Raw genomic sequence first — 461373 nt, 5'->3', positions numbered from 1 at the left:
GGCTGCCGCTCAAGGCTTGAAAGCAGCGAGAGGCGGACCGCTGGTCCGCCTCTCGATTGTTTATTTACCCTGCTTCAACCGTCGCGCCCGCAACAGGTCGATGGCCAGATGAATAAAGCCGAAGCTGCTGATACCCAACAGCATAAGAAGCCCTACCTGAACGCTGCTCATGGTGATTCCCCTATTGATGATCAGAGACAGGGAATACAAATAGTCCGAACCCAATGGCAAGGAAAGCGCCTATACGCAGGCTTTACGGCCCCGCGGGTGATCGATATGAACACCTTATTCCTTTATCATTTGCAGCCTTTCCCCAGCTGATTTCGAGCCGCCATGAACCCCGTCATCCGCCACGTCACCCCCGCTGACCTGGACCGCTGCTACGCCATCGAAACCCTGGCCTACGAAGGCGACGAAGCCGCCACCCGGGAAAAGATCGCCACCCGCATCGCCACCTGGCCCGAAGGCTTTATCGTGGCCGAAGTCGACGGCGTCGTAGCCGGTTTCATCAACTCCGGTGCGGCGTTCGAGGTGGAAATGTCAGACGAAGCCTTCAAGGAACTGATCGGCCACGACCCGGCCGGCCCGCACGTGGTCATCATGTCGGTGGTGGTACACCCCGATTATCAGGGGCAGGGCCTGGCGAAACGCCTGATGGGCGAGTTCATCGAACGGATGCGCGGCATGGGCAAAACCAATATCCACCTGATGTGCAAGGAACGGCACATCCCGCTGTACGCCGGATTCGGCTTCGCCTACATCCAGCCGTCGGCGTCGGATCATGGCGGGATGGCGTGGCATGAGATGGTGCTGACCCTATAACCACGATCTGTCAGCCACCGAATATCCCCTGTGAGAGCGGGCTTGCTCGCGAATGCGCCCGTTCAGTCAACGTAAGCAATCCGGCAGGTTCAGGGAATGAACGAGCTGAAGCAGGCGCCAGCGCAAAGGATCGCTGGAGATGATGGCCTGAACCCTTGAAGTGTTGTCCATAGCTGCCTCCGTGCGTTTCCCTCAACCAATCAAAACACCCTCCCCATCCGCCGTTCGTAACCGATCCGGCCCTTGTACGCCTCGCCGCTGTCGATAAAGCCGAACTGGCTGTACAGCGCGATGGCCGCGTCGTTGTCCGCATCCACCGACAACTCCAGCCCCTTGATCTCAGGCCATGCCTGGCGTGCCACTTCGGGCAGGGCTTGCAGGCAGGCTTTGCCAAAGCCTTTGCCCTGGGCGCGTTGATCGACTTGCAGGGCGTGCAGGGTGGCGCTGTGTTCGTTGGCCCAGTCCGGCAAGACCGGCGGGCGCTTGAGCAGCAGGAACGCCACTGGAATATCCTCGACCAGCAGGGCGAAGCCTTTGACCCCGGGGCCGGGTTTGGACAACAGGGTGTGCAGCGCACCGTGGATGTCGCCGGAGAATTTTATTTGCTCGGCGTGAATTTCAATGGCCTCGACCTGCTGGCGCTGGAGCGCGTTCAGGCTTTCGTAAGGCACGAGTCGGGCTGTCACTGGAGTGTCCTTTTTCCAACACGGATGAGCTTCGGATTCTAGCGAGTTTGCTTCGGCGAGTTTTTTTATTTTCGGCTGTCGATTCAGGCCTTCGCCACACGACTAAGGGTGTCTGCAAAAAACAGTCCGCAACCCTGATCGTCGGGATTTTCGCCGAAACTCCCGACAGCAGCCATAGTTGACCAGCCGATAATGGAGAGCCGCGATGAAATACCTGTGCCTGGTTTACAGCAGCGAGCGCGAACTGCATACGTTGCCCGACAGCCCCAAGGATGCCGAGTGCATGGCCTATGCCGAATCGATCCAGGGCAGCGGCCGGATGCTCGCCGCAGAAGCGCTGGAGTCGGTGCAAACCGCCACTACCGTGCGCATGCGCAACGGCAAGTTGTCGATTACCGACGGCCCGTTCGCCGAGACCAAGGAGCAACTGGCCGGCTTCTACCTGATCGATGCCCGTGACCTCAATGAAGCCATTCAGGTGGCCGGCAATATCCCGGCGGCCCGAGTGGGCTGTGTCGAAGTTCGCCCGGTTCGCCAGTTGAATCCTTGATCGACGATCCCTGAATAAAAAAATACAAACAGGAGTTCACCCATGACCGCACAACAGAAAGCCGCTCCTTACGAGTTGTCCATCAGCCGCCTGATCAACGCACCGCGCCGCAAGATATTCCGCGCCTGGACCGAGCCGGCGCTGCTCGCCCAGTGGTGGGGACCGCACGGCATGACCACCCCCGAGTGCGAAATGGACCTGTGGGTTGGCGGCCAGTTTCGCACCCTGATGCGCGCCCCGGACGGCAGTGAATACCCGACCATGGGCGTGTTTCTGGAGATCGTCGCCCCGGAGCGACTGGTGTTCACCGACGCTTTTATTCCCGGCTGGATCCCGTCGGGCAAACCGTTCATGTCGGCTGAAGTGACGTTGCAGGAGCAGGGTGGCAAAACCCTCTACACCGCCCGTGCCATGCACTGGAACGAAGAGGATCGCCAGGCGCACGAAGCCATGGGCTTCCACGACGGGTGGGGGCAGAGCCTCGACCGTCTGGTGACGCTGGTGACCGAAGGCATGCCCGACTGATGTCGGGGGAGTCGGTCTCGGCACGGGTCGAGCAGGTTTACCGCGACGATTCGCGGCGGATTCTGGCGACCCTGATCCGCTTGCTCGGCGATTTCGACCTTGCCGAAGAGGCTTTGCACGAGGCGTTCTTCGTCGCGGTCGAACGCTGGCAACGCGATGGCGTGCCGGATAACCCGCGCACCTGGCTGGTGTCCACCGGGCGCTTCAAGGCCATCGATGGGTTGCGCCGGCGGGCGCGGTTCAACGCCTCTCAGCCCATGTTGATCGCTCAGATGCAGGCGCTGGAGCAGGCCGACTGGAGTGACGAAGACGTGGAAGATGATCGCCTGCGCCTGATCTTCACTTGCTGTCACCCGGCCCTGGCCGCCGATGCGCAAGTACCGCTGACGCTGCGCGAAGTCTGCGACCTGACCACCGAAGAAATCGCCCGAGCGTTTCTCTCGACACCCGCCACCATCGCCCAACGCATCGTGCGCGCCAAAGCCAAGATCCGCGACGCAAAAATTCCTTATCAGGTGCCGTCGCTGGCCGAATTGCCGGAGCGTCTGGACAGTGTGTTACGGGTGATTTATCTGGTGTTCAACGAAGGCTATTCGGCGTCCATTGGCGCGCAGTTGACCCGTGATGACCTGACCCGTGAGGCGATTCGTCTTGGTCGATTATTGATGGAGTTGCTGCCCGAGCCGGAAGTCATGGGGCTGCTGGCGTTGATGCTGTTGCACGAGTCGCGGCGCCCGGCCAGGACCTCGCAAACCGGTGAGTTGATCGTGCTGGATGAGCAGGACCGCACGTTGTGGGATGCCGGGTTGATCGCCGAAGGCTGCGCCCTGGTGCAGCATGCATTGACCACTCGGCGCTTTGGGCCTTACTGCCTGCAAGCGGCGATTGCGGCGGTGCACGCCGAAGCGGTTACGGCGCAGGAAACGGACTGGCTGCAGATCGTCGGGCTGTATGACGTGCTGTTGCGGGCGGTGCCGTCGCCAGTGATCGAGCTGAACCGTGCGGCGGCGTTGGCCCAGCGTGATGGTCCGTTGGCGGGGCTGACGTTGGTCGAAGGCATTCTGGCGCGGGGGCAGTTGCTGGACTACCACCTGGCACATTCGGCGCGGGCGGAGTTCTGTCGGCAGTTGGGACGGGTGGAGGAGGCGCGGACGGCGTATGAGCGGGCGCTTGAGTTGACGCAGCAGGTGCCGGAGCGGCGGTTTATCGAGGGGCGGTTGAGGTTGCTGGATTGATCCGGGATATATGCTGTGGCTGTTGGCCCCTTCGCGGGCAAGCCCGCTCCCACACTGGATCTGAGGTGCCCACCGTATCTGCGTTCACAGCTGATCAAATGTGGGAGCGGGCTTGCCCGCGAATGGCCGCACCGCTATTCCAGCATCTTGCCCAACAGCCAACTCCCCGCCGGCCCCGGGGGATGCAGCCGCGACCACAGCGCATCGACAAACACCGGTTTTGGCCAGCCACGCACATCCAGTTCCACCAATGACCCGGCGCCGAACCGCTCCACCAGCCAGCGTGGCAGCGGCGCCCAGCCGAATCCGCCCTGGGCCATTTCCAGCAGCATCAGGTAACTCGGCGCCGACCAGACCCGGCCCTTGGCGCGGCTTTCATACGGATTGACGATCGTTGCCAGACGCAACTCGCGGTGCTGTTGCAGCACGTTCTGATCGACATGAGTGAGCGCGGCCAGTGGGTGCGCCGGGGATACGAACAGCGCGATTTCCGTGCGTTCCTCCACGGTGTTGCTGACCAGGTCCGGGGGGTAGCGATCCTGCATTTCGGCAAACGCGACGTGGGCGCGGCCACTTTGCACCAACGCCACCAGGTCATCGCACTCGGCGATCAGGCATTCCAGCTCAAGGTCCGGGTAACGCTGTTCGAATGCACTCAAGGCGGCCTCGAAACGCACCGACTGATAGGTGTCGGAAATCGCCACCGTCAGCTTCGGCTCGATGCCTTGGGACAACTGGCTGGCGCTCATTTCCATACGGCTGGTAGCCGCCAGTATTTCCTCGGCCCGTTGCAGCATCACATGCCCGGCCGGGGTCAGGCTCGGCTTGCGGCTGCTGCGGTCGAAAAGCGTCAGGTTCAAATCGATTTCCAGACTCGCCACTGCCGCACTGACGGTCGACTGACTGCGGCCAAGTTTGCGCGCAGCGGCGGAAAACGAACCCTGGGTCGCGGCTTGGACAAACGCCAACAGCACTTCATGGGAGGCCATGAACTATCGCCTTGATCGATGGTTATTGGTTATGGAGTATCGGTGTGCTGATGGATCATGGCAACCACAGTCACTCACGGAGTTCGGCCATGAACGCCAACAAATCCATCACTGAACGTATTATCCAGGCCATCGGTTTCGAGTGCCTGGCCATTCTGATCTGCACGCCGCTGTTGGCCTGGATCATGGACAAGCCGCTGCTGGAAATGGGCCTCGTTACGGTGCTGATTGCCGGTTTGGCGCTGGCCTGGAACGTGGTGTTCAACGGCATGTTTGACCGCGTGCTCAAGCGTTACGCAATCGCGCACAACGCCTGGAGCCGGGTGGTGCACGCGCTGTTGTTCGAAGGCGGACTGGTTGCGATGGGTGTGCCGCTGATTGCCTGGTGGCTGGGCGTCAGCCTGTGGCAGGCGTTCCTGCTGGACATCGGCGTGCTGCTGTTCTTCCTGCCCTACACCTATGTCTATCACTGGGGGTATGACGTGCTGCGGGCGCGGTTGATGATGAGCCGTGCACTCTAGTCGGATAAACACAAAACCTGTGGGAGCGAGCCTGCTCGCGAAGAGGACGTCAGCTTCAACATCATTGCTGACAGACACACCGCTTTCGCGAGCAGGCTCGCTCTCACAAGGGAGTGGGTTTCATCTGATGAAACGTGGCCGTTTAAAGAAACATCCCGCCCGAAGCTTCGACACGCTGCCCGTTGATCCACTGCCCACCCGGCGACAGCAGCAGCGCAATCGCCGCGCCGATATCGTCTGGTTTGCCAGTACGACCCAGCGCCGTATTACTCGCCACCATCTGATTTACCACGGCGTTATCACGCAACGTGCCACCACCGAAATCAGTCTCGATAGCCCCCGGCGCCAGGGTGTTGACGGCAATCCCGCGCGCGCCGAGTTCCTTGGCCTGGTAACGCGTCAGCACTTCCATTGCCCCTTTCATCGCCGCATAAGCGCCGTACCCCGGCAGGCTGAAACGGGTCAGGCCGGTGGAAATATTGATGATGCGACCGCCGTCATTCAGCAACGGTAACAAGGTCTGGGTCAGGAAAAACGGCCCCTTCAAATGGATGTTCATCAGCAGGTCAAACTGCTCGACCGTGGTTTCGGCGAAGCTCGCATAGCTGCCCACCCCGGCGTTATTGATCAGAAAGTCGAAGTGCGGCTGATCGAAGTGTTTGTGCAGCAGTTGGGCGATTTCGTCGCCGAAGGCGCTGAAACGCTCGCTCTGGCTGACATCCAGTTGCAGCATGGCCGCACGAGCGCCCAGGCTTTCGATCTGTGCAACCAGCGCCTGAGCCTCATCGGCGCGGCTGTTGTAAGTGCCGATGATATCGACGCCTTGAGCTGCCAGATGCAGGGCGGCGCTTTTGCCAAGGCCACGGCTGGCGCCGGTGATCAATGCGATTTTACGGGTCATGGGATTTCCTCACGGTAATGGGCGGTTGATGTGAGGAAGTTTATTTATCCGGTACAGGGTGATAAACAGGAGGAAGTCGGAATCACTGGTCGCTCATATCGAACAATAGGTAAGGCTGATGAATAAGCTGGAACTGCTGCGCACCTTTGTCCGTGTCAGCGAAATGTCGAGTTTCACACTCGCCGGTGAAAGCCTGGGCTTGCCCCGCTCTACGGTGTCCGAGCACGTTCAGGCCCTGGAAGCGCTGCTCGGCACGCGCCTGCTGCATCGCACCACGCGCAAGGTGCAGTCGACTCAGGATGGCCTGGTGTTGTACGAACGCAGCAAGGATCTGCTGTCGCACATGGACGAGATCGAGGGCTTGTTTCGCCAGGACGAAGCGTCACTGGCCGGGCGCATTCGTATCGACATGCCGAACATCCTGGCCCGTCGGATCGTCTTGCCGCGCCTGCCGGAGTTCATGGCCAAACACCCGAATCTGGAGCTGGAGATCAGCAGCACCGACCGTCGTGTCGATCTACTCGCCGAAGGCTTTGACTGTGTGGTGCGGGTCGGCGCGCAGCCGGATCAATCGGTGGTTGCCCGGCATCTGTGCGACTTTGCCATGGTCAACTGTGCCAGCCCCGCCTATCTGCAACGCTACGGCGTGCCCGAAACGCTCGAGGACCTGGCGCAGCATCGGCTGGTGCATTACGTCGGCGTGCTGGGCTCGCGTCCGGAAGGCTTTGTGTATGAAATGGATGGGCAGGTGCATCGGTTGCCGATGGCCGGCAGTGTCACGGTCAATAGCACTGATGGGTACGAGTCGGCGTGTCTGGGGGGCTTCGGTCTGATTCAGGTGCCGCTGACGGGCATGCAGCCGTACCTGCAAAGTGGCGAACTGGTGGCGGTGTTGCCGCAGTTCAATGCGCCGTCCATGCAGGTGTCGCTGCTGTATGCGCGGCAACGACATCTGCCGCTACGGGTGAGGGCGTTCATGGCGTGGTTGGGGCAGGTGATCCACCCCACACCCTGAGAACACCCTATAACCCATGTGGGAGCGGGCTTGCTCCCACAGGTTTTGTAGCCGGGCTGGCCGGCTATGCGTTAAACGTGGAAGTAGCCTACGCACGAATCAAACGGCAGGCGCTTGAGTTCGATCTTGTTCAGGTCCAGCACTTCGCGCAGGGCTTTGGTTTCGCCCGGGAAGTTACGGTAAGCCACTTCGTCCAGCACCACGACAGCGCCTTTTGGCATGTACGGCAGGAACGTCTCCAGCGCGACTTTGGTCGATTCGTACAGGTCGGTGTCGAGGATCAGCATGGCGACGACCAGGTCCGGGCGAGTCTTGACCCACTCCGGCACGGTCTTGACGATGTCGCCCTTGACCAGCTCGCAACGCGGGATACGGTTGACCGGGCGCAGCAGGTCGTTGGCGTCGATCATGTCCTGGATCAGCGACTGGTCGGTGTCGGAGAACATGGTCTCGTTGACGTCGGCCGGGTCTTCTTTCTTGTCGATGCTCTGGAAGCCTTCGAACGTGTCGAAGCCAATGATCGAGCGGTTGATCGCATAGGGTTCCAGGATCATCGACAAGTGCATGTAGAGCATCAGCGAGTTGCCCTTGTACACGCCGCACTCGATGATCGCGCCCGGTATTTCGGCGACTTTCTTGAACAGCTCCATGCGCGACAGGGCAGCGGTCACGCCAATGCGGTTGGCAAAGACGAACGGCGCATCGGCCACATACTCGGCATCGACCCGTTTCAGGACGTTGGCGCGGGTTTCGTTGTACTGGGCCTCGGCGGGCGTGATGCGACGCTTGGTCATTGCTGGATTCCCTGGAAATTCGAAAAGTTGTGGGCGTGGAAATAATCTTTGAAGCCGGCGCCGACGTCAGGGCAGGCGCTGTCGACGTTGATGGCGCCGCGCTTGTGCTTGAGGTCGTCGAGGTGCATCAGGCGAAAGTCCACGCTGAAGCGGGTCTGTTGCGTATGGTTGGGAACGGTGCCGTGCAGGTGCGAGCCGGAAAATATCAGCATTTCGCCCGTATTGGCAGCCACGCGCAGTTCCGAAGAGGCGTTGATCTCTTGCAGTGGAACCGGGTGAACCCGTACTTCTTCCTTGAGATTTTCCTTGGCGCGATGACGCTGGTTGTTGATCCAGTCGGACAGGCTCCAGTCCTTCGAGGTGTTTTTCACCGGAACGTCGAAATAGCCGCCATTGATCATCATGGTCTGGTCGGGGCTGATGGTGTGCACCGGCATCCAGGTGTTGATCTGGCAATCGACGCTGCCGTACCAGGTGTCGCGATGGGGCTTGTAGGCATAGCTGACGCCCGCGTGCAGGTACTCGTAGTTGGGCACTACGCGGATTCGCGGCACGTCGAAAATATATTCGCGCGGGTCGACACCGATTTCATCGATGAAGCTCTGGATCAAGTCCTTGGCCCGCTGGCTGTTGGTGAACTGGCCCTTGAGGCGGGTCACCAGTACCACGAATTCTTCCACTGGCATCAGGGTGTGCAGTGCCTGATGGCGGGTCTCGCCGTTGAAGGCTTCGGTGATGCTTTCCTGAGCGAACGCGCAGAGTTCCCTGGCAGCGCTCAACTGGGTGTTCAGGAAGATGTCGCCTGCGTAGATAGCTTCTTTGAAGTCAGCTTTGTGCTGAAGCTGATTGATGTACAGATTCACGTTCTCGCTCCTGAATGCATCGAGTCTTTTAATCATCGGCACCACGGTAACAAACTGAAGTGCAATCCATCGCCTGCTGGATCAATAAAGCTGCGGTTGCGAATGATTGCAGCGAAATGCTCTGGCCGACGATAAAAAATCCCGGCACAGGAATGGGCCGGGATGCGTCATTGTTTATCTCCTGCGCGGCGGTCTGCGCCCAGTCAGAACAGCTTGGTGAACAACCAGTACAGACTCCCCGACAACAAGACCGCTGCTGGCAACGTCAGCACCCAGGCCATCATCAGGTTGCGGATGGTCTTCATCTGCAAGCCGCCGCCGTTGGCCACCATGGCCCCGGCGACGCCCGAGGACAACACGTGGGTGGTGGACACCGGCAGGCCAAACATGTCGGCAGCGCCGATGGTCAGCATCGCCACAGTCTCTGCCGAGGCGCCCTGGGCGTAGGTGAGGTGGGTCTTGCCGATTTTCTCGCCGACCGTCACCACGATGCGTTTCCAGCCGACCATGGTGCCCAGGCCCAGCGCGATGGCCACGGCGATTTTCACCCACAGCGGAATGAACCGGGTGGAGTTGTCGATCTGTTGCTTGAACAGTTGCAGATTGGCGCGGGTGTCGGCGTCGAAGTGGCCGACCTGGTTCTTGTCCATCAAACGAATGGTTTCGCTGGTCAGGTACATGTCGTTACGCACGTTGCCCACGGCCTCGACCGGGACTTTCGACAGCGAGCCATAACCCTTCACTTCGTTACCGATATTGCCGGTCAGCGCGGCGAGGGCCGGGACCAGTTGTGGCGTCGCTTGCTTGCTGCGCACGTAATCGGACAGCACCGCACGCGGATCGGCCGGTGCCGGCAGCGGCGCACTTTTCACCAAGGCTTGCTGGGTGACTTCGGCCACAGCGGCGAACTGCAAGGCTTGGTCCGCCGGCATGGTGCGGTTCAGTGCATACGCCATCGGCAGTGTGCCGACCAGAATCAGCATGATCAGGCCCATGCCTTTCTGACCGTCGTTGGAACCGTGGGCGAAGGACACGCCGGTGCAGGTCAGGATCAGCAGACCGCGAATCCACCACGGTGGCGGAGCGTCACCCACCGGCGCCTTGTACAGCGCACGATTCTTGACGAAGGCACGCAAGGCCAGCAGCAACAGCGCGGCAAAGCCGAAGCCCACCAGCGGTGAGAGCAACAGCGCGTAACCGATCTTGGTGGCTTGGGCCCAGTCCACACCGCTGGTGCCGTCGCGACCGTGCATCAGCGCATTGGCCACGCCGACGCCGATGATCGAACCGATCAGCGTGTGCGATGACGAGGCCGGCAGGCCCAGCCACCAGGTGCCGAGGTTCCACAGGATGGCGGCGATCAACAGGGCGAAGATCATGGCGAAACCGGCGGACGAACCGACTTGCAGAATCAGCTCCACCGGCAGCAGGGCAATGATGCCGAACGCCACTGCGCCACTGGACAACAACACCCCGAGGAAATTGAAGAACCCGGACCAGGCCACCGCCAGATTCGGCGCCATGGAGTTGGTGTAGATCACTGTCGCCACGGCGTTGGCGGTGTCGTGGAAACCGTTGACGAATTCAAAGCCCAAGGCGATCAGCAGCGCCACACCGAGCAACAGAAACGGCGTCCAGGTGGTCACGACCGTGCCCAGTTCGTGCATGTCGTGCATCAGGCTGTAGGCGGTAAACAGCAATCCGCTGCCGAGTACGGCAAAGAAAATCACCAGCGTCAGCAGGCCGGGCTTTTTATCAAGGTGTGGTCTGGCGCTACGGGCGCGGGCCTGGGCGGCGGTCAAGGAAGGCGTGGCCATGACGGACGATCCTGAGGAGGGGAGGAGTGTTCGCCATGATCGTTGCTAAATGTTACAGAGAGGCTGCGTTGGGTCAGTGTTTGGGTGGTTTGGCCGATCCGTTGATCAGAATCCAGCACGGTCACTGTGGGAGCGTGGCGTATCAATGAATCAGCTGTCCTTCACGTTTTGTTTGTACTCGGTTTTGACAGTTTTGTGACGGTTGCATGGCGCCGGAAAACTGCCTCTCGCCGGTGGTCGGAAATGACTCAAGAAGCGCTCTGGCACGCCGATGACGCTTACGTTAACTTGCATCGCCCTGGCCATGAGCCAAGGGCGCAGACAGGGATGTCCGGACAACGTTCACGCCCAATCAGGCGTGCCTCATCCCCGTCATGAGTATCACTCGATGCTGCAAAAATCCCTGAGAGCCCAGATCCTCGCGTTGCTCGGTGGCAGCCTGTTGGCGATGTTGCTGATCGCTTTGGCCTGCTTTCACTTTCTCTCCAGCGGCGTGCAGAGCTACGCCAATCTGATCGACGGCCCGCTGCACACATCGCAGTTGATCGACGAAGCGAACCTGCAATTCAAGGTTCAGGTTCAGGAGTGGAAAAACGTCCTGCTGCGCGGCAAGCAGCCGGCGGACCTGGACAAATACTGGAAGCAATTCGAAGACCGCCAGCGTGACGTGCAGGGCATTCTCGGTGAGCTGGCAGGGCAGAAGGGCATTGATGCGCAACTCAAGAGCCGCATCGAACGCTTGCGTGACGAACACCGTCAGTTGGGCACCGCGTACCAGAAGGGCCGCGATGCATATGTCGCCGCCGGTGCCGACCCGACAGCGGGCGACAGCGCCGTCAAAGGTGTGGACCGCGCGACCAGTGACCAGATGAGTGATCTGGTCGGCGAACTGCGCAAACACGGTGACGAGCAATCGAAAATCATCAGTGCCGATGCTGATCGCACCGTGTTGCTGGGGATTATCGTGATGCTCGTGTCTGGCGTGCTGATCGGCCTGTTGAGCCTGTGGCTGATCAACCGCAACCTGGTGGAGCCGATTCGCACACTGATCGAATACGTCGCGCAACTCAGTCGCGGCAAGGTTGCCGACCGTGTGGCCAGCAACCGTGAAGACGAATTGGGCAAGCTGGCGATGGCGGCCAATACCCTGCGCGATTTCCTTGCCGAAACGTTCAATCGACTGCAACGCAGTGCGTCGGACCTGGACAGCGCCAGCGGCGAGTTGAATTCCATCGCGACCTTGATGGCCAGCGGCACCAACGAGCAGTTCAACCGCACCGATCAGGTAGCGACGGCCATGAACGAAATGTCTGCCACCGCGCAGGAAGTCGCCCGGCATGCCGCCGATGCTGCGCGTGCCGCCGATGACGCCGATCAGTCCGCCCAGCAGGGCGAGAAAGTCATGCAGGGGACCATCCACACCATTACCCAGATGCGTGGCGAAATCGCCAACACCGCCACCGTTATCCGTCGTCTGGAAGCCGACAGCGGGCGGATCGGCAAGGTGCTGGAAGTGATTCGCGGCATCGCCGAACAGACCAACCTGCTGGCGCTCAACGCCGCCATCGAAGCGGCGCGTGCCGGTGAAGCCGGACGCGGTTTTGCGGTGGTCGCCGATGAAGTGCGTAGCCTGGCCCAGCGCACGGCGGCGTCGATCATCGAGATCAACCAGATCATCCAGACCGTACAAACCGGTGCAGTGGACGCGGCTCAGGCCATCGAAAGCGGTCAGTCGCGTAGCGAAGAGAGTGTCGCCCAAGTGACTCAGGCCGGTGCCATGCTGGAGCGTATCACCCATGCCGTGGAAGCCATTCGCGACATGAACCGCCAGATCGCCACCGCCGCCGAAGAGCAAACTTCAGTGGCCGAAGACATCTCGCGCAACCTCACTGAGATCACCAGTATTGCCAGCACCAACCTGGATAACGTGCAGCGCACCGAAGCCGCCAGCCACAACCTGCACGGGTTGTCGGGGCAGTTGAATGAAGTGACTTCACGCCTGAGTGCGTAAGGCCAGGGGCTGTGTACCGGTTTGCTTACCTGATCGGTACACAGTCGATCTCAAGTCAGGCCTTTGGATGTCGATGATGGAATTAACCTTAACCCAAAAAGGATAAACCCCATGGTCAGCATTACCTCTGTGACGATCAATTCGACCCTGTCGACCCCTTCATCGAACAAGGTTGCCATCAACGGCAGCACTGACGACAGCAGCACCACGGCAACCGCTTCGGCCAGCGCCACCGGCGACACCACCAAGGCGTCCGGTGGTGCGGCACCGGCCGGTGGCGACAGCTCCAGCAGTTCCAGCAGCTCCGACTCGGACACCGTGAAAGAGCTGCGCAAGCAGATGGCTGCCTTGCAAAAGCAGTTGCAGGAACAAGAGCAGCAGCTGGAAGCCGCTCAGTCCAAACAGGAAAGCGCTGATGCCAAGGCGGCAGACGTGTCGGCGGCGCAGTCGCAGATCTCGGCGACCTCGGGTTCGCTGCAAACGGTCACGGCGGCCCTGATGCAGGCGCTGCAGCAAGAAGGCAGCAGCACCGCCGGTTCGTCAGTCAGCACGACGGCTTAAACCGTCGGCGGCAAGCTGAAGGTAAACAGCGTGCCGTGCTGCGCGGTGGACGCCACATGCAGGCGTCCACCGTGGGACTGGGCAATCTGGCTGGCAATGTAGAGGCCCAGACCGAGGCCGGCCTGGGGCGTGTCCCGGGTCGGCCGCGAGTACGGCTGAAACAGATGCGGCAAAACCTCGTCGGGGATTTGCCCCTGGTTCTTCACCGCCAGCATCAGGGCGCCCTGGTCCACCCGCGCGGTGATCTCGACATCGCCTTTGATGTCGCCATGGGTCACGGCATTGGCCAGCAAGTTGGACAACAATTGTGCGACGCGCTCGCGATCACAATGGATACCCGTCAAGTCGCCAATCGAGACGCGAATGTGCCTGTGCGGGTGCACCCCTTGTATCTCTGAAATCACATGCTGCAAGGCATCGGCGAGGTCCGAGCAAGGCTTGATACTGACCGGTATGCCATTGCCCAGACGCCCACGGGCAAAGTCCAGGACGTCATCCACTAGCTGCGCAGCGCGGCGGTTGCTGGTGAGGATGTGCTGCACCAGTTTGTCGCTGGCCGGGTTGGGGAATTTACGCTGCAGCATTTCTGCGGCGGCGCTGATGGCGAACAACGGGTTGCGCAGGTCATGGCCCAGCACCGCGATGAATTGCTCGCGCAGCTCGGCGGTCTGACGTTCTTTGTACAGGGCCTGTTCGGTCAGTTGCAGGGTTTCCTCGGCTTCGATCTGCAATGACAGCAGCCGGGCGAAGGACTCCATGGTGGTCTGGATTGCGCTGCTCTTGAGTTCGGCGGGTTTTGGATCGAGGGCGCAAATGGTGCCGAAAAACCGCCCGTCGGTGCGAAACACCGGGACCGAGATATAGCTTTCGAATTGATAGAGGCGTGGGGTGTGGTGGTCGCGATAGAGCGGGTCTTCGCTGGCCTTGTCGATCACCACCGAGACATGGGCGGCACGTATTTCGTGGCACAGGGTGGTGGCCACGTCCAGTTCGCCGCCGACCTTGAGGCCGAAATCCAGCTGATCCAGCACGGCGCAGGCGGTCCACGAGTCTTCTGTAACACGAGCCACGGCGGCAAAGCGCATGCCGGTCATTTCGCGGATCACCTGGAGAATCGCCGGTACGGCACTGATCTGCCCGATCGTGGCGATGTCTGCTGCCGCTGTCTGTCCCATTTTCCTGTCTCTTGCCTGAACGCCGTGAACGGATTCTAGCGACATGGGGTGCGGTTGGCGCGTTTTCATTCCAATTGAACACAAGACCAATGTGGGAGCAGGCTCGCTCCCACATTGATTCGGGTAAGCCGTGATCAGGTGTCTTGTTTGTTGCTCAGCACCTGACCGGTCTTGGCATCCAGGTCCACGTCCCACTTCAGGCCTTTGGCATCGCGGATTTCCACCTGATAAACGTAGGCGCTGCCTTTTTGCTCAAGCTCGGTGTCGGTGATGTTCGCCGCCGTGGCGCCTGGATGCTGGGCGAGGGCGGCCTGGTTGAGTTTCTGCAAGTCCATGACGCTGCCGTCCTTGATCAGGCCCGCAATCAGGTCCGGACGCACATCGGCCTGGGCGAGGCCCGCTGTCAGGGTCAGGGCAGCAGTGGCGAACAGGGCGGTCAATGTTTTCATGAGGTTCTTTCCTTGGGTGAGTTGTTTAAGTGGGGCCAGATTAGCGAGCCGAACTTAACTGACCCTTAAAAACGCCTAAGGGTTCGATTGCGTCGTTTGTTCAATTCCGTCAGCTCGCGTCGTTTCAAGCTGTGCCTTCGATCAACGGAGGTACGGATGAAACGAATCGTTGCAGTGTTGTATGCGCCACTGTTCTGGGGCGGATGCCTGGGTGCGGGCTTGTGGTTGGTGGGTGACATGGGGGTGTCGCCGGTCTGCTTGCTGCCGGTGTTTCTCGTCGCCCTGACGGTCTCGTTTCTGGCCGAATGGGCGCTGCCGTATGAGCCCCGCTGGAATCACCCGGTAGGTGATCGTGCCCGTGACATTGTTCACGGGCTGGTCAACGAAGCGTTGAACGCCCTTGGTTTGCTGGCGTTGCCGGGGCTGGTGGCGCTGTTGTCGTTTGACGGGATCTGGCCGGATGGCTGGCCGCTGTGGTTGCAACTGGCGCTGGCGATTGTCATTGCCGATGCCGGTATCAGCCTGATGCATTACACCAGCCACCGAGTGCCGTGGTTGTGGCGCCTGCACGCGGTGCATCACAGCGTTGAACGGCTGTACGGGTTCAACGGCCTGATGAAACACCCTTTGCACCAATTGTTCGAAGCGTCTGCCGGGCTGTTGCCATTACTGGTCCTCGGCATTCCGCTGCCAGTAGCCGCACTGTTGGCGTTTGCCATCGCCATTCAACTGTTGTTGCAGCATTCCAATGTCGACATGCGCCTGGGGCCGTTGCGCCGGGTGTTCGCCTGGGCGCCGGTGCATCGGTTTCACCACATGAAGTACGGGCGGGCTGGCGATGTGAATTTCGGCTTGTTCTTCAATCTGTGGGACGTTGTGCTGGGCAGCGCTTTTCATTGCGATGACTATCAAATCCGCCACGGCGACCTGGGCATCGGCAGTCGCCCGGACTTTCCGAAGGATTACCTGGCGCAATTGCGCGACCCTTTTCGGCCGGCGGTACTGAGCAAGGAGCCCATGGTGCCTGAGGGGTTACGCCGCTGAGTCAGTCCAGCAGTTGCAGATCAATGTGGCGCAAACCCTGGCGCGCGGTGACACCGAAGAGTTTTTTCAGGCTGCGGGAAAAATGCGCCGAGTCGGCAAAACCGGCTTCGTGAGCAGACTCAGTCACCGAACGCCCCGCCAGAATCAGCGCCATCGCCCGACGCAGTCGTCGCCACAGCACCAGTCGCCGTACCGGCAGGCCCAGTTGACTGGCGAATAGCCGTTGCAGTTGACTCGACGACAGGTGCGCCTCGTCGGCCAATGCGCGGGTCTGGACTTTGTCGGTCAGCAAGCTGTCGAGAGTAGACAAGGCGCGCTCAAGTCGGGGATCGCCCAAGGCGCGACGAGGGCAGTCGTGCAGGGCGTTGATGAGGTTGTGCGGTGTTGCAACGGTGTCAAACAGCGCGTCACGCAATGCCTGCACGTCGAATGCCTGCGGCTCGACGTAGACCGTGAATACGGCGTCCGTTGCCTCGACAATGGCGTGGCTGACGTGGGACGGAATGAACAGGCGGCGGGCGGTCTGGATCACACCATCAAGGCTGACGGTGAGCGGCCGACCGGGGGCGAGAATCAGTTGATGGGCGTAATGGGCATGGGGCGCGGTGCGCCCCGGAACACCGTGGATCAGGCCGTAATCACGGCCTAACCACAGGCGTCCTGTCCATTCGATGTCGGCGGTCACTCAATAACCGTTGTTCTTCAGCAATTGCGCAACGCTGGCGGCGGCCGGGCGCTTGTAGAACTTCAGCAGTTCGCTGGCGCGGTTGGTGAAGATGCCGTCGACACCGGCGTCCATCACTTTCTGATAATCCACGGCGTCGTCGATGGTGTAGACGTGTACCAGCATGCCCTGATCATGGGTGTACTGGTTCATCCACGGCTGCACCAGGTCGGAGTAGCTCTGATCGCCACCCTTGGTCAGTGCCGCCGATGGACCGGTGCCGATCGCGCCTTGGGCCTTGGCGTACTCGACCCATTGCTGGAATTCGGCTTTGGATTTCGGCTCCTGTTTGGCGTAGAACGTGGCTTTGTCCTTGTCGCCGGATTCGGCGAACGTCACTTTGGACTTCGGTTCGATGCTGCCTTCGCCGACCCACAGCAGCAGGATCTTCGGCACTTGCGGCATTTCTTTTTGCAGCAGTTCGAGGCTGCTTTTCTCAAAGGTTTGCAGCACGACCTTGCCTTTGCCCTGGCCAACCGCCAGCTCGCTCTTCGCCAGTTTTGAACCGGCCGGGCTCAGCCAGCCACGATCCTGGAGTTTTTCCCGCAGGTCGTGTTCGATGCCGGGGAATTGCTTCGGCTCCTTGGTTTCGATGTACAGGCCGGGCTTGTGCAGCGGATTGCTTTCGGCAATGTCGATGATTTCATCGAGGGTGAGGATTTTCAGGCCGACGTAAGCCGGGCGCGCGCGATCCGGGTAAGCGGCGTTGAACCAGCTGCCGGCGTCGAGGGTTTTCAGTTCGGCCATGGTGAAGGCGTTGGCCGGGCTGTCCTTGCGCTCAGGGAATTTGCTGCCGACGTCGGTGGTGCGTTGCAGGTTGTTGTCGTGCAGGGCAAACAGCACGCCGTCCTTGCTGCGTTGCAGGTCCATTTCCAGGTAGTCGGCACCCAGGTCACGGGCCAGTTTGTAGGACGCAGCAGTGGATTCCGGGGCATCGAAAGACGCGCCACGGTGAGCGATCACGGCCGGGTGCGGAATGCCAAGGGTGGTGGCCAGCGCGGTGGCGCTGGAGGGGGCGGCGGCCTGCGCCTGGCCTAGGCCGAGCATCAGGCTCAGCAGCAGGGCGCTTTTGGTGAAAGTGGCAGGCATGGTCGAGGTCCTTTCGCAGGTAGATTTCAAAGACGTACCTTTTAACAACTGAATGCCGCCAACGCCATCGCCAGACCGACATAAACCTGTTTAAAACGGATTTTTCAGCGCAACTGTGCACTTCTTTGCAGTACTCTTGGCCACGGCAGTTTCCCCACCAGAGGGAAAACCCGTTTGCTTGTCCTGCGTGTAAACCATTGTTCACCGGCCTTTCGGGCCTTTTGTGAGGTTTATCATGCGCATCACTTCCCAGCTCATCTGTGAGGCTGCCGATCTGCTTAAAGGCTTCGTCGGGCTCAATCGCAAAACCGGCCAGTACATCGTGCGTTTCAGCGAAGACTCATTCGGCATGGACGTGGCGGACGACGGCATCATTCCCACCAGTGAGTTCGTCTGGGTTGCCGGGCCTGCGCAGGCCATGACCCTCAAGCGTGAGTTGATTCAGCTGTTGCTGGACCAGAATATCGATGACCGGATCAACATTACCGAGCCGTTACGGGTGTATATGAATCGGCGGGAAGTGCCGGAGATTTCGGCGGTGCGCAGTCTGGTGGGGGGCTGAGATCTGCGGTGACTGTGCTGGCCTCTTCGCGAGCAGGCTCGCTTCCACATGAGATCTTCAGGGTTCACATATTTTGCGGTCGCTGAAGTTCCCCCTGTGGGAGCGAGCCTGCTCGCGAAGACTGACTGAAGAGCAGCACTGCCCTCACTGTTGAAACCGATACTCCCGCTCAACCCTGCACACCCGTGTATGACACGCCGAATACCAGGTCGAACGCCCACGCTCACGAATCGCAGCATGTTCCGGGTGCTGCTTCCAGGCCAGAATCGCCGCCTCACTGCTCCAGTACGACACGGTAATCCCCAGCCCGTCCTCGCCCCGAGCCGACTCGACCCCGAGAAAGCCCGGCTGCCCGCGGGCCAGCTCCACCATACGTTCAGCCGCGGCGGCGTAACCCTGATCGCCATCGGTGCGCAGGGAAGTGAAGATCACCGCATAACAGCTGCCCGAAGGCGTCTCGGCGATCATGGCTGCTGTCTCGCGCAAGCCTCGACAAATGCCCGGACCAGCGGCGGCAACGTGCCCTTGAGCGCTGCACGTTCCGGCTGAAACAGCGTGGCGACAAAGAAGGGATGACCGCTGAGTTCCACCGCCCGCAAATCCCCCGCCGAATCGTGGCCCACTGCGCGCAATTGCTGGCTCAGCAACTCATGCTCGAACTCGGGATTCACGCCGTAACGGCAGCGATATCCCTCATGAATCTCGGTATTTTCGTACGCCCGTGCGATCAACGAATCTGCCACCAGATGAATGCTGTCCACCGCTTCCACCAGCGAGCAGGTCAGTGGCGTGAGCAGCGCCCGCTTGGCATTGGGGGATGTTTCGCCATGTTCGGCGTCGGTCCAGCCCATTACATTGCGGGCATATTCCAGCACCGCATGCTGAAAACCGCCGCAGGTGCCGAGGAACGGGTGTTGCTGTTCGCGGGCAAAACCAATTGCCCGTAATGCGCCGTCAACGTTGCGATAAGGGCTGGCGGGCACGCACCAGAAACCGGCGAAGTGCTCCAGCGCTGTCTGGGCATTGATCTGCTCGGTGGCGAGCCATTCGAACTGCACGTTGGCGCCGCGGTGTTCGGCGGCCATGCCGAGGGCGACGGGGATGGCTTGGTGGGCGGTGACTTGCGGGTCGTAGTCGCCGATCAGGGCGATGCGGATGGCGTTGTTGTCCATGTCAGTTCTCTGCGCTTGTTGATTCCTGGCGGCCACTATAGATTGGCGTTCACGCACTCAATATTGGCGTTATCCCAATTGATCAATGCACCGACGCACTATCGGCTGGACTACCCGGACCTGGCACTGATCCTCGCCTTGGTACGCGGCGGTTCTCTGGCCCGGGCTGCGCAGTTGTTGAAGGTAGACGTGTCCACGGTGTTTCGCGCGGTCAGGCGCCTGGAGGCTGCGCTGGGCCAGCAATTGTTTGAAAAGAGCCGCGCCGGTTACCTGCCGACATCCCTGGCGCAGACCCTCGCCGAACAGGCGGAGCGGGCCGAGCAGGCGCTGGACGCGGCGCGCATCGGCGTGGAGCAGGGCGGTGAAATCATCAGCGGCACGGTGCGCCTGACGTGTACCGATTCGGTCCTGCAAGGCTTGTTGCTGCCGGCGCTGGCGCAGTTCATGCCGGCTTATCCGGCGCTGACCCTCGAACTCAGTACCTCCAACGACTTCGCCAACCTCAGCCGCCGGGATGCCGACATCGCCTTGCGCCTGACCCGCACACCGCCCGAGCATCTGGTGGGCCGATGCCTGGCGCAGGTTTCTTATCGGGTTTGTGGCAGCACGGCTTATCTGGAAACGATCACTGAGCAAGAACTGACGGCGCTGACCTGGATTGCCCCGGACGACTTCCTGCCCGATCACCCGACCATCGCCTGGCGCCGTCAGCATTGGCCCGGCGTGGTGCCGGGTTATCGCTGCAACAGCATGCTGTCGGTCACCGAGCTGGTGCGCGCCGGACTCGGCGTGGCGGCGTTGCCGGACTTTTTGATCGGCGACGGCTTGCAGCCGCTGAGCGATCCACTGCCCGGATGTGACACCGCCCTCTGGCTGCTGACCCGCCCGGACTGCCGTGCCTTGCGCTCGGTGGTGACGTTGTTCGACGAGTTGGGGCGGGCGCTGAAACTGCCATGAAACGACTCAGGCCTGAGGCGGTTCCTTGCGCACGAAATGCTCATGCATTTCAGACGTCAGGTTCTCGATGCGCTCGGTCAGCGCCTTGGTCATTTCGGTAAGTTTGGTGTTCTGCTCCAGCAGCGCCAACAGTTGTTCGGTGTTCTTCTCTGCCTGGGCCTGACGTACGGTGTTGGCCGTGGCCAGCGCTTCACGGTGCTGCGCGTCGGCGTCGGACTGCGCCTTGTCCCGCGCGGCCTGACGGGTCTGCGCCAGCAAAATCAGCGGTGCGGCATAGGCTGCCTGCAAGCTGAACGCCAGGTTGAGCAGGATGAACGGGTAGACGTCGAAGGTGGTGATGCCGGCCAGGTTGAGCCCGATCCATATCGCCACGATCAGGGTTTGCGCGCCGAGGAAGGTCGGTGTGCCGAAGAACCGCGCAAAGGACTCGGCACGCAGGGCGAATGCGTCGTTGCCGAAGGTTGACGATAGATGGGCGTGGGGACGATGGAAGCGCAGGTGATCGGCGGGGTCTTTTGTTTCGTTTTTGTCTGAACTCATGGGGCTCTCTGCAAGGCTTTTGGACGTGGAGTCACTATAGCCCTGCGTGAGCGTCGGGTAGCTGAATCGATGTTGAACGGGAGAACGCCTTCGCGAGCAACCCCGCTCCCACATTTGGAATGCATTCCCCTGTGGGAGCGAGCTTGCTCGCGATGGGGCCGCCACGGTTTCCTCGCTTGAAAAGCCTCAGTCCGGCGCCCGCTCATTGGCAAACATGCTCACCGCCTGCACCGCATTGCTCGCGCCGTCACGAATTTGCAGGATCACCGTGCCAGCCTGATTCGCCAGTTCAACCCCTTCGGCCGCCCGATCTCGGGTGCCGTCCATGCTCTTGATCGCTTGCCGGGTTTCGGTCTGGATCAGACCGATCATGGTCGATATCTCGGCGGTGGAGCCGCTGGTGCGCGCCGCCAGTTGTCGCACTTCATCGGCCACCACCGCAAAGCCTCGCCCTTGTTCCCCGGCACGCGCCGCTTCAATGGCGGCGTTGAGCGCGAGCAAATTGGTCTGGTCGGCAATCGCGCGGATGGTGTTGACGATGGCGGTGATTTGTTCGGAGCGTTCGCCGAGCAGGGCGATCAAGGTCGACGACTCGGCAATGCTGTTGGCAATTTCGCGCATTTCACTGGCTGCCTGCTGAATCACCTGAGTCCCTTGCTCAGCGACTTTCCGGGTTTGCACCGAGATGTGATACGCCTCGGTCGCGCTGCGGGCATCCTGGGCGTGTTGTTCGACACGGGCGGTGACGTCGGAGGCAAACTTCACCACTTTGCACAGCCGACCACCGGCGTCGTACACCGGGTTGTAGTTGGCTTCCAGCCACACCGTCCGGCCATGCTTGTCCACCCGCTCGAACTGGCCGCTGAACAGTTCGCCCTGATTCAGGCGTCGCCAGAAATCCTGGTAAGCGCTGCTGTTGATCAGTTCAGGGGTGCAGAACAACCGGTGATTCTTGCCCTTGAGTTCGGCCAGGGTGTAACCCATTCGGCTCAGGAAGTTCTGATTGGCGGTGATGATACTGCCGTCCAGATTGAACTCGATGACCGCCATTGCGCGGTCGATGGCCTGCAACTTGGCCTCGGATTCGCTTTCATGCTGGACGCGAGCGGTCACGTCCATGGCGTACTTGACCACTTTCACCACGCGCCCGGACGCGTCCTTGATCGGGTTGTAGCTGGCCTCCAGCCAGATCGGCTGCCCGGCGCCGTTGACCCGTTCAAAGGTGCCTGACTCGAATTGACCGTTTTTCAGCCGTGACCACAGTTGGCTGTACTGGCTGCTGCGGCTGAATTGCGGGGTACAGAATTGACGGTGCGGCTTGCCAATCACTTGATCGCGGCTGAAACCCATGGTCTTGAGGAAGTTGTCGTTGGCCCGTAGTACCACACCGTCCAGGTCAAACTCGATGACCGCCATCGAGCGATCAATCGCTTCAAGCAGGCCGGTCTGGCCGGCGATGGTTTGCTGGAGGTCGTCGATGGTGGATTTATGGCGATTGAATAGCATGGCGGCGGTACTCGAGAGGTGAGGGGAACAACAAGGAGTCAGTCCCTATTCCGTCGAGTGCAGGCCGAAGACCAAGCTTGTCTTCGGCGTTGTCCGCTCAATGTCCACCTTCCATGAAGACAGGAAATACTTATACAAAAACGGATAAAATTGTACAAGAATTCGATTTTTTGACCACTTGTACAAGTTTTTTGCGCAGCTACCCCGTTTCAGCTGCCCAAAGCCGAGAGGCAGGGGGCAATACTGATTTTATTGCGACCGGTGTTTTTGGCGATGTACAGCGCCTTGTCCGCATCATCCAGCCAGGCTAGTGCATCGGCAAATGATGTTTGATACGCGGCCAGGCCAATGCTCAGGCTGACTCGTAGTTGCGGCACTTGTTGATGGCGATAGTCATGGAGCACTTCGCGTAAGCGCTCCATGACATCCCGGGCCTGATGCAATGGCATGTTGGGCAGAATCACACAGAATTCGTCACCGCCATAACGCCCGGCCATGTCGCTGTCACGCAGGTTGTTTTTGATTTCAATGCTTAACTGACGCAATACCGAGTCGCCGATAATATGCCCGTAGGTGTCGTTGATGCCCTTGAAGTAGTCGATGTCGATCAGGGCAATAGTCGCCGGCTGCTGGTGCTGGCGGCACTGCTGGAAAGCGATACGCAGCAGGTCTTTCCAGGCGCCGTGGTTGAGCAGGCCGGTGAGGCTGTCGGTACGGCTCAGGGCACTCAGGGTGCGTTTATGCTGGGCGAGTTTGATTGCCAATTGATAGCAGACCATCCCTAGCGCCAATGGATAGAGGGTCAGCATCGGCAAACAGGCCCACACCTGCATAGGCGTCGTCACCAGATTGAAGCCCGGGCCGAAGATCATCCACGACACCAGCACCCCCGCGACCTGGGCAATCGTTCCCAGGCGCAACATCTTCAGGCCGCCCGCTGCGACGTTGTTCATGGACATCATCGCCAGCACGGTGACCGCTGTGAGCGGGTTGAATTGCACCGTGGCCGCCCAGAACCCGCCGCACAACGAATCGTAAAACAGGTTGCGGCGTTCGGCCTGGTAGGGAAATGCGGAGCGGGTCGAGAGTTGAAAAGCCAGGTGTGGCCAGATAAAGCCGTTGAACAGCAGGAAGGCCCAAATCCAGGCCGGCATATTCAAGGTATAGAGAGCCGCTCCTACACTGAGGCTGCCGATGCCCAGCCCGATGGTACGGGGCAGGTAAATGCGTCGGGCAAACGACAAGCCCTTGCCGCGTTGGTTTTCCATGATGGTCCGCGCCAGATTCATTCTGAAACACTTTGCCGCGTGCTTTTCAGGCTACCGCTCATCGGTAAATTGTCAGACATTGTCATTTATTCCATAAGGAATAATCAGTGTCCTTCCAAGCCATTTACCGTGAACGCAAATGCGGCGGTGCCTTGAATTAGAGCTTATAGCAGGCGAGGAACATGTCCATGGCGGACTCGACGACGGTATTTTGCATGTCGACTGACAGTCCTGCCTGGCCCATGGAAATCTGCGGCCAGAATGCGAACGCCTTCAGCAGCCCCTGAACCTGTTGTGCGGCGAAATCGGGGGTGACCGCCTTCAGTCGGCCATCGGCCTGGGCAGCACGAATCCACACGGTCAGGACGGTTTCGCGTTCGCCCATGCGCGCCACCATGTTCTGCGCCCGCTCTGGGGAGTGAATGGTTGCAGCGATGGCGACCCGTGCCAGGTCGAGGAAATTGTTGTCGGCCAGCATCTGCATCTTGATCATCAGCATAGGACGCAATTGGTCGCGTAGCGGCAGGTCGGGACGGTAAGCGCTTTCCTGCTCGGCAGAAACCCGTGCCCACAACTGACTGAGAATTTCGGCAAACAACTCTTCCTTGCTCGGGAAATGGTTGTACACCGTGCGCTTCGACACCCCGGCTGTGGCGGCAATCTTGTCCATGCTGGTGATATCAAAACCGTTGGCGCGAAACTCGGCGATGGCTGCCTGGATGATGGCTTCGCGTTTTCGGTCGGTGAGGCGCTGTGGAGCTGTCATAAATACGCTTCGGCAGGAAAGGGTGAGAATTACACTCGGCAGTTTACTTGTGATCGGCTTTGATGCAACCTAGAAACTACACTGTGCAGTGTAATGTTTTGTTAATCCTGCGCAGCGACAAATAGAACGTCCGGCTGATGCGTGCGTGCCTTGGCCATTTATCGCCCCAAAGCGGAAACCGCGAATTCTGCGGGTTTTCTGGAGTCACTCATTCATGGCCACTCTCACTCCCCCATCGGGCACTTCCCTCGCGAGCGATGCTGCAACGCCTGAAGCGTCTCGTCAGGTAGAAGGGCATTTCCGAAACCATGCGCCTGTCACGCGCGCAGATTTTCGCAAAACCCTGCGCATCATGTGGAACATGATCTTCCACAAACCGCGCAACACCCGCCCGAGCTCAGCGGTTCCGGTGCAGGCGCTGACTCGCGCCGCGCTCATCGCCGCGCCCAATCACAGCGTCTGGCGTCTCGGCCATTCCACCTTGCTGCTCAAGCTGCGAGACAAATTCTGGATCACCGACCCGGTCTTCGCCGAGCGTGCATCGCCTGTGCAATGGGCTGGCCCCAAGCGGTTTCACCAGCCGCCGATCAGCCTCGAAGAATTGCCGCCGATTGAAGCGGTGATCCTTTCCCACGATCACTACGACCACCTTGATTACCAGGCCGTGCTCAAACTGGCAGACAAGGCCAGGTATTTCCTGACGCCGCTGGGCGTGGGCGACACCCTGATCAAGTGGGGCATCGACGCCAGCAAGGTTCGTCAACTGGACTGGTGGCAAAGCACTGACGTTGATGGCATGCAGTTTGTCGCCACGCCTTCGCAACACTTTTCCGGTCGTGGCCTTTTCGACGGCAACAGCACGCTGTGGGCTTCGTGGGTGATGATCGACGGCGACACGCGCGTCTTCTTCAGCGGCGACAGCGGTTACTTCGATGGCTTCAAACGCATCGGTGAACAGTACGGCCCGTTCGACCTGACCTTGATGGAAACCGGCGCCTACAACGTCGAGTGGCCGCATGTGCACATGCAACCGGAAGAAACCCTGCAAGCCCACATCGACCTCAAGGGCCGCTGGTTGCTGCCGATTCACAACGGCACCTTTGATCTGTCGATGCACGCCTGGCACGAACCCTTCGACCGCATCCTGGCGTTGGCCTGGGAACGAAGTGTTTCGATCGCCACGCCGCAAATGGGCGAGGCTTTCAATATCGTCCAGCCCCTGCGGGGTGGCGCCTGGTGGCTGGGCGTGGAAAACGAGAGTGATCCGGTGACGGCGCAAAACGCCTGATGTTGCGTTACCGGGCCTTTCCAAATGGGGATCGGCCCGGAGCTTCGTAACGAACTACTGGCGTTCTGTCTGTTGCAGGTCCAGATATTTCCAGATCTTCGTCACGGTCAGTTCACTGGATTTTCCGCTGAGTACCTCAGTCAGCTCGTCCGCAGACAGCCCGAGTTTCTTTGCCGCTTCAGCTTCGGTCAGCTCACCGGCTTTCAGGCGCATGCCGATTTTCATGAGATAGTCAGCGTGGACCCGCCTGTCTCCTACGTCGGTATCGCCGCTGCTGCTTGCTTCCATTACATTCATCTGCCAATCACCTTACTCAACCATCGCATAATCCGTGCGCCCCACCGGGTTCGGTGTAGACCCTTTCACATTCATTCCCCAGCCCGGCGCAAACCCCGGGAAGAACACCAGACCCTCCGATTCAAACCGATAGGCCAAGCTCAAGCGCGCCGTATCCGGTATGTCTTGCATGGCCTCGAAGCGCTGAATGGCCTCCACACCCACCCCGGATTCTTCGGACAACTCTTCCACGCGCCAGCCCAACATCGCTCGGGCCTGGGCGCAGTGGGCAGGGGTGAACTGGAAAAGGGCGATACGTTCCAGGGTAATGTTCATCGCAAAAGAGGCCATGGTGTGCTCCGGGCTCGAGAGTGTCAGGTAAATACGTACTGTGTTTTTGTACAGTTGTTTTGGGTCCGGATCAAACATTTTGGCGATTGCGCCCGGTCAACCAGACAGACGGTGGTTCGAGGGGCCTCACCAGTAAAATGGCTGCAGCGGGTGGCGAATTTTCAGACGCGCTCCGGCGATAAGTGATGACGGACATTTCCAGTCGCGTCGGTAGGCTAGATCGCGAGGGAGTTTCTTCACTCGTCATCCATCATCACAGGATCTTTTTCACATGGACGTAACGTTAAAAAGCTGCAGGACGCGGCTGGCCCAGATTGTTCTGTTTTCCATGGCCAGCGCAGCCTATGCGCAGACCCCCGCCCCCGAATCGCGGCTGGAGTATTTGAGCGTCGATCAGATCAACCAGAGAATGGCTCGCAATGAGTTGAGTGCCGTGGCGCTGGTGCGGCATCTGCAGCAGCGTATCGAGGCGCTGGACAAGCAGGGGCCGGCGATCAACGCGGTCATCGAGCTCAATCCGGACGCAGTGGCCATCGCGCAATCGCTGGACCAGGAGCGCCGAGCAGGCCATGTCCGCGGTCCGCTGCATGGCGTTCCGGTGCTGTTGAAGGACAACATCGACACGGCCGACCAGATGCAGACCAGCGCCGGTTCGTTGGCCATGGTCGGGCAACCCGCCGCGCAGGATGCCTTCATCGTGCAACGACTACGGGCCGCCGGGGCGGTCATTCTGGGAAAAACCAACCTCAGTGAATGGGCGAATTTTCGCGATGCCGGCATTCCCGACGGTTGGAGTGGCCGAGGCGGACAAACCCGAAATCCTCATGTATTGAGCGCCACCCCATGCGGCTCCAGTTCGGGTTCGGCCGCCGCTGTCGCTGCCGGTTTTGCACCCTTGACCGTCGGCACGGAAACCACCGGTTCGATTATCTGCCCGGCCTCCCTCAACGGCATTGTCGGCCTCAAACCTACGGTTGGCCTGCTGAGCCGCACAGGCATCATTCCGGTCAATCTGCACGTGGATACGCCCGGCCCAATGACACGCACCGTGCGCGAAGCCGCGCTGCTGTTGAATTCAATGACCGGCAATGACGCCGCCGAACCGATCAAAAAACCTCGAGCCATCAGCGCTGTCGACTACACACAATTGCTGCGCCCGGACGCGCTGGTGGGACGGCGCATTGGTTTTCCGCTCAAGTTCGATACAGGCGGCGAGGCGGCGCAGAGCGACCCTCAGTTTTCCCGTGCGCTGGAAGTCATGCAGGCCGCCGGCGCCACCTTGATCCCGGTGCAACTCAATGATCCCGTATCGGAACGCATGGATGAGGCCTTCGCCATGGGTTTCAAACGGCATCTGCCCGAGTATCTGGCAGCGCGAGCCGGCCTCCCGGTCCAGAGCCTTGAGGACCTGTTGCAATACAACAAGCAGACTCCCGGTGCCGGCGCGTATGGCCAAGCCATATTGAGTGCCGCCAATGACATTGAGTTTGATGTCGGTGTTTACAACGGGTTATGGCGAAAAATCCAGCGTGAAAATGCGGCAGCGATCGACAGTTTGCTGGTAGCGCATCAACTGGATGCGTTGGTAATGGATGTCGGCTCGCCCGGCTTGAACGCCATAGCGCTGGCGGGTTACCCCAGCATCATGGTGCCTTCGGGAATGGACGAAGAGGGTGTACCGACCTCGGTGCTCTTCTTCGGAACTCGTTGGAGTGATGCCAGGTTGCTGGCACTGGCTCATGGTTATGAGCAGGCCTCTGAGGCACGGCAGATTCCAGCTTTCAGGCCCTAGAGGGGCGGGTGACGTCGTCGCTCGGCCACCGGGCAGGCATGGGTGCTGCGACTGTTCAGCTATTTGTCGCGGCCAACCAGACTGACGGCGCCTGACCCAATATTCGGCGAAACATGGTCGAGAAAGCTGCCGGACTTTCATAGCCGCAATCCAGGGCAATCCGGGTGACGGGCGTGCCAGTGGCAAGACGTGCCAGCGCCAATACCACACAGGCCTGTTGACGCCACTGGCTGAAACTCAGACCTGTCTGCTGGCGGAACAACCGGTTGAAAGTGCGCAGGCTGATGTGTAACTGATCGGCCCATTGCCGGGGTGATTGATGTGCGTTCGGTTGTTGGACAAACGCCTGGCACAACCCCAGCAGCCGGGGTTCAACCGGCAGCGGAATGTGCAGCGGCAGGTGAGTACTCCGGGCCAGCTCATGCAGCAGCAAGTCCATCAGTACTGCGTCGCGCCCGGCCTCGTCGTAATTCAGCGGGGCCTCCACGGCCTCCATCAGCAAGTGGCGCATCAACGGCGAAACATCGATTACCTGACACTGCCTTCCAAGATCAACCGCCTCGGGCTCGATATACAAACTGCGGGTGCTGACCCCTAGCATCAACACTTCATGGGCGACCCCAGCCGGGATCCAGACCGCCCGCTGTGGCGGTACCACCCAGCTCCCATCATGGGTGCTGACTTGCATCACTCCGGTGGCGCCGTACAGCAGTTGTGCCCGACGGTGCGTATGGCGGGCTAACAAGTGACCGTGGGCATAATCCGTACCGATAGCCACCACCACGCGGGGCGTATCGTCCAGCTCATCAATCGAAACATTGCGCATCGCGACGACATCCAACGTTGGCGTAAACACAAACATTATTGGCTGATTTGCTGAAGCAGGTCATGGCGCATCGTTTTATCGTCGGCCACTCTCAAACAACGGACGATGCGCGATGCTTTATCTCTTGCTCACTCTCTTTGGCTGCATGACCGGCGTCACCGCCGTGCTGTTCGGCTTCGGCGGAGGATTCGTCGTGGTGCCGCTGCTTTATCGCATGCTATTGGCCAGCCACGGCGCAGAAGATCCCATTGGCCAGTCGGCCATGCACATTGCGGTTGCCACTTCGACCTGCGTGATGATCGTCAACGCCCTGCTTGCTACCGGCAAACATCACCGGGCCGGTCATTTGATCCGTCATTACCTGTGGCCATTGGGCGGGTTTATCGGGGTGGGCGCGATCATCGGAGCAGCCGGCGCCATGTGGGCCAGTGGGGCGGTGATTCGTTATGCGTTCATCCTGTACCTGGGCGTGACGATCGTGGACTGTCTGTTCAGACGCGGCTTTCTTACGCTGTCCGGCAACCGAATCCCAAGGCGATTGGGCAGGTTTGAAGTGACTGGCGGCGGGTTAGGCATTGGCGCCATCGCCACTTTTCTAGGCGTGGGCGGCAGCGTCATGACCGTGCCGCTGCTGCGGCGCTGTGGGCTGAACATGTCCCAGGCCACATCGATGGCCAATCCGCTGAGTTTGCCAGTCGCTATGGCTGGAACACTGACTTACATGGCGCTGGCCGGGTTCACCGGGTTTGATCTGGGACCGTGGTTTATCGGGTATGTGGACGTGCTGGCGTTTGTGGTGCTGACGATGGGGGCGTTGGTGGGGATCAGGCTGGCGACCCCATGGATCGGGCGGATACCGGATCGGGTGCATGCGTGGGTTTATGTTGGGTTGTTGGTGGTGGTGATGATCAGCATGTGCCTGAGTTGAGTGAAAACGGTGCTGCTTCTTGTCGATTATCCGGCGGCGCTTCGCCATAATTCGCGGCTATTTTTCGCGAGCAGGTGCTCGTTTATCCAAGGATGATTTGATGCTCAAAGGATTGTGTTGTCTGACTGGTTTGATCGTGTTGGCTTGTTCCACCTTTTCTACCGCACTGCGCGCTGAAAACGGTACCCATGTTTACACCGGAACCTTGGGCAAAATGCCAATCGTGCTGGAAGTGAATACCACCAACGGTGATGGGCGCTACTTCTATCAAAAGTATCGTCAGGACCTGGTACTCAGCGGCACGAAGGAGGGAGATACACTTTTATTGGATGAGGGCGATCAGGACGAGCCTCGGTCAAAAATTCGCTTGAAGGCCAAGCCTGATGGATGGTCTGGTGATTGGACCAGTCCGAAGGGCAAGACCCTGAAGATTGAACTGCAGCAAGCCAGAATGGCGCCTGTTGCCAGCGGCACGTTGCCCTATCTCATCCGACTTCATGACAAGTCGCCGTATGAATACCTTCGCCTGCAAGGCCTGAAGCTGAAACAAGGCCAAACCGAAACCTTTATGGGCTACACACTGCAATGGTGGAGCGAGCCGCAATCAAACATAGCGCTGTTTGAAGTGGTTTCAGGTTATTCCCCACAAGCGCTTCAACGCATCAATCAGCAATTGATGGCGCATTTGTGGCAAGGCGTTGTGCAGTATTTCGGGTGCACCATCAATGGTGCTGCGGGCTCTTACACCCAGGAAAGCCAGCCAATGTGGATGACGTCTAATGTGATGAGTGTCGTTACCTCATCCGAGTACTACTGTGGGGGCGCATACCCCGACCAGAACAACGAGGCGCTCAATCTTGATACCAAGACGGGCAAGGCCCTGACGCTTGAAGATGTCCTGTGGGTAGGGCAGGGCAAGCCTTTGCATTTTGAAGAAAACTACGATGACGATGAATATTCATCCACGTTATTCGACCCCTATTCCGAATACCGTTCTAAAGAGCTGGCCCCTTGGCTGGTGGCGCAATTGCTCAAACTCTATCCCGATCAAATGACGAAGACGCCAGAAGGGGAGGACGATTGCAATTATAGCGACGAGGACCCTTGGCGTTTCTCTGGCTGGGAATTCGCTGAAAACGGTATCAGGTTGGCGCCTTCCTACCCTCACGCGGCGGCTGTGTGCGCAAACATTGGCTGGAGCGTTTTGCCTTATAGCCTCATAAAACAACACCCAGGCGGCGTAGCCCTGCAATTGCCCTGATAGTGGGTTAATCCAGTAACCCCGGCGCTTCCCGAACAATGAAGTGATCCAGGTTCTCGATGTTGGCACTGAACACCCCGAACGTCTGCTCGGGGTTTTTCTTGCTCGGAACCTGCTTCAACTCCGGCGTCACGCCATAGAAAAAGCAGAACAACTCTTTATCGCTGTCGATGGCGTGCTTGATCTCTTCCAGAAACGCTTTGCGCTTGCGGTAGTTGTCGATCAGCTTCTTGCTCAGGTATACGTTGACCGAATAAGGCTTCTTCTTCGCGTCGTCCGCTTGCTTGAACCAGACTTTCTGTTCGAAATCGATGCGAAAACTCTGGGTGTAATCCCGTATCTCCTTGATCTTGCCCCAGTAGATCAGCCCCTTGTTGTCCTGCAAATACTCGATCTTCTTGAAGAACGAACTGTACGGCGCCGTATGCTCGCCAATCTTCAACGGCATACGCTTGAGCAACTCCTTGTCCGCAAAGTTCGACACAAAACACTCCACCGGATGGGCGAAGACGCTGGTCTTGTCCGGCGCCGATTCGCGACTCGGGTGCTCGACGTCACTGGCCGCTGACGCTGGTTTCACGTCGTCCCGTATCATATCCGCCGCCACCGCAGGGCTTGCCGGCTTGCGCACATACTCACGCCGAGTCAGCAACAACTCCGACGGAAAGTGCTCCTCCCGACCGTCATCCACCTCCGCTCCGTCCGCCTCTACACCCGACGTCGGCGCTTTGAGACTGACATAAGGACACTCCGCCACATGCCGAGTCCCAGGCGTGTTCTTGAAATGCGGCGTACGCACGTAATTCACATTCTTGGCGTTGAACGTCGTCAACACATTCGCCGCATCAAAGGCCAAACGACAGGCATCGTTGGGGCACTGGAAATGCTCCTTGGCCGAATCGAACGCCACCGACTCATCGAAATTCAAATCCCGCACGTCATAGATCGACAACTTGTCGTCGAGGCTGAGGCAGTAGGCGAGATCAAATTTCATGGCGGGCTCGGGTCCTTGAGTGGGGGAGGGTATTAATAGCGGGAGGTGAGGCGTGTTGCATCCACAATTTGCAACACACCACGAAACCTGGGGCAACACACGAACGCTGTGGGAGCGAGCTTGCTTGCGATTGACGGCAACAACGTGATCTCTGATCCTGACGCCGACACTGCAGCATCGCATCCTTTGCCACAGGGTCGAGAGGTCCGGCTACTCGGGAATTAGCCGGGCGACTTTTCTGTAAAGCGAAGCAGTGTATTCCTCACTGTCACTCGAATGATGGCAACGACGATGACAGTTCGGGCAAAGCGCCACAGCGTTGGTAATTTGATCTGAGCCTTTTTCAGCAAGCGGCTTAACGTGGTGAACTTCCAGATAAGGTAAGCCAAGCTTTTGAAACGGAGCGGGCTCGCCACACCCATCGCAATGACCTTCGGCTTCATTTCGAACCCAGGCCCTAACCTCGGGATCACGAACATATGCCGTGCGAGTGCTTGCCGTTCGCTTCGGTTTCTTAATACCCTTCGGTGGCTCTTTTATCTTTTGTTTTTGAAGTGCAGCAGTGCGGCGCTCCAGCGTTTCTTCATCTGCAGTTGGAGCTTTAGGGTCGCCAGGCTGAACGCCTCTTTCACTTAGCACCGTCCGGATTGACTGCTCAACGTTCGAGCCAACGTTTCTGGCAGGCTTGTATCCCGTGATGAATTCCCGATCCATCCTCATCAGAACTGTAGAAATGTTCTGCATCCGGAATTCGATAGAGCTTCTAGTACGGGTCGATAAGGCTGAGTCACGCAGTACGCGATTCTCATGTGCCTTGTTGAATTTTTGGCCCGTTAGCTCTAGCTCAAGCATCTTCAAATAGGCGTCAACCGCTGCCTTAATTTCAAGAACGCTCCAGTCGTTGTCTTTTTTCTTGTCGCTCATACAATCGCCGAGGGTTAAAAACCCTTGGACGATACTGAGTGGCCATCACCACTGTCTACGAAAATTCCTACAAGAAAGAGAGATGCATCCTTCGACAGATCCTACAGCCGACATCGCAGCACTCACCCACCGGATGCTTCGAAGACTGAAACTTCTTCAAAGTCTTCCGCCACGATGACTTACGGCCGGAGCTGTAAATGCAGTAAGAGCAGAAACATTTTTTGGACTCATAAAAAAGCCCCGAACCAGTCGGGGCTTTTTTTTCGATTTGTCGACTCAACTAGCTATCGCCAAATCGCGGCCAACGCTAGAAATCAATCCCAGCTCAACGCCCCACCCGTCTGATACTCAATAACCCGCGTCTCAAAGAAATTCTTCTCTTTCTTCAAGTCCATGATCTCGCTCATCCAAGGGAACGGGTTAGTCGTCCCTGGATACTCTTCCTTCAGACCAATCTGGCTCAGGCGACGGTTAGCGATGAACTTCAGGTAGTCCTCCATCATCGCCGCGTTCATGCCCAGTACGCCGCGAGGCATGGTGTCGCGGGCGTATTCGATTTCCAGTTGAGTGCCCTGCAGGATCATCTGCGAAGCCTCTTCCTTCATTTCAGCATCCCACAGGTGTGGGTTTTCGATTTTGATCTGGTTGATCACGTCGATGCCGAAGTTCAGGTGCATGGATTCGTCGCGCAGGATGTACTGGAACTGCTCGGCGACGCCGGTCATTTTGTTGCGACGGCCCATGGAGAGGATCTGGGTGAAGCCGCAGTAGAAGAAGATGCCTTCCAGGACGCAGTAGTAGGCGATCAGGTTGCGCAGCAGTTCTTTGTCGGTTTCGACGGTGCCGGTCTCGAACTTCGGATCGGAGATCGAACGGGTGTATTTCAGGCCCCAGGTGGCTTTTTTCGCGACCGACGGGATCTCGTGGTACATGTTGAAGATCTCGCCTTCATCCATGGCCAGCGATTCGATGCAGTACTGGTAGGCGTGGGTGTGGATCGCCTCTTCGAAGGCCTGGCGCAGGATGTACTGGCGGCACTCCGGGTTGGTGATCAGGCGGTACACGGCCAGGACCAGGTTGTTGGCAACCAGGGAGTCGGCGGTGGAGAAGAAGCCGAGGTTGCGCATCACGATGCGGCGCTCGTCGTCGGTCAGGCCTTCCGGATCTTTCCAGAGGGCGATGTCGGCGGTCATGTTGACTTCTTGCGGCATCCAGTGGTTTGCGCAGCCGTCCAGGTATTTCTGCCAGGCCCAGTCGTACTTGAATGGCACGAGTTGGTTGAGGTCGGCGCGGCAGTTGATCATGCGCTTTTCGTCAACGGCGACACGGGCGGAGGCGCCTTCGAGTTCAGCCAGACCTTCGGCGACGTCGAGGTTGTCCAGGGCGGCCTTGGCGCGGGCGATGGCGGCGGAGTCGGACGCGGTGACGGCGCGAGCTTCCTGGGCCGCAACACCGCCGGCGGTGTCGAGGCGGTCCATGTTGGCTTCAGTCGCGTGGCCGGCGTTGGCGCCTTTAACCACGGTTTCGCCGCTGTCTTCTTTGTCGAATTCGTCCCAGCTCAGCATGACGTGTCGTCTCCTGCGTGAGGGCCAGTGTGCCCGTGTGATGGTTGTTCACACGACCGCACTGGCCGCGTTGGATCTAAAGGAATCGTTTTTTGCAGCAGCTATACGCAGGCATCAAACAAGAATTTTGTACGGAGGTTGCCGTGCCGCTGAAGGGCGCAGAAACGTGAACAGCTTCGGCCTGTGGCTGGCGGCTGTTTGCAATCCCTGTAAGGGAATATTGCGACCCCGTTTAAGGCGGCATTATAGGGAGTTTTTAGCGGCTGTGTTGCGGCGAAATGGCTCATGCAGGCCTTCGCGCACCGTGCATTCCCATCGGAGCAAGGCACCACGGGGCTTTGGCCGATGCAGATTTTTTTTGGCTTTTTTTGACGTCGTACGAGCGGGGTTGATGGGGGTGTTTGGGGGTATTTGGCTGGAGGCCTTGATGGGCGTGGCTTGCAGCGGTTTTGTAGGCACAATTGTGTGCAGATCGAGATGGAAATTGTCAGGGCTATTTTTTGTTTAAAAAATAACCAAAAAACGCTGATTTCACTACATGTTGTGTTTTTAGAGGTCTTTCAGCGTCTTCAGGCACAACGCCGGTCTGTCACTCGAAGCGCAAAAAACTGTGGGAGCGGGCTTGCTCGCGAAGGGGTCGTCAAATCCAACATTGATGTTGGCTGAGACTCCGCTTCCGCGAGCAAGCCCGCTCCCACATGGATTTTCGCCAGCCTGAAAAAGTGAATCACCCATTGGAACAGCCGTTACCCATCACGCTGTACCGCAGAATATGACGCTGACCTTTGGAGTCGTTGTATTCCATCTTCATCGGAACAACTTCGCAGACATCCGGAACTTCGCTCATGGAGATGATTTCGGCGATGTCCAGGTGGGTGGAGTAAGTGTATTCCTCAACGGCCGGTTGTTGCTGTGCGACATCAGTCGGGACCTCGTCGGCCATGGCGGTTGCGCACAGACTGCTGAGGGCCAGAACTAATAAAGCTTTCATTTCAGATTTACCTTTTTAAGGTCGAGTGGGGTCACGCAATCTTTTTGGGATTGCGTGTGTAACTTAGGGTTGGTTACTTGGATTAACTGCCTTCGTGGGGGCTGCAACTGGGTTAATCACTTTGCCTTGTTGGCGAGGCTGATTTTAGGCGTGGGGTGCTGATTCATATACCCGTGGTTTTGATAAACACCTTTGGCATATTTGGTAACAATCGCCCGAAAAGAAGTTTTGGCCGCAAGTGAAGGCAATTTCACAATCCACCAACGCCCCTTGAATCAAGGAGTCTGAGGGCGTTGCCGGGGTATAGGCACGTTTTGTAGGGGCTTGTTACTACCATCGTCGAATGGTTCTATAGCCCCGGCCCGGCTACAACGGGGTCATACAAAAACAACTATTTCACCGAGGTAAGAAAGATGAGTGCGGCTTCCCTGTATCCCGTTCGTCCCGAGGTAGCAGCCACCACGCTGACTGACGAGGCGACCTACAAGGCCATGTACCAGCAGTCGGTCGTCAACCCGGACGGCTTCTGGCGCGAACAAGCCAAGCGCCTCGACTGGATCAAGCCTTTCACCACGGTGAAGCAGACCTCGTTCGACGATCACCATGTCGACATCAAGTGGTTCGCCGACGGCACCCTGAACGTTTCCTACAACTGCCTCGACCGTCATCTGGCCGAGCGCGGCGATCAAATCGCGATTATCTGGGAAGGGGATGACCCGTCCGAAAGCCGCAACATCACCTACCGTGAACTGCACGAAGAAGTCTGCAAGTTCGCCAACGCCCTGCGCGGCCAGGATGTGCATCGCGGCGACGTGGTGACTATCTATATGCCGATGATCCCCGAAGCCGTGGTCGCCATGCTGGCCTGTACCCGGATCGGCGCGATTCACTCGGTGGTGTTCGGCGGTTTCTCGCCGGAAGCGCTGGCCGGTCGCATCATCGACTGCAAATCGAAGGTGGTGATCACCGCTGATGAAGGCATTCGTGCCGGCAAGAAAATCCCGCTCAAGACCAACGTCGACGATGCGCTGACCAACCCGGAAACCAGCAGTATCCAGAAAGTCATCGTGTGCAAGCGCACCGGCGGCAACATCAAGTGGAACCAGCACCGCGACATCTGGTACGAAGACCTGATGAAAGTGGCGGGCAGCGTCTGCGCGCCGAAAGAGATGGGCGCCGAGGAAGCACTGTTCATCCTTTATACCTCCGGCTCCACCGGCAAGCCGAAGGGCGTGCAGCACACCACGGGCGGTTACCTGTTATATGCAGCCATGACCCACGAGCGGGTGTTCGACTACCGTCCGGGCGAAATCTACTGGTGCACCGCCGATGTCGGCTGGATCACCGGCCACACTTATATCGTCTACGGCCCGCTGGCCAATGGCGCGACCACCTTACTGTTCGAAGGCGTGCCGAACTATCCGGACATCACCCGGGTAGCGAAGATCGTCGACAAGCACCAGGTCAATATCCTCTACACCGCACCGACTGCAATTCGCGCAATGATGGCCTCGGGCACCGCTGCTGTTGAAGGGGCTGATGGCAGCAGTCTGCGTCTGCTGGGTTCAGTCGGTGAGCCGATTAACCCGGAAGCGTGGGATTGGTACTACAAGAACGTAGGGCAATCGCGCTGCCCGATCGTCGACACCTGGTGGCAGACCGAAACCGGTGCGACCCTGATGAGTCCGCTGCCGGGTGCTCACGCGCTCAAGCCGGGTTCGGCGGCACGTCCGTTCTTCGGCGTGGTGCCGGCGCTGGTGGACAACCTGGGCAACATCATCGAAGGCGTGGCCGAGGGCAACCTGGTGATTCTCGATTCGTGGCCGGGCCAGGCACGCACGCTGTATCGCGACCATGACCGCTTTGTCGACACCTACTTCAAGACGTTCCGTGGCATGTACTTCACCGGTGACGGCGCCCGTCGTGACGCCGATGGTTATTACTGGATCACCGGTCGTGTGGACGACGTGCTGAACGTCTCCGGTCACCGCATGGGCACTGCCGAGATCGAAAGCGCCATGGTCGCCCACCCGAAAGTCGCGGAAGCGGCGGTGGTGGGGGTGCCGCACGACATCAAGGGGCAGGGCATTTATGTCTACGTCACCTTGATCGCGGGGGAGGAACCGACCGAGCAGTTGCGTCTGGAATTGAAGAACTGGGTGCGTAAAGAGATTGGCCCGATTGCTTCTCCGGATGTGATTCAGTGGGCACCTGGGCTGCCGAAGACGCGTTCGGGCAAGATCATGCGCCGGATTTTGCGCAAGATCGCTACCGCTGAATACGATGGGTTGGGTGATATCTCCACCTTGGCGGACCCGGGTGTGGTGCAGCATTTGATTGAGACGCACAAGACCATGAATGTCGCGTAAGCGTTGGTTTTGAGGGGGTGAAGGCCCTGCCAGGTGGTGAGTCTGGTGGGGCTTTTTATTGCCTGATGTTTTTGTGCTGGCCTTTTCGCGAGCAGGCTCGCTCTCACGATAGATCTGCGTCTGGCACAAATCCCAAGCACACAGAAGGCCACCTGTGGGAGCGGGCTTGCCCGCGAAAGCGATCGGTCAGGCACTGCATAACAACGACCAATAAATATCGATATCCCTTGTCAGCCATTTCCTACTGTTACCCGCCGTCCTCCAAGTAACTAAATGTGTAACCGTCCGGCCCATTCCGGGGCATAGAGAAACGCAAAGCCCCGTTTCAGGGCCTTCCAGCACCCTGTAAAAAATTAGACATCACGCTACGCTTGCCGGATTAGAAGGGTTTGCCAATAATAGGCCCGCAATTTGCAACATTGATTGGTTCACAATCTTTTGCTCTTGCATGAATTTGCAAGGCTGTCAACGGCCCCAAGTGGCTTTCTCGGTGCATCTGTAATTTGTTGTCGCATTGAAGAAATATCGGCTTCGGGCCTGTCGTTAGAATGCCGATCACTCGCTCGTCGTCGCCGGGGTTGAAATTCAACGCGGCTTCACCAGGACGCAGCACTGCTTTTTCCGTTTCACCCATTCGCATATTGGGCTGTCGCTCACTCTGCCGTTTTGCCCTTTACCGATGGAGTCCCAAGATGAAGAAACTTGTGCTGCTTGGCGCCCTGGCACTGTCCGTGCTGTCCCTGCCATCCTTCGCTGATGAAAAGCCACTGAAGATCGGTATCGAAGCGGCTTACCCTCCGTTCGCTTCCAAAGCACCGGACGGCAGCATCGTCGGTTTCGACTACGACATCGGCAACGCCCTGTGCGAGCAGATGCAGGTCAAGTGCGTGTGGGTCGAGCAAGAGTTCGACGGTCTGATCCCGGCGCTTAAAGTGCGCAAGATCGACGCCATTCTGTCTTCGATGTCGATCACCGAAGACCGCAAGAAGTCCGTGGACTTCACCAACAAGTACTACAACACCCCGGCGCGTCTGGTCATGAAGGCTGGCACTCAAGTCAGCGACGGCCTGACCGAGCTCAAGGGCAAGAACATCGGCGTGCAACGTGGTTCGATCCACGAGCGTTTCGCCCGCGAAGTCCTGGCCCCGCTGGGTGCCGAGATCAAGCCTTACGGTTCGCAGAACGAAATCTACCTCGACGTGGCCGCTGGCCGCCTCGATGGCACCGTGGCTGACGCTACCTTGCTGGACGATGGGTTCCTGAAAACCGACGCCGGCAAAGGCTTCGCGTTCGTCGGTCCGGCCTTCACCGACGTCAAGTACTTCGGTGACGGTGTGGGTATCGCGGTTCGCAAGGGCGACGCGCTCAAAGACAAGATCAACACCGCGATCGCTGCCATTCGCGAGAACGGCAAGTACAAACAAATCCAGGACAAATACTTCGCCTTCGATATCTACGGCAAGTAACACGTCCGCGCGACAAGTCAGAAATGGCGCAAGCAACAGGATCTCTGCGGTTTGCGCCATTTTTTCATCCCAACTTTCGAGGACCTGAATCATGTTGAAAGGCTACGGGGCTGTCATCCTCGATGGCGCATGGTTGACGCTTCAGCTCGCCTTGTCGTCCATGGCCCTGGCCATCGTTCTGGGTCTGATCGGCGTTTCGCTGCGTCTTTCGCCGGTGCGCTGGCTGGCCTGGTTGGGCGACCTGTATTCCACGGTGATCCGCGGGATTCCCGACCTGGTGCTGATCCTGCTGATTTTCTACGGCGGCCAGGACTTGCTCAACCGCGTCGCACCGCTGCTCGGCTTCAACGACTACATCGACCTGAACCCGCTGGCGGCCGGTATCGGCACCCTGGGTTTCATCTTCGGTGCATACCTGTCGGAAACGTTCCGTGGCGCCTTCATGGCGATCCCCAAGGGGCAGGCGGAAGCCGGCATGGCCTATGGCATGAGCAGTTTCCAGGTGTTCTTCCGGGTGCTGGTGCCGCAGATGATTCGCCTGGCGATTCCGGGTTTTACCAACAACTGGCTGGTACTGACCAAGGCCACCGCGCTGATTTCGGTCGTCGGCCTGCAAGACATGATGTTCAAGGCCAAGCAGGCGGCTGATGCCACCCGCGAGCCTTTCACCTTCTTCCTCGCAGTGGCGGCGATGTACCTGGTCATCACCAGCGTTTCGTTGCTGATCCTGCGTCAACTTGAGAAGCGCTACTCGGTAGGCGTAAGGGCGGCTGATCTATGATCTTCGACTACAACGTCATTTGGGAGGCCTTGCCGCTGTACTTCGCTGGCTTGCTGACGACCCTCAAACTGCTGGGAATATCGCTGTTCTTCGGTCTGCTGTGTGCCCTGCCGCTGGGCTTGATGCGCGTCTCGAAAAACGCGGTCGTGAACATGACCGCCTGGCTCTACACCTATGTGATCCGCGGCACGCCGATGCTGGTGCAGTTGTTCCTGATCTACTACGGTCTGGCGCAATTCGAAGCGGTACGTGAAAGCTTCTTGTGGCCGTTTCTGTCCAGCGCCACCTTCTGTGCGTGCCTGGCGTTTGCGATCAACACCAGCGCCTATACCGCTGAAATCATCGCCGGCAGCCTGCGGGCCACGCCGAACGGCGAGATCGAAGCGGCCAAGGCCATGGGCATGTCGCGTTACAAGATGTACAAGCGCATCCTGCTGCCGTCGGCCCTGCGCCGGGCGCTGCCGCAGTACAGCAACGAAGTGATCATGATGTTGCAGACCACCAGTCTGGCCTCCATCGTGACCCTGATCGACATCACGGGTGCCGCGCGCACGGTGAACGCTCAGTACTACTTGCCGTTCGAAGCGTACATCACTGCAGGCGTCTTCTACCTGTGCCTGACGTTCATTCTGGTGCGCCTGTTCAAGCTGGCCGAGCGCCGCTGGCTGGGCTATCTGGCCCCGCGGAAGCACTGATATGGAACGCATCGATCATGTATTGCCGTGGAGCCACCTGGGCAGCGAACGCCATATCTCGGTATTCCGCTTCGGCAACGGCGAGCGCAAGGCCTACATCCAGGCCAGTCTGCACGCCGATGAACTGCCGGGCATGCGCACGGCTTGGGAGCTGAAAAAGCGCCTGACCGAACTCGAAGTCCAGGGCTTGCTCAACGGTGTGATTGAGCTGGTGCCGGTGGCCAACCCGTTGGGTCTGGGTCAACTGCTTCAAGGCAACCACCAAGGGCGTTTCGAGGCGGGCAGCGGCAAGAATTTCAACCGCGATTTCGTCGAGTTGAGCGCGCCCGTCGCCGCCGAGCTGCAAGGGCGCCTGGGTGATGATGCCCACGCCAATATCCGAATGATCCGTGAGGCCATGAGCGATGCGCTGGGCGCATTGCCGCCCGCCGCCAGTCAGTTGCAGGGCATGCAGCGCATCTTGCTCAGCCACGCCTGCACCGCCGACGTGGTGCTGGATTTGCATTGCGACGCCGAGGCGGCGCTGCACATGTACGCCTTGCCGCAACACTGGCCACAGTGGCGTTCGCTGGCCGCGCATTTGAATGTGCGGGTCGGTTTGCTGGCGGAAGACTCGGGCGGCAGTTCGTTTGACGAAGCCTGTTCGCTGCCGTGGTTGCGTCTTTCGCGGTTGTTCCCCGACGCGCAGATTCCGCTGGCGTGTCTGGCGACCACTATTGAGTTGGGTGGTCAGGCCGACACCGGTCGTCCTGAAGCCCAGGCCTATGCCGACGGCATTCTGGCGTTCCTCGCCGAGCAGGGTTTGATTCGCGGTGAATGGCCGCAGCCTGCGCAAGAGGCGTGCGAAGGCATGCCGTTCGAAGGCACTGAATTACTGTTTGCGCCGCATCCGGGTGTGGTGAGTTTCCTGCGCAAACCCGGTGAGTGGGTAGAGGCGGGCGACGAGATTTTTGAAGTGATCGATCCCTTGTCCGATCGCGTCAGCACCGTGTGTGCTGGTACGTCCGGGGTGCTGTTTGCCGTTGAACGGCTACGTTATGCCCAACCCGGTTTCTGGCTGGCCAAGGTGGCGGGGCGCGAAGCGCTGCGTCACGGGCGCTTGCTCAACGACTGACTGACTGTTTTTGTGAGAACCGACCGCATGTACAAACTTGAAGTCCAAGACCTGCATAAACGCTATGGCAGTCACGAAGTGCTCAAGGGCGTGTCCCTGAAAGCGGCGGCGGGTGATGTGATCAGCATCATCGGCTCCAGTGGCTCCGGCAAAAGTACTTTCCTGCGTTGCATCAACCTGCTTGAGCAGCCGCACGCGGGCAGGATTCTGCTCAACAACGAAGAGCTGAAACTGGTTGCCAACAAGGAAGGCGCGCTGAAGGCTGCCGACCCGAAACAGCTGCAACGCATGCGTTCGCGTCTGTCGATGGTGTTCCAGCATTTCAATCTGTGGTCGCACATGACCGCGATGGAAAACATCATGGAAGCGCCGGTCCACGTGCTTGGCATGTCCAAGGCCGAAGCCCGGGAGAAGGCTGAGCATTACCTGGCCAAAGTCGGCGTGTCTCATCGCAAGGACGCCTACCCTGGCCATATGTCCGGCGGCGAGCAGCAGCGCGTGGCAATTGCCCGTGCGCTGGCGATGGAGCCTGAAGTGATGCTGTTCGACGAACCGACTTCGGCGCTCGACCCGGAGCTGGTCGGCGACGTATTGAAAGTCATGCAGGCCCTGGCCCAGGAAGGCCGAACCATGGTGGTGGTGACTCACGAAATGGGCTTTGCCCGCGAAGTGTCGAACCAACTGGTGTTCCTGCATAAAGGTGTCGTCGAAGAAAGCGGCAACCCGCGTGAAGTGCTGGTCAATCCACAGTCCGAACGCTTGCAGCAATTCCTCTCAGGCAGCCTCAAGTAATCGCTCCCGTTACGCACCAAATTAGGTCATGCTGCGCACCGTGCGCCAGATGGTCTAATTTGGTTGCAGCCGCTTTCGGCCTTTAACACTGTTTTAGTTTCGGATCGCCCGCCATGACTGCCCATCGAATTGGTTTCCTGATTTGGCCCAGCACTAAAGCTCTGACGCTTGCGCTGGCTGAGGAGGCCTTGCGTGTCGCTCAGCGCGTGCATCCGGACGTGGTCTACGAACTGTCGTTCCTGCAGGCCGAACCGCCGACCGAAGGCGCCTGGCAATTGCCGGGTGAGCCGTGGGCCGGCAAGCTGGAAAACTTCCAGAAACTGTTTCTGCTCGCCGATGAGCCACCGACCGCACTTGCGCCGGCACTCAGCAGCGCGCTGAAGCAATTGGTTCGCGCCGGTTGTGTGATTGGTGGTCTGTCGGCCGGTGTTTATCCGTTGGCGCAACTGGGTTTGCTCGACGGTTATCGCGCGGCTGTGCACTGGCGCTGGCAGGACGATTTCGCCGAGCGTTTCCCGAAAGTCATTGCCACCAGTCATCTGTTCGACTGGGATCGTGATCGCCTGACCGCTTGCGGTGGCATGTCGGTACTCGACTTGCTGCTGGCGGTGCTGGCCCGTGACCATGGCGCCGAACTGGCGGGTGCGGTGTCGGAAGAACTGGTGGTGGAGCGCATTCGCGAGGGCGGCGAGCGCCAGCGCATTCCTCTGCAAAACCGTCTCGGTTCCAGCCATCCGAAGCTCACGCAAGCCGTGTTGCTGATGGAAGCCAACATCGAAGAACCGCTGACCACTGACGAAATCGCCCAGCATGTGTGCGTGTCCCGTCGCCAGCTGGAGCGGATCTTCAAGCAATACCTCAATCGTGTGCCGAGCCAGTATTACCTGGAGTTGCGCCTGAACAAGGCCCGGCAGATGTTGATGCAAACCAGCAAGTCGATCATCCAGATCGGCCTGTCGTGTGGCTTCTCTTCGGGGCCGCATTTCTCCAGCGCCTACCGCAACTTCTTCGGCGCCACGCCGCGGGAAGATCGCAACCAGCGGCGCAGCAGCAGCCCGTTCGAATTGTCCTCGGTGCCTTCAGAGCGCGGCTGAAATCACGGTTTGCATGGCTTCATGACTCGACCTCTGAATCATCCGAGTCTGTCACCTCCCTTTCTGCGGTTTCGCTGATGGAGTCGATGTTGAAGTCGCTGCCGGTTTTCTTGAAGTAAGCCAGCAGCAATTTCAGGCTTTGCCCGGACAACGGATTGCCGCGCAGGTTGATGCTTTCGGCGGTCTCCCTCGGTAACTCGAGAATGTCAGCGAGCACTTCGACGATGGCGTTATTGCTCAGGTTGGCGATGTCGAGGAATTGCAGATTCAGCAAACCATTGGGCAGTTCGGTAATGCCGGTGCTGTCGAGTATCAGCGTTGCCATGTCGGGCATTTGACTGATGTCGGGCGTAATGCCCAGCGGGTTGTGGCTCAGGTCCAGAAAATCCAGCCGCTCCATGCCAGCCAGCTCACTGGCGGTCCCTGCGGTCAGGGTGATACGGCACTCGGGCAGTACCAATGCTCTCAACTCACCCATGTCGAATACCGACGACGGGATGTTGCCCAAATTATAATCACGGATGGTCAGGCCCTTGAGTTTTGGGAAGCACCTCAGAAATCCGTCCGATGCGCTGGTCATGCCGTTGTAACTGTATAAATACAGGTGCGAGACATGGTTGAAGTTGGCGCTTAGTGTGGGCAAATCTCCGGCGACGACCAGTGACAGGTTGAGCTCAAAACTGGGCTCCAGTGTTTCATTGAAGTCATCCAGTTCGGTCTCCCGGCGCCAGCCTTTTTCGACAGTGCGTTTGAATTCGTCACGAGTGCTCTGATCCACCGCCAACTGCGCTGGGGTGATTGGCTGGCCGCTGACCGGGTGGACAGCAGGCGTATTTCCAGTCCAGGCCGCGAGTTGGCTGGTCAGGGTGGCGTACTCGGCCTCCAGGCGTGTCAATTCGGCGCGGCCGTCTTCCAGGGTGCCGGGCAGCTTGTAGATGAAGTCGCTGGCCGTTTCAAGATCAAGGGTGGGGTACAGCGCACTCGCTCGCTCCCGGTCCACTTGTTCCGCGTAGACGCCCAGGTCCGTGCCGGTTTGCTGATAAAAGGCTTTGATTCGTTCTCGGGTGCCGGTGGACAGCGGGTTCTCACCCAGCTCGAAAGCAAATGCCTTGTGTGTGGGTAGTTCGAATAATTCCGTGGGCAGTTCTGTTATCAGGTTCTCGGTGAAAACGGCTGTTTCCAGCAGGGGGCGGCTGAGCAATCCGGGAGGCAGGCTGGTCGTGCCGGTTTCGCTCAGGTCGATGTAGATCAGGTCGTTCATTGCCTGGACGTCGATGACTCGCCCGAGAGGATTTCTGTGCAGGTCGATGCTGCGCAAGCGGCTGAGTGAGGACAGGGTGGCTTGGGATTGCGCCGTCAGAACGATGCCGCATTCGGGCAGGATCAGCTGTGTCAGATTCGCCAGTGCGGGCTCGAGGTCTGGCAGTCTGCCCAAGGAGAGTCTGCGCAGTTCAAGACGCTTCAGGCCAGTAAAACCACGCAGGAATTCATGGATGCCTCGTGTTGCGTCACTACCCTCCAGAGAAAGGTGCACCACATGGCTGAAGTCCGCCTGAATACGGGGCAGCTCACCAATGATCGGGCGCGTGAACCGCAGCATATAAGCACGATTACCGACATCCTCCGGTCCGTCATTGAGCGCGGTCTGTCGACGCCAGCAGCGCTGCAGCTCGAACATCAACTGTCGACGGTTGTCCCGGGCGGTTCGGTACTCGGCGACGCTGAGCAACAGGCCAGTCGTCGGGTGGTGGGTGGGGGGCGCCGCGGCCCACAGCTCCAGCTGGTTGGACAGGGCGGTATACTCGCTATGCAGGTTGCTGAGGACGATGCGCGCGCCCAGTGGATTGTGCTGCAGTTGCAGAACAAACGTGTCGATCTCTGCTTCGGTGAAGGAGGGGTAGGTGAGCCGCACCCAGTCGCTTAATGAAGTCGATCCGGGATGGGACATCATATAGCCGTCACCACCGCCTGGCAGGCGCATGACCTTGGGGTCGTAATGCGGTTTGAGCACTGGGTGCTCTGCCAGGACTTGCTGCAATTGAGCGTGGCTCAAGGCGTGTTCAACCAGGCGCTGCCTGAGTTGTGAGCCCTGCCCGATATTCAGCTTGAGGTTGGTGCGCTCGCTGTCGGGCAGGGCTTGCAGCAGGCACGTGTAGAAATCGTTCGCGCCAGACAGTGGCTGGCCGATCTCATCGTAAGCCTGATAGTCGCCGTTCTCCAGTAGCACCATGACCTTGCGTTCAGGCGCATCCAGTCGACCCAGATTGTCGATGTTTTCCCCGTTGAAGGCATAGCGGTTGACGTCGATACGCACGTCCCCCGACCAGCCAGGCAGACGTGCCATTGAATGCAGAGCCAGCCGTTCGCCGTCAGGGGTGGCCGGCGATTTCAATTCCAGGCTTTCCCTGGCACGTACGGCCCGTACCTGCTGTTGTGCCCAGTTCGCCAGTTGCTTGAGCCGGGGGGCTACCGTGCCCTGTTCCAGCAGTTGCAGCTCGATGCCGGTTGCGCTGTTGAGCAATTCTTTGGCCGTACTGTCGGGCAGTCCGGGCGTGTCCTCGATGAGCCGCTCGGTCAGCGGGTCAGGCTCGCGCTCCAGCGCTCGGTAGCGGCTGTCGAACAGCGTGCTTTGCTCGGTCAGCGCCACCCGGGCAATCTCGTTTCGCAGGATACGGGCATAGCTATCCGGTGACTGGGGCGGGGTGCCGAACGGCTCTTTGAGCAGGGCTTTGGTTTCTGCGCGGGTCAATCCCCCAAGCGCCGACTTCAAAACATCGCCATCGTCGATCCGTACCTCAACAAACGTGGCGTTCAACACTTGCTCAGGTGCGTATTGCCACAACACTTCGTTGTGGCTGCCCCGCAAGCGCAGGCCTTTGGTTTCAGGCCACGGAAGGTGGGTGGTCAGTAATTGCAGCTGGGTTTGCGGGTCCGCCGTCAGATAGGTCTCGGTGTGGTGGCTACCAATGCGTTCAATAAAGGTCTGGATGTCCTTGTCGATTTTAAACCTGGCGAGGGTGTCGGCCAGCAAGGGCGGTGGTGACTCATGGTCGACGTGCATGCGCCGCAGGCTGTTTTCGTCGTGACCGCTTATCCTCAGCACTTGTTCGAGCTCGGCGTCGGACAGCGAGTCGGCGGCGTGACCGATTCGGCGCAGCAGGGTTGTACGGCCCCATTTCAGCGGGTGTTCGAGTTCGGTGTGCCAGGCGCCACTGCCGTTGTGTTGCAGGCGCGGTTTGTAGGCGCCGGGCCGGGTTGGATGGTCTATTTGAAAACGACCTGTTGCGGTGTCGAGGGTAACGGCGTAACGGGCGTCTGCCAGTGGCAGGATTTTTTTACCTTCAAGGGCGTGCAGGCCCAACTTGTCGGGGCGGCTGCCGGCCAGGGCGATGTTTTGTTCATAGGGCTTGAGGTTGCGGTCCCAGTAACGGGTTCTGCCGTCGGTACTTTTCACCGGCAGAAAACGGTCAATGAACGCCACCCATTCTTTGGGCAGGACGTTACGAAACTCACCGGCCACAATGCTGCCGCCTGCGGCGAATGCTCCCAACTGAACCAGTGCTTCGACGACGCCCAGCGTATGTTCTATGGCCTGCCGGGTGATGCCTTGCGACCAGTCGATGATCGCTTCGAAGACCTCGTCCAGCAGCTGATAGACCATGTAGGCCATCATCATTTCGCCCAGGACCGGGATAAACGGCAGCACCACAAACGCGGCCACCTGCAGGAGCGTCTGGACGATGTTGCTGAATGAGTCCCACAGCGCCCAACGCGCCTTGCGGTTGGCGCTGGCGGTGGATACGGCGATGGTGCGCGCATCGTTGAGAATCTTGTCGAGCTTGCTCTGGTGAAGGTGTTCCCACAGGTCGCCGGCGATGGGGATGGCGACCAGTTGCAGATTTGCACGCGATACGGCGGACTCGCGCCATGAGGGGCGCGGGTCGCCCGGTTCGTGCGGGTGCCAGGTGATCTGCGTCAGGCGACTGTTCAGGTTGCCAAAGAAATGACCGCGATCTTCGTGATCGACGAAGCGGCTGAAAAAATGCTGGTAATCGCTGGAGCGCAACTTTGTACTGAGGTCGGCCATGAAGTCGCCGGTGGACGCGTATTCCTTGATCGGCTGCTGCGGATCGTCGGGAATATAAGCCACCACGCGTTCGGTGCCGCGATGGTGTTCCAGGTCTGGCGCAAACAGCACGATGCCGGTCAGCTTCGCGGACATGATGCTCAAGTCATGGCAGAGCAAGGTTTTGCCGTTGAGCAACCTGCCCCGGATGCCGTCAACGATGCCCAGAATCGAGTGGCAGGCGTCTGCCGTGAGCGCAGTTTTTTGCAGCAAGGCCAGTTCCAGTGCCAGGCGCAGGGCACCTTGATGGCTTTGCTTGATATCCGGGCGCAGCACGGCATCGACCACGGGGTTACGGATGCCAAGATTATCTTCAAGCCAGGTCTGGTATTGCTTGCCGATGTCCAGTTCGCGGCACAGTCGGGTGAAAGCTGCGATCGAAAGCTTGTCCTTGATGTGGCTCAGTAGGTCGAATTGACCGCTGGCAGAGGGTGGGGTGATGTACGCGGAACCGGCCTCGTAAGCGTCGCCTGTGGTTTCGGCGGCTTCGAAGTTGTGCAGCGCCGCGTCCAGCAGCGACACGGTCCAGGTTCTGGCAGCTCCGGATTTGACCGGGAACCAGGGAATTGTCGCCGGAATGTACAGGCGCAAAAATGTGTTTTTGACGTCGAGGTCCAGCCCGTGACGCTGCCTGATCGCTTCGCGCAGCAGTGGCTCGGCAAAGGTGTGGGCATCCGTCAGGATTGCCAGGCGTTCGTCCACGCGGGTTTGTGCCGTCCAATAGGCGGCGTTAAGGCGCTTCAATACGGCGTGCTGCTGGCTGGACGCATTACGGAATTCGTCGCGCAACAGCGGTGCGGCGTTGCGTAACGCCTTGCGTCTGTTGGCGGGGGCCTTGACCAGCCAATGCGGCAGTGCAGTCAGCAGATGTTCGTAATGAGTGTCAGCAGGAAGAGGCCAGAGGGCCTCGGGTGTCAGGGTTAGCGACTCGTTGGAGAGATTCACGGATTCGTCCTTGAAGATGCCGGGACTCAAGCAAACCCGTTTCGGCAATGAGAGGTGCGGTACATAGTTACCGCACACCCGCCAACGGCTTGAAATCTAATGTTGTACGCGCTGCCGCTAACCGTGCGCATCGGTTTAAACTGCGCCTTTGCGACGGTATATGTCGCATTGCCGTAAACCCGGCTGAAACCGGGGTTTGCGCTATAAGAAGTTGTCGCTTGGCGGCAAGGCCGGGCTGAAAACTGTCCTTACAATCCCCCTCATCGCTCGCCAGTTTCAGGTGGGCGTTCCTCTTCAGGAGACTCCGATGTCCGTTGAGCACGCTGCGGTACAACGCGCCGATTTCGACCAGGTAATGGTTCCCAACTACGCGCCTGCCGCTTTCATTCCGGTGCGTGGCGCCGGTTCCCGCGTTTGGGACCAGGCCGGTCGCGAGCTGATCGACTTCGCTGGCGGGATTGCCGTCAACGTATTGGGCCATGCGCACCCGGCGCTGGTCGGTGCGTTGACCGAGCAGGCGAACAAGCTGTGGCACGTGTCCAACGTGTTCACCAATGAGCCGGCCCTGCGCCTGGCCCATAAGCTGATCGATGCCACCTTTGCCGAGCGTGTGTTCTTCTGCAACTCCGGCGCCGAAGCCAACGAGGCCGCTTTCAAGCTGGCCCGTCGCGTCGCTTTCGATCGTTTCGGTACTGAAAAGTACGAAATCATCGCCGCGCTGAACAGCTTCCACGGTCGCACCCTGTTCACCGTGAACGTCGGTGGCCAATCGAAGTACTCGGACGGTTTCGGTCCTAAAATCACCGGCATCACTCACGTGCCTTTCAACGATCTGGCAGCGCTGAAAGCGGCCATTTCCGACAAGACCTGCGCCGTGGTGCTGGAGCCGATCCAGGGCGAGGGCGGCGTATTGCCGGCCGAGCTGGCTTACCTGCAAGGCGCCCGCGAGCTGTGCACCGAACACAACGCGCTGTTGGTGTTTGACGAAGTGCAGACCGGCATGGGCCGCACCGGCAATCTGTTCGCCTATCAGCATTTCGGCGTAACCCCGGACATCCTGACCAGCGCCAAGAGCCTGGGCGGCGGTTTCCCGATTGCCGCCATGCTGACCACTGAAGCACTGGCCAAGCACCTGGTCGTCGGTACCCACGGCACCACCTACGGCGGTAACCCGCTGGCGTGCGCGGTGGCTGAAGCGGTGATCGATGTGATCAACACCCCTGAAGTGCTGGCCGGCGTCAACGCCAAGCACGACAAATTCAAGACCCGCCTGGAGCAGATCGGCGAGAAGTACGGCCTGTTCACTCAGGTGCGTGGTCTGGGCCTGTTGATCGGTTGCGTACTGAGCGATGCCTGGAAAGGCAAGGCCAAAGACATCTTCAACGCCGCCGAGCGTGAAGGCCTGATGATCCTGCAAGCCGGCCCGGACGTGATTCGTTTCGCCCCGAGCCTGGTGGTTGAAGACGCGGACATCGATGCAGGTCTGGATCGTTTCGAGCGTGCGGCTGCAAAACTGACGCAAGCCTGATAGACCCTTCGACGCCCGAGTGTTCGGGCGCCGAACCCGATTTTTATGCCGGGCCGGATTTAATGTGGGAGTGGACTTGTTGTGGCGAGGGGGCTTGCCCCCGTTCGGTTGCGAAGCAATCGTAAATCGGTCACCTCTTTCTGACTGAAAGATCGTGGTAACTGGTTTTAGGGGGGCTTCGCACCCCAACGGGGGCAAGCCCCCTCGCCACACAGGCTCGCTCCCACCGTTGAGTATGAGTGCTTTCAATAGCTGCCCGTTTTTTTTTCCTCTAAGAATATTTCAAGAAAGGAGTGACACCATGCTGGTGATGCGCCCCGCGCAAATGGCTGATCTGGGCGAGGTACAGCGCCTGGCTGCGGACAGCCCGATTGGTGTCACTTCCTTGCCGGATGACGTTGAACGCCTGAGCGACAAGATTGCCGCAAGCGAAGCCTCGTTTGCCGCCGAAGTCAGCTTCAACGGTGAAGAAAGCTATTTCTTCGTCCTTGAAGATACCGCCACCGGCAAGCTCGCCGGCTGCTCGGCCATCGTCGCTTCGGCTGGTTATTCCGAGCCGTTCTACAGTTTTCGTAACGAAACGTTCGTACACGCTTCCCGCGAGCTGAAGATCCACAACAAGATCCACGTGCTCTCGCAGTGCCACGACCTGACTGGCAACAGCTTGCTGACCAGTTTCTACGTGTTGCCGGAGCTGGTGGGTTCGGCGTGGTCGGAACTCAACTCCCGTGGTCGCCTGTTGTTCGTGGCCAGCCACCCGGAGCGCTTTGCCGATTCGGTCGTGACCGAGATTGTCGGTTACAGCGATGAAAATGGTGACTCGCCGTTCTGGGACGCCATCGGCCGCAACTTCTTCGACCTCAACTACGCCGCTGCCGAGCGTCTGTGTGGCCTGAAAAGCCGTACGTTCCTCGCCGAGTTGATGCCGCATTATCCGATCTACGTACCGCTGCTGCCGGACTCCGCTCAAGAAGCGATGGGCCAGGTGCACCCGCGTGCGCAGATTACCTTCGACATCCTGATGCGCGAAGGCTTCGAGACGGATCACTACATCGACATCTTCGACGGCGGCCCGACTCTGCATGCCCGCGTCTCGGGGATTCGTTCGATTGCCCAGAGCCGAGTAGTGCCGGTGAAGATCGGCGAGCCGGTCAAGGGCGTCGGGCGCCAGTACCTGGTGGCCAATGCGCAGTTGCAGGATTACCGCGCGGTGTTGCTGGAGCTTGATTACGCGCCGGGCAAACCCGTGACTCTGGATCTGGAAGCCGCCGAGGCGCTAGGCGTCGGTGAAGGTGCCAGCGTGCGTCTGGTGGCGGTTTAACGCCTGTTGCGATGTCTGCAAAGAATTGCTGGAAAGCAGCGAGTTTCGCGGGTGGCGCAAGCGACCCGTTTGAGGAGATAGCATGATCGTTCGTCCCGTACGCAGCAGCGATTTACCCGCTCTGATCGACCTGGCCCGCAGCACCGGCACTGGCCTGACCACCTTGCCGGCCAATGAAGAGCGTCTGGCCCATCGGGTCGGCTGGGCCGAGAAGACTTTTCGTGGCGAAGCCGGGCGGGGCGATGCGGACTACCTGTTCGTGCTCGAAGACGACAATGGCCGGGTGGTCGGTATTTCCGCTATCGCCGGTGCCGTCGGCATGCGTGAGCCCTGGTACAACTTTCGCGTGGGCCTGACCGTCAGCGCTTCGCAAGAGCTGAACATCTATCGCGAAATTCCGACGCTGTTCCTGGCCAACGACCTGACCGGCAACTCCGAGCTGTGCTCGCTGTTCCTGCACGCCGATTACCGCAATGGCCTCAACGGCCGCATGCTGGCCAAGGCGCGGATGCTGTTCATCGCCGAGTTTCCGCAGCTGTTCGGCAACAAGATCATTGCCGAAATGCGCGGCGTCTCCGACGAAGCCGGGCGCTCGCCGTTCTGGGAAAGTCTGGGCCGGCACTTCTTCAAGATGGAATTCAGTCAGGCGGATTACCTGACCGGTGTCGGCAACAAAGCGTTCATCGCTGAACTGATGCCGAAATTCCCGTTGTACACCTGCTTTCTTTCCGAAGATGCGCGCAGCGTGATCGGCCAGGTGCATCCGGACACTGAGCCGGCGCTGGCCATGCTCAAGAGCGAAGGCTTCAGCTATCAGGGCTACGTCGATATTTTCGACGCCGGTCCTGCGGTGGAGTGCGAAACCGGCAAGATCCGCGCGGTGCGTGACAGCGAGGCGCTGGTGCTGGCCATCGGCACGCCGGGTGACGACGCCACGCCATTCCTGATTCACAACCGCAAGCGCGAAGACTGCCGCATCACTGCTGCGCCAGCACGCTTCGCCGCCGGTACGCTGGTGGTCGATCCGCTGACCGCCAAACGTCTTCAACTCAACGCCGGCGATCAAGTGCGCGCCGTTCCGTTGTCCGCTGCCCGGGAGTCGAAATAATGAATTCGCTATACATTGCAGGTGAGTGGCTGGCCGGTCAGGGCGAAGCGTTTCAATCGCTGAACCCGGTGACCCAACAGGTGCTGTGGACCGGCGAAGGTGCTACCACCGCCCAGGTTGAATCGGCCGTGCAAGCCGCGCGTCAGGCATTTCCCGGTTGGGCCCGGCGCACGCTGGAAGAGCGTATCGGCGTACTCGAAGCCTTTGCCGCTGCGTTGAAAAGTCACGCTGACGAACTGGCGCGGTGCATCGGTGAAGAAACCGGCAAGCCGCTGTGGGAAGCGTCGACTGAAGTCACCAGCATGGTTAACAAGATCGCGATTTCGGTGCAGAGCTACCGTGAGCGTACCGGCGAGAAGAGCGGCCCGCTGGGCGACGCCACCGCCGTGTTGCGCCACAAACCCCACGGTGTGGTCGCGGTATTCGGTCCTTACAATTTCCCTGGCCACTTGCCGAACGGTCATATCGTGCCGGCGCTGCTGGCCGGCAACAGCGTGCTGTTCAAGCCAAGCGAGCTGACGCCGAAAGTCGCCGAGCTGACGGTCAAGTGCTGGATCGAAGCCGGCCTGCCTGCTGGTGTGCTGAACCTGCTGCAAGGCGCTCGCGAAACCGGTATCGCCCTGGCGGCGAATCCGGGCATCGACGGCCTGTTCTTCACCGGCTCAAGCCGCACCGGCAATCACCTGCATCAGCAGTTTGCCGGTCGCCCGGACAAGATCCTCGCGCTGGAAATGGGCGGTAACAACCCGCTGGTGGTCGATGAGGTCGCTGATCTCGATGCAGCCGTTTACACCATCATTCAGTCGGCGTTCATTTCTGCCGGTCAGCGTTGCACCTGTGCGCGCCGGTTGCTGGTGCCGCAGGGCGCCTGGGGTGACAAGCTGCTGGAGCGTCTGGTGGCGGTCAGCTCGACGATTGAAGTCGGGGCATTCGATCAGACGCCTGCGCCATTCATGGGCTCGGTGATTTCCCTGGGCGCTGCCAAAGCGTTGATGGAAGCGCAAGAACACCTGCTGGCCAATGGCGCGGTGACCCTGCTGGAAATGACCCAGCCACAGGCTCAGGCTGCATTGCTGACCCCAGGCATTCTGGATGTCACGGCGGTGGCTGACCGCCCTGACGAAGAGCTGTTTGGCCCGCTGCTGCAAGTGATTCGCTACACCGATTTTGCGGCAGCGATCACCGAGGCGAATGCCACGGCCTATGGTCTGGCGGCCGGTTTGCTGTCGGATTCCGAAGCGCGTTATCAGCAGTTCTGGCTGGAAAGCCGTGCCGGTATCGTCAACTGGAACAAGCAACTGACCGGTGCTGCGAGCAGCGCACCGTTCGGCGGTGTCGGCGCTTCGGGCAACCATCGCGCCAGCGCCTACTATGCAGCCGACTATTGCGCGTACCCGGTGGCCTCGCTGGAAACGCCGAGCCTGACCTTGCCGGCCGCACTGACCCCTGGCGTGCGCATGTCGTAAGACCGCCTTCGCGAGCAGGCTCGCTCCCATAAAGATTTGGTGTGCACCGATCCAATGTGGGAGCGAGTCTGCTCGCGAAAGCCGCAACCCGGTCTGACTGAATTGTTACCTGATGCCTATAACAACAGATTCTCGTGGAGCCTCGCTGATGAAATCCTATGAAGTCAATTTTGACGGTCTAGTGGGGCCGACCCATAACTACGGCGGCTTGTCCTACGGCAACGTCGCATCCCAGAGCAACAGCCAGCAGTCTTCGAACCCGAAGGAAGCCGCGCTGCAAGGCCTGGCAAAAATGAAAGCGCTGATGGAAATGGGCTTTCAACAAGGCGTGCTGGCGCCGCAAGAGCGCCCGGACGTGGCCGCCTTGCGCCGTCTGGGTTTCGGCGGCACCGATGCGCAGGTGATCGAGCGGGCTGCCAAAGAGGCGATGCCGTTGCTGGTCGCCAGTTGCTCGGCATCGAGCATGTGGGTGGCCAACGCCGCCACAGTCAGCCCGAGCGCCGATACCGCTGACGGTCGCGTGCATTTCACTGCCGCCAACCTGAACTGCAAATACCATCGCAGCATTGAACATCCGACCACCAGTCGCGTGCTGGGGGCGATGTTCGCTGATCAGAAACACTTTGCTCACCACGCTGCCTTGCCGGCAGTGGCGCAGTTCGGCGATGAAGGCGCGGCCAACCACACCCGCTTCTGCCGTGACTATGGCGAAGCCGGTGTCGAGTTCTTCGTGTTCGGTCGCAGTGCGTTCGATACCCGCTACCCGGCGCCGCAGAAATACCCGGCGCGCCAGACCCTCGAAGCGTCCCAGGCGGTTGCCCGCCTGCACGGCCTGAGCGATGACGGTGTGGTGTACGCCCAGCAGAACCCGGCGGTAATCGACCAGGGCGTGTTCCACAATGACGTCATTGCTGTCGGGAACGGTGAAGTGTTGTTCTATCACGAGGACGCGTTCCTCGACACCGAGCAGATGCTGGCCGAACTGTCTGCAAAGCTCGCAAAAGCGGGTGGGAAATTTCAGTCAGTCTGCGTGCCTCGCACTGCGGTAACCGTGGAAGACGCCGTTCGTTCCTACCTGTTCAATAGCCAGTTGCTGTCGCGTCCTGACGGCTCGATGCTATTGATCGTGCCGGAAGAGTGCCGTGGCAATGAGCGTGTCTGGCAATACCTGCAAGGCTTGACCAGCTCTGGCGGGCTTATCCGCGAGGTGAAGGTTTTCGACCTCAAGCAGAGCATGCAGAACGGCGGTGGCCCGGCTTGCCTTCGTTTGCGCGTTGCGCTGAATGAAACCGAGCTGGCGGCCGTCAACCCAGGGGTTATCATGACCGCGCCGCTGTACGGCTCGCTGACCGAGTGGGTCGAGAAGCACTATCGCGACCGCATGACCGAAAACGATCTTGCGGACCCGCAATTGCTGCTTGAATGCCGGACGGCACTGGATGAACTCACGCAAATCCTTAAACTGGGCGCGGTTTATCCATTCCAGATCAATTGAAAGAAGCGGCAGGCCAATCAAAACCGCCTGCCGTTCTATCTCCCAAACGAGTAAAAAAACATGAGCGATACCCTGCAGCTGATCCTTGAAGACACCGACGGCACGCAACTGGAAACATCCTGCACCCGCGTCGCAGTCATTTGGCAAGGCAAAGAGCTGTGGATCCAGCAGGACGGCCGTGGCCAGCTGTTGATCGGCGTGGACGTTGAAGAAGGCGACGCCGAATACGCCAACCTGCTGCTGCGCCCATTGGCGACTAATCTGGTAAGTCTGCAACTGGAAATGGAACCGGCCGACGTCGGCGATGACGAGGACCACGTTCACGGTCCGGATTGCAATCACGACCATTAAGGAAATCGCTCTATGCTCGCCCTCGGCAAACTGCTTGAACTGACCCTCGCCGGCCGCGAACCGGCGGAGAAGACTCAACTGACTGTCGAAGGCGTGCGGATGCGCTGGTTGAGCGAAGGTGCACTGGAAGTCCGGCCACCTGAAGCGCGCGACAATGGCCTGGACCTGCTGCTGTCAGCCGGGATCCACGGCAACGAAACCGCGCCGATCGAGTTGCTGGATCGGTTGCTGCATGACATCGCACGGGGCGACCTGAAACCCCGCGCACGTATCCTGTTCCTGTTCGGCAATCCCGAGGCGATCCGTCGCGGGGAGCGTTTTATCGAGCAGGACGTCAATCGGCTGTTCAATGGCCGTCACGAACAAAGCAGTGGCTGCGAAGCCCTGCGCGCCTGTGAGCTGGAGCGGCTGGCGGCGAGTTTCTTCAGCCTGCCAGACCGCGAGCGTCTGCACTATGACCTGCACACGGCGATTCGTGGTTCGAAGATCGAACAGTTTGCTTTGTATCCCTGGAAAGAAGGGCGCGCGCATTCGCGTCTGCAACTGGCTCGTCTGCGCGCTGCCGGGATGGAAGCGGTGTTGCTGCAGAACAAACCGTCCATCGTGTTCAGCTCCTACACCTACGACAAACTCGGTGCCGAGGCTTTCACCCTGGAGCTGGGCAAGGCCCGGCCATTCGGGCAGAACGAAGGGGTGAACGTTTCCCTGTTGGAAACCCGCCTGAAGCAGATCATCGAAGGCGACGAGCCTTCAATGAATGGCGACGGGCTGGAGGGGTTGCAGCTGTTCAGCGTGGCGCGGGAAATCATCAAGCACAGCGACAGTTTCCGTCTGAATCTACCCGCGGACATCGAGAACTTTTCGGAGTTGGAAGTGGGGTACGTGCTGGCCGAAGACATCGCCCAGACCCGCTGGATCATCGAAGAGAAGGGCGCCCGGATCATCTTCCCGAACCCCAAGGTGAAGAACGGCCTGCGCGCCGGCATCCTGATTGTGCCGACGACTGACGAAGATCTCGCTTAAGCGCAACACAAAACAAAGGTGGGAGCGAGCCTGCGCGCTCCCACCGTTGATGTGGGTGAAGCCAAAGGCCTCACCCAGGGCGGTTTAGACCGCTACCGCGCGATGTTCACTACGACGCAACGCCCGCATCTTGTGCAGCGTATCCGCGCACGTCTTCGCCGCTTCCTGGCCCTTGTGCACAAAGTGTTCAAAGAAGAACTTCTGATGTTCTTCGCCGGCATGGAAGTGATGCGGGGTCAAAACCACGGAGAACACCGGCACTTCGGTTTCCAGCTGAACCTGCATCAGGCCGCTGATGACCGACTGGGCGACGAATTCGTGACGGTAGATCCCGCCGTCCACCACCAGGCCTGCGGCAACGATGCCGGCATAACGGCCGGATTTGGCGAGCATCTTGGCGTGCAGCGGGATTTCAAAGGCGCCGCCGACTTCGAAGAAGTCGATGTCCGCTTCCTGATAACCCTGAGCAAGCATTTCGGTCACGAAGCCTTTACGGCTCTGATCAACGATTTCCTTGTGCCAGCAGGCCTGGACGAACGCAACGCGCTCGCCGTGATGGTTTTTGCTTTTGCTGTCAATTGCGGTGGGTTGCATGTTCTGACTCCTGTTTGTGTGAAAAACAGGGCATATGAATCGAATGGGATTTAAGGGTACGCACGCTCGCACGAATGCCCGCGGACGGCCCTTTGGCGCCAATCCCGTTCTCTCTTCATCCGGACTATGACCGTCGGCCCCGGGATCACACCGGGTCTGCTGACCTTGCCGTCATTCATCGCCCAAGCAATGTCTGCCGCCAAGCGCTCGCGGGCTATGCGCGTTGCGCGCAATTACCGCCGGTGGGGAGTTGCACCCCGCCCTGAGAACGTTTTGCCGCCCATTTGTTTGGCGGCGAAGCGTTTTTAACACATATTTCCAACATGCGCATTGCTGCTTTCTGATGATAGACATCGGGTTTTTTGAAGATTGAATCCGTCTTTTCCTGGCGCCGGGGTTGATTATTCATCGAGATGACCGCAGTAATTCCTGCTTGAAGGGGATTTTCCCCTGCTGACCGAGGCCTGATTCATGAGTGTTATCGATCTTCGTAGCGACACCGTCACCCAACCAACCCCGGCAATGCTCGATGCCATGGCCACGGCGGCCACTGGTGATGATGTGTATGGCGAAGATCCAACGGTCAATCGGCTTGAGGCGGAACTGGCCAAGCGCCTGGGTTTCGCGGCGGCGTTGTTCGTACCGACCGGCACGATGAGCAATCTGTTGGGCTTGATGGCCCACTGTGAGCGCGGTGATGAATACATCGTCGGCCAGCAGGCACATACCTATAAGTACGAGGGGGGAGGCGCAGCGGTGCTCGGTTCGATTCAACCGCAACCATTGGAAGTGCAGGCCGATGGTTCGCTGGACCTGGCCCACGTCGCTGCGGCGATCAAGCCCGACGATTTTCACTTTGCCCGCACCCGGTTGCTGGCGCTGGAAAACACCATGCAGGGCAAGGTCCTGCCGCTTGCGTACCTGGCCGAGGCGCGCCGGTTTACCCGCGAACACGGCCTGGCCTTGCACCTGGACGGCGCCCGGCTCTACAACGCGGCGGTTAAACTGGGTGTTGATGCGCGGGAAATTACCCGGCATTTCGATTCTGTTTCGGTTTGTTTGTCCAAGGGCCTCGGCGCACCGATCGGTTCAGTGCTGTGCGGCTCGGCGGAGTTGATCGGCAAGGCGCGACGTCTGCGCAAAATGGTCGGGGGCGGTATGCGTCAGGCCGGGATTCTCGCGGCGGCCGGTCTTTATGCGCTGGACAACCACGTTCAGCGCCTGGCCGACGATCACGCCAACGCCCAAGCGCTGGCCGATGGTTTGCGCGCAGCCGGTTACGACGTCGAGCCGGTACAGACCAACATGGTTTATGTACAAATGGGTGACAAGGCGGGGGCGCTCAAGGCATTTGCCGCTGAGCGTGGCATCAGCTTGACTGCCGCTTCGCGCTTGCGCATGGTCACGCACATGGACGTCAGCCGTGCGCAAATCGACCAAGTGGTCGCGACATTCGTCGAGTTTTCGCGCAACTGACAGCGTTAGCCGTCCAATTGACCGTTTCTATCGTATAAACACGCTGTACCCCGCGCGCAGGGCCGATATAATGCGGCCCTTTGCCGTCGCTTCGTCTGTTGACGTTTCGCACAGGCCTTTGGCCGCAGCCTCCGTGGAAGAACCTAATGAAAAGCGCAGAAATCCGTGAAGCCTTCCTTCGCTTCTTCGAAGAGCAAGGCCACACCCGTGTAGCCTCCAGCTCTTTGATTCCGGGCAACGACCCAACCCTGCTGTTCACTAACGCGGGGATGAACCAGTTCAAGGACTGTTTCCTGGGCCAGGAAAAACGTGCGTACACCCGTGCGACCAGCAGCCAGAAGTGCGTGCGTGCCGGTGGCAAGAACAGTGACCTGGAAAACGTCGGCTATACCGCTCGTCACCACACATTCTTCGAGATGCTGGGTAACTTCAGCTTCGGCGACTATTTCAAGCATGACGCCATCACCTTTGCCTGGACCTTCCTCACCGGCGTGTTGAAACTGCCCAAGGAAAAGCTCTGGGTGACCGTCTACGCCAGCGATGACGAAGCCTACGACATCTGGACCAAAGAAATCGGTGTGCCGGTCGAGCGCATGATCCGCATCGGCGACAACAAGGGTGCGCCTTACGCCTCCGACAACTTCTGGACCATGGGCGATACCGGTCCATGCGGCCCTTGCACCGAGATTTTCTACGATCACGGCGCCGACATCTGGGGTGGCCCACCAGGTTCGCCGGAAGAGGACGGCGACCGTTACATCGAAATCTGGAACAACGTGTTCATGCAGTTCAACCGCACCGCCGATGGCGTGTTGCATCCGTTGCCAGCGCCGTCGGTTGACACCGGCATGGGCCTGGAGCGGATCAGTGCGGTCATGCAGCACGTTCACTCCAACTATGAAATCGACCTGTTCAAGAACCTGTTGAGCGCCTCGGCCCAGGCAATCGGTTGCAGCAATGACGACCAGTCTTCGCTCAAGGTTGTTTCGGACCACATCCGTTCGTGCGGCTTCCTGATTGCCGATGGCGTGCTGCCGTCCAACGAAGGCCGTGGCTATGTGCTGCGCCGGATCATTCGTCGCGCGTGCCGTCACGGTAACAAGCTGGGCGCCACTGGCAGCTTCTTCTACAAGATCGTTGCGGCGCTGGTCGCCGAGATGGGTGAAGCGTTCCCCGAGCTCAAGCAACAGCAGGCCAATATCGAGCGTGTACTGAAAGCTGAAGAAGAGCAGTTTTCCAAGACCCTGGAGCACGGCCTGAAAATTCTCGAGCAGGACCTGCTGGAACTCAAGGGCACCGTGGTGCCGGGCGACGTGGTGTTCAAGCTGTATGACACCTATGGCTTCCCGATGGACCTGACCGCTGACATCGCCCGCGAGCGCAGCCTGACGGTCGACGAAGTCGGTTTCGAACGCGAGATGGAAGCCCAGCGCGTCCGTGCCCGTTCGGCCAGTTCGTTCGGTCTGGACTACAACACGCTGGTCAAGGTTGACGTGGCCACCGAGTTCACCGGTTACAAAGCCACCAGCGGTTCGGCCAAAATTGTTGCCATCTATAAAGATGGCCGCTCGGTCGACGTATTAAGTGAGGGCGAAGAGGGCGTGGTCGTTCTGAACCAGACGCCGTTCTACGCTGAATCCGGCGGACAGATCGGCGACTGCGGTTTCCTGCAGGCAGGCGCTTCGCGTTTCGACGTGCGTGACACCACCAAGACCGGCGGTGCATTCCTGCATCACGGTGTGTTGGCCTCGGGCAGCCTGATGGTCGGCGCGCCAGTAGAAACCCACGTTGATGCCGATGTACGTCACGCCACCTCGTTGAACCACTCGGCGACGCACTTGCTGCACGCCGCGTTGCGTCAGGTGCTGGGCGAACACGTTCAGCAGAAAGGCTCGTTGGTCGACAGTCAGCGCCTGCGCTTTGACTTCAGCCATTTCGAAGCCATCAAGCCTGAACAGCTGAAGGCGCTGGAAGACATCGTCAACGCCGAGATTCGCAAGAACTCTGCCGTCGAGACCGAAGAAACCGACATCGAAACCGCCAAGAAAAAAGGCGCCATGGCGCTGTTTGGCGAGAAGTACGGCGACAACGTGCGAGTGCTGAGCATGGGCGGTGATTTCTCCGTCGAGCTGTGCGGTGGCATCCACGCCAACCGTACCGGCGACATCGGCCTGCTGAAAATCATCAGTGAAGGCGGTGTGGCTTCCGGCGTGCGTCGTATCGAAGCGGTGACCGGCGCGCAAGCACTGGCTTATCTGAATGCTGCTGAAGAACAACTCAAGGAAGCGGCCAACCTGGTCAAGGGTAGCCGCGACAACCTGATCGACAAGTTGTCGGCTGTGCTGGAGCGCAATCGTCAGCTGGAGAAGCAACTCGAGCAGTTGCAAGCCAAGGCCGCCAGTGCGGCGGGCGACGATCTGTCGGCTGCTGCGCTTGATGTCAAAGGCGTGAAAGTGCTGGCCGTGCGTCTGGATGGTCAGGACGGCAAGGCGCTGCTGGCGCTGGTTGATCAGCTGAAGAACAAACTCGGCCGCGCAGTGATCCTGCTCGGCAGTGTCCATGAGGATAAGGTCGTTCTGGTTGCAGGCGTAACCAAAGACCTGACTGGCCAACTCAAAGCCGGTGATTTGATGAAGCAAGCCGCTGCGGCAGTGGGCGGGAAGGGCGGTGGTCGTCCAGACATGGCGCAAGGCGGTGGTGTTGACGCCGGCGCGCTGGACGCGGCACTGGCCCTGACTGTTCCGTTTGTAGAGCAGGGTTTATAAGGCAGTGCGTCGGGGCCGTCGTCTAGTGGCAGCCCCGACGGCTGTTTGAGTGATTATTGGGCGCCCTTCATGGGCAGAGGCGGCTTTGAAATGGCTTTGATCGTACAGAAATTTGGAGGCACCTCGGTCGGCACTGTCGAGCGAATCGAACAGGTAGCCGACAAGGTTAAGAAATTCCGCGATGCTGGCGATGACCTGGTGGTTGTGCTGTCTGCAATGAGCGGCGAGACCAACCGTCTGATCGATCTGGCCAAGCAAATCAGTGGCGACGGCCAACCGGTTCCCCGTGAGCTGGATGTGATCGTCTCCACCGGTGAGCAGGTGACGATTGCCCTGTTGGCCATGGCGCTGATCAAGCGCGGCGTACCGGCGGTGTCTTACACCGGCAACCAGGTAAGGATCCTGACGGACAGCGCGCACAATAAAGCGCGTATCTTGCAGATTGACGATCAGAAAATTCGCGGTGACTTGAAGGCCGGTCGCGTGGTGGTTGTCGCCGGTTTCCAGGGCGTCGACGAGCACGGCAACATCACCACCCTCGGTCGTGGCGGTTCCGATACCACCGGCGTGGCGCTGGCAGCGGCCCTGAAGGCTGACGAATGCCAGATCTATACCGATGTGGACGGTGTCTACACCACCGACCCGCGCGTCGTGTCCGTGGCTCAGCGCCTGGACAAGATTACCTTCGAAGAGATGCTGGAAATGGCCAGCCTCGGTTCCAAGGTGCTGCAGATCCGCGCGGTCGAGTTCGCCGGCAAGTACAACGTCCCGCTGCGCGTACTGCACAGCTTCAAGGAGGGTCCAGGCACCCTCATTACTATTGATGAAGAGGAAACCATGGAACAGCCGATCATTTCCGGCATCGCTTTCAACCGCGATGAAGCCAAGCTGACCATCCGTGGCGTGCCAGACACCCCGGGCGTGGCGTTCAAGATTCTCGGGCCTATCAGTGCGGCGAACATCGAAGTCGACATGATCGTGCAGAACGTTGCGCACGATAACACCACCGACTTCACGTTCACCGTGCACCGTAACGACTTCCAGGCGGCGCAAACCGTGCTGGAAAACACCGCTCGCGAGATCGGTGCTCGTGAGGTGGTGGGTGATATCAAGATTGCCAAGGTCTCGATCGTCGGTGTCGGCATGCGCTCCCACGCCGGTGTGGCCAGTCGTATGTTCGAGTCCCTGGCCAAGGAAAGCATCAACATCCAGATGATCTCGACTTCGGAGATCAAAGTCTCCGTGGTGATCGAAGAGAAGTACCTGGAACTGGCTGTGCGCGCGCTGCACACGGCTTTCGAGCTGGACGCGCCGGCCCGCCAGGGCGAGTAAAGCGTTTCCTGAAGGGCGCGGTCTGACCGCGCCCTTCGTCTTTTTTGAATGGCGCGACCCAGGACTCTGTTCTTTTGCTCGCGCTGGTCAATACTCAGGCATGTAGGGCTGCGATCGTTTCGGTTGTAGGTCGAATGCCTTTTTTTTGCAGACTGTTGTCCCTGAATGAAATGCGTGAGGAGAAAGGTATGCTGATTCTGACTCGTCGGTGCGCAGAAAGCCTGATTATTGGTGATGGCGAAATCACCGTGACCGTGCTCGGCGTCAAAGGAAATCAAGTGCGTATTGGTGTCAACGCCCCGAAAGAGGTGGCTGTTCACCGTGAGGAAATTTACCTGCGTATCAAGAAAGAGAAGGACGAAGAACCAAGCCATTAATTTTTATCGTTTTTTATGTTTGCAAACGGGGAAAAGGTTGGTTAAGATACGCCCCGTGTTGCGGAGAGCTGGCCGAGTGGCCGAAGGCGCTCCCCTGCTAAGGGAGTACACCTCAAAAGGGTGTCGGGGGTTCGAATCCCCCGTTCTCCGCCATTATTTGCGTAGTACGTTGTAATCTGGCTTCTTCGGTAAGTTGTTGAAATTACTAGAAAAAGTGTTTGACATAGAGATTAGACGGCCTATAATGCGCGGCAACAAATGCACTCGTAGCTCAGCTGGATAGAGTACTCGGCTACGAACCGAGCGGTCACAGGTTCGAATCCTGTCGAGTGCACCATTTAAGGGTTGTTTGCAGTAATGCGGGCGACTTTGCTTCAGCCAGTTGTGGTCTGGTCTAAAAACACAAAATGCACTCGTAGCTCAGCTGGATAGAGTACTCGGCTACGAACCGAGCGGTCACAGGTTCGAATCCTGTCGAGTGCACCAAACACCAAAAAGCCCGCGTTTAACGCGGGCTTTTTGCCGTCTGGGATTTGGCTTTTCCTTTGACGCATCCTTTCTCGTCGAACTCCACATTCGCACTACGACCTCGGTTGGGTTCGTAGTGATAGCGGGTGGCTGAATTGCGAATGCTGATCTTGTTCGGCTTGCCGAGAGCGCTTTCAACGTCCTGCTGGCTCATGCCGGCGACGACTCGTTGATTGATGATCGCTTCGCGACGTTGTTTGGCATCAATGCCGTTTGCGCATTTTTCCTCGGGTTGGCCTATGACGGTCAGCTCCGTCCTTTTTGTGCTCGTGTCTTCGGTTTCCTGGTAATTGGCGTCGGGCAAGATGGCAACAACGCTGCCGGGCGTGAATGGGCGTACTTGCTGATGTTCAAAGCGCTCACCTGCCGCGCAGCTCATCGTGGTGAAGGTGATGTGGCCGTTAGATGCCTCGCATCGATGAATGGTTGTCGCCAGTGCCGAGGAAGGCAGGCAGAGCAGGGCGATCAGCAAGAAACAGGATGTTCGAGATGGCATTGGGCGTCCTCCGTGACGTTTGTAGTCGAAGGGTAGCTGCTGCATTTTTCGATGAGGGTGTGTTTTCTTTTCAGGATGAGTCGTCGCAGTTCCATGGATCAGGGTGGCACACAGGTTTGTCTCGCAACCGCTTGTTTCAAGCACGATTTTTTAAGCGTTTTAAACCGGTAGGCGGTGTATCATTGCGCCCGTCAGCCCCGTCGGGGCTTATGGAAAACCTCCATGGACTTACCCAGTAGTTACTCAGTATCCCGTTTCTACAATCATGAATTGACTGATTGATCCTTCCGGCGTGCCCCGCTGCTGGGAGTGGAGTTCGCCTATGTCCGATGTTGAAGTAAAGAAAACACAAGAAAGCCTGCAGGATCGCCTTGCTCAGGTTGTTGAGTTGTTGCAGCGTCAGCGGGTGGTCGAAGACCTGACTCATCGCCAGGAAGGTGCGCATCACGACCGGGTCGAGAACCTGGTTCACCGGCAAAACCTCGTCGAGTTGCAACGCAAGCTCGATGATCTGCACTCCGCCGACGTCGCCTACATCCTTGAAGCACTGCCGCTGGACGATCGTCTGACGCTTTGGCAACTGGTCAAGGCTGATCGTGACGGCGATATCCTGCTTGAAGTATCTGATTCGGTTCGTGAAACCCTGATCGCCGACATGGACGATCACGAACTCCTGGCTGCGGCCAAGGACATGGATGCCGACGAACTTGCTGACCTGGCCTCCGAGCTGCCGCGAGACGTCGTTCATGAGTTGATGGAAACCCTCGATGGCCAGCAGCGTGAGCGCGTTCGCTCCGCGTTGTCCTACGATGAAGAACAAGTCGGTGCGCTGATGGACTTCGAGATGGTGACTATCCGTGAGGATGTCAGTCTTGAAGTGGTTCTGCGTTACCTGCGTCGTCTCAAGGAGCTGCCAGGTCACACGGACAAGCTATTCGTGGTTGACTACGACGGCGTGCTCAAGGGTGTATTGCCAATCAAGCGTTTGCTGGTCAATGACCCGGACAAGCAGGTTTCCGAAGTCATGGCCAGCGATCCGGTAAGCTTTCATCCGGACGAAGACGCCTATGACGCCGCGCAGGCATTTGAGCGTTACGATTTGATCTCCGCTCCGGTGGTCGACAAGAACGGCAAGTTGATCGGTCGCTTGACCATCGATGAAATGGTCGACCTGATTCGTGAAGAGAGCGAAAACGAAGTTCTCAACATGGCCGGTCTGCGGGAAGAAGAGGATATCTTTGCGTCAGTGTGGAAATCCCTGCGCAACCGTTGGGCCTGGCTGGCGGTGAATCTGATTACCGCGTTTGTCGCTTCACGGGTGATTGGCCTGTTTGAGGGATCCATCGAAAAACTGGTGGCGCTCGCGGCCTTGATGCCGATCGTGGCCGGGATCGGAGGTAACTCGGGCAATCAGACAATTACCATGATTGTTCGGGCGATGGCGCTGGACCAGGTCAGCACTGGTAACACCTCGCGCCTTATGCGCAAGGAGCTTGCGGTTGGTTTGATCAATGGTCTGGTCTGGGGCGGGGTGATTGGCATCGTTGCCTACCTGCTTTATGGCAGCTGGTCCTTGGGCGTGGTGATGACTGCGGCCATGACACTCAATTTGTTGTTGGCGGCATTGATGGGGGTGCTGATTCCCATGACGCTGGCACGCCTTGGGCGGGATCCGGCAATGGGCGCCAGTGTGATGATCACCGCCATGACCGACAGTGGTGGTTTTTTCATCTTCCTTGGGCTGGCGACGATTTTCCTGCTCTGATCCGTTTTTTCAAAGCCCGCCAAATTGGCGGGCTTTTTTATGTCTCGAATTCAGGGCAAAAAAAAGCCAGCGATCAGGCTGGCTTGAATTTTTTTGGCTGAATCAGGAAGCGTCTGCGGCCATTTCAGCGTCGTGGGCGATCAGCGAAACAAGAGCATTTTGCTGGCGGTGGGAGAGTTGACGGAAACGTTGCAGAAGTTCGCGTTCGTGCAGCGACAGCTCGGGGCTGTCGAGGCGCATGCTCAGCTCTTCGCCCAGTGCGCCTTCCTGAATAAGACTCTGCTCAAGGCGCGCAATGATTTCGGAGTTCATGCTGCGATGATGATTGCGAGCCACCTCGGCAATGCGTTCACGCATTCCGTCTGGCAGACGTACGACGAACTTGTCAGCCGTACGGCTGGAATAAATTGCCTGTTTCAATGGGCGCATATATTTAACCGGTTAGTTCAGGGGAGCGGTTCTCGGGATTGGCCGCGGGATGTCTGATACGACAAGCACTTTGGCCAAATGTTCAACCTGAATTGATAGAGGCTCGCATCATGCCTCAAACTTGCCAGATCATTGGCGTCAATTCTGTGACAAATATTGAACTGGATAAAGGCGTTATGCCAGCACCAATTATCAGAAATGCGGACTGGTTGGAAAAGATTGCCTGGGTCCGTGGTTCTGACCGCGTCCTCTTGGCTTGCGAATAGCGCCCGAAGGCGTTCGAAGGTCATGTTATGCGGATTCAATCAGCGTTCCTTACCCTGTACAGGATAGTGGCAATTGGCCGATTTACTAGAGCTGAACCTGTTACATGGGCGTTTTCAGGATGGATGGCAGGCTGGCTTGTCCATGATGCGCTTGGGCGACGGCGATTCAGCGCAATACCGGATCGAATTTGATCCTGCGTCCGATGATCAGCGCCACAACGAACAATGAGCTGAAAGCAGCGCAGCCGATCAGGGGGAGGGTGATGGTCGTCGCCTGATTTGTAGCCAGATGAAGAATGCCACTCAGCAGGGCGAGGATGAAAAACCCTATCGCTGATTTGGACATGTGTTGCTCCTTGTGAAGGGGGGTAAAGTACAAGGCGGTCAGCAACCGGTGTATGGCGTGGATGGCTGACCGTTGGCGCGGGGAACCGTTTTGTACTCGCAGTAAAGGGGGGCGTTCATGAGCTTTGCTGGAAGCTCTTCGTTGCTCTCGAAAGAAAGCAGCTCTCGTGCCAACAGTTTAATGGCTATTAAGCTCTTTAAAAACAAGGCATTGAGATGTTTTGACGAGCGAGTGACGCGGCAATTTGCAATAGCGGCAGATTCAGAGGAGGGTAATTTGCACGGCGGGCTATTCGGCGGGCCATTAGGGAGATTGCCTACATTCAAAAAGCCTACGGACGACATGACAAAAGCTGGGTCCCCCGTTAACATGCACGCCGTCTATCGTGCTTCGTTCCTCGCGCACGATTTGTGTCTCAGTAGCTCAATTGGATAGAGCATCCCCCTCCTAAGGGGAAGGTTGGCAGTTCGAACCTGCCCTGGGACACCACCTATATAGCTCAAGGCAGTCAGCGTCTTTATCAGGCGCTGGCACTGCTTTCACTTTGGCAGCTACGTTGCCTGTCGGCTGGTTTCGGTACTACCTCCCTTTGCCTGACCCTGTATGCCCTGGCGTTAGTGCTTGTGGGAGAGGCGGGTTTCTTTCGCTTGGTCTGCTGAGCGGTAGGTCTGCTTCTATATATAGAAGCGCAGCAACGAAGGAGTGCCTGAGGTCTGCAGGCTCGCAAATCCTGCGTTTGGTGCCCGAATAGGTATCTTCTGCAACAAAAGCGTAATCAGTGCTTGACGGCAGATTCTGGAAGTCTATAATTCGCCCCACTTCCGGCGCAGTCGAAACGGAAAACTCCTTGGTAAACAAAGAGTTACGCAGTTTTCGACAGCGAGTTGCTTCAGGTCATCGAAGCCCAGAAGGAGTTGAAAGAGTGGTGTTGTTTTGCTCTTTTAACGGTTCGATCTTCTCGGTCGAAAGCGGAGAAAAAGAGGTGTTGACAGCAGCGTGTAACGCTGTAGAATTCGCCTCCCGCTAACGAGAGATCGGAAGCGCAAGTGGTTGAAGTTGCAAAGGAAACTTTGAAAACTTCTGAAAATAACCGCTTGACAGCAACAGAGGCTGCTGTAGAATGCGCGCCTCGGTTGAGACGAAAGATCTTAACCAACCGCTCTTTAACAACTGAATCAAGCAATTCGTGTGGGTGCTTGTGGAGTCAGACTGATAGTCAACAAGATTATCAGCATCACAAGTTACTCCGCGAGAAATCAAAGATGTAACCAACGATTGCTGAGCCAAGTTTAGGGTTTCTTAAAAACCCAAAGATGTTTGAACTGAAGAGTTTGATCATGGCTCAGATTGAACGCTGGCGGCAGGCCTAACACATGCAAGTCGAGCGGCAGCACGGGTACTTGTACCTGGTGGCGAGCGGCGGACGGGTGAGTAATGCCTAGGAATCTGCCTGGTAGTGGGGGATAACGCTCGGAAACGGACGCTAATACCGCATACGTCCTACGGGAGAAAGCAGGGGACCTTCGGGCCTTGCGCTATCAGATGAGCCTAGGTCGGATTAGCTAGTTGGTGAGGTAATGGCTCACCAAGGCGACGATCCGTAACTGGTCTGAGAGGATGATCAGTCACACTGGAACTGAGACACGGTCCAGACTCCTACGGGAGGCAGCAGTGGGGAATATTGGACAATGGGCGAAAGCCTGATCCAGCCATGCCGCGTGTGTGAAGAAGGTCTTCGGATTGTAAAGCACTTTAAGTTGGGAGGAAGGGCATTTACCTAATACGTAAGTGTTTTGACGTTACCGACAGAATAAGCACCGGCTAACTCTGTGCCAGCAGCCGCGGTAATACAGAGGGTGCAAGCGTTAATCGGAATTACTGGGCGTAAAGCGCGCGTAGGTGGTTCGTTAAGTTGGATGTGAAATCCCCGGGCTCAACCTGGGAACTGCATTCAAAACTGACGAGCTAGAGTATGGTAGAGGGTGGTGGAATTTCCTGTGTAGCGGTGAAATGCGTAGATATAGGAAGGAACACCAGTGGCGAAGGCGACCACCTGGACTGATACTGACACTGAGGTGCGAAAGCGTGGGGAGCAAACAGGATTAGATACCCTGGTAGTCCACGCCGTAAACGATGTCAACTAGCCGTTGGGAGCCTTGAGCTCTTAGTGGCGCAGCTAACGCATTAAGTTGACCGCCTGGGGAGTACGGCCGCAAGGTTAAAACTCAAATGAATTGACGGGGGCCCGCACAAGCGGTGGAGCATGTGGTTTAATTCGAAGCAACGCGAAGAACCTTACCAGGCCTTGACATCCAATGAACTTTCCAGAGATGGATTGGTGCCTTCGGGAACATTGAGACAGGTGCTGCATGGCTGTCGTCAGCTCGTGTCGTGAGATGTTGGGTTAAGTCCCGTAACGAGCGCAACCCTTGTCCTTAGTTACCAGCACGTTATGGTGGGCACTCTAAGGAGACTGCCGGTGACAAACCGGAGGAAGGTGGGGATGACGTCAAGTCATCATGGCCCTTACGGCCTGGGCTACACACGTGCTACAATGGTCGGTACAGAGGGTTGCCAAGCCGCGAGGTGGAGCTAATCCCAGAAAACCGATCGTAGTCCGGATCGCAGTCTGCAACTCGACTGCGTGAAGTCGGAATCGCTAGTAATCGCGAATCAGAATGTCGCGGTGAATACGTTCCCGGGCCTTGTACACACCGCCCGTCACACCATGGGAGTGGGTTGCACCAGAAGTAGCTAGTCTAACCTTCGGGAGGACGGTTACCACGGTGTGATTCATGACTGGGGTGAAGTCGTAACAAGGTAGCCGTAGGGGAACCTGCGGCTGGATCACCTCCTTAATCGACGACATCAGCTGCTCCATAAGTTCCCACACGAATTGCTTGATTCATTGAAGAAGACGATAAAGAAGCAGCCTTAACAGGTTGTAGCTTGGTTGGTTAGAGCGCACCCCATGCTTGGCGGTAAAGAGCAGGGTGAGGTCGGCCTTATAGCTCGAAATTGGGTCTGTAGCTCAGTTGGTTAGAGCGCACCCCTGATAAGGGTGAGGTCGGCAGTTCGAATCTGCCCAGACCCACCAATTTTGTGTGGGAAACGCCTGTAGAAATACGGGGCCATAGCTCAGCTGGGAGAGCGCCTGCCTTGCACGCAGGAGGTCAACGGTTCGATCCCGTTTGGCTCCACCACTAACTGCTTCTAGCGTTTAAAGCTTAGAAATGAGCATTCCATCATTGTGATGGTGAATGTTGATTTCTAGTCTTTGATTAGATCGTTCTTTAAAAATTTGGGTATGTGATAGAAAGATAGACTGAACGTTACTTTCACTGGTAACGGATCAGGCTAAGGTAAAATTTGTGAGTTTAATCGCGAATTTTCGGCGAATGTCGTCTTCACAGTATAACCAGATTGCTTGGGGTTATATGGTCAAGTGAAGAAGCGCATACGGTGGATGCCTTGGCAGTCAGAGGCGATGAAAGACGTGGTAGCCTGCGAAAAGCTTCGGGGAGTCGGCAAACAGACTTTGATCCGGAGATGTCTGAATGGGGGAACCCAGCCATCATAAGATGGTTATCTTAAGCTGAATACATAGGCTTAAGAGGCGAACCAGGGGAACTGAAACATCTAAGTACCCTGAGGAAAAGAAATCAACCGAGATTCCCTTAGTAGTGGCGAGCGAACGGGGACTAGCCCTTAAGTGGCTTTGAGATTAGCGGAACGCTCTGGAAAGTGCGGCCATAGTGGGTGATAGCCCTGTACGCGAAAATCTCTTAGTCATGAAATCGAGTAGGACGGAGCACGAGAAACTTTGTCTGAATATGGGGGGACCATCCTCCAAGGCTAAATACTACTGACTGACCGATAGTGAACTAGTACCGTGAGGGAAAGGCGAAAAGAACCCCGGAGAGGGGAGTGAAATAGATCCTGAAACCGTATGCGTACAAGCAGTGGGAGCCCACTTTGTTGGGTGACTGCGTACCTTTTGTATAATGGGTCAGCGACTTATTTTCAGTGGCGAGCTTAACCGAATAGGGGAGGCGTAGCGAAAGCGAGTCTTAATAGGGCGTCTAGTCGCTGGGAATAGACCCGAAACCGGGCGATCTATCCATGGGCAGGTTGAAGGTTGGGTAACACTAACTGGAGGACCGAACCGACTACCGTTGAAAAGTTAGCGGATGACCTGTGGATCGGAGTGAAAGGCTAATCAAGCTCGGAGATAGCTGGTTCTCCTCGAAAGCTATTTAGGTAGCGCCTCATGTATCACTGTAGGGGGTAGAGCACTGTTTCGGCTAGGGGGTCATCCCGACTTACCAAACCGATGCAAACTCCGAATACCTACAAGTGCCGAGCATGGGAGACACACGGCGGGTGCTAACGTCCGTCGTGAAAAGGGAAACAACCCAGACCGTCAGCTAAGGTCCCAAAGTTATGGTTAAGTGGGAAACGATGTGGGAAGGCTTAGACAGCTAGGAGGTTGGCTTAGAAGCAGCCACCCTTTAAAGAAAGCGTAATAGCTCACTAGTCGAGTCGGCCTGCGCGGAAGATGTAACGGGGCTCAAACCATACACCGAAGCTACGGGTATCACTTAGGTGATGCGGTAGAGGAGCGTTCTGTAAGCCTGTGAAGGTGAGTTGAGAAGCTTGCTGGAGGTATCAGAAGTGCGAATGCTGACATGAGTAACGACAATGGGTGTGAAAAACACCCACGCCGAAAGACCAAGGTTTCCTGCGCAACGTTAATCGACGCAGGGTTAGTCGGTCCCTAAGGCGAGGCTGAAAAGCGTAGTCGATGGAAAACAGGTTAATATTCCTGTACTTCTGGTTATTGCGATGGAGGGACGGAGAAGGCTAGGCCAGCTTGGCGTTGGTTGTCCAAGTTTAAGGTGGTAGGCTGGAATCTTAGGTAAATCCGGGATTCTAAGGCCGAGAGCTGATGACGAGTGTTCTTTTAGAACACGAAGTGGTTGATGCCATGCTTCCAAGAAAAGCTTCTAAGCTTCAGGTAACCAGGAACCGTACCCCAAACCGACACAGGTGGTTGGGTAGAGAATACCAAGGCGCTTGAGAGAACTCGGGTGAAGGAACTAGGCAAAATGGCACCGTAACTTCGGGAGAAGGTGCGCCGGTGAGGGTGAAGGACTTGCTCCGTAAGCTCATGCCGGTCGAAGATACCAGGCCGCTGCGACTGTTTATTAAAAACACAGCACTCTGCAAACACGAAAGTGGACGTATAGGGTGTGACGCCTGCCCGGTGCCGGAAGGTTAATTGATGGGGTTAGCTAACGCGAAGCTCTTGATCGAAGCCCCGGTAAACGGCGGCCGTAACTATAACGGTCCTAAGGTAGCGAAATTCCTTGTCGGGTAAGTTCCGACCTGCACGAATGGCGTAACGATGGCGGCGCTGTCTCCACCCGAGACTCAGTGAAATTGAAATCGCTGTGAAGATGCAGTGTATCCGCGGCTAGACGGAAAGACCCCGTGAACCTTTACTATAGCTTTGCACTGGACTTTGAATTTGCTTGTGTAGGATAGGTGGGAGGCTTTGAAGCGTGGACGCCAGTTCGCGTGGAGCCAACCTTGAAATACCACCCTGGCAACTTTGAGGTTCTAACTCAGGTCCGTTATCCGGATCGAGGACAGTGTATGGTGGGTAGTTTGACTGGGGCGGTCTCCTCCTAAAGAGTAACGGAGGAGTACGAAGGTGCGCTCAGACCGGTCGGAAATCGGTCGTAGAGTATAAAGGCAAAAGCGCGCTTGACTGCGAGACAGACACGTCGAGCAGGTACGAAAGTAGGTCTTAGTGATCCGGTGGTTCTGTATGGAAGGGCCATCGCTCAACGGATAAAAGGTACTCCGGGGATAACAGGCTGATACCGCCCAAGAGTTCATATCGACGGCGGTGTTTGGCACCTCGATGTCGGCTCATCACATCCTGGGGCTGAAGCCGGTCCCAAGGGTATGGCTGTTCGCCATTTAAAGTGGTACGCGAGCTGGGTTTAGAACGTCGTGAGACAGTTCGGTCCCTATCTGCCGTGGACGTTTGAGATTTGAGAGGGGCTGCTCCTAGTACGAGAGGACCGGAGTGGACGAACCTCTGGTGTTCCGGTTGTCACGCCAGTGGCATTGCCGGGTAGCTATGTTCGGAATAGATAACCGCTGAAAGCATCTAAGCGGGAAACTAGCCTCAAGATGAGATCTCACTGGGACCTTGAGTCCCCTGAAGGGCCGTCGAAGACTACGACGTTGATAGGTTGGGTGTGTAAGCGCTGTGAGGCGTTGAGCTAACCAATACTAATTGCCCGTGAGGCTTGACCATATAACACCCAAGCAATTTGCTGACTCGAAAGAGCACCAGATTGCGGTGTGTGAAGACGAAACGAACCGAAAGTTCGAGAAACAAACACACAAATCTATCGCATACCCATTCGCTGGAGCGTGATCCGTAAGGAACACGAGCTGGCTACCGAATTTCTTGACGACCATAGAGCATTGGAACCACCTGATCCCATCCCGAACTCAGCAGTGAAACGATGCATCGCCGATGGTAGTGTGGGGTTTCCCCATGTGAGAGTAGGTCATCGTCAAGATTAAATTCCGAAACCCCTATCTGCGTATGCAGGTAGGGGTTTTGTTTTTGTCCGCAGGAAAGGCGAGAAGCAACACTGAACGGCTCATCGCTGTGATAAGACAACCGTCTCGCGAGTAATCAAAAGCCCCGCCGGAAGTGATCCTTCCGGCGGGGCTTTTTTGTGCGCGAGTGAACCGAGCGCCTAAATGGCCTGCAGTACTTGGACGTGTCTGGGGCAGAGCGCCTGGCTACGATGGTATCGAACTCAAGATCATGGGCACCGCACAGGGTTTCGATGATCTCAATCAAATCATCGTAGGCCACGGGTTTTCCAATGTGGTGATTGAACCCCGGCTCCCGCGACTTCCGGACATCGCTGCTGGCCGGTATATCTTTGACCTGCGGTAACTGACGCAGCGCGCTCATCAGTTCATGACCGCTCATGACCGGCATACCCAGGTCGGAGATAATCAGATTGAAGCTCATGCTCCTGGCTGCATCCAGCGCGGCCAGTGGCTGGTCGATGGCAACCACCTCGGCATCTTCCATTTCCAGCAGCATCTTCATGGTTTCCAAGACCATGGCGGAGTCGTCCACCAGCAAGATCGTGAGGCCGCTCAGGCGTCCGCGTGCAGAGTCTCGGCCAACTGCTGGCTCCGTTCCTTGTACTAGCGTTTGTGCCCAGTGAGATCCCGGGCGATTTTCACGTAACCCTGAAGATTGTCGCCATTGAGCAGGGTCGCTTCACCGCTACAAAATAACAGGTTGCCGTCCTTGCGCAGGTGCCACCGCTCATCTTCGGTACGGCCCTGAGTGCGGACAGTCTGGAGTTCAGCTTCAGGCACGCCCGCAGCGCGATCCTCGGCAGAGAAAATAAAGTCGTAATAGGCACCCTCGGCTTCGGCCTTGGTGTAGCCGAAGATCAGCTCGGCGCCTTTGTTCCAGCTTGTGATCAGTCCCTGTTCATCGAGAGTGATAATCGCGTAGTCGCGAGTGCTTTCGGCCACCAGGCGCATGCGTTCTTCACCCAGGCGTAACTCCTCTTCAGCGGCGCGACGCTTGGTAATGTCGATGAAGGTCAGCACGGTGCCGTCAATGTGGTCTTCGCTGGAGCGGTAGGGCAACAGACGTGCGATGTACCAGTGGTTATCGGTACTGCTGACTTCGCGTTCGATCATGTTCAACGACTCGAACACCTGGGTCGCATCGCGAGTCAGGTTCGGGTAATTCAGGCGGTGGGTGATATCAAGCAGCGAGCGACCGGTGTCTACCGGCAACATGCTGAAAATATCGGTAGCACGCGGCGTGAACCACTTGATGCGCATGCTGCGGTCGACAAATACCGTGGCGATGTCTGTGGAGGCGATCAGGTTGGTCAGGTAGTCGTTGATCTTGTCGGTTTCTTCAACCTTGGTTTTCAGCTCGTAATTGACCGTCAGCAGCTCTTCATTGATTGACTGCAGTTCTTCCTTGCTGGTTTCCAGCTCTTCGGTGGCCGAGCGCAGTTCTTCGTTGATCGCCTGCATTTCTTCGTTGGAGGCCTTGAGCTCTTCGCTGGAGACTTCTGATTGTTCGATAGTGTCCTGCAAGTGCAACTTGGTGCGTTGCAGCTCGCGCTCCAGGTTGGACAGCACCAGGCTTTCGGTTTGCAAGAGGGTGGAGGTCGTGACGTCGCAAGGATCGATTTCGACTTCTTCGAAAATCACCAGGATGAATTCGCCGTCTGACTCTTCGTCCTTATAGGGTTGTGCAACCAAATCGACCTTGTAGGCCCGTTCTTGACGCTTGATCGGTACTCCCCGGGACATGACAGTCAATCCGGTCTGCTGAACCTGAAACAGTGTGGTGCGGATTTCCAGGCGCAGTTCCGGCAGGATCAGTGTCAGCAGATTGCGCGACAGCTCACCGCCCACGTAGCGCAGAAAACGCCCGGCGTTTTCGCTCATGTGCAGGATGTCGGCATTGGCATCGACGATCATGCTTGGCGGCACCGTGCGTTCAAGGGCACGCTGATGGATGTCAGCGAAGGACAATTTACGCTGCACATGGTTTGGCGGCGGCTGCTGGGCAACATTGGTGCGCACGTAGCCGCCGCGTGGCATGGTCGGAGTACGGCGGCTGTTGGCAGCCCCGGTTTTCGCGCGGAAGATCCGGTTACGTTTATCGACCGCGGTGAACAGTTCGTGGCAGGCATCGGCGCTTTCGGATGACCCGAGAAACAGGAAGCCGCCGGAACGCAAGGCGAAATGAAACATCTGCAATATTTCGCGCTGCACTTCTCGATCCAGATAGATCAGCAGGTTGCGGCAAACGATCAGATCGATTTGCGAAAAGGGTGGATCCGACAGCAGGCTGTGCTTGGCGAACAGCACTTTTTCGCGAATTTCCTTGCGAATCCGATAGTGCTCGTCTTCCTTGACGAAGTACTGTCGCAGCCGCGTCGGCGGTACGTCTGTGATGATCGCTTGCGGGTATAGGCCCGCCCTGCCGGCGCTGATAGCGCGTTCATCGATATCGGTGGCGAACACTTGCAACGACGCCTTGCTGGCGTCCAGTTGTAACTGATCATTAAGCAGGATCGCCAGGCTATAGGCTTCCTCGCCTGTGGAGCAACCGGCGGACCAGATGCGGATCTCTTCGTTAGCGCCGGATGCCGACACCGCAGCACTGACCAGTTGCGGCAGTACATCACGCTCCAGGGCTTCGAACGCTTCGCGGTCCCGGAAAAAATTGGTCACACCGATCAGCATGTCGCCCAGCAACGCTTTGGTTTCGTCTGGATTGTTTTGCAGGTAGTGGTAATAGGCTTTCAGGTCCGGTTGTGCCGTGACCTGCATGCGCCGCTCGATCCGCCGCAGCACGGTAGCGCGCTTGTAGTGCTTGAAGTCATGACCGGTGCCAGCGCGCAATTGAATCAGAATATCGTGCAGCGTCTGCTCGGCAATGGCGGCTTCACGCTCGGAAACGGTGGCAATATCTTGTAGTTCGGGATCATTGCGGGTTGGCAAGGTGATTTCCTGAGAGTTACGCCACAATTCCAGCAGCTTTTGTGGCATTTCCACCACCGGCAGCACCAGGTCGACCATGCGCGTGTCGATGGCCGCGCGAGGCATGCCATCGAACTCGGCGTCTTCCGGCGCCTGGGCCATGGTGATACCGCCGTGTTCCTTGATCCGCGATAGCCCGACGGCGCCGTCGGAGCCGCTGCCTGACAAGACCAGACAAAAAGCGCGCTCGCGGTGCACTGCCGCCAGGTCACGAAAGAACAGGTCGATCGATGCGTGACGGCCTTGCTGTGGGTCATTGGCGCAGACCTCAAGGTTGCCTTCGTTCATCGCCAGGCGCTGGGCCGGAGAAATCACGTACACCCGGTTTTTTTCGACAGGGACGGTTTCGGTCACCTGCAGGACCGGCATCTTGGTTGATTCCTGGATGATCTTGTCGGCAATGCTTTTATGGTCGGGGGACAAGTGAAGAATGATCACAAACGCCATGCCGTTGTCCTGGGGCATGTTTTCAAAAAACAACTTGATCGCTTGCAGCCCTCCCGCCGATGCACCGATGCCAACCACCGGAAAGTCCAGGTGACTGCGTGTCAGAAGCCTGCCCTCGGTTGAGTTGGCCGAGTGCTGGGGGGAGTTGGTCATGACATCTGCCTTTGTCGGCGGTGAGAGCTTGCGCATTCAAGCGTATTGAAGGTGCACACTGGTGAATCAGGATAATCCCGATTTTCAATAACACCTTCAAATATTTAGTGCATCGCCTGGGTCGTGCGTATTCATTGAAGCACCACGTATGGAATTACGCTCCCAATGCTTCAAGGGAACGGCCTTGCTGGCCGATAACCCCACAACGGTCGTTGCAATCTTTGCCACGGCAACCGGCAGGCGTGCTTGCCGGTTGATGAGAAATCGCTTGATAGCTAAAGGCCTCCAGCTATCATCTGCGCGCCGAAAGAGGCAGCGAAGCTGAGCTCGTCCGTATTTACCTTTGGGTTCTTCTTAAATTGCCTGGAAATCTTCGATGCAGTCGTATCACCAAAAGAGTTTTCTGATCGTCGATGATTTCTCGGATTTCCGCAGCTCGGTCAGGTCCATGCTGCGGGAGTTGGGCGTCAAGGATGTCGACACCGCGGATACCGGTGAACAGGCACTGCGCATGTGCGGGCAGAAGGCCTATGATTTCATTTTGCAGGACTTCCACCTCGGTGATGGCAAGAAGAACGGTCAGCAGGTGCTCGAAGACCTGATGATCGAAAAGCTCATCAGCCATGAAAGCGTCTTTGTCATGGTGACCGCCGAGACCAGTCAGGCCATGGTCCTCAGTGCGCTGGAACACGAGCCGGATGCGTACCTGACCAAGCCGTTCAATCGCTCCGGCCTTGCTCAGCGGCTGGAGCGGCTGGTGCAGCGCAAGACCTTGCTCAAGCCGATCCTGCAGGCTCTCGACCGTGGCAAACCGGTAGAAGTGCTCAACGCCTGCATCGCCCTGTGCAAGCAGGACATCCGCTATTCGCCACTGTGCCTGCGTTATCGCGCCGATGCCCTGCGCGATCTGAATCAGAACGAAGCGCTGGAGCGTCTCTACGACAGCATCATCGCCGACCGGCCGCTGCCATGGGCGTTTGCCGGGTTGGGCAAACTACTGTTCAAACGCGGTCAGGTCAGCCAGGCCAAAGGCGTCTACGAAAAAGCCCTGAAAGTGTTTCCGATGATGCCGGCGCTCTACGACGGCATGGCCGACGTGTTGGTCTCTGAAGGGGATACCCGAGGCGCGCAAAGAGTGCTGGAAGAGGCGATTCGCCTGTCCCCGCTGGCGGTGCGCCGGCAAGCCTTGCTGGGCAAGCTGGCGATGGCCAACGAAGATTTTGACACCGCGTCCAAGGCCTATCGCCAGGCGGTGTCGCAAGGCGCCCAGTCACGCTTCAAGGACGCCGAAAGCAACCTTGGCCTGGCTCACGCCTTGATCAGCAAAGGCAGTGAAAAGGGACTCGACACCCGCACTCGCCTGGAAATCAACACCACCCTCAGTGCCGTGGCCAAAGAGAACCCCTCCGACCCGGGACTGCAAATTCGCGCGCGGTTGATGAAGGCTACCAGCCTGTTGCTCAACGATGCCGAGACGGCCGAGAAACTCACCGAGCAGGCGATGATGCGCCTCGATGGCATGGAGCAATTCATGAGCGCCGAGGCCGCGCTCCTGGTGGCCAAGCAATTGCAGATGCTTGGGCAGGCCAGCGCCGGCGCTTCGATGCTCAAGAACTGTGCGGAAATCTATGGCGATGATCCATCGGTCATGCAGGGGATCGCCAAGCTGACTGACGACCCGACTATCCTCAATGCCGGCAATGCGGCGGCTGACCTCAACCGTCAAGGTGTGCGGGTGTACAAGACCGGCAACCTGGTTGAGGCGCGGGACGTGTTCCGCAAGGCCCTGGCGTTGCAACCGAAAAACATCAGTATTGCTCTGAACATGGCGCAGTCGCTGCTGCATGGCACCGACACCAGTGTCCCTTCGGCGGAGCTCGAAGAGTGCCGGGCCTGCCTGAAAACGGTAGGCCTGATGCCTGACACTGATGCGCGTTATCCCCGTTACCAGAAGCTGCGAAGCAAGGCGTTTGGCGAATGAACGACAACGAACAGGCACTCGATTTTTCCACGGTGATTGCCTCCACCGTTCACGACATGAAGAACTCCCTGGCGATGCTGATGCAGGCGCACAGCCAATGGCTGGCACGCTTGCCCGATGCACAGCAGCAAACCCCGGAGCAGGGCGTCATCGACTTTGAATTCGCTCATCTCAACGGCATGCTGGTGCAGTTGCTTGGGCTATACAAACTCGGTGTCAATCAGATGCCGCTGCAGCCGGCCTACCATGAACTGGACGATTTCATCGAAGCGCAACTCGCCTCTCATCAGGAAGTGTTCGCCAGTCGCGGCATTATCGCGACCTATGAAGTGGATCCGCTGAGTCCGCTGGGTTTCTTCGACCGCGAGCTGATTGCCTCGGTCCTGGCCAACAGCATCAACAACGCCATTCGTTATGCGCGTGAGTCGCTGTTGATTACGGTCAGTGACGAAGCCGGGCAATTGGTGATCACCATCAACGACGATGGCGAGGGTTATCCGCCTGAGATGATCGAGCGCCAGGCCGATTATGTGCAGGGCATCAATCAGAGCAGCGGCAGCACCGGTCTGGGTCTGTACTTCGCCGGACGGATTGCCGCGTTGCATCAGCGCAATGGCGTCGGTGGGCATACCCGCATCAGCAATGGCGGGGCGCTGGGCGGCGGCGTCTTCAGCCTCTACTTGCCCTGACGCATTCTTTTTGTTTGCCGTTGCTTGATATTCCGAACACGCGGAGCCTATTTTGTACGGGTCGCCGTTCGCGGCTCGCACAACAACAAGGATTGCGTCATGACAACCGATGGCCAGCGTTCACTCGCGCAGCGATTGACGGGCATTGATGAGATTGAATGTGTCACGCCGGATTTGAATGGCGTACCACGGGGCAAGGTAATGACTGCCGAGGGTTTCCTCGAAGGGCGGCGGTTGCAGATGGCGCGAGGTGTGCTGCTGCAATGCATCATGGGCGGCTATCCGCCCGCGCGCTTCTACGGCAGCGATGATGGCGACCTGGCGCTGGTGCCTGATCCCGCACACATTCATCCTTTGCCCTGGAGCAAGCAGCCTCGGGCGTTCGCTATCTGCGATGCAGACGAACTGACCGGGGAAAGCTCTCGTCTGTCGACGCGCGGCCAGCTCAAGGCGGTCATTGCGCGTTACGCTGCTCGCGGTCTCGCACCGGTAGTGGCGACCGAGCTGGAATTCTTTGTCTTCGCTCCCAACACCGACCCGACGCAGCCGTTTCAGCCACCGGTTGGCCTGGACGGTCGCCGCGAGGATGGGCAGTCGGCGTTCAGCGTCAGCTCCAATAACGGTTTGCGGCCGTTCTTCGGCGAAGTCTATGAATGCATGGCGGCCCTCGGTTTGCCGCGTGACACCTTCATGCACGAGATGGGTGTCAGCCAGTTCGAGATCAACCTGCTGCATGGCGATCCGTTGCTGCTGGCGGACCAGACCTTCCTGTTCAAGCACCTGCTTAAAGAAGTCGCGCTCAAGCACGGTCTGACCGTGGTGTGCATGGCCAAGCCACTGGCGCATACGCCGGGCAGTTCGATGCACATCCATCAGAGCATCGTCGAGATTGGCAGCGGGCGTAACGTGTTCAGCGACGAGGCCGGCCAGCCGACCGCGATGTTCCGCCACTTCATTGGTGGACAACAGGCCGGCATGGCCGATTTCACCGCGTTGTTCGCGCCCAACGTGAACTCCTATCAGCGCCTGTGCCACCCGTATGCGTCGCCCAACAATGCCTGCTGGTCCCACGATAATCGTGCGGCCGGGTTGCGCATTCCGGCCAGTTCGCCGGTAGCGCGCCGGGTCGAGAACCGTTTGCCTGGGGCTGACGCCAATCCGTACCTGGCCATCGCCGCGAGCCTTGCGGCGGGGCTGCATGGCATCGAGCACGAACTGGAACCGAGCGAAGCGATTCAGGGCGAATTCGTCGTGCCGGATAATCTTTCGTTGCCATGTACCTTGCACGCTGCCCTTGAGCGTCTGAAACGTAGTCAATTGGCGAAGGAACTGTTCGGCAAGGAGTTCATCGAAGGCTACATCGCTTCGAAGACCATGGAGTTGACTAGCTTCTTTGATGAAATTACTCCCTGGGAACGCCGTGTTCTAGCTGCCCAGGCCTGACGCCTCGTCGTCTTCGGGCTATCGTTTTCGATAGCCCGATCCTCACCGCAAGGAGCCGCTCGGAACGCCGATGCGCCAAATCTGGAAATCCTTTCGAGCGCTGTATTTCGCCTCGCTGATGATGTTGATCGGCTCGGGCCTGTTGAGTACCTACCTGGGCTTGCGCCTGGCAGCCGATCATGTCGACAGCTTGTGGGTCGGTGCCCTGATGGCGGCCAACTATTTCGGCCTGGTACTGGGCGGCAAGATCGGTCACCGACTGATTGCCCGGGTCGGGCATATCCGCGCTTATGCCGCGTGTGCCGGGATCGTCGGCGCGGCGGTGCTGGGGCACGGTTTGATCAACTGGTTGCCGGCCTGGCTGTTTCTGCGGGTGATCGTCGGCCTCGGCATGATGTGCCAATACATGGTCATCGAGAGCTGGCTGAACGAGCAGGCGGAAGCCAAGCAGCGCGGGCTGGTGTTCAGCGGTTACATGATCGCTTCCTACCTGGGGCTGGTCTTGGGGCAACTGATTCTGGTCCTGCACCCGGCGCTGGGCCTTGAGCTGCTGATGCTGGTGGCGCTGTGCTTTGCCTTGTGTCTTGTACCGGTCGCACTGACACGGCGCATTCACCCGGCGCCCTTGCATCCGGCGCCAATGGAGCCACGGTTCTTCATCAAGCGTGTGCCGCAGTCGCTGAGTACGGTAATGGGCGCCGGGCTGATCGTCGGCTCGTTCTACGGTTTGGCGCCGCTGTACGCATCGCAGCAAGGACTGTCCACGGAGCAAGTCGGTCTGTTCATGGGCAGCTGCATTTTTGCAGGCCTGCTGGTGCAGTGGCCGCTGGGGTGGCTGTCCGATCGTTATGATCGGGCGTTGTTGATCCGCTGCTTTGCCCTTTGCCTGGCGGTGGCTGCCTTGCCGCTGGCGATCATGACCCAGGTGCCGCTGGAGGTGCTGTTTATTGCCGGCTTCCTGTGTTCGCTGGTGCAGTTCTGCCTGTATCCGCTGGCGGTGGCTTTTTCCAACGACCACGTCGAAGGTGATCGCCGGGTGTCCCTGACGGCGATGTTGCTGGTGACCTACGGCGTGGGGGCGAGTATCGGGCCGCTGGTGGCCGGCGTTTTGATGAAGCTGTTCGGCAGTCACATGCTGTATGCGTTCTTCAGTTTCTTCGCCTTGGTGCTGGTGTGGCGGATTCGCCCGAAAGCCGTCACCAATCTGCATCAGGTGGACGACGCGCCGCTGCACCATGTGGCCATGCCCGACAGCATGTCCAGTTCGCCGCTGGTCGCAGCGCTTGACCCGCGTGTCGATGAACAAGTGGTGCAGGATCAGATGCAGAACCCGATCGATCCTGATCCAGCTCCTGAACCTGATCCGGCTCCCGAAACCGATCCACCTGCGGATGATCCGAATGCGCCCCGCGAGCAAAGTTTCACCGAGGCCAGGCCTTAAACGCCAGGCATAAAAAAACGGGCAGTCACCGCAAGGGACTGCCCGTTTTTTGTTGATGGTGTATCAGATGTCGTCTTTGTCGAAGCGTCGGGCTTCACGTTGCAACTGATAGACAAAGCGCTCAACCTGGCGCTGCACCAGGCCACTCATGTTGTGAAAGCGCACGCCGGCAAAGGTGGTGTTGATCCTTTCTTCGAAGTGCAGGTAACGCAGCTCTACGGGTGCCGTCATGCTGCCGAAGGGCAGGGCGGCGATGAAACGGTCGTAGACCTGGCCCAGTTGCAGGCTGGATGTGATATCGCCGTCGAAACGCAGCTTGCAGCCGGTGGCGGAAATGTCGAGCAGCTTGCCGTTGATTGGCGCCTTGAGCTTTTCGCCGCCCAGCTCGACGTTCACCAGTTGAGCCAGTTTCAGTGCTGCGCGAAAGGCATTGCGACGCTGGTGGTAAACCACTTCATCAGGCAGCGCGCCACGGTAGCAGCGGCCACCGCCAGATTCGTCGATGGTCAGCGGGCCGTTGCTTTCCCAGGCGATCCGCACGCCGTCATGAAAACCTTCGACCCGAAACGGTTCGCCGGCCAACAGGAAACGCTCGCCGTCACGGGGAATCATTTCGTCCAGGGCAATCATGTTGCTGTCACGATCGACATCCACCAGATAACTCTGGAAGCGCTGGCTGCGCTCGTGGAACGTGATGATCAGCGGGTCATGGCTGTCTTGCAGCTGGCGCAGGTTGCCGGAGATTTCCAGTGGTGTGGTGAGCACCTTGGGTGGCTGCGGAGCGTCTTCCGCGTTTAAGGCATTGAACACGGTTCATCAATCTCCAGACAAAATATGACTACGGCGAGCCAGCATTTTGCCAGCATGTTTCACGTGTTGATAGAGCGAACTCATCAAGAGATCAAGCCTGGCTTAGCGGACGAGGCCCGGCCATCCTGGAAGTTGATCCGCGCGCATCATAGAGCGCTGGCGGTTCACCGCCGGTGAGGATTTTCAGCTGATTGGCCGTGGTGGCCTGCTGTATCTGGATCGACAGGCCATTTTTGAGATTGGCCGCCTGGCATTGAGCCAGCAGATCGGTCAGTACATCGCTCTGTTCCATCAACTGCTGACCAATGCTCGAATGGCTGGCGAGTTGCTCCAGGCCTTCGCGAGTAAGCGGCAGGTTGAGGCTGGCGAGGATTTCGCTGCGCTTGCGGCCATGCTGTTCAAGCAGAATGATCAATGCCTGTTTCTGCGCCAGAATTTCTTCGAGCAGTGGCATGTCGCGACCGTGCAAGGCGAGGGACTCGGTTTGCAGTAACCCCAGCAAATGTTGAGCTGGAGCAAAGTCGTCGGTGATCAGTTGCAGTAAATTAGTGTCGTGCATGGCTGGCCTTGGGTTTTAAGCGTCCAAAAGCCTGGCGCGGCGCGAGGCCTAGCGCTGGGCTTCGAAGTTGAGCAGTTTGCTGGCTACACGGTTGCTGTCGACTTTATAGCTGCCATCGGCAATCGCTGCTTTCAACTGCGCCACACGGGCGTTGTCGACGGCAGGCTGATCGCGCAGCGTGTCAGTGACCTTCTGCAACTGTTGAGCCTCATTGCTGAGATGTACCGATTCCCCGCTTTGGGTGGTACTGGCCTGTTCGGCCGCAGTAGTCAGCGGCGCGGATTTGCCGGCGTCGGCGGTGTCCTTGCTGGCGCTGGTACGTGTACTGCCCGTCAGTGACGAGGAGCTGTTCAAACGGCTGAAATCGATGACCATGATAAAAAAAACCTCTGGGTATTTGGACGCTTGCCATGTTTTCGGCGTTCCCTGCGAAAACTTTAGGCCCATTTATCAATGAGTCTGCATGCGCCAGCGCTTGTCGCGCCTTGGGCACAGTTTAGGCAACAGCCGGGTTTGGCGCCATATCTTCACGAGCAGAGAGTCCTACATGGCCACTTCCACCTGCCCCGGTGCCATGACCTGTGCCTTGATGACTCGCTGGGAATTGAGGTTTTTCACCCGGATCTGTTCCCGCAGCCCGCCATTGGACAGGGCTTCACCCGGCATGCGCACGCTGAGCGTACCACTGCGGGCGGTAATCACCACTTGGTCGCCCTTGCTGATGACTTCTGCCTGTTCCAGATGAACCAGCGTCAGGACCTGATCGGTAACCGTTGGTCGGGTAAGTTTCTGTCCAATGGCCTGATCGAGGGCGGTGAAATAGCCCTGATTGATCAGGCTGATGTCGCGTTCACGCATGGCCACGTCACCGGGCTCGATAATGCCGGCGCGTCGCAGCGGTCGCGTAGTGGTCACAACCTCACGAAACAGGCGCACTTGAGCGGGCACGAACACTGACCACGGCGATGTTCCTTCACAACGAACCTTGACCGTTACCCGGCCGATCGGGATCGCCGGGCTCTCAAGGCTGGCTGTCAATTCCTTGTCGCACATAGGCATGCGCAGGCGCGGATCAATCTGATTCACCTGAATTTCGTAGCGACCTTGCGTTTGACTGGTGGCCAGATAGTCCTCTACGGTGAATTCAAGAAAGCCCTGAGTGACGCCGATAAGTATGTCAGGCAAGGTAACCGCATCAGCAAGGGCAGGGCTGCCACAGGTGAACAGGCAGGCGGCAGACACCGCGCAAAGCCATTTGCGGTAGTTTGATGTCAGGTGTCGGAAAAATGTCGTTTGTGCGTTCATACAGGTTAAAAAGCAAGCGCCGTGCCGTTTAGTGATGAATGTGCGTCGCAACACATACTTGGCGTTGTTGGTGTAGGAGTCTGGGCATGGCTGGTGTAATGGATTCGGTAAACCAGCGCACGCAACTGGTAGGGCAGAATCGCCTTGAGCTGTTGTTGTTCCGTCTCGACGGCCAGCAGCTTTATGGGATCAACGTGTTCAAGGTTCGTGAGGTGCTGCAATGCCCCAAACTGACCGTGATGCCCAAGTCCAGTCCCGTCGTGTGCGGTGTGGCGAATATTCGGGGGGCAACCATCCCGATCCTCGATCTGGCGATGGCGACCGGTTCCGGTCGGCTGCTTGATCAAAGCAATCCCTTCGTGATCATCACGGAGTACAACACCAAGACCCAGGGCTTCCTGGTCCGGTCGGTGGAGCGCATCGTCAACATGAACTGGGAGGAGATCCATCCGCCACCCAAGGGCACGGGACGCGATCATTACCTCACCGCTGTGACTCGGGTCGACAATCAGTTAGTCGAAATCATCGACGTCGAAAAAATCCTGGCGGAAGTTGCGCCGACACCGGAAGCGATTTCGGTGGGCGTGGTGGATGTCGAAACCCAGCACAAGGCGCTGTCGTTGCGGGTGTTGACAGTCGATGACTCGTCGGTGGCACGCAAGCAGGTGACCCGTTGCCTGCAGACGATCGGCGTTGAAGTGGTGGCGTTGAACGACGGTCGACAAGCGCTGGATTATCTGCGCAAGCTGGTCGATGAGGGCAAGAAGCCGGAAGAAGAGTTCCTGATGATGATTTCCGACATCGAGATGCCGGAAATGGACGGGTACACCCTGACGGCCGAGATCCGCGGCGACCCGCGCATGCAAAAGCTTCATATCATCCTGCATACTTCGTTGTCCGGGGTATTCAATCAGGCGATGGTCAAGAAAGTCGGTGCCGATGACTTCCTGGCCAAGTTCCGCCCTGATGACCTGGCATCCCGGGTAGTCGACCGGATCAAAGCAGCAGATATCAGCTAGGGGCCTTTTGCCCCTGGCAGTCAACACGATTTAAGAGGCGGCATCTTTGTCTACGGGTAATTTGGATTTCGAACAGTTCCGGGTGTTTCTGGAAAAAGCCTGTGGCATTTTGCTCGGTGAAAACAAGCAGTACCTGGTTTCGAGCCGTCTCAACAAACTGATGGAAACGCAGGGTATCAAGTCCCTGGGTGAACTGGTCCAGCGTATCCAGACCCAGCCGCGCAGTGGTTTGCGCGAGCAGGTGGTGGACGCCATGACCACCAACGAAACCCTGTGGTTTCGCGACACCTATCCGTTTGAAGTCTTGAAAAACAAGGTACTGCCCGAAGCAATCAAGGCCGCTCCGGGCCAGCGTCTGCGAATCTGGTCGGCTGCCTGCTCGTCGGGTCAGGAACCGTACTCGCTGTCGATGTCCATCGACGAGTTCGAGCGGGTCAACATGGGCCAGCTGAAGATGGGCGTGCAGATTGTTGCCACCGATCTTTCGGGCACCATGCTGACCAACTGCAAAACCGGCGAGTACGACAGCCTGGCCATCGGTCGCGGTTTGTCGCCCGAGCGCCTGCAGCGATTTTTCGACCCGAAAGGGCCGGGCCGCTGGGCAATCAAGGCACCGATCAAGAGCCGGGTGGAGTTTCGCTCGTTCAACTTGCTGGACAGCTACGCCAGCCTGGGCAAGTTCGACATTGTGTTCTGCCGCAACGTGCTGATCTACTTCTCCGCCGAGGTGAAGAAAGACATCCTGCTGCGCATTCACAGCACGCTCAAGCCCGGAGGTTATCTGTTCCTTGGTGCTTCCGAAGCGCTGAACGGTTTGCCGGATCATTACCAGATGGTCCAGTGCAGCCCGGGGATCATCTACCAGGCGAAGTAACTGTTCGACGCCCGAAAGCGGATGTTTTCAGGTCAGCAATGCCAGTCAGTCACACTGACTGGCATTTTTTTTGGTGGGCATGCAGCGCCTGACGTTTTCGATAGCAACCCATGATTACCTGAGGTCGCTGTAGGTCAAAGGATACGCCGACAGCGGTGGATGGGTGTCTTGCCACTCCTGGGCAAACGCCTTGCCGGCGCTGATCTGATCAGGCGTCAACTCGCTTGTGACGGTTTCCAGGACGCCTGCCGCCTCGCGATGGCGGATGTATTCCCGAGTGTTGGCGACGACCAGCCACAGCAATCCATAACCCTTGATCGGGTCGTAGTTGAAGTTGTAGCGATCCAGGTTCTGTTCGGTATCGAACAGATGCAACAGCGCGTAGCTATAGTTGAGTACGGCGTTGAGATCGTTGTGCTCCAGTCGCTTGTTCAGCCAGTACTGCTGATAAGGGATATTGCGGTACATGCCTGCTCGATTGCTCAGCCAGTACATGGCTGGGGGAAAACCGGCATTGGCGGCCTTTCTCAGTATGACGTCCAGAAGACTTTCCCATCTGGCATTGGGTGGCCTGAGCGCTGGGTTTTTTTCATAGAGCAGGGCCTGGATGTAAATCGCTTCTGCATTGTTGGCGACGGCAGCCTTGTTCAGCCAGGCCATATCCTGGGTCAATTCGTACATCTGCAGCAGGGCACTGGCATCGCCAGCGTCGATCGCCGCTTGAGCCAGTTCCCTGGCTTTCTCACGCGAGTCGGCATCGCCCAGGCGCAACAGCGAATAGACATGATCCTGCGCCCCCGCCAGTTGATACCAGTGTTTGGCCGTGCCTGTGCTATTGCCTTCACGACGCCGGAAAATTTCGCCCAGCGCATATTGTGAGTCGCGATCACCTGCCGTGGCGGCGATTGTCAGGTCGCTTTCAGCGTTCAGATACTCGCGCAGATGGTAGCGGTTCAGGCCTCGTGTCCTGGCCGCTCTTTGCGGATCGGTCAACGTCGACATCAGCGAGTGCATGGAAGAGATAAGTGTATGTAGCGCCGTAAGTTCATCAGTGTGGGTGTGCATTGTCAGTACCTGTGCTTGTTGAAATGGGGTTACCAGCACAGGCTATCGAGGTGATGCAGCTCTGAAGCGGTACATATGTATGTCTGCCAAATCCTTTTGAACAGCGCGGTTGCCAGTGCCCAAGCGGCAGAAAAGCGGCAGACGGCGGAAACCCGTTGCCGCTTTTCTGGCATTGCGGCTTTGCCACGACCGGCAAAGCCCCGGTTTACGGGCGTGTGTGGATTGGCACGCGGCTTGCTATGTCTCTGTTACGAAAAAACAGGTCACCCGAAGGTTTCCCGACATGAGCATCAGCTTCGATAAAGCGCTCGGTATCCACGAACAGGCACTGGGCTTCCGCGCCCAGCGTGCCGAAGTGCTGGCCAACAACATTGCCAACGCTGATACCCCGAACTACAAGGCTCGGGACCTGGACTTCTCCAAAGTGCTTGCCGCACAGAACGAGAAAACCCAGAACGGCACCTTTGCCTTGAACATGACCAACAGCCGTCATATCGAAGCGCAAGGCCTGGGCAATGGTGACGAGTCGCTGCTGTATCGCACGCCGATGCAACCGTCGATCGACCAGAACACCGTGGATGCTCAGCTGGAACAGTCCAACTACGCGGAAAACGCCGTGGGCTTCCAGGCCAGCTTCACCCTGCTCAACAGCAAATTCAAAGGGCTGGTTTCAGCCCTGCGTGGAGAATAAGTCATGTCTCTTGCCAGCGTTTTCAACATTGCCGGTAGCGGCATGAGTGCCCAGACCACTCGCCTGAACACCGTCGCCTCGAACATCGCCAACGCCGAAACCGTCTCGTCGAGCATCGACCAGACTTACCGCGCCCGTCACCCGGTGTTCGCCACCATGTTCCAGGGTGGCCAGAGCGGCGGCAGCGATTCGCTGTTCCAGAACCAGGACGCCGCCGGTCAAGGCGTGCAAGTGCTGGGCGTGGTCGAAGACCAGAGCAACCTGGAAGCACGCTACGAGCCGAACCACCCGGCTGCCGACGCCAAGGGCTACGTCTACTACCCGAACGTCAACGTCGTCGAAGAAATGGCCGACATGATTTCCGCGAGCCGTTCGTTCCAGACCAACGCCGAAATGATGAACACCGCCAAAACCATGATGCAGAAGGTCCTGACCCTCGGTCAGTGATAAGGGGCTACGCAGATGAGTGTTACTGATTCCACCGGCGGCTTGAGCATGACTGACATTCTGGCCAACTCGTCCGTCAAGGCACCGACTTCCACTACGGGCGGCATTGCTTCGGCGGCCACTGCCGCGACCGGCGGCCAGACCCTGGGCAAGGATGCGTTCCTGCAATTGCTGGTGACCCAGCTGAAAAACCAGAACCCGCTGGACCCGCAGGACAACAGTGCGTTCGTCGCCCAGTTGGCCCAGTTCAGTAGCCTGGAAGGCATCACCACGCTGAACACCACCGTCAGCTCGATTGCCAGCAACGCCAGCTCTTCGCAGGCGTTGCAGGCGTCGTCCCTGGTCGGCCGTTCAGTGATCGTGCAGACCAACAGCCTTCAGCTCGATGATCCGACCAAAGCGGTCAACGGCTCGGTCAACCTGACGTCGTCCATTGCCAGCGGCACCGTGACCATCAGCGACAGCACCGGCAAGGCCGTCAAAACCATTGACCTGGGCACCCGCGCAGCCGGCAGTGCTGCGTTCACCTGGGATGGCACGGATTCGAGCGGTGCCACGGTTCCTGTCGGTACATACACCGTCAAGGCCAGTGCGCCGATCAACGGTACGGCAACTGACCTGGCAGTTTACCTGCCGGCCACCGTCAACAGCGTGACCCTGAGCCAGACCGGCGGCGAGCTGACGCTCAACCTCGCCGGCCTGGGCCCGGTCGCCCTGTCCAAAGTTCAAACCATTGGTATATAGAGCCGACTAACCGGCACAAAGGAGTGGAATATGTCTTTCAATATCGGCCTTAGCGGTCTCTATGCAGCCAACAAACAACTGGACGTAACCGGTAACAACATTGCCAACGTCGGGACCACCGGTTTCAAATCCTCGCGTACCGAGTTCGCCGATGTCTACTCGGCGACCAAACTGGGCACCGGCAGCAAAGTGGTCGGCAGCGGCGTGGCCCTGGCCAACGTTTCCCAGCAGTTCACCCAGGGTGACATCAGCAACACCGGTAACGTACTGGACATGGGCATCAACGGTTCGGGCTTCTTTACCCTGAGCAGCAACGGTTCGACGTCCTACACCCGTGCCGGTACGTTCCAGGTCGACAAGAATGGTTTCATTACCAATACCGGCGGAACAGCCCGTTTGCAGGGTTACGGTGCAGACGGCAACGGCAATATCATCAACGGCGTGTTGACCGACCTGAAAATCGACACCTCGAACCTGGCGCCGAAGTCCAGCTCCCTGGTGACGTCGACAATCAACTTGAACTCCACAGTGCCTGTTATTGATGACACCGTTGCAGCCAACAAGTTTGACCCGACGAACACCGCGACCTTCGCCAACCCAGGCTCGTTCAGCACCCCGATCTATGACAGCCAAGGCAACCAGCATGCCATGACTCAGTACATGGTGAAGACTGGATCCAACACCTGGAAGGTCTACACCCTGGTAGATGGTCGTAACCCGGATGCCACCGGCAGCGATCCAAAAACCACCCCGCCAGTTGCCTCTACGCTGACGTTCGACGCTAACGGCAAGCTGACTCAGGTGAGCACACCTGACCCTGCCGGTGGCGCTCCGATCATCAGCAGCGACCTGAAGATGACTGGCTGGGTACCGGGCACGGTGACCAATGGCGTCTTTACGGCCAACGGCGCAGCCGCCAACCCGGCAGGCATTACCATCTCCATGGCCAGCACCACTCAGTACAACGCTGACACCGCCCGCTCGATCCCGACTCAGGACGGTTATGCCACCGGCACGATCACCAACCTGACCATCGATGGCACCGGTACCCTGTTCGCCAACTTCAGCAACAACCAGAACAAGGCTATCGGCCAGGTTGCGCTGGCCAGCTTCACCAACGAGCAAGGCTTGCAGGCGGTAGGCGGCACCAGCTGGAAAGAAACCTTCGCCTCGGGTATCCCGGGCTACGATGCTCCGGGAACCGGAACGCTGGGTTCTATCCAGTCCAACTCCCTGGAAGATTCCAACGTCAACCTGACCAACGAACTGGTCAACCTGATCACGGCGCAGAGCAACTACCAGGCAAACGCCAAGACCATCTCCACCCAGAGCACCATCATGCAGACCATCATTCAGATGACCTGATGTTGGTGCTTTGTAAAAAGCTGTAACCGAAAGCCCCTCTTTGAGGGGCTTTCTTGTTTAATGCACCGCGCCGATGGCTTGCAGCTTCGGCCACTGTTTTTGCCAAGGTGTTTCGGACCCGTTTCGAGCCTCACCATGACAAAAGTGCCAGGGCATCATTGAGTGGTTGGCCCAGCCGCTGACAGGGATGTAACGATTAATACATGGCTTTTTTTTCTCGCTCCCGCATTGCGTTCGCAACACTGTTGGTTTGTGCCTTGTTGTCCTGGTTGGCCTGGAGCTACTGGGCTCCTTCCCCGAAAAAATACCTGACCACCACCGTCACGGTCGAAAACCTGGACGAGACGGTGCTGGCCAGCGGCGTGGTCAAGCCCTTCCAGCAAGTCAGCGTTGGTGCTCAGGTCAACGGTCAACTGAAAAGCCTCAAGGCCGGGTTGGGCGATACCGTGCGCCAAGGTCAGTTGCTGGCCGAAATCGATCCCCTGTTGCCGCAGAATGAGTTGCTCAAGGCGCGCGCCGCGCTGCTCAGTGTTCGTGCCCAGCATCGGGCCCGACAGGCAATGATCCGCCAGTACGAACTCGATTTTCGCCGCAAGCAAAGCCTGGTCGCCAGCGAGGCGGGCTCGCGCGCTGATCTGGAGATCGCCGAGGCGCAGTTGCAAAGCGCTCGTGCGGAACTGGCTTCCCTGGCGGCACAAATCGCCCAGGCTGAAATAGAAATCAGGATCGCCGAAGTCAACCTGGGCTACACGCGTATCAATGCGCCAATGGACGGCGAAGTGATTTCCGTGGTGACCAAGGAAGGTCAGACGGTTGTTTCCGCGCAGAGTGTTCCGACGTTACTGATCCTTGCTCAGCTCGACCGGATGACTGTCGAGGCGCGGATCTCCGAGGCTGATGTGGTGCGGGTCAAGCCCGGTCAATCGGTGTCCTTCAACGTTTTGGGCGACCCGGATCGGCGTTTTGAAAGTCATATACGCGCGGTTGAGCCGGCTCCGGAATCCATTGTCCGTCAGGATCAGATGCAGGGCTCGGGTGGTTCGGCGGCGGGCAGTGCCGATGCGGCGGTGTATTACAACGCACTGTTTGAGGTGCCCAATGAAGATCGCTCATTACGCACCTCGATGACTGCGCAAGTCAGCGTGCTGCTGAACTCGGCGCAAAAGGCCACGACGCTGTCCGTGGCCGCGCTTGGCAAGCGTGTCGCTGACGGTCGCTATGAAGTGCGCCAGTTGATCGATGGTCAGCCGCACACCGTGCTGGTGAAAACCGGGCTGCGCAACGACCTGATCGTCCAGGTGCTGGACGGACTCAAGGAACACGACGAAGTCGTGCTCGGTGAAGAGCTCGCGCCACTATGAGCAACGCCAATGACGCCGGGCGACTGCGCCCCAGGCTCCTGAGCGACGACGCTTCGCCGGTCATGCCGCTGCTGTTGCTTGAAGGGGTGCAGCGCTGGTTTGCCGACGGCGAGGCCAGGACTCACGTTCTGCGTGACGTAAACCTGGCTATCGAAGCCGGTGAAATGGTGGCGATTGTCGGTCCTTCCGGTTCCGGAAAATCAAGCCTGATGAACATCCTCGGGTGCCTGGATCGTCCCTCCGCTGGCTGCTACCGCATCAATGGCATCGACATGGCCCAGATGAGCAGCGATGACCTGGCGACGCTGCGCCGTGAGCATTTCGGTTTCATTTTCCAGCGTTTTCACTTGCTGTCTCACCTCAGTGCCGAGGCCAACGTCCAGGTCCCGGCCATATATGCCGACCAACCCTTCAGCGAGCATCAGCAGCGGGCCAAAGCCTTGCTTGAGCGCCTTGGATTGGGGCAGCGATTGCATCACCGACCGGGACAGCTTTCTGGCGGGCAGCAACAGCGGGTCAGCATTGCCCGGGCATTGATCAATGGCGGCGCGGTGATTCTGGCCGATGAGCCAACCGGCTCCCTGGACTCGCGCAGTGGCGAGGAGGTGATGGCGATCCTGCGTGAGCTGCATCAGAACGGCCACACGATCATCATCGTGACCCACGACCCGCACATAGCGCAGTACGCCGACCGAGTCATCGAGATCCATGACGGCGAGATCGTTGCCGATCGGTTGATCGCCGATTCAAAGATCGTTGTGCAGCGGCCCATCGAACCTGCGGCGAGTTCGCAAGATCAAGTGCGCGACGGGCTTGCGGTGTATTGGCGGCGATTTGGCGAGGCCTTTAAAATGGCCTGGATTTCCCTGTGCAGCCATCGAATGCGCACCTTGCTGACCATGCTGGGCATTATCATCGGCATCGCCTCGGTGGTGTCGGTGGTGGCGTTGGGGCAGGGCGCACAAACCCGGGTGCTGCGTGACATCAGTGCTATGGGCACCAACACGATCGACGTGTACCCGGGCAAGGACTGGGGGGACGAACAGGCTGCATCGATCCGCACGCTGCAACCCGTGGATTTACGGATCATCCAGGCGCAGTTCTGGGTCGACAGCGTTACACCGATGGTGAGCGGCAACCGGACCATTCGATACCGCAATCAGCACGTCGACGCCTCGGTCAGCGGTGTCAATCAGGATTACTTCCGGGTCATGGGCATCAACATGGCCAAAGGGTCGGCGTTCAGCGCAAGCGATGTGGTGCGTCAGGGCCAGACCCTGGTGATTGACCACAACACTCGGCAACGGTTGTTCAAGGAGTGGGAGCAACCGCTGGGCAAAGTGATCTTTGTCGGCAGCCTGCCGTGCACGGTGGTAGCGGTCATGGAAAGTCGTGATGACGGATTTTTCGGGCCGAGCCTGCAGGTCTATCTGCCTTATACGACCGTCATGGGGCGGTTGTTGGGGCAGAGCCATTTCAATGCGATCAAGGTCCGGCTCAAGGATCAGGTGGTGAGCGGCGCCGCAGAGCAAGCCCTGCAAACGTTATTGCTGGCGCGCCATGGCCGCCAGGATTTTTTCCTCAACTCCAGCGACAGCATCCTCAAGGCCGTGCGCAAGACCACGGACACCCTGACGCTGCTGATCTCGGCCGTGGCCTTTATTTCTCTGTTGGTGGGCGGCATCGGTGTGATGAATATCATGTTGGTGTCGGTGACCGAGCGCACCCGAGAGATCGGTATTCGGATGGCGGTGGGCGCGCGACGGGCAGACATCCTGCAGCAATTTTTGATCGAGGCCGTGCTGGTGTGTTTGCTGGGTGGCCTGCTGGGGCTGTTGTTGTCGCTGTTGATCAGCCAGGTGTTTGGTTACTTCGTGCAAATGATCGTCATGGAATTTACGGCACTGGCGATGGTATCTGCCTGCCTGTGTTCTTTGTTGGTGGGCGTCATGTTCGGTTATATCCCGGCGCGCAACGCGGCCCGGCTCGATCCTATTCATGCGTTGGCCCGAGAATGAAGGACACGACATATAAATGGGTATCGGTGCTATTGCTGCCTGTGTGGTTGGCAGGTTGTGGCGCGTTGTTGCACAGCGAATACCGTCAGCCTCCGGTGCAGACACCTGCCTACTGGTTCGGCGAGGCCGCGGACGGGCGAACGCTGGCGACCGGTGAGCGATGGTGGGAGGCATTTGCCGATCCGCGTCTGGATTCGCTCATCGACGATGCGTTGGCGCGTAACAACGATCTCGCTGTCGCAGCCCTCAGAGTGCGTCGGGCGATGCTTCAGGCCGGTTTGACCGGCACCAATGTCAGCCCTGACCTGGAAGTTGGCCTGGGCGCGGGTTGGAACAGGGCTATGCGCCGTGGCAGCTCAAGCGAGCGTCGATTTACCAGCACTACCTCGGTGCGCTACGAAGTCGATTTGTGGGGGCGGCTGGCGAGTACGCGTGATGCCGCCGAGTGGGAGGTGCTTGCGACCGAATATGACCGGCGTGCCAGTGCCTTGAGCTTGATCGGTACTACCGCTCGCCTGTATTGGCGCATCGGGCTGTTCAACGAGTTGGCCGGTTCCGCCCGAGAGAGTATTCGATACGCCGAACAGACCCTGCGGTTGGTGCAGTCCCAGCGCCTGGTGGGCGCGGCGACGGGAATGGAAGAGGCGCAGGCCGAGCAGGCGCTGGCCACGCAGCGTGCGGTACTGACCGATTATCTGCAGCAACGGGAAGTGGCGCGCAACGCCCTCTCGATTGTGTTTGATCAGGCGCCCCAGCACCGGCTTTTCGAGCTTGAGCAGTTGCCTTCGGCGGCACTGGAGAACGTCCCGGCGGGGTTGCCGGCAGATCTTGTTGATCGTCGCCCGGATCTACAGGCCGCCGAATGGCGATTGCGTCAGACGCTGTCGAACTATGACGCAACGCGGGCAAGCTTCTACCCCGGCTTCACGCTGACCAGCAGCCTGGCTACCGGCGGCAGTCGAGAGCTGAGCAATGTCCTCAGCGACCCCACGGGCATGTTGGGTGTCGGGGTGACACTGCCCTTTTTGCAATGGAACGTGCGCAAGTACACCGTTGGGATTTCGAAGGTCGACTACGAAGCGGCGGTCGTCGGATTCCGGCAAGGGCTGTATGCCGCGCTGGCTGACGTTGAGGACGCGCTGTCGGCACGGGTGCAGTTTGCGGAGCAGGGTGTGTTGCGTGAGCAAGCCCTGGCCGCTGCGGTCAGGGCCGAGGGGCTGGCCGAGGTTCGTTATCGCAGTGGGCAGACGGGGATCAAGGAGTGGCTGGACCTGCAAGAGAGTCGCCGCGCGGCGCAAATCACGCTCGCGCAGAACCGCTTTGATCGCCTGGAGGCACAAATGGGTCTTTATCTGGCACTGGGTGGGGGCTTCGGTCGCTAAATTTAATCAGCGCAGTAACGTTAGTTTTTCATGTGAGCGATTTGCAATTAAGGAAGATTGTGTCGAATGTCTGGGCGTAGTTAGTTAATTTAGTTGATGTGGGTCAATGCTTTCCATGCAATATAAGTTGTAGGGGGTTGCTTGGTTGCTGTTTTTGTTTGTGCTATTTAATTAATAAATACCCCTGTGTGCCTGGTTGAAGTTGATGTTGTTTTGACGGGGGTGGTGGAGTAAGGTGCGCGCTCTTTTCGAGGTTTAAGTAACTGTGGAAGTTGCTGCTGGTGCCGTGCTGTTTACGGTGGCAGTGGTGCGCTGCGGTTGCGGCCCTTGATGGGTGCGAATTATTAATCGTTCGGATTGCAAGTTGCCGACAGGCTGGCTGGCAGTATCGGGTGCAGGGCGTTTTTTTAAAGGGAGATTGTTATGTCACTGCGTATGGGTTTGGGATTTGTTCTGGCTGCTAATTTGTTGTTGGGTGCGGTGTCTGTTCAGGCAGCGCCAGCGGCCTGGCATAAATATCAATCCGCATCAACGGGCCGGATCATGTGCAGTAACGTTCCTCAAGCGGCGGGCTGGATCAAGTTGATTGGCTCCTATAACAATGCGGCTTGCCGTCCTTGATGATGTGAGGGGGCCAAATGACGGGCCCCTCGTTACCGTCTCTCGTTGAATCAGCGATTTTATGCGTTGCATGAAGCGACCTGTCTGATTCGAGTACGAGGGGTTATGTGAAAGGGAACTTACTATGTCACTGCGTTTAGGTTTGGGTTTTACTCTGGCCGCTACTTTGCTGTTGGCCGCCGTGTGTGTTCAGGCGAAGCCGGCTTCCTGGTGGAAGTATCAATCTGCATCTACCGGTCGCTTCATATGCAGTAACGTACCCCAGCCGACAGGCTGGATTCGCATGTCCGGTCCGTACAACAATGGCGGTTGCCGTCCGTAAGTGAATGGCGGCGATGTGTCCTGGCGCCGCCATACAGTTGTTGAGTGGAAGTTAGTCAGATCTGAAAAGCCCCTTTCTTGAAAGGGGCTTTTTTGTTTGCGTCGCAATAAGCGTTCTCTATTCCAACACACACACAAGGAAGAATGTAATGGCGGTAATCAATGGTACCAACGCTGCAGACACGCTGATAGGTACTGCGGGCGATGATCAAATACGCGGGTTTGAAGGCGACGATATCCTGAACGGTGGGGATGGCAATGACTTGCTCATCGGTGGCGCGGGCGCTGACCAACTCATTGGCGGCGCGGGCATCGACATTGCCAGTTACGAAGATATCGTCTCGGGTACAGGGGTGACGATCAACCTGAAAACCGGTGTTCACACGGGCTTTGCTGCCGGCGATACATTCAGTGGCATTGAAGTGTTTCGTGGTTCCAGCTACACCGACACCTTTGTCAGCGACGCTGGCGCTACCACTTTTGAGGGGGGGAATGGCTACGATACCCTGAGCTTTGTCGGCTCCGGCCAAGGGGTCAACGTGACCGTGGCCAACGGTGCAGGCACCGGGCTCGGTGGCGATGCGCAAGGCGATACGTTCAGCGGCATCGAGGTGATCACAGGTTCAGCCTACGATGACGTCTTTACCCTGAACGCTGGCACCATGACGTTTAACGGTGGCGCCGGTAACGACATCTACATCATTAACGGCAGCGGGTCGGCAGGGGTTGGCGAGTTGGCCGGCGGCGGTGACGACGAGATTCGTACCAACCAGGCCAGCATGGGGATGAGTGCTGAAGTCGAGCGCCTGACCTACACCGGCACTGGCAACTTCACCGGGCGCGGCAATGCCGGGGACAACATCATCACTGGCGGCGCGGGCAATGATCTGCTCATCGGTGGTGCGGGTGCCGACCAATTGATTGGCGGCGCGGGCATCGACATTGCCAGTTACGAAGATATCGTCTCGGGTACAGGGGTGACGATCAACCTGAAAACCGGTGTTCACACGGGCTTTGCTGCCGGCGATACATTCAGTGGCATTGAAGTGTTTCGTGGTTCCAGCTACACCGACACCTTTGTCAGCGACGCTGGCGCTACCACTTTTGAGGGGGGTAATGGCTACGATACCCTGAGCTTTGTCGGCTCCGGCCAAGGGGTCAACGTGACCGTGGCCAACGGTGCAGGCACCGGGCTCGGTGGCGATGCGCAAGGCGATACGTTCAGCAGCATCGAGGTGATCACGGGATCGGCTTACGATGACGTCTTGACCGTAAACGCCGGCAACATGGCGTTTAACGGTGGCGCCGGTAACGACATCTACATCATCAACGGCACCGGGTCGGCAGCGGTCGGCGAGTTGGCCGGCGGCGGCGACGACGAGATTCGGACCAACCAGGCCAGCATGGGTATGGGGGCTGAAGTCGAGCGTCTGACCTACACCGGCACTGGCAACTTCACCGGGCGCGGCAATACCGGGGACAACATCATCACGGGCGGCGCCGGCAACGACCTGCTCATCGGTGGCGCGGGCGCTGACCAATTGATTGGCGGCGCCGGTATCGACACGGCCAGCTATGAGGACAGTAATTCCACTGGCGTGACCATCAACCTGAAAACCGGTGTCCATACCGGTTTCGCCCTGGGCGATACTTTCTCCGGTATCGAGATCATCCGTGGCAGCCAGAACAGTGACACGTTCGTCAGCGGCCAAGAAGCAATTACCTTTGACGGCGGCACGGGTAACGCTGTTGATACGGTTGATTACTCGACGTCCGCTGAGGCCGTCAACATCACCCTCACCACACTCGGCGTGGGCAGCGGGCGGGGTGGCGACGCTCAAGGCGATGCGTTTATCAACATCGAGAAAATCGTCGGCTCGGCCCGGGACGATGTATTCACCAGCGGTGCCGCGAGCTTCACGCTGCAGGGCGGAGCGGGTAACGATCTGTACATCATCAACGGCCCTGCCTATCAAACCGTGATTGAGGCCGCAGGTGGCGGTGACGACGAGGTACGTACCTCGCTGCTGAACATGACATTGAGCGCCGAAGTCGAGCGCCTGACCTACACCGGCACCGGCAATTTCATCGGTACTGGCAATGCCGGCAACAACATCATCACCGGTGGTGCGGGCAACGACCTGCTGATGGGCGGCGCGGGTGCTGATGCTTTCATCGGCGGGGCCGGCACCGATACGGTCAGTTACGACGACTCCACCGTCGGCCTGACGGTGAACCTGAAAACCGGCGTTCATACAGGCATTGCTGCTGGCGACACCTTTGACGGCATCGAAATCATTCGCGGCTCCAGGTACAGCGATACGTTCTTCGCAAGCGCCGGCGTCGACAAGTTCGACGGTGGCAATGCCAACATGGGCGACGTGGACGTCGTCGACTACTCGCTGTCCTCCGCGGCCATTAACCTGACCCTGGTTTCCGGAGGCGGCACTGGCCTGGGTGGCGATGCCGAGGGTGATTCGTTCTCCGGGATCGAGAAGGTGATCGGTTCGGACTACGATGATGTGTTCAGCTATTCCACGACAGGCACCCTGACCCTGCAGGGTGGGGCTGGTAACGACGTCTACATCGTCAACAACAGCGCTTCGGCCGTGATTATCGAAGCGGTCGGCGGCGGTGACGATGAAGTACGGACCAACCAGGCCAGCCTGAGCCTGTCCAACAACGTCGAGCGTCTGACTTACACCGGTACTGGCAACTTCACCGGTCGCGGCAACGCCACGGACAACATCATCACCGGTGGCGCGGGTAACGACACCTTGCTGGGAGGGGGTGGCGCCGACCGTTTCATCGGCGGCAGTGGCACCGACACCGTCAGCTATGACGACAGCACCGTTGCCGTGACGCTCAACTTCAAGACCGGCGTGCACAGCGGTATTGCAGCGGGCGACACCTACACCGATATCGAATTGATTCGGGGCTCGCAGTATGGCGACACGTTCATGGGCGGTGCGTTGGCGGACAAATTCGACGGTGGAGCAGGCACCGCAATCGACGTGGCGGATTACTCGCAATCCAGCCAGGGCGTGACCCTGACATTGGGTGCAACCGGTGTTGGAACCGGAACCGGCATGGGGGGCGATGCTGAAGGCGATAGCTTCACGGGGATCGAGAAGGTCGTGGGCTCGGCCTACAACGACGTCTTCATGGCCAACACCAACTCGGCCGGTTTTACGGTACAGGGCGGGGCGGGTGACGATGTCTACATTCTCAACAACGCCAATTACGGCGCTATCGTCGAACTTGCCGGTGGCGGTAATGATGAAGTGCGCACCAATCAGGCGCTTTACCAGCTCAACGCAGGCATCGAGCGCCTGACGTATACCGGCACGGCCAATTTCCAGGCATGGGGTAATGCCCTGGACAACATCATCACTGGCGGGGCGGGTAACGACACCCTGATGGGCGGCGATGGAGGCGACACGTTCATTGGCGGGGCGGGCTTCGATACTGTCAGCTACAACGACATCGGACCGATCGGCGTGACCATCAACCTCAAGACTGGCGAGCATACGGCGATCGCCAAGGGCGATACCTTCGACAGCATCGAGAAGATCGTAGGGTCGGGCCGCGACGATACTTTTATCGGTAACGAACTGGCCAATAACTTCGATGGTGCTCTGGGGCGCGATACCGTCAGCTTTGCCTTTGAAAGCTCGGCCATCACACTGGACCTTACCCAGCCTTTGACTGGGGCAGCGGCAGGTGACATCTATACCAATATCGAGAACTGGGAAGGCACTGCGTTCAACGATACGTTGATCGGTGGAGCTGGCGACCAGACGTTCATTGGGGGCAAGGGCGCTGACTTTATCGATGGAGGGGCAGGGACTGCCGATGCAGCCTGGTACATCGGCAGTTCGGCGGCGGTGCAAATCGACATGCTGGCAGGCACGGTTACCGGGGGCGATGCCACCGGCGATGTGCTGGTCAATATCGAAGGTCTGCATGGTTCGGCATTCGCCGACACCCTGACCGGCAACGCCGTTCAAAACGAAATCTATGGCGGCGAAGGTAATGACCAGATCTTTGGTGGCGACGGCAACGACTACCTCTACGGTGGCAAGTATGAGCCATTTGCCTTCAACGGCCCGGATCGCAGCGGCACCGCCGAAGCGGATCAGCTCTGGGGTGGCAATGGCGATGACACCCTGTGGGGCGCCAACAACGACATGGGGAGCATCCTGCATGGCGATGCCGGCAACGACACACTTCGTGTCTACGTGGGCATTGCCTATGGCGACGAAGGCAATGACAAGTTGATGGGCGAGGGGCGTGGATACCAGCTGTATGGCGGCGCCGGTTCGGACACCCTGACCCTGCTGGGTGGTGGCTATGCCAATGGCGGCGAGGGCGGCGACACTTACAAAGTGCAATCGTCTACCAGCGTCATGATCAAGGACGACGGTGGTTCGGGTCGTGACGTGGTCCAGCTCCTGGATATCCAGTCTTATGCGGACGTGATCTTCAAGTCCGATGGGACCAACGCCCTGATCTACAATGCCGTGGAGTGGAAAGCCGGTAACCAGAGCAACGCGGTGATTCTTGTTGATTGGTATGCGGGTTCCAACACCATCGAGTCATTTACCACGGTCAATGGCGACTCGTTCACCATTCCAGTGGTAGGGCAGGCGGCGTCCGAGCTGTCGATGGTCTGACGGCCACGCGGCACTTAACAAAAACGGCGAAACCTGTCATTCAGGTCTCGCCGTTTTTTTTGTGCCTGGCGCTTTCTCACCAGGCAAAAGAAAACCCCCGACCAGCCAGAGGCTCATCGGGGGTTTCAGGTCAGCGCCGTCAAGCGCCTACCGGTTCAGCTTATTGGCAAGCTTCGCAATCCGGCTCGTCAATCGCGCAGGCCTTGGGCACTGGCGCCGGACCGGCAGGGGCTGCCAGGACCGAATCTTCACCGTGGTTGCCGCCGCTGGAAACAGCGTTCAGCTTGCCGGTGTTGATGGTCGACTTCTCGGTGCTGGTTGCGGCCAGGGCACGGAGGTAGTAAGTGGTTTTCAGACCACGGTACCAGGCCATGCGGTAGGTCACGTCCAGCTTCTTGCCCGAAGCGCCGGCGATGTACAGGTTCAGCGACTGAGCCTGGTCGATCCACTTCTGACGACGGCTGGCGGCGTCAACGATCCACTTGGTGTCCACTTCGAAGGCCGTCGCGTAGAGCTCTTTGAGTTCTTGCGGGATGCGCTCGATCTGTTGCACGGAACCGTCGTAGTACTTCAGGTCGTTGATCATGACCGAGTCCCACAGCCCGCGAGCCTTGAGGTCGCGAACCAGGTACGGGTTGATCACGGTGAATTCGCCCGACAGGTTCGATTTCACATAGAGGTTCTGGTAGGTCGGTTCGATCGACTGCGAGACGCCAGTGATGTTGGCGATGGTTGCGGTCGGTGCGATGGCCATGATGTTGGAGTTACGAATGCCTTTCTGTACACGGGCACGAACCGGTGCCCAGTCCAGGGATTCGTTCAGGTCAACGTCGATGTACTTCTGGCCACGTTGCTCGATCAGGATCTGTTGCGAATCCAGCGGCAGGATGCCCTTGGACCACAGCGAACCCTGGAACGTCTCGTAGGCGCCGCGCTCGTCAGCCAGGTCGCAGGAAGCCTGGATCGCGTAGTAGCTGACCGCTTCCATGGACTTGTCGGCGAACTCGACGGCAGCGTCGGAACCGTAAGGGATGTGCTGCAGGTACAAGGCGTCCTGGAAGCCCATGATGCCCAGGCCGACCGGACGGTGCTTGAAGTTGGAGTTCTTCGCTTGCGGCACCGAGTAGTAGTTGATGTCGATCACGTTATCGAGCATACGAACAGCGGTGTTCACGGTGCGTTCCAGCTTGGCGGTGTCCAGCTTGCCGTTGACGATGTGGTTCGGCAGGTTGATCGAGCCCAGGTTGCAAACGGCAATCTCGTCCTTGTTGGTGTTCAAGGTGATCTCGGTGCACAGGTTCGAGCTGTGAACCACGCCCACGTGCTGCTGCGGGCTGCGCAGGTTGCACGGGTCTTTGAAGGTCAGCCATGGGTGGCCGGTTTCAAACAGCATGGACAGCATCTTGCGCCACAGGTCTTTGGCCTGGATGGTCTTGAACAGCTTGATCTTGCCCGGGTACTCGGACAGGGCTTCGTAGTACTCGTAGCGTTCTTCGAAGGCCTTGCCGGTCAGGTCGTGCAGGTCCGGTACTTCGGATGGCGAGAACAGGGTCCACTTGCCGTCATCGAAGACGCGCTTCATGAACAGGTCAGGGATCCAGTTGGCAGTGTTCATGTCGTGGGTACGACGACGGTCATCACCGGTGTTCTTGCGAAGTTCGATGAACTCCTCGATGTCCATGTGCCAGGTTTCCAGGTAGGCACACACAGCGCCTTTGCGCTTGCCACCCTGATTGACGGCAACGGCGGTGTCGTTCACCACTTTCAGGAACGGTACAACGCCCTGGGATTTGCCGTTGGTGCCCTTGATGTACGAACCCAGCGCACGAACCGGTGTCCAGTCGTTGCCCAGGCCGCCAGCGAATTTCGACAACATGGCGTTGTCGTGGATCGCGTGGTAGATGCCCGACAGGTCATCCGGCACGGTGGTCAGGTAGCAGCTGGACAGCTGTGGACGCAGGGTGCCGGCGTTGAACAGGGTAGGGGTCGAGGACATGTAGTCGAAGGACGACAACAGGTTGTAGAACTCGATCGCACGGTCTTCCTTGTTCTTCTCTTCGATCGCCAGGCCCATGGCCACGCGCATGAAGAAGATCTGCGGCAGTTCGAAGCGGATACCGTCCTTGTGGATGAAGTAACGGTCGTACAGGGTTTGCAGGCCCAGGTAGGTGAACTGCTGATCGCGCTCGTGGTTGATCGCCTTGCCGAGTTTTTCCAGGTCGAAGGTGGCCAGGACCGGGTTCAGCAATTCGAATTCGATACCCTTGGCGATGTACGCAGGCAAAGCCTTGGCGTACAGGTCAACCATCTCGTGGTGGGTCGCGCTTTCGGCAACGTTCAGGAAGCTCAGGCCTTCGGCACGCAAGGTGTCCATCAACAGGCGGGCGGTGACGAACGAGTAGTTCGGCTCACGCTCGACCAGCGTACGGGCGGTCATTACCAGGGCGGTGTTGACGTCGGTCAGGGCCACGCCGTCGTACAGGTTCTTCAGGGTTTCGCGCTGGATCAGGTCGCCGTCGACTTCTTCCAGGCCTTCGCACGCTTCGGTGACGATGGTGTTCAGGCGACCCATGTCCAGCGGTGCAAAAGTGCCGTCGGCGCGGGTGATGCGGATCGACGGATGCGCGTTGACCGCTTCTTCGGTCGGGGCGCGGGTGGCGCGTTCTTTCGAACGACCGTCACGGTAGATCACATAGTCGCGGGCTACTTTCTGCTCGCCGGCACGCATCAGGGCCAGTTCGACCTGGTCCTGGATTTCTTCGATGTGGATGGTGCCACCCGATGGCATGCGACGCTTGAAGGTCGCGGTGACCTGTTCGGTCAGGCGGGCAACGGTGTCGTGGATTCGCGACGAGGCAGCAGCGGTGCCGCCTTCAACTGCGAGAAACGCTTTGGTGATGGCGACGGTGATTTTGTCATCGGTATAAGGAACGACAGTGCCGTTACGCTTGATCACGCGCAGTTGGCCAGGCGCGGTGGCGGACAGATCCGAATTCGAATCAGCGGCCTGCGGCAAGGTGCCCTGCGGGTTCTCGCGAGTTGTGTCGGTTTGCATGGGGGGGTGTCTCCACGTTCTCTATGTTTGTTTGGGCACCATCACGGTGCCCACCGTTCCGTCCTGAAGCACTACAACCGGCAGCGCCGGGCATAACGACCTCGGGACAGTTCAGGAAGGGGGCCTTTGGAGCGCCGCTTCCATGCCGAAGTCTTGGGTGACCAGCCGTAAGCTGGAAACCGGATTCCTGTGGGTGACAGTCAAGGACTGCAACACCCGTACCGTTTTCGCCGATTTGTGCAGAAAACAGCCGCCATCCGCACGCGCGGTTTGGTCTTCTAAAAATACGTTTGGTTCAACCAGGCAGAGGCAATAAAGCGCTTGAGTTTGGTGCCTGATTTGTGTTTGGTTTTTTGCGCAAAACCCTACATGTAGGGTTTTTTTGGCGCCGAGCTACAAGATAATGCGTTTTGGGGGGTGTTGCAACGTACTACCTGTGGATAAACCTGTGCGTAAATTGTGTGTGAAACGTGGAACGAGCGTGTAGGCCGCGACCCTGCTGCATTGCACCGTTTGTCATCGTTTCTTCACGATCCAAAACGGCTTGGGCGGTTTTTTAAGGGCGCGAACCCTATCACAAAAAACCGGCTTGTCCGAACGCATTTACCGACTTGTGTTCTCGCTGATCGGCGTTTATACAATCGGGCGGCACATACGCATTCTTATCCTCCTTATTCATTACAAAAAGACGGGAGGATCCGCCCTTTTTGTATTGGCAAGCAGAGGTCACCGTGGAGCAAGAAGCCTGGCAGATATTGATTGTCGAGGACGACCAGCGTCTGGCCGAACTCACTCGCGATTACCTGCAAGTCAACGGCCTGCGCGTGGAAATAGAAGGCAATGGCGCGCTGGCGGCGGCGCGGATCATCAAGGAACAACCGGACCTGGTGATCCTCGACCTGATGCTCCCCGGCGAAGACGGCTTGAGTATTTGCCGCAAGGTCCGCGACCGCTATGACGGCCCGATCCTGATGCTCACGGCGCGCACCGACGACACCGACCAGATTCTCGGCCTGGACCTGGGCGCCGACGATTACGTGTGCAAACCCGTGCGTCCGCGCCTGCTGCTGGCGCGTATCCAGGCCCTGCTGCGGCGCAGTGAGGCCCCCGAGGCCGCGCCGGAAAAACAGCGTCGTCTGCAGTTCGGCCCGCTGGTGGTGGACAACGCCCTACGCGAGGCCTGGTTGCAGGGCAACGGCATCGAGTTGACCAGCGCCGAGTTCGACCTGCTGTGGCTGCTGGTGGCCAATGCCGGGCGCATCCTTTCTCGCGAAGAGATTTTCACCGCCCTGCGCGGCATTGGCTATGACGGCCAGGACCGTTCCATCGATGTACGCATTTCGCGCATCCGGCCCAAGATTGGCGACGACCCGGACCACCCGCGGTTGATCAAGACCGTTCGCAGCAAGGGTTACCTGTTCGTCCCTGAAGCCTGCGCAGACCTGGCCCTGTGAACTCGATTTTCCTGCGCATCTATGGCGGCATGTGTGCGGCGCTGATTCTGGTAGCGCTGCTCGGCGTGCTGGCTTTGCACTTGCTCAATCAGGTGCGCAGCGAGCAATACCGCGAGCGCCTGGCCCACGGCACGTTCTCGTTGATGGCCGACAACCTGCAACCGATGAATGAAACCGAGCGCCACCGTGCCTTGCTGGTGTGGGAGCGCCTGTTGGGCATTCCGCTGGCGTTGCAGACGTTCGCCCAGACCGACCTCGACCTCACCCAGCGTACCCGCATACAGCGCGGCCAGGCCCTGGTGGAGCAGACCGGGCCACACGCGGCGAAGGTCTATCGGTTGGTCAGCGACAAGGAACAGCTTGTATTGACAGGGGAGGTGCAGCAGATCAGCGAGCAACTGGCCCGGGCGACCATCTACCTGTTGGCCGATGAATTGGTGCGCTACCCGGTGGCCGAGCAGCCCGAGCGGCTGGCGTTGCTTAAAGAAGACAAAGGCTTTGGCTTCGACTTGCGACTGGTCACCATCGATCAGGCCGATATGGACGAGGACCAGAGCCGACGCGTGTCCGAGGGCGACACGGTGATGGCGTTGGGCAAGGGCGGTGATTCGATCCGGGTGTTCGCCGGCATGGTCGGTACGCCGTGGGTACTGGAGATCGGCCCGCTGTATCAAATGAATCCTTATCCGCCTGAATGGCTGGTGCTGATTGCCGCATTGGGCTTGAGCCTGATCGGGTTGATCGTCTATTTGCTGGTGCGGCAACTGGAGCGTCGTTTGCGCGGTCTTGAAGCCGCCGCAACGCGCATCGCCAAGGGCAGCCTGGAAACCCGCGTGCCGGCTCGAGGCGCCGACTCGGTGGGACGTCTGGCCCAGGCGTTCAACGGCATGGCCGAGCACTTGCAGCAGTTGCTGGCGATCCAGCGAGAACTGGTGCGCGCCGTCTCTCACGAGCTGCGCACCCCGGTGGCGCGGTTGCGTTTCGGCCTGGAAATGATCGGCTCGGCCACTACGCCGCAAGCGCTGGAAAAATACCGCGAGGGCATGGACCACGACATCGAGGACCTCGACCGTCTGGTGGACGAGATGCTCACCTACGCACGGCTGGAGCAGGGCTCGCCGGCGCTGGATTTTCAGCGAGTCGATCTGGATGCACTGGTCAATCAGGTCATCGCCGAACTGGCGCCGTTGCGCGTCGGCGTGACGGTGCAGCGTGGCCTGTGCCTGTCGGCCGCCGATTGCGACGATGCCTGGGTCGAGGCCGAACCGCGCTACCTGCATCGGGCGTTGCAAAACCTGGTGAGCAACGCCATGCGCCATGCCCAGTCACAGGTGACCGTCAGCTATCAGGTGGGGCAGCAGCGCTGTCGGGTGGATGTCGAGGATGACGGGCCGGGCGTGCCGGAAGCCGCGTGGGAGAAAATCTTCACGCCCTTTCTGCGCCTTGACGACAGCCGTACTCGTGCTTCTGGTGGCCACGGGTTGGGGTTGTCGATCGTGCGACGGATTGTGCATTGGCATGACGGTCGGGCGCTGATCAGCAAGAGCAAAAGCCTGGGTGGGGCGTGCTTCAGCCTGAGTTGGCCGAGGAATCAGGAGCGGCGTTGAGCAAGGCACTGTGTCAGTAAATATGGATGTTGAAGCTGATAGCCTCTTCGCGGGCAAGCCCGCTCCCGCACTGGATCTACGTCACACCAAAGCACCCTGTGGGAGCGGGCTTGCCCGCGAAGGGGCCCTGTCAAACAGCCAGGACTTCAGGCCTTGATACTGACCAGACTCAACAACTGCCCATCCTGCACTGCAAATTGCGCATCCAGCTCAGTGCCGCTGCACCATTCACTGGACAGATCAGTGAGCAGCCGCAGCCGTACCTCACCGCCCTCGGTCCACTCCAGCATTTCAGCATGCTCGAAATAGAAGCGCTTCTGCACAATCGGGTACAGCGCCTTGAACAGGCTTTCCTTCACCGAAAACGTCAGCGTGACCCACTGCGCCAATTGATCGCGCTCGGCGGCGGCCATGCGCTGCATCTCGGGTTGGGTGAGAATTTCCCCGGCCAGGCGTTCGGCCCGATCATGGTCGAGCAGGTTTTCCAGGTCCATGCCCAGGCCACGCCACTGGGTTTTGTGCGCGACAATCGCTGCCGCTCGACCCGTGCTGTGGGTGATCGAACCACTGATGTGCGATGGCCAGACGGGCGCTCGGTCATCACCAATGGCCGGGATGAAGTTCAGTCCTTCCAGTTGCTGCAGCGCCGCCCGGGCGCAGACACGCCCGGCCAGAAACTCCGCCTGACGCTTGGCCACTGAACGCTGAATACTCGCCGGCGGCGCGATGGCGCTGCGCAGGAAATCATCGATGGCCAGTTGCGACGGATCGAAATGGGTACTGAGCAACACCGTATCGGGCAGCACGAAGGGCAGCGGCCAATGGGCGTCGAGTGGGGTGCAGCAGGTGGGGAGGATAGGGATCATGATGGACATTTTGCCGTTCAGTTAAAGATTTGAACACTGCAATCCTTGTGGGAGCGAGCTTGCTCGCGATGGCGTCGTGTCAATCAACATCCATCTCGAATGTGATGCCGCTATCGCGAGCAAGCTCGCTCCCACAGGTGTTGTGTCTTTAACTGACGATGCAGTGCCAAGCCTTCAACCAAAAATCTTCTTGAAAAACGCCTGCATGTCCTTCCACGAACTTTCATCCGCCGCCTTGTTGTAGCCGATGTCCGGCCCGCCATGATCACCATGGCTCAGGCGATCGGCATCCGGGTTGGTAAAGCCGTGTTTGGCATCTGCCAGGCTGACGAACTTGTAGTCGGCGCCAGCCTTGTCCATTTCAGCTTTGAAAGCGGTGACGTTCTGCGCTGTGACCATGCTGTCCCTGGCGCCATGCTCGACCAGGATTTTGGCTTTCACGCTGCCCGGTGTCGCCGGCGTATTGGTCGTCAGGGCTCCGTGGAAACTCACCACACCGGCCAGCGGCAAGCCTTGACGCGCCGCATTCAACACCACGCCACCGCCGAAGCAATAACCGATGGCGGCCAGTTTGTTCGGATCGGTTTGCGGCTGTTTGCGCAACAGATCAAGCCCCGCCTGAAACCGTGCGCTGGCCACGGCGCTGTTCTTCGACACCTCTTGCATGAACGCCATCGCATCCTTCGGATGTTCAGTATTTTTGCCGCCGCCATACATGTCGATCGCCAGCGCGCTATAGCCCAGGCCGGCCAGGTCACGGGCGCGGCGCTTGGCGTAATCGTTGAGGCCCCAGAACTCATGCACCACCACAATGCCGGGGCGCGGGCCTTTGATCGCGTCATCGAAGGCGTAGTAGCCGATCATCTTGGTGCCATCGGCACTCTCGTAAGGAATTTCCTGAGTCTGGATGGCGGCCTGGGTCAGCCCGCTGAGGGCCAGCAAGGTAAGGGCAAGCAAAAGGCGCATGGTGAGATCTCCTTGAATGAAATGTGTTGAAACAGCCTAGTCCATTTGATTCAGCCAAGGTTCAGAGTGCGTTCAGAGTGCGTTCAGCGGCGGGTGCGTAACCTTGCCCCGTACCCAAAAAGCAAAGCACATAAGGAAACTCCCTATGACTTTATTGAAAAAAGTGCTTCTGGCCTTCACCGTGCTCGGCGCCAGCGCCGCAGCTCACGCCAGTGACGATACTTTCGCCAGCCTGACGCTGGGACAAACCAGCGACAAGGTTAAAAAATCCCACGCCCTGAACGACAACCTCAACCACCCGAACGCCGACGGCGTGATCGGCAAGGACACCACCTGGGGTGTGCGTCTGGGTCAGCAAAACAGTCAGGGTCGCTACTACGCTACCTACGACAACGTGTCGGGCGCGCACAATGGCATTAAACTGCGCCAGGAAAACCTGCTGGGCAGCTACGATCTGTTCTATCCAGTGAGCGGTAGCACCAAATTGTTTGGCGGTGCCACTGCTGGTTTGACCAAAATGACCCAGGAATCGCCAGGTTTCAGCCGCGACAGCGATATTGGCTACGCCCTCGGCGGTCAGGTCGGTGTGGTGCAGCAAGTTTCACAAAACGCCTCGGTCGAGCTGGGTTACCGTTATCTGCGCAGCAACGCCAGCACAGAAATGAGCGAGCGCGGTGGCAGCAAACAAGGGTCGCTGGCCCTGAACAGCAGCGCCCAGACGTACCTGTCGGCCAACTACATGTTCTAACAGGTAGTTCGCCCGACCAGCGCCGGATTCCCCGAAAAGGGTGATCCGGCGTTGCCATATTGGTCATCGAGGTACATGCCGTACCTCAGGAGATGTTGTTTTGCCCGGGAGAGCGTTATGAAACTGCTGGTCGTCGAAGATGAAGCGCTGTTGCGCCATCACCTGCAAACCCGCCTGACAGATGGTGGCCACGTGGTTGAGTCCGTGGCCAACGCCGAGGAGGCGTTGTATCAGACCGAGCAGTTCAATCATGATCTGGCGGTGATCGACCTCGGCCTTCCAGGCATGGGCGGTCTGGACCTGATTCGTCATCTGCGCTCGCAGGGCAAGACCTTCCCGATCCTGATCCTCACCGCACGCGGCAACTGGCAGGACAAGGTCGAGGGCCTGGCCGCCGGTGCGGATGACTATGTGGTCAAGCCGTTCCAGTTCGAAGAGCTGGATGCCCGGCTCAACGCCTTGCTGCGCCGCTCCAGCGGCTTTACGCAGTCGACCATCACCGCCGGGCCGCTGGCGCTGGACCTTAATCGCAAGCAGGCGCTCCTCGACGAACAGCCGTTGGCGCTGACGGCCTATGAGTACCGAATTCTCGAATACCTGATGCTGCATCATCAGCAAGTGGTGTCCAAGGACCGCCTGATGGAACAGCTCTACCCGGACGACGACGAGCGCGATCCGAACGTGATCGAAGTGCTGGTCGGCCGTCTGCGCCGCAAACTCGAAGGTCCGGCCGGGTTCAAGCCGATCGACACCGTGCGGGGCCTGGGCTACCTGTTTAACGAGCGCTGCGCTTGATTCGCTCCCTGCGTGTACGCTTGATGCTCGCCGCCACGCTGTTGGCGGTGTTGTTCATGCTCGCGTTGTTACCGGCCATGCAGGGTGCGTTCAGTCTGGCGTTGCAGGATTCGATCGAACAGCGCCTGGCGTCTGACGTCACCACGCTGATCTCCGCCGCCCGGGTGGAGAACAATCATCTGGTCATGCCGGCGCAATTACCTGATGAGCGCTTCAATCTTACCGACAGCCGCTTGCTCGGCTATGTCTATGACCGTGAAGCTCATCTGGTCTGGCGCTCGCGGGCCACTCAGGAAGAAAAGATCAACTACAAGCCGCGTTATGACGGGCAAGGTAACGAGTTCGCCAGAATTCGCGAGACCGATGGCGAGGAGTTCTTCGTCTACGACGTCGAGGTCAAATTGCTGGGGGGTAAAAACGCGGCATTCAGCTTCGTCGCGTTGCAGCCGGTACGCGAATACGAAGCCACCCTCGAAGGCCTGCGGGAAAACCTCTACCTCGGGTTCGGGGCGGCGTTGCTGGTGCTGTTGTCATTGCTGTGGATTGGCTTGACCTGGGGTCTGCAAGCCTTGCGCCGGCTGAGCCAGGAGCTCGATCAGATCGAAAGCGGCACCCGCGAAAGCCTCAGCGAAGAACACCCGCGTGAGTTGTTGCGCCTGACCGGCTCCCTCAACCGCTTGCTGCACAGTGAACGTGAACAGCGCAGCCGTTACCGCGATTCCCTAGACGACCTGGCCCACAGCCTGAAGACCCCGTTAACGGTATTACAAGGCGTAAGCGAAGATATGGCGCTGCGTCCGCGGGATCGAGATCAGGCCTGGGTGCTGCAATCGCAGATCGAACGCATGAGTCAGCAAATCAGTTACCAGTTGCAACGGGCCAGCTTGCGAAAGAGCGGTCTGGTGCGCCACCAGGTACGCCTGCGCCCGGTGCTGCAAAGCCTGTGCGACACGCTCGACAAGGTCTATCGCGACAAGCGCGTGCGGGTCGCCTTCGACCTGCCGGACCCGTGTTATGTGCCGATCGAGCAGGGTGCGTTGCTGGAAATGCTGGGTAACCTGCTGGAAAACGCCTATCGCCTGTGCCTGAGTGAAGTGCGCATCAGCGTGCGCGAAACCCACAGCATGATCGAGTTGTGTGTCGAAGATGACGGCCCCGGTGTGCCACCGAACCAGCGTGCACGCATCCTCCAGCGCGGCGAACGCCTGGACCGCCAGCATCCGGGGCAGGGCATTGGTCTGGCGGTGGTCAAGGACATCATCGAAAGCTATAGCGCCAAGTTGACCCTGGGTGATTCACCGATGGGCGGGGCGGCGTTCCGGATTCATTTTCCGGTGGTTTGATGACGTTCTCACAGGCCTCTTCGCGAACAGCCTCGCTCCCACATTAGATCTCAAGTGTTCACGCAAGCATGAGTTCACTGAAGGTCCCTGTGGGAGCGGGCTTGCCCGCGATGGCGACCTGTCTGGCACAATGATTTTGGATGTGCCGACGCCTTCGCGAGCAAGCTCGCTCCCACAGGGTATTCGCGGTGAACGCTGACTTCTGAGCACCGCAGAACAGATGTGGGAGCGAGCTTGCTCGCGATGGCGCCCGTCAAAGCAGCCGGGTATCTGTTGGCGAAACTCAATTTTCCTGCGCGCGATAGGCCCCTGGCGTCACCCCGGTCCACTTCTTGAACGCCCGATGAAACGCCGAAGGCTCGGAAAATCCCAACTGCTCGGCAATCTGTTGCAACGACAGATCCGCCCGCCCCAGGTGATAAATCGCGATGTCCCGGCGCAACTGATCCTTCAACTCCTGAAAGCTCGATCCCTCTTCACGTAAATGCCGGCGCAATGTCTGCGGGCTGATGTGCAGGTGCGCCGCCACGGTTTCCAGATCGGGCCAGCGCGCGTTGTCGCGGCTGAGCAAGCGGCGCAACTGACTGCTCAAGCTGTCGCCGTCGTCCGGGCGCGACAGCAGGTCGGCGGGGGAGCGTTCGAGAAAATGCTTGAGCGTCCGTTCATCCTGCAACAGCGGCATGTGCAGATAACGACTGTGAAACAGCAGGCTGCTGCGATTTGCGGCAAACACCTGGGGGCAGGGAAACAACAGGTCGTATTCGGCGCCATGTCCGGGCCTCGGGTAGCTGAACGTCGTTTGTTCCAAACGAATACGCTGGCCGATCAGCCAACTGGCGAAGCGGTGCCAGATCACCAGCAGGCACTCAGTGAGGAAGTGATCCGGGTCCCAAAGCTGCGAATCGTCCAGGCTCAGGCGCACCCATTCGTCTTCGCGGCTCAGGCACAGGCGCGGAGCCTCGGGGAATAAGCTATAAAACAATAAGCCACGATTGAGTGCCCTCTCCAGGTTGCGGCAGTGAATCACCGCATGGCACATCATCGCGAAACTGCCAGGCTTGCTCGGGGCCGGGCCGAAACCCAGGTATTCGTCGTCCAGTGCCAGCCACAGGTTCTGGATCAACCGGGTGAACTGCTCCGGCGCAAGACGTGCCCGCGGCTCATCCAGCAACTCGGCGCTGATCCCGAGTTGCTGCAAAAGGCTTGAGTAATCGTAGCCACGCTTGCGGGCGCCACCGAGGGCGGCGCGGGCGAAATGACTGGCGATGGTGCGTTCGCGCATGGCTGCTGGCATCTGTCCATTGAGCGGCGGATGGTAGCCGTGTGGGCTGACGATGAACAAGGCGGATATCCGCCAAATTGTAGGACGAGATCGGGATGATAGGCGGAAATCCGCCATATCTTTGTAACGGCCTGGTGACGAGGAAAAAGCTGCGGGCCTTGATGTCAAAAGGCTTACAAGCTTTTCGGCAAAAGTGGCACGGGCTTTGCGATAGACGAGACAGAAGCCTGCCTTTGCGCAGCTCGACAAAACAAATCCCTCCAGTGCAGGAGGGTTCGCAAATGAGGTGCCGCTGACAACAGATGGAGGTTGTCGCGGGACGCTCTTGAGGAACTTTGCAATGACGACTCGTCAGCCACTGTACAAATCCCTGTATTTCCAGGTGATCGTTGCCATCGCCATCGGCATCCTGCTCGGTCACTTCTACCCGCAGACCGGTGTGGCGCTCAAGCCGCTGGGTGACGGGTTCATCAAACTGATCAAAATGGTCATTGCCCCGATCATCTTCTGTACCGTTGTCAGCGGTATCGCTGGCATGCAGAGCATGAAATCGGTTGGTAAAACCGGCGGCTACGCGCTGTTGTACTTCGAAGTCGTTTCCACCATTGCCCTGTTGATCGGCCTGGTCGTGGTCAACGTTGTGCAGCCGGGCGCCGGCATGCACATCGACGTCGCCACCCTTGACGCTTCGAAAGTCGCTGCCTATGTAACGGCTGGCGCAGACCAGAGCATCGTCGGCTTCCTGCTTAACGTAATCCCGAATACCATCGTCGGCGCGTTCGCCAACGGCGACATCCTGCAAGTGCTGATGTTCTCGGTGATCTTCGGTTTCGCCCTGCATCGCCTGGGTGCCTACGGCAAGCCGGTACTGGACTTCATCGATCGCTTCGCCCACGTGATGTTCAACATCATCAACATGATCATGAAGCTGGCGCCACTCGGTGCGCTGGGTGCCATGGCGTTCACCATCGGCGCCTACGGTGTCGGTTCGCTGGTGCAACTGGGCCAGTTGATGATCTGCTTCTACATCACCTGCGTGCTGTTCGTGGTCTTCGTGCTGGGCGCCATCTGCCGTGCTCACGGCTTCAGTGTTCTGAAACTGATTCGCTACATCCGTGAAGAACTGCTGATCGTGCTGGGTACTTCCTCTTCGGAATCCGCTCTGCCACGCATGCTGATCAAGATGGAACGCCTGGGTGCGAAGAAATCCGTCGTCGGCCTGGTCATCCCGACCGGTTACTCGTTCAACCTCGACGGTACGTCGATCTACCTGACCATGGCTGCCGTGTTCATCGCCCAGGCGACTGACACCCACATGGACATCACCCACCAGATCACCCTGCTGCTGGTCCTGCTGCTGTCCTCCAAAGGCGCTGCGGGCGTGACCGGTTCGGGCTTCATCGTGCTGGCAGCTACCCTGTCCGCCGTTGGCCATCTGCCGGTTGCCGGTCTGGCGCTGATCCTGGGTATCGACCGCTTCATGTCTGAAGCCCGCGCCCTGACCAACCTGGTGGGCAACGCCGTTGCGACCCTGGTCGTGGCCAAGTGGGTCAAGGAACTGGATGAAGACAAACTGCACACCGAACTGGCTTCCGGTGGTCGCGGTATCTCCGACACCCGTGAAGACGACGACCTGGGCGTGGCTGAAGGCCCGGCCCCAACCAGCGTCAAGTAACACGCGCTGTAATGAAAAAACCCGCTTCGGCGGGTTTTTTCATGAGCGCGATTGAGCGCAACGGTCACTGCCCCTGATGCATAAGGTGATTGCCGCCAGGCCATCCGCTGCCTAGGCTGGAGGCATCGCATAAGGAGAACGCCCAATGCCCGGTCCACTGGCATCACTCAAGGTTCTGGATTTCTCGACACTGTTGCCGGGGCCGTTCGCTTCGTTGCTGCTGGCGGACATGGGCGCCGAGGTGCTGCGCATCGAGTCGCCGACCCGCCTGGACCTGCTGCGAGTGCTGCCGCCCCACGATCAGGGCGTTTCGGCCAGCCACGCCTACCTGAACCGCAACAAGCGCAGCCTGGCGCTGGACCTCAAGCAGCCCGAGGCGCTGGAGGTGATCAGGTCGCTGTTGCGGGACCACGACATCGTGCTGGAACAGTTCCGCCCCGGCGTGATGGAACGCCTCGGCCTGGGCTATGAGGCCTTGAAGGCGATCAACCCGAAGCTGATCTATGTGTCGATCACCGGTTACGGCCAGACCGGCCCCTACAAGGACCGCGCCGGACACGACATCAACTACCTGGCCCTGGCGGGGCTGGCGAGCTACACCGGCCGCGCCGACAGTGGCCCGTTACCGTTGGGTATGCAGGTGGCGGATGTCGCTGGTGGTTCGTTGCACGGGGTCATTGGCTTGTTGGCAGCGGTGATTGCTAGACAGCAGACGGGGCAGGGGCAGCACCTGGACGTGAGCATGACCGACTGCGCGTTCAGCCTGAATGCCATGGCCGGCGCCGGGTACCTGGCCTGTGGCGCGGAGCCAGGGCCGGAAGACCAGATGCTCAACGGTGGCAGCTTTTATGATTATTACCGCTCGCGAGACGGGCGGTGGATGTCCGTAGGTAGCCTGGAGCCGGCGTTCATGCTGCAACTGTGTACGGCACTCGGTCGCCCGGAGCTTGCCGCGCAAGGCCTGTCGCCCCAACCTGCGCAACAGCAGGCGCTGAAGAATGAGTTGAGGGTCGAGTTCGAGAAACATGACTTTGCCCAACTGTGCGAATTGTTTGCCGGGGTCGATGCGTGTGTCGAGCCGGTGCTGCGCCTGGGGGAGGCGGTGCGGCATCCGCAGGTGCGGGCGCGGGATCTGGTGAAGCAGGTGCCGCGGGGCGATGGCTCCAGTCAGGCGCAGATGGCGTGCCCGTTGAAGTTTTCAGGCGGCTTGCCCGAGCCTCGGCATATGGGTGCAGGGTTGGGGGAACATACGGATCAGGTGTTGGGGGAGTTGGGGTTCAGTGCGCAGCGGATAGAAGCGCTGCGGCGTGCCAAGGTGATTGTGTAGGGGGCGTAGCGGCCTCATCGCGGGCAAGCCCGGCTCCCACATTGGAGCTTCAGTGGGCATAGAATCTGTGAACACCTGAGATCCCTGTGGGAGCCGGGCTTGCCCGCGATGAGGCCAGCTCAAACACCACAAATACAGCTACTCGACCCGCATCTCCCCACTAAACACCAACGTACTGCGACACCGCCGACACAAATACCTGCGTCCCTGCCGCACCAGGCCATGGCGCTGCGCCGAGAACGGGAAATCACTGTCGGCACACGGGCATTTATAGATATAGCGGGTCACGCTGCGGCGTTTGACGTCATAGGTATGGCAGCGATTGGGCGGCAGTTCGTATACGCCACGCATGATCAACTGCCATTCCTCCCCATGGGGCTGAATACGGTCGCCGAACAATTGATGTGCGATCAGGTGCGCCACTTCGTGGGCCACGGTCTGCTTGAGAAAGTCTTCGGTGTTTTCCCGGTACAACTGCGGGTTGAAGCGCAGCAGGTTCTCGTGCAAATGCGCGACACCGGCTTTTTGCCCGCGCAGCTTGAGGCTCACCACGGGGCGTTTGAAAGGTCGTTTGAAAAAGGATTCGGCTTGCAGGAAACAGTCTTCGACGCGGGTATTGAGTGGCTCGGGCATGCTTGATGGGTCTCCAGAGTGGCCGAGTATGGCGCAAACTCCCGGGAATACGAAAAGCCGAACTGCCGAATGGTCGTGTGGCGCATTAAAAGGCCGCCTCGCGGCGGCCTGTGTCGGCAGATCTTGTTTTGGGTGCACGAGCCTCTAATTGGTATAGACCGGCCCCACGCCGAGTCCCCAGACGATGACGGTAAAGGCCATTATCGCTACCAGCACCACCAGCCCGACGGCCAGCACCGAACTGGAAAACAGAAAGCCTTCATCCGACGGGATATTCATGAAGGTCGGCAAGCCGACATATAACAGGTAAACCGTGTAACAAATGGCCGCCGTACCGATGATCATCCCCAGCCACATATGCGGATACAGCGCCGCCAGGCCACCGACAAACAGCGGGGTTGCGGTGTACGTGGCAAACGCCACACATCGGGCCAGGCTTGGATTGGCATCGTAGGTGCGGGCCATCCAGTGCACGAACGCACCCATCACCGCCACGCCACCGAGCATCGCCAGGTACGACATGACCGTCATCCAGATCGCGCTTTCCACGGTCAGCATGACCGGCGCCCGACTGCCAATGACCCAGCCGACCTGCGTGGTGCCGATAAACGCCGACACCGCCGGAATGGCCGCCAGAATCAGGGTGTGGGTCAGGTACATGTGGCTGATGCTTTCCTCCTGGTCGCCACGGATTTCCTTCCATTCTTGATCAGGGTGGGTGAAGAGCCCCACTACGTGATGGATCATGCCAGTCACTCCTCTTGTTTTTACCATCGCCCCCCAGTGGAGCGCCTACGGGCCAGCGCGGCCAAGTAAGTAAAGGTCTGAATATGTGTGCGACCTTATGTCGCAGTATAGAAAGGAGTTCCCTTGGCGGAAGTAGGGGGGTTAGAGCAAATCGCGCTGTAAACAACTCTGTTAATCGCCGCCGGGTCTGTATCCCCGATCCCACAGTGAATTGTGGGACTCTTCGCCCCGGCAGTGATTTTGCGTAAAATGTCGGCCTTTCGTCACACCTCACGGATTTCGCGTCATGGGCACTCTCACGGTCAACCAGAACAAACTGCAAAAGCGCCTTCGCCGTCAGGCCGGTGAGGCTGTCGCCGATTTCAACATGATTGAAGACGGCGACAAGGTCATGGTCTGCCTGTCCGGTGGCAAAGACAGCTACACCATGCTCGATGTGCTGCTGCATTTGCAGAAGGTCGCGCCGATCAAGTTCGAGATCGTCGCCGTGAACATGGACCAGAAACAGCCAGGTTTCCCGGAGCATGTGCTGCCGGCCTATCTCAAGGAACTGGGCATCGAGTACCACATCGTCGAGAAAGACACCTATTCGGTGGTCAAGGAACTGATCCCGGAAGGCAAGACCACCTGCTCGCTGTGCTCGCGCTTGCGTCGTGGCACGCTCTACACCTTTGCCGACGAAATCGGCGCGACCAAGATGGCCCTCGGTCACCATCGCGATGACATCGTCGAGACGTTCTTCCTCAACATGTTCTTCAACGGCTCGCTCAAGGCCATGCCGCCGAAACTGCGGGCCGACGACGGGCGCAACGTGGTGATCCGCCCGCTGGCCTATTGCAACGAAAAAGACATACAGGCCTACTCGGACTTCAAACAATTCCCGATCATCCCGTGCAACCTCTGCGGCTCCCAGGAAAACCTGCAACGCCAGGTGGTCAAGGACATGCTGCAAGACTGGGAACGCAAGACCCCGGGGCGCACCGAAAGCATTTTCCGCAGCCTGCAGAATGTGATTCCGTCGCAACTGGCGGACCGCAACCTGTTCGATTTCACAAACCTGCGAATCGACGAATCGGCGGCATCGCGCTTCGTCAACGTAGTGAACCTCTAAGCAGCCTGAGCGAGCTGGCTCGCGAAAGCGGTGTGCCATTCAACTGAGATGGCGGCTGACACTGCGCTTCGCGAGCCAGCTCGCTCCCACAGGTTTTTCATTTCAATCCCCAGGAGAGGGCATGCGCGATTACAAATGGCTGCACGAATACTGTCTGAACCGCTTTGGTTCGGCGGCTGAACTGGAAGCCCATCTGCCGGTTCCGAAAACCCCGGCGCAATTGCGCAAGATCAGCGACGATCGCTACCTCTCGACCATGGCGCTGCGGGTGTTCCGCGCCGGGCTCAAGCACAGCCTGGTGGACGCCAAGTGGCCGATGTTCGAAGAAGTGTTCTTCAAGTTCGACCCGGAAAAAGTCGTGCTGATGAGCGCCGAGCACCTTGAGCGCCTGATGCAGGACGCGCGGATCATCCGCCATCTGGGCAAGCTCAAAAGCGTGCCGCGCAATGCGCAGTTCATCCTCGACGTGGCGCATGAGAAGGGCAGCTTCGGCGCGCTGATCGCCGATTGGCCGGTGACCGATATCGTCGGCCTGTGGACCTACCTGAAAAAACACGGTCATCAGTTGGGCGGGCTCTCGGCTCCGCGCTTTTTGCGCATGGTCGGCAAGGATACGTTTGTGCCCAGCTATGACGTGGTGGCCGGGTTGAATGCGCAGAAGATCGTCGACAAGGTGCCGACCAGCCAGAGGGATCTGGCGTTGGTGCAAGAGGTGTTCAACCAGTGGCATGAACAGAGTGGCGGGCGGGCGATGAGCCAGATTTCGATGATGCTGGCTTACACAGTGAATCATTGACACCGAATCGTCTCATTCGCGAACAGGCTCGCTCCCACAGGGGGATTTGTGAACGCCACAGATCCAGTGTGGGAGCGAGCTTGCTCGCGAAGGGGCCCGATCAGGCAACGGAGATCTCGCCCTCGCCAGCCAACTTGCGATTCAACTGAAACCGCCACCGCACATACAGCAGCGCCGAGCAGAACACCGCCAAACTTGCGCCCATCTCCAGCAACCCGAACAGCTGCCGGTTCGGGTCATAGGCCGCCAGGGCGCCCTTGATGAAATACAGGTTCACCACAAAGCACATCCACGAATGCCCGCGCGCGCTGCCGATCATCATCCCCGGCGCCAGCAACAGCAGCGGCACCAGTTCGATCAGCAGAATCACCCACGGCCGTGCGCCATGCAGGTCGGCGACCGCCAGGTAGTAGACGCACAGCAGTCCCACCAGGCCGAAAAAGCACAGCAGGCTGATGGCTCGCATCGCCCGAACGCGCGGCTCCAGCCATTCAATGGATGGCAAAATCTTTGGCTTCTTCGCCACGTCAGTTCCCCAGTTTCTGTGCAGTTTTTGCCAACCGCAGGCCCAGCGCCCGGCACAGCGCCACTTCGTGTTCATTCAAGCCGCTTTTGCCATCGGCGCCAGCGTGATGACTGGCGCCATACGGCGTGCCGCCGCCACGGGTTTCCAGCAGGGCCGATTCGCTGTAGGGCAGGCCGGTGATCAGCATGCCGTGGTGCAGCAACGGCAGCATCATCGACAGCAGAGTGGTTTCCTGGCCTCCGTGCAGGCTGGCGGTCGAGGTAAAGACCCCGGCCGGCTTGCCCACCAGGGCGCCGGTCAGCCACAGGTTGCTGGTGCCATCGAGGAAGTACTTGAGCGGCGCTGCCATGTTGCCGAAGCGGGTCGGGCTGCCGAGGGCCAGGCCCGCGCAGTTCTTCAGGTCGTCGAGGCTGGCGTACAGCGCGCCTTCGTCCGGGATGTCCGGCGACACCGCTTCGCATTCGCTGGAGATCGCCGGTACGGTGCGCAGGCGCGCTTCCATGCCCGACTGTTCAACGCCCCGGGCGATCTGCCGGGCCATTTCGTTGGTCGAGCCGCTACGGCTGTAATACAGCACCAGAATGTAGGGCGCGCTCACGGCAGCAACTCCAGCACGTTCTCCGGTGGACGGCCGACGATGGCTTTGTCGCCGACTTCGAGAATCGGCCGCTCCATGAGTTTCGGATAGGCCGCGATGGCGGCGATCAATTGCGCTTCGCTGAGGGTGGCGTCGGCCAGGTTGAGGGTCTTGTACTCGTCTTCGCCGGTGCGCAGCAGTTGCCGGGCGTTGAAGCCGAGCTTTTTCAGCAAGCTCTGGATTTGCGCGGCGTCCAGCGGCGTTTCCAGATAGCGGACCACGTCAGGGGCCAGGCCACGGGCCTGGAGCAGTTCGAGCGCACCGCGGGATTTCGAGCAGCGCGGGTTGTGATAAAGCGTCAGATCGGTCATGTGCGGGTCGCATCTTGCGTAAGGTGGCGGCTATTCTAACTGTGCAGCGCGCAATCCAGAACCGTGGGAGGCGATGGGTCGCAGGCGCATTCAACTTTTGACAAGGATCACGACATGACAAGGCGATTGGCAGCGGCATTGGCGATTATCGGGACGCTGATGCTGGGGGGCTGCGGCAATGACTATGGCATCGACCAGAATGGCCACAAAGTGGCCGCCGAACACCTCGACAAACAATGGCTGGTGCTCAATTACTGGGCCGAGTGGTGTGGCCCGTGCCGTACTGAAATCCCGGAGCTGAACGGCCTGGCAGAACAGCTCAAAGACAAGAAAATCGGGGTGTTCGGGGTCAATTTCGACAATGTGCAGGGCGATGACCTGAAAAGCGCCACCGAAAAACTGGGGATCAAGTTCACGGTACTGGCCCAGGACCCGGCGGATCTGTTTGATCTGCCACGCAGCGAGGCCTTGCCGGTGACTTACATCATCGATAACAAAGGCAAGGTGCGCGAACAACTGATGGGCGAGCAGACAGCGGCGGGGGTGATGGCAAAACTTGAGGCGTTACAGGCGAAAAATTGATTTCAGCTCGTTTCGGACGAGCTTTTGTGGCGAGGGAGCCAGCTCCCTCGCCACAGTGAGTCAATTATCAGCGTCGAGGGCAATCAACCCTCTTCAAGCCACCAACGCAGCGGCTTGCCTTCGGCCGGCCAGAAGCGCATCTGGTCGATCGGCGAGATGTCCCAGCGCTGCACCTGTTCCAGCGCTTGCAGGAAACGTCTTTCCTGCTCCATCAAGGCTTCCCCGCACATCTTGCGGGTGCTGCCGATCTTGCCGAAGCTCAGCTTGTCGCCATCCAGGGTGTACGGCGCGAACCAGTGGTTGCAGCCGCCGTTGCCATAGGCCCGACCGTCGTCCCCAAGGGTGATGGTCAGGTGGCTGTAATCCATCAGCGGACGTTCGCCGATCCACTCCAGAATGTAGCTGTGGTTTTGTTGCAATTGCACCGGCTCGGCGGCGCAGCCCATCAGGCCGGCGCCGACCATGGCGGTCAGGGCAAGGCGTTTCATCACGCGGGCTCCTGGCATTTCGGGCACAGGTGCTTGTCGCCAACGGTGGACCAGCCCAGCTCGGCGATACGTGCCGTGGCGGCGGGTTTTTCAGCCTTGTTGCCGAGCTTGGCATCCACCGCGAATTCGAAGCTCAGCGCCTTGGCGCAGCTGTCGCAATTGACGTTCCAGGTGTGGATTGCCAGTTCGCCGAACACCGGACCACTGGCCACCGCGACCCATTGGCCTGGCGGGTTGATCAGGTGGCGGACGGTTTCAACGGTCAGGCGCATGGACAAGTCCTTGCTGCCTTTAAGAGTGACCACCAGCACATCGTTATTGCGAATCGAGCCGCCGTTACCGGTGACTTGATAACGCCCCGGTACCAGGGCGCGGCATTCGGTCAGGGTGTGCTGCGGGTTCATCAGGCTGTAGCGGAAATCGTGTTCGACCATGGGTCCTCCAAATATGCGCGGTATGCTAGCACGGGCATCAGCGCAGCATGGCGCATGGTTGTGACCTTCGATCAGGTTCAAACGACACGCCAGTCATGGCACACTGCCGCTTTTGGTTCTCTAAGGAATGGAAATGGCGTTGATCGACTGTTATGAATGCAAGAAGAGCATCAGCTCCGAGGCACCTGTGTGCATTCATTGCGGCGCGCCATTGAAGCCGTCCGCCAAGGCGGCGCCGATCACCTTTGGCCGTCTGCCCAGGGATGAAAAAGTGCCTGAGGTGGCAACCGGGATGTTCGAGCCTGCGCCCAAGGTCGTACCTGTGCCTGAAGCGCCGGTCCCTGTCAGCCGCCGACGCCGGGTCGAACCGGTGACACCGACATGGCCGCGTCCAGTAGAAAGCTGGCTGAAAATCATGGTGTTTCTGCTGCCGCCGTTTTTTGTCTGGTTCCTGCTACGGCCAGGTCATTCCCTGCAACAGCGTCTGATCGGTTTCGGTTGGCTGGGCCTGATGATCCTGCTCTCCAAAGTCTGATACGGTCAGCCCACGACCTGATTGCGAGGTGCCCCGCTGGCCCAGGCCCAGATGTTTTGCAGTGTCGTCGCGGCGATGGCGTCCAGCGCTTCTCGGGTCAGGAACGCCTGGTGGGCGGTGATGATGACGTTGGGAAATGTCAGCAATCGCGCCAGCACATCGTCTTGCAGCGGCAGGTCCGAGCGGTCCTCGAAAAACAGCTGCGCCTCTTCTTCATAAACGTCCAGTCCCAGATACCCCAGTTGGCCGTCCTTCAAGGCGTCGATCAGCGCAGGTGTGTCGACCAGACCGCCGCGCCCGGTATTGATCAGCATCGCCCCCGGTTGCATGTGCGCCAGTGAGCGGGCGTTGATCAGGTGCTTGCTCTGCTCGTTGAGCGGGCAATGCAGGCTGATGATTTGCGACTCGGCCAGTAGTTGCGGCAAGCTCAGGTAGCGGGCGCCGAGCGCTTCGACCTGTGGATTGGGGAACGGATCATGGGCCAACAGCTCACAACCGAAACCGTTCATGATTTTCGCGAAGGTGGCGCCGATCTGCCCTGTGCCGACGATGCCGACGGTCTTGCCCGCCAGATCGAAACCGGTCAGGCCGTGCAGGCTGAAATCCCCTTCGCGGGTGCGGTTGTAGGCGCGATGCAGGCGCCGGTTGAGCGCCAGAATCAGCGCCACGGCATGTTCGGCAACTGCATGGGGCGAGTAGGCCGGAACCCGCACGATGGCCAGCCCCAGGCGCTTGGCCGCCGCCAGATCAACATGGTTGTAACCAGCCGAACGCAGGGCGATCAGGCGCGTGCCACCAACTGCCAGTTGTTCGAGGACCGGGGCGCTGAGGTCGTCGTTGATAAAAGCGCAGACCACTTCGTGCTGTTCGGCCAGGGCCACGGTATCGAGGCTCAGGCGTGCCGCTTGAAACTGCAACTCGATGCCGGCCGGCAGGTTGGCGGCAAGGAAGCTGTCGCGGTCGTAGGGCTGGCTGCTGAACAGAATCGTGCGCATGGGTGTCCTCCTGGAAATATCACACCGCAATCCTTGTGGGAGCGAGCTTGCTCGCGATGGCGGCGTATCAGTCAATATATGAGTGAACTGGCAGTCCGCTATCGCGAGCAAGCTCGCTCCCACAGGTATTGCGTTCTAGTCTGATGCCCTCGGCGGTCACTCTCTGAATCAGGCACTGATACGCGCCTGCGCGGCCAGACGATTGATCGCGTGCTCCAGTTCATCAAGTGACGCCACGGATTTCGGGTCCTGTTGCTTGAGCAGTGTTTCGGTACGCTGGCAGGCGGCGCGCAGTTGCGGTACGCCGCAATATCGGGTGGCGCCGTGCAGGCGGTGGACCCGTTCGATCAAGGCATTCTGGTCATTGCTTTCACGGGCGACACTGATCGCCTCGCGATCCGCTTCGAGGGATGCGAGCAGCATCGCCAGCATGTCGGCGGCCAGATCGGCCTTGCCCGCGGCCAGGCGCAAGCCCTCTTCGTGGTCGAGCACCAGCAAGTCACTGCCCACGCCGTAGTTGTCGTTGACCCGATCCGGGCCTTGATTGCGCAACGCCAGCCCCGTCCACTTCAGCACCACCTGAGCCAGTTGCCGCTCACTGATGGGTTTGGTCAGATAATCATCCATGCCGCTTTGCAACAAGGCGCGTTTTTCATTGGCCATCGCGTGAGCGGTGAGGGCGACGATGGGCAGCGGTGTGCAATGGCGCTCACTTTCCCACTGACGAATCGCTTCGGTGCTCTGACGTCCGTCCATGCCCGGCATCTGCACATCCATCAGCACCAGGTCGAATGTTTCGTTCTGCACTGCCTTGACGGCGGCATAACCACTTTCCACGGCAAGCACCTTGGCACCCATGTCTTCGAGCAAGGTTTGCACCAGCAACAGGTTGGCCGGGTTGTCGTCCACGCACAGCACTTTCGGCGCACGGCTGGAAATCGGTTCGCCGGGCTCGATACGCAACTGACGCGGGTTGACCAGATCCGACAAGGCCCGGCGCAGTTTGCGGGTGCAGGCCGGTTTGGATTGCAGCTGACTGTGGGGGTTGGGCACCGACAGATGGAACAGCGTCTGTTCGGTGGTCGGGCACAACACCAGCACTTTACAACCCAAGTGTTCGAGGTCCCAGATGTGCTGGTTGAGGCGCTCCGGCGGCATGTCGTTGCTGGTGATGCCGAGTACCGCGAGATCGATTGCCTGATCGGTCTGATGGGCGCCGGTGACACCATTGGTCAGACTTTCCAGGGTATTGAACGGCGTGACTTCCAGGCCGCAGTCTTCGAGTTGATGTTGCAAGGCCTGACGAGCCAGTTCGTGATTTTCCAGCACCGCCACACGGCGCCCGAGCAATGGCGGGCCGGGCAGGTCCTCGGCGTCGTCACGGGTTTTGGGCAGGCTCAGGCTGATCCAGAATTCCGAGCCTTCGCCCGGTGTGCTGTCGACACCGATCTCGCCACCCATCTGCTCGATCAGACGCTTGGAGATCACCAACCCCAACCCGGTGCCGCCGGGTTGTCGCGACAGCGAATTGTCAGCCTGACTGAACGCCTGGAACAGGGCGCGCACGTCCTGGTTCGACAGACCGATACCGGTGTCCTGAATGCTGATGCGCAGTTGCACGCTGTCTTCGTGTTCCTCTTCCAGCATGGCCCGGGCGACGATGGTGCCTTCACGGGTGAACTTGATCGCGTTGCTGACCAGGTTGGTGAGGATCTGCTTGAGCCGCAATGGATCGCCCACCAGCGACAGTGGCGTATCGCGATACACCAGGCTCACCAGCTCAAGCTGTTTGGCGTGAGCGGCCGGGGCGAGGATGGTCAGGGTGTCTTGCAACAGGTCGCGCAGGTTGAAGGGGATGTTGTCGAGCACAAGCTTGCCGGCCTCGATTTTCGAGAAGTCGAGGATCTCGTTGATGATCCCCAGCAGGCTGTCGGCGGATTTCTCAATGGTGCCCAGATAGTCGAGCTGGCGCGGGGTCAGTTCGCTTTTTTGCAACAGATGCGTGAAGCCGAGAATACCGTTGAGCGGCGTGCGGATTTCGTGGCTCATGTTGGCCAGGAATTCGGACTTGATACGGCTCGCTTCCAGGGCTTCCTTGCGCGCCAGGTCCAGCTCGATGTTCTGGATCTCGATGGTTTCCAGGTTCTGGCGCACGTCTTCGGTGGCCTGATCAATACTGTGTTGCAATTCTTCCTGAGCGTTTTGCAGGGTGCCGGCCATGCGGTTGATACCGGACGCCAGTTCGTCGAGTTCCTGGCTGCCCAGCGGTGGCAGACGGGTTTCGAGGTGACCGTCCTTGAGTTGCGCGACCGCCTGCTTGATCTGGCCCAACGGGCCGTTGATGGTGCGGCCCATGCGCAAGGCCAGTAACGCGGCACCGGCCAGGCCGGCGCCAATCAACAACAGGCTGGCGAACAGGCTGCGGTAACCGCGCAACAGCATGCCGTTGTGGGACAGCTCAAGTTCGACCCAGCCCAACAGGCGGTCGGTTTCGTCGGGGATCAGTTCACCTGCCAGATTACGGTGCTTGCCGAATACCGGCAGCAGGTAACGGGTGGCGTCATTGCCGCTGCGGCGCAGCATCTGTGTGCCATTGCCGACCGGCGCCTGATTGAGCATGGTCGGGCCGGCATGCGCCAGCGGGGTTCGATCGGGTGCCAGGAACGTCACCGCGCGCACATCAGATTGTTCCAGCGCCTGGGTGGCGATGCGCTCCATCAACTCGCTGTCCTTGTGGCCCATGGCCGGGGCGACGAGCGGTGCAAGTTGTTCGGCGATCATTTCGCCACGCTGCATAAGCTGGTTTTGCAGGTCGGTTTGCTGCATCCAGGTGAAGTAGCCGCCCAGCACCAATGCCATCAGGCTGGTCGGAAGCAAGGTCAGCAACAGCACGCGGCCTTTAATTCCCAGTTTCTTGAGCACGCAACTCTCCCGCATCCAGCTGTTTAATGACCCCCGCGAGCATCCGGCCCGCGGCACCTGCGCAGTGTATCGATTTGCTTGCGGGCAATCTTCGTAAATTGATGTCGTTATTCGTCGGCAGGTCCGTTGCTTTCGTCTACGAGGCAAACCTTGGGTTGCCCCTGGCGAATCAATCTTGAATAATCAGCAATTGAGAATTATTTGCAGATGATTATGACAAGCATCACTGCCGGTCCCCACATCCTGTCCATTGAGGACGATCTCGTACTCGGTGCCTATGTCCACGAGCATCTGGGGCGTTGTGGCTTTCAGGTCACCTGGTGCCAGAACGGCCAGGAAGGCCTGGCCATTGCTCGCCGGCAACCGTTCGATGTGGTGTTGATGGATATTCTGCTGCCTGGGCTCAATGGCCTGAATGTGTTGACCCAACTGCGTCAAAGCCATTCGACGCCTGTGCTGCTGATGTCGGCGCTGGGCGCTGAAGAGGACCGTATCAGCGGTTTTCGCCTGGGCGCCGACGATTATCTGCCCAAGCCGTTCAGCATGGCCGAGCTGCGCGTGCGCATCGAAGCCATCTTGCGCCGCGTTGCTCTGGACCGCCGTCCGTTGTCGGCGCCGATGTCCGCGCCGGTGCACGGTCTGGTTTTCGACACGGATATCTGTGACGTGCTGTACCGCGATCAAGAGGCCGGCCTGACCCGCAGCGAATACCGGTTGCTGGATACGCTCAATGCCAATGTCGAAGAAGTGCTGAGCAAGGCCTTCCTTTATCAGCATGTGTTACAGCGCGGGTTCGCGCCCCATGATCGCAGTCTGGACATGCACGTCAGTCAGATCCGCCGCAAGCTCAGGGCCATCGGTTATACCGAACGCGAAGTACGCACGGTGTGGGGCAAGGGCTATGTGTTGAGTGCCTCCGATGAAGTGGCCTGATCTGCCGGGCCGCCACTCGCTGTTCTGGAAACTTGCCTGCTTGTTGGTGGCGTTCTGTCTGCTGATGATCTGGCTGAGTTGGTCCTGGGGACGGTATATGGAGGAAAAAAACCTGTTCCTGTCCGACGAAGCGCGAGGCACGTTGGCGCGTTACGCCGCCGAAGCCGAGCGCGCCTGGAGTGAGGACCAGAGTGCCGGCGTCGATAGCTGGTTAAGGAGTATCAATCGCCGTGAGTCGACCCGGTTCGCGGTCATCGGCGGTGATTTGCAGTCCTTGAGCAGCGACCCGCTGAGCGATCAGCAAATCCAGCACCTGACGTTTTTGCGCGGCCTGGAGTGGCCGGTCAGTCGTCGCTCGAAAAACCTGCCGTGGCTGAGGGTGCCGTTCCCCGGCAATCCGTCGGCCGGCAGCCTGGTGGTCGAGTTGCCGCAGCGCTTTGTGCCGGGACAATACCGGCTGCTCTGGCGGGTGATCACCAACGGCGTGATTCCGGGGTTGTTCACCCTGTTGCTGTGCGTCGGCCTGTATCGGTTGCTTGTAGTGCCCCTGAACAACCTGCGCGAACAAGCCAATGCCTGGCGTGCCGACCCATTGAATGTGCGCCTGTCGAGCCGAACCACCAATCGCAACGATGAACTCGGTGAGCTGGGACGGGCGTTCGATCACATGGCCGAGCGACTGCAAAACACCGTGGCCTTGCAGCAACAATTGTTGCGCGACTTGTCCCACGAACTGCGCACGCCGCTGAGTCGCCTGCGGGTTGCCAGCGAAAGCGAGCAGGGGCTGGCGCAATTGCGCGAGCGGATCGCACGTGAGGTCGACGGCATGCAGCGTCTGGTCGAAGACACCCTGCAACTGGCCTGGCTCGATACTGAACGCACACCGTTGCCTGATGAACCGATCCAGATCCAGGCGTTGTGGGACATGCTCGCCGAAAACGCCTGTTATGAAAGTGACTGGCCGGCACATCAGCTGTATTGCGCAGTGGACGCGTCCTGCTGGGTACGCGGCCACCTCAACACCTTGGCCCAGGCACTGGAAAATGGTTTGCGCAACGCCATCCGCCATTCACCAAAGGACGGCATCGTGCGTCTGGGCGGACGACGTGATGGCGAGTTCTGGCTGCTATGGCTGGAGGACGAAGGCGGCGGCGTGGCCGAGACGGATCTTGAACGAATCTTTTCACCGTTCATTCGCCTCGACGGTTCACGACCGGGCAATGGCGGGTTCGGACTGGGGTTGAGCATTGCCAGGAATGCCGTGCAGCGCCAGGGCGGGTCGATCTGGGCGGAAAATGCCGGGGCGGGGTTGCGATTGACTATGCGCTTGGTGGCCGATTTTGAGGGCGTCAGTGATGACGCCTTCGCGGGCAAGCCCGCTCCCACAGTGGACCTGACTCAGCCGCAAAGGGCCTGACAACCACTGAGCCCTGTGGGAGCGAGCGTGCTCGCGAAGACGTCCTTAAGACCACCACTGAGCTGATTTTGTCGGGTTCGGTCTCTGGTTTTGGTACGACATCTCAAAGGCTGAAAGAAAGTCGCACCACTGGAGCAACAATTGTCCCGATCGTCGCCCTGATGATTTCAGCCAAATACCCCGCTGGCCAACCCCTTATTCCCATAAACCATAAGCCCATCACTTTGCGTGATATGGCCTGCCAACGTTTGCCGGTATGATAGGCGCCCCCGCAGTCTGGATTGCGAATACGCCATGACCTTGCAGTACCCCACCATCGCCGATTGCGTCGGCAACACTCCGCTGGTCCGTTTGCAGCGCCTGCCTGGCGTCACCAGCAACACCCTTTTGCTCAAGCTCGAAGGGAATAACCCGGCGGGGTCGGTCAAGGACCGGCCGGCGTTGTCGATGATCACTCGCGCCGAGTTGCGCGGGCAGATTCACGCCGGCGACACGCTGATCGAAGCGACCTCGGGTAATACCGGGATTGCCTTGGCCATGGCGGCGGCAATCAAGGGTTACAAGATGATCCTGATCATGCCCGACAACTCCAGCGCCGAACGTAAAGCCGCGATGACGGCCTACGGCGCCGAGCTGATTCTGGTCAGTCAGGAAGAGGGCATGGAAGGCGCTCGCGATCTCGCCCAGCGGATGGAAGCCGAAGGCCGTGGCAAGGTGCTGGACCAGTTCGCCAACGGTGATAACCCCGAGGCGCACTACACCACCACCGGCCCGGAAATCTGGCGCCAGACCCAGGGCACCATCACCCACTTCGTCAGCTCCATGGGCACGACCGGCACCATCATGGGTGTTTCGCGCTACTTGAAAGAGCAGAGCGACAGCGTGCAGATCGTCGGTCTGCAACCGATGGAAGGCTCGGCAATTCCGGGTATTCGTCGCTGGCCGCAGGAATACCTGCCGAAGATCTATCAGGCTGAGCGCGTGGATCGCATCGTCGACATGGCGCAAAGCGAAGCGGAAGACGTGACTCGTCGTCTGGCCCGCGAAGAAGGAATTTTCTGTGGCGTGTCGTCCGGCGGTGCCGTGGCGGCAATGCTGCGTTTGTCCCGGGAAGTTGAAAATGCGGTGATCGTCGCGATCATCTGTGACCGTGGCGACCGTTACCTGTCGACCGGCATTTTCGACGCGCCCAACTGATGGCCAAGCAAGAGAGAGGCCTGCGCTTCCAGCCCACGGGCGGCAGCAAGGCCCCGCAAATCCCGACCGGCAAAAAACAGCGCTTGAGCATCGAGCGCCTGGCCAATGACGGTCGCGGTATCGCGTTTTTCGAAGGTCGTACCTGGTTCGTTCTCGGCGCTTTGGCCGGTGAAGAAGTCGAAGCTCGGGTGCTTGGCGCCCACGGCAAAATCGTCGAGGCACGCACCGAGCGGGTGTTCCAGGCCAGCGAACTGCGTCGCCCGGCGCCGTGCCCACACGCGGGTCGTTGCGGTGGTTGCAGCGTGCAGCATTTGCCTCACAGCGAACAACTCGCCCTGAAGCAGCGCATGCTCGCCGAGCAACTGTCCAAGGTCGCCGGTGTCGAGCCCGAACAATGGGCTGCGCCATTGAGTGGCCCTGAATTTGGCTACCGCCGTCGCGCTCGCGTGGCCGTGCGCTGGGACATGAAGGCGAAGAAACTCGAAGTCGGTTTCCGTGCCGCCGGCAGCCAGGACATCGTTGCGATCAACGAATGCCCGGTGCTGGTACAGCCCTTGCAGCCGATCATGACCCGCTTGCCGGAGATGCTCCGCCGCTTGAGCAAGCCTCAGGCGCTGGGGCATGTGGAGTTGTTCAGCGGTTCAAGTCTGGCGCTATTGCTGCGGCACATGGCGCCGTTGTCCGAGGCCGACCTGACCCTCCTCAAGGATTTCTGCGCGTTCCATGAAGCGCAGTTATGGCTGCACGGTGACGGCGAGCCGCAACCGGTGAATGCCGGTGAAACCCTGGGCTATCGCCTGGAGCAATGGAATCTGGACCTGGCCTGGCGGCCTGGAGATTTCATTCAGGTCAACGCCGGGGTCAACGAGGCCATGGTTGCCCAGGCGCTGGACTGGCTGAAGCCGCAAGCCGATGAGCGGGTTCTGGACCTGTTCTGCGGGCTTGGCAACTTTGCCTTGCCGCTGGCCAAGACCGTGCGCGAAGTCGTCGCAGTGGAAGGCGTGCAGGCCATGGTGGAGCGGGCTGCGGCGAACGCCGCCAGCAACAATTTGCATAACACGAAGTTTTTTCAGGCCGATTTATCCCAGCCTTTGACCGATGCCGAATGGATCGGCGAAGGCTTTTGTGCGGTACTCTTGGACCCACCGCGTGACGGTGCTTTCGAGGTCGTGCGCAAGCTTGCGTCCCTGGGTGCCGAACGGTTGGTATATGTGTCGTGCAACCCTGCAACTCTGGCGCGCGATACGGTCGAATTGATCAAGCAGGGCTACCGGTTAAAACGTGCCGGGATTCTCGATATGTTTCCTCAGACGGCACATGTCGAGGCCATGGCGTTATTTGAAGCGAGCCAGGATGGCTCGTCTGGTCCGACTGGTCCATCCGTGAAGCGCTCGCATTAGCCCGGCGAGCCCTCACGGGTATTGAAAGGTCAGCGATTAGACGCATTGAATCTGCGTCGTAGGGAAGGTAAGCAAGATGGTACAGGTGAGAGAACACCAGCCGATCAACACTGACGGCAGTATCAATCTCGAGGCATGGCTCGATCACGCGGTCAGTGTCGATCCGGCACTGGATCGCGAAGCCTTGAAAGAAGCCTGCGATTTCGCTCGTGAGGCCGAACAGCAAGCCAATGCGGCAAAAAATCTCTGGTCCGAAGGGACGTCGAGTTTTCGCACCGGCCTTGAGATCGCCGAGATTCTCGCCGACCTCAAACTCGATCAGGATTCGCTGGTCGCCGCGATCCTGTACCGCGGTGTGCGCGAAGGCCAGATCCTGTTGCCGGCGGTCAGCCAGCGCTTTGGTCCGGTGGTCGGCAAACTCATCGACGGCGTGTTGCGCATGGCGGCGATCAGCGCCAGTCTGAGCCCGCGCCAATCCATGGTGCTGGGCACTCAGGGCCAGGTGGAAAACCTGCGCAAAATGCTTGTGGCGATGGTTGATGACGTGCGCGTTGCACTGATCAAACTGGCCGAACGTACCTGTGCTATCCGTGCAGTGAAAACCGCCGACGACGAGAAGCGCAACCGCGTGGCGCGCGAAGTGTTCGACATCTACGCGCCACTGGCTCACCGCCTCGGTATCGGTCATATCAAGTGGGAACTGGAGGACTTGTCTTTCCGTTACCTTGAGCCCGACCAGTACAAACAGATCGCCAAGTTGCTCCATGAGCGGCGTCTGGATCGCGAGCGTTTCATCGCCGACGTGATGAATCAACTGAAGAACGAATTGCAGGCCACCGGCGTCGACGCCGACATCAGTGGCCGGGCCAAACACATCTATTCGATCTGGCGCAAAATGCAGCGCAAGGGTCTGGAGTTCAGCCAGATCTACGACGTGCGCGCCGTTCGCGTGCTGGTGCCGGAAATGCGCGATTGCTACACCGCGCTCGGCATCGTCCACACCCTGTGGCGGCACATCCCGAAAGAATTCGACGACTACATCGCCAACCCGAAAGAGAACGGCTACCGCTCGCTGCATACGGCGGTGATCGGCCCTGAAGGCAAGGTGCTGGAAGTGCAGATCCGCACCCACGCCATGCACGAAGAGGCCGAGCTGGGGGTGTGCGCGCACTGGCGCTACAAGGGCACCGACGTCAAAGCCGGCTCCAACCAGTACGAAGAGAAAATCTCCTGGCTGCGTCAGGTGCTGGAGTGGCACGAAGAACTGGGCGACATCGGTGGCCTGGCCGAGCAACTGCGGGTCGATATCGAACCGGACCGGGTGTACATCTTCACCCCCGACGGCCATGCCATCGACTTGCCCAAGGGCGCGACGCCGCTGGACTTCGCCTACCGCGTGCACACCGAAATCGGCCACAACTGCCGTGGTGCGAAGATCAATGGGCGCATCGTGCCGCTCAACTACAGCCTGCAAACCGGTGAACAGGTCGAGATCATCACCAGCAAGCACGGCACCCCGAGCCGCGACTGGCTGAACTCGAACCTGGGTTATGTCACCACCTCGCGAGCGCGGGCGAAGATTGTTCACTGGTTCAAATTGCAGGCGCGGGACCAGAACGTCGCAGCCGGTAAAACCTTGCTGGAGCGCGAACTGACGCGTCTCGGTCTGCCGGCGGTGGATTTCGACAAGCTGGCCGAAAAAGCCAACATGAAAACCGCCGAAGACATGTTCGCCGCATTGGGTGCTGGCGACTTGCGTCTGGCGCAACTGGTCAATCTGGCCCAGCAACTGGTGGAGCCGGAGCGCGGCAACGAACAGCTGGAGCTGATCCCGCGCAAGGCCACCGGCTACAAGCCAGGCAAGCGCGGCGACATCCAGATCCAGGGCGTCGGCAACCTGATGACACAGATGGCCGGCTGCTGCCAGCCGCTGCCGGGGGATGCCATTGTCGGTTACATCACCCAGGGTCGTGGCGTCAGCATTCACCGCCAGGACTGCGCCTCGGTGCTGCAACTGGGCGGGCGTGAGCCGGAGCGGATCATCCAGGTCAGCTGGGGCCCGGTGCCGGTGCTCACCTACCCGGTGGACATCATCATCCGCGCCTACGACCGTTCCGGTTTGTTGCGTGACGTCTCGCAGGTGCTGCTCAACGAGCGGATCAACGTGCTGGCGGTCAACACCCGCTCGAACAAAGAGGACAACACCGCGTTGATGTCCCTGACCATCGAGATTCCGGGGCTGGATGCACTGGGCCGGTTGCTGGGGCGGATTTCCCAATTGCCGAACATCATCGAAACCCGGCGTAATCGCACGCCGTGAAGCGGTCGCCTTTATTCCACGCCGTACTTCTGTGGGAGCCGGGCTTGCCCGCGATGCAGACACCTCGGTTTTCTCTGGAACACCGAGCTGATGCCATCGCAGGCAAGCCAGCTCCCACAGGGTTTGTGTAGAGACTGATTGATGTATTCACTTGAAGACCTGTTGTACCTGATGAACCGCCTGCGCGACCCGCAGTACGGCTGCCCGTGGGACATCAAGCAAACTTACGCGACCATCGTCCCGCATACCCTGGAAGAAGCCTATGAAGTCGCCGACGCCATCGAGCGCGGTGACTTCGATCACCTGCAGGGCGAGTTGGGGGATTTACTGTTCCAGGTGGTCTATTACAGTCAGTTGGCCCGGGAAGAAGGGCGCTTCGAATTCGCTGGCGTCATCGACAGCATCACCCGCAAGTTGATTCGTCGTCATCCCCATGTGTTCCCCACCGGCGACTTGTATGCGCCGCTGGACGTCCCGCGTCTGGATGAAGAGCAGGTCAAGCAGCGCTGGGAAGAGATCAAGGCCCAGGAGCGCGCCGAGAAATCCGCCGCCCCGCAACAGCTGTCCTTGCTCGACGACGTGCCCACGGCGCTGCCGGCCCTGTCCCGTTCGGCCAAGCTGCAAAAGCGTGCCGGGCAGGTCGGGTTCGACTGGCCGCACGCCTTGCCGGTGCTGGACAAGGTCCGTGAAGAGCTCGATGAAGTGCTCGAAGCCATGGCCGACAATGATTCGGCAGCGATCACCGATGAAGTCGGCGATCTGTTGTTTTCCGTGGTCAACCTGGCGCGACATCTCAAGGTTGATCCGGAAACCGCCTTGCGCGGTGCCAACGTAAAATTTGAACGACGCTTCCGATTTATCGAACAGGCATTGCGCGATACCCTGCGTCCCATAGAAGATTGCACCCTCGAAGAGTTGGACGCCCTGTGGGGTGAAGCCAAACGTCAGGAAAAGAATTTGCCCAGCTGCGGTTGAGCAGTTGCCTAAGTGAGTAAGCACCATGAGCATTTCCCTTCGCGACCAGTTGCTCAAAGCAGGGCTGGTCAACCAGAAGCAGGCCAAGCAGGTCGGCAAAGAGAAGCAGAAGCAGCAGCGTCTGGTCCATAAAGGTCAGATCGAGCAGGACGATACCCAGCAGCGCCTGGCTCAGGAAGCGCTGGCCGAGAAGGTCAAGCGCGATCAGGAGCTGAATCGGCAGCAACAGGAAAAGGTCGAGGCCAAGGCCCGCGCCGCGCAGGTCAAGCAGTTGATCGAAGTCTCGCGCCTGCCCAAGCTGACCACCGAGGACTACTACAACTTCGTTGACGACAAGAAGGTCAAGCGGATTTCGGTGAACACCCTGATGCGTAACAAGCTCAGCAGCGGCTCGCTGGCCATCGTGCATCACGCCGGCGGTTACGAAGTTATCCCGCGTGAAGCGGCGCTGAAAATTCAGGAGCGCGATCCTCAGCGCATTGTGCAGTTGAACGTGAAGACCGAAGAAGTGGCGGTCGAAGATGATCCGTACGCGGCGTATCAGATTCCTGATGATCTGATGTGGTAAGTGCCTGAAGCTGTGTAACTACACACGCGTTATTACTTCAGATATGAAATGTGTTGAACCCGAAAAAGTGTATGAGTACGCTCTTTCGGGTTCTTCTTTTTGCGCGTGATAAAACATCTGAAAGATATAGGTGGTCTCGGGTTTTATTGCAGTGTGTGTTGTTTCATAAACTATTCAACTACTCGTCGAGAAGGAGGTGTATCCGATAATTAACTCTGGGATTTTTCATGTTAGTGACTATTGCGTCTTTGCAACAACCCACCTTCCACTCCGAGTTTTCCTGGCCGCGACAGCCCGGTCAGTCCATGACGGATTATGTCAGTCAGGAACTTCACAGAAGGGTTCAGTTTGTCAGTGACCGGCTTCAAGTTGCTGCCAAAGCGGCGATTGATCAGCACCCGGACAGCCAGTGCCTGTTCTTCACATTGCCCGAGTTCTTCTGGAATGTGCCGTGGAGCAGCGCCCGGAACGAGGAGGAGCTGCTGGAGCTCAGCTGGGCGTGCATGGACAGGATGTCTGAAAGCATGGCGATGCTGATGAGTGGGCAGCCTTTGGAGCCGTATGGAAAAGTGGTATTGCTGGCCGGTACTTGCGCTACGTTGGTCAAAGTGGGGGAAGGGCAGGATGCTTATTTTGATGTGATCAACTTTTTGCTGGCTGTCAATAATTTCAAGCATCACAGTGACGGGATGCCGGAACTTGCGATGTGGCCAAAGCGCTATGTTTCGGGTATCGACTTCGGTCAGGGCGATTATAATGCCGGGCATTGGCTTTTCAAACTTTCAGAAGGCCTGAAGATCAAGGTCAAGGCTGTAGGTTCTGCGGTTGCCGAACAAAATTCCAGTGCAGGTTATAGCCCGACATTTTCCAATACGTGGATTGATGAGTGTACGTTCAGTATCAATGTATGCCTCGACTACGCCATGCTCAACAGTGGCCAGCGCAATGATGAACTTGAAAGCATCGATTCGAAAATTGATTTTCTGATTGCCTGCGGAATGGGTTTCGGCGACCAGAAGCGTTACCCGCAGAGCGTTCGGTTTGCCGTCAGGAATGACGGGATGGACAAGGGCAGTTGTGAATTCGCTCACGTGGAGGGGGGCAAGATCAGCCATCTGCTGCCTTCGACGATCATCGAGGACACGCTGCACCTGGCGGTGGTGGATCTGAGCTGATTCGGATTCTAAAAAGTCGCCTGCCGCAGTGCGTGGCCGGGCAGGCGCTTTGTGCGATAACGCAGGTTCAGACGCTCGACGCTTCGCGTTTCTGTTCCAGTGTTTCCAGTTCGGCCTTGTAGCTGTGGGCATCGGTCTCGGAGTGGAACATGCCGACCAGCATGTCTTGTTGATGTACATCCCAGATGCGGATACCGGCGGCTACGCCTTCGTGGGACATATGTGAATCGTCGCGTTCAGTTACTTTTACAGTCATCTGCTAGCTCCAATCTCTGTTATCTGCAGCAAGGCGTGTGCAGGGCTCTGTTATATATTTTGTTAGCTTGCTAAGTAAACGTCTGTGTTCGGTAACGAATATTTGCGAAATCGGTAAAAGTCTTGCAGCCCGCTAAATCCGCGACATTCGGTCGCAGGTGGCTGAGTTTAATGACAAAAGTTTCATGTTCGCGATGAAGAAAACCATTGCCTGAACCAGACGCAAGTCCCCTGTGGGAGCGAGCAAGCTCGCTCCCACAGGTTCTGTGTTGATAGGTGAACCCTTTTTCCAGGCACAAAAAAACGCCCCGAACCAGTCGGGGCGTTTTTTTGTGCAGCGAAGCGGCGTGGCTGTTACTTGCCAGCCCAGCGCTTGAGTACCAGCGTGGCGTTGGTGCCACCGAAACCGAAGCTGTTGCTCATCACGGTGTTGATGGTGGCGTCTTCGCGAGTCTTGGTCAGGATTGGCATGTCTGCCACTTCCGGGTCCAGTTCTTCGATGTTGGCGGAGCCCGCCATGAAGTTGCCTTCCATCATCAGCATGCAGTAGATCGCTTCGTGAACGCCGGCGGCGCCCAGGGAGTGACCCGACAGGCTCTTGGTGGAGCTGATGGCCGGAGCGTTGGCGCCGAATACTTCACGTACACCTTTCATTTCCGCAACGTCGCCGACCGGAGTCGAGGTGCCGTGGGTGTTCAGGTAGTCGATCGGGGTATCAACGGTGGACATGGCCATCTGCATGCAGCGGATGGCGCCTTCGCCGCTGGGTGCGACCATGTCGTAGCCGTCGGAGGTCGCGCCATAGCCAACGATTTCCGCGTAGATCTTCGCGCCGCGGGCCAGAGCGTGTTCCAGCTCTTCAACCACGACCATGCCGCCACCGCCAGCGATGACGAAACCGTCACGCTTGGCGTCGTAGGCGCGGGAAGCCTTTTCCGGGGTTTCGTTGTACTGGCTGGACAGGGCGCCCATCGCGTCGAACAGGAACGACTGGCTCCAATGCTCTTCTTCACCGCCACCGGCGAAAACGATGTCCTGCTTGCCCATCTGGATCTGTTCCATGGCCGTACCGATGCAGTGAGCACTGGTGGCGCAGGCAGACGCGATGGAGTAGTTCAGGCCCTTGATCTTGAACGGTGTGGCCAGGCAAGCGGAAACGGTGCTGCTCATGGTCCGCGTTACACGGTATGGGCCAACGCGTTTCACGCCTTTCTCGCGCAGGATGTCCAGCGCTTCCATCTGGTTCAGCGTGGAGGCGCCACCGGAGCCGGCGATCAGGCCGGTACGCGGGTTGGAGACTTGCTCTTCGGTCAGACCGGAGTCCGCGATGGCGTCTTTCATGGCCAGATAGGCGTAAGCCGCCGCGTGACCGACGAAGCGATAGATCTTGCGGTCGATCAGCTCTTCGAGGGGCAGGTCAATGGAGCCGGAAACCTGGCTACGCAGACCCATTTCGGCATATTCCGGGTTGAACCGGATGCCCGGGCGACTTGCACGCAGGTTAGCGGAGACGGTCTCTTTGTCATTGCCCAGGCACGAAACGATGCCCAGACCAGTGATAACGACGCGGCGCATGCGGATAACCCTTAGAAGTTTTCAGTGGAGGTGAAAACGCCGACCCGAAGGCCTTCGGCGGTGTAGATCTCGCGACCGTCGACACTGACCGAACCATCGGCAATTGCGAGGTTCAGCTTGCCTTTGAGGACGCGCTTGATCTGAATGTTGTACGTAACTTTCTTGGCGGTCGGCAGGACCTGGCCGAAGAATTTCACTTCGCCCGAACCCAGTGCGCGACCACGGCCCGGCAGACCCTGCCAGCCGAGGAAGAAGCCGACCAGTTGCCACATGGCGTCGAGGCCCAGGCAGCCCGGCATCACCGGATCACCCTCAAAGTGACAGGCGAAGAACCACAAATCCTTGGTGATATCCAGCTCGGCGACCAATTCACCTTTGCCGTACTTGCCACCTTCTTCGCTGATATGGGTGATGCGATCCACCATCAGCATGTTCGGCGCGGGCAGTTGCGCGTTACCTGGGCCGAACAGCTCACCGCGACTGCAGCGCAGCAGGTCTTCCCGAGTAAAGGCGTTTTGTTTGGTCATGCGAGCTCCTCAATAATCCCATGCGGCAGGTGGGGCAAATCTTCCCGACCGACCAAGGCATTCATGCCTTGAGTCGACAGCCTACTCATAGACTATTGCGTTGTGGTGAAAGTCACAGCACCAAGGACATGAATGTACACTTGTGCACTGAAATTTTTATTCAAGCCCCTTTTGGGGCATGTTCGGGTGCCTAAGACTGCCGCACTTTCGCCTTTCACGCCAGTCGCAGATGGTCGAAAAGCCTGCACTACTGCACCCATCGCTGCAGAATCTGCTGCAGATCAGTACGTTTGAACGGCTTGGCCAGGTAATCGTTCATGCCCGCCGACAGACAGGCCTCGCGATCGCCCTGCAAGGCATTGGCGGTCAGGGCGATGATCGGCAAGTCCGCGCAGCCGGGCAGTTGGCGGATCTGCCGGGTGGCTTCATAGCCGTCGATGATCGGCAGCCGGCAGTCCATCAGAATCGCTTCATAAATCAGGCTTTCGGCACTGCGCACCGCTTGCAGTCCGTCGGTGGCAACGCTGACGGTAAAGCCCAGGCTGCGCAGCATGGCCTCGACGACCGTGCGGTTCACCGGATTGTCCTCCACCAGCAATACATGGCGCCCTTCACCGTGATCGTTGTTCGTCGACTGGCGTGGCAACAGCGTGGGTAGCGGCTGTTTATAAAGCGCCAGGGGGATTTCCAGAGTGAAGACCGAGCCGCGACCTTCCTCGCTCTGGGCTCGCAAAGTACCGCCCATACGTTCGGCCAGGGTGCGGGCAATCGGCAAGCCGAGGCCCGTGCCTCCGTAACGTCTTGAAATGGAACTGTCGGCCTGTTGAAAGGCGTTGAACATCAATTCCAGGCTGGCGGCGCAAATTCCGATGCCGCTGTCACGCACCGTGCAGGTAAACCACAGCAGTTCGTGATCCAGGGATTGCCACTGGGTTTCGATGCTGACGCGCCCCTGTTCGGTGAATTTCAGTGCATTGCCGATCAGGTTGACCAGGATTTGCCGGATCCGTGTCGGATCACCCTGCACCTGCAAGGCGCGCATGTCCTGCGGGATCAACAGGTGCAGCTCCAGCTTGCGTTGCACGGCACTGTGCTGGAAAGACTGGGCGCAACTGCTGATCAGGTCCACAAGGTTGAAGGCAATGTGCTCAAGCTCCAGTTCCGAGCGCTCGATACGCGAGAAGTCGAGGATGTCGTTGATGACTTTGAGCAGGTGTTCGGTGGACTCCGAGGCCATCGCCGCGTACTCGACCTGTTCCTCGGTCATCTCGGTGGTTTCCAGCAATTGCAGCATGCCCAGCACACCGTTCATGGGTGTGCGCAGTTCGTGGCTCATCATGGCCAGGAAGTCGGACTTGGCATTGTTGGCCTGTTCCGCCTCTTCCCGGGTCTGGATCAGTTGCGCCATCGCCTGGTGCTGCTCGCGACTGGCCTGTTCGAGGCCGCCGGCCAGGTTATTGATGTGTTGCGACAAGGCCCCCAGTTCGGTGTCGTCGACAATCGGCAGCGTCTTTTTATAGTCGCCGTCCTGGATTGCCTTGACGGCGTTGCCGATGTCGCGGATCGGCTGCGAGAGGCTGCCGGCCAGGCGTCGGGCGACGATGAAGGTAAACAACAGGGCAAACAGCGCCAGAATCCCGGCCTTGAGCATGATTTCCTGCTGGCGCTGGTTGAACGCGTCATTCGAGAGGCCGACAATCACCCGCCCCAGATAGTCCTCGCCGGCCCCGTTGCTGTTGGCCCGGGTGTCTTGCAGGAAATCATTGCTCAGGGCAATCCGTTGCAGCCGTACCGGCGCCTGGAACACCTCGACCTGTTGCGAACGATTGTGGTTCTCCGACGGTTGCTCGACGTACACCAGAATCCGGTTGGCACTGTCCTGGATTTCCAGGAAACGCACGTTCGGCGTGGCCAGGGTGGCCTTGAGCAGACTTTCCAACACCTCGTTGTTGCCGGAAATCACGCCGTACTCGGTGGCCGGTGCCAACTGGTTGGCGATCAACTGGCCGGTGTGATTGAGCTCCTGGCGCAAGTCCTGGATGCGCACGAAGGTGAAGAAGCTGATCAGCAGCAAGGTCAGCAGCAAGGCAGGGCCGAGGCTGATGATCTGGGTGCGGGTATTGATGTCCCAACGGCGTCGGAAGGTCATGGGCGTTGTTCTCCTTCGGCCAACTGCGTGGCAACAGACGCTTCATTCATCAGTTCGATACCTAATGAACGAGCCACTTGCGGGTTGGTTAAGACTTTGAAGTGTTTGGGGTACAGCGTGCGCGGCCAGGTGGCTGGCGGGCGATCAAGCAATTCGTCGAGAATCGCCAGCCAGTCGGTCTGGTCGCTGTAGGTGCTGGCCAGGCAGCCGGCCTTGACGAAGCCAGCGTTGGGGCCGATCAGTGCCTGCTGGCGCGCATAACTGCTGAGCAGCAGGTTTTTCGCGGTTTTCGGGTTGTACACATCCGGGTCATCCAGACCCAGCAGCACATCGCTTTTATTCAGCAGGGCCTGCAACGGGCGGCTGTCGCTGGTGTTGTCCCAACGCTCGGTAACGATCTCAAGGCCCAGAGGCGCGGCGGCCTGGCGCAGTTCCTTGAGCAGGAATTCGCTGTGCCGGTCATACAGCACACCCACGCGGCGGGCCTGGGGCAGAATCAACCGGGTCAGGCGCAATTGACGTTCCAGAGGCGGATCGCTCCACAGCAGGCTCAACCGTTCCGGCAACAGATTGTTCAGGCGTTTGCGCGCTTGCAGGCGACTGATACGCAGCACCAACGTGGCCGGGCCTTGGCTGTCTTGCATGCGCCAGTCCAGGCTGGGTAGATCGAGCAGAATCAGCCGCGTGTTGAACGGCAGTTTGCCCGGTGCCGGCAGGCTGGCCAGCGGCTGGAAGCGCACGGTGTCGGTCGGGCGCAATTCGCTCAGGGCCTGGGTGAAAGACTGCACGCCGGCACTGTCGGCGCTGGCGGTCAACAAAATATCCGCTGCCCGACTGGGCAGGCTGCCCAGCAAACCGCTCAGTACCAGGCACAGCCCGGCCAGCAGGCAGCCAAGGCGCGGCATTGGGCGGGAGGCGCGCGACTGCATCCTAGAATTCCAGCTGCGCGCTGAAGTAGAACACCCGGCGTTCGTCGTAGCGGTTGTCGACGAAGGTGGTGGGCTGATTATCGAGGCGTTGTTGCAGGATGCCGGCCAGTTCCAGGTTGGCCTTGCCCAGGCCGATGCGTTTGGCGATGCGGCTGTCCATGCGCTCGAAGCGATAGCCGTTGAGGGCGTCGTCACCGTAATAGAACAGTGCACTGTTCCAGCCGTGCCCCCAGTTGCGCAGCCAGCCGGCGGAGCCGCTGTTGCGGGCGGTGAGTTGCTGGTCCAACGGGTTGCTGGCCTGGGCGTTGACGTAGGCGTAGGTCAGGCGCAAGCGATCGACGCTGCTCAGCCGCCAGTCCATCTGGGTCTCGGCGCCCGAGAAACGTGCGTTGTTCGAGTTGCTGGCAATGTACTGATTGTTGCGCAGCGGCTCGCTGATCATGCTGGTGATTTCGTCGTAGAACAGTTTCACGTCCATCGCCAGACCCAACTCGACGAAGTAGCCGTTGTAGCCCATCTCCCGAGAGCGCATGCGTTCCTGGTCGAGGTTGCCGGGGCCACGGGTCTTGACGAAATAGCGTGCGCTGCTCTGGCCGTAGGCACCGGGTCGCAGGTCGGTCACCTGATAGCTCCAGTTGACATTGTTCTCGAACATGTCCGGCGAGCGCACCGCTTCGGAATACACCGCCCGCAGGCCGTGACGCGGGTTGATCAGGTAGTTGACTGCCACGCGCGGGGTCAGCGAGCTGCCGATCATTTGCGCGTCTTCGTACATGGCGCCGCCTTGCAGCAACCAGTGCTCGGTGGCGCGCCATTCGAGCTGGCCGAACGCGCGCCAGGTGGTGTCGTCGAGCGTGCCATTGAAGTAGGTCTCGGAGTCTGCACGGTCGTAACGATAGTTCATGCCGCTGACCAGCCGCAGACTATCGGACAGGGCCAGGGTGTCTTGCAGTTCGAGGTCGTAGCGCGACTCTCGGGCGCTTTGGTCAATGTCACCGCATACCGTTTGCCGGGCGCCGTTCTTCCATTGCCCCAGCACCTGATTGGCCAGTGCCTGTTCCGCGGGTGTGCCGGCCGGGGCGCCGGGGCCGGTATAGCGCTCCATGTTACGGGCCAGGCGTTCGGCGTAATTGGGGTTGAGTTGCCAGAGTTCGGTCAGCTCAGGGCTGAACGACACTTCGGCGTCGCAGGCGCGCCAGGTCTGCTGACGATCCCAGTGTTGGGCCGAGCCTTGTATATAAAGGCTGTGATCGGGATTGAGGTCCAGGTTCCAGCGCAGGGAGCCGGCGTAGTCATTGGCGATCACGTCAGAATTGTTACCGGCAGCCGTAATCCCCGAGAACACCGGGCGATAGGTATAGGGCCGCTGATTGGTGCCGTCCTTGGCATTCAATTGCCAATCGATGCTCTGCTGTTCGTTGAGCGTCTGGCTGACCGAGAGATTGAAGCGGTTCAGGCGTCGGCTGTCGCGATAGTCGGCACCGGTACGGTCGCTGTCGAAGCCATCGTCCTGCTGGCCGGACAATGACAGGCGCAGGTCGCCACCGTCCCAACCCACGCCCTGGCTGGCGTAGAAGTCATCAATGCCACGCTGGCCACGGGTGACTTTCAGCCGCGTGCCATGGCTGTCGGCCGGGTTGCGGGTGATGATGTTGACCACCGCCATCAGCGCGTTGGCGCCATAGCTGACGGTATTGGGGCCACGAAAGACTTCGATGCGTTCGATGTCCTCCATGGCCACCGGAATATCGCTCCAGTCCACGGTGGCCAGCCCGGCGCGGTACACCGAGCGGCCATCGATCAGCACCTGCATGCGTCGCGCTTCGCTGGCGTTGGTGCCGTGGTAGTTTACCACCGCCTGATTGCCGCTGATGTTGCCGACCATCATCCCCGGCACCAGGCGCAGTAATTCGCTGATATCCCGGGCACCGCTGGCCTTGATCAGCTCACTGTCGAGTACTGTCATGCTCCCCGGCACGGCGGCCGGCGACTGCTTCAGGCGCGTGGCGGTCAGCACCTGGGGCAGTGGCTCGTTGTCGACAAACAGGTCATCGGCCAATGACAGCGGGCTGAAGATCAGCGCCAGCAGCAGCGGCGAGCGAGGAGAGGAAGAAGCAAAAAACACGACACGGCCTTGATAGCGATAAAGTGGCGCGCATGTTAACCGAGCGACACGACTTTTCATTCACGTTGCTGGCATTTTCCTCGGCTTTGTTGGTCTTCTTCCTACAAGTGTCGGTAATTGACGCGGGGGCTGTCCGCCACTGGACCGCCCCGTATAATGCCGACATCGCCACTGGTATGGATAAACGGATTGCATATGACTGAACAGCGCCCAATTGCGGTCCTGGGAGGCGGAAGTTTTGGGACCGCCGTGGCAAATCTTCTGGCCGAGAACGGGCATCAGGTCCGGCAGTGGATGCGTGACCCCGAGCAAGCCGAGGCCATTCGGGTCAATCGCGAGAACCCGCGCTACCTCAAGGGCATCAAGATTCTGCCGGGTGTGACCGCCGTCACTGACCTGCAAGCAACCCTGCAAGACTGCGACCTGTGCTTTGTCGCACTGCCATCCAGCGCGCTACGTTCGGTGTTGATGCCCCATGCCGAACAGTTGAGCGGCAAGTTGCTGGTGAGTCTGACCAAAGGCATCGAGGCCCACACCTTCAAACTGATGAGCGAGATCCTCGAAGAGATCGCTCCGCAGGCGCGCATCGGCGTGCTGTCCGGGCCGAACCTGGCCCGTGAAATCGCCGAACACGCACTGACCGCCACGGTGGTCGCCAGCGAAGACGAAGAACTGTGCCAGCGGGTTCAGGAAGCCCTGCACGGTCGCACTTTTCGCGTCTATGCCAGCGCCGACCGTTTCGGCGTGGAACTGGGCGGGGCGCTGAAAAACGTCTACGCGATCATTGCCGGCATGGCGGTGGCGCTGGGCATGGGAGAAAACACCAAGAGCATGCTGATCACCCGGGCGCTGGCGGAGATGACCCGCTTTGCAGTGAATCAGGGCGCCAACCCGATGACATTCCTCGGCCTGGCCGGCGTTGGCGATTTGATCGTTACCTGCTCATCGCCTAAAAGCCGCAACTATCAGGTCGGCTTTGCCCTCGGTCAGGGTTTGAGCCTGGAAGACGCCGTCACGCGCCTGGGAGAAGTTGCCGAGGGCGTCAATACGCTCAAGGTGCTCAAGACCAAGGCTCAGGAGGTCGGGGTGTACATGCCGCTGGTCGCCGGGTTGCACGCGATCCTGTTTGAAGGGCGCACGCTTGAGCAGGTGATTGGTCTGTTGATGCGTGGCGAACCGAAAACCGATGTCGATTTCATTTCCACCAGCGGTTTCAACTGAGTGCCGGAGCAGGAGCGAGACATGAACGATCCGAAAGCAGAAGCCAAATATGAATCCATCCTGCTGCGAGTGCTGTGGATGATCGTCTACATACTGGTCTGGCAGGTGGCGCAGTTCATCCTCGGCGCGGTGGTGCTGGTGCAGCTGATCTACCGTTTGATCTACGGCGCGCCGAGCGCCAGCCTGATGAATTTCGGCGACAGCCTGAGTCAGTTCCTGGCGCAGATCGGCCGTTTCGGCAGTTTCCACAGCGACCAGAAACCCTGGCCGTTCGCCGACTGGCCAGCGCCGCGCACACCGGAAGGCGAAGCGCCACATGTGGTGGCAGCGGCGCCGCATCCGGTCCGAGATGAGGAACCCAAATTATGAAACTCTGGGTATTGCGTCACGGTGAGGCCGAGCCCTACGGCTCGCGCCCGGACTCCGAACGGGCACTGACCGCCCATGGCCGCGAGGAAGCGCTGCGCAGCGCCGCCGAACTGATCGGCCAGCCGATCAGCGCCATCTACGCCAGCCCGTATCTGCGAGCGCAACAAACGGCGCAATTGGTGCGTGAGGCGCTGGGTTTCGAGCCGGAAATTCGCACGGTCGAATGGCTGACCCCGGACAACCGCCCGCAAGCGGTGGCCGAGCAATTGGTGTCGATGGATTATGCCCTGCTGGTCAGTCACAACCCGCTGGTGGGCAACCTGCTGGGTTATTTGCAGCACGGCCATGTGCAAGAGCCGGAAGCGGTAAAGACCGCCGGCCTGGCCGAGCTGGAAGGGGATATGCCGCTGGCGGGCGCCATGAAACTCAACGGCATCAAACACCCCTGAACCGTTTTTTGTCGGAGCGTGGCTTGCCCGCGATGCGGTGTATCAGACAGAGCGGGTCGATGCTTTCGCGGGCAAGCCACGCTCCCACAGGTCCAGCGTTGCTGCTGATTTTTATGTGAAATAGTCAACCAAGCACTTGCTTGGTTGACTACGCTTGCTCCAGACCAAAAATCACAGGAGCGAGTCGCATGTCTGCCGATTTTCGTTTGCCGTTGGACGTCTTCTACGAGCGCGAAGCCCGTCACCCTCGCCAGCGCTTTCTGGTCCAGCCCGTTGGCGGCGGTCAGGTTGAAACGCTGACCTGGGCCGATGTCGGCCATCAGGCGCGTTGCGCCGCCCACTGGTTGCGCGCGCGGGAATTGCCGCAAGGCAGCCACATCGCCCTGATCTCGAAAAACTGTGCCCACTGGATCATCGCCGACCTCGCCATCTGGATGGCCGGGCATGTGTCGGTGCCGCTCTATCCCAATCTCACCGCCGAAACCGTGGCTCAGGTGCTGGACCACTCGCAAGCGATGCTGGCCTTCATCGGCAAACTCGATGACTGGCCCGGCATGTCCCGTGGTGTCAGCGCCGATCTGCCGACGGTCAGCCTGCCGCTGCATGCGCCCGGCACGTTTGATTTCAGTTGGGCCGACCTGCAAGCCAGTTCGCCGATCCGTGACGACCCCAGACCCGCCGCCGGGCAACTGGCAACCATCATCTATACCTCCGGCACCACCGGCATGCCCAAAGGCGTGATGCACAGTTTCGGCAACCTGGGTTTCGCCACCACTCACGGCACTCAATTGTTCGGCCTCAACGAGTCGGATCGCCTGCTGTCGTATCTGCCGCTGTGCCATGTCGCGGAGCGGATGTTCGTCGAGCTGGCGTCGATCTACACCGGGCAAACCGTGTTCTTTGCCGAGAGCCTCGACACCTTCCTGATTGATCTGCAGCGTGCACGGCCCACCGCGCTGTTCGGCGTGCCGCGTATCTGGACCAAATTCCAGATGGGCGTGTACGGCAAGATCCCGGCCAAGCGTCTGGATTTTCTGCTGGGTCTGCCAATCATCGGCAAGCGAGTAGGGCACAAGGTGCTCGCCGGTCTGGGCCTGGACGCCTTGCGCGTTGCACTGTCCGGCGCCGCGCCGGTGCCGCAGACCTTGTTGATGTGGTATCGCAAGCTGGGGCTGGACGTGCTGGAGGTGTATGGCATGACCGAAAGCTGCGGTTACTCGCACATTGGCCGCTCGGGTGATAACAAGCCCGGCTGGATCGGCAAGCCTTGTCCCGAAGTCGAGGTGCGGATTGACGACACGGGCGAGGTCATGGTGCGCAGCGGCGCGACCATGCTCGGCTATTTCAAGGAACCGCAGAAAACCGCCGAGACCATCACCGATGACGGCTTCCTGCGCACCGGCGACAAGGGCGAACAAGATGCCGACGGCAACCTGCGACTCACCGGGCGGCTGAAGGAAATCTTCAAGACCAGCAAAGGCAAATACGTCGCCCCGGCCCCCATTGAAAACCGTCTGGCGGTGCATTCGCGCATCGAACAGGTGTGCGTGGTGGGCGATGGCCTGAGCGCGCCGCTGGGTTTGTGCGTGCTGTCAGCGGCGGGGCAGCAGGATGCGGGCGGCACGGCGCGGGCGGGGCTGCATTCGAGCCTGGAAAAACTCCTGGAAGAGGTCAACGGTGTTCTCGACAAGCACGAACGCTTGCGCCGTCTGGTGGTGGTCAAGGACAGCTGGGCGGTGGAAAACGGCTTTCTGACGCCGACCCTGAAGATCAAACGCAACGTGATCGAAGCCGCCTACGGCGCCCGTTTTGAAGAATGGAGTGAGCGTAGCGAGGCGGTGCTGTGGCAGGATTGAGGCACGAACAACATCCATAAAGGAAGTCTGCGATGAGTCTGTGGCGTACCGCTCCCAACATTGAACAGCTGAATGCGATCCAGAAAAACACCATCGGCGAAGTGCTGGATATTCGCTTCGAAGCGTTTGATGACGAGTCCCTGACCGCGAGCATGGTCGTCGACCATCGCACTCACCAGCCATACGGCTTGCTGCACGGCGGTGCCTCGGTGGTGCTGGCCGAAACAGTCGGTTCCATGGCCAGCTACCTGTGCATCGATGCCAGCAAGTTTTATTGCGTGGGCCTGGAAATCAACGCCAACCACTTGCGTGGCCTGCGCACCGGGCGGGTGATGGCAGTGGCCAGGGCGATTCACATTGGCCGCACCACGCATGTGTGGGATATCCGTTTGAGCAGTGATGAAGGCAAGGCCAGTTGTGTGTCGCGGTTGACCATGGCAGTGGTGCCATTGGGCGAGAATCCGCCTGCGCGTTGATCACTGCACAAAGACCTATGGCAGGGATGAAACTCTGTGGCGAGGGAGCTTGCTCCCGCTGGGTCGCGCAGCGGCTCCAGCCTTGCCACCACGGTATCCCGGTGGTAGCGCATGCGCCGGATTTGCGGCTACCAGGTCCCCGAGCGCGAGCAAGCTCGCTCGCCACAATTTTCCCGGGTGATCCAGCGTTGCTCATAACCCTGGCCTGACTGTCATCATTCCTGGCAGTTACGGTCATTGCTGTAGGGCGTCGTCTTGCGGACAATCAACGCTTGCTCTCGTTGATGGATTGACCGGTATGTCGCAGCAGATCTTTTTCGCCCACGCCAACGGGTTTCCTTCGGGCACCTACGGCAAGTTGTTCGCGGCGTTGGCACCTGAGTATCAGGTGACGCATCTGGAGCAGCATGCCCACGACCCGCGTTTCCCGGCGGATGACAACTGGTACAACCTGGTGGACGAGCTGATTCATCATTTGAAACAGCAGCCGGAGCCGGTCTGGGGCGTTGGCCATTCCTTCGGCGGCGTACTGCACCTGCACGCCGCCCTGCGTTGCCCCGAGCTGTATCGCGGGGTGGTGATGCTGGATTCACCGGTACTTACCCGCGCCGATCAATGGGTGATTCTTGCCGCCAAGCGCTTTGGTTTCATCGATCGCCTGACGCCGGCCGGTCGTACGCTGGGGCGTCGGGAAGAGTTTGCCGATCTTGAAAGCGCTCGCCGCTATTTCGCCGGTAAGACCCTGTTCCGCGGTTTCGATCCAGAGTGTTTTGACGCTTACCTGCAACACGGTTTGCACAAGGTCGGCGACAAACTGCGGCTGCGCTTCGACCCGGCCACGGAAATCAGCATCTATCGTGGTGTGCCTCACACCAGCCCAGGCCGGGCCCGCCAGCTGAAAGTGCCGCTGGCGGTGGTGCGCGGGCATAAAAGCCGTGTGGTCATGCGCCACCACGCCAGCTCCGTCGGGCGCATGCCCCTGGGCGAATCCCTGAGCATGCCCGGCGGCCACATGTTTCCCCTTGAACGCCCACAGGACACCGCCACGCTGCTGAAAAACCTGTTCAGCCGCTGGGAAGGTCGCCGTCAACAGGATTGCGCATGAGCCACGTCGTCGAAGAAGTTCGCCTGAGCTTGCCGCACATTGAACTGGCCGCGCACTTGTTCGGCCCTGAAGACGGCTTGCCGGTGATTGCCCTGCATGGCTGGCTGGACAACGCCAACAGCTTCGCCCGGTTGGCGCCCAAGCTTCACGGCTTGCGCATCATTGCCCTGGACATGGCAGGACACGGTCATTCCGGACATCGCCCGCCTGGCGCCGGTTATGCCCTGTGGGACTACGCCCATGATGTGTTGCAAGTCGCCGAGCAGTTCGGCTGGACGCGTTTCGGACTGCTGGGGCATTCCATGGGGGCCATCGTTTCTCTGGTGCTGGCCGGTTCGTTACCGGAACGGGTGAGCCATCTGGCCTTGATCGACGGTGTAATTCCTCCTACGGACAGCGGCGAAAACGCCGCCAAACGGATGGGCATGGCCCTACAGGCTCAGCTGGACCTACGAGAGAAACGCAAACCGGTCTACAGCACCCTGGAGCGGGCGGTTGAAGCGCGGATGAAAGGCTTGGTGGCGGTCAGTCGAGAAGCCGCCGAACTGCTGGCCCAGCGCGGCTTGATGCCGGTGCCGGGCGGCTACACCTGGCGCACTGACAACCGACTGACCCTGGCCTCGCCGCTGCGTCTGACCCAGGAGCAGGCCATGGCCTTCGTCCAGCGGGTCAGTTGTCCTGCGCAATTGGTGTTTGCAGCTGACGGCATGCTCGCCAAGCACTCCGAATTGCTGGAGCGTCTACCCTTTAGCCGTGAACAGCTGCCAGGCGGCCACCATTTGCACCTGAATGATGAATCCGGCGCCGCTCTTGTCGCAGACTGTTTCAATCGGTTCTTCGCCGTTCCTTGACTTGCGCCGGGCAACTGTCGAGGCTGGGCGGGTTGAAATGGGAGACAACCATGATAGAGCTTTACACTGCTGCGACCCCGAATGGCCACAACACCAGTGACTCCAAGGGTGCCCAGGGCATGCTGATCCGATGACCCGGCCGATGCGTTCACTCAGCCTGCTGACATTGTGTTGTTTCAGTCCTTTGCTATTTGCCGCCGACGTACCCGGTAGCCAGGACCTGCCGATCGTGCCGCGCCTGGCCGATGCGCAGATCGTCGACTATCGCCCGCCAGTGGAGCTTGAGCGGGTCTATCCGCTGGGCTCCATCCGCAAGATCAGCGGGCAGCTGCGTTTCGACGGTCAGGTCAGCGCCCGTGGCCAAACCACGTCGGTGACCTACGAATTGCCACCCGAACACTCGGCCACCGAAGCCTTTACGGTGGCCCGCGAGGCCTTGCAGAAGCAGGGCGCCGAACTGCTGTTCTGGTGCCAGGCCCGGGACTGCGGCGAAAGCAGCCTGTGGGCCAATGAGGTCTTCGGCAATTCCAAGCTGTTCGGTGCCGATGAACAACAGGCGTATTTGCTGCTCCGACTGGCGGCGCCAAAGGACGATACGTTGGTGGCGCTGTACAGCATTACTCGTGGCAATCGCAAAGCGTACCTGCATGTCGAGCAGTTTGAAGCGGCTACGCCCTTGGGCGAGTTGCTGCCAACCTCCGCGACACTGCTGCGCCAGCTCAAAGATACCGGCGACCTGCAATTGCTCAGGCTCAAGGGCGCCCCGGATGACAACTGGCTGCGCTTGCTGTCCCGTGGCCTGAACCTGGACACCACCTTGCGTATCAGTATTTCCGGGCCCAGCGCCGAAGCCTGGCGACAGGCGCTGATATCCCAAGGCGTGCGAGCGGCGCGCATGGAAACCGGCAGCCTCGAAGGCACTGGCCTGCACATCGAGCTGTTGCGATAAGCTGCATCCGGCGAGCGCGTTCCGCGCGTTCGCCTACTCTTCTGTTGACTGACTTTTTCGAGACCCTACATGCTCAATAACGATCGGCTGTTGGTGCAGATCCTGCTCCTGGTGCTGTTTGGCGCGAGCTTCTGGGTGATGGCGCCGTTCTGGTCGGCGCTGTTCTGGGGCGCGGTGCTGGCGTTTGCCAGTTGGCCGCTGATGCGTCTGCTGACCCGCTGGCTCAATGGCCGAGAATCCCTGGCTGCGGCGCTGCTGACGTTGGGCTGGATGTTGCTGGTGGCGGTGCCGCTGGTATGGCTGGGGCTGAACCTGGCCGACCACGTGCGCGATGCCGTGGTGTTTATCAAGGATGTGCAAGTCGATGGCCTGCCCGAGGCGCCGACCTGGCTGGCAAGCATTCCTCTGGTGGGTGAGCGGCTGGTTGGCCTCTGGAACAGCATCGACGAGCAGGGCGCGGCGATGATGTTGGCGATCAAGCCGTATCTGGGGCAGGTCGGCAACTGGTTACTGGCGCGCAGTGCGCAGATCGGCGGCGGCATCCTCGAGCTGACGCTGAGCATTGTCTTCGTGTTCTTTTTCTACCGCGACGGGCCAAGGCTGGCGGCCTTTGTTCACGGCCTGCTGCAACGGCTGATCGGCGAGCGCGCCGGGTATTACATCGAACTGGTGGCCGGTACGGTGCAGCGGGTGGTCAACGGCGTTATCGGTACGGCGGCGGCCCAGGCGATTCTGGCGCTGATCGGCTTCCTGATTGCCGGTGTGCCGGGTGCGTTGGTGCTGGGTATCGTGACGTTCCTGCTGAGCCTGATCCCGATGGGACCGCCGCTGATCTGGATTCCGGCCACGGCGTGGCTGGCCTGGAAGGGCGAGTACGGCATGGCCGTGTTTCTCGGGATCTGGGGGACGTTCATCATCAGTGGCGTGGACAACGTGCTCAAGCCGTACCTGATCAGTCGCGGCGGCAACCTGCCGTTGGTGATTGTGTTGCTGGGGGTGTTTGGCGGATTGATTGCGTTCGGGTTTATCGGCCTGTTCATTGGCCCGACGCTGTTGGCGGTGGCTTACAGCCTGCTGACGGACTGGAGCAAGAGTCAGGCACGCCTGGACGAGCGACGCTGAGCCTCCCGCAGGCTGCGATCTGTTGATTTTCAAGATCAAAAGATCGCAGCCTGCGGCAGCGCCTACGGGATTTTGTGGTTCAGCGTAGGCGCGATGCTTTTGACTCAGGTCGTCACGTTCAGGTTTGTACCCACGGTCGTGACGTTTTCCTGGGCGTATTGCTTGCTGATGCTGGCGATCATTGCATTCAGGGCTTCTTTCAACGTCGACTGAGCGGAGGAGCTGCCACTGTTTTGCTCACGACCGGCTTGCAGCGCGGCCTTGAGTTCGTTGCTGCTGACGCCGCCGCTGCCGTCGGTGTCCAGTACCTTGAGTAACGCGGCGCTGGTGTCAGTGGAAGTTGAAGTCGACGAAGTTCCCGTGCTGGCCTGTAGGGCGCTGCTCAGTTCGGTTGCGCTGATGCTGCCATCACCGTCGCTGTCGAGCTGGCTGAACAGTTGGTCGCCCGACACCTGCTGAGGCGGTGGCGGCGGCGGGGACAGGGCGGCGGCCAGTTCGTCCGCGCTGACGGTGCCGTCCTGATTGGTGTCCAGGGCCGAGAATATCTGCGAGCTGTCGGCACTGCTGCCAACACTGCTCAAGCCCTTGTTCAGCTCGTCGCTGCTGATTGAGCCATTACCATTGGTGTCCAGCACGCTGAGCAGCGCATCAGCCAGTTCCGTGCTCGGCGGCTGATCCTGCGACTGTTGGGGCGGTGCCATCGCCGCCATTTCTTCACTGCTCAGACCACCGCTGTTGTCGCTGTCCAGAGCGGCAAAGTTCTTGCTCAGGTTCGCCAGCATGTGGCTGTTGGGCTTCTTCGCCTGAGCGGCCTTCAGTTCGTCCTGGCTGACGGTGCCGTCACCATTGGTGTCGAGCTTGGCGAACAGGTTTTTCTGGAACTGCTCGCGGCGGGCGCTATCGGCCGCGGTGGTGCTGGTACTCGTGCTGGTATAGCTCGGGTAGTTACTGCTGATGCTACCGACCATTGGACTGACTCCCTGGGATGAAAAACCGGCGGGGGCACCGGCTCATGCAGCCTCAGGGGGCAAGTTGTCGTGGGTTTGTGGGGTTTGTACCGATGGGTACACACACGTATCAAACGGGGCTGAATCCTGTGGGATTTGTGTGCGATCAGGTGCGCGGCAGGTTGATCACGGCGGTGAGGCCACCACCGGGTGTTTCTTCCAGGCTCAACTGCCCGCCCAGACGCTCCGCCGCTTCGCGGGCGATGGTCATGCCCAGGCCGACCCCGCCGGAGTTGCGGTTACGCGAGCCTTCCAGACGAAAGAACGGCTCGAACACCGCTTCGCGTTTATCCGCCGCAATGCCCGGCCCATGGTCGATCACCCGGATGATCAGTTGCTCGCGATTGTCCTGCAGTTCGATCAGCGCCTGCCCCGCGTAGCGCAGGGCATTATCCAGCAGGTTGTTGACGCAGGAACGCAATGCCATCGGCTGCACTTGCAGCGGCGCGCAATGGCCGCTGGCCTGCACGTCCGAGCCCTGATCCTGGGCGTTTTCACACAGGGACTCTACCAGCGCCTGCACGTCCATCCACTGCCGGGCTTCGCTGGTGCGGTGTTCGTGCAGGTAGGTGAGGGTGGCGTCGAGCATGTGGATCATGTCATCCAGATCCTGACGCATCTGGCCTTGCAGCTTTTCGTCGTCGATCTGTTCGAGCCGCAGCTTTAGCCGTGACAGCGGCGTGCGCAGGTCATGGGACACCGCCCCGAGCATCCGCGAGCGCTGTTGCACCTGTTCTCGGATGCGTTGCTGCATCTTGTTGAATGTATGGGCGGCTTGTCGTGCCTCGCGTGGACCGGATTCATCCAGTGGCGGGCTGTCGAGGTTTTCGCTCAGGCGCTCGGCAGCATCACTCAGGCGCTGGATGGGTCGGCTGAGCAGTTTGGCACCGTACCAGGCCGCAATGATCAGCGAGATGAACTGAGTGGTCAGCGGTACCAGGGGGCCGCCGAACCAGGGGCGCGGTGGTCGCGGCTGAAAACGCGGATCCATTGGCAGACGTTGTCCGTCCAGCGGATGGGCAAATTCAGGCGGGAAGGGCGGCGGCGGCGGTGGGCCGTAATGGTGAAACCAGAGAAACGCCAACAGGTGCGCCAGGATAATCGCCACCAACAGCACGCCAAACAGGCGTCCGAACAGCGTATCGAAGCGCACCCGCATTAGCCGATGTCTCGTGCGTCGAACAGATAACCTTCACCGCGAACGGTCTTGATCAACTGCGGGGCCTTGGGGTCATCGCCGAGTTTCTGCCGCAGGCGCGAGACCAGCAGGTCGATACTGCGATCAAAGGCTTCGATCGAGCGGCCACGGGCAGCATCCAGCAATTGTTCGCGGCTGAGCACTCGACGCGGGCGTTCGATGAAGACCCAGAGCAGGCGGAATTCAGCGTTCGACAGCGGCACTACCAGGCCGTCGGCAGCGATCAATTGGCGTAGCACACTGTTCAGGCGCCAGTTGTCGAAGCGAATATTCGCACGCTGTTCAGTACGATCGTCCCGCACCCGGCGCAGAATTGTCTGAATACGCGCGACCAGCTCCCGAGGTTCGAAGGGCTTGGCCATGTAGTCATCTGCACCCAGTTCCAGGCCGATGATCCGGTCGGTAGGTTCGCAGCGTGCGGTGAGCATCAGGATCGGGATATCCGACTCTGCGCGAAGCCAGCGGCACAGGGACAGGCCATCTTCGCCGGGCAGCATCAGATCAAGCACGACCACGTCGAAATGCTCCGCTTGCAGTGCCTGGCGCATGGCCGCGCCGTCGGTGACACCGCTGGCGTTGATATTGAAGCGGGCCAGGTAATCCATCATCAGTTCGCGAATCGGGACGTCATCGTCGACGATCAGCGCACGGATGCTCCAGCGCTTGTCGTCGCCGAGTGCTTTTTGATCATCGTTCACAGGTGCTTGAATGTTCTGCATGCGTGAATTCATCTGCCAGAGAGGCTGCCAACCACAAAGATGGGCTGCGAGGTTGTGGCTTCAGCATAGGCGTCCTGCCCGAAGGCGGGAAGTGCTGTAGGGAGGTGTTTCGGCTACCGAAGGTAGTCAGGGCACATGTTGCAGGCGTGTCCTGTGTGTATCTGTTTTGACACAATTACTTCAGAGTCTAGTCTGGATACAACAGCGTCGATGATTTACCGATCATCGGGTCCCGCAGCGCCGCTGGTTCCGCTACAATGCGCGCCGATTTCGTCCTGCCTGAGAGCCCGCACATGTCCGTCTGCCAGACTCCTATCATCGTCGCCCTGGATTTCCCCACCCGTGACGCCGCACTGAAACTGGCCGATCAACTGGATCCGAAACTGTGCCGGGTCAAAGTCGGCAAGGAACTGTTCACCAGTTGCGCGTCGGAAATTGTCGGCACCCTGCGCGACAAGGGTTTCGAAGTGTTCCTGGACCTCAAGTTCCACGACATCCCGAACACCACCGCGATGGCGGTCAAGGCCGCCGCGCAAATGGGCGTGTGGATGGTCAACGTACACTGCTCCGGCGGCCTGCGCATGATGGCGGCCTGTCGTGAAGTGCTCGACCAGCTCACCGGCCCCAAGCCGCTGCTGATTGGCGTGACCGTGCTGACCAGCATGGAGCGTGAGGACCTGGCGGGTATCGGCCTGGACATCGAGCCGCAGGAACAGGTGCTGCGCCTGGCCGCTCTGGCTGAAAAAGCCGGGATGGACGGTCTGGTCTGCTCGGCCCTGGAAGCCCAGGCGCTGAAGTCGGCACATCCGTCGTTGCAACTGGTGACGCCGGGGATTCGTCCAGCGGGCAGCGCCCAGGACGATCAACGCCGCATCCTGACTCCGCGCCAGGCGCTGGCTGCCGGTTCCGACTATCTGGTGATCGGCCGCCCGATCAGCCAGGCGGCGGATCCGGCGAAGGCATTGGCGGCTGTGGTTGCCGAAATCGCCTGATCAAACACTGAAGATCAAAATGTGGGGGCGAGCAGGCTCGCTCCCACATTGGTTTTGGGTTAAACCTTCAACACCAACTTCCCGAAGTTTTCCCCGCTGAACAACTTCATCAGCGTCTCTGGAAATGTCTCCAGTCCGTCGACGATGTCTTCCTTGCTCTTGAGCTGCCCCTTGGCCATCCAGCCCGCCATCTCCTGCCCGGCGGCGGCGAACTGCGTCGCGTAGTCCATCACCACAAAGCCTTCCATGCGCGCACGATTGACCAGCAGCGACAAGTAATTGGCCGGGCCTTTGACCGCTTCCTTGTTGTTGTACTGGCTGATTGCGCCGCAAATCACCACCCGTGCCTTCATTGCCAGGCGGCTGAGCACGGCGTCAAGAATGTCGCCGCCGACGTTGTCGAAATACACGTCTACACCTTTCGGGCATTCACGCTTGAGACCGGCGAGCAGGTCTTCGTTCTTGTAGTCGATGACGCCGTCAAAACCCAGCTCATCGATCAGAAATTTGCACTTGTGCGCACCACCGGCAATCCCGATCACTCGGCACCCTTTGATCTTGGCAATCTGCCCGGCAATGCTGCCTACCGCACCGGCCGCGCCCGACAGCACCACGGTATCGCCGGCCTTCGGCGCGCCGACATCCAGCAGGGCGAAATAAGCCGTCATGCCGGTCATGCCAAGCGCCGACAGGTAACGTGGCAGCGGTGCCAGTTTCGGATCAACCTTGTAGAAACCCCGGGGTTCGCCGAGAAAATAATCCTGCACACCCAGCGCACCGTTGACGTAGTCGCCGACCGTAAATCCCGGGTTGTTCGAGGCGATGACTTTGCCTACGCCCAAGGCGCGCATGACTTCACCGATCGCCACCGGCGGGATGTAGGATTTACCTTCGTTCATCCAGCCACGCATGGCCGGGTCCAGAGATAGATATTCGTTCTTGACCAGGATCTGCCCCGCCGCTGGCTCGCCGACCGGAACCTGCTGATAGGTGAACGTTTCTCGGGTCGCCGCGCCCACCGGACGTTTGGCGAGCAAGAATTGGCGATTGGTCTGGGTAGTCATGACAAACACTCAAGATGAATGAAGCCTTGTTGATAGACCTTCATCTGCGATGCCGCAAGGTTGGCTGACCTGGCGAATGCAAGTCGATCCAGTGTGGTGATAGTTGGCCCACGGGTTCTATCACTGCCACTCATGAACGCTTAACCGGGCTTTTGATAGTGCTGCCGTCCCGCAGGCCTCTGTGCCTAGACTGTAATCATGCGATCCGCGCAATCTCTCTTCGAGGACACAGCAATGAGCATGACGTTTTCCGGTCAGGTAGCCGTAGTCACCGGCGCGGCCAATGGTATTGGCCGGGCGACTGCCCTCGCGTTCGCCGCTGAAGGGCTGAAAGTGGTGGTGGCGGATCTGGACACTGCTGGCGGCGAGGGCACCGTGGCGTTGATTCGTACAGCTGGAGGTGAAGCGTCCTTCGTGCGCTGTAATGTCACCGTGGAAAGCGATGTAAAAAATCTGATGGATGAAGTCGTAAACACCTACGGTCGTCTCGACTATGCCTTCAACAACGCCGGCATCGAGATCGAAAAAGGAAAGTTGGCCGACGGCACGCTCGATGAGTTCGACGCGATCATGGGCGTCAACGTCAAGGGCGTCTGGCTGTGCATGAAGTACCAGTTGCCGCTGTTGCTGGCTCAGGGCGGCGGCGCCATCGTCAATACGGCGTCAGTGGCAGGCCTGGGTGCGGCACCGAAAATGAGTATTTACGCGGCCTCCAAGCATGCGGTGATCGGCCTGACCAAATCGGCAGCCATCGAGTACGCCAAGAAAAAAATCCGCGTGAATGCGGTATGCCCTGCGGTGATTGACACCGACATGTTCCGTCGGGCCTACGAAGCGGACCCGAAAAAAGCCGAATTCGCCAACGCCATGCACCCGGTAGGGCGCATCGGCAAGGTCGAGGAAATCGCCAGCGCGGTGCTTTATCTGTGCAGTGACGGGGCGGCATTTACCACGGGCCATTCGCTGGCGGTCGATGGCGGTGTTACCGCTTTTTGAAAGACGGTGTAGGAAAAAACGCATTGGTGCGGTTTTTTTCAAGGTGCCGGCGGTTCCGTCAGTAGCGCCGGATATTGTGTTTCAAATGGTTAGATTTGCCATCTTTGGCGGCTTTGTCGCACGGCTTCCGACGTACTCCTGTGATTAACTGTTTTCAGCAAAACGGACAGGAGTTTGCTAGCTCATGGAGTTGAGAATCGATCGACAGGCGATGGTGCCAGTCGTACAGCAAATCGTCGATGAACTCGCTGGATGGATCCGCCAGAACGGCCTGCCCCCAGCGACTCGCTTGCCCTCTGTACGGCATATCGCCCGCAATAATCTGCTGAGTCAGTCCAGTGTCGTCGAAGCCTGTGAGCGGCTGGTCGCCCAAGGCATTCTGGCCTCGCGCCATGGTTCGGGGTTCTTTGTTGCCACGTCGGCACCCGAGCTGAAGGGGGCATCGGATCTTCCCTGGCTGGAAGGTGCTGCGGTGGCGGACTGCTCCGATGTGCCGCCGACTCAGTTGAGGCTCGGTTGTGGCGGTCTGCCCGAGAGCTGGCGCGAGACGGACGACCTTAGCTACGCAATCCGCCAGGTGACGCGCACCGATATGGCCGGGTTGTTCAATTACAGCACGCCACTGGGCTTACCCACGTTGCGACAACAAATTCTCAAACGTCTCAAGCTGTTGAGTATCTCGGTGGATGAAAGCCGGATCCTGACCACGGCCGGTGCCACTCAGGGGCTCGATCTGATCGTACGCACCTTGCTCAAATCCGGTGATTGCGTCGTGGTGGAGAGTCCCGGATTTGCCCACCTGTTCGATTTGCTCCGATTACACGGGATTCGCATGCTTGAGGTGCCGCGCACACCACACGGACCTGATACAGAGGTTTTGGAACGGTTGTTGGTCGAGAACAGCCCACGCGCATTATTCATCAACAGCTTTCACCAAAATCCGACCGGCAGCAGCCTGACACTCGCAGTGGCACAGCGGGTCCTGCAGTTGAGCAACGCCCATCGCATGTTGGTGATCGAGGACGATGTGTACGCTGACTTGCACAATCCTCCCGGCACACGCCTCGCGGCGCTGGACGACGCGCGAGTAATCTATGTAGGCAGTTTCTCCAAGACCCTCAGCAGCTCGTTGCGGGTGGGTTTTGTAGTGGCCGGCGCCGAGGTTGTTTCAAGGCTCGCCGAGGTCAAGATGATCAGCAGCATGGGCGCTTCACGGTTTTGCGAGTCGGTGCTGGCCAGCCTGTTGGCCAGCGGCGCCTATCGCAAACTGGTCCAGCGTCAGCGTCAGCGCCTGAACACCGACAGGGCTGCTGCCTTGCAAATACTGGAAGACGCCGGCTGGCAGGTTTTTGGCAAGCCGGCGGGAGGACTGTTCATCTGGGCAAGGTCGCGGGTGTGCGACTACGCTCAGGTGCAAATCCAGGCACGCCGCTTCGGCATCTTGTTGTCTTCTGCCACGGCCTTCAGCCCCGGTGGCGAGGCCGGTAACTGGCTGCGAATCAATGTGGCTTATGCGTGCGACCCGCGTGCTCGCGGATTTTTCCAGGCCACCGCTTCGGATCGACCTCCAGCGTCCTGAAAGCGACGCTGACGTAGCTTTTTGCCATTATTCCGATGCCAGAGACTTGTGCTGAGGTAAGGCCGTTGCGAATCTCCGGTAACAGATTATGGCAGGGGGCTACGCGCAATGATTTCGGCCGTGCAAGGACGTTTTGCCAACCTCGGTATGGCGAAAAAACTGGGTGTCGGGTTTGTACTGGTGCTGCTGTTGACGGCGCTGGTGGCGGCGATTGGCGTGTGGTCGCTGCAAACCATCAGCCATCGCTTTGACGGTCTGAAGCAGATGTCGTCGCTCAACAGCGGTTTGCTCAAGGTGCGCCTGCTTGAACAGGAGTACGCCTTGCACGGCAACCCCAAGACCGCTGATGCCCTGCATCAGGGAGTGGATGCGCTGATTGCCCTGGCTGACCAGTTGAAGGCGCAGTCGGTGGTCAACGTGCCGGTGATGAACGATGTCGAGCAGTCGCTGCAGGCCTATCGCAAGGCGTTTGATGAGTTCGTGTCACTGACCCAAGCCAAGGACCTGGCCCTGGAAATGGCCAGCTGGTCGGTGTCCAGCGTCGCCAATAACCTCGATGTGTTGCAGGCAGGGCTGGCAGATGATGGCGCCTATGCCTTGAAGGATTCCGAAGGCAAGGACGGTGCCCAGTTCATTGAGCAGGCCAATCAGGTCAGCCAGGTTTCAAGGCTGATGTTACAAGCCATGAACGAAGCGCGAGTTCGTCTGGACCAGAGCCGCAAGGGCGATGACAGCGGCGGCAAGGGCAAGATCGAGCAGGCTGATCAAGCGCTGACCCAGGTCGGGCAATTGAAAACCACGGTCAAGGATGAGGGCTATCAAACCGTTCTCAATGAAGTTGCCGGTCATATCGCCAGTTTCAGCGACAAACTGACCGAGTACACCGGTCTGCTGGAACAGGAAAAGACCGTTTATGAGCAATTGCATCAGCGCGCCGGCCAGGTGGTCGAGCGGGTTGACCAAGCCTATGTTGCTGAAGACGGGGCGATGCAGACTGAGCTGAAAAAGAACTCGTTGCTGATCATTGGCTCGTCGGCGCTGGCATTGCTGGCGGGGCTGATCGCTGCGTGGGTGATTACCCGATTGATTGTGGCACCGTTGCGCAGTGTGATCCGCGTGGCACAGCAGATTGCCGCGGGGGATTTGAGTGCGACGGTGGAAGTGACCCGTCGCGATGAGATCGGCCAGTTGATGCAGGCCATGCAACAAATGGGCGCCGGTCTGAGCAGTATTGTCAGTGGTTTGCAGGCAGGGATCGAGCAGTTGGCCAGTTCCGCGCAATCGTTGTCGGCGGTTACCGAGCAGACCAATCTGGAAGTCAGCAGCCAGAAGGAAGAAACCGAGCAGGTTGCGACGGCCATGAACCAGATGACTGCGACTGTGCATGACGTGGCGCGAAACGCGGAAGAGGCCGCCCAGGCCGCGCAGACGGCGGATGACAAGGTCGAAAACGGTCAGCAGGTGGTGCGTCAGAGCATGGCTCGGATCGAGCAACTGGCGGACTCTGCCACCTCGGCCAGTTCCAGTATTGAAAGCCTGAGTGCCGAGATTCAGAACATCGGCACGGTACTTGGCGTGATCAAAAGTGTGGCCGAGCAGACCAATCTGTTGGCGCTTAATGCGGCCATCGAGGCGGCGCGGGCGGGTGAGCAGGGCAGGGGCTTTGCAGTGGTGGCTGATGAGGTGCGGGCGCTGGCCAAGCGCACTCAGCAATCGACTGAAGAAATTGAACGGTTGGTGAGTGCCTTGCGTTCGGCGGCGCAATCGTCGGTGCAGCAGATTCAGAGCAGTGGGGAGTTGGTGAAGCTGGCGGTCAGTGATGCGCTTCAGACTGAGAGTGCCTTGGGTAGTATTGCGGCGGCGGTGTCGTTGATTCAGCAGATGAATCAGCAGATTGCGGCGGCGGCTGAGGAGCAGAGTTCGGTGGCTGAGGAGATTAATCGCAGTGTCACCAGTATTCGTGCCAGTGCGGATCAGTCTTCGTTGGCGATGCGTGGGAATGCGGCTTCGAGTATTGAGCTGGCGCAGTTGGGGGTTGAGTTGAAGGGCATGGTTGGGCACTTTCGCCTTTGATCTTTGGTGTGTCCTTGGCGGCCTTTGGGCCGACCATGCTCCTGGGGTTTGGGTGTATATCCGTTGCTGCGGTCATGGCGGATTATGGTTTCGCCCTTACGGCGAGTCCCTTTTGTCAAGCGCCACAAAAGGAACCAAAAAGTCTCGCCCCGAGCGTACGGCGCCTCGCTAGGGCTCGGCGTTCCCTCGCTCCGGTATTCATCTGGGGGCATCGCCTACGGTCTGCTTCGCGACGACCTCCTCTCGATGTGTGCGGCTTCGCCGCACGGCGCTACGCGCCCACCCCCAGATGAACACCTCCGCTCGGCCTCCCGAAGGGGCGGGTAGATCAAGAGCTGCAGGCGAGCTAACGCTCGGCCTGTTGAGTGGTGAAGAGCGGGGGGGTATGCGGATCTGCTTCTGCTTCTGCTTTTGCTTTTGCTTTTGCTTTTTCTGTGGGAGCGAGCTTGCTCGCGATGGCGGCCTACCAGCCAACCAATCACATCCCTGATGTACACCACTCCAAACTGTGGGAGCTGGCTTGCCTGCGAAGGCGGCCTGATAGCCAACCAATCTCCCCCAGATGCACCCGGTCCAAACTGTGGGAGCTGGCTTGCCTGCGAAGGCGGCCTGACAGTCGACCAATCTCCCCCTGATGCTCCCAGTCCAACTGTGGGAGCTGGCTTGCCTGCGAAGGCGGCCTGACAGCCGACCAATCTCCTCCTGATGCACCCAGTCCAACTGTGGGAGCTGGCTTGCCTGCGAAGGCCTCCTGCCAGCCGACCAATCTCCCCCTGATGCACCCAGTCCAACTGTGGGAGCTGGCTTGCCTGCGAAGGCGGCCTGACAGCCGACCAATCTCCTCCTGATGCACCCAGTCCAACTGTGGGAGCTGGCTTGCCTGCGAAGGCGGCCTGACAGTCGACCAATCTCCCCCTGATGCTCCCAGTCCAACTGTGGGAGCTGGCTTGCCTGCGAAGCCGGCCTGACAGTCGACCAATCTCCCCCTGATGCACCCAGTCCAACTGTGGGAGCTGGCTTGCCTGCGAAGACGGCCTGACAGCCGACCAATCTCCCCCTGATGCACCCAGTCCAACTGTGGGAGCTGGCTTGCCTGCGAAGGCGGCCTGACAGCCGACCAATCTCCTCCTGATGCACCCAGTCCAACTGTGGGAGCTGGCTTGCCTGCGAAGGCCTCCTGCCAGCCGCCCAGCGCCTCCCGGCAACACCCAAATTCCAAAAAACCAAGGCAAAAAAAAGCCACCTCCCGGTGGCTTCATCTAACTGATCAGATCAGTCGTAGATCACTTTCTTCTTCCAGTCTGCCTCGGCCTCGACGTCTTTCAAGCCTTCGGTCAACTGGTTCACCTCACCTTCAGCCGGTGCGGTTTTGTCCATGACTTGTGCATTGGCGCGGGCCAGGAGTTTTTCCAGGTATTCGAGCTGTTCGGCGTAGATCTGCGGTTCCTGCTGTTTGCGCAGGTATTGCACGCCGCGTTCGAAGGCCAGGCGGGCCTGGCCAGGTTGGTTTTGTTGCAGGGAATGCTGGCCGAGGTTGTTGAAGAACTCGATGTGCAGCAGTACCAGGATGTGGCGAACTTCGCGGATCCAGCGTTTGGCTTCGTTGGTCGGCAGGAAACCGTCCTGGGCGGCGCGGGTAATCTGGCCGTGCAGGGCTTCGAGCAGGAAGCGTACGTCCTTGGCTTTGGCTTCGGTCTGAATCGGCGACGGTGGATTATTCACCGGGATCGATTCGCCCTGGGCAACCAGTGTGTTGAGCTCGGCAATCCGCGCCTTGAGGTTGGCACTGGTTTTGTCCAGGTTCAGCAAACGCTGGCAGACGTTCAGTTCCAGTCGGGTCAGCAGCAGTTTGAGCGCCGGTGTCATCAACTGGCCGGGAAAGGTCTCGGTGATTTCGCCACAGCGACGCAGGCGGTCGTTGAGTTCAACCTTGGTACGGGCCTTTTCCAGCTTGTTGTTTTCCACCACATGGTTCATGTAGCCAATGGCGATCAAAAGTGCGATCCCGGCTACGACTAGCAGGGTGATCATGAGTGGTGTCACCGGTAAGACCTCTTTATAGGGTTCGCGTGCGAGTGTAGTGGCTTGGCCTGGGGGCGCATAGAGCCGCTCGACGAGTTGAATCGGTTGTCGCTCTGCCTGTATCGGCCGCCTGGCTGCTTATATAAGTAATAGCGGTCGATGTGCAGATTGCCATCATCTATAACCTGAGGTGGACTATAGCGCCTTGGCGAGTGCCAGAATATAGGCGTCAAACCCCGGTCGACGGAAAAGCTGGAATCGGGCCTTAAAGCAGGGCGAAGTCATTGATTTAAATAAATTTATCTCAGGGGGTTGACGACCCCTCAATCCATCCATAGAATGCGCGCCACTTACAGCGTAAAGCACACAGCGAAACGCGGTAGGGAGTGAATGTTGTACGTGTGTCCCCTTCGTCTAGTGGCCTAGGACACCGCCCTTTCACGGCGGTAACAGGGGTTCGAGTCCCCTAGGGGACGCCATTGCGGGAATAGCTCAGTTGGTAGAGCACGACCTTGCCAAGGTCGGGGTCGCGAGTTCGAGTCTCGTTTCCCGCTCCAATTTTAAACAGTGTTGCTTTCGGGCAGCACTGAGTGAAACCAGAAACGCCATCTTCGGATGCGTATTTGGGCACTGAAATACACACCATGTGTTTCAGTTAGCGTGTCCCCTTCGTCTAGTGGCCTAGGACACCGCCCTTTCACGGCGGTAACAGGGGTTCGAGTCCCCTAGGGGACGCCATTTGCGGGAATAGCTCAGTTGGTAGAGCACGACCTTGCCAAGGTCGGGGTCGCGAGTTCGAGTCTCGTTTCCCGCTCCATATTCAACAAAAACGCCGCTCATTGAGCGGCGTTTTTGTTTGCGCGTTATTTGGCTTCACCCTGTAAAAAGGCCCGCTCAGTCAGACTGAGCGGGCCTTTTGTATGTTTGGCAGCTTACATCGACAGAATCAGCCGCCCGGCGAACAGAATCAGAATCACGCCCATGGTGCGTTCAAACCAGTGTCCCATGCGCATGAACAGCAAGCGCACCTTGGCGCTGGAAAAGAACAGCGCGACGATGACGAACCACAGCGCGTTCACGAAACACATCCACATTCCGTACATTGCCTGAATCTGCAGTGGTGTCGTTGCACTGACGATGGTGGTGAAGATCGCCAGGAAAAAGAGCGTCGCTTTCGGATTGGTGGCATTGGTCAGGAAACCGGTAGTGAACGCCTTCATCAGCGTCTGCTCGACCACCGGCTCATCTGCCACTTTGTCTCCCTCCAGGACCGTCTTGGGTTTACTGCGCAGCAAACTGACACCGAGGTACAAGATGTAGGCGCCGCCTACCACCTTGGCCACGGTCAGCAGCCATGGCGTGGTGTGCATCAGCGCACCAACGCCTAGCAAGGTATAGAGCACGTGCACGGAAATACCCGCACCGATGCCCAGCGCGGTGCAAATGCCGACCAGTCGGCCAAAACGGACACTCTGACGGATGGTCACGGCGAAATCGGGACCGGGAGCGACCACGGCCAGAAAGTGAATGGTCGCCAGCGCCAGAAACTCGCCCAGGTAATTCGAAGGCATCTTAACTCCAGAAGGTCAGGGGGGAAGCATTGCCGCGATAGCCGACAAAAAATGAAAGACTCAAGCGTGGGTCTGCTACGCCCGGCGTTACCGAGTGCATGCAGCGCGAGTTGAACATGATGAAATCACCTGGATCAGGGCGAACTTCCAGGGTGGGTGGGCCGAGTAATGCCGGGTCGATGCCATAGCTGTCGCCGCGCATTTCATCGAATTGATCCGGGGTGATGTCGTGGTCCCACATCTGCAACGCGCCGCCTTCGCTGGGCATGTTCAGATAGACGTTGCAGGCGAACTGCGCCTCCAGGCTTCTGGCCTGAAAGCTGTCGGGGGCGTCCTTGGCTAAAATGTCGTGATGGGCCAGGAAACACACGCCGGGTTTCACTACCCGGGACAATCCGACATACATCTTGCGACCGTAGAGATTTTCCAGGTGTGCGCCCGCCGGCCAGGACTCATCCAGCATGCAGCGCAGGGTGTCGACGGGGGAGGAGTAGGGTGCACAACGGCTGCGCAGTTCGGCAATGTTGCTGGTAGCACGTTCGAAGTAGTCTTCGATCAGCAGTGGCTGGTTTTCCGCTTCATAAAACGCCATGCCGATGCGGCCGATACTGGGTGCGTTGATGTAGCCCTCGAAACCGGGGGCGAGAATCTTGTCGCCTATCTCGATCGCCAGCGGTTGAGGCACAAAGCCTTTGACGCGGATGGCGAGGACTTCTTCGTTGGCCAGTTTTTTTATGCACGTCTCATCGAGACGCTCGACGTCAAGCATCATGGTTCAGGTCCATCTAACGGTTAGTCAACCAAGCCCGTGAGTACGGGCTCCCCCGGCGTCGGGCGATGACAATCCGACATCGCCCCAAATGCTCAATCCACTGAGTAATGGACTGACAGCGTTCCCTTCTTCTGCGAAAGGGAGGCGATCGTGACCGTGCCCAGATCCTTCAGGCTGCGTACATGGGTACCGCCACAGCCGTAGGCCGGCAGCTCACCGAAACCGATTTCCCGGGCGCCTTCGCGCAAGGACGTGAGACGCGGCAGGTCGTTGGCGATCCACTGTTCGATGCCGTGCTGGAGAGTGTCGGCGTCGACCTCCTGCGCCGCGTCCCCCGGCTTGAACTGCACGCGACCTTCATCCGGCCAGTGGTGGGCCTTGATCGGCATCCAGCCCATGGCTTGCACGAAGTGCCCGATCAGGTGACCGGCCGAATGCATGCGGGTATTGAATCGGCGGCGTTGCTCATCGACCCGGATCTGGGTCATGCCGAGTTTTACCGGGTGGTCGACAAAATGGATGATCCGGTCCGGGTCCTGCACCACGCGCAGCACCTGGCTTTCACCGATCCAGCCGGTATCACAGGGCTGTCCGCCACCTTGAGGGTGGAACAGCGTGGCGCGCAAAACGACTGCAAACTCATTCTCGTGGGGCGTGCAATCCAGGACTTCCACATTGGCCTTGAGGTCATCACTATGGAAAAAGAGGCGAAGCGTCATATTCCATGCCCTTATTAAAGTTTCTATTTTTATTATATGAAGCGTGGAATTGCGTGATAATCCGTTCAAACATCAAAGGACTGTTGCGCTGTGAGCATAAATCTTCCGCTACCGCTGTTGGGTGAAATGGCGATTTTCGTCAAAGTCGTCGAGACCGGCAGTTTCTCCGAAGCGGCTCGTCAATTGGGTTCTTCGCCTTCGGCGGTCAGCCGCAGCATCTCGCGTCTGGAAAAGGCCCTGGCCACCCGCCTGTTGCAGCGCACCACACGCAAGTTGCGCTTGAGCGATGGCGGTGAAGAGGTGTTCAAGCGTTGTCAGGAGATGGTCAGCGCTGCCAAGTCGGTGATGGAAATCAGCGGTCAGTTCACCCACGAGGCGGAAGGGTTGGTGCGGGTCAGTGTGCCCAAAGCCGTGGGACGCTTTGTGATTCACCCGCATATGCCGGAGTTTTTGCGGCGCTATCCCAAAGTCGACGTGGAATTGTTGCTCGAAGACCGGCAGGTGGATCTGATCGATGACAACGTCGATCTGGCCATTCGGATAACCGATCGCCCTCCAGCCGGGCTGGTCGGACGTCAACTGCTGACCATTGACCACTTGCTCTGCGCAACGCCGCAGTACCTGGCCGAACACGGCACGCCGACTCATCCGCACGATCTGCTCAACCACAGTTGCATCTATCTGGGCGAAACCCCGAGCGATGCGCGCTGGAAATTCAAGAAGGGCGGCAAGGCGGTGACCGTCGGTGTGCGCGGGCGGTATGCCGCCAACCACACGGGCGTGCGATTGGGTGCGGTGTTGCAGCACATCGGCATTGGCAGCCTGCCGTATTTCACTGCGCGTTATGCACTGGAGCAGGGCCTGATCGTGCAGGTGTTGCCGGACTGGACGTTCCTGGCCTCCTACCATGGCGGCGCCTGGCTGCTGCATTCGCCCACTCGTTACCTGCCGCCCAAGCTGCGGGTGTTTATCGACTATCTGGTGGAATGCCTGGAGAAGGAGCCGACCTTGAGCAAGCGTGGCAAGCCAAGTGCCTTGGGCGTGGTCGCGGCGCAATACGAGTTGCCAGAGGGCGATGGGTTGCTCTGAAACAACATCAAAAGATCGCAGCCTGCGCCGATCATTTGCAGGCGCTGCCGAAGGCTGCGGTCTTTTGATCTTTGAACATGAAAAAAGGCCCGCATGGATCACCATGCGGGCCTTTTGCATCACTGATTCGGGATCAGTGCTTGCTGTCCTGATTGGACATCGCCAGCAGCTGTTTTTCCTGATTCCAGTCGAACGGTTCGTCGTTCTGTTCGGCTTCGAAACGACGCTCTTCCAGAGCTTGATACAGGTCGATTTCGTCATCGGGCATGTAATGCAGGCAGTCGCCGGCGAAGTACCACAGCAGGTCGCGCGGGACCAGGTGGGCAATTTGCGGGTAACGGGTGATGACCTGGCACAGGATGTCCTGGCCCAGGTACTGGCTTTCGATCGGGTCGACCGGCAGCAGTGCACGCAGTTCGTCGAAGCGCTCCAGGAACAGGGCATGGCTTTCTTCGGGAACCTGTTCGGCCTCACCCACGGCGACCAGGATGCTGCGCAGGTGGTCGAGCAAGACGAGATGATCGGCAACGACGTTGGACACGAGATAAGTCCTCAAGAGCAAAACGGGCGCGGGAGTATAAAGCCCCTGCGCCCGATTTTATATGAAGAGCTACATGTGAGTGACATGATGGCTCGTCCGATCAGCGGATTTTGCCCTCAGCTGGTGCCAGTTCCTCTTTGGCAAAATCGTCGACGTCGATCACCTTGCGTCGCGCCGCTTCGGCGTCTCGCAGGGTCTGCGCTTCAACCGGTTGCAACACGCCGGCCTCCAGGGCCGCATCGATGGCATGTTCGCCAGCTGTCGGTTTGACCTGACCGCTTTTGAGCGCCACATGCAGTTTTTTCTGCAACGGTTGTGCGGCACTCAGCAGGTTGCTGGCATGTTGCAGCGCGCCGACCGGGTCGTCAGCTGATTGTGGGCGGTAGCACCCGGCCAGCAACTCCTCCAGCGTCGGATCGCCTTTGGCTCGGCCAATCACGGCCGCCACTTCGGCGTCGAGTCTATCCGACGGCCCTTTGTGGCGACGACCAAACGGGAACACGATCACCCGCAACAGCACGCCCAACACCCGACTCGGGAAGTTGGTCAGCAGTTCATCCAGCGCACGTTCCGACTGGCCCAGGCTTTCTTCCATCGCCCAGGCGAACAGCGGCGCCATGTGCTCCGGTGAGTCGAGGTCGTGATAGCGCTTGAGCGCGGCGGACGCCAGGTACATGTTGCTGAGTACGTCCCCCAGCCGTGCCGACAGGCGTTCGCGGCGTTTCAGTTCGCCGCCCAGCAGCATCATGCTCAGGTCGGCGAGCATGGCGAATGCGGCGGCTTGACGGTTCAGGGCGCGGAAATAATTCTGGCTCAGCTTGTTGCCCGGCGCGTGTTCGAAATGCCCGAATCCAAGATTCAACACCAGCGTGCTGGCGGCATTGCTCACGGCAAAACCGATGTGCTTGAGCAGCAGGCCATCGAACTCGACGAGTGCCTGATCCTTGTCTTCACGACCTGCCAGGGCCATTTCCTTGAGAACGAAAGGATGGCAGCGAATCGCCCCCTGGCCAAAGATCATCAGGTTACGCGAGAGAATATTTGCGCCTTCCACGGTGATGAAGATCGGCGCGCCTTGCCAACTGCGGCCCAGGTAGTTGTTCGGCCCCATGATGATTGCCTTGCCACCGTGCACGTCCATGGCGTGGCTGATGCACTCACGGCCGCGCTCAGTGAGGTGATATTTCAGAATCGCCGACAGCACCGAGGGCTTTTCGCCCAGATCCACCGCGTTGGCGGTGAGCATCCGCGCAGCGTCCATCATCCAGGCGTTACCGCCAATACGGGCCATGGCCTCCTGAATGCCTTCGAAGGCCGACAGCGGGACGTTGAACTGTTCACGCACCTGCGCATACTGGCCGGTCACCAGGCTGGTGAACTTGGCCGCGCCGGTGCCGACTGCCGGCAACGAGATCGAACGCCCAACCGACAGGCAGTTCATCAGCATCATCCAGCCCTTGCCGAGCATTTCCTGGCCGCCGATGAGGAAGTCCAACGGAATGAACACGTCCTTGCCTTGGTTTGGCCCGTTCATGAACGCGGCGCCCAGCGGCAGGTGACGACGGCCGATTTCAACGCCGGCGGTATCGGTCGGGATCAGCGCCAGGCTGATGCCCAGGTCTTCCTTGTCACCCAGCAGGTGGTCCGGGTCATAGGCCTTGAAGGCCAGGCCGAGCAGGGTGGCGACCGGGCCCAGGGTGATGTAGCGTTTTTCCCAGTTCAGGCGCAGGCCCAGGGTTTCCTTGCCCTCCCATTCACCTTTGCAGATGACTCCGGTGTCGGGCATCGCCCCGGCGTCGGAGCCAGCCAGCGGGCCGGTCAAGGCGAAGCACGGGATATCGTCACCACGGGCCAGCCGCGGCAGGTAATGATTGCGTTGTTCGTCGGTGCCGTAATGCAGCAGCAGCTCGGCCGGGCCGAGGGAGTTGGGGACCATCACGGTGGACGCGAGGTCGCCGCTGCGGGTCGCCAGTTTCATCGCGACCTGGGAGTGGGCGTAGGCGCAGAAGCCCTTGCCGCCGAACTCCTTGGGGATGATCAGGGCGAAAAAGCCGTGTTCCTTGATGTGGCTCCAGGCTTCGGGCGGCAGATCCATGGATTGGCCGATCTGCCAGTCGCTGACCATGGCGCAGAGTTCTTCGGTCGGGCCGTCGATAAAGGCCTGTTCTTCTTCACTCAGTTGCGCTTTTGGATAGGACAGCAGTTTGTTCCAGTCCGGACGCCCGCTGAACAGCTCGCCATCCCACCACACCGTGCCGGCATCAATGGCATCGCGCTCGGTTTGCGACATCGGCGGCAAGGTTTTCTGGAACCAGTTGAACAGCGGCGCGCTGAAGAATTTGCGACGCAAGTCGGGCAGCAGCAACGGCGCCGCGACGGCGGCGATCAATATCCACAAAATCAGCAGCAACCAGCCCGGCGCACGGCTGAAGGCGCCCATCGCCACGACATAAACGGCAACGATGCCCAAGGCGGGCAGCGGGGCGATACGGCGATGAGCCAGAAAGGCCACGCCGACCACCAAAACCAGTATCCACAACAACAGCATATTCAATCCTCCGTGAAACCAAGGCAAAACCAACCTTCAGAGCTTAGACGGCATCCGCAAAACAGGGTGGTCAGAGCGATGTGTTTGAAATCGTGGGAAACCATGGATGAAATTTGTAGGTTCGGTGGGCAACACGCGTGGGAAATCGTTCGCCAACTGCGCGGCAATGCGCCCATGTTTGGCCGAAACGTCGTTATCTCTGTGCTGAACCTGTCGCTAGACTCGGGGCTTCCCCAGGAGATCGTTCTCATGCACGAGTATCTGCGTCCCGGCCGCTTCATCGATAGTGACCATCCCTCAGTGATGGAGTTCGCCGAAGAACACCGCGGTGCCAGTCGTAACCCGCTCGAGCAGGCGATCAATCTCTATTACGCCGTGCGCGAAGCCGTGCGGTACAACCCCTATACCTTCAGCCGCAACCCGAACACCTTGTGTGGCAGCTATGCGCTGGCGACCGGGGAAAGTTATTGCGTGCCCAAGGCCACGTTGTTGGCCGGTGCGGCGCGGCATTGCGGCATTGCGGCGCGCATCGGCCTGGCGGACGTGCGCAATCACCTGTCTACGCCGCGCCTGCTCGAACTGCTCAAGAGCGACATGTTCGCCATGCACGGTTACACCGAACTGTATCTCAATGATCGCTGGGTCAAGGCGACGCCGGCGTTCAATCAGCAACTCTGTGAACTGTTCAATGTGGCGCCGCTGGAGTTCGACGGGATCAACGACAGTGTTTTCCACCCTTTCAACCGCGACGGTGAGCAGTTGATGGAGTATCTGGTGGATCATGGCCAGTTCGCCGATGTCCCCGAAGTGTTCTTTTTCGAGCACCTGCAAAAGTGCTATCCGCATTTGTTCGGCGAGCAGTCGCCTACGCTGCTGGGCGACATGCAGAGCGATTTGAGTCGCGGCTGATCCGGCGTATGCTGCCTGCGCATTCATCCAAAAAGAGGCGGTCATGCTGAAGATCTGGGGTCGGAAAAATTCGTCGAATGTCAGAAAGCCATTGTGGGCCGCCGAAGAGCTCGGCCTGGCCTATGAAGCGATTGATGCGGGCGGCGCCTTTGGTGTCGTGGACACACCGCAATACCGGGCGATGAACCCCAACGGCCGGGTGCCGGTGATCGAGGATGACGGTTTTGTGTTGTGGGAATCCAACACCATCGTTCGTTACCTGATGGCCCGGCATGCCAGTGATTCGGCCTGGTATCCGGCAGACCTCCAGGCTCGCGCCTCGGCGGAAAAATGGATGGACTGGACCACTTCGAGTTTTGCCGGCCCGTTTCGCACCGTGTTCTGGGGCGTGTTGCGCACCCCGAAGGACAAACAGGACTGGCCGGCCATCAATGCGGCAATCAAGGAGTGCGAGCAGTTGCTGGCCATGGCCGATCAGGCGCTGGCGAGCAAACCGTATCTGTCTGGCGACGAGATCGGCATGGGCGATATCCCGCTTGGCTGTTTCATTTATGCCTGGTTCGAAATGCCCATCGAACGTGCGCCCGCGCCACACCTTGAAGCCTGGTATGGCCGATTGAAACAACGTCCGGCGTACCAAAAAGCGGTCATGACTGCGTTGACTTAATACTCACTATCGACACACTTGACTGTACTTGTGTGGCGGCGACAAGCACCATTGCATTCATGCGCCGTGGTTGTTTCAGTCGCCGCCCGCCCTTGTTTATTCCTTTCTTCCCTTCTTGGTGCGTAAATCCGATATGAGTTCCGCTCTGTCCATCCGGCAGCTAACCAAAACCTACGGCAACGGTTTCCAGGCCTTGAGTGGTATCGATCTGGATGTTGCCGAAGGTGACTTCTTCGCCTTGCTCGGCCCCAACGGCGCCGGCAAATCCACGACCATCGGCATTCTCTCGACCCTGGTGAACAAGACCAGCGGCACAGTGAATATTTTTGGTCACGACCTGGACAAGAATCCTGCGCAGCTCAAGCGCTCCATCGGCGTGGTGCCCCAGGAATTCAACTTCAACCAGTTCGAAAAGACCTTCGACATTGTCGTGACCCAGGCCGGTTACTACGGCATTCCGGCGAAAATCGCCAAGGAACGCGCCGAACAGTACCTGACCCAACTGGGCCTGTGGGACAAGCGCGATGTGCCGTCCCGTTCGCTGTCCGGTGGCATGAAGCGCCGGCTGATGATCGCCCGCGCACTGGTTCACGAACCGCGCCTGTTGATCCTCGACGAGCCGACGGCAGGAGTCGATATCGAGCTGCGGCGTTCGATGTGGACGTTCCTCACCGAACTGAACCAGAAAGGCATTACCATCATCCTCACCACGCATTATCTGGAAGAGGCTGAGCAGTTGTGCCGCAACATCGGCATCATCGACCACGGCACCATCGTCGAAAATACCAGCATGAAGCAGTTACTCAGCCAGTTGCATGTGGAAACTTTCCTGCTCGACGTCAAGAACACGCTGAACACCACGCCACAGCTGCTGGGATATCCGACCCGCCTTGTCGACGGCCATACGCTGGAAGTGCAGGTGGACAAGGCCATGGGCATCACCGCGCTGTTCACCCAACTGGCGCAGCAGAACATTGAAGTGCTGAGCCTGCGCAACAAAACCAATCGCCTTGAGGAGTTGTTCGTGTCCCTGGTGGAGAAAAATCTGTCGAAGGTGGCGGTATGAGTTCCGAGCTGCAGCCCAACCTCGTCGCGCTCAATACCATCGTTTACCGTGAGGTCCGGCGTTTTACCCGGATCTGGCCGCAGACCCTGCTGCCGCCCGCGATCACCATGGTTCTGTACTTCGTCATCTTCGGTAACCTGATTGGCCGGCAGATCGGCGACATGGGTGGCTTCACCTACATGGAGTACATCGTGCCGGGGCTGATCATGATGTCGGTGATCACCAACTCCTATGGCAACGTGGTGTCGAGTTTCTTTGGCAGCAAGTTTCAGCGCTCCATCGAGGAATTGATGGTGTCGCCGGTATCGCCGCACACGATTCTGATCGGCTACACCCTGGGCGGCGTGCTGCGCGGGTTGATGGTCGGGGTTATCGTGACGCTGCTGTCGCTGTTCTTCACCCATTTGCAGGTGCATCACCTGGGCATCACTCTGCTGGTGGTGGTGCTGACGGCGACGATCTTCTCGCTGCTGGGCTTCATCAACGCCGTGTTTGCACGCAACTTCGATGATATCTCGATCATCCCGACCTTCGTACTGACGCCGCTGACGTACCTGGGCGGGGTGTTCTATTCCATCACCTTGCTGCCGCCTTTCTGGCAGACCGTGTCCCTGGCCAACCCGGTGTTGCACATGGTCAACGCCTTCCGTTACGGCATTCTCGGGGTGTCGGACATCAAGATCAGCGTGGCGATTACCTTCATGCTGGTGGCGACCGTGGTGCTGTATGTCGGTTGTGCGCGGTTGCTGGTGAGTGGGCGCGGGATGCGTACCTGACGTTTGACCGTGTCGCCTGCTTTCGCGAGCAGGCTCGCTCCCACACTGGATCCATGTCGCACCAAAGATCCCCTGTGGGCATGGGCTTACTTGTGAAGGGGTCAGTCCAGACACCACAAAAAAACGGCCTCCACCTCGGAGGCCGTTTTGCATTCTCACATCCGGCGTTGCTTGCGCCGCTTCCACTGCCGCCCCACCCACCAGCGCCAATACAGCATGGTCAGGCAATAGGCCAATGCCCCCAGCACCAGCCCCGTTACCACCGAACCCAGCAGAAATGGTTGCCATAACGTCGAAAGCTCGCCGCTGATCCATTCCCAGGTCAATGCGTCCGGCATCGAACGGGCGGGCACATTCATCAGCCAGGCACCGGTCTTATAAGTGCAGAAGAACACGGCCGGCATGGTGATCGGGTTGGTCAGCCAGACCAGGCTGACGGCAATCGGCATGTTGCCCCGGACCATGATGGCCAGAATCGCCGCCACCAGCATCTGCAACGGAATCGGCAGGAACGCGGCAAACAGACCCACCGCCATGGCCCGGGCTACCGAGTGGCGATTGAGGTGCCAGAGGTTCGGGTCATGCAGCAGGGTGCCGAGAAAGCGTAAGGATTTGTGTTCCCTGATGCTGGTTGGGTCTGGCATGTAACGTTTGAATAAGCGCCGGGGCATAAGGCTTCTCGGTCGGTTCAGGCGGCAAGTATGTCTGGATTCCATGAAGCGCCCATTCAGACTTTGTGACAATTGATAACGACAGCCATGCGTCGGGACGGCTATGCCTAGGGAGGGGACTCTCAAGGACGGGCTTATGCGCACAGGGATGGTGGCGCTGGGGCTCGGGCTCCTGACGTTACGTTTTTTACCGGCATTGCCGCCGGTATGGGTTTGGCTGTTGCTGCCGGTGGTGGGGTTGATGCTCCTGCCGTTCAGAACGTATCCACTGGCGTTTTATCTGTTCGGCTTCAGTTGGGCCTGTGGCTACGCGCAGTCGGCGTTGAATGACCGCTTGTCGATCAAGCTTGATGGCGAAACGCGCTGGGTCGAAGGGCGGGTCACGGGCTTGCCGCAGAGTAACGACACGGTGGTGCGCTTCGAACTCGCAGATGCACAGTCGCGGCGCGGGACATTGCCGTCGTTGATGCGTCTGGCCTGGCATGCTGGTCCGCCTGTCCAGAGCGGCGAGCGCTGGCGCCTGGCGGTGAAGTTCAAGCGCCCGACCGGGCTGCTCAACCCTCATGGCTTTGACTATGGGGCCTGGCTGCTGGCGCAAGGCATCGGCGCGACTGGCTCGGTCAAGGATGGTCAGCGCCTGGCCCCGGCGCAGCGGGCCTGGCGCGACGGTATCCGACAGCGCCTGCTCAGTGTTGACGCTCAGGGGCGGGAGGGGGCACTGGCGGCATTGGTGTTGGGCGACGGCGCCGGGCTGAGCCGCGAGGACTGGCAGGTGTTGCAGGACACCGGCACTGTTCATTTGCTGGTGATTTCCGGGCAGCACATCGGCTTGCTGGCCGGATCGGTCTATTTGCTCATCGCCGGGTTGGCCCGCTATGGGCTGTGGCCCGGGCGCTTGCCCTGGTTGCCATGGGCCTGTGGTCTGGCGTTCGCGGCGGCGCTTGGCTATGGCTTGCTGGCCGGCTTCGATGTACCGGTGCGGCGCGCCTGCGTGATGATCGGTCTGGTGTTGCTGTGGCGCCTGCGCTTTCGTCATCTCGGGGCCTGGTGGCCGCTGTTGCTGGCCTTTGACGGTGTTCTGCTGCTGAACCCGTTGGCTAGCCTGCAACCGGGGTTCTGGTTGTCATTTGCTGCGGTGGCGGTGCTGATCTTCACGTTTGGCGGCCGCCTCGGTCCCTGGCGCTGGTGGCAGACCTGGACCCGAGCGCAATGGCTGATCGCAATCGGCTTGTGTCCGCTGTTGCTGGTGCTGGGGTTGCCGATCAGTGTCAGCGGGCCATTGGTCAATCTGCTGGCGGTGCCCTGGATCAGTCTGGTGGTGCTGCCTCCGGCCCTGCTGGGGACATTGTTGCTGCCGCTGCCTTATGTGGGGGAGTGGCTGCTGTGGCTGGCGGGCGGTTTGATCGAACTGATGTTCAAGGGGCTGGCGTTGATGGCCGGTCAACTGCCCGCGTGGGTGCCAGTGGCCATTCCTCTTTGGTGCTGGGCGATAGGGGCTCTGGGGGCCGTCCTGTTATTGCTGCCGCGTGGCGTGCCGTTGCGACCGTTGGGATGGCCGATGCTGCTGTTGCTGGTTTTTCCACCCCGGCAGTTGCTGCCTGAGGGCATGGCCGAGGTCTGGCAACTGGATGTCGGTCAGGGGCTGGCCATTCTCGTCCGCACCCGGCATCACACGTTGTTGTATGACGCCGGGCCGCGTTTGCGCGATTCCGATCTGGGGGAGCGGGTGGTGTTGCCCGCGTTGCGCAAACTCGGGGTCAAGGGCCTCGACCTGATGCTCATCAGTCACGCCGACGCCGATCACGCCGGCGGCGCACACGCCGTGGCCAACGGGCTGCCAGTACAGCGAACAGTCAGCGGTGACCCCGATGGCCTGTCCAGCGCATTGCAGGCCGGACCTTGCGAAAGTGGCGAGCAATGGGTCTGGGACGGTGTCCACTTCCAGCTCTGGCAATGGTCGGCGGCCAGCGACAGCAATCAAAAATCCTGCGTGTTGCAGATTGAGGCCAGCGGCGAGCGACTCCTGCTGACCGGTGACATCGACGTCCCCACCGAGCGGGCGCTGCTCGATAGCCCGCTTGCGGTGCCAACCGACTGGTTGCAGGCGCCGCACCATGGCAGCCGCAGTTCGTCGTCGATGGCGTTGCTGGCCGGGCTGCAATTCAAGGCGGTACTGGTGTCCCGTGGCCAGGGCAATTCGTTCGGCCACCCACACCCGACTGTCATTGCACGCTATGCAAAACTTGGGATGGCGATCTACGACAGCGCCGAGCACGGTGCCATTCGTTTGCAACTGGGGAGTTTCCAGCCGCCCTCGACGATGCGCCTGGAGCGGCGCTTCTGGCGCGATCCGCCACCCCTTGGTCCATAACCGCACGTTATGAAAGCCCGACCGGATGCGACATCACAGTCTTCGGTGGACCGATCCCCCTATGTTAGAGTGGCGCACTTTTTCGAGGGGGCTGTCACTGTGTGGGAATTGGTCAAATCCGGCGGCTGGATGATGCTGCCGATCATTCTGAGCTCCATCGCGGCCATGGCGATCGTCGCCGAACGTCTGTGGACCCTGCGCGCCAGCCGTGTGACCCCGGAGCATCTGCTCGGGCAGGTCTGGGTCTGGATCAAGGACAAGCAGCTCAATAAGGAAAAACTCAAGGAATTACGCGCCAATTCGCCGCTGGGTGAGATCCTCGCCGCGGGCCTGGCCAACTCCAAACATGGTCGCGAGATCATGAAAGAGTGCATCGAAGAGGCCGCCGCCCGGGTTATCCACGAGCTGGAGCGCTACATCAATGCGCTGGGCACCATCGCCGCCATGGCGCCGTTGCTGGGTCTGTTGGGCACGGTGCTGGGCATGATCGATATCTTCAGTTCGTTCATGAGTACGGGCATGACCACCAACGCTGCGGTGCTGGCCGGCGGTATTTCCAAAGCCTTGATCACCACGGCATCGGGCCTGATCGTCGGTATCCCGTCGGTATTCTTCCACCGGTTCCTGCAACGGCGCATCGATGAGCTGGTGGTGGGGATGGAGCAGGAAGCCATCAAGCTGGTTGAAGTGGTGCAGGGTGACCGTGACGTTGATCTGGCCGAGGGCAAAGCGTGAAATTCCGCCGCAAGCAACGGGAGAACGTGGACATCAATCTCGTGTCGCTGATCGACGTGGTGTTTGTCCTGCTGCTGTTTTTCGTTGTGACCACCACCTTTACCCGTGAAACCCAATTGCGCGTCGACCTGCCCGAAGCCGTCAGTGGCTCGCCCGCAGAAGACCAGCAGCTCAAGCAACTGGAGATTGCGATCAACGCCGACGGCGTGTTTTCGGTCAATAACCAGTTGTTGCCCAAGAACGATCTGGCCAGCCTGATGGACGCTTTGCAGAAAGAGTCCAATGGCGACACCAAGCTGCCGCTGACCATCAGCGCTGACGGCAAGACGCAGCATCAAGCCGTCATTACCGCCATGGACGCTGCCGGCAAGCTCGGTTTCAGCCACTTGCGCATGACCACTGTCGAGGCGGCGCCGGCGCACTGATGGCCATGTCCGATCGTTTGCTCGACGCCTGGTACAACGGCCATCCGGCCCTGAAACTGCTGCGGCCACTGGAGTGGTTGTATCGGCGTGTGGTCATGGGCAAGCGCCAGCGTTTTCTGGCGGGCGAGGGCGAAATCTATCAGCCGCCAGTGCCATTGATCGTGGTCGGCAATATCACGGTGGGCGGTACCGGCAAGACGCCGCTGATTCTGTGGATGATCCAGCACTGCCAACGCAGCGGTTTGCGGGTTGGCGTGGTCAGCCGTGGCTATGGCGCCAAACCGCCTCAATTGCCGTGGCGGGTCGAGGCCGATCAAAGCGCCGACGTCGCCGGCGACGAGCCATTGTTGATCGTGCAGCGCACCGGCGTGCCGTTGATGATCGACCCCAATCGCAGCAATGCCGTCAAAGCGCTGCTGGCCAGCGAACCGCTGGACCTGATCCTGTCCGATGACGGCATGCAGCATTACCGCCTGGCGCGGGATCTGGAACTGGTGCTGATCGATGCCGCTCGCGGCCTGGGCAATCAACGTTGCCTGCCTGCCGGTCCACTGCGTGAGCCAGTCGAGCGCCTGCAAAGTGTCGACGCGGTGCTTTATAACGGCGCCTTGGCGGATCGCAATGACGGGTTTGCCTTTCAGTTGCAGCCCAGCGCCCTGGTCAATCTGCAAACCGGCGAGCGCCAGTCGCTGGACCACTTCGCCCCAGGCCAGCGCCTGCATGCCGTGGCCGGGATCGGCAACCCGCAACGTTTCTTCAAAACCCTCGAAACGCTACACTGGCAGCCCGTGCCCCACGCGTTTGCCGACCACGCCGAATACAGCGTGCAGGCCTTGAATTTCACCCCGTCATTGCCGTTGGTGATGACCGAAAAGGACGCGGTGAAGTGCCGCGCCTTTGCTGCCGCCGATTGGTGGTATCTGGCGGTCGATGCCGTGCCGTCGCCGGCCTTCGTGGCCTGGTTCGACACGCAGCTGATGCGTCTGCTGCCGGCCCGACTTTTGCCTTAACTCCGTTTTTATCCAGGGAATGCTCATGGACACCAAATTGCTCGACATCCTCGCTTGCCCCGTCTGCAAAGGCCCGCTCAAGCTCAGCGCCGACAAGACCGAGCTGATCAGCAAAGGCGCCGGCCTTGCTTACCCTATCCGTGACGGTATTCCGGTGATGCTTGAAACCGAGGCCCGTACCCTGACCACCGATGAGCGTCTGGATAAATGACCCCAGTCTTTACCGTTGTCATCCCGTCGCGCTACGCCTCCACCCGCCTGCCGGGCAAACCGCTGTTGCTGATCGCCGGCAAGCCGATGATCCAGCACGTCTGGGAACAGGCGAGCAAAAGCAGCGCCCAGCGCGTAGTCGTAGCCACTGACGATGCGCGCATTGTCGAGGCCTGCAAGGGGTTTGGTGCCGACGTGGTGCTGACCCGTGAAGACCACAACTCCGGCACCGACCGTCTGGCCGAGGTCGCGGCGAAGCTGGGTCTGGCGCCGGACGCCATCGTCGTCAACGTTCAGGGCGACGAGCCGTTGATCCCGCCGTGCGTGATCGATCAGGTCGCCGCCAACCTGGCGGCTCATGCCGAAGCGCGCATGGCCACCCTGGCCGAGCCGATCGAAGACGTCGAAACCCTGTTCAACACCAACGTGGTCAAGGTCGTTACCGATCTCAACGGCCTGGCGCTGACGTTCAGTCGGGCGACATTGCCGTGGGCCCGTGAGGCGTTTGCCAAGCACCCGGAAAAAACTGCCGGAAGGCGTGCCGTATCGCCGCCACATCGGCATTTATGCTTACCGCGCCGGTTTCCTGCAGGACTTCGTGAGCTGGGGCCCGTGCTGGCTGGAAAATACCGAGTCCCTGGAACAGCTGCGAGCGCTGTGGCATGGCGTGCGGATTCATGTCGGCGATGCACTCATTGCACCCCCTACCGGTATCGACACCCTCGAAGACCTCGAACGCGTTCGTCGCATTCTGGAGGCCTGATGCAGGTTCTGTTCGTCTGCCTGGGCAACATCTGCCGTTCGCCCACGGCTGAAGGTGTATTGCGGCACAAGCTGCGCGAGGCGGGGCTGGCCGATCAGGTCGAAGTTGCCTCCGCCGGCACCGGTGATTGGCACGTCGGCAAGGCCCCGGACAAGCGCAGCCAGGCGGCGGCCAAGTTGCGTGGCTACGATCTTTCGGCCCAACGCGCCCAGCAAGTGTCCCGTGCCGATTTCGCCGCCTACGACCTGATCCTGGCGATGGATAACAGCAACTTGCGCAACCTCAAGGCCCTGCAACCGGCCAAGGGCAAGGCCGAGCTGGATCTGTTCCTGCGCCGTTACGAATCGACAGTCGATGAAGTGCCGGATCCGTATTACGACGGCGAGCAGGGCTTCGAACAGGTGCTGGACTTGATCGAACAAGCCTGCGATCTGCTGGTGATCGAACTGAAGGGACGGCTATGAGTTTGCAGGTGCAGTCACAGGTTTCCCTGAAACCGTTCAACAGCTTTGGTGTGGACGTTCGCGCACAATTGTTTGCCGAGGCGCACAGCGATGCCGACGTGCGTGAAGCGCTGGCTTGTGCGGCAGCAAGCGCGGTGCCGCTGCTGGTGATTGGTGGCGGCAGCAACCTGTTGCTGACGGCGGATGTCCAGGCGCTGGTGCTGCGCATGGCCACGCGTGGCATTCGGATATTGAGCGATGACGCCAGCAAGGTCGTGATTGAAGCCGAGGCAGGCGAGCCTTGGCATCCGTTCGTACAGCACACGTTGGCGCAGGGTTTGTCGGGACTGGAAAACCTCAGCCTGATCCCCGGCACCGTCGGCGCGGCGCCGATGCAGAACATCGGCGCTTACGGTGTCGAGATCAAGGACGTATTTGCCGGCCTCACCGCGCTGGATCGCCAGACCGGCGAGCTGCGCGACTTCAGTCTGCATGACTGCAACTTCGGTTACCGTGACAGCCTGTTCAAGCAACTGCCGGGGCGCTGGTTGATCCTGCGGGTACGTTTTGTCTTGAGTCGAACCGCCCATCTGCACCTGGAATACGGCCCGGTGCGTCAGCGCCTGACCGAACAGGGCATTGATCATCCGACGCCCAGCGATGTCAGCCAGGCGATTTGCAGCATCCGCAGCGAAAAACTGCCTGATCCGCGGGTGCTGGGCAATGCCGGCAGTTTTTTCAAGAACCCGCTGGTATCGGCGGCGCTGGTGGCACAGCTCAAGCTGGAATACCCGGACCTGGTGGCCTATGCGCAACCCGACGGGCAGATGAAGCTGGCGGCGGGCTGGTTGATCGAGCGGGCTGGCTGGAAAGGATTCCGCGAAGCCGATGCTGGTGTGCATAAGTTGCAGGCGCTGGTGCTGGTCAACTACGGCACTGCGACCGGGCTGCAATTGCTGGAGCTGGCGCAACGCATCCAGAAAGACATTTCGCAACGATTCCATGTCGATCTGGAAATGGAGCCCAATCGCTATTGAGGCTACGCTTCAAAGCGATCATCGAAGCCCTGCACAACTTCATTGTGCAGGGCTTTTTTGTTAATGCCGGGTTAACTTAGCCACCTAACGATGCAAATCTTCGCTCCACCAAAGGCCCGATGCAGATGATGTCGCCTGCATAAGAGAGCCCCACCAGCCTGAGTCGATCTGTGTGAACCACCGCCAACCTTCGGCGGCAGATTGCCGGGCCCATAACCGAACCAAAAGGGCGTGCCCATGAATACCCTGATACTCAACGGTCAACCACACAAAATGGACGTTCCTGACGAGATGCCGCTGCTTTGGGCTATTCGTGATGTGGCGGGCGGTCATCCAGGAACAAAATTCGGCTGCGGCATGGGTTTGTGCGGGGCCTGCACGATTCACATCAACGGCCAGCCAGCGCGTGCCTGCATTACGCCAATCAGCGCGGTAACCGGGCAAAACGTCACCACCATCGATGAACTGCACAACGACCCGATTGGCCAGATCGTCCAGCAAGCCTGGCTCGACACTGCCGTGGCCCAATGCGGTTTCTGTCAGGGCGGGCAGATCATGTCCGCCACCGCGCTGCTCAAGGTCAACCCGAACCCCAGCGACGAGCAGATCGAAGAAGCGATGGTTGGCAATATTTGCCGTTGCGGCACCTACAACCGCATCAAGACCGCAATCCGCCAGGCCTCGACTCACTTGAAAGAGGCCAAGGCATGAGCCAGCTACCGAATGATTTTGCCCTGAGCAACCTGACGAATCTCAGTCGTCGCGGCTTTCTTAAAGGTGTGGGCGCGACCGGCGCCTTGGTGCTGGCTGCGAGCTGGGGCTGGCAGGACGCGTTCGCCGAAGACAAGCCGAAGCAGTTCGGCGCCGATGGCATGCCCAACGGCTGGGTCGATGACCCGAAGGTGTATGTCAGCATCGCCGCCGACGGCACGGTGACCGTGGTGTGCAACCGCTCGGAAATGGGCCAGGGCGTACGCACCAGCCTGAGCATGGTGGTGGCCGACGAACTGGACGCCGATTGGGCGCTGGTCAAGGTTCAACAGGCGCCGGGTGATGAAGTTCGCTACGGCAACCAGGACACCGATGGCTCGCGCAGCATGCGCCACTGGTACGAGCCGATGCGCCGTTGCGGTGCCGCCGCCCGGACCATGCTCGAACAGGCCGCCGCTGATCAGTGGAAAGTGCCACTTGGTGAATGCCGCGCGCAACTGCACAAAGTCATCCACCAACCGACCGGCCGCGAACTGGGCTACGGTGCCCTGGCTGTCGCAGCGGGTGCGTTGGCGGTGCCGGCCCGTGACAGCCTGCGGCTCAAGCAACCGTCAGAGTTTCGCTACATCGGCAAGGAGGGCGTCAGGGCCATCGACGGCGCAGACATCGTCAGCGGTCGGGCGGTCTACGGCGCTGATGTGCATTTCGACGACATGCTCTACGCCACCATCGCCCGCCCAGCGGTTTATGGCGGCAAGGTCAAATCCTTCAATGACGGCGCGACCTTGAAAGTGCCCGGCGTGATCAAGGTTATCCAGATAGAAGGCCGCCCGTTGCCATCGGAGTTTCAGCCGTTGGGCGGCATCGCCGTGATCGCCAGCAATACCTGGGCCGCCATCAAGGGCCGCGACGCGTTGAAAATCGAGTGGGACGATGGTCCGAACGCCAGTTACAACTCGATTGCCTATCGCAAGGAGCTGGAAGCGGCGTCGCTCAAGCCCGGCAAAGTCGTGCGAAATACCGGCGATATCGACAAGGCGTTGAGCGCAGCCAGCAGCACGCTCGAAGCGTCCTACTACTTGCCGCACCTGGCGCAATCGCCGATGGAGCCGATGGTTGCCATTGCCCGTTTCAAGGATGGCGTGTGTGAGGCCTGGGCGCCGAGCCAGGCACCGCAGGTCACTCGCGAGCGAATCAGCGAACGCCTGGGGCTGCCCTTCGATAACGTCACCTTCAATGTCACGTTGCTGGGCGGCGGTTTCGGTCGCAAATCCAAGCCGGATTTCGTCATCGAAGCCGCGATTCTGGCCAAGGAATTTCCCGGCAAGGCTGTGCGTGTGCAATGGACCCGTGAAGACGACATCCATTGTTCGTATTTCCACACCGTGTCCGCCGAATACCTGAAAGCCAGCCTGAACAAAGACGGCCTGCCTTCCGGTTGGCTGCATCGCACCGTGGCGCCGAGTATCACCGCGTTGTTCGCGCCGGGGATGAATCACGAAGCGGCTTTCGAGCTGGGCATGGGTTTCACCAACATGGCCTACGCGATCCCCAATGTGCGTCTGGAAAACCCGGAGGCCACGGTCCACACCCGGGTCGGCTGGTATCGCTCGGTGTCGAACATCCCCCACGGTTTTGCAATTCAGAGTTTTGTCGATGAGCTGGCGCACAAGGCCGGGCAGGACCCGCTCAAGTATCAGATCAGCTTGCTGGGTCCGGACCGACAGATCGATCCGCGTACCTTGAGCGAAGAGTGGAACTACGGTGAATCCCCGGAGCGTTATCCAATCGACACCGGGCGTCTGCGCACGGTGCTGGAAACCGCCGCCAAGGCTGCTGGCTGGGGGCGCACATTGCCCAGGGGCCGAGGCCTGGGTCTGGCGGTGCATTACAGCTTCGTCACCTATGTGGCGGCGGTGATTGAGGTCGAGGTCAAGGATGACGGTACGCTGATCGTGCACAAGGCGGATATCGCCGTGGATTGCGGGCCGCAGATCAACCCCGAGCGGATTCGCTCACAGTTCGAAGGCGCCTGCGTCATGGGCCTGGGCAATGCGGTATTGGGTGAGATCAGCTTCAAGGACGGCAAGGTCCAGCAGGACAACTTCCATATGTACGAGGTGGCGCGCATGTCGCTGGCGCCGAAGGAGGTGGCAGTGCATCTGGTCACGCAGCCGGGGGATGTGCCGTTGGGCGGTGTCGGTGAGCCGGGTGTGCCGCCAATTGCCCCGGCGCTGTGCAATGCGATCTTCGCCGCGACCGGCAAACGCATTCGCAATTTGCCGGTTCGCTATCAGTTGCAAGGCTGGCAGAAGGCTGAAGCCTGATGGACAGCGTTGACCTGAACGTTTTGCGCGCTGTGCTGCAATGGCGGCGTGCCGGACAGCGGGTGATGCTCTACAGCGTGGTCCAGACCTGGGGCACTGCGCCTCGGGCACCGGGTGCCATGTTGGCGCTGCGTGAGGATGGCGCGGTGATCGGCTCGGTGTCTGGTGGCTGCGTTGAAGACGACGTCATTGCGCGGTTGCACGATGGGCGCATTACGCCGGACGGTCCGCCCGTGCAAATGATCACCTATGGCGTGACCCGTGAGGAAGCCGCGCGATTCGGCTTGCCTTGCGGTGGCACCTTGCGCCTGACCGAAGAGCGGATCGGCGATCCAGCGTGGGTGGCCGAGTTGCTGGCCCGGTGCGAGGCCCATGAAATTGTCGCCCGTTCGCTGGACATCGCTACTGGTGAGGTGGTGTTGCAGCCGGCGCACAAGAGCGATGTGTTGAGCTTTGATGGCAGCACCCTGCGCGCCATTTACGGACCGCGTTGGCGACTGTTGCTGATTGGCGCGGGGCAATTGTCGCGGTATGTGGCAGAAATGGCCCGGCTGCTGGATTTCGAAGTGTTGATCTGTGATCCGCGCAGCGAGTTTGTGCATGGCTGGGAAGAGCAGCATGGCCGCTTTGTCCCGGGCATGCCCGATGAAGCGGTACTGAACATCCAGACCGATGAGCGCACTGCCATCGTTGCCCTGACCCACGACCCGCGTCTGGACGACATGGCCCTGCTCACGGCACTGGACTCCAGCGCGTTCTACGTCGGCGCCCTGGGCTCTCGGGTCAACAGTCAGAAGCGGCGGGAGAATCTGGCGCTTCTGGGTCTGTCTCCACAGTCCATCGAGCGCTTGCACGGGCCGATTGGTTTGCATATCGGCAGCCACACACCCGCAGAAATCGCCTTGTCGTTGATGTCAGAGATTGTGGCAATCAAGAACGGCGTCGAATTGAAGCAGAAGAAACCGGTGCAGGAGGGCGTATGAGCGAGGCGGTGGGTGTCATTGTGTTGGCGGCGGGACAGGGCAGTCGCTTTCGACACGTCGCCGGTGCCGACAAAGACAAGCTGCTGGCGGATTGCACGGGTCGTGATGGTGCTGTGCGCTCGGTGATTGAGCAGGTACTGGGGAATTTGCCGGCGACGCTTGAGCGACGGGTGCTGGTCACCACCGAGGATCGCCCGCAGGTGATTCGCATGACCCAGGCTTATGGGTGCGAAATTGTGCTGATCGAATCCACGGGCATGGGCGACAGCATTGCCGCAGGGGTCGCGGCGTGTCCGCAGCTTGATGGCTGGTTGGTGGTGCTGGGTGATATGCCGTTTATTCTGCCGTCGACGATTGAGCGGGTGGTGGCGGGAATTGTGGAAGATGGCGTCAGCGTACCGGTGCTGGAAGGCGAGTATGGGCACCCGGTGGGGTTTGGCCGAAGTCTGGGGCCGGGGTTGATGGTGCTGTCCGGTGATCGTGGGGCCAGTCCGTTATTTACGCAGGCGCGGGTGGTCGAGGTGGCAGTGGATGATCCTGGGGTGTTGTGGGATGTGGATGTGCCGCAGGCGTTGGTCTTCAAGCAAGCGTGATGCATATCTAAGGGGGCGGTTGCTCTTCTGTGACCCGCCTCGAACCCCGCGCGAGCGAGCTCGCCCGATGTTCAGACATAAAAAAGCCCCGCCTGGGTCACCAGGCGGGGCTTTTTAGTGGCCGATGGAATCAGGCGAGGGGTTTATGCTCGTGCTCTTTTTCCAGGGCCGGGGCGTGTTGCTCTACCACTTCGTCAGTGGTCGGGGCAGCAGGTTCAGCAGCCGCTTCGGCAACCGGGGCAGGGGCTGCCTCGACGACTTCAGCTACGACCGGTGCCGCTTCAGCAGCAGCCGGTGCCGCAGCGGCTGCCAGTTCGGCTTCCTTCTGCAGACGCTCGGCTTCACGCTTGCGACGACGCACTTCACGCGGATCGTTCGGTGCACGGCCATTTTCAGTCAGGGCGCTGACTGGAGCGGCTTCAACTACCGGTGCAACCACTTCGGCGACAACCGGCGCTTCAACCACTGCCGCAGGCTCGGCAGCAGCAACCACGGGTTCGGAAACCATGGCTTCTGCAACTGGAGCTTCAACGATTGGCGTTGGTGCTGGTGCTTCAACGACCGCTGGCTCGGCAACCCAGTTGAACGCGGTTTGCTCTTCACGAACTTCGCGAACAGCCTCGGTCACGGTTTCAGAAACGGTTTCAACAACCGGTTCGGCTACCACGGCAGGCGCTTCAGTCACGATGGCAGGTTCTGCAAACGCTGCCACTTCTGGCTGGGCTTCACGAACCGGAGCGACTTCAACTTCCGGCACAACAACAGCTTCTACCGGCGTCGTTGCTTCAACCACTGGCGCTTCAACAGCAGCGGTTTCCTGAACGGCAGCAGTAGCGCGTTCAGCTTGCTCGTTGGCTTGTGCTTCAGCCGGTGCACTGATCACGGTGCTGGCAACTGCGGCGGTGACCGCCAGGCCTGCAGCCAGATCGGCAGCGCTTGGCGCATCGCCAGCTTCGGTGCCTTCAGCCGATTCGGACTCTTCCGAACCTTCGATCACGTTGCCGTTGGCATCACGTTGACGCTCGCGACGGTTGCTGCGACGACGCTGACCACGGGAGCGGCGGCGTGGACGATCGCCTTCGGCGCCGTCCTGACCGTCTTCCGACAGTTGCTCTTCGTTGCCTGGCAGTTCTTCTTCGGCGACGGCAGCAGCGGTTTGCTCGGCACGTGGCTGACGCTCTTCACGCGGTGGGCGTGGCGCGCGTTCTTCACGTGGCTGACGGGCCGGACGCTCTTCAGCGGTGGCAGCAACAGCAACACCAGCAACAGCCGGAGCAGCATCCAGAGGTTCGCGCAGTTCACGAACCGGACGCTCTTCGCGCTCGCCTCGTGGCTTGCGCTCTTCGCGTGGCGCGCGCGGTGCACGTTCTTCACGAGGGGCGCGTGGTGCACGCTCTTCACGTGGAGCGCGTTCTTCGCGGGCTACTACTGCCGGGGTTTCTTCACGGGCTTCGCGTGGCTCACGTGGTGCGCGTTCTTCACGCGGTGCACGTTCCTCACGTGGCTTGCGTTCTTCATCACGGCGACCGTTACGGTTGCGGCTCTGCTGACGACCGTTGCGACGCTCTTCGTTACGGGCCGGACGCTCGGTGGCCGGTTTTTCAACCACTACCGGTGCAACAGGCTCTTCCTTGGTGGCGAACAGGCTGACCAGCGACTTCACCAGACCTTTGAACAGGCTTGGTTCTGGCGCGACGGCTGGAGCTGCAACCGGAGCTGCGACGACTTCGGTCGGCACGGGTGCGTTGGCACGGGCCGGAGCAGTCTTGACCGCAGCTTCCTGGCGAACCAGGGTGCGGGTCGCAGCGGCTGGCTGGACTTCTTCCACTTCAGCAGCGGCAGCAGCGATTTCGTAGCTGGACTGGTTGACGTGGGCTTCCGGGCTGTCATCACGCAGGCGCTGAACTTCGAAGTGCGGCGTTTCGAGGTGATCGTTCGGCAGAATGACGATGCGGGCACGGGTGCGCAGTTCAATCTTGGTGATCGAGTTGCGTTTTTCGTTGAGCAGGAACGCGGCCACCGGGATTGGCACTTGTGCGCGAACTTCGGCGGTACGGTCTTTCAGGGCTTCTTCTTCGATCAGGCGCAGGATCGCCAGCGACAGCGATTCAACATCACGGATGATGCCGGTGCCGTTGCAACGCGGGCAAACGATGCCACTGCTTTCGCCCAGCGATGGACGCAGGCGCTGACGGGACATTTCCAGCAGGCCGAAGCGCGAGATGCGACCGACTTGCACGCGAGCGCGGTCGGCTTCCAGGCATTCGCGGACTTTCTCTTCCACGGCGCGCTGGTTCTTGGCAGGGGTCATGTCGATGAAGTCGATGACTATCAGGCCGCCGATGTCGCGCAGGCGCAACTGACGGGCGATTTCTTCGGCGGCTTCAAGGTTGGTCTGCAGGGCGGTTTCTTCGATGTCGCTGCCTTTGGTGGCGCGCGCCGAGTTGATGTCGATGGACACCAGGGCCTCGGTTGGATCGATAACGATGGAGCCGCCGGAAGGCAGTTCAACGACGCGCTGGAAAGCGGTCTCGATCTGGCTTTCGATCTGGAAACGGTTGAACAGCGGAACGCTGTCTTCGTACAGCTTGATCTTGCTGGCGTACTGCGGCATCACCTGGCGGATGAAGGTCAGGGCTTCGTCCTGGGCTTCAACGCTGTCGATCAGCACTTCGCCGATGTCCTGGCGCAGGTAGTCGCGGATGGCGCGGATGATCACGTTGCTTTCCTGATAGATCAGGAATGGCGCGGAGCGATCCAGCGAGGCTTCTTTGATGGCGGTCCAGAGTTGCAGCAGGTAGTCGAGGTCCCACTGCATTTCTTCGCTGCTGCGGCCAAGGCCGGCAGTGCGCACGATCAGACCCATGTCGGCCGGTGCGACCAGGCCGTTCAGGGCTTCACGCAGTTCGTTGCGCTCTTCGCCTTCGATGCGGCGGGAGATACCGCCGGCACGCGGGTTGTTAGGCATCAGAACGAGGTAGCGACCGGCCAGGCTGATGAAGGTGGTCAGGGCGGCGCCCTTGTTGCCACGCTCTTCTTTTTCAACCTGGACGATGACTTCCTGGCCTTCGGTCAGGACGTCCTTGATGTTGACGCGGCCTTCGGGGGCTTTCTTGAAGTATTCGCGGGAGATTTCTTTGAGGGGCAGGAAGCCGTGGCGCTCGGAGCCGAAATCGACAAAGGCAGCCTCAAGGCTTGGTTCGATGCGAGTAATCCGGCCTTTATAGATGTTGGCCTTCTTCTGCTCGCGTGCACCGGATTCGATGTCCAGGTCGTAGAGGCGCTGGCCATCTACCAGTGCAACACGCAACTCTTCGGGTTGAGTTGCGTTAATCAGCATTCTTTTCATGTAGTACCGTCGGTTTCCGGGCTGCCGGAAACGGCGTTCGGCACACACGACTTCTCACGGTCGGTGTCAGGTGCGTCAGGAGTGGTTGGACACTCCAGTGTCTAGCGAACCCCAACCAATTGGGCTGGTGTTGCGACGTACGCGTCCTGCTTGCTGTGGCTACTTAAGCACTCAGTCAGGAGGAGGAATCAACCAGCGGCTGTGGACGAGATGAAGCGTCTTGATGAAGCCTATTGCTACACAGTCCAGCGGTTGTGCATCTCCACCCTACACGTATCCCTGATAATTCGGGTGCTGCCGCGCGCAGAATCCGCAGCGGGTTGGCATTTACCGTGAGCTCCGAAAGGGGAGGTCACGCATCATGGCTAATTTAGGCGTTGTTTCCGAAGCGTTCGCTCGGGGTCATTCGCAACTGACTGCACTTTGTGAACTGGCCGTGAATATTGGCGCGCAAAACGAGTGAAAACTCTGCCTTGCGGTTTGATTCAGGCCTCATGTCACCTGCGCTTGTTACAGCTGCAAACTCCACCGTTACGTAGCGAAAGCCCCGTAGGACGGCCTCGCGTCCTGGTGAATTGCGTTGGTCAGGGCCGGTTTTTGACCGTTAGTCCGCTGGCCAGGCCGCTTTTGGCGGCGTTCGCGACTATAGCAGCAATGATTAAGTGCTTCAATTCCATAAAAAATTGTTATCATCCGCGCCATGACGACTACTGCCCCTACGACCCCAGGCGTACAACTGCTTGAGGTCTCGCCGGAATATGCCGGCCAACGAATTGACAACTTCCTTCTCGCTCGGCTCAAAGGCGTGCCCAAGACCTTGATTTACCGCATTTTGCGCAAGGGCGAAGTGCGGGTGAACAAAGGTCGGATCAAGCCCGAATACAAGCTGCAGGCGGGCGATATCGTGCGCGTGCCACCGGTTCGCGTGCCCGAGCGCGACGAGCCTGTGCCGTTGGCTCAAGGCTTGCTGCAGCGCCTTGAGGCTTCGATTATCTTCGAAGACAAGGCGCTGATCGTGATCAACAAGCCTTGCGGCATCGCGGTTCACGGTGGCAGCGGCTTGACTTACGGGGTGATCGAAGCCTTTCGTCAGTTGCGTCCCGATTGCAAGGAGCTTGAGCTGGTTCACCGTCTCGACCGTGACACCTCGGGCCTGCTGATGATTGCCAAGAAACGCAGCATGCTGCGTCACTTGCACATGGCGTTGCGCGGCGATGGTATCGACAAGCGCTATATGGCGCTGGTCCGCGGTAACTGGGCGGCCTCGATCAAGCAGGTCCGTGCGCCTCTGGGCAAGAGCAATCTGCGCTCCGGCGAGCGCATGGTCGAGGTCGACGAAGAGGAGGGCAAGGAGTCGGTGACCGTGTTCAAGGTCCTGCGTCGTTTCGGCGACTTTGCCACCCTGATCGAAGCCAAGCCGATCACCGGGCGTACGCATCAGATCCGTGTACACACCTTGCACGCCGGGCACTGCATTGCCGGCGATACCAAGTACGGCGATGACGATTTCAGCAAGGAAATCCGCGATCTGGGCGGCAAGCGCCTGTTCCTTCACGCTTACATGCTGACCGTGCCGCTGCCCGACGGTGGCGAATTGAAGTTGCAGGCGCCTGTCGACGAGATGTGGGCCAAAACCGTGGAGCGCCTGAGTGCACCCATCTGATTACAAACTGCTGATTTTCGATTGGGACGGTACGCTGGCCGATTCCATTGGTCGGATTGTCGAGGCGATGCATGTCGCCTCCGAGCGCTCCGGATTTCAGTTGTGTGACGATTTTGCCGTCAAAGGCATTATCGGCCTGGGGTTGCCGGAAGCGATTCGCACCCTGTACCCGCACATCAGTGATGACGAGCTGATCGCCTTCCGCCAGCACTACGCCGATCACTACATTGCCGCCGAAGCCGTCCCTTCGCCCTTGTTCGAGGGTGTTGTCGAGTCAATGGAGGCGTTTCGTGCCGACGGCTATCACCTGGCGGTCGCCACCGGCAAAGCGCGTCGCGGTCTGGACCGGGTGCTGAAAGCGCACGGCTGGGAAACATATTTCGACATCACTCGTGCCGCGGATGAAACCGCCAGCAAGCCTCACCCTCTGATGCTTGAGCAGATCCTTGCCCATTGCGGCGTTCGCCCGGAGCAGGCGCTGATGGTGGGCGATTCGTCCTTCGACTTGCAGATGGCGCGTAATGCCGGCATGGATTCGGTGGCTGTCAGCTACGGCGCGCAGTCGATTGATGCGCTTAAATTATTCGAGCCGCGATTGGCCATTGATCATTTTTCGCAATTGCACGCCTGGCTGACTCAGCGGGCTTAATGGATTTTTGCTGGGGTAGATGGCATGACCGACGAATGGAAGGCGCCCGCCAAGGCGAGCGCAGAGAGCGGTGACGAAAGAAGCTGGAGGCTGCTGGAAAAGACCCTGCTGGCCAGCGTGCAGGAGCAGCGTCGTTCGCGTCGCTGGGGGATTTTCTTCAAATTGCTGACGTTCGTGTATCTGTTTGGCGCGTTGCTGCTGTTCGTGCCATTGGGGGACATGGAGAAGAGTGCGAGTCGCAGCTCCACCTACACCGCGGTCATCGACGTCACCGGTGTGATCGCTGACAAGGAGCCGGCCAGTGCTGACAATATTGTCGGTGCACTTCGTGCTGCGTTCGAAGATACCAAGGTCAAGGGCATCATCCTGCGCATCAACAGCCCGGGTGGCAGTCCGGTGCAGTCGGGCTATGTGTACGACGAAATCAAGCGTCTGCGCGCTCTGCATCCTGATACCAAGTTGTATGCGGTGATCTCGGACCTGGGTGCTTCCGGTGCCTACTACATCGCCAGTGCGGCGGATCAGATCTATGCCGACAAAGCGAGTCTGGTGGGCTCCATTGGCGTGACGGCGGCCGGTTACGGCTTTGTCGGCACGATGGAGAAGCTCGGCGTCGAACGCCGTACCTACACCTCGGGCGAACACAAGTCGTTCCTCGATCCGTTCCAGCCGCAAAAGCCTGAAGAAACCAAGTTCTGGCAAAGCGTGCTGGACACGACGCACCAGCAGTTCATCGACAGCGTGAAAAAGGGCCGTGGTGATCGTCTCAAGGATAAAGAGCATCCCGAGCTGTTCTCCGGGCTGGTCTGGTCGGGCGAGCAGGCTTTGCCGCTGGGCTTGATCGATGGCCTGGGCAATACCAGCTCGGTTGCGCGTGATGTGATTGGCGAAAAGGAAGTGGTGGACTTCACCGTTCAGGAATCGCCGTTTGACCGCTTCTCGAAAAAGCTGGGTGCCAGTGTTGCCGAGCAGTTGGCGATGTGGATGGGTTTTGGCGGTCCGTCCTTGCGCTAAGTATTTTTGCTGCACAAAAAAAACCGGCCTTCGTGGCTAATGCCGGTCAGTTAAGACACAAAACCTGTGGGGGCGAGCAGGCTCGCTCCCGCAAGGTTTATGGTGTCCAAATCCTTAACTGACCGGCATTGGCGTTCGTGGCCGGTTTTTTAGCATCATGAGATCGCAGCCTTTGTAGGTGCTGCCGAAGGCGGCGATCTTTTGACCTTCAGGGTATCTGCACGCCCTCGGCCAGCAGCATGTCGATCAGGCGAATCAGCGGCAGGCCGATCAGGCTGGTGGCGTCAGGGCCTTCGGTGCTCTGAAACAGGCTCACCCCCAAACCTTCGGCCTTGAAGCTGCCAGCGCAGTCGTAGGGCTGCTCGGCGAGCAGGTAGCGCTCGATGCGTGCCTGATCGAGTGTGCGCATGTGCACGGTAAAGGGGACGCAATCAACCTGGCAGTCGCCGGTCCGGCTGTTGAGCAGGGCGAGGCCCGTCAGGAATGTCACGCTGGCGCCGCTGGCGGCCAATAACTGCTCGAGGGCTTTTTCGAAGGTGTGCGGCTTGCCGATGATGCGTTCGCCAAGTACTGCGACCTGGTCCGAGCCGATGATCAGGTGAGCGGGGTGGCTGTCGGCCAGGGCCTGGGCTTTTTCCTTGGCGAGGCGTTTTACCAGTTCGATGGCGGACTCGCCCGGGCGGTGACTTTCATCGATATCAGGAGCGCTGCAGACGAACGGTAGCTGCAGGCGGGCCAGCAATTCCCGGCGATAGACCGAGCTTGAAGCGAGTAATAAAGGCAGCATGCGCATCTCCAAAAGGCAGGGGCGAATTCTAGCGGGGCTTCCAAGTGGCGGACAGGGTTGAATTTCCTTTGACATGGCTGGGTGCATCCCTATAATGCTGCGCCTATGTTGAATGACCCGATTCCACCTCACGTTGACCCGCGCAAATTGGCTGATCGTGGCACCACCCTTCAAGGTGAAATGCTGCTGGCCGATTTGGAGAGACTCTGCGACCCGCTTTCCGACACTGTCGGTACGGTGCAGGCTAAATTCGTTTTTGAACGAGATGAACGTAAATCTGTGGTCATCCACAGCTTTATCGACACCGAGGTCAAAATGGTTTGCCAGCGTTGTCTTGAGCTGGTCACCCTGCCGATCCACAGCGAATGCAGTTATGCTGTGGTGAAGGAGGGTGCGAATACCCAGTCGTTGCCGAAAGGTTATGACGTGCTGGAACTGGGCGAAGATCCTTTGGATCTGCAGTCACTGATCGAGGAGGAGCTTCTGCTCGCCTTGCCCATTGTGCCTGCTCATCATCCGGAAGAATGCCAGCAGCCGGCGGGTCTCGATGAGCCCGAACCGAGCGAGGACGAGGTAACGCGGTCCAACCCGTTCAGTGTATTGGCGCAGTTAAAGCGTGACCCAAACGTTTAGGAGTTAATCAATTATGGCTGTTCAGCAGAACAAAAAATCCCGCTCTGCCCGTGACATGCGTCGTTCGCACGACGCCCTGACGGCAAGCACTCTGTCTGTAGAAAAAACCACTGGTGAAATTCACCTGCGTCACCACGTATCGCCAGAAGGCGTATACCGTGGCCGTAAAGTGATCGACAAGGGCGCTGACGAGTAATCACTTGTCTGCTCAAGTCATCGCGATTGACGCAATGGGCGGGGACTTCGGTCCCCGCAGCATTGTTCAGGCCAGTCTTGCTTGCCTGTCTGCTACGCCCTCGCTGCACCTGACCCTTGTCGGTCAACCAACCCTTTTGGAAGAACTGCTCTCCAGTCATTCGGCTGTGGATCGCGCGCGCCTGTCGATAACGCCTGCGAGCGAAGTCATTACCATGGACGAGAAGCCTGCCCAGGCGTTGCGCGGCAAGCCGGATTCGTCGATGCGTGTGGCGCTGGAGTTGCTGCGTGATGGCAAGGTCCAGGCCTGCGTCAGTGCCGGTAATACCGGTGCGCTGATGGCCTTGTCGCGGTTTGTGCTCAAAACCTTGCCGGGCATCGACCGGCCAGCGATGGTCGCGGCGATTCCAACCCAGAAGGGTTATTGCCAGTTGCTCGATCTGGGCGCCAACGTCGATTGCAGTGCCGAGCACCTGTTGCAATTTGCAGTGATGGGTTCGGTTGCCGCTGAAACGCTGGGCATCGTCCGGCCTCGCGTCGCGCTGCTGAACATCGGCACCGAAGACATCAAGGGCAATCAGCAGGTCAAGCTGGCGGCAACCTTGTTGCAGGCCGCTCGCGGTATCAACTACATCGGTTTTGTCGAGGGCGATGGTTTGTACCGTGGCGAGGCCGATGTGGTGGTGTGTGATGGTTTTGTCGGCAATATCCTGCTCAAGTCCAGCGAAGGCCTGGCGACCATGATTGCCGGGCGTATCGAGGCGCTGTTCCGCAAAAACTTCGCCTCACGCATGGTGGGTGCATTGGCGTTGCCGTTGATGAAGCGCTTGCAGGCCGATCTGGCACCTGCGCGGCATAACGGTGCCAGCTTCCTCGGTTTGCAGGGCATCGTGGTGAAAAGTCACGGTTCGGCCGGGGTCCAGGGCTTTCAGAGCGCCATTGAGCGTGCGCTGATCGAGATCCAGGAGAATCTGCCGCAGCGTCTTCACGGTCGTCTGGAGGATTTGTTGCTTTAGGCGTTTTCGTCGGACAATGCTTAAATGTGACCGCTCAGTTCAATTGGCCATCCAACTGTCAGTTTCTTGCGTCCCCAAGGCGGGACGTCAATTCTCCGACGACAAGATCATTAGGGGCTTGTTACATGTCTGCTTCCCTCGCATTTGTCTTTCCAGGACAGGGTTCGCAGTCCCTCGGCATGCTGGCCGAGTTGGGCGCGCAACACCCGGTGGTCCTCGAAACGTTCAAAGAAGCTTCCGATGCCCTGGGTTACGACCTGTGGGCACTGACCCAGCAGGGGCCGGAAGAACAACTCAATCAAACCGACAAAACCCAGCCGGCCATTCTGACCGCTTCGATCGCCCTGTGGCGTCTGTGGCTGGCTGAAGGCGGCGCACGTCCGGCTTATGTCGCCGGGCACAGCCTGGGTGAATACAGCGCGCTGGTCGCGGCCGGCAGCCTGACTCTGGGCGACGCGGTGAAGCTGGTAGAGCGTCGCGGCCAACTGATGCAGGAAGCCGTTCCGGCCGGGCAGGGTGGCATGGCCGCTATTCTGGGTCTGGACGATGCTGACGTTCTGGCGGCCTGCGCTGAAGCAGCACAAGGCGAAGTGGTCAGTGCGGTCAACTTCAACTCCCCGGGCCAGGTCGTTATTGCCGGTGCCAAGGCTGCGGTCGAGCGTGCCATTGAAGGCTGCAAGGCGCGTGGTGCCAAGCGCGCCATGCCGTTGCCGGTCAGCGTGCCGTCTCACTGCGAATTGATGCGTCCGGCGGCCGAGCGTTTCGCCGAGTCCATCGCGGCCATCGACTGGCAGGCACCGCAGATTCCTGTGGTGCAGAACGTCAGCGCCGATGTGCCTGCGGATCTGCAAACCCTCAAGCGCGATCTGCTTGAGCAGCTTTACAAGCCGGTTCGCTGGGTCGAATCGGTCCAGGCACTGGCGGCCAAGGGCGCGACCCAACTGGTCGAGTGTGGTCCTGGCAAGGTGCTTGCCGGCCTGAACAAGCGTTGCGCCGAAGGCGTGGCGACATCCAACCTCAATACCCCAGATGCTTTCGCTGCCGCCTGCGCAGCGTTGGCCTGAATCAGGAGAAGCTTGCATGAGTCTGCAAGGTAAAGTTGCACTGGTCACCGGCGCCAGCCGTGGTATCGGCCAGGCCATCGCCCTGGAACTGGGTCGTCAGGGTGCCATCGTTGTGGGCACCGCGACCTCCGCAGCGGGTGCCGAGCGCATCGCCGCGACCCTGAAAGAGCATGGTGTTCAAGGCACAGGCCTGGAGCTCAATGTCACCAGCGACGAGTCCGTGGCGGCCGTGTTGGCGAGCATTCAGGAGCAGTTCGGCGCGCCGGCGATCCTGGTCAATAATGCCGGCATCACCCGCGATAACCTGATGATGCGCATGAAAGACGACGAGTGGCATGACGTCATCGATACCAACCTGAACAGTCTGTTTCGCCTGTCCAAGGGCGTATTGCGCGGCATGACCAAGGCTCGTTGGGGTCGAATTATCAGTATTGGCTCGGTTGTGGGTGCCATGGGCAACGCAGGCCAAGTAAACTACGCCGCCGCCAAGGCCGGTCTGGAAGGTTTCAGCCGTGCACTGGCGCGTGAAGTCGGTTCGCGTTCGATTACGGTCAACTCGGTAGCCCCAGGGTTCATCGACACCGATATGACCCGCGAATTGCCCGAGGCGCAGCGCGAAGCCTTGCAGACGCAAATTCCGCTGGGCCGCCTGGGGCAGGCCCAAGAGATCGCTTCGGTGGTCGCTTTTCTTGCATCCGATGGTGCGGCATACGTGACCGGGGCTACAATCCCGGTTAACGGCGGGATGTACATGTAAGTTAAAATGTGACGGATTGCTTCAAAAAAATGTCATACGAGCTGTCTAAAATCCGTTATAAAGCTGCAATCTATTTATAGGCAGCGGGTCGCAGGGTTTGAGGAGTGAAGCTTTCAGTTGAAAAGCTGAAAAGTCTTTCTATACACTTACCCACTGGCCAGCTGCCTGAATTTGTCCATTAGGAGTGAAAACAAGGTATGAGCACCATCGAAGAGCGCGTCAAGAAAATCGTTGCCGAGCAACTGGGCGTTAAAGAAGAAGAAGTGGTTAACTCTGCTTCCTTCGTTGAAGACCTGGGTGCCGACTCCCTTGACACCGTTGAGCTGGTGATGGCTCTGGAAGAGGAATTCGAGACCGAAATCCCTGACGAAGAAGCTGAGAAGATCACTACTGTACAAGCTGCAATCGATTACGTTACTAACCACCAGGCTTAATAGCTTGTAATCGTTGTTTGCTGTCATGGAAAAACCGCACTGCCATCACGGCGTGCGGTTTTTTCTTTAGGCCTGATGCAAAGTCGTCATTTGAAAAAGGAGAGTGCTGTGTCGCGTAGACGCGTCGTAGTCACCGGTATGGGTATGTTGTCGCCACTGGGCACGGATGTGCCGAGCAGTTGGCAGGGCATTCTGGCTGGCCGCAGTGGCATTGGTCTGATCGATCACACCGACCTTTCTGCCTATTCCACCCGCTTTGGCGGCTCGGTAAAGGGCTTCAATGTCGAGGAATACCTGTCGGTCAAGGAAGCGCGCAAGCTCGACCTGTTCATTCAGTACGGTCTGGCCGCAGGGTTTCAGGCAATACGCAATAGTGGTCTGGAAGTCACTGACGCCAACCGTGAACGCATCGGCGTGGCCATGGGTTCGGGTATCGGCGGCCTGACCAATATCGAAGAAACCAGCCGCACCCTGCATGATTCCGGCCCCCGTCGAATTTCACCGTTCTTCGTGCCTGGCTCGATCATCAATATGATTTCCGGTTTCCTGTCCATCCATCTGGGTGCACAGGGGCCTAACTACGCCATCGCCACCGCGTGTACCACTGGTACGCACTGCATCGGCATGGCGGCCCGCAACATCATGTACGACGAAGCCGACGTGATGATTGCCGGTGGCGCCGAGATGGCCGCCTGCGGTCTGGGCATGGGCGGCTTTGGTGCCTCCCGTGCACTGTCGACCCGCAACGACGAGCCGACCCGCGCCAGCCGTCCATGGGACAAGGGCCGTGATGGCTTCGTGTTGTCCGATGGCGCCGGTGCGCTGGTGCTCGAAGAGCTGGAGCACGCCAAGGCCCGTGGCGCGACCATCTACGCCGAGCTGATCGGCTTTGGCACCAGTGGCGACGCCTACCACATGACTTCGCCTCCCGCCGACGGCGCCGGTGCTGCACGTTGCATCACCAATGCCCTGCGCGATGCGAAGGTCAATGGCGATCAAGTCCAGTACATCAACGCCCACGGCACCTCGACGTCGGCCGGCGACCTGGCGGAAGCCTGCGCGATCAAGTCGGTATTCGGCGATCACGCCTACAAGCTGGCAGTCAGTTCGACCAAGTCGATGACCGGTCACCTGTTGGGTGCTGCTGGCGCGGTCGAGGCGATCTTCAGCGTGCTGGCCATCAACAGCCAGGTAGCCCCGCCGACCATCAACCTCGATGAGCCGGATGAAGGCTGTGACCTTGATTTCGTGCCACACACGGCGCGCAACATGGACATCGACGTGGTGTTGTCCAACTCCTTCGGTTTTGGCGGTACCAACGGCTCGCTGGTGTTCCGCCGGTTCGCCGGCTGATGGACAGCTGGGTCGACGGTCAGCCGGCTGACGCTCTGTCGCTGAAAGATCGCGGCCTGGCTTACGGTGATGGTCTGTTCGAGACCATCGCGGTGCGTGGCGGGCAGCCAATGTTGCTGGACCGGCACCTGGCGCGACTGGCCGAGGGTTGTTCGCGTCTGGCAATCGCTGCCGATCACGCGCTGATTCGCAGCGAGCTGCTGGCCTATGCCGGTGCATTGGGTGAGGGCGTTCTCAAGCTGATCCTCACGCGCGGCGACAGCTTGCGCGGCTACGCACCTGATCCGTCGGCTTGCGCCCGACGCATTCTGCAAGGCAATCCTCCGTCTGTTTATCCTGCCGCACTTGGCGAGGAGGGCATCCGCCTGTTCCCCTGCGCGACACGGCTTTCCACGCAGCCGCTGCTGGCCGGCCTCAAGCACCTCAATCGCCTGGAGCAGGTGATCGCCCGTTCCGAATGGCAAGACACCGAACACGCCGAAGGCTTGATGCTCGATCACGCTGGTCGGGTAATCGAGGGCGTGTTCAGCAATCTGTTTCTGGTGCGCGACGGTGTATTGATGACCGCCGATCTGAAACGTTGCGGCGTTGCCGGCGTGATGCGCGCTGAATTATTGTTTCAAGCCGAGTCGGCGGCAATCCCGACGCAAATCACCGACATCACCCTCGATCAGCTGCAATGGGCCGATGAAGTCTTTGTCTGCAACAGCGTGTACGGTGTCTGGCCGGTACGCGCCTATGCAGCGCTGAGCTGGCCGGTTGGGCCGCTCACCCGTAAACTCCAAACCCTTGCCCGCGCACTACTGGATGCCTGATACGTGAGACGTAAACTCTTGCTGCTGCTGGAAACCGGACTTGTTCTGGCAGGCCTGCTGTTGGGCGCTTCTGCCTGGAAAATCCATTCGGCGCTGGAACAGCCGCTGAACATCACTCAGGAAGAGCTGCTGGACGTGCCCAAAGGCGCCACGCCGACCGGTACGTTCATCCGGATGGAAACCGACGGCGTGATCAAGGACGCCTTCTGGCTGCGTATCTACTGGCGTTTCAATCTCGCCGGCACCCCGATCCACAGTGGCGAATACCGCATGTTGCCCGGCATGACCGTCGACGGTCTGATTGATCTGTGGAAGCGCGGTGAAGTGGTGCAATACAACGTGACGCTGGTCGAAGGCTGGAACTTCCGCCAGGTACGCGCCGCGCTGGCCAAGGACGACAAACTCAAGCAAACCCTGACCGGTCTGAGCGACAGCCAGGTGATGGACAAGCTTGGCCACAGCGGCGTGTTCCCAGAAGGCCGCTTCTTTCCGGACACCTATAGCTTTGTACGCGGCATGACCGACGCCGAGTTGCTGAAGAAGGCCTATGAGCGTCTCGACGAAGTTCTCGCCAAAGAGTGGGACAAGCGTTCTGTCGATGCGCCCTATACCGAACCCTATCAGGCACTGATCATGGCCTCGCTGGTGGAAAAGGAAACAGGCGTACCGCAAGAACGCGGGCAGATCGCCGGGGTATTTGTGCGGCGGATGGCCATTGGCATGCTGCTGCAGACCGATCCGACCGTGATCTACGGCCTTGGTGACCGCTACACCGGCAAATTGACCCGCGCCCATCTCAAAGAGGCGACCCCGTACAACACCTATATGATCAGCGGTTTGCCGCCGACGCCCATTGCCATGGTCGGGCGCGAAGCGATTCATGCGGCGCTCAACCCGGTGGCGGGCAACAGTCTGTATTTTGTTGCGCGTGGTGATGGCAGCCATGTGTTTTCCGATGATCTCGACGCTCATAACACCGCCGTGCGTGAGTTTCAGCTCAAGCGCCGCGCCGATTACCGTTCCAGTCCGGCGCCGACCACCGCGCCGGTAACGCCGGAGGCCGAAGCTCCGATCCCGGCAGCTTCGCCCGACACCGCGCCGGAGGTCGTGCCACAGGTGCCGCCGCAAACGCCTGCGCCGGCCCCTGCGCCTGACGCCGCCACGCCGCAAAACGCGCAATGACTTTGACTAAGGACTGCCTGTGACTGGCTTGTTTATTACCCTGGAAGGCCCGGAAGGCGCCGGCAAAAGCACCAATCGCGACTACCTGGCCGAGTGCCTGCGCGCCGCCGGCGTCGAGGTGCTGCTGACCCGTGAACCGGGCGGTACGCCACTGGCCGAACGCATCCGCGACGTGCTGCTGTCACCGGTGGACGAAGTCATGGACCCTGACACCGAGCTGCTGCTGGTCTTCGCCGCTCGCGCCCAGCACCTGGCCGAGGTGATCCGCCCGGCGCTGGCCCGTGGCGCGGTGGTTCTGTGTGATCGTTTTACCGATTCGACCTACGCTTATCAGGGCGGCGGTCGGGGCTTGTCGCTCGAACGCATCGCCACCCTGGAAGCCTTCGTCCAGGGCGCCTTGCATCCGGACCTGACGCTGATTTTCGATCTGCCCGTAGAAGTCGGCCTGGCCCGTGCCAGCGCTCGGGGTCGTCTGGATCGCTTTGAACTCGAAGGCCGGACCTTTTTCGATGCGGTGCGCAGCGCTTTCCTGAAGCGTGCCGAGGCTGATCCGACGCGTTATGTGCTGGTAGACGCCGCGCAGCCACTGGCGCAGGTTCAGCAGTCGCTGGACGCTTTGCTGCCGCGTCTGCTGGAGCTGGCTCGTGGCTGAAGCTTATCCGTGGCAGGACAGCCTCTGGCAGCAGATGGCCGGTCGCAAACAGCATGCACACGCCTATCTGCTGCATGGTCCGGCCGGGATCGGCAAGCGCGCGCTCGCCGAGCGGCTAATGGCCAGTTTGCTGTGCCAGCGCCCGAGCGCCGCTCACGATGCCTGCGGCGAATGCAAATCCTGCCTGCTGCTCAGGGCTGGCAGTCACCCGGATAACTACATTCTGGAGCCGGAAGAAGCGGACAAGGCGATCAAGGTCGATCAGGTCCGCGATCTGGTCAGTTTCGTGGTTCAGACCTCGCAAATGGGCGGGCGCAAGGTGGTGTTGATCGAGCCGGTCGAGTCGATGAACGTCAACGCCGCCAACGCCTTGCTCAAGAGCCTTGAAGAGCCGTCCGGCGATACCGTGTTGCTGCTCGTCAGCCACCAGACCAGCCGTCTGCTGCCGACCATCAAGAGCCGCTGCCAGCAAATGGCCTGTCCATTGCCCAGCGAGGCCATGAGCCTTGCCTGGCTGGCCAGCGCCTTGCCGGATTGTTCGCAAGACGAGCGCATCGAACTGCTGACCCTGGCCGCCGGTTCGCCGTTGGCAGCGGTCAGCTTGCAGGCACAGGGCGTGCGCGAGCAGCGGGCGCTGGTGGTCGATGGTGTGAAAAAACTGCTCAAGCAGCAGCAATCGCCAACGCAACTGGCCGAAGGCTGGAATGCGATACCGCTGTTGCTGCTGTTCGACTGGTTCTGCGACTGGTCGAGCCTGATCCTGCGTTATCAGTTGACTCAGGATGAAGACGGCCTGGGGCTGGCCGACATGCGCAAGGTGGTTCAGTACCTGGCGCAGAAAACGGCTCAAGACAAAGTCTTGAGTATTCAGGACTGGATTCTCGCCCAGCGCCAGAAGGTCATGAGCAAGGCCAACCTCAACCGGGTACTGCTGCTCGAAGCATTGCTGGTGCAATGGGTGTCTTTGCCTGGCCAGAAGTGACTAGACTCTGAGCATCAATGGTGGAGGTCTGCATGAATGAACCCGTCAGCCAGGGACCGCGTAACGGCATCTTGTCCCTGACCATCAAGGACAAGTCCGTGCTGTACGCGGCGTACATGCCCTTCATCAGGAACGGTGGCCTGTTTATCCCGACCAACAAAAGCTACAAGTTGGGCGACGAGGTCTTCATGCTGCTGAACCTGATGGATGAAGCCGAGAAAATCCCGGTCGCCGGCAAGGTCGCCTGGATCACCCCCAAAGGCGCCCAGGGCAATCGTGCGGCCGGCGTTGGCGTGCAGTTCAATGACGGCGACAACACCGCTCGCAGTCGAATCGAAACCCATCTGGCCGGAGCCCTCAAGTCCGACCGTCCCACTCATACGATGTAAGTAGCCGCCTTTTCTATGCTTGTAGATTCCCATTGTCACCTTGATCGTCTCGACCTCGCCGCCCACGATGGCTCTCTGGATGCCGCCCTTGAAGCGGCCCGGCAGCGCGGGGTGGGGCACTTTCTGTGTATCGGCGTCAGTGTCGACAACGCCGCCGACGTCAAGGCCCTGGCCGAGCGGTATGACGACGTCGATTGTTCGGTGGGCGTCCATCCGCTGGACGTGCAGCCGGGTGCTGCTCCGGCGCTGGACTGGTTGCTGCGCGAACTCAATCATCCGCGTGTCGTGGCCATCGGTGAAACCGGCCTGGATTATCACTACGAGCCGGAAGCTGCCGAGTTGCAGCAGGAATCGTTTCGGCTGCACCTGCAAGCCGCTCAGCAAACCGGCAAACCGGTGATCATCCACACCCGTGGCGCTCGCGCCGATACCCTGACCTTGCTGCGTGATGCAGCGCTTCCCCAGGCCGGTGTGCTGCATTGCTTTACCGAAGACTGGGACATGGCCAAGGCGGCGCTGGACATGGGTTATTACATTTCCCTGTCCGGGATTGTCACGTTCCGCAATGCCGACGCCTTGCGCGATGTGGCCAGTAAAGTCCCGGCTGACCGTCTGCTGGTAGAGACCGACTCGCCGTACCTGGCCCCGATCCCGTATCGCGGCAAACCGAATTTGCCGCAGTATGTACGTGAGGTGGCGGAGTTTCTGGCAATGCTGCGCGGCGAATCCTATGAGCGATTTGCCGAGCAGACGACGCAGAACTTCAAGCGATTGTTTCCGCTGGCGCATGTGAAAGGGTGAATCGCAGGCAAAAAAAACCCGGGTTCTGGGGGGTGAATCCGGGTTAAGACCATTAGGAGTAAAACAAAAGGCACGCGGTCCTTTGGTACCTTTATCAGCGCGGCACTTGGGGGAGATGCCCCGCCGACAGTTCAAGTATTGATCAGTATCTCGACGAGTCCAGTTTACCTGCCCCGGTTTTTAAACAAATTTGGAATACGGGCGCTTCGGTTGAGTTCTCATCAAGCGGTGGGTTTGCCTGAATTGAACAAGAAACACAGATAAGCTCGGATGATCCGTGCATTTTTGCGCAAGTTAGGCATAATACGCGGCTTCGAATTTTGACCCCAACAGACCTTTTCTTATGCATAAAGAACCTCGTAAGGTCCGTGAGTTTCGTCGCCGCGAGCAAGAAATTCTCGATACCGCGCTCAAGCTGTTCCTCGACCAAGGTGAAGACAGTGTCACCGTCGAGATGATTGCTGATGCCGTCGGTATCGGCAAAGGCACGATCTACAAGCACTTCAAATCCAAGGCGGAGATCTACCTGCGCCTGATGCTCGACTACGAGCGCGATTTGAATGAGTTGCTGCATTCAGCCGATGTCGACAAGGACAAGGAAGCGCTGTCCCGGGCCTACTTCGAATTCCGCATGCGCGATCCGCAACGCTATCGATTGTTCGATCGCCTGGAAGAGAAGGTGGTCAAGGGCAATCAGGTGCCGGAGATGGTCGAGGAGCTGCACAAGATCCGTGCCTCGAATTTCGAACGCCTGACCCTGTTGATCAAGGGCCGGATCAGCGAAGGCAAGCTTGAGGATGTGCCACCGTACTTCCATTACTGCGCGTCCTGGGCGCTGGTGCACGGCGCGGTAGCCCTGTATCACTCGCCGTTCTGGAGCAATGTGCTGGAAGATCAGGAAGGCTTCTTCCAGTTCCTGATGGACATTGGCGTACGCATGGGCAACAAGCGCAAGCGCGATACCGACACGCCGAGCAGTTGATCCATTCAGCTGCCTGATCGCGCCATTAATTCGCTACATGGCGCAGTACCACAGGAATATACTCAGGCTTGGGGCTTGCTAAAACTTGATTTGTGAGTCAAGTTTTAGCGGCTCACATTGACTTCTGCCGGAGTGCTCATGATCGTTGACCGTCAAGGCAGGCGTTTTCGCAATTTGCGGATCAGCCTGACTTCAGCCTGCAACTACGCCTGTACCTACTGCGTGCCCAACGGCAAGCGGCTGGTGGCTGCGCAGGATGAATTGTCGGCAGAGGCCATGGCGCGCGGCGTGGCCTATCTGATCGAAGCGGCGGGTATCGAGCGCTTGCGCATCACCGGTGGCGAGCCGCTGGTCAGCCCCAAGCTCGAAGCCTTCATGACCGCTGTCGGGGAAATGGGTCTGGAAGACATCAGCCTGACCACCAATGGCCAGTTGCTGGCGAAAAAAACTCCCCCTGCTGGTGAATGCCGGCATACGCCGCATCAACGTTTCCCTCGATACCCTGGACGCCAGTGCGTTCCGCAGCATTGCCCGTGGCGGCGATCTGGCGACGGTGCTCGATGGCATGGATCAGGCCGCTGCGGCCGGCATCAAGATCAAGGTCAACATGGTACCGCTGCGCGGGCAGAACCTCGATCAGGTGATGCCGTTGCTCGATTACTGCCTGGAGCGTGGCTACGAGCTGCGGTTCATCGAATTGATGCGCATGGGCCACCTGGCCACTGACAACAACGCGTTTCTCCAGCAGTTCGTCAGCCTCCAGCAGTTGCTGAGCCTGATCGGCGAGCGCTATGAATACCTGCAAGCCAATGCGCCGGTGGATGCCACGGCTGTTCGCTATGAAATTCCCGGGCAGGGGCACTTCGGTGTGATCGCCAACGAAAGCGTGCCGTTCTGTCGGACCTGCTCGCGGTTGCGCCTGTCTTCCACGGGATGGCTGCATGGCTGCCTGTCGTCGAGCAACCGGCACTATGTCGGCGACTTGCTGGACAAGCCGCGTCATCAGGCTCTGCCGGCGTTGCAGCGACTGCTGGTGAAGGCCTTGGGCGACAAGCAGGAAGTGGCATTCTCCGGTGGCGCGACCATCATGAAGATCATCGGCGGCTGATCCGGCCTCATCGCGGGCAAGCCACGCTCCCACAGGTCATGTGCAGTTACCTGTGGGCGCTTGGCTTGCCCGTGCTTGCATTCCATCATGCGATGATAATCCTGAGCTGGCGCGGAAGCTGCATCCTTCGACCATTCGCCGGTTTTCCGTCACCGGCCTCTGGAGGGTAGGATGCGTAGCCTGGTTTTGCTGCTGGCCGTTTTGGCGCTTGGTGGCTGCATGAATGTCAGCGATATGGGCGAAGGTGTTCGCTATCACATGAGCGATTCGGGGCTGCTGGATCACAGCGACAGCCGTCGCGTGAACAATCTGCGTATCCAGCCGGACTCGTTCATTTTCATCGCCCAGGGAGCCTTCGCGCCACCTGGCAGCTCATACCCGCGACCTAACGTGGTGGCGGAAGAGGCCTTCAACGGCTTTGTCGAATATTTCCCGATGGTCCGTCGCGCCCGCGCCCCGGAAGGCCTTGATGAGGCCATGATCGAAGCCCGTGCCGCCGGTGCCCACTACCTGCTCTACACCCGTTTCGCCAAGGCAGATGATCGTATTGGCAACTCCGACGAATGGCTGGATCAGGAGTCGGTGGATCGCCTGGGCATCGACAGCGGTGTGATTCAGATCATGTTGATCGAGACCAGCACCCAGTATTTGATTGATACTGCACGGATCAAGAGTCGTGGCGGTTTACTGACGTTCCACGATCACAAGCCGCAAGACCTCATTGGGCCGCCGTTGGCAGAATACGCGCGCAGCCTGATCGGTATAAGCGACCAGTAATATCAAGGAGAACGCCATGAGTGGCCCGCAAAAAGCCAACGACCTGTTGGGGCAAATCCCCAAGACCAAAGGCTTGCCGCCGGTCCACCTGTGGAATCCCGACTTCTGCGGCGACATCGACATGCGCATCGCCCGGGACGGTACCTGGTACTACCTGGGCACCCCGATCGGGCGCAAACCGATGGTCAAGCTGTTCTCCACGATCATCCGCCGCGACGGCGATGATTATTTCCTGATCACTCCAGTGGAAAAAGTCGGCATCAAGGTCGATGACGCTCCGTTTGTGGCGATTGCTGTCGACGTGGAAGGCGAGGGCGAGGCCCAGTTGTTGCGCTTTACCACCAACGTCGACGAGACCGCCGAGGCCGGGACGGAGCACCCGATCCGTGTGCTGATCGACCCGATTACCCAGGAACCTGCGCCGTACGTGCATGTCCGCACCAACCTTCAAGCGCTGATTCATCGCAATGTGTTCTACCAACTGGTGGAGCTGGCGGTGAGTCGTGAGATCGAAGGGCAGACGTGGCTGGGTGTGTGGAGTGGTGGGGAGTTCTTCCCCATCGGTCTGGAACCGTAAGCCGTAAAAAAATGTGGGAGCGAGCTTGCTCGCGAAGGCGGTTTGTCTGACACATCCGTGTTGAATGTGACGACGCTTTCGCAAGCAAGCCCGCTCCCACACTGGGTTTGTATTCGTCTCAAAAAATCAAATTGACACCCAATCATATGATCATTAGCGTGGGCCCATCGCGATCCGCCTTGGGGTGTCCATGTCCAGCAGCTTTCATGCATCGACCGTCGACTGGCTCGGCAGCTGGATCGCCACCGGCCAGGTACAGCCTGGCGACACCCTCAAGGTCGAAGCCGACTTGGGCGAGCAACTTGGCGTCAGCCGCACCGTCATTCGTGAAGCCATCAAGACCCTGGTCGCCAAAGGCCTGCTGGAAGTCGGGCCGAAGGTCGGCACGCGAGTGTTGCCGGTGCGGCGCTGGAACCTCTTTGATCCGCAAGTCGTTGGCTGGCTGTCGCGCAGTGGCCTGCCGGAAAATTTCGTTGACGACCTGCTCGACCTGCGCCGCACCATCGAACCCATGGCCGTGCGCTGGGCCTGCGAGCGGGCGACCGCCGAGCAGGTACACGCCGTGCTGCAGGCCTACAAGGCATTGGCGCAAGCGGTGGACAGCGGCATCGATTACAACCGTGCCGACCAGCTGTTCCACGAGTGCATCCTCGCCGCCAGCCACAATCAGTTCATCGAACAAATGGTCCCGGCGCTCGGTGCGTTGCTGGCGGTGTCCTTCGAGGTGTCCGCCGCCGACCCGGACGAGCTGCGCCGTACGCTGCCGATCCACAAAGACATGGCCGACGCCATCGCCGCCCGGGACGCCGCGCGGGGTGTGTGGGCCTGCATGACCCTGATCGACAATGCTGACCTGGCGATCAAACGCTACTACCCGCAAGTGATGGCCGACAAAAAGGCGAGCTGACAACAACGCTCGCTCCCCCATAAAAACAATAATCAAGGAGGCAGCATGACGTGGACCGCAATTACCCAACACCGTGCGCAACTCGGCGAAAGCCCGTTCTGGGATGCGCCGACCCAGGCGCTCTACTGGGTGGACATCGCCGGTAGGCAGGCGCTACGGCTGATCGGCGACAACGTGCAGATCTGGCAGATGCCGCAGCACATATCCGCCTTCATTCCCTGCGACAGTGGTGATGCGCTGGTGACCCTGAGCAGTGGCGTTTACCGGCTGGATCTGGATTCCCCTGGGCTTGAGCCGCAGCTGACCCTGTTCTGCATCGCCGACCCACAGCCCGGCAACCGTCCCAACGAAGCCCGGTGCGATGCACTGGGCCGACTCTGGCTCGGCACCATGCAGACCAATATCGGTGAAAATGGCGAAGACCTGCCCGTCGTGCGTCGCTGCGGTGGTCTGTTTCGCATTGATCGCGATGCGCGGGTTACGCCGCTGCTCCAGGGTTTGGGCATCCCCAACACATTGCTGTGGAGCGATGACCTGACACGCCTGACCTTCGGCGACAGCCTCGACGGCACGCTGTATCAGCATTTCATCCGTACCGATGGCAGCCTCGATCCGGCGCAGCCCTGGTTTGGCCCTCACCAGCGTGGCGTCCCGGACGGCTCGGCGTGGGATGCCGAGGGCTTTGTCTGGAACGCACGCTGGGACGGCAGTTGCCTGCTCAGGCTGACAGCGGACGGCCAAGTGGACCGGGTGCTCGAACTGCCGGTCAGCCGCCCCACCAGTTGCGTGTTCGGCGGTGAAGACCTGAAAACCCTCTACATTACTAGCGCCGCCAGCCCGCTTGAGCATCCGCTGGACGGGGCCGTGCTGTCGATTCGCCTCGATGTGCCCGGAAAAAGCTGTCATCGATTTTCTGGCTGATTCCCATAATATGGGATGCAAAATTATATATTGAGATTATTTGTCGGTCGGGTTTATAGTCGGCTCCATCAGTGACACGCACTCACACTTAAAAAAACAAAACAGGTGAAGTGATGCAACGATATGCCACCGCACTCCCTTGGGGGTTCAGTGCTTCAGGCCGCCTCGGCGCCCAGGCGGTTTCGCGCCTGCCTCTGTGCCTGAAAAAAACAGCTATCAGAAGCCTTTCGACCGGACATCCGCAGATGCCCGGCTTTCGTCGTGCCTTCGAACAGGAGTCCTGATCCGTGGCTGAACCTCTTTCCCTGCCTCCAGTCCCCGAACCGCCGAAGGGCGAGCGCCTGAAAAACAAGGTCGTGCTGCTGACCGGTGCGGCCCAGGGCATCGGCGAGGCGATTGTCGCGACCTTCGCTTCCCAACAGGCGAAGCTGATCATCAGCGATATTCAGGGTGATAAGGTCGAGAAAGTTGCCGCCCACTGGCGCGACAAGGGTCATGACGTCCAGGCAATCAGGGTGGATGTTTCCAGCCAGCAGGAACTGCATGCCATGGCCAGACTGGCCGTCGAACATCATGGTCGCATCGACGTGCTGGTCAACTGCGCGGGGGTGAACGTGTTCCGCGACCCGCTGGAAATGACCGAAGAGGACTGGCGCCGCTGCTTTGCCATCGACCTCGATGGCGCCTGGTTCGGCTGCAAGGCCGTGTTGCCGCAGATGATCGAGCAGGGCCTTGGCAGCATCATCAACATCGCCTCGACCCATTCCACCCACATCATTCCCGGCTGCTTTCCGTACCCGGTGGCCAAACACGGTCTGCTCGGCCTGACCCGTGCCTTGGGCATCGAATACGCACCCAAAGGCATCCGCGTGAATGCCATCGCACCGGGCTACATTGAAACCCAGCTCAACGTCGATTACTGGAACGGTTTTGCCGACCCGCATGCCGAACGTCAGCGCGCTTTCGATTTGCATCCGCCGCGCCGAATCGGTCAGCCGATGGAAGTGGCAATGACCGCCGTGTTCCTGGCCAGCGATGAGGCGCCATTCATCAATGCCTCGTGCATCACCATCGATGGTGGTCGCTCGGTGATGTATCACGACTGAAGAGCGCGGATTCGGGCGCGGAACTCCGCCTGAAATCCAATCATCATATGATATGACTATTGGCTGCACCGCTGGACCTGTGTTGCAAATAACGCTCAACAAAAATAACAAGGAGTCAGCTTATGAATCGTCGTCGCGGGATCCGTTCCCTGTGCTGTGCCGCTCTGGCGGTCACTGCGGTCAGCCTGAGCAGTACGCTGCTGGCGGCCGAGGAAGTGAAAATCGGCTTTCTGGTCAAGCAGGCGGAAGAGCCCTGGTTCCAGACCGAGTGGGCATTCGCCGAAAAAGCCGGTAAGGACAAGGGCTTCACGGTGATCAAGATCGCCGTGCCGGACGGCGAGAAAACCCTGTCGGCCATCGACAGCCTGGCCGCCAACGGCGCCAAGGGCTTTGTGATCTGCCCGCCAGACGTCGGCCTCGGCCCGGCCATCGTCGCTAAAGCCAAGGCCAACGGCTTGAAGGTGATCGCGGTCGATGACCGCTTTGTCGATGCCAACGGCAAATTCATGGAAGACGTGCCGTACCTGGGCATGGCCGCATTCGAGGTCGGCCAGAAACAGGGCGCCGCCATGGCCACTGAAGCGAAAAATCGCGGTTGGGACTGGAAAGACACCTATGCGGTGATCAACACCTTTAACGAACTCGACACCGGCAAGAAACGCACCGACGGTTCGGTCAAGGCGCTGGAAGATGCAGGCTTCCCGAAAGACCACATCTTATACACCGCGCAGAAAACCCTGGACGTACCGGGCAGCATGGACGCCACCAACTCGGCGCTGGTGAAACTGCCGAGCGGCGCGAAAAACCTGATCATCGGCGGCATGAACGACAACACCGTGCTGGGCGGCGTGCGCGCCACCGAGAGCGCCGGCTTTACCGCAGCCAACGTGATCGGCATCGGCATCAACGGCACTGACGCCATCGGCGAACTGAAAAAGCCCGACAGCGGCTTCTTCGGCTCGATGCTGCCAAGCCCGCACATCGAGGGCTACAACACCGCGGCCATGATGTACGAGTGGGTGACCACCGGCAAGGAACCGCCGAAATACACCGCTATGGATGAAGTGACGCTCATCACCCGCAAAAACTTCCAGGAAGAGCTGACAAAGATCGGCCTGTGGAACTGAAACACGGTTGATTTCATCGGTGGCCCCGGCAGCGGGGTCGCCCGGTCGGTGTGATGAGGTGGATGTATGCACGCGCAAGTCCAGACACACGAACAAACCCTCGGCGGCAGCTTGCGCTTCAACGGGATCGGCAAGACTTTTCCCGGCGTGAAGGCGCTGGACAGCATCAGCTTCGTTGCGTATCCAGGGCAGGTCCATGCCCTGATGGGCGAGAACGGTGCCGGCAAGTCGACGCTGCTTAAAATTCTCGGTGGCGCCTACAGCCCCAGTAGTGGCTCGCTGCAAATCGGCGAGCAGACGATGCAGTTCAAATCCACCGCTGACAGCATCGTCAGCGGCGTCGCGGTGATTCACCAGGAACTGCACCTGGTACCGGAAATGACCGTCGCCGAGAACCTGTTTCTCGGTCATCTGCCTGCGCATTTCGGCCTGATCAATCGCGGCACATTACGCCAGCAAGCCCTGGCCTGCCTCAAGGGCCTGGCCGACGAAATCGATCCGCAAACCAAAGTCGGACGTCTGTCTCTGGGCCAGCGGCAACTGGTGGAAATCGCCAAGGCCCTGTCTCGAGGCGCCCATGTGATTGCCTTTGACGAACCGACCAGCAGCCTCTCGTCCCGTGAAATCGACCGCCTGATGGCGATCATCGGGCGCCTGCGCGATGAAGGCAAAGTGGTGCTCTACGTGTCTCATCGCATGGAAGAAGTGTTCCGCATCTGCAATGCGGTGACGGTGTTCAAGGACGGCCGCTTCGTGCGCACGTTCGATAACATGAGCGAGCTGACGCACGATCAACTGGTCACCTGCATGGTCGGGCGCGACATTCAGGACATTTACGACTACCGCCCACGTCAGCGCGGCGCGGTGGCACTCAAGGTCGATGGATTGCTCGGGCCGGGACTGCGCGAGCCGGTGAGTTTCGAGGTGCACAAAGGCGAGATTCTGGGTCTGTTCGGTCTGGTGGGCGCCGGTCGTACCGAGCTGCTGCGCATGCTCAGCGGACTCACGCGCAACACTGCCGGGCGCCTGGCACTGCGCGGCCATGAATTGAAGCTGCGCTCACCCCGTGATGCGATTGCCGCCGGTGTGCTGCTGTGCCCCGAGGACCGCAAGAAGGAGGGCATCATGCCGCTCGCAAGCGTCGCCGAGAACATCAACATCAGCGCTCGCGGCGCGCATTCCACGCTCGGCTGCCTGCTGCGTGGCGTATGGGAAAAAGACAATGCCGAGCAGCAGATCAAGGCGCTGAAAGTGAAGACACCCAGCGCGGCGCAGAAAATCATGTACTTGTCCGGCGGCAATCAGCAGAAGGCGATTCTCGGTCGCTGGCTGTCAATGCCGATGAAAGTGCTGTTGCTCGACGAACCCACCCGCGGCATCGATATCGGCGCCAAAGCCGAGATCTACCAGATCATCCATAACTTGGCGGCCAGCGGCATCGCGGTGATCGTGGTGTCCAGCGACCTGATGGAAGTCATGGGCATTTCCGACCGCATTCTGGTCCTGTGCGAGGGCGCGTTGCGCGGCGAACTGAGCCGCGAACAGGCCAACGAATCCAACCTGCTGCAACTGGCTTTGCCGCGCCAACGCGCTGACGGCGTGGCGAACTGAGAGGTGACTATGATGACCATCCAAAACAAAGCACTGCCCACCCAGCGCAAACCTCTGGACCTTCGGCGCTTTCTCGATGACTGGGTGATGCTGCTGGCAGCCATCGGCATCTTCGTGCTCTGCACCTTGCTGATCGACAACTTCCTCTCGCCACTGAACATGCGCGGGCTCGGCCTAGCGATTTCCACCACCGGTATTGCCGCGTGCACCATGCTGTATTGCCTGGCGTCCGGGCACTTCGACCTGTCGGTGGGTTCAGTGATTGCCTGTGCCGGCGTGGTGGCGGCGGTGGTGATGCGCGACACCAACAGCGTGTTTCTGGGCGTGGTGGCCGCGTTGCTCATGGGGCTGATCGTCGGGCTGATCAACGGCATCGTCATCGCCAAGTTGCGGGTCAATGCGTTGATCACTACGTTGGCGACCATGCAGATCGTGCGCGGTCTGGCGTACATCTTTGCCAATGGCAAAGCAGTGGGCGTGTCTCAGGAGCAGTTCTTTGTCTTCGGCAACGGCCAGCTGTTCGGTGTGCCGGTGCCGATTCTGATCACCGTTGCCTGCTTCCTGTTTTTCGGCTGGCTGCTGAACTACACCACTTACGGGCGCAATACGATGGCGATCGGCGGCAACCAGGAAGCGGCGCTGCTGGCCGGGGTCAACGTGGACCGGACCAAGATCATCATCTTCGCCGTACACGGGGTGATCGGGGCACTGGCCGGGGTGATTCTGGCCTCACGCATGACCTCAGGGCAGCCGATGATCGGCCAGGGTTTCGAGCTGACCGTGATCTCGGCCTGCGTACTGGGCGGAGTGTCACTGAGCGGCGGGATTGGCATGATTCGCCATGTGATTGCCGGGGTGCTGATCCTGGCGATCATCGAGAATGCGATGAACCTGAAGAACATCGACACGTTTTATCAGTACGTGATCCGGGGTTCGATACTGCTGCTGGCCGTCGTCATCGACCGCTTGAAACAACGCTGATCCCCGTGGGAGCGAAGGCATCGGCCTCTCCAACATCAATGTGCCAGACAGACCGCCATCGCGAGCAAGCTCGCTCCCACATTTGTCCTGCGGTGCTCAGAAGTTAGCGTTCACCGACGATCCCCGTGGGAGCGGGCTTGCCCGCGAAGGCGTCGGCACATCTAACATCAATGTGCCAGACAGACCGCCATCGCGAGCAAGCTCGCTCCCACAGTTGATTTGTGTGTTACCCAGAAACCGTGCCCACCGACGATCCCTGTGGGAGCGGGCTTGCCCGCGAAGGCGTCGGCACATCCAACATCAATGTGCCAGACAGACCGCCATCGCGAGCAAGCCCGCTCCCACAGTTGATTTGTGTGTTACCCAGAAACCGTGCCCACCGACCATCCCCGTGGGAGCGGGCTTGCCCGCGAAGGCGTCGGCACATCCAACATCAATGTGCCAGACAGACCGCCATCGCGAGCAAGCTCGCTCCCACAGTTGATTTGTGTGTTACCCAAAAACCGTGCCCACCGACGATCCCCGTGGGAGCGGGCTTGCCCGCGAAGGCGTCGGCACATCCAGCATCAATGTGCCAGACAGACCGCCATCGCGAGCAAGCTCGCTCCCACAGTTGATTTGTGTGTTACCCAGAAACCGTGCCCACCGACGATCCCTGTGGGAGCGGGCTTGCCCGCGAAGGCGTCGGCACATCTAACATCAATGTGCCAGACAGACTGCCATCGCGAGCAAGCTCGCTCCCACAGTTGATTTGTGTGTTACCCAGAAACCGTGCCCACCGACGATCCCTGTGGGAGCGGGCTTGCCCGCGAAGGCGTCGGCACATCCAACATCAATGTGCCAGACAGACCGCCATCGCGAGCAAGCCTGCCCACATTTGTCCTGCGGTGCTCAGAAGTTAGCGTTCACCGCCCATCCCCTGTGGGAGCGAGCTTGCTCGCGATGAGGCCGTTACCTGCACCATAAATTTCTGGGTCTACCCAGCCTTGCGCAACGCCTCAATCAACGCCTGCTTACGCATCCCCGACCGTCCGGGAATTTTCTTCGCCTGCGCTTCTTTCCTCAAACTGTCGACCGTTTGCGTAGCTCGCGAAGTGTGGCTGTTACGCGAATGACCTTCACGGCTGGCCACGGCGCGGCGGGACGATTCCTGGCGATCTTCCTTCTTCGCACTGGCCGGTTTCTTGCGGCCGGAACCACCGGCACGCTCGCCGCCCCCAGACTGTTTGTTGACCGTCGCCCAGGCCCGCGCCTCGGCCTCGTCTTTGGACAGGCCTTTATGTTCGTAGCTGTCTTCGATGTGTTCGGCTTTGCGTTTTTGCTCGGCGGTGTATGTGTCTTTGCTTCCACGAGGCATGGGATTTCTCCTTGCGTCAGGACCGTGATCCGTAGGAGCTGGCGAAGCCTGCGACCTGTTGATCTTCAGAAGCCAGGACCGCAACCTGCCGCCGCTCCCACGGTGTTCAATATCAGCTATCGAGCTTGCGCGCCGCTTCAACACCCGCGGCACTCAACTTGATCGGCAGATTCAACGCATGCTCGCCAGCCTCGTTGCAGGTCACGTGTCCATGCTGGATCAGCCCACGGTCCTGCAGGGTGGCGAGGGTACTGGCCACGACTTTCTCGCCCCGATAGTTATCCAGCAGCTCTTTGCCCAAACCGCTGGGATGGGCGTGCAACAGGCGGGTCAGGACTTCTTTTTCCAGGTTCTTATCGACGTTCATGCTTACCTCTTCATGGTGATGGACAGGTCTTGCGTGCTCGCGGGCGCGAATTATTGGCCGGTGCCTTCGGAGCCCGAACCACCGGTAGTGGTTTTTGAGCCGACGCCAGGGCCGGCGTTATCGGGTGTCTGGTTGTCCGGTGTATTCATGCCGCCCTGGCGACCCATGTCGCCGCCTTGGATGCGCGGGTCGGTGCCGGTGGAAGGGGGCAGGCTGTTGTCCATGTCGGCGCCATTGGTGTTCATGTTAGGGGCACTTTGAATGGCGGGCGCTTTCGGTGGCTGGACCGGGTCTGTCGGGCCGGTGCCGGAAGCGGTGGCGGCAAATGCCGCAGAGGACAGCAGGGAAGCGAGAGCGAGGGCGGTCAATGTGGACTTGATCATGGTGTCGTCTCCAATTATTAGAGTCCTTACCTGAAGTTGGTCCGCCCTCGATTGGCATTGGTGCCTGATGAACGACGAACGGTTCAAGCCCGCGGTGTCACCCGAGCGCTATGATTCGCCGCCAGCCCAGTCGGCCCATGCCGATCAGCCGATTCAGCGCGCTGATCAGCCAAAAACGGGTTCAGTCGATGCCGATCTCTTCCTTGAACTGCTCCATGAATCCCTTTAAACGCTCATGACGAACCCGCGCCAGACGTTGTCCCGTGCGGGTCTGGAAACCATCCGCCAGGTGCAGCAGCTTGGTCTGGAAATGATCGAGGCAAAAGCGTGTGTCGTCGTAGTCCCTTTCCCTGGCTTGCGGATCGTGCGGGTCGTACAGCGCGCTGCCCATGCGCCCGGCGACGTAGAACGTGCGCGCGACACCGAGCATGCCCAGAGAGTCGATACGGTCGGCGTCCTGCATGATTTTCGCTTCCAGCGACGTCGGGGTGATATTGGCGGAAAAACTGTGCGCTTCGATGGCGTGAGCGATGGCGGCGATTTTTGAATCGGACCACGCCAGGGTGTTCAGCACCGTTGACGCTTTCTGCGCCGCCAGCCGTGAGGCCTGTGATCGCAACGGCGAGTTTTTTTCTACCGCCACGCAATCGTGCAACAGCACCGCCGCCAGCAACACCTCCAGATCGCCACCTTCTTCAGCTTGCAACAGGCACACGTTGTGCCACACCCGTTGCAGGTGCGACAGATCGTGCGCGCCGTCTTCCGAGGGTTCCAGAGCGTGGGGCAGTAGCGTATCGGCGAGTGATTGCAGCGGGGCGAAAGCGATCGACATGACCATCCTTTGACTCAAACTCATTTGTGAAAACAACACAGCCCTCCTGTGGGAGCGAGCCTGCTCCCACAGGAGAGATGTGTTCAAGCGTACTTTTTGCGTTCCCGTGTGACGGGCGCGAGTTGCCGACATAATATGGCGTTTTCCCTCCCCGACAAGGCCCGTCCATGACGATCGAAATCCGCCCGGCGACTCCCAGCGATGCCCCGCAAATTCTCGCGTTCATCACTGAACTGGCCGACTACGAACGTGCCCGCCACGAAGTCATCGCCAGCGTCGCCGACATCGAACGCAGCCTGTTCAGCGAAGGCGCCACCGCCCACGGCCTGATCTGCCTGCGCGACGGTCTGCCAATCGGTTTCGCAGTGTTCTTCTTCAGCTACTCCACCTGGCTGGGGAGTAACTGCCTGTACCTCGAAGACCTCTACATCACCCCCGAACAACGAGGCGGCGGCGCCGGCAAGACTTTGCTGCGCCATCTGGCCAAAATCGCCTGCGCCAACGACTGCGGACGCTTTGAATGGAGCGTCCTGGACTGGAACACCCCGGCGATTGATTTCTACAAATCCCTGGGCGCCCAACCGCAGGAAGAGTGGGTGCGGTATCGAATGGATGGGGCAGTGTTGCGCGAGTTTGCCGAGGGTAATTAATCGAGCCTGAAAGATCGCAACCTTTGGCAACCCCAGAGCTGTGTTCAGCCGTTTTTTGCGGCACACACCGAATCTGTTGGGGCTACCGAAGGCTGCGATCTTTTTTGTCTTTGTCCCATAGTATGGGATAGATATTTATATATTGAGATTATCCGCCTTCCGGGTTTATAGTCCAGCGCACTCACTGCCAAAAACAAAACAGGTGAAGCGATGCTGGCGCAATTGATCGCGCTCGATTGGGGGACGACCTCATTACGTGCTTACAAACTCGGCGCGGATGGCCTGGTGCTCGAACAGCGTTCGCTGTCGTCGGGGATCATGCAGCTGCCCAAAACGCCGCGACTCATCAAGGGTCAGCGTTGCGCCAATGGTTTTGAATTGGCCTTTGACGAGGCCTGCGGCGATTGGCTCGATGCGCAGCCCGAGTTGCCGGTGATTGCCTGTGGCATGGTCGGCAGCGCACAGGGCTGGCGCGAAGCGGTCTACTGCGACACGCCCGCAAACGTCGCCAATCTCGGACATTCCCTACAAGTGGTTCGCAGTCTTAGCGGTGTCGATGTGCACATCGTGCCGGGGGTGATTCAGCGTTCGCACCTGCCGAACGTGATGCGCGGCGAAGAAACCCAAGTGCTGGGCGCGCTTCAAAATCTGCGGGCCGGGGCGAACAGTGATCTGTTGATCGGCCTGCCGGGCAGTCATTCGAAATGGGTGGAAGTGGCCGATGGCTGCATCGTGCACTTCGACACCTTCATGACCGGCGAAATCTTTGCCGTGCTCAGCGAACACAGCATTCTTGGACGTACCCAGCAAAAGGGCGCGTCGTTTGACGGCCAAGCCTTTGATCGCGGGGTGCAGGTCGCACTGTCGGTGGACGGCGAGATCGGACCGCTCTCGACGCTGTTCAGTGCCCGCAGCCTGGGCCTGACCGGCGAACTCGGTGCCAGCGCCCAGGCGGATTATCTGTCTGGTCTGTTGATCGGTCATGAACTGTCGGCGCTGGCCCAGACTCAGCGACGTCGGCGCAACAGCGCGCACCTGCCGGCCGTCGTTCTCATTGGCAATGACCAACTCTGCGCTCGTTATAGCCGGGCCCTCGATGCCTGCGGTTTCGACCGCGTGACATTAGCCGAACAAGCCACCGAACGCGGCTTGTGGCAGCTGGCGGCCGCTGCCGGACTGATCACGAAAACCCCATCCCGTTAACCCTGATTGGAGCTCTGACATGCTCAAGCAAGCCCTGGCGCAAAACGGCCTGATCGCGATCCTGCGTGGCCTGCGTCCGCAAGAAGCGGTGGCTATTGGCGAAGTCCTGTACAGCGCAGGATTTCGCGTCATCGAAGTGCCGCTTAATTCCCCCGAGCCGTACGAAAGTATCCGCATCCTGCGCAGTGCGTTGCCCGCCGATTGCCTGATCGGTGCGGGCACGGTGCTGACGCCGGAACAGGTTGAACAGGTGAAGGCGGCGGGCGGTCAGGTGATCGTCATGCCACACAGCGATCCCAGGGTGTTGCGTGCCGCGAAGGCAGCGGGGCTCTATCTGTCGCCGGGTGTGGCGACACCGACCGAGGCCTTTGCCGCGCTGGCTGAAGGCGCCGATGTACTGAAAATGTTCCCGGCCGAGCAGATGGGCCCGGCTGTTGTGAAAGCCTGGCTCGCGGTGCTGCCGGCCGGGACCATTCTGGCGCCGGTTGGCGGGATTACCCCGGACAACATGCAGGTGTTCATCGATGCGGGCGTCAAAGGCTTTGGCCTGGGTTCCGGGTTATTCAAACCGGGCATGACGGTCGAGGAAGTGGCCGTGAATGCCAAGGCTTACGTCGCCGCCTGGAACGCTTTGCGTTAAGGCTCTGCACCTAACAAGAGCTGTATTGATAAGAAGAGAGCAGAAGATGAAAATCACCAAACTCACCACCTTCATCGTTCCGCCGCGCTGGTGCTTCCTCAAGATCGAAACCGACGAGGGCGTGACCGGTTGGGGCGAGCCCGTGGTCGAGGGCCGCGCTCACACGGTGGCGGCTGCCGTTGAAGAATTGTCCGATTACCTGATCGGCAAAGACCCACGCAACATCGAAGACATCTGGACCGTGCTCTACCGCGGCGGTTTCTACCGTGGTGGCGCGATCCACATGAGTGCGCTGGCCGGTATCGACCAGGCACTGTGGGACATCAAGGGCAAGGCCCTGGGCGTGTCGGTCAGCGATTTGTTGGGCGGGCAGGTGCGGGACAAGATTCGGGTGTATTCATGGATCGGCGGCGACCGTCCGGCGGACACGGCGCGGGCGGCGAAAGAAGCGGTCGAGCGCGGTTTCACGGCGGTGAAGATGAACGGCACCGAGGAGCTGCAATTTCTCGACTCCTTCGAAAAAGTCGACCTGGCGCTGGCCAACGTGGCGGCCGTACGCGATGCGGTGGGCCCCAATGTCGGCATTGGCGTGGACTTCCATGGTCGTGTGCACAAACCCATGGCCAAGGTGCTGATGAAGGAACTCGATCCGTACAAATTGATGTTCATCGAGGAACCCGTGCTCAGCGAAAACTACGAGGCGCTCAAGGAACTGGCGCCGCTGACCAGCACACCCATAGCCCTCGGCGAGCGACTGTTTTCCCGTTGGGATTTCAAGCGCGTACTCAGCGAAGGTTATGTCGACATCATCCAGCCCGACGCGTCCCACGCCGGTGGCATTACCGAAACCCGCAAGATCGCCAACATGGCCGAAGCCTATGACGTGGCGCTGGCGCTGCATTGCCCGTTGGGTCCGATTGCGCTGGCGGCGTGTCTGCAACTGGATGCGGTTTGCTACAACGCCTTCATCCAGGAGCAGAGCCTGGGCATTCACTACAACGAGAGCAATGACCTGCTCGATTATGTGAAAGACCCACGGGTGTTCGATTACGACAAAGGCTTCGTGAAAATCCCCAACGGCCCGGGACTGGGGATCGAGATCAACGAGGAGTACGTCATCGAACGCGCCGCCGTCGGCCACCGCTGGCGCAACCCGATCTGGCGGCATGCCGATGGCAGTTTTGCGGAGTGGTGAGCGCTGTCTGAATCACTGCGAACCCTGTGGGAGCGAGCCTGCTCGCGAAGGTGGCACATCCAGCAATGATGTGACTGACAGAACGCTTTCGCGAGCAGGCTCGCTCCCATAAAGACCGGTCCCCACAGGGCATCGGTGTAAGTCGCTATATCGCCTTCAATAATCATAAAAAGAGGCACACCCCATGCAACCGCAAACCCTTACCGGGCAGGCGTCGTTGGTGACGCCCAGTCGCAAGCGTTTTTTCATCATGGTGCTGCTGTTCATCACGGTGGTGATCAACTACCTGGACCGCAGCAACCTGTCGATTGCCGCCCCGGCGCTGACCACCGAACTGGGCATCGATCCGATCCACGTCGGGCTGATTTTTTCCGCATTCGGCTGGACCTACGCCGCCATGCAGATCCCCGGTGGCTGGCTGGTGGATCGGGTGCCGCCACGAATTCTCTACAGCGTCGCGCTGTTGCTGTGGTCGCTGGCCACGGTGATGCTCGGCTTTGCCGCCAGCTTCATCGCGTTGTTCGTCTTGCGCATGGCAGTGGGCGCGCTGGAAGCGCCGGCTTATCCGATCAACAGCCGCGTGGTGACGACCTGGTTCCCCGAGCGCGAACGGGCCACGGCCATCGGTTTCTACACCTCCGGACAGTTCGTCGGGCTGGCGTTTCTGACCCCGGTACTGGCCTGGCTGCAACACCAGTACGGCTGGCACATGGTGTTCGTCAGCACCGGGGTGGTGGGCGTTATCTGGGCGCTGATCTGGTTTGCGGTGTACCGCGAGCCACGGGATTTCAAGGGCGCCAATGACGCGGAAATCGACCTGATCCGCGAAGGCGGCGGGCTGGTGGATATTCAGGCTGAAACCGCTAGGGTCAAGGCGACATTCAGCTGGACCGACCTGGGCATTGTCCTGAGCAAACGCAAGCTGTGGGGCATCTACCTCGGCCAGTTCTGCCTCAACTCGACGCTGTGGTTTTTCCTGACCTGGTTCCCGACCTACCTGGTGAAATATCGCGGCATGGACTTCATCAAGTCCGGTCTGCTGGCGTCACTGCCGTTTCTCGCTGCCTTCGTCGGTGTGTTGTGTTCCGGCTTTTTCTCCGACTGGCTGATCCGTCGTGGCTACACCGTCGGCTTCGCCCGCAAATTGCCGATCATTGGCGGTCTGTTGATTTCCACGGCCATCATTGGCGCGAACTTTGTCGATTCGACGCCGATGGTGATCGCCTTCCTCGCGTTGGCGTTTTTCGGCAACGGACTGGCCTCGATCACCTGGTCGCTGGTGTCGACATTGGCCCCGGCGCGGTTGCTCGGTTTGACCGGTGGTGTGTTCAATTTCATTGGTAACCTGTCGGCCATTACCACGCCCATCGTCATCGGCTTTCTTGCCAGCGGTGATTCGTTTGCCCCGGCCATCACCTATATCGCGGTGCTGGCGCTGATCGGGGCACTTTCCTACGTGTTGCTGGTGGGCAAGGTCGAACGTATCAAGTTGTAGTCCCGCCAGTCGGGCGACCATAATGCCGCCCGTTCACTCGCTCAACGGTAAAGGCTGGATATGCAGGAAGATGCCCCGAAAATCGCCAAGGACAATGCGCCCACCGGTACTCAGACGCTGCTGCGTGGTCTGGGTGTGGTGCAGGCCGTGGCCAGTGGTGCCCGTGACCTGAAGGAAATTGCCCGTCTGATCGGCACCACCCGCAGTACCACTCATCGTCTGGCCAGTTGTCTGGTGGACGAGCGCTACTTGCGCGTGGTGCCACAAGTCGGCTACCTGTTGGGGCCGAAGCTGATCGAACTGGGTTTTCAGGCGCGCGAAGAGTTGCCGCTGGTGACGCTGGCGGGGCCGTATCTGGACGAGTTGTCGGCGTTGACCGGCGACACGGTGCACCTGGCGATTCGCGAAGGCGACGAGGTGCTGTACCTGCACAAGAATCCGGGGCGCAATGGCCCGGAAATGCGTTCGCGGGTCGGCCATCGCATGCCGTTGGCGCGCACCGGGATCGGCAAGGCGCTGATGCTCGATGACTCGCAGCAAGACTGGAAGCGGCTGTACGAAGTCAGCCTGCCGGCAGGTGGGAAAAGTCAGTTCTGGCCGCAGCACCCGGAGCAGTCCTGGGAGCAGTTTCAGCAGCGCATGGTTGAGTACGTGGCGGGCGGTTATGCGTTCGATCTGGAAGACAACGAACCGTCGATTCGTTGCGTGGCGGCGCCGATTCGCGATGCCAGCAAACGCATCGTCGCCGGTATCAGCATCGCCAGCACCGTGCCGTACATGCCGCTGGAAAAAATGGCCGAGCTGATTCCCCTGATCAAAGGCGTCACAGCCCGGCTTTCGGCGGAGCTTGGCTTGAAGGTTTAGACCTTGAGCGTCGCCATGTCGATCACGAAACGGTACTTCACATCACCGGCGATCATGCGGCTGTAGGCCTCGTTGATCTGGCGAATGTCGAGCATTTCGATGTCGCAGGTGATGTCGTGTTCGGCGCAGAAATCCAGCACTTCCTGGGTTTCTGCAACGCCGCCGATCAGCGAGCCGGCCAGTACGCGTCGGCCCAATACCAGTTTGGCCGCGTGCACTGGCGGATCAATCGGTTCGATCAGACCCACCAGAATGTGCACGCCGTCGAAACGCAGGGTATCGAGGTACGGATTGAGGTCGTGTTGCACCGGGATGGTGTCCAGAAGGAAGTCGAAATGACCGGCGGCGGCCTTCATCTGTTCGGCATCGGTGGAGACGATCACATGATCCGCGCCCTGACGACGACCTTCTTCAGCCTTGCTCGCCGAGCGGGTGAACAGCGTCACTTCAGCGCCCATGGCCTTGGCGAACTTGATGGCCATGTGGCCGAGGCCGCCCATGCCGAGAATCCCGACCTTGTCGCCCGCCTTGACGCCGTAGTGCTTGAGCGGTGAGTAGGTGGTGATGCCGGCGCAGAGAATCGGCGCGGCGGCGGCCAGGTCGAGCTTTTCCGGGATGCGCACCACGAAGTGCTCGCTGACCACGATGCTGTCGGAGTAGCCGCCCATGGTGTTGCTGCCATCGACCCTGTCCGGGGTGGCGTAGGTCATGGTCGGACCTTCGAGGCAGTATTGTTCAAGGTTGGCCTGGCACGCTTCACAGCTGCGGCAGGAGTCGACCATGCAACCGACGCCGACCAGATCGCCGACCTTGTGCCGGGTGACATTCGTACCGATGGCGGTCACTTTGCCGACGATCTCGTGGCCCGGCATCAGCGGGTAAACGGCAATGCCCCACTCGTTGCGCGCCTGGTGGATGTCGGAATGGCAGACGCCGCAATACAGGATCTCGATCGCCACGTCGTCAGCCCGAGGGCTGCGGCGTTCGAACTTCACAGGGGCGAGGGGAGTGGTGGCCGATTGAGCGGCATAACCGATGGCGGTGTACATGAGGAACCTCGCAAAAGCAGTGACAGTTGAGGTGGGCCATTCTGTGCGCGGTATCGGGCAGCGGCCATGGCGATTCCTCCGGGTGTCATGCCTATTCCTCCGGGATAAGCGTGCGATTGGTCAAATGGGTCTTCAGACCTGCGATGATGCTTTCATCCCTTTTTCCATGTCTTTTTCTGTGAAGTGTTGCCCATGTTGTTGACCCGTCACCTTGATGCCAATGCCACGCTGGTGTCCCTGGTCCAGCCCCTGACCACCCGTGACGGCTTCGCCCCCACGGCGTTGCCGGGCGTGCAGGTATTGCGCGCCAGTTGCGATGTAGCCCGTGGCCCGCAGATCTATGAACCGAGCCTGGTCATCATCGCCCAAGGCAGCAAACTGGCGTATCTGGGGCCGCGCAGGCTGGAATATGGCGCCGGGCATTATCTGATTCAGGCACTGCCGGTGCCGTTCGAGTGCGAGACATTTGCGGCGCCGGACGGGCCGATGCTGGGGGTTTCCATTGCCATCGACCGGGTGGTACTCGGCGAACTGGTGTTGGCCATGGGCCTGGCGCCGGGGCGGCATATTGCGGCACAAACACCGGAGTCGATGACCTCGGCGGTACTCGACGATGCCATGCGTGGCTGTGTCGAGCGGCTGTTGCGCTGCCTGCACGATCCGCTGGAATGCCAGATCATGGGTCAGGCGCGGTTGCGTGAATTGTTGTTCGTCGCCCTGCGCGGGCCGCAGGCCGATGTGTTGCGCGCACTGGTGGAGCAGCAGGGGCAGTTCGCACGGATCGCGGCGTCGCTCAACCACCTGCACGGGCATTTCACCGAGCCGTTGAACGTAGAGACGCTGGCCAGTTGCGCGAACATGAGTGCGTCGACCTTTCACGAGCATTTCAAGCGCAGCACGCTGTTGTCGCCAGTGCAGTACCTCAAGCGTCTGCGCTTGCTCAAGGCGCAGCAATTGCTGCTGGGCGAAGGGCTGGGCGTGGCGCAGGTGGCGCATCGGGTGGGGTATCAGAGCACGTCGCAGTTCAGTCGCGAGTACAAGCGCTATTTCGACCGCAGTCCGGGGGATGAGCGGGCTGCCTGACACGCCCCCCCGATGATCCCTGTAGTCCACTACCCCCTGTGGGAGCGAGCCTGCTCGCGATAGCGGTCTGTAAGTTACATTGATTTTGGACGTGCCTGCGTCATCGCGAGCAAGCTCGCTCCCGTATTGGTTTTGTGTCGTTGCCACAATTGCAGGCAACAAAAAGGCCCCCATGTCGGGAGCCTTGTTGTTCAGCGCTCAGGCTTACATGTTCGGGTAAGTCGGGCCGCCAGCGCCTTCCGGTGCTACCCAGGTGATGTTCTGCGAAGGATCCTTGATGTCACAGGTCTTGCAGTGCACACAGTTCTGGGCGTTGATCTGGAAGCGCTTCTCGCCGTCTTCCTTGGTGATCACTTCGTACACGCCGGCCGGGCAGTAGCGCTGGGCAGGCTCATCGTACAGCGGCAGGTTCTTGCTGATCGGGATGCTCGGGTCGGTCAGCTTCAGGTGGCATGGCTGCTCTTCTTCATGGTTGGTGCCAGAGATGAACACCGAGCTGAGTTTGTCGAAGCTGAGTTTGCCGTCCGGTTTCGGGTAGTCGATCTTCTTGCAGTCGGCCGCCAGCTTGAGGCAGGCATAATCCGGTTTGGTGTCGCGCAGGGTGAACGGCAGTTTGCCGCCGAAGATGTTCTGGTCGAGCCAGTTGAATCCGCCGCCGACAATGGCGCCGAACTTGTGGATCGCCGGGCCGAAGTTGCGGCTGGTGAACAGTTCGTCGTAGAGCCAGCTCTTCTTGAACGCGTCGACGTAAGTGGTCAGTTCTTCTGTGCCGTCTTTCTCGGCGAACAGCGCCTGCGCCACGGAATCAGCGGCGAGCATGCCGGACTTCATCGCGGTGTGGCTGCCTTTGATCTTGGCGAAGTTCAGGGTGCCGAGGTCGCAACCGATCAGCGCACCGCCCTTGAAGACCATTTTCGGCAGCGAGTTCAGGCCGCCTTTGGCGATGGCACGCGCGCCGTAGCTGATGCGCTTGCCGCCTTCCAGGTACTGCTTGAGCACCGGGTGATGCTTGAGGCGCTGGAACTCGTCGAACGGCGACAGGTAAGTGTTGCTGTAGGACAGATCGACGATCAGGCCGACCACCACCTGGTTGTTTTCCAGGTGATAGAGGAACGAGCCGCCGGTGTTCTCGGTGCCCATGATGTCCAGCGGCCAGCCGGCGGTGTGTACCACCAGGCCTGGTTGATGCTTGGCCGGGTCGATTTCCCAGATTTCTTTCAGGCCGATGCCGTAGTGCTGGGCGTCGGCTTCGCTGTCGAGGTTGAAGCGCTTGATCAGCTGCTTGCCGATGTGGCCACGGCAGCCTTCGGCGAACAGCGTGTACTTGGCGCGCAGTTCCATGCCTGGGGTGTACAGGCCTTCTTTCGGATGGCCTTCGCGGTCAACGCCCAGATCGCCGGTGATGATCCCGCGGACCACGCCGTTTTCGTCGAACAGGGCTTCCTGCGCGGCGAAGCCTGGGTAGATTTCCACGCCCAGGTTCTCGGCCTGCTGGGCCAGCCAGCGGCACAGGTTGCCCAGGGAGATAATGTAGTTGCCTTCGTTGTGCATGGTCTTGGGCACAAGGAGGTCAGGGATTTTCTGCGCGCTGTCGGCATTCTTGAGCACGAAGATGTCGTCGCGGGTCACTGGCGTGTTCAGCGGCGCGCCGAGCGCTTTCCAGTCCGGGAACAGTTCGTTCAGGGCGCGGGGTTCGAAGACAGCGCCCGAGAGGATGTGCGCACCGACTTCGGAGCCTTTTTCGACCACGCAGACGCTGATTTCCTTACCGGCTTCGGCGGCCTTCTGCTTCAGGCGGCAGGCGGCGGACAGGCCAGCGGGGCCGGCACCGACGATGACCACGTCGAATTCCATGTATTCGCGTTCCACAGGCTATCTCCTACTCAAGGCTCAACAGTTTTTTTTCTAATTGGAGGTTTGGCGTTGCATCCATTATTTCCTTCGTGAAAGTGCTGAAGGAGGCAATGGATGACCCACCTTTCTCTCTGGGTGGCGCATTATATCTACACCACTCTCAGCGTCCAATACAAACGTTTGTTTGAATTGGCTCAAAGCCAGAGAAATCAAAGAAGCGCGGCTTATGAACGGCCATTTTGCCGTATTGACCGGAATAGGCGTTCCGGTCAAGATACGGGCGGTTTTGCGCATCCCGTAGGCCGACTAAAGGCTTCAGGAGCACCTCTAAAGACAGGGCGATGGCCATAAACGGTGATGAGCCGCGCGCTTTTGGCGCGCAGTTTACACGCCACGATAATGAATGACTTGTCGGTCACCACTGACGAACGGTCATCACCCTTCGTGAACGATGTCACCCATTCAGATGCCAGCGTTTTTAGAGGTGCCCTTGCACCGACGAGCATCAACCGCCAGGTTCGCCTAGGCGACTTTCTTTTCACCGGAGAGTAACGAGGAATCCATGAAGGTTCTTGTAGCTGTCAAACGCGTTGTGGATTACAACGTCAAGGTTCGCGTCAAGGCGGACAATTCCGGCGTCGACCTCGCCAACGTGAAGATGTCGATGAACCCGTTCTGCGAAATCGCAGTGGAAGAAGCCGTGCGCCTGAAAGAGAAAGGCGTTGCGACTGAAATCGTCGTCGTCTCGATCGGCCCGACCACTGCACAAGAGCAACTGCGCACCGCGCTGGCTCTGGGTGCCGACCGCGCCATCCTCGTCGAATCCGCTGAAGATCTGACCTCGCTGGCCGTCGCCAAGCTGCTCAAGGCTGTTGTCGACAAGGAACAGCCTCAGCTGGTGATCCTCGGCAAACAAGCCATCGACAGCGACAACAACCAGACCGGCCAGATGCTCGCGGCATTGAGCGGTTACGGTCAGGGCACGTTCGCCTCCAAGGTTGAAGTGTCTGGCGACAGCGTTGCCGTGACCCGTGAAATCGACGGCGGCGCGCAAACTGTTTCCCTGAAACTGCCGGCCATCGTCACCACCGACCTGCGTTTGAACGAGCCGCGCTATGCGTCCCTGCCAAACATCATGAAAGCCAAGAAGAAGCCTCTCGAAGTGCTGACTCCGGACGCTTTGGGCGTTTCCACCGCCTCCACCAACAAAACCGTGAAAGTCGAAGCGCCCGCTGCACGCAGCGCGGGTATCAAGGTCAAGTCGGTGGCTGAACTGGTCGAGAAACTGAAAAACGAAGCGAAGGTAATCTAATCATGACTATCTTGGTAATCGCTGAACACGACAACAAGGTTGTGGCTCCGGCCACCCTGAACACCGTGGCCGCTGCCGCCAAAATCGGTGGTGATATCCACGTTCTGGTCGCTGGCCAGAATGTTGGCGCCGTCGCTGAAGCCGCTGCGAAAATCGCCGGCGTGGCCAAAGTGCTGGTGGCCGACAACGCCGCCTACGCGCATCAGCTGCCGGAAAACGTAGCGCCGCTGGTAGCCGAGTTGGGCAAAAGCTACAGCCACATCCTGGCTGCCGCGACCTCCAACGGCAAAAATATCCTGCCGCGCGTTGCCGCGCAGCTGGACGTTGACCAGATCTCCGAGATCATCTCGGTCGAAAGCGCTGACACCTTCAAGCGCCCGATCTACGCCGGTAACGCCATTGCTACCGTTCAGTCCAACGCTTCGGTGAAAGTCATCACCGTGCGTGCCACCGGTTTCGACCCGGTTGCCGCTGAAGGTGGTTCGGCTGCCGTTGAAGCCGTTGCCGCTGCCCACGACGCTGGCACTTCCAGCTTCGTTGGCGAAGAGCTGGCCAAGTCCGATCGTCCGGAACTGACCGCTGCCAAGATCGTCGTTTCCGGCGGTCGCGGCATGCAGAACGGTGACAACTTCAAACACCTGTACGCCCTCGCCGACAAGCTGGGCGCTGCTGTTGGCGCTTCCCGCGCTGCGGTCGACGCAGGTTTCGTACCCAACGACATGCAGGTCGGTCAGACCGGCAAGATCGTTGCTCCACAGCTGTACATCGCCGTCGGTATCTCCGGCGCGATCCAGCACCTGGCCGGCATGAAAGACTCCAAAGTGATCGTTGCGATCAACAAGGACGAAGAAGCGCCGATCTTCCAGGTGGCCGATTATGGCCTGGTGGCAGACCTGTTCGAAGCAATTCCCGAGCTGGAGAAGCTGGTCTAATCCAGCGGCTTCACTTATAAAGAGCCCGGCCTTCTGGTCGGGCTTTTTTTTGCTTTGGATTTGAGTGGGAGCGTTTTGCCATGGATCTGCGCCGCTGGTGGGCTTGCATGCTGTTACCGGGTTTGATCGTGTTGCCGGGGCTGTCGATGGCGGCGGGCAAGTGCGAGCGGCTGGTCGTGACCGGCAGCCCGGACGCGCCACCGTACCTGTGGCAGGACCCGCAAGATCCCAAACACCTGATCGGCGCCAGTGCCGATCTGTTGCAGCAAGTGGCGGGGGAGTTGGGCATCAAGGTCGAACTGCTTTACGCCGGCAAGCGTGCCCAGGCGCTGGATGAAGTGCGCAGCGGGCGCATGGACATGCTCGCCGACGCGCCGTTGACGGTCACAGAGTTGGAGTCCCTGGATTACATCCATCCGCCACTGCTGCAAAACGACTACCTGGTCTGGACCCGCAAAGGCTCGACGCTGCCCTATACCGACGCGAGCGATCTGCACGGCCATCCCGGCGCCGTATCGGAAAAGGCCCGGATGACGGCAGAGTTCGGCACATTCGCCGAGCAGCAATTGACCTTGGTGCGCACGCCCAACCTGACCCTGGCCTTTCAGAAGTTGCTGCTGGGCGAGGTCGACTATGTGCTGGCCGGGCGTTACTCGGGCATGGCGACCGCACAGAGCCTGGGCATGGCCAACGACCTGCTGGCTTTTACCCAACCGGTCGACAAACCCGGCCTGTTCCTGGCGGTTTCCCATAACTCGGCCTGCAACGATCCGTGGCTGCGCGGACAGCTGGCCAAAAAGATGACAGAATTGCCCGCGTCCGGACTGACGGAGGCTGCGCTGCTGCGCAATATCGAGCGTTGGAAAACCCAAGTCTCCCAGCGGCAACCCCCCGTCAGTACCCCAAAACAGTAGGGATTTTTAGTGAGTATTCGACCTCTTTTCGCTGCCCTGGCCGTTCTGGCTCTGGCGGGTTGTGCAGCCGATCCGGCGCCGAATGAACAGATACGCTTGGCCGAACAGGCCATCGAACAGGCCAAGGCCGTGGGTGCCACCACCGACGCCGTGCCCGAGCTGAAGCTGGCCGAGGACAAGTTCAACCGCGCCAAGGGCAACATGGTCGACGAGTCCTTCAAGAACGCGCGCATGCGGGCCGAACAGGCCGAGCTGGACGCGCGTCTGGCCGAAGCCCGGGTTTTGACCCTCAAGAGCCAGGAGCAGTTGAACGTCCTCGACACCCGCATCGCTCGCCTGCGCAAGCAACTGGGAGATGCCCAATGAGCCTCAAGTCCAAAGCCCTCGGTGGTTTGATCCTGGCGAGCATGGCCAGCCTCTACGGTTGCGCCGGTCAGCACAGCGAAGCCGCCTTGCAGCAGGCCAGCGCCGATTTCCAGAAGGTCAAGGAAGACTCCAGCGTGCTGCGCATCGCGCCCAAGGATGTGATCCGCGCCGGTGAATCACTGGCCCGCGCTGATCGGTTGTCCACTTATTGGGGCAGCGGCGCGGATGTCGAGCAGTACGCCTACCTGAGCCGGCGTTACAGCGAAATTGCGCGTGAACACACCAATCAGGTGCTCAACGAAGAGAAGGCGGCAAAGCTCGAACTGGAGCGTCAGCGCTTACAGTTGGCCCTGCGCGAATCCAAGTTGCTCAGCGTGCAGCAGCAGGGCAAGTGGCTCGAAGAACAGATCGTGGCGTTGGCCACCACCCAGACCGAGCGCGGTCTGGTGATGACCCTGGGGGACGTGCTGTTTGATACCGGTGAAGCGGAGCTGAAAAACTCGGCGAATCGTGTCGTGCTGAAAATCGTCCAGTTTCTGCAGCTCAACCCCAAGCGGGTAGTGCGCATCGAGGGCTACACCGACAGCACCGGCGGCAAACAGGAAAACCTCAAGCTGTCCCGCGACCGTGCGCAAGCGGTGGCGGACGTGCTGATGGATTTGGGCATCGAGGACAAACGCATTCAGGTCGAAGGTTATGGCGACGAATACCCGGTGGACGTGAACGCTACCGAGCGTGGGCGTGCACAGAACCGTCGCGTGGAAATTGTGTTCTCCGACGAAAAAGGCCAGCTCGGCGCCGCCCGCTAAGGACGGCGTTACTGGAAAGCCCGGCTTGCCCTGCAACGCCGGGTTTTTTTACGCCTGTCGATCAGTGCTCACTGCCTGAAAAAACGGTACAGTTTTTTCTGTCACTGCACTGTACGGTCGACTATTGTGGCAACTGTCCCCGTACACTTCTAAACTGTTCCGGTATTGTTTCACACAAAAATAAAATGCCCGTGAAATCGAGTGCTGCGTCATGACCAATCTCTTGCTGTACCAACGTATTGCTCAACAGCTGGCCGAAGATATCCGCCGCGGTGTCTATCAACCCGGCGAGCGCGTGCCATCGGTGCGCAAGATGAGTTCGCAGCTCAACGTCAGCCACGCGACAGTGTTGCAGGCATACGCGAACCTGGAAGACCAGGGGCTGATCCGCGCCCGTCCACAATCGGGTTACTACGTGCACCAGACCCCGGCCCTGACGGCGCCGACCCCGGACATTGCACGGGTCGAGCGGCCCGGCCTGGTCACCCGCAGCAGCATCATTCAGCAAGTGTTGGTCGAGTCGCGCCGCGAAGGCGTTTTCCCGCTGGGCGCGGCGGTGCCGAGTGTCGATTATCTACCGGTGCGAGCTTTGCACCAGCAACTGGCCAAAGTCACCCGTTTCCATAGTCCTCGGGCGTTCAGCTACATGTTCAGCCCCGGTTTCGAGCCGTTGCGCCGTCAGGTGGCGATTCGCATGCGCGATGCTGGCGTGGTGGTCGACCCCTCGGAAGTGGTGATCACCCACGGCTGCGTCGATGCGTTGCAGATGTCGCTGCGGGTACTGACCCGACCGGGCGATCTGATCGCCGCCGAGTCGCCAACCTATTACGGCTTGCTGCAACTGGCCGACCTGCTGGGCCTCAAAGTCATCGAGATCCCCAGCGATCCAGCCACCGGCATGAGCCTTGAAGCCCTGCAACTGGCGGCCAACCAGTGGTCGATCAAGGCGCTGGTATTGACCACGCGCCTGAGCAATCCACTGGGTGGCACCATGCCCGAAGAGCGGCAGAAACAATTGCTGCGCCTGGCCTCGGATTTCGATATCCAGATTGTCGAGGACGATATCTACGGCGAGCTGATGTTCGAACAGGGTCGCACCAAGTCCCTCAAGGCCTATGATCGGCTGGACCGCGTGATCTATTGCTCAAGCTTTTCCAAAACCCTGTCGCCGGGTGTGCGGATCGGCTGGATGATTGCCGGCAAGTATCAGCAGGAGATCCAGCGTTTGCAGACGTTCAGCACCCATTCGGCGTGCAGCGTCACGCAAATGGGCATTGCGGCGTATCTGGAGAACGGCGGCTACGACCGGCACTTGCGCTACATCCGCCAGGAATACCGCAAGAACCTCAGCGCCTTTCAACTGGCGGTTCAGCAATACTTTCCCGAAGGCACGCAAATGACCCGGCCTACGGGCGGTTTCATTCTGTGGGTCAGCCTGCCGGGACGGGTCAATACCCAGGAATTGCATGTGCGGGCGTTGCAGCAAGGCATCAGCATCGCGCCGGGGTTGATCTTCAGTAATACCGAGCAGTTCAACCACTGCATCCGCCTGAACTGCGGCATTCCGTGGAACCGTGAAGCCGAGCGGGCGTTGATGACCCTCGGGCTGCTGGCGACCCAGCTGTGCCAGGAGACCTCCAGCGGTTTTTGACTGGCCAGGCAGTTCATGAACTGCCCGCGCTTGTCATGTCGCGCGCAACAGGCGAGCATATGGCCCTCTGCCGTTAGTGTCGTAGGGTCCATGAAAACGATTTTTTCTGCCGCCTGGTTGTCGATCTGTCTATTGACCACTGTTCTGCCGGTCTCTGTCATGGCTGCGACTGTCCCGGATAAACCGGCCACGGACAGCGCCCAGACAGCGCCGAAGAAGCCGGTCGCGACGAAAAAAACGGCCCCGGCGACAAAGAAAGCCGCCGCGGTGAAGAAACGCGCGCCGATTGCGTCCAAATCGAAACCCGCCAGTGAAGTGGCAAAAACCAGATTGCCAGCGGCCAAGCTCGATTTGCGTCTGCCGCCGGAACTGGTCAAGGACATGAAACCGGTGGGCACCGTGCAACTGCCCCGCCACGATGCGGTGTTGCCGCAAATGTTTGGTGAAAAGAGCAGTCCGTTCCAGCTCAACGGTCGCCTGCTGAGCAACGAAATGCAGCTGCAACTGCGTAACGAAGAGCGTCGCGATGTTGAAGGCGCGGCGCTGGATTTCGAATTCAAGCAATAAATCCTTCCCGAGCGTGACCCACAGACCAGACGCTTTGTCGGAGACTGGTCAGTCACGTTCGTTTAAGCGTAAAAACCCGGGCGCAGGTAATTTAAAACGACCGTTTTAGCGGTTACTCTGTGCATAGGGGGCGTTCTCAATCAGTTTTCCCGTCGCGGGAAAACTGATTGAGAACGCCCCTTGGTCCCTTTAACACATTGCCCGTCGCGAGGAGCTGCCGTCATGAAATGCCGTGAAGGCTGTGGCGCCTGTTGTATTGCCCCTTCCATCAGTTCACCGATTCCAGGCATGCCCAATGGCAAGCCCGCCGGAGAACGTTGCGTGCAACTGTCTGTCGAAAATCTGTGCACTATTTTTGGCCAGGCCGAGCGTCCGGCCGTTTGCTCTGCTTTCGAGGCCGATGCCGACGTCTGTGGAAACAGCAGCGAAGAAGCCATCAGGCTGATTGGCTGGTGGGAGCAAATGACAGCGGCGTGATGTGTTTTACGAACGGAACTTCAACAATAAGGAATAAGACTATGGGTTCGCTGCATCGTATTGCTGTGCTGTGTGGTTTGACGGCAGTGCTGGCCACTTCGGCCGCTTGGGCCGAGGACTGGAAAGTCGCCAAGAACGAGGACGGTATCAAGGTTTCCTTGAGTGAAGTGCCTGGCTCCGACTACAAGGCCTATCAGGGCGTCACCCTGATGAAAACCACCATGGCCAAACTGCGCGCGTTGCAGGAAGACGTGGCGGGCGCCTGCTCCTGGATTCACGAATGCAAGATGCAGAAGCTGCTCAAGCACGACGGCGATCAGAGCTGGACTTACACGCAGTTCAATACCCCATGGCCCGTTACCCCGCGTGACTCGGTGCTGCATGTCACCACCGTCGAAGGCGCCGATGGCAGCCTGACCCGCAAACTTGAAGGCGTGCCGACCTACGTGCCTGAAGAAAAAGGCTTTGTGCGGGTTGCTCAGGTTGAGGGGTTCTGGAAGTTCGTGCCCAAGGGCGACCAGGTCGAAGTGACCTACCAGGTCCACACCGAGCCTGGCGGCAGCGTGCCAGCGATGGTGGCGAACAAGTTCGTGGTTGATGCGCCGTTCAACACCTTGAAAGCCTTGAAGGCGCGCGCGGAGAAGTGACGGCGTAGCGGCTTCGATAAACGCCCCGACTGGTTCGGGGCGTTTTGCTTTAAAGACGCGGCTGCCCACAATCCCTGTGGGAGCTGGCTTGCCTGCGATGGCGTCGGCACGTTCAACATTGATGTTGAAGTTGAGGGCCTCTTCGCGGGCAAGCCCGCTCCCACAGTTTCTGCCTCTGGCTGGGGTTTATTGTGTTACCTAATATGCGCTGTACGAAATTTTCACAAAGCCTCCAAGACAATTCGCACTCGTGATTTCCCCCTGAACTTTGCATCAAAGTCCCTGTTCCAGAGCGCCGCAGCACAGAGTTCGCTGTTGCGGACAGTAATCAATGGCAATGGCGCGAACGATCGTGCAACATTTGCGCACCGCGCAAGCCCCGAGGCCGAGTTCTGGCCAACAGAGGGCAGGGCGCAGCTGTATTTTTGAAACTTAAACTTCCAATGGGTCCTAAAACGACATGGCAAACCCGGACGCCCTGAATCAGCAGCGAGCTTCTAGTCGCCTGCTGCAACCGACCGTCAAATCGCATCTGGCCTACACGCTGTTGTGCGCTCTGGTCATGATGGTCATGTTCAGCCTGCTGCGCGTCGCGCTGCTGGTGTACAACCGCGAGATGATCCTCGACACCCCGGCCTCGACCTTTTTCGAAGCCTTCGCCAACGGCCTGCGTTTCGACCTGCGCCTGGTGGTCTACATCTGTGTTCCGCTGGTGCTGGCGCTGTTCAGCGCACGTGCCATGGCCGCTCGCGGGTTCTTCCGTTTCTGGCTGACCATCGCATCCAGCATCGCGCTGTTCCTCGGCCTGATGGAGATGGACTTCTACCGCGAATTCCACCAGCGCCTCAACGGCCTGGTCTTCCAGTACGTCAAGGAAGACCCGAAAACCGTAATGAGCATGCTCTGGTACGGTTTCCCGGTGGTTCGCTACCTGCTGGCCTGGGCAGTGGGCACCGTGATCCTGACCCTGGCGTTCAAGGGCGCCGACCGCGCCACCCGTCCACGCGGTCCGTTCAGCGGCGGCAGCATCGGCACTCGCCAGATTGCCCCCTGGTACGCGCGCATCGCGGTGTTTGTGGTCTGCCTGCTGATCTGCGTCGTTGCCGCCCGTGGCACCTTGCGTCAAGGCCCGCCACTGCGCTGGGGTGACGTCTACACCACCGATTCGAACTTCGCCAACCAGCTGGGCCTCAACGGTTCGCTGTCGCTGATCGCAGCGGCCAAGGACCGGATGTCCGAAGATCGCGACAACATCTGGAAGGCCACCCTGCCGCAAGCTCAAGCGCAGAAAGTGGTACGTGACATGCTGGTGCTTGCGGACGAAAAACTGGTGGATGCCGACATTGCCGCTGTGCGTCGCGACTACACGCCGCCAGCCGAAAAGACCCTGCCGATCAAGAACGTCGTTGTGATCCTGATGGAAAGCATGGCCGGTCACTCGGTCGGCGCGCTGGGCGCACCGGGCAACATCACGCCGTACCTGGACAAACTGTCCAAGGAAGGCCTGTTGTTCGACCGCTTTTTCTCCAACGGCACCCATACCCACCAGGGCATGTTTGCCACCATGGCCTGCTTCCCGAACCTGCCGGGTTTCGAATACCTGATGCAGACCCCCGAAGGCAGCCACAAACTGTCGGGCCTGCCGCAGCTGCTCAGCGCGCGCAAGTATGACGACGTGTATGTCTATAACGGTGATTTCGCCTGGGATAACCAGTCCGGCTTCTTCAGCAACCAGGGCATGACCAACTTCGTTGGCCGTAACGACTTCGTCAACCCGGTGTTCTCCGACCCGACCTGGGGCGTGTCCGACCAGGACATGTTCGACCGTGGTCTGGTAGAGCTCAAGGCGCGGGAAAACGGCAAGCCGTTCTATGCGCTGTTGCAAACCCTGTCCAACCACACCCCGTATGCGCTGCCGACGCCATTGCCGGTTGAGCCTGTGACCGATCGTGGCAGCCTGAACGAGCATTTGACGGCCATGCGTTACGCCGACTGGGCGTTGGGGCAGTTCTTTGAAAAGGCCCGCAAGGAGCCGTACTTCAAGGAAACCCTGTTTGTGATCGTGGGCGACCACGGTTTCGGCAACGAGCGCCAGATCACCGAAATGGACCTGGGCCGCTTCAACGTGCCGATGCTGATGATCGCGCCGGGCATCCAGGAAAAATTCGGTCAGCGTGACCACACCGTGGGTACGCAGATCGACATCGTGCCGACCATCATGGGGCGCATCGGTGGTGAAGTGCGTCATCAGTGCTGGGGGCGTGACTTGCTCAACCTGCCTGCAGGCGATACCGGTTTTGGTGTGATCAAGCCTTCGGGCAGCGAACAGACCACCGCCATCGTCACTGCTGACCAGATCCTGGTTCTGCCGAAGGAAAAGGAAATGGCGCCAAAGATGTACCAGTACGAACTGGGTGCCAATCCGCACGCTGAGATCATCCCTGATGCTCCGCGGACCGCCGAGCTGAAACTCAAGCTCGAAGCGTTCCTGCAAACGGCGACCAAGAGCTTGCTGGACAACACCGCCGGTGTGGTTAACGGCAAGCCGGACTAATACTTCAGGCAATAAAAAAGAGGCTCTTCAAGAGCCTCTTTTTTTTGCCTGCTAAATCTCTATATCCTGCCCATCAACAGCAAGACGATCAGCACAATCAATACCACACCGATAATGCCTGACGGGCCATAACCCCAACTTCTTGAGTGCGGGAAGACTGGCAAACCGCCGACCAGCAGCAGAATTAGAATAACGATCAGAATGGTGCCCATGTCTATTTCCTTGTTCGAAGTGTTCTGGAATGACGTAGCTCTTAACTGTCAGCTGGACTGGAATGAATCCGAACTGCTTAATAAATCCGACTGGTGTAGCTGAAAGAAAATTCCAAGTTTTTTAATGTTTTTTTGAAAAGTGCGTTATTTCTTTTAGTTGCACCGTGATCGCCGGCTTTGCCTGGGCCATTCAGCAATCTGATGGAGCGTGGCTCGGGTAAGTTCCTTCGCTACACTCGCCAGATCTCCCCGGAACAACAAGGCTGTTCGCTATGCAAAATCGCATGATGATCACTGGCGCGGGCTCCGGCCTGGGTCGCGAAATCGCGCTGCGCTGGGCCCGCGAGGGCTGGCAACTGGCCTTGTCGGACGTCAGCGAGCCGGGCCTGCAAGAAACTCTGAAGCGGGTGCGTGAGGCAGGTGGCGATGGCTTCACCCAGCGTTGCGATGTGCGTGACTACAGCCAGTTGACGGCGTTTGCCCAGGCCTGCGAAGAAAAACTCGGTGGCATCGACATCATCGTCAACAATGCTGGCGTGGCGTCGGGCGGCTTCTTCAGCGAGCTGTCCCTTGAAGACTGGGACTGGCAGATCGCGATCAACCTGATGGGCGTGGTCAAGGGCTGCAAGGCGTTCCTGCCGCTGCTGGAACAGAGCAAAGGCAAGATCATCAATATCGCCTCGATGGCTGCCTTGATGCAGGGCCCGGCCATGAGCAATTACAACGTGGCCAAGGCCGGCGTGGTGGCGTTGTCCGAAAGCCTGCTGATCGAACTGGCGCAGCAGGAAGTTGGCGTGCATGTGGTATGCCCCTCGTTCTTCCAGACCAACCTGCTGGACTCTTTTCGAGGCCCGACCCCGGCGATGAAGGCCCAGGTCGGCAAGTTGCTCGAGAGTTCACCGATCACTGCCACCGACATTGCCGACTACATCTTCAAGCAGGTCGCCGACGGCGAGTTCATGATTCTGCCCCATGAGCAGGGCCGTATGGCCTGGGCGATCAAGCAGAAGAACCCGCAATTGCTCTACAACGAAATGACCGTCATGGCCGACAAGATGCGCGCCAAGGCCAAACACCCCGCCAACTGAACTTGCCCCTGCGTTACTACGTCGTTAGGGTGGCCGCCAACGGTCATCCTTACGAGACGTCTCTATGCTCAATTACCTGTGGTTTTTCCTTGCCGCGCTGTTTGAAATCGCCGGCTGCTTCGCCTTCTGGATGTGGCTGCGTCAGGGTAAAAGCGCGTTGTGGGTGATCCCGGCCTTATTGAGCCTGACGGTGTTCGCACTGTTGCTGACCCGGGTCGAAGCCACCTACGCCGGCCGTGCCTATGCCGCCTACGGAGGCATCTACATCATTGCATCCATTGGCTGGCTGGCAGTGGTCGAGCGGGTCCGTCCGCTGGGCTCGGACTGGATCGGCGTGGCGCTGTGCGTCATCGGTGCGTCTGTCATCCTCTTCGGCCCGCGTTTCTCCGCGTCCTGACAGATCGGTCCTGCTTTTTCATGTTTTGCAGGAAATGTCTGAAGGGTTGTTTTTCAGTCGCTGTAGGGCATGACTGATTTGCAGGCGGCGCATTGTAGGTCCGCAACGGTCGCGGCATCTTCAGAGTCCGGTAACTCTGAAGGACCAATACCATGCTAGTACTCAGTCGCGTTGTGGGTGAATTGATCTCCATCGGTGACAACATTTCCGTACGCATTCTGGCTGTCAGTGGCAGCAACGTGCGTTTCGGTGTGGAAGCGCCACAAAACGTCAATGTGCATCGATCCGAAGTCTATAAACGGATCCAGACCAAGCAGGCCGAAGGCAAGGTCCGCTAGGCGGGCTCAGTCAAACAGATGCTTGGGCACGTCATGCTTGAGCATCAATTGGCACTGCTCGCTCTCGGGGTCGAAAACAATCAGCGCCTGCCCCTTGGTCAAGGCTTGGCGAACCCGTAGCACACGGGTTTCCAGCGGCGTGTCGTCACCGTTGTCGGTGCCGTCGCGGGTCACGAAGTCTTCGATCAGGCGGGTGAGGGTGTCGACTTCAAGTTGGTCGTGGGGGATGAGCATAGGCACCTCGGGCAAGACAATGTCGCGATGCTACGGTGAATGGGTCATTGCGGCTAGCTTGGGCTTGTTCATTGCCTGATCCACCGCTTTGGCGAGCAGGCTCGCTCCCACATTTTGACCGCGTTCACCTATGGGAATGCGGTTTCCTGTGGGAGCGAGCCTGCTCGCAAAGGCATCAGATCAGGCACCCAAAATCTCAAAATCCAGACTCAGTTATCAGTTCGCTGCCCCACCAGGCTGTCCACCGACGGCACTCGTGTATCGCTTTCCATCTGCGTCTCATGCTCGATCTGATGACTGAAGCGATCCAGCGAGCCCTTCGCCGGTTGCGCATCGCTGGCAAACACCGGCGGGCTCAGAATGTAGGCGCCCAGCAAGCGGCTGAGTGCTGCAAGGCTGTCGATGTGGGTGCGTTCATAGCCGTGAGTGGCGTCGCAGCCGAAGGCCAGCAGGGCGGTGCGAATGTCATGACCGGCGGTGACCGCCGAATGTGCATCGCTGAAGTAGTAACGGAACAGGTCGCGCCGTACCGGCAACTCGTTGTCGCTGGCCAGGCGCAGCAGATGCCGCGACAGGTGATAGTCATACGGCCCGCCCGAATCCTGCATCGCCACACTCACCGCGTGTTCGCTGGAGTGCTGGCCCGGTGCGACCGGCGCAATGTCGATGCCGACAAACTCGCTGACGTCCCACGGTAATGCAGCCGCCGCGCCGCTGCCGGTTTCCTCGGTGATGGTGAACAGCGGGTGACAGTCGATCATCAACTCTTCACCGCTGTCCACAATCGCCTTGAGCGCCGCCAGCAATGCGGCAACCCCTGCCTTGTCATCCAGATGGCGGGCGCTGATATGACCGCTTTCGGTGAACTCCGGCAGCGGGTCGAAGGCGACGAAATCGCCGACGCTGATGCCCAGCGAATCGCAATCGGCACGGGTGGCGCAATAGGCGTCCAGGCGCAACTCAATGTGGTCCCAACTGATCGGCATTTCATCCACGGCGGTGTTGAACGCGTGCCCGGAGGCCATCAGCGGCAACACGCTGCCGCGAATCACGCCGTTGTCGGTAAACAGGCTGACCCGGCTGCCTTCGGCGAAACGGCTGGACCAGCAGCCCACTGGCGCCAGGGTCAGGCGGCCATTGTCCTTCACCGCGCGTACGGCTGCACCGATGGTGTCCAGGTGCGCGGAAACGGCACGGTCCGGGCTGTTTTTCTTACCCTTGAGCGTGGCGCGAATGGTGCCGCGCCGGGTCATTTCGAACGGAATGCCGAGTTCTTCAAGACGCTCGGCGACGTAGCGTACGATGGTGTCGGTGAACCCGGTCGGGCTGGGAATGGCGAGCATTTCCAGCAGGACTTTTTGCAGGTAGTTGAGGTCCGGTTCGGGGATTTTACTGGTCATGGAAACTCCTGATGAGTTGAGGGCATCGATGGTTTCGATGAGGGACTGCTGAATGTGGGTTGCCTGTGCCGGCCCCTTCGCGAGCAAGCCCAGCTCCCACATTTGGAATGCGTTCCCCTGTGGGAGCGTGCTTGCCCGCGAAGGCGTCAGTTCAAGCGATACACATTTATGAGAGGGCCGGCTGACTATGCGGAAACAACAAATCCACAAACCGCTCCGCCGTCGGCTGCGGTTCATGATTGGCTAACCCGGCACGTTCATTGGCCTCGATAAACACGTACGCCGGCTGATCGGCGGCCGGCACCATGAGGTCGAGCCCGACCATCGGAATGTCCAGCGCCCGCGCCGCCCTGACCGCCGCATCCACCAGCGTCGGGTGCAGGATCGCCGTGACGTCCTCTAGAGCCCCGCCGGTATGCAGATTCGCCGTCTTGCGTACGAACAGATGCTCGCCCGCCGGCAGGATCGTGCTGTAGTCGTAACCCGCCGCGTGCAAGGTGCGCTGGGTTTCGTGGTCCAGCGGGATTTTGCTTTCACCGCTGGTGGCTGCCTGACGGCGCCGGCTCTGGGCTTCGATCAGCGCGCCGATGGAATGCTGGCCGTCGCCGACCACTTCGGCCGGGCGGCGAATGGCGGCGGCAACCACCTCGAAACCGATTACCACAATCCGCAGGTCAAGCCCTTCGTGGAAACTTTCCAGCAGCACTCGGCTGTCGAATTGGCGGGCGGCTTCGATGGCTTGCTGAACGTCCTCGATGGTCCGCAGATCCACCGCCACGCCATGGCCCTGTTCGCCATCCAGCGGTTTGACCACCACCCGTTCGTGCTCATCGAGGAACGCCAGGTTGTCATCAGCATTGCCGGCCAGTTGCTGGCACGGCAGGTTCAAGCCGGCCGCTTTCAGGACTTTGTGGGTCAGGCTCTTGTCCTGGCACAGGCTCATGCTGATGGCGCTGGTCAGGTCACTGAGTGACTCACGGCAACGCACCCGACGCCCGCCATGGCTTAAGGTAAACATGCCGGCATCGACATCATCGACCTGCACATCGATGCCACGACGATGGGCTTCCTCGACGATGATCCGCGCATAGGGGTTGAACTCGGCCTCGGGGCCGGGGCCGAGGAACAGCGGCTGATTGATACCGTTCTTGCGCTTGATGGCGAAGGTCGACAGATTGCGAAAGCCGAGCTTGGCGTAAAGACTTTTCGCCTGCCGATTATCGTGCAGCACCGAGAGATCGAGGTAACTCAACCCACGGCTCATGAAGTGCTCGACCAAATGCCGCACCAGCACTTCACCGACGCCGGGGCGCGAGCAATGCGGGTCGACCGCCAGGCACCACAGGCTGCTGCCGTTTTCCGGATCGTTGAAGGCCTTGTGATGATTGAGGCCCATGACGCTGCCAATGATCGCGCCACTGTCCTCGTCCTCGGCCAGCCAGTACACCGGGCCGCCCTGAGCGTGCGGCGTCAGTCGTGCGGCATCGATCGGCAGCATGCCGCGGGCCTGATACAGCTGATTGATTGCCTGCCAGTCGCTGTCGCTCTGGGCCCGGCGAATACGGAAACCACGAAACACGCGAGTGGCCTGGCGGTAATCGCTGAACCACAGGCGCAGCGTGTCGGACGGATCGAGAAACAGCTGCGCCGGCTCCAGGCCCAGCACTTGCTGGGGCGCGGCGACGTACAGGGCAATGTCGCGTTCGCCCTGCTGTTCGTTGAGCAACTCCTGAGCCAGGCTGGCCGGGTCGGGGAATGTATGGCCGATCAACAACCGGCCCCAGCCGCAGTGCACGGCAATCGGCGCGGCGCCCAGTTCGCTGCCGTCTTCGGCCAGGCGCGCCTGCAAGCGTTCGTAGGAAGGGGCCTGGCCACGCAGCAAGCGTTGGTTGTAGGCCGTGGCATGGGGTTTCATCGATCAGATTCCTTGTTCACTGAGCCACAGGTTCAGGGCCGCCAGTTGCCACAGCTTGGAGCCGCGCAATGGCGTCAGTTGCCCTTGCGGGTCGGTCAGTAGACGGTCGAGCATGGCCGGGTTGAACAGGCCGCGATCCTGGCTCGGATCCAGCAGCAGTTCACGCACCCAGTTCAGGGTGTCGCCCTGCAAATGCTTGAGGCCCGGCACCGGGAAATAACCCTTTTTACGGTCGATCACTTCGCTTGGAATGACCAGTCGCGCCGCTTCTTTCAACACCTGTTTGCCGCCGTCGGGCAGTTTGAATTTGCCGGGCACCCGCGCCGACAACTCCACCAGGCGATAGTCGAGAAACGGCGTGCGCGCTTCCAGGCCCCAGGCCATGGTCATGTTGTCGACACGTTTGACCGGGTCGTCGACCAGCATCACCGTGCTGTCCAGACGCAGCGCCTTGTCCACGGCCGCATCGGCACCGGGCTGGGCAAAGTGTTCTTTCACGAAATCGCCGGCTGCGTCGTTGGCCGTCAGCCATTTCGGCTGCACGGTGGCGGCATAGTCGTCGTAGCTGCGGTCGAAAAACGCATCGCGATAAGCCCTATACGGATCGGCGGCACCGTCCACTTGCGGATACCAGTGGTAACCGGCAAACAACTCGTCCGCGCCCTGGCCGCTCTGCACCACTTTGCAGTGCTTGGCCACTTCGCGGGACAGCAGGTAGAAGGCGATGCAGTCGTGGCTGACCATCGGCTCGCTCATCGCCCGGAAGGCGGCAGGCAGTTGCTCGATGATTTCCTTTTCGTCGATGCGCAACTGATGGTGCCGGGTGCCGTAATGCTTGGCGATCAGGTCCGAGTACTGGAACTCGTCACCACGCTCGCCGCCGGCATCCTGGAAACCGATGGAAAAGGTCGACAGGTTTTCCACGCCGACTTCACGCAACAGCCCGACCAGCAGGCTCGAATCGACGCCGCCGGAAAGCAGCACGCCGACATCCACCGCGGCGCGCTGACGAATCGCTACCGCGTCTCGGGTGCTGTCGAGTACACGGTCGCGCCAGTCTTCCAGGGTCAGGTTCATCTCGTCGGCGTGTGGGCCGTAGGGCAAGGTCCACCAGGTTTTCTGCTCGGTGCTGCCGTCCGCCTCGATGCGCATCCAGGTCGCTGGCGGCAGCTTTTCGATGCCCGCCAGCAGGGTGCGCGGGGCCGGAACCACGGCATGGAAATTCAGATAGTGATTGAGCGCCACCGGATCGAGGATCGGGTTGATGTCGCCGCCCTTGAGCAGCGCCGGCAATGCCGAGGCAAAACGCAGGCGCTGGCCGGTGCGCGACAGGTACAGCGGCTTGACGCCGAGGCGGTCGCGGGCAATGAACAGCCGCTGGGCATCGCGCTCCCAGATGGCAAAGGCGAACATGCCGTTGAGCTTGGGCAGCAGGGCTTCGCCCCAGGCGTGATAGCCCTTGAGCAACACTTCGGTGTCACCGCCGGAATAGAAGGCATAACCGAGGCTTTCAAGCTCCGTGCGCAGTTCCGGGAAGTTGTAGATCGCGCCGTTGAAGGCCAGGGACAGGCCGAGCTGGTTGTCGATCATCGGCTGCGCCGAGCCGTCCGACAAGTCCATGATTTTCAGGCGACGATGGCCCAGGGCAATCGGCCCTTGGGCATGAAAACCCCACGCGTCAGGACCGCGAGGGGCCAGGTGATGGGTGATTCGTTCAACGGCTGCAAGGTCCGCAGGTTGATGATCAAAGCGTAACTCGCCAGCTAATCCGCACATAAAGTCCTTACCGGTTTTTCCGTTGGGGAGGGTCGATCGTTACCCCGCCAAAAATGGCGGGTACCCAGAAGCTGACCCCAGTGGGTAGGTGGGAGTTTTAGATCGATAGGTTATAAGCAGGCCGGTGGCGGTGATGGAGCGAGCAGGCACAAAAGGCAGGGAGCCATGCGGTACATAGTGATGCCAAACATGCAAAGTCTTGCTTGAAGCAGGGCTGAACCGACCGGGATTTCCTGTTTTTTTTCCTGAGAGAGAGTCGATAGGTTAAGGGCCTCTGACTCGCAACAAGGAAGATTGCAGATGTTGAATATGGACGCGGCGGTGCCTGTGAACCGCTCATTGAGTCAAACCGAAATCCTTGCCGCGCTGCTTGAAGCAACAGGGGATCTGGACAAGGCTCAGGTGCTGCAAAAGGGAATGCCTGACTGGCTGCTCAAGGGGGGCTCACCTGTCCTCGCAGCGCTGGATACCGATATTCAGGCACTGCTGATCTACCAGCAAAAGTGCGAACTGCTGATGCACACGCTGCAATCGCTGGATGGTTTCTGTGCCTCCCAATTATCGGCCGCCCTGACCAAAAAATGGACGGTGGCCTTTGATGTCGACAACGATGTGCTGGTGCTTCCCGGCGTCGACTGTGATTGCGAAGCAACGTCGACGGAAGTCGAAGGCATCGAAAAAGTATTGATGGCAAGGCACAGCCTGCTACAGGCGGCGATGCAGAATTTCACCGCCGACGAAAGTGCGCCGGGCGGCTTTCCGGCAGGCAGCACCCTTGAAGTCGCCTCGGCCCCGCTAGGTGTGACGGCGCTCACCCCGCAGGCCTTTGCCACGTTCTGTCGTGAACTTGATCTGGGCAAGCGCTATCAGGCACATATCAGCGAAGTGTTCAATCTGTCGGCCACTTCGGGCACGCTGAGCAATGACCTCAAGTCGCTCAAACTCATGAAGTTGAAGGTGGATGCTCACCTTGCCTATCTGAAAAAACACATCACGCAAGAGGCCTACAAATCGCTTCTCCTGCTGAATATCCACAGCGGGACAGGCGCTGAAGCGGGCGTTCAGAGCATACTTCACGGTACCGAATCGCTGATCATTCAGGGCATGGAATTGTTCAGCACCTGTGTTTGGGGTGTGGTGGTGTTTTCCAGGCGCTCGGTCGAGGCCTGGCCCACTGAGTGGTGTGTCGTGTACATGCCCAACGAGCCTGATCGGCCCCTCCACGAATACAGCACCTTCGCCGAGTTCAAGTCGTACTTGATCGGGGCTCTGAAAAAGACCGGCTATATGGACTACTTTGCCCACGGGATTGAAGAAGACCGCAAGCAGGCATTCGCCAAGTCGTTTGCACAGTCCGGTAATCTGGACACCTTCAAGGCGCTGCCGATTACCCTGCCGCTGTTCCAGTTCATGATTCAGAGTTCACTCGGCAAGATGCAGGTCGATGCGCGGGTACTGGCCGTGCCGACCGCCGATATTGATGAGGAAGCTCGCAAGAAACGTCTTGAGCGCTATCTGGAGCAAGGGCTGACGATTGCCAACGTCGCGGCTTTTTTTGTGCCGGTGCTGGGGCAGTTGATGATCGGTGTGAGTGTCGGCATGTTGCTGGGCGAAGTGTATGACGGTGTCCAGGACTGGCAGCACGGCGACAAACAGGAGGCGCTTTCTCACCTGTTCAGCGTCGCGGAAAACATCGCGCTGATGACGACCTTTGCAGTGGGCGGCAAAGTGGTCGGCTCGCTGATCAGGAAAACCGTGCGCGAACACCCGGAGTTTTTCAGCCGGTTCGAAGCGGTGACTCATGGCAAACCCCGGCTCTGGCGATCCGGCCTTGATCCGTATAAACGTCCCCTCAGCACCCTGAGCGGACACGCCGCCGACTGGGAGGGGGTTTATCAGGTGGACGGGCAGCCGCACATCCGGATCGACGACGATGTCTACCGGATTCAATACGACCCGATGCTGAAAAAGTGGCGGGTACGGCACCCCTTGCGGCCTGATGCCTTTTCTCCGGTGCTGGAGCACAACGGCGAGGGTGGCTGGCGCCTCTCGTTCGAGCAACCGCAGCAATGGCGCACGGGAAGTTACGCGCTCAAGCGTCTGGACGCGCGCCTTGCAGCGCAGGAGGACAGCCGGCTGGAGAAGATTCGCAGCGTGTGTGGCACTTCCATCGCCGAGCTGCATCAGTTGAGCGAGGAAGGCCAGGTCTTGAACGCCCGGTTGAAGGACACGATCCGGCGCTTTCGCCTGGATGAGCGTATTCGTGACTTTATCGCGGATCTGGAGCGGGGGGATTCACGCAGCACCGCTTACCTGTCAGAACAATTGCATGCCTTGCCGTTGATGAAGGATTGGCCGCAAGGGCGTTTCATCCGGGTACTCGATGCCGAGCAGAATGTGACTGCGTTTTACCCGCCGACGGCTCGGCTCGCCGACGCGGATCTGGCGGTGGATGTCTCGGTCACCCAATTGGCACAAGGCAAGTTGTTTGAAACCGTGGTGGCGAGCTTGTACCAGAGTGAAGTCGACACCTTGCTCGTCAACAAGGCGGTCACCGAAACGGAAAGCGAGGCGCTCGCCAAAAAACTTGCGGCGTCTGTGAAGGCGGATCGATTGCCGTTATTTGACCGTTTGTATGAATTTCACGGCAGCGGCAGCGGCAGCGGTGGCGATGCGGGCTTCCTCAAAACGGCATTCCCCCGACTGCCCACCGCTATGGCGCAGGAGCTGGTTGATCAGGCCAGCAGTGTCGAACGCTTGCGGTTGCGCACGACCAGGCGTGTCCCCTTGGCGCTGGCATACAACGCCCGCAAAGCCTTGGCGCAGATTCGGCTGGACCAGGCCATAAGCGGATTTTATCTCCCGGAAATCGCCGGCGCTGAGACAAACAAATTGGCGCTCTCCTTGCTGGAACATTTACGCGGTTGGGACAGCAAGCTGTTGCTTGAGGTTCGTGAGGGCTCGGTGACCGGCGAAGTGCTGCAGCGTGTCGGCAAGCCAGACAGTGCCTTCAAACGAACCATCGTCCAATCAGCCTCTGGCTACCAGGCTTTTGACGGCGATGCCAACCCTCTGGCTGCGGTCGCCAAGGGCCCGGATGCGTTGTACGCAACGATTGTGCAAGCGCTGCCTCAGGCACAGCGAACGGCCATGGGGCGTGGCATTTTATTGCCGGAGGATGCCTGGCGTTTACGCAGCCAATTGCTGGCCCGCGCCACAGAAGAGCGTCAGATGACTGCCCGGATATTGGCCGGTGAGCCGGTGGTCGATACGCCGGAGCCGGTTTCCTGTGTACAGGCAGATCCCGCGGCACCGTCGTCCAGACATGCCTCTGCCCTGTTGCGTAAAACCAGAAAGCTTTACCCGCTGATGAGTGAAACAGAGATTGATACCTTGCTCGACGGTTTAGGCACGGATCACCTCACCCGAGCCACTGCGATACAGCAGCGTCAGCGCCAACTTGAAAAGCTGCGTGAATTGCTCAAGGTCTGGTGCAGCGATAACGTCGAAATGCGCAAGCTGGCTGGCAACCTCGGCGAGTATCAACACAGTCGCCGGCAAGTGGCCGATGCCATCGTGAACAGTTGGCGGCGTCTGGTGGTTCTTCGTGACGAGCGGGGCATCGGCGTGCCCGGGATCAGGCTGGACGGCATGCGCGTTGGCAAGCTGCCGACGCTGGCGCAGGACCTGGACTTCAGTCATATAAAGCATCTTTCCCTCAAAGGCATGGAGCAAGCTGATGACTTGGCCTATTTCCTCAAACACTTCAAGGCACTGGAGGTGCTGGAGCTGGATAACAACAAACTGAAGACGCTGCCCGAGGTGCTTTCGTTGATGCCGAAGCTCAAGCATTTGAGCTTCAAGGACAACCAATTGGTACTGACGGAACATACGTTGGCGAAGCTGGCTTCGATGCGCACGCTGACGTCGTTGAATCTAAGCAACAACCGACTCGGGGCGACGCCGGATCTGAGCAAGATGTTCGACCTGCGTATGTTGTCGTTGCGTGACACCCGGGCCACGGAGCTGCCCAAAGGGCTTAACCGTCTGCCTAACCTGGATCATGTGGATTTGCGTAATAACGAGATAACGGCCTTGCCTGAATGGTTGTTCTTCGTTCCCAAGCGTTTCAGTGAGGTGGTCAATCTGCGAACCAATCCTCTGGACACCATCAGCCGTATCAAGCTCAAGAGCTATCGCGACCGTACAGGGGTCGGCATGGGTTTTCTTGAAGACGACATTGCGCGGATGAATGAACAGGAAGCCAAAAAGCTCTGGCTGCCTGAAGACGTTAGCGTGACGTTCCCCCGACGTGGCCCCATTTGGGCGACGCTCAAGGATGATCCTCGCTCCGAGGGCCTGTTTCAGTTGTTGGCCGAAGTGGGTAATACCGCAGATTCCCAGTATGTGCGTGAAGACATGACCACCCGAGTCTGGTCGATACTGGAGGCTACCGAGGGCCATGGTGCGCTGCGTGAGCAGCTATTCGACCTGGCGGCCAGCCCGATCAATTGCACCGACTCGGCGGCAATGAATTTCAGTCATCTGGAAGTGGCAGTAGCGGTCGACAAGGTTGTCGGTACTTCGAGGTCTGCGCAGTCAGCGGCCCCACTTTTGAAGCTGGGCAGAGGGCTGTTCCGGCTTGACCAACTGGACAAGGTCGCGCAGTCACACATCCAGAAGAATCCGACGGTGGATCCGCTTGAAGTGAGTCTGGCCTATCGAACCGGCCTGGCCGATACGTTTGACCTGCCAGGGCAACCTCGACATATGCGGTTCGCTTCCCTGAGTGGCGTGGCGGCGGCAGATCTGGCTACGGCACAGCATGTGGTGAAAACAGCCGAGTTGTCTTCCGAGCTGCTGAAGTTCATGGTGCAGTGGCCCTATTGGGCGGACTACTTGAAAAGCCACTACCCACGCCAGTTTGCCAAGGTCAATGACCCTCTTCAGGTCCGCCTGCAAAGTGTGTTCGATCAGGCCGAGAGTTTGAAGGATGTTGATTACCGGCAGCAGATCGATGCCCTCAACAGTGAGCAGGCCGCAGCCGAGAAAACGGTGCTGGAGAAGCTGACCCAGGACGCCATCAAGCTGGTCGACCTGGGGGTATGTGCCGTTCCTGAATCCTGACGGGTTCAGCTTCCGCGAATCAACCGGCGCAAGGCAAAGCGGTTCGGGTGACACGCCTCGGCCACACTGCGCGGCAAGGGCAGCGGTTCATTCTCCAGCCAGGCGGCCAACAACTCGCCGGACAGCGGCGCGGTGATCAAGCCGCGTGAGCCGTGACCGCTGTTGACGTACAAACCGTCGAGCCATGGGCACACAACGTCTGGCACTTGCCGGGCGTCTTTGCCGAGGGCGGCATAGGCCTGATTGAACGCCTCGCCATCGGCCAGTGGGCCGACGATGGGCAGGTAGTCCGGGCTGGTGCAACGGAACGCCGCGCGGCCTTGCAGCTGTTCGGCGTCCAGTTGTCCGGCGTGCAGGCGGGTGACCAGGTCGGTGGAAATTTCTTCCAGCAATTGCAGGTTGCCCAGATGCTCGGCGGTGGTTGGCGTCAGGTCGTCGCTATTGAAATCGAAGCTGGCGCCGAGGGTGTGTTCGCCCAGTCGTGCGGGCGCCACATAGCCTTCGGCGCAGACGACGGTGGCCAGGCTCTGGCTTTCGGTGGTTTGCGCCAGCCGGGTGATTTGCCCGCGAATGCGTTTGAGCGGCAGCTCGGCACTCTGGGCGAAGCGTTTGATCTCAGCCGCGCCGGCCAGCACCACCACCGGCGCGCTGGCCAGCAAGGTGTCGCCGTCCCACGCCTGCCACTGGTCATCGACCTTGCGCAGCGCCAGCACCTCGCGGTGGGTCAGCAATTGCACATTAGGGTGCGTTGCCTGCCAGCGGCACAGCGCGGGCGGATGAACCCAGCCACCTTCGGGGTAAAACAATCCGCCATGGGCCAGCGCGATGCCGGCCCGGGCCTGGGCTTGCGGCTGATCCAGCCGGTGCAGCAGGTCGGCGGGAAACGCTGCGGCCAGTTGCGCCTGACGCTCGGCTTCCTTGGCATTGAAGGCCAGTTGCAGCACCCCGCAGCCGTCCCAGTCGACGCCACGATGAAGGTGTTCGAGCGCCCGCCGGGTATGGCCGAAACCGCTGACAATCAGCTGTGACAACGCCGTGCCGTGCGCCGACAGCTTCAGATACAGCACCCCTTGAGGATTGCCCGATGCTTCCTGGGCGATGTCGGCATGGCGCTCCAGCAAACTCACCTGCCAGCCCCGAGCCGCCAGACTGGCAGCGCTGGCACAACCGGCCAGACCGGCGCCGATCACCAGTGCGCGGCGTTCGCCTTGCGGTTGTGCGGGGCGCGCGAACCAGGGCTTGGCGGGCGCAGGTGCGGCCACCTCGGCAGGCCAGCCGACAAAAGCACCGCGCAGGATTTCCCATTTATGGCCGATGCCCGGCGTGCGTTTCATCTTGAAGCCCGCCGCATTCAGCAAGCGGCGTACCCAGCCGGTGCTGGTGAAGGTGCTGATGGTCGAGCCAGGCGCTGCCAGGCGCGCCAGTTCGGCAAACAGCTCGGCGGTCCACATGTCGGGGTTTTTCGCCGGGGCGAAGCCGTCCAGAAACCAGGCATCGATCTGTGCGTCCAGCTGCGGCAACTGTTCCAGCGCATCACCGATCAGCAAGGTCAGGGTGACTCGTCCGTTATCCAGCACCAGCCGTTGAAAACCCTGATGAATCGCCACGTACTGCGCCATTAACTGATCGGCGAACGGCTTGAGTTCTGGCCATAACGCCAGCGCGCGTTTCAGGTCCGGGGCGGTCAGCGGGTATTTTTCCACGCTGACAAAATGCAATCGGGCACCGGTCACGGCCTGCTCTTCAAACAATTGCCAGGCGCAAAGGAAATTCAGCCCGGTGCCGAAACCGGTCTCGCCAATCACCAGTCGCCCATCGGCGGGCAACGCGGCGAAGCGCTCTTTCAGACGATTCTGTTCGATGAACACATAGCGGGTTTCGTCCAGCCCCGAGAGGTCGGAAAAATACACATCATCGAATACCCGCGAGTACGGGCGACCTTGGTCGTCCCAGTCGAGCTGGGCGTTGGGCAATTCAGGGTTCATGGCAGGCTCGGCAACGGCAAGGCGGGCATTCTATCTGATCGGGGCTTGAGTGCTTGATCCATGGCAATGTCCGAAGCCACTCGGTCAGGGAAAATTCGCCGCCGGTTTTTTGTGACGAACTTCTGCACTGACCACCTGCCCAATCCGCTAGTCTTGCTCAATCCTGGAAGGAGCTGCCCATGTTCGAATCCGCCGAAATCGGTCACGCCATCGACAAAGAAACCTATGACGCCGAAGTGCCGACGCTGCGCGAAGCCCTGCTTGAAGCGCAGTACGAACTGCAGCAGCAGAAGCGTTTTCCGGTGATCATTCTGATCAACGGCATCGAAGGCGCCGGCAAGGGCGAGACGATCAAGTTGCTCAACGAATGGATGGACCCGCGTCTGATCGAGGTCCGCACGTTCGATCAGCAGACCGATGAAGAGCTGGCGCGGCCTCCGGCCTGGCGCTACTGGCGAATGCTGCCGGCCAAGGGCCGCATGGGGATTTTTTTCGGCAACTGGTACAGCCAGATGCTGCAAGGTCGGGTCAATGGCGACTTCAAGGACCCGGTGCTGGATCAGGCGATCAACCAGTCCGAGCGTTTCGAGAAAATGCTCTGCGATGAAGGCGCGCTGATCTTCAAGTTCTGGTTTCACCTCTCCAAGAAGCAAATGAAAGCGCGGCTCAAAGCCCTGGCAGATGACCCACTGCACAGCTGGCGCATCAGTCCGCTGGACTGGCAGCAATCCGAAACCTACGACAAGTTCGTGAAATACGGCGAGCGCGTGTTGCGCCGCACCAGCCGCGATTACGCGCCCTGGCATGTCATCGAAGGCGTGGACGCCCATTACCGCAGTCTGACGGTGGGCAAGATTCTGCTTGAGGGCCTGCAAAATGCTTTGACGCGGTCCAGTCTCCATCCCGACAAGGTCAATGCCGCGCCGCTACCGACCCAGGCTGTTGATCAGATGAACCTGCTCGACAGCCTTGATCTGACCTTGCGCCTGGACAAGGACGACTACGAAGAACAGCTGATTACCGAGCAGGCGCGATTCTCCGGCCTGATGCGCGACAAGCGCATGCGTCGGCACGCACTGGTGGCCGCGTTCGAAGGCAATGATGCGGCGGGCAAGGGCGGGGCGATCCGTCGGGTCGCGGCGGCGCTCGATCCACGTCAGTACAACATCGTGCCGATTGCCGCCCCCACTGAAGACGAGCGAGCCCAGCCCTACCTCTGGCGGTTCTGGCGACAACTGCCGGCCAAGGGCAAGTTCACGATATTCGACCGTTCCTGGTACGGCCGGGTGCTGGTGGAGCGCATCGAGGGTTTCTGCCCTCCAGCCGACTGGTTGCGGGCCTACAGCGAAATCAACGACTTCGAAGAGCAGATTTCCCAGTCGGGGATCATCGTCGTCAAGTTCTGGCTGGCCATCGACAAGCAGACGCAACTGGAACGTTTCCAGGCCCGGGAAGAGATCCCCTTCAAGCGCTTCAAGATCACCGAAGACGACTGGCGCAACCGCGACAAGTGGGACGCTTATCGTGGGGCGGTGGGCGACATGGTTGATCGCACCAGCACCGAGATCTCACCCTGGACCCTGGTCGAAGCCAACGACAAGCGCTGGGCGCGGGTCAAGGTCTTGCGCACGATCAATCGGGCGCTGGAAGAGGCGTTCGAGAAGTCCGACAAGAAGGCGAAAAAGCACAAGCACTGAGCCGATGGCGACGCATACGCGGGATGAATGATTGTCGCGGTCGGCGACGGAGTGGATTTATGCTCGATCCACTCTCAGCCGACAACAACAATGAGGCAGGCCATGCGTGAAGTGGTGATCGTCGACAGCGTGCGGACCGGCCTGGCCAAGTCCTTTCGCGGCAAGTTCAATATGACCCGCCCGGATGACATGACGGCCCATTGCGTCGATGCGCTGCTGACGCGCAACGACATCGACCCGGCCAGCGTCGAGGATTGCATCGTCGGTGCCGGCTCCAACGAAGGCGCCCAGGGCTACAACATCGGGCGCAACGTCGCGGTGTTGTCCCGTCTGGGCATCGGCACGGCGGGTATGACCCTCAATCGCTTCTGCTCCTCGGGCTTGCAGGCCATTGCCATCGCCGCCAACCAGATTGCCTCGGGTTGCAGCGAGATCATTGTTGCCGGTGGCGTCGAATCCATCAGCCTGACCATGAAAAGCGTCAACACTGACAACCTGATCAACCCGCTGCTGAAAGAGCAGGTGCCCGGCATCTACTTCCCGATGGGCCAGACCGCCGAAATCGTCGCCCGTCGTTACAACGTCAGCCGCGAGGCGCAGGACATTTATGCGCTGCAAAGCCAGCAGCGCACCGCACAGGCTCAGGCGGCCGGTTTGTTTGATGATGAAATCGTGCCGATGGCGGTGAAATACCGAGTGGAAGACAAGGCCACCGGACAGGTGCAAATCATTGACGGGATCGTTGAGCGCGATGACTGCAACCGCCCGGACACCACGCTGCAAAGTCTGGCAGGTTTGAAGCCGGTGTTCGCCGAGGACGGCTCGGTGACGGCGGGCAACTCGTCGCAGTTGTCGGACGGTGCGTCGATGACGCTGGTGATGAGCCTGGAAAAAGCCCTGGCGCTGGGGCTGAAACCGAAAGCGTTCTTCCGTGGTTTTACCGTGGCCGGGTGCGCGCCGGATGAGATGGGTATCGGTCCGGTGTTCTCGGTGCCCAAACTGCTCAAGGCCAAGGGCTTGCAGGTCGCGGATATCGATTTGTGGGAACTCAACGAAGCGTTTGCGTCGCAGTGCCTGTACAGCCGCAATCGGCTGGAAATCGACAACGATAAGTACAACGTCAATGGTGGCTCGATTTCGATTGGCCACCCGTTCGGCATGACCGGCTCACGGCAGGTAGGGCATCTGGTGCGGGAGTTGCAACGGCGCAGCGTGCGTTACGGGATCGTCACGATGTGTGTCGGCGGCGGGATGGGGGCTACGGGGTTGTTTGAGGCGGTGCGTTAAGGCTCCGGGATTTGTGTTGCTTGTCCGATAGCTTTCGCGAGCAAGCCCGCTCCCAGTTTGGATCTGTGCCATATGCCAGATGCTTTTGGGGGCGAGCCTGCTCGCGAATCCCGGCGCCCCGGTTCAGTGAGTCGTGCTCAACAGCTGCATCCGCTCGATATAAGCCTGAATCTCCCGCTCAGCCAGCTCTGGATTATCAAACGGCCCCTCCAGGGTGTTTTCCCGAGTGCTGAAGTACAACTGCCCATTGACCCGACATAACCGGTCACTGCGAAAGTGGATCGCCGGTGCGTTGTCGCGGGCGCGCATGCCGTACATGGCTGTTCTCCTGAGGGGGACTGCGGATCCAATCAGCTTATGCCTGAACCACTTGCGCTGCCTGTCGATCTGATCGACGGCAATGCGTCAATTAAAGGGTGCGACCTGCACCGTTTCATTCGCGCCAGCGGGAAACTGTCCCTGTGTACGTGACGGCGCCGGGCCTAGAATGGCTTTTCTCGCCACTTGGCTTTGGGGGCAGCATGCACATTTCATCGGGTCGCTGGGTTTACGGTCTGTTTCTGGCCCTGCTGACCGCGCTGCTGTGGGGGATTTTGCCGATCAAACTCAAACAGGTGCTGCTGGTGATGGACCCGGTGACAGTCACCTGGTTTCGCTTGCTGGTATCGGGCGGTTGCCTGTTCCTGTATCTGGCCGCGACACGGCGCCTGCCAAGCCGCAAAGTGCTGGGTCCCAAGGGTGGCTGGCTGGTGCTGATGGCGGTGCTGGGGCTGGTTGGCAACTACGTTTTGTATCTGATGGGCCTGAACCTGCTGAGCCCTGGCACCGCACAACTGGTGGTGCAGATGGGCCCGATCCTGTTGCTGATCGCCAGCCTGTTCGTGTTCAAGGAGCGCTTCAGCGTGGGGCAGGGGATTGGCCTGCTGGTTTTGTTGATCGGCTTCGCGCTGTTTTTCAATCAGCGACTGGCCGAGTTGCTCACGTCCCTGACCGACTACACCACCGGGGTGCTGATGGTGCTGGCCGCGTCGACGGTCTGGACCTTTTATGCGCTGGGCCAGAAGCAATTGCTCACGGTGTGGAATTCGTTGCAGGTGATGATGGTGATCTACCTGTTTTGCGCGCTGCTGTTGACGCCATGGGTGCATCCGCTGGAGGCGCTGCGATTGAGCCGGCTGCAGGGCTGGCTACTGTTGGGATGCTGTCTCAATACCTTGATTGCCTATGGCGCATTTGCCGAAGCGCTGGCCCATTGGGAGGCGTCGCGGGTGAGTGCGACCCTGGCGATTACGCCATTGGTGACGTTTGCGGCGGTGGCGATGGCGGCCTGGTTGTGGCCTGACTATGTGCATGCCGAGACGATCAATGGCCTGGGCTATGGCGGGGCGGTGCTGGTGGTGTTCGGCTCGGCACTGGTGGCGTTGGGGCCGTCGTTGATTGCCGGGCTCAGGGCGCGGCGGGTTCGGATGACGGCAGGTTAGACCGCGTTATCGTTCTTCGCGGGCAAGCCACGCTCCCACAGGTGACTGAGTGCTTCTGTGGGAGATGGCGTTATCGTTCTTCGCGAGCAGGCTCGCTCCCACAGGTGACCGGGTTTTTCTGTTGCAACCCGGTCAACTGTGGAAGCGGGCTTGCTCGTGAAGGCGGCCTGTCAGGCGCTACACAACTCAGCCCTTTGTCCCGGCCTCCAGCATATTCTCTGGCCGCACCCAGGCATCAAACTGCTCATCCGTCAGATACCCCAGCTGCAATGCCGCCTCACGCAAGGTCAGCCCTTCGGCATACGCCTTCTTGGCAATCTCTGCCGACTTGTCGTAACCGATGTGCGGGTTCAGCGCCGTCACCAGCATCAAACCCTGTTCCAGATGCTCGGCCATTTTCGCCGCATCCGGTTCCAGCCCGGCGATGCAGTGCTGCTGGAAGTTGCTGCAGCCATCGCCCAGCAGACGGATCGATTGCAGCAGGTTGTGGATGATCACCGGTTTGAACACGTTCAGTTGCAGGTGACCCTGACTCGCGGCAAAACCAATCGCCACGTCATTGCCCAGGACCTGGCAGGCGAGCATCGACAATGCCTCGCACTGGGTCGGGTTGACCTTGCCCGGCATGATCGAACTGCCCGGTTCGTTGGCCGGCAGTTTCACCTCGGCCAAGCCGGCCCGTGGCCCGGAGCCGAGCAGGCGCAGGTCATTGGCGATTTTCATCAGGGTCACGGCCAGGGTTTTCAGCGCGCCGGACAGGGTGGTCAGCGGTTCATGGCCGGCGAGGGCGGCAAACTTGTTCGGTGCCGTGACGAACGGCAAGCCCGACAGCGCGGCCAGCTCGGCGGCAATCGCTTCGCCAAAGCCGTGAGGTGAATTCAGCCCGGTGCCGACAGCGGTGCCGCCCTGGGCCAGTTCGCAGACCTGCGGCAATGCGTTGCGGATCGCCCGTTCGGCGTAATCCAGTTGCGCGATATAGGCTGAAACTTCCTGGCCAAAGGTGATCGGCGTCGCATCCATCATGTGCGTGCGACCGGTCTTGACCAGTTTCATGTGCCGCGCCGACAACTCTGCCAGCCCACCGGACAACTCGCTGATCGCCGGCAACAACTGCTGCTGCACTGCCTGGACGGTAGCGATGTGCATGGCGGTGGGGAAGCAGTCGTTGGAGCTCTGGGAGCGATTCACATGATCGTTGGGGTGCACCGGGATCTTGCCGCCACGGGCATTGCCGGCCAGTTCATTGGCGCGCCCTGCGATCACTTCGTTGACGTTCATGTTGCTCTGGGTGCCACTGCCGGTTTGCCACACCACCAGCGGAAACTGGTCGTCATGCTGGCCGTCGAGGACTTCGTCGGCGGCTTGTTCGATCAGCCGGGCGATGTCGGCGGGCAGGTCGCCATTACGGTCGTTGACCCGGGCGGCGGCCTTCTTGATCAGCGCCAGGGCGTGCAACACGGCCAAGGGCATGCGTTCCTGGCCGATGGCGAAGTTGATCAGCGAACGTTGGGTCTGAGCGCCCCAGTACGCTTCATCCGGGACTTCCACCTGGCCCAGGCTGTCGGTTTCGATACGGCTCATCGCTCACACTCCTGTTGGTCTGATTGGGCAGTTTAGGCCCTGATCGACGGCTGTGGTTCCATCTGCCGTGTTTTATGACCGCTGAGCCTGCAAATCAGGCCCCATCAGGGGTGGGGGGTTGAGCCACGGCGTTTTTTAGGCGCAGAATGGGCGCCCTTGGGGTCTTACCTCGCCTGCTAGAAAAGGAAACTCGATGACTCGTCTTCGTGCCATCTGTACCGCGGTTGCACTGGTTTGCGCCAGCGGCCAGGTTTTTGCCGATACCGCCAGCCACAACGCCAGTGCCGAAGCTTTCCTGACCCTGGCGCACGCTGACAAATTGGGCACTCCGGTGTACGCACAAGTGCAGCAAATGTTCGCTCAGCGCTTTGAACAGACCAAAGCCCCTGAATCGAAAAAAGCCCTGCTGGAAACCTATCAGGCCAAGGCCAACGCCGCGCTGGACCAAGCCATTGGCTGGAACAAGCTCAAGCCTGACATGGTCAAGCTCTATACCACCAACTTCAGCGAATCCGAGCTCAAGGACCTGGTTGCTTTCTACCAGTCGCCACTGGGCAAGAAAGTCCTGGAAAAAATGCCGCAGCTGACTCAGCAATCGGCTCAGATGACTCAAGCCAAGCTCGAAAGCGCGGTGCCCGTGGTCAACAAGTTGCTGGACGACATGACCAACGAGCTGGTGCCTAAAGGCGCCGCTGCTCCAGCCAAGAAAAAGCCGTAAGCGGAGTTCGGTATGACCATGCAACAACGCATTGAATCAACCCTGGGGCTGTTGCAGCCCGAGCATCTGCAAGTGCTGGATGAAAGCCATATGCACAGCCGTGGGTTGCAGACCCACTTCAAGGCCGTGGTGGTCAGCGCGCAGTTCGAAGGGCTCAACCGCGTCAAGCGTCACCAGAAGGTGTATGGCACCCTGGGCGAGCTGATGGGTGAATTCCATGCGTTGGCGCTGCATACCTACACGCCTGAGGAATGGGCACAGATCGACGCGGCCCCGGCCTCGCCGACCTGTGCTGGCGGCAGCAAGCATTAAATAGTGCAGAACTGAACGGCTGTTGTGGCGAGGGAGCTTGCTCCCGCGGGGGCGCGAAGCGGTCCCAAAAACTGCGACAGCGTTTCGTCTGAAAGAATGCAGTCGTTTACATGACGACGGCTTCGCAGCCGAGCGGGAGCAAGCTCCCTCGCCACGAGAGCATCCCGCAGTCCTAAAATCACACGTTTTTTGCTAGAATCCGCAACGCGCCGCTCACCCGGCGCGTTTTTTTTCGCATCCGGTTCACCCTTTACGAGGGTAGCCACCTGGAGAATCACCCATGACACAACAGATTGTCGTGGCGGCACTGTATAAGTTCGTCACCCTGGAAAACTACGTCGACCTGCGCGAGCCACTGTTGCAGGCGATGGTCGACAATGGCATCAAAGGTACCCTGCTGATCGCCGAAGAAGGCATCAACGGCACCGTCTCCGGCAGCCGCGAAGGCATTGACGGGCTGATGGCCTGGCTCAAGAACGACCCGCGCATGGACGACATCGACCATAAAGAGTCGTATTGCGATGACCAGCCGTTCTACCGCACCAAAGTCAAACTCAAGAAAGAAATCGTCACCCTCGGCGTCGAGGGCGTGGACCCGAACAAGCAGGTCGGCACCTATGTCGATCCCCAGGACTGGAACGCCCTGATCAGCGACCCTGAAGTGCTGCTGATCGACACCCGTAACGACTATGAAGTTTCGATCGGCACCTTCGAAGGCGCCATCGATCCGAAAACCACCAGTTTTCGCGAATTCCCGGACTACATCAAAGAGCACTTCGACCCGGCCGTGCACAAGAAAGTCGCGATGTTCTGCACGGGCGGCATACGCTGCGAGAAGGCGTCGAGCTATATGCTCAGCCAGGGCTATGACGAGGTTTATCACTTGAAAGGCGGAATTCTGAAGTACCTCGAAGAGGTGCCTCAGGAAGAAACCAGGTGGCAGGGCGACTGCTTCGTCTTCGATAACCGCGTGACCGTGCGTCACGACCTGAGCGAAGGCGACTACGATCAGTGCCATGCCTGCCGTACTCCGATCAGCATCGAAGACCGTGCATCCGAGCATTACGTGGCCGGCATCAGTTGCCCGCATTGCTGGGATAAGCTGAGCGAGAAAACCCGCCGCAGTGCCATCGACCGGCAGAAGCAGATCGAGCTGGCCAAGGCGCGCAACCTGCCGCACCCGATTGGCTACAACTACAAGCAAACTCCTTCCGAGGCTTGAACCATGTCTGCTCGCCGCCTGCTTTATGTGATGGACCCGATGTGTTCCTGGTGCTGGGGTTTTGCGCCCGTCGCCAAAGCGCTGGTCGAGCAGGCGCAGGCGGCGGGAGTGGACGTGCATCTGGTGGTGGGCGGTTTACGTACCGGTAGTGGTGCGGCGCTGGAACCGACCACCCGACGCTATATTCTTGAGCACTGGGCGGCGGTCACCGAAGCCACCGGCCAGCCGTTCAAGCTTGAAGGCGCACTGCCCGACGGCTTTGTCTACGATACCGAACCCGCCTGTCGCGCGTTGGTGACGGCGCGCAGTCTGGCGGCGGATTGTGCCTGGACCCTGCTCGGGCTGATCCAGCACGCGTTTTACGCCCAGGGCCGCGACGTCACTCACGCCAGCGTGTTGGTGGAACTGGCGGAACAGGCCGGCCTGCCGCGCATCGAGTTTGCCGCTGCGTTCGACCGTGCCGATATGCACGCTGCGACGGCCGCCGATTTCATCTGGGTCCAGGACCTGGGTATCGCCGGGTTCCCGACCTTGCTCGCCGAGCGCGATGGTCAACTGGCGCTGCTGACCAATGGTTATCAACCCTTGAGTGAATTGTCACCGCTGCTCGGCCGTTGGCTGGAGCGCGCTGCCTGTGCCTGACTCGCTTGATGAAGCACCTGTTGCAAAGCCGGTCGATCGCCTGAGCTGGGCGGAAATTCGCCGGCTGGCCCTGCATCACAAGAAATCCCTGTGGATCGCCAATGGCGTCGCCGTGCTGGCGACGCTGTGCAGTGTGCCGATTCCGTTGCTGCTGCCGTTGCTGGTGGACGAAGTGCTGTTGGGCCACGGCGACAGCGCACTGAAAATCATGAACCACGCGCTGCCTGACGTCTGGCAGAAAGCCGCCGGTTATATCGGCCTGATGTTGCTGGTGACGTTCAGCCTGCGCTGCGCGGCGTTGCTGTTCAACGTGGTGCAGGCGAAGTTGTTTGCGGCGCTGGCCAAGGACATCGTTTATCGCATTCGTGTGCGGCTGATCGAACGGCTCAAGCGTATTTCCCTGGGCGAATACGAAAGCCTGGGCAGCGGCACGGTGACCACGCACCTGGTCACCGACCTGGACACCCTGGACAAGTTTGTCGGCGAGACCCTCAGTCGTTTCCTGGTGGCGATGCTGACGCTGGTCGGCACCGCGAGCATTCTGTTCTGGATGCACTGGAAACTGGCGCTGCTGATCATGCTGTTCAATCCGCTGGTGATCTACGCCACGGTGCAGTTGGGCAAGCGGGTCAAGCACCTGAAAAAGCTCGAGAACGACAGCACCTCGCGCTTCACGCAGGCATTGACCGAAACCCTGGAGTCGATTCAGGAAGTGCGCGCCGGTAACCGGCAGGGTTTTTTCCTCGGGCGGCTCGGTCAGCGCGCCCGGGAAGTGCGCGATTACGCGATCAATTCCCAGTGGAAAACCGATGCGTCGAACCGCGCCAGTGGTTTGCTGTTTCAGTTCGGTATCGATATTTTTCGCGCCGCGGCCATGCTCACCGTGTTGTTCTCCGACCTGTCCATCGGCCAGATGCTCGCGGTGTTCAGCTACCTGTGGTTCATGATCGGCCCGGTGGAACAGCTGCTGAACCTGCAATACGCCTTCTATGCCGCCGGTGGCGCGTTGTCGCGAATCAACGAGTTGCTGGCCCGTGCCGATGAGCCGCAATACCCCGGTGGCGTCGATCCGTTTGTGGGGCGCAACACCGTTGGTATCGATATTCAGGGGCTGAGTTTCAGCTACGGCGATGAGCTGGTGTTGAACCAGATGAACCTGTCCATTGCCCCCGGTGAAAAAGTCGCGATTGTTGGTGCCAGCGGCGGCGGTAAAAGCACCTTGGTGCAATTGCTGCTGGGCTTGTACACGCCGTTGGCCGGAACCATCCGCTTCGGCGGTTCGACCCAGCAGGAGATTGGTCTGGAAACCGTGCGCGAAAATGTCGCCGTGGTGCTGCAACACCCGGCGCTGTTCAATGACACGGTGCGGGCCAACCTGACCATGGGCCGCGAACGCAGCGACGATGCATGCTGGAAGGCGCTGGAAATCGCTCAGCTCGACGGCACTGTCCGCGCCTTGCCCCAAGGCCTGGACAGTATCGTTGGCCGTTCTGGTGTACGCCTTTCCGGCGGCCAGCGTCAGCGTCTGGCCATTGCGCGGATGGTGCTTGCCGAGCCGAAGGTGGTGATTCTCGATGAAGCCACCTCCGCGCTGGACGCCGCCACCGAATACAACCTGCATCAGGCATTGGCGAAGTTCCTCAGCGAGCGTACTACCCTGATCATTGCCCATCGGCTGTCGGCGGTGAAGCAGGCCGACCGCGTGCTGGTATTCGACGGTGGGCGTATTGCCGAAGATGGCGACCATCAGCAACTGATTGCCGAGGGCGGTTTGTACGCCCGGCTGTATGGGCATTTGCAGCAACTATAGGTTGGCAGACGCAGAGCCTGCAGGAGCGCGCTTGCTCGCGAAGTCGGTGTGTCAGTCAACATTGCTGTTGAAGCTGAGGCTGCCTTCGCGAGCAGGCCTGTTCCCACCTGAAAGGACACTCTCCATTTTAGACGTGAATGAAGTGTCAAATTCATGGCTTCAATGTGCATCATGGTGCTACATATCGGTATTGTCGTACCGCGCCGCCTTGCCGGGAGCCTAAACGCCTCCTAGTCTTGGTAGGTCGGCTCTTGACGACAATCAGGCAGTGCCTATGCAAGGGACCCCATGAAGCCAAAACGGACTCTCGGAACGCCACGGTTGTTGGGCATCGTCTGGCCGTTTATCGCCGTCGTGCTGTTTCAAGCGTTGCTGGGCGGCGTCAGCCTCTATGTGCTGTCGGCGGTTCGCGGCTATGTAGCCGGTGAAAGCCTGTGGTCCAAAGGCCAGAAAGACGCCATCTATTACCTCAATCTGTATGCCGACAGTCGCGACGAGCAGATTTTCCTCAAGTACCGCAATGCAATCTCGGTGCCCCAGGGGGGCCATGAATTGCGGCTTGCCCTCGACCAGCAGCCACCGGACCTGGACGCGGCACGGCGGGGCATTCTCAAGGGCGGCAACCATCCTGATGACGTCTCCAGCCTGATCTGGCTGTACCTCAATTTTCGGCATTTCAGTTATCTGGAAAAAGCCATTGATCGCTGGCGGGTTGGCGACGCCTATCTGGTGCAGCTCGATAACGTGGCGCAGGAGATGCACCGGGGCGTACTCGATAATCAGGCTGACGACGCCGATATCAAACGCTGGAAATCCGAGATTTTCGCCATCAACGACGGGGTGACTCCGGCTGCCAGAGCGTTCAGCGATGCCTTGGGCGAGGGCTCGCGGGTGATCCTGCGGCTGTTGCTGGTGACGAACCTGGCGACTGCGCTGGGGCTGATCGTGCTGGCGTTGCTGCGCACCCACAAATTGCTCAAGCAGCGTCATGCCTTTGCCGAGGCCCTGCAGCTTGAAAAGGACCGGGCGCAGATCACGCTGCAATCGATTGGCGACGGGGTGATTACCACCGATGTCGAAGGCGCAATCGCCTATATGAACCCGGCCGCCGAAGCCCTGACGCACTGGAAAGCCGAGCAGGCCATCGGGTTGCCGCTGGCGGCGCTGTTCAATCTGCTGGATGAGAACGCCCAGGCCGACGGTTTTACCTTGATCGAACACATCCTGAGCGGTCAGCTCAGTGGCGGCAGCGAGCACTCCAAACTGATCCAGCGTCTTGATGGCAGCACAGTGTCGGTCACGCTGGTAGGCTCGCCGATCCGTCATGCCGGCAAAGTCAGTGGCACGGTGCTGGTGCTGCACGACATGACCCAGGAGCGGCAATACATCGCCAATCTGTCCTGGCAGGCCACCCACGATGCCTTGACCGGGCTGGCCAACCGCCGCGAGTTTGAATACCGCCTGGAGCAGGCGCTGCATAATCTGACACGCTCGCCTGGGCGCCACTCCCTGATGTTCCTTGACCTGGACCAGTTCAAATTGGTCAATGACACCTGTGGCCATGCTGCTGGCGATGAATTGTTGCGCCATATCTGCGCGTTGCTGCAATCGGGCCTGCGCGAAGGCGACACCCTCGCCAGGCTGGGCGGCGACGAGTTCGGTATTCTGCTGGAAAGTTGTGCGCCTGAAGCTGCGGAGAAAATCGCCGAAGTGCTTCGCCAGACCGTGCAGAACCTGCATTTCGTGTGGAAGGGCCGACCGTTTCTGACCACCGTGAGTATCGGCCTGGTGCATGTGGCACAGACACCGACCACCCTTGAAGCCTCACTGCGTGCGGCTGACATGGCTTGCTACATGGCCAAGGAAAAGGGCCGCAACCGGGTTCAGGTCTATCACGCCGACGACTCGGAGTTGTCCCTGCGCTTTGGTGAGATGGCTTGGGTGCAACGCCTGCACATGGCGCTGGAAGAGAACCGCTTCTGCCTGTACGCCCAGGAAATCGCTCCGCTGGGCCATGTCGAGCAGGGCGCAGGACATATCGAGATATTGCTGCGATTGCATGACGAGGCGGGGCGCATGATTTTGCCTGACAGCTTTATCCCCGCCGCCGAGCGTTATGGCCTGATGACCTCCCTGGACCGGTGGGTCGTGCAAAACGTCTTCAAGGTCATTGCCCAATGTATTGCCGAAGAGCATAAAGGCCCATTGGCCATGTGTGCGATTAATCTGTCAGGTATAACTATCGGAGATGAGGCGTTTCTGGACTTCTTGCATCAACAGTTTGTTACTTACTCTATTCCGCCTGAAATGATTTGTTTTGAAATTACAGAAACCAGCGCTATTGCAAATTTAGGCAGCGCAATCAGATTTATTAATGATCTCAAAGGTTTAGGTTGCCACTTTTCGTTAGATGACTTTTGTGCCGGAATGTCTTCATTCGCTTACTTGAAACATTTACCTGTAGACTTCCTGAAGATCGACGGAAGTTTCGTAAAGGATATGCTGGACGACCCGATTAACCGCGCGATGGTCGAGGTGATCAATCACATCGGCCATGTCATGGGTAAGCGCACGATTGCCGAGTTCGTTGAAACACCGCAGATCGAGCAGGCATTGCTCGAAATCGGGGTGGATTACGCTCAAGGGTACGTAATAGAACGCCCGCAATTGCTGACCTGCGACAGTTTGCAATGTCGGCCCGCGAGACCGCAGCCGCTGTTATTCAAGGCACCTGGCACGTTCCGCTGAAATCTCTTGTTGATCGTTACAATCACAAATCATAAGGAGCCGAACAGTGATCGACACATTCAACCGAACCGGACCACTCATGGAAGCTGCAAGTTACCCGGCCTGGGCTCAACAGCTCATCCAGGACTGCAGCGCGAGTAAGCGCCGGGTTGTCGAACACGAACTGTATCAGCGCATGCGAGATAACAAACTCAGCGCCCGGACCATGCGTCAGTACCTGATTGGTGGCTGGCCGGTGGTCGAGCAGTTCGCGTTATATATGGCACAAAACCTGACCAAGACCCGCTTTGCCCGTCACCCTGGCGAAGACATGGCGCGTCGCTGGTTGATGCGCAACATTCGTGTCGAACTTAACCATGCCGATTACTGGGTGCACTGGAGCCGTGCTCACGGTGTCAGCCTAGAAGATCTGCAGGCACAACAGGTCGCCCCTGAGCTTCATGCCTTGAGTCATTGGTGCTGGCATACCAGTTCGGCGGACTCGCTGATCGTTGCCATCGCAGCGACCAACTACGCCATTGAAGGCGCGACCGGGGAGTGGTCGGCATTGGTTTGTTCAAGCGGCGTCTACGCGGCAGCTTTCCCGGAGGAAGATCGCAAGCGAGCCATGAAGTGGCTGAAGATGCATGCCCAGTACGACGATGCCCATCCGTGGGAAGCGCTGGAAATCATTTGTACCCTGGCGGGCCTGAATCCGAGCAAGTCTCTGCAAGCGGAATTGCGCCAGGCCGTGTGCAAGAGCTATGACTACATGTTCCTGTTCCTGGAGCGTTGCATGCAACTTGAGCATGCGCAACGGGCGCCGGTAGCGCGTGAGCGGATGGCGCTGGCGCAAAGCTGATCGCAAGGCAACACAACGTAAATGCGGGAGCGGGCTTGTTCGCGAATGCGGTGGGTCAGTGGCTTGGATGCCCACTGACACTCCCTCTTCGCGAGCAAGCCCGCTCCCGCATTGATGTGTGGTGTCACTTGATACTCAACCCGCCATCGCCAGCCGATTTCGCCCTTCACGCTTGGCCACATACAGCGCGCTGTCGGCGCGTCGCAACAGGCTTTCGGCGGATTCGCCGGGCAGCAGGGTCGAGCAGCCCAGGCTGACCGTCAGTTCGATCAATTGGCCATCAGCATGATAGTCCTGGGTCTGGGCGGCAAACCGCAGGCGTTCGCCCACCATGGCCGCCGCTTCCCGAGTGGTGTTGGACAGCAGGATCAGAAACTCTTCCCCACCAAACCGGAACACCATGTCGACGTTACGCAATTGCCCCTTGATCGAGGCGGCAACGGCCTTGAGCACTTCATCGCCAGCGCTGTGGCCGTGGTTGTCGTTGATCAGTTTGAAGTGGTCGATGTCCAGCATCAGCAGCGACAACGGTTGCAGGTGCCGACGCGACATCTCGATTTCACGTTGCAGGGTCTGGTCCATGGCGATGCGATTGCCGGTGTCCGTCAACGGATCGCGCAGGGCGCTTTGGGTCGCGGCTCGGTAGAGCAGTGCATTGCGCATCGGGTACAGCAGCGCCGACAGCAGTGATTCGAGGTTGCCCAGTTCCACTTCGCTGAAGCGTTGATTGCGCCGAAACACCAGATCACCCAGCGGCTCGCCTTCGTGGCTGAGGCTGTAGCTGACCGAATGATGGCCGCGCTGACCGAATTCCAGGCGCAAATCGCTGGCCTTGTGCTGGTAGCTCAGGGCATCGAGGGGGACAAGTCGCTGAATGTCGCGAAAAAACAGTCCGAGAATGCGTTGCGGCTCAAGACTGGTCTGCAGTTGCAGACCCAGCCGCTGACGCAATTGCGCAAGACTGACGGGTCGCTCCAGAAGGGGTGGCTGCTGACCAAAGCCCAGGCGTTGCAATTTTGCGCTATCGAAGTCAATTGCGTTGGTCTGGGAAGGTGATTTCATATGGCGTGAGCCCCTAAAGCAGTAAGGCTGTCTTACAGGCTGGGTGAGAGCGGCTTTGGGCTGCGCGTCATACTGGTCCATCAGTCCCGTAGGACATGTGGCCTGAGTTTAATCCGCTTTACCGAAGATTAGTAACCTGTCGGCCCAAGCGGCGCCCTGTCTGCTTTCACACTGCGTGTCTGAGCAAAATTAGAGCGAAAGTCGTGCCATTCAGTTCATTCGGATAAAAAACGTTTCAAATCATTTACTTGAGATGCTCTGTGCGGCGGGATGTCGGATGGTGCGGCAACTTTTTGACTTGGAAAGCGCTCATGGCGAGCAACTTTGTGTGCCGCGACGGTAATCTGCCACGGCACAAAAGCGACGCACGGCTGTTACTGGGCGTTGAATGCCTGGCCGTTGATGCCGGTACTGTCCGGTCCCATCAGGTAAAGGTAGACCGGCATGATCTCCTCGGGTGTCGGATTGTTCTGCGGGTTTTCCGCCGGATAAGCCTGTGCACGCATGCTGGTACGGGTGGCGCCCGGGTTGATGCTGTTGGAACGCACCGGGGCGACGCTGTCGACTTCGTCGGCCAGGGTTTGCATCAGGCCTTCGGTAGCGAACTTCGACACACCATAGGCGCCCCAGTAGGCCCGGCCCTTGCGTCCGACACTGCTGGAGGTGAACACCACCGAAGCGTCCCGGGACAGCTTGAGCAATGGCAGCAGGGTGCTGGTGAGCATGAACATCGCGTTGACGTTGACGTGCATCACGCGCATGAAATTTTCGCCGGACAGCTGTTCGATCGGCGTGCGGGGGCCAATGATCGACGCGTTGTGCAGCAAGCCGTCGAGGTGGCCGAATTCGGTTTCGATCATGGCCGCCAGCTCATCGTATTGATGGGGCAGGGCAGTTTCCAGGTTGAACGGAATCACGGCTGGCTGTGGGTGGCCGGCGGCTTCGATTTCGTCGTAGACCTGCGTCAGGTTGGCTTCGGTCTTGCCCAGCAGCAGTACCGTGGCGCCATGGGCTGCGTAGGTTTTGGCGGCGGCCGCACCGATGCCACGGCCAGCGCCGGTGACCAGGATGACCCGGTCCTTGAGCAGTTCAGGGCGAGCGGAATAATCAAACATTAAAAACCTCACACAATTCAACAGTAGGCAGGCGTCGCACCTGTGGCGAGGGCGCTGTTGTGGCGAGGGGGGCTTGCCCCCGTCGGAGTGCGAAGCGCTCCCTGGCATTCTCCCAGCAACACCGTATTCACCGGTTTACGACTGTTTCGCAGTCGATCGGGGGCAAGCCCCCTCGCCACAGATGGTTCCTCAGGCAGTCAGGTCAGCAGCTACACAGCGCGTTATCCAGCACCTTGCGCAGTTCCAGCGGGTGATCCACCACCACATCCGCTCCCCAATGCCGCGGGTTGTCTTGCGGGTGAATGTAGCCATAGGTTACGGCGGCGGTCTTGGTGCCGGCATCGCGGCCCGACTCGATATCGCGCAAGTCATCACCGACAAACAGCACACTGGCCGGGTCCAGGTCGAGCATCTTGCACGCCAGGATCAGCGGTTCCGGGTCCGGTTTGCTGTTTTTCACATGATCGGGGCAGATCAGCAACGCCGAACGCTCGGCCAATCCAAGCTGCTGCATGATCGGCTCGGCAAAGCGCAAGGGCTTGTTGGTAACCACACCCCAGATCAGATTGGCCTTCTCGATGTCGGCCAGCAGTTCGCCCATGCCGTCGAACAGTTTGCTGTGTACCGCGCAGCCGGCCAGATAGCGCTCCAGAAACTCCAGGCGCAGTTCCTCGAAGCCTGGCGATTCCGGGTCCATGGAAAACGTCACGGCAACCATGGCCTTGGCGCCACCGGAGATTTCGTCGCGGATGTGCTGGTCGTTCATCGGCGCCAGGCCACGATCAGCGCGCATCGCCTGGCAGATGGCGATGAAGTCCGGCGCGGTGTCGAGCAGGGTGCCGTCCATGTCGAAAAGGACTGCTCTGATTCGCATCGGCTTATTCCTCGCGCAGGGTCTGGATCATGTAGTTGACGTCAACGTCCGCCGCCAGCTTGTAGTGCTTGGTCAGTGGGTTGTAGGTCAGGCCGATGATGTCCTTGACGGTCAGGCCGGCCATGCGGCTCCAGGCACCGAGTTCGGACGGGCGGATGAATTTCTTGAAGTCATGGGTGCCGCGCGGCAGCAGCTTCATGATGTATTCGGCGCCGATGATAGCGAACAGATACGCCTTCGGATTGCGGTTGATGGTCGAGAAGAACACCTGGCCGCCGGGCTTGACCATGCGGAAACAGGCGCGGATCACCGAAGAGGGGTCCGGTACGTGCTCAAGCATTTCCAGGCAGGTGACCACATCGAACTGCTCGGGCATTTCTTCGGCCAGGTCTTCGGCGGTGATCTGCCGGTATTCGACGCTGACGCCGGATTCCAGTTGATGCAACTGGGCGACCGCCAATGGCGCTTCGCCCATGTCGATGCCCATCACGGTAGCGCCACGCTGGGCCATGGCTTCGCTGAGAATGCCGCCGCCGCAACCGACGTCGAGGACTTTCTTGCCGGCCAGATTGACTCGCTCGTCAATCCAGTTGACCCGCAACGGGTTGATGTCGTGCAGCGGTTTGAACTCGCTTTCGCGGTCCCACCAGCGGTGAGCCAGGGCTTCGAATTTGGCGATCTCGGCGTGGTCGACGTTGCTCATGGTTTAAATCCTCGAAAAACTTGAAAAATCCTGTTGCCCCGGTTTGTCGTCCGGTGCTTCTTACAATTCGGTATGGCCACTGATGCGTTGGCCCCAGGCCTTGGCGGTCGCGCACAGCTGTTCTTCATCCAGGCGTGTCAGGCGCCGGTCGTCGAGCAACTGCTTGCCGGCGACCCACAGGTGTTTCACGCAATCACGGCCCGTGGCGTAGATAAGTTGCGAAACCGGGTCGTACACGGGCTGCTGCGCCAGGCCGGACAGGTCGAATGCAACGATGTCGGCAGCCTTGCCGATTTCCAGCGAGCCGACGTCAGCCTCGATCCCCAGTGCGCGAGCGCCGTTAAGGGTGGCCATGCGCAGGGCGCGATGGGCATCCAGCGCCGTGGCCGAGCCGGCAACGGCCTTGGCCAGCAGCGCGGCGGTACGGGTTTCACCGAGCAGGTCCAGGTCATTGTTGCTGGCCGCGCCATCAGTGCCGACCGCAACATTGACGCCAGCCTGCCACAGGCGCTCCACCGGGCAGAAGCCGCTGGCCAGTTTCAGGTTCGACTCCGGGCAATGAATCACATGGGTGTTGCTTTCTACCAGTAACGCCAGGTCTTCCTCGCTGATCTGGGTCATGTGAACGGCCTGGAAGCGCGGACCCAGCAAACCCAGGCGAGCAAGACGGGCCAGCGGGCGTTCGCCACGCTGCTCAACCGACTGCTGCACCTCGAAGGCGGTTTCGTGGACGTGCATGTGAATTGCTGCGTCCAGCTCTTCGGCAATCATCCGGATTTTTTCCAGGTTCTCGTCGCCGACGGTGTAGGGGGCGTGCGGGCCGAAGGTGATCCTGATCCGTTCGTGATGCTTGAGATCGCCGAACAATTCGACGCCCTGACGAATGGCTTCATCCGCCGTGCTGGCGCCTGGAATCGGAAAGTCGAGGATCGGAATCGCGATCTGCGCGCGAATGCCGCTGTTGTGCACGCGCTCGCTGGCAACCTTCGGGAAGAAATACATGTCAGAGAAACAGGTGATGCCACCTTTGATCTGCTCGGCGATGGCCAGGTCCGTGCCGTCACGGACAAAGGCTTCATCGACCCACTTGGCTTCAGCCGGCCAGATATGGTTCTCCAGCCAGGTCATCAGTGGCAGATCATCGGCCAGGCCGCGAAACAGTGTCATCGCCGCGTGACCGTGGGCGTTGATCAGGCCGGGGCTGAGCAATACATCCGGCAATTCGCGGATTTCGCTGGCGTTACACTTGAGCGCTTCGGCGCGCGGGCCGATAAACACAATGCGACCGTCGCGGATGCCCAGGCCATGCTCCTTGAGAACCACGCCAGCGGGTTCGACGGGTACCAGCCAGGTCGGCAGTAATAATAAGTCGAGCGCAACGGCAGGTTTCGGCATCGAGGGCAGTTCCAGTGCTTTTGTAAAGGATGGCGAAGTATACCCGAGCGTCTTCGCGGGGGGATCGCTATAATCGGCGGCTTTTGTTCATGAGTGCGGGGTGAAGGATGCGCGATCGACTGTTGGCTGCGGAGAAAGTTAAGGCCATCGATTGGCGTGATGGCGCCCTGTATCTGCTGGATCAGCGTATTTTGCCGTTTGAAGAAACCTGGATCGCCTACACCAGCGCCGCTGGCGTGGCCGAGGCCATTCGTTCGATGGTGGTGCGTGGCGCGCCGGCCATTGGCATCAGTGCTGCCTACGGCATGGTGCTGTCAGCTCGCGCCCGGATTGCCGAGGGCGGTGACTGGCAGGCTGCGTGGGAAGAGGATTTCGCGTTGCTGGCCGATTCCCGTCCAACGGCGGTGAATCTGTTCTGGGCCTTGAATCGCATGCGTGACCGCCTGGATCGTCTCAAGGGTGATGTCGATCCTCTGGCGGCGCTGGAGGCTGAGGCCATCGCCATTCATGAAAGTGATCGCGAAGCCAACCTGACCATGGCGCAACTGGGTGTCGACCTGATCCGCAAGCATCAGGGCAACGCCCAGGCGATCCTCACCCACTGCAACACCGGCGCGTTGGCCACGGGCGGTTTCGGCACGGCGCTGGGGGTGATTCGCGCGGCGTTCATCGAAGGTATGGTCGAGCGCGTCTACGCCGACGAAACCCGTCCGTGGCTGCAAGGCTCGCGCTTGACGGCGTGGGAGCTGGCCAATGAAGGCATTCCCGTGACCCTCAATGCGGACTCTGCCGCCGCCCATATCATGAAGACCAAGGGCGTGACCTGGGTGATCGTCGGCGCTGACCGGATCACCGCCAATGGCGACGTGGCCAACAAGATCGGCACTTATCAACTGGCCGTCTGCGCCATGCATCACGGCGTGCGCTTCATGGTGGTGGCACCGAGTTCGACCATCGACATGAATCTTGCCAGTGGCGACGAAATCCCGATTGAAGAGCGCGATGGCTGCGAATTGCTGGAAGTGGGCGGCAAGCGGGTCGGTGCGGATGTCGAGGCCTTCAACCCGGTATTCGATGTAACCCCGGCGGACCTGATCGATGCGATCGTGACCGAGAAGGGCATCGTTGAGCGCCCTGATGCGGCGAAGATGGCGCAGTTGATGTGCCGCAAGCGCTTGCATTGAGGTTTTCTGGTGTCTTGTAAATTGCTATCGCGAGCAAGCTCGCTCCCACAGTTGACCGGGTCTGACTGAAGAACGCGATCATCTGTGGGAGCGAGCTTGCTCGCGATAGGGCCCGCAAAGTCAACAAATCAGCCTGAATTCCCCATTGGACAAGCTTCTAAGCCTCTCTCGTCCCCTTTAAGCCTGTCACCGGTCAACTAACTATGCTCCATGCGCATCAGGGGGATAGGTGCGTGGCGGCTCTTGTGATAACATCCGGCGTTTTCCGAGGCAGTCCCGCGGGGTTGTCTTTACTGCGCAAATCCTTCGCTTAACACGTTGATTTGTCGTAAGTCGGTGCATGGCACTCAGCCTGCAGCGGCGAGCTTCGTTCGTCCCAGATGGATGTGACGAAGTTTCACCAGAAAAAGGAATCGAGCTTCTCATGGGCGAACTGGCCAAAGAAATCCTCCCGGTCAATATCGAAGACGAGCTGAAGCAGTCCTACCTCGACTACGCGATGAGCGTAATTGTCGGGCGTGCTCTGCCGGATGCGCGCGATGGCTTGAAGCCCGTGCACCGGCGCGTGCTGTTCGCGATGAGCGAGCTGGGCAACGACTTCAACAAGCCGTACAAGAAATCTGCCCGTGTTGTCGGTGACGTGATCGGTAAGTACCACCCGCACGGTGATACCGCGGTGTACGACACCATCGTCCGGATGGCGCAGCCATTCTCCCTGCGCTACCTGCTGGTAGATGGCCAGGGCAACTTCGGTTCCGTGGACGGCGACAACGCTGCCGCCATGCGATACACCGAAGTGCGTATGACCAAGCTGGCGCACGAGCTGCTGGCCGACCTGCATAAAGAAACCGTGGACTGGGTGCCGAACTACGACGGCACCGAAATGATCCCGGCGGTCATGCCGACCCGTATTCCCAACTTGCTGGTCAACGGCTCCAGCGGTATCGCCGTGGGCATGGCGACCAACATCCCGCCACACAACCTCGGTGAAGTCATCGACGGTTGCCTGGCCCTCATCGACAACCCCGAGTTGACCATCGATGAGCTGATGCAATACATCCCCGGTCCGGACTTCCCGACCGCCGCGATCATCAACGGTCGCGCCGGCATCATCGAAGCCTACCGCACCGGTCGCGGGCGCATTTACATGCGTGCCCGTTCAATGATCGAAGACATCGACAAGGTCGGTGGTCGTCAGCAGATCGTCATCACCGAACTGCCGTACCAGCTGAACAAGGCCCGTCTGATCGAGAAGATCGCCGAGCTGGTCAAAGAGAAGAAGCTGGAAGGCATCACCGAACTGCGCGACGAGTCCGACAAGGACGGTATGCGCGTCGTGATCGAACTGCGTCGCGGCGAAGTGCCTGAGGTCATCCTCAACAACCTCTACGCCCAGACCCAGTTGCAAGCGGTATTCGGTATCAACATCGTCGCGCTGATCGACGGTCGTCCACGCATCCTGAACCTCAAGGATCTGCTGGAAGCCTTTGTTCGTCACCGTCGCGAAGTGGTTACCCGTCGTACCGTCTTCGAGCTTCGTAAAGCCCGTGAGCGTGGTCACATCCTTGAAGGTCAAGCGGTTGCCCTGTCGAACATCGACCCGGTCATCGCCCTGATCAAGGCTTCGCCGACGCCGTCGGAAGCCAAGGAAGCGCTGATCAAGACCGCGTGGGAATCCAGTGCCGTCGTGGCAATGGTTGAACGCGCCGGTGCCGATTCTTGCCGTCCGGAGACCCTGGACCCGCAATATGGTCTGCGCGAAGGCAAGTACTTCCTGTCGCCGGAACAGGCGCAAGCCATTCTGGAACTGCGTCTGCACCGTCTGACCGGCCTGGAACACGAAAAACTGCTGGCCGAGTATCAAGAGATCCTCAACCAGATCGGCGAGCTGATCCGCATCCTCAACAGCGCCACGCGCCTGATGGAAGTGATCCGCGAAGAGCTGGAAGTGATCCGTGCCGAATACGGCGACGTGCGCCGCACCGAGATTCTCGATGCCCGTCTCGACCTGACCCTGGGTGACATGATCCCGGAAGAAGAGCGCGTCGTGACCATCTCCCACGGTGGCTATGCCAAGACTCAGCCGCTGGCTGCGTATCAGGCTCAGCGTCGTGGCGGTAAAGGCAAGTCGGCGACCGGCGTCAAGGATGAGGACTACATTGCTCACCTGCTGGTTGCCAACAGCCACACCACGCTGCTGCTGTTCTCCAGCAAAGGCAAGGTGTACTGGCTGAAAACCTACGAAATCCCTGAAGCGTCCCGTGCTGCCCGTGGTCGTCCGCTGGTCAACCTGTTGCCGCTGGGTGATGGTGAATACATCACCACCATGCTGCCGGTCGATGAGTACACCGAAGGTCACTTCATCTTCATGGCCACCGCCAACGGCACCGTGAAGAAGACCCCGCTGGAATCCTTCAGCCGTCAACGCAGCGTCGGCCTGATCGCGCTGGAGCTGGACGAAGGCGACGTACTGATTTCTGCCTCCATTACCGATGGCGAGCGCGAAGTCATGCTGTTCTCCGACGGCGGCAAGGTAACGCGCTTCAAGGAAACCGATGTTCGCGCCATGGGCCGTACCGCTCGCGGTGTTCGCGGTATGCGTCTGCCGGAAGGCCAGAAGCTGATTTCCATGCTGATCCCGGAAGAAGGCAGCCAGATTCTCACGGCTTCGGCCCGTGGTTACGGCAAGCGCACGGCGATCACCGAGTTCCCTGAGTACAAGCGTGGCGGTCAGGGCGTTATCGCCATGGTCAGCAACGACCGCAACGGCCGTCTGGTCGGCGCGGTACAGGTGCTTGATGGCGAGGAAATCATGCTGATTTCCGACCAGGGCACCCTGGTACGTACCCGTGTCGACGAAGTGTCGAGCCTGGGCCGTAACACTCAAGGCGTGACCCTGATCAAGCTGGCCAGCGATGAAACGCTGGTCGGGCTGGAACGGGTTCAGGAGCCTTCGGAAGTCGAAGGCGAAGAGCTGGAAGATGAAGAGGGTGCAGTGTTCGACGGTGAGGTCGTGATCGACGACGTTGCCGAAGACCAGCAACTCGACGCAGCAGCTGACGAAGAACCGCAGGAATAAGCGGACAAGCAGGGGGCGGATGAGAATTCGCCCCCTTGTTGTTTGTCCGGTATGAAATATCGACGCCCATGGAGATCCGTGTGGGTGCCGGGCTTTTGTGGTGAGGGGGGCTTGTCCCCCGTTGGGGGGCGAAGCGCCCCTGAAACCAGTGATCGCTATCTTGCATGAGAGCGCGGTGACCGGTTTACGATTGCTTCGCAACCGAACGGGGGCAAGCCCCCTTGCCACAAAAGCCCGCTCCCACATTGGATCTGCGTCGACTGATATGTTTGCATGACCCACCAAATCAGAGCGAGATTGGATGTGAGCAAGAGAGCCTATAACTTCTGTGCAGGTCCCGCTGCGCTGCCTGAAGCTGTCCTGAAACGCGCTCAGGGTGAACTCCTCGATTGGCACGGCAAGGGCCTGTCGGTCATGGAAATGAGCCATCGCAGCGATGAGTTCGTGTCCATTGCCACCAAGGCCGAGCAGGATCTGCGTGATCTGCTGAATATCCCGTCGAACTACAAAGTGCTGTTTCTGCAAGGCGGCGCCAGTCAGCAGTTCGCTCAGATTCCTCTGAACCTGTTGCCGGAAAACGGCTCCGCCGACTATATCGACACCGGTATCTGGTCGCAGAAAGCTATCGAAGAAGCCTCGCGCTACGGCCACGTCAACGTTGCCGCCACCGCCAAGCCTTATGACTATTTCGCTGTACCCGGTCAGAACGAATGGAAGCTGTCCAAAGACGCGGCCTACGTTCACTACGCGCCGAACGAAACCATCGGTGGCCTGGAATTCAACTGGATCCCGCAAACCGGTGACGTGCCGCTGGTGGCCGACATGTCTTCGGACATCCTCTCGCGCCCGGTGGACATCTCGCGCTTCGGCATGATCTATGCCGGCGCCCAGAAAAACATCGGCCCGAGCGGCATCCTCGTGAACATCATTCGCGAAGACCTGCTGGGCAAGGCCCGCTCCCTGTGCCCGACCATGCTCAACTACAAGGTCGCGGCCGACAACGGCTCGATGTACAACACTCCGCCGACCCTGGCCTGGTACTTGTCCGGTCTGGTATTCGAGTGGCTGAAAGAGCAGGGTGGAGTTGAAGCCATCGGCAAGCTCAACGAAGTGAAACAGCGCACGCTGTATGACTTCATTGACGCCAGTGGCCTTTACAGCAACCCGATCAACAAGTCGGACCGCTCGTGGATGAACGTGCCGTTCCGCCTGGCCGACGATCGCCTGGACAAGCCATTCCTGGCCGGTGCGGACGAACGCGGCCTGCTGAACCTCAAGGGTCACCGGTCGGTGGGCGGCATGCGCGCCTCCATCTATAACGCCGTCGATATCGTTGCGGTCAACGCACTGATTTCGTACATGGCAGAGTTCGAGAAGGAACACGGCTAATGTCTGAGCAAGAACTCAAGGCACTGCGCGTTCGCATTGATGCCCTGGACACCAAAGTCATGGAGCTGATCAGTGAGCGCGCACGCTGCGCCCAGGAAGTTGCGCGAGTAAAGATGGCCTCGCTGGCCGAAGGCGAAGTGCCGGTGTTCTATCGTCCTGAGCGTGAAGCTCAGGTGCTCAAGCGCGTGATGGAGCGTAACCAGGGGCCGTTGGGCAACGAAGAGATGGCGCGGTTGTTCCGCGAAATCATGTCCTCGTGCCTGGCGCTGGAGCAGCCGCTGAAAGTGGCTTACCTCGGTCCTGAAGGCACCTTCACCCAGGCGGCGGCCATGAAACACTTTGGCCACGCAGTGATCAGCAAGCCGATGGCAGCCATCGACGAAGTGTTTCGTGAAGTGGCAGCCGGTGCGGTGAATTTTGGCGTGGTCCCGGTGGAGAACTCTACCGAAGGCGCGGTCAACCATACCCTCGACAGCTTCCTGGAACACGACATGGTGATCTGTGGCGAAGTCGAGCTGCGGATTCACCATCACCTGTTGGTCGGTGAAAACACCAAGACCGACAGCATCAGCCGCATCTACTCCCACGCCCAGTCACTGGCCCAGTGCCGCAAGTGGCTGGACGCCCATTACCCGAATGTCGAGCGCGTGGCGGTGTCCAGCAACGCCGAAGCGGCCAAGCGGGTCAAGGGTGAGTGGAATTCGGCGGCGATTGCCGGCGACATGGCGGCAGGCCTTTACGGGCTGACCCGTCTGGCCGAGAAAATCGAGGATCGCCCGGACAACTCCACGCGCTTCCTGATGATCGGCAGCCAGGAAGTGCCGCCGACCGGCGACGACAAGACGTCGATCATCGTCTCCATGAGCAACAAGCCCGGCGCGTTGCATGAATTGCTGGTGCCGTTCCACGACAACGGTATCGACCTGACACGGATCGAAACCCGTCCGTCGCGCAGCGGCAAATGGACCTACGTGTTCTTCATCGACTTCGTCGGCCACCACCGCGACCCGCTGGTCAAAAGTGTGTTGGAAAAGATCAGTCAGGAAGCAGTAGCACTCAAGGTGCTGGGTTCCTACCCGAAAGCAGTTCTCTAAGGGCGTTAGCAAATGAGTGGCAACTTCCTCGCTCTGGCACAGCCGGGCGTGCAACAACTGTCGCCGTACGTTCCGGGCAAGCCCGTGGACGAACTGGCGCGCGAGCTGGACATTGATCCGGCGAAAATCGTCAAACTGGCGAGCAACGAAAACCCGCTGGGCGCCAGCCCGAAAGCACTGGCTGCGATTCGCGAAGAACTGGCCGAGCTGACCCGCTATCCGGATGGCAATGGATTTGCGCTCAAGACCCTGCTCGCCGAGCAGTGCCGCGTCGAACTCAATCAGGTGACACTGGGTAACGGTTCCAATGACATTCTGGAGCTGGTGGCGCGCGCCTATCTGGCTCCAGGCCTGAATGCCGTGTTCAGCGAGCATGCGTTTGCGGTCTATCCGATTGTCACTCAGGCGGTCGGTGCGCAAGCACGCGTTATCCCTGCCAAAGACTGGGGCCACGACTTGCCGGCCATGCTGGCGGCGATCGATGCCGACACTCGCGTTGTCTTTATCGCCAACCCAAACAACCCGACCGGTACCTGGTTCGGTGCCGAGGCGCTGGACGAATTCCTGCAGGATGTACCGGCCCACGTACTGGTGGTGCTGGACGAGGCGTATATCGAATACGCCGAAGGCAGCGATTTGCCCGATGGTCTGGATTTCCTGGCGGCTTATCCGAACTTGCTGGTATCTCGCACCTTCTCCAAGGCTTATGGCCTGGCGGCGCTACGGGTGGGTTATGGCTTGTCTGGCGCTGTGGTCGCTGATGTGCTGAATCGCGTTCGCCAGCCGTTCAACGTCAACAGCCTGGCGCTGGCCGCTGCTTGCGCAGCGCTGCAAGATGCCGACTACCTGGCCGAAAGCCGTCGTTTGAACGAATCCGGCATGCAACAGCTTGAAGCGGGTTTTCGCGAGCTGGGGCTGAGCTGGATTCCTTCGAAGGGCAACTTCATCTGTGTCGATCTGGGCCAGGTGGCTGCGCCGATCTTCCAGGGTCTGCTGCGTGAGGGCGTGATCGTGCGTCCGGTGGCGAACTACGGCATGCCGAATCACTTGCGTATCACCATTGGTCTGCCGGCTGAAAACAGCCGCTTCCTTGAGGCGCTGACCAAGGTTCTGGCTCGTGGTTGATGTCACTACGCTGCAATCTGCTGAACCTGTGATCGGCCGCCTGGTGGTGGTCGGTCTGGGGCTGATCGGTGGTTCGTTCGCCAAGGGCATGCGTGAAAGTGGCCTGTGCCGCGAGGTGATCGGGGTCGATCTTGATCCGCAATCACGCAAGCTGGCGGTCGAGTTGGGCGTAGTGGATCGCTGCGAAGAAGATCTCACTGCTGCTTGTCAGGGTGCGGATGTGATTCAGCTCGCCGTGCCGATCCTGGCCATGGAAAAAATGCTGGCACGTTTGGCCGGCATGGATCTGGGGCAGGCGATTCTGACCGACGTCGGCAGCGCCAAGGGCAACGTGGTGCGGGCGGCAACCGAGGCGTTTGGCGGCATGCCGGCGCGTTTCGTGCCGGGCCATCCGATTGCCGGTTCCGAGCAGAGCGGGGTTGAGGCCTCCAATGCCGAGTTGTTCCGTCGTCACAAAGTGATTCTCACGCCGCTGGAGCAAACCGATCCGGCAGCACTGGCCGTCGTTGATCGCTTGTGGCGCGAACTGGGCGCCGATGTCGAGCACATGCAGGTCGAGCGTCATGACGAAGTGCTGGCGGCGACCAGCCATTTGCCGCACTTGCTGGCGTTCGGTTTGGTCGACTCACTGGCCAAGCGCAATGAAAATCTTGATATCTTCCGTTACGCTGCGGGCGGTTTCCGCGATTTCACAAGAATCGCCGGTAGCGACCCGGTCATGTGGCACGACATCTTCCTCGCCAACCGCGAAGCTGTCCTGCGCACACTCGATACATTTCGCAGCGACCTCGACGCCTTGCGCGACGCGGTCGATGCAGGGGATGGGCACCAATTGTTGGGCGTGTTCACGCGCGCCCGGGTTGCCCGCGAACATTTCAGTAAAATCCTGGCCCGCCGGGCTTATGTGGACGCTATGAACTCCAACGACCTGATTTTCCTGGCACAACCTGGTGGCCGCCTGACTGGGCGGATTCGTGTACCGGGCGACAAATCGATTTCCCACCGTTCAATCATGCTCGGCTCCCTGGCCGAAGGCACCACCGAAGTGGAAGGTTTCCTTGAGGGTGAAGATGCCCTGGCAACCTTGCAGGCCTTCCGGGATATGGGCGTCGTCATCGAAGGTCCGCACCACGGTCGCGTCACCATTCACGGTGTCGGCCTGCATGGCCTTAAACCTGCGCCGGGCCCGATCTATCTGGGCAACTCCGGTACATCGATGCGCCTGTTGTCCGGCCTGTTGGCCGCGCAAAGTTTCGACAGTACCCTGACTGGCGATGCGTCGCTGTCCAAGCGTCCGATGAATCGCGTGGCCAATCCACTGCGTGAAATGGGCGCCGTGATCGAAACCGCCGCTGAAGGTCGTCCGCCGATGATTATTCGCGGCGGTCACAAGCTCAAGGGCCTGACTTACACCATGCCGATGGCCAGCGCCCAGGTTAAATCCTGCCTGCTGTTGGCTGGTTTGTACGCCGAAGGCAAGACCACCGTCACCGAGCCTGCACCGACCCGCGACCACACCGAACGCATGCTGCGCGGCTTCGGCTACCCGGTCAGCGTCAAGGGTGCGACGGCGTCGGTCGAGTCCGGTAACAAACTCACCGCTACCCATATTGAAGTGCCGGGCGATATCTCGTCGTCGGCGTTCTTCCTGGTAGCGGCGTCGATTGCCGAAGGTTCGGAGCTGGTGCTGGAGCACGTTGGCATCAACCCGACCCGTACCGGGGTGATCGACATCCTGCGCCTGATGGGCGCTGACATCACCCTGGAAAACCAGCGTGAAGTCGGCGGCGAACCCGTGGCTGACCTGCGCGTGCGAGCAGCTAAACTCAAAGGTATCGAGATTCCCGAAGCGCTGGTTCCACTGGCCATCGACGAGTTCCCGGTGCTGTTCGTCGCCGCTGCCTGTGCCGAGGGGCGCACGGTGCTGCGCGGTGCCGAAGAGCTGCGGGTCAAGGAGTCGGACCGGATTCAGGTCATGGCCGATGGCTTGCTGGCGCTGGGCGTGAAGTGTGAGCCAACCGCGGACGGCATCATTATCGACGGCGGCCAGATTGGCGGCGGCGAAGTGCATGGTCACGGTGATCACCGGATTGCCATGGCGTTCAGCGTGGCTTCGCTGCGCGCCAACGCGCCGATCCGTATCCATGATTGCGCCAACGTCGCGACGTCGTTCCCGAACTTCCTCGCGCTGTGCGCGCAGGTCGGTATTCGTGTTGCTCAAGAGGCTCAGTCGTGAATAACAAGCCACCGGTCATCACCATCGACGGCCCGAGCGGGTCGGGTAAAGGCACCATTGCCGGGATTCTGGCCAAGCGTCTGGGCTGGTGTCTGCTGGATTCCGGTGCGCTTTATCGTCTGCTGGCGTTCGCTGCGCGCAACCACGGTGTCGACCTGACCAATGAAGAGTCGCTCAAGCTGTTGGCGGCTCATCTGGACGTGCAGTTCGTCGGCGCGACGGAAGGTCATCCGCAACGGATCATCCTTGAGGGTGACGATGTGACCGATGATTTACGCAACGAACAGGTCGGTGCCTGGGCTTCCCAGATTGCTGCGCTGCCAGCGGTGCGCGATGCGCTGCTGCAGCGCCAGCGGGCCTTTCAGGAGGCGCCGGGCCTGGTGGCCGACGGTCGCGACATGGGGACGGTGGTTTTCCCCGATGCGCCGCTGAAGATATTCCTCACTGCCAGTGCCGAGGAGCGTGCGCGCCGTCGATACTTGCAGTTGAAGGGCAAAGTCGATGGTGTTAGTCTGTCGAGTCTGCTAGATGAGATACGTGTCCGCGATGAGCGTGACACCCAGCGAGCGGTAGCCCCGCTCAAGCCGGCGGCTGACGCCATACAGCTGGATTCCACGGAATTATCCATCGATCAGGTGCTGGAACGCATCATGAGTGAGATCGCCATTCGCGATATCACCGGGTGACCAAGAAACGACCCAGGGGACCAGTCATAGTCCTGTGTCGTTTCTTTAAATGAACGTAACCCACGTCGTCTGGGATGTGGAGATGGGCGTATCCTTCGCCCTTATTCAACAGGAATTAAAATGAGCGAAAGCTTTGCGGAACTCTTTGAAGAAAGCCTAAAAACCCTGAACCTTCAGGCAGGCTCCATCATCACCGGTGTTATCGTTGATATCGATTACCAAGCTCGCTGGGTAACCGTTCACGCTGGCCTGAAGTCTGAAGCACTCATCCCGCTTGAGCAGTTCTACAACGACGCTGGCGATCTGACTATCAATGTCGGTGACGAAGTTCACGTTGCTCTGGACTCGGTTGAAGACGGCTTTGGTGAAACCAAGCTGTCCCGTGAAAAAGCCAAGCGCGCTGAATGCTGGATTGTTCTGGAAGCAGCCTTCGCAGCCGAAGAAGTGGTCAAGGGCGTTATCAACGGTAAGGTTAAAGGCGGCTTCACTGTCGACGTTAACGGCATCCGTGCGTTCCTGCCAGGTTCTCTGGTTGACGTCCGTCCAGTGCGCGACACCACGCACCTGGAAGGCAAAGAGCTGGAATTCAAGGTCATCAAGCTCGACCAGAAACGCAACAACGTTGTCGTTTCCCGTCGCAGTGTCCTCGAAGCCGAGAACTCCGCCGAGCGTGAAGCTCTGCTGGAATCCCTGCAGGAAGGTCAACAAGTCAAAGGTATCGTCAAAAACCTCACCGATTACGGCGCATTCGTCGATCTGGGTGGCGTCGATGGCCTGCTGCACATTACCGACATGGCTTGGAAGCGTATCAAGCATCCTTCCGAAATCGTCAACGTTGGCGACGAGATCGATGTCAAGGTTCTGAAGTACGATCGCGAACGCAATCGTGTTTCCCTGGGCCTCAAGCAACTGGGCGAAGATCCATGGGTTGCTATCAAAGCCCGTTACCCAGAAAGCACTCGCGTTACCGCTCGTGTAACCAACCTGACCGACTACGGCTGCTTCGCTGAGCTGGAAGAAGGCGTTGAAGGCCTGGTACACGTTTCCGAAATGGACTGGACCAACAAGAACATCCACCCTTCGAAAGTCGTACAAGTCGGCGACGAAGTGGAAGTTATGGTTCTGGACATCGACGAAGAGCGTCGTCGTATCTCCCTGGGCATCAAGCAGTGCAAATCTAACCCTTGGGAAGATTTCTCTGGTCAGTTCAACAAGGGTGATAAAATCTCCGGCACCATCAAGTCGATCACCGATTTCGGTATCTTCATTGGTCTGGACGGCGGCATCGACGGTCTGGTTCACCTGTCCGACATCTCCTGGAACGAAGTGGGCGAAGAAGCCGTTCGCCGCTTCAAGAAGGGCGACGAGCTGGACACCGTTATCCTGTCGGTTGACCCAGAGCGCGAGCGCATCTCCCTGGGTATCAAGCAACTGGAAAGCGATCCGTTCTCCGAGTACGTTCAAGAGAACGACAAAGGCGCAATCGTTAAAGGCATCGTGAAAGAAGTTGACGCCAAAGGCGCCATCATCACTCTGGCCGACGATATCGAAGCGACTCTGAAAGCCTCCGAAATCAGCCGTGACCGCGTTGAAGACGCGCGCAACGTTCTGAAAGAAGGCGAAGAAGTAGAAGCCAAGATCATCAGCGTTGACCGTAAGAGCCGCGTAATCCAGCTCTCGATCAAGTCGAAAGACGTTGAAGACGAGAAAGAAGCTATCCAGAGCCTGCGCGACAAGCCAGCTGCTTCGGATAACATCGCTGCTGGTCCTACCACTCTGGGCGACCTGTTGCGTGCACAAATGGAAAAACAGAACTAAGTTCTGTCAGACCATAGAAAAAGGGCGACTTCGGTCGCCCTTTTTTGTGCCTGCGATTTGGTGAAACGCTCTGTGGCTGGCGCCGCTCAGGCTTTATTCATGAAACCAATGTCCTCGATCTGCTGTCTCTTTCTTTAATCGGATCAATCGTTTATTTGCAGCTAGGCTTTAGTCTGATGCGAACGACAGCTTGGCAGGGCGCCAGGCATAAGGAAATGAATGAACAAGCTCATTGTCGCGATAGCAATACTGACATTGGCGGGCTGTACCACTAATACCAAGACCCATGTGGTGCGTGGTGTCAGTGGGATCGAGATTGATTGCTCGGGATTGGGCTCGGGCTGGGACAAGTGCCGCAAGCGAGCCGACAAGGAGTGTGAGGCTAATGGTTACAAGGTTATCGCAAGGTCTGATGACGCCAAGGATGAGGATGAGTTTCCGTTTGGCTTCAACCCCGCGGGCTATGTAACACGCACTATGCTGGTGATCTGTCGATGAGCGTATGCGGTAAAGCAGTAATTCCGTGCCCTTGAATTGGGCATCTTGTTGGCGGAAAAGATATGTCAATACCTGGGCTGTTCAAAATCCTCCGGGCGTGCTAAAACCTCTGAAGCGCTGATCTAGCTGCTTGAAAAAGAAGGGAAAAATATGACGAAGTCGGAGTTGATCGAACGAATTGTCACCCATCAAGGGCTGCTCTCATCCAAGGATGTAGAGCTGGCCATCAAGACCATGCTTGAGCAAATGTCCCAATGTCTGGCCACCGGTGATCGTATCGAGATCCGTGGTTTTGGCAGCTTCTCTCTGCACTATCGCGCCCCGCGCGTAGGCCGCAATCCAAAAACCGGCCAATCGGTTAGTTTGGATGGCAAGTTTGTTCCGCATTTCAAGCCTGGTAAGGAGCTAAGGGATCGGGTGAATGAGGATGAGGAGGAGGGATTTTGAAAGCTGTAACCCTGGAGGTCGTTCATGCGTAACCTCAAACGCATACTCATCTCAATACTGATCCTTTTGTTGCTTCTCGGGGTCTTGGCGTTTGTTCTGGAAAACCAGCAATCGATATCACTCTTGTTTTTTGGGTGGGCAGGACCACAGTTGCCGGTGTCGATGCTGATTATTTTGGCGCTGTTGATTGGGATGCTGATTGGGCCGCTGCTCGCGTGGGCAGTTAGGCGCGTACGTAAGGTGTCGCGTAAGCATCTCATCCGAACTCCCGAGATTGAGCGTTGAGTTCTTGTCAGGTGTGGCCAGGCTCAGGGCTAAACTTGGCAGAGGATTCACATGGGACGATCATAAGGTGCATCAGTCCCTCTCTACCTCATTACCCAAGCTTGATCGTCGGATGCCCCGGAAATTCGAGGCAGCTCTGCTTGTTTTTTGTTTTCCCGCCGCGTTCGTCTTGTCTAGGAAAAACCGATTTGATTGCGCTTTTTTGAAGCATTGACCTGCGTCATTTCCAAAATTTTGCATATACTAAAAGTAACTGCTGGACTTATATATCAATAGGCTCGCAATGTTTTTAAGGGTTTGAGAGTATGCATGTTGATTCCAAAGACTCGACGCTGACAGATGGGCTCGATATCCGTGCGCTCATTTTTACGCTTTGGCGCCAAAGACTAATAGTTGTATGTGTGTGTCTGTTCGTAACCCTTGTCGCGGGGGCTTATGTGCTTGTTGCTGAGCCTGTCTATGAAGCGAAAGCGTTTGTTATGCCGCCAAGACAGAACGATATTGAAGGTCTGAATTATGGTAGAACAGTTAGCAATCATCTTGCTCCACTTACAGTTAAAGATGTTTATAACGTATTTTTAAATAATTTGCAGGCTGAATCGCTACGTAGGGAGTTTTTCAAAAAGACATACCTTCCCGCACTAGGGCGCGATGATGATCCTAAAGGCTTGTTGTACGAAAAACTATCAAAGTCTTTATTGATATCTCTTGTGGGTAAGGATGCGGCGGACCGATATTCTGTAGTGGTGCAATTCGGTAATTCTGAGTTGGCTGCTAAATGGGTAGAGCAGTACATCGCGCGTGCAGGTGAACTGGCCGTGCAAGAGATTAATAAAAATATATCTACCGAGGCCGAAGTGCAGGCCCGAAATCTTCATCAAGAAATTTTGTCGGCGCGCGAAGTAGGAGAGAAGTCACGGGAAGATGCGCTGACCAAATTACGTGAAGCATTGGCGGTGGCTAAAGCAATTGGCTTGGAAAAGCCCGCGATCATCAATAGCAATCCTTCAGCATCGCTTGGTATTGTCGGGAGTATGAGTGGCGAGCTGGTTTATATGCGTGGCACTAAGGCATTGGAAGCTGAGATAGATAACTTACAAAACAGAAAGTCTGACGATCCATTTTTAGAAAGATTACGTAATTTGGAAGCGCAGTATAATTTTTACAAACAACTTGAAAACGCCTCTCCGGTAGCCACAGTTTACAGAGAGGATGGTGTTGTGGAAGTGTCTGGTTCTCCAGTAAAACCGAAGGTTGCATTTGTTCTATCGATTGGTTTTATATTCGGTTTGATGTTGGGTGTTGTAGCCGCTCTTATTCGGGATCTTGTGTTGAATAAAAAAATCAATGTGAACGAACGATAGGTTTGAAGAGCACACCTCAGATGGATCGCTCATTGGCGGCGCGCCAGTAGCGCAAGATAAGATAAAAGCTATCAATATTTATATATTGATAGCTTTTATCTATTTTTGCTTGTCTGCATGCTGGAATCGTGATGTCTTTTGGCTAGCCCGAGCCTCCAGTCAGGCGAATTAAACCTTGCGTCAAAGGAAACTACTCAACATCTGCACGCAGGGATAAAAAACGATTGGAAACAGATGTACAATTACGTCTGTTCGGTCTCGTGTTTGTATCAATGTTAGTGAGAGGCCTAGGATCAGGGCTAAGGGTAGATTATGAAAGGCATCATTTTGGCGGGCGGCTCGGGAACCCGTTTGTATCCACTAACGAAAGGGGTTTCAAAGCAGCTGCTGCCGGTCTATGACAAACCGATGATTTTTTATCCGCTGTCCGTGCTGATGCTGGCCGGAATTCGGGATGTCCTGATTATCACTACCGCAGAAGACCTTGCCGGATTCCAGCGTTTGCTCGCCGACGGTAGCCAGTTTGGTGTAAGGCTGAGCTATGCCATTCAAGAAAATCCAGACGGTTTGGCACAAGCATTTTTGATTGGTGAAAAATTTATTGGAAAGGACTCTGTTTGTTTGGTGCTTGGCGATAATATTTTCTATGGTCAAGGTTTTACTCCGATGCTCCAGGACGTTGTAAAGCGCCGAAAGGGTGCTACCGTATTCGGTTATCAGGTTAAGGACCCAGAGCGCTTTGGTGTCGTTCAGTTCAACGACGACCGAAGGGCTATTTCCATCGAAGAGAAGCCACTCAAGCCAAAGTCGAATTTTGCAGTAACCGGGTTATATTTTTATGACAATGACGTCATTGAAATTGCCAAAAAGGTCAAACCGTCGTCGCGTGGAGAATTAGAGATAACCTGTATTAATCAGGCTTATCTGGATCGTGGCGACCTGCATGTTGAGCTGCTTGGCCGAGGGTTCGCATGGTTGGATACCGGTACTCATGAAAGTCTGCTCGAAGCAGCGCATTTTGTTGAAACTATCGAAAAACGCCAAGGTTACAAAGTGGCCTGCCTCGAAGAAATTGCTTTTAATAATGGCTGGCTGAGCTCCGAGGAACTGTCCAAAACAGGTAATGAGCTGAAGAAAAACAGCTATGGGCAATATCTATTGAGTATTGTGGGCGAGTCGGTTAAGAGCTATTGATTTTATAAATTTTAGTTGGGTTGAAGGGGCGAGAAGGTAATGGCTTATCTCACACTGCAACAGCTTGAAGAGCTAGGCTTTAAACAGCTAGGTTTGAATGTAAAGATTAGCGATAAGGCTAGTATCTATAACGCTGATCAGATGGAAATCGGCGATAACTCTAGAATCGACGATTTTTGTGTTGTATCGGGAAGCGTAAAAATTGGACGCTTTGTTCATATAGCACCTATGTGTCTTGTCGCGGGCGGGGAGCCTGGAATTACATTTGAGGATTTCAGCGGGCTCGCTTATGGCGTTAAAGTATTTACTCAGTCCGATGACTACAGTGGCGAAAGTTTAACTAATCCAACTGTTCCTGCAAAGTTCAAGAAAGAAAAATTTGCAAGCGTAACCTTTGGGCGGCATGTGATCGTCGGAACAAACTCTGTAATATTTCCAGGTGTGCAGTTGGCTGAGGGGTGCTCGGTTGGAGCCATGGCGCTTGTGAATAAGAGTACACAGCCATGGGGGATTTACGTAGGTAATCCGGCGAGAAGGTTTAAGGATCGAAAAAAGGACCTTATTGAACTTGAAACAAAACTTAATGAAGAGTTTGAGCATGATTCCATTTAATAAGCCTCCTTATACAGGTAATGAAGACCAGTATGTTATTGCTGCAATGCGCAGTGCCAAGATGTCTGGTGATGGTGAGTTCACCCTTCGTTGTCAACAATGGTTCGAAAAAGAGCTAAATTGCAAGAAAGCCTTGCTGACGCCTTCGTGCACGCAGGCGCTGGAAATGGCTGCATTGCTCGTCGATATAAAGCCAGGCGATGAAGTGATAATGCCTAGCTATACGTTCGTCAGTACTGCAAACGCTTTTGTGCTGCGTGGCGCCAAGATAGTTTTTGTCGATATTCGAAAAGACACAATGAATATCGACGAGACGCTTATTGAAGCGGCGATCACCGAGAAAACAAAAGCAATCGTTCCCGTTCACTATGCTGGTATCGCTTGCGAAATGGATACCATTATGTCGATCGCCAATCGGCATGGTTTGTTTGTCATTGAAGATGCCGCGCAGGGAATGATGTCGACCTATAAGGGGAAGGCATTAGGCACCATTGGTCATATGGCGGCTTACAGCTTCCACGAAACAAAAAACTATACAAGTGGGGGCGAAGGTGGGCTTTTGCTCATCAACGACGAACAATTCATTGTTCGTGCTGAAATCATTCGCGAAAAGGGGACCAATCGCAGTCTCTTTTTTAGAGGGATGATTGATAAGTATACTTGGGTAGATGTCGGTAGTAGCTATCTTCCAGGTGAGCTGCAGGCGGCCTACCTTTTTGGACAGCTTGAAAAAGTTGATCAAATCAATAAAGCGCGTTGTGATGTTTGGAACTACTATTACCAAGCATTGCAAGAGCTGTTTAAAGCGGGTCGTATAGATTTGCCTACGATACCTGAGGGCTGTATCGGTAATGCCCATATGTTTTACATTAAGGTAAAAGATATCGAGGTGCGCAGTCATGTGTTGGGTATCCTGAAGGAATTGGCTATAGGCGCAGTCTTTCATTATATCCCGTTGCACTCCGCTCCTGCCGGGCTGCGATTGGGGCGCTTTCATGGCGCGGATGTACATACTACGGTTGAAAGTGAGCGCCTCATTCGCCTGCCGATATGGTACGGGATGAGTAAGGCAGAAATGGAGCAAGTTGTTAGTGCTGTAGTCGGTGCAGTTAATGCATCCTGCCATTAAAGTTAAAGCCAACTCCGCAGATAGAAAGCGCGCGCTGATAAGCGCCGCTTTGACTACGACTGCCCAAGTCTCGAAGATTGGTGTTGGCTTCGTATTTATAAAGCTTGTTGCAGTATATCTAGGTGCCGGAGGGATGGGGCAACTGGGCCATTTTATGAGTGTGGTCACTATACTGTCGTTGCTGGCGGGTGGCGGCATTGTAAACGGACTTATCAAATATGTAGCCCAGTACAAAGGAAAGCCTAAGAAACTACTAAATATGATCGCGGTATCAAAGGCTTACTCTTTGATATTCTGTGCTGTTGTCTGTTTGCTAGGTTGTTTTTTTTCTAGATATATATCAGGGTATATCTTCAAGACACCTGACTATTACTGGGTGGTGCTGTTTTTGGCCGTGGCTCAGTTTGGTTTTGCGTTTACGAATCTTGTTACTGGAGTGAGCAACGGATTAAGAGATACCAAAACCTACGCAATGATTCAGATTGTGGGGAATATCCTTGTATTGCCAGTCAGTTGGATCTTGATCCAAAGCTTCAATTTTGTTGGCGCTGCATTGTCGATGGTGTTTTTCTTTTCACTCTACTCAATACCTGCGATGTACTTCTACCGAAAGTCTGTATTTTCGAAGTTGAAAATAGGCTTTCGATATGAGGCGGAAGGGTTCAAACGGCTACTTGCATTTACTTTGATGGCTGCTGTGGGGGCGATAAGCGCTCCGTTGGTTGAGATAGTTATCCGAGAACAGCTCATTGAACATGTAGGCTTCGTGGCTGCGGGTATTTGGCAGGCATCTATAAAGTTATCCAGCGCGTACATGGGTTTTTTTACCATCTTCTTAGCTGTGTATTTTATGCCGATGATTTCTGAAAAAGAAAAAGTGGCGGAGATTGCACCTTTGGTTTTTAAGTTTATGAAAATGGTTATGGCCATTTTTGTACTCGGAGCAAGTGTGTTTTTTCTGCTTAGGCATTATCTGATCCCATTGCTGCTTTCTGCTGAGTTTACCGATCTTGAAGGGCTTATTAAATATCAGTTATTGGCGGATTTGTTTCGGGTTACAACTTACGTTGTGGGGTTTGTTGTAATTGCGAAGGCTTCGCTAAGAATTTATCTGGTGGGGGAGTTAGCTCAAGGATTGGTTTTTTGTGGTTTGGGCCTTGCTTTTCTACATAGCGGATTAGGCGTGGAAGGCGTTTTTATTGCTAACTTATTAATGAATATGTTGTATTTTACTGTTTCGATTATTGGTTTCACGATTTATAGGAAAAGGAGCGTTTAATGTTATCCGGAAGTGTAGTGGTTTCTTGTTACAATCAGGAGCGTTATGTCGAAGAGTGCCTGGATAGTATACTGTCTCAGGAGATTAACTTCGAATGTGAGATTATCGTTTCAGACGATTGCTCCACTGATAATACTCAAGAAGTGCTTCGCGCATTTTCCGAGAAGCACCCTGGTAGGATTAAGCTTCTTCTAAGAGACAAAAATGTCGGCCCTGCTTTGAACTATCACGGTGTGCATAGAATGGCGTCAGGGGACGTTGTCTACCATTTTGATGGTGACGATGTCATGCTGCCTGGTAAGCTCCAGCGTCAACATGATGTATTCGAAAATGATGAAAGCGTTAACGTTGTCTTTCATAAGGCAATATATTTTTCGGACGATGGATCTTATCTGTCAGAGACACAGTACCCAGATGCTGATCAAAGCGAAGTTTCCATTATTTCGTTGGGAGAGTTTGCACGTTGGGGAGCAATTGCCGTTCATAGTTCTTACGCCTATCGAAGAACCTCCAGGAAAGTTCTAAGTGATCGAGAATCTATGGAGTGGTACTTTGCCATGGATTCTCTGTTGCCGAGCGGTACTGCAGCTTATATAAATGCAGCATTGGTAAAGTACAGGTGTAATCCTTCGGCAGGATCTTACTTGTCGACAACGAAAGGAAAGCTAAAGTCATACAATATTTATTTAAATGACCTGTATGAATATTTTTATGCTTTGCCTGCTTTGCGGTCAGACCTCTATTCGAATTTTCTAGTCACGTTTTTGGCGATGGCAAAGTCAACTCACAAATGCAACGCGCGCAGTCTCGGTTTTTTAATCCGGAATATTTACTACTTTCGGCCTCAGAAATTCATTGATGCAGTTCGGGTAAGGGGTCGGGTGGGGCCGCAGGACAAAGTTCGCTGATAGTTACGCTATATATGATTTCGAGTGAGATGAGGCTAAGGAATGATGAGTTTTGGCCTGTACGGCACGGCATTTTATATGATAGTGGGTTTCTTGTTTTTTTTCGCCGTAGCGAAGACTTTGTTACCGGCTGCACGAAACTTAGAGATCGTTCGGGTTGTTGAAGTGTTTGTGGTGTTTACCACCATCGCCATCGTCTCATTCGATATTTCAAATCGACCATTTGATATTGAAGGTGATACAGCGGTTTATATTAATTTTTATAACGATATGAGGATGGGGCTGGATAATCCGTTTCAGACATTTGAACCTGGTTTTCTCGCTATCGTAAAGCTCTTCTGTTTTTTGCAGCTTGATTATAGTTCGTTTTTTTATTTTATTACTTTTGTTTTTTTGTGGTCTTACTTTGCTTTGATTAAATCTGTCCTTGGGCGTGGATCTTCTTGGTCCTTGTTCGTGTTTGGTATGGTTTTATTTTATCCGTTTTTCTTTTCTCTGACGGCTAATATAATTCGGCAAGGTTTTGCAATGTGTTTTATTAATTTGGCCTTGATTTCAAGTGTTCGTAGTAACTGGCGGCAAGGTGGGGTTTTTACCCTTGTTGCAGCACTATTTCATAAGTCGTCGATTGTTTATTTTCCTTTTTTTGTATTTAGAAATCTGGTTCTCGGAGTTCGTGTGTCTTCGGTTGTGGCTCTGTGGTTGGTGGTTTCATTAGCGTCTTACTTTAAGTTGTTTTCATTATTGGTTGTATGGATTTTTGATTATTTATCAGGCTATGGGCTGGTCATAAATTACAGTAATGTTGATAACATTGCTTATGTGACTGGCTTTAGGTGGGATTTCTGGTTGTTCTCCTCATTGTCAGTGTTTTTTCTAGTGGCCATCAAGATGCTGGGTGAGATGAATAAAAGAGAGGCATACATTTTTTATGTCTGTGCTTTCTTGTCTTGTTTGCATATAGCGATGTTTGATGTCGCCTATAATGATCGATTTGGGATCTATGCATGGATTTTCTATCCGATCGAACTGGCTTACGTCATGCGTGCGATTACCGCTAATATTTTAAGGGGCAGTCGGCGGCGCGTTATTGAAGATAGAACGAATTTGTATAAAGGAGTTTAAGATGCGGGTTCTGCTGACGGGTGCCAAAGGATTTATTGGAAGTCGTTTACTTACGTGTCTTTGTGAGGCTGGCCATCACGTAAGAGTCGTGACGCGTACGGTGTTTAAATGCGATTTTGAAAGTGTAGAGGTCGTACATGCTGACCTGACAAGCGCTGATGTTGACTATGATGCGCTGTTGTCCGGGTGCGATGTTGTATTTAATTGTGCGGGTGAAATCCGCGACGAAAAATTAATGCGGTCTCTGCATGTTGATGCCACAGAGTTGATGGTTTTAGCTGCAAATCGCTTAGCGACCAGGGAGCGTCCAGTCCACTTCGTCCAATTGAGCAGTGTTGGTGCTTATGGTCCGGCCCAGGGGGCGGTTCGGCTGGTGGATGAACTTACTATCGAAAATCCGAAGGGACCCTATGAGGAAACAAAAACAATTGCGGATTCCCTTGTCGTAAAGAACCGAGGGAATGAGTTCTACAGCTATGCAATTTTACGGCCCTCCAATGTGTTTGGCAAAAGCATGTCTAATAACTCCCTTCGGCAGTTGGGGCGGTTTGTAAGTAAAGGTAAGTTTTTTTATGTTGGTAATTCGAAAAAAACAGCTATCGCAACTTATGTGCATGTTGATGATGTCGTTGCCGCGTTAATGCTATGTGGGTTTGATGTCCGATCTAAGTGCGAGGTTTTCAATATTTCGAATGACTGTGCCTTCTCGGACATGATCAATGGGATAGCTGATGCTCAGGGGGTCGCAAGGCCTAAGTGGAGTTTTCCTGAGGCCCCATTGCGTCTGATGATCAGTATTTTAAATCTTTTTTTTCGTCTGCCGGTTACGCAGGAACGTATTGACGCCCTGGTTGCCAGAACCTCGTATCCCTCTACCAAAATGCAAAGAGTCTTCGGGTTCAAGCCTGAAAGAGAAGTGCCTATCGCTGTTGCTGAACTTTTTGAGGAAAACCGGTAATCCGATAATCGTCATATCGATTGTGTTCTGGTTCTAGTTGCTACAAAATATCAGCCTATTTTTTGGCGTGTCCTGCAGGTTGCGAGCGGTTGGATTTACCTGTTCGGTGCAGGGCATTGGTTGGCGCCAAAGCGTGAGAGGGAAATTGCAATGCAGGCTGATGAATTAAAAATCGCTCGGGTTTCGACAGTGCCGTTCTTCGTGTTGACCCAGTTAAGCGCGCAGATCGATGCCTTGAGTGCGTCTGGTATGGCGGTTACCGTGATCGCAAGTAGCGACGAGTTGAGTGAAGACCTAGCGGCGAGTAAAAGCTCAACATATATTCCGGTCAATATCGAACGGGAAATCAATCCGATCCAGGATTTTTTGAGTTTAGTATCGTTAATCCGCGTTTTTAAGAAAAATAAATTTGATCTTGTTCATTCAACCACCCCCAAAGCCGGGCTGCTCTGTGCTATCGCCGGCCGTCTTGCAGGCACTGGCGTACGGTTGCATACATTTACAGGTCAGCCGTGGGTCACGATGAGTGGCGTGAAACGAACGATCCTCAAACTGTGTGATAAAGTTATTGCAAGCCTGAATACTCATTGTTATGCAGATAGTGTAAGTCAAAAGAATTTTCTTGTATCTAATGGGATTATAAAGGCAGAAAAAATATCGGTGTTAGGGGCTGGTTCGCTTGCCGGTATTGATCTTCAGCGGTTCGATTCCTCTCGTTACAGTGCTGAAGAATTCCGTGCCATGCGCAATGAGTTGCAAATCACTGATACCGGAAAGATATTGCTGTTCGTCGGAAGGATTACACCTGACAAAGGTATTAAAGAGCTGATAACTGCCTTTAATGAAATAGTCCGTAAAGACCCTGATGTGTTTTTAGTGTTTGTCGGCCCCTTTGAGTCGGCTGGTGAGGAAGTTGTAAATCGGGTTGCTGATGCCAGCGTGCGCGATAATATCAAAGTTGTTGGGTATTCAGACGAGCCCGAAAAGTACATGGCGTTTGCGGATCTACTATGCTTGCCAAGTTATCGAGAAGGATTTGGTACGGTCGTTATTGAAGCCGCAGCGATGGGGACTCCGACCGTAGGGACTAATATTTATGGATTGTCTGATGCCATCGTAGATGGTGAAACTGGTGTTTTGGTTACCCTCAAAGATGCTGCCTCACTGCAGGCCGGCATCCTTTCGGTATTGGGTAAACCGGCGTTGCAGTCTGCTATGGGCGACGCTGCTCGGAAGCGTGCGAAAAGCCATTTTGGTTCTCAAGCCTGTTCCGAATTGTTAATTAGCGAGTACAAGAGGTTTTTCAATTGACTATCGAGACAGTTCAAGGGCCTTTGCGAATCGTGGTGACTGGCGCTACCGGGTTTGTAGGGTCGGCGTTGGTCAAGGCCCTGAAAAATCATCAGAAGTATATGCCGATTTCTGCTGTACGCTCAGTTCCGCGCAACGATGTGCTTGCGGAAAATTCGTTTATCATCCCCGGTATATCGTCCAACACCGATTGGAGTGATGGACTAAAGGATGCGGCTCTGGTTGTTCATGCTGCTGCAAGGGTGCATGTAATGAAGGAGGTCGCTGCCGATGCATTGGCGGAGTTCAGGAAGGTTAACGTCGAGGGTACGATTAATCTTGCGCGACAAGCTGCTGTTGCCGGTGTGAAGCGGTTTGTCTTTATTAGCTCCATTAAAGTGAATGGTGAGAGTACGGCCGCCGGGCATCCTTTCAAGGCAGATGATTGCCCAGCACCTTCCGATCCTTATGGGGTTTCCAAGCAGGAGGCGGAAGAAGCGCTCCGTAAAATTTCAACCGAAACCGGAATGGAAGTTGTCATCATTCGCCCTACCTTGATTTATGGGCCTGGTGTCAAAGCTAACTTTAGAAATATGATGGGCTGGCTTCAGAAAGGCATTCCTCTACCTTTCGGAGCCATTTTCAATAAGCGTAGCTTGGTATCGATCGAAAACCTTGTCAGTTTGATTCTAGTCTGTCTGGAGCACCCTGATGCAGCCGGGCAAGCATTTTTGGTCAGCGACGGTATTGACCTTTCTACTACCGAACTATTGACACGGACAGCTGATGCCCTTGGCGTCAAGAGTCGTCTTGTCCCCATTCCCTCGTCGTTACTGGTATTGGGCGCTGTAGCCCTTGGACGTCGATCGTTATCGCAAAGATTGTGTGGGTCGCTGCAGGTCGATATTCAGAAAACCAAGTCTCTTCTTGGGTGGAATCCACCTGTATCAGTAGAAGAAGCTTTGAAAAGAACCGCTAAAGACTTTTTGGAACAGCGTTGATGACAAGTTTATTTTGGATTTTGCCATTGGCGCTGGCTGGATCGCTATTGGGCACCGCCGTACTGCGTCGGTATGCATTGTCAAATAGTCTTATTGATGTGCCCAATGCACGCAGTTCTCATGTGTTGCCCACCCCGCGGGGCGGGGGCGTGGCAATCGTTCTCTCCTTTGTAGTGAGTGCTCTTTTTCTCGCCTGGACGGGCGAGCTGGCATGGGGGGTGACATGGGCTGTAATTGTTCCGGGCGGCCTCGTTGCAGTAGTAGGTTTTCTCGACGATCACGGTCATATTCCCGCTCGCTGGCGGCTATTGGGGCACTTTACTGCCGCCATCATTGGGGTGGTACTTCTCAATGGGTTGCCGGCTATTCCCTTTTTCGGTATGGCCTTGAATCTGGGTTTGGCGGGCTACCTGTTTGCAAGCTTCTATCTAGTCTGGTTGTTGAATCTTTACAACTTCATGGACGGAATCGACGGGCTTGCGAGCCTGGAGGCAATATTTGTTTGCCTTGGCGGTGCGCTTCTCTATGTTATTTCCGGCAATCTCGATTTTGTCTGGGGGCCGGTAGCCCTTGCGCTGGCTGTGACAGGCTTCCTCTACTGGAATTTTCCACCCGCGCGTATTTTTATGGGCGACGCGGGCAGCGGTTTCCTCGGTATTACACTCGGTTTTCTGTCTCTGCAGGCTGCGTGGGTGAACCCGGTATTGTTGTGGGGATGGCTGATTCTGTTGGGCGTATTCATCGTTGACGCAACCTGTACCTTGTTTGTCCGACTGATAAGGGGCGACAAGGTGTACGAAGCTCATCGCAGTCACGCCTATCAATTTGCCACCCGACGGTATGGTGGCCACCGGCCTGTCACCCTGTCGGTTAGCTGTATCAATGTAATTTGGTTGCTGCCGATTGGCATACTGGTGACTATGGGTAAAGTCGATGGTTTTACCGCTCTGCTGATCGCCTACGCACCGCTGGTTGTGTTGGCCTTGCGGTTCAAGGCGGGTCAACGCGAGCGTTGATCGGGTTTGGTTCTTACTCAGTGTTTTTCGCTTGGCGGTGGGGGGGAGTAACCCTTGAAGGCGTTTGAGATAAAATCGCTTGAGCTATAAGCTTGTCGCCTGCTTTATTAGAAAAGGATATTGAAATGCTTCGCCAATGGCTACTCCAGCTTCCTCGTCGGCAAAAAAGGCTGATGCAAGTTGTGACCGATGTATTGCTGGTCTGGGCTGCGCTTTGGTTGGCATTTGTCGTACGTTTGGGGGTTGATGAGATTATCAATCCTCTCAGGGATCACACATGGCTGTTCTTGTGCGCTCCTGTTGTGGCGATACCCCTGTTCATTCGGTTTGGGTTGTACCGTGCCGTACTGCGTTATTTTGGCAACGATGCGCTGATCGAAATTGTAAAGGCCGTGAGCCTTTCGGCGCTTATCCTTGGCGTGGTGGTCTATTGGTACAGCAACCATCAGAATGTCGTTCCTCGCTCGATCATCTTTAATTATTGGTGGTTGAGTTTGCTGATGATCGGCGGTTTGCGCTTGGCCATGCGTCAGTATTTCCTTGGCGACTGGTTTACTGCTGCTCAGCACGTACCATTTACGAGCCGGGACAATGGACTGCCCAAGGTTGCTATCTACGGTGCTGGCGCGGCGGGGAATCAGCTTGTTGCAGCGTTGCGAATGGGACGTGTAATGCGTCCAGTGGCATTTATCGACGACGATGGCAGTATTGCCGACCGTGTTATTTCAGGGCTGCAGGTCTACAAGCCTAAGCATATTCAGCGGATGATCGATGCCACGGGCGCTCAGGAAATTCTGCTGGCCATTCCGTCGGCCAATCGTGGGCGCCGCCGCGAAATCCTTGGATATCTCGAAGGGTTCCCCTTGCATGTCCGTAGTGTTCCCGGCTTTATGGACCTGGCCAGTGGGCGCGTAAAGGTAGATGACATCCAGGAAGTTGACATCGCCGACCTGCTTGGTCGTGATGCGGTGCCTGCACAGGGTGATCTACTTGAACACTGTATCAAGACACAGGTGGTCCTGGTAACAGGCGCTGGAGGGTCGATCGGTTCTGAACTTTGCCGTCAGATCCTGACTTTGGGGCCTCGTACACTGCTGCTGTTTGAGCACAGCGAGTTCAACCTCTACAGCATCTTGTCGGAACTGGAGCAGCGTATCGCGCGCGAGTCCTTGGCCGTGAAGGTGCTCCCCATTCTGGGTTCCGTACGCAACCAGGACAAGCTACTGGATGTCATGAAGACCTGGCGCGTGGATACGGTTTACCACGCTGCAGCTTACAAACATGTGCCGATGGTTGAGCACAATATTGCTGAAGGCGTACTGAATAATGTCATTGGCACTCTAAATACTGCGCAAGCTGCCCTGCAGGCAGGGGTCGATAACTTCGTACTCATCTCTACAGACAAAGCTGTACGGCCCACCAACGTGATGGGTAGTACAAAGCGTTTGGCTGAAATGACGCTTCAGGCTTTGAGTCAGGAACTAGCCCCCGTATTGTTTGGCGATACTTCTAATGTGTCGCGTGTCAACAAAACTCGATTCACGATGGTGCGTTTTGGCAACGTATTGGGCTCTTCCGGTTCGGTCATCCCTCTATTTCACAAGCAAATCCAGTTGGGTGGGCCTCTTACTGTCACTCATCCGAAGATTACGCGCTATTTCATGACCATCCCGGAGGCCGCCCAGCTTGTGATTCAGGCGGGCTCGATGGGCTTGGGAGGCGATGTTTTTGTACTCGACATGGGCGAGCCGGTAAAGATTGTCGAACTGGCCGAGAAAATGATTCACCTTTCAGGTCTGAGTGTCCGTTCCGAAAAGAATCCGCAAGGTGATATCTCCATCGAATTCACAGGCCTTCGTCCTGGTGAAAAGCTGTATGAGGAGTTGCTGATTGGTGACAACGTTGCAGCGACCCAGCATCCGATGATCATGACTGCCAGCGAAGACTACCTCAGCTGGGATGTACTCAAGGCAAGGCTTAGCGAGCTGTTGGTCGCGGTCGAGCAAGATGACTATACCAAGGTCCGCCAGTTGCTTCGCGATACCGTAAGCGGTTACACGCCTGATGGTGACATCGTTGACTGGATCTACCAGCAACGGCGCCTGGAACCCTGATTGTTTCATATCCTGTAACGAACACACTTTTGACAGCTCCACGACATCAACTAAATTTGGAAGGCAGCTTCGGAAAAGCTGCTTCTTTCAATTGATGTCATGGAGCTTCATTATGCGTACAGGCTATTTCTACTCCTTGGTTTTTGCTCTCTTGAGCAGTGCTTCTACGGCCGTCCTCGCTGCACCGGAAGCCAAGCCCGGTGCGGTTGAGCCTTCCGTGGTAATGGCTGCCACCAAAGGGGTAACGAGCGCTAAGGTTGATCTCAATGGGGCGGATGCATCGACGCTTCACCGTGAGTTAGCCGGTATTGGTGAGGCCAAGGCCAATGCAATTGTTACGTATCGTGAAACTAACGGACCATTCACCTCGGTGGATGAGCTGCTGGAAGTCCAGGGGATTGGAAAGGCGATTCTGGAAAGAAACCGTGACAAGCTAGAAGTGAATTAATCACGAGAGTAAGCAAAAAGGCCGATCATTGATCGGCCTTTTTTTGGGACGTGAGAAGCGTTTTCGCGTGTGCCAAAGATTGATTGCAAGGGAGCGATGAGTCTATCTCTCCCTTTATAATAAAAAAGTTAGAATATTATCCATCTATCAAGTGGAACACATAGTCTCAGGCTTCGTTTTTTTGCTCTTTCAAGAGTGTAATTCCTCGCACCATGGCGACCATAAGTCCAAGTAATAGGCCGAGCATCAAGCCAATGCCGACGATCAACGCTTTCTTTGGTTTTATAGGTGCCTCAGGAGGCGATGCAATTTTGTCTATATCCACCAGATTAAATTGATCGAAGTCGATGTGCAGGCTTTTCAGGTGTGCTAACTCTTCGCGTATTTCACCTAAGCCTTTCAGGAACAGTTCTTCGTTACTACGTTGTCTCAAGAGAGCTACTTGACGGTTGTTGGTGAGGAGACTGAGTTCCTTTTGAATCTCATCGACACGTGGCTCTGTAAAGTCATCGGAATTTCGGGAAACCAGTGTTCCACGTTCAGCCTCAAGTGCTGATTGTCCCATGAAATACAGAGGTATTTGTTGGTTGCTTACCTCTGTCCGAATCATGTTGCCTTGTCTGGTTTCGTTTGAGTCGCCCAGGGCTGACGGCGTGGTTGGAGTAACAATGCCCAGTTTCTTGGCGATTGTTATTGCTTCATCCAATTGCTTGATACGATTTTGTCGACGGCTTTGTAATTGCTGGCGCAGCGCTTTCAGTTCATCTTGAAGTGTTTCTTTTTTCAGCTGATCTTTTTCAAGCAGTTCCGCGATTTTTGAGTCTTTTTCCGCGTCGTATGCTGCTTTTTTTGAGATTAACTTTCTTTCTATATCTTCTGTGCGGTTAGCAATAAGAGTTTTTAAGTCAGACTCAACTTTTTCTTTTTCGCGTTTGACGACAAAGTCGGTGAACTTATTGGCAATAGCAACACCGTCGACGCCGGCCGGATACTCTACGCCAAGTTGGATAGCTTCAGAAAGGTTTGCGGTTTTTTTAGGGTCGATCGCATCAATGGTAAAGGCCTTTGAATTGAATTTTTCGAACAGCTCTTCGAGTGTCTGTCCCGGCACTTGTAATGGCGCTAGCAACTCCGGGTTGAGTTTGAAAAATGTCAAACGTACGTCATAGGACTCCATAGAGGAACCTACGCGTCGTAAAGCGTCTTCTGGCTTGAGTTTGTAAAGGCCGGATTCGTTCAGTGTGTCCAGGCTCGCTGAGGCGACAGGTCTGATATAGCTTTGGACTTTGTACTGCGGCTGAGCCAATAAAACATAAGTCACTGCGACCGCTGTGGAGAGAGCGGAAAATAGAAGAACAATACCTCGCTGCTTCCATAAAAGCCGAAGAGATTCTGCAATGTCAATTTCGAGATGTTCACTGTCACGATGGATTTTTGCAGGGAAGTTCATGAAGTCCTCAAGTTACAAAACTCAGCTACCGTTAAGGAGCACTTTATAGGTATCCGCCAACGCTGGAGCTGAAAAATATTTGGTAATATTTCCCATTCTCGCGTATCTAAATTGTTACGGCAAGATATTGACGATGGAAACGGACAAATTCCTACAGACTTTTGACACTCATCGAAAAAACTTAATAGTGGCTGGGGCGCGCCATGGCGTATTGATTCCAATCGCTGCGCTCGCCAAGTAATTGACGTAGCCCATGCAACATTGAGTCGACAAAAGATCGTGGATGAGGATTGTCCATTTGTCCATTTTTTAAATTACCGCTATCATATTTACTTTAAATTATAGCTATAATAAATTGGCAGTCCACCGCGATACTGCTTTCGCTATAACCCAGGAGCACGCTCATGAATTCTGTCCAGACCCAAGGTACGGCCCTCGTCACCGGCGCTTCGTCCGGTATTGGCGCAATTTACGCCGAGCGCTTGGCAGCGCGTGGTTTTGATCTGCTGTTGGTGGCTCGAGATCAGCCGCGTCTGGAGGCTGCGGCGAGCAAGTTGCGTGACGCCCATGGCATCAAGGTCGAAGTGCTCAAGGCGGATTTGACGCTGAAGGGCGATGTCATCAAGCTCGAACAGCGCCTGCGTACTGATTCAAGCATCGCCCTGCTGTTGAATAACGCTGGCGTCGCAGCCGATGGGCTGTTAGCCAACGCTGACATGGACCAATTGGAGCGCTTGATTCAGCTGAACATCACCACCGTCACACGTTTGGCGTCTGCTGCAGCCGCCAGTTTTTCCAAGGCCGGGCGCGGCACGATCATCAATATTGCCTCGGTAGTGGCGTTGTTCCCGGAGCGATTCAATGCAACTTACAGCGCCAGCAAGGCGTATGTTCTGAGTCTTACCCAATCGCTTGATGCCGAGTTGCAAGGCACAGGGGTCAAGGTTCAGGCGGTGTTGCCAGGGGTCACGCGTACTGAAATCTGGGAGCGCTCGGGAATCGATGCCTCACACATCCCGGCTGAAATGGTTATGGAGGCTGGGGAGATGGTCGATGCATCACTGTCCGGCCTGGACCAGGGTGAACTGATCACCATTCCTTCGCTGCCCGATGCAGGCGAATGGGCCTCTTTCGTGGCGGCCCGTCATGTTATGGCACCGAATCTGTCGAAAGACAAAGCCGCTGCCCGGTATAAGTGAGGCGCCTATGAGTAATCGTCGAGTAGTTGTAACAGGAATGGGCCTGGTGTCTCCGCTGGGTAGCGGCGTCGAGCTCGTTTGGCAGAGATTGCTGGCGGGGCATTCGGGTTTGCGCAAGTTGCCGGATGAGGTGGTAGCCGATCTGCCAGCCAAGGTTGGTGGCCCAGTGCCGACTATGGCGGAGGACGCCGAAGCTGGTTTCGACCCCGATCTTGCCACACCGCCAAAAGAACAGAAGAAGATGGACCGCTTCATCCTGTTTGCGATGGAAGCGGCACGCCAGGCGCTGGAACAAGCAGGTTGGCAAGCGATGGATGCCAATGCCCAAGAGCGTACGGCAACCATCATCGGTTCGGGCGTCGGCGGTTTCGGTGCCATTGCCGAGGCGGTACGTACCACCGACAGCCGTGGGCCGAGGCGTTTATCGCCGTTCACCATTCCTTCGTTTCTGGTCAATCTGGCGGCCGGTCATGTGTCGATTCAGCATGGCTTCAAAGGTCCGTTGGGCGCACCGGTCACTGCCTGCGCGGCCGGAGTGCAGGCCATTGGCGATGCGGCGCGACTGATTCGTTGCGGGGAGGCGGACATCGCTGTGTGTGGTGGTGCGGAAGCCGCCATTGATCGCGTCAGCCTTGCCGGGTTTGCTGCGGCTCGCGCCTTGTCCAGTGGTTTCAACGAAACGCCGGAGCGTGCCTCGAGGCCCTTCGACAGTGCTCGTGATGGATTTGTCATGGGGGAGGGCGCCGGTCTGCTGGTGATCGAGTCGCTGGAGCATGCGCTGGCCCGGGGTGTTCAGCCCATTGCAGAGCTGGTGGGCTATGGCACGAGTGCCGATGCGTATCATCTGACCGCCGGGCCGGAGGATGGCAGCGGTGCTCTGCGGGCGATGTCGCTGGCGTTGGCTCAGGCGGGTATTACGCCCAAGCAGGTTCAGCACCTCAATGCTCATGCAACCTCGACTCCGGTTGGGGACTTGGGGGAGTTGGCGGCGATCAAGACATTGTTCGGTACGGATAACGGGATAGCGGTAACAGCCACGAAGTCGGCCACTGGCCATTTGCTCGGCGCAGCCGGCGGGATGGAAGCCATTTTTACCCTTCTGGCGATTCGCGATCAGATCGTGCCCGCCACCCTCAACTTCGAAACCCCTGACGCAGCTGCGCAAGGTGTGGACATCGTCCATGGTCAGGCGCGATCAATGCCTATTGAGTATGCGCTGTCTAACGGCTTCGGCTTTGGAGGAGTGAATGCCAGCGTGCTGTTCAAGCGTTGGGAGAGCTAATCACGCGATTGCTTGAGATGGTTGCGAGCGACGTCGAGAATCCGCTGGGCCAGTTCGGGGCTCTCGACACTTCGTGACAGCAGCAATGCTCCTATCAGTGTCGACATGATGACGATACTGCGTTCGGCACTGTTTTCGCCTTCAAGGGTGCTTTGTACCTGCTGGAGTCGTGCATTAAGTATTGCATCACTGCTGGAGCTCGGTTGGCCACGCAGCCCGAGCTCTGAAGACATGGTCGGTAGTGGACAGCCTTCATGCGGGGAGGTCTGGTGCCATTCTGACAAATAAGTGTCGATGAACGCTTCCAGTGGATGCTCTTGGGCGAACAGTTCGACGCAAAGCCCCTCAACTTCTTCGCCCGCAGCCAAAAGGGCCTTTTCGACCAATTCATCCTTGGACTTGAAGTGCGAATAAAAGCCCCCGTGCGTCAATCCCAGCGCTTTCATCAAAGGCTGCAAGCCAGTCGCGCCGATACCATCGCGGCGAAAACGTGCCGAGGCTTCCTTGATGATGCGTTGATGGGTCTGGGCTTTGTGGTCCTGCGAGTAACGCATCTCGAATCTCCGCGACAATGCACCATCTTAACCAAGGAAAGTTAAATGGTGACTGTACTTCTACTTCTAAAAAGCATGCAGATGCGTCGATCTTCGTAGAAGGGCGGCTCGATTGCTGGCACGGATAATGACGGGTCGGTTATTCAGGGGGGCGGAGCGGAAAAAAACAACCCCGCCAGTCATGGCGGGGTTGTTTATCAGCGGTCCTGCGCTTCCTTGGCATCCATTTCCGCATTGCGTTCGGCCACGCGTTTGCGCTGCTCTTCGGTCATGTCGACCTTGGTGGCGGTGTCGCGCAACATCATCAAGCCACCAACGATCGAGCCGATTGCAACGACCAGAATCAACCAGGCATACCAGGGCATAAGGCTCTCCTTGAGGGGCAGTCCGGTCAGCGAGGGTTCGCTGACCAACATGCATACCACTTTGAGCGATTTATTTTCGCAGTGGTTCCATTCTATGCCTGATATGACAGCCGTACCTGCGCTGTGTTGGCTGTTAGGCGGCTATTGCGATCAGGCTGGTCCCACAGGTCGTGTTCAGGCTTGCTCGGCGAGGCAGTCGTGCAACGCGCTTAGCCAGTCAGGCTGACTTACACCCCATTCGCGTTGCAGGCGAGTGCAGTCCAGGCGTGAGTTGAGGGGGCGGGCAGCTGGCGTCGGATAGTCACTGGAAGGGATTGGCAGCAGGTTTGCGCAACGCGCGCCCTGTTCGCGCAACGCATCGCCGATGGCCTGGGCAAAGCCAAACCAGGAGGTTTCACCCTCTGCCGTCAAGTGATAAGTACCCCAGGCCCCGGCGTTTCCCGTCTGCCAACGCTCGATCAGAGCAAGGGTGCTGTCGGCGATTGCGCCCGCCCAGGTCGGTGCCCCGATCTGGTCAGCCACAATGCGCAATTCTGGTTTTTCCTGCAAAAGGCGTTGCATCGTCAGCAGGAAGTTGCGGCCATGGGTTGAGTAGACCCAGCTGGTGCGCAGAATCAGATGCTGTCCCTGCACCTCACTGATTGCCCTTTCGCCCATGAGTTTGCTGTGGCCATAGACACCGAGCGGGTTGGGGGCATCGTCTTCGACATAAGGCGTTGCCTTGCTGCCGTCAAACACATAATCCGTTGAGTAATGAATCAGCGGTACGCCCAGCGCCAGCGCTTCTTCGGCAAGGATGCCCGGTGCCTCGGCGTTAATGGCGAAGGCTGATTGCTGATCGCTTTCAGCCTGATCAACGGCCGTGTAAGCGGCCGCATTAATGACCAGGTCAGGTCGAGCGCATTGTACCTGTTGGCGAATCTGATCGGGGTGGGCCAGGTCCATTTGATCGCGACCTAACACAATCAACTCCCCGACCGCCCCCAGTCGTCGCTGCAACTCGCGCGAGACCTGACCATGCTGGCCACTAATGAGTATTTTCATTGTTCTCCTCGGCCAGCTTGGCGAGATACTGGCCGTAGCCGGTCTTGCCAAAATAGCGGGCGCGTTCCAGTAATTGCTCCCGGTTGATCCACTTGCTTTCGTAAGCGATCTCTTCGAGGCAAGCGACTTTCAGTCCCTGGCGGTGCTCGATGGTCTGCACGTACTGGGAGGCTTCAAGCAGGCTGTCATGGGTGCCGGTGTCGAGCCAGGCGAAACCGCGCCCGAAACGCTCAACCTGCAGATCACCGCGTTCGAGGTAGGCATTGTTGACGTCGGTAATCTCCAGCTCGCCGCGAGGCGAAGGTTTCACCGCCTTGGCGATCCTGACCACATCGTTGTCGTAGAAATACAGGCCAGTGACGGCGTAACTTGATTTGGGCTTTTTCGGCTTTTCCTCAATCGACAACGCGCGGCCTTCGCTGTCGAAGTCAATCACCCCGAAGCGTTCCGGGTCTTTGACCCAGTAGCCAAATACCGTTGCGCCAGAGGAGCGTGCGGCCGCGCATTTCAACTGCTCGCCAAAGTGCTGGCCGTGAAAAATGTTGTCGCCGAGGATCAGGCACACCGGATCATCACCGATGAATTCTTCGCCAATCAGAAAGGCCTGGGCCAGGCCATCCGGCGATGGTTGTTCCGCGTAGCTGAAATTCACTCCGAACTGACTGCCGTCACCCAGCAGGTTGCGGTACTGCGGCAGATCCTGCGGTGTAGAGATCAACAGAATGTCTTTGATGCCCGCCAGCATCAGCACCGAGATCGGGTAGTAGATCATCGGTTTGTCATAGACCGGCAGAAGCTGTTTGGAGACGCCGAGTGTGATCGGATGCAGGCGTGTGCCCGACCCGCCAGCAAGAACAATGCCTTTCATCATGCGAGCAGCTCCCGAGTATTGATGGCACCGAGGCGTTCACCTTGATAGCTGCCATCGCGAACACGGCGGCACCATTCCAGATTATCCAGGTACCACTGAACGGTTTTGCGCAGGCCGGTCTCGAATGTTTCTTCGGGCACCCAGCCCAGTTCACGCTCTATTTTGCTTGCGTCAATCGCGTAGCGCTGGTCATGACCCGGGCGATCCTGGACGAAGGTGATCAGGTCCGAATACTGCGCGACACCCTCAGGTTTTTGCGGCGCCAGCTCTTCGAGTAAAGCGCATATGCCGCGTACCACGTCGATATTTTTTTGTTCGTTGTGACCGCCGATGTTGTAGGTCTCACCGACTGTGCCTTCGGTGACTACCTTGAGTAACGCCCGGGCGTGATCTTCGACAAACAGCCAGTCGCGAATTTGCAGGCCATTGCCATACACAGGCAGAGATTTGCCCGCCAAGGCGTTAAGGATGACCAGCGGAATCAACTTCTCGGGGAAGTGGAACGGACCGTAGTTGTTTGAGCAATTGGTCAGCAGCACGGGCAGGCCATAGGTGCGCTGCCAGGCACGGACCAGGTGGTCGGATGCCGCTTTGCTGGCGGAGTAGGGTGAACTTGGAGCGTAGGGTGTCGTTTCCGTGAACAGATCATCTACACCGTGCAGGTCGCCATAGACCTCGTCGGTTGAGATGTGATGGAAGCGAAACGCGCTTTTTTCGGGCTCTGCGAGCGTCTGCCAATAGGCGCGGGTTGCTTCCAGCAGGCTGTATGTGCCGACGATATTGGTCTGGATGAAATCCGACGGACCGTCAATGGAGCGGTCAACGTGGGATTCTGCTGCCAGGTGCATGATCGCGTGAGGTTGGAAGCGCGTCAGCACTTCGCTAACAGTTGCCTGATCAACGATATCGGCTTGAACGAACTCGTAACGAGTGTTGGTGGCGATGTCATTTAGCGATTCGAGATTGCCAGCGTAGGTCAGCTTGTCGAAGTTGAGCACTTCATGTTCGGTATGCCGAATGAGTTCGCGAATCAGGGCCGAGCCAATGAAACCGGCACCGCCGGTGATGAGGATGCGCATGTTGACCAGCCTTTTTCTATAAGTCGATAGTGCAAATGTGCATAGTTTGTGGGCAGTCGCGGGGTTGCGCAAGCGCGTTATTGATCAGATTCGAGTAACCAAGCCGTAAACCCGATCTTTACGCTTTCTTTATGCCCCGCCAACCCCCTCGCTCTCGTTCCTTTACAGCCACCCTGCGGACAATGGCGCCACAAGCGGCAATACGCCGTAACACGGAGAACTTCCATGAGTGTTCTGGACGGGGTGTCACTGCTGCTGGCAGTGGGGCTGTTCATTTATCTGTTGGTTGCGCTATTGCGCGCGGATCGGGGCTAGGAGCGGCTATGCACAGTTATGACTATTGGCTGATCTTGGCCTTCTTTGCCGTGGTGTTGATCCCGGCACCGTTTCTGGGGCGTTTCTACTACAAGGTAATGGAAGGTCAGCGCACTTGGCTGTCGCCGATTCTCGGTCCGGTCGAGCGAGGCTGCTACCGGGTGGCCGGCGTTGATCCGCAGGCCGAACAGAGCTGGCAGAAATACACCCTGGCCCTGCTCGCCTTTAACCTGGCGGGCTTTTTGTTGCTGTTCGCGATCCTGATGTTCCAGGATCACTTGCCGCTCAACCCGCAAAACCTGCCGGGCCAGGAGTGGACGCAGGCGTTCAACACCGCCGTCAGTTTCATGACCAACACCAACTGGCAGTCCTACAGCGGCGAAGCAACCCTCAGCTACCTGAGTCAGATGGTCGGCCTCACCGTGCAGAACTTCGTCAGCGCCGCCACCGGCCTCGCGGTGCTGGTTGCGTTGTGCCGCGGCATCGGCCGCAAATCGAGCAAGACCCTGGGCAACTTCTGGGTCGACATGACCCGCGCTACCCTCTACGGCCTGCTGCCGCTGTGCCTGCTGCTGGCGCTGTTCCTGGTGTGGCAGGGCGTGCCACAAACCTTCGCGCACTATGTCAATGCGGTGACGATGCAGGGCGTTGATCAGGTTATTCCACTGGGGCCGGCCGCCAGCCAGATTGCGATCAAGCAACTGGGCACCAACGGTGGTGGCTTCTTCGGTGTCAACTCGGCACACCCATTCGAGAACCCGACCGCCTGGAGCGATCTGTTCGAGATGGCGTCGATCATCCTGATCCCGGTCGCGCTGGTATTCACCTTCGGCCACTACGTGAAAGACCTGCGTCAGAGCCGGGCAATCATGGCCTGCATGCTGACGCTGTTCCTGATCGGCGGTGCGGTTTCGATGTGGGCCGAATACCAGCCTAACCCAACCCTCGCCAACGCCGCCGTCGAGCAGACCGCGCCGCTGGAAGGCAAGGAAGCACGCTTCGGCACCACTGGCACCGTGTTGTGGTCGGTGACGACGACAGCAGCCTCCAACGGTTCGGTCAACGGCATGCACGACAGCCTCAACCCGCTGAGTGGCATGGTCGCGCTGGTCAACATGATGGTCGGCGAAGTGATTTTCGGCGGCGTCGGTGCCGGTCTTTACGGCATGTTGCTCAACGTGTTGATCGCGGTGTTCCTCGCCGGCCTGATGATTGGCCGCACTCCGGAATACCTCGGCAAGAAGCTACAGGCCAAGGAAGTGCAGTTGCTGGTAGTGACCCTGCTGGTGATGCCGGTGGGCGTGCTCGTCCTCGGTGCGATTGCCGCGAGCCTGCCCGGGCCTGCCGGCACCATCAGCAACCCCGGTCCTCATGGCTTCAGTCAGTTGCTCTACGCCTACACCTCGGCCAGTGCCAACAACGGCTCGGCGTTCGGCGGTCTGAGTGCCAATACCACGTTCCACAACCTGATGCTCGGCCTTGGCATGTTGATCGGTCGCTTCGGTTACATCCTCCCGGTACTGGCCCTGGCCGGCAGCCTGGCGATGAAGAAAACCGCACCGATCGGCCAGAACAGCTTCCCGACACACGGCCCGCTGTTCGTGACCTTGCTGACCGTGACCATCTTGCTGGTGGGCGGCCTGACTTTCCTGCCAACCCTGGCGTTGGGTCCTATCGCTGAACATTTGAGCATGGGCTTCTAAGGAGCAGATGATGAATATGCCCGTAAACAAGCCGGTGCTCGTCAAGGCACCGGAGCAACCGAAAACTGCAATCGCTGCCCTGTGGCGTCCGGCGCTGGTCCAAGCCTTCGTCAAGCTCGACCCTCGGCAATTGCAGCGCGCGCCGGTGATGCTGGTGGTCGAACTGACCGCGATCCTGACCACCGTGCTGTGCTTGATCCCTGACAGCACCGTGCCCACCTACGTCGCCGCGCAAATCGCGCTGTGGCTGTGGTTCACTGTGTTGTTCGCCAACTTCGCCGAGGCACTGGCCGAAGGTCGCGGCAAGGCCCGCGCCGACAGCCTCAAGGCGGGCAGCGAAGGCCTGAGCGCCCGGCGCAGAACGTCCAATGGCACCTTCCAGGTGGTGCCCGCCACCAGCCTGCGCAAGGATGACGTGGTGCGCGTCGAAGCTGGAGAGATGATCCCCGGCGACGGCGAGGTGATTGAAGGCATCGCCGCCGTCAACGAAGCCGCGATTACCGGTGAATCCGCTCCGGTAATTCGTGAGTCCGGTGGCGACCGTTCGGCGGTCACCGGCAACACGCGACTGGTGTCCGACTGGCTGCTGGTACGCATCACCGCCAACCCCGGTGAGTCGACCCTGGACCGCATGATCGCGCTGGTCGAAGGCGCCAAACGCCAGAAAACCCCGAACGAAGTAGCACTCGATATCCTGCTGATTGGCCTGACCCTGATCTTCCTGCTGGTGGTCGTCACCCTGCAACCATTTGCCCACTTCGCCAACGGCAGCCTGCCGCTGGTGTTCCTGGTGGCGCTGCTGGTCACGCTGATCCCGACCACCATTGGCGGTTTGTTGTCCGCCATCGGCATCGCCGGCATGGACCGTCTGGTGCGCCTGAACGTGATTGCCAAGTCCGGTCGCGCCGTGGAAGCGGCGGGGGACGTGCACGTCCTGCTGCTGGACAAGACCGGCACCATCACCTTCGGCAACCGTCGTTGCACCGCCGTGTACGCAGCACCAGGTGTGAGCGGCAAGGAACTGGCCGAGGGCGCGCTGTTCGCCTCGCTGGCCGATGACACTGCTGAAGGCAAATCCATCGTCGAATACCTGCGCGGCCTGCATCCGCAACCGGAGCCGTCCCCTGAGTTGCTGAGCGTCGTGCCGTTCAGCGCCGAAACCCGCTTGTCCGGCGTCGACTATCAGGGCCGTGTGTATCGCAAGGGGGCGGTGGATTCGCTGCTCGCTTTCGTCGGTCTGAAGCGCGCCGATCTGGCCCCGTCGCTGTCCCGTGAAATCGACAAGATTGCCCAGAGCGGCGGTACGCCATTGCTGGTTTGCGCCGAGGGCAAGCTGCTGGGCGCGATCCACCTCAAGGATGTGGTCAAGCCGGGCATCCGTGAACGTTTTGCCGAGCTGCGCAAGCTGGGCATTCGCACCGTCATGGTTACTGGCGACAACCCGCTGACGGCTGCCGCGATTGCTGCCGAGGCGGGTGTGGATGACGTCCTGGCCGAAGCCACGCCGGAGAAAAAACTGGCGCGGATTCGCCATGAGCAGAACGATGGTCGTCTGGTCGCCATGTGCGGCGACGGTGCCAACGATGCTCCGGCGCTGGCTCAGGCTGATGTGGGCATGGCGATGAACGACGGCACGCAAGCAGCACGCGAGGCGGCGAACATGGTCGACCTCGACAGCGACCCGACCAAGCTGCTGGACGTGGTGCAGATCGGCAAGGAGTTGCTGGTGACACGCGGCGCGTTGACGACCTTTTCCATCGCCAACGACGTGGCCAAGTACTTCGCCATCCTGCCGGCACTGTTCGCAGCGATCTACCCGCAACTGGGGGTGCTGAACATCATGCACCTGAGCAGTCCGCAGAGCGCGATTCTCTCGGCCATCGTGTTCAACGCCTTGATCATCGTGGCGCTGATTCCACTGGCCCTGCGTGGCGTGCGCGTGCAGGCGGCGAGCGCGGCGGCGTTGTTGCGCCGCAACCTGTTGATCTATGGGGTGGGCGGGTTGCTGGTGCCGTTTGTGGGCATCAAGGCCATCGACATGCTGTTGACGGCGTTGCATCTGGTTTGACCTTGTCATGCGGTGTGTCAGACACGCCGCCTTCGCGAGCAGGCTCGCCCACATTGAAATGCATTCCCCTGTGGGAGCGCGCCTGCTCGCGAAGAGCCCGACTCGGTCCATCTGACAGAACTCTGTATTTGCTTTCCCGAATTCGAGGATTTGAAATGTCCACAATGATACGTCCGGCCCTGAGCCTGCTGGTGCTGATGACCCTGATCACCGGTGTCGCCTATCCCCTGGTGGTGACCGGTGTCGCACAGGTTGCGTTCCCCGATCAGGCTAATGGCAGCCTGCTGCGCGATGCCGACGGCAAGGTTCGTGGCTCGTCGCTGATTGCCCAGGATTTCACCGGTGACGCCTGGTTCCACCCACGCCCATCGGCAGGTGCGTTTGCCACCGTGTCGAGCAGCGCCAGCAACTTCTCGCCAAGTAACCCGGCGCTGGCCACTCGCGTGATCGACGATGCCAACAAACTGCTGGTGCCTGGTCAGGGGCCAGTGCCATTGGCGATGCTCACGACCTCTGGCAGTGGCCTCGATCCGCACTTGCCACCGCAGGCGATTGCCTATCAACTGGCGCGTGTCGCGCAAGCCCGGGATCTGCCAGTAGCCACGCTTACGCAATTGATGGATGCCCACATCGAACGGCCGCTGGTGGGGCCGCCGGTAGTGAATGTGCTTGAGTTGAATATCGCGCTTGAGAAGCTTTAAATCGGCGGCGCGCCCATTCGCGAGCAGGCTCGCTCCCACATTAGATAGGCATTCCAATGTGGGAGCGGGCTTGCTCGCGAAGGCGGCATAACTAGCACCACATAAATATCCGAAAGAAGAGAGCTTCAAGCATGAGTGACTCCGGCCGCGCCGACGCGCTGTTAGCAGACCTGCCCCGCGACGGTCGTGGCCGACTCAAGGTGTTCCTGGGCGCCGCCCCCGGTGTCGGCAAGACCTACGCCATGCTGCAAGCGGCCCATACCCAGCTGCGTCAAGGCGTGAAAGTCATGGCCGGCGTCGTGGAAACCCATGGCCGCGCCGAAACCGAAGCGCTGCTTGGCGGCTTGCCGCAACAGCCTTTGGTGCGCTCGGAATACCGTGGCGTGATGCTCGAAGAAATGGACCTCGACGGCCTGCTCAAAGCCAAGCCGAAGCTGGTCCTTGTCGATGAACTGGCTCACAGTAACGCCCCCGGCAGCCGCCACACCAAACGCTGGCAAGACATTCAGGAACTGCTGGCCGCCGGCATCGATGTGTTCACCACGGTCAACGTCCAGCATCTGGAAAGTCTCAACGATCAGGTGCGTGGCATCACCGGCGTGCAAGTGCGTGAAACCCTGCCGGACTGGGTGCTGCAAGAAGCCTATGAATTGCTGCTGATCGACCTGCCGCCCCGGGAACTGCTGGAGCGGCTGCGCGACGGCAAGGTCTATGTGCCGGAACAGGCGCGGGCGGCCATCGATGCATTTTTCACCCAGACCAACCTCACCGCACTGCGCGAGCTGGCGATGCAAACCGCGGCGGCGCAGGTCGATAACGATCTGGCACAGGGTTATCGCCAGCTCGGCCAGGCAGCGCCTGCAGTGCGTGGGCGTTTGCTGGTCGGGGTCGATGGCGATGCTCAGGCTGAACGTCTGGTGCGCCACGCCAGCCGTGTCGCCCAGCGTCGGCATCTGCCCTGGAGCCTGGTGCATGTGGACAACGGCCGCGTGCGCGACGAGCAATCGCGTCTGCGCCTGCAAAGCGCCCAGCAACTGGCCGAACGCCTCGGTGGCGAAGTGGTGCTGCTGCGGGCCGGCGAGGTGGCCAAAACCCTGATCCAGCACGCCACCGAACGCCGTGCCAGCCTAGTGCTGGTGGGGCAGTCGCGACAGCGTTTGCGTCGACGGCTGTTCGGCGGTGGTTTGGCGTCGCGCTTGTTGCGTGATGCACGCGGGCTGGAAATCAACGTCCTCGACAGCGATGAGCAACAGCATCTGCCACGCCAGCGTCCGACCTTGTCGGTGGTGTGGTTCGACTACACGTTGGCGCTGGTGGCAACGGTGCTCGCTACCGGTTTGGCCTGGGCGGTGTCGAGCGTCTTGCCACTGCCGAACATCTCGCTGGTGTTTCTCGCCGCCGTGCTGCTGGTGGCCGTGCGCAGCAGCCTCGGCCCGTCACTGGCCTGCGCGGCGCTGTCGTTTCTGACCTATGACTTTTTGTTTATCCCGCCGAATTTCTCCTTCGCCATCCAGCGTGAAGAAGACGTATTGACCCTACTGTTTTTCCTGCTGATGGCGGCCCTTACCGGCAATCTTGCGGCGCGACAGCGGCGGCAGTTGCAGGCTCTGCGCGAGACCCAGCAAGAGACCAGTGAACTGCTTGATCTGTCGCGCAGACTCACCGCGGCCACCGATCGGCAGGCCGTGGTCAGCGCCGCCGCCCAGCACCTCAATGGCTGGAACGATTTGAAGTTGTGCCTGCTCAACCGTGACGGTCAGGGTGGCTGGAAAGTCGAAGCCGGCGGCCCGCTGGAGTTTTCCGAAGCCGAGCGTGCTGCCGCCGATTGGGCCTGGCAGCACGATCAACCGGCAGGGGCAGGCACCGGTACGTTGCCGTTCGGCCGTTGGTGGTGGTGGCCGTTGTCGGTGGAAGACGGCCCGCTGGCGTTGCTCGGCGTCTGCGCCAAAGAGGGCCAGTCCTTGAGTGGACAGCGTCGGCGCTTGCTGACTGCGTTGAGCCAACCGCTGGCGCAGGCGCTGGCCCGCGCGCAACTGGCCGATGATCTCGAAGCGGCCCGCCTGCACGGCGAAACCGAGCAACTGCGCAGCGCTCTGCTGGCTTCGGTGTCGCACGATTTACGCACGCCGCTGACCTCCATGCGCGGCAGCATCGACAGTCTGCTGGCCCTCGGCGAGGCGATTCCGCTGGAGGATCGCCGCGAGTTGCTCGAAGGCACTCGCGATGAAGCCGAACGTCTGGATCGCTACATCCAGAACCTGCTGGACATGACCCGTCTCGGTCACGGCGCCCTGAAACTGGCGCGGGACTGGGTTTCACCGGCCGACATCGTCGGCAGCTCCATCAATCGTCTGCGCGCCGTGCTGGCGCCGTTGCAGGTCAGCACCGAAGTACCGGCCGAGTTGCCGTTGCTGTATGTGCACGCTGCGCTGATTGAACAGGCGCTGGTCAATGTGCTGGAAAACGCTGCGCGGTTTTCGCCGGTTCACGGACGCCTGCAATTGCGCGCCGGTGTGGCTGAGGAAGAACTGTTTTTCTCGGTCAGCGACGAAGGCCCGGGTATTCCGGAGGACGAGCGGGCGAAGATTTTCGACATGTTCTACACCGCCGCACGCGGTGATCGTGGCGGGCAGGGCACCGGCCTCGGGCTGGCGATCTGTCAGGGCATGGTCGGTGCTCATGGCGGGCGAATCAGCGTCGCCGACGGCATCGAAGGGCGCGGCACCTGCATCACCTTGCACCTGCCGCTGCAGGAACAGCCAGGTTATGAAAGTGAAGCCTGATCGACCTTGCGCTACTCTCTTGCCACTTCTTTGTGTTGATGTGAATTCATGAGCCAGACCGCGACCATTTTGGTCATTGATGACGAACCGCAAATCCGCAAATTCCTGCGCATCAGCCTCGCCTCTCAGGGCTACAAAGTGCTGGAGGCTGGTACCGGCACCGAGGGCCTGGCCCAGGCGGCGCTGAACAAACCTGACCTGCTGGTGCTTGACCTTGGTCTGCCGGACATGGACGGCCAGCAAGTGCTGCGCGAGTTCCGTGAATGGTCGACGGTGCCGGTGCTGGTGTTGTCGGTGCGGGCCAGCGAAGGGCAGAAGGTCGAAGCGCTGGACGGCGGTGCCAATGACTACGTGACCAAACCGTTCGGCATTCAGGAGTTTCTCGCCCGGGTGCGGGCGTTATTGCGTCAGGCACCGGTTGGTGAAGCCCAGCAGGCGGCGCTGACCTTCGGTCCGCTGACCGTGGACCTGGCCTATCGCCGGGTCCTGCTCGATGGCGCCGAAGTGGCCCTGACCCGCAAGGAATATGCGGTGCTGGCACAACTGGCACGCCATCCGGGGCGGGTCATCACCCAGCAGCAACTGCTCAAGGACATCTGGGGGCCGACCCACACCGAGGACAGCCACTACCTGCGGATTGTGGTCGGGCACCTGCGCCAGAAACTGGCGGACGATCCGACCCAGCCCCGGTTTATCGTGACGGAGGCGGGGGTCGGGTATCGGTTGATTGAGGGGGGGCTTTAGTTTTTGTGTTGGCTGGGCTGACGTCTTCGCGAGCAAGCCTGCTCGCGAAGAGGCCCTTGCAGTCACCCGAGATTTTTCAGGTACTCAATTCTGCTCACTCTCATACCGATCCAGCGTATCGCTCGCAATCTCGCGACCCAGCGCGATCAACTCTGGCGCCTTGTAGAACTCGAAAAACCGGCACACCCGCTTGGGCACATTGATCAGCACGTCCGGCGGATAACCGGCAATCTTGTACTGCGCCAACGATGTCTGCATCACCTCGAAACTCTGGTTGATCAAATCCAGCAGGGACGCCGGCCCGACGTTGTCGATGATGAACGAACCGGTGGCCGATTTCGGCGCGCCTTCGGTTTCCGGGGCTGCAGCCGGTTGCTGCGCTTGAGGTTCGGCAGACTCCAGCCACGGGTTGATTTCCGCCGCGTCGGCCTTCAGTGCTTCCTGTTCCAGCAACAATAACTGTTCAGCCTGTTTGCGCCGAAACGGCAAGTGCGAACCGAGGGAATTGATCAGGTTGTCGAAGCGGCTCTTGAACGCCGGTGGGCGCTGGATAACCGGTAATTTATAATGCCGCTGATTGGTGGCGTTGAGGTTGACCGCGATGATCAGGTCGCAATGACTCGACACCACCGGCACGATGGGCAACGGGTTCAGCAAGCCACCGTCGACCAGCATGCGATTGCCCTGCATCACCGGTGTGAACAAACTGGGAATCGCCGCTGAAGCGCGCATCGCCTGATGCAGGCAGCCTTCCTGAAACCAGATTTCCTGCTGATTGGTCAGGTCGGTGGCCACGGCTGTGTAGGGGATGCGCAGTTCTTCGATATTGATCTCGCCGACAATCTTGCGGATCTGCCCGAAGACTTTCTCCCCACGAATCGCGCCCAGCCTGAAACTGACGTCCACCAGACGCAGCACGTCGAGGTAGTCCAGGCTTTCGATCCAGTTGCGATATTCGTCGAGTTTGCCGGCGGCATAGATGCCACCGACCACCGCCCCCATGGAACAACCGGCGATACAGGCGATGTCGTAGCCACGCCGTTCGATCTCTTCAATGACACCGATATGGGCATAGCCCCGGGCTCCACCTGAGCCCAGCACCAGTGCGACACGCTTTTTCATGAACCGCCCTCATCTGACAAGATTCAACAATGCACCCATCAAGGGCCCCGCTTCAATCGTTAAGGTCGCAGGGCACGGCGATGACGTCGTTTTTTGATACACGATGTTGTCCGATGGGTATTCTGGCGAGCGCTATAGTTTCGACTATGGGAGCAAGGCACTTTTTGCCCGCGACACCGTCTTACCTGCACGGTTGTTTATCTAATTTGAGGTGTTATTCATGAAAGCCTGGATCTGTGTGCCTTTGATCGCGCTGGCATTGGCCGGCTGTGCCGGTAAAACCGCTTACCGCGACAGCTGTGCAAGCAACCTCGACAGCGCATGGCACGAGCTGGACCTGGCCAAGGCCGAAGGTTTTGCCGGCACAGTCAGTTACTCCAAGGCCCTGTCGTTGCTGACCGGCGCCAAGACCCAGCAGCAGTTCGAAGGTTATGAGGGCTGCACCAGCAAGGCCGAAAAGGCGCGTTTTTATATTCGCGAGTCCCGCGCTGGTCGTTAAGCAATGACCTGGCTCAATGGTCATGCGCCTGACGGCAGCTACTGTTGTCAGACACGACAAGGGGAACTCGCATCAGGGAGCAGGTGATGTCAGCGTTGGTTGATCGGTTGGTGGCGCATGTTCTGGGGCTGGAGGTGCGTCTTATGGCGTGCCAGGCACGTTTGAGTGCCCATACCGATCCTGAAGCGTTGCACGAGTTGCGCACCACGGTTCGCCGTTTGCGCAGCCTGCTGCGGCCCCTGCGCGGGTTGCCGGGTGTGGAGCAACTGGAAACCGCGGCGTCCGGCGTGGGGCAACTGACTACGCCGTTACGCGATCGTGAAGTGCTGGCGGCGTATTTGCTCGAGCACCATCAACCCGAAGCCGCACAGCGGCGCATGGCGCAGATGCATGCGGCTTATCCCGCGGTCGCCGAGAGCCCCGAGTTGGCGCAACTACTGATGATCCTCGACGCCTTCCCGCGTTTCCTGCGAGCCTCCCAGCGTCAGGGCTTGCTCAAGGGCTTGCGCCAGCGCATCGAAAAGCGCCTGGCCAAGCAGTGGAAGAAACTGGATCAGGCGCTGCACGACCCTGCCCATGATCGCCATCGCTTGCGCCTGCTGATCAAGCGTGTGCGTTATGGCATTGAAGCCTATCCCGACCTTGATCGTCTGCCGGACGCGGCCATGCCACGGCTCAAAGCGGCGCAAAGTGCTTTGGGCGACTGGCATGATTGCTGGCAGTGGCTGGTCCGGGCTGAGCACGAGGCGGATTTGCTGCCCTGCGTATCGGCATGGAAAACCACCATGGCCAAGGCCGAAAGCCGCGCCGACCGCGTTCTCGACACACTCAGTGCGTCCTGCTTCAAATCCTGAAAACAATGCAAAACCCTGTGGGAGCGAGCAAGCTCCCACAGGGTTTTGTGCTGATATTTGAATGAAAGTTTGGGCCAGGACGGCCTATCTGTCAGTTTATTTGTCCGGAATAAGCGCTGTACCGCGCGCGCCAGCTGGTTAAGATCCCGTCATCCTTTTTCCGCCTTATGAGGTTGCCATGGACTTTTCCGATCTGCTCGACGCTGTTCGCCGTCAGCCTCAGTCGTTGTCGATTCCGGCCGAGTGGGGCCAGGGGCGTGCCAGTTTCGGTGGCCTGGTGGCGGCGTTGCAGTACGAAGCCATGCGCGCCAAGGTGCCGATGGATCGCCCGGTGCGATCGCTGGCAATCACCTTTGTCGGCCCGGTCGAGCCGGATGTGCCGGTCAGTTTTGAAGTGGATGTATTACGCGAAGGCAAAGCTGTCAGCCAGGTGCTGGGCCGTGCCATGCAGAAAGGACAAGTGGTGACGCTGATCCAGGGCAGCTTCGGCGCCTCGCGACCGTCCGAAGTCGCCGTGACTGCTCAGCCGGCGCCGCAGATGAAACACTGGGACGATTGCCAGGAACTGCCTTACCTCAAAGGCATAACACCAGAATTCATGAAGCACCTGGCGATGCGCTGGAGCGTCGGCGGTTTGCCGTTCACCGGCAACAAGTCCCGGGAAATGGGGGGCTGGGTACGGTTGCGCGGGGAGAAGAATGAGGCCGTCACCGAGGCGTACATTCTGGCACTGGTAGATGCCTGGCCACCGGCCCTGTTACCGCACCTGAACAAGCCGGCGATGGGCAGTACGCTGACCTGGACCATCGAATTCGTCCAGCCGTTGCTCGATCTGAGCACGCTGGACTGGTGCAAGTACCTGGTGGAAATCGACCATGCCGCCGACGGCTACGGACACGCCGCTGCCAAACTGTGGAGCGCCGACGGCCGGCTCATTGCCATGAGCCGGCAGACCGTGACGATCTTCGCCTGATCAGCGTCCCTCACGCCTCGAACTTGTGACCGTGACGTTGCAGGCCGAGGGCGGCGAGCAGGCCGACAACACCGACTGCCACGCTTGGCAGGTTCAGGCTGAAGACCCCGGAGACCACCAGCAGGAAGCCGATAATGAACAGCGGCACCGCAATCAGCTGCAACACGAAATGGGTCGGGTGCTGATGATTCTGCGGGTTCACTCGCCATTGCCAGGCGGGAAGGTGCGGATGACGTTTGCCCATGTTGAATACTCCTCATTCGGTGTTGAACACATGATTGAAGAATAGGCGTGGGCAGGGTGGGCGGCGAATCAAGGTTGGCTATCGGGGTGATAGTGGATCATGTTCGCTATTGATGTTGGCCGGTCTGGCGCTTTCGCGAGCAGGCTCGCACCCACACTGGAATGCGATTTATCTGTGGGAGCGAGCCTGCTCGCGAAGGGGCCGTCAAAGCTTGAGCTGCCCTATGGCCTTGCTCAACTCCCCGGCCAAGGTCGCCAACTCATTGCTGGTCGTGGCCGAATCCACCGTCTGCTGCACGGTGTTCTCGGTCACATCACGAATGCTCACCACTGCTCGATTCATTTCTTCCGCCACCTGACTCTGCTGCTCGGCGGCAACCGCGATCTGGGTGTTGCTCTCACGCATCTGCGCCACCGCACGGGTGATTTCCGCCAACGCCGCGCCAGCTTCTTGTGCCTGTTGCACGCAGTCGTCGGCTTTGAACGAGCTTTCCTGCATGAAGTCCACCGCATCGCGGGTGCCCGCCTGTAGCGCGGAGACCATGAGGGTGATTTCGTCGGTCGAGGCTTGCACGCGCTTGGCCAGGTTGCGTACTTCGTCGGCCACCACGGCAAAACCACGGCCCATTTCACCGGCCCGGGCGGCTTCGATGGCCGCGTTCAGCGCCAGCAGGTTGGTCTGTTCGGCGATGCTGTGAATCACGCTGACCACGCCGTTGATCTTCTGGCTGTCTTCGGCCAGGCGCTGGATCATCTCGGCGGTCTGCTGCACGCCGCTGGACAGCCCGGCGATCGACTTCTGCACGCGGCTGACCACTTCCTGGCCACTGCCTGCCAACGTGTCGGCGCTTTTCGAGAGATCGCGGGTGGCGCCGGCGTGCTGGGCGATGTGATAGACGGTGGCGGTCATTTCGTTGATCGCGGTGGCGGCCTGATCGGTTTCGCTTTGCTGACCAAGCATGCCATGGCGCACTTCATTCATGCTTGAAGCCAGCCGCGCTGCGCCGACGTCCAGCTGTCGTGCGGTACTGGCAACGGTGTTGACCACTCGCTGATAGCCTGCCTGCATCGCGTTGAAGGCGTTGGCCATTTGCCCGACTTCATCTTTGCCAGCCAGCGGCACACGGGCTGAAAGATCACCGGTTTTCTCGACGTGGAGCATGACGTCTTTGAGGGTATTGAGCTGGCTGAGCAAAAAGCGGATCAACAACTGAGACGCGCCCAGCATCGCCAGCATCAGGATAAACACCGCCGCCGCGTAGTTGACGAAGCGTTCACCGAACACCTGACTCAGGCTCGGGCCATAAGCGATCACCGCGACTTGTTGGCCATCGGCACGGGCGAAGACGTCGGCGCCCATCAACGGGTTGTCGCCGAACAGTGGCATTGAGTTGATCTCGACCCAGCCGTGGGTGTCGGTCAGTTCCAACAAGGGCTGCTCATTCAACAGCGGCGCTTGCCCGCGATTGAATGTCAGCAGGTTGTCGGCCTTGGGCAGCGGTTGACCGGCAGGCCAGGCGCCGAGCAAGCGTGCCTGAGCCTGGGCCGAAGCCTGGGAGGCCTGGCTGCGGGCCTGCTGCTCGAGTTGCACGGCGTACAGCACTAGCAGCAGGGTGGTGACAAAGGCGACCGCATTGACCGCCCAGAATTTATATTTCAGCGAGATGTTGCTAAGCCAGGCACCCATGGAGGTCTTCTCTGATAGCGGAAACAGCATTGGCAAGGTGCCAGCATTGTGCCGCTATGCAGGGGGCGGGATCTTGATGCAAATCAACAAGCAGACCATTGCCCCTGTGGTTACTCGGAGATCGAAGGCAGACGGAAGAAAGTCCGCGCACAAGCAGTGGTATGTGCCGCCAGTTCTTCCTCGCTCTCACCACGATGTAACGCCACTTCGCGCAAAACGTCGGTCAGATACGCCGGCTCGTTACGGCCATTCTTCGGCTTGGGTCGCAGGGTGCGCGGCAGCAGGTATGGCGCATCGCTTTCCAGCATCAGGCGCCCGGCCTTGATCTCTTTCACCAGCGGATGCAGATGCGTGCCCCGGCGTTCGTCGCAGATCCATCCGGTGATGCCGATGTGCAGATCCAGATCGAGATAGCTGAACAGCGCCTTCTTTTCCCCGGTAAAGCAATGCACCACGGCTGCCGGTAACTGGTCACGGTAATCGCGCAGGATTTCCAGCAGGCGCTGATTGGCATCGCGCTCATGCAGGAACACCGGCAATTGCAACTCGACTGCCATGGCCAGATGCTCTTCGAGCACCTTTTCCTGTTGCGGGCGCGGGGAGAAATCCCGATTGAAATCCAGCCCGCATTCACCCACGGCGACCATGTTCGGCTCCTTGAGCAAACTGCGCAGGCGCTGGGCGCTGTCGGCGTTCCAGTCGCTGGCCGAATGCGGGTGAATACCGGCGGTGGCGAACAACCGTTCAGCGCTTTCATCCAGTTGTCGGCACAGTTGCAGGGCCTGTTCGCTGCCCTCGACGCTGGTGCCAGTAAGCACCAATTGGCAGACCCCGGCGGCATAGGCACGGTCGAGTACGGCCTGGTGTTTGTCGGCAAAACTGGGGTTGGTGAGGTTGACGCCGATATCGATGAGTTGCATGGTGCTACCTCGGACCAAAGGCCGGAAAGCATATCAGAGCTGTAGATTTATAAGAAAAGCCAAGAACTACAACGAGTTGAAGCTGTCTTTTGATGCCGCGAGACAAGTTGGTACCCGTCTTTCGCACTTTGCCAGCGCTCCAGGCGCTCTGTTTCTGTCGTCCGATTTCGTGAATTGTTCATGAGGTCGGCCAGTATTCTTTCCGGAGAGTGGATGACACGTCCCTCGGTTTTGCTACTGCTGTGTTGTTCGTTGCTGCTGCCGATGCCGGCGGTCGCGCGTCTGGCCGGGCCGCTGCAAGCCGTGCCGTCGAGCAAGGTGCGCGATCTTTCGGAGATTCGTAACAGCCGCGTGCTGCGAGTGCTGGTCAATCAGAGCCGCAACAGCTCCGGCGAAGTCCAGGGCCAGGCCATTGGCGTCGAATATCATCGACTGCGCGCTTTTGAGCAGTATCTCAACGGCCACGCCCGTGACGGTCAGGAAATCACCCTCAAGATCATTCCCAAATCCAAAGACCAACTGCTCGGTGCATTGACCCGCGGTGAAGGGGATCTGGTGGCGCCGGGAGAATTGCTCGATCCACAATCAGGCCATGCCGTCAGTACCAGCGAACCAATTGCCAGTCATGTGCCATTGCTGCTGGTCGGTATCAAGGGCGAACGCCGCTACACCCGTGTCGAACAACTCTCCGGTAAAACCCTGGCATTGCCGACGGGCAGCGCCGCCGGTGATGCGGTCAGTCAGATCAATCAAAAACTTGCGTTGCACAAACTGGCGCCGGTGAAGATCGAATGGGTCGATCCCAGTCTCGCGGTGGAAGACGTGCTGGAGATGGTCCAGGGCGGCATTTTTCACCTGACCATCGTCGAACAACCGATTGCTGAACGCTGGGGCAAGATTCTGCCCAAGCTGCGCTTTGACCGGCAGTTGCTCATTAGCGAGCCCGGCGAGGAATACTGGTTTGTGCGTCGTGATGCTTCAATGTTGCGGGCCAGCATTGATCGCTTCCTGAGCACTTACAAGAAGCCGTCGGATGAAGACGTGGCGTTCCTGCGCATCTATCGGCGTCTGTACCAAGTGCATTATCCCTTGGCAAAGGCTGACCGCCAGCGTCTGGAAAAACTGCGTCCGGTGTTGCAGAAACACGCCGATTCCCAGGGCATGGACTGGCTGAACCTCGCGGCGCTGGCCTTCAAGGAATCCGCCCTGCAACCCGAGGCCCACAACGGCGGCGGACCGACCGGGCTGATGCAAATCACCCCGTCCGCGGCCCAGCGGGTGGGGGTCAACAATATTCAGAATCTCGATGCCAATGTGCAGGCCGGTGCCAAGTACCTGGCCATGATTCGTCGCAAGTTCTTTGCCAGCCCCAAACTCAATGAGCGCGAGCGCATGGCCTTCGTGTTGGCGGCCTACAACATCGGCCCGGAGCGGGTGCAGGCGATGCGCGCCGAAGCTCGCCGCCGGGGCCTGAATCCCAATCAGTGGTTCTTCCAGGTCGAACGCATTGCCATGGAGCAGGTGGGGATGGGGCCGGTCAGCTATGTGAATAGCGTCAACAAGTACTACTTGGCGTTTGATCGCGAGCGGGAATCGTTGGAGCCCTCAAGGCAAAAAGTCGCCACACGTAAATAATCGATTAAACTGATTGTTATGGCGGGTTTTTTGCGCTTTTAACATGAAATATATTGATTAATATGGCGACCAACCCACACACACTCACAATGGATGACCCAGCATGACCACTCTGATCAACAAGGTACTGTTTACCCGCGCTGGCTACGGCCTGACTGTTCTGCGGATCTTTGTCGGCATCATCTTCGCCGCTCACGGTTCACAGAAGCTCTTTGGCCTGTTCGGTGGTTATGGCCTGGCCGGGACCGCGCAGTACATGGAAAGCCTTGGCCTGACACCGGGCTACCTGATGGCTACCCTGTCTGGCGGTACTGAGTTTTTCGCCGGTCTGGCACTGATTATCGGCCTGCTGGTGCGTCCGGCCGCGCTGGGGCTGACTATCCTGTCGCTGGTGGCGATTTTCTCGGTGCACATCCACAACGGCTTGTTCATGGCCAACAACGGTTACGAGTTCGCCCTGGCGCTGCTCGGCGGCAGCATCGCGGTATTGATCGAAGGCGCCGGCAAACTGTCGGCTGACCGCGCCATCGCCGGCTGACCGCTCTGGCTCAACGAAAAGGTCCGCATTGCGCGGGCCTTTTTTGTTTCAGCAGATTATTGACACCGTCCGGTCAGCTTCACTAGAGTGTTGCTATGCGCCGATTTAAACAGCTACTTGCGGGGCGCCAGGTGACTCATACAGTTGCCGACAGAAGCCGGGTCATGGCTTCGAAATACCGCTAAAGCGCTGGTTCGGTGTTGCCTCTCACCTGCCATGCAGAATTTTGAGGCAGAGACACGACACGATGAATGCACTAAACCCTGTTGTACGCCCGGCGCCGATCACGGCGCACCTCACCCAGCGCAATCCAAAAATCCTGCTTGGCGGCAAACATCAGCCGACGCTCCTGCGTTATCTCGACGGCTGGCCGCGTCGTACCGGTGGGCCTGCCGCGTTCCTGATCCAGTTTGTCGAAGACGGCGAGTCACTGGCACGCTTTGCCGATGACAGTTTCGATCTGGCCGTGATTCAGTCGCCCAGCCTTGCGGACGCGCCCGAAGTTATCAAGCAGCTGACCCGCGTGGCCCGCCAAGGGCTGATTACCCGTCGCTGAAACTTATTGATACTCGATCGCCACGATATACACACATTGCTCGCCAGTGGGTGTCTGGACCCGGACTTCGGCATCCAGCGCCTTGCCGATCAGTGCGCGTGCCAGTGGCGAGTCGATGCTGATCAGTCCCAGCTTCAAGTCCAGCTCATCCGGCCCGACGATGCGATAGCGCGACTCCTTGCCGTCTTCATCTTCAATGGTGACCCACGCACCGAAATACACCTTATTCGGGTCGCTGGGCTTTTCGCTGACCACTTTCAGCGCTTCCAGCCGTTTGGTGAGAAAACGCACGCGGCTGTCGATTTCGCGCAGCATCTTCTTGCCATAGGTGTATTCGGCGTTTTCCGAGCGGTCGCCCTGAGCCGCCGCTTCGCTGACCGACTGTGTCACTTGCGGGCGGCGCACATGCCAGAGTTCGTGAAACTCGGCGCGCATCCGCGCTTCACCTTCGGGGGTGATCAGCGCGGTGCCGGCGGTGCGGGGAGGGCGGTAGCGGCTCATGACAGCTTCTTGTCAGGGAAAGATCGCAAGAGTCTATCAACCCTCACGCAAGACTGTCAGGGGACTGGCGTTCAAGGCGCGACGGGTGCCAAACACTCCGGCGCCACCGATCAGCACGGCACCGATCAGCGGCAGCACCAGCAGCCACGGATGCGGATGCCAGACCAGGTCGAAGGCGTAGCGGTAAAGCACCAGGCTGACCAGCTCCGTACCCAGCGCCGCCAGCAACCCGCTGACGGCGCCAAGCAGGCCGAACTCGATGCGCCGGGCCTTGACCAGCAACTGTCGCTCGGCGCCCAGTGCGCGCAGCAACGCGCCCTGGCGAATGCGCTCGTCCAGTGTCGCCTGCAAGCCGGAGAACAGCACGGCCATTCCCGCTGCCAACACGAATAACAGCACGTACTCCACCGCGATGGTCACTTGGCCAAGGATGCTGCGCAACTGCTCCAGCAAGGCTTCGACTTGCAGGATGGTCACCGCCGGGAACGCCCGGGACAGATCGACGATCTGTTGATCGTGGCCCGGTGCCAGATAGAAGCTGGTGAGGTAGGTGGCCGGCAGGTCTTTCAGGGTGCCAGGCTGGAAGATCATGAAGAAGTTCGGCTGGAAGTTGTCCCAGTTGATGTCCCGCAGGCTGGTGACTTTCGCTTCGCGATTGACCCCGCCGACGGTGAATACCAGATCGTCGCCGAGCCTGAGCTTCAGGCTTTCGGCCACCTTGCCTTCGACCGATACACCGGGAATGTCGCCCGCTGGTTGTTGTGTCCACCAGCTGCCGGCGGTGAGTGTGTTGCCCGCTGGCAGGTCGGCGGCCCAGGTCAGGCTCAGGTCGCGCTGAATCGCCCGGTCACCGGCCGAATCCTTGCTGACGATTTCCTGTACGGCTTCGCCGTTAATGCTGATCAGGCGTCCTGGCACCACCGGGTAGAGCGGCGCCGACTGGGCAGAAAGCCCGACCAGGTGATCAGTGAAGGCCTGCTTGTCCGCTGGCAGGATGTTCAGGACAAAATAGTTGGGCGCGTTTTTGGGTAACTGGTTCTGCCAGGTGTCCAGCAGTTCGCCGCGTAGCAACGCCACGAGTGCCATCGACAGCAGGATCAAGCCGAAAGCCAGGGACTGGCCGGCTGCCGCCAAGGGATGGCGCAGTAGTTGGCCAAGGCCAAGCCGCCATGGCAAGGAGGCTCGGGCCAGCATCCGCCGCAGGCTGTTGAGCAGCAACAGCAGCAAGCCACCGAGCACCAGCGCCGCAATCACACCGCCGCCCAGCAGGGCAAAGGTCAGCACCAGATCCAGACTCAGGCGCCACATGATCAGGCCGAGGGCACCGAGCGCCGCGCCATAGACCATCCAGGTGCTGGAGGGGATCGGCAGCATGTCCCGTCGCAATACCCGCAGCGGCGGAACCCGGCCCAGCGCGGCCAGTGGCGGCAAGGCGAAGCCGGCCAGGGCGACGAGGCCGGTGCCGATCCCGGCGATGGCGGGGAACAAACCGCCCGGTGGCACATCGCTGGGTAATAAATCGTGCAGCAAGGCGAACAGCCCCAGCTGTGCCAGCCAGCCGAGCAGGGCGCCACTGAGGCTGGCGAGCAGGCCGAGGACGGTCAGCTGCAGGCTGAACAACACCATGGTTTCCCGGCGAGAAAGCCCCAGGCAGCGCAACAAGGCGCTGGCGTCGAAACGGCGGGTGGCGAAGCGTGTTGCCGACAAGGCGACGGCCACGCCGGACAGCAGCACCGCCACCAGGCTGGCCATATTCAAATAACGTTCGGCCTTGCCCAGCGCGCCGCCGATCTGCCGGTTGCCGTCACGGGCGTCTTGCAGGCGCTGGTTGGCGGCCAGTCCCGGTTTGACCAGCTGCCGATAAGTTTCCAGCGCCTGGGCATTGCCGCGCCACAGCTCGCGGTAACTGACGCGGCTGCCGGGCTGTACCACGGCGGTCGCCTTCAGGTCGGCGAGGTTGATCAGCACGCGTGGTGTCAGGCTGTAGAAGTTGCCGGCGCGATCCGGTTCGTAAGTCAGTACGCGGCTCAGCTTGAGGGTTTTCATGCCGACGTCGATGCTGTCGCCGATCTTCAGGTCCAGCGCCGTCAGCAGTCGCGGCTCGACCCAGGCTTCGCCGGGTTTCGGTCCGCCCCCGGTGATTTCGGGTGCGAAGGGGGCCGGGGCGCTTTTCAGTTCGCCGCGCAACGGGTAGACGTCATCGGCGGCCTTGATGCTCGACAGCTGGATGCCTTTGTCGGTGGCAATGACGCTGGAAAACTCCACCACTTGTGCGTGTTCGAGACCCAGCTCAGTGCCGCTTTTGATCTGTTCGGGGCGTGCCGGTGAACTGCCTTCCAACAGCAGGTCGGCACCGAGGAATTCGGTGGCCCGGAGCATCATCGCGCCGTTGAGGCGGGCGCCGAAGTAGCCGATGGCGGTACTGGCGGCCACAGCCACCAGCAGGGCAAAGAACAACACCCGCAATTCGCCGGCGCGGGCGTCGCGCAGCAATTGGCGAATGGCGAGACTGAACAGGCGCAACAGCGGCAGGCGTGCCATCAAGGCTCCAGAGGGGCGACCAGCAGGCCGGCTTCAAGGCGGATCAGGCGCCGGCAGCGATGTGCCAGGCGTTCGTCGTGGGTCACCAGCACCAGGGTGGTGCCGCGTTCCTTGTTCAACTCGAACAGCAGGTCGCTGATGCGTTCACCGGTGTGGCTGTCGAGGTTGCCGGTGGGTTCGTCGGCAAACAGCACATCCGGCTCGGCGGCAAAGGCCCGGGCGATGGCCACGCGTTGCTGTTCGCCACCGGAGAGTTGGCGCGGCGAGTGGGTCAGGCGCTGGCCCAGGCCGACGCGTTGCAGCAGTTCGGTGGCGCGCTCGCGGGCGTCTTTGCGGCCATCGAGCTCCAGCGGCAGCATGACGTTTTCCAGGGCGTTGAGACTGTCGAGCAACTGGAATGACTGGAAAACAAAACCCACATGCTCGGCGCGAATACGGGCGCGCTGGTCTTCATCGAGCTGGCTCAGGGCCTGCCCGGCGAGGGTGACTTCGCCACTGCTCGGCAGGTCAAGGCCGGCGAGCAGGCCGAGGAGGGTGGATTTGCCGGAACCGGACGCGCCGACGATGGCCAGGCTGTCGCCCTTGTTCAGTTCCAGGCTGAGTTCGTGCAGGATAGTCAGTTCACCTTCCGCGCTGGGGACCACTTTGCTGAGGTTCTTCGCGGTGAGAATGCTTGCGCCCATGGAGAATCCGATGCGTGTATGGTTTTTGAGTGCTGGCCTGGCCCTGATGTGCATGGCCCAGAACGCAGCGGCGGGTACAGTCCTGATCGTTGGCGATAGTATCAGCGCCGGTTTCGGCCTGGATACACGCTTGGGGTGGGTGTCGTTGCTTGAACAACGGCTCAAGCGCGAAGGTTTCGACGATAAAGTCGTCAATGCCTCCATCAGCGGCGACACCAGTGCCGGTGGCCAGGCACGCCTGCCGGCGCTGCTTGCAGAGCATAAACCACAGCTGGTGATCCTGGAGTTGGGCGGCAACGATGGCCTGCGTGGAATGCTGCCAACTCAATTGCAACAAAACCTTGCGGCAATGATCGACAGCTCCCGCGCCAGCGGTGCAAAGGTGCTGCTGCTGGGCATGCAATTGCCCCCCAATTATGGCGCACGCTACACCAAGGCATTTGCCGAGGTTTATGGTCAGTTGGCGGACGAGAAAAAGATCCCGCTGGTGCCGTTTTTTCTCGACGGGATCGGCGGTCATCCGGAGCTGATGCAAGCCGATGGCCTGCACCCGGCGGTGGGGGCTCAGGACAAGTTGCTGGAAAATGTCTGGCCGACGCTAAAACCGCTGCTATGACGCTTTTCTAGTGGCAGGCTTTCGGCTAAGGTGGCGCCCCCCCAATCTGGAGCCCCCGATGTCGCGTTCTGCCTGGTCCCTTTTTGCCTACCAACTGATCGAGCCTGACGAGCAGCTGGATCTGTTCGCCTGCCAGGAAGTACGGGTGCATCTGGTGACGCGTCAACTGGAACTCGGCGGTTCGGCGGATCGGACTTTGTGCGGCAGTCTGCTGCCGGCGCAACCGCGCTGGTCGAGCGTTGATCGCACGGTCTTTCAGGATCAGCGCCTGTGTTCGTTGTGCCGCGCCATTCTTGAATCGCAAAAGCGCGGCACATCGCCGATCTGGCCCGAGTTGCGTTTCGAGCTTTAGGCCTGCCCCATGGCCGACACTGGCATGAAGAATATGTCATGTGTCGCCTGCCATATTCCCGATCTCCCCGAATTTACGGGCGTCGGTGTACAATCGCCTTCTTAACCCCTAGTCGATCTGCGAAGGATTTTCCGGATGTTGCCGCGCTTTCCTGCCGTCACCCGCTGCCTGTCTCTTGCCGCCCTGTGTGTGGCGGGTCCCGTTGCAGCCCTGGAGCTGCCCCTGCCACCGCCTGGTGAAGACATCATCGGCCAGGTCCAGGTGATCAAGGCCAAGTACGAAGACACCTTCGCCGACCTGGGCACTACTTACGACCTGGGTTACTCGGAGATGGTCGCGGCCAACCCGGGCGTCGATGCCTGGCTACCAGGCGCAGGCACTGAAATCATTCTGCCGACGCGTTTCATCCTGCCGCCTGGCCCGCGTGAAGGCATCGTCATCAACCTGGCTGAATACCGCCTCTACTACTACCCGAAAGGCCGGAACGTGGTGTACACCTTCCCGCTGGGTATCGGTCGTGAGGGCTGGGGCTCGCCGATTGCGCACACCACCATCACCGGCAAGATCCCGAACCCGACCTGGACCCCTCCAGCGTCGATCAAGGCCGAGCACGCCGCAGACGGTGATCCTTTGCCTAACGTGGTTCCGGCCGGCCCGGACAACCCGCTGGGGCCGTTCAAGTTCACGTTGGCGACGCCGGGCTACCTGATCCACGGTTCGAACAAGAAATTCGGCATCGGCATGCGCACCAGTCACGGCTGCTTCCGCATGTTCAACAACAATGTGCTGGAAATGGCCAGCATGGTGCCGGTCGGTACCTCGGTGCGGATCATCAACGACCCGTACAAGTTCGGCATGAGTGCCGGCAAGGTCTACCTCGAAGCGCACACCCCGCTCGACGACAGCGGCAACCCGTCGGTGGTGGACAAACACACTGCGGTGATCAACGCCATGCTCAAGCGTGAGGACATCACCAACAACCTGCGCATGAACTGGGATGTGGTGCGTGACGTGGTGGCGGCTGAAGACGGCCTGCCAACCGAAATCGCCGTGCCGAACACTGCTGCCCCGGTGGCCGCGAGTACGCCGATCGATATGCAGTAACGCTCAAGCAAAACCCGCCGACGCTGGCCGCGTCGGCGGGTTTTTTATGGCCTGCACGAAACACCAGGCAATAAAAAAGCCGACCCAAAAATGGGTCGGCTTGATAACAATCCCGAAGGACTATTACTTGCGGCTAGCTTTGTCCAGCATACGCAGAGCGCGCTCGTTAGCTTCGTCAGCAGTCTGTTGTGCTTTTTGAGCAGCAGCCAGAGCTTCATCAGCTTTACGGTAAGCTTCGTCTGCACGAGCCTGGGAGCGAGCAGCTGCGTCTTCAGTAGCGGTCAGACGTGCTTCGGTTTCTTTCGATGCGCTGCTGCAACCGGTAGCCAGAACTGCGGCCAGAGCCAGAGCAGAGAATTTCAGAACGTTGTTCATCGTGTTCCCCTTCAAGGACTTTCTATTTAAGTAGCTGTCTCCTCAGAGTGAGGAAATAGCCGGCGTACATACTACCCATTACTTGTAGTAAGTAAACTGACGTAGCGCAAGAAGCAAAAAAAATTGTAGGCGCTGATTCTTTTTCGAGCAACTTTTAACTGCATTGTCCCGAAAATACCCCGTGGCAAAACCCGAGCCAGACAAGGCGTCTGGACCGCCGTTGCCTGCGTGTATTGTCGTTTTTTTTGCATCGGCTAAAGTCCCTTTACATGGATTCGTCTACACTTTTGTTCTGGTTTTGCGTAGCGTCTCGCATATCTTTATGCATGTTGAGGTGACTTTAACAAAGGGCGCTCGTCTTAAGTCTCAACATCCGGCAATGTTCAGGCGTTAGACAGGGATCTTCGGTCGAGCGGCTACTGCGTCACCCACAGCTGTACCGGCCAACCCGGCATGATGACGAGCGCACCTTGAGCATTTGTGCCAATGGTGCCTACTATTTGATACGTGCCAGGTTGCGCGAGATCGGTGCAGATTTTCTCGGTGTCCATTCAGGCACAGGGTGGCGTAGATGTTCCTTCGCCGGAAAAACATCGGTAAGGTAGGGGTCAGAATTCAAGACCCGCGAGGAGTAGTGATGAGCGAGGCGTTGTCCATCCACCATGACCAGGCTGGTCATCAGTTCGAGACCAGTGTGGACGGTCATCGTGCCTACCTGACCTATATGGACCTGGGAAAACAGACCCTGGATATCTATCGCACCTTCGTGCCCAACGCATTGCGCGGCCGGGGCATTGCGGCGGCATTGACCGAGCAGGCGCTGCAGTACGCCGAAGAGATGGGTTACACGGTGATTCCATCGTGCTCCTACGTGGAGCGCTACATGGAGCGTCACCAGCGGCATGCGGCAAAGCTGAATCAGTAAACGCATCCCATAAAAAACGCCGGGCTTAGCCCGGCGTTTTTGTGTGCGCAGTAAACGTGATCAGCCGCGATCGCGTTTTGGCAGCACGTCCTTGAGCTTGGCATGCATGCTGCGCAAGGTGTTTTCGGTGGCGGACCAGTCGATGCAGGCATCGGTGATCGACACGCCGTATTGCAGGTCGGCGAGGTCTTTGGGGATCGCCTGGCAGCCCCAGTTCAGGTGGCTCTCGACCATCAGGCCGATGATTGACTGGTTGCCTTCGAGGATCTGGTTGGCAACGTTCTCCATCACCAGCGGTTGCAGGGCCGGGTCCTTGTTGGAGTTGGCGTGGCTGCAATCGACCATGATGTTCGGCTTGATCTTCGCCTTGTTCAGCGCCTGCTCGCACAGGGCAACGCTGACCGAGTCGTAGTTCGGCTTGCCGTTGCCACCGCGCAATACCACGTGACCGTAGGCGTTGCCCTTGGTGGTGACGATCGACACGCCACCTTCCTGGTTGATGCCCAGGAAACGGTGCGGGCTGGAAACCGACTGCAGGGCGTTGATGGCAACGGTCAGGCCGCCGTCGGTGCCGTTCTTGAAGCCGACCGCCGAGGACAAACCGGAAGCCATTTCACGGTGAGTCTGGGATTCGGTGGTGCGTGCGCCAATGGCCGACCAGCTGATCAGGTCCTGCAAGTACTGCGGGGAGATCGGGTCGAGGGCTTCAGTGGCGGTCGGCAGGCCCATCTCGGCCAGGTCCAGCAGCAACTTGCGACCAATGTGCAGACCGTCCTGGATCTTGAACGAGTCGTCCAGATACGGATCGTTGATCAAGCCTTTCCAGCCGACGGTGGTGCGTGGTTTTTCGAAATACACACGCATGACCAGATACAGGGTATCGGACACTTCGGCGGCCAGTGCTTTCAGGCGCTCGGCGTATTCGTGAGCAGCCTTGAGGTCATGGATCGAGCACGGCCCGATCACCACGAACAGGCGGTGGTCGGTGCCATCCAGAATATTGCGAATGACTTCGCGACCCTGAGTGACGGTGCGCAAGGCAGCGTCGCTCAGAGGGATATCACGCTTGAGCTGATCGGGGGTGATCAGGGTCTCATTGGAGGCGACGTTTAGGTCGTTGATCGGTAAATCAGCCATCGTTTACTCGTCAGGTCACAGGTGCCGGCCGCCAGCGAACCCGCGCGGCGGAGCACAGCAGATTAAGCGCGTCGGGGAGCCGAACCTTAGCGCGTTAGGCGCCTGCTCGACAATGGGCAGACACGGGTTTAATCCCGCATTGGCTGAGCAAATGCCTTGCGAACCGTGTCGTGAGAGAACTCGTTGGCATGCTGCTGGACCCATTCAAGGGCCATGGCCTGAATATCCTGCAGCTCGTCATGGTCTTCGTGCAGGCGGCAGTAGCGTTCGATCTGACACACTTGCTCACCCATTCGGGCGCTGAACAGCATCTGCTCGTCAACGAAGGCAATGCCCACCAGATAGCCGCGCTTGCGCCGCAGGCACCAGGCCACATAGCCCAGATAACGCAGGTCGGGGTTGAGGGTCGGCATGCGCACTTCCAGTGCCGTGCCGTGGCGCCAGGCGCGGTGGTAATTGCAAGCCATGCCGCCGAGGCTGATAGTGTGCAGCCGTTGCCGTGAAATGCACTCATGTTTGAGCAGCGTCAACTCCACGGGCACATCGTCAGGATGAGGAATGAAACGTCCCATGAACACGGACTCCCTGTGTCGCCCATTTGACATTGTTTCCCCCAGTATAGTGGTCGAATTGCAATTGACCGATTTCGACGCCGACCAACGGCTGCTGGCCATGAACGGCATCAGCCTGGTGATTTTCACCAGTGTGGGCTGCGCCAGCTGCCGTTATGCGCGGCAGACTTTGCCGGCGCTGGAATTGGCGGTGGATCAACTGTGCTGGATCGATGCCGCCAACAATGGCGGTCTGGTGGAACGTTATGAGGTCTTTCATTTGCCGGCGCTGTTTGTAGTGCGCGACGGTGAGTTCTTCGGAGCACTGAAGTCGCGCCTGACCGGCCCCGAGCTGAATGAAGCCGTGGTGCAGGCGCTGACCGGAACAGCAGAGGAGTTGCCATGATGGGAGCAGTTGCCAGGCCGAAAATCGGCATTGTCGGGACCGGCGCAATCGGCGGTTTCTATGGTGTGATGCTGGCGCGTGCCGGCTTTGATGTGCATTTTTTACTGCGCAGTGAGTTTTCAGCGGTGGCTGAGCATGGGCTGCGCGTTGACAGCGCGGTGCATGGCGCCCTGACGCTGAACCCGGTACAGGCCTATTCAGCCGCCGAGGACATGCCGTCTTGCGACTGGTTGCTGGTGGGGGCGAAAACAACCAGCAACGCCGGTCTGGCGCCGGCCATCATTCATGCCGCAGCGCCGGGGGCCAGAGTGCTGGTGCTGCAAAATGGCCTGGATGTCGAAGACAGCTTGCGGGCGTTGCTCCCGGACTCACTGCATCTTCTCGGTGGTCTGTGCCTGATCTGCGTTCATCGCGAAGGTCCGGGCGTAATTACCCATCAGGCCCTCGGTTCCGTGAATGTCGGTTACCACAGCGGCCCTGCTCTTGATGATGCGGCCCGCATGGCGATTGTCGAAGAGGGCGCCAGCCTGTTCCGTACCGCTGGCATCGATTCCCAAGCCATGCCCAATCTGCATCAGGCGCGCTGGCAGAAACTGGTCTGGAATATCCCCTATAACGGTCTGTCGGTGCTGCTTGGGGCGAGCACCACGCCGTTGATGGCGGACGCTGACAGCCGCGCGCTGATTCAGCTATTGATGGCAGAAGTGGTGCAGGGCGCGAAAGCCTGCGGTCACGACATGCCACCGGGCTACGCCGACTACCTGTTCCTGATGACCGAAAAAATGACCGATTATTGGCCGAGCATGTACCACGACTTCCTGCATAAACGACCTCTGGAACTGGAAGCCATTTACGCCCGGCCACTGGCAGCGGCCAAAGCCGCGGGCTGCGAGTTACCGCGAATCGATGCCTTGTATCGCAGTCTGGGTTTCATCGACCGACGCAATACTTGAACCGCTCAACCTGAGGGAGAAAGGCATGGCAAAGACCATCGACGACAAACTGGTGCTGGCGATTTCTTCGCGAGCGCTGTTCGACTTGAGCGAGAGTCACAAGGTTTACCTGTCGAGCGGGGTCGAGGCTTACCGGCAATACCAGATCGAACATGAGGACGAAATCCTCGAACCCGGCGACGCATTCCCGCTGGTGGAAAAACTCCTCAATCTGAATGCCAGCCTGGGCCGCGCCCGGGTCGAGGTGGTCCTGGTGTCGCGCAATAGCGCAGACACCGGACTGCGTGTGTTCAACTCGATTCATCACTACGGCCTGGCGATCTCCCGAGCCGCATTTGTCGGTGGACGCAGTCCTTATCCGTACCTCAAGGCATTTGGTTGCGACCTGTTTCTGTCGACCCATGCCGAAGACGTGCGCAGCGCACTGGAGGCCGGATTTGCGGCGGCGACTATTCTCTCAGGCGGCGCGAGCCGTGCGGCCAGTGATGAGTTGCGCATTGCGTTCGACGGTGACGCGGTGATTTTTTCCGACGAGTCGGAGCGCATCTATCAGTCCGGTGGTCTGGAGGCGTTCCAGGCCAGCGAGCGCGAATCTGCGCGCGAGCCGCTGCGCGGTGGGCCGTTCAAGGGATTCCTTGCGGCGCTGAATCTGTTGCAGCGCGAATTTCCCGATGACGCCTGCCCGATTCGCACCGCGCTGGTGACGGCGCGTTCGGCACCGGCTCACGAGCGGGTGATTCGCACGTTACGCGAGTGGGACATTCGTCTGGATGAATCGCTGTTCCTCGGCGGCCTGACCAAATCGGCGTTTCTGGAGGCGTTTGCCGCCGACGTGTTTTTCGATGATCAGGCCGGTCATTGCGAGCTGGCGCGCGAGGTGGTCGCCACCGGTCACGTGCCCCACGGCATCAGTAACGAGCCGAAGCTTTAAGCCCCGCCATTCAATGCGTTGGGCGGCACGTCGTATTCGCCAAGGCACTGCTAAGCTGAATCAATCTCCGCCATCTTGGCACGCGAGGAGGTCATATGATTCGTTCGATGCTGTATGCCACTGACCTCGGCCTGTATGCACCTTTGGTGATGCAGCACGCACTGGCACTGGCACGAACGTTCAATGCCGACTTGTATGTGGTGCACGCGGTGGAACCGATGGGGCTGTTCGCCGAATCGGTGCTGCAGAGTTACCTCGATGAGCAGGCATTGAACGAGTTCCACAGCCAGGGTCTGAGTACGGTGATTGCCAGCATCGAGCAACGGGTGCTCGACAGCTTTCGTGAAGAATTGGGCGAGGAGGGCGTTCAGGATCTGGAGCGGATTCAGGCGGTGCGGGTGCTGCAGGGGGACCCCTCGCAGGTGATTCTTGACCAGGCACAGAAACTCTCTGTGGATTTGCTGATCGTAGGTAGTCACAGCCATGGCGCTGGCGCGGATATGCCGCTGGGCAGAACCGCCGCACGGGTGTTGCAGTTGGCTCAGGTGCCGGTCTATCTGGTACCGCTGGTGCAACGTCGGCGCCAAGGGGATCTTTAAGCGCACGAATAATGGCGTTTTGATAAAAAAGTTCTAGATTTATTCTTCAAACCATTAATATAGTTATATACCGTCGCTGATGCCCGTGGCGTCTACCTGCTTTGAGGGATACATATGAAGCTTCAACAATTGCGCTACATCTGGGAAGTGGCGCACCACGACCTCAACGTCTCCGCTACAGCCCAAAGTCTTTACACCTCTCAGCCAGGCATCAGCAAACAGATCCGTTTGCTGGAAGATGAATTGGGGGTCGAGGTTTTCGCCCGCAGCGGCAAGCACCTCACCCGTGTCACCCCGGCCGGCGAACGCATCATCACCACCGCCGGCGAGATTTTACGCAAGGTAGAAAGCATCAAGCAGATCGCCCAGGAGTTCTCCAACGAGAAGAAAGGCACCCTGTCGATCGCCACCACCCACACCCAGGCGCGTTATGCGTTGCCGCCGGTGATCAGCACATTCATCAAGCAATACCCGGACGTGGCCCTGCACATGCACCAGGGTTCGCCGATGCAGATCGCCGAAATGGCCGCAGATGGCACCGTGGACTTCGCCATTGCTACCGAAGCCCTGGAGCTGTTCGGTGATCTGGTGATGATGCCGTGCTACCGCTGGAACCGTTGCGTGGTCGTGCCTCAGGGCCATCCGCTGACCAAGCTGCCGAAGTTGACCCTCGAAGCGCTGGCCGAATACCCGATCGTGACCTATGTGTTCGGTTTTACCGGTCGTTCAAAACTCGACGAAGCCTTCAGCCATCGTGGCCTGACACCCAAAGTGGTGTTCACCGCCGCCGATGCCGACGTGATCAAGACTTACGTGCGCCTGGGCCTGGGCGTGGGGATCGTGGCGAAGATGGCGGTCGATACCAAGCTCGACAGCGACCTGGTGGTGCTTGATGCCAGCGAGTTGTTCGAGTCCAGCATCACCAAGATCGGTTTCCGTCGCGGCACTTTCCTGCGTGGTTTCATGTGCGACTTCATCGAGAAATTCGCACCGCACCTGACTCGCGAAGTCATGGCCAAGGCCATCGCCTGCCACAACAAACAGGAACTGGAAGAGCTGTTCGACGGCGTCGAACTGCCGGTTCACTGATCGGCTAGACCACCTCGGTAACAGCAAACTGTTGCCGAGCACCCGCCACCAGAATCTCCACCTCGTCCCCTTCGAACTTGCCCAGCAGGCTTTTGCCCAGCGGCGAGCGAGGGGTGATGACGGTCACCCATTGCCCCACCACATCGATCTTCAAACCTGCCGCATCGGGGGCCAGGAACAGCCACTGTTCACGCCCCTTTTCGTCTTCCAGGCCGAGCAGGGTACCCACTTCGATTCCCCGTTGATCATCATAAGGGCGCAACGTCAGGTTCTGGCACAAGGTCAGTGACAGGCGAATTTCTTCCACTCGTTTCGCCTGCCCGGCTGCCAGATAAGAGGCTTCCAGGCCAAGAGTGTCGTACTTGTTTTCGGCGATGTTTTCTTCGTGGGTCGCGGTTTCGTAGGCGGTTTGCGCGGCGCGCTCGGCAATGTCGAGGTCGATGCGCAGTTTGTCGAGAATCAGTTGATGGACGATGTGCTTATTCATGGTCAGTCGCAAAATTGCAAAACATTGGCGCGGGTTTTTTCGCTGGGTGCGGTCTGGTCCTGTTGCAGCCAGAACTGGCACTTGGGGTTCGACAGGTTGCGATTGTTGCTGCGGGCCTGATCAAGCGCCTGTTGCTGCTCGTTCTTGCGCAAGTTTTCTTTGTATTGTTCGAACAGCGGGCTTTGCGGCGGAATATCCGGCGCTGGTTGCACCACCGGCGGTTTGGCCAGTCGCTGCACCGCTTGCGCCACCGGGGCCAATTGCTCCGGGAACACAAAACGCGACGCCAGCCAGCAAGTCAGCACAATGGCAAGAAATCCCAGCCACAGGCCCAGGGCAATGCTGACGGTCAGTTGCAGGGTGCTGAAGCGAATCGGCAGCGGACGGCGCGTATTTGAACGATAGGGCATGGCTGCCTCCTGGCGGGTGGTCGCGGGCGAGTGGCGATTGTCGCACGAAGATTAATCGTCGTCGGCTCTTCTGTACGGGGTAATTTATGCGGACAATCGGCACCTTTGCCAACGGGAGCCTGCAATGCCTGAACTGAAAACCCGCTGGGATATTTTCTGCACCGTGGTCGATAACTTCGGCGACATCGGCGTGACCTGGCGCCTGGCCCGGCAACTGGTGGCCGAACACTCAGTTGATGTGCGCCTGTGGGTCGATGACCTGCGCGCTTTCGAGCGACTGTGCCCCCAGATCGATATCAACCTTTCGCAGCAATGGCAGGAAGGCGTCGAGGTGTGTCACTGGCCGAGCGAATGGCCAGTCACGTCGGCCGCCGATGTGGTGATTGGCGCATTCGCCTGCCAGTTGCCCCACGACTATATGGATGCCATGGCCGCACGCGAACAACCGCCGTTGTGGTTGAACCTCGATTACCTGAGTGCCGAAGACTGGGTGATTGGCTGCCATGGTTTGCCGTCGGTCAAATACCAGAACGTACAGAAGTATTTTTTCTTTCCCGGTTTCCAGAAAGACACGGGTGGTTTGCTGCGGGAGCGGGGATTGCTGGAGCGACGTCAGCAGTTTCAGCTAAGTTCGGCGGCTCAGCAGCAATTCCTGCAAGGGCTGGGCATTGAACGTGCGTGCGACGCGCAATTGATCTCGTTGTTTGCCTATGAAAATACCGGCCTTGCGAGCTGGCTCGACACGTTGGCCGCCGACTCGACGCCGACCCATCTGCTGGTGCCGGAAGGGCGGGTTCTCGGCGATGTCGAGCGTTGGCTGAGTGTTGGCGAATTAGCCGTGGGGGCGCTGCATGTGCGCCAGGCGTTGACCGTTCAGGTGCTGCCATTCGTCCGCCAGGATCAATACGACTACTTGCTGTGGTGCTGTGATTTCAACGCGGTGCGGGGTGAAGACTCTTTCGTCCGTGCACAATGGGCCGCTCGGCCGCTGCTTTGGCACATCTACCAGCAGGACGACGACATTCACCTGGACAAGCTCGAAGCGTTCCTGACGCTCTACACAAAAGGCCTTTCAACGCCTGCTGCCGAGGCGATCAGCGGTCTTTGGCGGTCTTGGAATGCCGGTGCCGACATGGCCGAACACTGGCTGGCCACCCGTAAACACGAGGCAGAACTACAAAATCATGCTCAGGCGTGGTGTCTGGAACAAGCCTTGCAGGCCGATCTTGCCACGGCGCTGGTACAGTTTTATGTAAATTGGATATGATACGCGGCCTAGATTTTTGTAAATCCCATCCAAATTCGGATATTCGCAATGAAAACTGGTAAAGAACTCAAACCCGGCATGGTGATCCGTCTCGAAAACGATCCTTGGCTGGTTCAGAAAGCTGAATTCACCAAATCGGGCCGTAACAGCGCGATCATGAAGACCAAGCTGAAAAACCTGCTGACCGGTTACAAGACCGAGATCGTTTACAGCGCTGACGACAAACTGGACGATGTGATCCTCGACCGTAAAGAAGCGACCCTGTCCTTCATCAGCGGCGACTCCTACACGTTCATGGACACCACTGACTACACCATGTACGAGCTGAACGCTGAAGACATCGAAGCCGTTCTGCCTTTCGTTGAAGAAGGCATGACCGATGTTTGCGAAGCGATCTTCTTCGAAGAGCGTCTGGTGTCCGTAGAGCTGCCGACCACCATCGTGCGCGTAGTTGACTACACCGAAGGTTCCGCTCGCGGTGACACTTCCGGCAAAGTCATGAAGCCTGCCAAGCTGAGCAACGGTACTGAGTTGCAAGTGGCTGACTTCATCGAAATCGGTGACAAGATCGAGATCGATACCCGCGAAGGCGGTTCCTACAAAGGCCGTGCTAAATAAGCACCGCTTGCGTAATGAAAAAGCCCGACCATCGAGTCGGGCTTTTTTGTGCCTGAAGGTTTTTACACGGTGACGTGCAGGCGCACATCGACGTTGCCGCGCGTGGCGTTGGAGTACGGGCAAACCTGGTGGGCGGCGTCGACCAGGCTTTGCGCGTCGGCTTGTTCAAGCCCCGGCAGGCTGATGTGCAAATCGATGTCCAACCCGAAACCGCCAGGGATCTGGCCGATGCCGACGTGGGCAGTGATCGAGGCGTCAGCAGGGATGCTGCGTTTGGTCTGGCTGGCCACGAACTTCAGTGCGCCGATGAAGCAGGCGGAATAACCGGCCGCGAATAATTGCTCCGGGTTGGTCGCCGCACCGCCGGCGCCACCGAGTTCTTTCGGGGTGGCGAGTTTGACGTCGAGAATGTTGTCGCTGGAAACCGCACGACCGTCGCGGCCCCCGGTGGATGTTGCGATGGCGGTGTAGAGAGTTTGCATGGTGTGAGCCTCATCGGGGTGTGTGTTTTGCGCTAATAGTTTGTGCGCTAAGTAAGTGCGAAATAAATGTAGCTCGATAATATTTTGCGCGCAAGATAAATTTTGGGAATGTCTGGCTTTGATGGCAAGGGGAGAGGCAAGAGGTCTGATTTAGAGCGGGCAGAGGGGGAATGTTTTTTTGAGACTGCCACGACGGGGCGTATGCAGAGATCCTTGTGGGAGCGAGCAAGCCCGCTCCCCCAGGGGGATAACGGAGTTCTTTAACTCAGAGGCTGTCCTGCAAATGACGACGCAACGCCTGCAGATCCGCTTGCAGTTTCTGCAACTGCTCCAGCGTCTGCCCACTGGCGCCGAGAATGCACTGCGGGATATCCCGAGCCTGGTCCTTGAGGGCGCGACCCTGGTCAGTCAGTTCGACAATCACCACCCGCTCATCCTCACGACTGCGGGTCCGGCTGAGCAACCCTTCGGCCTCGAGTCGTTTGAGCAGCGGCGTCAAAGAGCCCGGATCGGTCAGCAGTCGTGTGCTGATTTCGCCGACGGTCAAGCCGTCCCGTTCCCACAACACCATCATTGCCAGGTATTGCGGGTACGTCAGGCCCAGCGCTTGCAGCAGCGGCTTGTACACCTTGGTCATCAACAGCGACGTGGAATGCAGGGCAAAGCACACCTGATTATCCAGCAGCAGGTGGTCGCAGTGGTCCGGGGTCTCGGGTTTGTTACTCATGTCAGCGCCTTGATCGTTCATCGTCATGAATCTAGCGGGCGAATCTTTAATGCGCCAGATAATTATCGGCTAGTGCCGTCTCAGGTCGCTCTGCAAGGCAAGATCCCACGGTGGAATCGGGCTGAAACGGGTTTTCAGGTATTCCAGCAAAAGCCGGCTGCGGGAGCTGGCCTGTTGCTCCAGGCGCAACGCATAGATACCGGCTGTCTCCGGCTTTGGCAGACCGTTTTCGCAGAACAGCGGCAGCAGTTCGCCGCGTAACAGGTATTCACTGGCCAGCCATGTCGGTAGATGAGCAATGCCCAGCCCGGCCAATGCGCCACTGACCAGGGCTTCGGCGTTGTTGGCGCTGATGCGGATGCGCGCCGGTCGGTGCAGCTGCATGTGGCCGTCTTTCTCGAAGCGCCAGGCAAGGAGCGGTGCCAGCCCGTTCCAGTCGAGGCCATCGTGCTCGATCAATTGCGCCGGCTCGGTCGGTACGCCACGGCGCTTGAGGTAGTCGGGACTGGCGCAGGCGATGCGCACCATGTTCGCCAGCGGCGTGGCCACCAGCCGGGTATCCACTATTTGCCCGGCACGCAGCACCAGATCCACCTTGCCCAGATTCAAGCCCTGCATGTCGACAAAACTGTCGATCAGGTGCAGTTGCACATCAAGGCCGGGATAAAGCAGCAGAAAGTCGGCGATGACCGGCGCCAGATGCCGTCGCCCGAACGCTGCCGGGGCGTCTACGCGAATCAGGCCTTCCGGCGCACTGCTCAACGACACCGCCTCGGCCCGGGCCAGACGCAGTTCGGCGACGATCCGTCGAGCACGTTCGGCAAAGGCCAGCCCTGCCGGGGTAGCACGCACTGCGTGGGTACTGCGCAGGAACAACTGGCTGCCGACGGCGCTTTCCAGGCTGTCGATGCGTCGGGCCACCGCCGACGGGGTCAGCGGATGGCGGCGGGATGCGGCGGAAAAGCTGCCGGTTTCCAGTACATCCAGAAACAGGCCGAGTTGTTCGGTCAGCTGATTGGGGTTCATGTCATCGATGCGCTTGTGCGAAGTTGGCACAGCCATTGTGCGTTGCTGTGCGTTTCCCCGCCAGCCGCGAGTGCGTAGGATGAATTGCCAGACATAGAAGGAAGTGACCCGTGCTTGAGTTTTTGATGTACCTGCTTTTTGGCGCGGCGCTGGGCACCTTGGGTGGATTGTTCGGGATCGGTGGCGGCCTGATCGCGATTCCACTGTTGGGCGTGTTTTGTGGCCTTGACCAGCAAGTCGCCCAAGGCACGGCGTTGGTAATGGTGGTGCCGAACGTGATGCTGGCGCTGTGGCGTTATCACCAACGCAACCGCATTGAACTGCGCCACGCGCTGCCGCTGGCCTTGACGGGTTTTTGCTTTGCCTGGATCGGTTCGATCTGGGCGGTGGGCATCGATGCGCAAACCATGCGCATCGGATTTGTGGCGTTCCTGGTCGCACTGTCTACTTACAACCTGATACGAATGTTCACCGCAACGCCGCCGGCCGCTTCGCAGATGAACTACTCATGGCCGTGGCTCGGGGTATTGGGCGCAGCATCCGGGACCATGGGCGGGTTGTTTGGGGTGGGCGGGGCGGTGGTAGCGACGCCGGTACTGACCAGCCTGTTCGGCACCAGTCAGGTGGTGGCCCAAGGCTTGTCGCTGGCGTTGGCATTGCCGAGCACCGGGGTCACGCTGGTGACCTATGCCGCGCATCATCAGGTGAACTGGATGATCGGCCTGCCTTTGGCAATCGGTGGATTGCTGAGCATCAGCTGGGGCGTGAAAGTCGCCCATGCGCTGCCGGAACGGCTGCTTCGCGGGCTGTTCTGTGGCTTTCTGGTGCTGTGCGCGGTAATGCTCGCTTTTAAAGTTTGAAGCCTTCGACGATGTGCTCGGCCAGGCACTCGGTGATCGGCGACGGATTGTGCAGGTTGCGCACCAGCATGATGCTGGCCTCCGGCAGCAGCGGCAGGTCTTCGGCGGCACCGAGGATGCGCAAGTCCGGCGTGATCAGGCTTTCGAGCTGCGCGGTGATCGCCAGCCCGGCACTGACCACAGCCATCAGCGCGGACAGGCTGGTGCTGTTGTAGGCGATCCGGTAGTCGCGGCCCATCGCGTCCAGTGCATTGCACGCCCACAACCGGCAGAAGCAATCACTGTTGAACATGGCCAGTGGCAGCGGTGTTTGCTCGTGAGCGCTGAAACACTGCGCTTCGGCCCACACAAAACGCTCTTTGCGCAACAACTGGCCGATCTCCGTTCCCGGTTCGCGGGTGACGATGGACAGGTCCAAGTCCTGGCGTTGCAACAATTGCCGGGTGGATTCGCAGTGAACTTCGATCTGGATCAGCGGATAGAACTGCGCAAAGCGCGAAAGGATGCCCGGCAGAAAACGCATGACGTAGTCATCCGGCGTACCGATGCGCACGGTGCCGACCATGTGCGGTTCACGCAGGGTATTGAAGACTTCACTGTGCAGTTTCAGGATGCGTCGCGCATAACCCAGCAACACCTGGCCTTCTGCGGTCAGCTTCACCTGTCGCCCGTCGCGTTCGAACAGCTGGCGCTGGAGAACGTCCTCTTCAAGTCGTTTCATCTGCATGCTGACGGCCGACTGAGTGCGGTTGACCATTTCTCCCGCACGGGTAAAGCCGCCCTGATCGGCGATGGCCACGAAGGTGCGCAGCACATCGGTGTCAATACTGGGGTAGGCGGACATTCATCAATCTCCGAGATGCATAGCATCAGAAACATTCGTTGGATTGATCTTAGCTCCGGCGCGAGACTTGGGCCATCCCAAAGGAGGGCGACATGATGAAAGGTCAAAGCGAGTCGGTAACGGAAGAAAAAGTCACGGGACACGCACTGCATTCGGTGTCCGATCTGCTGCACAAGTTTAGCCGATGGTACGAACTTCACCGTGAACGTGAGTTGCTGGCGAGTCTGAGCGATGAAGCGTTGAAAGACATCGGCGTCAGTCGTGCCGACGTCGAGCATGAGTCGATCAGGCCATTCTGGGATGATCCGATCCATAAATGATGAGGCCGTTGCTACACAAACCCCTTCCCGGTGAGGTAGGTTGCGAGCAGACAAGGAGATGCTCATGCCCGCAACGCTGTCCTTTTCCATCAAACAGGCTCGACGTCTGGCCCTGGCCGCCCAAGGATTCAATGGGCGCCAGCCGCCAGCGGCGATCAAGCCGGCTCAGCTCAATCGCCTGATTGAACGTCTGGGCATTTTGCAGATCGACTCAGTCAATGCCTTGGTGCGTTCGCACTACCTTCCGCTGTTTTCCCGTCTCGGCAACTACTCACCCGACTTGCTCGACCAGGCTGCCTGGAGTCAGGGGCGCCGGCGTACGTTATTCGAGTATTGGGGCCACGAAGCGTCTCTGTTGCCGTTGTCGATGTACCCGTTGATGCGCTGGCGGATGGAGCGGGCGACGCGTGGCGAAGACATTTATCAGCAACTGGCGCGTTTTGGTCGTGAACAGCAAGACACCGTTCGCCGGGTACTTGCCTCGGTTGAAGAGCTCGGTGCGCTGGGCGCTGGCAGCCTGTCGACCCGCCAGGAGCGGGCCGGGCCGTGGTGGGACTGGAGCGCCGAGAAGCATGCGCTGGAATGGCTGTTCGCCGCCGGCGAGGTAACGGTCGCCGGTCGCCGTGGTTTCGAGCGGTTGTACGATTTGCCGGAACGGGTCATTCCGACAGCCATTTTGCAGCAACCGCTGTTGACCGAGGCCGAGGCCCAGCGTGGTCTGCTGTTGCATGCGGCGAGCGCTTTGGGCGTGGCGACGGAAAAAGACCTTCGCGATTATTTTCGCCTCGGCCCTGCTGACAGTCGCGCGCGTCTGGTGGAACTGGTGGAGGCCGGTGAGTTGCTGACCGGCGAGGTTCAGGGCTGGCGCCAACCGGCTTTTTTCTTGCCCGAGCCCAAGGTGCCGCGCAAGGTCGACGCCAGTGCCTTGTTGTCTCCATTCGACTCGCTGATCTGGGAGCGCAGCCGCACCGAGCGGCTGTTCGATTTCCGTTATCGGCTGGAGATTTATACGCCGCAGGACAAACGGGTCTTCGGCTATTACGTGTTGCCGTTTTTGCACAATGAACGGATTGCTGCTCGGGTGGATTTGCGGGCGGAACGAGCGTCAGGCCGCCTGGCGGTGCATGCGGTGCACGAGGAAGATCCGGGGCTGGATGACGAAGGGATGATGGCGTTGGCCCTCAATCTGCGGCAGATGGCGGATTGGTTGGGGCTAGAGCGGGTGCAGTTGAATTGTCAGCGGGTGAGCGCAGCGCGGTTGCGGGTGGCATTGGCCAGCATTGGCAGGGATTGAACGGGCGCCTTCGCGGGCAAGCCCGCTCCCACAGTTGACCGAGTTGTCCAGGTGGACGCGGATCAATGTGGGAGAGGGCTTGCCCTCGATGGGTTTGACGCGGTTTAGCGTCGGACTTGCTTCAGGGTTTCAGCGATCAAAAATGCCAATTCCAGCGATTGATCCGCATTCATCCGCGGATCGCAATGGGTGTGATACCGGTCCGACAGACCGTCCTCGGTAATCGGCCGCGCACCGCCGATGCACTCGGTCACGTTCTGCCCGGTCATCTCGATGTGAATACCACCGGCATAAGTGCCCTCTGCCTCATGCACCTGGAAGAACTGCTTCACCTCGCCAAGAATCTGCGCGAAATCGCGAGTCTTGTAGCCGCTGCTGGCCTTGATGGTGTTGCCGTGCATCGGGTCAGAACTCCACAGTACTTTCTTGCCTTCGCGCTCAACGGCGCGAATCAGCGCCGGCAGGTGATCGCCGACCTTGTTTGCGCCCATGCGTGCAATCAGGTTCAGGCGGCCCGGGTCGTTGTCCGGGTTGAGCACGTCGATCAAGCGGATCAGGTCGTCCGGGTTCATGCTCGGGCCAACCTTGACGCCAATCGGGTTGTTCACCCCACGCAGGAATTCAACGTGGGCGCCGTCGAGCTGACGGGTACGGTCGCCGATCCACAGCATGTGCGCCGAACAGTCGTAGTAGTCGTTGGTCAGGCTGTCGCGGCGCACGAAGGCTTCTTCATAGTTGAGCAGCAGCGCTTCGTGGGCGGTGAAGAAACTGGTTTCACGCAGTTGCGGCGAGCTGTCCATGCCGCAGGCGCGCATGAACGCCAGGGTTTCATCGATTCGGTCGGCCAGATGGCTGTATTTTTCCGCCAGGGCCGAGTTGGCGATGAAGTCCAGGTTCCACTTGTGCACCTGATGCAGGTCGGCGAAACCGCCCTGGGCGAAAGCGCGCAACAGGTTCAGGGTGGCAGTGGACTGGTGATAGGACTGGAGCAGACGCTCCGGATCCGGTACACGGCTTTTTTCATCGAAACCGATGCCGTTGACGATGTCGCCACGGTAGGCCGGCAGTGTCACGCCATCGATGGTTTCGTCGTTGGCCGAACGTGGCTTGGCGAATTGGCCGGCCATGCGTCCAACCTTGACCACCGGGCAGCCAGCGGCGAAGGTCATGACGATAGCCATTTGCAGCAGCACTTTGAAGGTGTCGCGGATTTTTGCGGCGGAGAACTCGGCGAAGCTCTCGGCGCAGTCGCCGCCCTGCAGCAGGAACGCTCGGCCCTGGGTGACTTGCGCAAACTGACGGCGTAACTCCCGGGCTTCACCGGCAAACACCAGTGGCGGATAACCGGCCAGGGTTTGCTCGACTTGCAGCAGATGCGCTGCGTCGGGATAACGGGGTTGTTGCTGGATTGGCAGGGCACGCCAGCTGTCAGGGCTCCAGGGTTGGCTCATCACGGTCTCTAGTGTTTTACGCTCGGGGCACCATGTTATCAGCAATTAGTGCGTGACCTGTTCCCGTCGCTTGGCCGACAATCGCGCCTTTGCCGCGCCACCTACGCGGTTTTGTTGTGTCGCCGGGCCCGGTGACGATCAGGAGACGAAATGACTGAGGAGCGCGTCGAGCATTTGCTCGCCGAGGTACAGGATGAGTTCGGCGTGATTCGCGTGCTGGAAGTGGCCGATTACCGTTTTCTGGAATTCGGCGACGCCATTGAGCAAAGTTGCGTATTCACCGCCGATCCGAGCTGGCTGGAATACGACTACACCCGCGCGATGCTGATCGGTGCCTTGTGCCATGAGCAGCCGGAAAGCGCGCTGTTTCTGGGGCTCGGTGCTGGCACCCTGACCCAGGCCTGCCTCAAGTTCCTGCCGCTGGACGATGTCGAAGCCATCGAACTGCGCCCTGACGTACCGCGCCTGGCCATTGAATATCTGGGGCTCGATGATGATCCGCGCCTGTACATCCGCGTTGGCGATGCCTTGGAGCTGCTGGGCACGGCGGAGCCGGCGGACCTGATTTTCGTCGACCTTTATACCGATGTCGGGCCGGGTGTCGGGCATTTGGCCTGGAGTTTTCTGGCCGATTGCCAGAAACGTCTGAATCCGGGTGGCTGGCTGGTGATCAACCAGTGGGCCACTGATGATGGCAAGCCGCTGGGTGCGGCGTTGCTGCGCGGGCTCTATCACCGACATTACTGGGAGCTGCCGGTGAAGGAGGGCAATGTGATTCTGATCGTGCCTTCAGAGCTGGATCAGGAACTGGACATGGAGGGTTTGATTGCACGGGCCGAAGGGCTGGCGCCGCGATTGGGGTATTCGTTGCAGACGTTGATCAAGGCGATTCGGCCGGCTACTTGATGGGGGCGGCCCTTCGCGAGCCTGCTCGCGAAGAGGCCATCAGAAGCACTGCATCCCTCAAATCCCTTTGAAAACGCCCGGCCGCTTCTCGATCATCGCCCGCACCCCTTCCTTGGCATCTTCACTGGCCAGCAACTTCTTCACCATCGGTGGTAATGCCTGCGCCGCTGCTGTTTCCCCCTCATACCGCGCCTGGCGCGCCGACATTAACGTCGCCTGTACCCCCAGCGGCGCCTGTCGGGCAATTCTCTCAGCCAATTCAATCGCCCGAGGCAGCAAGTCCTCGCTGGCCATGACTTCCTGCACCAACCCAAGGCGCAATGCATCATGTGCATCGAACTCATCTCCCGTCAGCAGCCAGCGCATGGCGTTGCCCCAGCCGGCCACTTGATGCAGGCGCAAGGTCGCGCCGCCGAACGGAAAGATACCGCGCTGCACTTCCATCTGGGCAAAACGGGTGTTGCTGGCGCACAGGTTGATGTCGGCGGCCAGCATCAGCTCGATACCAATAGTCAGGCAATAACCTTGTGCTGCGACAATCACCGGTTTGCTCACCCTGGGACCGGCGAACACGCCCCATGGATCGCAGCCTCCGGGCGGCGCCTGCCAACCTTCGGCGAGTGCGGCGCTGGCACTGACCAGGTCCAGCCCGGCAGTGAAATGCTCGCCATGGCCGAACACCACCGCTACCCGAGCCTCGCTGTCGGCTTCGTATTCGCCGTAGGCCAGGCTGAGCTGGTTGAGCAGTTGAAGGTCGAAGGCATTGCGCTTGGCAACCCGATCCAGGCCGATCAACAGGATATGACCGCGTCGTTCACGGCTGACACGACTGGAATCAGGCTGATTCATGGGGCATTTCCTCGGGCGGGAAGGGGGCGTCAGACCGAAGGTCTGCGTCACAAGGGTGAACCGTTTTAGCGCCATCCCCAGCAGGGCCGGGCATTTGAAAAATAGACTCTTGCATGATTATCCGCAAAGCCTGTGACACAACGGCGTATGCGTCATTTTTCCGACAAATAATGCTCCCTTTTTGGGCGAATTCCGGTATAGTGCGCGCCGGCCTTTAACCGGGCCGCGTTTAGGTAGCGCAATTCCCCGAAGTCAGCTTCGGCTGCACGTCCGCACAGCGGACTCTCCCTTGACGAATCTTTTTCATTCATTCGTTTTCGCAAATCCCCGCCGACAAAGCAGCCAGGGCGACTCTTGAGTCTTACACGGCATGCGCAGCTTTGGAGCATGGGTCTTTGCGGATGCACTTAGAGGCAGACCCATGACCCAGGAAACCGGCGGCTTCGCCGCTTTTAATCTTAATCCGAACATTCTTGCAGCCATCATCGCGACTGGCTACGAAGAACCTTCGGCTATTCAGCAGCAATCGATCCCGATCATCATGGCCGGCCAGGACATGATTGGCCAGGCGCAAACCGGTACAGGTAAAACTGCCGCGTTCGCTCTGCCGATCCTGCATCGCATCGATCCTGCCAAGCGCGAGCCGCAAGCCCTGATCCTGGCGCCAACCCGTGAGTTGGCGCTGCAAGTAGCAACCGCTTTCGAAACCTACGCCAAGCAAATGCCGGGCGTTACCGTTGTGGCCGTTTACGGCGGCGCCCCTATGGGTCCACAACTGAAAGCAATCCGCAATGGCGCACAGATTGTTGTCGCCACTCCGGGCCGTCTGTGCGACCACCTGCGTCGTGACGAAAAAGTGCTGTCGACCGTGAACCACCTGGTTCTCGACGAAGCCGACGAAATGCTCAAACTGGGTTTCATGGACGACCTCGAAGTCATCTTCAAGGCCTTGCCTGCAACCCGTCAGACCGTATTGTTCTCGGCCACCCTGCCGCAGTCGATCCGTGCCATTGCCGAACGCCATCTGCGCGATCCGCAACACGTGAAGATCCAGACCAAGACTCAGACCGTTACCGCGATCGAACAGGCTCACCTGTTGGTTCACGCTGACCAGAAGACCTCGGCTGTATTGAGCCTGCTGGAAGTGGAAGATTTCGACGCACTGATCATGTTCGTGCGCACCAAGCAAGCGACCCTGGACCTGGCCAGCGCCCTGGAAGCCAAAGGCTACAAAGCCGCTGCGCTGAACGGTGACATTGCCCAGAACCAGCGTGAGCGCGTGATCGACTCCCTCAAGGATGGCCGTCTGGACATCGTTGTGGCGACCGACGTTGCTGCTCGTGGCCTGGACGTTCCGCGCATCACTCACGTATTCAACGTTGACATGCCGTACGACCCGGAGTCCTACGTTCACCGTATCGGCCGTACCGGCCGTGCCGGTCGCGAAGGTCGTGCACTGCTGCTGGTGACTCCGCGTGAGCGCCGCATGCTGCAAGTGATCGAGCGTGTAACCGGTCAAAAGGTTGCCGAAGTTCGCCTGCCGGACGCTCAGGCCGTTCTCGATGCCCGCATCAAGAAACTGACCAACAGCCTGTCGCCACTGGTAGCCGATGCTGAATCGACCCACGGTGATCTGCTGGATCGTCTGACCGCCGATATCGGTTGCACCCCGCGTGCACTGGCCGCTGCTCTGCTGCGCAAGGCAACCAACGCTCAGGCGTTGACCCTGGCTGCCATCGAGAAAGAACGTCCACTGGTGCCGAACAATGCACCACGTGGCGATCGTCCAGAGCGTACCGGTGATCGTCCGGACCGTGGTGATCGTGAGCGTCGTGCTCCGGTTCCATTGGCCGAAGGCCGTGCTCGTTGCCGTACCGCGCTGGGTGCGCGTGATGGTATCGCTGCCAAGAACCTGCTGGGCGCCATCCTCAACGAAGGTGGCCTGGCTCGTGAAGCAATCGGTCGCATCCAGGTGCGTGACAGCTTCAGCCTCGTCGAGCTGCCGGAAGATGGTCTGGAGAAACTGCTGACCAAACTGAAGGACACTCGCGTTGCTGGCAAGCAGTTGAAGCTGCGTCGCTATCGCGAAGATTGATCCGCCCCCGGGCTGATTGATCGAACATAAAAAATCCCCGACTGGTTCGGGGATTTTTTATGCCTGCTGTTTGTGCCTGGCCTGAAATTGGCGGCGTGCCCTTCGCGAGCAGGCAATCCGGTCTATCTGTCAGCCAAACCGATAGATGTCCATGCCCAGCGCGCCCATGGTGAATCCCTGATGCGCAATGCTGAACTCACCCCCAGCCCCACGAGCAAAATACAACGGCAGCAAATGCTCGTCGCTCGGATGATTGCGCACGGCATTCGGTGCCTGCTGGCGATAGTCATGCAGCGCCGCTTCGTCGTTCGCCGCGAGTTTTTCAATCACCCAGTCGCGGAATGTCCTGGCCCATGGCTCAACGCTTTCCGGCCCGGCATGCCAGTCCAGTTCGCGCAGGTTGTGCGTGATGCTGCCGGAGCCAATCAGCAGTACGCCGCTCTGGCGCAGGCCGGCCAAGGCATGGCCGACGCGTGTTTGCAGCGCAGGGCCGCCACGGGTGGGCAGGGAAACCTGTACCACCGGAATATCGGCGTTCGGATACATCAACGACAGTGGGACCCAGACACCGTGGTCGAACGGTCGCTTTGCATCGATACGTGCAGGCAAATCGTCGGCCTTCAAAAGTGCGACGACTTCGGCTGCAAGCTCTGGATCACCGGGAGCCGGGTATTGCACCTCGAACAACGCTTTTGGAAAACCGCCGAAGTCGTGAAAGGTTTCAGGCTGAGGGTTGCCGCTGACCAGCAGCTCATTGCTTTCCCAATGCGCCGAGACGATCACGATGGCTATTGGCTTGGGCAATTCAGCTGCGAGGCGGGCCAGGGCAGGTCCGCTGGCACCGGGTTCCAGTGCCAGCATCGGCGAGCCATGAGAGATGTACAGGCTGGGGAACATGAATGCGCTCCTGAGAGTAAGATGGCACCATCTTCAGTCAGATCATTGATCTAAATCTAATATAAGTTTTAGCGTCTTTTGATCGAATTATCGGGATTAATTATGCAGCCGGAATTTTGGCACAAGCGGTGGACGTCGAATCAGATCGGCTTCCACCTGCCGGAAGTGAATCCATATCTGCAACGGTACTGGCCACAATTGGGCCTGGAAGAGGGCTCGCGGGTACTGGTGCCGTTATGCGGGAAAACCCTGGATTTGCTGTGGCTGGCAAAATGCGGTCACGAAGTGTTGGGTATCGAATTGTCGGAAAAAGCAGTGGAGGATTTTTTCCACGAACATCAATTTGACCCGGACGTCACTGATCAAGGCCCCTTTACCGTCTATCGGGCGGGATCGATCGAAATCTGGTGTGGTGATTTCTTCGCGTTGACGGCTGGCGATGTTGCCGACTGCAGTGCGCTGTACGACCGCGCGGCATTGATCGCCTTGCCACCGAAGATGCGCGAGCAGTACGCCGAGCATTTGAAGCGGATTGTCCCCAAGGACTCTCTGGGGTTGTTGATTACCCTGGATTATGACCAGGCCCAGCTGGAGGGCCCGCCGTTTGCCGTGCTGAATGAGGAAGTACAACGGTTATTCGGGGCGACCTGGGAGCTGAAGATACTGGAAGATCAGGACGTCCTGAACGAGAACGGGAAGAAGTTCCTGGAGGGTGGTGTTACGCGGCTTGAAGAGCGGGTGTATCGGGTTTCCAGCTGAAAGATTTGTGTTGTGTATGCTGGCCTCATCGCGAGCAAGCTCGCTTCCACATTGGACCGTGTACATTCAGCTAACGCGGACAACTGTGGGAGCGAGCTTGCTCGCGATGAAGGCCGAATGGGCACCACAAGTCACCAGACAAAAAAAGGCCCGCATCACTTGCGGGCCTTTCTTTTGGTGCGGAACGACTCAGCCCCGACGACGCAGCGCGTCAATACGCTCTTCCAGCGGCGGGTGGCTCATGAACATGCGGGCGAACCCCTGTTTGATGCCACCGTTGATGCCGAAGGCGTTCAGGGTGTCCGGCATGTGTACCGGCAGGCCCTGTTCGGCTCGCAGGCGTTGCAGGGCACCGATCATTGCGTTGGTGCCGGCCAGGCGTGCACCGGCTTCGTCGGCGCGGAATTCGCGTTTGCGCGAGAACCACATGACGATGGAGCTGGCCAGAATGCCCAGCACCAGTTCGGCGAAAATGGTCGCCACGTAGTAGGCAATGCCTTGGCCTTCTTCGTTCTTGAAGATCACCTTGTCGACAAAGTTGCCGATGATCCGTGCGAAGAACATCACGAAGGTGTTCACCACGCCCTGGATGAGCGCCAGCGTGACCATGTCACCGTTGGCCACGTGACCGATCTCGTGAGCCAGAACGGCTTTCACCTCATCTGGCGAAAAACGTTCGAGCAGGCCCTGGCTGACCGCGACCAGTGCGTCGTTCTTGTTCCAGCCGGTCGCGAAGGCGTTGGCCTCGTAGGCCGGGAAAATCCCGACTTCAGGCATCTTGATCCCGGCTTCGCGAGACAGTTGCTCGACGGTTTGCAGCAGCCATTGTTCATGGCGGGTGCGCGGCTGGGTGATGATCTGGGTGCTGGTGCTCATCTTCGCCATCCACTTGGAGATGAACAGCGAGAACAGCGAACCGGCGAAACCAAAGACCGCACAGAAAATCAGCAGCTGATTGAGGTTGAGATCAACCCCGTTGGCCGCCATGAACCCGTTGAAGCCGAAAAGGCTCAGGGTGATGCTGGCAATCAGCACGACCGCCAGGTTAGTGGCCAAAAACAGCAGGATGCGCATCATGGTTGTAGAAATCTCCTCATGCTAAAGATGTAGCGTACTGCGGGGTATATAAGGTGCTGCACCGGGCTATTCAACCGAGTGACTATTTCAAACTGTGTCCTACAGCAACAGTCTACCTGTTTGCAGGGCATTTCCGACGTGGTTGCAGGAAGCGTTTGAGAATCGATTGAGCTGCCAGCCCCCGCCGTTATTAGGCGCGAGCGCAAAGCCCCTGATCGGGAGGTCATGGAAACGGCAGGGTGCGGTGGGGGCGTGAAGATGTGTTGCTGAATTAATCACCGTGCGACCTGAGCCTGTCGCACGGTGAATGGGCGCTTACTGGCGGTAGGTCTTGAGGAAGTTGCCGATCCGGCCGATGGCCTGATCCAGTTCATCAACCCGCGGCAGGGTCACGACGCGGAAGTGGTCCGGCCATGGCCAGTTGAAGGCCGTACCCTGTACCACCAGCAGCTTCTCGGAGAGCAGCAGGTCGAGTACGAACTTCTCGTCGTTGTGGATCGGGCAGACCTTGGGGTCGATCCGCGGGAACGCATACAGCGCGCCCATCGGCTTGACGCAGCTTACGCCGGGAATGTCGTTGAGCAACTCCCAGGTGCGGTTGCGCTGTTCCAGCAGGCGCCCTTGCGGCAACACCAGATCGTTGATGCTCTGGTAGCCGCCCAACGCAGTCTGGATGGCGTGCTGGCTCGGCACGTTGGCACACAAACGCATGTTGGCCAGCATGTCGATGCCTTCGATGTAGCTCTGGGCGTGGTGTTTCGGGCCGGAAATAGCGATCCAGCCGGAACGGAAACCCGCCACGCGATAAGATTTGGACAGGCCGTTGAAGGTCAGGCACAGCAAGTCCGGCGCCAGCGAAGCGGTGCAGATGTGCACGGCATCGTCGTACAGGATCTTGTCGTAGATCTCGTCGGAGAACACCACCAGGTTGTGCTGGCGGGCCAGTTCAAGCATGCCCAGCAAAACTTCCCGCGAGTACACCGCACCGGTCGGATTGTTCGGGTTGATGATCACCAGCGCCTTGGTGTTCGGGGTGATCTTGGCCTTGATGTCGGCCAGGTCCGGGAACCAGTCGGCGCCTTCATCGCACAGGTAATGCACCGGGTTACCACCGGCCAGGCTGACGGCGGCAGTCCACAACGGATAGTCGGGAGCCGGCACCAGCACTTCGTCACCGTTGTTGAGCAGGGCCTGCATCGACATCACGATCAGCTCGGAAACGCCGTTGCCCAGATAGATGTCTTCAATGCCGACGCCTTCTACCTGCTTTTGCTGGTAGTACTGCATCACGGCCTTGCGTGCACTGAACAGGCCCTTGGAGTCGCTGTAACCCTGAGCGGTCGGCAGGTTGCGGATCACGTCCTGGAGGATTTCATCCGGCGCTTCGAAACCAAAGGGCGCCGGGTTGCCGATGTTCAGCTTGAGGATGCGATGGCCTTCCTCTTCCAGGCGTTTGGCGTGCTTGAGCACTGGGCCGCGAATGTCGTAGCAGACGTTGGCGAGCTTGTTCGATTTGCTGACCTGCATGGCGATGTGTTCCCGAAAATGAACGATCCAGGCGGTGTATGAACTACCGTACTGGGAATCCTGCGTATTCACACAGGCCTGACGCCTTGAGAGGCAGCACCCATAAATCCGTTTGAATGCGCGTGGTCTGGCTGCCAGACTGGCGTTTGACGAGGCGCAATCATACGTGCCGCCCGATCCGTGGAAAAGGTACAGATCGGGCTTTTTCAGCCGCTGAGGTGTGACAATGGAAAAGTTGGAAAAAACCCTGGAAGAATGGCGCTCGATGCTCGACCCGGAGCAATACAACGTTTGCCGTCTCAAAGGCACGGAACGTCCGTTTTCCGGCAAATACAACGACAGCAAGGTCGACGGCGTTTTCCACTGCATCTGCTGCAATGAACCGCTGTTCGATTCGCAGACCAAATTTGACTCTGGCTGCGGGTGGCCGAGCTTTTACGCGCCAATCGGCGACAGTGCGATGGTCGAGATCCGTGACGTCAGCCACGGCATGATCCGCACCGAAGTGGTCTGTGCCAAATGCGATGCGCACCTTGGGCATGTTTTTCCGGACGGCCCGCCACCGACCGGGCTGCGTTACTGCATCAACTCGGTGTGTCTGGACCTCGTTCCGCGGGAATAAACACGCAACCCGGTGCAGGGCAGCCCCATGTGGGAGCAACTGTCTTGCCCCTGCCATTCGTCACCGCTTTCGTCGGAATGCCGCCCGGAGCAAGCCCGCTCTCACAGGGGCCCTCTGTGCGCTGGATCAAGTATTGATTTATTAAATTGCACACAATTCAATTGCTCGCTATGTTTGGTTTCTACTCCTACAGTTGGAATCCCTGCCATGAGCGACAACCTGCTGAGCATCCCGTGCACGACCATCAAGGGTGAACAGAAGACCCTGGCCGATTTCGCCGGCAAGGCGGTGCTGGTGGTCAACACCGCCAGCAAGTGCGGCTTCACCCCGCAGTACAAAGGTCTGGAAGAGCTGTGGCAGACCTATAAGGACCAAGGCCTGGTGGTCCTCGGTTTTCCCTGCAACCAGTTTGGCAAGCAGGAGCCGGGTAACGAAGGGGCGATTTCCGAGTTCTGCGAACTGAACTACGGTGTCAGTTTCCCGCTGTTCAAGAAAATCGAGGTCAACGGCACCGACGCACACCCGTTGTTCGTTCAGTTGAAAAAACGCGCGCCGGGCCTGCTCGGGTCGCAGGGCATCAAGTGGAACTTCACCAAGTTTCTGATCGGCAAGGACGGCCAGTTGGTCAAGCGCTTCGCCCCTGCCACCAAGCCGCAGGACTTGAGTCGTGAGATCGAAGCCCTGCTCAAATGAACCGCGCGCCAACCGATTCTCTGAGCCTCGACAGCCAGTTGTGTTTCAAGCTGTATGCCGCCTCCCGTGCGGTGATCAGGGCCTACAAGCCGATGCTCGACGAGTTGGGCCTGACGTACCCGCAGTACCTGGCAATGCTGGTGCTGTGGGAGTGGCAGGCATCCGCACCCGGGCAGCCGACGGTCAAGGCATTGGGGGAGCGCCTGGCGCTGGATTCCGGCACGCTCACGCCGTTGCTCAAGCGTCTTGAGCAACTGCAACTGGTGCGGCGCCAACGCTCGACGCGTGACGAGCGCGAGGTGCACCTGAGCCTGTCGCCCGCCGGCAAAGCCTTGCGTGAGCAAGTCGGGCCGCTCAAGGCTCGGCTGTTATGCGACAGCGGGGTCGACCTGGATCGCCTGAGTGAGTTGCGCAACGGCCTCGATCAACTCTTGGGGCAGATCAGGGCACTGTCTTAGCGGGTATCCACAGATCGAGCAGGGCGGCCAGTTCTTCCCGGCGAAAGGGTTTGGCCAGGTAGTCGCTCATGCCCGCCGTACGGCAGCGTTCCCGTTCTTCGGACATGGCGTTGGCGGTCAGGGCGACGATGGGCAACTGGGGCCAGCGACCGCTGCGGCGAATGTGGCGACTGGCCTCGTAGCCGTCCATGACCGGCATGTTGCAGTCCATGAGCACCAGATCGAATTCACGCAACTCCAGTTGATCCAGCGCCTCGGCACCGTGGGCGGCGACGATCACCTCGCAGCCCAGTTTGGCCAGCATGCCCTTGGCCACCAATTGGTTGACCGGATTGTCTTCCACCAGTAATACCCGACCACGTCGCTGCGGTGTGAGCGTGTCGAGACGGGCATCGCTGATCGTGGTGATATCCGGCTGTAAAACCCGTCGCAACGTTTGGTAGAGCGCATTGCGCGCCAGCGGTCGCGCCTGTTGCTGCAAGGGTGCCAGGGCGCTGGCTTCTTCGCTGGGCATGAAGCTGCCGTAGGCGGTCACCAGCAGGATCGGCGCGGTAAACGTGGGCCGTAGGCCAAACAGGCACTCGGGGCAGTCGGTGATCAACACATCGGGTGTCAGGCCGAGCAGCGAGTCTTCAATGGTGCGCTGCTGATAGTCGAGCCCCCAGCCGGGCAGCAGTGCCTGTAACAATTCCGCCAGACCGCTGCTTGGGGTGGTGATCGCAACGATGTTGCCTTGCAGCGCAGCGGGCGGCACGGCTCGGGTATGGCAGGGCAGCGGCAGGTCGGCACAGAACTGGCTGCCAAAGCCGACCTCGGAGCTGATCGTCAGCCGTCCCTGCATCGCTTCGCACAAGTTGTAGGTCAGCGCCAGCCCCAGCCCGGTACCGCCGAATTGACGGGTAATACCGGCGCCTGCCTGGGTAAAGGGCTGGAAGATTTTCACCTGGGCTTCCTGAGCAATGCCGATACCGGTGTCGCAGACTTCGATGCGTACACCGTCCTCGAACATCGACAGGCGCACGTCAACCCGACCAAAGCGGGTGAACTTCAGGGCGTTGGACAGCAGGTTGCTGACGATCTGTCGGACACGGGTAGGATCGCCCAGGACCAGCGCCGGGAACTGCGGGTCGATCAGGCACGTCAGTTCGACACTCGGTGCAGCGTTCTGTGAAAGCAGGTTGGCGGTGTCTTCGATCAGCGAACCGAGGTCGAATGGAATGTGTTCGAGCTCCAGCTGACCGGCATCGAACTTCGACAGGTCGAGAATATCGTTAAGCAGCTCAACCAGCACCTTGCCCGAGTCGTGGGCGATGGACAGTTGCTGTTGTTGTTCGGCATTGAGCGGGCCGTCCAGCGACAGGGCGATCATCCCCAACAGGCCGTTGAGCGGCGTACGGATCTCATGGCTCATGTTGGCCAGAAACGCGGAACGTGCTTCAGCCATGTCCAGTGCGGTGCTGCGAGCGACTTCCAGTTCCTCGTTGGACTGGCTGAGCCGGGCGTTGATCGCCTTGAGTTCGGCGGTGCGCGCCGAGACGATGTTTTCCAGTTGCCCGAGGTAGTCGGTCAGACGATTTTCGGCGGTACGCCGTTGCTGGATCTCAGTGGCGATATTTTCGAATTGTTGATTGGCGACTTTGACCAGCACGCCAATTTCATCGTTCTCATGCCCGGCCGGAAACTCCAGAGAGGTCGGCTGTGCACTGCGTGGATCGCGGCCACTGAGTTCGCGGATCACCCGTACCAGTGGCTTGGTCAGCATGACGTAGAACAGCGCCAGCAGGATGCCGGTCAGGATCAGGCTACGGGCGAAACCATTGAGCAGCGTGACTTCGGCCCGGCGCAGAAAACGGCTGCCAAAGGCATAGGTATCAACGTCCAGATGCAAGACGCCGAGGGACTCGTCAGGCAAGTGGTCGAGAAAGAGGCGGTCTTCGAACTGGCGATTGGCGCCGAACAGAAAATCGCTGATGACCCGGTAACCGCTTTGCGTGGTCGGGCGCTTGACGCTGGCGAGCACGGTATTGTTGTTATCGGTCAATTGCGCGCTGATGATCGCCGGGGAACGCAGCAGCCCCAGGGTCAGTTCCTGGGCAAGTTCGGCGTCGATGTTGTAGGCGATGCGCGAAGCGGGGTTGTGGCTGATTTCCAGCAGTGAAAGTATTTCACGGTTGATGGAGGCGTCTTCGCTGGCATAATCGATGCCTATTTGCACCAGACTGAGCAGAGTGCCCAATATGAAACCGACCAGCACGGTAAGCCGCGCCTGCTTGTAAGACAGCCGGTGAGTGAATTTGATATCCATGGGGTGTTGAACCACTTCCGTTTCCCTTCGCTGCTCAAGCATAGTCGATCATGCAGGCCTGCCGATGCTCCCGAATCACCCTTTAACAAACGGCTGATATGAGAATCGCGCACTGTGTTTCGTCGCTGTATCGCCATCTTTACTGTGAAACGTGCCTGAGGAAAAGACGTGGACTCCCGATTGAATGCATTTCTTGAACGCGCCGATGCTGTTCTTGCGCGAATCGAACCGCTGTTGCCTGCACCTCGGCAAGCGATTGACTGGGACAACTGTCTGGCGGCGCGCTGGCAACGTGAAGGCCGCAGCGGATTTTTGCTGCCGCTGGAAGTCAGTCTCGACATGCGGTTGTCTGACCTGATCGGCGTTGACCGGCAGTTGGAGCAACTGGGTCGCAATACTCAACAATTCCTTGATGGCATGCCAGCCAATCATGCGCTGCTCTGGGGTTCCAGGGGCACCGGTAAATCGTCGCTGGTGCGCGCGTTGCTGGCCGAACATGCAAAAGCCGGCTTGCGGCTGATAGAGATCGAGCGCGATCACCTGGCGGATCTGCCTCGTGTGGTCGAACAGATTGCCAAGCTGGCGCAGCGCTTTGTGCTGTTTTGCGATGACTTGTCATTCGAGGCCGGTGAAGGGGATTACCGCGTACTCAAGAGTGTCCTGGACGGCTCCCTCGAACAGGCGCCGGACAACGTGCTGCTGTATGCCACGTCCAACCGTCGCCACCTGGTGCCGGAGAAGGAAAGTGATAACGAAAACTGGAAAGTGGTCGACGGCGAGCTTCATCCCAACGAGGCAGTGGAGGACAAGATCGCGCTGTCGGACCGTTTTGGATTGTGGTTGTCGTTTTACCCGTTCACTCAGGAACACTTTCTCAACGTCGTCGAACACTGGATCGGCCAATTGGCTGACAAGGCTGGACTTGCGTGGCAGCGAGACGAAGAACTGGACATCCTCGCTGTGCGCTGGGCGACCGGTCGGGGCAATCGCAATGGACGTTGCGCCTATCAATTTGCTCGCTATTGGGTTGGGCTTAAGCTGTTGGAGCACAAGGCATGATCAATCTGGAAAAGAGCGGGCAGGGCCTTGAGGGCTACGGCATGCTGTGGGCGCAGCTGGAATCGCTGCTGGCGGACGAACGGGATTTCATCGCCAATGCGGCGCAGTTTTCGGCGTTTCTGTATAACCAGCTTGAGGACCTGAACTGGGCCGGCTTCTACCTCAATCGCAATGAAGAACTGGTGTTGGGACCGTTTCAGGGCCAGATCGCCTGTGTGCGGATTGCGTTTGGTCGGGGTGTTTGCGGCGCCGCCGCAGCGACTTTGCAGACGCAACGGGTCGAGGACGTGCATGCATTTGCCGGCCACATCGCTTGCGACAGCGCGTCGAACAGCGAGTTGGTCGTGCCGCTGGTCAAGGACGGCCGCCTGATTGGCGTACTCGACCTGGACAGTCCGAAACTGGCGCGATTCAGCGCTGATGATCAAGCCGGTATCGAACAACTGGCGGCGATTTTCCTGCGCCTGACCGATTGCTGATCAGGCTGCCAGGCCTGCCTTGACCAGCAGGCCGAGGGGGTCTACCGCATCAATCTGCTGTGGGGTGAGAAACTGGTCGGCGTACCGCAAGTAAATCCGCTCGTTGATAAATAGCCCGAACAGCTCGGGATCGATATGGGCGTCACGGCACATGGTAGCCATGATGCCCAGCGCTTCGCTCAGCGATTTGGCTTTTTTGTAAGGGCGGTCGGCGGCGGTCAGTGCCTCGAAAATATCGGCAATCGCCATCATCCGCGCCGGCAGGCTCATTTCTTCGCGTTTCAGCTGTTTGGGATAACCGGTGCCATCCATTTTTTCATGATGGCCGCCAGCGATTTCCGCGACGCTATTGAGGTGGCCCGGGAACGGCAGGTGACTGAGCATCAGGATCGTCTGCACCATGTGATGATTGATCACGTAGCGCTCTTCGCGCGTCAGCGTGCCCCGCACGATGCTCAGGTTGTAGAGCTCGCCGCGATTGTATTTGTAGCGTGGCGCATCGAGTTTGAATCCCCACGGGTTCTCGGACGGGATCAATTCGGCCTCGGCGCGTTCGAATAGATGCTCGGGTTTGTCGCCCAGCAGTGGTTCATTGACCGGCAGCGTTGGCGCCGCAGTGGCAGCCTGGCGCCGGTTTTCCTCCCAGGAAACGCCGATTCGATCATCCAGCGTTCGACTCCAGGTGCGCTGGGCGATCAGGTTCAGCCGTTGCAGGTCCGCCCCGGCCATGGCTTCGCTGCCCATATTGCAACGGGCGACAAAGGCGAAGTCATCGTCCAGTGCGGCCAGGCTGGCATTGCGCTGTTCGGCTAGCGATTGTGCATCGCCGCCAAGGGCCAGGGCCTGCCAATAGCCAATCCAGGCGTCGCGCTTGAGTACCTCGAAGCGGGTGCGAATTTCGTGGATGCGGTCGTTCAGGGTTTCCAGCTTGGTGGCTTTGTCCACGACGTACTCGGGCGTGGTGACCTTGCCGCAATCGTGCAGCCAGGCGGCAATGTGCAGCGCTTCCCACTCATCTTCGCTGGGCTGATATCCGCTGAATGCCGGGGCTTCGCTGGCCGCGGCCGCTTGAGCGAGCATCAGTGTCAGTGCCGGTACCCGTTGGCAGTGACCACCGGTGTAAGGACTCTTGGCGTCGATAGCGCCAGCCAGCAGTTGAATGAAGGCATCCAGCAGTTGTTTCTGTTTGGCTTGCAGGCGCTGGCTTTCAATACTTACCGCCGCCGCACCGGACACCGCTTGGAGAAACGCAATCCGGTCAGGTCGAAGCTTTTCCAGATCACTCTGGCTACCGCTGTCGGCCAGCAGCAGGACCAGCAGCCCCACGGTTTCGTTATGACGATTGCGCAGACGAATCCCGATCAGGTGTACCCGAGGGCTGTCGATTGCCAGCAGCACCCTCTGCAAGTCGCCTGCCTGTTCGAAGCCCAGGTGGGTGACCAGGTTGTCGGTCCTGGATAGCTGTAGCAACCAGGCCGGGCTCTGCGAACTCTCAGGTTCGTGGCCCTGAATATCGAACGACGACAACGCCTCGGGCGTGCCATCAATGATCAGGCCATGGGGTTCCAGTCGCTGGTCATCGCCTTCACGCAGATAGATCAGCCCCGCCTGGGCCTGGGCGATTTTCACGGTTTCGAACAAGACTTTTTGCAACAGCGGCGCGAAGCGGGTCTCGGCTCCCAGGCTGTCGGTGATTCGGAAAAAGCTGCCCAGGGATTCCTTCATGCGCGCCATCGACAGGCTCAACTGATCCACCTCAAGCACCGGCGAGCGGCGGCTGGCGGGAAAATTGAAATCGAAACTGCGAATCGCATCGGCTTCTTCCACCAATGCGTGCAGAGGCTTGACCAGCAGTCTTGAGGTCAGCCAGCCCAAGGGAAGGCATAGCAGCAGGATCGCCAGCGTTACCAGCGCCCCTTGCCAGCGCATGCGATAGGCGTCGACCAGCAACTCATCCTCGGGCACCAGCAGCGCCAGTTGCAAACCCTGTGGACCGCCCTCCTGCATGCTACTGCGGGCGACAATCCATTGCCGGCCGTTAACTTCCAGGCGATTTCCTTCTGGGTGTCCGGTGAGCAAGGCGCCGATGGCGGGGCTCAGATCGGCGGCCTTGCTCAGGTGGACGGTCTGGTCGTCGATGATCAGCTTGCGGCTGTCGGGGTAGGCAATGGCATTGCCCCGAGCGTCGAACAGGACGATTTCGGTGGCGGGGGTGACCACGTGTTTAGCCAGGGTGGCTGAGAGTTCGGCCAGCGTCAGGTCTGCTCCCATGACGACGCCATTGTCGCTGCGCCGGGCCAGGGTGGTGCCGACGTTGTGGGTGGAGAAAAAGACGTAAGGATCGGTCGTGATTTGATTCGGGTCTTCGAGGGCACTGGAAAACCAGGTACGGCTGCGAGGGTCATAGGTTTCGTCGGCGAGGTCCTGGCGGCTGATGCGGGTCAGGGCCGCATCATAAAACAAGGATTGTGAGTGAACCTGATTGTCGCCTGCCCGCCGTTCGATGCTCCATACCTGATAGGCCGCAGTGGTCGGGGCGTTGAGCAGCTTTTTGAGTGCATCGCCGCGCAACGGACGAACCATGAAGAAGTCGCCATTGGCGTAGCCCAGATACAGCGAGGCAAGGTTGGGGTTGTCCTTGAGCGCCTGGCTGAACGGCTTGAGCAGCGCCAGACGTGGTTCGAGCCCGTCCGCCTGGGCAGCCGGGTTATCGGCCAGCAGGCTGAGCAAATGCCGGATCGGCACATACGTAGACTGGAGGTCCAGCCGTACGTCCTGTTCAATTCGTTCGAACACTTTTTCGCTGCTGGACAGAATGACCTGGGTGGTTTGCCGGTAATTGAAAATGCCCAGTACCACACCGGTCAGCAGCAACAGGAAAGTGAACATGACGCTGATATGGACGTGCAGTGGAAACCGTCGTTTATCCGGGTGCAGTGGGCTGGGCATTACGGAGTCTCCATGGTTTTAACGCACTGCTCAGCGTCCCAGCATAGTTAAGGCTCGGGCATTGCGCCTTTGTCGTCGGAATCGATCTGTTTCAGCAAGGCTTGCTCCAGGTCGAGCATCACCTGGTCTATGGCCTGGCTGCACCTGGCGATGTCTTCACTCAGGGCTGCATCGCGACAGGCTGTCTCGAGGGCTTCGCAACACTCGATCAACCGGGTGGCATGGGCGATACGGGCAGCGCCCTTGATTTTGTGCGCCACATCCAGCAACGCTTGTCGATCATCAAGTCCGGACAAGGCCAGCAGTTCCTGGCGATCCAGTCGGTTACTGCTGAGCAATTCAGCCAGCAGTCGCCGGGCCAGAGCAGGGTTGCCGCCGGTCAACAGGTGCAGGCCTTCAAGGTTGAACGGTTGGTCGACGCTTGGCGGTCTGACACCTTCGACTCTTTGACTCAACGCCATCAGGCTCAAAGGCTTGAACAGGCAGTCATCCATTCCTGCCTGCTTGCAGCGCTGTATTTCTTCGGGCTGGGCGTTGGCGGTAAAGCCCAGTACGGTGCAGGGGGACCGTTGTTCCTGTTGTTCATGCAAGCGGATCGCGCGGGCCAGGTCGTAGCCGTTCATGATCGGCATATTGCAATCAACTACCACCAGATCGAAGGACTCGCTTTTCCACGCCTGCAACCCGGCCATACCGTCGCCGGCTCCCGTGAACCGATGCCCCAGGTATTCCAACTGCTGGCACATCAGCAAGCGATTGGCCGGATGGTCGTCGACCACCAGCACATTCAGGGACGCTGCACTGGTGTTGATCTGCGCTTCAATCCCTTGCGGTGCCTGTTCCAGCGGCAATGTTGCCAGGTGCAGCGAGATGCTGACCTGGGTGCCGATATCTTTTTGGCTGTTCAACTGCAGGTTGCCTCCCATCATTTCACACAGACTTCGACTGATGACCAGGCCAAGACCGGCACCACCTTTGGCCAGTTGCCCAGCGTTGTTGACCTGCGCGAACGGCTCGAACAGGCGTTGCTGATCCACCTCACTGATTCCGATGCCGCTGTCCCGGACCTGGACTTGCATCTGCGTATGGCCGGGCTCGTTGGCTGCGAGCAGGTCGACGCGGATCCTGACCTCGCCTTGTTCGGTGAACTTGATGGCATTGCTGACCAGGTTGGACAGCACTTGCTTGAAGCGCAACGGGTCCAGCACGACATCGACCGCTGGATCGGGCGGGTTGAATTCCAATAGCAGGCGCAGGTTCTTCTGCCTGGCCAGCCCGTCGAAAATCCTGATGACCGACGCCACGATTTCGCCAGGGTTGACCCGCTCCGGGCTCAGGCTCAGACGACCGGATTCGATCCGTGCAATGTCGAGAATGTCGCCGATCAATGCCAGCAGGTCTTTGGCCGAGCTGTAGGCGGTCTCGATCGATGAGCGGTCCAGATGGCCCTTGTCCAGACGCTTGAGACTCAGCTCAAGCATGCCGATCACCGCATTCATCGGGGTGCGGATCTCGTGGCTCATGGTCGCCAGAAAGGTGCTCTTGGCCCGATTGGCCTCATCAGCCCGCTCCTTGGCGGCTCTGAGTTCGTCGAACAGTTGGCGCCGTTCGCTGATATCGATCCAGCCACCGATGATGCCTTGCACCTCACCACTCGAATCACGGTAGGGGAGGATCCAGTGATAAATCGTCAGTCGGCGCCCGCCAATGTGCAGCGGCCGGTCAACTATCAGTGGCGTGCCCTCGGCAACCACCCGTTGATAGTCCGCCTGGTACTCCCGCGCCTCAAAGGCATTGCTGAATTTACCCTGCATGATGCTCTTGCCGATCACGTCTTCGCGTTTGGCTCCAAATGTCTGTAGATAGCTGTCATTGCAGCTTTGCAGCAGCCCTTGGCGGTCACGTACATAAATTGGGTGGGGCGTGCCGTTGACCAGTGAACGCATGAACTCGAACTGATCGTTGAGTGCGCGTTCCGCCACCTGCCGCTGCTTGATCTGGCGCCGCATCCAGGCATTCCAGGCCATGGACAGTAACAACAGCACGCTGGCGCCAATGACGATTTGATAAAACATGCGGTAGTTGCGCCAGGTGTTTTCTGTCGCCGCCGAATAGCCACGCCAGCGGCTGTTGATGATGCCCAGCTCTTCAGGAACGATGCTCAGCAGCGCTTTGTCGATGATGGAGCCGAGTTCCGGGTTGTCTCGCGCAGTGGCCAGGGAAAAGGCTGCCTGTTGGGTGCCGATGGTGGTGGTGATTTGCAGTTTGTTTTCGAAGATTCGCGATGAAATGAAGTAGTTCGCAATCACCAGTGAGTTGACCGCACCGTCTACCGAGCCGTCGGCAAGTAACTCGACGGCACGAAAGGTGTCCGGTGTTTCGACCAGTTGAATGCGTGGAAACTCGCTACGCAGGTAACTCTCCAGCGGATTACCCTGGGCGATAGCCAGGCGTTTGCCTTGCAATTGCGACAGGTTGGTCGGGCTGTCTGGATTTTTGCGTGTCAGCAGGACAAAGGAGTTTTCCAGATAGGGGCGGCTGAAGTTCAGCTGCGTCTCCCTTTGTTTGCTGGGTAACAGCGCCGCAATCAGATCGGCCTTGTGGCCTCTGACTTGTTCGATCATGGCGACGTCGTTGCGGCTGCGCTGGATTTCGAAGCGGAGTCCGGTGCGTAACCTGATCATCTCAAGCAGATCGGCGCCCACCCCGCGAAGGTTTCCGTCGCTGTCAAAAAATGTCAGTGGTGCAAACGCCTCGTTGGCCACGACCCGCACCACTGGGTGCCTGGCCAGCCAGCGTTCCTCGCGGTCGGAGAGTTGCAACTTGTGATCGGTGAGCAGAATGTCGCTGCCTGCACTCCAGCGTTTGGCAATGATTTCGCGTTCGCTGGCGGGGATGGCCTTGAGTGTCGTGTTGATGATCTGCAACAGCTCGGGATTGTCCCTGTGCACGGCGAAACTGAAACCGTGGGCCTCGTGCTTACCGAAATTGGCCATGCGGATGTTATTCAGATAACCCTTGTTGATCATGTAGTGGGTCGAGATGGTGTCGCCCAGAAAGACGTCCGCCTGGTCGAAGGCGACGGCGTTGATCGCATTCTGATAAGACGGATAGGCGGTGATGATTGCCTTCGGATACAGCGCCTTGACCTCGTCCAGCGGCAGGTAGTGATACACCATGCTCAACCGCAGTCCGGCGAGTCCCTCGGCCAGGGAACGGGTTTCCTCCGTGCGCGTCACGAGTACGGGTTGATCAACCGCATAGGGGGCAGAAAGTACGATGTCGGTGCTGTTCGCCTCGTAGCTGTTGGCGGTGCCGAGGAGGTCGATGTCGCCTTTTTCCAGTGCTTGTATGGCACTGTCTCGGGAGGGGTAGCGTTGAACCCTGATGGGTAAACCCATCGTCTTGCCGAGGAGCCCGGCGTAGTCAGCCGTGAATCCTTCATAATCCTGGCCGCTGACCGTCATGTCGAAAGGTGGGTAATCCGGGGCTGACGTGCCGAGGATCAGTTCGCGTTTGTCTTGTGCCCATTGGCGTTGTGATGGTTCCAGCTGGACGTCCGTGTGTCCGGCCGTCGAGCGACTGAGCAGGGTGAAGTTCTCGGCGGCGTCAGATGCCGCGGGCACCGAGGTACTCAGGCATAAACCTGCGCTCAATATGATTAGATAGTCCTTTAAACAACTGGGCATCCTGCTTCTCACACCAATGCGTTACGTTTTGCCATCTCGATGAGTTCTACCAGGGACTTCGCCTTGAGTTTTTGCATGAGCCGCTTTTTGTAAGTGCTGACTGTTTTGTTACTTAAAAACATGCCTTTGGCAATTTCCTTGTTGGTGCGTCCTTGGGCGAAAAGTTGCAGCACCATTAACTCCCGGTCATTGACTGACTTGAACAGCTCCAGTTCGGCATAACGCGCATCATCTGGGCGCACAGGATTTAACGCCTGGCTGGGGAAATAGTTGTAACCGGAAAGTACCGCCTTGATGGCGCTGACCAGTTCGCTGAGGTCCTCTTGTTTGCAAACATAACCTGATGCACCGGACTGCATGCAGCGAATACCGAAAAGTGTCGGGCACTGCGCTGTCAGTACCAGTGTTTTCAGCGGTGTGCTCATGGCGTTGAATCGTGCAAGAACTTCCAGTCCATCGAGTTTTGGAATACTGATGTCGAGAATGATCAGGTCGGGCATGCATTCGCGCACCATCTGCATGGCATCGACCCCATTATCTGTTTCACCAACGACTTTATAACCTTCATGTTCCAGCAGCATCCGCACGGCAAGACGGATGACGGGGTGATCGTCGACAATAAAAACGGAGTTCATAATCAAGTCCCATACGAACGCAAATAAAGCGCGCACCTTAGCTCAGATAGCCGGGAGGGAGCACGAATGGAGAGGGGTGTAGTGGCTATATAGGATAATTCCTACAAATTTTACAGAAAGGTACTACGTACTAACTAGGATCTGAATGAGGAACTGTTGAAGTTTTGGGTTGTGTAAGTCGGGCAGTAGAATGACGTATTGATATTACAAGTTGTACTTGGTTTTGGTCGGATAGTGGAGGGTTGGGTGTTTTTATATTCGTGTCAGGGTCAACAGTTTTCTAAAGTCTGATTGTTTCAAAGGTTTGATTAAATAGCCCAGCAAGGGCAGTTTTCGCTCGCAGGCCTGTTTTTCAAGTGCATCCAGTTCAAGCGTGGTCAGGCTGCTCAGCAATATAGCCTGTTTGATCATTCCTCTATGACTGGCAAACTGAATCAAATCAAGTCCGGATAGATCTGGCAGGCATTGATCACACAGCAAAATATCAAAGGGATGTGTTGCACCGAGCATTTTTTGCAGAGCGCTTTCGGCCGTGTCGGAAACAGTCAATTGGGTGAAGCCGGCATTTTCCAGCAGGCATTGAGTAGCCTTGAGCTGAAAGGGATGGTCTTCCACCAGCAAGATGCGCAAATCATGTTCAAACATTGGATTTCCCTTGAGCGAAATGCTCTCAGATAGAGGCCGCTTATTCATCAGGAGCAATAGCAGCAACTTCTTGTGAATCATTATTTTTCGACGTCAGCGCGTTAGCGATCAGTTTGCTCAGCGTGACGTGCAGGGGGATACGGCAGGTGTTGAATACAGTTTAAAGGCTTCAATCAGCCGCCCATGGGACCGACGGCGGCTGATTGAAGTTTTTTCATTTGTGGCTGGAGCGACCGGTCATTTCCTGGGCCATGTCACTGGCATAGCTATCGGTCATGCCGGCGATAAAATCAATCATACGCAGGAACGAGGCGTGCAAAGGACCTTGGGGATCCGGTGCATTGTTACTGAGCAAGTCCAGGATGCGCCGACTCTTAAACGACGGCGTGCGACCGTTGTGTTGCTCCAGGGCCGCGCCGCAGAAGGCGTTGAGCAAAATTTCCAGGGTGGTATAGGCGCCGATTTCATGCAGCGTCTTGCGTTTGTCCTGGAAGATTTTTTTACGGGCCATGTCCTTGGCATTCAACACGCAGCGTTTTGCCGGACCGTGCATGTGCTCCACCAGGTCGCCATGCAGGGTGCCAGCCAGCAGTGCTTCCTGCTGTTCGACAAACGCACGGGCGGCGGCATTGGTCAGATGCTCGATGGCCTTGCCCCGCAGGATCGCCAGTTTGCGTCGACGCGAATCCTGTGGGCCGAGCAGGCGATAGGTTTCCGGCAGATCGTCGCCTACCAGATCCAGCAGCAGGGATTCGACTTCGGCGTAGTTCAGCAGATCCATCTCCAGGCCATCTTCGAGATCGATCAGCGCGTAGCAGATGTCATCGGCAGCTTCCATGAGGTACACCAATGGATGACGGGCCCAGCGCTGATCTTCCAGTTGCGGCAGACCGAGTTTGTGAGCGATCTGTTCGAGCAATGGCAACTCGCTCTGATAGCAGCCGAACTTGTGCTTTTTGTAGCCCAGTGAGTCAGCGTGTTTGGCCGTCCATGGGTACTTCAGATAAGTGCCCAAGGTGGCGTAGGTCAGCCGTGTGCCGCCGTCGAACTGGTGATATTCGAGTTGGGTCAGGACACGGAAACCCTGAGCGTTACCTTCGAAGTTGAGGAAGTCATTGCGTTCGACATCGCTCATCGCATCCAGCCAGCCACGCCCGGCGGCTTGCTGAAACCAGTGCCGGATCGCATCTTCTCCCGAATGGCCGAAGGGCGGGTTGCCGATGTCGTGAGCCAGGCAAGCCGATTGCACCACCATGCCCAGGTCACTCGGCTCGCACCAGTCGGGCAGGGCGCTGCGGATGGTTTCGCCGACGCGCATGCCCAGTGAGCGGCCGACACAACTGACTTCCAGCGAGTGAGTAAGACGCGTATGGATGTGATCGTTGCTGGTGACCGGATGGACTTGCGTCTTGCGCCCGAGGCGGCGAAACGCACCGGAAAAAATGATGCGGTCATGGTCTTTGTGGAAAGGGCTGCGACCCAGTTCTTGCGGGCTGTGCAGCGGCTTTCCCAGACGTTCGCGGTTAAGCAGGGTTTGCCAATCCAAGGCTTGGTCTCTCCGTCAGGTGACTGATTGGGCTACTTTCCCGGTTCGTATCGGTGCCTGCAAGCAGAACTACAGACCGATGGCGTCGATGTCGATCAGCAGTAGGCGCTCGCCATTATCAAAAAACTGCCCGGCGGTCAGGCAATACTGATTGCTGGTGGCATCGCGGTAGGTGTTGGAGAGCGTCAGGCGACGCTCATCCCAGCCTTCGGCGAGCAAGTGATAGAAATATGGACGCCATGACCAGTTGTGGCCCAGGTAGCGGTTATCCGCCTCCCAGCGATTGTTGCGCCACTCCAGATTGGGTGTGAGTTGTGTGCCTTGGCGGTCGCATTGATAGAAACGCAGCAGCCACGGGAACGCATCCAGTTGGGGCAAGGCACTGAGCGGGGCACGAGCCTGCGCCCAATCCTGCAGAATCGCCATCAGCTCACTGAGTTGCTGGCGCATGACCATCAGCCGTCCACGTTCGACAAGCTTCTTTTGAACGTAGCGCTGGCGCAGTTGGGCGAAGCGTTCGACAAAGGCGTCGGTGGCAAAAAAATCCACCTGTGCCCGAGCAAAGAGAAAACCCTGTACGTAGCGCGATCCGCATTCCAGAGCGAAATTGAGCTGTGCTTCGGTTTCCACGCCTTCGGCGATGATCCAGCATCCGGTTTTTTCGGCCATTTGCGCCAGTGCCTTGACCACATCACTGCTCGGCCCGCCGAGGGCTGCGGCCTGAAACAGGCGCATGTCGAGTTTGAGGATGTCCGGTTGCAGCGCCAGCACGCGATCGAGTTGAGAGTAGCCCGCGCCAAAATCATCGATGGCGATCCGCGCACCCGCCTGGCGATAGCGTGCCACCACGTCGGCCAGACGCTGGCTGTTGCCACCCAGTTCAGTAATCTCGAATACTACCCGTTGCGGATCGACGCCATGCCGGGCCAGTTGTTTGAGGCTCGGCAGCGCCTGGTCCGGGCGCAGTCGGCTGATCCAGCGCGGCGACATATTCAGGCTCAGAAACCAGTCCGAAGGGGCTTCATGCAGGCGGCTCAGGGCGTTATCGCGGATTTGCCGGTCGAGACGACGCAGGGCAATGGCGGGCGTTCGCGGGTCAGAGAAGAGCGGTCCGACCGAGGTCAGTTGGCCGTCTGCCTGGCGCAGGCGACCCAGGGCTTCGACCCCCGCGATACGGCCGGTGGCGGTATCGATGAACGGCTGAAAGCAGGCGAGCGGTTGCCCGTCGATCACGAGGCCTCCTTGGTAAGGTCTTGTTTTTGGATAAGCCTGATCGCCGGATAGGCGAGCAGGACGGAACCTCTCGATAGAAAGGTCCATCCAGCGAATATTGCAAGAATGTGGCCAGTTTCAGGGCTTGCGCGATGAACCTTGCATGACCAGTTTGATCAGCGGCCCCAGACTTGTGCCCAGTTGAACCAGGCGGGTCAGGCTGCTGACGCCACCGCTTTTGGCCCCCTTGCCTGTCAGAAAACCCAGTAGCGTCACGGCGGCCATGCCCCAGAGCGGGGCATGTTTGATGCCGAAACCGTCCTGCAGGTTTTGCGTCAGGCCGCGCATCCGTTGCAGGGGTTGCAGCAACTGTCGCGATTCCTGGCGGATTTCCTGACGATGCATTTCCATGCGCAGGCGAATCAGCGCCTTGCGCATTTCCGCGCGCGAGCTGTTGTGAGGCAGTTCAGGCAGGCTCATGGCAGCAGGCGCTCCCGATCATTGGCCAATTCTTGCAGGGTGCCGTGGAAGGGTGAGGATTCATCGAAAATCGCCGCTTTCAATCGCATGGCACAGAAGATGGCCGCCAAGGTGTAAAACACGCAAAGCCCGATAATGCCGGCCAGACGATAGGTGTCCCACAGCAGAATCAACACCAGCGCCGACAATCCCACCAGCAACAGCAGGGCAAAGACCAGCGCCAGGCCTGCAAACAGCAGCAGGCTGACCGTGCGTGCTTTCTGTTCCTGCAATTCAATGCCGAACAATTCGACATGGCTGTGCAGCAATCCTAGAAAAGCGGCACCCAGGCGCCGCGTTGAGGAGCTTGTGCCCGTCGCCGACGAGCCGGATTCGCCGATCGACATATCAGCGCCGCGTAGCCAGCAGGCCAATCAGAAAGCCCACGCCCGCCGCAATGCCCACCGACTGCCAGGGATTGGCCTGAACGTAGTCTTCAGTTGCGTTCACCGCAGCCTGGCCACGTTCGCGCAGCGAGTCTTCGGTCAGTTTCAGGGTTTCACGGGCGCGCAGCAGGCTGTCGTGGATCTGATCGCGCAACTCGTCCGCCTGGTCGCCGGCCAGGGAAGCGGTGTGTTCCAGCAACCGTTCGGTGTCGCTGACCAGGGTCTGAAAATCTTCCATCAGGATTTCTTGAGCGGTCTTTGCCTTGAATCTGGCCATGGGTGAATCTCCGTAAGTGGCGTCTGATGCGTTCGAGTATGAGCCTTGCCTGAAGGTTCAGTACAAATGACTGGTACAACTTTTGCTTTGTTGTGGTGCGCCTGCGCCGGTCGTTGCGCTGTTGCCGGGCACGTTTTGCCGCAAACCTTAACTCAAATAATCCAAGCCCGCGCAAAGGTTCAGCGGTTGTGCGCCAAAGCGGTTCATCGGGATCAATGTGTTGATCCTGGCAAGCCGCAATTTGGTGCGCTGATCGTTCGCGCGAGCTGCTTTGGTGCTTTTTTTCAGCCTTCAGGTCTGCCAACTCCATGGAAAATCTGCAAAGCGCTGTGGACACTCTGGTCCATAGCTCCAACACGTTGTTCATTCTGATCGGCGCGGTCATGGTGCTGGCCATGCACGCCGGGTTTGCCTTTCTGGAAGTCGGTACGGTCAGGCAAAAAAACCAGGTTAATGCCTTGTCGAAGATCCTCAGTGACTTCGCCGTTTCGACATTGGCCTACTTCTTTATAGGCTACTGGATTTCCTATGGCGTGACTTTCATGCAACCGGCGGCGGTGCTCAGCGCTGATCACGGTTATGGTCTGGTCAAGTTCTTCTTTCTGCTGACCTTCGCGGCGGCGATTCCGGCGATTATTTCCGGTGGCATCGCCGAGCGTGCGCGCTTCGTCCCGCAGCTGTGTGCGACGGCGTTGATCGTGGCGTTCATTTATCCGTTTTTCGAGGGGATGATCTGGAACGGCAACTACGGTTTGCAAGCCTGGTTGCAGGAGCGCTTCGGTGCCAGTTTCCATGACTTCGCCGGCTCCGTCGTGGTTCACGCCATGGGTGGATGGCTGGCGCTGGCGGCGGTGCTGTTGCTTGGGCCACGTCAGGGGCGTTATCGCGATGGCCGATTGGTGGCGTTCGCGCCGTCGAGCATTCCGTTTCTCGCCTTGGGCTCGTGGATCCTGATCGTTGGCTGGTTCGGCTTCAACGTCATGAGTGCGCAAACGTTGCAGGGCGTCAGTGGGTTGGTTGCGGTCAACTCGCTGATGGCAATGGTCGGCGGCACCATGGCGGCACTGATTGTCGGGCGCAATGACCCCGGTTTTCTGCATAACGGCCCCTTGGCCGGTCTCGTGGCGATCTGCGCCGGCTCCGATCTGATGCACCCGGTGGGTGCCCTGGTGACCGGTGCGATTGCCGGGGCGTTGTTCGTCTGGTGCTTTACGGCGGCTCAGAGCAAATGGCGGATCGATGATGTACTGGGCGTCTGGCCCTTGCATGGTCTGTGTGGTGTGTGGGGCGGTGTTGCATGCGGCATCTTCGGTCAGGCCTCCCTGGGGGGGCTGGGCGGGGTCAGTCTGATCAGTCAACTGATCGGCACCACGCTGGGAGTGGTCGTGGCATTGGTCGGTGGCTTTGCCGTCTACGGTGCAATCAAGGCGTTTCATGGTCTGCGCCTGAGTCAGGAAGAAGAGTATTACGGCGCCGACCTGTCTGTGCACAAGATCGGCGCTGTCAGTCAGGACTAGTTTTCCTCGTCTTCGGCGCCAGGATAAAAGCCGTGCAGCATGCGATAGCGATCATGCCGGACCTGGTCCACCCGCTCCCGAACCTGGTGCGCGGGCAGGCCCAGCATGCTCAGCGCGCGGGAGGCGAGCATCAGGCTTGATTCCAGCAGTTCCGGCACGACCTCGCTGGCGCCCGCTGCCTTCAATTCGGCCCACTGGCTGTCGTCCCGGGTGCGCACCAGGATCGGCACGTTCGGATTGAAGCGGCGGGCTTCCTTGAGCACTTGCAGTGCAATGCTGGTCTGATCCACGGCGATTACCAGTAGCCGGGCACGCTCCAGGCCCACGGCAACCAGCAGTTCGCCGCGTCGTGAATCGCCATAGTGCACACAAGTCTCAGCGGTTGCCGCTTCCTGAACGCGTACCGGATCATTGTCCAGTGCAATATAGGGCTGTCGGGCGTTGCTTAGAAAGCGTCCGATGGACTGACCGACCCGACCGTAACCACAAATCACCACATGCTCCTGCAGCCCGGCATTGAGTGCGCTGATCTGTTCGAGTTTTGCTTCTTCGTTGGGTTTGCGATGCAAGCGTGCGGCGAAACGCGGCGCGGCGCGCAGCAGCAGGGGCGTGACCAGCATCGAACAGAACGTGGCGGCCAGCAGCAGGCGGCCGAGCTCGACGGGTATCAGGTTGTGTTGCTGCATCTGTGCCATCAAGGCAAAGCAGAACTCGCCACCCTGGGCCAGTGCCAGGCCGCTGCGCCAGGCGGTTTCACCGTCACTGCCGCGCCACTTGACCAGCAGCGCGACAACGCAGCCCTTGATCAGCATAAGGCTCAGCGTCAGGCCGAGGATAAGCAGCCCATGACTGGCAAACAGCTGTAGATCGATCAGCATGCCAATGCTGACGAAGAACAAGCCCAGCAGAATATCGCGGAACGGGCGGATATCGGCTTCGATCTGATGCCGGTAATGACTTTCCCCCAGCAGCATGCCGGCCAGAAAAGCGCCAAGGGCGGGGGAGAGGCCAAGCAGATGGGTCAGCCACGCGGTCAGCAGGACAATGACCAGTGCCAGCAGAACAAACAGTTCGGCAGAACGCGACGCGGCGACCTCATGAAACAGCCGTGGCAGCAACCATCGACTGGCCAGAAGCAGGCCAACGAACAGCACGACCGTCTTGCCCAGCGTCAATGGCAGCGCCCAGAACCAGGCCTGATCGCTGGTGCCGGCGAATACCGGTACCAGCGTCAACAGCAACACCGCCACCACGTCCTGGAACAGCAATACGCCGATCGCATTCTGGCCGTGGCTGCTGAAAATCTCTCCCAGACTGCTCAACTCCTTGCTGACAATGGCTGTGGAGGACAGTGCCAGACCGGCACCCAACAGCAGTGCCGAACTGGCTGACATGCCAAACATCAGCAGCACGGCGCCGAGCAAAGCGCCGGACGCCACCACCTGCAGGCTGCCGAGGCCAAAAACCACCTGGCGCAGGGCGAGCATCTTCGACAGCGAGAACTCCAGCCCCAGCGAAAAGAGCAGGAATACCACTCCCAATTCGGCAAGATCCGGCAGTTCTTCGCTGTCGTTGACCCAGTTCAGTGCCGTCGGTCCCACCATCAACCCCGCGCAGAGGTAGCCCAGCACCGGTGGTAGCCGCAGGCGTCGGAACAGCGCAATGACTACAAGAGAGGAGGCGAGGATGATCAGCAAGTTGGCAAACACAGAACACTCCGGTGACGGGCTTCAGGCAACTTCAGCGTAGAGGTAAAAAAGTCACGAGCATCGCCCAGACGTGATTGGGGGCCGATGATTTATGTCAGCCGTTTGCCGAAACGGTTTGAAATCGATGCTCGGTGTGACTCAAGCGGGCGACGAGCATCGGCTCGACGCCTTATGCTGGCGAGCCTAGAATGACCTTCTACTTTATCGGGTCTATGTGTCATGCCTCCTGAATGTCAGCTTTTCGGCACCCTGGGTTGCCATCTGTGTGAAGTCGCCGAAGAAGAACTGATGCCGTTGGTCGAGCACGGTTTGTTGGTCGAGCTGGTGGATATCGCCGACAGTGAGGCGCTGTTCGAAGCCTACGGCTTGCGTATTCCGGTACTGCGTCGGGTCGATACGGGTGCAGAGTTGAGCTGGCCCTTTGATGCAGAGCAGGTGGTCGCGTTTTTGCGCTGAGACGTCATGACAGCGGCAGACATTCCCATCTGTCGCACTTCCTGTTTCATTCGTTGGCGAAAGGCGGTTATTCGGTTACTGTATGTGCATACAGTTATCCGGATCACCCGCCCTGTCTCCCAAAGACGCCGAAGCCCGGCAGGTGATCCCGCAAGTCAGAGGGATGATCCGTGGTCAATGTCGAACAATTGAAGAACAGCGTGAACCGGATGTCAGCGGACGTAGTGAGCGAGGCTGTCCTCGAACTACGCCTCGACGGCTTGGTCACGGAAGGCAAGACCCCCTTCAACAAGCTGCATTTCAACACCTGTTTTGCCGAAATCGAGGCCTTGTTCCAGCGCGCGGGTTATCACCGGCCACTGGATGTCGTGGGCTATCAGGGTTTGCTGTACGCCTTGTATGACCCGAGCCGCTGGGAGGCGGTGGATGTGTTGCGCTGGCTCAAGGAATTTACCGACGCCGCCGCACGGCCGCAGTCGATACCGGCTTGAGATTCTCTTGTAGGCTCGATCCGCTCACTGCTGGATAATGCCGCCCTGCATTGAGGGTTAGAGTTTTCGTATGTCCACGTCATCGTTTTCTGCTGCACACAGTCAGGCCAGCACGCTCTACCTGCCGCCAGGGCGGTGGCAAACGGTGCTTGACTGCCTGTGCGAGCATTTCAGCGCTATCGGCCGCGAGCAGTGGCTTGACCGGATCGCCCGCGGCCGTGTCCTGGATGGACAGGGTCAGCCAATAGCCGTCGACCTGGCCTACAAGGAAGGTCTGCGGATTCACTATTTCCGTGAGGTGCCGGACGAAAAGCCGATCCCGGTGATCGAATCGATCCTGTATGCCGACGAACATCTGGTGGTTGCTGATAAACCGCATTTTCTACCCGTGACACCCGCCGGGGAGTATGTGGAGCAAACCTTGTTGCGGCGGTTGATTCGCCGACTGGATAACCCGCATCTGGTGCCCCTGCACCGTATTGACCGGCATACCGCAGGGCTGGTGCTGTTTTCGGCGAATCCCGAAAGTCGTTCGGCGTACCAGACACTGTTTCCTACGCGAAAAATTGAAAAGCGCTACGAGGCCATCGCCCCGGCGTTGCCGGAACTGACTTTCCCGTTGGTGCATAAAAGCCGGTTGGTCGAGGGCGAGCCGTTCTTTCGTATGCAGGAAGGGACGGGTGTCAGCAATACCGAGACGGCCATGGACGTGCGGGAAAAGAACGGTGAGCTCTGGCGTTACGGGCTCTACCCGGTGACGGGCAAGAAGCACCAGTTGCGGGTACACATGAGCGCCCTGGGTGCTGCTATCTGCAACGACCCGTTCTACCCGCAGGTGCTCAAGGATCCCGTTGACGACTACGCCAATCCGCTGAAACTTCTGGCTCAGGGGCTACGATTTGTGGATCCGGTGACAGGGCAAGAGCGCACATTCGAAAGCACCCTTACGCTGCAGTGGTAATTGGTCGCGGCTGCCGCGTACTTTTCTCCAGTCATGAAAAAGCCCGCTTATGCGGGCTTTTTCATATCCGGTGTCGCCGCAAAGATTACAACTCTTTAACGGTACGAACCTGATCCTTGTTGATGCGGGTTTCCTTGCCATCGAGCTGTTTGAATTCGTAGAAACCCGAATCCGAATCAAATTTAGGCGTGTCGACGGCCTGGATTTCGCGACCGTCATTCAACGTGATCACTGTTGGCGATGCGCAACCGGCGAGGGTGGCAAGGCCCAGAGCGAGCATGAAAGTGGCGAGGGTCCGTTGAGTCATGTGTGTGTCTCCGAATATGAATTCTTTTGGTTACTGAGCTTGAGACGTTTACAGCGTGCGCAAGTTCCTTCTTCGGTCAGTCTGACACAGTGTTAGGCGTACTTAACAGTTCCGGCGTATTGAGATTGGCCAGACGAGGATCGTTTTCCGGGCATTGCAGGGCCGTGGCACCGAGCTGGCGCATGATGCGGCCCGGGCTTCGTTCCCCTTCGTTCCAGGCTTTTTCGAATTCGCCGGACAGCGCCACGGGAATGATGCAGAGCAGCGGTTCCCAATGTTCACCGTGGCGCAGCATCAGCGGTTTGTCCGGATGCTGGCTGGCGGTCTCCCGCATATCGTGGAGCAGGGCAGCGTCGATGCGCGGTACATCACAAGGCAACACCAGCAAATGAGTATGGCGGGCTGCGTTGAGGCCTGCCCGGATACCGGCAAGCGGCCCCGGAAAACCGATTTCGTCATCGCCGACCAATTGGTCGGCGAAGGGCGTATAGGCCAGTTGGTTTCTGTTGCAGGAGATGATCAGGTCATCACTCAACGCGCGCGTCTTGCGGTGCAAATGCGCAATCAGCGGTTCGCCGTGCCATTGCAGCAGGCCCTTGTCCTGGCCGCCCATCCGCTGACCGCGCCCACCTGCCAACAGCAGGATGGAGCAGGGTGGCAGAGGTGTATTCAACGTCATGGCAGCTCTCCATGGGGGCGGCAAAAAAATGAGGCGCTGTGATATAACACCGGGCTGTTTCCCCTACAACTGGACGAGCCTATGAAAGCCAAGGCTGATGTACCTTTCGCACCGCTCAACATCGCGGTGTTGACCGTTAGCGACACCCGTACCCTGCAAACCGATACCTCAGGCCAGGTCTTCGTTGACCGCCTGAGCGCTGCCGGCCATAACCTGGCTGCCCGGGTATTGCTTAAAGATGACTTGTACAAAATTCGCGCGCAAGTTGCTACCTGGATTGCTGATGATGTGGTGCAGGTGGTGCTGATCACCGGCGGCACCGGTTTCACCGGACGCGACAGTACGCCGGAGGCCGTGAGCTGCCTGCTGGACAAGCAAGTCGATGGTTTTGGCGAGTTGTTCCGGCAGATTTCGGTGGCGGATATCGGCACATCGACCGTGCAGTCCCGTGCTTTGGCCGGCTTGGCCAATGGCACGCTGGTGTGCTGTTTACCGGGGTCGACCAACGCAGTGCGCACTGGCTGGGACGGTATTCTCGCCGAACAGCTGGATTCACGGCATCGTCCCTGCAACTTTGTTGCTCATTTGAAACAGGCGGCACCCTGTGAATCGCGCGGGTAAACCAGGTAAAACAGGCAGTTTGATGCCTGTCGAGGAAGCGCTGGCGCGATTGCTGGCCATGGCCGAGGCCTCGCCGATCCGTGAGCGTGAACGTCTGTCGTTGGCGCACGCCGAAGGGCGGGTATTGGCTGACGATCTGATCTCGACGCTGGATCTGCCACCCTGGCCCAACAGTGCCATGGACGGGTATGCGCTGCGCTTGTCCGACTGGACTGGCGAGCCGATGGTGGTCAGCCAGAAGATTTTTGCCGGCCAGGCACCGCTGCCCTTGCAACCCGGTACCTGCGCACGGATTTTTACTGGCGCGCCCGTGCCGGCGGGTGCCGACTGTGTCGAGATGCAGGAAAACGCCGAGATTCAGGCGGATGAGCGCATACATTTCACTGAGACCCTGCAGCCTGGCCAAAACATTCGCCCACAGGGCCAGGAAACCACTGTCGGTGAGTTGGTCCTGCGCGCCGGTACGCGCCTGGGCCCTATCGAACAGGGCTTGGCTGCCTCCCTGGGGTGTGCTGAGCTGGAGGTGGTACGCAGGGTTCGCGTAGCCGTCCTGTCCACGGGGGACGAACTGGTCGAACCCGGCCAGGCCCTGGGACCTGGGCAAATCTACAACAGTAATCGTGTGTTGCTGTGCAGCTGGTTGCAGCGCCTGGGTTGTGAAGTGATTGATGCGGGCATCCTCGCAGATGATCTGGCCACTACCCGGACCCGGTTGGGAGAGCTGAAGGATGTCGACCTGATCTTGTCCACGGGCGGTGTCTCTGTAGGCGAAGCGGATTTTCTCGGCATCGCCTTGCGCGAGGAGGGTGAGCTGGCGCTGTGGAAGCTTGCCATCAAACCCGGAAAACCTCTGACGTTCGGGCATTTTCGCGGAGTGCCGGTCATTGGTTTACCGGGTAATCCGGCTTCGACTCTGGTGACCTTCGCCTTGCTGGCTCGCCCTTATCTGCTGCGACGCCAGGGGGTGAAAGACGTCGCGCCGCTGAAGTTTCAGGTGCCAGCGGGTTTTGTCTGGCCCAAGGCCGGCAATCGGCGGGAGTACTTGCGGGGTCGTCTGGAAAACGGTCGGGCAACGATCTACAGGAATCAGAGTTCCGGCGTTCTGCGCAGTGCGGCATGGGCTGAGGGGCTGGTGGAAGTGCTGGAAGATCGAACGCTGGTTGAGGGCGACTACGTCGATTTTATCCCTCTGAGCGAAGTCCTGGGCTGATGCCTTTCATGGCGCGATAACGCAAGCCCGGTCGGTTGGCCGGAGCTTGCGTCAACGGCTCCCGCTCAATGTGCCAACAATGACACTAGCTGATCGAATCGGCTATTGGCGACCCACCCCAGAAGCCCGAGGATCACGGCTGTTGCACCTGTCGAGTAAGCGAGACGGTGCTTGATGGATTTGACGTCCCCACGCACCTCTTCCATATCGCGTCGAATGTATTTGAGGTGGGTTTCCAGTTCAACGACACGAGGTTCCATATCAACTTCTCCGGTAGGTTTGGCACCGCTTTTTAACTCGGCCTGTTGATGGGTACTGCTTTTTGCGACGCGGGCACCAGAACCAAGTGGCATTCGAATGTCATGGCTATGCATGGCTTGATCCGCCCCTTGTTTCAATGCCGCCCTTGTTGCCGCAGCCTTTGTTGATTGCGTTTTTCACGAGCCTTGAAACGTTCCTGTTCATTGCGCTCACATCCCTGTGCAGTTGGTTGGCTGACGATCGATACCGCCGACGCCCAAGGTGTACTAATCACCTGGACCGGTCAATTAAGCCGATTCATCACGACTCGTAAGAAAATATCCCACGCTGTAGGACCAACTCCGCCGGGCTGTTAATTTTTTCAAACCCAGCCGACTTTTTGCCGTGCTCCTGAGGTCAACATCTCCCAAATGGATTCCAAATTCGGGAGTGATACCAATGAGTGAGCGCAAGGCGCTGTTGATTCTGCATGGCAAGCAGGCACTCAACGAGGACGTTCGGTTGGCTGTTGAGGGCAAGCGGCGACAGGGCTGGGATCTGGCCGTTCGATTGACCTGGGAGGCCGGCGATGCCCTGCGGCTGGTAAAGGAAGCGGTGGGGATGGGGTACAGGCAACTGATTGCCGGTGGTGGCGATGGCACGTTGCGAGATATTGCCGAGGCCATGGCGTCGGAATTTTCCGACATCAGCCTGGTGCTGATGCCACTGGGAACTGCCAACGATTTTGCTCGTGCGGCGGGCGTGCCTCTGGATCCCGCACAGGCGCTGGAACTGCTCGACAGCCCCTCAAGCCTTATCGATCTGGGTGAGGTCGGCGGGCAGATTTTTTTGAATATGGCCACTGGCGGATTTGGCAGTCAGGTCACGGCCAACACCTCGGAAGATCTGAAAAAGATTCTGGGTGGCGCGGCGTACCTGTTTACCGGGCTATCGCGTTTCAGTGAGTTGCATGCAGCCTATGGCGAATTGCAGGGGCCGGACTTTCATTGGCGTGGCGAGCTGCTGGCGCTGGGTATCGGCAACGGACGACAGGCCGGTGGCGGCCATGTCTTGTGCCCGCAAGCTCTGGCTGATGACGGGTTGCTGGATATCAGTATCCTGCCAGCACCCCAGGAGCTGGTAGGTACGTTGAAAACCCTGTTGGCGGACGGCTTTGGTATCGACAACATGTTTGTGCGGGCGCGTTTGCCATGGATAGAAATCAAGGCTTCGGAAGGCCTTTACATCAATCTCGATGGCGAGCCGCTGGAAGGCAATAACCTGCGATTTTCCGCACGTGCGAAGGCATTGCGGGTGCATTTGCCGCCTGACTCGCCACTCTTGGGTTCGACGACTGCGATCAATCGTCCAGGCTGATGATTTGTTCGCGCACGGCGAACAGCACCAGGCCTGCTACATCGTAGATCTGCAGGCGCTTCATGATCTGCGAGCGATGAGTTTCGACCGTCTTGATGCTCAGGCCCAGGCCGTTGGCGATTTCCCGGGTGGATTTGCCACGCACTATCAATCGCAGGATCTCCAGCTGGCGTGCTGTCAGGTTGTGGGTGTCTGTCAGCTCAGGCAGGTTTTTCTGTGTCCGTGTCAGCGCCTGATTGATGACTGTATGGGCGATGGCCGGGCTCAGGTAGCGCTCGTTGTTGCGCAGGGCGTCGAGGGCATGTTCCAGCTCCGTGGCCGTAGTGTCCTTGAGCAGGTAGCCATGGGCGCCGGACTCCAGAGCCTGCATGATCAGCGCCGGGTCGGTGTGCATCGACAGGATCAGCACCTTGCTCTGCGGGCGAACGCGCTTGAGTCGCTGCAACGCTTCAAGGCCACCGGTTTCCTTCATGGAAATGTCCAGCAACACGATGTCCGGCACCAGTTGCTCGACCATCTCCAGCAGTTGCGAACCATCATTGGCCTCACCAATGACGGCATAACCTGGGATATCCAGCACCAGAGCGCGCACGCCAGCCCTGATAAGCGAGTGGTCATCCACTAGAAGTAAGTTACAAGTCAACGCATAACCTTATTCGTACTGGCCCGCTCAAGCGCACGGGGCGCCCAGGGGAAGAGTGCTTCGATTTGAGTGCCTTTGCCCGGTTCGCTGGTCACCGTCAAGGTCCCGCCCAATTGTTCGATACGTTCCGCCATGCCGGCCATTCCCCGCTGTCCTTCACGGCCTGGATTGGCGGCCGGGGCAAAGCCCTGGCCGTCATCGCTGATCAACAGCGTCAAGCCTTGAGGCAGGCGTTGCAGGCGCACCAGCAGGTTTCGGGCCTGGGCGTGACGCAAGATATTAGTAACCGCTTCCTGAGTAATCCGGAAGGCCGCCACGGCCATTTCCTCGGCAATGCCAGTCAAGCGCTGATGACATTCCAGGCTCCAGTGCACCGGTGTATTGGCCAGCGTCTTGAGAAGGTGCGCGCGCAGGCTCGCCTCAAGGCCAAGACTGGCCAGTTGCCTGGGATTGAGAATGGCCGATACATCGCGAACCTTGGCCAGGGTTTCATCCAGCGTTTCACTGAGTGTCGAACACTGGTCTTGCAGTTCTTCGGGCAGTCGACGCTTGAGCCATTCGCTTTGCAGTTTTGCCGCCGTCAGCAATTGGCCAATGTCGTCGTGTAATTCACGACTGAGCCGATGACGCTCATTTTCCTGTACTTCCAGCAGTCGGTCGGCCAGTTCCTGAGGCTGGAACTTTATCGATTTGCGCGAGAGGCGATGCCCCACCCAGACGCAGGTCAATGCTGCAATATTAAGCAGCAGCAGGCTCATTGGCAGATCGGTGGACAGGCTGTAGACCAACAGGCAGCCCAGCGTCGAGCAGGTACACAGCAGGAGTGTGAACCGGCGTGCGTTTTTTCGGGAGGGTGGCCACTTGATGATGGACTTGAGGCTGGCGTACATAGCGGATGGAGCCAATGGATGTTCGCTGCGGGTAGCGCCGTCATGCTGGTTGACGGGGCTCTGTCTGAAAACGCTACGGTGTGAATCGTCAACCGCAACGGGTGAATCCAGTGGCACAAATCCGGCTTGCAAGTTGAATGAGCCTGTCTCGTCTGAAATCACTTTGCCATTAATTGAGTCAACTAACGCCGCGCATAATACCACTTAAGGTACCGTTGGTCGCGTTTGGTATATATGTCCGCACGGTCAGGAATCAGGACTTTCTGGACGTTGGTTCCACAATGGAAAAGTTGCGTTATTTGTCACTGAAAGATATCGATACGCCGATCTTGCTTTTTTATAGTCAGGCATTACCTGAGATCTAAACAGATAATCCTGGTAGGGGCGTAATAACTATTTGTCGTTAACAGGTATGAGACATACGTTTTACGACATGGACTCTCAAGTTATCGATCGGGAGCAAGGCAATCAAAGCGGCCGGCGCCACCTGACCGGCTGAAGCGCTCAAGCCTGCCGTTCAGAGAAGGCGGCGAGGGCGAGGGGGGCGCAGCGGGCGAGCGGCTGAAACTGACTGTATCCGACTTGAAAAGCCAGTGCTTCGATGAGCGAAATCTGCTCGCTGTCATCCAGGTTCAACTGACCGGTTTTCGGGTCGATAAGCTCCATTTGCCAGGCGATCAGGGTCAAACAGTCTTTCAGCGCGCAAAGGGCTTCATGGTTCAGTGTCATGCCCAATTGAGCGTGGTTCAACAAGGCATGAATCTGCCGCGAAAACTCCGATACCGCTGCGAGTCCGAGGATATCGGCCTTGCTCGCCAGTTTGAGCAAGGTGCTGAGCAGGCAGTCGACGGCGTCCTGGTCATTGCGGATCAACTGCAGATGGCTCAGGCACTCTTCGGATTTGGCCAGGAGTGTCTCAGCCTCGACGAGGAATTCGGGTAGCCGTTTAGCCCACTCTTTATGGTTCGGCATGCTTATCTCCACAACGTCATGTCTGATGAGGGAATGTCGTGTGTATCGACGATCGGGAGTCGTCGTGAGATCGCGCTCCACCAGGCCTGGGCACAGGCAGCGGAACTCGAGAGGGTGGATGGCCACTGACCTGCGATCGCACACAAAAGCCTGACTCCGTTCATGCAATGAGAATGGCGTCACATTAATGGCTATTGGATATCGCGAATATCAGGTTGCGCCTGATGTTTCCTAGGGGAATCCCTTACACAGGGGAACCTAACGTGCAAACCGGGGTCGCGCCGCAGGGGATGGAAGCAGAAGAAATCTGCGGCGCCAGTAAAGCATGATGTTAATGTGACATCAATGCCTGGCTGCGGGATTTTATCCGGGGGTCAAGGTCCGGCAATAACAGCCGATAACTCTCTTTAGTGAATTCAACAGAAAAAAGCCCAGGAGTCATTAATGGCCGGCATTCTCGACACGGTAGACCAACGCACGCAACTGGTGGGTGAGAATCGCCTGGAAATTCTCATGTTTCGACTGGCTGGACGGCAACTGTTTGCGATCAACGTCTTCAAGGTTCAGGAAGTATTGCAACTGCCAAAACTGACGCTGATGCCGCAGCGCCATCCGTTTGTTTGCGGTGTGGTCAACCTGCGTGGCCAGACCCTGCCGGTCATCGATCTTTCCCAGGCCATCGGCATGCGTCCCTTGGTGCCGAGCCCGACCAGCACCATCATCGTGACTGAATACAACCGTTCTGTTCAGGCGTTTCTGGTCGGTGGCGTGGACCGCATCGTCAACATGAACTGGGAAGCCATCCTGCCACCCCCCACCAGCGCCGGCCGCCAGCATTACCTGACCGCGATCAGCAAGGTCGATGACCAGTTGGTGGAAATCATCGATGTGGAAAAAGTACTGGCCGAAATCGTGCCGTACAACGCCAAGGTGTCCCGCGAAAAACTTGAAGATCCGGTGCTGGAACGCGCCCGTGGCCGTGAAGTGCTGCTGGTGGACGACTCCAACGTCGCGCTGTCGCAACTGCGCGACACCCTCGGTCAGTTGGGCGTGAAAATGCACATCGCCAGCGACGGTCTCAAAGCCCTGAACATGCTCAAGGCCTGGGCCGATACCGGCGTGAACATGACCGACAAGCTGCTGATGATCTTCACCGACGCCGAGATGCCGGAAATGGACGGCTATCGCCTGACGACCGAAATCCGAAACGACCCGCGTCTGCGCGGTCTGTATGTGGTCCTGCATACATCGTTGTCCGGCAGTTTCAACGACTCGATGGTCAAGAAGGTCGGCTGCGACAACTTCCTCTCCAAGTTCCAGCCGGACAAACTTGTCGATGTGGTACGTCAGCGCCTGATGCTTGACGAAGTGCCTGCCTGATTGCCCGGCCAAAGGCTGGCATGACGTCGGCCTTTGATTCGGCGATCAAGCTCGTATAGGGTGGCGCTTTTACCCTCCAGGGAGCAGGCCATGCTGCGTCTGAGCGCGCTTTATCGTTATCCGCTGAAATCCGGCAAGGGTGAAACCCTGAACCAGGCCAGCCTCGACAAGCTGGGGCTGGTGGGTGACCGACGCTGGATGCTGGTGGACGAAGCCAGCGGGCGCTTTCTGACGCAGCGGGCGGTGGCTCAGATGAGCCAGCTCTCGGCGCTGTGGAATGCCGAAGGTGGCCTGACCCTCAACGGCCCAGGCCATGCGCCGATTGAAATTGCCTTGCCCGGCCGTGAAGCAGAACTGCGTGGCGTGACCATCTGGCGCGACACCCTGCGCGTGCCCGACGCCGGCGATGAGGCGGCGGCCTGGGTCAGTGCATTCATTGGCAAGCCTACACGCCTGGTGCAAGTGCCGCTGGAGCGTGCGCGCACCACCGAAGCCGGTTATGGCAAAGATGATGATCAAGTGGCTTTCGCCGATGGATATCCGCTGTTGCTGATTGGCCAGGCCTCTCTGCAAGACTTGGCGCAACGGGTCGGCCGCCCGTTGGAGATGCTGCGTTTTCGGCCCAATCTGGTGATCGAAGGCAGTGAAGCCTTTGCCGAAGATGGCTGGAAGCGCATTCGCATCGGCGATGTCGAATTTCGCGTGGTCAAGTCGTGTTCGCGTTGCATCCTGACCACCATCGATCCGCAGACCGGCGAGCGCAGCGACGACCGCGAACCACTGGCCACGCTGCAGAAGTACCGTGCTCAGGCGGACGGCGCGATGTTCGGCCAGAACCTGGTCAACGATGGCAATGGCCGACTGGAAGTCGGCATGCCGGTGACGATTCTCGAATAAATGCCCTGCCAACAAAAAATGCCCGCGTTCCGAGGAACGCGGGCATTTTTTTTGTCCGGTGCAACCCGCAGGTTCAGCCGCGGTATTCGCACAGGTAAGCAGTGTCGACGGCCACTTTCAGCTGGAACTTGCTGTTGGCGGGCACGTTGAACTGGCTGCCGGCGGCGAAGGTTTCCCACTCGCTGCTGTCTGGCAGCTTGACGGTCAGGGCACCGGTCACCACGTGCATGATTTCACGCTGGCTGGTGCCGAATTCGTATTCGCCCGCAGCCATGACGCCGATGGTCGCCGGACCTTCAGCGGTGCCAAAGGCGATCGACTTGACGGTGCCGTCGAAGTACTCGTTGACTTTAAACATGGGCGATTCCTCGAAAAGGGCTAAAAATGGCCAGTCAGTATGCACAAGGCCTTTTATGCCGTCACCTGTCTAGAACCAGCGGCAATAACCGCGCGGTATTGCGTGCATCCTCCAGCGCCCGGTGCTGCTGGCCATTGAACTGCAACCCTGCCAGTTGCAGCGCGCCATTAAGCCCCAGGGGGCGTTCGAGTCGCCGGGCCTTGGCAAAGCGCTGCTTGAGGTTCATGTGCGGCACCTGGCTCAGGAAACTCTCCAGTTGCTGGCCCTGCCATTCCTGAAGCAATTGCTTGCGGTCGTAATCACCCCAACTGGCCCAGCCTTCCAGGCGCGAGTGATGCTGGGCGAGCCAGCGTTCGAACAGCGGCCAGACCTCGACAAGCGACTGTGCACTGTCGATGTTGGCCTGGGAGATGTGGGTCAGTGCCCGGCAAAATGGGGTCAGCAGCGGACGCCGCGAGGGGCGCACGAAACGCTGGAAGTGATCCAGTTCTCGCCCCGTGCGGTCCACCAGCGTGGCGCCAATTTCGATGATTTCCATTTCCGTGACCGGCCAGCCGCCCTCATCGGTGGTGGCTTCCAGATCAATGACCAGCCAGTGAGGCATTAAAGGGTTCCCGATATCCGCGCCTTGATAGGGCTTGAGCGTAGCCAAATCCGACGGATTATTCGACCTCCAGCAAAATCTGCCGGTTTTTCACCTGATCGCCCACCCGAACCTGCAAGCGCTTGAGTACGCCATCGATGCCGGCCTTGAGCGGATGCTCCATTTTCATCGCCTCCAGCACCACCAGCAGTTGGCCTTTGCTGACCACGCTCCCCTCGCTGACCAGCACATCGACAATCGCCCCGTCCATCGGCGCCTTGAGTGTGCCGCTGCTGACGCTGGCCTGAGTACTGACCGGCAGCTGCGTACGGTCCACCAGATGCAGACTGCCGGGACGGGTGAACAGCCAGAGATGTGTGGCGTCCAGACGATAGGCGTGGCGCTGGCGAATGCCGTCGATTTGCACCGTGATCTGGCAGTGATCGAAATGGATCACTTGTAAAGCCAGCGTTCGCTCGCCGACCTGAACTTGCCACGGCTCACCCGCAACGGCATTCAATGTCACCGTCCAATCCTGATCCCCCAGGCCAATACGATAGTGCAGCGGCACACTGGCATTGTTACGCCAGCCGGATAACGGTGTCGCATGCGCGCGGGCCGACGCCTGATAGAACAGCGCAGCGGCAATCGCCAGCGCTTCGACGCTCGGCACTTGTGCCAGCAGACAAGGGTGATCGGCGAAATACCCGGCAATGAAACCGGTACTGAACGTGCCACTGATGAATTGCGGGTGTTCGAGCAGGCTGGCAAGCAGGCGCTGATTGCTCTGCACGCCCAGCAACACGCTGTCCTGTACCGCCCGCAGTAATTTGCGCCGAGCCTCTTCGCGGGTAGCGCCGTGGGCGATGATTTTGCCGAGCATCGGGTCGTAGAAAGGACTGATGTTCTGGCCTTCGATCAGGCCATGGTCAATTCGCATGCCGTTTTGCAATGCCGGCTCCCACGCGCAGATACGGCCGGTTTGCGGGAGAAATGCCTGGGCCGGATCTTCGGCATACAAGCGCACTTCGATCGCATGCCCGGTGAGCTGCACCTGTTCTTGTCGCAGCGGCAGCGGCAGACCTTCGGCGACGAGCAGTTGCCAGGCCACCAGATCGAGGCCGGTGATCAGTTCGGTCACCGGGTGTTCCACTTGCAGCCGGGTATTCATCTCCAGAAAGTAGAACTGCCCGTCGGCATCCAGCAGAAACTCCACGGTGCCGGCGCCGACATAATTCACCGCTCGCCCGGCCTTGAGCGCCGCGTCGCCCATGGCTTGGCGCAACTGGGCGGTCATGACCGGGCAGGGCGCTTCCTCAATGACTTTCTGATGCCGGCGCTGGATCGAACAATCTCGCTCGCCGAGGTAGATCAGATTGCCTTGCTGATCACCAAACAACTGCACCTCGACGTGACGCGGATCAATCAGCGCCTGTTCAAGAATCAGTTCGTCGCAGCCAAAGCCGTGCAACGCTTCGGAGCGGGCGGTGCGCAGTTGCTCGTGCAACTCGTCGGCGTTCTGCACCAGACGCATGCCACGACCACCGCCACCGGCACTGGCCTTGATCATCAGTGGGTAGCCGATGCGTTCGGCTTCGCGACGGAGGGTGGCGTCATCCTGCTCGACGCCTTCGTAGCCCTTGATGCACGGCACACCGGCTTTGATCATGGCGATTTTCGACAGGCGTTTACTGCCCATCAGCTCGATGGCTTCGGGGCTGGGGCCGATGAACGTGATGCCGGCGTTCTGGCAGGCGAGGGCGAATTCGGCGTTTTCCGAGAGGAACCCGTAGCCGGGGTGAATCGCGTCGGCGCCAGTGCGGCGGGCGGCGTCGATGATGGCCAGGATGTTCAGGTAAGACTGCTGCACCGGAGCCGGGCCGATGTTGACGGCTTCGTCGGCCATTTGAACGTGCAGCGCATCGGCGTCGGCGTCGCTGAAGACGGCGACGGTGCGATAGCCCAGGGACTGGGCGGTGCGCTGGATGCGGCAGGCGATTTCACCGCGGTTGGCGATGAGGATTTTTTTGAGTGTGGGCATGCTGGGTTTTCCTTGGATATTGCGGTGCATGTCAGGGCCTCTTCGTCGGAACGCCGCCCGGAGCCAGCCCGCTCCCACAGTTGATTTCGGTCGGTCACAGATTTTGTGTTCACAGCAGAACCAATGTGGGAGCGAGCCAGCTCGCGAAGCTTCTAGAGCGCCCACCCCGGTTTACGCTTTTGCACAAAAGCCATGGTCCCCTCGATCCCCTCAGCTCCCGTCACCGCCTCGCTGAACCACTCGGCCGCCTGGTCCAGCAGCGCATCCGGCGTCTGTCCGGCGCTGGCCAGCAACAGTTTTTTGGTCATCGCATTCGCCCCCGGTGCGCAACACAGTACGTGAGCCAGCACTTCGTCGAGGCGTTCGGCCAGGGCTTGAGGGTCATGCTCGACAAAATGCACCAGACCCATGCGCCGCGCCTGCACACCATCGAACCGCGCCGCCGTCAGCGCCAAGCGTCGGGTCTGCGTCAGGCCGATACGCTGGACCACGAACGGTGCGATTTGCGCTGGCAACAGGCCGAGGCTGGTTTCCGGCAGGCCGAATTGCGCCTGATGATCGGCCAGGGCCACATCGCTGACGCAGGCCAGACCGAAACCACCGCCCAGCACCGCGCCTTGCAACACGGTAATCACCACTTGCGGCGCGTGCTGCACCGCTTGCAACAGCGCACCGAATGCCCTGTTCAAGTCGCGATAAGCACTCGCGCCCCGGACGCGGGCGCTGGCCATGTCCTTGATGTCGCCACCCGCGCAGAAGTGTCCGCCGGCGCCGCCGATGACCAAGGCGCGAATGTCCAGGTCGTCATGCACCGCCGCCAGCACCGCCCGCAATTCGGCGACCATTTGCAAACTCATGGCATTACGGCTTTCGGGGCGGTTGAGGGTAATGTGCAACACGCCGTTATGGGGTTCGAGCAACAAGGTCTGGCAATCGGGCAGGGCGCTCATTTCTTTTTTCCCGGCAGGATGCCCATGAGTTTGCAGATGATCCCGAGCATGATTTCGTCGGCGCCCCCGCCAATCGACACCAGCCGCACGTCTCGATAGGCGCGGGCTACCGGGTTGTCCCACATGAAGCCCATGCCGCCCCAGTATTGCAGGCAGCTGTCGCTGACTTCGCGACCGAGGCGGCCGGCCTTGAGCTTGGCCATGGACGCCAGGCGCGTCACGTCCTGGCCTTTGATGTATTGCTCGGTGGCCTGATACACCAGCGCCCGCAGGCATTCGATTTCGGTTTGCAATTCGGCGAGGCGAAAGTGGATGACCTGATTGTCGATCAGCGCATTGCCGAAGGTCTTGCGCTCCTTGCAATATTCGATGGTGCTGTCGACGCAGTACTCCAGGCCCTTGATCATGTTGGCCGCGCCGAACAGCCGTTCCTCCTGGAATTGCAGCATTTGCATCATGAACCCCGCGCCTTCGTGACCGATGCGATTGCGTTGTGGCACCCGCACGTCGTCGAAAAACACCTGGGCGGTCTCCGAACTGCGCATGCCGAGCTTGTCCAGGTGCGAGCTGAGGCTGATGCCCGGCGTGTTCATCGGCACCATGATCAGCGACTTGTTGACGTGGGGTTTGTCGTCCGAGGTGTTGACCAGCAGGCAGATGAAGTCGGCGCTCGGCGAGTTGGTGATCCACATTTTGCTGCCGTTGATGACGTAGTCGTCGCCGTCCTTGCGGGCGCCGGTTTTCAGCCCGGCGACGTCGGAGCCGGCACCCACTTCGGAAACGCCGATGCACCCGACCTGTTCGCCAGTGATTGCCGGGCGCAGAAACTCTTCGCGTAACTCATCGGAACCGAAGCGGGCCAGTGCCGGGGTGCACATGTCGGTCTGCACGCCGATCGACATCGGGATACCGCCGCAATGAATGGTGCCGAACTCCTCGGCGGCGACAATCGAATAACTGTAATCAAGGCCCATGCCACCAAATTTTTCCGGTTTGGAAATCCCCAGCAAACCGAGGTCGCCGGCCTTGCGGAAAATCTCGTGGATCGGAAAGCGCCCGGCCTTTTCCCATTCTTCAACGTGGGGATTGATCTGGTGGTCGACGAATTGGCGGACCGTGCGACGCAGTGCTTCGTGTTCCTGGGTGAAGATCATTTTTATTGTTCTCCTGGCGATCAGATCAAAAACGCGCGACACCAAAACTGTTGGGCTGCAACGGCCGCACTTCGGCCTCATGGCAAATATCCAGCAAGTAACCGAGCAAGGTCCGGGTATCCCGTGGATCGATCAACCCGTCATCCCACAGACTGGCGCTGCCGTAGAGCGCGGTGGACTGGCTGTCGAGTTTTTGCGCGGCCGCCTGTTCCAGCATGTCGAGCATTTTCGGGTCAGGCACCATGCCGTCCTTGAGCTGTTTGGCTTCGGTGACGATACGCAGCACCTTGCCGGCCTGGGCGCCGCCCATGACCGCAGTGCGGCTGTTGGGCCAGGCAAAAATGAAGCGCGGGTCGAGACCTCGGCCGCACATTGCATAGTTGCCGGCGCCATAGGAACCGCCGACCACGATGGTCAGCTTCGGCACCCGGGCGTTGGCCACGGCCTGGATCATCTTCGCGCCGTGTTTGATCACCCCTTGCTGCTCGGACTCGGTGCCGACCATGAACCCGGTGGTGTTATGGAAAAACAGCAACGGTGTCTGGCTCTGGTCGCACAGCTGAATGAATTGCGCAGCCTTGCTTGCGCCTTTGGGTGTGATCGGCCCGTTGTTGCCGATGAAACCGCAAGCGCGGCCCTGAATCTGCAAGTGACCGCAGACCGTTTGCTGATCGAACTCGCCCTTGAATTCGAGGAAGTTCGAAGCGTCGGCAATGCGCGCGATGATCTCGCGCACGTCATAGGGCTTTTTCGTGTCGTCGGGGATCAGTCCCAGCAACTCGTCGATGGGGTAGAGCGGTTCTTCCCAACGCCGTTCGGGCAACCATGGCAACTGCTCGTTCCATGGCAACAGACTGACAATTTCCCGCACCTGACGCAGGCCATCGGCATCGTTCTCGGCCAGGTATTCGGCGGTGCCGGCGACTTGCGCGTGCATCTCGGCACCGCCGAGTTCTTCATCGCCGGCGACCTCACCGGTCGCGGCCTTGAGCAGTGGCGGGCCGGCCAGAAACAACTTGGCCTTGCCGCGCACCACCACCACGTAGTCCGACAACCCCGGTTGATAAGCACCGCCCGCCGTGGCCGAGCCATGCACCACAGTAATCTGCGGCAAACCCATGGCCGACATCCGCGCCTGATTGGCAAAACTGCGCGCGCCTTCGACGAAAATTTCCGCCGCGTAATTCAGGTTGGCGCCGCCGCTTTCGGCGAGGGTGATCACCGGCAATTTGTTTTCCATGGCGATCTGTTGCAGGCGCAGGGACTTTTTCAAGCCACTGGGGGAAATGGTGCCGCCCTTGATCGCGCTGTTGTTTGCCACCACCAACACCCGTACGCCGGACACATAGCCGATGCCGGCAATCAGGCCGCCACCGGCGGAACTGCCATCCTTGTCGTCGTGCAATTTATAGCCGGCCAGGCTTGCCAGTTCGAGGAACGGCGCACCGGGGTCGAGCAGCAGATTGAGCCGTTCGCGGGGCAGCAATTGCCCGCGCTTGTCGAATTTTGGCTTGGCTTCGGCTGCCCTGTTCAGCAGGTTCTGCTCAAGTAGCCGGAGCTGCTCGACGCCTGTCAGCATTGCCGCACGGTTTTGCGCGAACTGTTCGCTGTGCGGGTCGAGTTGCGACTGGATCACCGGCATGGCTTATTCCTTGTCCTTGAGCACGTCGGGAATGTAGGCGCGATGAAAGCCGTTATACGATTCGCTGTTCTGCGCTTTATGGATCGGCCACGCCCGCCCGCCGAGACTGGCAGCACCATCGATGCGCAGGGTACTGCCGCTGACAAATGCCGCCGCCGGGCTGAGCAGGAACACAATCGCCGCGCTGACTTCCGATTCGGTGCCGATGCGCTTGAGCGGTACGTGTTCACGCAGGGTCGGAATCACGGCCTTGAACGCGCCTTCATAGGTGTCCATGCCGCTGGAAGCGATCCAGCCTGGTGCCACGGCGTTGACCCGTACCCCGGCATAACCCCATTCGAAGGCGGCAGTCTTGGTGAAGTTGTCCATGCCCGAACGCGCCGCGCCCGAATGGCCCATGCCGGGCATGCCGCCCCACATGTCGGCGAGCATGTTGACGATGCTGCCGCCGTGCTTGCTCATGGACTGGTTGAATACTTCCCGGGCCATCAGGAAGCCGCCCACCAGGTTGGTGCGCAACACCGTTTCAAAGCCTTTCTGATTGATCGACGCCAGGGGCGACGGGTACTGGCCGCCAGCATTGTTGACCAGCCCCTGTATCGGCCCGTGTTCGCGGATCAGTTCGCTCACCAGGTGCCGGACCGCGTCCTCGTCGCGAATATCGCAGACTTTCCAGTCAGCCTTGCCGCCGTCTTCGGCAATCTCCAGCGCGACACTTTTCAGCTTGTCGGCCTTGCGCCCCACCAGCAGCACATGGGCCCCGAGGGCTGCCAGTTCGTGGGCGGTGCAACGGCCGATACCGCTGCCGCCACCGGTGACGATGACGGTAAAGCCCGCGAACAGATCAGCCTTGAAAATCGAGTCGTAAGCCATGGCGGCGGTCCTCTAGTTGACCTGGTCGGCGATGCCCCGGGGAACGGGGATCTGGATTTCCAGCAGTTGCTGGGCGAAGGCCTTGCCTTGTGGGTCGATGCGCAGGCTGGCCACGCCACCGCCGCCGAGGGCGTTTTCCAGCAGAAAATTCAGGCTGTGGCTGGCGGGCAGATACCAGCGTTCGACGCGACCGTAAATTGGGTCAAGGACGTGACTCATCCAGTCGACAATCACTTGTGGCGTCAGCGCTTCGGCGATCCACGGCAGGTACTCGGGCTGGCGCGCCATGACGCCGATGTTGCTGTGGTTGCCCTTGTCCCCGGAACGCGCCACCGCGAGTTTGACCAGCGCCACGCTGGCGTCGGCCCGGCCTTGAGGTTTGGGCAGGACGTGAGGCGCAGGCAGGGCGCTGCTGTCCAGCGGTTCGAGGACGGGCAGGGCACATGAATGACGTTGCCCGGCGATATCGACCTGCAGTTCGCAGGCGCTTTTGTTGATGAGGAACGAGAACAGGCGAATCACTGGATACACCGTTGGCCGCCCACCGACGATCCCGGTCAACCCCGGCGCCATGCCGGTGGCGGCCTGGGCGATTTCCCGGGAGAACACGATCAGCGCCTGCTTATTCGGATGACGCACCGCGAGTTTGATCACCACTTCGCGGCTGTCCTGACGCTGGCCGTGGGGGCCGTAGGTGGCTTCGCTGCCCAGCAGTTCGATGTTCACTTCGCTATAGGGCGCCCAGCCGCGCTGGCTGAAAATCTCTGAGGTCTTGTTGATGATCGCATCGCTGACCCGGCGCGCTTTGGCGACTGCATCGATCCCGGCGATCAGGCAACTGGCGGTGCAACGAAAGCCGTCCGGGCAGGTGGCGCTGACTTTGTACTGATCGGTCGGTGGCAGGCCTTTGGCGCCCTGCATGTGAACGGCATTTTTGCCCTGTTGCCGAAGCTTGACCTGACTGAAATCGCAGACCACGTCCGGCAGCAGATAGGCGCGTGGGTCGCCGATTTCATAGAGCATCTGCTCGCCGACGGTCAGCGGCGTGACCAGCCCGCCGGAGCCGTCGGGCTTGCTGACGATGAACTGGCTGTCGGCGCTGACCTCCACAATCGGGAAGCCAATGTGTTCGTAGTCGGGTACGTCGCGCCAGTCGGTGAAATTGCCGCCAGTGCACTGCGCGCCGCATTCGATGATGTGCCCAGCCAATGCGGCTTGCGCGAGTTTGTCGTAGTCATGCCAGGACCAGCCGAACGTATGCACCAGTGCCGCACTGACCACGGCGCTGTCGACCACGCGCCCGGTGATCACGATATCGGCGCCCAGTCGTAGCGCTTCGACAATGCCTGGCGCGCCGAGGTAGGCGTTGGTGGAGACGCACATCGGTGGCAACGGCGCACCGCTGAACATCTCGTGAATGCCGCTGCTGCTCAGGTGCTTGAATTGGGGTTGCAGGTCGTCGCCCAGCAACACGGCGATTTTCAGGGCCACGCCGGCCTTGTCGCAAGCCGCTTGCAAGGCGGCGGCGCAGGCCTGCGGGTTGACCCCGCCAGCATTGCTGATGACGCGGATTTTTTGTTCGGCGAGCTGGCCGAGCAGCGGGCTGAGGACTTCAATGAAGTCGCTGGCGTACCCGGCCAGCGGGTCTTTCATCCGGGCGCCGGCCATGATCGACATCGTGATCTCGGCCAGATAATCGAAGACCAGGTAGTCCAGCCGTCCGCCTTCCACCAGTTGTGCGGCGGCGGTCGAGGTGTCGCCCCAGAATGCGCTGGCGCAACCGATGCGAATTGTAGTTGGCACAGTCAACGGCATAACCACCTCCGAAAGAAGTGTATCGAGACTACCAAGCAAGCGCTTGGTTTGTAAACGTCTGAAATATCTTCTGGCCAAGCGCTTGCTTGGTCGTCTCCGCCAGCTTAAATTGCCCGCGCAAGCCGCTGTTTTGCGGCGAGCGCAGCATTTGTCTGATCGACTGTAGGAGAGAACGGGTGGACGAGCAAAAAGCCCTGAGGGTAATGCGCGAATTGGTCGATAATGGCCAGTTGACCGACCCGGACAGCGCTCGCGGCAAACTGCTGCAAGTGGCGGCCCACCTGTTCCGCAACAAAGGCTACGAACGCACCACGGTGCGCGACCTGGCCGGTGCGGTGGGCATTCAGTCGGGCAGTATCTTTCATCACTTCAAAAGCAAGGACGAAATCCTGCGGGCGGTGATGGAAGAAACGATTCGCTACAACACGGCATTGATGCGCGCGGCCCTGGTCGAAGCCGGCAACGTGCGCGAGCGGGTGCTGGCGCTGATCCGTTGCGAATTGCAGTCGATCATGGGCGGTAGCGGAGAAGCCATGGCGGTGCTGGTCTACGAATGGCGCTCATTGTCCGAAGAAGGCCAGGCGCAGGTGCTGGCGTTACGCGATATTTATGAAGAAATCTGGTTGAACGTCCTGGGTGAGGCCAAGGACGCCGGGTTTATTCGCGGCGACGTGTTTATCACCCGGCGTTTCCTGACGGGGGCGCTGTCCTGGACCACGACCTGGTTTCGCGCCGATGGCAGCATGAGCCTTGATCAATTGGCCGACGAAGCCTTGATTCTGGTGCTGGAGCAGACGCCATAAGCAGTTTGTATTGACAGGAAACTGGCTAAGTCGGCGAAACCGCCTAGCTTGAATGCATGGATGTTTATTTTTATCGGGGAGTAGGTTGTTTTGATGTCTTCGTCATTTCGCACGGCCTCGCCGCTATTGCTGGCGATACTGTCGGTGTTATGGGTGTCGCCGTCCCTGGCTACACAGGAAGTTCGGGTCGGTGCCGCGCATTTTCCGCCCTACACCGTGCGCCCCGAGTCCGGCGCCGATACCGGGCTGTTGCCTGAGTTGGTTGATGCCCTGAATGCGCTGCAAACCGACTACAAGTTTGTGCTGGTGCCCACGTCGATTCCCCGCCGGTTCGGCGACTTCAAGCAGGCCCGTGTGGACATGGCGATCTTCGAAAATCCCGATTGGGGCTGGAAGGACATTCCCCACACCAATGTCGACATGGGCCTGGAAGACGCCGAGATTTTCGTCGCACAACAGGAGCCCGACCGTCAGCAAAATTATTTCGACGACCTCAAGGGCAAGCGCCTGGCGCTGTTCAGTGGTTATCACTATGAATTCGCCAACTTCAATGCCGACCCCAAATTCCTCGCGCAGAACTTCAATGCCACGCTGACCTACTCCCACGACAGTAATCTGCTGATGGTGTTGCGTGGGCGCGCAGACATTGCCCTGGTCACCCGTTCTTATCTGTTCGATTACCTGCTGCGCAACGAGAAGGTCGCCGGCCAGTTGCTGGTGTCACAGCGTACCGATCAGATTTATCACCACTACGCGCTGATCCGGCCGCAGGCGCCCATTACCGGTGAGGCGTTTGGCAAGCTGCTGCAGGGTTTGCGCGACAACGGCCAGATGCTGAAGATTTTCGATCCGTACAAGATCGCGGTCGTGCCGGTGTCAGCGCCGGGTACGGCAAGCGTGCCGCAGGTCGCTAAATGAGCGGCCTCGCTTAAATTTCCCCTCTTGGCTCACGTCACTTCGTTGAACTGTCGACGATTACCGTGAGCCCGACCCATGTCCAATCTGAATGACCTGTCTACCCTGGCCTTGCCGTCAGGCAGCGTGCTTGGCGCTGATGAAACCCAAACCCGCCTGAGCCTCAGCCTTGAAGGGCAACCGCTGATCACGTTGCGCCTGAAGCGTGAGCCCGAGTTGCAGTTGCAGGTCGAGGAACGCTTCAGCCGGCCAGCCGGCCAGGCGTTCTGGGCGGCCTGTTATTGGCTGTTTGCCCGCGATCCTGCGTGCCAGCGTCTGGTCTGGTGCCTGGACGAACCCCCTACCGAAGCCTTGCTCAGCGGTTTGCTGGTGGCGACCGATATCGTTGGCCAGTATCGCTGCGAGCGCACGCTGTTCTGGCAGTTGCCGCAGCCGTGGCTGGGGACGTCGATCACCGCCAGTTACCCGCAGCAGAGGGTGATCAGCGGTGGCAAGCGCCACCCGCTGCGCCCGGTCAAGCCACGCGGCGAAGTCTATCGGCGTTTCGATGCGCGACTCGGTGCCTGGGTGTCCTTGCGAACCCTGGAAATCGACAACGATCTGGTGCGCTTCAACCGCTGGCAGAACAACCCGCGGGTGGCGAGTTTCTGGCAGGAGGAGGGCAGCCTCGAGCAACATCGCGAGTACCTGAGCAAACTCGACGCCGATCCGCATACGTTGACGCTGATCGGCTGTTTCGATGACCAGCCGTTCGCCTATTTCGAGGCCTATTGGGCCAAGGAAGACCGCATTGCGCCGTTCTACGACACCGATGATTACGACCGTGGTATCCACATGCTGGTGGGTGAAGAAAATCATCGCGGCCCGCACAAGGTGGCGAGCTGGTTATCGGCGCTGGTGCATTACCTGTTTCTCGATGATCCGCGCACCCAACGAGTGGTCGCCGAGCCGCGTGCCGACAACGCGAAGATGATCGGGTACATGCACAACCAGTGTTTTCACTGCGAGAAAGAGTTCGACTTCCCGCACAAGCGCGCGGCGCTGATGATGCTGGGGCGTGAGCGGTTTTTTGATCGGTGTTCGTTGGCGTGATGCTCAGGGCTCAAGATCTGTATTGATCTTGAGCCTGCTTTCGCGAGCAGGCTCGCTCCCACATTTGATCTCTGTGACCCACAAATAAAGTGTTCGCAGAAGATCTCCTGTGGGAGCGAGCCTGCTCGCGAATGGGGGCGATGAGATTCCGGATCCTAGCGTCGGGCAAAGGTATCCGCCCGACTCCCCGACACCTTGCGGCAGTGCACCAGCGCATCGCGAATCATGAAGTTCACCAGGGTCGGCGAGACGCCGAGTTCCTTGGCGATGTCTTTTTGCGGCACGCCGTGCAGGCGGTACATCTCGAAGGCATAACGCGTACGACTCGGCAACTCGGTCAGCGCGTCGGCGATGTGTTCCAGGGTCGAGAAATTGATGTGCGAGGTTTCGGGCGATGCGCCTTGAATGACCACGTTCAGACCTTCCTCTTCAGGCCCTGAATATTTCTGCTCCAGCGCCTGCTTGCGATAGTGATCAATCGCCAGGTTACGCACGATCTGGAACAGGTAACTCAGCTGCGCCTTGATCGAGGAGGTGATCTGCGGCGCTGACTGTAGCCGGAAGAACGCATCCTGCACCACGTCTTCGGCGCGCGACCGGCAACCGGTAATGCGGGCTGCAATCTTGACCAGAATCAGTCGGTTGTCGACAAAAGCCTGAAGTAGCGGTGAATCGCACCTGCTTGTGGATACTTGTTCCGTCATGGAAATCACCTTGCTGCAAATAGGGGCGTGGGACGACAAGAAATCAGGAGTCGTCCTACACATCGAGCGACAAATTATGTTGAATGATAATGATTGTCAATTGAGAAGGAGAATTAATGCTTTAAAAAAGTGCGTACTGTGAACTGCGACGCACTGACGCACCCATCCCCCGCCGGCTTGCAGCCTGCCGACTAATTATTTCAAGACGTCATCCGTTCTCATTGGTGAATGGTTGCGGACACGCATCCGTGCCAAACCAGCATTCCCAAGCCTTGCGCGGTCGGTGAAGACCGCGTCCTGCGAGCCCGTCAGCCGGGCATGACGCACGAAAACCGATTCCAACTTGCAAGCCGAATTCAGGCAGGAAAACTCATGACCGACGCGTTCGAACTCCCAAGCACACTGGTCCAAGCCCTCCAGCGCCGTGCGGCCCTGACGCCGGATCGGGTCGCCTTGCGTTTTCTCGCTGACACCGCGGATCAGACGGTGGTGCTCAGCTATCGTGAGCTGGACCAGCGTGCGCGAACCATTGCCGGTGCCTTGCAGGCCCGGGCCTTGTTCGGCGATCGTGCAGTCCTGCTGTTTCCCAGCGGCCCGGACTACGTCGCGGCGTTTTTTGGTTGCCTGTATGCCGGCGTGATTGCGGTGCCGGCTTATCCGCCTGAGTCCACGCGCCGTCACCATCAGGAACGCCTGCTGTCGATCATCAGCGACGCCGAGCCAGCCCTGCTGCTGACCAGCGCCGACCAGCGCGATGCCTTGCAGCAAATCGAAGGCGCGCCACCGTTGCTGTGCGTCGATACCCTTGGCAATAACCTGGCGCAACAATGGGTGGCGCCGCCGCTGGAAGCCGACCACATCGCGTTTTTGCAATACACCTCCGGTTCCACCGCATTGCCTAAAGGCGTGCAGGTCAGCCACGGCAATCTGGTGGCCAACGAACTGCTGATCCGCCGCGGTTTCGGCATTGATCTGAACCCCGACGACGTGATCGTCAGCTGGTTGCCGCTGTACCACGACATGGGGTTGATCGGCGGGCTGTTGCAGCCGATTTTCAGCGGTGTACCGTGCGTGTTGATGTCGCCGGCGTACTTCCTTGGCCGGCCCCTGCGCTGGCTGGAAGCGATCAGCGAATACGGCGGCACCATCAGCGGCGGGCCGGATTTTGCCTATCGCTTGTGCAGCGAACGGGTCAGCGAGTCAGCACTTGAGCGTCTCGACCTGAGCGGCTGGCGCGTGGCCTATTCCGGCTCCGAGCCGATTCGTCTCGACACGCTGGAGCGCTTTGCCGAGAAATTCGCCGTCTGCGGTTTTACCCCGGACAGCTTCATGGCGTCCTATGGTCTGGCGGAAGCCACGCTGTTCGTCGCCGGCACGCCTCGCGGCCAGGGGATTGGCAACTTGCGGGTGGATGATCAGGCGTTGGCACAAAATCGTGCCGAAGCGGGCGAGGGCAGCGCGATCATGAGTTGCGGCGTCAGCCAGCCGGATCACGCGATTCTGATCGTCGAGCCGAACAGCCTTACGCCGCTGGCGGACAATGTGGTCGGGGAACTCTGGGCCACTGGCCCGAGCATCGCTCACGGCTATTGGCGCAACCCCGAGGCCAGCGCCAAGACGTTCGTGCAACATGACGGTCGCACCTGGTTGCGCACCGGCGACCTGGGTTTTATGCGTGACGGCGAACTGTTCATCACCGGGCGCCTGAAAGACATGCTGATCGTGCGCGGTCACAACCTTTATCCGCAGGACATCGAGCAGACTGTCGAGCGCGAAGTGGAGGTGGTGCGCAAAGGTCGCGTTGCCGCGTTTGCGGTCAACATCGACGGTCAGGAAGGCATCGGTATCGCCGCCGAAATCAGCCGCAGCGTGCAAAAAATCCTGCCGCCCGAGGCGCTGATCAAAGCCATTCGCCAGGCCGTGGCCGAGGCCTGTCAGGAAGCGCCGGCCGTGGTGGTACTGCTCAATCCGGGTGCGTTACCCAAGACGTCGAGCGGCAAACTGCAACGCTCGGCGTGCCGCAACCGCCTGGCGGACGGCAGCCTCGACAGCTATGCGCTGTTCCCGTCGGCGACCACCGAGCAGGCGGAAAAAGCCGGGTCCGGTTCCGACCTTGAAAACATGATCGCGCCAATCTGGTGCGAGCAACTCGACGTCAAACACGTCAACGGCGACGACCACTTCTTCCTCCTCGGCGGTAACTCCATCGCCGCCACTCAAGTGGTTGCACGGCTGCGCGAAGAGCTCGGTCTGGAGCTGAACCTGCGTCTGCTGTTCGAAGCCCCGACCCTCAGCGCATTCGCCGCTGCCATCGCTCGCCAGCAACAGGATGGCGGCCTGGCCCAAGGCTCGATTACCCCGCTGTCGCGCAGCGAAGCATTGCCGCAATCACTGGCGCAAAACCGTCTGTGGATCACCTGGCAACTGGACCCGCACAGCAGCGCCTACAACATCCCCGGCGCCTTGCACCTGCGTGGCGAGCTCGACGAAGACGCCTTGCGCGTCAGTTTCCAGCAACTGGTCGAGCGCCACGAATCCCTGCGTACTCGGTTCTTCGAGCGCGATGGCGTGGCGTTGCAGCAGGTCGATGCGGCGGCTGATTTCAACCTGCAAATGATCGACATCAGCGACCTGCCCATCGCCGAGCGTGAGGCCCGTGCCCGGCAGATCCGTGAGGACGAAGCGCATACCCAGTTCGATCTGGAAAAAGGCCCGTTGCTGTGGGTGACGCTGGTGCGCCTCGATGACGAGGAACATCAACTGCTGGTGACGATGCACCACATCATCGCTGACGGCTGGTCGCTGAACGTGTTGCTCGACGAGTTCTCGCGCCTGTATGCCGCCGCTTCCCAAGGCCTGACCGCCAGCCTGCCGGCATTGGCCACGCAATACGCCGACTACGGCAGCTGGCAGCGTCAGTGGCTGGCGCAAGGCGAGGGCGAGCGACAACTGGCGTACTGGCAAGCACAGCTGGGCGAGGACCATCCGACCCTGAGCCTGGCCGCCGACCATCCGCGCTCCGCCCTGCAGACGCACCAGGCCGCCCGCCATAGCGTGCGCTTGGGCGCAACCCTGAGCGAGGCCATCCGCCAGACCGCCCAGGCCCATGAGTCCACCTCGTTCATGCTGTTGCTCACGGCGTTCCAGAGCTTGCTGCACCGTTACAGCGGTCAGCGCGACATCCGTATCGGCGTGCCGAACGCCAACCGTCCGCGCCTTGAAACCCAAGGCCTGATCGGCTTCTTCATCAACACCCAAGTGCTGCGCGCCGAGGTCGATTCGCGTCTGCCTTTCATCGAACTGTTGGCGCAAACCCGTCAGGCGGCGCTGGGCGCGCAGGCCAATCAGGACCTGCCGTTCGAGCAACTGCTCGAAGCCTTCCCGCAGGCACGGGAGCAGGGCCTGTTCCAGGTCATGTTCAACCACCAGCAACGTGACCTGAGTGCGCTGCGCCGGTTGCCAGGGCTGCTCGCCGAAGAACTGCCGTGGCACAGCCGTGAAGCCAAGTTCGACCTGCAACTGCACAGCGAAGAAGACCGCAACGGGCGCCTGAGCCTGTCGTTCGACTACGCCAGCGAACTGTTCGACGCGGCGACCATCGAACGACTGGCCGAGCATTTCAGCAACCTGCTGCGCAACGTCTGCGAGCAACCACGGACCGCCGTCGGCGACCTGCAACTGCTGACGCCTTGTGAGCACGAACAGCAAGCACAATGGAGCGTTGCGCCGTGCGCGCCCGCCAGTCGATGGCTGCCGGAACTGCTTGGCGAACAGGCGCGGCTGACTCCGGAACGCACCGCGCTGGTGTGGGAGGGCGGTCAGTTCGACTTTGCCGAACTGCACACCCAGGCCAATCGCCTGGCGCATTACCTGCGCGACAAAGGTGTCGGCCCGGACGTCTGCGTGGCCATCGCTGCCGAGCGTTCGCCGCAGTTGCTGATCGGCTTGCTGGCGATCATCAAGGCCGGTGGCGCCTATGTGCCGCTGGACCCGGACTACCCGGCTGATCGCCTGGCCTACATGCTCGGCGACAGCGGCGTCGAACTGCTGCTGACGCAAACCGCATTGCTCGACCGTTTGCCGGCCAGCGACGGCGTCAGCGTGATCGCCATGGATGCGCTGCACCTGGAGAACTGGCCGAGCCACGCGCCGGGCCTGCATGTGCACGGCGACAACCTGGCGTACGTGATTTACACCTCAGGCTCTACTGGTCAGCCCAAAGGCGTCGGCAACACCCACGCGGCCCTTGCCGAACGCCTGCAATGGATGCAAAACGCCTACCGCCTGAACGACAGCGATGTGCTGATGCAAAAGGCGCCGATCAGTTTCGACGTGTCGGTGTGGGAATGCTTCTGGCCGCTGATCACCGGTGCCCGCCTGCTGATCGCCGGCCCCGGTGAACACCGCGATCCGCACCGCATCGCGCAGTTGGTTCAACAGTACGGCGTGACCACGCTGCACTTCGTGCCGCCGCTGCTTTCGCTGTTCATTGATGAAGCGCTGAGCGCTGAATGCACCAGCCTGCGCCGGGTATTTTCCGGCGGCGAAGCCCTGCCTGCCGAACTGCGCAACCGGGTGCTGGAGCAACTGCCGGCGGTGCAACTGCATAACCGCTACGGCCCGACCGAAACCGCGATCAACGTCACTCACTGGCATTGCACGACGGCCGATGGCGAGCGCTCGCCGATTGGCCGACCGCTGGGCAACGTGGTGTGCCGCGTACTCGACAGTGATCTCAATCCGCTGCCGGCCGGTGTGCCAGGCGAGCTGTGCATCAGCGGCCTGGGTCTTGCCCGTGGTTATCTGGGCCGTGCGGCGCTGACCGCCGAACGTTTTGTCGTTGATCCGCTGGGCGAGCAGGGCGCTCGTCTGTATCGCACCGGCGACCGTGCGCGCTGGACGAACGATGGCGTGATCGAGTACCTCGGTCGCCTCGATCAGCAGATCAAGCTGCGCGGTTTCCGTGTCGAACCGGAAGAAATTGAAGCCCGTTTGCTGGCTCAGGGTGGCGTTGCTCAAGCCGTGGTATTGGTGCGCGAGACGGCAGCCGGTGGGCAGCTGATCGGTTATTACACCGCCTCTGAAAGCGGCGAAGCCGAAGACGCTCAAACCGCACGCCTGAAAACCGCGCTCGCCGCTGAGTTGCCGGAATACATGGTCCCGGCGCAACTCATGCGTCTGGACGAAATGCCCTTGAGCCCCAGCGGCAAACTCGACCGTCGTGCCTTGCCGCAACCCCAGTGGCAAGTGCGTGAACACGTCGAACCGGTGACCGACCTCGAACAGCAAATTGCCGGCATCTGGCGTGCAGTCCTGGGCCTGGACCGGATCGGCCTGCGCGACGACTTTTTCGCCCTCGGCGGCCATTCGTTGCTGGCCACGCAAATCATTTCCCGCACTCGCCAGGCTTGCGACGTCGAGTTGCCGCTGCGTGCGCTGTTCGAACACAGCGAACTGGGTGCCTTCGCCGAACAGGTGCGGCTGATCCAGGCCAGCGGCAACACCAACCAGCAGCCGCCGATTGCCAACGTCGACCGCAGCCAGCCAGTGCCGTTGTCGTATTCCCAGCAGCGCATGTGGTTCCTCTGGCAGATGGAGCCGGACAGTCCGGCCTACAACGTCGGCGGCATGGCGCGCCTGCGCGGGGTGCTGGACGTGGCGCGTTTCGAGGCGGCGCTGCAAGCGCTGATCCTGCGCCACGAAACCCTGCGCACCACGTTCCCGAGCGTCAATGGTGTGGCGCAGCAACGGGTTCACCCACAGACCGGGATGCGCATGGAGTGGAAGGACTTCTCGGCATTGGCGGCTGACCTGCGCGAACAGCAAGTGCAGCAACTGGCGGACAGCGAAGCGCACAAGCCATTCGATCTGGAGACTGGCCCGTTGCTGCGAGCCTGCCTGGTCAAGACCGCCACTCAGGAACACTATCTGGTGCTGACCCTGCACCACATCGTCACCGAAGGCTGGGCGATGGATATTTTTGCCCGCGAGCTGAGCGCGCTGTACGAGGCCTTTGTCGACGACCGCGAATCGCCGCTCGAACCGCTGCCGGTGCAGTACCTGGACTACAGCGTCTGGCAGCGTCAGTGGCTCGAGTCCGGCGAGCGTCAGCGCCAACTCGACTACTGGACGGCGCAACTGGGCAGCGAACATCCGTTGCTGGAATTGCCCGGCGACCGTCCGCGTCCACCGGTCCAAAGCCATCAGGGTGAACTGTTCCGTTTTGACCTGAGTGATGACCTTGCGGCACGGGTTCGCGCCTTCAATGCGCAACACGGTCTGACCCTGTTCATGACCATGACCGCCGCGCTGGCGGTGCTGCTTTACCGCTACAGCGGCCAGACCGACCTGCGCATCGGCGCCCCGGTGGCCAACCGGATTCGCCCGGAAAGCGAAGGCCTGATCGGTGCGTTCCTCAATACCCAGGTGCTGCGTTGCCAGCTCGACGGGCAGATGTCCGTCGGCGAGTTGTTCGAGCAAGTGCGCCACACTGTGATCGAAGGACAGTCCCATCAGGACCTGCCATTCGATCACCTGGTCGAAGCCTTGCAGCCGCCACGCAGCGCCGCCTACAACCCGCTGTTCCAGGTGATGTGCAACGTGCAGCGCTGGGAATTCCAGCAGAGCCGCACGTTGGCCGGCATGACGGTCGAGTACCTGGCCAACGATGCGCGGGCGACCAAGTTTGACCTCAATCTGGAAGTCACCGACCTTGATCATCGCCTGGGTTGCTGCCTGACTTACAGCACTGACCTGTTCGACGAGCCGCGCATTGCGCGCATGGCCGGGCATTGGCGCAATCTGCTGGAAGCACTGCTCGCCGATCCGCAGCAGCGTCTCGGCGAATTGCCGTTGCTGGCGCCTGACGAACAACAACAGCTGCTCGACAGCCTCGGCGTCGAGCCGGGTGAACATCGTCTGGATCAGTGCATTCATCACCTGTTCAGCGAGCAGGCGCTGGCGCGCAAAGACGCCCCGGCGCTGACCTTCGCTGGTGAGACCCTGAGCTACGCCGAACTCGATAGCCGTGCCAATCGCCTGGCCTGGATGCTGCGTGAGCGTGGCGTCGGCCCGCAGGTGCGGGTCGGCCTGGCGCTTGAGCGTTCGCTGGAAATGGTCGTCGGGCTGTTGGCGATTCTCAAGGCCGGTGGCGCCTACGTGCCGCTGGACCCGGAATACCCGCTGGACCGTCTGCATTACATGATCGAAGACAGCGGCATTGGTTTGCTGCTCAGCGACGCGGCGATGTTCAAGGCGCTCGGCGAATTGCCGTCCAGCGTGGCGCGCTGGTGCCTGGAAGAGGACGCTGGGGCACTGGCCGACTACCCGGCCAGCGAGCTGCCGTTTATCAGCCTGCCTCAGCATCAGGCGTACCTGATCTACACCTCTGGCTCCACCGGCAAACCGAAAGGCGTGGTGGTGTCCCACGGTGAAATCGCCATGCATTGCCAGGCAGTGATCGAGCGTTTCGGCATGCGCCCGGACGACTGCGAGCTGCACTTCTATTCGATCAACTTTGACGCGGCCACCGAGCGTTTGCTGGTGCCTCTGCTCAGTGGCGCACAGGTGGTACTGCGCGCTCAAGGCCAATGGGATGCGGAAGAAATCTGTGGGCTGATTCGCCGCCACAACATCAATATCCTCGGCTTCACCCCGAGCTATGGCAGCCAGTTGGCACAATGGCTGGCGACCCAGGGCGAAACCCTGCCGGTGCGCATGTGCATCACCGGCGGTGAAGCGCTGACGGGTGAACACCTGACGCGGATTCGTGCAGCGTTCAAACCGAGCCTGTTCTTCAACGCCTACGGCCCGACCGAAACCGTGGTCATGCCACTGGCCAGCCTGGCTCCCGAGCAGCTGGAAGAGGGCCTGGGCAGTGTGCCGATCGGCAGCGTGATCGGTGCGCGTGTGGCCTACATTCTTGACGCCGACCTGGCGTTGGTGCCGCAAGGCGCGACCGGCGAATTGTTCGTCGGCGGTGCCGGCCTGGCGCAGGGTTATCACCAGCGTCCGGGCATGACCGCCGAGCGTTTTGTCGCCGACCCGTTCGCCGGCAACGGCGGGCGTCTGTACCGCACCGGCGATCTGGTGCGCCAGCGCGCCGATGGTCTGGTGGAGTACCTGGGGCGGATCGACCATCAGGTGAAAATCCGTGGTTTCCGCATCGAGCTGGGCGAGATTGAAACCCGCCTGCTGGAGCATGCGTCGATCCGTGAGGCGGTGGTGCTGGCGCTCGACGCACCGAGCGGCAAGCAACTGGTTGGCTATCTGGTGACGGACGTCGCTGAACGGGACGAAGCGCACCAGGCGGCTTTGCGCGAATCGCTCAAGACTCACCTGAAATCGCAGTTGCCGGATTACATGGTGCCCACTCACCTGATCCTGCTGGCCAGCATGCCGCTGACCGCCAACGGCAAACTGGATCGCCGCGCATTACCGGCACCGGACCCGGAGCTGAACCGCCAGCAGTATGTGGCACCGAGCAATGAGCTGGAACTGACCCTGGCCGACATCTGGTGCGAGGTGCTGAACGTCGAGCAGGTGGGTCTCAACGACAACTTCTTCGAGCTGGGCGGCGATTCGATTCTGTCGATCCAGGTGGTCAGCCGTGCACGGCAGCAGGGCATTCATTTCAGCCCTCGCGACCTGTTCCAGCATCAGACCGTGCAGACCCTGGCCGCCGTGGCGACCCGCACCGAGCAAGTTCGCGCCGAGCAAGGTTTGTTGACCGGTGAATCGCGTCTGACGCCGATTCAGCACTGGTTCTTCGACACCGATATCCCCCAGCGTCAGCACTGGAACCAGGCGTTGCTGCTGGAGCCGGGCGTGGCGCTGGAGCCACATCGTCTGGAACAGGCGTTGCTGGCGGTGGTGGAACAGCACGACGCCCTGCGACTGCGTTTCACGCAAGCCGCTGGCGTGTGGAAAGCCGAGCATCAGGCGCTGTCCGATGTGGCGGTGCTGTGGCAAGTGCGGGTGGCATCGATGGACAAGTGCACGGCATTGTTCGCCGACGCCCAGCGCAGCCTTGATCTGGAGCAGGGGCCATTGATGCGCGCCTTGCTGGTGGATGGGCCTGATGAACAACAACGCTTGTTCATCGTCATTCATCACCTGGTGGTCGACGGCGTTTCCTGGCGGGTGTTGCTGGACGATGTGCAAACCGTGTATCGCCAACTGGACGCCGGGCAGGCGGTCAAACTGCCGGCCAAAACCAGCGCGTTCAAGGACTGGGCGGCACGCTTGCAGGCCTATGCCGGCAGCGAGTCCCTGCGCGAAGAACTGGACGTGTGGCGGGCGCAACTGGCCGGGCCGAGCGTCGAATTGCCCTGTGATCGTGCTGAAGGCGGGCAGCAGAATTGTCACGCGCAAACCGTCAGCGTGCGCCTTGACAGCGAGCGCACGCGGCAACTGCTGCAACAAGCGCCCAGCGCCTATCGCACCCAGGTCAACGACCTGCTGTTGACTGCATTGGCACGGGTGGTGTGCCGTTGGACGGGCCACGAATCGGCATTGATTCAACTCGAAGGCCATGGCCGCGAAACACTGTTCGAGGAGATCGACCTGACCCGCACTGTCGGCTGGTTCACCAGCGCGTATCCGCTGCGGCTGACGCCAGAAAATGAACAGGGTGCTTCGATCAAGGCGATCAAGGAACAGCTGCGTGCCGTGCCGCACAAAGGGTTGGGCTATGGCGTACTGCGTTACCTGGCCGATGACCTGAGTCGCCAGACCATGGCCGCGTTGCCGGTGGCGCCGATCACGTTCAACTACCTGGGCCAGTTCGACCAGAGCTTTGGCAGCGATGCGTTGTTCCGTCCGCTGGACGAGCCGGTCGGTGCGGCCCACGATCCGCAAGCGCCGTTGCCCAACGAGCTGAGCATCGACAGTCAGGTCTACGGCGGTGAATTGCTGCTGCGCTGGACCTTCAGCGCCGAACGCCACGATCGGCAAACCATTGCTGATCTGGCGGACGCCTATCTGGGTGAACTGCAAAGCCTGATCGAGCATTGCCTGCAAGACAGCGCGGGCGGCCTGACGCCGTCGGACTTCCCACTGGCGAAACTGACCCAGCCGCAACTCGATGCGCTGCCGGTCCCGGCCGCCGTCATCGAAGACGTCTACCCGCTGACCCCGATGCAGGAAGGCATGCTGCTGCACACCTTGCTGGAACCGGGCACCGGCCTGTACTACATGCAGGATCGCTACCGCATCAACAGCGAACTCGACCCCGAGCGTTTCGCCCAGGCGTGGCAGGCGGTGATCGCTCGTCACGAAGCGTTGCGCGCCTCGTTCTGCTGGAACGTCGGCGAAGACATGCTGCAAGTGATCCACAAACCGGGCAGCACGCCAATCGAGTACCTGGACTGGAGCGCCATCGCTGACGCCGAGCAAGAGCCGAAGCTGCAAGCCCTGCTCAAAAGCGAACGTGAGGCCGGGTTCGATCTGCTCAATCAGGCGCCGTTCCACCTGCGTCTGATCAAGGTCGGCGCGGCGCGCTACTGGTTCATGATGAGCAACCACCACATCCTGATCGATGCCTGGTGCCGTTCGCTGCTGATGAACGACTTCTTTGAAATCTACATGGCGCTCGGCGAAGGCCGCGAGCCGCAACTGGCGGTGCCGCCGCGTTATCGCGACTACATCGGCTGGCTGCAACGCCAGAGCCTGGCCGAGGCGCGGCAGTGGTGGAAAACCAACCTGCAAGGCTTCGAACGCACGACGCCGATTCCCAGTGACCGACCGTTCCTGCGCGAACACGCCGGTGACAGCGGCGGCATGATCGTCGGCGACCGCTACACCCGACTCGACGCTCGGGACGGTGCCCAACTGCGCGAACTGGCCCAGGCCCATCAACTGACCATCAATACCTTCGCCCAAGCGGCGTGGGCCTTGGTATTGCGGCGCCTGAGCGGTGATCGTGACGTGCTGTTCGGCGTCACGGTGGCGGGGCGTCCGGTGGAAATGCCAGAGATGCAACGCACCGTCGGGCTGTTCATCAACAGCATCGCGCTGCGGGTGAAAATGCCCGAAGACGATCAGCGCTGCAGCGTTCGCCAGTGGCTCAGTGGTTTGCTCGACAGCAACATGCAGCTGCGTGAGTACGAATACCTGCCGCTGGTGACAATCCAGGAAAACAGCGAGCTGCCCAAGGGCCAGCCGCTGTTCGACAGCCTGTTCGTGTTCGAGAACGCGCCGGTGGAAGTGTCGGTGCTGGACCGTGCGCAGAGCCTCAATGCCACCTCGGATTCAGGCCGCACCCACACCAACTTCCCGCTGACGGCGGTCTGCTATCCGGGGGATGACCTCGGCCTGCACCTGTCCTACGACCAGCGTTATTTCGACGAGTCCACGGTCGAGCGCATGCTCGGTGAGTTCAAGCGTTTGCTGCTGGCACTGGTCGAGGGCTTCCATGGCGACATGGCGGACCTGCCGCTGTTGGGCGCCGAGGAACAGGATTTCCTGATCCACGGTTGCAACCAGAGCGAACACGATTACCCGCTGGAGCAGAGCTACGTCGAACTGTTCGAAGCCCAGGTCGCCGCGTATCCGCAACGGATTGCCGCCAGTTGCCTCGACCGGCTGCACAGTTACGTCGAACTCAATCAGCGCAGCAACCGTCTCGGTCATGCCTTGATCGCTGCCGGCGTCGGGCTGGATCAACCGGTGGCGCTGCTGGCCGAACGTAATCTGGATCTGCTGGGCATGATCATCGGCAGTTTCAAGGCCGGTGCCGGTTACCTGCCGCTGGACCCGGGCCTGCCGAGCCAGCGCCTGAGCCGGATCATCGACCTGAGCCGCACGCCGTTGCTGGTCTGCACGCAAGCCTGCCGCGAGCAAGCGCTGGCGTTGCTGGATGAGTTCGCTTGCGTCAATCGACCGAAGTTGCTGGTCTGGGAAGACGTGCAAACAAGCGATGCATCGGTGCAGAACCCGGGCATCTACAGCGCCCCGGACAACCTGGCCTACGTGATCTACACCTCGGGTTCCACCGGGTTGCCCAAAGGCGTGATGGTCGAACAGCGCGGCATGCTCAACAACCAGCTGAGCAAGGTGCCGTACCTGAACCTCGGCGCTGGCGACGTGATTGCGCAAACGGCGTCGCAGAGCTTCGACATTTCGGTCTGGCAGTTCCTCGCCGCGCCGTTGTTTGGCGCACGGGTCGACATCGTGCCAAACACCATCGCCCATGATCCACAAGGTTTGCTGGCGCACGTTCAGGCACAGGACATCACCGTGCTGGAAAGCGTGCCGTCGCTGATTCAAGGCATGCTCACCCAGGACCGCATGAGCCTCGACGGCCTGCGCTGGATGCTGCCGACCGGTGAAGCGATGCCGCCGGAACTGGCTCACCAGTGGCTGCTGCGTTACCCGGACATCGGCCTGGTCAACGCCTATGGCCCGGCGGAGTGCTCGGATGACGTGGCGTTCTTCCGCGTCGACATGGCGTCGACCCGTGGCAGTTACTTGCCGATCGGCACGCCGACCGACAACAACCGTTTGTACCTGCTCGACGGCGCACTCGAACTGGTGCCGCTGGGTGCGGTGGGCGAGCTGTGTGTCGCCGGCACCGGTGTCGGGCGCGGCTATGTCAGCGATCCGCTGCGTACTGCTCCGGTGTTTGTCCCGAACCCGTTCGGCGCGCCGGGGGAGCGCCTGTATCGCACCGGCGACCTGGCTCGCCGTCGCACTGACGGTGTGCTGGAGTATGTCGGCCGGGTTGACCATCAGGTGAAAATTCGCGGCTACCGCATTGAGCTGGGGGAAATCGAAGCGCGCCTGCATGAGCAACCTGAAGTGCGCGACGGCGCGGTGGGGGTGCAGGAAGGCGTCAACGGTAAACACCTGGTCGGCTATCTGGTGGCGGCAGATTCTTCATTGAATCCGACTGAGCGTCTCGATCGCATCAAGCAACGCCTGCGCGCCGAACTGCCGGAGTACATGGTGCCGCTGCACTGGCTGTGGCTCGACAAGCTGCCGCTCAATGCCAACGGCAAACTCGACCGCAAGGCCTTGCCGGCGCTGGAAATCGGTCAGTTGCAGAGCCAGAACTACCTGGCCCCGCGCACCGGACTGGAGCAGACCCTGGCCGACATCTGGGCCGAGGTGCTGAAGGTCGAGCAGGTCGGCGTTCGCGACAACTTCTTCGAACTGGGCGGCCATTCACTGCTGGCGACGCAAATTGCCTCGCGGGTGCAAAAAGCCCTGCAACGCAACGTGCCGCTGCGGGCGATGTTCGAATGCAGCACGGTGGAGGAGCTGGCGCAGTACATCGACGGCTTGGCGGCCAGTGATATCACCGAAGAGAAAGTGGATCGGTTGAATGACCTGATGGCGGAGCTGGAGGGGTTGTAGTTGTGAAGTTCTCGCTGGCTGCAAGTTGCAAAAAAATTGGCAACTTGCAGCCAGTTTTGATTATCAGGAGTCGACGTTTCTCCATAACCACTGTGTATGGCTCATATCAAGACCCAACGCTTCGAATTTTTCTGAAACGTACTTCAGGCATGCACCGCCGTCAGGCTGATAGTGTCCTGAATCATCATTGACCGTGGCGATGATATTGCTAACGAAGTGTTCTCCATTAACGTGCGAAACAAAAAAACTCACCGGCACAAATGACCGGTCGATCACTGCCCAACCAACTGGCCGACACCTTCGATTCTGGATGGGTCGTACGTTCTCCAGGCCTTGACGTCCGCGATATAGGGCATCCAGCGGATTGGATAGGTCTGGACATTAAGGTCGAGCGGCCGGTGGTCCGGGTTAGTCCAGGCCGACCATTCGATGTTTGCGGCCCAAACCTGTTGCAAATGAGTGGAATGGTTGTCGAGCCACCGATTGACCTTTCTGAACGACGTATTGGTAAAAACGCCGTTGGCGTTCAAGGTCAACGATTCGAGTTCCCAGTCGTCGCTGGCCACGGGATGTTCAACCGGTAGTTGATATAGCGCGACATGGTCAAGTTCACTGATGTGCACGCTTTGGCGGACCAAACATTCGTTGCAGATCAATACCGATGGTGAGGGCCAACTCTGGGCGATTCGGCCAGAAGTTGCAGGTTGGCCTCGTGGCTCATGCTTATATAGATCCTGTCATCGGTTCCGGACCAAGAGCTGTCATGAATTTTTGCTGTGATGGTAAGTTCGGTAATGTTGGCGCTGCGGTCGAAGTTTCGAGTGAGGTTGCTCAGCACGGTTCTCGTCCTTGAGAAAATTGATAGGGATGAAGCGTGTTTAACGTATCAGACGGTTGTGTTTTTGCGTGTCGAGGGTTGTTTCTTTTTATAAGTGGAACGAATGTCCTGGAAGGCGATTGAAAACTCTTGATACGTGCGGACATTGACGGTGACGTGGCGGCGAGGCAGGCTGCCTGAGCTTTTCGGAGCCCCAATTTCAAAAAAGGAGACAGCCGATGCCCTTCGCAACAGTAGACGGACAACCCCTTCACTACATCGATCAAGGCACCGGTCCCGCCGTGTTGCTGGCCGGCAGTTATCTGTGGGACCAGGCCATGTGGGCGCCGCAGATTGCCGAGTTGTCGAAGCACTATCGGGTGATTGCCCTGGACCTGTGGGGGCATGGTCAGTCCGGGCCTTTGCCCGAAGGCACGACGTCGCTGGATGACATTGCCCGTCAGGCACTGGCATTGCTCGATCATCTGCAGATTGACCGGGTCATGCTGGTTGGGTTGTCGGTCGGCGGCATGTGGGGCGTGCGCCTGGCGCTCTCGGCACCGCAGCGACTCAATGGCCTGGTGCTGATGGACACCTATGTCGGCGTCGAGCCGGAGCCGACTCGTCAGTATTACTTTTCGCTGTTCAAGCTGATCGAAGAAACCGGCGTGATCTCGCCGCAGTTGCTGGATATCGTGGTGCCGATTTTCTTCCGTCCGGGCATCGATCCGCAGTCGGCGCTGTACCAGGATTTCCGTGCGTCACTGGCGGCATTGCCCGCTGAGCGCTTGCGCGAAAGCATCGTACCGATGGGGCGGATTACCTTTGGTCGGGATGACTTGTTGCCGCGTCTGGGGCAGCTGAATCCTGCCACCACGCTGGTGATGTGTGGCGATCAGGACAAGCCGCGACCGCCCTCGGAGGCAAAGGAGATGGCCGAGTTGATCGGTTGCCCCTGTGTGCTGGTGCCGCAGGCGGGGCATATCTCCAATCTGGAGAATGCCGGGTTTGTGACCGAGGCGTTGTTGGCGTTTTTGGCTGAGAGAACTTAGTCGCTTACTCTGACGCCTTCGCGAGCAAGCCCACTCCCACAGGGACAGGCGATCACTTGTGGAAGCGAGCCTGCTCGCGAAGGGGACCGTCCGGCCACCTTGGCTACTTGGGCCCTAGAATCTTCACCAACTTCTCCGGCGAAGGCGCACCTTGCTGTTGCTGCAACTCGCCCTTGTCGTCCATATAGAAAATCGCCGGAGTCGCTGACAACTCCAGGTCGTCCATCAGCTTCATGTTCGCCGCCAATTTCGCCTGGATCGCCGGTGGCACGTCTTTCAGCGCTTTGAGCGGACTCGCCTTACCGGTTTTTTCATGTTCCTGCAGGGCTTTGCCGGGGTCTTTGGCGGCCAGTAGCGCGGCGGATTTCCCGGGGCTGTCTTCGCGAATGATGCCGACCATGATGTGCCGCAACTGCACCTTGCCCGACGTGACCCAAGGCCGCGCCTGCTCCCAGAACATATTGCAGTAAGGGCAGTTCGGATCGCTGAACAGATAGACGACGCGTGGCGCGTCCTTGCTGCCGTCAGCGATCCAGTTACTCGCTTCCATCTTGCCCCAGACTTCCTTGGCCATTGGCGCGTACACCAGTTTTTGCAACGGTGCGCTGCTCAGGTCATTGCCGTCGGCGTCATACAGATTGCCCAGCAATACGTGCTTGCCGTCCGGGGTCAGGTACAGCGCCATGCCACGGTTCTGGTATTGCGCCGCATAACCGCGCAGGCCGTCGGGCGCGTCGAACTGGCCGACGATTTTTGCGCCTTTGGCTTCGATCTTCTTGATCGCATCGGGCAGTTCTTCGGCTTGGACCGACGGCAAGTGCAGCAGGGCAGCGCCCAGGGTCAGCGTCAGCAGGTGGCGGAGGCGGTGCATGGCAGTTTCCTTACAGAAGTTGGCGGTATCGCGGCGTCAGGGGTATCGAAGCTTTCAAGGGCGCGGGCCAGACTGGCTTGCGACAACTCGCCTAGATGGCTGCCCAACAGGCGCCCGTCATTGCTATAGAACAGGGTAGTCGGCAGCGCCATGGAACCCACGGCCTGACCCAGGCGGCCACCGCCGTCGAACAGCACGTTGGACAGGCTCAGGCCCTGGGTTTCAAGGAAGGTGGCGACGCTTTGCATGCTTTCGGCCTGGTTGACGAACAGGAACGTCAGGTCGGGGCGCTGGTGCTGGGCGTTTTCCAGCACCGGCATTTCCCGACGGCAAGGCGGGCACCAGGTGGCCCACAGGTTGATCACCAACGGTCCGCCCTGGTAGTCGCTCAGTTGCACGGTTTCGCCGGCGGCATTGCGCAAGGTGATTTCCGGCAGTCGCGTGCCTTGTTCGTAAAGGCTCAGGGAAAAAGTCGCCAGCAGCCAGAATGCCAGGCCACTGGCGACGCCAAACCCCATTGGCCGGCGCAGACCGGGCCGACGCCAGCCTCGCAGCAGCGCGGCCAGTACCAGCGCGATCACCCCCGGCCAGGCGAGAAAACCACCGTCGCGCAGGTCGATGATCTGCCATGGATCATTGCGATACTGAGCCCAATACGTGATGACGAAAGCGATTCGCGCCGCCAGCATCCCCAGCAGGAACAGGCTGAACAATGCCGATTCGGGATTTTCGCCACCGCGTTTGGCTACCCGCCAGCCCACAAAAGTGGCCAGCGCCAACGCACTGATCAATAGCAGGTGATTAAGCGCGATGGCAAAGGTGCCGAGGGTAAAGGTCAGCATTAACGGGCATCTCGGGTAGTGGTCCAGCGTTGCAGGAAGGTGGCGGCATCGACCTCGCCGGTGATGCGCTGGCTGCGGCGCTCTTCACCGTCGACACCGATCCACAGCAGGCTCGGTGGCCCCGGCACCTTGTAACGGCCGAGCAGCTCGCGGCTGGCGGCATTGTCGGCGGTCACGTCCAGCCGTAGCAAGCGCACATCACTCAAGGCTTCGAGCACGCTGGCTTTGCTGAATACCTGTTTTTCCATGACCTTGCATGACACGCACCAGTCGGCGTAGTAGTCCAGCAGCACCCATTGGCCCTGTGCCCGTGCGGCATCGAGTTCCCGTTGCAGCTCGGCAGGACTATTGACGGTGGTAAAGGCGTCGTGACCGATCGGGCTGGCGGCGTTGCTTGAGTTTGTGTTGCTGTAGATCTGCAATGGCCTGAACAGGTCGTCGCTGCCACCGGCGGCGCCCACCACCAGCAGGCTGCCCCACAAACCCAGCAGCAGTGAGCTGGCGCCAAACAGCTGGGCAGCGTGACCAAAACCCTGAGACTGTTTCCAGGCGCTGTAGGCGGCAATCACCAGCAAGGCCCCGCACAAGCCGACCCACAGCGATTGATCCAGCACCGGGCGCAACATCAGCAGCGCGGTGGCCAGAAACAGGAACCCGAAGATACCTTTGAGCAGGTTCATCCAGGCGCCGGGTTTGGGCAGGAAGCGGTTACCGACCGTCACCAGCAACAGCAACGGCACGCCGATACCGATGCCCATGGCAAACAGAATCAGCCCGCCGTGCATGGCGTTACCGCTTTGCGCGATGTAGAGCAGGGCACCGGCCAGTGGTGCGGTCATGCACGGCCCCACCAACAGCCCGGAAAGGGCCCCCAGCACACCGGCCCCGATCAGGCTGCCACCGCGTTGATTGCGCGAGACGTTTTCCAGTCGATCACGCACCGCCACCGGTAATTGCAGTTCGAAAAAGCCGAACATCGGCAGTGCCAGCAACACGAACACGGCGGCAAAACTGCCCAGCAGCCAGGGGTTTTGCAGCAGCGCTTGCAGATTGGCGCCCAGCAGTGAAGCCAGAACGCCCATCGACGCGTACACCAGCGCCATGCAAATCACGTAGCTGGTAGCCAGGGCGAAACCGCGTCTTGGCGTGGCACCGCTGCCAACGATCAGACCGGCCAGAATCGGCAACATGGGTAATGAGCAGGGCGTGAAAGCCAGCAACAGACCGAGACCGAAGAACACCAGCAGGCTCCAACCCAATGCCCGCTGTTGCAGACCGCTGGCCAGGGCTTGATCTGGCGCTTCGTTTGCAACGGCTGCCGGCGCTGCGCCGCCCAGGTCCACGACCTGGGTTTGCGGCGGGTAACACAGGCCGGCATCGGCACAGCCCTGGAAACCGACCTTGATTTGACCGGTGGCACCGGCGGGGATTTTCAGTTCCAGACCTTGACGATAGACCGGTTGTTCACCGAAGAACTCATCGCTATGGGACTCGCCTTCCGGCAATACAGGGTGCTGCTCCGGTGTCAGGCCATCGAGCTTCAGACGCTTCTGATACAGGTAGTAGCCATCGGCAATCTGCCAGAAGAGTTGGGTTTCACCGGACTCCAGGTGCTCGGAGGTCAGAATGAACGCCTTCTCGACCGGGAGAAATTCAGGTTTTGTCTCGAACGGATTGGTCCCTGCCTGGGCCACAGCCGAGATCAGAAGAGCAAAAAGGAAAAACAGTCGACGCATGGGTAGGCCTTATCCCTGTGCAGGTGAAGTGCACAATGGTGGGCGGCGATTAACCGGTGATTAACCGCCGCCCGTGGCTGCCATGAGACCTTGATGACGCTCAGTCGCGCAGCAGTCCAGGCCAGGTCACGTCAGTGACTTTGTACGGGCCGTATTCGACTTTGTTTTGGACGATGTTATAGGTGATGTACTCGTTATTGGTCAGGAAAATATAATAATAACTGGCAGCAAATGACCGGTCGTTCTGCACCGCGGTAATGATGCGGTCCTTGTAGGGTTCAAGGCCCGGCCATGTTTTGTTATTGATGGGGTCGACGGTTATTTCAGGTATCCCGTGATTGAAATCGGGAGGTCCTGAGTAGGGGCCGTTTATCGATAAGTTCCAGTCAAGGGTCAGGAAATGGCCGTTGTTCATAAGGAACCGAAATTGCGCCATTTTTCCTGAGCGTTGCCACCATGTACCGGCAACGATATGGTCAAAGTAAGGAAGTAATTCTGCCCAGTCCGAATCCTCAAGCCGAGCGGTCCTGACAACCTTGTCCTCATCTTGACTGTAGCTACTGACCATTGGCCAGTAGCCGTCGTAGTAGAAAAGCCAGAGCGTATCCTCGTCAAGCGGACTGCCTGGTGGGAGTGCTGTGGTAGTGAAGCCAAATCGCAGGTGCCGGGCATGAACGTGAAAATCTTTCCAGTTGCCATAAGTGATCGGCGCAGGGTATCCATCAAGTACCCGGTTTCCGTCAATCATGAATTTGGAATAGGTGTTGCTGTCTTTGAAAAAGAAATAGATTTTGTCTTTTCCCGAACGCCAGTCAACGGCGACGAAATTTTTTAATGCAGGCATGAACTGATTCCTTTCAGTAGTGGTTGGGTTGACGTTGTGTCGCTGTCTTGAAGGCTACCGTTGGATGTATGCGTTGTGTTTTGTTTTATTTGTAAAGTTGTTTCAACATTGGCTGAAACTTCGCGGCGGGTTTGATAGTAAGTTGTCAGGCAGATAAGCAGGCGCCAACCTTCACTGTTACGCGAAAGCGTTGGCGGCTGTCATCTTCAGGATCGTCATTACCCCGCCCAATGGTTTTTCGAGCTGATCGAGTACCAGGTGTTACCCGGCACTGGCCAGGGGCAAGGCGGGGATGGGGGGCGGTATAAAGGTATCGCATCCGGTATTCTGAACGTCAGGCATCAACGCGAGTGGCGGCCGGCATAATGCAGGGTTAATCGGCACCCTCTTTAATCATCAATTTTGCGAAGGTCCCACCATGCACGTACTGGTTTGCGAAGACGATGAGCTGATTGCCAGTGGCATTGTTGCCGGTCTTACCGCCCAAGGCCTGACCGTGGAGCATGTGGCCACGGCTTCGTCGGCCCGGGCGATGCTCAAGGTGGCCGAATTTGACGTCATGGTGCTCGACCTCGGTCTTCCCGACGAAGACGGACTCAAGCTGTTGCAGCAGTTGCGGCATAACGGTCTGGAGATCCCGGTGTTGATTCTCACGGCCCGGGACTCGGTCACCGACCGCGTCGACGGACTTCAGGCGGGCGCCGACGATTACCTGCTCAAACCCTTCGACCTGCGTGAACTGGCCGCCCGTCTGCACACCTTGTTGCGCCGGGTGGCAGGGCGTAGCGTCAACCTGATAGAACACGGCGCACTGACCTACGATCCGAGCAGCCGCGAAACGCTGCTTGCCGGTCAGCCGGTTGACCTGTCGCGCCGTGAGCAATCGCTGTTGCAGGCGCTGCTGCACAACCGTGGCCGGGTGCTGTCCACTGAACAGTTGAAGGACAGCGTCTATGGCTTCAATGACGAATTGGAAAGCAACGCCCTCAACGTGCACATCCATCACCTGCGCAGCAAACTGGGTAAAGGCATCGTCGAGACGGTGCGTGGCCTGGGTTATCGCCTCGGGCCGGCGGATGGTGGAGATCAATCGAAGTGATGAGCCTGCGTTTGCGCCTGAGCCTGACCCTGGGCGCCGCTTTTGCGCTGATATGGGCGCTTGCGGCGGCCTGGATGCTCAGCGACCTGCGTAATCAGATGATGTTTTCCCTCGACCAGCGGCTGGTGGCTTCAGCGCGCATGGTGGCCGGGTTGCTGGAGCAATTGCCGGCGTTACCGACCAAGGGCGAGGGCACCCACTTCAGTGCCGCGCAGCTCAACGTTCCGGGCGGTATGGCGTGTCAGGTGAGTTCGTTGCGCGGCGAAATTCTCGCCCGCAGCCATAGCGATCCCGATCAAAAACTCGAAGCCGAGAAAATGGGCTTTCACGACCAGATGATTGACGGCGCGCCGTGGCGCAGTTTCACCCTGGCCCGGGGTGATCTGCGAATCACCACGGCGGATCGGCAGATCGAGCGCGAAGCCTTGAACATGTCGGTGTTGCTGGCGGCTTCGGTACCGGTCGGTGTGGCGCTGCTTGGTTGTCTGTGTCTGCTGTGGCTGGGCATCGGTCAGGGGCTGGCGCCGCTCAATCGCATGCGCGATGCCTTGATGCGGCGCAGTGCCGACTCGCTTGAACCGTTGCAGATCCAGCCCTTGCCCAGCGAATTGCAGCCGCTGCTGGAGACCCAGAACCAGTTGTTCCAGCGCATCGGCAAGACCATCGAGCGCGAGCGACGGCTGACCGGTGACGCGGCCCACGAGCTGCGCAGCCCGTTGACGGCCATCAAGACTCACCTGCAAGTGGCGCGCATGACCGAAGGCTCGGCGCGAGATCAATCCCTGGCCAAGGCGGAGGAGGGCGCCGATCGCTTGCATCGCACCCTGGAACAATTGCTGCTGCTGGCGCGGGTTGAAGGCAGCCTGTCGTTCGATGACGGCGTGCAATGCAGCGCCGAGCAGGTAGCGAAACTGGCGATCCAGGATGCGGCCAGTGGTGATCGTCAGCGCATCAAACTGGTGTTGCCGGACAGACTGTCCGAGGCGCCAGTGCAGATGCCGGCTGTGCTTTCCATCGCTGCGTTGCGCAACCTGCTGGACAACGCCCTGCGCCATACACCGAGCGAAGGCGCCGTGGAGCTGAGCCTGGAAACCGCCAACCAGCGTGCGCGCTTTGTGGTGCGCGATCACGGGCCGGGCATCGCCGAAGACGATCTGCAACACCTGACCCAGCGTTTCTGGCGCAATGGCCAGAGCACGGGCTGTGGCCTGGGCCTGGCGATTGTTCAGGCGATCGTCCAGCGCTGCGCCTGCTCCCTGCATTTCGACAGCCGCCCGGATGGCTTGCGGGTTGAATTGACCATGCCGTTGCAGCCGGTCTGAGCAACATGCCCAAGCCCGCTCCCGCGGGGAAGCCACTGCACACATCAAATGTAACGCCTCTTCAATGGTCAGCAGACCAGCGCGGCGCTATCGTCCCCGGCAGCTTTGGACTCAATGGATTGAGGGAACAGCGCCATGGATGCATCGATACAAATCTGCAAGGCCACACCCGCTGACGCTGGCATCATCAGCCGGATCGTTGAGCGCTCCATTCGGGTCGGTTGCGCGCTCGACCATCGCAACGACCCCAAGGTCGTCGCCACCTGGACCCGCAACAAAACCACCGAACACGCCGCTGCCTGGCTCAGCGACCCGCAGTTGCACCTGAACATCGCGTTGCTGGAAGACAAACCGGTCGGCGTGGCGATGGCTGCAATCAGGGGCCAGGTTGCGTTCTGCTACGTGCAGCCGGAGTGGTTCCGTCGGGGCGCCGGACACGCCCTGATTAGTGATCTCGAAGTCTGGCTGCATCAACAAGGCGTGCACCTGGCGCGGCTTAACAGCACCCGCTCCAGTGAGGCATTTTATCGGCGGCTGGGTTATCGCGTTTGCGCTCAAACCTTTACTGTGGCGGGCCTGCAAGCCATTCCCATGCACAAGGTGCTGCCATCTTGCGTATAGAAAGCTGATCCGGGGTGTAAATCCTCAAGACGCTGATGCGTTTCCAGAACAGGAAAACCTGCAAGTGCGCCCCGTGAGCGGAACGCGCACCTGCCCGGTGTGCAGTTTTGGTCACTATTTACAGCGTATTGAGGGTTTGAGAGATGTCAGTCGCTACCAGCCTTGTCGAAGATCAGCCGGCCCGGGTCGCCCCCAAGCCTGCCGAAACGCTTTACCAGTTCAACGAATCGCCGCTGCTGACCCGTCAGAACCAGCAGGAATCCAATGCCCGCAGCTACCCGCGGCGCATTCCATTGGCGCTGAAACGGGCCAAGGGCATTTACGTCGAAGACGTCGAAGGTCGCCGTTTCATCGATTGCCTGGCCGGCGCCGGGACGCTGGCGTTGGGACACAACCACGCGGTGGTGATCGACGCGATCCAGCAAGTACTGAGCGATGAGCTGCCGTTGCACACCCTCGACCTGACCACGCCGGTCAAGGATCAGTTTGTTCAGGACCTGTTCGGCCTGCTGCCACCTGCGTTGGCCGCTGAAGCGAAAATCCAGTTCTGTGGCCCCACCGGCACCGACGCCGTGGAAGCGGCGTTGAAATTGGTACGCACCGCGACCGGTCGCAGCACCGTGCTGTCATTCCAGGGCGGATACCATGGCATGAGCCAGGGCGCGTTGAGCCTGATGGGCAGCCTGGGGCCGAAAAAACCTTTGGGTGCCCTGCTCAGCAGTGGCGTGCAATTCATGCCATACCCCTATGACTATCGCTGCCCGTTCGGGCTCGGCGGCGCCTTGGGCGTGCAGGTCAACCTCAATTACCTGGAAAACCTGCTCAACGATCCTGAAGCCGGCGTGCAATTACCGGCAGCGGTGATCGTCGAGGCGGTGCAGGGTGAAGGTGGCGTGATCCCGGCGGACATCGAGTGGCTGCGTGGCTTGCGACGCATCACCGAGAAAGCCGGCGTCGCGCTGATCGTCGATGAAATCCAGAGCGGTTTTGCCCGTACCGGCAAGATGTTCGCCTTCGAGCACGCCGGGATCATCCCGGACGTGGTGGTATTGTCCAAGGCCATCGGCGGCAGCCTGCCGCTGGCAGTGGTGGTCTACCGCGACTGGCTCGACACCTGGTTGCCGGGCGCCCATGCCGGCACATTCCGTGGCAACCAGATGGCCATGGCCGCAGGCTCTGCGGTGATGCGCTACCTCACCGAACACAAGGTGTGTGAGCACGCTGCCGCCATGGGCGAACGTCTGGCCCAGCACCTGCGTACCCTGCAACGGGACTTCCCGCAACTGGGCGATATTCGTGGTCGCGGGCTGATGCTCGGCGTCGAACTGGTGGACCCGGCTGGCGAGCCGGATGCCCAAGGCCATCCACCGATTTTCGGCCGTCTGGCGCCGCTGGTGCAGCGCGAATGCCTCAAGCGCGGGTTGATTCTGGAGCTGGGCGGCCGTCATGGCGCCGTGGTGCGTTTTCTGCCGCCGCTGGTGATTACGGCCGAGGAAATCGATCAGGTGGCCGAGATTTTCGGGCGGGCGCTGACGGCGGCCACGGCCAGTCTCTAAATTTTTCGCCCCCTGCAACGTTCTTTCTATATACCGGCTGCGCGCAGTGCGCAGCCCATGTTTACCGCGATGGAGAAACATCATGACGTCAGTATTCGACCGCGAGGACATCCTCTTTCAGGTCGTGGTCAACCACGAAGAGCAGTACTCGATCTGGCCCGACTACAAAGCCGTGCCACAAGGCTGGCGTGCCGTGGGCAAAAGCGGCCTGAAAAAGGACTGCCTGGCCTACATCGAAGAAACCTGGACTGATATGCGTCCACTGAGCTTGCGCCAGAAGATGGAAGAACAGGCGGCAGTGGCGAACTGAGTCGCTGCCTGAAAAAAAGCCCGCTGAACCGATCAGGTCAGCGGGCTTTTTCACGGCTGGGGTTTTGTAGCGTCTGTCAGACCGCCTTCGCGAGCAGCCCGCTGCTATATGGGGACTGAGTCTTATACCCATCCACTGTGGGAGCGAGCCTGTTCGCGAAGAACGGTAACGCGGTCCAACTGACCTTAAACTCCGCTCAGCCCCTTGATCAGCAGATCCACATTCCCTTCCAGCTCCGCCACCGGATCGGCCGCATCGGTACTCAATACCACCAACCGGCTCCCGGCCTCGGCAATCACCGCTTTCAACGCATCCGACGGCTGCCGGTGATGCAGCACCACCGCCACGTCATTGTCTTTGAGCGTCGCGCCCAATTGCTTGAGTGCTTCAGGCGTCCACTCGGCATCTGGCCGTGCATCCAGGCCGACCAGTTCCAGATTCAGCCCGCCAATCAGGTAGCCGAAGTGATCACTCAAACTCACCACCGTGAGACGGTCGGCACTGGCCAGTTGTGCCTCGCTGTCGGCGCTGAGCTTGAGCAAACGCTGCTTGAGGGCGGCCAGGTTGGCTTCGATTTTCGGTTTTGCCTCGGGCGCCAAGCGCACCAGATCAGCGGCCATCACATCGGCCATGCGCCCCATGTTGTTACTGGCCAGCCACGGCTGACTGTTCAAGCCGTCGACCTTGTTGCCGGGCTGCACGGCGATGCCGGGCAGGGCGCCGTCCACCGGGCGGGCGGCGTCGATTTCGACGATGCGGATGTTGCTGCGCCGAGCGTTCGGGTACAGCGGGTCGTCCAGCCACAACGAGCGCAGACCGATCACCGCATCAGCATCGGTCGCCAGTTTGCTCAGGGCCGGCGCGCCACGGCCGGTGAAGTAGGCGGTCTGCCGCGAACCGGGCAGGTTGGCCGGTGCCGCGCGTTCGATGCCGACCTCGGTGCCGTCCAGCAGCAACGTGCCGAGGCCGTAAGTCACCGGCAGCGAGGCGAGCACAAGCACTTTGTGCGCCGACGATGAGGCGAACAGCGCCGTATTGCCGACACCGTGATTGGCCACCAGCCGCAGCGGCTCGAAGCTGTCGCCAGCCAACGCGTGGGGGGCCGTCAGCCCGCACAGGGCCATGGCCAGGGTCAGTTGACGCAGAGAAAAAGTCATTATCCGAGGTTCCCTTTCAGACGGGGGACGACACCGCGCGCGATGGCGGCGAGGGCGAAGGCGATACCGGCGACCAGGATGATCGCGGCGCCAGAGGGGATCGGCAGGTCGAAGACAATCGGCGCGAGGATCCCGCACAGGGTGCTGACCGTGGCGATCAGCACCGAACACCAGAAAAACCCCTTCAGCGACTGGCTGAGCAACCGTGCGGCGGCGGCCGGAATCACCAGCAACGCGCCGACCAGAATCGCGCCGATGACTTTCACGGCCGCCACGGTGATCAGCGTCACCAGAATCACGAACAGATAATCCAGGGTCTTCACTGCTACGCCGCGCACCGCCGCCAGTTGCGGGTTGAAACTGGCGAGCATGATGCGGTTGTACAGCGGCAAGGCCAGGGCCATTACCAGCGAACCGACAACGGCCAGCACCAGCAGGTCATTGCCGTTGACCGTCAGCACCGAACCGAACAGCACGTTTTCCAGAATGTGCACGTTGATCTTGCCTGCCAGAATCAACAGCAAGCTGGCGCCCAGCGCCAGCGACACCGACAGGAACACGCCGATCAGGGTGTCCGGCGCCAGCCCGGTGCGATTGCGCAGGTAATTGAGCAGGATGCCGAACAGCAGGCAGTAGCCGAACAGCGCGCCATAGGGGCCGGTATAGGGCTCGCCGAGCAAGATGCCGACAGCCACGCCGGTAAGCGCCGCGTGGCCCACCGCTTCGGAGAAAAACGCAAAGCGCTTGACCACCACCAGGGTGCCCAATCCGCCCAGTACCGGCCCGATCAACAGCCCGGCCAGCAGCGCATTCACCACAAAGCCGTAGGCCAGCGCCTCCGGCAAATACCCGGACGAGGCCCAGCCCTGAACCATCAAACGAAAGGCTTCGTAACTCATCAGGCAGCGCCCCGTGGGTGGGTGGAAAACAGCGTCAACAGACGCTCCGGGGTCAACGCCTGTTGCGGTGCGGCGTCGAACAGTACTCGGCGGTTGAGCCCGGTGACCCGGTCCGCCAGTCGCCCGACGGCTTCCAGATCGTGCTCGATCCACAGCACGGTGATGCCGCTGCGGCGCCAGTCGCCCAGCAAACGCTCGAACACCTGAATCCCGGCCTCATCGAGGGCTGACATCGGTTCGTCGAGTACCAGCAGTTGCGGCGCCGGGATCAGTCCCTGGGCCAGCAACACCCGTTGCCGCTCGCCGCCGGACAGCGCGCCCATGCGCCGTTTGCGTTTGTCCTGCATGCCGACCCGTTCCAGCGCTTCGCCAATCGCCGCCGCGTAATGCTTGCTGAGGCCGAGGAAGGCCGGCCGGCGCTGGCACATGGCGGCCATGAAATCGTCGACGGTCATTGGCAGGCCGCGGTCGAATTCCAGCGCCTGTGGCACATAGCCGATGGTGCCCGGTGCGCCCGGCCATTGCAGGCTGAGGTGGCCCTGATGGGGCATTTGCCCGAGCAGGGTCTTGATCAGCGAACTCTTGCCGCCACCGTTGGGGCCGACCAATGCATGCACACTGCCGGGCTGGACGCTGAAGGTGACGTTGTCGAGGATGGTGGTGCGGCCGAGGGTCAGGCTGATGCTGGCGAACTCCAGCGCCGGCCCTGCTGACAAGGCACCCTGTGGGAGCGAGCCTGCTCGCGAAAGCGGTGTGCCATGCAACGATGATGTCGACTGACGGGACGCCTTCGCGAGCAGGCTCGCTCCCACATTGGATTGGGGGTTCATTGAGTCCGTGTTCTGTGCACTGATGCTTTCCTTGACCGTCATGACCCCGACTCCTGTATCGCCCGGACCACGGTGTTGAGGTTGCCGGTCATTTCCTTTTCGTACTTGTCGGCGGTGTATTCGCCGTAGGAGATGTGCGACAGCGGGTACAGCTTCACCCCGGATTCACGCTGGATGGTCTCGACGTACGTAGACGGAAAATCCATCTCCGAGAAGATCACCTTCACGTCCAGTTCGCGCAGTTGGTCGATGGTCTTTTTCAACTGGCTCGGGCTCGGTTCGATGCCGTGCGCCGGTTCGACCACGGCGGTCACTTCCAGGCCGAACTCGCGCAGCAGGTAGTCGTAGGCTGCATGCACTGTGGCCACCCGCAGATCTGGGTTGGGTGCCTGGGTCAGTTTGGCCAGGGCGTCGGCGCGCATCTGGCGCAGGCGTTTACCATAGGCGCGGGCGTTCTGGGTGTAGGTCTTGGCGTTGTCCGGGTCGAGCTTGCCCAGTTCCCGGGCGATGTTGTTGACCTGAGCAATCGAGGCGCTGATCGACAGAAACGTGTGCGGGTTCACCACCTTGCCGGCACCACGCGCGGCGGTGCCGGTGGCGGCCAGCAGCGGCACGTTTTCGTTGGCTTCGATCACCGGGATGTTCGGGGTTTCGCTGGCGGCGATCATGCGGTCGGCGAAGTCGTCATGGCCGACGCCGTTGAGCACGATCACGTCCAGCCCGCTGATGCGCTTGATGTCTTCGGCGCGGGGTTCGTAGGCGTGGGGGTTGAAGCCGGCCGGAATCAGCGGCACCACGTCGGCCTTGTCGCCGACGATGTTGGCCACGTAGCTGTAATAAGGGTGCAGGGTGATGCCGATACGCAGGCGTTTGGCCGGATCGGCGCTGGCCAGAGGCGACAGCAGGCAGGCCAGCAGGCCGACCAGCAGCAGGCGCAAAAATGTTCCATTTTTCAGCAAGCGGCAGTGAGATGAAATAGGCATGGGCAAGCGGTCTTCTCTCGGTGAAAGCGGGGGATCAGTGCCGTTGCTGGCGGGTCACGCCGGCATCGAACTGCGCGACGATCTGCTGCCAGCCGGCGCTTTCGAGCGCGGCATCGGCCAGCTCGTTCGGGGCGGCGAGGGTGCTGCTGCGGTTGAGCCAGATGTCCGCTGCGCCGTTGTCGTCAGCGCTCAGGCGCATCAGGAACGAGCCGGCCACCGTTGGCGTCTGGCTGTGTCCGAAATAGGCCTTGTCGTCGAGCAACTGCCAGGCATGGCCGCCACGGCTGACGGAGCTGGCGTCCTGGGCGAACGGCGCAAAGCCTTCTTCGGCCAGCGCTTGCGGCATTGGCAGGGCTTGCTGGTCGTGACGCAATAGATGAATCTCGTCCAGCGTCACCCGCAGGTCGGCATAGATGCCTTGTTCCGAGGCGCTCAGGTCGCGTCGGGCATCCAGTTGATGACTGCTGACAGTGCTCACCGGCGCGGACTCGCGGTGCCAGGCAACCACCGAGCCCGCCACCGCGAGGATGATCAGGCACAACAGCAGCACGTACAGGGTTTCATGGCCGGCACCGGCCGGGCGGACGACGTGGGTGGTGGGTGTACTCATGTGCCGGGTGCCTCGATGTCGGCCTGGTCAATCTCGACCACGTGGCCAGGACCGGCGTCGAACAGCACGTAGAATTCGGCGCCGGGTTTCTTGAAGGTCACGGTCGAATCGGCACCGAGCTTGCCGGGCACAAGGATCGTCTCGTCGTAGCCGATCACGTCCAGGGTCACTCCCGGCGCACCGCTGCCATCGGAGAAGCCCCCGGTGCACTTGATCTGGTCGGCGTCGATGGCTTTGCATTCGCACATCGGATTGTGGGCCAGGGCGCTGGCGCTGAAGCCGACACCGAGTACCAGCAGCGCGGCGTGCAGTGGGCGTAGAACCTTGATCATGGTTTGCCTCCTTGTTTATTCAGCCAGGCGACGGTTGCCGGAGAGGCCTGGTTCAGCGGGACGGCGGCCTGGTGCATGCTGCCGTCCCAGCCTTCCATGGTGATCCACAGCTCGGCGTCGGCTTTGGTCTTCTCGGGAATGGGCAACAGCGCGCCCATGCGGTACGGCGTACCGAAGAAAATCACCCCGGCGGCGCGCAGGCTGCGCGGTTTGCCGATGCGCAGGTAAGTGGCCTTGACCTGCTCGCGGCAGCTGTCGCACAGCGCGGCGTTGAAGCCTTTCATGTAACCGGCAGGGCCTGTGAGCAGTGGTGCTTCGTTGCGCAACTCGGCCAGGCGCAGGCTCCAGGGGCCCACCTGCACTTCGCCGATCTCCCGCTCGCCCAAGCCGCTGTCGCCGCGAAACAGCGAGGCGTCGGCAAAGTATTTGGGCATGAAACCCAAGGGGATCAGCAGCAACAGGATGTTGAGGTGGAACCGCCACGTGTGCCACAGCACATTCAGGCGCGAGGGCGGCGTGACGCTGTCGGTGCGACTCACAGGTTGCCCTCCGGTGTCTGGTTATTCATGGCCGGTTGGGCGCTGTTGACCGTCGCGGCGCGCGGCTTTTTGTTACTGCGTTTGAGCGCGTTGGCCGTGGCCAGCGCCGTGCGTTTGGTCCAGATCAGCAGCCCGCTCAGCACCATCATGCTCAGCAGCAGGCCGAAGAAGAACCAGATCAGCTTGATCCAGATCCCACCGAAGTCTCCGGTGTGCAGCGGCCGCATCGACTCGGTGACGAACTCCAGACTGGAGCGATCGGACAGCAGCCGTGTGCTGGCGATATTGCCGTTATACGGATTGACTTCGGCGGTCTGGAACATCAGCGGATACCAGCTGCGCCCACCCACGGACAGGTGGCTGTAGGCGTTGCTCGGCAAGCTGACGAAACTGGCTTCCAGGCCCGGGATCTGCTCCTGAGCAACCTTGATCGCCTGTTCCAGGCTGATCATCGGCGCTGGCTGGCCGGTGCTCATCAGCGGCACGCTGTCGCGGGAAACCACCGACACCACAGGCTCGGTGGTGATCGATATCTGGTTGTCGAACAGGATCGCCTTGATCAGGAACCACACACCGGTGACCGAAATCACCGCGATGAACCAGATCGACCAGATGCCACTGAGCCGGTGGAAGTCGCCCCAGAAGATCCGTGCGCCATGGCGAATGCGCAACGTCGGACGGAAAAAGCCTTTCCAGAAGCGCTTGTAGACCACCAGGCCCGTGACCAGCGAAGCCAGCAGCGGCACGCCGAGAAAAGACACCAGATACCAGCCCCAGCTATAGCCATTGGTGAATGGCACCAGCCACCAGCCATGCAGTGCGCGGGTAAAGGCTTTGAAATCGAATGGAGGGGCGGTGCCCTGAATCACGCCGCTGTACGGGTTGACGTACACCGTCACTGAGCGTCCGTCGGGGTAGCTGACTTCCACGTCGAGGGCGAAGTGCGACTCGTCGGGGCGGCTGATGCTCTGCACCAAGGTGTCGGGTTCGGCTTTCTTGATGGCCGCGACGATCTGGTCGTAATTGAGCAGCGGCGCATCGTCCGATGGTTGGCTGGCACGCATCTGCGGGTTGGCCAGCCAGACGATTTCCTGAGCGACCACTGCAAGGGTGCCGGTCACGCAGACGATCAGCACGAAAAACCAGATCGGCAGTGCCAGCCAGCTGTGCACCAGAAACCAGAGTTTTGAGCGGGATTTCTTCGACATGATTAAAGGTCTTGTTTCGATGAGAGGACCGTGGCTACGGGCTTCGCAGCGATGAGGTCCGTGAAACGCCGGCCGTGGCTTTTGCCTACGCGGCTGACTGCATCTAAATAAGACGTATGAGCATTGGAAATCCCGAAAAGAGATATGAAAGTAAATGTTTCGTATTTCTGTGGCCTTGGGATTTCACACATATTCGATCTGACGCAAAACTTGTGGGCGCGGGCTTGCCCGCGATAGCGGTGTATCAGTCAACAACAATGCTGAAGTTGCTGGCCTCATCGCGGGCAAGCCCGCTCCCACAGGGTTATGCATGCACTGGGCGAATGTGATCCAACACGAAACATGTACCAAGCCATCACTGTCCGCCCATTGATGGCCCAATCCCGCGCTCTATGATGAAAGCCAGATGCTTTCAGCCGCGAGTCCGAGCCAATCCCATGTCTGCAGCCAGAACCCTCTACGACAAACACATCGATGCCCACACCGTGTGCCGTCTCGATGAGCAGGGCCACGTCCTGTTGTACATCGATCGTCAGGTGATCAACGAATACACCAGTCCCCAGGCGTTCAGCGGTCTGCGTGAAGCCGGTCGCGCTGTCTGGCGACCGGAAACCGCGCTGGCGGTGGTGGACCACGTCAACCCGACAGCGCCCAAACGCATCGCGGCGATGCCCGATGCTGGTGGTGCGCGGCAAGTGTCTTATCTGGCGCAAAACTGCCGGGACTTCGGCATTGAATTGCTCGATATCCTCGACAAGCGACAGGGCATCGAACACGTGATTGCCCCGGAGCAAGGCTTTGTCCTGCCGGGCATGGTGATCGCTGCTGGCGACAGCCATACCACCACGTATGGCGCCCTTGGGGCGTTCGGTTTCGGCATAGGTACCTCGGAGATCGAACACCTGCTGGCCTCGCAGACCCTGGTTTATAAACGCCTGAAAAGCCTGCGCGTGACCGTGGACGGCGAGCTGGCGCAGGGGCTGACGTCCAAGGATGTGATCATGGCGCTGATTGGTCGGATTGGTGCCTCGGGCGCCACTGGTTACGCCATCGAATTTTGCGGTTCGACCATCGATGCCCTGAGCGTCGAAGCGCGCATGACTATCTGCAACATGGCGGTGGAGGCCGGTGCCCGTGGCGCTTTCATGGCGCCGGACGAAAAAGTGTTCGCCTACCTCAAGGACAAACCCCGCGTACCGAAAGGCGAGTTGTGGCAGCGGGGCGTGGAAAAATGGCGCGGGCTGCACAGCGATGCCGATGCACAATTCGACCGCGAAGTGCATCTGGACGCCAGCACCCTGGAGCCGATGGTCACCTGGGGCACCAGCCCGGACCAGGCGTCACCTATCGGCGCTCGCGTTCCCGACCCGCAGGATGTCAGCGATCTGATCCTGCGCCAGGACATGCGCCGTGCCTTGAACTACATGGGCCTTGAGGCCGGCATGCCGCTGAGTGACATCGTCATCAGCCACGCCTTCATCGGCTCCTGCACCAATGCCCGTATTGAAGACCTGCGTGACGCTGCCAGCGTGGTGCGCGGCAAACACGTTGCCAGCCATGTGCGGGCGATGATCGTGCCGGGCTCCACCGAGGTGCGGGATCAGGCCGAGGCAGAAGGCCTGGCCGCGATCTTTATCGATGCCGGTTTCGAGTGGCGCCAGTCCGGCTGCTCGATGTGCCTGGCGATGAACGACGACGTGCTGGCCCCCGGCGACCGTTGCGCGTCCAGCACCAACCGCAATTTCGAAGGCCGTCAGGGTGCTGGCGCCCGTACACACCTGATGAGCCCTGCGATGGTTGCCGCCGCCGCGATCAGCGGACACCTGACCGACATCCGTCACTTTGGAGACCGCCCATGAGCCTGCAACCGTTCACTCGCATCAGCGGCAAAGCCGCGCCGATGCTGGCGGCCAATATCGACACCGACGTGATCATGCCCAAGCAGTTTCTCAAGGGCATCGACCGCGCGGGGCTGGATCGCGGTTTGTTTTTTGATGTGCGGTTTTTGCCTGATGGCTCGCTCAATCCCGAGTTCGTGCTCAATCAACCGGCCTGGCAAGGCGCGAGCTTCATGGTGGTCGGGCCGAATTTCGGCTGCGGGTCGAGCCGTGAACATGCGGTGTGGGGCTTGAAGCAGATGGGGATCCGGGCGTTGATTGGCTCCAGCTTCGCCGGGATCTTTTATGACAACTGCCAGCGCAACGGGGTGCTGTTGATCACGTTGGAAGAGGCTCTGTTGCAGCGCCTCGCTCAGGTGGTGAGCCAGCCACAGGGTGCTGAAATCAGCGTTGATCTGGAGACGCAGCAGATTCGCCTGCACGATGATCAGATCATCCCGTTCGAGATCGACACCTTGCGCAAGACCGCACTATTGCTCGGCCTCGATGCCATCGGCAGCACCTTGCAACGTAGAGAACAGATCAAGGCTTTCGAACGCCAACATCTGACAGCCAATCCCTGGCTGTCCTGACACACAAATATTGTATTCACCGACGATCCCCCTGTGGGAGTGGGCTTGCCCACGATAGCGGTGGATCAGTCAGCATTGATGCTGAAGCTGACGGCCTCATCGCGAGCAAGCTCGCTCCCACAGTGGATTTGTGTCAAACACACACAAATACCATATTCACCCGTGATCCCCTGTGGGAGTGGGCTTGCCCACGATAGCGGTGGATCAGTCAGCATTGATGTTGAAGCTGACGGCCTCATCGCGAGCAAGCTCGCTCCCACAGTGGATTTGTGTCAAACACAAATACCATATTCACCCGTGATCCCCCTGTGGGAGTGGGCTTGCCCACGATAGCGGTGGATCAGTCAGCATTGATGCTGAAGCTGACGGCCTCATCGCGAGCAAGCCCGCTCCCACAGTGGATTTGTGTCAAACACACACAAATACCATATTCACCCGTGATCCCCTGTGGGAGTGGGCTTGCCCACGAATGCGGTGGATCAGTCAGCATTGATGTTGAAGCTGACGGCCTCATCGCGAGCAAGCCCGCTCCCACAGTGGATTTGTGTCGAACACAAATATTGTGCTCACCGACGATCCCCCTGTGGGAGTGGGCTTGCCCACGAATGCGGTGGATCAGTCAGCATTGATGTTGAAGCTGACGGCCTCATCGCGAGCAAGCTCGCTCCCACTGGTCTTTCATCTCATTTCAGATTGTGTTGCTCCGGCTAAACCGACAACTCCCTGAAGTGCTCCTGCAAAAACTCCACACACGCCCGCAACTTTCCTGAATACGCCAGTCGTGTCGGGTACACGGCCCAGACGTTGGCGCTTTGGGTGTACGCCGGCAGCACTTGTACCAGTCGACCTTGCTCCAGCAACGGCGTCACATCCCATAAAGAACGCAGCAACACCCCGTGGCCATCCAGTGCCCACTGCAAGACAATTTCGCCATTGTTGGACGACAACGGCCCGCTGACTCGCACGCTTTCCTGAGCCCCGTCGCATTCCAGGTTCCAGATGCCGAAGGCGTTGTCGCGTTCCTTGATCACCAGGCAGTGATGTTGCTCCAGTTCACTCAAGGTCAGCGGCGTGCCGTGGCGTTGCAGATATCCGGGCGCCGCGCACAGCACTCGCCGATTGCTCACCAGTCGGCGGCCAATGTGCTGGCCGGGAATATCGTCGCCGACGCGGATCTCCAGGTCGAAGCCTTCACTGACGATGTCCACCACCCGATCGAACAGGTCCAGACGAATCTCCAACTGCGGATACTGCTCGGCCAGCAACGACACGGCCGGCGCCACATGGTTACGCCCGAAACCGAAACTGCTGCACAGATGCAGGCGCCCGCGAGGGCTGTCGTGGGCGTCGGCGAGTTCGTCGTGCAGTTGCTGGAAGTCATCGAGAATCCGCAAGGCCCAGCGCTGCACCCGCTCACCGTCTTCGGTCAGGGCGACGCGCCGGCTGGTACGGTGCAGCAGCCGTGTGCCGAGGGTGGTTTCGAGAATCTGGATGCGTTTGCTGACGTAGGCGGGGGACAGGCCCAGCTCATCGGCAGCAGCGGCGAAACCGTTTTTGCGAATGACGGTCAGCAACACACGCAGGTCTTCGGGCAGGGGCACGGTGTCTTTCTTGTGGGTCATGGCAGAGCGGGCACTGGCGGCATGAGCCGCCAGCATAGCATCGCCATCGGGGTGGATTAATCGGCGGACGGCCTGGCCGCCGCTTCGGCGGCACGGGCATGACGATCCCGTGCGGGTCAGTGACCGGCCGGTGATTCAGGTCAGGTCGGCGCGGGGTCTAGCGCAGGAACCCCAGCACTTCGGCGAGCAACAACTGCGGGGCTTCTTCGGCGATGTAATGGCCAGCGGGCAGCGCTTTGCCATGAACATCAGTGGCAACCTGTTGCCATTCCTTGAGCGGCTCGAAACAGTGGCCAACCGTGCCTTCGGCGCCCCACAGCACCAGCAGGGGCAGGTTGAGATGATGGCCGGCCTTGATGTCGGCGCGGTCGTGGTCCAGATCAATGCTGGCACTGGCGCGATAGTCCTCGCAGATGCCACGGGCGCTGCCCGGCAGTTGCAGGCAACGCAGGTATTCGGCAAAGGCCTGGGGGGTGAACGGCTTGAGTCCGGCGCTGCGACTGCCCATGACGCTGCGCAGGTACGCTTCGGGATCGGCCTGCAGCAGGCGTTCCGGCAGCGGCGCCGGGCGGATCAGGAAGAACCAGTGCCAGTAGGCGCGGGCGAAGGCTTCGTTGGTTTGCGCATACATCGACAGCGTCGGGGCGATGTCCAGCAGCACCATGCGTTGCACGGCATCCGGGTGATCCAGCGCCAGGCGATGGGCGACCCGGGCGCCACGGTCATGGGCCAGAATCGAGAACTGCTCAAAGCCCAGGGACTTCATCAGTTCGACGCCGTCCCGGGCCATCTCGCGTTTCGAATAGTTGTTGTGCTGCTCGTCGGCTGGCGGCCTGCCGCTGTCGCCGTAGCCGCGCAGGTCGGCGGCAACCACGGTGAAGTGCTCGGCCAGTTGTTCGGCAACCTTGTGCCAGATGACGTGGGTCTGCGGGTGGCCATGCAGTAACAGCAGGCCCGGACCCGTACCACCGATGCGATAGGCGATGTCCACACCGTTGACGTGGCGCTGGTCTTTCAGGAATCCGGCGAACATGAAGGTGACTCCTTGTTGTAGTGGACTGCATCCTGAAATCGTTGGCGCCTCAGGGCAAGGCGCAAAGCGTGGTGTGCGTGTTCATGAAGTGTGTTTGCCGGGGGTCTCTTCGCGAGCAGGCTCGCTCCCACATGGGATCTCGGGTGTTCACAAATAGTGAGTCCACAGAAGATCCAATGTCGGAGCGGGCTTACTCGCGAAGAGGCCCGATCAAACGCTGCAAATCTCAACTCTGCTTGAACATCTCCATCGCCCGCTGCTCAATCTGCTCCTGCGTCAGATCCTCCTTGCGCGACGCCAGAAACCACAGATGCCCATACGGATCTTTCAGCGTCCCGGAGCGGTCGCCATAAAACTGATCCTTGACCTCGGACACCACCGTTGCTCCGGCAGCAATCGCTTGCTTGAAGGATGTGTCGACATCGGCCACATACAGATGCAGCCCCACGGATGGCGAAGTGTCCGGGTTGCGCAACGGCCCCTGCTCGCACGGCGTGCCGAGCATGATCGGGCAGTCGCCGATGCGCAGTTCGGCATGGCCGATGCCGCCGTCGGGCATGGACAGACGCATGACTTCGGTGGCGCCGAAGGCCTTCTTGTAAAACTCGATGGCTTCGGCAGCTTTTTGAATGCCCAGATAAGGCGTGACGCTGTGATAGCCCTCTGGAATAGGTTTGACGCTCATGGCGGTTCTCCCTGTTTGTTGTTGTGGGACGAATGCATTGCCAACCTACAAGTGTAGGAGCTACCGCGGGCTGCGATCTTTTGATCTTTGGCGGCTTTATCTTGCATAGATCAAAATCAAAAGATCGCAGCCAGCGGCAGCTCCCGCGGGAAATAACAAGGCCACTGTTCAGCCATCAACAGTGAAGTAGCAGAATGCTCGGCTTTGCCAACTTCAGACGCTGGGGAAACACCTTAAAACAACCGTAAACACTGGCCCAGGCAGTCAGGCACAGAAGCTGCAATGACCTCTTCAAAACACTGTTGTCGAGAGTCTTGTATGCCCGAATCTGCCGTCTATCCGATCAACCCACCGGCTGCTCACCGGATCATTGATGAAGCCCAGGCCCTGCGTGTCGCCGAACACGTCGCCGCCGTTTTGCTGGAGCAAGACGCCGAGCGTGATCGCAGCCGTCATGTGCCTGCCGAGATCGTCGATCTGTATTCCAACAGTGGTCTGTGGGGCATCAGCGTGCCCCGTGAATTCGGCGGTGCGCAGGTATCGTATGCCGTGCTGGCGCAGGTGATTGCGATCATTTCGGCGGCCGACCCGTCGCTGGGGCAGATCCCGCAAAATCATTACTGCCTGCTCGAAGACATTCGCCTGCAAGGCACGCCTGAGCAACAGGCGCATTTCTTTGGCCTCGCGTTGCAAGGTCACCGGTTTGCCAATGCCCTGTCGGAAACCGGCGGCAAGAACGTCCAGGATATTCAGGCAACCATCCGCCGATACGGTGACGGTCATGTGATCAACGCACGCAAGGGTTATTGCACCGGGTCGCTCTACGCCCACTGGCTGGCGGTGCTGGCGCTGGATGAAGAGCAGAAGGGCCAGTTGGCCTTTGTCGAGCGCGGTACCCCGGGTCTGGTGATTGTCGATGACTGGGACAGCATCGGCCAGCGCACTACCTCCAGCGGCACGGTGCTGGCCGAGGACCTGCACGTTGCGCCGTTCAATGTGTTCCCCACTTATCGTTCTTACGAAAGCCCGACGCTGGCCGGCCCGTTTGCGCAATTGACGACGGCGGCCATCGACGCCGGCATCGCCCGCGCCGCCCTGCGCGACACCATCGCGTTCGTCCAGCAATTCGCCCGGCCATGGATCGACGCTGGCGTGGAAAAGGCCAGCGAAGATCCGTTGACCATCATTCAGGTCGGCGCCCTGGACATCCGACTCGAAGCAGCCGAAGCCTTGCTCGAACGGGCCGGTCGAGCGCTGGATGCGGCCCGTCCGGCGCCCGATGAAGACAACGTCGCCCGTGCTTCACTGGCCGTGGCCAAGGCCAAGGTGCTGACCACCGAGATCGCCATTGAAGCCAGCAATAAGCTGTTCGAACTCGGCGGTACTCGCTCAACCCTGAGGAAGCACAATTTCGACCGCCACTGGCGCAATGCACGGGTCCACACACTGCACGACCCTGTGCGCTGGAAATACCACGTGGTCGGCAACTGGCTACTCAATGGCGTGAAGCCGCCGCGCCACGACTGGTCCTGACCATGGCCGAGTGGTTGAAACACATCTATTGGGCCGACATCGCCCAGGCCTGTCTCGACACCCTGAGCATGCTTGGCGCCGCCCTGGTGTTTACCGTGTTGCTGGGCTTGCCGCTGGGGCTGGTGCTGTTCCTTACCGGCAAGCGCCAGTTGCATCAGGCGGTGGGGATTTACCGGGTGCTGTCAGTGCTGGTGAACATGCTGCGTTCGCTGCCGTTCATCATTTTGCTGATCGTGCTGATTCCTCTGACCACGTTACTGGTGGGCACCTCCCTCGGCGTACCTGGGACCATCCCGCCGCTGGTCGTGGGCTGCACGCCATTCTTTGCCCGGCTGGTGGAAACCGCGTTGCGTGAAGTCGATCGCGGGGTGGTGGAAGCCACTCAGGCGATGGGCGCCAGCACCTGGCAAATCATCCGTCACACCCTGTTGCCGGAAGCCCGAGGCGGGCTGCTGGCGGCGGTGACCGTCACCGCGATTGTGCTGGTGGATTACACGGCGATGGCCGGGGTGATCGGGGGCGGGGGATTGGGCGACCTGGCGATCCGCTATGGCTATCAGCGGTTCCAGACCGACGTGATGGTGGTCACCGTGGTGTTGCTGCTGATCCTCGTCCAGGCCCTGCAAATGACCGGCGACCGGCTGGTGGCGCGCTACAGCCGACGATAAATATTCGATTAACGCTATTCAAAAAACAGCAATCAGGCCCACGTCCGCCCCACGACGGCCACTCAATCTGCCCTGGAGCACAACATGAAAAAGACCCTGGCCATTCTGGCTGCCGTCATGTCGTTGAGCGTTCACGCCAACGAAAAACTCATCGTCGGCGCCACCCCGGTGCCGCACGCGGAAATTCTCGAATTCGTCAAACCGACCCTGGCCAAGGAAGGCGTGGACCTGGAGATCAAGGTCTTCACCGACTTCATCCAGCCCAACCAGCAATTGGCGCTGAAAAACCTCGACGCCAACTATTACCAGTACCGGCCGTTCCTCGACGATTTCAACAAGACCCGCCACACCGATCTGGTGCCGGTGGTTGGTGTGCACATCGAACCGTTCGGCGCCTATTCCACCAAGATCAAAAACATCGCCGAGCTGAAGGACGGCGCCACGGTGTCGATCCCCAATGACCCGGTGAACACCGGGCGTGCATTGGTGTTGTTGCACGAAGCGGGGCTGATCAAACTCAAGGACCCGAGCAACACCCTGGCCACCCAGCGGGACATTATCGACAACCCCAAGCACCTGAAGATTCGTGAGCTGGAAGGCGCGTTGCTGGCCCGTTCGGTGAGCCAGGTGGACCTGGCGTTTGTCTTCGCCAACTACGCACTTGAGGCCGGGATCGACACCAACAGCGCGCTGATCGTCGAGAAGGGCAAGAGCCTGTACATCGAATTCCTGGTGGCGCGGCCAGACAACATCAACGACCCGCGTATCCAGAAACTGGCCAAGGCGCTGAATTCCGATGAGGTTCGGCAGTTCATTCTGACGCGCTATAAAGGGCAGATTGCGCCCGGTTTCTAGATGTTCGTTTAGCGCCAGGACACCATCGCGAGCAAGCTCGCTCCCACAGGGGATTTGTGAACACCACAGATCAAATGTGGGAGCGAGCTTGCTCGCGATAGCCGCGCCGCTATTTCGGATGACTGCCCGATTCCAGAAGCTGCGCCCCCGCCCCATGCTCCCCCAACACATCACCAAAGTTGCGCAACGGACACGCCTCCATCGACAAACACCCGCAGCCAATGCAGCCGTTGAGTTTGTCCCGCAGTAGAGCCAACTGCCGGATCCGCTCATCCAGCTCGCGGCTCCACTGCGCCGACAGCACTTTCCAGTCCGCCGCTGTCGGTGCGCGGTTGTCCGGCAGGGATTTGAGGGCCTCGCCAATCTCCAGCAATGGAATCCCCAGCCGTTGCGCAACCTTGATCAACGCCACCCGGCGCAGCACTTCGCGCGGATAACGACGCTGGTTGCCCTGATTGCGATAGCTTTTGATCAACCCTTTGGTTTCGTAGAAGTGCAGGGCGCTGACCGCCACGCCGCTGCGGGCCGCGACCTGGCCGACGGTGAGTTCTTTATGCAGTTTTTCCGAGGTGATCATTTGAAAATGCCCCTTGACCTCTAGTTAACTTGAGGTTTTACCCTGCAGGCCTTCGGATCGCAAGATCCGTCTGACACACCAGTGGGGACTCATCCATGCAAACGCCAGAGCAAAACCGCAGCTTCACCCAATTGATCGAATTCGAGATCGAACCTCATCAGCAACCCGCGCTGATTTCGGCGCTATCGGTCCAGACCGAGCGCCTGGCTCAAGGATTCAGTGGTTTCCTGAGTGCCAGCATCCTGGCCAGCGACGATGGCCGGCGGGTGCTCAATTACCTGCAATGGCAAACCCGCGAGGCCGGAGAAGCCGCGTTCCAGAGTTTTGAAAGCGGCGAGCAGGATTTCTGGCAACTGATCCGCGCCCATCGGGCGAAAACCGTGACCTTTGGTTCATTCCAGGTGATGAGCAGTATTGAGCGCAGCCACGACAATGCGCTGCACTGCAATCTGGTGAATTAAATCGACAACTGCATCAAGCGTTCGCCTTGCACATTTTCCGCAGGCCGGCGCTTGTTCACCGCCAGTTCGCCGATCTTGATCAGCCGCGTGCGCGTCACGTTGCGGCTCAGGCCCAGCAGCGCGGCGGTGTGCACCTGGTTGTAATGGCAGAAGTGGTAAGCCGCCCGCAGCAAGGCGTCCTCGACTTTTTCGTGCAGCGCGCCGGCCTGTTCTTCAAAGAGTTTTTGAAAGGCCCGGTCGAGCAGCGCCTGTGCCGAGTCGTCGATGTTGCCGTGATAGTCGTCCTGACGTTCGATGCGCATGTTCGACAGGCGCAGGTCGTCACGCTCGATCACGCCGTTTCGGCAGATCAACAAGGTGTGGTGGATGACGTTTTCCAGTTCGCGAATGTTGCCCGGCCAGCTGTAGCTGCGCAGTTTCAGTTCGGCGTCTTTACTGATGCTGATGCTGCCGTAGCCCAGGCGCTGACTGTAGGCTTCGACGAAGTGCCGAGTCAGCGGCAGGATGTCGCCGGGGCGGTCGCGCAGCGGGCTCAGCTCCAGGCTGACGACGTCGAGGCGATAATACAGATCCTCGCGAAAATGCCCGGCGTTGATGGCTTTTTCCAGTTGCACATTGGTCGCGGCCAACACTCGCACGTCGATCGGGATGCTCTTGCGCGAGCCCAGCCGGACCACTTCACGTTCTTGTAAAACCCGCAGTAACTTGACCTGAATCGCCATCGGCAAGTCGCCGATTTCGTCGAGGAACAGGGTGCCGCCATCGGCTTCTTCGAACCAGCCGGCCTTGGCGCTCAAGGCGCCGGTGAACGCGCCTTTTTCATGGCCGAACAACTCGGCCTCCACCAGCGATTCGGAGAACGCGCCGCAATTCACCGCTACAAATGGTCGGTTGCGTCGGGCGCTGAGGTTATGGATGTGCCGCGCCACCAGTTCCTTGCCGGTGCCGGTTTCGCCGATGATCAGCACGCTGGCTTCACTCGGCGCGACCTGCTGCAAATGCGCGAGCAAGGCCTGGGACTTGGGGTCTTCGAAGACCTGCGCCGTGGCGCGGATCGAGGTGGCCAGGGCGGGCGAGGGCGGTAGGGTCAGCAGTTGCATGGCAGGCACGCTCCTATGAATAGAAAGTCGGGATGGGCAGGGACTGGTTCAGCGCCCAGTCACCCAGTTCATGGAGTTTGTAATCCACTGGGTCGTGCAGGGTTTGCGTGCGCAGGTTGCGCCAGTGGCGGTCCAGCCGCAGCGAGGCGTGGGTCGAACGGGCGCCGGTGACTTCGAACAGGCGGCTGCACAGTTCCAGGCCGTTGCGGGTGGCGGCGACCTTGGCCGTGGCGATGGCGGTGGCCAGCTGGCCGCGTTCTTCGGCACTCAGCGCCGGGCCTTTGGCCCAGGCCTTGTCGAGCAGGTCGGCGGCGCGTTCCACCAGCAGGCGCACGCCTTCGAGCGCCACCCAGAATTCGCCGTAATGACTAAGGATGTACGGATCTTCACGCACATCCTGAGCATTGGACTTATGCCACGGCCGGGTTTCGGTGAGGGTGTATTGCCGCGCCTCTTCAAAGGCACCTTCGGCAATCCCGAGGAACATATGGGTGAAAGTCAGCTGCGCAATCAGTGGTCGCAGGCAGGCGAACGGGGTGCTCAGCGGACCGGGATCGAGCAGCAGTTCCGACTCTTCGACCCGCACTCGTTCGAATGTGGCGCTGCCGCTGTCGGTCTGGCGCTGGCCCATGTTGTTCCAGTCGTTGTGCAGAGTGATGCCGCTGCGACCGCTGGGGATGGCGGCGATCAGCAGCTTGCCGCCAGCGCTTTCATCGACCGCCGAGGCGATCAGCATTTCGGAATCGCTGGCGCCGGAGCAGAAACTTTTCTTGCCGGAGAATTCGCGCCAGCCGCCGAGGTTTTTCACCACGGTGCGGGTGTCCAGCGGGTTGAGGGCGTTGCCCCAGAACCAGTTCTTGCGCGCGGTTTGTTCGAACCACGGTTGCCATTGCTCGGGCCGGGCGAACAGACGCACGGTGGCGAGCATCAAGTGATGAAAACCGAAGACATGGGCGATGGAACTGTCGACCTTGGCGAACTCGCGCACGATGGTCAGGGTTTCACTCCAGGGCGCGCCGAGGCCGCCGTACTGGGTAGGAATGCTCAAGGCGAGCAGGCCGCTATGGCGCAGGGCGTCACGTTCGGCTTTCGGTGTGCCGCCACGCTCGTCGCGTTCGACGGCGGTCAGGGCAAACTCGGCAGCCAGTTGGCGGGCGGTCTGCAAGGGGGATGGCAGGGCGCTTTGCGGTTTGGCAGTCACGCGGGTGTCCTTCTTCAAATCGACGCAGGGTTACGGGTGGATAGACTTCTGTGGCGAGGGGGTTTACCCCCGTTCGGCTGCGTAGCAGTCGTAAACCGGCTGGTACGGTTTGTCTGAATAAACCGTATTCACTGACTTTGGCGCCGCTTCGCGCCGCAACGGGGGTAAACCCCCTCGCCACAGGACGTCCCGACAGCCCAGGGATCAGACTGTGGCTTTGGCCGGCAGCACATCATTGGCAATCATTTCGCCAAACGGCCCGGTGAGGTTGGTGACGCCGCGTCCGGCCAGGCTGGCATAGGGCTCGGGCAGCAGCGGGAACACGAGTTCGGCAAAGCGATACGCCTCTTCCAGATGCGGGTAGCCGGAGAAGATGAAACTCTCGATCCCCAGGTCCGCGTATTCCTTGATGCGCGCCGCCACTTGCTGCGGATCCCCTACCAGCGCCGTCCCGGCGCCGCCGCGTACCAGGCCGACGCCGGCCCACAGGTTGGGCGAGATTTCCAGGTTGTCGCGGCGCCCGTCGTGCAAGGCGGCCATACGTCGCTGGCCTTCGGAATCGAATCGCGAGAAAGATTTCTGCGCGGCGGCGACGGTCTCGTCACTGATGTGTTCGATCAGCTTGTCTGCGGCTTTCCATGCTTCTTCGGCGGTTTCACGCACGATGACGTGCAGGCGAATACCGAACTTCACCGTGCGCCCGTTGCGTGCCGCACGTTCGCGAACATCGGCGAGTTTCTCGGCGACGGCTGCCGGTGGCTCACCCCAGGTCAGGTAAACGTCCACCTGCTCGGCGGCCAGTTCATGGGCGGCTTCGGATGAACCCCCGAAGTACAGCGGCGGATAAGGCCTCTGCACCGGCGGATAAAGCGCTTTGGCGTTCTGCACCCGCAGGTGTTTGCCTTCGAAATCCACTGACTCGCCCTGCAACACCCGACGCCAGATCTTGAGGAATTCGTCGGTCACTTCGTAGCGCTCGCTGTGATCGAGGAAGCTGCCGTCGCCACGGTTTTCGTCCGGGTCGCCGCCGGTGACGACGTTGATCAGCAAGCGGCCACCGGACAGTCGATCCAGGGTCGCGGCCATACGCGCCGAGACGGTCGGCGAGATGATCCCCGGCCGTATTGCCACCAGATAACGCAGGCGTTCGGTCAATGGCACCAGCGCCGAAGCGATCACCCACGAATCTTCGCAGGAACGCCCGGTGGGGATCAGCACGCCGTGATAACCAAGGCTGTCGGCGGCCTGGGCCACCTGTTTCAAATAGTTGAGGGTCACCGGGCGCGCGCCTTGGGTGGTGCCCAGGTAATGACCGTCGCCGTGAGTGGGCAGGAACCAGAAGACATCCATGAACAGATCCTTAAGCGATTTTCAGCAGATTTTTGGGATGCACGCCGAACAGGGGCGCGGCGCGTTCTGCAGCAAGGCGAATGCGGGCCTTCAGGGGCTCACTGGTTATTTGGTAATTCGAAAAATCGGCTTCGGTGGCATAGACGCCAATTGGCAGGGTGAGGGCCTGGAAAAAACTGAACAGCGGTCGCAGTTGATGATCGAGAACCAGTGCATGACGTTCGCTGCCGCCGGTAGCGGCCAGCAGCACCGGGGTGTCGATCAAGGCGTTGAGGTCGATCAGGTCGAACAGGTGCTTGAGCAATCCGGGGTAGGAACCGCGATACACCGGCGCGGCGACGATCAGCAGGTCGGCGCTTTCGATGGCCTGCAACTCGGCTTCGATCTCGGCGCTCAGTTCCTGGCGAGACAACGCAGCCCCCAGCGGGCGAGCAATGTCGCCCAGCTCGATCAGCTTGCTCTCGACCGGCAGCTGTTCGGCCAGTTCGTTCAACAGCGCCTGGGTCAACACCAATGTGCGGGACGGACGCCAGGTGCCGCCGGAGAGGGCAACGACTTTCAATGGACGCGACATGATCAGTTCCTTTTTAAACAGTTGCTCACAGAGCAGTGAAAAGTCACTGGAGCTGAGCAAGAGCTGTACCAATCCCTGGAAGCCCCGTATTCCGGTGCTTACAGCGTTTCGTTGATTCGACGCTGTGCGGTTTTCAGCGCTGTTTGTTGAATGACTGTTGCTTGATGAACAGTTGCCTGGGCAACAGTGGGTAAACGCTGGGGATTGTTATAAAGGCTGGCTTATATTCCTCAAAATACCGTAATAGGATATTTATAGATCGTTATTGAATATGTCTCTGGTTATCTCGATACCCACTATCAAGCGCGGTGATTTCTGCTGATCGAGCCTGCGGCGTAGCCTTCAACCATCGCCAAACAAGATCGTCAGGACGTTCCCCATGAACCGTTTACTCGCTGTTTCCTTGCTGCTCAGCATCTCGGTGCTTGCCGGATGTGCCAGTCACGCCTCACCTGAATTGCGGCCTTACACCGCCGAAGAAACCAAAGAGCTGGCACTCGAATCCTTGAGCCGTCGCGGATTGTCCTTCGATGAATACCAGGCGAAAAAAGCCGAATTGCTCGGCCAGCCACAAAAGTCTTTGGGTTTCGACACTCAAGGCGAAATGAGCGTCCAACGCACCGTACACTTGCACGGTCGTCCAAGCTGATTTGCGACTGTACTGCTGCAACTTTTACCCAACTGTCTGTGGGTTTCCGACAAGGCGTGCGCTAGGGTCAATACCTGACTGACCCGGATGGAATGCCTGCATGCTCACCCTTGATTTGTTACTGGGCTTTGCCCTGTTTGCCCTCGTCACCTCGATCACACCCGGCCCGAACAACACCATGTTGCTGGCATCGGGGGTGAACTTCGGCTTTAACCGCACCATTCCTCATATGCTCGGCGTTACCTGCGGCTTTTTCGTACTGGTGGTGGCGGTGGGTTTTGGCTTGGGCACAGTATTTAAAACCTGGCCGTTGCTTTACACCGTGTTGCGCTATGCCGGCGCGGCATATCTGCTGTACCTGGCCTGGAAAATCGCCAACTCCGGGCCTGTTTCCGAAAGCGAGCAGGGCAGGGGCAGGCCGATCAGCTACCTGGGCGCTGCTGCATTTCAATGGGTCAATCCCAAGGCCTGGATCATGGCCATCGGTGCAATCAGCACCTACACGCCTATGCAAGGCTACTTCACCAACGTGATTGTCATCGCCGCCGTGTTTGCCATCATCAACCTGCCAAGCGTCGGTCTGTGGGTCGGTTGCGGCACATTGTTGCGCAATGTGTTGCGCGATCCGCGTTGGCTGCGTCTGTTCAACTGGGGCATGGCCTCGCTGCTGGTGGTTTCGCTGTATCCGTTGCTGCTCGAAAGCTTTAGCTGATGCATTGCTTCAACCTGCCGCCCGATGCCTGTTAAGCTCGACTTCAGGAGCGTTCCTACGCACTTTTAAATGAAGTCGACCTTCTTTAACGGCATCCGATCAGGTATTGCTTGTGTCCGAACGCTTGCACCTGATCCCGGAACAAGCTCTGCGAGTCTTTTATGAATAAACGTCCGTTGTATTTCGATTACGCCGCCACCACGCCGGTGGACGAGCGAGTCATCAAGGTGATGGTCGAGTGCCTGGGTTTCACCGGCAACTTCGGCAACCCGGCCTCCGCCTCCCATGCCTTCGGCCAGCAGGCCCGGCAATCGGTTGAACTGGCCCGCCAGCAAGTGGCCGAACTGATCGGGGCGACGCCTGAGCAGATCGTCTGGACCTCCGGTGCCACCGAATCCAACAACCTGGCGCTCAAAGGTGTGGCGCAGGGGCGCGGTGTCTCTGGCGGCCACATCATCACCAGCCAGATTGAACACAAAGCCATTCTCGACACGGCCAGGCAGTTGCAGGACGCAGGCGTCGCGGTGACGTATCTGGTGCCTGACGCGCACGGGCTGATTACCCCGCAGGCGGTCAGCGAAGCCATGCGCACCGACACCTTTCTGGTGTCGCTGATGCTGGTCAACAACGAGCTGGGCACGGTCAACGACATCCCGGCCATTGGCCAGTTGGTACGTGATCGCGGCGCGTTGTTCCATGTCGATGCGGCTCAAGGTGCGGGGAAAGTGGCAATCGATCTGGCTGAATGGCCGGTGGACCTGATGTCTTTTTCCGCGCACAAGATCTATGGCCCCAAAGGCATCGGCGCACTGTATGTTGGCCCTCGCGCCCAGCAGCGATTGCAGGCGCAAATCCACGGCGGCGGTCACGAAGGCGGGTTGCGGTCCGGCACCCTGGCCACTCACCAGATCGTGGCGATGGGCGCGGCGTTTGCCCTGGCGGCGGCGGTCTTCGATGAAGAGAAAGCCACCATCGCCTATCTGCGCGAGCGCCTGCTTGAGCAATTGCTGAGCCTGCCCGGTGTGCGCCTCAACGGCAGCCCGACCCAGCGCATTGCGCATACCCTGAGCCTGACCTTCAATGAAGACGAGTTCAACAGTGCGGCACTGAGCCATTCGATTGCGTTTTCCGCCACGTCGGCCTGTAATTCTGCCAGCAATGCACCCTCGCACGTGCTGCTGGCGCTGGGGCACGATGCACGCTCGGCCAGTCGCACCATCCGCTTGAGCCTCGGGCGTTTCACCACCGAGCAGGATATCGATCAGGCAGTTCAACTGATTAAAGCGGCATCGGCCAGTGCCCCGGCATTCTGGGCGGTCGGCCCCTAAGCGCCGATCGCGAATCGGCACCCAACAATAATGATGAAGTGGTTAGCAGGAGAAACGATGAGCACCCAGCCTTTGACCCATGGAACGGTTCCCCAGCGCCTGGCGCAAACCCGCGAACTGATGAGCCGCGAGGGTATTCATGCCTTGCTGGTGCCGTCGGCCGATCCGCATTTGTCGGAATACCTGCCGGGTTACTGGCAGGGGCGGCAATGGTTGTCGGGTTTTCATGGGTCAGTAGGTACGCTGATTGTCACTGCGGATTTCGCCGGCGTCTGGGCTGACAGCCGTTACTGGGAACAGGCGACCAAGGAACTCAACGGCAGCGGCATCGAACTGGTCAAGCTGCAACCGGGTCAGCCCGGTCCGCTGGACTGGCTCGCCGAGCAAACCCCGGAAGGTGGCGTGGTAGCGGTGGACGGCGCGGTGATGGCCGTGGCTTCGGCGCGTACCTTGGGCAGCAAACTGGAGGAGCGCGGCGCTCGTTTGCGCACGGATATCGACCTGTTGGACGAAGTCTGGGCTGATCGTCCACGCCTGCCGAACGAGCCGATCTATCAGCACTTGCCGCCTCAGGCGACCGTCAGCCGTGGCGAGAAGCTGGCCAAGCTGCGTGAAGTGCTGAAAGATCGCGGTGCGCACTGGCATTTCATCGCCACCCTCGACGACATCGCCTGGCTGTTCAATCTTCGCGGCGGCGACGTGTCGTTCAACCCGGTGTTCGTCTCTTTTGCCTTGATCAGCCAGCAACAGGCCACGTTGTTCGTGGCGTTGAGCAAAGTCAGCACTGAATTGCGTGCGATCCTCGAACAGGACGGCGTGACGCTGCGCGATTACAGCGAAGTGGCCAACGCCTTGCGCGATGTGCCGAGTGGTGCGAGCTTGCAGATTGATCCGGCGCGGGTCACTGCCGGTTTACTGGGTAACCTCGACAGTGGCGTGAAACTGATTGAGGGCTTGAACCCGACCACCTTGGCCAAGTCGCAGAAAAGCCTGGCCGATGCTGAGCACATTCGCCAGGCCATGGAGCAGGACGGCGCGGCGCTGTGCGAATTCTTCGCCTGGCTGGAATCGGCCTGGGGTCGTGAGCGCATCACTGAACTGACCATCGACGAACACCTGACCGCAGCCCGTACCCGTCGCCCGGATTATGTGTCGCTGAGTTTCAACACCATTGCCGCGTTCAACGCCAATGGCGCCATGCCGCATTATCACGCCACCGAAGAAGAATACGCGGTGATCGAGGGCGACGGTTTGTTGCTGATCGACTCCGGCGGCCAGTATCTGGGTGGCACTACCGACATCACGCGCATGGTGCCGGTAGGCACGCCGACCACTGAGCAGAAACGCGATTGCACGCGGGTGCTTAAAGGCGTGATTGCCTTGTCCCGGGCGCAGTTCCCGCGCGGTATTCTGTCGCCGCTGCTGGACTCGATTGCCCGTGCGCCGATCTGGGCAGAAAGTGTCGATTATGGTCACGGCACCGGTCACGGTGTGGGCTACTTCCTCAATGTTCACGAAGGCCCGCAAGTGATCGCCTATCAGGCCGCCGCCGCACCGCAAACCGCGATGCTGCCGGGCATGATCACGTCCATCGAGCCGGGTACTTATCGTCCGGGGCGCTGGGGTGTGCGGATCGAGAACCTGGTATTGAACCGCGAGGCAGGCAAAAGCGAATTTGGCGAGTTCCTGAAATTTGAAACCCTGACGTTGTGCCCGATCGATACTCGTTGCCTGGAGCCGTCGCTGCTGACCGATGACGAGAAGCAGTGGTTCAACGCCTATCACGCCGAGGTGCGCGAGCGTCTCAGCCCGTTGCTCGACGGCGCGGCGCTGGCGTGGTTGATCACTCGTACTGCGGCTATCTGATCCACTTGAAGCCGGGCGCTGACTCCAGCGCCCGGCTCCTGTCATGACAATGCTTCAATCACAAAGTCCAGCCTGTCCTGGCCGAAGAACAACTGATCACCTACGAACATGCTCGGCGCCCCGAAAACGCCGCGTTGTATGGCTTTGTCGGTGTTGTCCTTGAGGGCTGCCTTCACTTCCTCATCGGCCGTCAGTGCCAGTACTTGATTGGGGTCAAACCCGTTTTGCATCAGCACCGCCGCCACAGTGGCCGGATCGTTGAGGTTTTTTCCTTCCACCCAAAGCGCTGTGAACAGGCAATCGATGAACGTCTTGAAGCGCTCAGGGTGACGCAATTGCACACCCGTGACGGCACGCATCAGCATCAGCGTGTTGATGGGGAAGTGCGGATTGATTTTCAGCGGCACGCCATAGCGTCCGGCGTAGCGGTCCAGGTCCTGAAACATGTAGCGACCCTTGGCCGGAATCATTGCCGGCGAGGCATTGCCGGTGGCTTTGAACACGCCGCCCAACAGCATGGGTTTGTAGATCAATTGGCTGCCGGTCTGTTCGCAGATTCCGGGCAGTTGTGTGTAGGCCAGGTAGGTGGTGGGGCTGCCGACGTCGAAATAGAATTCCACGGTTTTGCTCATGCTTGATGCTCTCTGCTTCTTGTTTGTCTTGGGAGGAGGGCTTACCAGCGTTCGTTCCAGGGGCGCAAGTCCAGCTCGAAGGTCCAGGCGTCCCGTGGCTGGCTGTGCAAGTACCAATAGTTTTCGGCGATGTGGTCAGGGTTGAGGATGCCGTCCTCATCTTTTGTGGCGTACTTTTCCGGAAAGTTATTGCGAATAAAGTCAGTGTCGATAGCGCCATCGACCACGACATGAGCAACGTGAATATTCATCGGCCCCAGTTCACGGGCCATGCTCTGGGCGAGGGCGCGAATCCCGTGTTTGGCACCGGCGAACGCCGCAAAACCTGCTGCACCACGTAGCCCGGCGGTGGCTCCGGTGAACAGAATCGTGCCCCGTTTGCGCGTCGCCATGCGCTTGGCCACTTCGCGGGCATTGAGAAACCCTGAGAAGCAGGCCATTTCCCATATCTTGAAATATTTGCGGGCGGTTTCTTCGAGAATGCTGCAAGGCACGTTGGCGCCAATGTTGAAGACGAACGCTTCAATAGGCCCGATCTGGTTTTCGATCTGTTCGACGAGTGCAATGACATCCTCTTCCTTGCGTGCATCACAAGCGAAACCGTGGGCTTCGCCCCCGCTGTCCTTGATGCTATCGACCAATGGCTGGAGTTTGTCTGCACTACGGCGGGTGACGCAGGCAATAAATCCTTCCTGGGCAAAACGTTTGGCAATAGCGCCGCCGGTAGCATCACCTGCGCCAACTACCAGTACGACCTTCTTGTTTTTCATGGCTGGATCCCTTTGGTAAACGATCGTTAACTAAACGAACGTTATGCTACGATCCATCGTGCGTCAAGGTGATCAATACGAGGACAAGGCCATGCGCTATTCGCCCAGTCACAAGCTGGAAACCAAAGAAAAGCTGCTGCAAAGCAGTGCGGTATCGGCCAAGAAGTCCGGTTTTTCAACCATCGGTGTCGACGGGCTGATGAAGGCCATCGGGTTGAGTGGTGGTGCTTTCTACAGTCACTTTTCGTCGAAGGACGAGCTGTTCGCGGCGATTGTTGAGCGCGAGCTGGATCAAAGTCTGACGCGGTTGGGCGGGCAGGGCGGTCAGGATTGCGCCAGGCTTGAACGCTGTCTTCAGCATTACCTGAGCATGGCCCATGTGGAGCAGCCGGAGGCGGGGTGTGCATTGCCGACGCTGGGCAGCGAAATTGCTCGTTCGGACATCGTTGTGCGCCAGCAGGCGGAGCTCTGGATTTGTCGGCTTCAGGAGAGTTGGGCGCGGATACTGGAAAGCGACAGCCTGGCTTGGGCGATTCTGTCGCAATGTGTCGGTGCGTTGGTCGTGGCGCGTATGTTGGCCACCCCGGACATTCAGCGAACCGTGCTCGCATCCAGTCATGACGAGATTGGTCGCCAGATTGCAGGGCGGCAACAGGCTACTTGCAAATGACGATCATGCTGCGGCTGGTGTAGCCGGCAGGATTGAGGCCGAAGGGATAGTCGCCAGGCTCTTCCACGGCGTCTCCGGATTTGGCGATCACCTTGTATCCCTTCGGTGCGCACGAATCGGCTGCACTGGTGTAGCACTTGTCCCAGGAGGACGACAGGCCTGAACAGTTGATATGCAGCCCCTTCTTGCCGTGTTTGACCTGGGTTTGCGAAGTGGCCGCGCAGCTCGCAACTGCAAATACGGCGATCAGTAGCAAAATTCGTTTCATTACTGTCCTTAAAGCGGCCCGGATCTGGCGCCCGGGTCTGGCTGCATTCGCTTTCGTTGAAGCGTTACGATATCCCTATCTGAAAAATCCATATGTGACATTGGCTTGCGGGTCTAAACATGGCCTAAATGAGCGGTAAATGCCAGAGCTTCGTCAAATCCTGTATCAATCCGCCGCGACCGCAGGCTTGGCTGTGCTTCCCATGGTCATGGTCGCGCCGACCGACGCCAGAATAATGCACAAGATGGCCATCCATTGTGACAAAGACAGGTATTCGTGGAGAAACACAAGACCTGAAAGTGCACCGAACGCGGGCTCTATGCTCATAAGTGTGCCAAAGGTCCGGGCCGGCATTCGCGTGAGGGCGACCATCTCCAGCGTATAGGGGAGAGCGGTGGACAAAATGGCCACGCCGATGGCTACAGGGATCAGTGCGGGAGTCAGCAACGCAGCGCCGGCATGGACAATGCCGATCGGTGCGACGAAGAGCGCTGCAATCATGACGCCCAGGGCGGCGGTTTGTACGCCATTGTCGGCACCGGCCTTTTGCCCGAACAGAATGTAAAGCGCCCAACAGACGCCTGCCCCCAGAGCATACCCGGCTCCGGTCAGATCAATTGCGGCCGTTGTGGCACCAGTGGGAATCAGCAGTAACAAACCGATGGCGGCGAGGGCGATCCACAGGAAGTCGATCGCACGCCTGGAGGCATAGATGGCGACTGCCAGCGGCCCGGTGAACTCCAGGGCGACTGCAATACCCAACGGTACCGTGCGCAATGACATATAGAAGAGGAAGTTCATGCCACCCAGGGCCATGCCGTAGACGATGACGGTGCGCAGGGATTTGGCCGTGAGCGTGGCGCGCCAGGGGCGAAGCAGGATCAGCATGATCAGGCTGGCAAAAACCAGGCGCAGGGTGGTGGTGCCTTGGGCGCCGACAATCGGGAACATGCTTTTGGCAAGTGAGGCTCCAGACTGGATGGAGGCCATGGCTATTAATAGCAGCCCGATCGAGAACAACGTCGAGGCAAGGCTGCGGGGCTGGTCATTCATTGCGAGGCATCGTCCGGGGTGTTTTATGGGTTGGGCAATATACTGCGCATTCGTGGTGCTGGCGTCTATATATAGGCAGGGAATTCAAGTCTCTGATAGAAAAGCGTAATCAGTGCTTGACGGCAGATTCTGGAAGTCTATAATTCGCCCCACTTCCGGCGCAGTCGAAACGGAAAACTCCTTGGTAAACAAAGAGTTACGCAGTTTTCGACAGCGAGTCGCTTCAGGTCATCGAAGCCCAGAAGGAGTTGAAAGAGTGGTGTTGTTTTGCTCTTTTAACGGTTCGATCTTCTCGGTCGAAAGCGGAGAAAAAGAGGTGTTGACAGCAGCGTGTAACGCTGTAGAATTCGCCTCCCGCTAACGAGAGATCGGAAGCGCAAGTGGTTGAAGTTGCAAGGGAAACTTTGAAAACTTCTGAAAATAACCGCTTGACAGCAACAGAGGCTGCTGTAGAATGCGCGCCTCGGTTGAGACGAAAGATCTTAACCAACCGCTCTTTAACAACTGAATCAAGCAATTCGTGTGGGTGCTTGTGGAGTCAGACTGATAGTCAACAAGATTATCAGCATCACAAGTTACTCCGCGAGAAATCAAAGATGTAACCAACGATTGCTGAGCCAAGTTTAGGGTTTCTTAAAAACCCAAAGATGTTTGAACTGAAGAGTTTGATCATGGCTCAGATTGAACGCTGGCGGCAGGCCTAACACATGCAAGTCGAGCGGCAGCACGGGTACTTGTACCTGGTGGCGAGCGGCGGACGGGTGAGTAATGCCTAGGAATCTGCCTGGTAGTGGGGGATAACGCTCGGAAACGGACGCTAATACCGCATACGTCCTACGGGAGAAAGCAGGGGACCTTCGGGCCTTGCGCTATCAGATGAGCCTAGGTCGGATTAGCTAGTTGGTGAGGTAATGGCTCACCAAGGCGACGATCCGTAACTGGTCTGAGAGGATGATCAGTCACACTGGAACTGAGACACGGTCCAGACTCCTACGGGAGGCAGCAGTGGGGAATATTGGACAATGGGCGAAAGCCTGATCCAGCCATGCCGCGTGTGTGAAGAAGGTCTTCGGATTGTAAAGCACTTTAAGTTGGGAGGAAGGGCATTTACCTAATACGTAAGTGTTTTGACGTTACCGACAGAATAAGCACCGGCTAACTCTGTGCCAGCAGCCGCGGTAATACAGAGGGTGCAAGCGTTAATCGGAATTACTGGGCGTAAAGCGCGCGTAGGTGGTTCGTTAAGTTGGATGTGAAATCCCCGGGCTCAACCTGGGAACTGCATTCAAAACTGACGAGCTAGAGTATGGTAGAGGGTGGTGGAATTTCCTGTGTAGCGGTGAAATGCGTAGATATAGGAAGGAACACCAGTGGCGAAGGCGACCACCTGGACTGATACTGACACTGAGGTGCGAAAGCGTGGGGAGCAAACAGGATTAGATACCCTGGTAGTCCACGCCGTAAACGATGTCAACTAGCCGTTGGGAGCCTTGAGCTCTTAGTGGCGCAGCTAACGCATTAAGTTGACCGCCTGGGGAGTACGGCCGCAAGGTTAAAACTCAAATGAATTGACGGGGGCCCGCACAAGCGGTGGAGCATGTGGTTTAATTCGAAGCAACGCGAAGAACCTTACCAGGCCTTGACATCCAATGAACTTTCCAGAGATGGATTGGTGCCTTCGGGAACATTGAGACAGGTGCTGCATGGCTGTCGTCAGCTCGTGTCGTGAGATGTTGGGTTAAGTCCCGTAACGAGCGCAACCCTTGTCCTTAGTTACCAGCACGTTATGGTGGGCACTCTAAGGAGACTGCCGGTGACAAACCGGAGGAAGGTGGGGATGACGTCAAGTCATCATGGCCCTTACGGCCTGGGCTACACACGTGCTACAATGGTCGGTACAGAGGGTTGCCAAGCCGCGAGGTGGAGCTAATCCCAGAAAACCGATCGTAGTCCGGATCGCAGTCTGCAACTCGACTGCGTGAAGTCGGAATCGCTAGTAATCGCGAATCAGAATGTCGCGGTGAATACGTTCCCGGGCCTTGTACACACCGCCCGTCACACCATGGGAGTGGGTTGCACCAGAAGTAGCTAGTCTAACCTTCGGGAGGACGGTTACCACGGTGTGATTCATGACTGGGGTGAAGTCGTAACAAGGTAGCCGTAGGGGAACCTGCGGCTGGATCACCTCCTTAATCGACGACATCAGCTGCTCCATAAGTTCCCACACGAATTGCTTGATTCATTGAAGAAGACGATAAAGAAGCAGCCTTAACAGGTTGTAGCTTGGTTGGTTAGAGCGCACCCCATGCTTGGCGGTAAAGAGCAGGGTGAGGTCGGCCTTATAGCTCGAAATTGGGTCTGTAGCTCAGTTGGTTAGAGCGCACCCCTGATAAGGGTGAGGTCGGCAGTTCGAATCTGCCCAGACCCACCAATTTTGTGTGGGAAACGCCTGTAGAAATACGGGGCCATAGCTCAGCTGGGAGAGCGCCTGCCTTGCACGCAGGAGGTCAACGGTTCGATCCCGTTTGGCTCCACCACTAACTGCTTCTAGCGTTTAAAGCTTAGAAATGAGCATTCCATCATTGTGATGGTGAATGTTGATTTCTAGTCTTTGATTAGATCGTTCTTTAAAAATTTGGGTATGTGATAGAAAGATAGACTGAACGTTACTTTCACTGGTAACGGATCAGGCTAAGGTAAAATTTGTGAGTTTAATCGCGAATTTTCGGCGAATGTCGTCTTCACAGTATAACCAGATTGCTTGGGGTTATATGGTCAAGTGAAGAAGCGCATACGGTGGATGCCTTGGCAGTCAGAGGCGATGAAAGACGTGGTAGCCTGCGAAAAGCTTCGGGGAGTCGGCAAACAGACTTTGATCCGGAGATGTCTGAATGGGGGAACCCAGCCATCATAAGATGGTTATCTTAAGCTGAATACATAGGCTTAAGAGGCGAACCAGGGGAACTGAAACATCTAAGTACCCTGAGGAAAAGAAATCAACCGAGATTCCCTTAGTAGTGGCGAGCGAACGGGGACTAGCCCTTAAGTGGCTTTGAGATTAGCGGAACGCTCTGGAAAGTGCGGCCATAGTGGGTGATAGCCCTGTACGCGAAAATCTCTTAGTCATGAAATCGAGTAGGACGGAGCACGAGAAACTTTGTCTGAATATGGGGGGACCATCCTCCAAGGCTAAATACTACTGACTGACCGATAGTGAACTAGTACCGTGAGGGAAAGGCGAAAAGAACCCCGGAGAGGGGAGTGAAATAGATCCTGAAACCGTATGCGTACAAGCAGTGGGAGCCCACTTTGTTGGGTGACTGCGTACCTTTTGTATAATGGGTCAGCGACTTATTTTCAGTGGCGAGCTTAACCGAATAGGGGAGGCGTAGCGAAAGCGAGTCTTAATAGGGCGTCTAGTCGCTGGGAATAGACCCGAAACCGGGCGATCTATCCATGGGCAGGTTGAAGGTTGGGTAACACTAACTGGAGGACCGAACCGACTACCGTTGAAAAGTTAGCGGATGACCTGTGGATCGGAGTGAAAGGCTAATCAAGCTCGGAGATAGCTGGTTCTCCTCGAAAGCTATTTAGGTAGCGCCTCATGTATCACTGTAGGGGGTAGAGCACTGTTTCGGCTAGGGGGTCATCCCGACTTACCAAACCGATGCAAACTCCGAATACCTACAAGTGCCGAGCATGGGAGACACACGGCGGGTGCTAACGTCCGTCGTGAAAAGGGAAACAACCCAGACCGTCAGCTAAGGTCCCAAAGTTATGGTTAAGTGGGAAACGATGTGGGAAGGCTTAGACAGCTAGGAGGTTGGCTTAGAAGCAGCCACCCTTTAAAGAAAGCGTAATAGCTCACTAGTCGAGTCGGCCTGCGCGGAAGATGTAACGGGGCTCAAACCATACACCGAAGCTACGGGTATCACTTAGGTGATGCGGTAGAGGAGCGTTCTGTAAGCCTGTGAAGGTGAGTTGAGAAGCTTGCTGGAGGTATCAGAAGTGCGAATGCTGACATGAGTAACGACAATGGGTGTGAAAAACACCCACGCCGAAAGACCAAGGTTTCCTGCGCAACGTTAATCGACGCAGGGTTAGTCGGTCCCTAAGGCGAGGCTGAAAAGCGTAGTCGATGGAAAACAGGTTAATATTCCTGTACTTCTGGTTATTGCGATGGAGGGACGGAGAAGGCTAGGCCAGCTTGGCGTTGGTTGTCCAAGTTTAAGGTGGTAGGCTGGAATCTTAGGTAAATCCGGGATTCTAAGGCCGAGAGCTGATGACGAGTGTTCTTTTAGAACACGAAGTGGTTGATGCCATGCTTCCAAGAAAAGCTTCTAAGCTTCAGGTAACCAGGAACCGTACCCCAAACCGACACAGGTGGTTGGGTAGAGAATACCAAGGCGCTTGAGAGAACTCGGGTGAAGGAACTAGGCAAAATGGCACCGTAACTTCGGGAGAAGGTGCGCCGGTGAGGGTGAAGGACTTGCTCCGTAAGCTCATGCCGGTCGAAGATACCAGGCCGCTGCGACTGTTTATTAAAAACACAGCACTCTGCAAACACGAAAGTGGACGTATAGGGTGTGACGCCTGCCCGGTGCCGGAAGGTTAATTGATGGGGTTAGCTAACGCGAAGCTCTTGATCGAAGCCCCGGTAAACGGCGGCCGTAACTATAACGGTCCTAAGGTAGCGAAATTCCTTGTCGGGTAAGTTCCGACCTGCACGAATGGCGTAACGATGGCGGCGCTGTCTCCACCCGAGACTCAGTGAAATTGAAATCGCTGTGAAGATGCAGTGTATCCGCGGCTAGACGGAAAGACCCCGTGAACCTTTACTATAGCTTTGCACTGGACTTTGAATTTGCTTGTGTAGGATAGGTGGGAGGCTTTGAAGCGTGGACGCCAGTTCGCGTGGAGCCAACCTTGAAATACCACCCTGGCAACTTTGAGGTTCTAACTCAGGTCCGTTATCCGGATCGAGGACAGTGTATGGTGGGTAGTTTGACTGGGGCGGTCTCCTCCTAAAGAGTAACGGAGGAGTACGAAGGTGCGCTCAGACCGGTCGGAAATCGGTCGTAGAGTATAAAGGCAAAAGCGCGCTTGACTGCGAGACAGACACGTCGAGCAGGTACGAAAGTAGGTCTTAGTGATCCGGTGGTTCTGTATGGAAGGGCCATCGCTCAACGGATAAAAGGTACTCCGGGGATAACAGGCTGATACCGCCCAAGAGTTCATATCGACGGCGG

408 protein-coding genes, 12 tRNA genes, 5 rRNA genes, 6 pseudogenes and 1 riboswitch (2 of these 432 running past the window's edge) are annotated in these 461373 nt (G+C 59.1%); of the genes and pseudogenes, 264 read left to right on the top strand and 167 right to left on the bottom strand.

Features of this window, described 5'->3' with window-relative positions; genetic code table 11:
- On the top strand, positions 1–20 hold the end of the coding sequence (locus POF45_RS08825) for a GyrI-like domain-containing protein (protein ID WP_259495946.1). The gene continues 466 nt to the left of window position 1, outside the view; only the last 20 of its 486 coding nucleotides appear in the window; the start codon falls outside the window, past its left edge; its stop codon occupies positions 18–20.
- A gap of 313 nt (positions 21–333) precedes the next feature.
- Positions 334–822, top strand: coding sequence for a GNAT family N-acetyltransferase (locus POF45_RS08820; protein WP_282315531.1), 489 nt, complete (start codon positions 334–336; stop codon positions 820–822).
- Between the two features lie 200 nt (positions 823–1022).
- Here POF45_RS08820 and POF45_RS08815 read toward each other — a convergent pair whose 3' ends face one another.
- Positions 1023–1508, bottom strand: coding sequence for a GNAT family N-acetyltransferase (locus POF45_RS08815; protein WP_282315530.1), 486 nt, complete (start codon positions 1506–1508; stop codon positions 1023–1025).
- Between the two features lie 205 nt (positions 1509–1713).
- Here POF45_RS08815 and POF45_RS08810 point away from each other — a divergent pair, with 205 nt between their 5' ends.
- Genes POF45_RS08810 through POF45_RS08800 form a run of 3 tightly spaced genes read left to right on the top strand, consistent with a single transcriptional unit; the run spans position 1714 to position 3818 of the window.
- Positions 1714–2058: a YciI family protein gene (locus POF45_RS08810; protein ID WP_259495941.1), complete on the top strand. Its 345-nt coding sequence runs from the start codon at positions 1714–1716 to the stop codon at positions 2056–2058.
- A gap of 42 nt (positions 2059–2100) precedes the next feature.
- Complete coding sequence (locus tag POF45_RS08805) at positions 2101–2583, top strand: SRPBCC family protein (protein ID WP_282315529.1); 483 nt, start codon at positions 2101–2103, stop codon at positions 2581–2583.
- Positions 2583–3818, top strand: a complete 1236-nt coding sequence (locus POF45_RS08800) for an RNA polymerase sigma factor (protein ID WP_282315528.1) — start codon at positions 2583–2585, stop codon at positions 3816–3818. The genes POF45_RS08805 and POF45_RS08800 overlap by 1 nt, the downstream gene beginning before the upstream one ends.
- A gap of 134 nt (positions 3819–3952) precedes the next feature.
- Here POF45_RS08800 and POF45_RS08795 read toward each other — a convergent pair whose 3' ends face one another.
- The gene (locus POF45_RS08795; protein ID WP_282315527.1) at positions 3953–4807 is read right to left on the bottom strand and encodes a LysR family transcriptional regulator; all 855 of its coding nucleotides are present in this window, start codon (positions 4805–4807) and stop codon (positions 3953–3955) included.
- A gap of 89 nt (positions 4808–4896) precedes the next feature.
- On the opposite strand from POF45_RS08795, the gene POF45_RS08790 reads away from it, so the two are divergent.
- Positions 4897–5328, top strand: a complete 432-nt coding sequence (locus tag POF45_RS08790) for a multidrug/biocide efflux PACE transporter (protein ID WP_259495936.1) — start codon at positions 4897–4899, stop codon at positions 5326–5328.
- Positions 5329–5470: 142 nt separating this feature from the next.
- On the opposite strand, the gene POF45_RS08785 is transcribed toward POF45_RS08790, so the two are convergent.
- Positions 5471–6229, bottom strand: coding sequence for an SDR family NAD(P)-dependent oxidoreductase (locus POF45_RS08785; RefSeq protein WP_259495935.1), 759 nt, complete (start codon positions 6227–6229; stop codon positions 5471–5473).
- 118 nt (positions 6230–6347) lie between these two features.
- Here POF45_RS08785 and POF45_RS08780 point away from each other — a divergent pair, with 118 nt between their 5' ends.
- Positions 6348–7244: a LysR family transcriptional regulator gene (locus POF45_RS08780; RefSeq protein WP_259495933.1), complete on the top strand. Its 897-nt coding sequence runs from the start codon at positions 6348–6350 to the stop codon at positions 7242–7244.
- Positions 7245–7315: 71 nt separating this feature from the next.
- Here the strand turns inward: POF45_RS08780 and POF45_RS08775 are convergent, their stop codons facing one another.
- The 3 genes from POF45_RS08775 to POF45_RS08765 form a co-directional block, all read right to left on the bottom strand.
- Positions 7316–8038 (bottom strand): TylF/MycF/NovP-related O-methyltransferase, encoded by a 723-nt coding sequence (locus POF45_RS08775; RefSeq protein WP_123407245.1) that lies wholly within the window; start codon positions 8036–8038, stop codon positions 7316–7318.
- Positions 8035–8901: a 2OG-Fe(II) oxygenase family protein gene (locus POF45_RS08770; RefSeq protein WP_282315526.1), complete on the bottom strand. Its 867-nt coding sequence runs from the start codon at positions 8899–8901 to the stop codon at positions 8035–8037. Before POF45_RS08770 ends, POF45_RS08775 begins: the two co-directional genes overlap by 4 nt.
- Before the next feature lie 203 nt (positions 8902–9104).
- A complete protein-coding gene (locus tag POF45_RS08765) occupies positions 9105–10718 on the bottom strand; it encodes an inorganic phosphate transporter (RefSeq protein WP_259495929.1) in 1614 nt (537 codons plus the stop codon).
- 271 nt (positions 10719–10989) lie between these two features.
- Between POF45_RS08765 and POF45_RS08760 the strand changes: the two genes are divergently transcribed.
- Together POF45_RS08760 and POF45_RS08755 are read left to right on the top strand one after the other, a co-directional pair.
- A complete protein-coding gene (locus tag POF45_RS08760) occupies positions 10990–12729 on the top strand; it encodes a methyl-accepting chemotaxis protein (protein WP_409077900.1) in 1740 nt (579 codons plus the stop codon).
- A 111-nt stretch (positions 12730–12840) separates the two neighbouring features.
- Positions 12841–13290: a hypothetical protein gene (locus POF45_RS08755; RefSeq protein ID WP_282315525.1), complete on the top strand. Its 450-nt coding sequence runs from the start codon at positions 12841–12843 to the stop codon at positions 13288–13290.
- Here the strand turns inward: POF45_RS08755 and POF45_RS08750 are convergent.
- Together POF45_RS08750 and POF45_RS08745 are read right to left on the bottom strand one after the other, a co-directional pair.
- A complete protein-coding gene (locus POF45_RS08750; protein ID WP_259495925.1) occupies positions 13287–14465 on the bottom strand; it encodes a GAF domain-containing sensor histidine kinase in 1179 nt (392 codons plus the stop codon). The two genes, POF45_RS08755 and POF45_RS08750, sit on opposite strands and share 4 nt — an antisense overlap.
- A gap of 134 nt (positions 14466–14599) precedes the next feature.
- Complete coding sequence (locus POF45_RS08745; protein ID WP_259495923.1) at positions 14600–14914, bottom strand: PepSY domain-containing protein; 315 nt, start codon at positions 14912–14914, stop codon at positions 14600–14602.
- A gap of 156 nt (positions 14915–15070) precedes the next feature.
- On the opposite strand from POF45_RS08745, the gene POF45_RS08740 reads away from it, so the two are divergent.
- The gene (locus tag POF45_RS08740; RefSeq protein ID WP_282315524.1) at positions 15071–15958 is read left to right on the top strand and encodes a sterol desaturase family protein; all 888 of its coding nucleotides are present in this window, start codon (positions 15071–15073) and stop codon (positions 15956–15958) included.
- Position 15959: 1 nt separating this feature from the next.
- Here POF45_RS08740 and POF45_RS08735 read toward each other — a convergent pair whose 3' ends face one another.
- A complete protein-coding gene (locus POF45_RS08735) occupies positions 15960–16643 on the bottom strand; it encodes a helix-turn-helix transcriptional regulator (protein ID WP_259495921.1) in 684 nt (227 codons plus the stop codon).
- Positions 16644–17771 carry a glycerophosphodiester phosphodiesterase gene (locus POF45_RS08730; protein ID WP_259495919.1) on the bottom strand — a complete coding sequence of 376 codons (1128 nt, stop codon included), beginning with the start codon at positions 17769–17771 and terminating at the stop codon, positions 16644–16646.
- Positions 17772–18006: 235 nt separating this feature from the next.
- Between POF45_RS08730 and POF45_RS08725 the strand changes: the two genes are divergently transcribed.
- Positions 18007–18333, top strand: coding sequence for a DUF2025 family protein (locus POF45_RS08725; RefSeq protein ID WP_259495917.1), 327 nt, complete (start codon positions 18007–18009; stop codon positions 18331–18333).
- 144 nt (positions 18334–18477) lie between these two features.
- Here POF45_RS08725 and POF45_RS08720 read toward each other — a convergent pair whose 3' ends face one another.
- Entirely contained in the window at positions 18478–18801 is a 324-nt protein-coding gene (locus POF45_RS08720; RefSeq protein ID WP_282315523.1) for an antibiotic biosynthesis monooxygenase family protein, read from the bottom strand.
- Positions 18798–19505: a CTP synthase C-terminal region-related (seleno)protein gene (locus POF45_RS08715; RefSeq protein WP_282315522.1), complete on the bottom strand. Its 708-nt coding sequence runs from the start codon at positions 19503–19505 to the stop codon at positions 18798–18800. The genes POF45_RS08720 and POF45_RS08715 overlap by 4 nt, the downstream gene beginning before the upstream one ends.
- A 15-nt stretch (positions 19506–19520) precedes the next feature.
- On the opposite strand from POF45_RS08715, the gene POF45_RS08710 reads away from it, so the two are divergent.
- Positions 19521–20462 (top strand): LysR family transcriptional regulator, encoded by a 942-nt coding sequence (locus POF45_RS08710; protein WP_259503249.1) that lies wholly within the window; start codon positions 19521–19523, stop codon positions 20460–20462.
- A gap of 6 nt (positions 20463–20468) precedes the next feature.
- Here the strand turns inward: POF45_RS08710 and POF45_RS08705 are convergent, their stop codons facing one another.
- The 5 genes and pseudogenes from POF45_RS08705 to POF45_RS08690 all read right to left on the bottom strand — a co-directional run bounded on the left by POF45_RS08705 (position 20469) and on the right by POF45_RS08690 (position 24542).
- A complete protein-coding gene (locus POF45_RS08705) occupies positions 20469–21002 on the bottom strand; it encodes a DUF1003 domain-containing protein (protein ID WP_259495913.1) in 534 nt (177 codons plus the stop codon).
- Between the two features lie 186 nt (positions 21003–21188).
- A pseudogene (locus tag POF45_RS29835) lies at positions 21189–21629 on the bottom strand (methyl-accepting chemotaxis protein); the annotation flags it as partial.
- Positions 21630–21740: 111 nt separating this feature from the next.
- Positions 21741–22418, bottom strand: a pseudogene (locus POF45_RS29830) (PAS domain-containing protein); the annotation flags it as partial.
- Positions 22419–22717: 299 nt separating this feature from the next.
- Positions 22718–23776, bottom strand: a complete 1059-nt coding sequence (locus POF45_RS08695; protein WP_259495911.1) for a diguanylate cyclase — start codon at positions 23774–23776, stop codon at positions 22718–22720.
- A gap of 157 nt (positions 23777–23933) precedes the next feature.
- Positions 23934–24542, bottom strand: coding sequence for a TetR/AcrR family transcriptional regulator (locus POF45_RS08690; protein WP_259495910.1), 609 nt, complete (start codon positions 24540–24542; stop codon positions 23934–23936).
- 214 nt (positions 24543–24756) lie between these two features.
- Here POF45_RS08690 and POF45_RS08685 point away from each other — a divergent pair, with 214 nt between their 5' ends.
- Complete coding sequence (locus tag POF45_RS08685) at positions 24757–25830, top strand: MBL fold metallo-hydrolase (RefSeq protein ID WP_259495909.1); 1074 nt, start codon at positions 24757–24759, stop codon at positions 25828–25830.
- 54 nt (positions 25831–25884) lie between these two features.
- Here the strand turns inward: POF45_RS08685 and POF45_RS08680 are convergent, their stop codons facing one another.
- The gene (locus tag POF45_RS08680) at positions 25885–26127 is read right to left on the bottom strand and encodes a helix-turn-helix domain-containing protein (RefSeq protein WP_259495908.1); all 243 of its coding nucleotides are present in this window, start codon (positions 26125–26127) and stop codon (positions 25885–25887) included.
- Between the two features lie 12 nt (positions 26128–26139).
- Positions 26140–26457, bottom strand: a complete 318-nt coding sequence (locus tag POF45_RS08675) for a helix-turn-helix domain-containing protein (protein ID WP_282315521.1) — start codon at positions 26455–26457, stop codon at positions 26140–26142.
- A gap of 271 nt (positions 26458–26728) precedes the next feature.
- Here POF45_RS08675 and POF45_RS08670 point away from each other — a divergent pair, with 271 nt between their 5' ends.
- Positions 26729–28249 (top strand): amidase family protein, encoded by a 1521-nt coding sequence (locus POF45_RS08670; protein ID WP_282315520.1) that lies wholly within the window; start codon positions 26729–26731, stop codon positions 28247–28249.
- Between the two features lie 55 nt (positions 28250–28304).
- Here the strand turns inward: POF45_RS08670 and POF45_RS08665 are convergent, their stop codons facing one another.
- Positions 28305–29075: an AraC family transcriptional regulator gene (locus tag POF45_RS08665; protein WP_259495905.1), complete on the bottom strand. Its 771-nt coding sequence runs from the start codon at positions 29073–29075 to the stop codon at positions 28305–28307.
- 112 nt (positions 29076–29187) lie between these two features.
- Between POF45_RS08665 and POF45_RS08660 the strand changes: the two genes are divergently transcribed.
- Positions 29188–30003 carry a sulfite exporter TauE/SafE family protein gene (locus POF45_RS08660; RefSeq protein ID WP_282315519.1) on the top strand — a complete coding sequence of 272 codons (816 nt, stop codon included), beginning with the start codon at positions 29188–29190 and terminating at the stop codon, positions 30001–30003.
- Between the two features lie 100 nt (positions 30004–30103).
- Positions 30104–31264 (top strand): hypothetical protein, encoded by a 1161-nt coding sequence (locus POF45_RS08655; protein ID WP_282315518.1) that lies wholly within the window; start codon positions 30104–30106, stop codon positions 31262–31264.
- A 7-nt stretch (positions 31265–31271) separates the two neighbouring features.
- On the opposite strand, the gene POF45_RS08650 is transcribed toward POF45_RS08655, so the two are convergent.
- From POF45_RS08650 to POF45_RS08635, 4 genes are all read right to left on the bottom strand, one after another.
- On the bottom strand, positions 31272–32258 hold the full coding sequence (locus tag POF45_RS08650; protein WP_282315517.1) for a hypothetical protein: 987 nt from the start codon (positions 32256–32258) through the stop codon (positions 31272–31274).
- Between the two features lie 210 nt (positions 32259–32468).
- Complete coding sequence (locus POF45_RS08645; RefSeq protein ID WP_282315516.1) at positions 32469–33182, bottom strand: HNH endonuclease; 714 nt, start codon at positions 33180–33182, stop codon at positions 32469–32471.
- A gap of 314 nt (positions 33183–33496) precedes the next feature.
- Positions 33497–34747, bottom strand: coding sequence for a ribonucleotide-diphosphate reductase subunit beta (locus POF45_RS08640; RefSeq protein ID WP_045057829.1), 1251 nt, complete (start codon positions 34745–34747; stop codon positions 33497–33499).
- 727 nt (positions 34748–35474) lie between these two features.
- Positions 35475–35738, bottom strand: a complete 264-nt coding sequence (locus POF45_RS08635) for a DUF2790 domain-containing protein (protein ID WP_259495894.1) — start codon at positions 35736–35738, stop codon at positions 35475–35477.
- 413 nt (positions 35739–36151) lie between these two features.
- Here POF45_RS08635 and acs point away from each other — a divergent pair, with 413 nt between their 5' ends.
- A complete protein-coding gene (gene acs / locus POF45_RS08630) occupies positions 36152–38107 on the top strand; it encodes an acetate--CoA ligase (RefSeq protein WP_282315515.1) in 1956 nt (651 codons plus the stop codon).
- A 379-nt stretch (positions 38108–38486) separates the two neighbouring features.
- Here the strand turns inward: acs and POF45_RS08625 are convergent, their stop codons facing one another.
- Positions 38487–38741 (bottom strand): hypothetical protein, encoded by a 255-nt coding sequence (locus POF45_RS08625; RefSeq protein ID WP_259495892.1) that lies wholly within the window; start codon positions 38739–38741, stop codon positions 38487–38489.
- 58 nt (positions 38742–38799) lie between these two features.
- On the opposite strand from POF45_RS08625, the gene POF45_RS08620 reads away from it, so the two are divergent.
- The 6 genes from POF45_RS08620 to argR all read left to right on the top strand — a co-directional run bounded on the left by POF45_RS08620 (position 38800) and on the right by argR (position 44049).
- A complete protein-coding gene (locus POF45_RS08620; protein ID WP_259495890.1) occupies positions 38800–39573 on the top strand; it encodes an ABC transporter substrate-binding protein in 774 nt (257 codons plus the stop codon).
- A 91-nt stretch (positions 39574–39664) separates the two neighbouring features.
- On the top strand, positions 39665–40354 hold the full coding sequence (locus POF45_RS08615; RefSeq protein ID WP_259495888.1) for an ABC transporter permease: 690 nt from the start codon (positions 39665–39667) through the stop codon (positions 40352–40354).
- Positions 40351–41049, top strand: a complete 699-nt coding sequence (locus tag POF45_RS08610; protein ID WP_282315514.1) for an ABC transporter permease — start codon at positions 40351–40353, stop codon at positions 41047–41049. The genes POF45_RS08615 and POF45_RS08610 overlap by 4 nt, the downstream gene beginning before the upstream one ends.
- A 1-nt stretch (position 41050) precedes the next feature.
- Positions 41051–42163 (top strand): M14 family metallopeptidase, encoded by a 1113-nt coding sequence (locus tag POF45_RS08605; protein WP_282315513.1) that lies wholly within the window; start codon positions 41051–41053, stop codon positions 42161–42163.
- Positions 42164–42190: 27 nt separating this feature from the next.
- Positions 42191–42955 (top strand): ABC transporter ATP-binding protein, encoded by a 765-nt coding sequence (locus POF45_RS08600; RefSeq protein WP_259495883.1) that lies wholly within the window; start codon positions 42191–42193, stop codon positions 42953–42955.
- Between the two features lie 113 nt (positions 42956–43068).
- On the top strand, positions 43069–44049 hold the full coding sequence (argR, locus tag POF45_RS08595) for a transcriptional regulator ArgR (protein WP_259495882.1): 981 nt from the start codon (positions 43069–43071) through the stop codon (positions 44047–44049).
- Between the two features lie 19 nt (positions 44050–44068).
- Here the strand turns inward: argR and POF45_RS08590 are convergent, their stop codons facing one another.
- Complete coding sequence (locus POF45_RS08590; RefSeq protein ID WP_282315512.1) at positions 44069–49120, bottom strand: dermonecrotic toxin domain-containing protein; 5052 nt, start codon at positions 49118–49120, stop codon at positions 44069–44071.
- Positions 49121–49427: 307 nt separating this feature from the next.
- On the opposite strand from POF45_RS08590, the gene POF45_RS08585 reads away from it, so the two are divergent.
- The 7 genes from POF45_RS08585 (at position 49428) to astE (ending at position 57412) form a co-directional block, all read left to right on the top strand.
- Entirely contained in the window at positions 49428–50648 is a 1221-nt protein-coding gene (locus tag POF45_RS08585) for an aspartate aminotransferase family protein (protein ID WP_259495880.1), read from the top strand.
- A gap of 301 nt (positions 50649–50949) precedes the next feature.
- On the top strand, positions 50950–51969 hold the full coding sequence (gene aruF / locus POF45_RS08580) for an arginine/ornithine succinyltransferase subunit alpha (protein WP_259495879.1): 1020 nt from the start codon (positions 50950–50952) through the stop codon (positions 51967–51969).
- Between the two features lie 82 nt (positions 51970–52051).
- On the top strand, positions 52052–53077 hold the full coding sequence (gene astA, locus POF45_RS08575) for an arginine N-succinyltransferase (protein ID WP_259495877.1): 1026 nt from the start codon (positions 52052–52054) through the stop codon (positions 53075–53077).
- A complete protein-coding gene (astD, locus tag POF45_RS08570; protein WP_259503247.1) occupies positions 53074–54543 on the top strand; it encodes a succinylglutamate-semialdehyde dehydrogenase in 1470 nt (489 codons plus the stop codon). Before astA ends, astD begins: the two co-directional genes overlap by 4 nt.
- A gap of 148 nt (positions 54544–54691) precedes the next feature.
- The gene (gene astB, locus POF45_RS08565) at positions 54692–56038 is read left to right on the top strand and encodes an N-succinylarginine dihydrolase (RefSeq protein WP_259495875.1); all 1347 of its coding nucleotides are present in this window, start codon (positions 54692–54694) and stop codon (positions 56036–56038) included.
- A 60-nt stretch (positions 56039–56098) separates the two neighbouring features.
- Complete coding sequence (locus POF45_RS08560; protein WP_259495873.1) at positions 56099–56389, top strand: topoisomerase II; 291 nt, start codon at positions 56099–56101, stop codon at positions 56387–56389.
- 12 nt (positions 56390–56401) lie between these two features.
- Positions 56402–57412 (top strand): succinylglutamate desuccinylase, encoded by a 1011-nt coding sequence (astE, locus tag POF45_RS08555; RefSeq protein ID WP_282315511.1) that lies wholly within the window; start codon positions 56402–56404, stop codon positions 57410–57412.
- An 84-nt stretch (positions 57413–57496) separates the two neighbouring features.
- On the opposite strand, the gene POF45_RS08550 is transcribed toward astE, so the two are convergent.
- Positions 57497–58006: a 6,7-dimethyl-8-ribityllumazine synthase gene (locus POF45_RS08550; RefSeq protein ID WP_259495871.1), complete on the bottom strand. Its 510-nt coding sequence runs from the start codon at positions 58004–58006 to the stop codon at positions 57497–57499.
- Between the two features lie 102 nt (positions 58007–58108).
- Positions 58109–58280, bottom strand: a riboswitch (FMN riboswitch).
- Positions 58281–58477: 197 nt separating this feature from the next.
- Between POF45_RS08550 and ltaE the strand changes: the two genes are divergently transcribed.
- The 7 genes from ltaE (at position 58478) to POF45_RS08515 (ending at position 64442) form a co-directional block, all read left to right on the top strand.
- Positions 58478–59482 (top strand): low-specificity L-threonine aldolase, encoded by a 1005-nt coding sequence (gene ltaE, locus POF45_RS08545; RefSeq protein WP_259495869.1) that lies wholly within the window; start codon positions 58478–58480, stop codon positions 59480–59482.
- Between the two features lie 146 nt (positions 59483–59628).
- Entirely contained in the window at positions 59629–62247 is a 2619-nt protein-coding gene (gene alaS, locus POF45_RS08540; protein ID WP_259495867.1) for an alanine--tRNA ligase, read from the top strand.
- 90 nt (positions 62248–62337) lie between these two features.
- Positions 62338–63579 (top strand): aspartate kinase, encoded by a 1242-nt coding sequence (locus POF45_RS08535; protein ID WP_031319071.1) that lies wholly within the window; start codon positions 62338–62340, stop codon positions 63577–63579.
- A 188-nt stretch (positions 63580–63767) separates the two neighbouring features.
- Positions 63768–63956 (top strand): carbon storage regulator CsrA, encoded by a 189-nt coding sequence (gene csrA / locus POF45_RS08530; RefSeq protein ID WP_002554426.1) that lies wholly within the window; start codon positions 63768–63770, stop codon positions 63954–63956.
- A gap of 62 nt (positions 63957–64018) precedes the next feature.
- A tRNA-Ser gene (locus POF45_RS08525) sits at positions 64019–64109 on the top strand.
- 107 nt (positions 64110–64216) lie between these two features.
- Positions 64217–64293 (top strand) — tRNA-Arg (locus tag POF45_RS08520).
- Between the two features lie 72 nt (positions 64294–64365).
- Positions 64366–64442, top strand: a tRNA-Arg gene (locus tag POF45_RS08515).
- Positions 64443–64461: 19 nt separating this feature from the next.
- On the opposite strand, the gene POF45_RS08510 is transcribed toward POF45_RS08515, so the two are convergent.
- On the bottom strand, positions 64462–64980 hold the full coding sequence (locus POF45_RS08510; RefSeq protein ID WP_259495865.1) for a cell envelope protein SmpA: 519 nt from the start codon (positions 64978–64980) through the stop codon (positions 64462–64464).
- Positions 64981–65302: 322 nt separating this feature from the next.
- Here POF45_RS08510 and mgtE point away from each other — a divergent pair, with 322 nt between their 5' ends.
- Complete coding sequence (mgtE, locus tag POF45_RS08505; RefSeq protein ID WP_259495864.1) at positions 65303–66745, top strand: magnesium transporter; 1443 nt, start codon at positions 65303–65305, stop codon at positions 66743–66745.
- 102 nt (positions 66746–66847) lie between these two features.
- Here the strand turns inward: mgtE and POF45_RS08500 are convergent, their stop codons facing one another.
- Together POF45_RS08500 and POF45_RS08495 are read right to left on the bottom strand one after the other, a co-directional pair.
- Complete coding sequence (locus POF45_RS08500; protein WP_003178899.1) at positions 66848–67174, bottom strand: Arc family DNA-binding protein; 327 nt, start codon at positions 67172–67174, stop codon at positions 66848–66850.
- Positions 67175–67606: 432 nt separating this feature from the next.
- Positions 67607–67786: a PA3371 family protein gene (locus POF45_RS08495; RefSeq protein ID WP_259495863.1), complete on the bottom strand. Its 180-nt coding sequence runs from the start codon at positions 67784–67786 to the stop codon at positions 67607–67609.
- Between the two features lie 412 nt (positions 67787–68198).
- Between POF45_RS08495 and POF45_RS08490 the strand changes: the two genes are divergently transcribed.
- The 6 genes from POF45_RS08490 to rrf all read left to right on the top strand — a co-directional run bounded on the left by POF45_RS08490 (position 68199) and on the right by rrf (position 74388).
- A tRNA-Arg gene (locus tag POF45_RS08490) sits at positions 68199–68275 on the top strand.
- Positions 68276–69105: 830 nt separating this feature from the next.
- Positions 69106–70644, top strand: a 16S ribosomal RNA gene (locus POF45_RS08485).
- Positions 70645–70806: 162 nt separating this feature from the next.
- Positions 70807–70883: transfer RNA gene (locus POF45_RS08480), tRNA-Ile, on the top strand.
- Between the two features lie 30 nt (positions 70884–70913).
- A tRNA-Ala gene (locus tag POF45_RS08475) sits at positions 70914–70989 on the top strand.
- Between the two features lie 236 nt (positions 70990–71225).
- Positions 71226–74117: ribosomal RNA gene (locus POF45_RS08470) — 23S ribosomal RNA — on the top strand.
- 155 nt (positions 74118–74272) lie between these two features.
- Positions 74273–74388 (top strand): 5S ribosomal RNA (gene rrf, locus POF45_RS08465).
- Together the 16S, 23S and 5S rRNA genes with 2 tRNA genes alongside form the textbook arrangement of a ribosomal RNA operon.
- Before the next feature lie 119 nt (positions 74389–74507).
- Here rrf and POF45_RS29825 read toward each other — a convergent pair.
- Entirely contained in the window at positions 74508–74966 is a 459-nt protein-coding gene (locus POF45_RS29825) for a response regulator (protein ID WP_431978593.1), read from the bottom strand.
- Positions 74967–75037: 71 nt separating this feature from the next.
- Positions 75038–78016 carry a CheR family methyltransferase gene (locus tag POF45_RS08460; protein ID WP_431978592.1) on the bottom strand — a complete coding sequence of 993 codons (2979 nt, stop codon included), beginning with the start codon at positions 78014–78016 and terminating at the stop codon, positions 75038–75040.
- Between the two features lie 376 nt (positions 78017–78392).
- Here POF45_RS08460 and POF45_RS08455 point away from each other — a divergent pair, with 376 nt between their 5' ends.
- The 4 genes from POF45_RS08455 (at position 78393) to POF45_RS08440 (ending at position 83570) form a co-directional block, all read left to right on the top strand.
- Entirely contained in the window at positions 78393–79997 is a 1605-nt protein-coding gene (locus tag POF45_RS08455; RefSeq protein WP_259495762.1) for a tetratricopeptide repeat-containing response regulator, read from the top strand.
- Entirely contained in the window at positions 79994–80686 is a 693-nt protein-coding gene (locus POF45_RS08450; protein WP_259495761.1) for a sensor histidine kinase, read from the top strand. Before POF45_RS08455 ends, POF45_RS08450 begins: the two co-directional genes overlap by 4 nt.
- 201 nt (positions 80687–80887) lie before the next feature.
- Positions 80888–82129 carry a glutamine synthetase family protein gene (locus POF45_RS08445; protein ID WP_282316022.1) on the top strand — a complete coding sequence of 414 codons (1242 nt, stop codon included), beginning with the start codon at positions 80888–80890 and terminating at the stop codon, positions 82127–82129.
- A gap of 70 nt (positions 82130–82199) precedes the next feature.
- Positions 82200–83570 carry an MFS transporter gene (locus POF45_RS08440; protein WP_259495760.1) on the top strand — a complete coding sequence of 457 codons (1371 nt, stop codon included), beginning with the start codon at positions 82200–82202 and terminating at the stop codon, positions 83568–83570.
- 63 nt (positions 83571–83633) lie between these two features.
- On the opposite strand, the gene POF45_RS08435 is transcribed toward POF45_RS08440, so the two are convergent.
- From POF45_RS08435 to flgA, 4 genes are all read right to left on the bottom strand, one after another.
- Positions 83634–84380 carry a flagellar brake protein gene (locus POF45_RS08435; protein ID WP_259495759.1) on the bottom strand — a complete coding sequence of 249 codons (747 nt, stop codon included), beginning with the start codon at positions 84378–84380 and terminating at the stop codon, positions 83634–83636.
- A 91-nt stretch (positions 84381–84471) separates the two neighbouring features.
- Positions 84472–84939, bottom strand: coding sequence for a flagella synthesis protein FlgN (locus tag POF45_RS08430; RefSeq protein WP_282315510.1), 468 nt, complete (start codon positions 84937–84939; stop codon positions 84472–84474).
- A 48-nt stretch (positions 84940–84987) separates the two neighbouring features.
- On the bottom strand, positions 84988–85314 hold the full coding sequence (flgM, locus tag POF45_RS08425) for a flagellar biosynthesis anti-sigma factor FlgM (RefSeq protein ID WP_259495757.1): 327 nt from the start codon (positions 85312–85314) through the stop codon (positions 84988–84990).
- A gap of 168 nt (positions 85315–85482) precedes the next feature.
- Positions 85483–86244, bottom strand: coding sequence for a flagellar basal body P-ring formation chaperone FlgA (gene flgA / locus POF45_RS08420; protein WP_259495756.1), 762 nt, complete (start codon positions 86242–86244; stop codon positions 85483–85485).
- An 86-nt stretch (positions 86245–86330) separates the two neighbouring features.
- Here flgA and POF45_RS08415 point away from each other — a divergent pair, with 86 nt between their 5' ends.
- Positions 86331–87263: a chemotaxis protein CheV gene (locus POF45_RS08415; protein ID WP_259495754.1), complete on the top strand. Its 933-nt coding sequence runs from the start codon at positions 86331–86333 to the stop codon at positions 87261–87263.
- Between the two features lie 46 nt (positions 87264–87309).
- Positions 87310–88137, top strand: a complete 828-nt coding sequence (gene cheR / locus POF45_RS08410) for a protein-glutamate O-methyltransferase CheR (RefSeq protein ID WP_259495753.1) — start codon at positions 87310–87312, stop codon at positions 88135–88137.
- A gap of 114 nt (positions 88138–88251) precedes the next feature.
- Here the strand turns inward: cheR and POF45_RS08405 are convergent, their stop codons facing one another.
- The gene (locus POF45_RS08405) at positions 88252–89139 is read right to left on the bottom strand and encodes a tetratricopeptide repeat protein (protein ID WP_282315509.1); all 888 of its coding nucleotides are present in this window, start codon (positions 89137–89139) and stop codon (positions 88252–88254) included.
- Between the two features lie 346 nt (positions 89140–89485).
- Here POF45_RS08405 and flgB point away from each other — a divergent pair, with 346 nt between their 5' ends.
- The 9 genes from flgB to POF45_RS08360 all read left to right on the top strand — a co-directional run bounded on the left by flgB (position 89486) and on the right by POF45_RS08360 (position 102828).
- Positions 89486–89893, top strand: coding sequence for a flagellar basal body rod protein FlgB (gene flgB / locus POF45_RS08400; RefSeq protein ID WP_259495749.1), 408 nt, complete (start codon positions 89486–89488; stop codon positions 89891–89893).
- Between the two features lie 3 nt (positions 89894–89896).
- Positions 89897–90340 (top strand): flagellar basal body rod protein FlgC, encoded by a 444-nt coding sequence (flgC, locus tag POF45_RS08395; protein ID WP_046046514.1) that lies wholly within the window; start codon positions 89897–89899, stop codon positions 90338–90340.
- A 15-nt stretch (positions 90341–90355) separates the two neighbouring features.
- Positions 90356–91084, top strand: coding sequence for a flagellar hook assembly protein FlgD (flgD, locus tag POF45_RS08390; protein ID WP_259495746.1), 729 nt, complete (start codon positions 90356–90358; stop codon positions 91082–91084).
- A gap of 30 nt (positions 91085–91114) precedes the next feature.
- Positions 91115–92449: a flagellar hook protein FlgE gene (gene flgE / locus POF45_RS08385; RefSeq protein WP_282315508.1), complete on the top strand. Its 1335-nt coding sequence runs from the start codon at positions 91115–91117 to the stop codon at positions 92447–92449.
- Positions 92450–92652: 203 nt separating this feature from the next.
- Positions 92653–93810, top strand: a complete 1158-nt coding sequence (locus tag POF45_RS08380) for an efflux RND transporter periplasmic adaptor subunit (protein ID WP_259495743.1) — start codon at positions 92653–92655, stop codon at positions 93808–93810.
- A 62-nt stretch (positions 93811–93872) separates the two neighbouring features.
- Positions 93873–95828: a MacB family efflux pump subunit gene (locus tag POF45_RS08375; protein WP_259503236.1), complete on the top strand. Its 1956-nt coding sequence runs from the start codon at positions 93873–93875 to the stop codon at positions 95826–95828.
- A complete protein-coding gene (locus tag POF45_RS08370; protein WP_282315507.1) occupies positions 95825–97210 on the top strand; it encodes an efflux transporter outer membrane subunit in 1386 nt (461 codons plus the stop codon). The genes POF45_RS08375 and POF45_RS08370 overlap by 4 nt, the downstream gene beginning before the upstream one ends.
- Positions 97211–97633: 423 nt before the next feature.
- A complete protein-coding gene (locus tag POF45_RS08365) occupies positions 97634–97831 on the top strand; it encodes a hypothetical protein (protein ID WP_259495739.1) in 198 nt (65 codons plus the stop codon).
- A gap of 470 nt (positions 97832–98301) precedes the next feature.
- A complete protein-coding gene (locus POF45_RS08360; RefSeq protein WP_282315506.1) occupies positions 98302–102828 on the top strand; it encodes a beta strand repeat-containing protein in 4527 nt (1508 codons plus the stop codon).
- Positions 102829–102988: 160 nt separating this feature from the next.
- On the opposite strand, the gene POF45_RS08355 is transcribed toward POF45_RS08360, so the two are convergent.
- Complete coding sequence (locus POF45_RS08355; protein ID WP_259495736.1) at positions 102989–105883, bottom strand: ribonucleoside-diphosphate reductase subunit alpha; 2895 nt, start codon at positions 105881–105883, stop codon at positions 102989–102991.
- A 731-nt stretch (positions 105884–106614) separates the two neighbouring features.
- Between POF45_RS08355 and POF45_RS08350 the strand changes: the two genes are divergently transcribed.
- Together POF45_RS08350 and POF45_RS08345 are read left to right on the top strand one after the other, a co-directional pair.
- Entirely contained in the window at positions 106615–107337 is a 723-nt protein-coding gene (locus POF45_RS08350) for a winged helix-turn-helix domain-containing protein (RefSeq protein ID WP_259503235.1), read from the top strand.
- Positions 107334–108944 carry an ATP-binding protein gene (locus POF45_RS08345; protein ID WP_259495735.1) on the top strand — a complete coding sequence of 537 codons (1611 nt, stop codon included), beginning with the start codon at positions 107334–107336 and terminating at the stop codon, positions 108942–108944. The genes POF45_RS08350 and POF45_RS08345 overlap by 4 nt, the downstream gene beginning before the upstream one ends.
- 146 nt (positions 108945–109090) lie before the next feature.
- Here the strand turns inward: POF45_RS08345 and POF45_RS08340 are convergent, their stop codons facing one another.
- Entirely contained in the window at positions 109091–109810 is a 720-nt protein-coding gene (locus POF45_RS08340) for a 4'-phosphopantetheinyl transferase family protein (protein WP_259503233.1), read from the bottom strand.
- A 174-nt stretch (positions 109811–109984) separates the two neighbouring features.
- Complete coding sequence (locus POF45_RS08335; protein ID WP_259495734.1) at positions 109985–110776, bottom strand: dienelactone hydrolase family protein; 792 nt, start codon at positions 110774–110776, stop codon at positions 109985–109987.
- Between the two features lie 145 nt (positions 110777–110921).
- On the opposite strand from POF45_RS08335, the gene POF45_RS08330 reads away from it, so the two are divergent.
- From POF45_RS08330 to POF45_RS08320, 3 genes are all read left to right on the top strand, one after another.
- Positions 110922–111524, top strand: a complete 603-nt coding sequence (locus POF45_RS08330; RefSeq protein ID WP_259495733.1) for a hypothetical protein — start codon at positions 110922–110924, stop codon at positions 111522–111524.
- 117 nt (positions 111525–111641) lie between these two features.
- Positions 111642–112319 (top strand): response regulator, encoded by a 678-nt coding sequence (locus POF45_RS08325; RefSeq protein WP_259495731.1) that lies wholly within the window; start codon positions 111642–111644, stop codon positions 112317–112319.
- A complete protein-coding gene (locus tag POF45_RS08320) occupies positions 112316–113662 on the top strand; it encodes an ATP-binding protein (protein ID WP_259495729.1) in 1347 nt (448 codons plus the stop codon). Before POF45_RS08325 ends, POF45_RS08320 begins: the two co-directional genes overlap by 4 nt.
- Before the next feature lie 283 nt (positions 113663–113945).
- Here POF45_RS08320 and POF45_RS08315 read toward each other — a convergent pair whose 3' ends face one another.
- Positions 113946–114944: an AraC family transcriptional regulator gene (locus POF45_RS08315; RefSeq protein ID WP_259503230.1), complete on the bottom strand. Its 999-nt coding sequence runs from the start codon at positions 114942–114944 to the stop codon at positions 113946–113948.
- A gap of 340 nt (positions 114945–115284) precedes the next feature.
- Here POF45_RS08315 and POF45_RS08310 point away from each other — a divergent pair, with 340 nt between their 5' ends.
- Together POF45_RS08310 and POF45_RS08305 are read left to right on the top strand one after the other, a co-directional pair.
- On the top strand, positions 115285–116619 hold the full coding sequence (locus tag POF45_RS08310) for a dicarboxylate/amino acid:cation symporter (protein ID WP_259495728.1): 1335 nt from the start codon (positions 115285–115287) through the stop codon (positions 116617–116619).
- A 145-nt stretch (positions 116620–116764) separates the two neighbouring features.
- A complete protein-coding gene (locus POF45_RS08305; protein ID WP_259495727.1) occupies positions 116765–117946 on the top strand; it encodes a CaiB/BaiF CoA transferase family protein in 1182 nt (393 codons plus the stop codon).
- Between the two features lie 138 nt (positions 117947–118084).
- Here POF45_RS08305 and POF45_RS08300 read toward each other — a convergent pair whose 3' ends face one another.
- Together POF45_RS08300 and POF45_RS08295 are read right to left on the bottom strand one after the other, a co-directional pair.
- A complete protein-coding gene (locus POF45_RS08300; RefSeq protein WP_259495726.1) occupies positions 118085–118579 on the bottom strand; it encodes a SprT family zinc-dependent metalloprotease in 495 nt (164 codons plus the stop codon).
- 144 nt (positions 118580–118723) lie between these two features.
- Positions 118724–119326: a Yip1 family protein gene (locus POF45_RS08295; RefSeq protein ID WP_259495725.1), complete on the bottom strand. Its 603-nt coding sequence runs from the start codon at positions 119324–119326 to the stop codon at positions 118724–118726.
- Between the two features lie 286 nt (positions 119327–119612).
- On the opposite strand from POF45_RS08295, the gene ttcA reads away from it, so the two are divergent.
- Together ttcA and POF45_RS08285 are read left to right on the top strand one after the other, a co-directional pair.
- Entirely contained in the window at positions 119613–120437 is an 825-nt protein-coding gene (gene ttcA, locus POF45_RS08290; RefSeq protein ID WP_259495724.1) for a tRNA 2-thiocytidine(32) synthetase TtcA, read from the top strand.
- Between the two features lie 121 nt (positions 120438–120558).
- The gene (locus tag POF45_RS08285; protein ID WP_259495723.1) at positions 120559–121233 is read left to right on the top strand and encodes a DNA-3-methyladenine glycosylase I; all 675 of its coding nucleotides are present in this window, start codon (positions 120559–120561) and stop codon (positions 121231–121233) included.
- Positions 121234–121333: 100 nt separating this feature from the next.
- Here POF45_RS08285 and POF45_RS08280 read toward each other — a convergent pair whose 3' ends face one another.
- From POF45_RS08280 to arsC, 3 genes are read right to left on the bottom strand one after another with little or no spacing between them, the layout of a single operon-like run.
- Positions 121334–121759, bottom strand: a complete 426-nt coding sequence (locus POF45_RS08280) for a DUF2069 domain-containing protein (RefSeq protein ID WP_259495721.1) — start codon at positions 121757–121759, stop codon at positions 121334–121336.
- Between the two features lies 1 nt (position 121760).
- Positions 121761–122357 (bottom strand): NAD(P)H:quinone oxidoreductase, encoded by a 597-nt coding sequence (wrbA, locus tag POF45_RS08275; protein ID WP_259495720.1) that lies wholly within the window; start codon positions 122355–122357, stop codon positions 121761–121763.
- Positions 122354–122707 (bottom strand): arsenate reductase (glutaredoxin), encoded by a 354-nt coding sequence (gene arsC / locus POF45_RS08270; protein ID WP_282315505.1) that lies wholly within the window; start codon positions 122705–122707, stop codon positions 122354–122356. The genes wrbA and arsC overlap by 4 nt, the downstream gene beginning before the upstream one ends.
- 114 nt (positions 122708–122821) lie before the next feature.
- Between arsC and POF45_RS08265 the strand changes: the two genes are divergently transcribed.
- A complete protein-coding gene (locus POF45_RS08265) occupies positions 122822–123289 on the top strand; it encodes a TlpA family protein disulfide reductase (protein WP_259495718.1) in 468 nt (155 codons plus the stop codon).
- Positions 123290–123372: 83 nt separating this feature from the next.
- Here POF45_RS08265 and POF45_RS08260 read toward each other — a convergent pair whose 3' ends face one another.
- Entirely contained in the window at positions 123373–123777 is a 405-nt protein-coding gene (locus tag POF45_RS08260; protein ID WP_259495717.1) for an META domain-containing protein, read from the bottom strand.
- The gene (locus POF45_RS08255; protein WP_259495716.1) at positions 123777–124211 is read right to left on the bottom strand and encodes a hypothetical protein; all 435 of its coding nucleotides are present in this window, start codon (positions 124209–124211) and stop codon (positions 123777–123779) included. The genes POF45_RS08260 and POF45_RS08255 overlap by 1 nt, the downstream gene beginning before the upstream one ends.
- A gap of 133 nt (positions 124212–124344) precedes the next feature.
- Here POF45_RS08255 and POF45_RS08250 point away from each other — a divergent pair, with 133 nt between their 5' ends.
- Positions 124345–124746, top strand: coding sequence for a hypothetical protein (locus POF45_RS08250; RefSeq protein WP_259495715.1), 402 nt, complete (start codon positions 124345–124347; stop codon positions 124744–124746).
- A gap of 5 nt (positions 124747–124751) precedes the next feature.
- Here the strand turns inward: POF45_RS08250 and POF45_RS08245 are convergent, their stop codons facing one another.
- Positions 124752–125741: a 2-hydroxyacid dehydrogenase gene (locus POF45_RS08245; protein WP_282315504.1), complete on the bottom strand. Its 990-nt coding sequence runs from the start codon at positions 125739–125741 to the stop codon at positions 124752–124754.
- Between the two features lie 168 nt (positions 125742–125909).
- Positions 125910–128663 carry a response regulator gene (locus tag POF45_RS08240; RefSeq protein ID WP_259495713.1) on the bottom strand — a complete coding sequence of 918 codons (2754 nt, stop codon included), beginning with the start codon at positions 128661–128663 and terminating at the stop codon, positions 125910–125912.
- A gap of 213 nt (positions 128664–128876) precedes the next feature.
- Between POF45_RS08240 and POF45_RS08235 the strand changes: the two genes are divergently transcribed.
- The 8 genes from POF45_RS08235 to POF45_RS08200 all read left to right on the top strand — a co-directional run bounded on the left by POF45_RS08235 (position 128877) and on the right by POF45_RS08200 (position 138648).
- A complete protein-coding gene (locus POF45_RS08235) occupies positions 128877–129596 on the top strand; it encodes a response regulator transcription factor (protein WP_282316020.1) in 720 nt (239 codons plus the stop codon).
- Positions 129583–131013, top strand: a complete 1431-nt coding sequence (locus POF45_RS08230) for a sensor histidine kinase (protein WP_259495712.1) — start codon at positions 129583–129585, stop codon at positions 131011–131013. Before POF45_RS08235 ends, POF45_RS08230 begins: the two co-directional genes overlap by 14 nt.
- 294 nt (positions 131014–131307) lie before the next feature.
- Positions 131308–132210, top strand: coding sequence for a cysteine synthase CysM (cysM, locus tag POF45_RS08225; protein WP_259495711.1), 903 nt, complete (start codon positions 131308–131310; stop codon positions 132208–132210).
- Positions 132210–133610 carry a 23S rRNA (uracil(1939)-C(5))-methyltransferase RlmD gene (gene rlmD / locus POF45_RS08220; RefSeq protein ID WP_259495710.1) on the top strand — a complete coding sequence of 467 codons (1401 nt, stop codon included), beginning with the start codon at positions 132210–132212 and terminating at the stop codon, positions 133608–133610. The genes cysM and rlmD overlap by 1 nt, the downstream gene beginning before the upstream one ends.
- Before the next feature lie 76 nt (positions 133611–133686).
- A complete protein-coding gene (gene relA, locus POF45_RS08215; RefSeq protein ID WP_259495709.1) occupies positions 133687–135930 on the top strand; it encodes a GTP diphosphokinase in 2244 nt (747 codons plus the stop codon).
- Between the two features lie 141 nt (positions 135931–136071).
- Complete coding sequence (mazG, locus tag POF45_RS08210) at positions 136072–136905, top strand: nucleoside triphosphate pyrophosphohydrolase (RefSeq protein WP_282315503.1); 834 nt, start codon at positions 136072–136074, stop codon at positions 136903–136905.
- A 25-nt stretch (positions 136906–136930) separates the two neighbouring features.
- Complete coding sequence (locus POF45_RS08205) at positions 136931–137473, top strand: DUF2058 domain-containing protein (protein ID WP_259495707.1); 543 nt, start codon at positions 136931–136933, stop codon at positions 137471–137473.
- Positions 137474–137700: 227 nt separating this feature from the next.
- Positions 137701–138648, top strand: a complete 948-nt coding sequence (locus tag POF45_RS08200) for a hypothetical protein (protein ID WP_282315502.1) — start codon at positions 137701–137703, stop codon at positions 138646–138648.
- Between the two features lie 67 nt (positions 138649–138715).
- Here the strand turns inward: POF45_RS08200 and POF45_RS08195 are convergent, their stop codons facing one another.
- From POF45_RS08195 to POF45_RS08170, 6 genes are all read right to left on the bottom strand, one after another.
- Entirely contained in the window at positions 138716–138904 is a 189-nt protein-coding gene (locus POF45_RS08195; protein WP_259495705.1) for a hypothetical protein, read from the bottom strand.
- 353 nt (positions 138905–139257) lie between these two features.
- Positions 139258–140478 (bottom strand): beta-ketoacyl-ACP synthase I, encoded by a 1221-nt coding sequence (gene fabB / locus POF45_RS08190; protein ID WP_259495704.1) that lies wholly within the window; start codon positions 140476–140478, stop codon positions 139258–139260.
- 11 nt (positions 140479–140489) lie between these two features.
- Complete coding sequence (fabA, locus tag POF45_RS08185; protein WP_259495702.1) at positions 140490–141005, bottom strand: 3-hydroxyacyl-[acyl-carrier-protein] dehydratase FabA; 516 nt, start codon at positions 141003–141005, stop codon at positions 140490–140492.
- Between the two features lie 247 nt (positions 141006–141252).
- Positions 141253–143154 carry an ATP-binding protein gene (locus POF45_RS08180; protein ID WP_259495700.1) on the bottom strand — a complete coding sequence of 634 codons (1902 nt, stop codon included), beginning with the start codon at positions 143152–143154 and terminating at the stop codon, positions 141253–141255.
- Positions 143151–144083 carry an ABC transporter substrate-binding protein gene (locus tag POF45_RS08175; protein ID WP_259495698.1) on the bottom strand — a complete coding sequence of 311 codons (933 nt, stop codon included), beginning with the start codon at positions 144081–144083 and terminating at the stop codon, positions 143151–143153. The genes POF45_RS08180 and POF45_RS08175 overlap by 4 nt, the downstream gene beginning before the upstream one ends.
- 1 nt (position 144084) lies before the next feature.
- Complete coding sequence (locus POF45_RS08170; RefSeq protein ID WP_282315501.1) at positions 144085–146208, bottom strand: TonB-dependent receptor plug domain-containing protein; 2124 nt, start codon at positions 146206–146208, stop codon at positions 144085–144087.
- 195 nt (positions 146209–146403) lie between these two features.
- On the opposite strand from POF45_RS08170, the gene POF45_RS08165 reads away from it, so the two are divergent.
- The 9 genes from POF45_RS08165 to POF45_RS08125 all read left to right on the top strand — a co-directional run bounded on the left by POF45_RS08165 (position 146404) and on the right by POF45_RS08125 (position 154606).
- Entirely contained in the window at positions 146404–147429 is a 1026-nt protein-coding gene (locus POF45_RS08165; protein WP_259495696.1) for an NAD(P)H-dependent glycerol-3-phosphate dehydrogenase, read from the top strand.
- A 21-nt stretch (positions 147430–147450) separates the two neighbouring features.
- Positions 147451–147798: a DUF4389 domain-containing protein gene (locus POF45_RS08160; RefSeq protein WP_259495694.1), complete on the top strand. Its 348-nt coding sequence runs from the start codon at positions 147451–147453 to the stop codon at positions 147796–147798.
- The gene (gene sixA / locus POF45_RS08155; RefSeq protein WP_282315500.1) at positions 147795–148247 is read left to right on the top strand and encodes a phosphohistidine phosphatase SixA; all 453 of its coding nucleotides are present in this window, start codon (positions 147795–147797) and stop codon (positions 148245–148247) included. The genes POF45_RS08160 and sixA overlap by 4 nt, the downstream gene beginning before the upstream one ends.
- A gap of 188 nt (positions 148248–148435) precedes the next feature.
- Positions 148436–150103, top strand: coding sequence for an AMP-binding protein (locus POF45_RS08150; protein ID WP_282315499.1), 1668 nt, complete (start codon positions 148436–148438; stop codon positions 150101–150103).
- A gap of 32 nt (positions 150104–150135) precedes the next feature.
- Positions 150136–150579: a hotdog fold thioesterase gene (locus tag POF45_RS08145; RefSeq protein WP_282315498.1), complete on the top strand. Its 444-nt coding sequence runs from the start codon at positions 150136–150138 to the stop codon at positions 150577–150579.
- Positions 150580–150877: 298 nt separating this feature from the next.
- On the top strand, positions 150878–151684 hold the full coding sequence (locus POF45_RS08140; protein ID WP_259495688.1) for an alpha/beta fold hydrolase: 807 nt from the start codon (positions 150878–150880) through the stop codon (positions 151682–151684).
- A complete protein-coding gene (locus tag POF45_RS08135; protein ID WP_259495687.1) occupies positions 151681–152535 on the top strand; it encodes an alpha/beta hydrolase in 855 nt (284 codons plus the stop codon). Before POF45_RS08140 ends, POF45_RS08135 begins: the two co-directional genes overlap by 4 nt.
- A 142-nt stretch (positions 152536–152677) precedes the next feature.
- Positions 152678–153484 carry a DUF4892 domain-containing protein gene (locus POF45_RS08130; protein WP_259495686.1) on the top strand — a complete coding sequence of 269 codons (807 nt, stop codon included), beginning with the start codon at positions 152678–152680 and terminating at the stop codon, positions 153482–153484.
- Between the two features lie 69 nt (positions 153485–153553).
- Entirely contained in the window at positions 153554–154606 is a 1053-nt protein-coding gene (locus tag POF45_RS08125; RefSeq protein WP_259495684.1) for an AI-2E family transporter, read from the top strand.
- A 104-nt stretch (positions 154607–154710) separates the two neighbouring features.
- On the opposite strand, the gene xopAW is transcribed toward POF45_RS08125, so the two are convergent.
- The 3 genes from xopAW to POF45_RS08110 form a co-directional block, all read right to left on the bottom strand.
- Complete coding sequence (gene xopAW / locus POF45_RS08120) at positions 154711–155574, bottom strand: EF-hand domain-containing protein (RefSeq protein WP_282315497.1); 864 nt, start codon at positions 155572–155574, stop codon at positions 154711–154713.
- A 145-nt stretch (positions 155575–155719) separates the two neighbouring features.
- Positions 155720–156772, bottom strand: coding sequence for a sensor histidine kinase (locus POF45_RS08115; RefSeq protein WP_259495681.1), 1053 nt, complete (start codon positions 156770–156772; stop codon positions 155720–155722).
- Positions 156772–157530, bottom strand: coding sequence for a response regulator (locus POF45_RS08110; protein ID WP_259495680.1), 759 nt, complete (start codon positions 157528–157530; stop codon positions 156772–156774). Before POF45_RS08110 ends, POF45_RS08115 begins: the two co-directional genes overlap by 1 nt.
- 293 nt (positions 157531–157823) lie before the next feature.
- Here POF45_RS08110 and pyrF point away from each other — a divergent pair, with 293 nt between their 5' ends.
- Positions 157824–158522 carry an orotidine-5'-phosphate decarboxylase gene (pyrF, locus tag POF45_RS08105; RefSeq protein WP_259495678.1) on the top strand — a complete coding sequence of 233 codons (699 nt, stop codon included), beginning with the start codon at positions 157824–157826 and terminating at the stop codon, positions 158520–158522.
- Between the two features lie 59 nt (positions 158523–158581).
- Here pyrF and POF45_RS08100 read toward each other — a convergent pair whose 3' ends face one another.
- On the bottom strand, positions 158582–159586 hold the full coding sequence (locus POF45_RS08100; RefSeq protein ID WP_282315496.1) for an NADP-dependent oxidoreductase: 1005 nt from the start codon (positions 159584–159586) through the stop codon (positions 158582–158584).
- 234 nt (positions 159587–159820) lie between these two features.
- Here POF45_RS08100 and POF45_RS08095 point away from each other — a divergent pair, with 234 nt between their 5' ends.
- The 4 genes and pseudogenes from POF45_RS08095 to POF45_RS29815 all read left to right on the top strand — a co-directional run bounded on the left by POF45_RS08095 (position 159821) and on the right by POF45_RS29815 (position 164234).
- Positions 159821–160582, top strand: coding sequence for an SDR family oxidoreductase (locus tag POF45_RS08095; protein WP_259495676.1), 762 nt, complete (start codon positions 159821–159823; stop codon positions 160580–160582).
- 184 nt (positions 160583–160766) lie between these two features.
- Positions 160767–162161 carry an aminotransferase-like domain-containing protein gene (locus tag POF45_RS08090; RefSeq protein ID WP_282315495.1) on the top strand — a complete coding sequence of 465 codons (1395 nt, stop codon included), beginning with the start codon at positions 160767–160769 and terminating at the stop codon, positions 162159–162161.
- Between the two features lie 108 nt (positions 162162–162269).
- Positions 162270–163373: pseudogene (locus tag POF45_RS29820) on the top strand (HAMP domain-containing protein); the annotation flags it as partial.
- Positions 163353–164234 (top strand): methyl-accepting chemotaxis protein, encoded by an 882-nt coding sequence (locus POF45_RS29815; RefSeq protein WP_409077967.1) that lies wholly within the window; start codon positions 163353–163355, stop codon positions 164232–164234. The pseudogene POF45_RS29820 and the gene POF45_RS29815, both read left to right, overlap by 21 nt.
- A gap of 1272 nt (positions 164235–165506) precedes the next feature.
- On the opposite strand, the gene POF45_RS08080 is transcribed toward POF45_RS29815, so the two are convergent.
- Positions 165507–166265: a hypothetical protein gene (locus POF45_RS08080; protein ID WP_259495671.1), complete on the bottom strand. Its 759-nt coding sequence runs from the start codon at positions 166263–166265 to the stop codon at positions 165507–165509.
- Between the two features lie 394 nt (positions 166266–166659).
- On the opposite strand from POF45_RS08080, the gene POF45_RS08075 reads away from it, so the two are divergent.
- The 4 genes from POF45_RS08075 (at position 166660) to POF45_RS08060 (ending at position 167073) form a co-directional block, all read left to right on the top strand.
- Positions 166660–166735, top strand: a tRNA-Glu gene (locus POF45_RS08075).
- Positions 166736–166737: 2 nt separating this feature from the next.
- Positions 166738–166813, top strand: a tRNA-Gly gene (locus tag POF45_RS08070).
- A gap of 105 nt (positions 166814–166918) precedes the next feature.
- A tRNA-Glu gene (locus POF45_RS08065) sits at positions 166919–166994 on the top strand.
- Between the two features lie 3 nt (positions 166995–166997).
- Positions 166998–167073 (top strand) — tRNA-Gly (locus tag POF45_RS08060).
- 115 nt (positions 167074–167188) lie between these two features.
- Here POF45_RS08060 and POF45_RS08055 read toward each other — a convergent pair.
- From POF45_RS08055 to POF45_RS08045, 3 genes are all read right to left on the bottom strand, one after another.
- Positions 167189–167827, bottom strand: a complete 639-nt coding sequence (locus POF45_RS08055) for a LysE family translocator (RefSeq protein WP_259495670.1) — start codon at positions 167825–167827, stop codon at positions 167189–167191.
- Between the two features lies 1 nt (position 167828).
- Positions 167829–168599 carry a 2OG-Fe(II) oxygenase gene (locus POF45_RS08050; RefSeq protein WP_259495668.1) on the bottom strand — a complete coding sequence of 257 codons (771 nt, stop codon included), beginning with the start codon at positions 168597–168599 and terminating at the stop codon, positions 167829–167831.
- Between the two features lie 92 nt (positions 168600–168691).
- Positions 168692–169318 (bottom strand): alanyl-tRNA editing protein, encoded by a 627-nt coding sequence (locus POF45_RS08045; RefSeq protein WP_259495667.1) that lies wholly within the window; start codon positions 169316–169318, stop codon positions 168692–168694.
- A 90-nt stretch (positions 169319–169408) separates the two neighbouring features.
- Here POF45_RS08045 and POF45_RS08040 point away from each other — a divergent pair, with 90 nt between their 5' ends.
- Entirely contained in the window at positions 169409–170407 is a 999-nt protein-coding gene (locus POF45_RS08040; protein ID WP_259495666.1) for a LysR family transcriptional regulator, read from the top strand.
- Positions 170408–170540: 133 nt separating this feature from the next.
- On the opposite strand, the gene POF45_RS08035 is transcribed toward POF45_RS08040, so the two are convergent.
- Positions 170541–170948 (bottom strand): PA2817 family protein, encoded by a 408-nt coding sequence (locus tag POF45_RS08035; protein ID WP_007905217.1) that lies wholly within the window; start codon positions 170946–170948, stop codon positions 170541–170543.
- Between the two features lie 100 nt (positions 170949–171048).
- Positions 171049–173496, bottom strand: a complete 2448-nt coding sequence (locus POF45_RS08030; protein ID WP_282315494.1) for an acyl-CoA dehydrogenase — start codon at positions 173494–173496, stop codon at positions 171049–171051.
- Between the two features lie 249 nt (positions 173497–173745).
- On the opposite strand from POF45_RS08030, the gene POF45_RS08025 reads away from it, so the two are divergent.
- The 4 genes from POF45_RS08025 to POF45_RS08010 all read left to right on the top strand — a co-directional run bounded on the left by POF45_RS08025 (position 173746) and on the right by POF45_RS08010 (position 176914).
- Complete coding sequence (locus tag POF45_RS08025; protein WP_259495664.1) at positions 173746–174405, top strand: transglutaminase-like domain-containing protein; 660 nt, start codon at positions 173746–173748, stop codon at positions 174403–174405.
- A gap of 43 nt (positions 174406–174448) precedes the next feature.
- On the top strand, positions 174449–175072 hold the full coding sequence (locus tag POF45_RS08020) for a glutathione S-transferase family protein (protein ID WP_282315493.1): 624 nt from the start codon (positions 174449–174451) through the stop codon (positions 175070–175072).
- 133 nt (positions 175073–175205) lie between these two features.
- A complete protein-coding gene (locus POF45_RS08015; RefSeq protein WP_259495662.1) occupies positions 175206–176138 on the top strand; it encodes an ABC transporter ATP-binding protein in 933 nt (310 codons plus the stop codon).
- Entirely contained in the window at positions 176135–176914 is a 780-nt protein-coding gene (locus tag POF45_RS08010) for an ABC transporter permease (protein ID WP_259495661.1), read from the top strand. The genes POF45_RS08015 and POF45_RS08010 overlap by 4 nt, the downstream gene beginning before the upstream one ends.
- 155 nt (positions 176915–177069) lie before the next feature.
- Here the strand turns inward: POF45_RS08010 and POF45_RS08005 are convergent, their stop codons facing one another.
- The gene (locus POF45_RS08005) at positions 177070–177585 is read right to left on the bottom strand and encodes a DUF2062 domain-containing protein (protein WP_259495659.1); all 516 of its coding nucleotides are present in this window, start codon (positions 177583–177585) and stop codon (positions 177070–177072) included.
- A 136-nt stretch (positions 177586–177721) separates the two neighbouring features.
- On the opposite strand from POF45_RS08005, the gene POF45_RS08000 reads away from it, so the two are divergent.
- The 12 genes and pseudogenes from POF45_RS08000 (at position 177722) to POF45_RS07945 (ending at position 189193) form a co-directional block, all read left to right on the top strand.
- Positions 177722–179956 carry a DNA internalization-related competence protein ComEC/Rec2 gene (locus POF45_RS08000; RefSeq protein WP_282315492.1) on the top strand — a complete coding sequence of 745 codons (2235 nt, stop codon included), beginning with the start codon at positions 177722–177724 and terminating at the stop codon, positions 179954–179956.
- Between the two features lie 99 nt (positions 179957–180055).
- Complete coding sequence (locus POF45_RS07995; protein ID WP_019689340.1) at positions 180056–180691, top strand: MotA/TolQ/ExbB proton channel family protein; 636 nt, start codon at positions 180056–180058, stop codon at positions 180689–180691.
- Complete coding sequence (locus POF45_RS07990; protein ID WP_259495657.1) at positions 180688–181116, top strand: ExbD/TolR family protein; 429 nt, start codon at positions 180688–180690, stop codon at positions 181114–181116. Before POF45_RS07995 ends, POF45_RS07990 begins: the two co-directional genes overlap by 4 nt.
- Positions 181116–182126: a tetraacyldisaccharide 4'-kinase gene (lpxK, locus tag POF45_RS07985; protein WP_282315491.1), complete on the top strand. Its 1011-nt coding sequence runs from the start codon at positions 181116–181118 to the stop codon at positions 182124–182126. Before POF45_RS07990 ends, lpxK begins: the two co-directional genes overlap by 1 nt.
- Before the next feature lie 25 nt (positions 182127–182151).
- Positions 182152–182337 (top strand): Trm112 family protein, encoded by a 186-nt coding sequence (locus POF45_RS07980; protein WP_007945752.1) that lies wholly within the window; start codon positions 182152–182154, stop codon positions 182335–182337.
- Positions 182334–183099 (top strand): annotated as a pseudogene (gene kdsB, locus POF45_RS07975) (3-deoxy-manno-octulosonate cytidylyltransferase). The gene POF45_RS07980 and the pseudogene kdsB overlap by 4 nt, the downstream one beginning before the upstream one ends.
- Complete coding sequence (locus POF45_RS07970; RefSeq protein WP_259495653.1) at positions 183099–183563, top strand: low molecular weight protein-tyrosine-phosphatase; 465 nt, start codon at positions 183099–183101, stop codon at positions 183561–183563. The pseudogene kdsB and the gene POF45_RS07970 overlap by 1 nt, the downstream one beginning before the upstream one ends.
- Positions 183560–184579 carry a UDP-N-acetylmuramate dehydrogenase gene (murB, locus tag POF45_RS07965; RefSeq protein ID WP_259495652.1) on the top strand — a complete coding sequence of 340 codons (1020 nt, stop codon included), beginning with the start codon at positions 183560–183562 and terminating at the stop codon, positions 184577–184579. The genes POF45_RS07970 and murB overlap by 4 nt, the downstream gene beginning before the upstream one ends.
- Positions 184580–184816: 237 nt before the next feature.
- Positions 184817–185290, top strand: a complete 474-nt coding sequence (locus POF45_RS07960; RefSeq protein WP_259495651.1) for a (2Fe-2S)-binding protein — start codon at positions 184817–184819, stop codon at positions 185288–185290.
- Positions 185287–187617, top strand: coding sequence for a xanthine dehydrogenase family protein molybdopterin-binding subunit (locus POF45_RS07955; RefSeq protein ID WP_282315490.1), 2331 nt, complete (start codon positions 185287–185289; stop codon positions 187615–187617). The genes POF45_RS07960 and POF45_RS07955 overlap by 4 nt, the downstream gene beginning before the upstream one ends.
- A complete protein-coding gene (locus POF45_RS07950; protein ID WP_259495648.1) occupies positions 187617–188600 on the top strand; it encodes an XdhC family protein in 984 nt (327 codons plus the stop codon). The genes POF45_RS07955 and POF45_RS07950 overlap by 1 nt, the downstream gene beginning before the upstream one ends.
- Entirely contained in the window at positions 188597–189193 is a 597-nt protein-coding gene (locus tag POF45_RS07945) for a nucleotidyltransferase family protein (protein WP_282315489.1), read from the top strand. Before POF45_RS07950 ends, POF45_RS07945 begins: the two co-directional genes overlap by 4 nt.
- 130 nt (positions 189194–189323) lie before the next feature.
- Here POF45_RS07945 and rne read toward each other — a convergent pair whose 3' ends face one another.
- Positions 189324–192542, bottom strand: a complete 3219-nt coding sequence (rne, locus tag POF45_RS07940) for a ribonuclease E (protein WP_282315488.1) — start codon at positions 192540–192542, stop codon at positions 189324–189326.
- Positions 192543–193242: 700 nt separating this feature from the next.
- On the opposite strand from rne, the gene rluC reads away from it, so the two are divergent.
- Genes rluC through sppA form a run of 3 tightly spaced genes read left to right on the top strand, consistent with a single transcriptional unit; the run spans position 193243 to position 195868 of the window.
- A complete protein-coding gene (gene rluC, locus POF45_RS07935) occupies positions 193243–194205 on the top strand; it encodes a 23S rRNA pseudouridine(955/2504/2580) synthase RluC (protein WP_259495643.1) in 963 nt (320 codons plus the stop codon).
- Positions 194192–194854: an HAD-IA family hydrolase gene (locus POF45_RS07930; protein ID WP_259495642.1), complete on the top strand. Its 663-nt coding sequence runs from the start codon at positions 194192–194194 to the stop codon at positions 194852–194854. Before rluC ends, POF45_RS07930 begins: the two co-directional genes overlap by 14 nt.
- A 24-nt stretch (positions 194855–194878) precedes the next feature.
- Complete coding sequence (gene sppA / locus POF45_RS07925; protein ID WP_259495641.1) at positions 194879–195868, top strand: signal peptide peptidase SppA; 990 nt, start codon at positions 194879–194881, stop codon at positions 195866–195868.
- Between the two features lie 208 nt (positions 195869–196076).
- On the opposite strand, the gene POF45_RS07920 is transcribed toward sppA, so the two are convergent.
- Positions 196077–196655: a Maf family protein gene (locus tag POF45_RS07920; protein ID WP_282315487.1), complete on the bottom strand. Its 579-nt coding sequence runs from the start codon at positions 196653–196655 to the stop codon at positions 196077–196079.
- Positions 196656–196760: 105 nt separating this feature from the next.
- Here POF45_RS07920 and POF45_RS07915 point away from each other — a divergent pair, with 105 nt between their 5' ends.
- The 23 genes and pseudogenes from POF45_RS07915 to araH all read left to right on the top strand — a co-directional run bounded on the left by POF45_RS07915 (position 196761) and on the right by araH (position 217025).
- A complete protein-coding gene (locus POF45_RS07915; RefSeq protein WP_008152342.1) occupies positions 196761–197288 on the top strand; it encodes a YceD family protein in 528 nt (175 codons plus the stop codon).
- A gap of 13 nt (positions 197289–197301) precedes the next feature.
- On the top strand, positions 197302–197484 hold the full coding sequence (rpmF, locus tag POF45_RS07910; RefSeq protein WP_008152339.1) for a 50S ribosomal protein L32: 183 nt from the start codon (positions 197302–197304) through the stop codon (positions 197482–197484).
- Between the two features lie 4 nt (positions 197485–197488).
- On the top strand, positions 197489–198499 hold the full coding sequence (plsX, locus tag POF45_RS07905) for a phosphate acyltransferase PlsX (RefSeq protein ID WP_282315486.1): 1011 nt from the start codon (positions 197489–197491) through the stop codon (positions 198497–198499).
- A 125-nt stretch (positions 198500–198624) separates the two neighbouring features.
- Entirely contained in the window at positions 198625–199563 is a 939-nt protein-coding gene (gene fabD, locus POF45_RS07900) for an ACP S-malonyltransferase (protein ID WP_282315485.1), read from the top strand.
- 16 nt (positions 199564–199579) lie between these two features.
- On the top strand, positions 199580–200320 hold the full coding sequence (fabG, locus tag POF45_RS07895) for a 3-oxoacyl-ACP reductase FabG (RefSeq protein ID WP_259495634.1): 741 nt from the start codon (positions 199580–199582) through the stop codon (positions 200318–200320).
- Between the two features lie 197 nt (positions 200321–200517).
- Positions 200518–200754 (top strand): acyl carrier protein, encoded by a 237-nt coding sequence (acpP, locus tag POF45_RS07890; RefSeq protein WP_259495633.1) that lies wholly within the window; start codon positions 200518–200520, stop codon positions 200752–200754.
- A 108-nt stretch (positions 200755–200862) separates the two neighbouring features.
- Positions 200863–202107, top strand: a complete 1245-nt coding sequence (gene fabF / locus POF45_RS07885; RefSeq protein ID WP_259495632.1) for a beta-ketoacyl-ACP synthase II — start codon at positions 200863–200865, stop codon at positions 202105–202107.
- Positions 202107–202922: an aminodeoxychorismate lyase gene (gene pabC, locus POF45_RS07880; RefSeq protein ID WP_282315484.1), complete on the top strand. Its 816-nt coding sequence runs from the start codon at positions 202107–202109 to the stop codon at positions 202920–202922. Before fabF (POF45_RS07885) ends, pabC begins: the two co-directional genes overlap by 1 nt.
- Positions 202923–202925: 3 nt before the next feature.
- Complete coding sequence (gene mltG / locus POF45_RS07875; RefSeq protein WP_282315483.1) at positions 202926–204104, top strand: endolytic transglycosylase MltG; 1179 nt, start codon at positions 202926–202928, stop codon at positions 204102–204104.
- 19 nt (positions 204105–204123) lie between these two features.
- Entirely contained in the window at positions 204124–204756 is a 633-nt protein-coding gene (gene tmk / locus POF45_RS07870; protein ID WP_282315482.1) for a dTMP kinase, read from the top strand.
- Positions 204749–205738 carry a DNA polymerase III subunit delta' gene (locus tag POF45_RS07865; RefSeq protein ID WP_282315481.1) on the top strand — a complete coding sequence of 330 codons (990 nt, stop codon included), beginning with the start codon at positions 204749–204751 and terminating at the stop codon, positions 205736–205738. Before tmk ends, POF45_RS07865 begins: the two co-directional genes overlap by 8 nt.
- A 32-nt stretch (positions 205739–205770) precedes the next feature.
- Positions 205771–206127, top strand: a complete 357-nt coding sequence (locus POF45_RS07860) for a PilZ domain-containing protein (RefSeq protein ID WP_259495625.1) — start codon at positions 205771–205773, stop codon at positions 206125–206127.
- 15 nt (positions 206128–206142) lie between these two features.
- Entirely contained in the window at positions 206143–206928 is a 786-nt protein-coding gene (locus tag POF45_RS07855; protein ID WP_282315480.1) for a TatD family hydrolase, read from the top strand.
- Between the two features lie 343 nt (positions 206929–207271).
- On the top strand, positions 207272–207910 hold the full coding sequence (locus POF45_RS07850) for a TetR/AcrR family transcriptional regulator (protein WP_008152317.1): 639 nt from the start codon (positions 207272–207274) through the stop codon (positions 207908–207910).
- Between the two features lie 138 nt (positions 207911–208048).
- Positions 208049–209018 (top strand): annotated as a pseudogene (locus POF45_RS07845) (GTP 3',8-cyclase MoaA).
- Between the two features lie 171 nt (positions 209019–209189).
- On the top strand, positions 209190–209795 hold the full coding sequence (locus tag POF45_RS07840; protein WP_259495621.1) for a DUF4823 domain-containing protein: 606 nt from the start codon (positions 209190–209192) through the stop codon (positions 209793–209795).
- Positions 209796–209811: 16 nt separating this feature from the next.
- Positions 209812–210372 (top strand): DUF1285 domain-containing protein, encoded by a 561-nt coding sequence (locus POF45_RS07835; RefSeq protein ID WP_259495620.1) that lies wholly within the window; start codon positions 209812–209814, stop codon positions 210370–210372.
- A 190-nt stretch (positions 210373–210562) separates the two neighbouring features.
- A complete protein-coding gene (locus POF45_RS07830; protein ID WP_259495619.1) occupies positions 210563–211279 on the top strand; it encodes a FadR/GntR family transcriptional regulator in 717 nt (238 codons plus the stop codon).
- A 45-nt stretch (positions 211280–211324) separates the two neighbouring features.
- Entirely contained in the window at positions 211325–212200 is an 876-nt protein-coding gene (locus POF45_RS07825; RefSeq protein WP_282315479.1) for an SMP-30/gluconolactonase/LRE family protein, read from the top strand.
- A 287-nt stretch (positions 212201–212487) separates the two neighbouring features.
- Positions 212488–213306 carry an SDR family oxidoreductase gene (locus POF45_RS07820; protein ID WP_259495614.1) on the top strand — a complete coding sequence of 273 codons (819 nt, stop codon included), beginning with the start codon at positions 212488–212490 and terminating at the stop codon, positions 213304–213306.
- A gap of 122 nt (positions 213307–213428) precedes the next feature.
- Positions 213429–214433 (top strand): substrate-binding domain-containing protein, encoded by a 1005-nt coding sequence (locus POF45_RS07815; RefSeq protein ID WP_282315478.1) that lies wholly within the window; start codon positions 213429–213431, stop codon positions 214431–214433.
- A gap of 66 nt (positions 214434–214499) precedes the next feature.
- Complete coding sequence (gene araG / locus POF45_RS07810) at positions 214500–216044, top strand: L-arabinose ABC transporter ATP-binding protein AraG (protein ID WP_259495611.1); 1545 nt, start codon at positions 214500–214502, stop codon at positions 216042–216044.
- 12 nt (positions 216045–216056) lie between these two features.
- Positions 216057–217025 (top strand): L-arabinose ABC transporter permease AraH, encoded by a 969-nt coding sequence (araH, locus tag POF45_RS07805; RefSeq protein ID WP_259495610.1) that lies wholly within the window; start codon positions 216057–216059, stop codon positions 217023–217025.
- A gap of 976 nt (positions 217026–218001) precedes the next feature.
- Here araH and POF45_RS07800 read toward each other — a convergent pair.
- The 4 genes from POF45_RS07800 to POF45_RS07785 all read right to left on the bottom strand — a co-directional run bounded on the left by POF45_RS07800 (position 218002) and on the right by POF45_RS07785 (position 219964).
- Positions 218002–218382, bottom strand: coding sequence for a Rho termination factor N-terminal domain-containing protein (locus POF45_RS07800; RefSeq protein WP_259495609.1), 381 nt, complete (start codon positions 218380–218382; stop codon positions 218002–218004).
- 112 nt (positions 218383–218494) lie between these two features.
- Positions 218495–218749 (bottom strand): hypothetical protein, encoded by a 255-nt coding sequence (locus tag POF45_RS07795; RefSeq protein WP_259495608.1) that lies wholly within the window; start codon positions 218747–218749, stop codon positions 218495–218497.
- 50 nt (positions 218750–218799) lie between these two features.
- Positions 218800–219132 carry a hypothetical protein gene (locus POF45_RS07790; protein ID WP_259495607.1) on the bottom strand — a complete coding sequence of 111 codons (333 nt, stop codon included), beginning with the start codon at positions 219130–219132 and terminating at the stop codon, positions 218800–218802.
- A 181-nt stretch (positions 219133–219313) separates the two neighbouring features.
- Positions 219314–219964, bottom strand: coding sequence for an HD domain-containing protein (locus POF45_RS07785; RefSeq protein WP_431978591.1), 651 nt, complete (start codon positions 219962–219964; stop codon positions 219314–219316).
- Between the two features lie 167 nt (positions 219965–220131).
- Between POF45_RS07785 and POF45_RS07780 the strand changes: the two genes are divergently transcribed.
- From POF45_RS07780 to POF45_RS07755, 6 genes are all read left to right on the top strand, one after another.
- On the top strand, positions 220132–220614 hold the full coding sequence (locus POF45_RS07780; protein WP_259495605.1) for a GNAT family N-acetyltransferase: 483 nt from the start codon (positions 220132–220134) through the stop codon (positions 220612–220614).
- 210 nt (positions 220615–220824) lie between these two features.
- A complete protein-coding gene (locus POF45_RS07775) occupies positions 220825–221817 on the top strand; it encodes a 2-dehydro-3-deoxygalactonokinase (protein WP_282315476.1) in 993 nt (330 codons plus the stop codon).
- Between the two features lie 19 nt (positions 221818–221836).
- The gene (locus tag POF45_RS07770) at positions 221837–222457 is read left to right on the top strand and encodes a 2-dehydro-3-deoxy-6-phosphogalactonate aldolase (protein WP_282315475.1); all 621 of its coding nucleotides are present in this window, start codon (positions 221837–221839) and stop codon (positions 222455–222457) included.
- Positions 222458–222503: 46 nt separating this feature from the next.
- Positions 222504–223652, top strand: a complete 1149-nt coding sequence (gene dgoD, locus POF45_RS07765; protein ID WP_090186690.1) for a galactonate dehydratase — start codon at positions 222504–222506, stop codon at positions 223650–223652.
- 184 nt (positions 223653–223836) lie between these two features.
- Positions 223837–225147 carry an MFS transporter gene (locus POF45_RS07760; protein WP_282315474.1) on the top strand — a complete coding sequence of 437 codons (1311 nt, stop codon included), beginning with the start codon at positions 223837–223839 and terminating at the stop codon, positions 225145–225147.
- 60 nt (positions 225148–225207) lie between these two features.
- Positions 225208–226011: an IclR family transcriptional regulator gene (locus POF45_RS07755; protein ID WP_282315473.1), complete on the top strand. Its 804-nt coding sequence runs from the start codon at positions 225208–225210 to the stop codon at positions 226009–226011.
- Here the strand turns inward: POF45_RS07755 and POF45_RS07750 are convergent.
- Entirely contained in the window at positions 226008–227060 is a 1053-nt protein-coding gene (locus POF45_RS07750) for an NAD(P)-dependent alcohol dehydrogenase (RefSeq protein ID WP_282315472.1), read from the bottom strand. The two genes, POF45_RS07755 and POF45_RS07750, sit on opposite strands and share 4 nt — an antisense overlap.
- A 192-nt stretch (positions 227061–227252) precedes the next feature.
- Here POF45_RS07750 and POF45_RS07745 point away from each other — a divergent pair, with 192 nt between their 5' ends.
- Positions 227253–228143 carry an AraC family transcriptional regulator gene (locus POF45_RS07745; protein WP_259495596.1) on the top strand — a complete coding sequence of 297 codons (891 nt, stop codon included), beginning with the start codon at positions 227253–227255 and terminating at the stop codon, positions 228141–228143.
- 204 nt (positions 228144–228347) lie between these two features.
- Here the strand turns inward: POF45_RS07745 and POF45_RS07740 are convergent, their stop codons facing one another.
- Complete coding sequence (locus POF45_RS07740; protein WP_259495595.1) at positions 228348–230012, bottom strand: electron transfer flavoprotein-ubiquinone oxidoreductase; 1665 nt, start codon at positions 230010–230012, stop codon at positions 228348–228350.
- 145 nt (positions 230013–230157) lie between these two features.
- The gene (locus POF45_RS07735) at positions 230158–230346 is read right to left on the bottom strand and encodes a hypothetical protein (protein WP_282315471.1); all 189 of its coding nucleotides are present in this window, start codon (positions 230344–230346) and stop codon (positions 230158–230160) included.
- Positions 230347–230559: 213 nt separating this feature from the next.
- On the opposite strand from POF45_RS07735, the gene POF45_RS07730 reads away from it, so the two are divergent.
- The 10 genes from POF45_RS07730 to POF45_RS07685 all read left to right on the top strand — a co-directional run bounded on the left by POF45_RS07730 (position 230560) and on the right by POF45_RS07685 (position 240226).
- Complete coding sequence (locus POF45_RS07730) at positions 230560–231309, top strand: electron transfer flavoprotein subunit beta/FixA family protein (protein WP_028620627.1); 750 nt, start codon at positions 230560–230562, stop codon at positions 231307–231309.
- Between the two features lie 2 nt (positions 231310–231311).
- Positions 231312–232241: an electron transfer flavoprotein subunit alpha/FixB family protein gene (locus POF45_RS07725; protein ID WP_259495593.1), complete on the top strand. Its 930-nt coding sequence runs from the start codon at positions 231312–231314 to the stop codon at positions 232239–232241.
- Between the two features lie 80 nt (positions 232242–232321).
- Positions 232322–233155, top strand: coding sequence for a substrate-binding periplasmic protein (locus tag POF45_RS07720; protein WP_259495592.1), 834 nt, complete (start codon positions 232322–232324; stop codon positions 233153–233155).
- A gap of 9 nt (positions 233156–233164) precedes the next feature.
- A complete protein-coding gene (locus POF45_RS07715; protein WP_282315470.1) occupies positions 233165–233521 on the top strand; it encodes a DUF4398 domain-containing protein in 357 nt (118 codons plus the stop codon).
- Entirely contained in the window at positions 233518–234330 is an 813-nt protein-coding gene (locus tag POF45_RS07710; protein ID WP_259495589.1) for an OmpA family protein, read from the top strand. Before POF45_RS07715 ends, POF45_RS07710 begins: the two co-directional genes overlap by 4 nt.
- Positions 234331–234541: 211 nt before the next feature.
- Positions 234542–235981: an aminotransferase-like domain-containing protein gene (locus POF45_RS07705; protein ID WP_259495587.1), complete on the top strand. Its 1440-nt coding sequence runs from the start codon at positions 234542–234544 to the stop codon at positions 235979–235981.
- Between the two features lie 90 nt (positions 235982–236071).
- Complete coding sequence (locus POF45_RS07700; protein ID WP_259495586.1) at positions 236072–236548, top strand: translation initiation factor 2; 477 nt, start codon at positions 236072–236074, stop codon at positions 236546–236548.
- Positions 236549–236770: 222 nt separating this feature from the next.
- Entirely contained in the window at positions 236771–237025 is a 255-nt protein-coding gene (locus POF45_RS07695) for a YkgJ family cysteine cluster protein (protein ID WP_259495584.1), read from the top strand.
- 41 nt (positions 237026–237066) lie between these two features.
- Positions 237067–237672, top strand: coding sequence for an START domain-containing protein (locus tag POF45_RS07690; protein ID WP_259495583.1), 606 nt, complete (start codon positions 237067–237069; stop codon positions 237670–237672).
- 460 nt (positions 237673–238132) lie between these two features.
- Positions 238133–240226: an LTA synthase family protein gene (locus POF45_RS07685; protein WP_259495581.1), complete on the top strand. Its 2094-nt coding sequence runs from the start codon at positions 238133–238135 to the stop codon at positions 240224–240226.
- A gap of 59 nt (positions 240227–240285) precedes the next feature.
- Here the strand turns inward: POF45_RS07685 and POF45_RS07680 are convergent, their stop codons facing one another.
- Positions 240286–240444: a DUF3309 domain-containing protein gene (locus POF45_RS07680; RefSeq protein WP_259503228.1), complete on the bottom strand. Its 159-nt coding sequence runs from the start codon at positions 240442–240444 to the stop codon at positions 240286–240288.
- 266 nt (positions 240445–240710) lie between these two features.
- On the opposite strand from POF45_RS07680, the gene POF45_RS07675 reads away from it, so the two are divergent.
- From POF45_RS07675 to csrA (POF45_RS07665), 3 genes are all read left to right on the top strand, one after another.
- On the top strand, positions 240711–241526 hold the full coding sequence (locus POF45_RS07675) for an SDR family oxidoreductase (RefSeq protein ID WP_282315469.1): 816 nt from the start codon (positions 240711–240713) through the stop codon (positions 241524–241526).
- Between the two features lie 64 nt (positions 241527–241590).
- Positions 241591–241923, top strand: a complete 333-nt coding sequence (locus POF45_RS07670; RefSeq protein ID WP_259495577.1) for a YnfA family protein — start codon at positions 241591–241593, stop codon at positions 241921–241923.
- A 152-nt stretch (positions 241924–242075) separates the two neighbouring features.
- On the top strand, positions 242076–242261 hold the full coding sequence (gene csrA, locus POF45_RS07665; protein ID WP_259495575.1) for a carbon storage regulator CsrA: 186 nt from the start codon (positions 242076–242078) through the stop codon (positions 242259–242261).
- Between the two features lie 6 nt (positions 242262–242267).
- On the opposite strand, the gene POF45_RS07660 is transcribed toward csrA (POF45_RS07665), so the two are convergent.
- The 4 genes from POF45_RS07660 to POF45_RS07645 all read right to left on the bottom strand — a co-directional run bounded on the left by POF45_RS07660 (position 242268) and on the right by POF45_RS07645 (position 247586).
- On the bottom strand, positions 242268–242495 hold the full coding sequence (locus POF45_RS07660; RefSeq protein WP_003199186.1) for a YheU family protein: 228 nt from the start codon (positions 242493–242495) through the stop codon (positions 242268–242270).
- 209 nt (positions 242496–242704) lie between these two features.
- The gene (locus tag POF45_RS07655) at positions 242705–243895 is read right to left on the bottom strand and encodes an osmoprotectant NAGGN system M42 family peptidase (protein ID WP_259495572.1); all 1191 of its coding nucleotides are present in this window, start codon (positions 243893–243895) and stop codon (positions 242705–242707) included.
- A 166-nt stretch (positions 243896–244061) separates the two neighbouring features.
- On the bottom strand, positions 244062–245810 hold the full coding sequence (ngg, locus tag POF45_RS07650) for an N-acetylglutaminylglutamine synthetase (RefSeq protein WP_282315468.1): 1749 nt from the start codon (positions 245808–245810) through the stop codon (positions 244062–244064).
- 3 nt (positions 245811–245813) lie between these two features.
- On the bottom strand, positions 245814–247586 hold the full coding sequence (locus POF45_RS07645) for an N-acetylglutaminylglutamine amidotransferase (RefSeq protein ID WP_282315467.1): 1773 nt from the start codon (positions 247584–247586) through the stop codon (positions 245814–245816).
- 300 nt (positions 247587–247886) lie between these two features.
- On the opposite strand from POF45_RS07645, the gene POF45_RS07640 reads away from it, so the two are divergent.
- Entirely contained in the window at positions 247887–252713 is a 4827-nt protein-coding gene (locus POF45_RS07640) for an NEL-type E3 ubiquitin ligase domain-containing protein (RefSeq protein ID WP_282315466.1), read from the top strand.
- Positions 252714–252718: 5 nt separating this feature from the next.
- Here the strand turns inward: POF45_RS07640 and mnmC are convergent, their stop codons facing one another.
- Complete coding sequence (gene mnmC / locus POF45_RS07635; RefSeq protein WP_282315465.1) at positions 252719–254698, bottom strand: bifunctional tRNA (5-methylaminomethyl-2-thiouridine)(34)-methyltransferase MnmC2/FAD-dependent 5-carboxymethylaminomethyl-2-thiouridine(34) oxidoreductase MnmC1; 1980 nt, start codon at positions 254696–254698, stop codon at positions 252719–252721.
- 179 nt (positions 254699–254877) lie between these two features.
- Here mnmC and pap point away from each other — a divergent pair, with 179 nt between their 5' ends.
- Both pap and POF45_RS07625 read left to right on the top strand, forming a co-directional pair.
- On the top strand, positions 254878–256395 hold the full coding sequence (gene pap / locus POF45_RS07630) for a polyphosphate:AMP phosphotransferase (protein WP_282315464.1): 1518 nt from the start codon (positions 254878–254880) through the stop codon (positions 256393–256395).
- Positions 256396–256497: 102 nt separating this feature from the next.
- Positions 256498–257682 carry a thiolase family protein gene (locus POF45_RS07625; protein WP_282315463.1) on the top strand — a complete coding sequence of 395 codons (1185 nt, stop codon included), beginning with the start codon at positions 256498–256500 and terminating at the stop codon, positions 257680–257682.
- Positions 257683–257805: 123 nt separating this feature from the next.
- Here POF45_RS07625 and POF45_RS07620 read toward each other — a convergent pair whose 3' ends face one another.
- Positions 257806–258000 carry a DUF6316 family protein gene (locus POF45_RS07620; protein WP_259495564.1) on the bottom strand — a complete coding sequence of 65 codons (195 nt, stop codon included), beginning with the start codon at positions 257998–258000 and terminating at the stop codon, positions 257806–257808.
- 203 nt (positions 258001–258203) lie between these two features.
- Here POF45_RS07620 and POF45_RS07615 point away from each other — a divergent pair, with 203 nt between their 5' ends.
- Positions 258204–259163: a DMT family transporter gene (locus POF45_RS07615; RefSeq protein ID WP_259495562.1), complete on the top strand. Its 960-nt coding sequence runs from the start codon at positions 258204–258206 to the stop codon at positions 259161–259163.
- Positions 259164–259349: 186 nt separating this feature from the next.
- Here the strand turns inward: POF45_RS07615 and POF45_RS07610 are convergent, their stop codons facing one another.
- Positions 259350–260744, bottom strand: a complete 1395-nt coding sequence (locus tag POF45_RS07610; protein WP_259495561.1) for a class II fumarate hydratase — start codon at positions 260742–260744, stop codon at positions 259350–259352.
- Positions 260745–260937: 193 nt separating this feature from the next.
- Between POF45_RS07610 and POF45_RS07605 the strand changes: the two genes are divergently transcribed.
- The 7 genes from POF45_RS07605 to POF45_RS07575 all read left to right on the top strand — a co-directional run bounded on the left by POF45_RS07605 (position 260938) and on the right by POF45_RS07575 (position 269037).
- The gene (locus POF45_RS07605; RefSeq protein ID WP_259495560.1) at positions 260938–261462 is read left to right on the top strand and encodes a DUF2059 domain-containing protein; all 525 of its coding nucleotides are present in this window, start codon (positions 260938–260940) and stop codon (positions 261460–261462) included.
- Positions 261463–261474: 12 nt separating this feature from the next.
- The gene (locus POF45_RS07600; protein ID WP_057713758.1) at positions 261475–261774 is read left to right on the top strand and encodes a BolA family protein; all 300 of its coding nucleotides are present in this window, start codon (positions 261475–261477) and stop codon (positions 261772–261774) included.
- Positions 261775–262054: 280 nt separating this feature from the next.
- Positions 262055–262996, top strand: coding sequence for an oxygen-dependent tRNA uridine(34) hydroxylase TrhO (gene trhO, locus POF45_RS07595; protein ID WP_259495559.1), 942 nt, complete (start codon positions 262055–262057; stop codon positions 262994–262996).
- Between the two features lie 39 nt (positions 262997–263035).
- Complete coding sequence (locus POF45_RS07590) at positions 263036–263638, top strand: DsbA family protein (protein ID WP_282316019.1); 603 nt, start codon at positions 263036–263038, stop codon at positions 263636–263638.
- Positions 263631–265448: an ABC transporter ATP-binding protein gene (locus POF45_RS07585; protein WP_282315462.1), complete on the top strand. Its 1818-nt coding sequence runs from the start codon at positions 263631–263633 to the stop codon at positions 265446–265448. Before POF45_RS07590 ends, POF45_RS07585 begins: the two co-directional genes overlap by 8 nt.
- A 288-nt stretch (positions 265449–265736) precedes the next feature.
- Positions 265737–268196, top strand: coding sequence for an EAL domain-containing protein (locus tag POF45_RS07580; RefSeq protein ID WP_259495556.1), 2460 nt, complete (start codon positions 265737–265739; stop codon positions 268194–268196).
- A 79-nt stretch (positions 268197–268275) separates the two neighbouring features.
- Entirely contained in the window at positions 268276–269037 is a 762-nt protein-coding gene (locus POF45_RS07575) for an iron-containing redox enzyme family protein (RefSeq protein ID WP_409077893.1), read from the top strand.
- A 135-nt stretch (positions 269038–269172) separates the two neighbouring features.
- Here POF45_RS07575 and POF45_RS07570 read toward each other — a convergent pair whose 3' ends face one another.
- The 5 genes from POF45_RS07570 to POF45_RS07550 all read right to left on the bottom strand — a co-directional run bounded on the left by POF45_RS07570 (position 269173) and on the right by POF45_RS07550 (position 274186).
- Positions 269173–270099 carry a GGDEF domain-containing protein gene (locus POF45_RS07570; protein WP_259495554.1) on the bottom strand — a complete coding sequence of 309 codons (927 nt, stop codon included), beginning with the start codon at positions 270097–270099 and terminating at the stop codon, positions 269173–269175.
- A 374-nt stretch (positions 270100–270473) separates the two neighbouring features.
- The gene (locus POF45_RS07565) at positions 270474–271214 is read right to left on the bottom strand and encodes a YciK family oxidoreductase (RefSeq protein ID WP_259495552.1); all 741 of its coding nucleotides are present in this window, start codon (positions 271212–271214) and stop codon (positions 270474–270476) included.
- Positions 271215–271416: 202 nt separating this feature from the next.
- Complete coding sequence (gene mupP, locus POF45_RS07560) at positions 271417–272088, bottom strand: N-acetylmuramic acid 6-phosphate phosphatase MupP (RefSeq protein WP_259495550.1); 672 nt, start codon at positions 272086–272088, stop codon at positions 271417–271419.
- Positions 272089–272092: 4 nt separating this feature from the next.
- A complete protein-coding gene (ubiG, locus tag POF45_RS07555) occupies positions 272093–272791 on the bottom strand; it encodes a bifunctional 2-polyprenyl-6-hydroxyphenol methylase/3-demethylubiquinol 3-O-methyltransferase UbiG (RefSeq protein ID WP_259495549.1) in 699 nt (232 codons plus the stop codon).
- Positions 272792–272851: 60 nt separating this feature from the next.
- Positions 272852–274186 (bottom strand): TRZ/ATZ family hydrolase, encoded by a 1335-nt coding sequence (locus tag POF45_RS07550; RefSeq protein WP_282315461.1) that lies wholly within the window; start codon positions 274184–274186, stop codon positions 272852–272854.
- 107 nt (positions 274187–274293) lie between these two features.
- Here POF45_RS07550 and mtnA point away from each other — a divergent pair, with 107 nt between their 5' ends.
- The 24 genes from mtnA to POF45_RS07430 all read left to right on the top strand — a co-directional run bounded on the left by mtnA (position 274294) and on the right by POF45_RS07430 (position 302465).
- Entirely contained in the window at positions 274294–275370 is a 1077-nt protein-coding gene (mtnA, locus tag POF45_RS07545; RefSeq protein ID WP_259495546.1) for an S-methyl-5-thioribose-1-phosphate isomerase, read from the top strand.
- A 424-nt stretch (positions 275371–275794) separates the two neighbouring features.
- Complete coding sequence (gyrA, locus tag POF45_RS07540) at positions 275795–278449, top strand: DNA gyrase subunit A (protein WP_282315460.1); 2655 nt, start codon at positions 275795–275797, stop codon at positions 278447–278449.
- 303 nt (positions 278450–278752) lie between these two features.
- On the top strand, positions 278753–279838 hold the full coding sequence (gene serC, locus POF45_RS07535) for a 3-phosphoserine/phosphohydroxythreonine transaminase (protein WP_259495542.1): 1086 nt from the start codon (positions 278753–278755) through the stop codon (positions 279836–279838).
- Entirely contained in the window at positions 279838–280932 is a 1095-nt protein-coding gene (pheA, locus tag POF45_RS07530; protein WP_259495541.1) for a prephenate dehydratase, read from the top strand. Before serC ends, pheA begins: the two co-directional genes overlap by 1 nt.
- Before the next feature lie 12 nt (positions 280933–280944).
- A complete protein-coding gene (gene hisC, locus POF45_RS07525) occupies positions 280945–282057 on the top strand; it encodes a histidinol-phosphate transaminase (RefSeq protein WP_259495540.1) in 1113 nt (370 codons plus the stop codon).
- 28 nt (positions 282058–282085) lie between these two features.
- Positions 282086–284293, top strand: a complete 2208-nt coding sequence (locus POF45_RS07520) for a bifunctional prephenate dehydrogenase/3-phosphoshikimate 1-carboxyvinyltransferase (RefSeq protein WP_282316018.1) — start codon at positions 282086–282088, stop codon at positions 284291–284293.
- On the top strand, positions 284290–284979 hold the full coding sequence (cmk, locus tag POF45_RS07515; protein ID WP_282315459.1) for a (d)CMP kinase: 690 nt from the start codon (positions 284290–284292) through the stop codon (positions 284977–284979). The genes POF45_RS07520 and cmk overlap by 4 nt, the downstream gene beginning before the upstream one ends.
- 120 nt (positions 284980–285099) lie before the next feature.
- A complete protein-coding gene (gene rpsA, locus POF45_RS07510; RefSeq protein ID WP_259495536.1) occupies positions 285100–286797 on the top strand; it encodes a 30S ribosomal protein S1 in 1698 nt (565 codons plus the stop codon).
- Between the two features lie 219 nt (positions 286798–287016).
- A complete protein-coding gene (locus POF45_RS07505; protein WP_259495534.1) occupies positions 287017–287295 on the top strand; it encodes a hypothetical protein in 279 nt (92 codons plus the stop codon).
- A 150-nt stretch (positions 287296–287445) separates the two neighbouring features.
- Positions 287446–287742 (top strand): integration host factor subunit beta, encoded by a 297-nt coding sequence (gene ihfB / locus POF45_RS07500; RefSeq protein WP_002554561.1) that lies wholly within the window; start codon positions 287446–287448, stop codon positions 287740–287742.
- Between the two features lie 24 nt (positions 287743–287766).
- Complete coding sequence (locus POF45_RS07495) at positions 287767–288027, top strand: LapA family protein (protein ID WP_282315458.1); 261 nt, start codon at positions 287767–287769, stop codon at positions 288025–288027.
- A gap of 305 nt (positions 288028–288332) precedes the next feature.
- The gene (locus POF45_RS07490) at positions 288333–289391 is read left to right on the top strand and encodes an LPS O-antigen chain length determinant protein WzzB (protein WP_282315457.1); all 1059 of its coding nucleotides are present in this window, start codon (positions 288333–288335) and stop codon (positions 289389–289391) included.
- A 312-nt stretch (positions 289392–289703) separates the two neighbouring features.
- Positions 289704–290585, top strand: a complete 882-nt coding sequence (rfbA, locus tag POF45_RS07485) for a glucose-1-phosphate thymidylyltransferase RfbA (RefSeq protein WP_282315456.1) — start codon at positions 289704–289706, stop codon at positions 290583–290585.
- A gap of 39 nt (positions 290586–290624) precedes the next feature.
- Positions 290625–291197, top strand: a complete 573-nt coding sequence (locus POF45_RS07480; RefSeq protein ID WP_282315455.1) for an acyltransferase — start codon at positions 290625–290627, stop codon at positions 291195–291197.
- Positions 291184–292326, top strand: coding sequence for a dTDP-4-amino-4,6-dideoxygalactose transaminase (rffA, locus tag POF45_RS07475; protein WP_282315454.1), 1143 nt, complete (start codon positions 291184–291186; stop codon positions 292324–292326). Before POF45_RS07480 ends, rffA begins: the two co-directional genes overlap by 14 nt.
- On the top strand, positions 292310–293605 hold the full coding sequence (locus POF45_RS07470) for an O-antigen translocase (protein ID WP_282315453.1): 1296 nt from the start codon (positions 292310–292312) through the stop codon (positions 293603–293605). Before rffA ends, POF45_RS07470 begins: the two co-directional genes overlap by 17 nt.
- Positions 293605–294513, top strand: coding sequence for a glycosyltransferase (locus tag POF45_RS07465; RefSeq protein WP_282315452.1), 909 nt, complete (start codon positions 293605–293607; stop codon positions 294511–294513). The genes POF45_RS07470 and POF45_RS07465 overlap by 1 nt, the downstream gene beginning before the upstream one ends.
- Positions 294514–294555: 42 nt before the next feature.
- A complete protein-coding gene (locus POF45_RS07460) occupies positions 294556–295638 on the top strand; it encodes an EpsG family protein (RefSeq protein WP_282315451.1) in 1083 nt (360 codons plus the stop codon).
- A 1-nt stretch (position 295639) separates the two neighbouring features.
- Positions 295640–296596: an NAD-dependent epimerase/dehydratase family protein gene (locus POF45_RS07455; protein WP_282315450.1), complete on the top strand. Its 957-nt coding sequence runs from the start codon at positions 295640–295642 to the stop codon at positions 296594–296596.
- 150 nt (positions 296597–296746) lie between these two features.
- Positions 296747–297907, top strand: coding sequence for a glycosyltransferase family 4 protein (locus tag POF45_RS07450; RefSeq protein ID WP_259495518.1), 1161 nt, complete (start codon positions 296747–296749; stop codon positions 297905–297907).
- Positions 297904–298887 carry a UDP-glucose 4-epimerase family protein gene (locus POF45_RS07445; RefSeq protein WP_282315449.1) on the top strand — a complete coding sequence of 328 codons (984 nt, stop codon included), beginning with the start codon at positions 297904–297906 and terminating at the stop codon, positions 298885–298887. The genes POF45_RS07450 and POF45_RS07445 overlap by 4 nt, the downstream gene beginning before the upstream one ends.
- Positions 298887–299903 (top strand): MraY family glycosyltransferase, encoded by a 1017-nt coding sequence (locus POF45_RS07440; protein WP_282315448.1) that lies wholly within the window; start codon positions 298887–298889, stop codon positions 299901–299903. The genes POF45_RS07445 and POF45_RS07440 overlap by 1 nt, the downstream gene beginning before the upstream one ends.
- Positions 299904–300028: 125 nt before the next feature.
- Complete coding sequence (locus POF45_RS07435) at positions 300029–302017, top strand: polysaccharide biosynthesis protein (protein WP_282315447.1); 1989 nt, start codon at positions 300029–300031, stop codon at positions 302015–302017.
- 112 nt (positions 302018–302129) lie between these two features.
- Positions 302130–302465 carry a ComEA family DNA-binding protein gene (locus POF45_RS07430; RefSeq protein WP_282315446.1) on the top strand — a complete coding sequence of 112 codons (336 nt, stop codon included), beginning with the start codon at positions 302130–302132 and terminating at the stop codon, positions 302463–302465.
- Between the two features lie 166 nt (positions 302466–302631).
- Here the strand turns inward: POF45_RS07430 and POF45_RS07425 are convergent, their stop codons facing one another.
- Positions 302632–303915: a Wzz/FepE/Etk N-terminal domain-containing protein gene (locus tag POF45_RS07425; protein ID WP_282315445.1), complete on the bottom strand. Its 1284-nt coding sequence runs from the start codon at positions 303913–303915 to the stop codon at positions 302632–302634.
- Positions 303916–304319: 404 nt separating this feature from the next.
- Here POF45_RS07425 and POF45_RS07420 point away from each other — a divergent pair, with 404 nt between their 5' ends.
- Both POF45_RS07420 and fabF (POF45_RS07415) read left to right on the top strand, forming a co-directional pair.
- The gene (locus POF45_RS07420) at positions 304320–305114 is read left to right on the top strand and encodes an SDR family NAD(P)-dependent oxidoreductase (protein WP_259495510.1); all 795 of its coding nucleotides are present in this window, start codon (positions 304320–304322) and stop codon (positions 305112–305114) included.
- Between the two features lie 7 nt (positions 305115–305121).
- Positions 305122–306396 (top strand): beta-ketoacyl-ACP synthase II, encoded by a 1275-nt coding sequence (gene fabF / locus POF45_RS07415; RefSeq protein ID WP_282315444.1) that lies wholly within the window; start codon positions 305122–305124, stop codon positions 306394–306396.
- Here the strand turns inward: fabF (POF45_RS07415) and POF45_RS07410 are convergent.
- The 5 genes from POF45_RS07410 to rfbB form a co-directional block, all read right to left on the bottom strand.
- Positions 306393–306950, bottom strand: coding sequence for a TetR/AcrR family transcriptional regulator (locus POF45_RS07410; protein WP_259495508.1), 558 nt, complete (start codon positions 306948–306950; stop codon positions 306393–306395). The genes fabF (POF45_RS07415) and POF45_RS07410 overlap by 4 nt on opposite strands.
- Before the next feature lie 197 nt (positions 306951–307147).
- Positions 307148–307315 carry a DUF2897 family protein gene (locus POF45_RS07405; RefSeq protein ID WP_123406749.1) on the bottom strand — a complete coding sequence of 56 codons (168 nt, stop codon included), beginning with the start codon at positions 307313–307315 and terminating at the stop codon, positions 307148–307150.
- 174 nt (positions 307316–307489) lie between these two features.
- Positions 307490–308359: a dTDP-4-dehydrorhamnose reductase gene (gene rfbD / locus POF45_RS07400; protein WP_282315443.1), complete on the bottom strand. Its 870-nt coding sequence runs from the start codon at positions 308357–308359 to the stop codon at positions 307490–307492.
- Entirely contained in the window at positions 308343–309230 is an 888-nt protein-coding gene (rfbA, locus tag POF45_RS07395; RefSeq protein ID WP_282315442.1) for a glucose-1-phosphate thymidylyltransferase RfbA, read from the bottom strand. Before rfbA (POF45_RS07395) ends, rfbD begins: the two co-directional genes overlap by 17 nt.
- Positions 309227–310309, bottom strand: coding sequence for a dTDP-glucose 4,6-dehydratase (gene rfbB / locus POF45_RS07390; RefSeq protein WP_259495505.1), 1083 nt, complete (start codon positions 310307–310309; stop codon positions 309227–309229). Before rfbB ends, rfbA (POF45_RS07395) begins: the two co-directional genes overlap by 4 nt.
- 225 nt (positions 310310–310534) lie before the next feature.
- Here rfbB and kdpF point away from each other — a divergent pair, with 225 nt between their 5' ends.
- The 6 genes from kdpF to POF45_RS07360 all read left to right on the top strand — a co-directional run bounded on the left by kdpF (position 310535) and on the right by POF45_RS07360 (position 318623).
- A complete protein-coding gene (gene kdpF / locus POF45_RS07385) occupies positions 310535–310624 on the top strand; it encodes a K(+)-transporting ATPase subunit F (RefSeq protein WP_259495504.1) in 90 nt (29 codons plus the stop codon).
- Positions 310625–310632: 8 nt separating this feature from the next.
- Positions 310633–312327: a potassium-transporting ATPase subunit KdpA gene (kdpA, locus tag POF45_RS07380; RefSeq protein WP_282315441.1), complete on the top strand. Its 1695-nt coding sequence runs from the start codon at positions 310633–310635 to the stop codon at positions 312325–312327.
- A 10-nt stretch (positions 312328–312337) separates the two neighbouring features.
- Positions 312338–314395, top strand: a complete 2058-nt coding sequence (kdpB, locus tag POF45_RS07375; RefSeq protein WP_282315440.1) for a potassium-transporting ATPase subunit KdpB — start codon at positions 312338–312340, stop codon at positions 314393–314395.
- A gap of 155 nt (positions 314396–314550) precedes the next feature.
- Positions 314551–315096 carry a potassium-transporting ATPase subunit KdpC gene (gene kdpC / locus POF45_RS07370; RefSeq protein WP_259495501.1) on the top strand — a complete coding sequence of 182 codons (546 nt, stop codon included), beginning with the start codon at positions 314551–314553 and terminating at the stop codon, positions 315094–315096.
- Positions 315097–315227: 131 nt separating this feature from the next.
- Entirely contained in the window at positions 315228–317879 is a 2652-nt protein-coding gene (locus tag POF45_RS07365; RefSeq protein WP_282315439.1) for a sensor histidine kinase, read from the top strand.
- A gap of 48 nt (positions 317880–317927) precedes the next feature.
- Positions 317928–318623: a response regulator gene (locus tag POF45_RS07360; protein WP_259495497.1), complete on the top strand. Its 696-nt coding sequence runs from the start codon at positions 317928–317930 to the stop codon at positions 318621–318623.
- 84 nt (positions 318624–318707) lie between these two features.
- Here the strand turns inward: POF45_RS07360 and POF45_RS07355 are convergent, their stop codons facing one another.
- Positions 318708–319745 (bottom strand): patatin-like phospholipase family protein, encoded by a 1038-nt coding sequence (locus tag POF45_RS07355; protein WP_259495495.1) that lies wholly within the window; start codon positions 319743–319745, stop codon positions 318708–318710.
- A 220-nt stretch (positions 319746–319965) separates the two neighbouring features.
- Here POF45_RS07355 and POF45_RS07350 point away from each other — a divergent pair, with 220 nt between their 5' ends.
- The 3 genes from POF45_RS07350 to POF45_RS07340 all read left to right on the top strand — a co-directional run bounded on the left by POF45_RS07350 (position 319966) and on the right by POF45_RS07340 (position 322071).
- Positions 319966–320244: a hypothetical protein gene (locus POF45_RS07350; protein WP_259495493.1), complete on the top strand. Its 279-nt coding sequence runs from the start codon at positions 319966–319968 to the stop codon at positions 320242–320244.
- 86 nt (positions 320245–320330) lie between these two features.
- A complete protein-coding gene (locus POF45_RS07345; RefSeq protein ID WP_282315438.1) occupies positions 320331–321098 on the top strand; it encodes a CHAD domain-containing protein in 768 nt (255 codons plus the stop codon).
- A gap of 178 nt (positions 321099–321276) precedes the next feature.
- The gene (locus tag POF45_RS07340) at positions 321277–322071 is read left to right on the top strand and encodes an acyl-CoA thioesterase (RefSeq protein WP_259495490.1); all 795 of its coding nucleotides are present in this window, start codon (positions 321277–321279) and stop codon (positions 322069–322071) included.
- A 13-nt stretch (positions 322072–322084) separates the two neighbouring features.
- Here the strand turns inward: POF45_RS07340 and POF45_RS07335 are convergent.
- The 3 genes and pseudogenes from POF45_RS07335 to POF45_RS07325 form a co-directional block, all read right to left on the bottom strand.
- Positions 322085–322315: pseudogene (locus POF45_RS07335) on the bottom strand (terminase); the annotation flags it as partial.
- Positions 322316–322519: 204 nt separating this feature from the next.
- Positions 322520–324001: a methyl-accepting chemotaxis protein gene (locus POF45_RS07330; protein ID WP_282315437.1), complete on the bottom strand. Its 1482-nt coding sequence runs from the start codon at positions 323999–324001 to the stop codon at positions 322520–322522.
- Positions 324002–324111: 110 nt separating this feature from the next.
- Positions 324112–324921, bottom strand: a complete 810-nt coding sequence (locus tag POF45_RS07325; RefSeq protein ID WP_282315436.1) for a TatD family hydrolase — start codon at positions 324919–324921, stop codon at positions 324112–324114.
- A gap of 213 nt (positions 324922–325134) precedes the next feature.
- On the opposite strand from POF45_RS07325, the gene POF45_RS07320 reads away from it, so the two are divergent.
- The 3 genes from POF45_RS07320 to POF45_RS07310 all read left to right on the top strand — a co-directional run bounded on the left by POF45_RS07320 (position 325135) and on the right by POF45_RS07310 (position 327650).
- Positions 325135–326556, top strand: coding sequence for an MltF family protein (locus POF45_RS07320; RefSeq protein WP_259495487.1), 1422 nt, complete (start codon positions 325135–325137; stop codon positions 326554–326556).
- Between the two features lie 103 nt (positions 326557–326659).
- On the top strand, positions 326660–327094 hold the full coding sequence (locus POF45_RS07315; protein ID WP_259495485.1) for a DoxX family protein: 435 nt from the start codon (positions 326660–326662) through the stop codon (positions 327092–327094).
- 247 nt (positions 327095–327341) lie between these two features.
- The gene (locus POF45_RS07310) at positions 327342–327650 is read left to right on the top strand and encodes a class I SAM-dependent methyltransferase (protein WP_259495484.1); all 309 of its coding nucleotides are present in this window, start codon (positions 327342–327344) and stop codon (positions 327648–327650) included.
- A 3-nt stretch (positions 327651–327653) separates the two neighbouring features.
- Here the strand turns inward: POF45_RS07310 and greB are convergent, their stop codons facing one another.
- The 3 genes from greB to POF45_RS07295 are packed head-to-tail and all read right to left on the bottom strand — an operon-like array spanning position 327654 to position 331375.
- On the bottom strand, positions 327654–328151 hold the full coding sequence (gene greB, locus POF45_RS07305) for a transcription elongation factor GreB (RefSeq protein WP_282315435.1): 498 nt from the start codon (positions 328149–328151) through the stop codon (positions 327654–327656).
- Between the two features lie 36 nt (positions 328152–328187).
- The gene (locus POF45_RS07300; RefSeq protein ID WP_282315434.1) at positions 328188–330692 is read right to left on the bottom strand and encodes an ABC transporter permease; all 2505 of its coding nucleotides are present in this window, start codon (positions 330690–330692) and stop codon (positions 328188–328190) included.
- Complete coding sequence (locus POF45_RS07295) at positions 330692–331375, bottom strand: ABC transporter ATP-binding protein (RefSeq protein WP_259495479.1); 684 nt, start codon at positions 331373–331375, stop codon at positions 330692–330694. The genes POF45_RS07300 and POF45_RS07295 overlap by 1 nt, the downstream gene beginning before the upstream one ends.
- Positions 331376–331385: 10 nt before the next feature.
- Here POF45_RS07295 and POF45_RS07290 point away from each other — a divergent pair, with 10 nt between their 5' ends.
- The 3 genes from POF45_RS07290 to POF45_RS07280 all read left to right on the top strand — a co-directional run bounded on the left by POF45_RS07290 (position 331386) and on the right by POF45_RS07280 (position 333447).
- Positions 331386–331991 carry an arylesterase gene (locus POF45_RS07290; RefSeq protein WP_259495478.1) on the top strand — a complete coding sequence of 202 codons (606 nt, stop codon included), beginning with the start codon at positions 331386–331388 and terminating at the stop codon, positions 331989–331991.
- 58 nt (positions 331992–332049) lie between these two features.
- Positions 332050–332343, top strand: coding sequence for a hypothetical protein (locus POF45_RS07285; protein ID WP_259495477.1), 294 nt, complete (start codon positions 332050–332052; stop codon positions 332341–332343).
- A 135-nt stretch (positions 332344–332478) separates the two neighbouring features.
- A complete protein-coding gene (locus POF45_RS07280; RefSeq protein ID WP_259495475.1) occupies positions 332479–333447 on the top strand; it encodes a L,D-transpeptidase family protein in 969 nt (322 codons plus the stop codon).
- Positions 333448–333570: 123 nt separating this feature from the next.
- Here POF45_RS07280 and oprI read toward each other — a convergent pair whose 3' ends face one another.
- Positions 333571–333822 (bottom strand): outer membrane lipoprotei OprI, encoded by a 252-nt coding sequence (gene oprI, locus POF45_RS07275; RefSeq protein WP_003199355.1) that lies wholly within the window; start codon positions 333820–333822, stop codon positions 333571–333573.
- A gap of 637 nt (positions 333823–334459) precedes the next feature.
- Here oprI and POF45_RS07270 point away from each other — a divergent pair.
- Entirely contained in the window at positions 334460–334747 is a 288-nt protein-coding gene (locus POF45_RS07270; protein ID WP_259495469.1) for a GNAT family N-acetyltransferase, read from the top strand.
- A 60-nt stretch (positions 334748–334807) separates the two neighbouring features.
- On the opposite strand, the gene POF45_RS07265 is transcribed toward POF45_RS07270, so the two are convergent.
- A complete protein-coding gene (locus POF45_RS07265; protein WP_259495467.1) occupies positions 334808–335884 on the bottom strand; it encodes a 3-deoxy-7-phosphoheptulonate synthase in 1077 nt (358 codons plus the stop codon).
- A 128-nt stretch (positions 335885–336012) separates the two neighbouring features.
- Positions 336013–336456: a PilZ domain-containing protein gene (locus POF45_RS07260; protein ID WP_259495465.1), complete on the bottom strand. Its 444-nt coding sequence runs from the start codon at positions 336454–336456 to the stop codon at positions 336013–336015.
- Here POF45_RS07260 and POF45_RS07255 point away from each other — a divergent pair.
- The 5 genes from POF45_RS07255 (at position 336455) to cysB (ending at position 340413) form a co-directional block, all read left to right on the top strand.
- Complete coding sequence (locus POF45_RS07255; protein ID WP_259495464.1) at positions 336455–336841, top strand: thioredoxin family protein; 387 nt, start codon at positions 336455–336457, stop codon at positions 336839–336841. The two genes, POF45_RS07260 and POF45_RS07255, sit on opposite strands and share 2 nt — an antisense overlap.
- A complete protein-coding gene (locus POF45_RS07250; protein WP_282315432.1) occupies positions 336838–337794 on the top strand; it encodes a putative 2-dehydropantoate 2-reductase in 957 nt (318 codons plus the stop codon). The genes POF45_RS07255 and POF45_RS07250 overlap by 4 nt, the downstream gene beginning before the upstream one ends.
- A 25-nt stretch (positions 337795–337819) precedes the next feature.
- Positions 337820–338725 (top strand): 5'-nucleotidase, encoded by a 906-nt coding sequence (locus tag POF45_RS07245; protein ID WP_259495460.1) that lies wholly within the window; start codon positions 337820–337822, stop codon positions 338723–338725.
- 95 nt (positions 338726–338820) lie between these two features.
- Positions 338821–339324, top strand: a complete 504-nt coding sequence (locus POF45_RS07240; RefSeq protein ID WP_259495459.1) for a universal stress protein — start codon at positions 338821–338823, stop codon at positions 339322–339324.
- A 114-nt stretch (positions 339325–339438) separates the two neighbouring features.
- Complete coding sequence (gene cysB, locus POF45_RS07235; RefSeq protein WP_259495458.1) at positions 339439–340413, top strand: HTH-type transcriptional regulator CysB; 975 nt, start codon at positions 339439–339441, stop codon at positions 340411–340413.
- Between the two features lie 4 nt (positions 340414–340417).
- Here cysB and POF45_RS07230 read toward each other — a convergent pair whose 3' ends face one another.
- Positions 340418–340900, bottom strand: a complete 483-nt coding sequence (locus POF45_RS07230) for a GreA/GreB family elongation factor (protein WP_259495457.1) — start codon at positions 340898–340900, stop codon at positions 340418–340420.
- A gap of 2 nt (positions 340901–340902) precedes the next feature.
- The gene (locus POF45_RS07225) at positions 340903–341310 is read right to left on the bottom strand and encodes a hypothetical protein (protein ID WP_282315428.1); all 408 of its coding nucleotides are present in this window, start codon (positions 341308–341310) and stop codon (positions 340903–340905) included.
- A gap of 124 nt (positions 341311–341434) precedes the next feature.
- Between POF45_RS07225 and earP the strand changes: the two genes are divergently transcribed.
- Both earP and POF45_RS07215 read left to right on the top strand, forming a co-directional pair.
- Complete coding sequence (gene earP / locus POF45_RS07220) at positions 341435–342577, top strand: elongation factor P maturation arginine rhamnosyltransferase EarP (protein WP_282315427.1); 1143 nt, start codon at positions 341435–341437, stop codon at positions 342575–342577.
- Between the two features lie 48 nt (positions 342578–342625).
- Positions 342626–343195, top strand: a complete 570-nt coding sequence (locus POF45_RS07215; protein WP_223483792.1) for an elongation factor P — start codon at positions 342626–342628, stop codon at positions 343193–343195.
- Positions 343196–343257: 62 nt separating this feature from the next.
- On the opposite strand, the gene POF45_RS07210 is transcribed toward POF45_RS07215, so the two are convergent.
- From POF45_RS07210 to POF45_RS07200, 3 genes are all read right to left on the bottom strand, one after another.
- Positions 343258–343677 (bottom strand): organic hydroperoxide resistance protein, encoded by a 420-nt coding sequence (locus POF45_RS07210; RefSeq protein WP_192304361.1) that lies wholly within the window; start codon positions 343675–343677, stop codon positions 343258–343260.
- 265 nt (positions 343678–343942) lie between these two features.
- Positions 343943–344404, bottom strand: a complete 462-nt coding sequence (locus POF45_RS07205) for a MarR family winged helix-turn-helix transcriptional regulator (RefSeq protein ID WP_259495450.1) — start codon at positions 344402–344404, stop codon at positions 343943–343945.
- A 69-nt stretch (positions 344405–344473) separates the two neighbouring features.
- On the bottom strand, positions 344474–345430 hold the full coding sequence (locus POF45_RS07200; protein ID WP_282316015.1) for a LysR family transcriptional regulator: 957 nt from the start codon (positions 345428–345430) through the stop codon (positions 344474–344476).
- 125 nt (positions 345431–345555) lie between these two features.
- Here POF45_RS07200 and POF45_RS07195 point away from each other — a divergent pair, with 125 nt between their 5' ends.
- Positions 345556–346290, top strand: a complete 735-nt coding sequence (locus tag POF45_RS07195) for a sulfite exporter TauE/SafE family protein (protein ID WP_282316014.1) — start codon at positions 345556–345558, stop codon at positions 346288–346290.
- On the opposite strand, the gene POF45_RS07190 is transcribed toward POF45_RS07195, so the two are convergent.
- Entirely contained in the window at positions 346280–347134 is an 855-nt protein-coding gene (locus tag POF45_RS07190; RefSeq protein ID WP_259495448.1) for a LysR substrate-binding domain-containing protein, read from the bottom strand. The genes POF45_RS07195 and POF45_RS07190 overlap by 11 nt on opposite strands.
- Positions 347135–347229: 95 nt before the next feature.
- On the opposite strand from POF45_RS07190, the gene POF45_RS07185 reads away from it, so the two are divergent.
- Both POF45_RS07185 and POF45_RS07180 read left to right on the top strand, forming a co-directional pair.
- The gene (locus POF45_RS07185) at positions 347230–347454 is read left to right on the top strand and encodes a DUF1127 domain-containing protein (RefSeq protein ID WP_259503223.1); all 225 of its coding nucleotides are present in this window, start codon (positions 347230–347232) and stop codon (positions 347452–347454) included.
- A 64-nt stretch (positions 347455–347518) separates the two neighbouring features.
- On the top strand, positions 347519–348748 hold the full coding sequence (locus tag POF45_RS07180; protein WP_282315425.1) for a winged helix-turn-helix domain-containing protein: 1230 nt from the start codon (positions 347519–347521) through the stop codon (positions 348746–348748).
- 104 nt (positions 348749–348852) lie between these two features.
- On the opposite strand, the gene POF45_RS07175 is transcribed toward POF45_RS07180, so the two are convergent.
- On the bottom strand, positions 348853–350199 hold the full coding sequence (locus POF45_RS07175; RefSeq protein WP_259495445.1) for a class II 3-deoxy-7-phosphoheptulonate synthase: 1347 nt from the start codon (positions 350197–350199) through the stop codon (positions 348853–348855).
- Positions 350200–350349: 150 nt separating this feature from the next.
- Between POF45_RS07175 and POF45_RS07170 the strand changes: the two genes are divergently transcribed.
- Positions 350350–351105: a spermidine synthase gene (locus tag POF45_RS07170; RefSeq protein ID WP_259495443.1), complete on the top strand. Its 756-nt coding sequence runs from the start codon at positions 350350–350352 to the stop codon at positions 351103–351105.
- 57 nt (positions 351106–351162) lie between these two features.
- On the opposite strand, the gene POF45_RS07165 is transcribed toward POF45_RS07170, so the two are convergent.
- Complete coding sequence (locus POF45_RS07165) at positions 351163–351954, bottom strand: crotonase/enoyl-CoA hydratase family protein (RefSeq protein WP_259495441.1); 792 nt, start codon at positions 351952–351954, stop codon at positions 351163–351165.
- Between the two features lie 421 nt (positions 351955–352375).
- Here POF45_RS07165 and POF45_RS07160 point away from each other — a divergent pair, with 421 nt between their 5' ends.
- Positions 352376–354049, top strand: coding sequence for a DEAD/DEAH box helicase (locus POF45_RS07160; protein ID WP_259495439.1), 1674 nt, complete (start codon positions 352376–352378; stop codon positions 354047–354049).
- A gap of 129 nt (positions 354050–354178) precedes the next feature.
- On the opposite strand, the gene POF45_RS07155 is transcribed toward POF45_RS07160, so the two are convergent.
- Positions 354179–354946: a DODA-type extradiol aromatic ring-opening family dioxygenase gene (locus POF45_RS07155; protein WP_259495438.1), complete on the bottom strand. Its 768-nt coding sequence runs from the start codon at positions 354944–354946 to the stop codon at positions 354179–354181.
- A 102-nt stretch (positions 354947–355048) separates the two neighbouring features.
- Between POF45_RS07155 and POF45_RS07150 the strand changes: the two genes are divergently transcribed.
- Positions 355049–355705, top strand: coding sequence for a thiopurine S-methyltransferase (locus POF45_RS07150; RefSeq protein WP_259495437.1), 657 nt, complete (start codon positions 355049–355051; stop codon positions 355703–355705).
- 189 nt (positions 355706–355894) lie between these two features.
- Here the strand turns inward: POF45_RS07150 and htpX are convergent, their stop codons facing one another.
- Complete coding sequence (gene htpX, locus POF45_RS07145; protein ID WP_150767214.1) at positions 355895–356782, bottom strand: protease HtpX; 888 nt, start codon at positions 356780–356782, stop codon at positions 355895–355897.
- Between the two features lie 315 nt (positions 356783–357097).
- Positions 357098–358309 (bottom strand): pyridoxal phosphate-dependent aminotransferase, encoded by a 1212-nt coding sequence (locus POF45_RS07140; RefSeq protein WP_259495434.1) that lies wholly within the window; start codon positions 358307–358309, stop codon positions 357098–357100.
- A 226-nt stretch (positions 358310–358535) separates the two neighbouring features.
- Here POF45_RS07140 and msrB point away from each other — a divergent pair, with 226 nt between their 5' ends.
- The 3 genes from msrB (at position 358536) to POF45_RS07125 (ending at position 360082) form a co-directional block, all read left to right on the top strand.
- Positions 358536–358931 carry a peptide-methionine (R)-S-oxide reductase MsrB gene (gene msrB, locus POF45_RS07135; protein WP_259495433.1) on the top strand — a complete coding sequence of 132 codons (396 nt, stop codon included), beginning with the start codon at positions 358536–358538 and terminating at the stop codon, positions 358929–358931.
- A gap of 207 nt (positions 358932–359138) precedes the next feature.
- Positions 359139–359624 (top strand): glutathione peroxidase, encoded by a 486-nt coding sequence (locus POF45_RS07130; RefSeq protein ID WP_259495432.1) that lies wholly within the window; start codon positions 359139–359141, stop codon positions 359622–359624.
- Entirely contained in the window at positions 359621–360082 is a 462-nt protein-coding gene (locus POF45_RS07125) for a MarR family winged helix-turn-helix transcriptional regulator (protein WP_282315424.1), read from the top strand. Before POF45_RS07130 ends, POF45_RS07125 begins: the two co-directional genes overlap by 4 nt.
- On the opposite strand, the gene POF45_RS07120 is transcribed toward POF45_RS07125, so the two are convergent.
- Positions 360066–362387 carry a hybrid sensor histidine kinase/response regulator gene (locus tag POF45_RS07120; RefSeq protein WP_259495429.1) on the bottom strand — a complete coding sequence of 774 codons (2322 nt, stop codon included), beginning with the start codon at positions 362385–362387 and terminating at the stop codon, positions 360066–360068. The two genes, POF45_RS07125 and POF45_RS07120, sit on opposite strands and share 17 nt — an antisense overlap.
- 168 nt (positions 362388–362555) lie before the next feature.
- Here POF45_RS07120 and POF45_RS07115 point away from each other — a divergent pair, with 168 nt between their 5' ends.
- Both POF45_RS07115 and POF45_RS07110 read left to right on the top strand, forming a co-directional pair.
- Positions 362556–363446 (top strand): ATP-binding protein, encoded by an 891-nt coding sequence (locus POF45_RS07115; protein WP_259495428.1) that lies wholly within the window; start codon positions 362556–362558, stop codon positions 363444–363446.
- Entirely contained in the window at positions 363443–363925 is a 483-nt protein-coding gene (locus POF45_RS07110) for a GAF domain-containing protein (protein WP_259495427.1), read from the top strand. Before POF45_RS07115 ends, POF45_RS07110 begins: the two co-directional genes overlap by 4 nt.
- Here the strand turns inward: POF45_RS07110 and POF45_RS07105 are convergent, their stop codons facing one another.
- From POF45_RS07105 to POF45_RS07065, 9 genes are all read right to left on the bottom strand, one after another.
- Positions 363926–366874 (bottom strand): HD domain-containing phosphohydrolase, encoded by a 2949-nt coding sequence (locus POF45_RS07105; RefSeq protein WP_282315423.1) that lies wholly within the window; start codon positions 366872–366874, stop codon positions 363926–363928. It abuts the gene before it with no gap.
- Between the two features lie 47 nt (positions 366875–366921).
- Complete coding sequence (locus POF45_RS07100; RefSeq protein WP_282315422.1) at positions 366922–370563, bottom strand: transporter substrate-binding domain-containing protein; 3642 nt, start codon at positions 370561–370563, stop codon at positions 366922–366924.
- Between the two features lie 8 nt (positions 370564–370571).
- Positions 370572–371198: a response regulator transcription factor gene (locus POF45_RS07095; protein WP_201206739.1), complete on the bottom strand. Its 627-nt coding sequence runs from the start codon at positions 371196–371198 to the stop codon at positions 370572–370574.
- Between the two features lie 252 nt (positions 371199–371450).
- Positions 371451–371843, bottom strand: coding sequence for a response regulator (locus POF45_RS07090; RefSeq protein ID WP_259495424.1), 393 nt, complete (start codon positions 371841–371843; stop codon positions 371451–371453).
- Positions 371844–372057: 214 nt separating this feature from the next.
- The gene (locus tag POF45_RS07085; protein ID WP_259495422.1) at positions 372058–373389 is read right to left on the bottom strand and encodes a deoxyguanosinetriphosphate triphosphohydrolase; all 1332 of its coding nucleotides are present in this window, start codon (positions 373387–373389) and stop codon (positions 372058–372060) included.
- A 69-nt stretch (positions 373390–373458) separates the two neighbouring features.
- Positions 373459–374622: an EAL domain-containing protein gene (locus tag POF45_RS07080; protein ID WP_282315421.1), complete on the bottom strand. Its 1164-nt coding sequence runs from the start codon at positions 374620–374622 to the stop codon at positions 373459–373461.
- Positions 374623–374739: 117 nt separating this feature from the next.
- Complete coding sequence (locus POF45_RS07075; RefSeq protein ID WP_282315420.1) at positions 374740–375081, bottom strand: hypothetical protein; 342 nt, start codon at positions 375079–375081, stop codon at positions 374740–374742.
- A complete protein-coding gene (locus POF45_RS07070; protein WP_259495417.1) occupies positions 375078–375467 on the bottom strand; it encodes a phage holin family protein in 390 nt (129 codons plus the stop codon). The genes POF45_RS07075 and POF45_RS07070 overlap by 4 nt, the downstream gene beginning before the upstream one ends.
- Before the next feature lies 1 nt (position 375468).
- Positions 375469–375783: an ElaB/YgaM/YqjD family protein gene (locus tag POF45_RS07065; RefSeq protein WP_259495415.1), complete on the bottom strand. Its 315-nt coding sequence runs from the start codon at positions 375781–375783 to the stop codon at positions 375469–375471.
- Between the two features lie 308 nt (positions 375784–376091).
- Between POF45_RS07065 and POF45_RS07060 the strand changes: the two genes are divergently transcribed.
- Complete coding sequence (locus tag POF45_RS07060; RefSeq protein WP_259495414.1) at positions 376092–377300, top strand: ammonium transporter; 1209 nt, start codon at positions 376092–376094, stop codon at positions 377298–377300.
- Here the strand turns inward: POF45_RS07060 and POF45_RS07055 are convergent.
- Positions 377297–379009 (bottom strand): cation:proton antiporter, encoded by a 1713-nt coding sequence (locus POF45_RS07055; RefSeq protein WP_259495413.1) that lies wholly within the window; start codon positions 379007–379009, stop codon positions 377297–377299. The genes POF45_RS07060 and POF45_RS07055 overlap by 4 nt on opposite strands.
- 219 nt (positions 379010–379228) lie before the next feature.
- On the opposite strand from POF45_RS07055, the gene POF45_RS07050 reads away from it, so the two are divergent.
- The 3 genes from POF45_RS07050 to POF45_RS07040 all read left to right on the top strand — a co-directional run bounded on the left by POF45_RS07050 (position 379229) and on the right by POF45_RS07040 (position 380917).
- Positions 379229–379465, top strand: a complete 237-nt coding sequence (locus POF45_RS07050; RefSeq protein ID WP_259495411.1) for a glutaredoxin family protein — start codon at positions 379229–379231, stop codon at positions 379463–379465.
- Positions 379466–379635: 170 nt separating this feature from the next.
- Positions 379636–379956 (top strand): transcriptional regulator, encoded by a 321-nt coding sequence (locus tag POF45_RS07045; RefSeq protein ID WP_282315419.1) that lies wholly within the window; start codon positions 379636–379638, stop codon positions 379954–379956.
- Between the two features lie 70 nt (positions 379957–380026).
- On the top strand, positions 380027–380917 hold the full coding sequence (locus tag POF45_RS07040) for a pseudouridine synthase (RefSeq protein ID WP_259495409.1): 891 nt from the start codon (positions 380027–380029) through the stop codon (positions 380915–380917).
- An 85-nt stretch (positions 380918–381002) separates the two neighbouring features.
- Here POF45_RS07040 and POF45_RS07035 read toward each other — a convergent pair whose 3' ends face one another.
- Both POF45_RS07035 and mobA read right to left on the bottom strand, forming a co-directional pair.
- Positions 381003–381224 (bottom strand): YgdI/YgdR family lipoprotein, encoded by a 222-nt coding sequence (locus POF45_RS07035; RefSeq protein WP_259495408.1) that lies wholly within the window; start codon positions 381222–381224, stop codon positions 381003–381005.
- 76 nt (positions 381225–381300) lie between these two features.
- Positions 381301–381903, bottom strand: coding sequence for a molybdenum cofactor guanylyltransferase MobA (gene mobA, locus POF45_RS07030; protein ID WP_259495406.1), 603 nt, complete (start codon positions 381901–381903; stop codon positions 381301–381303).
- A gap of 81 nt (positions 381904–381984) precedes the next feature.
- Here mobA and moaB point away from each other — a divergent pair, with 81 nt between their 5' ends.
- Positions 381985–382524 (top strand): molybdenum cofactor biosynthesis protein B, encoded by a 540-nt coding sequence (gene moaB, locus POF45_RS07025; RefSeq protein ID WP_259495404.1) that lies wholly within the window; start codon positions 381985–381987, stop codon positions 382522–382524.
- Entirely contained in the window at positions 382508–383734 is a 1227-nt protein-coding gene (locus tag POF45_RS07020; protein WP_282315418.1) for a molybdopterin molybdotransferase MoeA, read from the top strand. The genes moaB and POF45_RS07020 overlap by 17 nt, the downstream gene beginning before the upstream one ends.
- A 65-nt stretch (positions 383735–383799) precedes the next feature.
- On the opposite strand, the gene POF45_RS07015 is transcribed toward POF45_RS07020, so the two are convergent.
- The gene (locus POF45_RS07015; protein WP_282315417.1) at positions 383800–384108 is read right to left on the bottom strand and encodes a hypothetical protein; all 309 of its coding nucleotides are present in this window, start codon (positions 384106–384108) and stop codon (positions 383800–383802) included.
- 325 nt (positions 384109–384433) lie between these two features.
- On the opposite strand from POF45_RS07015, the gene yegS reads away from it, so the two are divergent.
- Positions 384434–385351 carry a lipid kinase YegS gene (gene yegS / locus POF45_RS07010; protein ID WP_282315416.1) on the top strand — a complete coding sequence of 306 codons (918 nt, stop codon included), beginning with the start codon at positions 384434–384436 and terminating at the stop codon, positions 385349–385351.
- Here yegS and POF45_RS07005 read toward each other — a convergent pair.
- The 3 genes from POF45_RS07005 to POF45_RS06995 form a co-directional block, all read right to left on the bottom strand.
- Positions 385335–385994, bottom strand: a complete 660-nt coding sequence (locus tag POF45_RS07005; RefSeq protein WP_259495399.1) for a response regulator — start codon at positions 385992–385994, stop codon at positions 385335–385337. The genes yegS and POF45_RS07005 overlap by 17 nt on opposite strands.
- Positions 385991–386884, bottom strand: a complete 894-nt coding sequence (locus POF45_RS07000; RefSeq protein ID WP_282316013.1) for a sensor histidine kinase — start codon at positions 386882–386884, stop codon at positions 385991–385993. The genes POF45_RS07005 and POF45_RS07000 overlap by 4 nt, the downstream gene beginning before the upstream one ends.
- Positions 386885–387388: 504 nt before the next feature.
- Positions 387389–387856 (bottom strand): hypothetical protein, encoded by a 468-nt coding sequence (locus POF45_RS06995; protein WP_259495397.1) that lies wholly within the window; start codon positions 387854–387856, stop codon positions 387389–387391.
- Between the two features lie 444 nt (positions 387857–388300).
- Between POF45_RS06995 and POF45_RS06990 the strand changes: the two genes are divergently transcribed.
- Both POF45_RS06990 and POF45_RS06985 read left to right on the top strand, forming a co-directional pair.
- The gene (locus POF45_RS06990) at positions 388301–389236 is read left to right on the top strand and encodes a chemotaxis protein CheV (protein WP_259495395.1); all 936 of its coding nucleotides are present in this window, start codon (positions 388301–388303) and stop codon (positions 389234–389236) included.
- Between the two features lie 90 nt (positions 389237–389326).
- Entirely contained in the window at positions 389327–390133 is an 807-nt protein-coding gene (locus POF45_RS06985) for an MOSC domain-containing protein (RefSeq protein ID WP_259495393.1), read from the top strand.
- Between the two features lie 73 nt (positions 390134–390206).
- Here POF45_RS06985 and ppnP read toward each other — a convergent pair whose 3' ends face one another.
- From ppnP to POF45_RS06945, 8 genes are all read right to left on the bottom strand, one after another.
- Positions 390207–390491 (bottom strand): pyrimidine/purine nucleoside phosphorylase, encoded by a 285-nt coding sequence (gene ppnP, locus POF45_RS06980; RefSeq protein ID WP_259495391.1) that lies wholly within the window; start codon positions 390489–390491, stop codon positions 390207–390209.
- Positions 390492–390552: 61 nt separating this feature from the next.
- Positions 390553–391095, bottom strand: a complete 543-nt coding sequence (locus POF45_RS06975; protein ID WP_259495389.1) for a 3'-5' exonuclease — start codon at positions 391093–391095, stop codon at positions 390553–390555.
- A 58-nt stretch (positions 391096–391153) separates the two neighbouring features.
- On the bottom strand, positions 391154–393115 hold the full coding sequence (locus tag POF45_RS06970) for an acetyl/propionyl/methylcrotonyl-CoA carboxylase subunit alpha (protein WP_282315415.1): 1962 nt from the start codon (positions 393113–393115) through the stop codon (positions 391154–391156).
- Between the two features lie 152 nt (positions 393116–393267).
- Positions 393268–394065 carry an enoyl-CoA hydratase/isomerase family protein gene (locus POF45_RS06965; protein WP_259495387.1) on the bottom strand — a complete coding sequence of 266 codons (798 nt, stop codon included), beginning with the start codon at positions 394063–394065 and terminating at the stop codon, positions 393268–393270.
- Positions 394062–395219, bottom strand: a complete 1158-nt coding sequence (gene atuD / locus POF45_RS06960) for a citronellyl-CoA dehydrogenase (protein ID WP_259495386.1) — start codon at positions 395217–395219, stop codon at positions 394062–394064. The genes POF45_RS06965 and atuD overlap by 4 nt, the downstream gene beginning before the upstream one ends.
- A gap of 25 nt (positions 395220–395244) precedes the next feature.
- Entirely contained in the window at positions 395245–396861 is a 1617-nt protein-coding gene (gene atuC, locus POF45_RS06955; RefSeq protein ID WP_259495384.1) for a geranyl-CoA carboxylase subunit beta, read from the bottom strand.
- Between the two features lie 3 nt (positions 396862–396864).
- Positions 396865–397734, bottom strand: coding sequence for an SDR family oxidoreductase (locus POF45_RS06950; RefSeq protein ID WP_282315414.1), 870 nt, complete (start codon positions 397732–397734; stop codon positions 396865–396867).
- Positions 397735–397746: 12 nt separating this feature from the next.
- On the bottom strand, positions 397747–399537 hold the full coding sequence (locus POF45_RS06945) for an acyclic terpene utilization AtuA family protein (RefSeq protein WP_259503221.1): 1791 nt from the start codon (positions 399535–399537) through the stop codon (positions 397747–397749).
- A 188-nt stretch (positions 399538–399725) separates the two neighbouring features.
- Between POF45_RS06945 and POF45_RS06940 the strand changes: the two genes are divergently transcribed.
- From POF45_RS06940 to POF45_RS06930, 3 genes are all read left to right on the top strand, one after another.
- Positions 399726–400352: a TetR/AcrR family transcriptional regulator gene (locus tag POF45_RS06940; RefSeq protein ID WP_259495382.1), complete on the top strand. Its 627-nt coding sequence runs from the start codon at positions 399726–399728 to the stop codon at positions 400350–400352.
- 93 nt (positions 400353–400445) lie between these two features.
- Positions 400446–401270 carry a substrate-binding periplasmic protein gene (locus POF45_RS06935; protein ID WP_259495381.1) on the top strand — a complete coding sequence of 275 codons (825 nt, stop codon included), beginning with the start codon at positions 400446–400448 and terminating at the stop codon, positions 401268–401270.
- 75 nt (positions 401271–401345) lie between these two features.
- Positions 401346–402359, top strand: a complete 1014-nt coding sequence (locus POF45_RS06930) for a GNAT family N-acetyltransferase (RefSeq protein ID WP_259495380.1) — start codon at positions 401346–401348, stop codon at positions 402357–402359.
- 155 nt (positions 402360–402514) lie between these two features.
- Here POF45_RS06930 and POF45_RS06925 read toward each other — a convergent pair whose 3' ends face one another.
- Positions 402515–403063, bottom strand: a complete 549-nt coding sequence (locus POF45_RS06925; RefSeq protein ID WP_150713131.1) for an RNA polymerase factor sigma-70 — start codon at positions 403061–403063, stop codon at positions 402515–402517.
- A gap of 372 nt (positions 403064–403435) precedes the next feature.
- Between POF45_RS06925 and POF45_RS06920 the strand changes: the two genes are divergently transcribed.
- On the top strand, positions 403436–416419 hold the full coding sequence (locus tag POF45_RS06920) for a non-ribosomal peptide synthetase (protein ID WP_282315413.1): 12984 nt from the start codon (positions 403436–403438) through the stop codon (positions 416417–416419).
- A gap of 272 nt (positions 416420–416691) precedes the next feature.
- On the opposite strand, the gene POF45_RS06915 is transcribed toward POF45_RS06920, so the two are convergent.
- Positions 416692–416985 (bottom strand): hypothetical protein, encoded by a 294-nt coding sequence (locus POF45_RS06915; RefSeq protein ID WP_259495378.1) that lies wholly within the window; start codon positions 416983–416985, stop codon positions 416692–416694.
- 490 nt (positions 416986–417475) lie between these two features.
- Here POF45_RS06915 and POF45_RS06910 point away from each other — a divergent pair, with 490 nt between their 5' ends.
- Positions 417476–418288: an alpha/beta fold hydrolase gene (locus POF45_RS06910; protein ID WP_282315412.1), complete on the top strand. Its 813-nt coding sequence runs from the start codon at positions 417476–417478 to the stop codon at positions 418286–418288.
- Between the two features lie 103 nt (positions 418289–418391).
- Here the strand turns inward: POF45_RS06910 and dsbG are convergent, their stop codons facing one another.
- The 4 genes from dsbG to POF45_RS06890 all read right to left on the bottom strand — a co-directional run bounded on the left by dsbG (position 418392) and on the right by POF45_RS06890 (position 422581).
- Positions 418392–419159: a thiol:disulfide interchange protein DsbG gene (gene dsbG / locus POF45_RS06905; protein ID WP_282315411.1), complete on the bottom strand. Its 768-nt coding sequence runs from the start codon at positions 419157–419159 to the stop codon at positions 418392–418394.
- Positions 419135–420001, bottom strand: coding sequence for a TlpA family protein disulfide reductase (locus POF45_RS06900; protein WP_259495373.1), 867 nt, complete (start codon positions 419999–420001; stop codon positions 419135–419137). The genes dsbG and POF45_RS06900 overlap by 25 nt, the downstream gene beginning before the upstream one ends.
- Positions 420001–421737 carry a protein-disulfide reductase DsbD gene (gene dsbD, locus POF45_RS06895; RefSeq protein ID WP_282315410.1) on the bottom strand — a complete coding sequence of 579 codons (1737 nt, stop codon included), beginning with the start codon at positions 421735–421737 and terminating at the stop codon, positions 420001–420003. Before dsbD ends, POF45_RS06900 begins: the two co-directional genes overlap by 1 nt.
- A 100-nt stretch (positions 421738–421837) precedes the next feature.
- Positions 421838–422581: a hypothetical protein gene (locus POF45_RS06890; protein WP_282315409.1), complete on the bottom strand. Its 744-nt coding sequence runs from the start codon at positions 422579–422581 to the stop codon at positions 421838–421840.
- 418 nt (positions 422582–422999) lie between these two features.
- Between POF45_RS06890 and POF45_RS06885 the strand changes: the two genes are divergently transcribed.
- The 5 genes from POF45_RS06885 to POF45_RS06865 all read left to right on the top strand — a co-directional run bounded on the left by POF45_RS06885 (position 423000) and on the right by POF45_RS06865 (position 427489).
- Positions 423000–423680, top strand: a complete 681-nt coding sequence (locus tag POF45_RS06885) for a response regulator (protein WP_259495370.1) — start codon at positions 423000–423002, stop codon at positions 423678–423680.
- Positions 423677–425002: an ATP-binding protein gene (locus POF45_RS06880; protein ID WP_259495369.1), complete on the top strand. Its 1326-nt coding sequence runs from the start codon at positions 423677–423679 to the stop codon at positions 425000–425002. The genes POF45_RS06885 and POF45_RS06880 overlap by 4 nt, the downstream gene beginning before the upstream one ends.
- A gap of 135 nt (positions 425003–425137) precedes the next feature.
- Positions 425138–425623, top strand: coding sequence for a GNAT family N-acetyltransferase (locus tag POF45_RS06875; protein WP_282315408.1), 486 nt, complete (start codon positions 425138–425140; stop codon positions 425621–425623).
- A 143-nt stretch (positions 425624–425766) separates the two neighbouring features.
- Positions 425767–427179: an aspartate aminotransferase family protein gene (locus tag POF45_RS06870; RefSeq protein WP_259495366.1), complete on the top strand. Its 1413-nt coding sequence runs from the start codon at positions 425767–425769 to the stop codon at positions 427177–427179.
- A gap of 82 nt (positions 427180–427261) precedes the next feature.
- Entirely contained in the window at positions 427262–427489 is a 228-nt protein-coding gene (locus POF45_RS06865) for an MbtH family protein (protein WP_259495365.1), read from the top strand.
- A gap of 185 nt (positions 427490–427674) precedes the next feature.
- Here the strand turns inward: POF45_RS06865 and POF45_RS06860 are convergent, their stop codons facing one another.
- The 8 genes from POF45_RS06860 to POF45_RS06825 are packed head-to-tail and all read right to left on the bottom strand — an operon-like array spanning position 427675 to position 434047.
- Complete coding sequence (locus POF45_RS06860) at positions 427675–428646, bottom strand: metal ABC transporter substrate-binding protein (protein WP_282315407.1); 972 nt, start codon at positions 428644–428646, stop codon at positions 427675–427677.
- On the bottom strand, positions 428646–429545 hold the full coding sequence (locus POF45_RS06855) for a metal ABC transporter permease (protein WP_259495363.1): 900 nt from the start codon (positions 429543–429545) through the stop codon (positions 428646–428648). The genes POF45_RS06860 and POF45_RS06855 overlap by 1 nt, the downstream gene beginning before the upstream one ends.
- On the bottom strand, positions 429545–430417 hold the full coding sequence (locus tag POF45_RS06850) for a metal ABC transporter ATP-binding protein (protein ID WP_282315406.1): 873 nt from the start codon (positions 430415–430417) through the stop codon (positions 429545–429547). Before POF45_RS06850 ends, POF45_RS06855 begins: the two co-directional genes overlap by 1 nt.
- Positions 430414–431358, bottom strand: a complete 945-nt coding sequence (locus tag POF45_RS06845) for a metal ABC transporter substrate-binding protein (RefSeq protein WP_282315405.1) — start codon at positions 431356–431358, stop codon at positions 430414–430416. The genes POF45_RS06850 and POF45_RS06845 overlap by 4 nt, the downstream gene beginning before the upstream one ends.
- 34 nt (positions 431359–431392) lie before the next feature.
- Positions 431393–431968, bottom strand: a complete 576-nt coding sequence (locus POF45_RS06840) for a DUF6162 family protein (RefSeq protein WP_282315404.1) — start codon at positions 431966–431968, stop codon at positions 431393–431395.
- Positions 431965–432300: a hypothetical protein gene (locus POF45_RS06835; protein WP_259495358.1), complete on the bottom strand. Its 336-nt coding sequence runs from the start codon at positions 432298–432300 to the stop codon at positions 431965–431967. Before POF45_RS06835 ends, POF45_RS06840 begins: the two co-directional genes overlap by 4 nt.
- Positions 432297–432839 (bottom strand): thiamine pyrophosphate-binding protein, encoded by a 543-nt coding sequence (locus POF45_RS06830; RefSeq protein WP_259495357.1) that lies wholly within the window; start codon positions 432837–432839, stop codon positions 432297–432299. The genes POF45_RS06835 and POF45_RS06830 overlap by 4 nt, the downstream gene beginning before the upstream one ends.
- Positions 432836–434047: a PepSY-associated TM helix domain-containing protein gene (locus tag POF45_RS06825; protein WP_259495356.1), complete on the bottom strand. Its 1212-nt coding sequence runs from the start codon at positions 434045–434047 to the stop codon at positions 432836–432838. The genes POF45_RS06830 and POF45_RS06825 overlap by 4 nt, the downstream gene beginning before the upstream one ends.
- A 437-nt stretch (positions 434048–434484) precedes the next feature.
- On the opposite strand from POF45_RS06825, the gene leuC reads away from it, so the two are divergent.
- Together leuC and leuD are read left to right on the top strand one after the other, a co-directional pair.
- Complete coding sequence (gene leuC, locus POF45_RS06820; protein ID WP_282315403.1) at positions 434485–435906, top strand: 3-isopropylmalate dehydratase large subunit; 1422 nt, start codon at positions 434485–434487, stop codon at positions 435904–435906.
- The gene (gene leuD / locus POF45_RS06815; protein WP_282315402.1) at positions 435903–436517 is read left to right on the top strand and encodes a 3-isopropylmalate dehydratase small subunit; all 615 of its coding nucleotides are present in this window, start codon (positions 435903–435905) and stop codon (positions 436515–436517) included. Before leuC ends, leuD begins: the two co-directional genes overlap by 4 nt.
- Positions 436518–437224: 707 nt before the next feature.
- Here leuD and POF45_RS06810 read toward each other — a convergent pair.
- The 3 genes from POF45_RS06810 to POF45_RS06800 all read right to left on the bottom strand — a co-directional run bounded on the left by POF45_RS06810 (position 437225) and on the right by POF45_RS06800 (position 439857).
- Positions 437225–438175: a LysR substrate-binding domain-containing protein gene (locus POF45_RS06810; RefSeq protein ID WP_282315401.1), complete on the bottom strand. Its 951-nt coding sequence runs from the start codon at positions 438173–438175 to the stop codon at positions 437225–437227.
- A 121-nt stretch (positions 438176–438296) separates the two neighbouring features.
- Positions 438297–439172 carry an alpha/beta fold hydrolase gene (locus POF45_RS06805; protein WP_282315400.1) on the bottom strand — a complete coding sequence of 292 codons (876 nt, stop codon included), beginning with the start codon at positions 439170–439172 and terminating at the stop codon, positions 438297–438299.
- A gap of 226 nt (positions 439173–439398) precedes the next feature.
- Positions 439399–439857: a VOC family protein gene (locus tag POF45_RS06800; RefSeq protein ID WP_282315399.1), complete on the bottom strand. Its 459-nt coding sequence runs from the start codon at positions 439855–439857 to the stop codon at positions 439399–439401.
- Between the two features lie 318 nt (positions 439858–440175).
- On the opposite strand from POF45_RS06800, the gene POF45_RS06795 reads away from it, so the two are divergent.
- The 3 genes from POF45_RS06795 to POF45_RS06785 all read left to right on the top strand — a co-directional run bounded on the left by POF45_RS06795 (position 440176) and on the right by POF45_RS06785 (position 442913).
- Positions 440176–441390 (top strand): SfnB family sulfur acquisition oxidoreductase, encoded by a 1215-nt coding sequence (locus tag POF45_RS06795; RefSeq protein WP_282315398.1) that lies wholly within the window; start codon positions 440176–440178, stop codon positions 441388–441390.
- A 2-nt stretch (positions 441391–441392) separates the two neighbouring features.
- Positions 441393–442058 (top strand): methionine ABC transporter permease, encoded by a 666-nt coding sequence (locus POF45_RS06790; RefSeq protein WP_259495346.1) that lies wholly within the window; start codon positions 441393–441395, stop codon positions 442056–442058.
- An 84-nt stretch (positions 442059–442142) separates the two neighbouring features.
- On the top strand, positions 442143–442913 hold the full coding sequence (locus POF45_RS06785; protein ID WP_259495345.1) for a MetQ/NlpA family ABC transporter substrate-binding protein: 771 nt from the start codon (positions 442143–442145) through the stop codon (positions 442911–442913).
- Positions 442914–443022: 109 nt separating this feature from the next.
- Here POF45_RS06785 and soxR read toward each other — a convergent pair whose 3' ends face one another.
- Entirely contained in the window at positions 443023–443490 is a 468-nt protein-coding gene (soxR, locus tag POF45_RS06780; RefSeq protein WP_259495343.1) for a redox-sensitive transcriptional activator SoxR, read from the bottom strand.
- A 95-nt stretch (positions 443491–443585) separates the two neighbouring features.
- Here soxR and POF45_RS06775 point away from each other — a divergent pair, with 95 nt between their 5' ends.
- Positions 443586–443951: an antibiotic biosynthesis monooxygenase gene (locus POF45_RS06775; RefSeq protein WP_259495341.1), complete on the top strand. Its 366-nt coding sequence runs from the start codon at positions 443586–443588 to the stop codon at positions 443949–443951.
- Here POF45_RS06775 and POF45_RS06770 read toward each other — a convergent pair.
- From POF45_RS06770 to msuE, 4 genes are all read right to left on the bottom strand, one after another.
- Positions 443948–445051 carry a sigma-54 interaction domain-containing protein gene (locus tag POF45_RS06770; protein ID WP_259495340.1) on the bottom strand — a complete coding sequence of 368 codons (1104 nt, stop codon included), beginning with the start codon at positions 445049–445051 and terminating at the stop codon, positions 443948–443950. The two genes, POF45_RS06775 and POF45_RS06770, sit on opposite strands and share 4 nt — an antisense overlap.
- 13 nt (positions 445052–445064) lie before the next feature.
- Positions 445065–446252 (bottom strand): acyl-CoA dehydrogenase family protein, encoded by a 1188-nt coding sequence (locus tag POF45_RS06765; protein ID WP_259495338.1) that lies wholly within the window; start codon positions 446250–446252, stop codon positions 445065–445067.
- Between the two features lie 204 nt (positions 446253–446456).
- Positions 446457–447602 (bottom strand): FMNH2-dependent alkanesulfonate monooxygenase, encoded by a 1146-nt coding sequence (gene ssuD / locus POF45_RS06760; RefSeq protein WP_282315397.1) that lies wholly within the window; start codon positions 447600–447602, stop codon positions 446457–446459.
- Positions 447603–447612: 10 nt separating this feature from the next.
- Positions 447613–448176 carry an FMN reductase gene (msuE, locus tag POF45_RS06755; RefSeq protein WP_282315396.1) on the bottom strand — a complete coding sequence of 188 codons (564 nt, stop codon included), beginning with the start codon at positions 448174–448176 and terminating at the stop codon, positions 447613–447615.
- Between the two features lie 379 nt (positions 448177–448555).
- On the opposite strand from msuE, the gene POF45_RS06750 reads away from it, so the two are divergent.
- The 4 genes from POF45_RS06750 to POF45_RS06735 all read left to right on the top strand — a co-directional run bounded on the left by POF45_RS06750 (position 448556) and on the right by POF45_RS06735 (position 452731).
- Positions 448556–448825, top strand: a complete 270-nt coding sequence (locus tag POF45_RS06750) for a hypothetical protein (RefSeq protein ID WP_259495332.1) — start codon at positions 448556–448558, stop codon at positions 448823–448825.
- Positions 448826–448925: 100 nt separating this feature from the next.
- Positions 448926–449537, top strand: a complete 612-nt coding sequence (locus POF45_RS06745; protein WP_282315395.1) for a LysE family translocator — start codon at positions 448926–448928, stop codon at positions 449535–449537.
- Positions 449538–449698: 161 nt separating this feature from the next.
- Positions 449699–450865 carry an aminotransferase class V-fold PLP-dependent enzyme gene (locus POF45_RS06740; protein ID WP_282315394.1) on the top strand — a complete coding sequence of 389 codons (1167 nt, stop codon included), beginning with the start codon at positions 449699–449701 and terminating at the stop codon, positions 450863–450865.
- A 57-nt stretch (positions 450866–450922) separates the two neighbouring features.
- Positions 450923–452731, top strand: coding sequence for an aminopeptidase P family protein (locus POF45_RS06735; protein ID WP_282315393.1), 1809 nt, complete (start codon positions 450923–450925; stop codon positions 452729–452731).
- Positions 452732–452772: 41 nt separating this feature from the next.
- Here POF45_RS06735 and POF45_RS06730 read toward each other — a convergent pair whose 3' ends face one another.
- Positions 452773–453363, bottom strand: a complete 591-nt coding sequence (locus POF45_RS06730; protein ID WP_282315392.1) for a 2-hydroxychromene-2-carboxylate isomerase — start codon at positions 453361–453363, stop codon at positions 452773–452775.
- 41 nt (positions 453364–453404) lie between these two features.
- Entirely contained in the window at positions 453405–454133 is a 729-nt protein-coding gene (locus POF45_RS06725) for an SDR family oxidoreductase (protein ID WP_259495324.1), read from the bottom strand.
- 91 nt (positions 454134–454224) lie between these two features.
- Between POF45_RS06725 and POF45_RS06720 the strand changes: the two genes are divergently transcribed.
- Complete coding sequence (locus POF45_RS06720; protein ID WP_259503220.1) at positions 454225–454803, top strand: TetR/AcrR family transcriptional regulator; 579 nt, start codon at positions 454225–454227, stop codon at positions 454801–454803.
- Here the strand turns inward: POF45_RS06720 and POF45_RS06715 are convergent.
- Entirely contained in the window at positions 454790–455071 is a 282-nt protein-coding gene (locus POF45_RS06715) for a hypothetical protein (protein WP_259495322.1), read from the bottom strand. The two genes, POF45_RS06720 and POF45_RS06715, sit on opposite strands and share 14 nt — an antisense overlap.
- A 165-nt stretch (positions 455072–455236) precedes the next feature.
- On the bottom strand, positions 455237–456124 hold the full coding sequence (rhtA, locus tag POF45_RS06710) for a threonine/homoserine exporter RhtA (RefSeq protein WP_259495321.1): 888 nt from the start codon (positions 456122–456124) through the stop codon (positions 455237–455239).
- A gap of 653 nt (positions 456125–456777) precedes the next feature.
- Between rhtA and POF45_RS06705 the strand changes: the two genes are divergently transcribed.
- From POF45_RS06705 to POF45_RS06690, 4 genes are all read left to right on the top strand, one after another.
- Positions 456778–458316: ribosomal RNA gene (locus tag POF45_RS06705) — 16S ribosomal RNA — on the top strand.
- Positions 458317–458478: 162 nt separating this feature from the next.
- Positions 458479–458555: transfer RNA gene (locus POF45_RS06700), tRNA-Ile, on the top strand.
- 30 nt (positions 458556–458585) lie between these two features.
- Positions 458586–458661, top strand: a tRNA-Ala gene (locus POF45_RS06695).
- Between the two features lie 236 nt (positions 458662–458897).
- Positions 458898–461373, top strand: a 23S ribosomal RNA gene (locus tag POF45_RS06690) (it continues 416 nt past the right edge of the window).

The sequence above is a fragment of the Pseudomonas fungipugnans genome, from assembly GCF_029955235.1.
In the GTDB taxonomy this organism is placed as follows: domain Bacteria; phylum Pseudomonadota; class Gammaproteobacteria; order Pseudomonadales; family Pseudomonadaceae; genus Aquipseudomonas; species Aquipseudomonas fungipugnans.
Note: the sequence above shows the minus strand (reverse complement) of the source record. Positions and strands in the feature narration are given on the sequence as shown.

What these genes read in the sequence shown, in the direction of transcription:
- POF45_RS08820 (WP_282315531.1), top strand. Translation starts at nt 334, where the DNA reads ATGAACCCCGTCATCCGCCACGTCACCCCCGCTGACCTGGACCGCTGC.
- POF45_RS08810 (WP_259495941.1), top strand. Translation starts at nt 1,714, where the DNA reads ATGAAATACCTGTGCCTGGTTTACAGCAGCGAGCGCGAACTGCATACG.
- POF45_RS08805 (WP_282315529.1), top strand. Translation starts at nt 2,101, where the DNA reads ATGACCGCACAACAGAAAGCCGCTCCTTACGAGTTGTCCATCAGCCGC.
- POF45_RS08800 (WP_282315528.1), top strand. Translation starts at nt 2,583, where the DNA reads ATGTCGGGGGAGTCGGTCTCGGCACGGGTCGAGCAGGTTTACCGCGAC.
- POF45_RS08795 (WP_282315527.1), bottom strand. Translation starts at nt 4,807, where the DNA reads ATGGCCTCCCATGAAGTGCTGTTGGCGTTTGTCCAAGCCGCGACCCAG.
- POF45_RS08790 (WP_259495936.1), top strand. Translation starts at nt 4,897, where the DNA reads ATGAACGCCAACAAATCCATCACTGAACGTATTATCCAGGCCATCGGT.
- POF45_RS08785 (WP_259495935.1), bottom strand. Translation starts at nt 6,229, where the DNA reads ATGACCCGTAAAATCGCATTGATCACCGGCGCCAGCCGTGGCCTTGGC.
- POF45_RS08780 (WP_259495933.1), top strand. Translation starts at nt 6,348, where the DNA reads ATGAATAAGCTGGAACTGCTGCGCACCTTTGTCCGTGTCAGCGAAATG.
- POF45_RS08775 (WP_123407245.1), bottom strand. Translation starts at nt 8,038, where the DNA reads ATGACCAAGCGTCGCATCACGCCCGCCGAGGCCCAGTACAACGAAACC.
- POF45_RS08765 (WP_259495929.1), bottom strand. Translation starts at nt 10,718, where the DNA reads ATGGCCACGCCTTCCTTGACCGCCGCCCAGGCCCGCGCCCGTAGCGCC.
- POF45_RS08760 (WP_409077900.1), top strand. Translation starts at nt 10,990, where the DNA reads ATGACGCTTACGTTAACTTGCATCGCCCTGGCCATGAGCCAAGGGCGC.
- POF45_RS08755 (WP_282315525.1), top strand. Translation starts at nt 12,841, where the DNA reads ATGGTCAGCATTACCTCTGTGACGATCAATTCGACCCTGTCGACCCCT.
- POF45_RS08750 (WP_259495925.1), bottom strand. Translation starts at nt 14,465, where the DNA reads ATGGGACAGACAGCGGCAGCAGACATCGCCACGATCGGGCAGATCAGT.
- POF45_RS08745 (WP_259495923.1), bottom strand. Translation starts at nt 14,914, where the DNA reads ATGAAAACATTGACCGCCCTGTTCGCCACTGCTGCCCTGACCCTGACA.
- POF45_RS08740 (WP_282315524.1), top strand. Translation starts at nt 15,071, where the DNA reads ATGAAACGAATCGTTGCAGTGTTGTATGCGCCACTGTTCTGGGGCGGA.
- POF45_RS08730 (WP_259495919.1), bottom strand. Translation starts at nt 17,771, where the DNA reads ATGCCTGCCACTTTCACCAAAAGCGCCCTGCTGCTGAGCCTGATGCTC.
- POF45_RS08725 (WP_259495917.1), top strand. Translation starts at nt 18,007, where the DNA reads ATGCGCATCACTTCCCAGCTCATCTGTGAGGCTGCCGATCTGCTTAAA.
- POF45_RS08720 (WP_282315523.1), bottom strand. Translation starts at nt 18,801, where the DNA reads ATGATCGCCGAGACGCCTTCGGGCAGCTGTTATGCGGTGATCTTCACT.
- POF45_RS08715 (WP_282315522.1), bottom strand. Translation starts at nt 19,505, where the DNA reads ATGGACAACAACGCCATCCGCATCGCCCTGATCGGCGACTACGACCCG.
- POF45_RS08705 (WP_259495913.1), bottom strand. Translation starts at nt 21,002, where the DNA reads ATGAGTTCAGACAAAAACGAAACAAAAGACCCCGCCGATCACCTGCGC.
- POF45_RS08695 (WP_259495911.1), bottom strand. Translation starts at nt 23,776, where the DNA reads ATGGAAAACCAACGCGGCAAGGGCTTGTCGTTTGCCCGACGCATTTAC.
- POF45_RS08690 (WP_259495910.1), bottom strand. Translation starts at nt 24,542, where the DNA reads ATGACAGCTCCACAGCGCCTCACCGACCGAAAACGCGAAGCCATCATC.
- POF45_RS08685 (WP_259495909.1), top strand. Translation starts at nt 24,757, where the DNA reads ATGGCCACTCTCACTCCCCCATCGGGCACTTCCCTCGCGAGCGATGCT.
- POF45_RS08680 (WP_259495908.1), bottom strand. Translation starts at nt 26,127, where the DNA reads ATGAATGTAATGGAAGCAAGCAGCAGCGGCGATACCGACGTAGGAGAC.
- POF45_RS08675 (WP_282315521.1), bottom strand. Translation starts at nt 26,457, where the DNA reads ATGGCCTCTTTTGCGATGAACATTACCCTGGAACGTATCGCCCTTTTC.
- POF45_RS08670 (WP_282315520.1), top strand. Translation starts at nt 26,729, where the DNA reads ATGGACGTAACGTTAAAAAGCTGCAGGACGCGGCTGGCCCAGATTGTT.
- POF45_RS08665 (WP_259495905.1), bottom strand. Translation starts at nt 29,075, where the DNA reads ATGCGCAATGTTTCGATTGATGAGCTGGACGATACGCCCCGCGTGGTG.
- POF45_RS08660 (WP_282315519.1), top strand. Translation starts at nt 29,188, where the DNA reads ATGCTTTATCTCTTGCTCACTCTCTTTGGCTGCATGACCGGCGTCACC.
- POF45_RS08655 (WP_282315518.1), top strand. Translation starts at nt 30,104, where the DNA reads ATGCTCAAAGGATTGTGTTGTCTGACTGGTTTGATCGTGTTGGCTTGT.
- POF45_RS08650 (WP_282315517.1), bottom strand. Translation starts at nt 32,258, where the DNA reads ATGAAATTTGATCTCGCCTACTGCCTCAGCCTCGACGACAAGTTGTCG.
- POF45_RS08645 (WP_282315516.1), bottom strand. Translation starts at nt 33,182, where the DNA reads ATGAGCGACAAGAAAAAAGACAACGACTGGAGCGTTCTTGAAATTAAG.
- POF45_RS08640 (WP_045057829.1), bottom strand. Translation starts at nt 34,747, where the DNA reads ATGCTGAGCTGGGACGAATTCGACAAAGAAGACAGCGGCGAAACCGTG.
- POF45_RS08635 (WP_259495894.1), bottom strand. Translation starts at nt 35,738, where the DNA reads ATGAAAGCTTTATTAGTTCTGGCCCTCAGCAGTCTGTGCGCAACCGCC.
- acs (WP_282315515.1), top strand. Translation starts at nt 36,152, where the DNA reads ATGAGTGCGGCTTCCCTGTATCCCGTTCGTCCCGAGGTAGCAGCCACC.
- POF45_RS08625 (WP_259495892.1), bottom strand. Translation starts at nt 38,741, where the DNA reads ATGGGTGAAACGGAAAAAGCAGTGCTGCGTCCTGGTGAAGCCGCGTTG.
- POF45_RS08620 (WP_259495890.1), top strand. Translation starts at nt 38,800, where the DNA reads ATGAAGAAACTTGTGCTGCTTGGCGCCCTGGCACTGTCCGTGCTGTCC.
- POF45_RS08615 (WP_259495888.1), top strand. Translation starts at nt 39,665, where the DNA reads ATGTTGAAAGGCTACGGGGCTGTCATCCTCGATGGCGCATGGTTGACG.
- POF45_RS08610 (WP_282315514.1), top strand. Translation starts at nt 40,351, where the DNA reads ATGATCTTCGACTACAACGTCATTTGGGAGGCCTTGCCGCTGTACTTC.
- POF45_RS08605 (WP_282315513.1), top strand. Translation starts at nt 41,051, where the DNA reads ATGGAACGCATCGATCATGTATTGCCGTGGAGCCACCTGGGCAGCGAA.
- POF45_RS08600 (WP_259495883.1), top strand. Translation starts at nt 42,191, where the DNA reads ATGTACAAACTTGAAGTCCAAGACCTGCATAAACGCTATGGCAGTCAC.
- argR (WP_259495882.1), top strand. Translation starts at nt 43,069, where the DNA reads ATGACTGCCCATCGAATTGGTTTCCTGATTTGGCCCAGCACTAAAGCT.
- POF45_RS08585 (WP_259495880.1), top strand. Translation starts at nt 49,428, where the DNA reads ATGTCCGTTGAGCACGCTGCGGTACAACGCGCCGATTTCGACCAGGTA.
- aruF (WP_259495879.1), top strand. Translation starts at nt 50,950, where the DNA reads ATGCTGGTGATGCGCCCCGCGCAAATGGCTGATCTGGGCGAGGTACAG.
- astA (WP_259495877.1), top strand. Translation starts at nt 52,052, where the DNA reads ATGATCGTTCGTCCCGTACGCAGCAGCGATTTACCCGCTCTGATCGAC.
- astB (WP_259495875.1), top strand. Translation starts at nt 54,692, where the DNA reads ATGAAATCCTATGAAGTCAATTTTGACGGTCTAGTGGGGCCGACCCAT.
- POF45_RS08560 (WP_259495873.1), top strand. Translation starts at nt 56,099, where the DNA reads ATGAGCGATACCCTGCAGCTGATCCTTGAAGACACCGACGGCACGCAA.
- astE (WP_282315511.1), top strand. Translation starts at nt 56,402, where the DNA reads ATGCTCGCCCTCGGCAAACTGCTTGAACTGACCCTCGCCGGCCGCGAA.
- POF45_RS08550 (WP_259495871.1), bottom strand. Translation starts at nt 58,006, where the DNA reads ATGCAACCCACCGCAATTGACAGCAAAAGCAAAAACCATCACGGCGAG.
- ltaE (WP_259495869.1), top strand. Translation starts at nt 58,478, where the DNA reads ATGAGTGTTATCGATCTTCGTAGCGACACCGTCACCCAACCAACCCCG.
- alaS (WP_259495867.1), top strand. Translation starts at nt 59,629, where the DNA reads ATGAAAAGCGCAGAAATCCGTGAAGCCTTCCTTCGCTTCTTCGAAGAG.
- POF45_RS08535 (WP_031319071.1), top strand. Translation starts at nt 62,338, where the DNA reads ATGGCTTTGATCGTACAGAAATTTGGAGGCACCTCGGTCGGCACTGTC.
- csrA (WP_002554426.1), top strand. Translation starts at nt 63,768, where the DNA reads ATGCTGATTCTGACTCGTCGGTGCGCAGAAAGCCTGATTATTGGTGAT.
- POF45_RS08510 (WP_259495865.1), bottom strand. Translation starts at nt 64,980, where the DNA reads ATGCCATCTCGAACATCCTGTTTCTTGCTGATCGCCCTGCTCTGCCTG.
- mgtE (WP_259495864.1), top strand. Translation starts at nt 65,303, where the DNA reads ATGTCCGATGTTGAAGTAAAGAAAACACAAGAAAGCCTGCAGGATCGC.
- POF45_RS08500 (WP_003178899.1), bottom strand. Translation starts at nt 67,174, where the DNA reads ATGCGCCCATTGAAACAGGCAATTTATTCCAGCCGTACGGCTGACAAG.
- POF45_RS08495 (WP_259495863.1), bottom strand. Translation starts at nt 67,786, where the DNA reads ATGTCCAAATCAGCGATAGGGTTTTTCATCCTCGCCCTGCTGAGTGGC.
- POF45_RS08460 (WP_431978592.1), bottom strand. Translation starts at nt 78,016, where the DNA reads ATGACCAACTCCCCCCAGCACTCGGCCAACTCAACCGAGGGCAGGCTT.
- POF45_RS08455 (WP_259495762.1), top strand. Translation starts at nt 78,393, where the DNA reads ATGCAGTCGTATCACCAAAAGAGTTTTCTGATCGTCGATGATTTCTCG.
- POF45_RS08450 (WP_259495761.1), top strand. Translation starts at nt 79,994, where the DNA reads ATGAACGACAACGAACAGGCACTCGATTTTTCCACGGTGATTGCCTCC.
- POF45_RS08445 (WP_282316022.1), top strand. Translation starts at nt 80,888, where the DNA reads ATGACTGCCGAGGGTTTCCTCGAAGGGCGGCGGTTGCAGATGGCGCGA.
- POF45_RS08440 (WP_259495760.1), top strand. Translation starts at nt 82,200, where the DNA reads ATGCGCCAAATCTGGAAATCCTTTCGAGCGCTGTATTTCGCCTCGCTG.
- POF45_RS08430 (WP_282315510.1), bottom strand. Translation starts at nt 84,939, where the DNA reads ATGCACGACACTAATTTACTGCAACTGATCACCGACGACTTTGCTCCA.
- flgM (WP_259495757.1), bottom strand. Translation starts at nt 85,314, where the DNA reads ATGGTCATCGATTTCAGCCGTTTGAACAGCTCCTCGTCACTGACGGGC.
- flgA (WP_259495756.1), bottom strand. Translation starts at nt 86,244, where the DNA reads ATGAACGCACAAACGACATTTTTCCGACACCTGACATCAAACTACCGC.
- POF45_RS08415 (WP_259495754.1), top strand. Translation starts at nt 86,331, where the DNA reads ATGGCTGGTGTAATGGATTCGGTAAACCAGCGCACGCAACTGGTAGGG.
- POF45_RS08405 (WP_282315509.1), bottom strand. Translation starts at nt 89,139, where the DNA reads ATGTCGACGTTGACCGATCCGCAAAGAGCGGCCAGGACACGAGGCCTG.
- flgB (WP_259495749.1), top strand. Translation starts at nt 89,486, where the DNA reads ATGAGCATCAGCTTCGATAAAGCGCTCGGTATCCACGAACAGGCACTG.
- flgC (WP_046046514.1), top strand. Translation starts at nt 89,897, where the DNA reads ATGTCTCTTGCCAGCGTTTTCAACATTGCCGGTAGCGGCATGAGTGCC.
- flgD (WP_259495746.1), top strand. Translation starts at nt 90,356, where the DNA reads ATGAGTGTTACTGATTCCACCGGCGGCTTGAGCATGACTGACATTCTG.
- flgE (WP_282315508.1), top strand. Translation starts at nt 91,115, where the DNA reads ATGTCTTTCAATATCGGCCTTAGCGGTCTCTATGCAGCCAACAAACAA.
- POF45_RS08380 (WP_259495743.1), top strand. Translation starts at nt 92,653, where the DNA reads ATGGCTTTTTTTTCTCGCTCCCGCATTGCGTTCGCAACACTGTTGGTT.
- POF45_RS08375 (WP_259503236.1), top strand. Translation starts at nt 93,873, where the DNA reads ATGCCGCTGCTGTTGCTTGAAGGGGTGCAGCGCTGGTTTGCCGACGGC.
- POF45_RS08370 (WP_282315507.1), top strand. Translation starts at nt 95,825, where the DNA reads ATGAAGGACACGACATATAAATGGGTATCGGTGCTATTGCTGCCTGTG.
- POF45_RS08365 (WP_259495739.1), top strand. Translation starts at nt 97,634, where the DNA reads ATGTCACTGCGTATGGGTTTGGGATTTGTTCTGGCTGCTAATTTGTTG.
- POF45_RS08360 (WP_282315506.1), top strand. Translation starts at nt 98,302, where the DNA reads ATGGCGGTAATCAATGGTACCAACGCTGCAGACACGCTGATAGGTACT.
- POF45_RS08355 (WP_259495736.1), bottom strand. Translation starts at nt 105,883, where the DNA reads ATGCAAACCGACACAACTCGCGAGAACCCGCAGGGCACCTTGCCGCAG.
- POF45_RS08340 (WP_259503233.1), bottom strand. Translation starts at nt 109,810, where the DNA reads ATGATCCCTATCCTCCCCACCTGCTGCACCCCACTCGACGCCCATTGG.
- POF45_RS08335 (WP_259495734.1), bottom strand. Translation starts at nt 110,776, where the DNA reads ATGCGCCTTTTGCTTGCCCTTACCTTGCTGGCCCTCAGCGGGCTGACC.
- POF45_RS08330 (WP_259495733.1), top strand. Translation starts at nt 110,922, where the DNA reads ATGACTTTATTGAAAAAAGTGCTTCTGGCCTTCACCGTGCTCGGCGCC.
- POF45_RS08325 (WP_259495731.1), top strand. Translation starts at nt 111,642, where the DNA reads ATGAAACTGCTGGTCGTCGAAGATGAAGCGCTGTTGCGCCATCACCTG.
- POF45_RS08315 (WP_259503230.1), bottom strand. Translation starts at nt 114,944, where the DNA reads ATGCGCGAACGCACCATCGCCAGTCATTTCGCCCGCGCCGCCCTCGGT.
- POF45_RS08310 (WP_259495728.1), top strand. Translation starts at nt 115,285, where the DNA reads ATGACGACTCGTCAGCCACTGTACAAATCCCTGTATTTCCAGGTGATC.
- POF45_RS08305 (WP_259495727.1), top strand. Translation starts at nt 116,765, where the DNA reads ATGCCCGGTCCACTGGCATCACTCAAGGTTCTGGATTTCTCGACACTG.
- POF45_RS08300 (WP_259495726.1), bottom strand. Translation starts at nt 118,579, where the DNA reads ATGCCCGAGCCACTCAATACCCGCGTCGAAGACTGTTTCCTGCAAGCC.
- POF45_RS08295 (WP_259495725.1), bottom strand. Translation starts at nt 119,326, where the DNA reads ATGATCCATCACGTAGTGGGGCTCTTCACCCACCCTGATCAAGAATGG.
- ttcA (WP_259495724.1), top strand. Translation starts at nt 119,613, where the DNA reads ATGGGCACTCTCACGGTCAACCAGAACAAACTGCAAAAGCGCCTTCGC.
- POF45_RS08285 (WP_259495723.1), top strand. Translation starts at nt 120,559, where the DNA reads ATGCGCGATTACAAATGGCTGCACGAATACTGTCTGAACCGCTTTGGT.
- arsC (WP_282315505.1), bottom strand. Translation starts at nt 122,707, where the DNA reads ATGACCGATCTGACGCTTTATCACAACCCGCGCTGCTCGAAATCCCGC.
- POF45_RS08265 (WP_259495718.1), top strand. Translation starts at nt 122,822, where the DNA reads ATGACAAGGCGATTGGCAGCGGCATTGGCGATTATCGGGACGCTGATG.
- POF45_RS08260 (WP_259495717.1), bottom strand. Translation starts at nt 123,777, where the DNA reads ATGAAACGCCTTGCCCTGACCGCCATGGTCGGCGCCGGCCTGATGGGC.
- POF45_RS08255 (WP_259495716.1), bottom strand. Translation starts at nt 124,211, where the DNA reads ATGGTCGAACACGATTTCCGCTACAGCCTGATGAACCCGCAGCACACC.
- POF45_RS08250 (WP_259495715.1), top strand. Translation starts at nt 124,345, where the DNA reads ATGGCGTTGATCGACTGTTATGAATGCAAGAAGAGCATCAGCTCCGAG.
- POF45_RS08245 (WP_282315504.1), bottom strand. Translation starts at nt 125,741, where the DNA reads ATGCGCACGATTCTGTTCAGCAGCCAGCCCTACGACCGCGACAGCTTC.
- POF45_RS08235 (WP_282316020.1), top strand. Translation starts at nt 128,877, where the DNA reads ATGACAAGCATCACTGCCGGTCCCCACATCCTGTCCATTGAGGACGAT.
- POF45_RS08230 (WP_259495712.1), top strand. Translation starts at nt 129,583, where the DNA reads ATGAAGTGGCCTGATCTGCCGGGCCGCCACTCGCTGTTCTGGAAACTT.
- cysM (WP_259495711.1), top strand. Translation starts at nt 131,308, where the DNA reads ATGACCTTGCAGTACCCCACCATCGCCGATTGCGTCGGCAACACTCCG.
- rlmD (WP_259495710.1), top strand. Translation starts at nt 132,210, where the DNA reads ATGGCCAAGCAAGAGAGAGGCCTGCGCTTCCAGCCCACGGGCGGCAGC.
- relA (WP_259495709.1), top strand. Translation starts at nt 133,687, where the DNA reads ATGGTACAGGTGAGAGAACACCAGCCGATCAACACTGACGGCAGTATC.
- mazG (WP_282315503.1), top strand. Translation starts at nt 136,072, where the DNA reads ATGTATTCACTTGAAGACCTGTTGTACCTGATGAACCGCCTGCGCGAC.
- POF45_RS08205 (WP_259495707.1), top strand. Translation starts at nt 136,931, where the DNA reads ATGAGCATTTCCCTTCGCGACCAGTTGCTCAAAGCAGGGCTGGTCAAC.
- POF45_RS08200 (WP_282315502.1), top strand. Translation starts at nt 137,701, where the DNA reads ATGTTAGTGACTATTGCGTCTTTGCAACAACCCACCTTCCACTCCGAG.
- POF45_RS08195 (WP_259495705.1), bottom strand. Translation starts at nt 138,904, where the DNA reads ATGACTGTAAAAGTAACTGAACGCGACGATTCACATATGTCCCACGAA.
- fabB (WP_259495704.1), bottom strand. Translation starts at nt 140,478, where the DNA reads ATGCGCCGCGTCGTTATCACTGGTCTGGGCATCGTTTCGTGCCTGGGC.
- fabA (WP_259495702.1), bottom strand. Translation starts at nt 141,005, where the DNA reads ATGACCAAACAAAACGCCTTTACTCGGGAAGACCTGCTGCGCTGCAGT.
- POF45_RS08180 (WP_259495700.1), bottom strand. Translation starts at nt 143,154, where the DNA reads ATGACCTTCCGACGCCGTTGGGACATCAATACCCGCACCCAGATCATC.
- POF45_RS08175 (WP_259495698.1), bottom strand. Translation starts at nt 144,083, where the DNA reads ATGCAGTCGCGCGCCTCCCGCCCAATGCCGCGCCTTGGCTGCCTGCTG.
- POF45_RS08165 (WP_259495696.1), top strand. Translation starts at nt 146,404, where the DNA reads ATGACTGAACAGCGCCCAATTGCGGTCCTGGGAGGCGGAAGTTTTGGG.
- POF45_RS08160 (WP_259495694.1), top strand. Translation starts at nt 147,451, where the DNA reads ATGAACGATCCGAAAGCAGAAGCCAAATATGAATCCATCCTGCTGCGA.
- sixA (WP_282315500.1), top strand. Translation starts at nt 147,795, where the DNA reads ATGAAACTCTGGGTATTGCGTCACGGTGAGGCCGAGCCCTACGGCTCG.
- POF45_RS08150 (WP_282315499.1), top strand. Translation starts at nt 148,436, where the DNA reads ATGTCTGCCGATTTTCGTTTGCCGTTGGACGTCTTCTACGAGCGCGAA.
- POF45_RS08145 (WP_282315498.1), top strand. Translation starts at nt 150,136, where the DNA reads ATGAGTCTGTGGCGTACCGCTCCCAACATTGAACAGCTGAATGCGATC.
- POF45_RS08140 (WP_259495688.1), top strand. Translation starts at nt 150,878, where the DNA reads ATGTCGCAGCAGATCTTTTTCGCCCACGCCAACGGGTTTCCTTCGGGC.
- POF45_RS08135 (WP_259495687.1), top strand. Translation starts at nt 151,681, where the DNA reads ATGAGCCACGTCGTCGAAGAAGTTCGCCTGAGCTTGCCGCACATTGAA.
- POF45_RS08130 (WP_259495686.1), top strand. Translation starts at nt 152,678, where the DNA reads ATGCGTTCACTCAGCCTGCTGACATTGTGTTGTTTCAGTCCTTTGCTA.
- POF45_RS08125 (WP_259495684.1), top strand. Translation starts at nt 153,554, where the DNA reads ATGCTCAATAACGATCGGCTGTTGGTGCAGATCCTGCTCCTGGTGCTG.
- xopAW (WP_282315497.1), bottom strand. Translation starts at nt 155,574, where the DNA reads ATGGTCGGTAGCATCAGCAGTAACTACCCGAGCTATACCAGCACGAGT.
- POF45_RS08115 (WP_259495681.1), bottom strand. Translation starts at nt 156,772, where the DNA reads ATGCGGGTGCGCTTCGATACGCTGTTCGGACGCCTGTTTGGCGTGCTG.
- POF45_RS08110 (WP_259495680.1), bottom strand. Translation starts at nt 157,530, where the DNA reads ATGCAGAACATTCAAGCACCTGTGAACGATGATCAAAAAGCACTCGGC.
- pyrF (WP_259495678.1), top strand. Translation starts at nt 157,824, where the DNA reads ATGTCCGTCTGCCAGACTCCTATCATCGTCGCCCTGGATTTCCCCACC.
- POF45_RS08100 (WP_282315496.1), bottom strand. Translation starts at nt 159,586, where the DNA reads ATGACTACCCAGACCAATCGCCAATTCTTGCTCGCCAAACGTCCGGTG.
- POF45_RS08095 (WP_259495676.1), top strand. Translation starts at nt 159,821, where the DNA reads ATGAGCATGACGTTTTCCGGTCAGGTAGCCGTAGTCACCGGCGCGGCC.
- POF45_RS08090 (WP_282315495.1), top strand. Translation starts at nt 160,767, where the DNA reads ATGGAGTTGAGAATCGATCGACAGGCGATGGTGCCAGTCGTACAGCAA.
- POF45_RS29815 (WP_409077967.1), top strand. Translation starts at nt 163,353, where the DNA reads ATGCAGGCCATGCAACAAATGGGCGCCGGTCTGAGCAGTATTGTCAGT.
- POF45_RS08080 (WP_259495671.1), bottom strand. Translation starts at nt 166,265, where the DNA reads ATGATCACCCTGCTAGTCGTAGCCGGGATCGCACTTTTGATCGCCATT.
- POF45_RS08055 (WP_259495670.1), bottom strand. Translation starts at nt 167,827, where the DNA reads ATGCCTTCGAATTACCTGGGCGAGTTTCTGGCGCTGGCGACCATTCAC.
- POF45_RS08050 (WP_259495668.1), bottom strand. Translation starts at nt 168,599, where the DNA reads ATGATGCTTGACGTCGAGCGTCTCGATGAGACGTGCATAAAAAAACTG.
- POF45_RS08045 (WP_259495667.1), bottom strand. Translation starts at nt 169,318, where the DNA reads ATGACGCTTCGCCTCTTTTTCCATAGTGATGACCTCAAGGCCAATGTG.
- POF45_RS08030 (WP_282315494.1), bottom strand. Translation starts at nt 173,496, where the DNA reads ATGCTGTTGTTGTGGATACTGGTTTTGGTGGTCGGCGTGGCCTTTCTG.
- POF45_RS08025 (WP_259495664.1), top strand. Translation starts at nt 173,746, where the DNA reads ATGCACGAGTATCTGCGTCCCGGCCGCTTCATCGATAGTGACCATCCC.
- POF45_RS08020 (WP_282315493.1), top strand. Translation starts at nt 174,449, where the DNA reads ATGCTGAAGATCTGGGGTCGGAAAAATTCGTCGAATGTCAGAAAGCCA.
- POF45_RS08015 (WP_259495662.1), top strand. Translation starts at nt 175,206, where the DNA reads ATGAGTTCCGCTCTGTCCATCCGGCAGCTAACCAAAACCTACGGCAAC.
- POF45_RS08010 (WP_259495661.1), top strand. Translation starts at nt 176,135, where the DNA reads ATGAGTTCCGAGCTGCAGCCCAACCTCGTCGCGCTCAATACCATCGTT.
- POF45_RS08005 (WP_259495659.1), bottom strand. Translation starts at nt 177,585, where the DNA reads ATGCCCCGGCGCTTATTCAAACGTTACATGCCAGACCCAACCAGCATC.
- POF45_RS08000 (WP_282315492.1), top strand. Translation starts at nt 177,722, where the DNA reads ATGCGCACAGGGATGGTGGCGCTGGGGCTCGGGCTCCTGACGTTACGT.
- lpxK (WP_282315491.1), top strand. Translation starts at nt 181,116, where the DNA reads ATGGCCATGTCCGATCGTTTGCTCGACGCCTGGTACAACGGCCATCCG.
- POF45_RS07980 (WP_007945752.1), top strand. Translation starts at nt 182,152, where the DNA reads ATGGACACCAAATTGCTCGACATCCTCGCTTGCCCCGTCTGCAAAGGC.
- POF45_RS07970 (WP_259495653.1), top strand. Translation starts at nt 183,099, where the DNA reads ATGCAGGTTCTGTTCGTCTGCCTGGGCAACATCTGCCGTTCGCCCACG.
- murB (WP_259495652.1), top strand. Translation starts at nt 183,560, where the DNA reads ATGAGTTTGCAGGTGCAGTCACAGGTTTCCCTGAAACCGTTCAACAGC.
- POF45_RS07960 (WP_259495651.1), top strand. Translation starts at nt 184,817, where the DNA reads ATGAATACCCTGATACTCAACGGTCAACCACACAAAATGGACGTTCCT.
- POF45_RS07955 (WP_282315490.1), top strand. Translation starts at nt 185,287, where the DNA reads ATGAGCCAGCTACCGAATGATTTTGCCCTGAGCAACCTGACGAATCTC.
- POF45_RS07950 (WP_259495648.1), top strand. Translation starts at nt 187,617, where the DNA reads ATGGACAGCGTTGACCTGAACGTTTTGCGCGCTGTGCTGCAATGGCGG.
- POF45_RS07945 (WP_282315489.1), top strand. Translation starts at nt 188,597, where the DNA reads ATGAGCGAGGCGGTGGGTGTCATTGTGTTGGCGGCGGGACAGGGCAGT.
- rne (WP_282315488.1), bottom strand. Translation starts at nt 192,542, where the DNA reads ATGAAAAGAATGCTGATTAACGCAACTCAACCCGAAGAGTTGCGTGTT.
- rluC (WP_259495643.1), top strand. Translation starts at nt 193,243, where the DNA reads ATGACGACTACTGCCCCTACGACCCCAGGCGTACAACTGCTTGAGGTC.
- sppA (WP_259495641.1), top strand. Translation starts at nt 194,879, where the DNA reads ATGACCGACGAATGGAAGGCGCCCGCCAAGGCGAGCGCAGAGAGCGGT.
- POF45_RS07920 (WP_282315487.1), bottom strand. Translation starts at nt 196,655, where the DNA reads ATGCTGCCTTTATTACTCGCTTCAAGCTCGGTCTATCGCCGGGAATTG.
- POF45_RS07915 (WP_008152342.1), top strand. Translation starts at nt 196,761, where the DNA reads ATGTTGAATGACCCGATTCCACCTCACGTTGACCCGCGCAAATTGGCT.
- rpmF (WP_008152339.1), top strand. Translation starts at nt 197,302, where the DNA reads ATGGCTGTTCAGCAGAACAAAAAATCCCGCTCTGCCCGTGACATGCGT.
- fabD (WP_282315485.1), top strand. Translation starts at nt 198,625, where the DNA reads ATGTCTGCTTCCCTCGCATTTGTCTTTCCAGGACAGGGTTCGCAGTCC.
- fabG (WP_259495634.1), top strand. Translation starts at nt 199,580, where the DNA reads ATGAGTCTGCAAGGTAAAGTTGCACTGGTCACCGGCGCCAGCCGTGGT.
- acpP (WP_259495633.1), top strand. Translation starts at nt 200,518, where the DNA reads ATGAGCACCATCGAAGAGCGCGTCAAGAAAATCGTTGCCGAGCAACTG.
- pabC (WP_282315484.1), top strand. Translation starts at nt 202,107, where the DNA reads ATGGACAGCTGGGTCGACGGTCAGCCGGCTGACGCTCTGTCGCTGAAA.
- POF45_RS07860 (WP_259495625.1), top strand. Translation starts at nt 205,771, where the DNA reads ATGAATGAACCCGTCAGCCAGGGACCGCGTAACGGCATCTTGTCCCTG.
- POF45_RS07855 (WP_282315480.1), top strand. Translation starts at nt 206,143, where the DNA reads ATGCTTGTAGATTCCCATTGTCACCTTGATCGTCTCGACCTCGCCGCC.
- POF45_RS07850 (WP_008152317.1), top strand. Translation starts at nt 207,272, where the DNA reads ATGCATAAAGAACCTCGTAAGGTCCGTGAGTTTCGTCGCCGCGAGCAA.
- POF45_RS07840 (WP_259495621.1), top strand. Translation starts at nt 209,190, where the DNA reads ATGCGTAGCCTGGTTTTGCTGCTGGCCGTTTTGGCGCTTGGTGGCTGC.
- POF45_RS07835 (WP_259495620.1), top strand. Translation starts at nt 209,812, where the DNA reads ATGAGTGGCCCGCAAAAAGCCAACGACCTGTTGGGGCAAATCCCCAAG.
- POF45_RS07830 (WP_259495619.1), top strand. Translation starts at nt 210,563, where the DNA reads ATGTCCAGCAGCTTTCATGCATCGACCGTCGACTGGCTCGGCAGCTGG.
- POF45_RS07825 (WP_282315479.1), top strand. Translation starts at nt 211,325, where the DNA reads ATGACGTGGACCGCAATTACCCAACACCGTGCGCAACTCGGCGAAAGC.
- POF45_RS07815 (WP_282315478.1), top strand. Translation starts at nt 213,429, where the DNA reads ATGAATCGTCGTCGCGGGATCCGTTCCCTGTGCTGTGCCGCTCTGGCG.
- araG (WP_259495611.1), top strand. Translation starts at nt 214,500, where the DNA reads ATGCACGCGCAAGTCCAGACACACGAACAAACCCTCGGCGGCAGCTTG.
- araH (WP_259495610.1), top strand. Translation starts at nt 216,057, where the DNA reads ATGACCATCCAAAACAAAGCACTGCCCACCCAGCGCAAACCTCTGGAC.
- POF45_RS07800 (WP_259495609.1), bottom strand. Translation starts at nt 218,382, where the DNA reads ATGCCTCGTGGAAGCAAAGACACATACACCGCCGAGCAAAAACGCAAA.
- POF45_RS07795 (WP_259495608.1), bottom strand. Translation starts at nt 218,749, where the DNA reads ATGAACGTCGATAAGAACCTGGAAAAAGAAGTCCTGACCCGCCTGTTG.
- POF45_RS07790 (WP_259495607.1), bottom strand. Translation starts at nt 219,132, where the DNA reads ATGATCAAGTCCACATTGACCGCCCTCGCTCTCGCTTCCCTGCTGTCC.
- POF45_RS07785 (WP_431978591.1), bottom strand. Translation starts at nt 219,964, where the DNA reads ATGTCGATCGCTTTCGCCCCGCTGCAATCACTCGCCGATACGCTACTG.
- POF45_RS07780 (WP_259495605.1), top strand. Translation starts at nt 220,132, where the DNA reads ATGACGATCGAAATCCGCCCGGCGACTCCCAGCGATGCCCCGCAAATT.
- POF45_RS07775 (WP_282315476.1), top strand. Translation starts at nt 220,825, where the DNA reads ATGCTGGCGCAATTGATCGCGCTCGATTGGGGGACGACCTCATTACGT.
- POF45_RS07770 (WP_282315475.1), top strand. Translation starts at nt 221,837, where the DNA reads ATGCTCAAGCAAGCCCTGGCGCAAAACGGCCTGATCGCGATCCTGCGT.
- dgoD (WP_090186690.1), top strand. Translation starts at nt 222,504, where the DNA reads ATGAAAATCACCAAACTCACCACCTTCATCGTTCCGCCGCGCTGGTGC.
- POF45_RS07760 (WP_282315474.1), top strand. Translation starts at nt 223,837, where the DNA reads ATGCAACCGCAAACCCTTACCGGGCAGGCGTCGTTGGTGACGCCCAGT.
- POF45_RS07755 (WP_282315473.1), top strand. Translation starts at nt 225,208, where the DNA reads ATGCAGGAAGATGCCCCGAAAATCGCCAAGGACAATGCGCCCACCGGT.
- POF45_RS07750 (WP_282315472.1), bottom strand. Translation starts at nt 227,060, where the DNA reads ATGTACACCGCCATCGGTTATGCCGCTCAATCGGCCACCACTCCCCTC.
- POF45_RS07745 (WP_259495596.1), top strand. Translation starts at nt 227,253, where the DNA reads ATGTTGTTGACCCGTCACCTTGATGCCAATGCCACGCTGGTGTCCCTG.
- POF45_RS07735 (WP_282315471.1), bottom strand. Translation starts at nt 230,346, where the DNA reads ATGGCCATCGCCCTGTCTTTAGAGGTGCTCCTGAAGCCTTTAGTCGGC.
- POF45_RS07730 (WP_028620627.1), top strand. Translation starts at nt 230,560, where the DNA reads ATGAAGGTTCTTGTAGCTGTCAAACGCGTTGTGGATTACAACGTCAAG.
- POF45_RS07725 (WP_259495593.1), top strand. Translation starts at nt 231,312, where the DNA reads ATGACTATCTTGGTAATCGCTGAACACGACAACAAGGTTGTGGCTCCG.
- POF45_RS07720 (WP_259495592.1), top strand. Translation starts at nt 232,322, where the DNA reads ATGGATCTGCGCCGCTGGTGGGCTTGCATGCTGTTACCGGGTTTGATC.
- POF45_RS07710 (WP_259495589.1), top strand. Translation starts at nt 233,518, where the DNA reads ATGAGCCTCAAGTCCAAAGCCCTCGGTGGTTTGATCCTGGCGAGCATG.
- POF45_RS07705 (WP_259495587.1), top strand. Translation starts at nt 234,542, where the DNA reads ATGACCAATCTCTTGCTGTACCAACGTATTGCTCAACAGCTGGCCGAA.
- POF45_RS07700 (WP_259495586.1), top strand. Translation starts at nt 236,072, where the DNA reads ATGAAAACGATTTTTTCTGCCGCCTGGTTGTCGATCTGTCTATTGACC.
- POF45_RS07695 (WP_259495584.1), top strand. Translation starts at nt 236,771, where the DNA reads ATGAAATGCCGTGAAGGCTGTGGCGCCTGTTGTATTGCCCCTTCCATC.
- POF45_RS07690 (WP_259495583.1), top strand. Translation starts at nt 237,067, where the DNA reads ATGGGTTCGCTGCATCGTATTGCTGTGCTGTGTGGTTTGACGGCAGTG.
- POF45_RS07685 (WP_259495581.1), top strand. Translation starts at nt 238,133, where the DNA reads ATGGCAAACCCGGACGCCCTGAATCAGCAGCGAGCTTCTAGTCGCCTG.
- POF45_RS07675 (WP_282315469.1), top strand. Translation starts at nt 240,711, where the DNA reads ATGCAAAATCGCATGATGATCACTGGCGCGGGCTCCGGCCTGGGTCGC.
- POF45_RS07670 (WP_259495577.1), top strand. Translation starts at nt 241,591, where the DNA reads ATGCTCAATTACCTGTGGTTTTTCCTTGCCGCGCTGTTTGAAATCGCC.
- csrA (WP_259495575.1), top strand. Translation starts at nt 242,076, where the DNA reads ATGCTAGTACTCAGTCGCGTTGTGGGTGAATTGATCTCCATCGGTGAC.
- POF45_RS07660 (WP_003199186.1), bottom strand. Translation starts at nt 242,495, where the DNA reads ATGCTCATCCCCCACGACCAACTTGAAGTCGACACCCTCACCCGCCTG.
- POF45_RS07655 (WP_259495572.1), bottom strand. Translation starts at nt 243,895, where the DNA reads ATGACCAGTAAAATCCCCGAACCGGACCTCAACTACCTGCAAAAAGTC.
- ngg (WP_282315468.1), bottom strand. Translation starts at nt 245,810, where the DNA reads ATGAAACCCCATGCCACGGCCTACAACCAACGCTTGCTGCGTGGCCAG.
- POF45_RS07645 (WP_282315467.1), bottom strand. Translation starts at nt 247,586, where the DNA reads ATGTGCGGATTAGCTGGCGAGTTACGCTTTGATCATCAACCTGCGGAC.
- POF45_RS07640 (WP_282315466.1), top strand. Translation starts at nt 247,887, where the DNA reads ATGTTGAATATGGACGCGGCGGTGCCTGTGAACCGCTCATTGAGTCAA.
- mnmC (WP_282315465.1), bottom strand. Translation starts at nt 254,698, where the DNA reads ATGAACCCTGAATTGCCCAACGCCCAGCTCGACTGGGACGACCAAGGT.
- pap (WP_282315464.1), top strand. Translation starts at nt 254,878, where the DNA reads ATGTTCGAATCCGCCGAAATCGGTCACGCCATCGACAAAGAAACCTAT.
- POF45_RS07625 (WP_282315463.1), top strand. Translation starts at nt 256,498, where the DNA reads ATGCGTGAAGTGGTGATCGTCGACAGCGTGCGGACCGGCCTGGCCAAG.
- POF45_RS07620 (WP_259495564.1), bottom strand. Translation starts at nt 258,000, where the DNA reads ATGTACGGCATGCGCGCCCGCGACAACGCACCGGCGATCCACTTTCGC.
- POF45_RS07615 (WP_259495562.1), top strand. Translation starts at nt 258,204, where the DNA reads ATGCACATTTCATCGGGTCGCTGGGTTTACGGTCTGTTTCTGGCCCTG.
- POF45_RS07610 (WP_259495561.1), bottom strand. Translation starts at nt 260,744, where the DNA reads ATGAGCCGTATCGAAACCGACAGCCTGGGCCAGGTGGAAGTCCCGGAT.
- POF45_RS07605 (WP_259495560.1), top strand. Translation starts at nt 260,938, where the DNA reads ATGACTCGTCTTCGTGCCATCTGTACCGCGGTTGCACTGGTTTGCGCC.
- POF45_RS07600 (WP_057713758.1), top strand. Translation starts at nt 261,475, where the DNA reads ATGACCATGCAACAACGCATTGAATCAACCCTGGGGCTGTTGCAGCCC.
- trhO (WP_259495559.1), top strand. Translation starts at nt 262,055, where the DNA reads ATGACACAACAGATTGTCGTGGCGGCACTGTATAAGTTCGTCACCCTG.
- POF45_RS07590 (WP_282316019.1), top strand. Translation starts at nt 263,036, where the DNA reads ATGTGTTCCTGGTGCTGGGGTTTTGCGCCCGTCGCCAAAGCGCTGGTC.
- POF45_RS07580 (WP_259495556.1), top strand. Translation starts at nt 265,737, where the DNA reads ATGAAGCCAAAACGGACTCTCGGAACGCCACGGTTGTTGGGCATCGTC.
- POF45_RS07575 (WP_409077893.1), top strand. Translation starts at nt 268,276, where the DNA reads ATGGAAGCTGCAAGTTACCCGGCCTGGGCTCAACAGCTCATCCAGGAC.
- POF45_RS07570 (WP_259495554.1), bottom strand. Translation starts at nt 270,099, where the DNA reads ATGAAATCACCTTCCCAGACCAACGCAATTGACTTCGATAGCGCAAAA.
- POF45_RS07565 (WP_259495552.1), bottom strand. Translation starts at nt 271,214, where the DNA reads ATGTTTGATTATTCCGCTCGCCCTGAACTGCTCAAGGACCGGGTCATC.
- mupP (WP_259495550.1), bottom strand. Translation starts at nt 272,088, where the DNA reads ATGCGAATCAGAGCAGTCCTTTTCGACATGGACGGCACCCTGCTCGAC.
- ubiG (WP_259495549.1), bottom strand. Translation starts at nt 272,791, where the DNA reads ATGAGCAACGTCGACCACGCCGAGATCGCCAAATTCGAAGCCCTGGCT.
- POF45_RS07550 (WP_282315461.1), bottom strand. Translation starts at nt 274,186, where the DNA reads ATGCCGAAACCTGCCGTTGCGCTCGACTTATTATTACTGCCGACCTGG.
- mtnA (WP_259495546.1), top strand. Translation starts at nt 274,294, where the DNA reads ATGCGCGATCGACTGTTGGCTGCGGAGAAAGTTAAGGCCATCGATTGG.
- gyrA (WP_282315460.1), top strand. Translation starts at nt 275,795, where the DNA reads ATGGGCGAACTGGCCAAAGAAATCCTCCCGGTCAATATCGAAGACGAG.
- pheA (WP_259495541.1), top strand. Translation starts at nt 279,838, where the DNA reads ATGTCTGAGCAAGAACTCAAGGCACTGCGCGTTCGCATTGATGCCCTG.
- hisC (WP_259495540.1), top strand. Translation starts at nt 280,945, where the DNA reads ATGAGTGGCAACTTCCTCGCTCTGGCACAGCCGGGCGTGCAACAACTG.
- rpsA (WP_259495536.1), top strand. Translation starts at nt 285,100, where the DNA reads ATGAGCGAAAGCTTTGCGGAACTCTTTGAAGAAAGCCTAAAAACCCTG.
- POF45_RS07505 (WP_259495534.1), top strand. Translation starts at nt 287,017, where the DNA reads ATGAACAAGCTCATTGTCGCGATAGCAATACTGACATTGGCGGGCTGT.
- ihfB (WP_002554561.1), top strand. Translation starts at nt 287,446, where the DNA reads ATGACGAAGTCGGAGTTGATCGAACGAATTGTCACCCATCAAGGGCTG.
- POF45_RS07495 (WP_282315458.1), top strand. Translation starts at nt 287,767, where the DNA reads ATGCGTAACCTCAAACGCATACTCATCTCAATACTGATCCTTTTGTTG.
- POF45_RS07490 (WP_282315457.1), top strand. Translation starts at nt 288,333, where the DNA reads ATGCATGTTGATTCCAAAGACTCGACGCTGACAGATGGGCTCGATATC.
- rfbA (WP_282315456.1), top strand. Translation starts at nt 289,704, where the DNA reads ATGAAAGGCATCATTTTGGCGGGCGGCTCGGGAACCCGTTTGTATCCA.
- POF45_RS07480 (WP_282315455.1), top strand. Translation starts at nt 290,625, where the DNA reads ATGGCTTATCTCACACTGCAACAGCTTGAAGAGCTAGGCTTTAAACAG.
- rffA (WP_282315454.1), top strand. Translation starts at nt 291,184, where the DNA reads ATGATTCCATTTAATAAGCCTCCTTATACAGGTAATGAAGACCAGTAT.
- POF45_RS07470 (WP_282315453.1), top strand. Translation starts at nt 292,310, where the DNA reads ATGCATCCTGCCATTAAAGTTAAAGCCAACTCCGCAGATAGAAAGCGC.
- POF45_RS07465 (WP_282315452.1), top strand. Translation starts at nt 293,605, where the DNA reads ATGTTATCCGGAAGTGTAGTGGTTTCTTGTTACAATCAGGAGCGTTAT.
- POF45_RS07460 (WP_282315451.1), top strand. Translation starts at nt 294,556, where the DNA reads ATGATGAGTTTTGGCCTGTACGGCACGGCATTTTATATGATAGTGGGT.
- POF45_RS07455 (WP_282315450.1), top strand. Translation starts at nt 295,640, where the DNA reads ATGCGGGTTCTGCTGACGGGTGCCAAAGGATTTATTGGAAGTCGTTTA.
- POF45_RS07450 (WP_259495518.1), top strand. Translation starts at nt 296,747, where the DNA reads ATGCAGGCTGATGAATTAAAAATCGCTCGGGTTTCGACAGTGCCGTTC.
- POF45_RS07440 (WP_282315448.1), top strand. Translation starts at nt 298,887, where the DNA reads ATGACAAGTTTATTTTGGATTTTGCCATTGGCGCTGGCTGGATCGCTA.
- POF45_RS07435 (WP_282315447.1), top strand. Translation starts at nt 300,029, where the DNA reads ATGCTTCGCCAATGGCTACTCCAGCTTCCTCGTCGGCAAAAAAGGCTG.
- POF45_RS07430 (WP_282315446.1), top strand. Translation starts at nt 302,130, where the DNA reads ATGCGTACAGGCTATTTCTACTCCTTGGTTTTTGCTCTCTTGAGCAGT.
- POF45_RS07425 (WP_282315445.1), bottom strand. Translation starts at nt 303,915, where the DNA reads ATGAACTTCCCTGCAAAAATCCATCGTGACAGTGAACATCTCGAAATT.
- POF45_RS07420 (WP_259495510.1), top strand. Translation starts at nt 304,320, where the DNA reads ATGAATTCTGTCCAGACCCAAGGTACGGCCCTCGTCACCGGCGCTTCG.
- fabF (WP_282315444.1), top strand. Translation starts at nt 305,122, where the DNA reads ATGAGTAATCGTCGAGTAGTTGTAACAGGAATGGGCCTGGTGTCTCCG.
- POF45_RS07410 (WP_259495508.1), bottom strand. Translation starts at nt 306,950, where the DNA reads ATGCGTTACTCGCAGGACCACAAAGCCCAGACCCATCAACGCATCATC.
- POF45_RS07405 (WP_123406749.1), bottom strand. Translation starts at nt 307,315, where the DNA reads ATGCCCTGGTATGCCTGGTTGATTCTGGTCGTTGCAATCGGCTCGATC.
- rfbD (WP_282315443.1), bottom strand. Translation starts at nt 308,359, where the DNA reads ATGAAAATACTCATTAGTGGCCAGCATGGTCAGGTCTCGCGCGAGTTG.
- rfbA (WP_282315442.1), bottom strand. Translation starts at nt 309,230, where the DNA reads ATGATGAAAGGCATTGTTCTTGCTGGCGGGTCGGGCACACGCCTGCAT.
- rfbB (WP_259495505.1), bottom strand. Translation starts at nt 310,309, where the DNA reads ATGCGCATCCTCATCACCGGCGGTGCCGGTTTCATTGGCTCGGCCCTG.
- kdpF (WP_259495504.1), top strand. Translation starts at nt 310,535, where the DNA reads ATGAGTGTTCTGGACGGGGTGTCACTGCTGCTGGCAGTGGGGCTGTTC.
- kdpA (WP_282315441.1), top strand. Translation starts at nt 310,633, where the DNA reads ATGCACAGTTATGACTATTGGCTGATCTTGGCCTTCTTTGCCGTGGTG.
- kdpB (WP_282315440.1), top strand. Translation starts at nt 312,338, where the DNA reads ATGAATATGCCCGTAAACAAGCCGGTGCTCGTCAAGGCACCGGAGCAA.
- kdpC (WP_259495501.1), top strand. Translation starts at nt 314,551, where the DNA reads ATGTCCACAATGATACGTCCGGCCCTGAGCCTGCTGGTGCTGATGACC.
- POF45_RS07365 (WP_282315439.1), top strand. Translation starts at nt 315,228, where the DNA reads ATGAGTGACTCCGGCCGCGCCGACGCGCTGTTAGCAGACCTGCCCCGC.
- POF45_RS07360 (WP_259495497.1), top strand. Translation starts at nt 317,928, where the DNA reads ATGAGCCAGACCGCGACCATTTTGGTCATTGATGACGAACCGCAAATC.
- POF45_RS07355 (WP_259495495.1), bottom strand. Translation starts at nt 319,745, where the DNA reads ATGAAAAAGCGTGTCGCACTGGTGCTGGGCTCAGGTGGAGCCCGGGGC.
- POF45_RS07350 (WP_259495493.1), top strand. Translation starts at nt 319,966, where the DNA reads ATGAAAGCCTGGATCTGTGTGCCTTTGATCGCGCTGGCATTGGCCGGC.
- POF45_RS07345 (WP_282315438.1), top strand. Translation starts at nt 320,331, where the DNA reads ATGTCAGCGTTGGTTGATCGGTTGGTGGCGCATGTTCTGGGGCTGGAG.
- POF45_RS07340 (WP_259495490.1), top strand. Translation starts at nt 321,277, where the DNA reads ATGGACTTTTCCGATCTGCTCGACGCTGTTCGCCGTCAGCCTCAGTCG.
- POF45_RS07330 (WP_282315437.1), bottom strand. Translation starts at nt 324,001, where the DNA reads ATGGGTGCCTGGCTTAGCAACATCTCGCTGAAATATAAATTCTGGGCG.
- POF45_RS07325 (WP_282315436.1), bottom strand. Translation starts at nt 324,921, where the DNA reads ATGCAACTCATCGATATCGGCGTCAACCTCACCAACCCCAGTTTTGCC.
- POF45_RS07320 (WP_259495487.1), top strand. Translation starts at nt 325,135, where the DNA reads ATGACACGTCCCTCGGTTTTGCTACTGCTGTGTTGTTCGTTGCTGCTG.
- POF45_RS07315 (WP_259495485.1), top strand. Translation starts at nt 326,660, where the DNA reads ATGACCACTCTGATCAACAAGGTACTGTTTACCCGCGCTGGCTACGGC.
- POF45_RS07310 (WP_259495484.1), top strand. Translation starts at nt 327,342, where the DNA reads ATGAATGCACTAAACCCTGTTGTACGCCCGGCGCCGATCACGGCGCAC.
- greB (WP_282315435.1), bottom strand. Translation starts at nt 328,151, where the DNA reads ATGAGCCGCTACCGCCCTCCCCGCACCGCCGGCACCGCGCTGATCACC.
- POF45_RS07300 (WP_282315434.1), bottom strand. Translation starts at nt 330,692, where the DNA reads ATGGCACGCCTGCCGCTGTTGCGCCTGTTCAGTCTCGCCATTCGCCAA.
- POF45_RS07295 (WP_259495479.1), bottom strand. Translation starts at nt 331,375, where the DNA reads ATGGGCGCAAGCATTCTCACCGCGAAGAACCTCAGCAAAGTGGTCCCC.
- POF45_RS07290 (WP_259495478.1), top strand. Translation starts at nt 331,386, where the DNA reads ATGCGTGTATGGTTTTTGAGTGCTGGCCTGGCCCTGATGTGCATGGCC.
- POF45_RS07285 (WP_259495477.1), top strand. Translation starts at nt 332,050, where the DNA reads ATGTCGCGTTCTGCCTGGTCCCTTTTTGCCTACCAACTGATCGAGCCT.
- POF45_RS07280 (WP_259495475.1), top strand. Translation starts at nt 332,479, where the DNA reads ATGTTGCCGCGCTTTCCTGCCGTCACCCGCTGCCTGTCTCTTGCCGCC.
- oprI (WP_003199355.1), bottom strand. Translation starts at nt 333,822, where the DNA reads ATGAACAACGTTCTGAAATTCTCTGCTCTGGCTCTGGCCGCAGTTCTG.
- POF45_RS07270 (WP_259495469.1), top strand. Translation starts at nt 334,460, where the DNA reads ATGAGCGAGGCGTTGTCCATCCACCATGACCAGGCTGGTCATCAGTTC.
- POF45_RS07265 (WP_259495467.1), bottom strand. Translation starts at nt 335,884, where the DNA reads ATGGCTGATTTACCGATCAACGACCTAAACGTCGCCTCCAATGAGACC.
- POF45_RS07255 (WP_259495464.1), top strand. Translation starts at nt 336,455, where the DNA reads ATGAACACGGACTCCCTGTGTCGCCCATTTGACATTGTTTCCCCCAGT.
- POF45_RS07260 (WP_259495465.1), bottom strand. Translation starts at nt 336,456, where the DNA reads ATGGGACGTTTCATTCCTCATCCTGACGATGTGCCCGTGGAGTTGACG.
- POF45_RS07250 (WP_282315432.1), top strand. Translation starts at nt 336,838, where the DNA reads ATGATGGGAGCAGTTGCCAGGCCGAAAATCGGCATTGTCGGGACCGGC.
- POF45_RS07245 (WP_259495460.1), top strand. Translation starts at nt 337,820, where the DNA reads ATGGCAAAGACCATCGACGACAAACTGGTGCTGGCGATTTCTTCGCGA.
- POF45_RS07240 (WP_259495459.1), top strand. Translation starts at nt 338,821, where the DNA reads ATGATTCGTTCGATGCTGTATGCCACTGACCTCGGCCTGTATGCACCT.
- cysB (WP_259495458.1), top strand. Translation starts at nt 339,439, where the DNA reads ATGAAGCTTCAACAATTGCGCTACATCTGGGAAGTGGCGCACCACGAC.
- POF45_RS07230 (WP_259495457.1), bottom strand. Translation starts at nt 340,900, where the DNA reads ATGAATAAGCACATCGTCCATCAACTGATTCTCGACAAACTGCGCATC.
- POF45_RS07225 (WP_282315428.1), bottom strand. Translation starts at nt 341,310, where the DNA reads ATGCCCTATCGTTCAAATACGCGCCGTCCGCTGCCGATTCGCTTCAGC.
- earP (WP_282315427.1), top strand. Translation starts at nt 341,435, where the DNA reads ATGCCTGAACTGAAAACCCGCTGGGATATTTTCTGCACCGTGGTCGAT.
- POF45_RS07215 (WP_223483792.1), top strand. Translation starts at nt 342,626, where the DNA reads ATGAAAACTGGTAAAGAACTCAAACCCGGCATGGTGATCCGTCTCGAA.
- POF45_RS07210 (WP_192304361.1), bottom strand. Translation starts at nt 343,677, where the DNA reads ATGCAAACTCTCTACACCGCCATCGCAACATCCACCGGGGGCCGCGAC.
- POF45_RS07205 (WP_259495450.1), bottom strand. Translation starts at nt 344,404, where the DNA reads ATGAGTAACAAACCCGAGACCCCGGACCACTGCGACCACCTGCTGCTG.
- POF45_RS07200 (WP_282316015.1), bottom strand. Translation starts at nt 345,430, where the DNA reads ATGAACCCCAATCAGCTGACCGAACAACTCGGCCTGTTTCTGGATGTA.
- POF45_RS07195 (WP_282316014.1), top strand. Translation starts at nt 345,556, where the DNA reads ATGTACCTGCTTTTTGGCGCGGCGCTGGGCACCTTGGGTGGATTGTTC.
- POF45_RS07190 (WP_259495448.1), bottom strand. Translation starts at nt 347,134, where the DNA reads ATGTCCGCCTACCCCAGTATTGACACCGATGTGCTGCGCACCTTCGTG.
- POF45_RS07185 (WP_259503223.1), top strand. Translation starts at nt 347,230, where the DNA reads ATGAAAGGTCAAAGCGAGTCGGTAACGGAAGAAAAAGTCACGGGACAC.
- POF45_RS07180 (WP_282315425.1), top strand. Translation starts at nt 347,519, where the DNA reads ATGCCCGCAACGCTGTCCTTTTCCATCAAACAGGCTCGACGTCTGGCC.
- POF45_RS07175 (WP_259495445.1), bottom strand. Translation starts at nt 350,199, where the DNA reads ATGAGCCAACCCTGGAGCCCTGACAGCTGGCGTGCCCTGCCAATCCAG.
- POF45_RS07170 (WP_259495443.1), top strand. Translation starts at nt 350,350, where the DNA reads ATGACTGAGGAGCGCGTCGAGCATTTGCTCGCCGAGGTACAGGATGAG.
- POF45_RS07165 (WP_259495441.1), bottom strand. Translation starts at nt 351,954, where the DNA reads ATGAATCAGCCTGATTCCAGTCGTGTCAGCCGTGAACGACGCGGTCAT.
- POF45_RS07160 (WP_259495439.1), top strand. Translation starts at nt 352,376, where the DNA reads ATGACCCAGGAAACCGGCGGCTTCGCCGCTTTTAATCTTAATCCGAAC.
- POF45_RS07155 (WP_259495438.1), bottom strand. Translation starts at nt 354,946, where the DNA reads ATGTTCCCCAGCCTGTACATCTCTCATGGCTCGCCGATGCTGGCACTG.
- POF45_RS07150 (WP_259495437.1), top strand. Translation starts at nt 355,049, where the DNA reads ATGCAGCCGGAATTTTGGCACAAGCGGTGGACGTCGAATCAGATCGGC.
- htpX (WP_150767214.1), bottom strand. Translation starts at nt 356,782, where the DNA reads ATGATGCGCATCCTGCTGTTTTTGGCCACTAACCTGGCGGTCGTGCTG.
- POF45_RS07140 (WP_259495434.1), bottom strand. Translation starts at nt 358,309, where the DNA reads ATGCAGGTCAGCAAATCGAACAAGCTCGCCAACGTCTGCTACGACATT.
- msrB (WP_259495433.1), top strand. Translation starts at nt 358,536, where the DNA reads ATGGAAAAGTTGGAAAAAACCCTGGAAGAATGGCGCTCGATGCTCGAC.
- POF45_RS07130 (WP_259495432.1), top strand. Translation starts at nt 359,139, where the DNA reads ATGAGCGACAACCTGCTGAGCATCCCGTGCACGACCATCAAGGGTGAA.
- POF45_RS07125 (WP_282315424.1), top strand. Translation starts at nt 359,621, where the DNA reads ATGAACCGCGCGCCAACCGATTCTCTGAGCCTCGACAGCCAGTTGTGT.
- POF45_RS07120 (WP_259495429.1), bottom strand. Translation starts at nt 362,387, where the DNA reads ATGGATATCAAATTCACTCACCGGCTGTCTTACAAGCAGGCGCGGCTT.
- POF45_RS07110 (WP_259495427.1), top strand. Translation starts at nt 363,443, where the DNA reads ATGATCAATCTGGAAAAGAGCGGGCAGGGCCTTGAGGGCTACGGCATG.
- POF45_RS07105 (WP_282315423.1), bottom strand. Translation starts at nt 366,874, where the DNA reads ATGCCCAGCCCACTGCACCCGGATAAACGACGGTTTCCACTGCACGTC.
- POF45_RS07100 (WP_282315422.1), bottom strand. Translation starts at nt 370,563, where the DNA reads ATGCCCAGTTGTTTAAAGGACTATCTAATCATATTGAGCGCAGGTTTA.
- POF45_RS07095 (WP_201206739.1), bottom strand. Translation starts at nt 371,198, where the DNA reads ATGAACTCCGTTTTTATTGTCGACGATCACCCCGTCATCCGTCTTGCC.
- POF45_RS07090 (WP_259495424.1), bottom strand. Translation starts at nt 371,843, where the DNA reads ATGTTTGAACATGATTTGCGCATCTTGCTGGTGGAAGACCATCCCTTT.
- POF45_RS07075 (WP_282315420.1), bottom strand. Translation starts at nt 375,081, where the DNA reads ATGAGCCTGCCTGAACTGCCTCACAACAGCTCGCGCGCGGAAATGCGC.
- POF45_RS07070 (WP_259495417.1), bottom strand. Translation starts at nt 375,467, where the DNA reads ATGTCGATCGGCGAATCCGGCTCGTCGGCGACGGGCACAAGCTCCTCA.
- POF45_RS07065 (WP_259495415.1), bottom strand. Translation starts at nt 375,783, where the DNA reads ATGGCCAGATTCAAGGCAAAGACCGCTCAAGAAATCCTGATGGAAGAT.
- POF45_RS07060 (WP_259495414.1), top strand. Translation starts at nt 376,092, where the DNA reads ATGGAAAATCTGCAAAGCGCTGTGGACACTCTGGTCCATAGCTCCAAC.
- POF45_RS07050 (WP_259495411.1), top strand. Translation starts at nt 379,229, where the DNA reads ATGCCTCCTGAATGTCAGCTTTTCGGCACCCTGGGTTGCCATCTGTGT.
- POF45_RS07040 (WP_259495409.1), top strand. Translation starts at nt 380,027, where the DNA reads ATGTCCACGTCATCGTTTTCTGCTGCACACAGTCAGGCCAGCACGCTC.
- POF45_RS07035 (WP_259495408.1), bottom strand. Translation starts at nt 381,224, where the DNA reads ATGACTCAACGGACCCTCGCCACTTTCATGCTCGCTCTGGGCCTTGCC.
- mobA (WP_259495406.1), bottom strand. Translation starts at nt 381,903, where the DNA reads ATGACGTTGAATACACCTCTGCCACCCTGCTCCATCCTGCTGTTGGCA.
- moaB (WP_259495404.1), top strand. Translation starts at nt 381,985, where the DNA reads ATGAAAGCCAAGGCTGATGTACCTTTCGCACCGCTCAACATCGCGGTG.
- POF45_RS07015 (WP_282315417.1), bottom strand. Translation starts at nt 384,108, where the DNA reads ATGCATAGCCATGACATTCGAATGCCACTTGGTTCTGGTGCCCGCGTC.
- yegS (WP_282315416.1), top strand. Translation starts at nt 384,434, where the DNA reads ATGAGTGAGCGCAAGGCGCTGTTGATTCTGCATGGCAAGCAGGCACTC.
- POF45_RS07000 (WP_282316013.1), bottom strand. Translation starts at nt 386,884, where the DNA reads ATGTACGCCAGCCTCAAGTCCATCATCAAGTGGCCACCCTCCCGAAAA.
- POF45_RS06995 (WP_259495397.1), bottom strand. Translation starts at nt 387,856, where the DNA reads ATGCCGAACCATAAAGAGTGGGCTAAACGGCTACCCGAATTCCTCGTC.
- POF45_RS06990 (WP_259495395.1), top strand. Translation starts at nt 388,301, where the DNA reads ATGGCCGGCATTCTCGACACGGTAGACCAACGCACGCAACTGGTGGGT.
- POF45_RS06985 (WP_259495393.1), top strand. Translation starts at nt 389,327, where the DNA reads ATGCTGCGTCTGAGCGCGCTTTATCGTTATCCGCTGAAATCCGGCAAG.
- ppnP (WP_259495391.1), bottom strand. Translation starts at nt 390,491, where the DNA reads ATGTTTAAAGTCAACGAGTACTTCGACGGCACCGTCAAGTCGATCGCC.
- POF45_RS06975 (WP_259495389.1), bottom strand. Translation starts at nt 391,095, where the DNA reads ATGCCTCACTGGCTGGTCATTGATCTGGAAGCCACCACCGATGAGGGC.
- POF45_RS06970 (WP_282315415.1), bottom strand. Translation starts at nt 393,115, where the DNA reads ATGCCCACACTCAAAAAAATCCTCATCGCCAACCGCGGTGAAATCGCC.
- POF45_RS06965 (WP_259495387.1), bottom strand. Translation starts at nt 394,065, where the DNA reads ATGAGCGCCCTGCCCGATTGCCAGACCTTGTTGCTCGAACCCCATAAC.
- atuD (WP_259495386.1), bottom strand. Translation starts at nt 395,219, where the DNA reads ATGATCTTCACCCAGGAACACGAAGCACTGCGTCGCACGGTCCGCCAA.
- atuC (WP_259495384.1), bottom strand. Translation starts at nt 396,861, where the DNA reads ATGCCGGTGATCCAGTCGCAACTCGACCCGCACAGCGAACAGTTCGCG.
- POF45_RS06950 (WP_282315414.1), bottom strand. Translation starts at nt 397,734, where the DNA reads ATGGCTTACGACTCGATTTTCAAGGCTGATCTGTTCGCGGGCTTTACC.
- POF45_RS06935 (WP_259495381.1), top strand. Translation starts at nt 400,446, where the DNA reads ATGTCTTCGTCATTTCGCACGGCCTCGCCGCTATTGCTGGCGATACTG.
- POF45_RS06930 (WP_259495380.1), top strand. Translation starts at nt 401,346, where the DNA reads ATGTCCAATCTGAATGACCTGTCTACCCTGGCCTTGCCGTCAGGCAGC.
- POF45_RS06925 (WP_150713131.1), bottom strand. Translation starts at nt 403,063, where the DNA reads ATGACGGAACAAGTATCCACAAGCAGGTGCGATTCACCGCTACTTCAG.
- POF45_RS06920 (WP_282315413.1), top strand. Translation starts at nt 403,436, where the DNA reads ATGACCGACGCGTTCGAACTCCCAAGCACACTGGTCCAAGCCCTCCAG.
- POF45_RS06910 (WP_282315412.1), top strand. Translation starts at nt 417,476, where the DNA reads ATGCCCTTCGCAACAGTAGACGGACAACCCCTTCACTACATCGATCAA.
- dsbG (WP_282315411.1), bottom strand. Translation starts at nt 419,159, where the DNA reads ATGCACCGCCTCCGCCACCTGCTGACGCTGACCCTGGGCGCTGCCCTG.
- POF45_RS06900 (WP_259495373.1), bottom strand. Translation starts at nt 420,001, where the DNA reads ATGCTGACCTTTACCCTCGGCACCTTTGCCATCGCGCTTAATCACCTG.
- dsbD (WP_282315410.1), bottom strand. Translation starts at nt 421,737, where the DNA reads ATGCGTCGACTGTTTTTCCTTTTTGCTCTTCTGATCTCGGCTGTGGCC.
- POF45_RS06890 (WP_282315409.1), bottom strand. Translation starts at nt 422,581, where the DNA reads ATGCCTGCATTAAAAAATTTCGTCGCCGTTGACTGGCGTTCGGGAAAA.
- POF45_RS06885 (WP_259495370.1), top strand. Translation starts at nt 423,000, where the DNA reads ATGCACGTACTGGTTTGCGAAGACGATGAGCTGATTGCCAGTGGCATT.
- POF45_RS06875 (WP_282315408.1), top strand. Translation starts at nt 425,138, where the DNA reads ATGGATGCATCGATACAAATCTGCAAGGCCACACCCGCTGACGCTGGC.
- POF45_RS06870 (WP_259495366.1), top strand. Translation starts at nt 425,767, where the DNA reads ATGTCAGTCGCTACCAGCCTTGTCGAAGATCAGCCGGCCCGGGTCGCC.
- POF45_RS06865 (WP_259495365.1), top strand. Translation starts at nt 427,262, where the DNA reads ATGACGTCAGTATTCGACCGCGAGGACATCCTCTTTCAGGTCGTGGTC.
- POF45_RS06860 (WP_282315407.1), bottom strand. Translation starts at nt 428,646, where the DNA reads ATGACTTTTTCTCTGCGTCAACTGACCCTGGCCATGGCCCTGTGCGGG.
- POF45_RS06855 (WP_259495363.1), bottom strand. Translation starts at nt 429,545, where the DNA reads ATGAGTTACGAAGCCTTTCGTTTGATGGTTCAGGGCTGGGCCTCGTCC.
- POF45_RS06850 (WP_282315406.1), bottom strand. Translation starts at nt 430,417, where the DNA reads ATGACGGTCAAGGAAAGCATCAGTGCACAGAACACGGACTCAATGAAC.
- POF45_RS06845 (WP_282315405.1), bottom strand. Translation starts at nt 431,358, where the DNA reads ATGCCTATTTCATCTCACTGCCGCTTGCTGAAAAATGGAACATTTTTG.
- POF45_RS06840 (WP_282315404.1), bottom strand. Translation starts at nt 431,968, where the DNA reads ATGAGTACACCCACCACCCACGTCGTCCGCCCGGCCGGTGCCGGCCAT.
- POF45_RS06835 (WP_259495358.1), bottom strand. Translation starts at nt 432,300, where the DNA reads ATGATCAAGGTTCTACGCCCACTGCACGCCGCGCTGCTGGTACTCGGT.
- POF45_RS06825 (WP_259495356.1), bottom strand. Translation starts at nt 434,047, where the DNA reads ATGTCGAAGAAATCCCGCTCAAAACTCTGGTTTCTGGTGCACAGCTGG.
- leuC (WP_282315403.1), top strand. Translation starts at nt 434,485, where the DNA reads ATGTCTGCAGCCAGAACCCTCTACGACAAACACATCGATGCCCACACC.
- leuD (WP_282315402.1), top strand. Translation starts at nt 435,903, where the DNA reads ATGAGCCTGCAACCGTTCACTCGCATCAGCGGCAAAGCCGCGCCGATG.
- POF45_RS06810 (WP_282315401.1), bottom strand. Translation starts at nt 438,175, where the DNA reads ATGCTGGCGGCTCATGCCGCCAGTGCCCGCTCTGCCATGACCCACAAG.
- POF45_RS06805 (WP_282315400.1), bottom strand. Translation starts at nt 439,172, where the DNA reads ATGTTCGCCGGATTCCTGAAAGACCAGCGCCACGTCAACGGTGTGGAC.
- POF45_RS06800 (WP_282315399.1), bottom strand. Translation starts at nt 439,857, where the DNA reads ATGAGCGTCAAACCTATTCCAGAGGGCTATCACAGCGTCACGCCTTAT.
- POF45_RS06795 (WP_282315398.1), top strand. Translation starts at nt 440,176, where the DNA reads ATGCCCGAATCTGCCGTCTATCCGATCAACCCACCGGCTGCTCACCGG.
- POF45_RS06790 (WP_259495346.1), top strand. Translation starts at nt 441,393, where the DNA reads ATGGCCGAGTGGTTGAAACACATCTATTGGGCCGACATCGCCCAGGCC.
- POF45_RS06785 (WP_259495345.1), top strand. Translation starts at nt 442,143, where the DNA reads ATGAAAAAGACCCTGGCCATTCTGGCTGCCGTCATGTCGTTGAGCGTT.
- soxR (WP_259495343.1), bottom strand. Translation starts at nt 443,490, where the DNA reads ATGATCACCTCGGAAAAACTGCATAAAGAACTCACCGTCGGCCAGGTC.
- POF45_RS06775 (WP_259495341.1), top strand. Translation starts at nt 443,586, where the DNA reads ATGCAAACGCCAGAGCAAAACCGCAGCTTCACCCAATTGATCGAATTC.
- POF45_RS06770 (WP_259495340.1), bottom strand. Translation starts at nt 445,051, where the DNA reads ATGCAACTGCTGACCCTACCGCCCTCGCCCGCCCTGGCCACCTCGATC.
- ssuD (WP_282315397.1), bottom strand. Translation starts at nt 447,602, where the DNA reads ATGGATGTCTTCTGGTTCCTGCCCACTCACGGCGACGGTCATTACCTG.
- msuE (WP_282315396.1), bottom strand. Translation starts at nt 448,176, where the DNA reads ATGTCGCGTCCATTGAAAGTCGTTGCCCTCTCCGGCGGCACCTGGCGT.
- POF45_RS06750 (WP_259495332.1), top strand. Translation starts at nt 448,556, where the DNA reads ATGAACCGTTTACTCGCTGTTTCCTTGCTGCTCAGCATCTCGGTGCTT.
- POF45_RS06745 (WP_282315395.1), top strand. Translation starts at nt 448,926, where the DNA reads ATGCTCACCCTTGATTTGTTACTGGGCTTTGCCCTGTTTGCCCTCGTC.
- POF45_RS06740 (WP_282315394.1), top strand. Translation starts at nt 449,699, where the DNA reads ATGAATAAACGTCCGTTGTATTTCGATTACGCCGCCACCACGCCGGTG.
- POF45_RS06735 (WP_282315393.1), top strand. Translation starts at nt 450,923, where the DNA reads ATGAGCACCCAGCCTTTGACCCATGGAACGGTTCCCCAGCGCCTGGCG.
- POF45_RS06730 (WP_282315392.1), bottom strand. Translation starts at nt 453,363, where the DNA reads ATGAGCAAAACCGTGGAATTCTATTTCGACGTCGGCAGCCCCACCACC.
- POF45_RS06725 (WP_259495324.1), bottom strand. Translation starts at nt 454,133, where the DNA reads ATGAAAAACAAGAAGGTCGTACTGGTAGTTGGCGCAGGTGATGCTACC.
- POF45_RS06720 (WP_259503220.1), top strand. Translation starts at nt 454,225, where the DNA reads ATGCGCTATTCGCCCAGTCACAAGCTGGAAACCAAAGAAAAGCTGCTG.
- POF45_RS06715 (WP_259495322.1), bottom strand. Translation starts at nt 455,071, where the DNA reads ATGAAACGAATTTTGCTACTGATCGCCGTATTTGCAGTTGCGAGCTGC.
- rhtA (WP_259495321.1), bottom strand. Translation starts at nt 456,124, where the DNA reads ATGAATGACCAGCCCCGCAGCCTTGCCTCGACGTTGTTCTCGATCGGG.